The sequence below is a fragment of the Leucobacter japonicus genome (assembly GCF_001273855.1).
Taxonomy (GTDB): Bacteria; Actinomycetota; Actinomycetes; order Actinomycetales; family Microbacteriaceae; genus Leucobacter; species Leucobacter japonicus.
This window is the reverse complement of the sequence record NZ_JHBX01000104.1, coordinates 56,600-517,972: the sequence shown is the minus strand read 5'-3', so window position 1 is coordinate 517,972 and position 461,373 is coordinate 56,600. Positions and strand designations below refer to the sequence as shown.

General features: G+C 67.8%; 399 protein-coding genes, 4 tRNA genes and 2 riboswitches (1 of these 405 running past the window's edge). Of the genes, 223 read left to right on the top strand and 180 right to left on the bottom strand.

Annotation, left to right across the window (positions count from 1 at the left end; genetic code table 11):
- Positions 1-1,626: the 5' portion of an AAA family ATPase gene (locus tag AMS67_RS17275; protein WP_156316555.1), read on the bottom strand. 948 nt of this gene lie to the left of the window's left edge; the window shows 1,626 of its 2,574 coding nt (coding positions 1-1,626); the start codon lies at positions 1,624-1,626; its stop codon lies beyond the left edge, outside the window.
- A gap of 543 nt (positions 1,627-2,169) precedes the next feature.
- Positions 2,170-2,442: a hypothetical protein gene (locus AMS67_RS06805; protein ID WP_053386653.1), complete on the bottom strand. Its 273-nt coding sequence runs from the start codon at positions 2,440-2,442 to the stop codon at positions 2,170-2,172.
- 34 nt (positions 2,443-2,476) lie between these two features.
- Here AMS67_RS06805 and AMS67_RS06800 point away from each other — a divergent pair, with 34 nt between their 5' ends.
- The gene (locus AMS67_RS06800) at positions 2,477-2,884 is read left to right on the top strand and encodes a hypothetical protein (protein ID WP_053386652.1); all 408 of its coding nucleotides are present in this window, start codon (positions 2,477-2,479) and stop codon (positions 2,882-2,884) included.
- The gene (locus tag AMS67_RS06795) at positions 2,881-4,389 is read left to right on the top strand and encodes a S8 family serine peptidase (protein WP_053386651.1); all 1,509 of its coding nucleotides are present in this window, start codon (positions 2,881-2,883) and stop codon (positions 4,387-4,389) included. Before AMS67_RS06800 ends, AMS67_RS06795 begins: the two co-directional genes overlap by 4 nt.
- A 133-nt stretch (positions 4,390-4,522) precedes the next feature.
- Here AMS67_RS06795 and AMS67_RS06790 read toward each other — a convergent pair whose 3' ends face one another.
- The 5 genes from AMS67_RS06790 to AMS67_RS06770 form a co-directional block, all read right to left on the bottom strand.
- Positions 4,523-5,740, bottom strand: a complete 1,218-nt coding sequence (locus AMS67_RS06790) for a heparan-alpha-glucosaminide N-acetyltransferase domain-containing protein (protein WP_053386650.1) — start codon at positions 5,738-5,740, stop codon at positions 4,523-4,525.
- Positions 5,741-5,822: 82 nt separating this feature from the next.
- Complete coding sequence (locus AMS67_RS06785; RefSeq protein WP_082305340.1) at positions 5,823-7,040, bottom strand: DmpA family aminopeptidase; 1,218 nt, start codon at positions 7,038-7,040, stop codon at positions 5,823-5,825.
- The gene (locus tag AMS67_RS06780; protein ID WP_053386649.1) at positions 7,037-7,705 is read right to left on the bottom strand and encodes a TetR/AcrR family transcriptional regulator; all 669 of its coding nucleotides are present in this window, start codon (positions 7,703-7,705) and stop codon (positions 7,037-7,039) included. Before AMS67_RS06780 ends, AMS67_RS06785 begins: the two co-directional genes overlap by 4 nt.
- A 2-nt stretch (positions 7,706-7,707) precedes the next feature.
- The gene (locus tag AMS67_RS06775) at positions 7,708-9,183 is read right to left on the bottom strand and encodes an APC family permease (protein WP_053386648.1); all 1,476 of its coding nucleotides are present in this window, start codon (positions 9,181-9,183) and stop codon (positions 7,708-7,710) included.
- A 247-nt stretch (positions 9,184-9,430) separates the two neighbouring features.
- Entirely contained in the window at positions 9,431-10,762 is a 1,332-nt protein-coding gene (locus tag AMS67_RS06770) for a hypothetical protein (RefSeq protein WP_053386647.1), read from the bottom strand.
- 53 nt (positions 10,763-10,815) lie between these two features.
- Here AMS67_RS06770 and AMS67_RS18100 point away from each other — a divergent pair, with 53 nt between their 5' ends.
- The 3 genes from AMS67_RS18100 to AMS67_RS16785 are packed head-to-tail and all read left to right on the top strand — an operon-like array spanning position 10,816 to position 12,721.
- Positions 10,816-10,947 (top strand): hypothetical protein, encoded by a 132-nt coding sequence (locus tag AMS67_RS18100; protein WP_277619553.1) that lies wholly within the window; start codon positions 10,816-10,818, stop codon positions 10,945-10,947.
- A 41-nt stretch (positions 10,948-10,988) separates the two neighbouring features.
- Positions 10,989-12,605: a sodium-dependent transporter gene (locus AMS67_RS06765; protein ID WP_053386646.1), complete on the top strand. Its 1,617-nt coding sequence runs from the start codon at positions 10,989-10,991 to the stop codon at positions 12,603-12,605.
- Positions 12,602-12,721 carry a methionine/alanine import family NSS transporter small subunit gene (locus AMS67_RS16785; protein WP_075201250.1) on the top strand — a complete coding sequence of 40 codons (120 nt, stop codon included), beginning with the start codon at positions 12,602-12,604 and terminating at the stop codon, positions 12,719-12,721. Before AMS67_RS06765 ends, AMS67_RS16785 begins: the two co-directional genes overlap by 4 nt.
- Positions 12,722-12,851: 130 nt before the next feature.
- Here the strand turns inward: AMS67_RS16785 and AMS67_RS17840 are convergent, their stop codons facing one another.
- Positions 12,852-13,121 carry a carboxymuconolactone decarboxylase family protein gene (locus AMS67_RS17840; RefSeq protein ID WP_206541745.1) on the bottom strand — a complete coding sequence of 90 codons (270 nt, stop codon included), beginning with the start codon at positions 13,119-13,121 and terminating at the stop codon, positions 12,852-12,854.
- Between the two features lie 6 nt (positions 13,122-13,127).
- Positions 13,128-13,397: a carboxymuconolactone decarboxylase family protein gene (locus tag AMS67_RS17835; protein WP_206541744.1), complete on the bottom strand. Its 270-nt coding sequence runs from the start codon at positions 13,395-13,397 to the stop codon at positions 13,128-13,130.
- Positions 13,398-13,517: 120 nt separating this feature from the next.
- On the opposite strand from AMS67_RS17835, the gene AMS67_RS06755 reads away from it, so the two are divergent.
- A complete protein-coding gene (locus tag AMS67_RS06755; protein ID WP_053386645.1) occupies positions 13,518-14,396 on the top strand; it encodes an AraC family transcriptional regulator in 879 nt (292 codons plus the stop codon).
- 64 nt (positions 14,397-14,460) lie between these two features.
- Here the strand turns inward: AMS67_RS06755 and AMS67_RS06750 are convergent, their stop codons facing one another.
- Positions 14,461-15,144 (bottom strand): TetR/AcrR family transcriptional regulator, encoded by a 684-nt coding sequence (locus tag AMS67_RS06750; RefSeq protein ID WP_075201249.1) that lies wholly within the window; start codon positions 15,142-15,144, stop codon positions 14,461-14,463.
- A gap of 109 nt (positions 15,145-15,253) precedes the next feature.
- On the opposite strand from AMS67_RS06750, the gene AMS67_RS06745 reads away from it, so the two are divergent.
- The 3 genes from AMS67_RS06745 (at position 15,254) to AMS67_RS06735 (ending at position 17,713) form a co-directional block, all read left to right on the top strand.
- Positions 15,254-16,048: a DUF4386 domain-containing protein gene (locus tag AMS67_RS06745; protein ID WP_082305338.1), complete on the top strand. Its 795-nt coding sequence runs from the start codon at positions 15,254-15,256 to the stop codon at positions 16,046-16,048.
- Positions 16,045-16,431 carry a gamma-glutamylcyclotransferase family protein gene (locus AMS67_RS06740; RefSeq protein WP_241488007.1) on the top strand — a complete coding sequence of 129 codons (387 nt, stop codon included), beginning with the start codon at positions 16,045-16,047 and terminating at the stop codon, positions 16,429-16,431. Before AMS67_RS06745 ends, AMS67_RS06740 begins: the two co-directional genes overlap by 4 nt.
- Before the next feature lie 100 nt (positions 16,432-16,531).
- On the top strand, positions 16,532-17,713 hold the full coding sequence (locus AMS67_RS06735; RefSeq protein WP_053386643.1) for an AI-2E family transporter: 1,182 nt from the start codon (positions 16,532-16,534) through the stop codon (positions 17,711-17,713).
- Between the two features lie 66 nt (positions 17,714-17,779).
- Here AMS67_RS06735 and AMS67_RS06730 read toward each other — a convergent pair whose 3' ends face one another.
- From AMS67_RS06730 to AMS67_RS06720, 3 genes are all read right to left on the bottom strand, one after another.
- A complete protein-coding gene (locus AMS67_RS06730; protein WP_053386642.1) occupies positions 17,780-19,231 on the bottom strand; it encodes a dihydrolipoyl dehydrogenase family protein in 1,452 nt (483 codons plus the stop codon).
- 174 nt (positions 19,232-19,405) lie between these two features.
- The gene (locus tag AMS67_RS06725) at positions 19,406-20,242 is read right to left on the bottom strand and encodes an SDR family NAD(P)-dependent oxidoreductase (RefSeq protein ID WP_053386641.1); all 837 of its coding nucleotides are present in this window, start codon (positions 20,240-20,242) and stop codon (positions 19,406-19,408) included.
- A gap of 75 nt (positions 20,243-20,317) precedes the next feature.
- The gene (locus tag AMS67_RS06720) at positions 20,318-20,899 is read right to left on the bottom strand and encodes a TetR/AcrR family transcriptional regulator (protein ID WP_053386640.1); all 582 of its coding nucleotides are present in this window, start codon (positions 20,897-20,899) and stop codon (positions 20,318-20,320) included.
- 159 nt (positions 20,900-21,058) lie between these two features.
- Between AMS67_RS06720 and AMS67_RS06715 the strand changes: the two genes are divergently transcribed.
- The 3 genes from AMS67_RS06715 to AMS67_RS06705 are packed head-to-tail and all read left to right on the top strand — an operon-like array spanning position 21,059 to position 23,189.
- Complete coding sequence (locus AMS67_RS06715) at positions 21,059-21,601, top strand: FBP domain-containing protein (RefSeq protein ID WP_306455244.1); 543 nt, start codon at positions 21,059-21,061, stop codon at positions 21,599-21,601.
- Between the two features lie 33 nt (positions 21,602-21,634).
- Positions 21,635-22,609: an NAD(P)H-quinone oxidoreductase gene (locus tag AMS67_RS06710; protein WP_053386639.1), complete on the top strand. Its 975-nt coding sequence runs from the start codon at positions 21,635-21,637 to the stop codon at positions 22,607-22,609.
- Positions 22,596-23,189 carry a YdeI/OmpD-associated family protein gene (locus tag AMS67_RS06705; RefSeq protein ID WP_053386638.1) on the top strand — a complete coding sequence of 198 codons (594 nt, stop codon included), beginning with the start codon at positions 22,596-22,598 and terminating at the stop codon, positions 23,187-23,189. The genes AMS67_RS06710 and AMS67_RS06705 overlap by 14 nt, the downstream gene beginning before the upstream one ends.
- Before the next feature lie 21 nt (positions 23,190-23,210).
- Here AMS67_RS06705 and AMS67_RS06700 read toward each other — a convergent pair whose 3' ends face one another.
- On the bottom strand, positions 23,211-24,212 hold the full coding sequence (locus AMS67_RS06700) for an SDR family NAD(P)-dependent oxidoreductase (protein WP_053386637.1): 1,002 nt from the start codon (positions 24,210-24,212) through the stop codon (positions 23,211-23,213).
- Positions 24,213-24,318: 106 nt separating this feature from the next.
- Between AMS67_RS06700 and AMS67_RS06695 the strand changes: the two genes are divergently transcribed.
- From AMS67_RS06695 to AMS67_RS06685, 3 genes are all read left to right on the top strand, one after another.
- Positions 24,319-24,924: a TetR/AcrR family transcriptional regulator gene (locus tag AMS67_RS06695; RefSeq protein ID WP_241488006.1), complete on the top strand. Its 606-nt coding sequence runs from the start codon at positions 24,319-24,321 to the stop codon at positions 24,922-24,924.
- Between the two features lie 86 nt (positions 24,925-25,010).
- Positions 25,011-27,065, top strand: a complete 2,055-nt coding sequence (locus AMS67_RS06690) for a carboxypeptidase-like regulatory domain-containing protein (protein WP_082305337.1) — start codon at positions 25,011-25,013, stop codon at positions 27,063-27,065.
- A gap of 118 nt (positions 27,066-27,183) precedes the next feature.
- Entirely contained in the window at positions 27,184-27,450 is a 267-nt protein-coding gene (locus tag AMS67_RS06685; protein ID WP_053386634.1) for a putative antibiotic biosynthesis monooxygenase, read from the top strand.
- A 42-nt stretch (positions 27,451-27,492) separates the two neighbouring features.
- Here the strand turns inward: AMS67_RS06685 and AMS67_RS06680 are convergent, their stop codons facing one another.
- The gene (locus AMS67_RS06680; protein ID WP_156316554.1) at positions 27,493-28,221 is read right to left on the bottom strand and encodes a DUF3592 domain-containing protein; all 729 of its coding nucleotides are present in this window, start codon (positions 28,219-28,221) and stop codon (positions 27,493-27,495) included.
- Between the two features lie 397 nt (positions 28,222-28,618).
- Between AMS67_RS06680 and AMS67_RS06675 the strand changes: the two genes are divergently transcribed.
- From AMS67_RS06675 to AMS67_RS06630, 10 genes are all read left to right on the top strand, one after another.
- Complete coding sequence (locus AMS67_RS06675) at positions 28,619-28,708, top strand: potassium-transporting ATPase subunit F (protein ID WP_053386632.1); 90 nt, start codon at positions 28,619-28,621, stop codon at positions 28,706-28,708.
- Positions 28,708-30,387: a potassium-transporting ATPase subunit KdpA gene (kdpA, locus tag AMS67_RS06670; protein ID WP_053386631.1), complete on the top strand. Its 1,680-nt coding sequence runs from the start codon at positions 28,708-28,710 to the stop codon at positions 30,385-30,387. Before AMS67_RS06675 ends, kdpA begins: the two co-directional genes overlap by 1 nt.
- Positions 30,384-32,564 carry a potassium-transporting ATPase subunit KdpB gene (gene kdpB / locus AMS67_RS06665; RefSeq protein WP_053386630.1) on the top strand — a complete coding sequence of 727 codons (2,181 nt, stop codon included), beginning with the start codon at positions 30,384-30,386 and terminating at the stop codon, positions 32,562-32,564. The genes kdpA and kdpB overlap by 4 nt, the downstream gene beginning before the upstream one ends.
- Positions 32,565-32,593: 29 nt before the next feature.
- The gene (gene kdpC, locus AMS67_RS06660; protein WP_053386629.1) at positions 32,594-33,250 is read left to right on the top strand and encodes a potassium-transporting ATPase subunit KdpC; all 657 of its coding nucleotides are present in this window, start codon (positions 32,594-32,596) and stop codon (positions 33,248-33,250) included.
- A gap of 2 nt (positions 33,251-33,252) precedes the next feature.
- Positions 33,253-35,919: a DUF4118 domain-containing protein gene (locus AMS67_RS06655; RefSeq protein ID WP_075201247.1), complete on the top strand. Its 2,667-nt coding sequence runs from the start codon at positions 33,253-33,255 to the stop codon at positions 35,917-35,919.
- The gene (locus tag AMS67_RS06650; protein ID WP_053351783.1) at positions 35,916-36,608 is read left to right on the top strand and encodes a response regulator; all 693 of its coding nucleotides are present in this window, start codon (positions 35,916-35,918) and stop codon (positions 36,606-36,608) included. The genes AMS67_RS06655 and AMS67_RS06650 overlap by 4 nt, the downstream gene beginning before the upstream one ends.
- A 275-nt stretch (positions 36,609-36,883) precedes the next feature.
- On the top strand, positions 36,884-37,267 hold the full coding sequence (locus AMS67_RS06645) for a PadR family transcriptional regulator (RefSeq protein WP_053386628.1): 384 nt from the start codon (positions 36,884-36,886) through the stop codon (positions 37,265-37,267).
- Positions 37,264-37,662: a DUF1048 domain-containing protein gene (locus AMS67_RS06640; protein WP_053386627.1), complete on the top strand. Its 399-nt coding sequence runs from the start codon at positions 37,264-37,266 to the stop codon at positions 37,660-37,662. Before AMS67_RS06645 ends, AMS67_RS06640 begins: the two co-directional genes overlap by 4 nt.
- Positions 37,659-38,486 carry an ABC transporter ATP-binding protein gene (locus AMS67_RS06635; protein WP_053386626.1) on the top strand — a complete coding sequence of 276 codons (828 nt, stop codon included), beginning with the start codon at positions 37,659-37,661 and terminating at the stop codon, positions 38,484-38,486. Before AMS67_RS06640 ends, AMS67_RS06635 begins: the two co-directional genes overlap by 4 nt.
- Complete coding sequence (locus tag AMS67_RS06630; protein WP_053386625.1) at positions 38,483-39,241, top strand: ABC transporter permease; 759 nt, start codon at positions 38,483-38,485, stop codon at positions 39,239-39,241. The genes AMS67_RS06635 and AMS67_RS06630 overlap by 4 nt, the downstream gene beginning before the upstream one ends.
- A 315-nt stretch (positions 39,242-39,556) precedes the next feature.
- Here AMS67_RS06630 and AMS67_RS06625 read toward each other — a convergent pair whose 3' ends face one another.
- Complete coding sequence (locus AMS67_RS06625; RefSeq protein WP_053351788.1) at positions 39,557-40,954, bottom strand: MFS transporter; 1,398 nt, start codon at positions 40,952-40,954, stop codon at positions 39,557-39,559.
- Positions 40,955-41,193: 239 nt separating this feature from the next.
- On the opposite strand from AMS67_RS06625, the gene AMS67_RS06620 reads away from it, so the two are divergent.
- The 3 genes from AMS67_RS06620 to AMS67_RS06610 all read left to right on the top strand — a co-directional run bounded on the left by AMS67_RS06620 (position 41,194) and on the right by AMS67_RS06610 (position 44,592).
- On the top strand, positions 41,194-42,675 hold the full coding sequence (locus tag AMS67_RS06620) for an amino acid permease (RefSeq protein WP_053386624.1): 1,482 nt from the start codon (positions 41,194-41,196) through the stop codon (positions 42,673-42,675).
- A 93-nt stretch (positions 42,676-42,768) separates the two neighbouring features.
- Positions 42,769-43,881: an NYN domain-containing protein gene (locus AMS67_RS06615; protein ID WP_053386623.1), complete on the top strand. Its 1,113-nt coding sequence runs from the start codon at positions 42,769-42,771 to the stop codon at positions 43,879-43,881.
- A gap of 411 nt (positions 43,882-44,292) precedes the next feature.
- Positions 44,293-44,592, top strand: a complete 300-nt coding sequence (locus AMS67_RS06610; RefSeq protein WP_156316553.1) for a hypothetical protein — start codon at positions 44,293-44,295, stop codon at positions 44,590-44,592.
- Positions 44,593-44,653: 61 nt separating this feature from the next.
- On the opposite strand, the gene AMS67_RS06605 is transcribed toward AMS67_RS06610, so the two are convergent.
- Together AMS67_RS06605 and AMS67_RS16780 are read right to left on the bottom strand one after the other, a co-directional pair.
- Positions 44,654-45,841 (bottom strand): NAD(P)-binding domain-containing protein, encoded by a 1,188-nt coding sequence (locus AMS67_RS06605; RefSeq protein ID WP_241488005.1) that lies wholly within the window; start codon positions 45,839-45,841, stop codon positions 44,654-44,656.
- A 16-nt stretch (positions 45,842-45,857) separates the two neighbouring features.
- Positions 45,858-46,484 carry a magnetosome magnetite crystal formation protein family gene (locus AMS67_RS16780; protein ID WP_075201246.1) on the bottom strand — a complete coding sequence of 209 codons (627 nt, stop codon included), beginning with the start codon at positions 46,482-46,484 and terminating at the stop codon, positions 45,858-45,860.
- A gap of 170 nt (positions 46,485-46,654) precedes the next feature.
- Between AMS67_RS16780 and AMS67_RS06595 the strand changes: the two genes are divergently transcribed.
- Complete coding sequence (locus tag AMS67_RS06595; protein ID WP_053386620.1) at positions 46,655-47,686, top strand: NAD(P)-dependent alcohol dehydrogenase; 1,032 nt, start codon at positions 46,655-46,657, stop codon at positions 47,684-47,686.
- A 77-nt stretch (positions 47,687-47,763) separates the two neighbouring features.
- Here the strand turns inward: AMS67_RS06595 and AMS67_RS06590 are convergent, their stop codons facing one another.
- Positions 47,764-48,417, bottom strand: coding sequence for an FMN-dependent NADH-azoreductase (locus AMS67_RS06590; RefSeq protein ID WP_053386619.1), 654 nt, complete (start codon positions 48,415-48,417; stop codon positions 47,764-47,766).
- 79 nt (positions 48,418-48,496) lie between these two features.
- Here AMS67_RS06590 and AMS67_RS06585 point away from each other — a divergent pair, with 79 nt between their 5' ends.
- The 3 genes from AMS67_RS06585 to poxB all read left to right on the top strand — a co-directional run bounded on the left by AMS67_RS06585 (position 48,497) and on the right by poxB (position 51,962).
- Positions 48,497-48,832: a winged helix-turn-helix transcriptional regulator gene (locus tag AMS67_RS06585; RefSeq protein ID WP_053386618.1), complete on the top strand. Its 336-nt coding sequence runs from the start codon at positions 48,497-48,499 to the stop codon at positions 48,830-48,832.
- A gap of 179 nt (positions 48,833-49,011) precedes the next feature.
- Positions 49,012-50,088 (top strand): 2,3-butanediol dehydrogenase, encoded by a 1,077-nt coding sequence (locus AMS67_RS06580; protein WP_053386617.1) that lies wholly within the window; start codon positions 49,012-49,014, stop codon positions 50,086-50,088.
- A gap of 149 nt (positions 50,089-50,237) precedes the next feature.
- Complete coding sequence (gene poxB / locus AMS67_RS06575; protein ID WP_053386616.1) at positions 50,238-51,962, top strand: ubiquinone-dependent pyruvate dehydrogenase; 1,725 nt, start codon at positions 50,238-50,240, stop codon at positions 51,960-51,962.
- 195 nt (positions 51,963-52,157) lie between these two features.
- Here the strand turns inward: poxB and AMS67_RS06570 are convergent, their stop codons facing one another.
- The 3 genes from AMS67_RS06570 to AMS67_RS06560 are packed head-to-tail and all read right to left on the bottom strand — an operon-like array spanning position 52,158 to position 55,301.
- Positions 52,158-53,600, bottom strand: a complete 1,443-nt coding sequence (locus AMS67_RS06570) for an MFS transporter (RefSeq protein ID WP_075201245.1) — start codon at positions 53,598-53,600, stop codon at positions 52,158-52,160.
- Positions 53,601-53,657: 57 nt separating this feature from the next.
- Complete coding sequence (locus AMS67_RS06565; protein WP_193787071.1) at positions 53,658-54,107, bottom strand: VOC family protein; 450 nt, start codon at positions 54,105-54,107, stop codon at positions 53,658-53,660.
- Between the two features lie 57 nt (positions 54,108-54,164).
- Positions 54,165-55,301: a 3-isopropylmalate dehydrogenase gene (locus AMS67_RS06560; protein WP_053386615.1), complete on the bottom strand. Its 1,137-nt coding sequence runs from the start codon at positions 55,299-55,301 to the stop codon at positions 54,165-54,167.
- A gap of 146 nt (positions 55,302-55,447) precedes the next feature.
- Here AMS67_RS06560 and AMS67_RS06555 point away from each other — a divergent pair, with 146 nt between their 5' ends.
- Both AMS67_RS06555 and AMS67_RS06550 read left to right on the top strand, forming a co-directional pair.
- Positions 55,448-56,932: an aldehyde dehydrogenase family protein gene (locus AMS67_RS06555; protein WP_053386751.1), complete on the top strand. Its 1,485-nt coding sequence runs from the start codon at positions 55,448-55,450 to the stop codon at positions 56,930-56,932.
- A gap of 97 nt (positions 56,933-57,029) precedes the next feature.
- Entirely contained in the window at positions 57,030-57,827 is a 798-nt protein-coding gene (locus AMS67_RS06550) for an SDR family NAD(P)-dependent oxidoreductase (RefSeq protein ID WP_053351800.1), read from the top strand.
- 49 nt (positions 57,828-57,876) lie between these two features.
- On the opposite strand, the gene AMS67_RS06545 is transcribed toward AMS67_RS06550, so the two are convergent.
- The 5 genes from AMS67_RS06545 to AMS67_RS06525 form a co-directional block, all read right to left on the bottom strand.
- Entirely contained in the window at positions 57,877-59,277 is a 1,401-nt protein-coding gene (locus AMS67_RS06545) for an amidase (RefSeq protein WP_053386614.1), read from the bottom strand.
- A 105-nt stretch (positions 59,278-59,382) separates the two neighbouring features.
- Positions 59,383-61,233 carry a dipeptide ABC transporter ATP-binding protein gene (locus AMS67_RS06540; RefSeq protein ID WP_053386613.1) on the bottom strand — a complete coding sequence of 617 codons (1,851 nt, stop codon included), beginning with the start codon at positions 61,231-61,233 and terminating at the stop codon, positions 59,383-59,385.
- Positions 61,233-62,159 (bottom strand): ABC transporter permease, encoded by a 927-nt coding sequence (locus AMS67_RS06535; RefSeq protein WP_053386612.1) that lies wholly within the window; start codon positions 62,157-62,159, stop codon positions 61,233-61,235. Before AMS67_RS06535 ends, AMS67_RS06540 begins: the two co-directional genes overlap by 1 nt.
- A 2-nt stretch (positions 62,160-62,161) precedes the next feature.
- Positions 62,162-63,109, bottom strand: a complete 948-nt coding sequence (locus AMS67_RS06530) for an ABC transporter permease (protein ID WP_053386611.1) — start codon at positions 63,107-63,109, stop codon at positions 62,162-62,164.
- 145 nt (positions 63,110-63,254) lie between these two features.
- A complete protein-coding gene (locus AMS67_RS06525) occupies positions 63,255-64,775 on the bottom strand; it encodes an ABC transporter substrate-binding protein (RefSeq protein ID WP_053386610.1) in 1,521 nt (506 codons plus the stop codon).
- A gap of 314 nt (positions 64,776-65,089) precedes the next feature.
- On the opposite strand from AMS67_RS06525, the gene AMS67_RS06520 reads away from it, so the two are divergent.
- Positions 65,090-65,848, top strand: a complete 759-nt coding sequence (locus AMS67_RS06520; protein WP_053351806.1) for a FadR/GntR family transcriptional regulator — start codon at positions 65,090-65,092, stop codon at positions 65,846-65,848.
- A 27-nt stretch (positions 65,849-65,875) separates the two neighbouring features.
- Here the strand turns inward: AMS67_RS06520 and AMS67_RS06515 are convergent, their stop codons facing one another.
- On the bottom strand, positions 65,876-67,168 hold the full coding sequence (locus tag AMS67_RS06515) for an MFS transporter (protein WP_053386609.1): 1,293 nt from the start codon (positions 67,166-67,168) through the stop codon (positions 65,876-65,878).
- Between the two features lie 204 nt (positions 67,169-67,372).
- Between AMS67_RS06515 and AMS67_RS06510 the strand changes: the two genes are divergently transcribed.
- Positions 67,373-67,837: an Lrp/AsnC family transcriptional regulator gene (locus AMS67_RS06510; protein WP_053386608.1), complete on the top strand. Its 465-nt coding sequence runs from the start codon at positions 67,373-67,375 to the stop codon at positions 67,835-67,837.
- A 22-nt stretch (positions 67,838-67,859) separates the two neighbouring features.
- A complete protein-coding gene (locus AMS67_RS06505; RefSeq protein WP_053386607.1) occupies positions 67,860-69,035 on the top strand; it encodes an acyl-CoA dehydrogenase family protein in 1,176 nt (391 codons plus the stop codon).
- 45 nt (positions 69,036-69,080) lie between these two features.
- On the opposite strand, the gene AMS67_RS06500 is transcribed toward AMS67_RS06505, so the two are convergent.
- The gene (locus AMS67_RS06500) at positions 69,081-69,590 is read right to left on the bottom strand and encodes a GNAT family N-acetyltransferase (RefSeq protein WP_053386606.1); all 510 of its coding nucleotides are present in this window, start codon (positions 69,588-69,590) and stop codon (positions 69,081-69,083) included.
- A gap of 263 nt (positions 69,591-69,853) precedes the next feature.
- Between AMS67_RS06500 and AMS67_RS06495 the strand changes: the two genes are divergently transcribed.
- Positions 69,854-71,236, top strand: coding sequence for a M23 family metallopeptidase (locus tag AMS67_RS06495; protein WP_082305335.1), 1,383 nt, complete (start codon positions 69,854-69,856; stop codon positions 71,234-71,236).
- Between the two features lie 96 nt (positions 71,237-71,332).
- Here AMS67_RS06495 and ppa read toward each other — a convergent pair whose 3' ends face one another.
- On the bottom strand, positions 71,333-71,827 hold the full coding sequence (ppa, locus tag AMS67_RS06490; RefSeq protein WP_053386605.1) for an inorganic diphosphatase: 495 nt from the start codon (positions 71,825-71,827) through the stop codon (positions 71,333-71,335).
- A 110-nt stretch (positions 71,828-71,937) separates the two neighbouring features.
- On the opposite strand from ppa, the gene tilS reads away from it, so the two are divergent.
- The 14 genes from tilS (at position 71,938) to AMS67_RS06420 (ending at position 85,795) form a co-directional block, all read left to right on the top strand.
- Positions 71,938-73,023 (top strand): tRNA lysidine(34) synthetase TilS, encoded by a 1,086-nt coding sequence (gene tilS, locus AMS67_RS06485; RefSeq protein ID WP_053386604.1) that lies wholly within the window; start codon positions 71,938-71,940, stop codon positions 73,021-73,023.
- 4 nt (positions 73,024-73,027) lie between these two features.
- Positions 73,028-73,585, top strand: a complete 558-nt coding sequence (hpt, locus tag AMS67_RS06480; RefSeq protein WP_053351814.1) for a hypoxanthine phosphoribosyltransferase — start codon at positions 73,028-73,030, stop codon at positions 73,583-73,585.
- Positions 73,586-73,744: 159 nt separating this feature from the next.
- Complete coding sequence (gene ftsH / locus AMS67_RS06475; protein ID WP_053386603.1) at positions 73,745-75,958, top strand: ATP-dependent zinc metalloprotease FtsH; 2,214 nt, start codon at positions 73,745-73,747, stop codon at positions 75,956-75,958.
- Between the two features lie 5 nt (positions 75,959-75,963).
- The gene (gene folE, locus AMS67_RS06470; protein ID WP_053351816.1) at positions 75,964-76,551 is read left to right on the top strand and encodes a GTP cyclohydrolase I; all 588 of its coding nucleotides are present in this window, start codon (positions 75,964-75,966) and stop codon (positions 76,549-76,551) included.
- The gene (gene folP, locus AMS67_RS06465; protein WP_241488004.1) at positions 76,548-77,849 is read left to right on the top strand and encodes a dihydropteroate synthase; all 1,302 of its coding nucleotides are present in this window, start codon (positions 76,548-76,550) and stop codon (positions 77,847-77,849) included. The genes folE and folP overlap by 4 nt, the downstream gene beginning before the upstream one ends.
- Positions 77,846-78,415, top strand: a complete 570-nt coding sequence (folK, locus tag AMS67_RS06460; RefSeq protein WP_082305334.1) for a 2-amino-4-hydroxy-6-hydroxymethyldihydropteridine diphosphokinase — start codon at positions 77,846-77,848, stop codon at positions 78,413-78,415. Before folP ends, folK begins: the two co-directional genes overlap by 4 nt.
- Positions 78,402-78,920 carry a DUF3180 family protein gene (locus AMS67_RS06455; RefSeq protein WP_053386602.1) on the top strand — a complete coding sequence of 173 codons (519 nt, stop codon included), beginning with the start codon at positions 78,402-78,404 and terminating at the stop codon, positions 78,918-78,920. The genes folK and AMS67_RS06455 overlap by 14 nt, the downstream gene beginning before the upstream one ends.
- Before the next feature lie 66 nt (positions 78,921-78,986).
- Complete coding sequence (locus AMS67_RS06450) at positions 78,987-79,511, top strand: PH domain-containing protein (RefSeq protein WP_053386601.1); 525 nt, start codon at positions 78,987-78,989, stop codon at positions 79,509-79,511.
- Positions 79,508-81,271 (top strand): PH domain-containing protein, encoded by a 1,764-nt coding sequence (locus tag AMS67_RS06445; RefSeq protein WP_241488003.1) that lies wholly within the window; start codon positions 79,508-79,510, stop codon positions 81,269-81,271. The genes AMS67_RS06450 and AMS67_RS06445 overlap by 4 nt, the downstream gene beginning before the upstream one ends.
- The gene (locus AMS67_RS06440) at positions 81,268-81,972 is read left to right on the top strand and encodes a Rossmann-like and DUF2520 domain-containing protein (RefSeq protein ID WP_053386600.1); all 705 of its coding nucleotides are present in this window, start codon (positions 81,268-81,270) and stop codon (positions 81,970-81,972) included. Before AMS67_RS06445 ends, AMS67_RS06440 begins: the two co-directional genes overlap by 4 nt.
- A 55-nt stretch (positions 81,973-82,027) precedes the next feature.
- Positions 82,028-83,575, top strand: a complete 1,548-nt coding sequence (gene lysS, locus AMS67_RS06435) for a lysine--tRNA ligase (protein ID WP_053386599.1) — start codon at positions 82,028-82,030, stop codon at positions 83,573-83,575.
- Between the two features lie 55 nt (positions 83,576-83,630).
- Complete coding sequence (locus tag AMS67_RS06430; protein ID WP_053351821.1) at positions 83,631-83,810, top strand: hypothetical protein; 180 nt, start codon at positions 83,631-83,633, stop codon at positions 83,808-83,810.
- Positions 83,811-83,876: 66 nt separating this feature from the next.
- On the top strand, positions 83,877-85,358 hold the full coding sequence (gene cls / locus AMS67_RS06425) for a cardiolipin synthase (RefSeq protein ID WP_053351822.1): 1,482 nt from the start codon (positions 83,877-83,879) through the stop codon (positions 85,356-85,358).
- Positions 85,359-85,435: 77 nt separating this feature from the next.
- Positions 85,436-85,795, top strand: coding sequence for a YbjQ family protein (locus AMS67_RS06420; RefSeq protein WP_156322456.1), 360 nt, complete (start codon positions 85,436-85,438; stop codon positions 85,793-85,795).
- A gap of 18 nt (positions 85,796-85,813) precedes the next feature.
- Here AMS67_RS06420 and AMS67_RS17830 read toward each other — a convergent pair whose 3' ends face one another.
- From AMS67_RS17830 to AMS67_RS06385, 7 genes are all read right to left on the bottom strand, one after another.
- Complete coding sequence (locus AMS67_RS17830; protein ID WP_053386598.1) at positions 85,814-86,419, bottom strand: histidine phosphatase family protein; 606 nt, start codon at positions 86,417-86,419, stop codon at positions 85,814-85,816.
- Positions 86,416-87,567, bottom strand: a complete 1,152-nt coding sequence (locus AMS67_RS06410) for an ABC transporter ATP-binding protein (RefSeq protein WP_082305333.1) — start codon at positions 87,565-87,567, stop codon at positions 86,416-86,418. Before AMS67_RS06410 ends, AMS67_RS17830 begins: the two co-directional genes overlap by 4 nt.
- 8 nt (positions 87,568-87,575) lie before the next feature.
- Positions 87,576-89,267 carry an ABC transporter permease gene (locus tag AMS67_RS06405; protein WP_241488002.1) on the bottom strand — a complete coding sequence of 564 codons (1,692 nt, stop codon included), beginning with the start codon at positions 89,265-89,267 and terminating at the stop codon, positions 87,576-87,578.
- The gene (locus AMS67_RS06400) at positions 89,251-90,279 is read right to left on the bottom strand and encodes an ABC transporter substrate-binding protein (RefSeq protein ID WP_053386597.1); all 1,029 of its coding nucleotides are present in this window, start codon (positions 90,277-90,279) and stop codon (positions 89,251-89,253) included. Before AMS67_RS06400 ends, AMS67_RS06405 begins: the two co-directional genes overlap by 17 nt.
- Positions 90,269-91,084, bottom strand: coding sequence for a metallophosphoesterase family protein (locus AMS67_RS06395; protein WP_053386596.1), 816 nt, complete (start codon positions 91,082-91,084; stop codon positions 90,269-90,271). The genes AMS67_RS06400 and AMS67_RS06395 overlap by 11 nt, the downstream gene beginning before the upstream one ends.
- Complete coding sequence (locus AMS67_RS06390; RefSeq protein WP_053386595.1) at positions 91,081-91,800, bottom strand: tyrosine-protein phosphatase; 720 nt, start codon at positions 91,798-91,800, stop codon at positions 91,081-91,083. The genes AMS67_RS06395 and AMS67_RS06390 overlap by 4 nt, the downstream gene beginning before the upstream one ends.
- 155 nt (positions 91,801-91,955) lie before the next feature.
- Positions 91,956-92,840, bottom strand: coding sequence for a MurR/RpiR family transcriptional regulator (locus tag AMS67_RS06385; protein WP_053386747.1), 885 nt, complete (start codon positions 92,838-92,840; stop codon positions 91,956-91,958).
- Between the two features lie 210 nt (positions 92,841-93,050).
- On the opposite strand from AMS67_RS06385, the gene AMS67_RS06380 reads away from it, so the two are divergent.
- The 4 genes from AMS67_RS06380 (at position 93,051) to AMS67_RS17265 (ending at position 97,257) form a co-directional block, all read left to right on the top strand.
- The gene (locus AMS67_RS06380) at positions 93,051-95,576 is read left to right on the top strand and encodes an ATP-dependent Clp protease ATP-binding subunit (RefSeq protein ID WP_053351829.1); all 2,526 of its coding nucleotides are present in this window, start codon (positions 93,051-93,053) and stop codon (positions 95,574-95,576) included.
- A gap of 228 nt (positions 95,577-95,804) precedes the next feature.
- Complete coding sequence (locus tag AMS67_RS06375) at positions 95,805-96,323, top strand: amino-acid N-acetyltransferase (protein ID WP_053386594.1); 519 nt, start codon at positions 95,805-95,807, stop codon at positions 96,321-96,323.
- Positions 96,324-96,349: 26 nt separating this feature from the next.
- On the top strand, positions 96,350-96,988 hold the full coding sequence (locus tag AMS67_RS06370; RefSeq protein ID WP_053386593.1) for a hypothetical protein: 639 nt from the start codon (positions 96,350-96,352) through the stop codon (positions 96,986-96,988).
- An 86-nt stretch (positions 96,989-97,074) separates the two neighbouring features.
- On the top strand, positions 97,075-97,257 hold the full coding sequence (locus AMS67_RS17265) for a hypothetical protein (RefSeq protein ID WP_156316552.1): 183 nt from the start codon (positions 97,075-97,077) through the stop codon (positions 97,255-97,257).
- A 36-nt stretch (positions 97,258-97,293) separates the two neighbouring features.
- On the opposite strand, the gene AMS67_RS06365 is transcribed toward AMS67_RS17265, so the two are convergent.
- Positions 97,294-98,877, bottom strand: a complete 1,584-nt coding sequence (locus AMS67_RS06365; protein WP_053386592.1) for a PucR family transcriptional regulator — start codon at positions 98,875-98,877, stop codon at positions 97,294-97,296.
- Between the two features lie 139 nt (positions 98,878-99,016).
- On the opposite strand from AMS67_RS06365, the gene AMS67_RS06360 reads away from it, so the two are divergent.
- The 3 genes from AMS67_RS06360 (at position 99,017) to AMS67_RS06350 (ending at position 102,822) form a co-directional block, all read left to right on the top strand.
- On the top strand, positions 99,017-100,249 hold the full coding sequence (locus AMS67_RS06360; RefSeq protein WP_053386591.1) for a CaiB/BaiF CoA transferase family protein: 1,233 nt from the start codon (positions 99,017-99,019) through the stop codon (positions 100,247-100,249).
- Between the two features lie 73 nt (positions 100,250-100,322).
- Complete coding sequence (locus AMS67_RS06355) at positions 100,323-101,486, top strand: acyl-CoA dehydrogenase family protein (RefSeq protein WP_053386590.1); 1,164 nt, start codon at positions 100,323-100,325, stop codon at positions 101,484-101,486.
- Positions 101,487-101,730: 244 nt separating this feature from the next.
- A complete protein-coding gene (locus AMS67_RS06350; protein ID WP_082305332.1) occupies positions 101,731-102,822 on the top strand; it encodes a CPBP family intramembrane glutamic endopeptidase in 1,092 nt (363 codons plus the stop codon).
- Here the strand turns inward: AMS67_RS06350 and AMS67_RS06345 are convergent.
- The 6 genes from AMS67_RS06345 to mtnA form a co-directional block, all read right to left on the bottom strand.
- The gene (locus tag AMS67_RS06345) at positions 102,800-103,267 is read right to left on the bottom strand and encodes a cupin domain-containing protein (RefSeq protein WP_053386589.1); all 468 of its coding nucleotides are present in this window, start codon (positions 103,265-103,267) and stop codon (positions 102,800-102,802) included. The two genes, AMS67_RS06350 and AMS67_RS06345, sit on opposite strands and share 23 nt — an antisense overlap.
- The gene (locus AMS67_RS06340; protein WP_053386588.1) at positions 103,267-104,181 is read right to left on the bottom strand and encodes an ABC transporter permease; all 915 of its coding nucleotides are present in this window, start codon (positions 104,179-104,181) and stop codon (positions 103,267-103,269) included. Before AMS67_RS06340 ends, AMS67_RS06345 begins: the two co-directional genes overlap by 1 nt.
- Positions 104,178-105,455: an ABC transporter permease gene (locus AMS67_RS06335; RefSeq protein ID WP_053386587.1), complete on the bottom strand. Its 1,278-nt coding sequence runs from the start codon at positions 105,453-105,455 to the stop codon at positions 104,178-104,180. Before AMS67_RS06335 ends, AMS67_RS06340 begins: the two co-directional genes overlap by 4 nt.
- Complete coding sequence (locus tag AMS67_RS06330; RefSeq protein WP_053386586.1) at positions 105,452-107,053, bottom strand: ABC transporter ATP-binding protein; 1,602 nt, start codon at positions 107,051-107,053, stop codon at positions 105,452-105,454. Before AMS67_RS06330 ends, AMS67_RS06335 begins: the two co-directional genes overlap by 4 nt.
- Before the next feature lie 122 nt (positions 107,054-107,175).
- A complete protein-coding gene (locus tag AMS67_RS06325) occupies positions 107,176-108,231 on the bottom strand; it encodes a BMP family ABC transporter substrate-binding protein (RefSeq protein ID WP_053351837.1) in 1,056 nt (351 codons plus the stop codon).
- Positions 108,232-108,269: 38 nt separating this feature from the next.
- Positions 108,270-109,313, bottom strand: coding sequence for an S-methyl-5-thioribose-1-phosphate isomerase (mtnA, locus tag AMS67_RS06320; RefSeq protein ID WP_053386585.1), 1,044 nt, complete (start codon positions 109,311-109,313; stop codon positions 108,270-108,272).
- A gap of 348 nt (positions 109,314-109,661) precedes the next feature.
- Here mtnA and phoH2 point away from each other — a divergent pair, with 348 nt between their 5' ends.
- Entirely contained in the window at positions 109,662-111,062 is a 1,401-nt protein-coding gene (phoH2, locus tag AMS67_RS06315; RefSeq protein ID WP_193787070.1) for an RNA 5'-3' helicase PhoH2, read from the top strand.
- Positions 111,063-111,119: 57 nt separating this feature from the next.
- On the opposite strand, the gene AMS67_RS06310 is transcribed toward phoH2, so the two are convergent.
- Positions 111,120-111,614: a tetratricopeptide repeat protein gene (locus AMS67_RS06310; RefSeq protein ID WP_053386583.1), complete on the bottom strand. Its 495-nt coding sequence runs from the start codon at positions 111,612-111,614 to the stop codon at positions 111,120-111,122.
- A 52-nt stretch (positions 111,615-111,666) separates the two neighbouring features.
- On the opposite strand from AMS67_RS06310, the gene AMS67_RS06305 reads away from it, so the two are divergent.
- Positions 111,667-112,353, top strand: a complete 687-nt coding sequence (locus AMS67_RS06305; protein WP_241488001.1) for a DUF4166 domain-containing protein — start codon at positions 111,667-111,669, stop codon at positions 112,351-112,353.
- On the top strand, positions 112,350-113,309 hold the full coding sequence (locus tag AMS67_RS06300) for an epimerase (RefSeq protein WP_075201243.1): 960 nt from the start codon (positions 112,350-112,352) through the stop codon (positions 113,307-113,309). Before AMS67_RS06305 ends, AMS67_RS06300 begins: the two co-directional genes overlap by 4 nt.
- A 102-nt stretch (positions 113,310-113,411) precedes the next feature.
- Here the strand turns inward: AMS67_RS06300 and AMS67_RS06295 are convergent, their stop codons facing one another.
- The 4 genes from AMS67_RS06295 to AMS67_RS06280 are packed head-to-tail and all read right to left on the bottom strand — an operon-like array spanning position 113,412 to position 116,509.
- Positions 113,412-114,845, bottom strand: a complete 1,434-nt coding sequence (locus tag AMS67_RS06295) for a class II fumarate hydratase (protein WP_053386581.1) — start codon at positions 114,843-114,845, stop codon at positions 113,412-113,414.
- Positions 114,846-114,896: 51 nt separating this feature from the next.
- Positions 114,897-115,577, bottom strand: a complete 681-nt coding sequence (locus AMS67_RS06290; RefSeq protein WP_053351843.1) for a carbonic anhydrase — start codon at positions 115,575-115,577, stop codon at positions 114,897-114,899.
- Positions 115,574-116,260 (bottom strand): DUF4245 family protein, encoded by a 687-nt coding sequence (locus AMS67_RS06285; RefSeq protein ID WP_053386580.1) that lies wholly within the window; start codon positions 116,258-116,260, stop codon positions 115,574-115,576. Before AMS67_RS06285 ends, AMS67_RS06290 begins: the two co-directional genes overlap by 4 nt.
- A 3-nt stretch (positions 116,261-116,263) precedes the next feature.
- Complete coding sequence (locus tag AMS67_RS06280; protein WP_053386579.1) at positions 116,264-116,509, bottom strand: exodeoxyribonuclease VII small subunit; 246 nt, start codon at positions 116,507-116,509, stop codon at positions 116,264-116,266.
- A 106-nt stretch (positions 116,510-116,615) separates the two neighbouring features.
- On the opposite strand from AMS67_RS06280, the gene AMS67_RS06275 reads away from it, so the two are divergent.
- The gene (locus AMS67_RS06275) at positions 116,616-117,785 is read left to right on the top strand and encodes a hypothetical protein (RefSeq protein WP_053386578.1); all 1,170 of its coding nucleotides are present in this window, start codon (positions 116,616-116,618) and stop codon (positions 117,783-117,785) included.
- Positions 117,786-117,829: 44 nt separating this feature from the next.
- Here the strand turns inward: AMS67_RS06275 and xseA are convergent, their stop codons facing one another.
- The gene (gene xseA, locus AMS67_RS06270) at positions 117,830-119,065 is read right to left on the bottom strand and encodes an exodeoxyribonuclease VII large subunit (protein WP_053386577.1); all 1,236 of its coding nucleotides are present in this window, start codon (positions 119,063-119,065) and stop codon (positions 117,830-117,832) included.
- Positions 119,066-119,232: 167 nt separating this feature from the next.
- Between xseA and AMS67_RS06265 the strand changes: the two genes are divergently transcribed.
- Positions 119,233-120,264 carry a 4-hydroxy-3-methylbut-2-enyl diphosphate reductase gene (locus tag AMS67_RS06265; protein ID WP_053386744.1) on the top strand — a complete coding sequence of 344 codons (1,032 nt, stop codon included), beginning with the start codon at positions 119,233-119,235 and terminating at the stop codon, positions 120,262-120,264.
- Between the two features lie 110 nt (positions 120,265-120,374).
- Here AMS67_RS06265 and AMS67_RS06260 read toward each other — a convergent pair whose 3' ends face one another.
- Complete coding sequence (locus AMS67_RS06260; RefSeq protein WP_053386576.1) at positions 120,375-121,133, bottom strand: DUF6264 family protein; 759 nt, start codon at positions 121,131-121,133, stop codon at positions 120,375-120,377.
- A complete protein-coding gene (gene fbaA, locus AMS67_RS06255) occupies positions 121,133-122,161 on the bottom strand; it encodes a class II fructose-bisphosphate aldolase (RefSeq protein ID WP_053386575.1) in 1,029 nt (342 codons plus the stop codon). Before fbaA ends, AMS67_RS06260 begins: the two co-directional genes overlap by 1 nt.
- A 63-nt stretch (positions 122,162-122,224) precedes the next feature.
- Between fbaA and glpX the strand changes: the two genes are divergently transcribed.
- Positions 122,225-123,208, top strand: a complete 984-nt coding sequence (glpX, locus tag AMS67_RS06250) for a class II fructose-bisphosphatase (RefSeq protein WP_053351850.1) — start codon at positions 122,225-122,227, stop codon at positions 123,206-123,208.
- 109 nt (positions 123,209-123,317) lie between these two features.
- On the opposite strand, the gene AMS67_RS06245 is transcribed toward glpX, so the two are convergent.
- The 4 genes from AMS67_RS06245 to AMS67_RS06230 form a co-directional block, all read right to left on the bottom strand.
- Positions 123,318-124,157 (bottom strand): HAD hydrolase family protein, encoded by an 840-nt coding sequence (locus AMS67_RS06245; protein ID WP_053386574.1) that lies wholly within the window; start codon positions 124,155-124,157, stop codon positions 123,318-123,320.
- Positions 124,154-124,624, bottom strand: a complete 471-nt coding sequence (locus AMS67_RS06240) for a heme-binding protein (RefSeq protein WP_162230823.1) — start codon at positions 124,622-124,624, stop codon at positions 124,154-124,156. The genes AMS67_RS06245 and AMS67_RS06240 overlap by 4 nt, the downstream gene beginning before the upstream one ends.
- Positions 124,625-124,676: 52 nt before the next feature.
- A complete protein-coding gene (locus AMS67_RS06235; RefSeq protein WP_082305331.1) occupies positions 124,677-126,167 on the bottom strand; it encodes a DNA recombination protein RmuC in 1,491 nt (496 codons plus the stop codon).
- 88 nt (positions 126,168-126,255) lie between these two features.
- Positions 126,256-126,840, bottom strand: a complete 585-nt coding sequence (locus AMS67_RS06230; protein ID WP_053386572.1) for a 3'-5' exonuclease — start codon at positions 126,838-126,840, stop codon at positions 126,256-126,258.
- A 116-nt stretch (positions 126,841-126,956) separates the two neighbouring features.
- Here AMS67_RS06230 and AMS67_RS06225 point away from each other — a divergent pair, with 116 nt between their 5' ends.
- The 3 genes from AMS67_RS06225 (at position 126,957) to ychF (ending at position 128,880) form a co-directional block, all read left to right on the top strand.
- The gene (locus tag AMS67_RS06225; protein ID WP_053386571.1) at positions 126,957-127,316 is read left to right on the top strand and encodes a DUF2200 domain-containing protein; all 360 of its coding nucleotides are present in this window, start codon (positions 126,957-126,959) and stop codon (positions 127,314-127,316) included.
- Positions 127,313-127,741, top strand: a complete 429-nt coding sequence (locus AMS67_RS06220; RefSeq protein ID WP_053386570.1) for a DUF1761 domain-containing protein — start codon at positions 127,313-127,315, stop codon at positions 127,739-127,741. The genes AMS67_RS06225 and AMS67_RS06220 overlap by 4 nt, the downstream gene beginning before the upstream one ends.
- A gap of 65 nt (positions 127,742-127,806) precedes the next feature.
- Positions 127,807-128,880, top strand: a complete 1,074-nt coding sequence (gene ychF / locus AMS67_RS06215) for a redox-regulated ATPase YchF (RefSeq protein ID WP_053351855.1) — start codon at positions 127,807-127,809, stop codon at positions 128,878-128,880.
- Positions 128,881-128,892: 12 nt separating this feature from the next.
- On the opposite strand, the gene AMS67_RS06210 is transcribed toward ychF, so the two are convergent.
- Positions 128,893-130,191: a hypothetical protein gene (locus AMS67_RS06210; protein ID WP_053386569.1), complete on the bottom strand. Its 1,299-nt coding sequence runs from the start codon at positions 130,189-130,191 to the stop codon at positions 128,893-128,895.
- 109 nt (positions 130,192-130,300) lie between these two features.
- Here AMS67_RS06210 and AMS67_RS06205 point away from each other — a divergent pair, with 109 nt between their 5' ends.
- Positions 130,301-130,945, top strand: coding sequence for a DinB family protein (locus tag AMS67_RS06205; protein ID WP_053386743.1), 645 nt, complete (start codon positions 130,301-130,303; stop codon positions 130,943-130,945).
- On the opposite strand, the gene AMS67_RS06200 is transcribed toward AMS67_RS06205, so the two are convergent.
- Positions 130,864-131,481: a GNAT family N-acetyltransferase gene (locus AMS67_RS06200; protein ID WP_193787073.1), complete on the bottom strand. Its 618-nt coding sequence runs from the start codon at positions 131,479-131,481 to the stop codon at positions 130,864-130,866. The two genes, AMS67_RS06205 and AMS67_RS06200, sit on opposite strands and share 82 nt — an antisense overlap.
- Before the next feature lie 42 nt (positions 131,482-131,523).
- On the opposite strand from AMS67_RS06200, the gene AMS67_RS06195 reads away from it, so the two are divergent.
- Positions 131,524-132,288 carry an SDR family NAD(P)-dependent oxidoreductase gene (locus AMS67_RS06195; RefSeq protein WP_053386568.1) on the top strand — a complete coding sequence of 255 codons (765 nt, stop codon included), beginning with the start codon at positions 131,524-131,526 and terminating at the stop codon, positions 132,286-132,288.
- A gap of 39 nt (positions 132,289-132,327) precedes the next feature.
- On the opposite strand, the gene AMS67_RS06190 is transcribed toward AMS67_RS06195, so the two are convergent.
- The gene (locus AMS67_RS06190; protein ID WP_082305329.1) at positions 132,328-133,836 is read right to left on the bottom strand and encodes a peptide MFS transporter; all 1,509 of its coding nucleotides are present in this window, start codon (positions 133,834-133,836) and stop codon (positions 132,328-132,330) included.
- Positions 133,837-134,002: 166 nt separating this feature from the next.
- On the opposite strand from AMS67_RS06190, the gene AMS67_RS06185 reads away from it, so the two are divergent.
- The 3 genes from AMS67_RS06185 (at position 134,003) to AMS67_RS06175 (ending at position 135,745) form a co-directional block, all read left to right on the top strand.
- Positions 134,003-134,212, top strand: coding sequence for a DUF4287 domain-containing protein (locus tag AMS67_RS06185; protein ID WP_053351859.1), 210 nt, complete (start codon positions 134,003-134,005; stop codon positions 134,210-134,212).
- A gap of 6 nt (positions 134,213-134,218) precedes the next feature.
- Entirely contained in the window at positions 134,219-134,875 is a 657-nt protein-coding gene (locus tag AMS67_RS06180) for a DUF1345 domain-containing protein (protein WP_053386566.1), read from the top strand.
- 132 nt (positions 134,876-135,007) lie between these two features.
- A complete protein-coding gene (locus AMS67_RS06175) occupies positions 135,008-135,745 on the top strand; it encodes a GTP pyrophosphokinase (protein WP_053386565.1) in 738 nt (245 codons plus the stop codon).
- Positions 135,746-135,766: 21 nt separating this feature from the next.
- Here AMS67_RS06175 and AMS67_RS06170 read toward each other — a convergent pair whose 3' ends face one another.
- The gene (locus tag AMS67_RS06170) at positions 135,767-137,020 is read right to left on the bottom strand and encodes a multidrug effflux MFS transporter (RefSeq protein WP_082305327.1); all 1,254 of its coding nucleotides are present in this window, start codon (positions 137,018-137,020) and stop codon (positions 135,767-135,769) included.
- 48 nt (positions 137,021-137,068) lie between these two features.
- On the opposite strand from AMS67_RS06170, the gene AMS67_RS06165 reads away from it, so the two are divergent.
- The 4 genes from AMS67_RS06165 to AMS67_RS06150 all read left to right on the top strand — a co-directional run bounded on the left by AMS67_RS06165 (position 137,069) and on the right by AMS67_RS06150 (position 140,046).
- Entirely contained in the window at positions 137,069-137,521 is a 453-nt protein-coding gene (locus tag AMS67_RS06165; protein ID WP_053386563.1) for a MarR family winged helix-turn-helix transcriptional regulator, read from the top strand.
- A gap of 77 nt (positions 137,522-137,598) precedes the next feature.
- Positions 137,599-138,387, top strand: a complete 789-nt coding sequence (locus AMS67_RS06160; RefSeq protein ID WP_053386562.1) for a phosphotransferase — start codon at positions 137,599-137,601, stop codon at positions 138,385-138,387.
- Positions 138,384-139,286, top strand: a complete 903-nt coding sequence (locus tag AMS67_RS06155) for a homocysteine S-methyltransferase family protein (RefSeq protein WP_053386561.1) — start codon at positions 138,384-138,386, stop codon at positions 139,284-139,286. The genes AMS67_RS06160 and AMS67_RS06155 overlap by 4 nt, the downstream gene beginning before the upstream one ends.
- Positions 139,287-139,323: 37 nt before the next feature.
- Positions 139,324-140,046: a hypothetical protein gene (locus AMS67_RS06150; RefSeq protein WP_053386560.1), complete on the top strand. Its 723-nt coding sequence runs from the start codon at positions 139,324-139,326 to the stop codon at positions 140,044-140,046.
- Between the two features lie 17 nt (positions 140,047-140,063).
- Here the strand turns inward: AMS67_RS06150 and AMS67_RS06145 are convergent, their stop codons facing one another.
- Positions 140,064-140,858 carry a CPBP family intramembrane glutamic endopeptidase gene (locus AMS67_RS06145; protein WP_053386559.1) on the bottom strand — a complete coding sequence of 265 codons (795 nt, stop codon included), beginning with the start codon at positions 140,856-140,858 and terminating at the stop codon, positions 140,064-140,066.
- Positions 140,859-141,097: 239 nt separating this feature from the next.
- Here AMS67_RS06145 and AMS67_RS06140 point away from each other — a divergent pair, with 239 nt between their 5' ends.
- The 14 genes from AMS67_RS06140 to AMS67_RS06075 all read left to right on the top strand — a co-directional run bounded on the left by AMS67_RS06140 (position 141,098) and on the right by AMS67_RS06075 (position 158,993).
- The gene (locus tag AMS67_RS06140; protein WP_053386558.1) at positions 141,098-142,717 is read left to right on the top strand and encodes a peptide ABC transporter substrate-binding protein; all 1,620 of its coding nucleotides are present in this window, start codon (positions 141,098-141,100) and stop codon (positions 142,715-142,717) included.
- A gap of 185 nt (positions 142,718-142,902) precedes the next feature.
- Positions 142,903-143,829, top strand: coding sequence for an ABC transporter permease (locus AMS67_RS06135; RefSeq protein ID WP_053351869.1), 927 nt, complete (start codon positions 142,903-142,905; stop codon positions 143,827-143,829).
- Positions 143,822-144,775 (top strand): ABC transporter permease, encoded by a 954-nt coding sequence (locus tag AMS67_RS06130; protein WP_053351870.1) that lies wholly within the window; start codon positions 143,822-143,824, stop codon positions 144,773-144,775. The genes AMS67_RS06135 and AMS67_RS06130 overlap by 8 nt, the downstream gene beginning before the upstream one ends.
- Positions 144,772-146,472, top strand: a complete 1,701-nt coding sequence (locus AMS67_RS06125) for a dipeptide ABC transporter ATP-binding protein (protein ID WP_053386557.1) — start codon at positions 144,772-144,774, stop codon at positions 146,470-146,472. Before AMS67_RS06130 ends, AMS67_RS06125 begins: the two co-directional genes overlap by 4 nt.
- A gap of 136 nt (positions 146,473-146,608) precedes the next feature.
- A complete protein-coding gene (hutU, locus tag AMS67_RS06120; protein WP_053386742.1) occupies positions 146,609-148,336 on the top strand; it encodes a urocanate hydratase in 1,728 nt (575 codons plus the stop codon).
- Positions 148,337-148,340: 4 nt separating this feature from the next.
- Positions 148,341-149,576 carry an imidazolonepropionase gene (gene hutI / locus AMS67_RS06115; protein WP_053386556.1) on the top strand — a complete coding sequence of 412 codons (1,236 nt, stop codon included), beginning with the start codon at positions 148,341-148,343 and terminating at the stop codon, positions 149,574-149,576.
- Between the two features lie 192 nt (positions 149,577-149,768).
- Positions 149,769-151,373, top strand: a complete 1,605-nt coding sequence (locus AMS67_RS06110; RefSeq protein WP_053386741.1) for an ABC transporter substrate-binding protein — start codon at positions 149,769-149,771, stop codon at positions 151,371-151,373.
- Positions 151,374-151,446: 73 nt separating this feature from the next.
- Positions 151,447-152,514 carry an ABC transporter permease gene (locus AMS67_RS06105; RefSeq protein WP_053386555.1) on the top strand — a complete coding sequence of 356 codons (1,068 nt, stop codon included), beginning with the start codon at positions 151,447-151,449 and terminating at the stop codon, positions 152,512-152,514.
- Between the two features lie 2 nt (positions 152,515-152,516).
- Complete coding sequence (locus AMS67_RS06100) at positions 152,517-153,503, top strand: ABC transporter permease (RefSeq protein ID WP_053386554.1); 987 nt, start codon at positions 152,517-152,519, stop codon at positions 153,501-153,503.
- The gene (locus AMS67_RS06095; RefSeq protein ID WP_053386553.1) at positions 153,500-155,188 is read left to right on the top strand and encodes a dipeptide ABC transporter ATP-binding protein; all 1,689 of its coding nucleotides are present in this window, start codon (positions 153,500-153,502) and stop codon (positions 155,186-155,188) included. Before AMS67_RS06100 ends, AMS67_RS06095 begins: the two co-directional genes overlap by 4 nt.
- 196 nt (positions 155,189-155,384) lie before the next feature.
- Positions 155,385-157,289 (top strand): translational GTPase TypA, encoded by a 1,905-nt coding sequence (gene typA / locus AMS67_RS06090; protein ID WP_053386552.1) that lies wholly within the window; start codon positions 155,385-155,387, stop codon positions 157,287-157,289.
- A 108-nt stretch (positions 157,290-157,397) separates the two neighbouring features.
- Complete coding sequence (locus AMS67_RS06085; RefSeq protein WP_053386551.1) at positions 157,398-158,033, top strand: CG0192-related protein; 636 nt, start codon at positions 157,398-157,400, stop codon at positions 158,031-158,033.
- Between the two features lie 116 nt (positions 158,034-158,149).
- A tRNA-Pro gene (locus AMS67_RS06080) sits at positions 158,150-158,223 on the top strand.
- Positions 158,224-158,648: 425 nt separating this feature from the next.
- Positions 158,649-158,993 (top strand): TraR/DksA family transcriptional regulator, encoded by a 345-nt coding sequence (locus AMS67_RS06075; protein ID WP_053386550.1) that lies wholly within the window; start codon positions 158,649-158,651, stop codon positions 158,991-158,993.
- Positions 158,994-159,027: 34 nt separating this feature from the next.
- Here AMS67_RS06075 and AMS67_RS06070 read toward each other — a convergent pair whose 3' ends face one another.
- From AMS67_RS06070 to AMS67_RS06050, 5 genes are all read right to left on the bottom strand, one after another.
- The gene (locus AMS67_RS06070; RefSeq protein ID WP_206541743.1) at positions 159,028-160,302 is read right to left on the bottom strand and encodes an alpha/beta fold hydrolase; all 1,275 of its coding nucleotides are present in this window, start codon (positions 160,300-160,302) and stop codon (positions 159,028-159,030) included.
- A 130-nt stretch (positions 160,303-160,432) separates the two neighbouring features.
- The gene (locus AMS67_RS06065) at positions 160,433-162,829 is read right to left on the bottom strand and encodes a transglutaminase TgpA family protein (protein ID WP_053386549.1); all 2,397 of its coding nucleotides are present in this window, start codon (positions 162,827-162,829) and stop codon (positions 160,433-160,435) included.
- Positions 162,826-163,974 carry a DUF58 domain-containing protein gene (locus AMS67_RS06060; RefSeq protein WP_053386548.1) on the bottom strand — a complete coding sequence of 383 codons (1,149 nt, stop codon included), beginning with the start codon at positions 163,972-163,974 and terminating at the stop codon, positions 162,826-162,828. The genes AMS67_RS06065 and AMS67_RS06060 overlap by 4 nt, the downstream gene beginning before the upstream one ends.
- Before the next feature lie 89 nt (positions 163,975-164,063).
- Positions 164,064-165,053 (bottom strand): AAA family ATPase, encoded by a 990-nt coding sequence (locus AMS67_RS06055; RefSeq protein ID WP_053386739.1) that lies wholly within the window; start codon positions 165,051-165,053, stop codon positions 164,064-164,066.
- 79 nt (positions 165,054-165,132) lie between these two features.
- Complete coding sequence (locus tag AMS67_RS06050) at positions 165,133-165,681, bottom strand: TetR/AcrR family transcriptional regulator (RefSeq protein WP_053386547.1); 549 nt, start codon at positions 165,679-165,681, stop codon at positions 165,133-165,135.
- Between the two features lie 79 nt (positions 165,682-165,760).
- Between AMS67_RS06050 and AMS67_RS06045 the strand changes: the two genes are divergently transcribed.
- Complete coding sequence (locus AMS67_RS06045) at positions 165,761-166,543, top strand: SDR family NAD(P)-dependent oxidoreductase (RefSeq protein WP_053386546.1); 783 nt, start codon at positions 165,761-165,763, stop codon at positions 166,541-166,543.
- A gap of 95 nt (positions 166,544-166,638) precedes the next feature.
- On the opposite strand, the gene AMS67_RS06040 is transcribed toward AMS67_RS06045, so the two are convergent.
- Positions 166,639-168,171, bottom strand: a complete 1,533-nt coding sequence (locus tag AMS67_RS06040) for a SulP family inorganic anion transporter (protein WP_053386545.1) — start codon at positions 168,169-168,171, stop codon at positions 166,639-166,641.
- A gap of 149 nt (positions 168,172-168,320) precedes the next feature.
- Here AMS67_RS06040 and AMS67_RS06035 point away from each other — a divergent pair, with 149 nt between their 5' ends.
- From AMS67_RS06035 to AMS67_RS06020, 4 genes are all read left to right on the top strand, one after another.
- A complete protein-coding gene (locus AMS67_RS06035) occupies positions 168,321-170,624 on the top strand; it encodes a bifunctional alpha,alpha-trehalose-phosphate synthase (UDP-forming)/trehalose-phosphatase (RefSeq protein ID WP_053386544.1) in 2,304 nt (767 codons plus the stop codon).
- Between the two features lie 128 nt (positions 170,625-170,752).
- Complete coding sequence (locus AMS67_RS06030; RefSeq protein ID WP_053386738.1) at positions 170,753-170,971, top strand: hypothetical protein; 219 nt, start codon at positions 170,753-170,755, stop codon at positions 170,969-170,971.
- Positions 170,972-170,973: 2 nt separating this feature from the next.
- Positions 170,974-172,122: a carboxylate-amine ligase gene (locus tag AMS67_RS06025; RefSeq protein WP_053386543.1), complete on the top strand. Its 1,149-nt coding sequence runs from the start codon at positions 170,974-170,976 to the stop codon at positions 172,120-172,122.
- A 73-nt stretch (positions 172,123-172,195) separates the two neighbouring features.
- Positions 172,196-173,173 (top strand): DNA topoisomerase IB, encoded by a 978-nt coding sequence (locus AMS67_RS06020; RefSeq protein ID WP_053386737.1) that lies wholly within the window; start codon positions 172,196-172,198, stop codon positions 173,171-173,173.
- A 10-nt stretch (positions 173,174-173,183) separates the two neighbouring features.
- On the opposite strand, the gene AMS67_RS06015 is transcribed toward AMS67_RS06020, so the two are convergent.
- Positions 173,184-173,732: a DUF6098 family protein gene (locus AMS67_RS06015; protein WP_053386542.1), complete on the bottom strand. Its 549-nt coding sequence runs from the start codon at positions 173,730-173,732 to the stop codon at positions 173,184-173,186.
- Between the two features lie 307 nt (positions 173,733-174,039).
- Between AMS67_RS06015 and AMS67_RS06010 the strand changes: the two genes are divergently transcribed.
- Together AMS67_RS06010 and AMS67_RS06005 are read left to right on the top strand one after the other, a co-directional pair.
- Positions 174,040-174,306 (top strand): DUF7218 family protein, encoded by a 267-nt coding sequence (locus tag AMS67_RS06010; protein ID WP_053386541.1) that lies wholly within the window; start codon positions 174,040-174,042, stop codon positions 174,304-174,306.
- 48 nt (positions 174,307-174,354) lie between these two features.
- On the top strand, positions 174,355-175,236 hold the full coding sequence (locus tag AMS67_RS06005; protein ID WP_053386540.1) for an SDR family oxidoreductase: 882 nt from the start codon (positions 174,355-174,357) through the stop codon (positions 175,234-175,236).
- Between the two features lie 17 nt (positions 175,237-175,253).
- Here AMS67_RS06005 and AMS67_RS06000 read toward each other — a convergent pair whose 3' ends face one another.
- The 4 genes from AMS67_RS06000 to AMS67_RS05985 form a co-directional block, all read right to left on the bottom strand.
- Complete coding sequence (locus tag AMS67_RS06000; RefSeq protein WP_053386539.1) at positions 175,254-176,786, bottom strand: ATP-binding cassette domain-containing protein; 1,533 nt, start codon at positions 176,784-176,786, stop codon at positions 175,254-175,256.
- The gene (locus AMS67_RS05995) at positions 176,783-177,586 is read right to left on the bottom strand and encodes an ABC transporter permease (protein ID WP_053386538.1); all 804 of its coding nucleotides are present in this window, start codon (positions 177,584-177,586) and stop codon (positions 176,783-176,785) included. Before AMS67_RS05995 ends, AMS67_RS06000 begins: the two co-directional genes overlap by 4 nt.
- 77 nt (positions 177,587-177,663) lie before the next feature.
- Complete coding sequence (locus tag AMS67_RS05990) at positions 177,664-178,707, bottom strand: ABC transporter permease (RefSeq protein WP_306455243.1); 1,044 nt, start codon at positions 178,705-178,707, stop codon at positions 177,664-177,666.
- Positions 178,708-178,749: 42 nt separating this feature from the next.
- Positions 178,750-180,399: an ABC transporter substrate-binding protein gene (locus tag AMS67_RS05985; protein WP_053386537.1), complete on the bottom strand. Its 1,650-nt coding sequence runs from the start codon at positions 180,397-180,399 to the stop codon at positions 178,750-178,752.
- Between the two features lie 129 nt (positions 180,400-180,528).
- On the opposite strand from AMS67_RS05985, the gene AMS67_RS05980 reads away from it, so the two are divergent.
- Complete coding sequence (locus tag AMS67_RS05980; protein ID WP_053386536.1) at positions 180,529-181,089, top strand: TetR/AcrR family transcriptional regulator; 561 nt, start codon at positions 180,529-180,531, stop codon at positions 181,087-181,089.
- Between the two features lie 18 nt (positions 181,090-181,107).
- Here AMS67_RS05980 and AMS67_RS05975 read toward each other — a convergent pair whose 3' ends face one another.
- From AMS67_RS05975 to AMS67_RS05960, 4 genes are all read right to left on the bottom strand, one after another.
- A complete protein-coding gene (locus AMS67_RS05975) occupies positions 181,108-182,589 on the bottom strand; it encodes an MFS transporter (protein ID WP_053386535.1) in 1,482 nt (493 codons plus the stop codon).
- Complete coding sequence (locus tag AMS67_RS05970) at positions 182,586-183,932, bottom strand: M20/M25/M40 family metallo-hydrolase (RefSeq protein WP_053386534.1); 1,347 nt, start codon at positions 183,930-183,932, stop codon at positions 182,586-182,588. The genes AMS67_RS05975 and AMS67_RS05970 overlap by 4 nt, the downstream gene beginning before the upstream one ends.
- A gap of 34 nt (positions 183,933-183,966) precedes the next feature.
- Positions 183,967-185,994, bottom strand: a complete 2,028-nt coding sequence (locus AMS67_RS05965; protein ID WP_053386533.1) for an NADPH-dependent 2,4-dienoyl-CoA reductase — start codon at positions 185,992-185,994, stop codon at positions 183,967-183,969.
- 157 nt (positions 185,995-186,151) lie between these two features.
- The gene (locus tag AMS67_RS05960; RefSeq protein ID WP_053386532.1) at positions 186,152-186,355 is read right to left on the bottom strand and encodes a cold-shock protein; all 204 of its coding nucleotides are present in this window, start codon (positions 186,353-186,355) and stop codon (positions 186,152-186,154) included.
- 351 nt (positions 186,356-186,706) lie between these two features.
- On the opposite strand from AMS67_RS05960, the gene AMS67_RS05955 reads away from it, so the two are divergent.
- Genes AMS67_RS05955 through AMS67_RS05935 form a run of 5 tightly spaced genes read left to right on the top strand, consistent with a single transcriptional unit; the run spans position 186,707 to position 192,792 of the window.
- Positions 186,707-187,660, top strand: coding sequence for an NUDIX hydrolase (locus AMS67_RS05955; RefSeq protein ID WP_053386531.1), 954 nt, complete (start codon positions 186,707-186,709; stop codon positions 187,658-187,660).
- Complete coding sequence (nadA, locus tag AMS67_RS05950) at positions 187,657-188,988, top strand: quinolinate synthase NadA (protein ID WP_082305325.1); 1,332 nt, start codon at positions 187,657-187,659, stop codon at positions 188,986-188,988. The genes AMS67_RS05955 and nadA overlap by 4 nt, the downstream gene beginning before the upstream one ends.
- Positions 188,985-190,733 carry an L-aspartate oxidase gene (locus tag AMS67_RS05945; RefSeq protein WP_053386530.1) on the top strand — a complete coding sequence of 583 codons (1,749 nt, stop codon included), beginning with the start codon at positions 188,985-188,987 and terminating at the stop codon, positions 190,731-190,733. The genes nadA and AMS67_RS05945 overlap by 4 nt, the downstream gene beginning before the upstream one ends.
- The gene (nadC, locus tag AMS67_RS05940) at positions 190,727-191,575 is read left to right on the top strand and encodes a carboxylating nicotinate-nucleotide diphosphorylase (protein WP_053386529.1); all 849 of its coding nucleotides are present in this window, start codon (positions 190,727-190,729) and stop codon (positions 191,573-191,575) included. Before AMS67_RS05945 ends, nadC begins: the two co-directional genes overlap by 7 nt.
- Positions 191,572-192,792, top strand: a complete 1,221-nt coding sequence (locus AMS67_RS05935; RefSeq protein WP_053386528.1) for a cysteine desulfurase family protein — start codon at positions 191,572-191,574, stop codon at positions 192,790-192,792. The genes nadC and AMS67_RS05935 overlap by 4 nt, the downstream gene beginning before the upstream one ends.
- On the opposite strand, the gene AMS67_RS05930 is transcribed toward AMS67_RS05935, so the two are convergent.
- A complete protein-coding gene (locus tag AMS67_RS05930; protein ID WP_162230822.1) occupies positions 192,761-194,107 on the bottom strand; it encodes a DUF4192 family protein in 1,347 nt (448 codons plus the stop codon). The genes AMS67_RS05935 and AMS67_RS05930 overlap by 32 nt on opposite strands.
- A gap of 239 nt (positions 194,108-194,346) precedes the next feature.
- On the bottom strand, positions 194,347-196,137 hold the full coding sequence (locus AMS67_RS05925; RefSeq protein ID WP_053386526.1) for an FAD-binding protein: 1,791 nt from the start codon (positions 196,135-196,137) through the stop codon (positions 194,347-194,349).
- 77 nt (positions 196,138-196,214) lie between these two features.
- Here AMS67_RS05925 and AMS67_RS05920 point away from each other — a divergent pair, with 77 nt between their 5' ends.
- Entirely contained in the window at positions 196,215-197,180 is a 966-nt protein-coding gene (locus AMS67_RS05920; protein ID WP_053386525.1) for a LysR family transcriptional regulator, read from the top strand.
- 41 nt (positions 197,181-197,221) lie between these two features.
- Here the strand turns inward: AMS67_RS05920 and sufU are convergent, their stop codons facing one another.
- The 4 genes from sufU to AMS67_RS05900 form a co-directional block, all read right to left on the bottom strand.
- Positions 197,222-197,692, bottom strand: coding sequence for a Fe-S cluster assembly sulfur transfer protein SufU (sufU, locus tag AMS67_RS05915; protein ID WP_053386524.1), 471 nt, complete (start codon positions 197,690-197,692; stop codon positions 197,222-197,224).
- Positions 197,689-199,008: an aminotransferase class V-fold PLP-dependent enzyme gene (locus AMS67_RS05910; protein ID WP_053386523.1), complete on the bottom strand. Its 1,320-nt coding sequence runs from the start codon at positions 199,006-199,008 to the stop codon at positions 197,689-197,691. Before AMS67_RS05910 ends, sufU begins: the two co-directional genes overlap by 4 nt.
- A 97-nt stretch (positions 199,009-199,105) precedes the next feature.
- Entirely contained in the window at positions 199,106-200,407 is a 1,302-nt protein-coding gene (locus AMS67_RS05905; RefSeq protein WP_053386522.1) for an MFS transporter, read from the bottom strand.
- A gap of 38 nt (positions 200,408-200,445) precedes the next feature.
- Positions 200,446-201,504 (bottom strand): DsbA family protein, encoded by a 1,059-nt coding sequence (locus AMS67_RS05900; protein WP_053386521.1) that lies wholly within the window; start codon positions 201,502-201,504, stop codon positions 200,446-200,448.
- Between the two features lie 114 nt (positions 201,505-201,618).
- On the opposite strand from AMS67_RS05900, the gene rsmI reads away from it, so the two are divergent.
- From rsmI to ispG, 5 genes are all read left to right on the top strand, one after another.
- Complete coding sequence (rsmI, locus tag AMS67_RS05895) at positions 201,619-202,437, top strand: 16S rRNA (cytidine(1402)-2'-O)-methyltransferase (RefSeq protein ID WP_053386520.1); 819 nt, start codon at positions 201,619-201,621, stop codon at positions 202,435-202,437.
- Positions 202,438-202,613: 176 nt separating this feature from the next.
- Positions 202,614-203,552: an FKBP-type peptidyl-prolyl cis-trans isomerase gene (locus AMS67_RS05890; protein WP_053386519.1), complete on the top strand. Its 939-nt coding sequence runs from the start codon at positions 202,614-202,616 to the stop codon at positions 203,550-203,552.
- 116 nt (positions 203,553-203,668) lie between these two features.
- A complete protein-coding gene (dxr, locus tag AMS67_RS05885) occupies positions 203,669-204,757 on the top strand; it encodes a 1-deoxy-D-xylulose-5-phosphate reductoisomerase (protein WP_053386518.1) in 1,089 nt (362 codons plus the stop codon).
- Positions 204,758-204,818: 61 nt separating this feature from the next.
- A complete protein-coding gene (locus tag AMS67_RS05880) occupies positions 204,819-206,243 on the top strand; it encodes a M50 family metallopeptidase (RefSeq protein WP_053386517.1) in 1,425 nt (474 codons plus the stop codon).
- 74 nt (positions 206,244-206,317) lie between these two features.
- Positions 206,318-207,469 carry a flavodoxin-dependent (E)-4-hydroxy-3-methylbut-2-enyl-diphosphate synthase gene (ispG, locus tag AMS67_RS05875; protein WP_193787069.1) on the top strand — a complete coding sequence of 384 codons (1,152 nt, stop codon included), beginning with the start codon at positions 206,318-206,320 and terminating at the stop codon, positions 207,467-207,469.
- Positions 207,470-207,478: 9 nt separating this feature from the next.
- Here the strand turns inward: ispG and AMS67_RS05870 are convergent, their stop codons facing one another.
- Positions 207,479-208,963, bottom strand: coding sequence for an RNB domain-containing ribonuclease (locus AMS67_RS05870; RefSeq protein ID WP_053386515.1), 1,485 nt, complete (start codon positions 208,961-208,963; stop codon positions 207,479-207,481).
- A 38-nt stretch (positions 208,964-209,001) separates the two neighbouring features.
- On the opposite strand from AMS67_RS05870, the gene AMS67_RS05865 reads away from it, so the two are divergent.
- Entirely contained in the window at positions 209,002-210,102 is a 1,101-nt protein-coding gene (locus tag AMS67_RS05865) for an LOG family protein (RefSeq protein ID WP_193787068.1), read from the top strand.
- A gap of 13 nt (positions 210,103-210,115) precedes the next feature.
- Here AMS67_RS05865 and AMS67_RS05860 read toward each other — a convergent pair whose 3' ends face one another.
- On the bottom strand, positions 210,116-212,470 hold the full coding sequence (locus tag AMS67_RS05860; protein WP_053386513.1) for an ATP-binding cassette domain-containing protein: 2,355 nt from the start codon (positions 212,468-212,470) through the stop codon (positions 210,116-210,118).
- Positions 212,471-212,595: 125 nt separating this feature from the next.
- On the opposite strand from AMS67_RS05860, the gene AMS67_RS05855 reads away from it, so the two are divergent.
- Both AMS67_RS05855 and AMS67_RS05850 read left to right on the top strand, forming a co-directional pair.
- Complete coding sequence (locus tag AMS67_RS05855; RefSeq protein ID WP_053386512.1) at positions 212,596-212,982, top strand: hypothetical protein; 387 nt, start codon at positions 212,596-212,598, stop codon at positions 212,980-212,982.
- Positions 212,982-213,896, top strand: coding sequence for a CPBP family intramembrane glutamic endopeptidase (locus AMS67_RS05850; RefSeq protein ID WP_053386511.1), 915 nt, complete (start codon positions 212,982-212,984; stop codon positions 213,894-213,896). The genes AMS67_RS05855 and AMS67_RS05850 overlap by 1 nt, the downstream gene beginning before the upstream one ends.
- Positions 213,897-213,916: 20 nt before the next feature.
- On the opposite strand, the gene aroQ is transcribed toward AMS67_RS05850, so the two are convergent.
- Positions 213,917-214,357 carry a type II 3-dehydroquinate dehydratase gene (gene aroQ, locus AMS67_RS05845; RefSeq protein WP_053386734.1) on the bottom strand — a complete coding sequence of 147 codons (441 nt, stop codon included), beginning with the start codon at positions 214,355-214,357 and terminating at the stop codon, positions 213,917-213,919.
- Between the two features lie 138 nt (positions 214,358-214,495).
- Here aroQ and trmB point away from each other — a divergent pair, with 138 nt between their 5' ends.
- Positions 214,496-215,242 carry a tRNA (guanosine(46)-N7)-methyltransferase TrmB gene (gene trmB, locus AMS67_RS05840; RefSeq protein ID WP_053386510.1) on the top strand — a complete coding sequence of 249 codons (747 nt, stop codon included), beginning with the start codon at positions 214,496-214,498 and terminating at the stop codon, positions 215,240-215,242.
- 50 nt (positions 215,243-215,292) lie between these two features.
- Positions 215,293-216,255, top strand: a complete 963-nt coding sequence (locus tag AMS67_RS05835; RefSeq protein WP_053386509.1) for an NAD(P)H-dependent flavin oxidoreductase — start codon at positions 215,293-215,295, stop codon at positions 216,253-216,255.
- Positions 216,256-216,284: 29 nt separating this feature from the next.
- On the opposite strand, the gene AMS67_RS05830 is transcribed toward AMS67_RS05835, so the two are convergent.
- A complete protein-coding gene (locus AMS67_RS05830; RefSeq protein ID WP_053386508.1) occupies positions 216,285-216,935 on the bottom strand; it encodes a M15 family metallopeptidase in 651 nt (216 codons plus the stop codon).
- Between the two features lie 86 nt (positions 216,936-217,021).
- Here AMS67_RS05830 and AMS67_RS05825 point away from each other — a divergent pair, with 86 nt between their 5' ends.
- The 3 genes from AMS67_RS05825 to AMS67_RS05815 are packed head-to-tail and all read left to right on the top strand — an operon-like array spanning position 217,022 to position 219,425.
- Entirely contained in the window at positions 217,022-217,732 is a 711-nt protein-coding gene (locus AMS67_RS05825) for a response regulator transcription factor (RefSeq protein WP_053386507.1), read from the top strand.
- A complete protein-coding gene (locus tag AMS67_RS05820; protein ID WP_053386506.1) occupies positions 217,729-218,808 on the top strand; it encodes a sensor histidine kinase in 1,080 nt (359 codons plus the stop codon). Before AMS67_RS05825 ends, AMS67_RS05820 begins: the two co-directional genes overlap by 4 nt.
- Positions 218,805-219,425: a VanZ family protein gene (locus tag AMS67_RS05815; protein ID WP_053386505.1), complete on the top strand. Its 621-nt coding sequence runs from the start codon at positions 218,805-218,807 to the stop codon at positions 219,423-219,425. The genes AMS67_RS05820 and AMS67_RS05815 overlap by 4 nt, the downstream gene beginning before the upstream one ends.
- Here AMS67_RS05815 and AMS67_RS05810 read toward each other — a convergent pair.
- The 5 genes from AMS67_RS05810 to AMS67_RS05790 all read right to left on the bottom strand — a co-directional run bounded on the left by AMS67_RS05810 (position 219,419) and on the right by AMS67_RS05790 (position 224,601).
- Positions 219,419-220,147 (bottom strand): FadR/GntR family transcriptional regulator, encoded by a 729-nt coding sequence (locus tag AMS67_RS05810; protein WP_053386504.1) that lies wholly within the window; start codon positions 220,145-220,147, stop codon positions 219,419-219,421. The two genes, AMS67_RS05815 and AMS67_RS05810, sit on opposite strands and share 7 nt — an antisense overlap.
- Positions 220,148-220,245: 98 nt before the next feature.
- Positions 220,246-221,037, bottom strand: coding sequence for a 3-oxoacyl-ACP reductase (locus AMS67_RS05805; RefSeq protein ID WP_204374521.1), 792 nt, complete (start codon positions 221,035-221,037; stop codon positions 220,246-220,248).
- 42 nt (positions 221,038-221,079) lie between these two features.
- The gene (locus tag AMS67_RS05800; protein WP_053386503.1) at positions 221,080-222,435 is read right to left on the bottom strand and encodes an aldehyde dehydrogenase family protein; all 1,356 of its coding nucleotides are present in this window, start codon (positions 222,433-222,435) and stop codon (positions 221,080-221,082) included.
- Positions 222,432-223,250 (bottom strand): gamma-glutamyl-gamma-aminobutyrate hydrolase family protein, encoded by an 819-nt coding sequence (locus tag AMS67_RS05795; protein ID WP_053386502.1) that lies wholly within the window; start codon positions 223,248-223,250, stop codon positions 222,432-222,434. The genes AMS67_RS05800 and AMS67_RS05795 overlap by 4 nt, the downstream gene beginning before the upstream one ends.
- The gene (locus tag AMS67_RS05790; protein ID WP_053386501.1) at positions 223,231-224,601 is read right to left on the bottom strand and encodes a glutamine synthetase family protein; all 1,371 of its coding nucleotides are present in this window, start codon (positions 224,599-224,601) and stop codon (positions 223,231-223,233) included. Before AMS67_RS05790 ends, AMS67_RS05795 begins: the two co-directional genes overlap by 20 nt.
- A gap of 217 nt (positions 224,602-224,818) precedes the next feature.
- Here AMS67_RS05790 and AMS67_RS05785 point away from each other — a divergent pair, with 217 nt between their 5' ends.
- From AMS67_RS05785 to AMS67_RS05755, 7 genes are all read left to right on the top strand, one after another.
- A complete protein-coding gene (locus tag AMS67_RS05785) occupies positions 224,819-226,369 on the top strand; it encodes an amino acid permease (RefSeq protein ID WP_053386500.1) in 1,551 nt (516 codons plus the stop codon).
- 93 nt (positions 226,370-226,462) lie between these two features.
- A riboswitch (glycine riboswitch) is annotated at positions 226,463-226,564 on the top strand.
- Positions 226,565-226,667: riboswitch (glycine riboswitch) on the top strand.
- A gap of 46 nt (positions 226,668-226,713) precedes the next feature.
- Positions 226,714-229,563, top strand: coding sequence for an aminomethyl-transferring glycine dehydrogenase (gcvP, locus tag AMS67_RS05780; RefSeq protein WP_053386499.1), 2,850 nt, complete (start codon positions 226,714-226,716; stop codon positions 229,561-229,563).
- Positions 229,564-229,571: 8 nt separating this feature from the next.
- Positions 229,572-230,702 carry a glycine cleavage system aminomethyltransferase GcvT gene (gene gcvT, locus AMS67_RS05775; protein WP_053386498.1) on the top strand — a complete coding sequence of 377 codons (1,131 nt, stop codon included), beginning with the start codon at positions 229,572-229,574 and terminating at the stop codon, positions 230,700-230,702.
- Positions 230,703-230,754: 52 nt separating this feature from the next.
- Positions 230,755-231,141: a glycine cleavage system protein GcvH gene (gene gcvH / locus AMS67_RS05770; protein WP_053351930.1), complete on the top strand. Its 387-nt coding sequence runs from the start codon at positions 230,755-230,757 to the stop codon at positions 231,139-231,141.
- A 16-nt stretch (positions 231,142-231,157) separates the two neighbouring features.
- Positions 231,158-232,585, top strand: a complete 1,428-nt coding sequence (locus AMS67_RS05765) for an L-serine ammonia-lyase (protein ID WP_053386497.1) — start codon at positions 231,158-231,160, stop codon at positions 232,583-232,585.
- Between the two features lie 62 nt (positions 232,586-232,647).
- The gene (locus tag AMS67_RS05760; RefSeq protein WP_053386496.1) at positions 232,648-234,039 is read left to right on the top strand and encodes an MFS transporter; all 1,392 of its coding nucleotides are present in this window, start codon (positions 232,648-232,650) and stop codon (positions 234,037-234,039) included.
- Positions 234,040-234,081: 42 nt separating this feature from the next.
- Complete coding sequence (locus AMS67_RS05755; RefSeq protein WP_053386495.1) at positions 234,082-234,735, top strand: dihydrofolate reductase family protein; 654 nt, start codon at positions 234,082-234,084, stop codon at positions 234,733-234,735.
- A 14-nt stretch (positions 234,736-234,749) separates the two neighbouring features.
- Here AMS67_RS05755 and AMS67_RS05750 read toward each other — a convergent pair whose 3' ends face one another.
- The 5 genes from AMS67_RS05750 to AMS67_RS05730 all read right to left on the bottom strand — a co-directional run bounded on the left by AMS67_RS05750 (position 234,750) and on the right by AMS67_RS05730 (position 239,975).
- Positions 234,750-235,556 (bottom strand): DUF1206 domain-containing protein, encoded by an 807-nt coding sequence (locus AMS67_RS05750; protein WP_053386494.1) that lies wholly within the window; start codon positions 235,554-235,556, stop codon positions 234,750-234,752.
- 77 nt (positions 235,557-235,633) lie between these two features.
- Positions 235,634-237,112 (bottom strand): peptide MFS transporter, encoded by a 1,479-nt coding sequence (locus tag AMS67_RS05745; RefSeq protein WP_075201240.1) that lies wholly within the window; start codon positions 237,110-237,112, stop codon positions 235,634-235,636.
- Positions 237,109-238,551, bottom strand: a complete 1,443-nt coding sequence (locus AMS67_RS05740; protein WP_241487999.1) for an NAD(P)/FAD-dependent oxidoreductase — start codon at positions 238,549-238,551, stop codon at positions 237,109-237,111. The genes AMS67_RS05745 and AMS67_RS05740 overlap by 4 nt, the downstream gene beginning before the upstream one ends.
- Before the next feature lie 107 nt (positions 238,552-238,658).
- Positions 238,659-239,258, bottom strand: coding sequence for a cupin domain-containing protein (locus AMS67_RS05735; RefSeq protein ID WP_053386493.1), 600 nt, complete (start codon positions 239,256-239,258; stop codon positions 238,659-238,661).
- 120 nt (positions 239,259-239,378) lie between these two features.
- Positions 239,379-239,975, bottom strand: coding sequence for an isochorismatase family protein (locus tag AMS67_RS05730; protein WP_053386492.1), 597 nt, complete (start codon positions 239,973-239,975; stop codon positions 239,379-239,381).
- Between the two features lie 110 nt (positions 239,976-240,085).
- Here AMS67_RS05730 and AMS67_RS05725 point away from each other — a divergent pair, with 110 nt between their 5' ends.
- Positions 240,086-241,042: a GlxA family transcriptional regulator gene (locus AMS67_RS05725; RefSeq protein WP_053386491.1), complete on the top strand. Its 957-nt coding sequence runs from the start codon at positions 240,086-240,088 to the stop codon at positions 241,040-241,042.
- 16 nt (positions 241,043-241,058) lie between these two features.
- On the opposite strand, the gene AMS67_RS05720 is transcribed toward AMS67_RS05725, so the two are convergent.
- The gene (locus tag AMS67_RS05720; protein WP_053386490.1) at positions 241,059-241,754 is read right to left on the bottom strand and encodes a GntR family transcriptional regulator; all 696 of its coding nucleotides are present in this window, start codon (positions 241,752-241,754) and stop codon (positions 241,059-241,061) included.
- A 179-nt stretch (positions 241,755-241,933) separates the two neighbouring features.
- Here AMS67_RS05720 and AMS67_RS05715 point away from each other — a divergent pair, with 179 nt between their 5' ends.
- The 3 genes from AMS67_RS05715 (at position 241,934) to AMS67_RS05705 (ending at position 244,047) form a co-directional block, all read left to right on the top strand.
- Positions 241,934-242,602 carry a Pr6Pr family membrane protein gene (locus tag AMS67_RS05715; protein ID WP_053386489.1) on the top strand — a complete coding sequence of 223 codons (669 nt, stop codon included), beginning with the start codon at positions 241,934-241,936 and terminating at the stop codon, positions 242,600-242,602.
- 200 nt (positions 242,603-242,802) lie between these two features.
- Positions 242,803-243,717 carry an alpha/beta hydrolase gene (locus tag AMS67_RS05710; protein WP_241487998.1) on the top strand — a complete coding sequence of 305 codons (915 nt, stop codon included), beginning with the start codon at positions 242,803-242,805 and terminating at the stop codon, positions 243,715-243,717.
- Between the two features lie 9 nt (positions 243,718-243,726).
- Complete coding sequence (locus tag AMS67_RS05705) at positions 243,727-244,047, top strand: hypothetical protein (protein WP_053386488.1); 321 nt, start codon at positions 243,727-243,729, stop codon at positions 244,045-244,047.
- Between the two features lie 66 nt (positions 244,048-244,113).
- Here the strand turns inward: AMS67_RS05705 and AMS67_RS05700 are convergent, their stop codons facing one another.
- The gene (locus tag AMS67_RS05700; RefSeq protein WP_206541742.1) at positions 244,114-244,530 is read right to left on the bottom strand and encodes a peptidoglycan-binding domain-containing protein; all 417 of its coding nucleotides are present in this window, start codon (positions 244,528-244,530) and stop codon (positions 244,114-244,116) included.
- Between the two features lie 158 nt (positions 244,531-244,688).
- A tRNA-Arg gene (locus AMS67_RS05695) sits at positions 244,689-244,761 on the bottom strand.
- Positions 244,762-244,866: 105 nt separating this feature from the next.
- On the opposite strand from AMS67_RS05695, the gene argS reads away from it, so the two are divergent.
- Positions 244,867-246,537, top strand: a complete 1,671-nt coding sequence (gene argS / locus AMS67_RS05690; RefSeq protein WP_053386730.1) for an arginine--tRNA ligase — start codon at positions 244,867-244,869, stop codon at positions 246,535-246,537.
- Positions 246,538-246,551: 14 nt separating this feature from the next.
- Entirely contained in the window at positions 246,552-247,319 is a 768-nt protein-coding gene (locus AMS67_RS05685) for an LmeA family phospholipid-binding protein (protein ID WP_053386486.1), read from the top strand.
- A gap of 27 nt (positions 247,320-247,346) precedes the next feature.
- On the opposite strand, the gene AMS67_RS05680 is transcribed toward AMS67_RS05685, so the two are convergent.
- Entirely contained in the window at positions 247,347-248,783 is a 1,437-nt protein-coding gene (locus tag AMS67_RS05680) for a PucR family transcriptional regulator (protein WP_053386485.1), read from the bottom strand.
- 156 nt (positions 248,784-248,939) lie between these two features.
- On the opposite strand from AMS67_RS05680, the gene AMS67_RS05675 reads away from it, so the two are divergent.
- The 9 genes from AMS67_RS05675 to AMS67_RS05635 all read left to right on the top strand — a co-directional run bounded on the left by AMS67_RS05675 (position 248,940) and on the right by AMS67_RS05635 (position 260,949).
- Positions 248,940-250,043, top strand: a complete 1,104-nt coding sequence (locus AMS67_RS05675) for an alcohol dehydrogenase catalytic domain-containing protein (protein WP_053386484.1) — start codon at positions 248,940-248,942, stop codon at positions 250,041-250,043.
- Positions 250,044-250,086: 43 nt separating this feature from the next.
- Positions 250,087-251,514 (top strand): APC family permease, encoded by a 1,428-nt coding sequence (locus AMS67_RS05670; RefSeq protein ID WP_053386483.1) that lies wholly within the window; start codon positions 250,087-250,089, stop codon positions 251,512-251,514.
- 242 nt (positions 251,515-251,756) lie between these two features.
- On the top strand, positions 251,757-253,190 hold the full coding sequence (lysA, locus tag AMS67_RS05665) for a diaminopimelate decarboxylase (RefSeq protein WP_053386482.1): 1,434 nt from the start codon (positions 251,757-251,759) through the stop codon (positions 253,188-253,190).
- A gap of 69 nt (positions 253,191-253,259) precedes the next feature.
- Positions 253,260-254,579: a homoserine dehydrogenase gene (locus tag AMS67_RS05660; protein WP_053351948.1), complete on the top strand. Its 1,320-nt coding sequence runs from the start codon at positions 253,260-253,262 to the stop codon at positions 254,577-254,579.
- The gene (thrB, locus tag AMS67_RS05655; protein ID WP_053386481.1) at positions 254,576-255,529 is read left to right on the top strand and encodes a homoserine kinase; all 954 of its coding nucleotides are present in this window, start codon (positions 254,576-254,578) and stop codon (positions 255,527-255,529) included. The genes AMS67_RS05660 and thrB overlap by 4 nt, the downstream gene beginning before the upstream one ends.
- A gap of 152 nt (positions 255,530-255,681) precedes the next feature.
- A complete protein-coding gene (locus tag AMS67_RS05650; RefSeq protein WP_053386480.1) occupies positions 255,682-257,736 on the top strand; it encodes a transcription termination factor Rho in 2,055 nt (684 codons plus the stop codon).
- Positions 257,737-257,845: 109 nt separating this feature from the next.
- The gene (gene prfA, locus AMS67_RS05645) at positions 257,846-258,919 is read left to right on the top strand and encodes a peptide chain release factor 1 (protein ID WP_053386479.1); all 1,074 of its coding nucleotides are present in this window, start codon (positions 257,846-257,848) and stop codon (positions 258,917-258,919) included.
- A gap of 38 nt (positions 258,920-258,957) precedes the next feature.
- Positions 258,958-259,497, top strand: a complete 540-nt coding sequence (locus tag AMS67_RS05640) for a GNAT family N-acetyltransferase (RefSeq protein WP_053386478.1) — start codon at positions 258,958-258,960, stop codon at positions 259,495-259,497.
- Between the two features lie 60 nt (positions 259,498-259,557).
- Positions 259,558-260,949, top strand: coding sequence for an MFS transporter (locus AMS67_RS05635; protein WP_053386477.1), 1,392 nt, complete (start codon positions 259,558-259,560; stop codon positions 260,947-260,949).
- Between the two features lie 33 nt (positions 260,950-260,982).
- Here AMS67_RS05635 and cysE read toward each other — a convergent pair whose 3' ends face one another.
- Together cysE and cysK are read right to left on the bottom strand one after the other, a co-directional pair.
- Positions 260,983-261,552 (bottom strand): serine O-acetyltransferase, encoded by a 570-nt coding sequence (gene cysE, locus AMS67_RS05630; RefSeq protein WP_053351954.1) that lies wholly within the window; start codon positions 261,550-261,552, stop codon positions 260,983-260,985.
- A 23-nt stretch (positions 261,553-261,575) separates the two neighbouring features.
- Complete coding sequence (cysK, locus tag AMS67_RS05625) at positions 261,576-262,511, bottom strand: cysteine synthase A (RefSeq protein ID WP_053351955.1); 936 nt, start codon at positions 262,509-262,511, stop codon at positions 261,576-261,578.
- A 204-nt stretch (positions 262,512-262,715) separates the two neighbouring features.
- On the opposite strand from cysK, the gene prmC reads away from it, so the two are divergent.
- The 14 genes from prmC to AMS67_RS05555 all read left to right on the top strand — a co-directional run bounded on the left by prmC (position 262,716) and on the right by AMS67_RS05555 (position 274,986).
- Entirely contained in the window at positions 262,716-263,618 is a 903-nt protein-coding gene (gene prmC, locus AMS67_RS05620) for a peptide chain release factor N(5)-glutamine methyltransferase (protein WP_053386476.1), read from the top strand.
- 68 nt (positions 263,619-263,686) lie between these two features.
- Complete coding sequence (locus tag AMS67_RS05615; RefSeq protein WP_053386475.1) at positions 263,687-264,352, top strand: L-threonylcarbamoyladenylate synthase; 666 nt, start codon at positions 263,687-263,689, stop codon at positions 264,350-264,352.
- Between the two features lies 1 nt (position 264,353).
- Positions 264,354-265,562 (top strand): MraY family glycosyltransferase, encoded by a 1,209-nt coding sequence (locus tag AMS67_RS05610; protein ID WP_156316550.1) that lies wholly within the window; start codon positions 264,354-264,356, stop codon positions 265,560-265,562.
- Complete coding sequence (locus AMS67_RS05605; protein WP_053386474.1) at positions 265,555-266,025, top strand: Cg1360 family ATP-synthase-associated protein; 471 nt, start codon at positions 265,555-265,557, stop codon at positions 266,023-266,025. Before AMS67_RS05610 ends, AMS67_RS05605 begins: the two co-directional genes overlap by 8 nt.
- Before the next feature lie 163 nt (positions 266,026-266,188).
- A complete protein-coding gene (atpB, locus tag AMS67_RS05600; protein WP_156316549.1) occupies positions 266,189-267,013 on the top strand; it encodes a F0F1 ATP synthase subunit A in 825 nt (274 codons plus the stop codon).
- A 51-nt stretch (positions 267,014-267,064) separates the two neighbouring features.
- Entirely contained in the window at positions 267,065-267,292 is a 228-nt protein-coding gene (gene atpE, locus AMS67_RS05595; protein ID WP_010157574.1) for an ATP synthase F0 subunit C, read from the top strand.
- A 39-nt stretch (positions 267,293-267,331) separates the two neighbouring features.
- Positions 267,332-267,883, top strand: coding sequence for a F0F1 ATP synthase subunit B (locus AMS67_RS05590; RefSeq protein WP_053386473.1), 552 nt, complete (start codon positions 267,332-267,334; stop codon positions 267,881-267,883).
- Positions 267,883-268,659 (top strand): F0F1 ATP synthase subunit delta, encoded by a 777-nt coding sequence (locus AMS67_RS05585; RefSeq protein ID WP_053386472.1) that lies wholly within the window; start codon positions 267,883-267,885, stop codon positions 268,657-268,659. The genes AMS67_RS05590 and AMS67_RS05585 overlap by 1 nt, the downstream gene beginning before the upstream one ends.
- 54 nt (positions 268,660-268,713) lie before the next feature.
- On the top strand, positions 268,714-270,342 hold the full coding sequence (gene atpA, locus AMS67_RS05580; protein WP_053386471.1) for a F0F1 ATP synthase subunit alpha: 1,629 nt from the start codon (positions 268,714-268,716) through the stop codon (positions 270,340-270,342).
- Positions 270,343-270,423: 81 nt separating this feature from the next.
- Positions 270,424-271,314 carry a F0F1 ATP synthase subunit gamma gene (locus tag AMS67_RS05575; protein ID WP_053351962.1) on the top strand — a complete coding sequence of 297 codons (891 nt, stop codon included), beginning with the start codon at positions 270,424-270,426 and terminating at the stop codon, positions 271,312-271,314.
- A gap of 22 nt (positions 271,315-271,336) precedes the next feature.
- Positions 271,337-272,797 (top strand): F0F1 ATP synthase subunit beta, encoded by a 1,461-nt coding sequence (gene atpD, locus AMS67_RS05570; protein WP_053351963.1) that lies wholly within the window; start codon positions 271,337-271,339, stop codon positions 272,795-272,797.
- 2 nt (positions 272,798-272,799) lie between these two features.
- Entirely contained in the window at positions 272,800-273,057 is a 258-nt protein-coding gene (locus AMS67_RS05565) for a F0F1 ATP synthase subunit epsilon (RefSeq protein ID WP_053351964.1), read from the top strand.
- 84 nt (positions 273,058-273,141) lie between these two features.
- The gene (locus AMS67_RS05560; protein ID WP_053386470.1) at positions 273,142-273,942 is read left to right on the top strand and encodes a YaaA family protein; all 801 of its coding nucleotides are present in this window, start codon (positions 273,142-273,144) and stop codon (positions 273,940-273,942) included.
- Between the two features lie 30 nt (positions 273,943-273,972).
- Positions 273,973-274,986, top strand: a complete 1,014-nt coding sequence (locus AMS67_RS05555) for a PP2C family protein-serine/threonine phosphatase (protein WP_053386469.1) — start codon at positions 273,973-273,975, stop codon at positions 274,984-274,986.
- Between the two features lie 124 nt (positions 274,987-275,110).
- Here AMS67_RS05555 and AMS67_RS05550 read toward each other — a convergent pair whose 3' ends face one another.
- Complete coding sequence (locus AMS67_RS05550) at positions 275,111-276,481, bottom strand: aminotransferase class III-fold pyridoxal phosphate-dependent enzyme (RefSeq protein WP_053386468.1); 1,371 nt, start codon at positions 276,479-276,481, stop codon at positions 275,111-275,113.
- 50 nt (positions 276,482-276,531) lie between these two features.
- Here AMS67_RS05550 and AMS67_RS05545 point away from each other — a divergent pair, with 50 nt between their 5' ends.
- Genes AMS67_RS05545 through rsmA form a run of 4 tightly spaced genes read left to right on the top strand, consistent with a single transcriptional unit; the run spans position 276,532 to position 280,474 of the window.
- On the top strand, positions 276,532-277,005 hold the full coding sequence (locus AMS67_RS05545) for an OsmC family protein (protein ID WP_053351968.1): 474 nt from the start codon (positions 276,532-276,534) through the stop codon (positions 277,003-277,005).
- 57 nt (positions 277,006-277,062) lie between these two features.
- On the top strand, positions 277,063-278,649 hold the full coding sequence (metG, locus tag AMS67_RS05540; protein WP_053386467.1) for a methionine--tRNA ligase: 1,587 nt from the start codon (positions 277,063-277,065) through the stop codon (positions 278,647-278,649).
- On the top strand, positions 278,646-279,569 hold the full coding sequence (locus AMS67_RS05535; protein ID WP_082305318.1) for a TatD family hydrolase: 924 nt from the start codon (positions 278,646-278,648) through the stop codon (positions 279,567-279,569). The genes metG and AMS67_RS05535 overlap by 4 nt, the downstream gene beginning before the upstream one ends.
- Entirely contained in the window at positions 279,566-280,474 is a 909-nt protein-coding gene (gene rsmA, locus AMS67_RS05530) for a 16S rRNA (adenine(1518)-N(6)/adenine(1519)-N(6))-dimethyltransferase RsmA (RefSeq protein WP_053386466.1), read from the top strand. Before AMS67_RS05535 ends, rsmA begins: the two co-directional genes overlap by 4 nt.
- On the opposite strand, the gene AMS67_RS05525 is transcribed toward rsmA, so the two are convergent.
- Positions 280,464-280,952, bottom strand: coding sequence for a MarR family winged helix-turn-helix transcriptional regulator (locus tag AMS67_RS05525; protein WP_053386465.1), 489 nt, complete (start codon positions 280,950-280,952; stop codon positions 280,464-280,466). The genes rsmA and AMS67_RS05525 overlap by 11 nt on opposite strands.
- Positions 280,953-280,956: 4 nt before the next feature.
- Entirely contained in the window at positions 280,957-282,672 is a 1,716-nt protein-coding gene (locus AMS67_RS05520) for an MDR family MFS transporter (protein ID WP_053386464.1), read from the bottom strand.
- 184 nt (positions 282,673-282,856) lie between these two features.
- Here AMS67_RS05520 and AMS67_RS05515 point away from each other — a divergent pair, with 184 nt between their 5' ends.
- From AMS67_RS05515 to AMS67_RS05505, 3 genes are all read left to right on the top strand, one after another.
- Positions 282,857-283,783: a 4-(cytidine 5'-diphospho)-2-C-methyl-D-erythritol kinase gene (locus AMS67_RS05515; protein WP_053386463.1), complete on the top strand. Its 927-nt coding sequence runs from the start codon at positions 282,857-282,859 to the stop codon at positions 283,781-283,783.
- A 90-nt stretch (positions 283,784-283,873) separates the two neighbouring features.
- Positions 283,874-284,557: a DsbA family oxidoreductase gene (locus AMS67_RS05510; RefSeq protein ID WP_053386462.1), complete on the top strand. Its 684-nt coding sequence runs from the start codon at positions 283,874-283,876 to the stop codon at positions 284,555-284,557.
- A gap of 50 nt (positions 284,558-284,607) precedes the next feature.
- Positions 284,608-284,808 (top strand): hypothetical protein, encoded by a 201-nt coding sequence (locus tag AMS67_RS05505; RefSeq protein WP_053386461.1) that lies wholly within the window; start codon positions 284,608-284,610, stop codon positions 284,806-284,808.
- Positions 284,809-284,965: 157 nt separating this feature from the next.
- Here AMS67_RS05505 and AMS67_RS05500 read toward each other — a convergent pair whose 3' ends face one another.
- Positions 284,966-286,870: a lipase family protein gene (locus AMS67_RS05500; protein WP_082305317.1), complete on the bottom strand. Its 1,905-nt coding sequence runs from the start codon at positions 286,868-286,870 to the stop codon at positions 284,966-284,968.
- Positions 286,871-286,980: 110 nt separating this feature from the next.
- On the opposite strand from AMS67_RS05500, the gene AMS67_RS05495 reads away from it, so the two are divergent.
- The 5 genes from AMS67_RS05495 to AMS67_RS05475 all read left to right on the top strand — a co-directional run bounded on the left by AMS67_RS05495 (position 286,981) and on the right by AMS67_RS05475 (position 293,033).
- On the top strand, positions 286,981-288,804 hold the full coding sequence (locus tag AMS67_RS05495; RefSeq protein WP_053386460.1) for an ABC-F family ATP-binding cassette domain-containing protein: 1,824 nt from the start codon (positions 286,981-286,983) through the stop codon (positions 288,802-288,804).
- A 415-nt stretch (positions 288,805-289,219) separates the two neighbouring features.
- Complete coding sequence (locus AMS67_RS05490; RefSeq protein ID WP_053386459.1) at positions 289,220-290,305, top strand: S-(hydroxymethyl)mycothiol dehydrogenase; 1,086 nt, start codon at positions 289,220-289,222, stop codon at positions 290,303-290,305.
- Positions 290,305-290,931, top strand: coding sequence for an MBL fold metallo-hydrolase (locus AMS67_RS05485; RefSeq protein WP_053386458.1), 627 nt, complete (start codon positions 290,305-290,307; stop codon positions 290,929-290,931). The genes AMS67_RS05490 and AMS67_RS05485 overlap by 1 nt, the downstream gene beginning before the upstream one ends.
- Before the next feature lie 114 nt (positions 290,932-291,045).
- Positions 291,046-291,693 carry a VOC family protein gene (locus tag AMS67_RS05480; protein WP_053386457.1) on the top strand — a complete coding sequence of 216 codons (648 nt, stop codon included), beginning with the start codon at positions 291,046-291,048 and terminating at the stop codon, positions 291,691-291,693.
- A 29-nt stretch (positions 291,694-291,722) separates the two neighbouring features.
- Positions 291,723-293,033, top strand: a complete 1,311-nt coding sequence (locus AMS67_RS05475; protein WP_082305316.1) for an amidohydrolase — start codon at positions 291,723-291,725, stop codon at positions 293,031-293,033.
- A gap of 3 nt (positions 293,034-293,036) precedes the next feature.
- Here AMS67_RS05475 and AMS67_RS05470 read toward each other — a convergent pair whose 3' ends face one another.
- Positions 293,037-293,711, bottom strand: coding sequence for a TetR/AcrR family transcriptional regulator (locus AMS67_RS05470; RefSeq protein ID WP_053386725.1), 675 nt, complete (start codon positions 293,709-293,711; stop codon positions 293,037-293,039).
- Positions 293,712-293,884: 173 nt separating this feature from the next.
- On the opposite strand from AMS67_RS05470, the gene AMS67_RS05465 reads away from it, so the two are divergent.
- Complete coding sequence (locus tag AMS67_RS05465; RefSeq protein ID WP_053386724.1) at positions 293,885-295,108, top strand: acyl-CoA dehydrogenase family protein; 1,224 nt, start codon at positions 293,885-293,887, stop codon at positions 295,106-295,108.
- A gap of 5 nt (positions 295,109-295,113) precedes the next feature.
- On the opposite strand, the gene AMS67_RS05460 is transcribed toward AMS67_RS05465, so the two are convergent.
- The 4 genes from AMS67_RS05460 to AMS67_RS05445 form a co-directional block, all read right to left on the bottom strand.
- On the bottom strand, positions 295,114-295,656 hold the full coding sequence (locus AMS67_RS05460) for a MarR family winged helix-turn-helix transcriptional regulator (protein WP_241487997.1): 543 nt from the start codon (positions 295,654-295,656) through the stop codon (positions 295,114-295,116).
- On the bottom strand, positions 295,653-296,345 hold the full coding sequence (locus tag AMS67_RS05455) for a GTP cyclohydrolase II (RefSeq protein WP_053386456.1): 693 nt from the start codon (positions 296,343-296,345) through the stop codon (positions 295,653-295,655). Before AMS67_RS05455 ends, AMS67_RS05460 begins: the two co-directional genes overlap by 4 nt.
- A gap of 81 nt (positions 296,346-296,426) precedes the next feature.
- On the bottom strand, positions 296,427-297,908 hold the full coding sequence (locus AMS67_RS05450; protein ID WP_053386455.1) for an amino acid permease: 1,482 nt from the start codon (positions 297,906-297,908) through the stop codon (positions 296,427-296,429).
- Between the two features lie 65 nt (positions 297,909-297,973).
- The gene (locus tag AMS67_RS05445; protein ID WP_053386722.1) at positions 297,974-299,488 is read right to left on the bottom strand and encodes an aminotransferase class I/II-fold pyridoxal phosphate-dependent enzyme; all 1,515 of its coding nucleotides are present in this window, start codon (positions 299,486-299,488) and stop codon (positions 297,974-297,976) included.
- Between the two features lie 73 nt (positions 299,489-299,561).
- Between AMS67_RS05445 and AMS67_RS05440 the strand changes: the two genes are divergently transcribed.
- Positions 299,562-300,461: a LysR family transcriptional regulator gene (locus tag AMS67_RS05440; protein ID WP_053386454.1), complete on the top strand. Its 900-nt coding sequence runs from the start codon at positions 299,562-299,564 to the stop codon at positions 300,459-300,461.
- A 7-nt stretch (positions 300,462-300,468) separates the two neighbouring features.
- On the opposite strand, the gene AMS67_RS05435 is transcribed toward AMS67_RS05440, so the two are convergent.
- Positions 300,469-301,032 carry a TetR/AcrR family transcriptional regulator gene (locus AMS67_RS05435; protein ID WP_053386453.1) on the bottom strand — a complete coding sequence of 188 codons (564 nt, stop codon included), beginning with the start codon at positions 301,030-301,032 and terminating at the stop codon, positions 300,469-300,471.
- A gap of 133 nt (positions 301,033-301,165) precedes the next feature.
- Between AMS67_RS05435 and AMS67_RS05430 the strand changes: the two genes are divergently transcribed.
- The 3 genes from AMS67_RS05430 to AMS67_RS05420 all read left to right on the top strand — a co-directional run bounded on the left by AMS67_RS05430 (position 301,166) and on the right by AMS67_RS05420 (position 307,823).
- Positions 301,166-302,866 (top strand): amidase, encoded by a 1,701-nt coding sequence (locus AMS67_RS05430; RefSeq protein ID WP_053386452.1) that lies wholly within the window; start codon positions 301,166-301,168, stop codon positions 302,864-302,866.
- A 131-nt stretch (positions 302,867-302,997) separates the two neighbouring features.
- Positions 302,998-304,956, top strand: a complete 1,959-nt coding sequence (locus AMS67_RS17260) for a hypothetical protein (RefSeq protein ID WP_053386451.1) — start codon at positions 302,998-303,000, stop codon at positions 304,954-304,956.
- Between the two features lie 89 nt (positions 304,957-305,045).
- Positions 305,046-307,823, top strand: coding sequence for an Ig-like domain repeat protein (locus AMS67_RS05420; protein WP_053386450.1), 2,778 nt, complete (start codon positions 305,046-305,048; stop codon positions 307,821-307,823).
- 85 nt (positions 307,824-307,908) lie between these two features.
- Here AMS67_RS05420 and AMS67_RS05415 read toward each other — a convergent pair whose 3' ends face one another.
- Positions 307,909-308,466 carry a MarR family winged helix-turn-helix transcriptional regulator gene (locus AMS67_RS05415; RefSeq protein WP_053351991.1) on the bottom strand — a complete coding sequence of 186 codons (558 nt, stop codon included), beginning with the start codon at positions 308,464-308,466 and terminating at the stop codon, positions 307,909-307,911.
- A gap of 100 nt (positions 308,467-308,566) precedes the next feature.
- On the opposite strand from AMS67_RS05415, the gene AMS67_RS05410 reads away from it, so the two are divergent.
- The 3 genes from AMS67_RS05410 (at position 308,567) to AMS67_RS05400 (ending at position 311,176) form a co-directional block, all read left to right on the top strand.
- Positions 308,567-308,638, top strand: a tRNA-Gln gene (locus AMS67_RS05410).
- 85 nt (positions 308,639-308,723) lie between these two features.
- Positions 308,724-310,154 (top strand): bifunctional UDP-N-acetylglucosamine diphosphorylase/glucosamine-1-phosphate N-acetyltransferase GlmU, encoded by a 1,431-nt coding sequence (gene glmU, locus AMS67_RS05405; RefSeq protein ID WP_053386449.1) that lies wholly within the window; start codon positions 308,724-308,726, stop codon positions 310,152-310,154.
- A 44-nt stretch (positions 310,155-310,198) separates the two neighbouring features.
- Positions 310,199-311,176, top strand: a complete 978-nt coding sequence (locus tag AMS67_RS05400) for a ribose-phosphate diphosphokinase (RefSeq protein WP_053386448.1) — start codon at positions 310,199-310,201, stop codon at positions 311,174-311,176.
- 200 nt (positions 311,177-311,376) lie between these two features.
- On the opposite strand, the gene AMS67_RS05395 is transcribed toward AMS67_RS05400, so the two are convergent.
- The 7 genes from AMS67_RS05395 to hpaH all read right to left on the bottom strand — a co-directional run bounded on the left by AMS67_RS05395 (position 311,377) and on the right by hpaH (position 319,865).
- Positions 311,377-312,930: an APC family permease gene (locus tag AMS67_RS05395; RefSeq protein WP_053386447.1), complete on the bottom strand. Its 1,554-nt coding sequence runs from the start codon at positions 312,928-312,930 to the stop codon at positions 311,377-311,379.
- A gap of 280 nt (positions 312,931-313,210) precedes the next feature.
- Positions 313,211-314,353, bottom strand: a complete 1,143-nt coding sequence (gene hpaD, locus AMS67_RS05390; RefSeq protein WP_053351995.1) for a 3,4-dihydroxyphenylacetate 2,3-dioxygenase — start codon at positions 314,351-314,353, stop codon at positions 313,211-313,213.
- A 36-nt stretch (positions 314,354-314,389) separates the two neighbouring features.
- Complete coding sequence (locus AMS67_RS05385) at positions 314,390-315,886, bottom strand: aldehyde dehydrogenase (RefSeq protein ID WP_053351996.1); 1,497 nt, start codon at positions 315,884-315,886, stop codon at positions 314,390-314,392.
- A gap of 65 nt (positions 315,887-315,951) precedes the next feature.
- Positions 315,952-316,629, bottom strand: a complete 678-nt coding sequence (locus AMS67_RS05380; RefSeq protein ID WP_053351997.1) for a GntR family transcriptional regulator — start codon at positions 316,627-316,629, stop codon at positions 315,952-315,954.
- Positions 316,630-316,631: 2 nt separating this feature from the next.
- Positions 316,632-318,170: a fumarylacetoacetate hydrolase family protein gene (locus AMS67_RS05375; RefSeq protein ID WP_053386446.1), complete on the bottom strand. Its 1,539-nt coding sequence runs from the start codon at positions 318,168-318,170 to the stop codon at positions 316,632-316,634.
- Positions 318,171-318,285: 115 nt separating this feature from the next.
- The gene (locus AMS67_RS05370) at positions 318,286-319,095 is read right to left on the bottom strand and encodes an HpcH/HpaI aldolase family protein (RefSeq protein ID WP_053386445.1); all 810 of its coding nucleotides are present in this window, start codon (positions 319,093-319,095) and stop codon (positions 318,286-318,288) included.
- Positions 319,080-319,865, bottom strand: a complete 786-nt coding sequence (gene hpaH, locus AMS67_RS05365) for a 2-oxo-hept-4-ene-1,7-dioate hydratase (protein ID WP_053386444.1) — start codon at positions 319,863-319,865, stop codon at positions 319,080-319,082. The genes AMS67_RS05370 and hpaH overlap by 16 nt, the downstream gene beginning before the upstream one ends.
- A 167-nt stretch (positions 319,866-320,032) precedes the next feature.
- Between hpaH and AMS67_RS05360 the strand changes: the two genes are divergently transcribed.
- Positions 320,033-322,147, top strand: coding sequence for a DEAD/DEAH box helicase (locus AMS67_RS05360; protein WP_053386443.1), 2,115 nt, complete (start codon positions 320,033-320,035; stop codon positions 322,145-322,147).
- Between the two features lie 257 nt (positions 322,148-322,404).
- Here AMS67_RS05360 and AMS67_RS05355 read toward each other — a convergent pair whose 3' ends face one another.
- Complete coding sequence (locus AMS67_RS05355; RefSeq protein ID WP_053386442.1) at positions 322,405-323,817, bottom strand: aldehyde dehydrogenase family protein; 1,413 nt, start codon at positions 323,815-323,817, stop codon at positions 322,405-322,407.
- Between the two features lie 197 nt (positions 323,818-324,014).
- Between AMS67_RS05355 and AMS67_RS05350 the strand changes: the two genes are divergently transcribed.
- Complete coding sequence (locus tag AMS67_RS05350) at positions 324,015-325,583, top strand: GMC family oxidoreductase (RefSeq protein ID WP_053386441.1); 1,569 nt, start codon at positions 324,015-324,017, stop codon at positions 325,581-325,583.
- 110 nt (positions 325,584-325,693) lie between these two features.
- On the opposite strand, the gene AMS67_RS05345 is transcribed toward AMS67_RS05350, so the two are convergent.
- Positions 325,694-325,996, bottom strand: coding sequence for an EthD family reductase (locus AMS67_RS05345; RefSeq protein WP_053352004.1), 303 nt, complete (start codon positions 325,994-325,996; stop codon positions 325,694-325,696).
- Positions 325,997-326,014: 18 nt separating this feature from the next.
- Entirely contained in the window at positions 326,015-327,673 is a 1,659-nt protein-coding gene (locus tag AMS67_RS05340; RefSeq protein WP_053386440.1) for an amidohydrolase, read from the bottom strand.
- A gap of 216 nt (positions 327,674-327,889) precedes the next feature.
- Here AMS67_RS05340 and AMS67_RS05335 point away from each other — a divergent pair, with 216 nt between their 5' ends.
- Complete coding sequence (locus AMS67_RS05335; protein WP_053386439.1) at positions 327,890-328,717, top strand: SDR family NAD(P)-dependent oxidoreductase; 828 nt, start codon at positions 327,890-327,892, stop codon at positions 328,715-328,717.
- 65 nt (positions 328,718-328,782) lie between these two features.
- On the opposite strand, the gene AMS67_RS05330 is transcribed toward AMS67_RS05335, so the two are convergent.
- From AMS67_RS05330 to AMS67_RS05295, 8 genes are all read right to left on the bottom strand, one after another.
- On the bottom strand, positions 328,783-329,478 hold the full coding sequence (locus AMS67_RS05330; RefSeq protein ID WP_053352006.1) for an ABC transporter ATP-binding protein: 696 nt from the start codon (positions 329,476-329,478) through the stop codon (positions 328,783-328,785).
- A complete protein-coding gene (locus AMS67_RS05325) occupies positions 329,475-331,235 on the bottom strand; it encodes a branched-chain amino acid ABC transporter ATP-binding protein/permease (RefSeq protein WP_053386438.1) in 1,761 nt (586 codons plus the stop codon). Before AMS67_RS05325 ends, AMS67_RS05330 begins: the two co-directional genes overlap by 4 nt.
- Positions 331,222-332,097 carry a branched-chain amino acid ABC transporter permease gene (locus AMS67_RS05320; protein WP_082305314.1) on the bottom strand — a complete coding sequence of 292 codons (876 nt, stop codon included), beginning with the start codon at positions 332,095-332,097 and terminating at the stop codon, positions 331,222-331,224. Before AMS67_RS05320 ends, AMS67_RS05325 begins: the two co-directional genes overlap by 14 nt.
- A 153-nt stretch (positions 332,098-332,250) precedes the next feature.
- The gene (locus AMS67_RS05315; RefSeq protein ID WP_053386437.1) at positions 332,251-333,435 is read right to left on the bottom strand and encodes an ABC transporter substrate-binding protein; all 1,185 of its coding nucleotides are present in this window, start codon (positions 333,433-333,435) and stop codon (positions 332,251-332,253) included.
- 76 nt (positions 333,436-333,511) lie between these two features.
- A complete protein-coding gene (locus tag AMS67_RS05310) occupies positions 333,512-334,336 on the bottom strand; it encodes a MoaF C-terminal domain-containing protein (protein ID WP_053386436.1) in 825 nt (274 codons plus the stop codon).
- A gap of 276 nt (positions 334,337-334,612) precedes the next feature.
- Positions 334,613-335,575 (bottom strand): AraC-like ligand-binding domain-containing protein, encoded by a 963-nt coding sequence (locus tag AMS67_RS05305; protein ID WP_053386435.1) that lies wholly within the window; start codon positions 335,573-335,575, stop codon positions 334,613-334,615.
- Positions 335,576-335,716: 141 nt separating this feature from the next.
- Complete coding sequence (locus AMS67_RS05300; RefSeq protein WP_053386434.1) at positions 335,717-336,994, bottom strand: aspartate aminotransferase family protein; 1,278 nt, start codon at positions 336,992-336,994, stop codon at positions 335,717-335,719.
- A 101-nt stretch (positions 336,995-337,095) separates the two neighbouring features.
- Positions 337,096-338,109, bottom strand: a complete 1,014-nt coding sequence (locus tag AMS67_RS05295; protein WP_053386433.1) for a phosphotransferase enzyme family protein — start codon at positions 338,107-338,109, stop codon at positions 337,096-337,098.
- 131 nt (positions 338,110-338,240) lie between these two features.
- On the opposite strand from AMS67_RS05295, the gene AMS67_RS05290 reads away from it, so the two are divergent.
- Positions 338,241-338,864 (top strand): TetR/AcrR family transcriptional regulator, encoded by a 624-nt coding sequence (locus AMS67_RS05290; RefSeq protein ID WP_241487995.1) that lies wholly within the window; start codon positions 338,241-338,243, stop codon positions 338,862-338,864.
- Between the two features lie 16 nt (positions 338,865-338,880).
- On the opposite strand, the gene AMS67_RS05285 is transcribed toward AMS67_RS05290, so the two are convergent.
- Positions 338,881-339,447, bottom strand: coding sequence for a TetR/AcrR family transcriptional regulator (locus AMS67_RS05285; protein ID WP_053386432.1), 567 nt, complete (start codon positions 339,445-339,447; stop codon positions 338,881-338,883).
- 242 nt (positions 339,448-339,689) lie between these two features.
- On the opposite strand from AMS67_RS05285, the gene AMS67_RS05280 reads away from it, so the two are divergent.
- From AMS67_RS05280 to AMS67_RS05240, 9 genes are all read left to right on the top strand, one after another.
- Positions 339,690-341,384 (top strand): CocE/NonD family hydrolase, encoded by a 1,695-nt coding sequence (locus AMS67_RS05280; protein ID WP_053386431.1) that lies wholly within the window; start codon positions 339,690-339,692, stop codon positions 341,382-341,384.
- Entirely contained in the window at positions 341,381-341,893 is a 513-nt protein-coding gene (locus AMS67_RS05275; RefSeq protein WP_053386430.1) for a DUF3237 domain-containing protein, read from the top strand. Before AMS67_RS05280 ends, AMS67_RS05275 begins: the two co-directional genes overlap by 4 nt.
- A 122-nt stretch (positions 341,894-342,015) precedes the next feature.
- A complete protein-coding gene (locus AMS67_RS05270) occupies positions 342,016-343,659 on the top strand; it encodes an ABC transporter substrate-binding protein (RefSeq protein ID WP_053386429.1) in 1,644 nt (547 codons plus the stop codon).
- Positions 343,660-343,690: 31 nt separating this feature from the next.
- On the top strand, positions 343,691-344,650 hold the full coding sequence (locus tag AMS67_RS05265; RefSeq protein WP_053386428.1) for an ABC transporter permease: 960 nt from the start codon (positions 343,691-343,693) through the stop codon (positions 344,648-344,650).
- Positions 344,647-345,510, top strand: coding sequence for an ABC transporter permease (locus AMS67_RS05260; RefSeq protein ID WP_053386427.1), 864 nt, complete (start codon positions 344,647-344,649; stop codon positions 345,508-345,510). The genes AMS67_RS05265 and AMS67_RS05260 overlap by 4 nt, the downstream gene beginning before the upstream one ends.
- Complete coding sequence (gene nikE / locus AMS67_RS05255; protein ID WP_053386426.1) at positions 345,507-347,324, top strand: nickel ABC transporter ATP-binding protein NikE; 1,818 nt, start codon at positions 345,507-345,509, stop codon at positions 347,322-347,324. The genes AMS67_RS05260 and nikE overlap by 4 nt, the downstream gene beginning before the upstream one ends.
- Complete coding sequence (locus AMS67_RS05250; protein WP_053386425.1) at positions 347,321-347,803, top strand: DUF3237 domain-containing protein; 483 nt, start codon at positions 347,321-347,323, stop codon at positions 347,801-347,803. The genes nikE and AMS67_RS05250 overlap by 4 nt, the downstream gene beginning before the upstream one ends.
- Positions 347,804-347,845: 42 nt before the next feature.
- A complete protein-coding gene (locus tag AMS67_RS05245) occupies positions 347,846-349,633 on the top strand; it encodes an amidohydrolase (RefSeq protein ID WP_053386424.1) in 1,788 nt (595 codons plus the stop codon).
- A gap of 283 nt (positions 349,634-349,916) precedes the next feature.
- Entirely contained in the window at positions 349,917-350,984 is a 1,068-nt protein-coding gene (locus AMS67_RS05240) for a putative endonuclease domain-containing protein (protein ID WP_053386423.1), read from the top strand.
- Between the two features lie 164 nt (positions 350,985-351,148).
- Here the strand turns inward: AMS67_RS05240 and AMS67_RS05235 are convergent, their stop codons facing one another.
- Both AMS67_RS05235 and AMS67_RS05230 read right to left on the bottom strand, forming a co-directional pair.
- Positions 351,149-353,095, bottom strand: a complete 1,947-nt coding sequence (locus AMS67_RS05235) for a thiamine pyrophosphate-binding protein (RefSeq protein ID WP_053386422.1) — start codon at positions 353,093-353,095, stop codon at positions 351,149-351,151.
- A 217-nt stretch (positions 353,096-353,312) separates the two neighbouring features.
- On the bottom strand, positions 353,313-354,089 hold the full coding sequence (locus AMS67_RS05230) for an IclR family transcriptional regulator (protein WP_053386421.1): 777 nt from the start codon (positions 354,087-354,089) through the stop codon (positions 353,313-353,315).
- 143 nt (positions 354,090-354,232) lie between these two features.
- Here AMS67_RS05230 and AMS67_RS05225 point away from each other — a divergent pair, with 143 nt between their 5' ends.
- Positions 354,233-356,137, top strand: a complete 1,905-nt coding sequence (locus AMS67_RS05225; protein WP_053386420.1) for an FAD-dependent monooxygenase — start codon at positions 354,233-354,235, stop codon at positions 356,135-356,137.
- A gap of 113 nt (positions 356,138-356,250) precedes the next feature.
- Here the strand turns inward: AMS67_RS05225 and AMS67_RS05220 are convergent, their stop codons facing one another.
- On the bottom strand, positions 356,251-357,609 hold the full coding sequence (locus tag AMS67_RS05220; protein WP_053386419.1) for an NAD-dependent succinate-semialdehyde dehydrogenase: 1,359 nt from the start codon (positions 357,607-357,609) through the stop codon (positions 356,251-356,253).
- 188 nt (positions 357,610-357,797) lie between these two features.
- Positions 357,798-358,703: an alpha/beta hydrolase fold domain-containing protein gene (locus AMS67_RS05215; RefSeq protein ID WP_075201238.1), complete on the bottom strand. Its 906-nt coding sequence runs from the start codon at positions 358,701-358,703 to the stop codon at positions 357,798-357,800.
- A gap of 118 nt (positions 358,704-358,821) precedes the next feature.
- Here AMS67_RS05215 and AMS67_RS05210 point away from each other — a divergent pair, with 118 nt between their 5' ends.
- The 3 genes from AMS67_RS05210 (at position 358,822) to AMS67_RS05200 (ending at position 362,203) form a co-directional block, all read left to right on the top strand.
- Positions 358,822-360,342: an APC family permease gene (locus AMS67_RS05210; RefSeq protein ID WP_053386417.1), complete on the top strand. Its 1,521-nt coding sequence runs from the start codon at positions 358,822-358,824 to the stop codon at positions 360,340-360,342.
- A 92-nt stretch (positions 360,343-360,434) separates the two neighbouring features.
- The gene (locus tag AMS67_RS05205; RefSeq protein WP_053386416.1) at positions 360,435-360,776 is read left to right on the top strand and encodes a putative antibiotic biosynthesis monooxygenase; all 342 of its coding nucleotides are present in this window, start codon (positions 360,435-360,437) and stop codon (positions 360,774-360,776) included.
- Positions 360,777-360,838: 62 nt separating this feature from the next.
- Positions 360,839-362,203, top strand: coding sequence for a flavin monoamine oxidase family protein (locus AMS67_RS05200; RefSeq protein WP_053386415.1), 1,365 nt, complete (start codon positions 360,839-360,841; stop codon positions 362,201-362,203).
- A 4-nt stretch (positions 362,204-362,207) separates the two neighbouring features.
- Here AMS67_RS05200 and AMS67_RS05195 read toward each other — a convergent pair whose 3' ends face one another.
- The 3 genes from AMS67_RS05195 to AMS67_RS05185 all read right to left on the bottom strand — a co-directional run bounded on the left by AMS67_RS05195 (position 362,208) and on the right by AMS67_RS05185 (position 366,282).
- Positions 362,208-363,095 (bottom strand): DUF4349 domain-containing protein, encoded by an 888-nt coding sequence (locus tag AMS67_RS05195; protein ID WP_053386414.1) that lies wholly within the window; start codon positions 363,093-363,095, stop codon positions 362,208-362,210.
- 102 nt (positions 363,096-363,197) lie between these two features.
- Complete coding sequence (locus AMS67_RS05190; RefSeq protein WP_053386719.1) at positions 363,198-364,421, bottom strand: MFS transporter; 1,224 nt, start codon at positions 364,419-364,421, stop codon at positions 363,198-363,200.
- 208 nt (positions 364,422-364,629) lie between these two features.
- On the bottom strand, positions 364,630-366,282 hold the full coding sequence (locus AMS67_RS05185; RefSeq protein ID WP_053386413.1) for a DEAD/DEAH box helicase: 1,653 nt from the start codon (positions 366,280-366,282) through the stop codon (positions 364,630-364,632).
- A gap of 305 nt (positions 366,283-366,587) precedes the next feature.
- On the opposite strand from AMS67_RS05185, the gene AMS67_RS05180 reads away from it, so the two are divergent.
- Positions 366,588-367,880, top strand: coding sequence for an ATP-binding protein (locus AMS67_RS05180; RefSeq protein ID WP_053386412.1), 1,293 nt, complete (start codon positions 366,588-366,590; stop codon positions 367,878-367,880).
- Here the strand turns inward: AMS67_RS05180 and AMS67_RS05175 are convergent.
- The 4 genes from AMS67_RS05175 to fae form a co-directional block, all read right to left on the bottom strand.
- Positions 367,877-369,265, bottom strand: a complete 1,389-nt coding sequence (locus AMS67_RS05175) for an MFS transporter (RefSeq protein WP_053386718.1) — start codon at positions 369,263-369,265, stop codon at positions 367,877-367,879. The two genes, AMS67_RS05180 and AMS67_RS05175, sit on opposite strands and share 4 nt — an antisense overlap.
- Positions 369,266-369,344: 79 nt before the next feature.
- Positions 369,345-370,814, bottom strand: coding sequence for an NAD-dependent succinate-semialdehyde dehydrogenase (locus tag AMS67_RS05170; protein WP_053386411.1), 1,470 nt, complete (start codon positions 370,812-370,814; stop codon positions 369,345-369,347).
- Positions 370,811-371,776, bottom strand: a complete 966-nt coding sequence (locus AMS67_RS05165; RefSeq protein WP_075201237.1) for an NAD(P)-dependent oxidoreductase — start codon at positions 371,774-371,776, stop codon at positions 370,811-370,813. Before AMS67_RS05165 ends, AMS67_RS05170 begins: the two co-directional genes overlap by 4 nt.
- On the bottom strand, positions 371,763-372,293 hold the full coding sequence (fae, locus tag AMS67_RS05160; protein WP_053386410.1) for a formaldehyde-activating enzyme: 531 nt from the start codon (positions 372,291-372,293) through the stop codon (positions 371,763-371,765). The genes AMS67_RS05165 and fae overlap by 14 nt, the downstream gene beginning before the upstream one ends.
- 187 nt (positions 372,294-372,480) lie before the next feature.
- On the opposite strand from fae, the gene AMS67_RS05155 reads away from it, so the two are divergent.
- From AMS67_RS05155 to AMS67_RS05145, 3 genes are all read left to right on the top strand, one after another.
- On the top strand, positions 372,481-373,449 hold the full coding sequence (locus AMS67_RS05155; RefSeq protein ID WP_277619552.1) for an IclR family transcriptional regulator: 969 nt from the start codon (positions 372,481-372,483) through the stop codon (positions 373,447-373,449).
- Positions 373,450-373,526: 77 nt separating this feature from the next.
- Positions 373,527-377,201, top strand: coding sequence for a TM0106 family RecB-like putative nuclease (locus AMS67_RS05150; protein ID WP_193787067.1), 3,675 nt, complete (start codon positions 373,527-373,529; stop codon positions 377,199-377,201).
- A 182-nt stretch (positions 377,202-377,383) separates the two neighbouring features.
- Entirely contained in the window at positions 377,384-378,502 is a 1,119-nt protein-coding gene (locus tag AMS67_RS05145) for a pyridoxal phosphate-dependent aminotransferase (RefSeq protein WP_370726587.1), read from the top strand.
- Positions 378,503-378,536: 34 nt separating this feature from the next.
- On the opposite strand, the gene AMS67_RS05140 is transcribed toward AMS67_RS05145, so the two are convergent.
- Both AMS67_RS05140 and ald read right to left on the bottom strand, forming a co-directional pair.
- Positions 378,537-378,992 carry a hypothetical protein gene (locus AMS67_RS05140; RefSeq protein ID WP_053386408.1) on the bottom strand — a complete coding sequence of 152 codons (456 nt, stop codon included), beginning with the start codon at positions 378,990-378,992 and terminating at the stop codon, positions 378,537-378,539.
- A gap of 17 nt (positions 378,993-379,009) precedes the next feature.
- Positions 379,010-380,134, bottom strand: a complete 1,125-nt coding sequence (gene ald / locus AMS67_RS05135; protein ID WP_053386407.1) for an alanine dehydrogenase — start codon at positions 380,132-380,134, stop codon at positions 379,010-379,012.
- A 186-nt stretch (positions 380,135-380,320) separates the two neighbouring features.
- On the opposite strand from ald, the gene AMS67_RS05130 reads away from it, so the two are divergent.
- On the top strand, positions 380,321-380,815 hold the full coding sequence (locus tag AMS67_RS05130) for an Lrp/AsnC family transcriptional regulator (protein ID WP_082305311.1): 495 nt from the start codon (positions 380,321-380,323) through the stop codon (positions 380,813-380,815).
- Positions 380,812-381,381, top strand: a complete 570-nt coding sequence (locus tag AMS67_RS05125; protein ID WP_053386405.1) for an isochorismatase family protein — start codon at positions 380,812-380,814, stop codon at positions 381,379-381,381. Before AMS67_RS05130 ends, AMS67_RS05125 begins: the two co-directional genes overlap by 4 nt.
- On the opposite strand, the gene AMS67_RS05120 is transcribed toward AMS67_RS05125, so the two are convergent.
- The 4 genes from AMS67_RS05120 to AMS67_RS05105 form a co-directional block, all read right to left on the bottom strand.
- A complete protein-coding gene (locus tag AMS67_RS05120; RefSeq protein WP_053386404.1) occupies positions 381,378-383,111 on the bottom strand; it encodes a cation:proton antiporter in 1,734 nt (577 codons plus the stop codon). The genes AMS67_RS05125 and AMS67_RS05120 overlap by 4 nt on opposite strands.
- 50 nt (positions 383,112-383,161) lie before the next feature.
- Entirely contained in the window at positions 383,162-384,409 is a 1,248-nt protein-coding gene (locus tag AMS67_RS05115) for a winged helix DNA-binding domain-containing protein (protein ID WP_053386714.1), read from the bottom strand.
- 65 nt (positions 384,410-384,474) lie between these two features.
- Positions 384,475-385,059: a dienelactone hydrolase family protein gene (locus AMS67_RS05110; RefSeq protein ID WP_053386403.1), complete on the bottom strand. Its 585-nt coding sequence runs from the start codon at positions 385,057-385,059 to the stop codon at positions 384,475-384,477.
- Between the two features lie 89 nt (positions 385,060-385,148).
- The gene (locus tag AMS67_RS05105; protein ID WP_162230821.1) at positions 385,149-385,859 is read right to left on the bottom strand and encodes an IclR family transcriptional regulator; all 711 of its coding nucleotides are present in this window, start codon (positions 385,857-385,859) and stop codon (positions 385,149-385,151) included.
- Positions 385,860-386,076: 217 nt separating this feature from the next.
- Here AMS67_RS05105 and AMS67_RS05100 point away from each other — a divergent pair, with 217 nt between their 5' ends.
- The 7 genes from AMS67_RS05100 to AMS67_RS05070 all read left to right on the top strand — a co-directional run bounded on the left by AMS67_RS05100 (position 386,077) and on the right by AMS67_RS05070 (position 393,746).
- On the top strand, positions 386,077-388,668 hold the full coding sequence (locus AMS67_RS05100; RefSeq protein ID WP_053386401.1) for a hypothetical protein: 2,592 nt from the start codon (positions 386,077-386,079) through the stop codon (positions 388,666-388,668).
- Between the two features lie 10 nt (positions 388,669-388,678).
- Positions 388,679-389,665: a dipeptidase gene (locus AMS67_RS05095; protein ID WP_053386400.1), complete on the top strand. Its 987-nt coding sequence runs from the start codon at positions 388,679-388,681 to the stop codon at positions 389,663-389,665.
- A gap of 16 nt (positions 389,666-389,681) precedes the next feature.
- Positions 389,682-390,482: an amino acid ABC transporter ATP-binding protein gene (locus AMS67_RS05090; RefSeq protein WP_082305309.1), complete on the top strand. Its 801-nt coding sequence runs from the start codon at positions 389,682-389,684 to the stop codon at positions 390,480-390,482.
- 1 nt (position 390,483) lies between these two features.
- Positions 390,484-391,128, top strand: a complete 645-nt coding sequence (locus AMS67_RS05085; protein ID WP_075201236.1) for an amino acid ABC transporter permease — start codon at positions 390,484-390,486, stop codon at positions 391,126-391,128.
- Positions 391,125-391,973 carry an amino acid ABC transporter permease gene (locus tag AMS67_RS05080; protein WP_053386398.1) on the top strand — a complete coding sequence of 283 codons (849 nt, stop codon included), beginning with the start codon at positions 391,125-391,127 and terminating at the stop codon, positions 391,971-391,973. The genes AMS67_RS05085 and AMS67_RS05080 overlap by 4 nt, the downstream gene beginning before the upstream one ends.
- Complete coding sequence (locus tag AMS67_RS05075; protein ID WP_053386397.1) at positions 391,970-392,827, top strand: substrate-binding periplasmic protein; 858 nt, start codon at positions 391,970-391,972, stop codon at positions 392,825-392,827. Before AMS67_RS05080 ends, AMS67_RS05075 begins: the two co-directional genes overlap by 4 nt.
- 88 nt (positions 392,828-392,915) lie before the next feature.
- Positions 392,916-393,746 (top strand): SDR family NAD(P)-dependent oxidoreductase, encoded by an 831-nt coding sequence (locus AMS67_RS05070; protein WP_053386396.1) that lies wholly within the window; start codon positions 392,916-392,918, stop codon positions 393,744-393,746.
- Here the strand turns inward: AMS67_RS05070 and AMS67_RS05065 are convergent.
- The gene (locus AMS67_RS05065; protein ID WP_053386395.1) at positions 393,743-394,828 is read right to left on the bottom strand and encodes an NADH:flavin oxidoreductase/NADH oxidase; all 1,086 of its coding nucleotides are present in this window, start codon (positions 394,826-394,828) and stop codon (positions 393,743-393,745) included. The genes AMS67_RS05070 and AMS67_RS05065 overlap by 4 nt on opposite strands.
- Positions 394,829-394,953: 125 nt before the next feature.
- Between AMS67_RS05065 and AMS67_RS05060 the strand changes: the two genes are divergently transcribed.
- The 3 genes from AMS67_RS05060 to AMS67_RS05050 all read left to right on the top strand — a co-directional run bounded on the left by AMS67_RS05060 (position 394,954) and on the right by AMS67_RS05050 (position 400,908).
- Positions 394,954-396,810 carry an ABC transporter ATP-binding protein gene (locus AMS67_RS05060; protein WP_053386394.1) on the top strand — a complete coding sequence of 619 codons (1,857 nt, stop codon included), beginning with the start codon at positions 394,954-394,956 and terminating at the stop codon, positions 396,808-396,810.
- A gap of 73 nt (positions 396,811-396,883) precedes the next feature.
- Positions 396,884-398,320, top strand: a complete 1,437-nt coding sequence (locus AMS67_RS05055) for a DUF2130 domain-containing protein (RefSeq protein WP_053386393.1) — start codon at positions 396,884-396,886, stop codon at positions 398,318-398,320.
- The gene (locus AMS67_RS05050; RefSeq protein ID WP_053386392.1) at positions 398,317-400,908 is read left to right on the top strand and encodes a DEAD/DEAH box helicase; all 2,592 of its coding nucleotides are present in this window, start codon (positions 398,317-398,319) and stop codon (positions 400,906-400,908) included. Before AMS67_RS05055 ends, AMS67_RS05050 begins: the two co-directional genes overlap by 4 nt.
- A 63-nt stretch (positions 400,909-400,971) precedes the next feature.
- On the opposite strand, the gene AMS67_RS05045 is transcribed toward AMS67_RS05050, so the two are convergent.
- Positions 400,972-402,588 carry a chitinase gene (locus AMS67_RS05045; RefSeq protein WP_082305308.1) on the bottom strand — a complete coding sequence of 539 codons (1,617 nt, stop codon included), beginning with the start codon at positions 402,586-402,588 and terminating at the stop codon, positions 400,972-400,974.
- Positions 402,589-402,891: 303 nt separating this feature from the next.
- Here AMS67_RS05045 and AMS67_RS05040 point away from each other — a divergent pair, with 303 nt between their 5' ends.
- On the top strand, positions 402,892-405,258 hold the full coding sequence (locus tag AMS67_RS05040; protein WP_053386390.1) for a glycosyltransferase family 2 protein: 2,367 nt from the start codon (positions 402,892-402,894) through the stop codon (positions 405,256-405,258).
- Between the two features lie 12 nt (positions 405,259-405,270).
- Here AMS67_RS05040 and AMS67_RS05035 read toward each other — a convergent pair whose 3' ends face one another.
- Positions 405,271-405,657 carry a GntR family transcriptional regulator gene (locus tag AMS67_RS05035; RefSeq protein WP_053386389.1) on the bottom strand — a complete coding sequence of 129 codons (387 nt, stop codon included), beginning with the start codon at positions 405,655-405,657 and terminating at the stop codon, positions 405,271-405,273.
- A 32-nt stretch (positions 405,658-405,689) separates the two neighbouring features.
- Here AMS67_RS05035 and AMS67_RS05030 point away from each other — a divergent pair, with 32 nt between their 5' ends.
- The 4 genes from AMS67_RS05030 to AMS67_RS05015 all read left to right on the top strand — a co-directional run bounded on the left by AMS67_RS05030 (position 405,690) and on the right by AMS67_RS05015 (position 410,293).
- On the top strand, positions 405,690-406,643 hold the full coding sequence (locus tag AMS67_RS05030) for a Ppx/GppA phosphatase family protein (protein ID WP_053352363.1): 954 nt from the start codon (positions 405,690-405,692) through the stop codon (positions 406,641-406,643).
- Positions 406,644-406,834: 191 nt separating this feature from the next.
- Positions 406,835-407,464, top strand: coding sequence for an ABC transporter ATP-binding protein (locus AMS67_RS05025; protein WP_053386388.1), 630 nt, complete (start codon positions 406,835-406,837; stop codon positions 407,462-407,464).
- Positions 407,461-409,041 carry a hypothetical protein gene (locus AMS67_RS05020; RefSeq protein ID WP_053386387.1) on the top strand — a complete coding sequence of 527 codons (1,581 nt, stop codon included), beginning with the start codon at positions 407,461-407,463 and terminating at the stop codon, positions 409,039-409,041. Before AMS67_RS05025 ends, AMS67_RS05020 begins: the two co-directional genes overlap by 4 nt.
- Positions 409,042-409,264: 223 nt before the next feature.
- Positions 409,265-410,293, top strand: a complete 1,029-nt coding sequence (locus AMS67_RS05015; RefSeq protein ID WP_053386386.1) for a TerC family protein — start codon at positions 409,265-409,267, stop codon at positions 410,291-410,293.
- Positions 410,294-410,342: 49 nt separating this feature from the next.
- On the opposite strand, the gene AMS67_RS05010 is transcribed toward AMS67_RS05015, so the two are convergent.
- Positions 410,343-411,278 (bottom strand): LysR family transcriptional regulator, encoded by a 936-nt coding sequence (locus AMS67_RS05010; RefSeq protein WP_053386385.1) that lies wholly within the window; start codon positions 411,276-411,278, stop codon positions 410,343-410,345.
- A gap of 122 nt (positions 411,279-411,400) precedes the next feature.
- Between AMS67_RS05010 and AMS67_RS05005 the strand changes: the two genes are divergently transcribed.
- The 6 genes from AMS67_RS05005 (at position 411,401) to AMS67_RS04980 (ending at position 417,433) form a co-directional block, all read left to right on the top strand.
- Positions 411,401-412,939 carry an aminotransferase class I/II-fold pyridoxal phosphate-dependent enzyme gene (locus AMS67_RS05005; protein WP_075201235.1) on the top strand — a complete coding sequence of 513 codons (1,539 nt, stop codon included), beginning with the start codon at positions 411,401-411,403 and terminating at the stop codon, positions 412,937-412,939.
- A gap of 169 nt (positions 412,940-413,108) precedes the next feature.
- A complete protein-coding gene (locus tag AMS67_RS05000) occupies positions 413,109-414,671 on the top strand; it encodes an APC family permease (RefSeq protein WP_053386384.1) in 1,563 nt (520 codons plus the stop codon).
- 99 nt (positions 414,672-414,770) lie between these two features.
- Entirely contained in the window at positions 414,771-415,298 is a 528-nt protein-coding gene (locus AMS67_RS04995) for a hypothetical protein (protein WP_156316546.1), read from the top strand.
- Positions 415,299-415,359: 61 nt separating this feature from the next.
- Positions 415,360-415,566: a hypothetical protein gene (locus tag AMS67_RS04990; protein ID WP_053386382.1), complete on the top strand. Its 207-nt coding sequence runs from the start codon at positions 415,360-415,362 to the stop codon at positions 415,564-415,566.
- 295 nt (positions 415,567-415,861) lie between these two features.
- The gene (gene lysA / locus AMS67_RS04985) at positions 415,862-417,217 is read left to right on the top strand and encodes a diaminopimelate decarboxylase (protein WP_082305307.1); all 1,356 of its coding nucleotides are present in this window, start codon (positions 415,862-415,864) and stop codon (positions 417,215-417,217) included.
- A 141-nt stretch (positions 417,218-417,358) separates the two neighbouring features.
- Positions 417,359-417,433 (top strand) — tRNA-Gln (locus tag AMS67_RS04980).
- Positions 417,434-417,694: 261 nt separating this feature from the next.
- On the opposite strand, the gene AMS67_RS04975 is transcribed toward AMS67_RS04980, so the two are convergent.
- From AMS67_RS04975 to AMS67_RS04945, 7 genes are all read right to left on the bottom strand, one after another.
- Positions 417,695-418,168 carry a hypothetical protein gene (locus AMS67_RS04975; RefSeq protein ID WP_053386381.1) on the bottom strand — a complete coding sequence of 158 codons (474 nt, stop codon included), beginning with the start codon at positions 418,166-418,168 and terminating at the stop codon, positions 417,695-417,697.
- Positions 418,168-419,076 carry a nucleotide-binding protein gene (locus tag AMS67_RS04970; RefSeq protein WP_075201234.1) on the bottom strand — a complete coding sequence of 303 codons (909 nt, stop codon included), beginning with the start codon at positions 419,074-419,076 and terminating at the stop codon, positions 418,168-418,170. Before AMS67_RS04970 ends, AMS67_RS04975 begins: the two co-directional genes overlap by 1 nt.
- A gap of 104 nt (positions 419,077-419,180) precedes the next feature.
- On the bottom strand, positions 419,181-420,212 hold the full coding sequence (locus AMS67_RS04965; protein ID WP_053386379.1) for a helix-turn-helix domain-containing protein: 1,032 nt from the start codon (positions 420,210-420,212) through the stop codon (positions 419,181-419,183).
- Between the two features lie 16 nt (positions 420,213-420,228).
- Positions 420,229-420,885, bottom strand: coding sequence for a hypothetical protein (locus AMS67_RS04960; protein ID WP_053386378.1), 657 nt, complete (start codon positions 420,883-420,885; stop codon positions 420,229-420,231).
- Positions 420,886-420,999: 114 nt separating this feature from the next.
- Entirely contained in the window at positions 421,000-421,212 is a 213-nt protein-coding gene (locus AMS67_RS04955; protein WP_053386377.1) for a DUF6578 domain-containing protein, read from the bottom strand.
- A gap of 72 nt (positions 421,213-421,284) precedes the next feature.
- On the bottom strand, positions 421,285-421,728 hold the full coding sequence (locus AMS67_RS04950; RefSeq protein ID WP_053386376.1) for a DUF6389 family protein: 444 nt from the start codon (positions 421,726-421,728) through the stop codon (positions 421,285-421,287).
- On the bottom strand, positions 421,725-422,960 hold the full coding sequence (locus tag AMS67_RS04945) for an exonuclease domain-containing protein (RefSeq protein WP_053386375.1): 1,236 nt from the start codon (positions 422,958-422,960) through the stop codon (positions 421,725-421,727). Before AMS67_RS04945 ends, AMS67_RS04950 begins: the two co-directional genes overlap by 4 nt.
- Positions 422,961-423,149: 189 nt before the next feature.
- On the opposite strand from AMS67_RS04945, the gene proA reads away from it, so the two are divergent.
- Together proA and AMS67_RS04935 are read left to right on the top strand one after the other, a co-directional pair.
- Entirely contained in the window at positions 423,150-429,695 is a 6,546-nt protein-coding gene (gene proA, locus AMS67_RS04940; RefSeq protein ID WP_053386374.1) for an anti-phage protein ProA, read from the top strand.
- Between the two features lie 239 nt (positions 429,696-429,934).
- Complete coding sequence (locus AMS67_RS04935; RefSeq protein ID WP_053386373.1) at positions 429,935-431,530, top strand: HNH endonuclease signature motif containing protein; 1,596 nt, start codon at positions 429,935-429,937, stop codon at positions 431,528-431,530.
- Positions 431,531-431,647: 117 nt separating this feature from the next.
- Here the strand turns inward: AMS67_RS04935 and AMS67_RS17960 are convergent, their stop codons facing one another.
- Genes AMS67_RS17960 through AMS67_RS04900 form a run of 7 tightly spaced genes read right to left on the bottom strand, consistent with a single transcriptional unit; the run spans position 431,648 to position 439,769 of the window.
- On the bottom strand, positions 431,648-432,817 hold the full coding sequence (locus tag AMS67_RS17960; RefSeq protein ID WP_053386372.1) for a DUF4031 domain-containing protein: 1,170 nt from the start codon (positions 432,815-432,817) through the stop codon (positions 431,648-431,650).
- Between the two features lie 50 nt (positions 432,818-432,867).
- Positions 432,868-433,431, bottom strand: a complete 564-nt coding sequence (locus tag AMS67_RS04925) for a SixA phosphatase family protein (protein WP_053386371.1) — start codon at positions 433,429-433,431, stop codon at positions 432,868-432,870.
- A gap of 49 nt (positions 433,432-433,480) precedes the next feature.
- Positions 433,481-434,605, bottom strand: a complete 1,125-nt coding sequence (locus AMS67_RS04920) for a FecCD family ABC transporter permease (protein ID WP_082305305.1) — start codon at positions 434,603-434,605, stop codon at positions 433,481-433,483.
- Entirely contained in the window at positions 434,602-435,699 is a 1,098-nt protein-coding gene (locus AMS67_RS04915; RefSeq protein ID WP_169782358.1) for a FecCD family ABC transporter permease, read from the bottom strand. The genes AMS67_RS04920 and AMS67_RS04915 overlap by 4 nt, the downstream gene beginning before the upstream one ends.
- Positions 435,651-436,766, bottom strand: a complete 1,116-nt coding sequence (locus tag AMS67_RS04910; protein WP_053386370.1) for an ABC transporter substrate-binding protein — start codon at positions 436,764-436,766, stop codon at positions 435,651-435,653. The genes AMS67_RS04915 and AMS67_RS04910 overlap by 49 nt, the downstream gene beginning before the upstream one ends.
- A gap of 9 nt (positions 436,767-436,775) precedes the next feature.
- Positions 436,776-438,707: an SIP domain-containing protein gene (locus AMS67_RS04905; RefSeq protein WP_053386369.1), complete on the bottom strand. Its 1,932-nt coding sequence runs from the start codon at positions 438,705-438,707 to the stop codon at positions 436,776-436,778.
- Positions 438,708-438,722: 15 nt separating this feature from the next.
- A complete protein-coding gene (locus AMS67_RS04900) occupies positions 438,723-439,769 on the bottom strand; it encodes an ABC transporter substrate-binding protein (protein ID WP_053386368.1) in 1,047 nt (348 codons plus the stop codon).
- Between the two features lie 212 nt (positions 439,770-439,981).
- On the opposite strand from AMS67_RS04900, the gene AMS67_RS04895 reads away from it, so the two are divergent.
- Complete coding sequence (locus AMS67_RS04895; protein WP_053386367.1) at positions 439,982-440,713, top strand: helix-turn-helix transcriptional regulator; 732 nt, start codon at positions 439,982-439,984, stop codon at positions 440,711-440,713.
- A gap of 26 nt (positions 440,714-440,739) precedes the next feature.
- Here AMS67_RS04895 and AMS67_RS04890 read toward each other — a convergent pair whose 3' ends face one another.
- From AMS67_RS04890 to AMS67_RS04870, 5 genes are read right to left on the bottom strand one after another with little or no spacing between them, the layout of a single operon-like run.
- Positions 440,740-441,705, bottom strand: a complete 966-nt coding sequence (locus tag AMS67_RS04890) for a siderophore-interacting protein (RefSeq protein ID WP_053386366.1) — start codon at positions 441,703-441,705, stop codon at positions 440,740-440,742.
- Positions 441,702-442,577 carry an ABC transporter ATP-binding protein gene (locus AMS67_RS04885; RefSeq protein ID WP_053386365.1) on the bottom strand — a complete coding sequence of 292 codons (876 nt, stop codon included), beginning with the start codon at positions 442,575-442,577 and terminating at the stop codon, positions 441,702-441,704. Before AMS67_RS04885 ends, AMS67_RS04890 begins: the two co-directional genes overlap by 4 nt.
- Positions 442,570-443,634, bottom strand: a complete 1,065-nt coding sequence (locus tag AMS67_RS04880; RefSeq protein ID WP_241487993.1) for a FecCD family ABC transporter permease — start codon at positions 443,632-443,634, stop codon at positions 442,570-442,572. Before AMS67_RS04880 ends, AMS67_RS04885 begins: the two co-directional genes overlap by 8 nt.
- Positions 443,631-444,707, bottom strand: a complete 1,077-nt coding sequence (locus tag AMS67_RS04875) for a FecCD family ABC transporter permease (RefSeq protein ID WP_370726586.1) — start codon at positions 444,705-444,707, stop codon at positions 443,631-443,633. Before AMS67_RS04875 ends, AMS67_RS04880 begins: the two co-directional genes overlap by 4 nt.
- Positions 444,707-445,654: an ABC transporter substrate-binding protein gene (locus AMS67_RS04870; protein WP_053386364.1), complete on the bottom strand. Its 948-nt coding sequence runs from the start codon at positions 445,652-445,654 to the stop codon at positions 444,707-444,709. The genes AMS67_RS04875 and AMS67_RS04870 overlap by 1 nt, the downstream gene beginning before the upstream one ends.
- A 283-nt stretch (positions 445,655-445,937) precedes the next feature.
- On the opposite strand from AMS67_RS04870, the gene AMS67_RS04865 reads away from it, so the two are divergent.
- Positions 445,938-452,516 (top strand): beta strand repeat-containing protein, encoded by a 6,579-nt coding sequence (locus tag AMS67_RS04865; protein ID WP_053386363.1) that lies wholly within the window; start codon positions 445,938-445,940, stop codon positions 452,514-452,516.
- Between the two features lie 63 nt (positions 452,517-452,579).
- On the opposite strand, the gene AMS67_RS04860 is transcribed toward AMS67_RS04865, so the two are convergent.
- The 5 genes from AMS67_RS04860 to AMS67_RS04840 all read right to left on the bottom strand — a co-directional run bounded on the left by AMS67_RS04860 (position 452,580) and on the right by AMS67_RS04840 (position 457,768).
- Entirely contained in the window at positions 452,580-453,476 is an 897-nt protein-coding gene (locus AMS67_RS04860) for an ABC transporter ATP-binding protein (RefSeq protein WP_082305301.1), read from the bottom strand.
- Entirely contained in the window at positions 453,473-454,507 is a 1,035-nt protein-coding gene (locus tag AMS67_RS04855; RefSeq protein ID WP_053386362.1) for a FecCD family ABC transporter permease, read from the bottom strand. Before AMS67_RS04855 ends, AMS67_RS04860 begins: the two co-directional genes overlap by 4 nt.
- A complete protein-coding gene (locus AMS67_RS04850; RefSeq protein ID WP_241487991.1) occupies positions 454,504-455,556 on the bottom strand; it encodes a FecCD family ABC transporter permease in 1,053 nt (350 codons plus the stop codon). Before AMS67_RS04850 ends, AMS67_RS04855 begins: the two co-directional genes overlap by 4 nt.
- On the bottom strand, positions 455,557-456,624 hold the full coding sequence (locus AMS67_RS04845) for an iron-siderophore ABC transporter substrate-binding protein (protein ID WP_053386361.1): 1,068 nt from the start codon (positions 456,622-456,624) through the stop codon (positions 455,557-455,559).
- Positions 456,625-456,919: 295 nt separating this feature from the next.
- A complete protein-coding gene (locus AMS67_RS04840) occupies positions 456,920-457,768 on the bottom strand; it encodes a helix-turn-helix transcriptional regulator (RefSeq protein ID WP_053386360.1) in 849 nt (282 codons plus the stop codon).
- A gap of 64 nt (positions 457,769-457,832) precedes the next feature.
- Between AMS67_RS04840 and AMS67_RS04835 the strand changes: the two genes are divergently transcribed.
- Positions 457,833-458,660 (top strand): glycerophosphodiester phosphodiesterase family protein, encoded by an 828-nt coding sequence (locus tag AMS67_RS04835; protein ID WP_053386359.1) that lies wholly within the window; start codon positions 457,833-457,835, stop codon positions 458,658-458,660.
- A gap of 11 nt (positions 458,661-458,671) precedes the next feature.
- Here AMS67_RS04835 and AMS67_RS04830 read toward each other — a convergent pair whose 3' ends face one another.
- Genes AMS67_RS04830 through AMS67_RS04820 form a run of 3 tightly spaced genes read right to left on the bottom strand, consistent with a single transcriptional unit; the run spans position 458,672 to position 461,347 of the window.
- Entirely contained in the window at positions 458,672-459,226 is a 555-nt protein-coding gene (locus AMS67_RS04830) for an HPP family protein (RefSeq protein WP_075201233.1), read from the bottom strand.
- Between the two features lie 20 nt (positions 459,227-459,246).
- Positions 459,247-460,179, bottom strand: coding sequence for a LysR family transcriptional regulator (locus AMS67_RS04825; protein ID WP_206541741.1), 933 nt, complete (start codon positions 460,177-460,179; stop codon positions 459,247-459,249).
- Positions 460,180-460,189: 10 nt separating this feature from the next.
- Positions 460,190-461,347 carry an NAD-dependent formate dehydrogenase gene (locus AMS67_RS04820; protein WP_053386357.1) on the bottom strand — a complete coding sequence of 386 codons (1,158 nt, stop codon included), beginning with the start codon at positions 461,345-461,347 and terminating at the stop codon, positions 460,190-460,192.
- Positions 461,348-461,373: the final 26 nt, after the last annotated feature.

Below are 461,373 nucleotides of genomic sequence, written 5' to 3'. Positions count from 1 at the left end.
ATCGAGCCGCACAATCTCCTTTTCCAACCCATCGCGAACTGTGGAGAGCGCTATCCGTCCCTCAACGTCGGCGAGTTTCGATCTACAGTCCGCGAGCGCGGCGGCAAAAACGGTGCGGTCGATGGCTGTAGCTTCATTCCTTATGCCAGCGGCACGCATGCGCAAGTCCTGTGTATCGACGTGCGCCATGTCGACCCACTGCGCCTCAGTTGCGCCGTTCAAGCGCGCGGAAATGCCACTCTTGGCTTCCTTTGCGGTCTCGAGGACCGCGGTCAACGAATCGGCGAGCGTCTTGTCTTGGGAAGCTAGAAACAAGATTGCTTCGGTGCATTTCTCGCTCGAAATTTCAGTTGCATTCAGGCTTTCGAGTGCAGCTTTGTAAAGGTCCTCCGCTTCTTGAGCGTGTTTGGCTACCTCAGCTTCGATGAACTGATGGAAGCGTTGTAGCCGCTCTCGAGCAGTGATTTGGAGAGGTTGCTGGCAGAGCACGCAAACGTGCTCGTCTTCTGTTGCAGGGAAATCGTGCGCCGGATACGCCTCAGCCATTGAGAAATTCTCAGCGGCTTTCCAGAGCGCGCGCCATGTCTGAGTTCCAACCCCATTCAAGGGCTCATCGACGAAAGAAATACTGGACGCAGAGTCTGACACTGCGCGGAGTTCCCTCGCTCGTGCCTGCAGCCCGAGTATTTCATCTCCACGCATTGGAGAGACGGCCGACTCAACGTGATCTATGTGGTCGGCCAATTCTTCAACCAGCAAAGCTGCACCGGAAAGCCGTTTTTTCTCCTTGGCTGGATCAGTTGTTCTTAATCGGGCTTCTTCTTGAACGAGATGTGCAAGCTCGACTTTCGCATTGGGGTCTACGTCAGTTGCCTTGTCAAGCTCTTCTTTGCTGGTTGCTGCTGAAAGCGATTCGAGGAACGTTGCAGCCGGAGACCCTGCTTTGACGGCGGGAGGTAGAAAGCCGACCACTTCGTTCGCTTTTATCATTCGATCAATCGCCGCTCGAACTGCATCAATATTGGTGATTAGGTCATCAAGTAGTTTCAATGCGGAAGGTCGGTACCCGAGCACGGTATCCCGGTCTATGTAATCATTGCCGCACGCTTCGTCATAAAAATGCGCCTGCTTCAGGGCAGGGTCTGAAAGGCCCGGCCACAAAGCGGACGTCTCGACGCCGTCCAAGGTATAACGAACTTGAGCAGATTGCGGTCCGTTTGCTCCTCCAAACGCATCGGGGAGGATCTGCTCTTGGTGTCGTGCTCCAACGATTTCTTTCGCAATCCGCGCATAACCCGACTTGCCGCTACCGTTGTCCCCATAGACGACGGTTATGCCTTTCGGGTTAAACGTCAAATTCTGATTCTCAAGGAGCGAATTAACGGACTTAAGATCACCGATGCTAATGAGCTGCAAAGTTCCGACCTCGTTCTCACGAGTCAATAGATCGGACTCGGAGAGCTCCGGAGTCTCCAGTTTGACGTCGTCGATGACTAACGAGTGAGCCAACGAATCTACGTAGGCCTCGTCGATAGTTTCTGCCCGGGCAATCCGCTTCAGGAGGTTCTTCTGCCAGATTGGACGAGTACTTGCCCAGGCGAAGATATCCTGTTCGATCGAGGTCATGGTAGAGGGCCTCCTGGAGAATGAGGGTCGAAGTTTGCTTCGGGAAAATTAGAAGTCCAATTTGTATTCTATCTGTGATAAGTATTTGAATTCAATGCGTTAACTGCGGTCCATATCCTCTGTAAGTACTCTCGGTTTGCATTCTTCCTTCTGCTGGGTGCGTCCAAAGTCCACCTGACTTGGAATGTGTGGATCTCCTCGTCTTGGCCCTCGCTCGAACTCTCGCGATTGGATTGGGCCATTGATCGGGTGTCCTTCGGATCAAGTCAAGGCGAGCACTGCAGATGCTCGGCTCTCAGCGAATTACGTCCTAAGGTAAGGGCGCCAACGTCGAAGTGCGTTCTCGCTCCGATCCCACCGCCGCGGAGCCTTCGTCACCTTCCCGAGCACCCATTCGAGCGGTCCCTGCTTGATGAGCAGCGCCCAGAGTGTGCACCCCGCAATGACCCAGAGCGTCATCGGCCAGAACGGGTCGAGGGCACGGAAGTCGAGCCAGGGGTCCCAGCTCGGGTCGCGGGCCGTTTCGACGGTGAGCCAGATCGCTTAGATGCCGATGTGGGCGACGTACGCGGTGAGCGGCATGGAGCCGACCGCTCGCAGGGGCAGGGCGATCCAGCGCACGGGAGTGAGCCACAACAGCACTGCCGTGCTCGTCACCGCGAGCACGAACCTTCCCGAGCCGATCACACCGTATCCGATGCCGGCGAGCACGATGCCGGCGCCGAGCAGCGCCCACGCGTAGCGCACCGGGCGCAGGAGCGTCTCGTCGCCAATCTGCAGCGTCTGCGAGAATCGACTGGTGCAAGCGGTCTGCAATGATCCGCAGCGATGGATTCAGGGGAACGGGATCATGAGGGAAAAGAGCATTTGCCTTTCCGGCGGGTTTGAAGATCAGTTGGGGACTGTGCATGCGGTGGAAGGCGACTACCCGAGCGAGACTGACATGTCTCTGGCGAGTGGAACACAGACCAGTCCAGCGCATGAGTATTTCACTGCCCTCTGGCATTGCGAAGATCACATTCACCGTGAGATTCAGCAATTGGACAACGAACTTCAGCGCCTGCAATCAGAGATGAAAGCGGCGATTGACGAGCAACGGGCTGCCGATGATGAGACCGCCGCGACGTTGACCGCGACCATTCCTGAGATCGAGGGCATCGGGGACGATATCAACGGCTCAACGCCGGCACCTGATGGCACTCGAAATGCTGACGATACCGGTGATACTGCTAACACCGGCCAGGAGTGGATGCTGTGAAGACGCGAAAACTTGCAGTGACTGGTGGCGCGTTCATCCTCGCTCTGCTCATTATTGCCGCCCCCACGTCTGCGGTGCAGGCGCGGGCATTGGAGACTCAGGATCAGACGCAATTGCTGTGGAACGCCGAGCAGTGGCTCGATTATTCAGCGGTCCACGGCGACGGAATCGATGGCGAGGGTGTCACCATCGCGGTGATTGATGAAGCGATCAACCTCCAAGCGCCGGAACTCGCTGGCGCGAATGTTCAGGTGCGAGGGACCACCTGCCTCAGTCCCCAGACTGGTGAGCCAGCGGAAATCGAGTCCGATGATGCTGGTTTAGCGGCGCACGGGACGAATGTCGTGTCGATGCTCAGCGGGTCAGGTCAGGCCGCAGACGGAGCAGCAGGCGCCCAAGGAATTGCGCCGGGTGCGACGGTCTGGTTCTACGGTGTGGGAAGCATCGATCAAGTAAAAGATTGCACTCTCCAAGACCCCACGCGTGCCGACGACGACATCGACCTGGCAAGCGATATCACTTTGGGAGAGGGCGCGGAGGTCTACGAGAACCCGACTGGCGGGGGAGACGCAACCGCTCTCGCTGCACGAGCTGCCATCCGCGACGGCGCCGACATCATCACCGTTGCCGTGCTGAGTGGCCTTGGAGACTGGGACCAGGTGCTGCTCGAGGCGCAGGCGAACGGTGTGGTGGTCGTTTCCGGAACCCCGAATCCCGATACAGACTTTGGTTTCGTGGGAGGGCCCTGGCTCACAAACGGAGCCGCCCCCGTGAGCGCGATTGGGCCTGACGGCAGCCCGCTCGCGAGCCTCACCACGGGTGACCGCGGTGCAGGATCCTCGAATCTCGCTTTCGCCGTGCCCGGCGCATCGCTGTTGGGAGTTGGGGATGACGCGGGGTGGGGGCCGAGAGAGATCAACGGATCATCGTATTCAGCGCCGATTCTGGCCGGATCGCTCGCCTTGATGATGCAGAAGTTCGCGGGTGCGTCGGCGTTCCAAGCACTCCAAGCTCTGGTGCGCACCACTGGTGCAGGTGAACCGCACGATCCCGTGTGGAATGATGCATACCTGGGCTACGGATACGCGAACCCGAAGAGCGGTCTATTGCTCGATCCGCGAGATTTTCCGGACGAGAACCCGCTGTTCGTTTCGGATATCGATGATCCGAGGTGCACCACATCAAACGGTGAGCCAGGAACGATTGACAGTGACGGGCAGCGATGGCTGTGCGCATGGTCAGTTGGGCCGTACCCTCCACAGGCTGAGGCCTATGCTGCGGTGGTTCGCGATGGCGCGCAGGTGCTGTCGAGCAGCGGAGAGCGTGTGGACTCGGTTTACGGAAGCCAGTCGAATACCCCTGCAGGTACCGGCTTCACCGTGCCCGTGTGGGGCTGGATCGCGCTTGCTGTGGGAGTGCTGCTGGTAATCGCGATCGTTGTCGCGGTGGTGCTGGCGCGATCGACTGCGAGGCGAGGCGCGGCACAGCAGAACTCGGATCGATAACGTCGAGTGCTGAAGCAGAGCTGGAGCGGGTCGCGTCGGGAGAGCACCGGCGGCTCGACAAACTTTGGGGCTGCTCACGGTTTGGGTGACTTGTCTTGTTGGGGTGTTCAGGCCGCGTGAGCGGCCGGTGTATTTACACCCGGTCCCACTGCCGCGGTGCTTTCGTCACCTTCCCGAGCACCCACTCGAGTGGTCCCTGCTTGAACAGCAGCGCCCACAGTGTGCACCCCGCAATGACCCAGAGCGTCATCGGCCAGAACGGGTCGAGTGCTCGGAAGTCGAGCCAGGGGTCCCAGTTCGGGTCGCGGGCCGTTTCGACGGCGAGCCAGATCGCCCAGATGCCGATGTGGGTGACGTAGGCGGTGAGCGGCATGGAGCCGACCGCTCGCAGGGGCAGGGCGATCCAGCGCAGGGGAGTGAGACACAGCAGCACTGCCGCGCTTGTCACCGCGAGCGCGAAACCTCCCGAGCCGAGCGCCTCGCCGATGCCCGACGAGTGCGGGGCATCTTGCCACACGGCGAACCACCATTCGGGGGTGCCGAGCGCCGCGTGCTCGATCTCGTCGGGGCCCGCGGCGGCGCGCACCGCTGAGCCGATCACGCCGTATCCGACGACGGCGAGCACGATGCCCGCGCCGAGCAGCGCCCACGCGTAGCGCACCGAGCGCACGAGCAGGGTGCCAGCGGCCATGCCGCAGAACATAAAGGCCATCCAGAACGGAATGGGGTAGTTCCACGCGATGAGGCGCAGCGACTCGTCGATATCAAACGCGTTCGGGCTGGCTGCGACGGTGGAGTTGATCCACCACACGGCAAATGGTGCGATGAGCGCGAGCGCCGCCGAGAGCGTAAAGAGGTATCGGGGTGCGAGCGACGTGAACGGGATCGCCAGCACGAACAGCACACCGTACGCGGGCAGAATCACGTACACCGGCACGTCGAGATCATCGAGCCAGATGCCGAGCAGCCACATGAGGATGCCGCGCAGCAGCAACTGCACACGCAGCCCCCACAGCGGCCGCGTGGTGCCGGGCCCGCGAACCTCGCGGCGGCGCTTCGCCGACGTCGACACGATGCCGAGCGACACCCCGGCGAGCATCGCGAACAGCACCGACGAGCGCCCCTCAACCACGCCCGACCAGGTGCCGGGGTCGCTCCACTCGAGGGTCTCGATGACGGCGAGGTGGGCGGCGAAGACGCCGATCACGGCCAATCCGCGGGCGAGGTCGACGCCGGCGATGCGATGCGGGGGTTCGAGGCGCGCGAGGTTCGTGCGGATTCGCGAGCGACGCTCGGGTGCGTTCGCGGCCGCCGCAGCGTGCGGGGCCGGGGCATCGGTGGGGCGCGTCATGGGGCGACGCTATCGGGTGAAGCTGCGTGCCGAGGAGGAACGGGCGGGCAGCAGTATGCGCGCCCGCTCCTCCCCAGCCCGACTACCCGAACGCCGCGCGCACCTCGTCATGCGGCAACGCGTAGCTCGCGTGCCCCTCGCGCCCGACCGTGTCTTCGGCGGCGACCAGCGCGTTGAGCACCGCCTCCTCCGTCGCCTCGACCACGGCCGTGTAGAACGCGTCGATGCCGCCCCAGCTCAGATGCTCGAGCGTCGCCACGGTGCCCGTCGCCGTGCCCATGCGCGAACCGAGAGCGTCAGGGTTCGCCGTCGAGAACGCCAAGAAGATGTCGCCCGAGAAATGGCTGCCCGTCGTGCCCGTGCGGGCGAGCCCCAGCGACACCCGGCGAGCGAGCGCGCGGCACTGATCGGGCAGCAGGGGAGCGTCGGTCGCGACCACCACGATCACACTGCCCGCACCGGCGACCGCGTGCGCCGCCGATGCGGTCTCGCGCTCGAACCAGTCGCTCGTCTCCATCGGGTTCGGTGCTGCCGATTGCCGCCCGAGCGTGCGGCCGGCGACGCGCAGTTCTTTGCGCGAGCCGAAGTTGGCCTGCAGCAGCACACCAACCGTCCACGACTGGTCGCTGTCGCTGTCGCGGTCACCCTCGCCAGCAGCACCAGCGCCACCCCGCACCACGCGCGATGCCGTGCCCGTGCCGCCCTTGAACCCGTAGCAGTTCATGCCGGTGCCGCCACCGACGTTGCCCTCGGCGATCGGACCGCTCGCTGCCGCGTCGAGCGCGGCGCGCGCGTGCTCGGGGGTGACGGTGTCGGCGTTGATCTCGTTCAGATACCCGTCCCACGTCTCGCCGACGACGGGCAGCATCCACTGCGCGGCGGCCTCGGGGTGGTGCTCAGCGAGCCACTGGTCGACCCCGCGGTGCACGGCGCCGACGGCGTGCGAGTTCGTGATCGCGATGGGGGTCTGAAACTGGCCCGACTCCTCGATCCAGCTGCGCCCCGTGAGCTCGCCGTTGCCGTTGAGCACGGCGGTGCCGGCGGCGCACGGCCGTGCAGCCTCGGCGCGGCCGCGGGGCAGGATCACCGTGACCCCCGTGCGCGCCACGTGCGGGGTGTCGGTCACGATCGTGGTGTATCCGACTTCGAGTCCGGGCACGTCGGTGATGGCGTTCCACGGGCCGGGCTCGCCGTCGAACGGGATGCCGAGATCGCGGGCGCGGGGCGTGCGAGCGGCGTCAAAGTCGAAAGCGGAACCGGCGGCGGGGGCGCCGATGGCGCGGGGTGCGGTGTCGCTCACTGCGGCTCCTGAGGGTCGAGGGTGGGGGCTGTGACGGCGGCTGATCCCGCATCTGCAGCATCGGAAGCCGCGTCGCTCAAGCTGCAATCGAGCGCGATCTCGGCGAACTGCAGTGTGTTCGCGAGGTACCGGTCGCGCTGCCAGTTGTCGGGGTCGAGCAGGTAGAGGTCGTAGGCGTCTTCGAGCGCGACGAGGTTTGAGGCGATCGCGGCGACGTCCATGCGCGGGCGAAACACCCCGAGCGCCGCCCCGACCTCGATGATGGTCGTGTAGAGCGCGACCTGGCGCTCGAGCAGCAGCACCATGTCGGCGCGGAAGCGCGCCTGATCGCGCACCACCGCCGACGCCTCGTAGACGATGCGCAGGTCGTCGCTGATGGTGGCGGGAATGCCCGCCTCGATGGTGCGGCGCAGGCGCGTGAGCGGATCCGGATGCCCCTCGGCGAATTGGCGACGCCGGTCGATGAACTCCTCGATCGCCCCGCGCACCGCCGTCTCGACCAGGTGGTCGAAGCTCTCGAAGTGATAGAGCACGCTGCCCGCGCTCACCTCGGCGCGCTCGGCGACCGCACGCACGCTCACACCCGCGAGCCCGCGCTCGCTGAGCACGCGCGTGGTGGCCTCGAGCAGATCTTTGCGACGCTGGGCACTCTTCGCTGCGGCCATGCTTACGGCTCCGTTCGGTCGTCGGCGATCACGGTGACCGACTGCGTCAGCGCCGCGTAGCGCTCGGGGGAGCGCCGTCTCATCACGATAGCGACTGCCACGCCGCCCAAGAAGACGACCGGCACGCACGCAAGCATGACGCCGTTGATCGGCCCCTGCACCCCCGAGACGAGGTCGAAGTGGGTGGCGATCACGGCGAAGGCGCTGAGCAAGCCGATGGCGCCGAAGATCGGGGCGACGATCACCTGCCACACGCCGTGCCCGCGGCGATCTTTCCAGAAGAACCCCACCACCGAGACGGCGGCGACGCCCTGCGAGAAGACGAGGCCGGCGACCCCGATCGCGTAGCACCAGAGGCCGACGCCGAGAAACGGGTCGGCGCCCGAGACCGCGGCGACGAGAATCGCGACGAGCGAGAGCGTGGTCAGCGTGAGGCTCGCGACGTGCGGCGAGTGCATGCGGGGGTGCGTGCGTGCGAGCCGTTCGGGCAGCAGGCGCTCGCGGCCGAGCGAAAAGAGGTAGCGCGAGCACGCGTTGTGGAAGGCGAGGGTGCAGGCGAAGAAGCTGGTGACGACGAGGATCTCCATCACCACACCCGCCCACGCGCCGAGCGCATTGCCGCCGGCGATGAACATCATCTGCTCGAAGTCCTCTGACTGCGCGAGCGCGATGATGCCGTCGACACCGAACGCGACGGTCAGCGTGAAAAACGTGAACGCGTAGAACACCGCGAGGAACGCGATCGCGATGTACGTCGCACGCGGCACCGTGCGGCGCGGCTGCTTCGCCTCCTCGGCGTAGATCACGGTGCCCTCGAACCCGAGGAACGCGCCGAATCCGAAGACGAACAGTGCGCTTGCGCCTGACGCGAAGAACACGTTGCGCGGGTCGAACGACGCGGCGGCGGCCGGTGCGATCGCGGTGCCGTGCTGAACGATGATCGCGATCGAGATGACGAGCAGAATCGTGACCTCGGCCGTCAGCAGCACCGCGAGCACCTTCGCGCCGACGTCGATGCGCCGGTAGCCGAGCAGCCCGATCACGCACACGGACACGACCGACCACACCGCCCAGTGCACGTCGATGCCGAAGAGGTGCGCGAACGTGAGGTTCGCGAAGAAGCCGAGCAGCGCGTAGAAGCAGATGCAGAGAAACGCGTACGACACGATCGTGATGAACGCGACGCCCACCCCAACGGGCTTGCCGAGCCCGGCCGCCGCGTAGGCGTAGAAGGCCCCGGTATTGCGCACGTAGCGCGACATCGCGGTGAACCCGACGGCGAAGAGGATCAGCACGAGCCCGCTGGCGAGCATCGCCCCCGGGGCGCCGATGCCGCCGACCAGAAACGCGAGCGGTGCAGAGCTCACCGCCACCGTCAGCGGAGCCGCCGCCGACACCACGAAGAAGACGATGTCGAAGGTGCCGAGCTTGCCCGGGGCGAGGGCGCCGGGTGGCGCGGTACGAACGTCAGATGACACGAGAAACTCCCTTGTTTCTGGGCGACGGGGCGATCCCGAAGCATCGTGCAGATTTCTGAACGACTGTATCATTTTTTCTGGAATATGTTGTCGCGTAGGTAAATTTTGGTCATTCCCAGCTTGTTGTGTGTTCAGAAATTACGCTGCGGCGCGCGCTCGGGCAGCGCTTGCGTCGCCCCGCGGAGGCGCGGCAAGGGCGCCATGCGGCCGAGGCGACGCGGCGATCGTGTGTGGCGAGCCGTGCGCCCTAGGAGTCGCCCGCCGGCCGGCGCACGAACTGCAGCACGAGCACAACGACCGCGCCCAGCACGGCCGCCCACACCACCGTGCCTACGGCGAGCGGTCGAATGAACAGCACACACGCCGCAGCCGCGACGAGCACCAACACGGTGAGCCACGAGGCGTTGCGATCGACCCACACGCCGACGGCACCCGTCGAAACACCGCGGCGCTGCGCCGACGCGCGCACCCGGTCGGCAGCCCGAGCGATGCCGCCGCGCAGCCACCGAGCGACCACCGACGGCCCCGACCACCATGTCACCACCGCGACCGCAGCGCCCAGCGCGCCGATCGCGAGCACCGTCGCCGCGAGCGGATCCGTCACGGCCACGACGACAGCGCTCAGCGCCTCGGGCGTCACCACCTCAGACGCGAACGACACCGGAAGCACCGCGCGCCCGACCGCGATCGCAATGCCGAGCACCGACATGAGCGCAGCGACGGCGACGGCGGTCGCGAACACCGCCCTGCGGCGGCGACGCGCGACCAGCGCACCGACCGCGAGGAGCGCGAGCGAGACCCAGGGCAGCCACGACCCGAGCGCGACGACCGCGGCGTACACGCCGGGCAGCTTGCCGAGCTCGGGGCTCTCGACCAGCACGATGCTGCGATCGGTCGTCGGAATCGCCTCGGCGAACATCACCTCGTTCGCGACGAGCCGCTCACGCACCTCGGCGAGCAACGGGCCGAGCTCGAGCCGCACCGACCCGGCACCGCTCAACGACACCGCCGACCCCGCGTCACCGCGCAGCGTCGCGACTAGTTGCGCGTGGGTGCTGCGCAACGAAGACTGCCACACCGTCGAAAAGGTGGGCGACGCGATGACGTCGGCAACGAAGCCGTGCGCCAGCGACTGCAGACCCTGATTGATCGGACCCTGCAACAGGCGCAGGCTTGTCGTCGCACTCCGCGGCAAATCAAGATCGGCGATGCCGTCGAACACCGGTGCCGTCAGCGACGGGATGTCGACGGCCTGGTCGATCGCCTCATTCGCGCCAGCGACGACCGCCGCCTGCACGTCGGGGTCGTCGGCGAGCGGTGCGAGCATCGCGACGAACGCGTCGGTGTCGGTGAGCTGACGCTTCGCATACATCGCGACGATGCTGGCGGTGCCGAGCACAAGACCCACGATGATGAGCGCGGCCGACAGCACGGACGACCAGCGCGAACGCCGCCGAGCGGGAGGGGGTGCGGTGTCGCCGGGCTGATCCCGCGCCGCTCGCAACCGGGCATTTTCGGCCTCGAGCTCCGCGACACGCGTCGTCAGCTCGCTCGCATCGGGTGCACCGTTCGTCGCCATGAGCGTCCTTTCGAGGGCGTATGCGTTCCATAATCGCGCATGCGGCGTTCCGAATGCACGCTGATCTGCTTGCGCTCGTGAGTGCGCCGGTGCTGGCGCTGCTCTGGACCGCCGCCGGCGCGGCGGTGGTGATGCTCGTGTGCGCGTGGACCGCACTGATATTCAGTGTCTCTCGAGCCCCCTGACCCTTGACGCGCGCCGGTCGCTCCTTGCTACCGTTGATACGGTGACTTCCGAAGCCAAGCCGAACGCACCCGAGCGCGAGACCTGGGGCAAGCGCAGCGCCTTCATCATCGCCGCCATCAGCTCTGCCATCGGGCTGGGCAATATCTGGCGGTTTCCCGGCGTCGCCTACGAGAACGGCGGGGGCGCGTTTCTCATCCCGTACCTCGTCGCGTTTCTGACGGCCGGGCTGCCGATCCTCTTCCTCGACTACGCCATCGGGCACAAGTACCGCGCGGCTCCGCCGCTCGCGTTCAAGCGCCTCAACCGCAAAGCCGAGCCGCTCGGCTGGTGGCAGGTGGGGGTCTCGTTCCTCATCCTGACCTACTACGCCGTCATCATCGCCTGGGCGCTCGGCTTCGTCTGGTTCAGTTTCGGGCGGCAGTGGGGCGACGATGCCGTCGGCTTCTTCACGGGGGAGTACCTGCAGCTCGCAGATGCGCCAGGCGTCACGCTCGACTTCGTGCCCGCCGTGCTGGTGACGCTGCTGATCGTGTGGATCGCCGCCATCATCGTCATGTCGCTCGGGCTGCGCCGCGGCCTCGACCGCGCCAACCGCATCACGCTGCCGCTGCTCGTCATCGTCTTCACGATCATCGTGATCTACGCGATGACGCTGCCCGGGGCCTGGGACGGCATCAACCAATTCTTCGCCCCCAACTTCCCGGCGCTCGCCGACCCTGGCGTGTGGCTCGCGGCCTACGGGCACATCTTCTTCTCGTTCTCGATCGCCTTCGGCATCATGCTCACGTACTCGTCGTACATGAAGCGGCGCAGCGACCTCGCGGGCTCGGGCCTCGTCGTCGCCTTCGCGAACTGCGGGTTCGAGATGCTCGCCGGCATCGGTGTGTTCGCCGCCCTCGGCTTCCTCGCCTTCACCCAGGGCGTGCAGATCGACGAGCTCGAAGGCATCAGCGGCGTCGCACTCGCGTTCATGACGTTCCCGACCCTGCTCAGCGAGATGCCGGGCGGCACGGTGATGGCGCTGCTGTTCTTCGGGTCGCTGGTGCTCGCCGGGTTCACCTCGCTGCTCTCGATCTACCAGGTGGTCACCGGATCGCTCCAAGACAAGACCGGCTGGTCGAACCGCCGCGTCGCCATCGTGGTCGGCCTGGCCGCCGGCATTCCGTCGGTGCTGCTCTTCGGCACCACCTCAGGGCTCAACGTGCTCGACGTGCTCGATGCGTTCGTCAACAACATCGGCGTCACCGGGTCTGCGGTCGCGATGCTCGTGCTCGTCGCGTGGGTGTTCCGCGCGGTGCCGGGCCTGCGCTCGCACCTCAACGCACTCTCGTCGCTGAAGCTCGGGCCGGTGTGGGCCATCGCGGTGTCGGTCGTCACCCCCGTGATTCTCGCCGTCATTCTGGTGCGCGGCATCGAGTCGTACCTCGTCGACGGCTACGGCGGCTTTCCGACCTGGTTCATCTCGGTGATCGGGTGGGGCGCGATCGGCCTCCTCGCGATCTTCTCGTTCGCGATGAGCTACCGGCGCTATCGACGGCGCGACGCCGAGAGCTTCGTGCCCGATGCGCCCGAAGATCTCGAAACCGAAATGGCCGACCTCGTCGCAGAAGCGCGCGAGGCCGCCGCACAGCGCAGCAGCTCAGGAGGCGACCGATGACCACCAGTGCAATCGTGATGATGGTGCTCTCGCTCAGCGTGCTTTGGGGCGGGCTCGCCTGGGCGATCCTGCGCCTGCGCAAACACCCCGACGTGAGCGACCTCAGCGACGACTGAGTTCGTGTTGTGGTCGGCCTGAGCGCCCCGCACCGTTCTCACAATTTTCATGACGGCCCTGGTGCGCTATTTGGGTGAATAGTGCACCAGGGCCGTCACCAATTTCGCGGGTCACGCCGAACAGGCTCGCTCAGGCCTCGCTGCGAAACGGCACCGCCGGGAAGTCGACCGGCACGTCGAGCGCCACGTTCACGTAGTTGGTGAAGAGGTTGAGCGCGACCTGGCCGATGGTCTCGACAATCTGCTCGTCGCTCCACCCGTGCGCGCGCACGGCCTCGACGGCCTCGGCCGCGACCTGACCGCGCTGCTCGACGAGGGCGAGCGCGAACTGCAGCAGCGCCTCGACCTTCGGGTCGTCAGACCGGCCGGTCTGCGCCGCCGCCATACCGTCGCGGCTCACGCCCGTCTACTTGCCGAGCGCGGTGTGCGCCGCGAGGCAGTACGCGCAGGCGTTGCGGTTGGCGACGGCGACCGCGATCTGCTCGCCGATGGCGGCCCCGAGGCTGCTGGTCGAGAATGCGGCGAAGGATCCCCACATGCTGCGCAGCGCCGCCGGTGAGTGGGCGACGGCCTTGAACATTGCCGGGGTCGCGCCGAAGGTGGCGTGGATCTGGTCGAGATGCTCGCGCACCTCTCCGCTCGTGGTGCTGTGGTCGATCAGGGTGACGTGCGACATGGGTTGCTCCTCGGTTGTGGCCCGACGGGTTCGGGCCGATGCATCGAGTCTGCGGCCTTCATTCGGATGATGTGTGGCAAAAAATATGAATAACGACCCGAATCGTCCTATGCTGGGCGTATGGCTGACCCCGACCGACTCGCCCCACTGCTCGAGCGGCTGCGCATCAGCACGTCGCTGTTCTTCACCGGCGCGATGTGCGGGCGCGAGCACTTCGCCGCGCACCCGGGCCGCGGGTTTCTGCACGTGCTGCGCCGTGGCGAGCTCACTATGGAGTACCTCGCGCCCGACGGGTCGGCGCGGTCGCTGAGCGTCGACCGGCCGAGCGTTGTCTTCGTGCCGCGCCCCTGGGAGCACACGTTCGTGAATGCTCCGGTGGGCGGATCCGACTTCACCTGCGCCGCGCTCGACGTGTCGGGAGGGGCGACCCACCCGCTGTTCGCGGCGCTGCCGCACGTCGTGGTGATCCCGCTCGACGACATCGCCGAGCTCGAACCGGCGCTGCAGCTGCTCTTCGGTGAGGCCGACCAGGTGCGGTGCGGGCGCACCATCATCGCCGACCGACTGTTCGAGGTCGTGCTGATCCAACTGCTGCGCTGGATGCTCGACCACGCCGACGCGCTGCAGATCTCGGCCGGCCTGGTCACCGGCCTGGGCGACCCGCGGCTCGCGCCACTGCTCACCGAGCTGCACGCGGAGCCCGGGCGCGCGTGGACCATCGAGCAGATGGCGCGCACCGCAATGATGTCGCGCAGCGTGTTCATGGCGCGGTTCACCTCGGTGATGGGCATCGCGCCGGCCGAGTACCTGACACGCTGGAGGCTGACGCTCGCGCAGGGCCGGCTGCTCGCCGGCGAGAGCGTAACGCGGGTGGCCGCCGAGCTCGGCTACGCGAGCGCGTCGTCGTTCACGCGCGCATTCACGCAGCACCTCGGGGCGTCGCCGCGGCACTGGGCGCAAGCGCGGGATGGGGCTGGCGGCCCCGCGCCGCGTGGGTGATGCCGCCCCGCGTTTTGGTGGCAGTTTGGTGTCGTAAGCGGGGCTTTAGTGCACCAAACTGCCACTAGATCGGTGCTTCGGCCGCATCGAGCACGAGGTCGAGCGCGAACCCGAACTCGTGTGCGCTGTCGCACCCGGCGGGGGAGCGCTGCGCTGCGTCGAGCGCGATCTGCACGACGAACGGGTAGCGCTCGCGCATGTAGGCGAGCACTGCGGGCTGGTCAGCGTCGTCGGTCGTCGGGGCGTCCGGATCATCGAACGCCTCCCGGCTGAACCCCCAGATGCGGGTGCCGAGCGCGTGCATCGCGTAGTGCGTGCGGTGCGGCGAGATGCCGCCCTCGATGAACTCGCCCGCGATCGCGTTCATGTGTGCGAGCACTGGCTCCGTGCGGCGGGTACGCGACTCGATCGCCGCCGCGAGCCACGGGTGCGCGAGCACCTGGTCTCGTGCCGCGAAGACGCGGGCGCGCACGCGTTCGCGCCAGGAGCCGCCGGGTGGCGGATCCGCGTATGCCGCGACGATCGTGTCGATCATCGCCCCGATGAGGTCGTCTTTGTTCGCGACGTGCTTGTAGAGCGCCATCGGCACGACGCCGAGCTGCGCGGCGAGTGACCGCATACTGAGCGCGTCGAGGCCCTCGGCGTCGGCGAGGGCGATCGCGGCTTGCACGACGCGCGCGTGATCGAGTCGATCGCGCACGCGTTGCGGCGCGGGCTGCGTCTCGGACTGCGGTGGGGTCTCGGGCATGGCACCTCCTTGACGAAGCGTACACCGTACACCTATGCTCCGAGGTGTACGGCGTACACCCCGCTCAGGAGTGAGTGCAGCCGCCCCGCACGAGAGAACCGGAGTCGCAATGACCACCACCCGCAGTGCCGCAATCGACACCGGCCAACGCGCCAGCAACGACACGGGCGTCGGCGTCGCCCGCAGTCTCACCCCCGCGACCACCACAGCCCTTGCCCGCACCACGGGCGCGCTCTACCTCGTCACGTTCGCCACCTCGATCCCGGCACTCGCGCTCAAGCGCGCGTACCTGGAGGGCGGCGACACTGCACTGCTGACCGTCGCTGTGGTGCTCGAGCTCGCGCTCGCCGCAGCGTGTGTGGGCACCGCCGTGGCCTTCGCGCCGATCGGCCTGCGATTGCGGCCCGCGCTCGCCATCGGGTTTGTGGCGTCGCGCGTGGTCGAGGCGGCACTCGTGTTCGCCGGGGTGATCGCGCTGCTCGCGCTGGCAACGGTGGGCGACGCCGGCGCAGGCACGGGTGGCGCGGGTGGCGCGGGCAGTGACGCCGCCACAGTCGGCATTGAGACCGCGCTTGTCGCAGTGCACGACGGCGCGTTTCTGCTCGGCCCCGGGCTGCTGCCGGCGGTGAACGCGCTGCTATTCGGCACGATTCTGCTGCGGGCCCGTCTCGTGCCGCGGGTGATTCCGATCATTGGGCTCGTCGGTGCGCCGGTGCTGATGGTGTCGGCGGTGCTGACCGTCGCGGGCGTACTCGATCAGGTGTCGCCCCTTGCGGGCCTGCTCGCGCTGCCGATCGCGCTCTGGGAGTTCGCGATCGGGGTGTGGTTGCTCGTGCGCGGGGTGCGCATCGACGCAGCGCAGGATCGTGAGGCCGACGCCCCCGTTGCTAGGCTCGCACCGTGACTGAGCACGCATCCGCACCCGTGGCTGGCCGGGCAGAGCCGACCCCGCACCGCGTCTTCTCGTACGGCACCCTGCGCCAGGCCAATGTGCAGCAGGCGCTGTACGGGCGTGCGGTGCCGACCGTCGACGACACCCTGGTGGGGTGGCGCCTCGAGTGGGTGCAGATTACCGACCCCGCGGTGATCGCGGCGTCGGGCTCCGACCGGCACCCGATTCTGCGCCCCGGATCGCCGAGCGATTCGGTCGCCGGGGCCGCGTTGGCGCTCAGCGACGCCGACTTGGCCGCAACCGACGACTACGAGGTCGACGACTACGTGCGCGTGCTCGTGCGACTCGCCTCCGGGGTCGACGCGTTCGTGTACGTCGCGGCGAGCGACGCATAGCGCACCTCAGACCCACCCGTCGATGCGCTTGACCCGAACCCCTTCGAGTGGTCGACTGACGGAGTAGGGACGCCTTCGGCGGCCCGGTAAGGGGAATGACATGCGCTGGTGGCAGACGAAACAGGACGACGCGCAGGATCCCGGTCCGGGCGCGACCCCCGCGGGGTACACCCCGTTCGGCAACAGCGCCCGCATCAATCCGTTCACCTTCGGCTTGCTCGGTGCGCTCGGCGTGCTGGTCGCGCTGCTGATCGGCAGCATCGTCGGGCAGCTCGCCACGGTGCTCGTGTACGTGGGCGTCGCGCTTTTCCTCTCGCTGGGTCTCGACCCGATCGTGTCGTTCATCGAGCGCAAGCTGCCCCGACCCGCGGCGGTCGCAGTGGTGGTCGGTGTGGTGATCCTCGCCTTCGCCGGCATTCTGCTCGCGATCGTGCCCGTGCTGGTCAAGCAGATCACGAACCTGGTCGACAGTGCGCCGCAGATGGTCGACGACATCACGCACAGTGACTGGTACGCCTGGCTCACCGATCAGTTCGGCTCGAACTTCGACCAGGCGATCTCGGGGGCGCTCGACTTCTTGCAAGACCCGACCAACCTCGGCCAGATCGGCGGCGGACTCGTCGCGGTCGGGGCCGGGATTGCGGGCGGGGTCACGGGCGTCATCATCGTGCTGATTCTGACCCTCTACTTCATGGCGTCGATGCGCGCGATGAAGCGTCTCGTGGTGCGGTTCGTTCCGGCCTACCAGCGCCCGCGTTTCCGTGACCTGCTCGAAGATGTCTCTGGCGCGGTCGGCCGGTACGTCATCGGGCAGGTGAGCCTCGCGCTCTGCAACGGCATTCTGAGCCTCATCTTCTTGAGCATCATCGGGGCACCCCTGCCGGCGCTGCTCGCGCTCATCGCATTCATCGGCTCGCTGATTCCGCTCGTCGGCACACTGTCGGCCTCCGTGATCATCTCGGTGATCTGCCTGGTGAGCTCGCCGACGACGGCCCTGATCGCGGCGATCTACTACCTCGTCTACATGCAGATCGAGGCGTACGTGCTCAGCCCGCGCATCATGAGCAAGGCCGTCGCGGTGCCGGGCTCGCTCGTGGTCATCGCGGCGGTCGGCGGCGGTGCGCTCGGCGGGGTGCTCGGTGCACTGGTGGCGATCCCGGTCGCTGCATCGGTCATTATCATCGTGCAGAAGGTCGTGTTCCCGGCGCAGGATCAGAAGACGGTGCCACCGAAAGAACGCGGTGCGACGCCGATCGAAGAGGCGGCCGCGCCCGCCGAATAGTGGGGCGCGCGGGCTCGGCCGCAGCGACCGGGGCGCTGGGTCGGTGCACGCCGGATCGCGGCCCCGCTACAGCGCGTCGTTCGACCGCCCGTACCCCTCGAGCAGCCGCAGCCAGACCTCGCTGATCGTGGGGTACGCGGGCACCGCGTGCCACAGGCGCTCGAGCGGCACCTCGCCGACCACGGCGATGGTGGCCGACTGCAGCAGCTCCTGCACGTCGGGGCCCACGAACGTGACGCCCACGATGACGCTGCGGCTCTCGTCGACGACCATGCGGGCGGTGCCGCGGTAGCCGTCGCGGTGCACGCTCGCGCCCGCGACACTGCCGATCTCGATGTCGACGACGCGAGTCGTGAGGTCCGCGCGCTCGGCAGCGGCTGCGGTGAGACCGACCGAGGCGACGGGCGGATCCGTGAAGGTAACTTGCGGCACCGCCGCGTGATCAGCGGTCGCGACGTGGCGGCCCCATGGCTCGTCACGCAGCTCGGTGCCGTTCGCGCGGGCCGCGATCGCGTCTCCGGCGGCGCGCGCCTGGTACTTGCCCTGGTGCGTGAGCAGGGCCCGGTGGTTGACGTCGCCGACGGCGTACAGCCAGTCGCCGGCGAAGTGGGCGCTGCCCGTGCCCGTGACGCGCATGGTGTCGTCGACGTCGAGCCAGGCGCCGGGCTCGAGCCCGAGCTGATCGAGCCCGATGTCGCCGGTGCGGGGCACGCGGCCGGTGGCGACCAGGATCTCGTCGGCGTCGACCACATCGCCGCCGTCCGTGGTGACGTGCACAATGCCGTCGGCGTCGCGCGACACCGAGGTAGGCGAGACGCCGAGGCGCATATCGACCCCGAGCTCGCGCAGTGCGTCGCCGACGAGTTCGCCCGCGAAGGGCTCTTGCCCCGAGAGCAGGCCGCTGCGCACGAGCAGGGTGACCTGCGCGCCGAGGGTGGCGAAGGCGGTCGCGAGTTCGGCGGCCACGACACCGCCGCCGACGATGGCGAGGCGACGCGGCACCTGCTCGACGGCGGTGGCTTCGCGGTTCGTCCAGGGCTGCGCCTCAGCGAGGCCGGGAATGTCGGGGAGCAGTGCCGCCGACCCGGTCGCCACGACCACCGCGTGCCGCGCCTGCAGCACGGTCTCGCTGCCGTCGGCGGCGGTCACGGTCACTTCGCGTTCCCCCGAGATGGCGCCGTGCCCGCGCACGAGGTCGATGCCCGCACCGTCGAGCCAGCGCACCTGGCCCGAGTCGTCCCAGTTGCTCGTGAACGAGTCTCGTCGGCGCAGCACCGCCGTCGCGTCGACCGATCCCGTCACGGCCTGGCGGGCGCCGTCGACGCCCTGCGCGGCCCGCACCGCTTCGCCGGCGCGCAGTAGCGCCTTCGACGGCATGCACGCCCAGTACGAGCATTCGCCGCCGACGAGCTCAGACTCCACGATCACCACGCTGAGCCCGCCCTGCACGGCGCGATCGGCGACGTTCTCACCAACGGGCCCCGCTCCGATCACGATGACATCGAACTGCTGCGGCATGGTGCTCCCCTCGAACGGGCGATCGCGCGTGCGCCGGGTGCGCGGGCGCCGACCGCCGATAGGCCGGAGTCTATCGACGGTCGCGGCGATCCGGCACCCGTTGCGCAGCCCGCGAACGGCACTCGCGCAACGCACCAGCGCTCGTCAGTGCCAGTGCCAACGGCCGGGTCAGGCTCAGCGGCTGGTGTACTCCGCAGCCGCGGCGACCACGTCGGTCGCGAACGTGCCCTGCGTCACCGAGGTGGCGCCGCCGTCGACCGGAATCACGGTGCCGGTGACGTAGTCGGCGAGGTCGCTGGCGAGGAACGTGGCAACCTTCGCGATGTCGTCGGCCTGGCCGACGCGACCGATGGGCTGCGTCGCGCCGAGCTTCGCGGCGAGGAAGTCGGCGAACGCCTCGGCCTCGTCGAGCGGCACGCCGAAGCTGCGGGCCATGATCGGCGTCATGATGACGCCCGGGGCGATCGCGTTCGAGCGGATACCGAGCGGTGCGAGTTCGGCGACGGCCTGGCGCACGATGCCGACCACGGCGTGCTTCGCGATGGTGTATCCGGCGACCGACCAGCCCCCCTGCAGTGCGGCTGCCGAGGCGGTCGAGATGATCGATCCGCCGGTGCCCTGCTTCTGGAACTGGCGCGCGGCGTACTTGTGGCCGAGCAGCACCGAGCGGGTGAGCAGTGCCAGCGACTTGTCAAAGCCTGCCGATTCGATCTCGAGCATCGACGAGGGATCGCCCTGCGCGCCGGCATTGTTGTACATAATGTCGAGCTTGCCGAAGCGCTCGACGGTGGCGTCGACGAGGGCCGCGATGCTGGCCTCATCGGTGACGTCGGTGCGCACGTAGAGCGCAGCATCGCCCAGTCGCGCCGCCTCGGCCTGGCCGGCCTCATCCTGGATGTCGGCGATGGTGACCTGCGCGCCCTCGGCGATGAACCGCTCGACGGTTGCGAGCCCGATGCCGCTCGCGCCGCCGGTGACGATCGCGACCTTGCCTGCGAGAAGTGCTGTCATGGTGTGGTGCTCCGTGTTCTCTCGGCCCGGTGATCTGCGCTGTCGCGGTGGGTCGGGGCCGCGACGCGGAGTCCGTCAGAGTCGACGGATGGTTTCGGAGGTGAACGCGTCGAGCGCGTGCAGATACACCGTTTCGGCGTCGTCGCCGGAGTTGGCCATGGTTTCGAGGGCGATGCGGGTCGCGCTCGCGATGACCGCGGCCGCGGTGCGCGCGGAGAGCGACGCGGGATCGACCCCGAGTCGCGGCGCCAGCACGGGGGCGAGTGAGGTTTCGCCATCGTGCAACTTGCGCAGGAAGACCGCCCACATGTCGGGATCGGCGAAGACCAGCGGGAACAGTGCGCGGGTGCGGTCGAGCTGCTGATCGCCGAGCGACCGAGTGAACGCGAGTCGCGCGACCTCGCGGAGCGGCGCGTCGGTTGGTGCCGTGACGATGGCGGCGTTGAACTGCCGGGTCGTCCAGTCGAAGATCGGCGCGATGCTCTCGGCTTTGGTGGGGAAGTGCCGGTGGAAGGTGCGCGGTGCAATGCCGATGGCCGCGGTGATCTCGGCGACGGTGAGGCCGGTGGTGCCGCGCGCGACGTAGAGTTCGGCGCAGCGCTCCGCTGCCTCGAGCCGGGCGCGGTCGCCGCGCGAGAGCTGCGAGTTCGCTTCCATGCGGCTCACTGTACTCCGAAGTGGCAGAAGCTGCCACTTGTGGTGGGTGGCGATTGGAGTGCTGCGAGCGATGCAGTGTTACCGTGGTCGGGTGCAATACGCAGTGACTCGGGCCCTCGGGCGTCAGGAGGTCGGCGGCGGTTCTTCCGCCCTCGGCGCGTGACGCGAACCCAGGCCCAGATTCATCACGTACGAAAGGGCATCATCATGCTCGCACTCACCGCACCCGTCATCCGATCAAGCTTTATCAACGCGTCTCGCAAAGAGTCGTCCGTCGCGGGGCTGCCCGACGATCTCGACACCCGTGACTGGTCGCAGTTCGACTACCTCGGCTGGCACGACCCCAAATTCGCCAAGCGCGCCTACGTCGTGCTGCCCGCGTTCGACGGCACCCCGACCGGCATCATGCTGCGACAGGCCGACGCCTCGCCGCAGCGCCGCCAGATCTGCGAATGGTGCCGCGATACGCGCCTCATCAACGAGGTCGTGTTCTTCTCTGCCCGTCGCGCGGGAGAGTCGGGCCGTCGCGGCAACACCGTCGGCACCCTGATCTGCCAGAACTTCCAGTGCTCCTGGAATGTGCGCACCGACCCGCCGCTGCCCTACGACGGCTTCGACATGGCCGCTGAGCGGCAGCGGCGCATCGAGCACCTGCAGCACCGCGTCGCGAGCTTCGCCGACATGCTCGTCACCGGGCGGTAGCGCACCCGAGTCGGCGCGGTCTAGCGTGGAGGTATGCGCGCGATCACCATCACAGACGACCATCGGCTCGAACTCGTGGATATCCCCGAGCCCGTGCCGGGCGAGGGGGAGATCCTCATCGATGTCGTGTCAGCCGGGGTGAACCGAGCCGACGTGGCGCAGGCCGCGGGCGTCTATCCGCCGCCACCCGGTGCCTCGGAACTCCCGGGGCTCGAGGTCTCCGGGCGGCGGCGCGACACCGGCGCACCCGTTGTCGCGCTGCTCGCGGGCGGCGGGTACGCCGAAGTCGTCGCGGTGCCCGAGGTGCAGGTGCTGCCCGCGCCCGCCGGGCTCTCGCTCGCCGAGGCCGGCGGCATCATCGAGGTCGCCGCGACGGTGGTGTCGAATCTGGTGCTCGAGGCCGGGCTGCGCACCGAGCCCGCAGGGGGTGACGGGGGAGCGGCGCCGGATCCGCAGACCGTGCTCATCCACGGCGGCACGGGCGGCATCGGCGCGTTCGCCATCCAGTTCGCGCATGCGCTCGGCGCCCGGGTTCTCACCACCGTCGGATCCGACGATGCCGTCGCGCGCGTTCGCGAACTCGGCGCCGATCTCGCCTGGAACCGGCACTTCACCGACGTCGTCTCCGCCGCGCGCGACGCGGGAGGCGCCGACATCGTGCTCGACGTCGTCGGTGGCCCCGCGCTCAACGACAACGTGCGGATGCTGCGCGAGTTCGGGCGACTCGTGATCATCGGCACGCTCGGCGGGGCGACCGGGGAGCTCAACGTCGGCGCGCTGATGGCGAAACGCGTACATCTCATCGGCACGACCGTGCGCTCGCGCGCGCCGCACGACAAGCAGCGGATTCTCGACCGCACGCGCGAACTCGTCTGGCCGATGCTGGAGCGCGGGCAGATTCGGGTGCCGGTGCAGGCCCGCTTGCCGCTCGCTCGGGCGTCTGAGGCGCACAACCTGCTGCGCGCCGGCGGGCACTTCGGCAAGGTGATCCTCGATGTCGCCGAGTAAGCCGGGCGCGACGAGCGCGACCCCCGAACCCGAACTGCTCGTGTTCGCCGATGCCGCCGCCTGGCGCGCGTGGCTCGAAGCGGTGGAGCACGAGCACGACGGCGGCTGGGTGGTGCTCGCGAAGAAAGGGACCACGACGCCGACCTCGTTGAGTTATCAGGACGCCCTGGAGATCGCGCTCTGCAGCGGGTGGATCGACGGGCAGAAGCGCGCGCACGACGCGACCACGTTTCTGCAGCGGTTCACCCCCAGGCGGGCGCGCTCGATCTGGTCGCAGCGCAACGTCGATATCGTCGCTCGCCTGGAAGCTGCAGGGCTGATGCGCGAACGCGGGCGACAGGAGGTCGAGCGCGCTCAGGCCGATGGTCGCTGGGAGCGGGCGTACGCCGGATCGGCAGACATGCAGGAGCCCGGCGAACTGACCGCCGCGCTCGCCGCAGACCCGGCTGCGCGCAGCGCCTTCGACGCATTGAGCCGCAGTGCGCGATACAGCGCGCTGCACCCGATCGTCACCGCGGTGCGCGCGGAAACGCGAACGCGCCGCATCGCCCTGCTGGTCGAGCAGCTGCGGCAGACGTAGGCGCCCGCCGCAGCCACGGGGTTACTGCACCGACCACCCGCCGTCGGAGGCGAGCACCGCGCCGTTGATGTTGACGGCGTCGTCGGAGAGCAGGAACGTGATCGACGCCGCGAGATGCTCGGCCGTTGCGACCGTCGGAATCGCCTGCTGGAACGGGGCGAGTCGTGCCGACCCCGCCTCTGACATGTGCGGCGGCATGGGAATGCCGGTCGCCACTCCGCCGGGAGCCACGGAGTTCACGCGGATGCCCTTCGGCCCGTACATGAACGCCGCGGAGCGGGTGACGCCGACGATGCCGTGCTTGCTTGCCGTGTAGGCGTTGCCCGATGCGTTGCCGCGCAGCGCGGCTTCGCTCGACACATTGAGGATGGCTCCGCGCCCGGCGCGCTCCATCGCGGGGAGCACCGCGCGCATGAGCTTGAACGGTGCGGTCAGATTGATGGCGATGACGCGATCCCACACCGCGTCAGGCGTCTCGCCGGCGGGGGAGAAGTCGTCGTTGATCCCCGCGATGTTCGCGAGCGCGTCGATGCGGTCGCCTGCAGCGGCGACCACATGGTCGATCGCGTCTTGCTGCGTCAGATCGCCAGCAATGACGGTGATGTCGGCATCGGCATGCTCGGCGCGGAACGCCTCCAGCTTCTCTGCGGCAATGTCGCACGCGACCACCCGGCCGCCCTCGCGTGCGATGCGGGATGCGGTCGCGCGGCCGATGCCCGAGGCGGCCCCGGTCACGATCACGGTCTTGCCGCTGAAGCGCTCGGGGGTGATGCGCTCGGCCCAGCCGGTCGGTGCGGCATCGTCGGGGATCTCGCCACCGTTCGCGGCGCGCACGAGGTCGTCGACCACCGACTGCGGCATCGCGCCCTGGCTCAGAACGACCAGTTGTTGCAGCGGGAGGCCGAGCACCGGCGTCAGACTGTCGGGGTCTGCACCGGACTGCGCGAGCAAGCCGCGCACGAGGTCGCCGCCGGTCGGGTCTGCGAGCCAGTCGCCGATCGAGGATTGTGCGGTGAGGGCCATGAGATCTCCATTCGTCGAATTCCGGAGTGGGCTCCCGTGCTGATGCAACCATAACGCAACGGTGCGTCCACTTATGCAGCACGATACACCCCGATACCCTGAAGCCGTGCCGAGAACCCGAAGTGAAACCGCCCGACGCTCAGTGCTCGCGTCGACGCGCGCCGCGCTTGCCGCAGACGGGTACGCGGCGCTCACCATCGAGGGGCTCGCCGCCGAAGCTGGGGTATCGAAGCAGACGATCTATCGCTGGTGGCCCTCGAAGGCCGCCATTCTGGCCGAAGCGTTGCTCGACGAGGCGGCGCCCGACTTCGTGCACGGCGCGTTCGGTGCGGCGCTTCCCGTTGACGATTCGGCTGGCGATCTGGCCGAGCAGCTCGCCACGTGGTTGCGCACCTCCGCTGAGCATCTCGCCACCCCCGAAGGTCTCGGCGTCGCACGCGCCCTCATCGCGGTCACCGCGACCGACCCCGAGGTCGGGGCCGCGCTCAACGCCCGCCTGGCTGCCCCGATTCGAGACTGGGTGGGGGAGCGGCTCGCACAGGCGACGGCTCACAGCGCGGTGCGCGACGACGTCGATGCGATCCTGCTCGCAGACCACCTCATTGCGATGACGTCGTACGCCGCCCTCACCGGCCTGCCGCTCGACACCGCGCGGGTGCGCGACACGGTCGACCTGGTGATGCGCGGGATCGCCGCCCCCCGCACGGAGTAGACGTCGTCGGCCGCACCAGCTCCCGCGGGAATGCGGGCGCGCGCACACTATTCCGATCATGCGCCCCGCCGCTTACGATAGTGCGCATGGGGAAAAATCGAGGACGATGGGGTGCGTTCGTGGCCGCGCCCGTGCTGGTGCTGAGCGGCTTGGTCGCAGCGGCAGCTCCGGCGGTGGCCGACACGACGAGCCGCTGGGCCGAGTGGGCCGATCTGACCGGAACTGGCGGCAATTACCAGACCACGGTGCAGATCGCCGATTCGCCCGCACTGACCGCGCAAGTGCGGTCGGATTCGCGCGCGGGCCAGGTCGGAGTCATCTCAGGCGCGAGTACGTGGCTCTCAGCGGGAACCGAGGTGGGGCAGAAATACGGCGACAGTCGCGACCAGCAGTACCTCAACCTCCGACCGAAAGTCGACACGCCATCGGGGGCCTCGACCACGACCTACACCTTCTCGAAGCCGACGCCCACCGCCAACTGGACGTTCGTGCTCGGTGACATCGATGCCGATCTGGTGAAGATTCGCGCCATCGGCCCGAACGGCGTTGCGCTGAACGCGACGCAGCTCGGATTCAACGGCGGATTCAACTACTGCGCGCCCGGACTCCCCGGCAAGCCGTCGTGCACGGGCGACGCCACCGACGTGCCGAACTGGGATCCGTCGACGCTCACGCTCACGGGCAATGACGCTGCGGTCGACACCTCCGGGTCAGCGGCATGGTTCGAACCCTCCGCGCCGATCAGCTCGCTCACCTTCACGTTCCAGCGCCGCACGGGATTCCCGGTGTACCAGACCTGGTTCGCCTCGCTCTCTCGTGATGTTTCGGGCACGGTGACCGACGCCGGCGGCGATGGCAGTGGGGTCGTTGTGACGCTCACGGACGCGAATGGCACCGAAGTCGGTACCGCGATCACCGGCATCGGCGGCACCTACGAGTTCCCGGGCGTGCAGGCGAGCGACGGGTACATCGTGCGTGCGAAGGCGCCGGCGGGCAAGATCATCGAGGGGGCGACCGGCCGGTCGGTCGACCTGAGCGACACCGACGCAGTTGAGGACTTCTCGATGCGCGACATCGTTCCCGTTGCCGTGACGGGCGTGGTGCAGGATACGGACGGAAACCCGATTCCGGGCGCTACCGTGACGCTCGACAACGGGGCGGGAAGCGTAGTGACCGCCACCACTGGCGCAGACGGTACCTACCTCTTCGACTCCGTCGGCACCGGCACGTGGACTCCCGCGGTCACGCTGCCCGATGGCTTCGTGAACCCGTCGACGCAGCCGCCGTTCACCATCGACGGCAGCTCTGAAGACCCGATCGAGAACGTGAACTTCACCGGCGAACGGGTGAAGTATCAGACGATCTCGGGATCGGTCTCGACGCCGGGTGGGCCTGCCGCTGGCGTGACGGTGACCGCCACCGGCCCTGATGGCACGCTGACCGCGGTCACTGATGCCGACGGCCGGTACGTGTTTCCCCGATTGCTGCCGGGTGAGTACACCATCACGGCCGAAGGCGACGACACGTCGCAGACCGTCGACATCGTCGATTCGAACGTGACAGACATCGATTTCGAGATCGTGAAAGTTGGCGCTGTCAGGGGCACGGTAACCGCTGGCGGTGAACCGGTTCCCCAGGTGATGTTGGGGTTGAGTGGCGACCTCTCGTTCCGCACCAGCAGTGGCGAAGACGGGTCCTTCACGTTCGGAGACATTCCTCCGGGAACCTACGAGATGACTATCGAGGTGCCTGAGGGATACACGCTCGACGGACCCGCCATCCGCACCGTGGTGATCGACGGTTCGGGGGCACTTGTCGCCGATCAAGACTTCGTGCTCGTCGCTGTGGCGGCATCGGATGCTCAGGCGGATGCCAGCGGCGGAAGTGCTGCAAATGCTTCTGCACAGGCGAACGCTGCGCCTGATGCGACTGCAGGCGGCTCCGCCGATGCGGGCGCGGGGAGCTCTGAGGCTCAGGCATCGGCGGGGGCGCAGGGCGATCGCCCTGGTGTCGGCGGTCGAGACCTCGCGAACACGGGAACCGACTTCGCCCCGATGCTCGGCACCGGCGGAGTGCTGCTCGCGATCGGCGCGGTGGTGCTGCTCGTCGCGCGTCGACGCAAGGGCACGCCGAGCGCGTAACTCGGGGAGACTGCGCTGTCGCGCACGCGGTGGGTCGGGAATGCGTTCCCGGCCCACCGCGTTTGCGTTGCAGGAGTCGGCGACGATACGCTGACTCCAAACGAATGTTTGGAGAATAATGTCAGCCGCGCCCACCCCTGAACCCGCTGCACCGATGCCGGCGATGCCGCACGTGCCGCTCGCGATTCGCATGCTGCTGACGTGGACCGCGATCCTGCCGCTCGTGCTGCTGGTGCGCTTTGCCCTCGCGCCCCTCGTCGCCTCCTGGCCCGACGTGCTCGGCTTCGCGCTCACGGTGACCATCGTGGTGCCGATCGCGGTGGGCTTTGCCGTGCCGATGCTGACGCGCGGGTACCACGCGATGCGTCGTCGCGCGCGCAGCTAATCGACTGAGACGGGTGGGTGCCGGATCAGCGCCCAGACCCGGTCATCCCCGATGCCAGCTCGCGGCTGAGACGGACACCGCTGCGCGTCGGCCCGGCCGCTGCGGGTCGTAGCGCACGGCGCAGCGATCGCCGACCTTTGGTGAGATGCCGGAGCCGAACGGCACCGTCGCCCGGTGCCGGCGCTCGCGCCCCTCACGATCGGCGTAGCTGACCGTGACGCGCCAGCGGTTGACGTCGGCGATCGTCACGACGTCGACGTGTTCCACGACGCCCTCGGCGGTCGCACCCTGCGCCACCGCGTGCTCGCGCTCCGCGCGTCGCGACGCCAGCACGCGAGTCGTGACGGGCCGAATCGCGAGGCACACCGCACCCCCGAGGAGAGCGAGCAGCGGCAGCGACGGCGTCGCCCCGACGGTGGACGCCGCGATGGTGGCGCCGATCCCGATGCCGAGCAACGCGCACCCGAACCCGTGCGCGACCGCCCACGAACCCCCGAGCCCCGCTCGGTCGCGCCGCACGAAGTCGACGGCCGCCGCGGCCAAGAGCAGCACGGGCGCGACATTGATACTGATCGTCGAGAGGCGCTGCACGGCCACGGGTACATCGTCGGAGTCGGCGAGCCACTCGGCCCCGGCCCACCGCACCCACTCGCCGCCCGCGAGCACCTGGAGCGTCGACCACCCCGCCAGCGCGAGCGCGATGAACGCCGCCGCCCACAACGCGATGCCCACCGGACGCCAGCCCCGCCACGTCGTCCCGGTTCCCCGCATGCCGTCCCCCTTCGCCGCCGCACGTTCCCCCGTGCTGTGCCGTGCTGTGCTGTGCTGTGCCTGTCTGCCGGCCTCAGGCTATCTGACGCGGTTCACAAGGGGGAGAAACAGGGGAGTGCGTCGTCGCAGGGCATCAGCACCGTCGTGAATCACATCTCTGAGCGCGGGCTTCGTCAGCGTTGCGTGAGCTTCCCTGCGATCGCCGTATGGATTCCGCGAGGACCATCGCTCGGCACGTCGCGCCGGTGTTCGATCGGAAGTGAGCCCGACAGTCGGGTTCACGGCCGAGAGGCCGGAACGACTCTCAGGAGGAACCCGTGCTGGATGTGGTCGCCGTTTGCGGCGTGATCGCGGTCTTCGCGCTCATCGGACTGGTGGGACGGGCGGTGGAGCGCCTGTGATCGTCTTCGATATCGCCGCCACCGTGCTGGCGCTGGGAGCGCTCGTCGTGCTCGTGGTCGCGCTCGTGCGCCCGGAGCGTTTCTGATGGTCGCTCTGCAGGCCGTCGCGGCCCTCGCCACCGTTGCGCTCATCCTCGTGGTGACGCATCGCCCCCTCGGCGACTACCTCGCCTGGGTGTACACCTCTCGGAACGACTGGCGCGCCGAGCGCCTCGTGTATCGACTCATCGGGGTCGACGGCGGCGCCGAGCAGCACTGGCGCGCCTACCTGCGCGGCGTGCTCGTGTTCTCGGCCGTCGGGGTGCTGCTCGTCTACGCGCTGCAGCGCCTGCAGCCGATCTTGCCAGCGGCACTCGGGCTGCCCGCGCCGTCGCCCGATCTCGCGTTCAACACGGCCGCGTCGTTCGTGGGCAACACGAACTGGCAGTCGTACTCGCCCGAACTGACGCTCGGGTACACGGTGCAGTTCGCGGGGCTCGCCGTGCAGAACTTCGTCTCGGCCGCGGTCGGCATGGCCGTCGCCATCGCACTCGTGCGCGGATTCGCGGCCCGGCGATCCGGCACCATCGGCAACTTCTGGGTCGACCTCACCCGCGGCACGACCCGCGTGCTGTTGCCGATCGCTGCGGTCTCGGCCATCGTGCTCGTGATCGGCGGGGTGGTGCAGAACTTGAGCGGATTCGTCGACGTCACGACGCTCACCGGTGCGACCCAGCAGCTGCCCGGAGGCCCGGTCGCGTCGCAGGAGGCGATCAAACTGCTCGGCACGAACGGCGGCGGGTTCTTCAATGGGAACTCCGCTCACCCCTTCGAGAACCCGACCGCCTGGACGAACCTGTTCGAGATCGTGCTGATGCTGCTCATTCCGTTCGCCCTGCCCCGCACCTTCGGGCGCGTGGTGGGAGACACCCGGCAGGGCACCGCGATCGCCGCCGTGATGGCGCTGCTGTTCGTCGGGTCGTTCGTGATCCTCACCGCCCTCGAGAGCGCCGGGCGCGGCACCGCGCCGCAGCTCGCCGGGGGCGCGCTCGAGGGCAAGGAGTGGCGCTTCGGGCTCGTCGGGTCGACCCTGTTCGCGACGACGAGCACGGGCACCTCGACGGGTGCGGTGAACTCCATGCACGACTCGTACACGGCGCTCGGCGGCATGCTGCCGCTCGTCAATATGATGCTCGGCGAGATCTCGCCCGGCGGGGTCGGCTCGGGGCTCTACGCGATCCTCGTGCTCGCCATCATTGCCGTGTTCATCGCCGGCCTGCTCATTGGCCGCACCCCCGAGTACCTCGGCAAGAAGCTCGGTGCGCGCGAGATCACGCTCGCCGCGCTGTACATCTTGGTCACGCCGACGCTCGTGCTCACCGGCACCGCGCTCAGCTTCGCGCTCCCCGGCATTCGCGAGAGCGTCACCGGCACCTCGATCTGGAACCCCGGCGTGCACGGTCTCACCGAAGTGCTCTACGCCTTTACCTCGGCAGCGAACAACAACGGCTCGGCCTTCGCCGGGCTCACCGCGAACACCCCGTGGTTGAACGTCGCCCTCGGCACGGTGATCTTGCTCGGCCGGTTTGCACCCATGGTGTTCGTGCTCGCCCTGGCGGGCGCGCTCGCAGCGCAGGATCGGGTGCCCGCCACCGCGGGCACCCTGCCGACGCACCGTCCCCTCTTCGTCGGAATGCTCGCCGCCGTCACGGTGCTCGTCACCGCGCTCACCTTCTTTCCCGTTCTCGCGCTGGGTCCCCTGGCGGAAGGGCTGATGCAACCATGACCGCCACACTCGAACCCGCCACGACGGCGGCCGAACCATCTCGCGCCCGCCGCGGCACCGCCCTTTCGTGGGCGCAATTGCGCGCTGCACTGCCCGGCGCATTCCACAAGCTCGATCCGCGGCGCCAGTGGCGCACGCCGGTGATGGGCATCGTCTGGCTCGGCGCGGCATTCACCACAGTGCTCGCCATCGCAGAGCCCTGGCTTGGCGGGCCCGAGAGCTCGGGCGGCACCCCGGTGCCCGTCACGTTCACCGCCGGGATCGCGTTCTGGCTCTGGGCGACCGTGCTCTTCGCAAACCTCGCGGAGTCGGTCGCCGAGGGCCGCGGCAAGGCCCAGGCCGACACCCTGCGAGCGACGCGCACGCAGACCACCGCGCACCGACTCGTCGCATACGATTCGCGGAGTGACGCCGCAGCCGAGCGTGCCGCGGTCGATGACGCGCCCTCCGCGGAGCTCAGAGTCGGAGACCACGTCGTCGTCAGCGCCGGCGAGCTCGTTCCGGGCGACGGCGACATCGTGTGGGGAATCGCCTCGGTCGACGAGTCGGCGATCACCGGCGAATCGGCCCCCGTCGTGCGCGAGTCGGGCGGCGACCGCTCGGCCGTCACCGGCGGCACCCGCGTGCTCTCCGACAGCATCGTCGTGCGCATCACCGCCAAGCCCGGGGAGTCGTTCGTCGACCGCATGATCGCACTCGTCGAGGGTGCCGCGCGCCAGAAGACGCCGAACGAGATCGCCCTGAGCATCCTGCTCGCGAGCCTGTCGATTATCTTCCTCGTCGTCGTGCTCACCATCAACCCGATCGCGTCGTACGCCGCCGCGCCTGTCAGCCTGACCGTGCTCGTCGCACTGCTCGTGTGCCTGATCCCGACCACGATCGGGGCACTGCTCAGCGCGATCGGCATCGCCGGCATGGATCGGCTCGTGCAGCGCAACGTGCTCGCGATGTCGGGTCGCGCGGTCGAGGCGGCCGGCGACGTCACCACACTGCTGCTCGACAAGACCGGCACCATCACCTACGGCAACCGCCGGGCGACGGCCTTCCACCGGCTCGACGGAGTCTCGGAGTCGCAACTCGCGACGGCCGCCGCCCTCGCCTCACTCGCCGACCCGACCCCCGAGGGCGTGTCGATCGTCGCGCTCGCCACCGAGCTCGCCACCGAGCAGGGCGCCGGCGAGCCGGGCGTCACGTTCGAATCACATCCCGACGGCGAGATCGTGCCGTTCACCGCCCAGACGCGCATGTCCGGGATCGACCTGGCCTCGGGCGAGCGCATCCGCAAGGGTGCGGCATCGGCCGTACTGCAGTGGGTCGAATCGTGTGGGGCGGCGGTCGCGCCCGTGGTGCGCGCCGACCTCGACGCTCGGGTCGCAGAAGTCTCGGAGAGCGGCGGCACCCCGCTCGTCGTCGCCGTTGCCGAGAAATCGGGCGCCGCGCGCGTGCTCGGCGTCGTGCAGCTCGCTGACGTGGTGAAGGCGGGCCTCCCCGAGAAGTTCACCGAGCTGCGGGCCATGGGGATCCGGACCGTCATGATCACCGGTGACAACCCCGTCACCGCCGCCGCGATCGCCCGCGAGGCCGGCGTCGACGACGTGCTCGCCGAGGCCACCCCCGAAGACAAACTCGCGTACATTCGGCGCGAGCAGGCGGGCGGCAACCTCGTCGCGATGACGGGCGACGGCACGAACGACGCCCCGGCGCTCGCGCAGGCCGACGTCGGCGTCGCGATGAACTCGGGCACCTCCGCCGCGAAAGAGGCGGGCAACATGGTCGACCTCGACTCCGACCCGTCGAAGCTCATCGACATCGTGCGCGTCGGCAAGCAGCTGCTCATCACGCGCGGCGCGCTCACTACGTTCTCGATCGCGAACGACGTCGCGAAGTACTTCGCCATCATTCCCGCGATGTTCATGGGCGTCTTTCCGCAGCTCGCGGCGCTCAACCTGATGGGCTTGCACTCGCCGGCCTCCGCGGTGCTCTCGGCAATCATCTTCAACGCGATCGTCATCGTGTGCCTGATTCCGCTCGCCCTGCGCGGCGTGCGGTTCCGGGCCGGGTCGGCCTCGCAGACGCTGGGCCGCAACCTCGCCATCTACGGGCTCGGCGGCCTCGTCGCCCCGTTCGTGGGCATCTGGATCATCGACCAGGCCGTGCGCCTGATCCCCGGGTTCTGACCCCGGCCCGTCTCGAACTGGAGAACACCATGTCACTGCACCGCACACCCCGCCCGGCCACCGGCACCACACTCCGCACCATCGGCGTCGGCGTCCGCGCGATGCTGCTCGCCACGCTCGTGCTGGGCGTCGGCTACACGTTCGTCATCACCGGCGTCGCCCAGATGATCGCGCCCGCGCAGGCGAACGGTTCCCGGGTTTCCGATGCCACCGGCGCCGTGGTCGGATCGGCGCTCATCGGCCAGTCGTTCACCGACGCCGACGGTGCGCCGCTCGCCACGTACTTCCAACCGCGCCCCTCGGCCGCGGGCGACGGCTACGACGCGGCGGCCTCCTCAGGCTCGAATCTCGGGCCCGAGCACCCCGACCTGATCTCGCAAATCGCCGAGCGCCGAGCGCAGGTCGCCGCGTTCAACGGGGTGCCCGAGTCATCGGTTCCTGCCGATGCGGTGACCGCCTCAGGGTCGGGGCTCGACCCCCACGTCAGTCCGGCGTACGCCGACCTGCAGGTGCGCCGCGTCGCGGAGGCGCGCGGCGTCGACAGTGCGCGGGTGCGCGAACTCGTCCACGCGCACACCCAAGGCCCCGACCTCGGATACCTCGGCGAGGCCCGAGTGAATATCCTGGAACTCAACCTGGCGCTCGATGCCGCATTCGGCACGGCGCCCCGGGCGGCGGAGGAGTGAGGATGACGAGACGGGGGCGACTCCGCGTGCTGCTCGGCGCCGCCCCCGGCGTCGGCAAGACGTTCGCCATGCTCGAGGAAGCGCGGCGCCTGCGCGCCGACGGCCTCGACGTCGTGGTCGCACTCGTCGAAACCCACGGACGTGAGGCGACCGCCGCGATGGCCGACGGCCTGCCCGAGGTGCCGCGGCTGCAGCTCGCGCACCGCGGGGTCACGCTCGAAGAGATGGACCTCGACGCCGTGCTCGCGCGGCACCCCGAGGTCGCCCTCGTCGACGAACTGGCGCACACGAACGCACCCGGCACGCGGCACGCGAAGCGCTGGCAAGACGTCGACGCGCTGCTTGAGGCCGGCATCGACGTCATCTCGACGCTGAACATTCAGCACATCGAATCGCTGAACGACGTCGTCGAACAGATCACCGGCGTGCCCCAGCGCGAGACGGTGCCCGACCGCTTCTTGCGCGGCGCCGACCAGATCGAGGTGATCGACCTCGCCCCGCAGGCGCTGCGCGACCGGCTCGCCGGGGGAGCGGTCTACCCGGCCGAGCGCATCGACGCGGCGCTCGCGAACTACTTCCGCCTCGGCAACCTCACCGCGCTGCGCGAGCTCGCCCTGCTGTGGCTCGCCGACGAAGTCGACCAGGCCCTCACCGGGTACCGCGCCGAGCATGGCATCCGCCGCACCTGGGAGGCGCGCGAACGCGTCGTCGTCGCGCTCACCGGCGGGACCGAAGGGGAGACGCTCTTGCGTCGCGGGGCGAGGATCGCCGCCCGCTCGGCCGGCGGCGAGCTGCTGGCGGTGCACGTGTCGAGCCAAGACGGGCTGCGCACGGCGCACCCCGCGCTGCTCGCCCAGCAGCGCGCCCTCGTCGAAGAGCTGGGCGGCAGCTTCCACCAGGTGATCGGCTCCGACGTGCCGAGCGCGCTCGTCGAGTTCGCGCGCTCCGTCAACGCGACGCAGCTCGTGCTCGGCGCGAGTCGTCGCGGGCGGTGGCTCGCGGCGGTCACCGGCCCGGGCATCGGCGCGACCGTGGTGCGCGAGTCGGGCGACATCGACGTGCACATGGTGAATCACGCGGAGGGATCCCGCGGCTTCGCCCTGCCCCGCCGCACCGGTGCGCTGACCGTGAAGCGCCGCGCCCTCGGGTTCGCGCTCGCCCTGGTCGGCGGGCCCTTGCTCACCTGGCTGCTCGCCACGTTCCGCAGCGATGACTCCATGACGAGCGACGTGCTCAGCTATCAGCTGCTCGTCGTGCTCGTCGCCCTCACCGGCGGCATCTGGCCGGCAGTTTTCGCCGCCGTGCTCTCAGGGCTGACGCTCGACTTCTTCTTCCTCGAACCCATTCACACCGTGCACATCCACGAGCCGTTGCACCTCCTCGCCGTCGCGCTCTACGTCGTGATCGCGATGCTCGTCAGCCTGATCGTCGACCGAGCGGCCCGCACCACCCGTGCGGCGCGGCGCTCGGCAGCGGAATCCGAGCTGATCCAGACAATCGCCGGCAGCGTGCTGCGCGGCGACGACGCCCTGCAAGCCCTGGTCGAACGCTCGCGCGAGGCGTTCGGACTGCGGCGTGCGCGGCTGGTGGATGCGAGCGGGGAGGTGCTCGTGGATGCGGTGGGTGGTGCCGAAGCTGCAGAGGCTGCAGAACGCCCGCGACCCGCTGATCGTGCCTCGACCGCCGCGCGATCCGACGATGCCGATCGGCTCGCGAGCGGAGCACGCGCCGAGACCGTGATCTCGGTCGGCTCCGGGGCAGAACTCGAACTCTTCGGCACCGAGCTCGCCGCCTCCGAGCGGCGTCTGCTCAGTGTCGTCGCCACGCAGCTCGAGGCTGCGCTCGAACACCGGCGTCTTGAAGAAACCGCCCGAGAGATCGAGCCGATCGCGGCCTCCGACCGCGTGCGCGGTGCGCTGCTCTCCGCGCTCAGCCACGACCTGCGACGCCCGCTCGCGGCGGCCACGGCCGCAATCGGCGGTTTGCGTGCCGCAGGAGTGCAACTGAGCGCGGCCGACCGGCGCGAGCTGCTCGACACCGCGACCGAGAGCCTTGACGCGCTCGCCGCGCTCGTCACCGACCTGCTCGACGTGAGTCGCATCCAAGCCGGGGCGCTGGCGATCCGGCTCGCCCCGACTGACCCCGAGTCGGTCATCGCAGCGGCGCTCGACGAACTCGACGCGGGCCCCGCCGACGTCGCGCTCGCTCTACGGCACGGCGAGGCAGCCGTGCAGGCCGATCCTGTGCTGCTGCAGCGGGTCGTCGTCAACCTGCTCGCCAACGCGCTGCGCTTCTCTCCGCAGGGAACGAACGTGCTCGTGAGCACCAGCACGTTCGCCGACCGACTCGAGATTCGCGTCATCGATCACGGGCCCGGGGTGCCCGCCGAGAAACGCGACGACATCTTCCTACCGTTCCAGCGCCTCGGCGACACCGACAACACCACGGGACTCGGCCTGGGCCTCGCCCTCTCTCGGGGCTTCGTTGAATCGATGCAGGGGACGCTCGCGCCCGAAGACACCCCCGGCGGCGGGCTCACCATGGTGGTGTCGCTGCCGGTGGTGCCGCTGCCGGTCGTGCCGCCCTCGACATTCGGTGAAGCGGCGCCCGGCGATCCGGCGCCCGCACCCCCGCACCCGTCAGCCAGCGAAAGCGAGACCCCGCGATGAAGATTCTGATCGCCGACGACGACCCGCAGATCTTGCGCGCGCTGCGCATCACTCTCACCGCGAAGGGCTACGACGTGTTCGTCGCCGCCGACGGGGCGCAGGCCATCGCCGCCGCGATCGACCACCGCCCCGACCTCTTCTTGCTCGACCTCGGCATGCCGAACCTCAACGGCATCGAAGTGATCGAGGCCGTGCGCGGCTGGTCGCAAGCGCCGATTCTCGTCGTATCGGGGCGCGCGGGTGCCGCCGACAAGGTCGACGCGCTCGACGCTGGGGCCGACGACTACGTGACGAAGCCGTTCGCGATCGAAGAACTGCTCGCGCGCATCCGTGCGCTGAGCCGGCGCATCGTGCACGACGACGCAGTGCCCGTGGTGCGCCTCGGCAACGTCACGGTCGACCTCGCCGCGCGGGCCGTGACGCGGACGACGCCCGAGGGGGAGCAGCAGATTCGCCTCACCCCGACCGAGTGGCAGGTCATGGAGCTGCTGATTCGCAACCCCGGCCGGCTCGTTACGCGACAGACGCTGCTCACCACGATCTGGGGGTCTGAGCACATCGAAGACACCGGGTACCTGCGGCTGTACCTGTCGCAGTTGCGCAAGAAGATCGAGGCGGATCCGGCCAACCCCGTCCACCTCATCACCGAGGCCGGCATGGGCTACCGCCTGGAGCGCGTCGAGAGCTGAGTCTGCGGCGCTGCGCCGCTCTGTGGGCCGCGCGCCGCTGCGCCCGCTGTGGTCCTGCGCCCTCTGTGCGATTGGGGTAACTTCGGACCGGTGCGGAGGCCGAAATCGGCCCTGCAACTGGTCCGAAGTTACCCCGATCCGTCGAAGGCTGAGGCTGACGCTGAGGCTGAGTCGGCTCGGCGGCGGCGCGGTCGCTATTCAGTGTTGCCAAGTAGTGGTACTTAGTGTTACCGTCTACCTGTAGTCAGCATCACTGAATAGCAGGGAGGTGGCCGATGGCAACCCAGATGACCGAGATGCTCAAGGGCACGCTCGAGGGGATCGTCCTGGCGATCCTCGCCGACCGCGCCGCGTACGGATACGAGATCACCGCGACCCTGCGCGAGCGGGGCTTCGATGACATCGCCGAGGGCACGATCTACGCGCTCCTCGTGCGCATCGAGCAGAAGGGGCTCGTCTCGGTCGAGCGCGTGCCCTCCGAGAAGGGGCCACCGCGCAAGGTCTACACCCTGTCGGGCGCAGGCCGCGGCCGTCTCGCCGAATTCTGGGAGTCCTGGGACTTCCTCGCCACGCACATCGCCGCGCTGCGCACCGCACGCACCGCACACGCCGCACCCAACGCACCCGCCGCATCGCCGCACGAAGGAACCGCATCATGACCGCGAAATGGATCGAAACCCTCACCGGATCACTCGACGAGAAGAAGCAGTACAAGTCCGCGATCGCCCGCATCGCCGCGCTGCCGCAGCCGTACGCGACCGTGGCGCAGGCGCTTTCGCGCTACTTCACCTACTTCGGCGCGATCGGTGACGGGCGCACACTGGTCACGATGATCGGCGACCACGCCGACCTGTGGGAGCGCGCCGCCATCGATGGCACGCCGGTGCGCGACATCGTCGGGGACGACCCGGTCGCGTTCGCCGAAGATTTCGTCAACGCGTACTCCGGTAAGCAGTGGATCGATAAGGAGCGCGAGCGCCTCACCCGCGCGATCGTCGAAGCCGAGGCGGCTGCACCGAGCGCTCCACGAGAACCCGACGGCGGCGCATCATGACCGCCGTGCTTGAGTCGCCCCCGCGCATCGACGCACCGGCGATCTCTGTGCGCGGCCTCAAGAAGTCGTTCGGCGAGACCGCGGTGCTGCGGGGCGTCGACTTCGAGGTCGCCCCGGGCGAGGTGTTCGCGCTGCTCGGCTCGAACGGAGCGGGCAAGACGACGCTCATCCGCGTGCTCGCGACACTGCTCGCCGCCGACGCGGGCGAGGCGAGGGTGTTGGATCACCGAGTCGACGAGCATCCCGACGCCGTCCGCAGCGCGATCAGTCTGACCGGACAATTCGCCGCCGTCGATGAGGTGCTCACCGGGCGAGAGAACCTGGTGCTCGTCGCCCGGCTGCGACACGTGCCGCAACCGGCGGCAGTCGCCGACGCACTGCTCGCGCGCTTCGCACTCGCCGATGCGGGAGGCCGGCGCGCGGGGGAGTACTCGGGCGGCATGCGGCGCCGACTCGACATCGCGATGAGCCTCGTCGGCGACCCGCGGATCCTCTTCCTCGACGAACCGACAACCGGGCTCGACCCGCAATCGCGCGCCGAAGTGTGGCGGCTCGTGCGTGAGCTCGCCGACGGCGGCACCACCGTGCTGCTCACCACCCAGTACCTCGACGAGGCCGAGCACTTGGCCGACCGCATCGCGATACTCCACGAGGGGCGCATCGTGCAGCAGGGCACGCTCGCGGCACTGCAACGCTTGCTGCCGCCCCAGGAGCCCGTGCTCGTGACACCGCAGCCGACGCTCGAAGACGTGTTCCTCGCCATCGTGGGGGCGGGTGCGGCGGCGCCCGGTGATCCCGCACCGACCGAACGGAGCGCATCATGACCGCGCACGCCATCACCGACACCGGAGTGCTCACCGGACGATCGCTGCGGCACATCCTCCGCAGCCCCGACACCATCATCACCACCGTGATCACGCCCATCGCGCTCATGCTGCTGTTCGTCTTCGTGCTCGGCGGGGCGATCCGCACCGGCAGCGATGGCGCCTACATCGACTACCTGCTGCCGGGCATCGTGCTCATCACGGTCGCATCGGGTGTCGCGTACACGGCCTACCGACTTTTTCTCGACCGACAGGGCGGCATCTTCGAACGGTTCCGCTCGATGCCGATCGCGCGGTCGAGTGCGCTCTGGGCCCACGTCATCACGTCACTCGTGGCAAACCTCGTGTCGGTCGCGGTGGTCATCGGTGTGGCGCTGCTGCTCGGTTTTCGCACCGGCGCCTCGGTCGGGGCCTGGCTCGCGGTCGCCGGCATCGTGACGCTGTTCACGCTCACCCTCACCTGGATCGCCGTCGTCGCCGGCCTCGCCGCTAAGACCATCGACGGGGCGAGCGCCTTCAGCTATCCGCTCATCTTTTTGCCGTTCATCAGCTCGGCGTTCGTGCCGACCGAATCGATGCCCGGCCCCGTCGCCTGGTTCGCCGAGCATCAGCCGGTCACGGCGATCGTCGACACGCTGCGGGCGCTGTTCGCAGGCCAGCCGGTCGGTGCGGCGATCTGGGTCGCCCTCGCGTGGCTCGTCGGGCTACTGGTCATTGCTGCGACCGGGGCGATGCTGCTTGCGCGGCGCCGCTGAGGCGGGCGCGGGGCTGCTGCGCTCTGATGCGATGCCGTGCTGACGCTGCGTTGCTGCTGCGTTGCTGCTGAGCCCTGATGCGATCGGGGTAACTTCGGACCGGTGCGGAGGCTGAATTCGCCCCTGCGACTGGTCCGAAGTTGCCCCAATCCGATGGGTGCGGAGCGCGGCGACCGATGAAGCGGACATCGCACCCACCGAACACCGCAGCGGGGTCAGTTTCGGAGGGTGCGATGGCGCAATACCCTCCGAAACTGACCCCGCTGCCAAAGTGGGGCGACGCGCAGTCGACGCGCGACAGACGCGCAGCCGCCGCTAGCCGCGCGGCTGGTGGGCCGGCTGCCAGATGTAGATGCCCTCGTGCTGCTCCTCTTCGTCGCCCGGGCGCAGCGAGATGCCCTTGCGGTCGCGCAGCAGCAGCGTCGCGATGAGGCCGAGCGCAGTCATGCCGAGCAGGTAGAAGGTCACCGAGGTTGAGGTGCCCGTCGTCTGCTGCAGCCAGGCCGCGATCGTCGGGGCGAATGCGCCGCCGAGAATCGCGCCGATCGCGTACGAGATCGAGACGCCCGAGAAGCGCACCGACGCCGGGAACATCTCGGAGTACCACGCCGACTGCGGGCCGTAGGTGAACCCGAGCCCGACGGTGAGCAGCATGAGGCCGCAGGCGAGCAGCAGGGGGTTGCCGGTGTTGACGAGGGGGAACAGTGCGAAGAGCGCGGCGCCCTGCAGCACCCATCCGAGAATGTAGGTGGTGCGGCGGCCGATGCGGTCGCAGATCCAGCCGGCGATGAATGTCGAGATGAGCCACGTAACCGACGACGCGGTGACCGCCCACAGTACGTCGCCGCGGTCGAGGCCGACGGGGCCGTCGGGGTTGGTGGCGTAGTTCTGCACGTAGCCGCCCGTGGTCATGTAGCCCACGGCGTTGTTGCCCGCGAAGACGAGCGCGGCGAGGATCACCAGGGGAGTGAAGCGCGCGAAAAGTTTGACGACGGGGGCGCCGGTCTGCTCCTTGCGCTCCGCGATCTCGGTGAAGACCGGGCTTTCTTCGACGCGGCGACGCACCCAGTAACCGACGAGAATCAGCACGATCGAGAACAGGAACGGAATGCGCCAGCCCCACTCGATGAACGCGTCGCCCGGGAAGATGATGTTCATGATGGCGAGCATCGCGCTGGCGAGCAGCAGGCCGATCGGCACGCCGATCTGCGGCATCGCGCCGAAGAGTCCGCGGCGATCGCGCGGTGCGTGCTCGACGGCCATGAGCACGGCGCCGCCCCACTCGCCACCGGCTGAGACGCCCTGCAAGATGCGCAGCAGAATGAGCAGGATCGGCGCGGCGATCCCGATCTGACCGTACGTGGGCAGCAGGCCGATGAGCACCGTTGCCGCACCCATGAGCATGAGGGTGACGACGAGCACGATGCGACGCCCGAAGCGGTCGCCAAAGTGGCCGGCGAGGAAGGCGCCGAGCGGTCGGAACAGGAAGCTGATGCCGACGGTGAGGAACGACAGGATCGTTCCGATGCCCTGACCTGCAGGTTCGAAGAACAACTGACTGAAGACAAGGCCCGCGGCGGATGCGTAGATGAAGTAGTCGTACCACTCGACGGTGGTGCCGACGACGGTGGCGAAGGCCACGCGACGACGATCGTGGGTCGTTGCGATGGTTCCGGTCGGGGTCAGCGATCCCTGGTGGGGAGCTGTGGACATTCGGGCACTCCTTTGTGACGAGGTACTGCGGCGCATACCGCACGCTCGATAATATACGATTTCGAATACGTTGCCGCAAGGTCTCGGGTGCGTATAGAAGGCGAGTGCAAATTTCTTGGACTCGGTCCGTATTGCGTCACTCGATTTCACATCGCGTGATCTTTGACTTATCATTCTCGGGTTATTCCCAGGCCCGCGAGGTGGGCCGGACGCGAGCGAGTAAGGCACCACTCCCGGTAATGAATTCCGCATCACACGAACCGAAGTCCGCATACTCGAGGCCCGTGTCGCCCGAGACCTCGGCAGGCTCCGTGCAGGTACCGCAGAAGAAGCTGCGCTCCCGTCACGTCACCATGATCACCCTCGGCGGCATCATCGGCGCGAGCCTCTTCGTCGGCTCGGGCAACGTCATTCGCACCGTCGGCCCTGCCGCCGTGCTCTCGTACCTCATCGGCGGCTTGCTCGTCTTCCTCGCCATGCGCATGCTCGGCGAGATGGCGGCGGCTCGACCCGCGATCGGCTCGTTCATGGAGTACGCCCGCGTCGGTCTCGGCGACTGGGCCGGGTACCTGGTCGGTTGGCTCTACTGGTACTTCTGGGTCGGCGTGCTCGCCTACGAGGCGGTGCTCGGCGGTGAGACCTTGCACGGCTGGTTCGGTTGGCTGCCGTCGTGGGCGGGCTCGCTGCTGCTGCTCGCCATCTTCGTCGGTGCGAACCTCATCTCGGTGCGCACGTTCGGCGAGGTCGAGTTCTGGCTCGCCAGCATCAAGGTGCTCGCGATCGTCGTCTTCCTGGGCGCCGGCGTGCTCTTCGCGTTTGGCCTCTGGCCGAACTCGTCGTTCTCGATTCCGAACCTCTGGGAGCACGGCGGCTTCGCCCCGAACGGCTACGGTGTGGCCTTCACCGGTGTCGCTCTCGTGATCTTCTCGTACTTCGGTACGGAGATCGCCGTCATGGCGTCGGCCGAGTCGGAAGATCCCGCCAAGGGCATCCGTCAGGCGAGCAGCACCGTCATCTGGCGCATCCTGCTCTTCTTCGTGGGCGCCGTGCTCATCATCACCACGATCATTCCCTGGGACGAGCTGCCCGAGCCCGTCGATGTCGCCTCGGCGCCGTTCACGAAGGTGTTCGAACTCTTCGGCCTGCCGGGTGCCGCGATCGTCATGCAGCTGGTGATCTTCACCGCCGTGATCTCGGTGCTGAACTCGGGCCTCTACTCGGCGTCGCGCATGTTCTCGTCGCTCGCGGAGCAGGGCTTCGCGCCGAAGTTCATCGCGAAGAAGGCGAAGAACGGCATCCCGGTCGCCGCACTGCTGGCATCCACGATCGGCGGAGTCGTTGCGACGATCGTGAACTTCGCCGCTCCCGATTCGGGCGTCTTCTCGTTCATCATGAACTCGGCCGGTCTCGTCGCCCTCTTCGTCTACGGGTTCATCGCGCTGACGCAGATGCGCATGCGCCAGAAGATGACGCCGGAGGAGGTCGCGGGCCTCAAGCTCAAGATGTGGCTGCACCCGTGGCTCAATCTGCTGCTGATCGCCGCCATCATCACCGTGCTCGTGATCATGCTGACCTCGGAGTCGGGCCGCACGCAGGTCTGGACGAGCCTCATCGCGACCGTGGTGCTCGTGATCTGCTGGCCGTTCGTGCGACGCGGGCTGGCCAAGCGCAAGGCCGCGCAGGCCGAAGCGGCGCAGGCCGAGGCAGCGCTCGAGGCGTAACGCGTCGTTCGCGCACGTCGTGCGGCGGCGGGATCGGGCTCGCCCGAACCCGCCGCCGTTTGCGTGCGCGCCGAAGCCTGACAGACTGGGGGCGTGGCGGATACCCAGAACGGCCGCGTCGCGGTCTACCTCGACTTCGATAACATCGTGCTCTCGTGGTACGACCGTGTGCACGGGCGCAATTCATTCGCGCGGGATCGCCAGCGCATCGCCGAGAATCCTTCGGAGCCCGAGATCGCCGAGCGCCTGCGCGCAGCGGTCGTCGACGTCGGCGCCATCATCGACTACGCCTCATCGTTCGGCACGCTCGTGCTGACGCGCGCCTACGCCGACTGGTCGGCGCCGATGAACGCCGAGTACCGTTCGCAGCTCGTCTCGCGCGCCGTCGACCTGGTGCAGCTCTTCCCGGCTGCGGCCTACGCCAAGAACGGCGCCGATATTCGCCTCGCGGTCGACGCGGTCGAAGACATGTTCCGCCTCGACGACCTCACCCACGTCGTGATCGTCGCCGGTGATTCTGACTACGTGCCGCTCGCTCAGCGCTGCAAGCGCCTGGGGCGCTACGTCGTGGGCGTCGGCGTCGCCGGTTCGACGGCGAAGGCGCTCACCGCGGCGTGCGACGAATTCGCCTCGTACGACGCCCTGCCCGGCATCGAGTCGATCGCGCGGGCGACGAACGCGTCGGGACGCTCGCGCAAGCCTGCGTCGCAGTCGGCGAATCAAGCGGCCTCCGAGGCACAGCAGGGCGGCACTGCGACCGCAGAGTCAGAGACGCCTCGCGAGGAGCAGCCGAAGCGCTCACGCGGCCGAGGCGGGCGCGGGGGCCAGCCGACGGATGCGCCGGCCGCCTCGGAGACTGCAGACGAGACCTCGTTCGAGCAGGGCCTCGAAACGGCACTCTCGGCGGCCCAAGAAGCAGCCCTCGACGTCGAACCGGGTGACGCGATCGAATCGGCTGAAGATGCTGAGCTCGCGGTGACCGGCCTGCTGATCCGTGCCCTCTGGCTGAGCCAAGACAAGGACGACTCCGGCTGGCTCTACAGCTCCGCGGTAAAGCAGCAGATGCGCCGCATGGACCCGTCGTTCAGCGAGAAGGCCCTCGGGTTCCGCTCGTTCTCCGACTTCCTGAAGTCGCGCTCCGACGTCGCCGAGCTCGAAGAGACCGGGCACGAGCGCCTGGTGCGCCTCCGCGATCAGAGCGAGTAGACACCCCCGAGCGGCGGGGCGAGCGCGTGGGGCGATCCCGCGCAGATTTCAGCGAACCTGGGAACACGCTTGACGTGGCGCTCCCGGTCGCTCTACCGTGGGATCCACACGAGTTCGCGAGGAGGTGCGGAACATGGACGCCATCGATTTCATCCCAGTGCAGGGAGCCACGCGTGCTGCGGTCGTTTTCCGCTCAGCATTCGCCGGCCCCTTCTCGGCCGCCGCGTAGGCCACCGGTGATCGTCGCCGCAACGCGGTGACCGCACCGGCGCAGCCGGACCCTCCAGGCGCAGTTCGCCCCTCCGCTTGTACAGCGGATGCGTGAGCGCGCCAAGCGATTCCACACCGGATCGCCCCGCCCGAATCGTCGACAGATCGGGCACGCAGTTCACCTCTTCGAAGGATCTCATCGTGAGTACCCACTCGACGGCCGAGCGCGCCCCGCGCCTCGCCTTGTCAGCGCCGCAGCCGGCGCACCCCGTCCATCTGTCCGTCACCGTGCCGAGCGGCGCAGCGCTCGCACGACTCTCACTGCTCGACCGAGCGAAGCTGCGGGTCGGTCTCTGGTTGCTGCTGCGCTCGGGTGCGACCGCATCCGGCCGCGCGGAGCATCAGTCCACCCCGCACCAGCTCGCGGTCGTCGCGCGCGAGGCCCGTGCCGCCTACGACGCGGCCGTCGCGCAGCACCCGCGGCTGCATCGCACGCTGTAAGTCGTTGCCGCGCGTGCACGCGTCTGAGCCGGTCGCCTCGACTCCCGGTAGAGCGGCCGGCTCAGGCCGTGAGCGGCGCTGCGGTCTGTGGTGCTGCGCCGTGCGCTTCTGTGGGGCGCGCGTCTGTGGGGGCCACATCTGCTGCGCCCACACTTGCGATGCCCTTCAGGTACCGGCGTACGCCGGTTGCCGCGATGCGTCCGGCGCGGTTCGCTCCGATGGTGCTCGCCGACGGGCCATACCCCACGAGTTGCACGCGCGGGTCGGCAACGGCGGTCGTGCCGCGCCCGCCGCGATCGAGTTGGATGCCGCCCGCGGCACTCCGGAGATGCAGCGGCGCGAGGTGAGCGATGGCGGGCCGAAAGCCCGTCGCCCACAGAATGATGTCGACCGGTTCGAATGACCCGTCGGCCCAGCGCACGCCGCGCGGCTCAACACTCGCGAACATCGGGCGTCGTGCGCGATACGCGCCGAGGCGCTCGGCCTCGCGTTCTTGCTCGCGCAGCATCAACCCGGTGACGCTCACCACGCTTTGCGGGGGCAGCCCTGCGGCGACGCGCTGCTCGACCAGCGCGACCGATGCGGCGCCGGCTTCAGGCGTGAAGTCATCGGTGCGCCACACGGGCTCGCGCCGTGTCACCCAGACCGTGTCGGTGATGGGAGCGAGGGCGCCGAGAAACTGCACCGCTGACGCCCCACCGCCCACGACGAGGGTGCGCTTGCCGATGAAATGCTCGGGGCCCGGGTACGCCACCGTGTGCAACTGCTCGCCGGCGAACGATTCCATGCCGGGGTAACGCGGCACGAACGGCTGCGACCAGGTGCCGGTGGCGTTGACGATCGTGCGCGAGCGCCACACTCGGCCGTGGGCGTGCGTCTCGAGCAGCAGCGGATCCTGCGCGTCGTTCTCGACGCGTTCGACGTGCACGGGGCGGATCACCGGAAGCTCGTGCGCGCGCTCGTACTCGGTGAAGTACTCGGGGATCGCGAGGTTCGCCCGCTCAGCCGTGCGCGGGGGAGGGGTGCTGCCCGGAAGCTCGGCGACGCCGTGGACGTCGCGCATCGTGAGGGCGTTCCAGCGATGCTGCCAGGCTCCGCCGGGGCCGTGATCGGCGTCGAGCACCACGTGATCGATGTCGAGTCGCTGCAGGTGGAACGAGGCGGAGAGGCCCGCCTGCCCGGCGCCGATGACGAGGGCGGGCAGGATCTCGGGGGCGTTCACACGCGGTACAACGACTGCAGCGTGCACCCCATTCCCGTGGGCACTACCTGATCACGGGAATCGACCAGGCACGAAACTCCTTGCCGCTCGATGCCCGAGCGAGGCCGACGATCGAGAACACGACGTGCACGATGCTGAGCAACAGCCAAATAGTGATCGGGATGCCGATCGGGAAGAACCCGCGTGCGTACTCGGTGTCTGTCAGTGAGAGGAGCAGTGCAAGATGGGCGATGAGCAGCACGATGGTCGCGAACAGGTAGGTGAACGCCCAGTTCATCGCGGCACGCCCATTCACCTCGGCCAGGCCGCCGCGCTTGCGCGCTTGCGCCCCGACGATGAGCATGACGATGCACGCGGCGATCGCTGAGACTCCCGGGATGAACGAGCACGCGATCAAACCGACCGCCCACGCCGCCGCGCCGGTCGCGGGGCGCGCGTACTGGGCGTAAGGATTCGGCTGGCCCGGTGCCGCGTAGGCCTGCTGGGGCTGTGGGTGTGCGTACTGCGGCGGTGCGTACTGCGGCGGTGCGTACTGGGGCGGCGAGTATTGCGGTGGCGCATACTGGGGCTGGGGCTGAGGCTGAGGCACCTGAACCTGTGGGGCCTGCGGCGGTGCATATTGCGGCTGGGGCTGCTCGTGCTGCGGCTCAGTGGGCTCGGTAGCGCTCATGCCTCAATGCTAGGCGAGGCCGCCGACACTCCGCGGAGCGTTCCGTTCCGTTTCGTTTATCTTGCGGGAGTACGCTCGTTGCGGCCGCCAGAATCCCGACGCGCCGTTCGCCCCGCGCACGCAGCCGTGCGCAGACGCCGGGCCACGAGCCCGGAGAAAGCAGGAGCCCCATGCGTGCACTGCAGTACCGTGAAATCGGAGGCCGGCCTGAGCTGGTCGAGGTGGAGAAGCCCGTTCCGGGGCCGGGGGAGATCCTGCTCAAGGTGACTGCCGCCGGCGCCTGCCACTCGGATGAGTTCATCATGGGGGCGAGTGCTGAGGATTACTACTTCAAGCCGCTGCCGCTCACCCTGGGCCACGAGGTCGCGGGCACCGTCGACGAACTCGGCGCGGGTGTGACCGGGCTCGAGGTCGGCGAGAGCGTCATCGTCTACGGCCCGTGGGGCTGCGGCCGCTGCTATCCCTGCGCGAGCGGCGAAGAGCAGAATTGCGAGCACGGCATGCGCGCGCCCGGCATCTTCAGCGACGGCGGCATGGCCGAGTACATGCTCGTCGACGATGCCCGGCACCTCGTGCCGATCGGCGATCTCGATCCGGTGCAGAACGTGTCGCTCACCGATGCCGCACTCACGCCCTACCGTGCCATCAAGTCGGCGCTGCCGAAACTGACGCCCGGCACCACCGCCGTCGTGATCGGCTCGGGCGGCCTCGGCCACGTGGCGATTCAGCTGCTGAAGGCGCTGTCGCAGACGCGGGTGGTGGTGCTCGATGTGGCGCAGGATCGTCTCGACTTCGCCCGCGAGGTCGGTGCTGACGAGGCGTTCCTCTCGAACCCTGATGCGATCTCCGCGGTCAAGGATCTGACCCGCGGTCTCGGCGCTGACGCCGTGTTCGACTTCGTCGGCATCCAGCCGACGGCCGACCTTGCGGCGGGCATGATTCGCGTCGGCGGGCAGATCGTGGTGGTCGGCGTCGCCTCGGGGTCCGTGCCGATCGGTCAGACGACGGTGCCGCTCGATGTGAACGGGCGCGCCATCAACTGGGGCTCGCGCACCGAGCTCATGGAGGTCGTGGAGCTCGCGAAGCGCGGTGCCATCAGCATCCACGTTGAGGAGTACTCGCTCGATGATGCTCCCCGGGCGTACGAGCAGCTCCACGCGGGCAAGGTTCGTGGCCGCGCGGTGATCGTGCCGGGCAAGTAGGCGAGCCCGATCCTGACATGCGCAGAACGGCCTGCCCCATCATCGAGATGGGGCAGGCCGTTCTGCTGAGGTGAAGCTTAGGCTGCCTGCGCGCGCAGCTCCGCGAGCTCGCGGCCCGAGCGAGTGGCGTGCTCTTCTGCCTGCTCCTTGAGCGAGGCGCCGAGATCAGCGAAGGCGTCGAGCGCAGGGTTCACGCCGACGAGCGTGAAGGGGCGCTCCACCACGCGAAGGTCGAGGCCCCAGACATCCTCGAGCACGCGGCGCAGCCACGGCGTCGAGTGGTCCCAGCCCTCCTTGGGCGTGCCGGGGCTGTAGTTGCCGCCGAGCACGGTGACAAGCGTCGCCGGCTTGCCCTGGAGCGCGGTGCCCTCGGGGTTGATGCGCGGATCGGTGTACGCGACGTCGAACCAGGTCTTGAAGTGCTGCGAGACGCCGAAGTTGTAGAGCGGCACGGTGAAGAGCAGGGCGTCGGCCGAGATGAGCTCGTCGGCGAGCGTGGTCGCGAGCTCGGCTGCGGCGCGCTGCTGGTCGTTGCGGTCGCCCTCGGGCACGAACCCGGTGGTAACGGCGGTCTGCCAGACCTCGGCCGAGATGGGGTTCGCGGCCACGTCGCGGCGCACGATCGCGGAGTCGGGGTGGGCCGCGGTCCACTCCTGCTCGACGAGGTCGCCAAGCGCACGGCTGGCGGAGGTGGCGGGGAGGATGCTCGCATCCAGGCGGAAGAGGGTCACACTGACTCCAATCAGGTTGCTCATAGTCGCTATGTTTTTCTGAGCGACTCGGCTGAGTGTAGCACGGTACAATCGGAGCATGGCAGACCCTCAGCACGACCGGCACGAATGCGATGCCGCCGTCAGTCTTGCCTTCTCCATTCTTGGCAAGCGCTGGAACGGCATGATCATCGACGCGCTCGGCAGCGGGGCGCTGTCGTTCGCCGAGGTGCGACGAGCGGTGCCCGGAATCAGTGACGCCGTGCTCTCCGACCGCCTCACCGAGCTGGCCGAGGCGATGCTCGTCTCGCGCACGGTCGACGCGGGCCCGCCCGTCTCCGTGAACTACGCGCTCACCGTCGGCGGCGAACAACTCGTGCCCGTGCTCGACGATCTCGGCCGCTGGGCCGAAGCCAACCTGCCGGCGCGCAGCTAGGATCATCGCGCCGCCGGGCGCCGCCTGGCTCGTCGCTTCGTCTACGCTCGCCGCGAACGTCGTCACGCCCCCTGGAACCGCTCGCGGCACCGGCGTAGGGTCGAAGACGCGGGAGAGCGGGATGACTGCTGGTACCGGACCGAAGGCGATCCTGCCCTCCGTAGAGAGAGGGAACCACCATGCGAGCAGCTCGGTACTACGGCCGTGAAGACATCCGTATCGAGGACATCGACCCCCAGCCCCTGCAGCCAGGCACGGTGCGCATCGATGTCGCCTGGACCGGCATCTGCGGCAGCGACCTGCACGAGTACCTGGACGGCCCGATCTTCGTGCCGCCGGCCGGCCACCCGCATCCAATCTCGGGCGAGGATGCTCCGGTGACCCTCGGGCACGAGTTCTCGGGTGTGGTCAGCGAGCTCGGTGAGGGGGTCACCGACCTGAAGGTCGGGCAGCACGTCGTGGTCGAGCCGTACATCATCGACTCCTCGGTCGATACTGGCCCCGAAAGCACCGACTATCACCTCTCCGAGAACATGAACTTCATCGGATTGGGTGGACGCGGTGGCGGGCTTTCTGAGAACGTCGTCGTGGAGCGCCGCTGGGTGCACCCGGTCGCCGAGACGGTGGCCCTCGACGAGGCAGCGCTCATCGAGCCCCTCTCAGTGGCCCACCACGCCGTCAAGCGTTCGGGTGTCGAGGCCGGCAAGTGGGCGCTGATCGGCGGTGCCGGGCCAATCGGGCTGCTGACCGCCGCGGTGCTGAAAGCCGAGGGGGTCAAGGTCATCATCTCCGAGATCAGCTCGCTGCGTCGCCAGAAGGCGCTCGACGCGGGCGTCGCCGACGTCGCGCTGAACCCCGCCGAGGTCGATGTCGTTACCGAGGTGAAGGCACTTACCGGCGGGCGCGGAGCCGACGTCGCTTTCGAAGCCACGAGCGTGCAGGTGGTGTTCGACACGCTGGTCGACGCGGTGCGACCCCAGGGGGTCATCGTCGTCATCTCCATCTGGGGTCACCCGGCAAGCCTCGATATGCAGAAGCTCGTGCTCAAAGAGATCGACCTGCGCGGCACCATCGCGTACGTCAACGACCATCCGGCCACCATCGCGCTCGTCGAGAGCGGCAAGATCGACCTGAAGCCGTTCATCACCGGAAAGATCGCGCTCGACGATCTCGTCTCCCAGGGCTTCGACACGCTCATCAACCACAACGAGACCGCGGTGAAGATCCTCGTCTCGCCGAGCGGCGCCGGCCTCTGAACTGAGTGCCTCCCGGCGGCGCGGGCATCTCGCGCCGCCGGGTCGTCACCCCTCCCGGGACAACCGCACTTACACAGCACCGAAGTGCCGCAGCAGTACTCGCTCCACCCACACCCCACCGACGCTCCACCGAACAGAGAGGTCGTCCCATGACCACCGTCGCCGAACACATCGTCGCCACACTGAAGACCAACGGAGTCGAGCGGGTCTACGGGCTGCCGGGCGATTCTCTGAACGGGTTCACCGACGCGCTCCGCAAAGACGGGTCGATTCGCTGGGTGCATGTGCGGCACGAAGAATCGGCGGCGTTCGCTGCGGCCGCCGACGCGGCGACGACGGGTGAGCTGGCGGTGGTTGCCGGATCCTGCGGCCCCGGAAACCTGCACCTCATCAACGGGCTCTACGACGCGAACCGTTCGCGCGTGCCCGTGCTCGCGATCGCCGCCCACATTCCGACGAGTGAGATCGGCACCAACTACTTCCAGGAGACGCACCCGCAAGACCTCTTCCGCGAGTCGAGCGTCTACAGCGAGTACGTCGCGAGCCCGAGCCAGATGCCGCGCGTGCTCGAGATTGCGATGCGCACCGCCATCGAGCGCCGGGGCGTCGCCGTCGTGGTGATCCCGGGCGACGTCGCGCTGGCCGATGCGCTCACGACCGCGACCCACGTCATCGAGCGGGCCCGCCCGGTCGTGGTGCCGAACGATGCCGAACTCGATCGCGCCGCCGAGATCTTGAACAGCGCGAAGCGGGTCACCATCCTCGCCGGTGCCGGCGTCGAGGGTGCGCATGAGCAGGTGGTCGCGCTGGCGGATCGTCTCGGCGCCCCCATCGTGCACGCGCTGCGGGGCAAGGAGTTCATCGAATACGACAACCCGTTCGACGTCGGCATGACCGGTCTGCTCGGATTCGCCTCGGGGTTCCGCGCGATGGATGGCGCCGACGCCCTGCTCATGCTCGGCACGGATTTTCCGTACGCGCAGTTCTACCCCGAGAAGGCGAAGACGATCCAGGTCGATATTCGCGGCGAGCAGATCGGCAGGCGGCACCCCGTCGATCTCGGTCTCGTCGGCGACGCCGGTGCGACGGCGCACGCACTGCTCGGGCGCATCAAGGGCGGCCGCGACCGCACGCACCTCGACGACGCCCGGGCGCACTACGTGAAGACCCGCGCGAAGCTCGACGAGCTCGCGGTGCCGTCGAAGCGCGCGCAGCCGATCCACCCGCAGTACCTCGCCAAGCTGCTCGATGAGGCGGCGGCCGACGACGCCGTCTTCACCGCGGATGTCGGATCACCCACCGTGTGGGCCGCTCGCTACTTCACCATGAACGGCAAGCGTCGGCTCATCGGCTCGTTCAGCCACGGCTCCATGGCGAACGCGCTGCTGCACGGGATCGGTGCGCAGGCCGCGCACCCCGGCCGGCAGGTCGTCGCGCTCGCGGGCGACGGCGGCCTCGCGATGATGCTCGGCGAGCTCATCACGCTCACGCAGAACCGCCTGCCGGTGAAGACGATCGTCGTGAACAACTCGTCGCTGAACTTCGTGGAGCTCGAGATGAAGGCGGCCGGATTCGTGAACTACGGCACCGACCTCGAAAACCCGAACTTCGCCGATGTGGCGCAGGCGCTCGGCATCTTCGCGCGGCGCGTGGAACGGTCGGAGGATCTGCCCGCGGCGCTCGCCGAAGTGCTCGCCCACGACGGCCCGGCGCTGCTCGACGTGGTTACCGAGCGCCAGGAACTCTCGATGCCGCCCGCCGTCACCGCCGAACAGGTGAAGGGGTTCGCGCTCTACGCGATCCGCACCGTCATGTCGGGCCGTGGCGACGAACTGCTCGATCTCGCCCGCGCGAACTGGCGCCAGCTGTTCTGAGCGGAGTTCCTCTCCGAACGCCCCTGCTCTGAGCCGCCGAACCCCTGCAATCTCGCCGAGCCCCTCCTATCTTCGCGCACAGATGAGAGGGGCTCGGCGAGAATGGAGGGGCTCGGCGGAGGTAACGGGGTGTGCGCAGCTGCCGCGGCGGCGGCTCCGCGGGAGGAGGCCAGAGCCAGTGCCGGCCCGGCCGGGCTAGTTCGGGAGCGCCGGGCGCTGCTCCTGACCCGCGCCGCGGGGGATGAACAGCGACAATACCAGCGCGATGACGCCGGCGCCGATCGCGAGCCAGAAGCACACATCGAACGCGGCGCGGCTCGGGATCGCCTGACCGTTGAACTCCGTCGTCATCGCGGCGAGCACCCCGCCCATCACCGCTGACGCACTCGACGTGCCGACGGAGCGGAAGAGCGCATTGAGCCCGTTCGAGGCGCCGGTCTCGTGCGCGGGCACCGAACGCATGATGATCATCGGCATCGCAGCGAAGGTGAACCCGATGCCCACGCCGATGAGCAGGTTCGCGGCGAAGACGTGCCACACCTCGCTCGACCAGATCAGCATGAACGCGTAGGCGAGCACGATCGTGGCCGTGCCGGCGGTGAAGAGCGGCCGCGGGCCGACGGTGCGCTCGAGCCACCCCGAGAGCGGCGAGATGATCATCATCACGATGCCGGCGGGCATCACGATGAGGGCGGCCTGCATCATGTTGAGGCCGAAGCCCGACCCCGAGGCGACGGGCAACTCGAGCAGCTGCGGAAACGCGACGTTCGACGAGAACAGTGCGAAGCCCATGCCGATCGCGGCGATGTTGGTGAAGAGCACCGCGGGTCGGGCGGCGACCCTGAGATCGAGCAGCGGATCCTTCGCCCGCATCTGGTACCAGCCCCACAGCAGCAGCACCGCGATGCCGCCGATGATGGTGGTCAGCGTGAGCGGCGACGTCCAGCCCCAGTCTGCGCCGCGCGACACGAACAGCAGGATGCCGGTGAGGCCGATCGCGAGCCCGATCGCGCCCAGCACGTCGAGCCGACCGGAGCTGCGCAGCACGTCACCGGGCACGAGCCAGGCGATCAGCGGCACGCCGAGCACGCCGAGCCCGGCGGCGAGCCAGAACAGGGCGTGCCAGTCGGCGTTGATCGCGAGATATGCGGCGAGGGGCATGCCCACCGCGCCGCCCACGCCCATCGTGGCGCTCATGAGTGCGACGGCCGTGCCGAGTCGCTCGGGCGGCAGCACGTCGCGCATGATCGCGATGCCCAGCGGAATCACACCGGTCACCACGCCCTGCAGTGCGCGCCCGATGATGACCCCCACGATCGTGCCCGACACGGCGGCGATCACCGAGCCGACGATGAGCACCGCGAGCAGCACGACGACCACGCGCTTCTTGCCGAAGAGGTCGCCGAGGCGACCCGAGATCGGCGTCGCGACCGCTGCGACGAGCAGGGTGATCGTCACGACCCACGAGGTGTCTTCGCGCGAGGCATGCAGCAGCTCGGGCAATTCGGCCTGAAGCGGCACGACGAGCGTGAACATGAACGACGAGCAGAGCCCCGCGTAGGCGAGCGCGGCGACGGTGGCCCACCGGGGAGGGGTTCGTGAAAGTCGATTCCGTTGATTCTCCGCCGCATTCCCCACGCGAGGAGTGTATCGGGTGCGTGGGGAGGTGAGCGGGCGGCGGGTCGGGCCCGCCGGTCAGGCCTGCGGCGTCAGCTCCTCGGCCAGCGCGACGATGATGCCCTCGGGGCCGCGCAGGTAGCAGAGACGATACTGATCTTCGTAGCGGGCGATCGACCCGATGAGCTCGCCGCCGACCGCGCTCATGCGATCGACCGTGGCGTCGACGTCGGTCACCGCGAACATGATGCTGCGCAGCCCGAGCGCCTGGGGCGTGTCGGGCGAGGGCGTCGTCTCGACGGCGGCGGGCTCGTCGAACCGGGTGAGTTCGATGACCCCGCTGCCGTCGGGGGTGCGCATCATCGCGATTTCAGCGCGCAGCCCAGGGATGCCGACCACCGCGTCGACCCAGTCACCCGAGATCGGGGAGCGGCCGTCGACGTTCAGGCCGAGCTCGACGAAGAAGTCGATCGCGGCCTCGAGGTCGCGCACGACGATGCTGATGTGATCCAAACGCTGCAGTGCCATACGGCAGAGAATACGCGTTCGAAACTCCCGGTGCCAGAGTGGTGCGCAGTGCGGAACTTACGCCGCGAGACGCGACGGCGCGATGCCCGCGAGCACGCCGAGCAGCGAGTCGGGCACGAGCCCGGTGTCGGCGCGGCCGTCGCGCACGATCGCGGCGATCCGCGATCCGAGCTCCGCGGTCGTCGCACCCATGTCGGCGCCCGCGAGTGCGGGCAGCGAGCCGAGCACCTCGACGGTCGCGGCCTCGACGGCGCGTGCCGCCTCACCCTCGCCGAGATGCCCGAGCATCAGCGCGAGAGAGAGGATCGCCCCGGCCGGGTTCGCCCAGCCCTTCCCGGCGATGTCGGGCGCCGATCCGTGGATCGCTTCGAACATGCTGGGTGCGGTGCCGTCGAGGTTGAGGTTCGCGCTGGTCGCGACGCCGAGCCCGCCCTGAATCACTGCGCCGAGGTCGGTGATGATGTCGCCGAAGAGGTTGTCGGTGACCACGACGTCGAAGCGCTCGGGGGCGAGTGGCAGGTGGAAGCACATCGCGTCGACGTGCACGTAGTCGAGCTCGACCTCGGGGTAGCGCTCGCCGACCTCACTGACGACCTGCTGCCAGAGCTGACCGGCGGCGACCAGAATGTTGGTCTTGTGCACGAGCGTCAGCTTCTTGCGGCGTCCCAGCGCGAGGCGGAACGAGAAGTCGACCACGCGCTCGATGCCGGCGCGAGTGTTCAGCGACTCCTGCATCGCGACCGCGTTGGGAGTGCCGGCGTGCACCGTGGAGCCGCGGCCGACGTAGGCACCCTCGGTGTTCTCGCGCACGATGACCATCTCGCACCGCTCAGGAGCGAGATCGGCGATCGGTGTGGGCACGCCGGGGTAGAGGCGCACGGGGCGCACGTTCGCCGCCTGCTGGAAGCGCTGGCGCATCTCGAGGATGAATCCGCGCTCAAGAATGCCGGGGGTGACGCGGGGGTCTCCCATGGAGCCGAACAGGATCGCGTCTTTGTCGCGCAGCTGCGCCTCGACGGCGTCGAACAGTTCGCCGGTCTCGAGGTAGTGGTTTGCACCCGCGGCGAAGGTGCTGCGGTCGGTTGTGAACCCGAAGCGCTGCTCGGCGGCGTCGAGCACCTCGAGCGCGCAGCCGACCACCTCGGGGCCGATGCCGTCGCCGGGAAGTACCGCGATCGTGTAGCTGTTCGTCATGGTCGATCCTTTCGACGGCGGTCGGCCGCACACGCCTTTGAATTGGGCCTCTTGGTGATCTATATTAAATGGTAAGACCACTCAGCGCGACGTCTCGGGTGCACCGCAGCACCGCGAACCGCGCGCTCACGCCGCAGGGAGCCGCCATGTCACACGCACTCGACCTTCTCGCGCCCGCCGGCGCACTGCCGATCGGCGACGGGTGGCGGGAGTTTGCGGCGAGCTCCGACGTCGTCTTCCCGTTCGACGGCACGGTTATCGGTACGGCCCCGGTGAGCGGCGAGCAGGATTCGCGCGACGCCCTCGATGCCGCCGATGCAGCGCGGGCCGCGGTCGCCGCGCTCACCACCGCGCAGCGCAAGGCGATCCTGACCGAACTCACTGCCCGGGTGCGCGCCGAGGCGCAGCACCTCGAAGACCTCTTGGTGCTCGAGACCGGCAAGCCGCGCGTCGACTGCCGCACCGAGGTGAACCGCACCATCGTCACGCTCGAGGCGACCGCCGAAGAGGTCTCGCACATTCACGGCGAGACCGTGCCGCTCGACCTGCAAGAGCTCGGTCGCGGCATGATCGGCTACTACACTCGCAAGCCCGCCGGCATCGTGATCGGCATCGCCGGGTTCAACTACCCGCTGCTGCTCGCGACCCACAAGCTTGCGCCCGCCATCGCCGCGGGCTGCCCCGTCATCATCAAGCCGGCACCGAACACGCCGCTCGCGACCATCGAGCTGCTCGCGATCACCCGTGAGATCCTCGCCGCGCACGGCGTCACGCCCGCCGCGGTGCAGCTCGTCAACGGCGACCCGATCGTCGGCGAGACCCTCGTGCGCGACCCGCGCGCGGCCATCGTGTCGTTCACGGGCTCGGCCAAGATTGGCCACCTCATCGCCCAGCAGGCCGCGCCGCGCAAGGCCGTACTCGAACTCGGTTCGAACACCGGCTTCATCGTCGCGAACGATGCCGACCTCGAAGCCTCAGTTGACGCCGTGCTGCGCGGTGGCTTCTACGCCAACGGGCAAGCGTGCATCTCGGTGCAGCGCGTCGTGCTCGAGCGCGGGATCGCCGAACGCTTCTCGGCCCGCCTCGTCGAGCGCATGGGCGAGCTCGTCTTCGGTGACCCCCGCGACCTCGCGACGAACGTCGCCCCCGTGATCAACGCCGCCTCGGGCGAGCGCATTCGCGCGATGATCGATAGAGCACTCGCCGCGGGCGCCACGCTGCTGACCGACGGACCCGGTGCCGTCTCGGAGCAGCGCGGCGCCGCGCACCTCGCCCCGATCGTGCTCGGCGACGTGCCCGCCGACGTCGACGTCTGGTGCGAAGAGATCTTCGGGCCCGTCGTGTGCCTCACGACCGTCGACTCCATCGACGACGCGATCGACCTCGTCAACGACTCGCGCTACGGGCTGCAGGCCGCCATCTACACCGCATCGCTCGAGAGCGCCTTCGCCGCGATCGACCGCCTCGAGGTCGGCGGCGTCGTCGTCAACGAGATCCCCGGCTTCCGATCCGACATCATGCCCTACGGCGGCGTGAAAGATTCGGGCATCGGGCGCGAAGGCCCCCGCTTCGCCATCGAGGAGTTCACGGTGACGCGCATGGCGATGATCCGCCCGCGGGCGCGCGGCTGACGCCGGCCCGGCGATCCCGCACCGCCGCGCAGCACGTCGAACTGCAGCGCACCGCACTCGATACCCAGACACGAACCGAATTCCAGGAGAATCCCGCATGAGCCACTCGCCGATCGACTACTCGCAGCTCTTCCGCCTCGACGGGCGCACGATCGTGGTGATCGGCGCCGGCAGCGGCATCGGTCGCGAGTCGGCGCAGGCGCTCGCCGCGCAGGGCGCGCACGTCGTGGTCGCCGACTACTCGCTCGAGGGCGCCGAGGCGACGGTTGCGCTGATCGCTGAACAGGGCGGCGTGGCCGAGGCCTATGAGCTGAACGTGCTCGACGACGACGCGGTCGCCGCTGCGGCCGAGCGCTTCGGCACGGCATCCGCGCTGGTCTTCACCGCCGCGACCAACGTGCGCAAGCGCATGGAAGATTACACACTCGACGAGTTCGACCGCGTCGTGAACCTCAACCTGCGGGCGTCGTTCCAGCTCATTCGCCAGTTCGGCACGAAGTTCGCCGCCAACGGTGGCGGGTCGATCATCGGATTCGCGTCGATTCGCGCCCAGGTCGTCGAACCCGGGCAGGGCGTCTACGCGGCGACCAAGGCCGGGCTCGTGCAGCTCGCGAAGACCGCGGCCGCCGAGTACGGCGCGCAGGGCGTGCGCGTCAACGTGGTGGCTCCCGGCGTCGTCGAGACGCCGCTGACCGCCCAGATCAAAGCGAACGACGAGTGGTACGGCGCCTACGCGCAGAAGAGCGCGCTCGGCCGCTGGTCGCGCCCCGACGAGCTGGCCGGCGCCGTGGTGTATCTCGCATCAGACGCGTCGTCGTTCGTGACCGGCTCCACGCTCACCGTCGACGGCGGGTGGACCGCGATCGACGGGCGCTTCACACCGCCCGCCTCGTAGCGGTTTCGGGCCGGGCCGGGGGCGCACCGAGGCACCCCGCGCCCGGCACTCAGGCCACGCGGGCCCAGTCCACCTCGGCATCGGCCCCGCGCGCGCCCTCGAACCACAGCGCCACCCGCATCAGGTGATCGTCGGTGCCGATGCGCCCCGCGATCTGCAGGCCGATGGTGCGACCGTCAGCCTGCACGCCGGCGCCGACCGACACAGCGGGCTGCCCCGACATGTTGTAGGGCACGGTGAACGAGATGTGCCCCATGGTCTGCAGCGGGTCGGTGATCGGCATGGGGTCTTCGGCGGCGAACGCGGCGACGGGCGTCACGGGGGACAGTACGAGGTCGAACGGTTGGGTCGCGGCGCGGGTGAGGCGCGCCATCTCATCGGCCATGCCCCGGTTGCGCACGGTCTGCGCGGCCGAGAAGCCGGCGCCGGCCTCGCACCAGGCCGCGATGAACGGCAGTACGGTGGCGCGGTCGGACTCCGAGAGCACTTCGAAGTCGGCGAAGGATCGGCTGCGCCAGAAGTTCACGAGACCGTCGAGCACCGTTGCGGGCACGAAGGGGTCGAGCGGCACGACCGTCGAGCCCGCTGCTTCGAAGAGTGCTGCGGCGCGCTCGATGGCGGCCCGGGTCTCCGGTTCGACGGGAAGGCCTGACCCGGCGTCGAGCTGCAGCGCGATGCGCAGGCCCGCGGGGGCGAGCGGCTCGGTCGACCACTTCATCGGTTGATACGCGCGGGTGAGGTAGTCGCGGGGGTCGGGCTGCGCCACGATCGACATGAGGCGGATCGCGTCGGCGGCCGAGCGCGTCAGCGGCCCCGCCGCGCGCCCGGTGTAGGGCACGTCGAGCGGAATGAGCCCCTCGCTGGGCTTCAGCGCGGTGAGCCCCTGCCACGAGCCGGGGAGCCGGATCGAACCGCCGATATCCGTGCCGATGTGGAATGGCCCGTAACCTGCTGCGGCGGCCGTGCCCGCGCCGGCGCTGGATCCGCCCGACGTGTGCGCGGGGTTCAGCGCACCGCGGGTGATGCCGTGGAGGCTCGAGACGCCCGACGACAGCATGCCCCAGTCGGGCATGGTGGTCGTGCCGACGATGACCGCGCCGGACTCGAGCAGGCGGTCGGTCGTGGGAGCGTTCTGGGCCGCGATCGGCGGGTTCGGGATCGCCGTGCCCGCGGGCTTCGGCTGACCGGCCCGGGCGATGTTCTCCTTGACCGTGGCGGGCACACCGTCGAACGCGCCGAGCTGGGTGCCCGAACGCCAGCGCTCCGTCGACGCGGCGGCGTCGGCGCGCACCTGCGCGGCGTCGAACAGGTACAGCGCATTGAGTTCAGGCTCGCGCGCCTCGACGCGGGCGATGACGTCTTCGGCGACCTCGGAGGGGCTGAGCGATCCGTCGGCGTAGTGCGCGTTGAGCGCGGAGGCGTCGAGGGAGGCGGGGCGGTTCGAGGTCATCCTGGGCCTTTCGTTCGGGTGAATGGTCGGGCTGGGGGAGCGCGCACCCGTGACGCGGGCCGGGGTGGGGGTGCCGCGTGGTCGCGCCGCCCCCACCCCGTCGCATCAGGCGCTCTGCGCGAGCTCCTGTCGCAGCGTCAGCGACGAATCGATGAGGCGCTGCGTGTACGGGTGCTGCGGGGCGCGGTACACGGTCTCGGTGTCGCCGGCCTCGACGATCTCGCCCGACTGCATCACGATGACCGAGTCGCAGAGGTGCCGCACCACGTTGAGGTCGTGCGACACGAAGACGAGCGTGAGCCCGTACTCGTCGACGAGGTCGGCGAGCAAGTTCAGCACCTGCGCGCGCACCGAGACGTCGAGTGCGCTGACGGGCTCGTCGGCGACGACCACCTTCGGTCGGCAGATCAGTGCGCGGGCGATCGAGATGCGCTGACGCTGTCCGCCCGAGAACTGGTGCGGAAAGCGCTCGGCCGACGAGGCGGGCAGCCCAACCGCCTCCAACATTTCGGCGACCATGCGCTTGCGGTCGGCCGCCGATTCGCCGCGGCCGGGCACGAGCAGCGGCTCCGAGATGATCTGTTCGACGGTCATGCGCGGGTCGAGCGACCCCATCGGATCCTGGAACACGATCTGCAGGTTCTGCCGCAGCTCGCGCAGTTGCGCTTCCTTCGCGCCCTTCACCTCATTGCCGGCGACGATCGCGCTGCCCGAAGTGGGCTGGTCGAGGCCGGCGAGGATGCGCAGCAGCGTCGACTTGCCCGAGCCCGATTCGCCGACGACGCCGAGGCGGCCGCCCTCGGGCACCTCGAACGAGATGCCCTTCAGTGCGTGCACCTCGGGCGCCGGCTTGAACAGGCTCGTGCGGCCGCGGGTGTAGGTGCGCACGAGATCGGTGACGCGCATCGCGGGCTCGGCGGCTGCGGTGCTGGGGGCCAAGGCGCCGGCGGGCGCGGCGGCCGCGGATGCTGTGGTCGCGGGCGTACCAGCGACGGGTGCCGGATCAGCGGGCGCCGGGTGATCCGCCGCCGCACCTGCGAGGGCCTCGTCGGCACCGAGAGCCGCATCCGCGGGCGGCGGCACGTACTCCTGCGCCGTCGCGACGGTGAAGAGGCGCCCGTTCGCGTCGACCGCGTCGAGATCGGAGGCCGCGAGCAGTCCCCGCGTGTAGGGGTGCTGCGGACGGGTGAAGACGTCTTCGGTGGTGCCCTCCTCGACGACGACGCCCTGGTTCATCACGAGCACGCGCGTGCACATGTTCGCGACGACGGCGAGGTCGTGCGTGATGAAGAGGAGGCCGGTGCCGCGCTCGCGCACGAGCTCGAGAATGAGGTCGAGCACCTGGCGCTGCACCGTGACGTCGAGCGCCGTCGTGGGCTCGTCGCAGAGCAGCAGCGACGGGTCGTTCGCGAGCGCCATCGCGAGCATGACGCGCTGACGCTGACCGCCCGAGAGCTGGTGCGGGTAGGCGCGCGCGGCCTGCGCGGGGTCGGGCAGATGCACGGCGTCGAGCATCTCGACAGCGCGACGATTCGCCTCGGCCTTCGTCGGCGCGAGCTTGTGCTGCAGAATGATCTCCGCGATCTGCGCCCCCGCCCGCATCAGCGGGTTGAGCGCCGTGAGCGGCTCCTGGAACACCATCGCCACGTCGTTGCCGCGCAGCTTCATGAGATCGCGCTCGGGCGCCTCGAGCAGGTTGCCCGCGTAGCCGTCGATCTCGACCGAACCGTCGGCCGTGACGCCGTTCGGCAGGAGGCCGAGGAGCGCGGTCGTGGTCATCGACTTGCCCGACCCCGACTCGCCGATCAGGCCGATGCGCTCGCCGTGCGCCATGTGCAGCGAGAAGTCGGAGACGAGGGTGCGGTGCGGGGTGCGCACGTTGAGGTCGTCGACGCGGAGCAGCAGGTCGCCGCGCGCGGCGGTACCGGCAGCGCCGGCGGTGGATTCGGTGCGCATCAGCCGCGGCTCCCGTTCAGTTTCGGATCGAAGCGGTCGCGCAGGCCGTCACCCAGCAGGTTGAAGCCCATGACCGCGATGGCGATGGCGATGCCCGGCCACACGGCCAGCATCGGCTCGGTGCCGAGGAACTGCTGCGACTCCTGCAGCATGCGCCCCCACGACGGGGTGGGCGGCGGGGTGCCGAGGCCCAGGAAGCTCAGGCCGGCCTCCGCGAGCACGGCGAGGGCGAACGAGACCGACGACTGCACGACGACCATGCCCACGATGTTGGGGAGCACGTGACGCAGGGCGATCCGGAACCGCGACTGGCTCGCCGCGCGCGCCGCGAGCACGTACTCGGTCGTCATCACCTGCAGGGTGCCCGAGCGGGCGACGCGCGCGAAGCCCGGAATGGTCGCGATGCCGATCGCCACCATGGCGGTCAGCGTCGAAGCGCCGAAGACCGCGCTGAACATGATCGCGAGCAGCAGTGCCGGGAAGGCGAGCGCGATGTCGGAGGCGCGCATGATGACCTCCTCGATCCACCCGCCACGGATGCCCGCGAGGATGCCGAGGGGCGTGCCGATAACGATCGCGATGCCGACCGAGATGACGCCGACGAAGAGCGTGATGCGCGCGCCGTACAGCATCGCCGAGAACACATCGCGGCCGTACTTGTCGGTGCCCATGAGGTGCGCGGCGCTGGAGCCCTGGAGGCGATCCGCCGGCATCGCCTGCGTGGGGTCGTAGGGCGTCCACACGAACGACACCAGCGCCGCGAGCGCGACGAGCCCGATCAGTACGAGGCCGATGATCAGCGTGGTCGACAGCTTGCGGCGACCGGGCTTCGCGGCCCCGCCGCTCAGGCTGGAGTTGCCCGGTGCGCTGATCGCGCTGGTGCGCGGCGCCTGGGAGGGCGGGGTGGGAACCTGTTGCGTGCTCATGGCTAGGCGCTCCTTCGCAGACGCGGATCGATGAGCGTGTAGAGCACATCGACGACGAGGTTGAGAATCAGGGTGATGGCGACGAGCACCATGACCACCGATTGCACGGTGAGCATGTCGCGGTTGCCGACGGCGTCGAGCAGCATCGAGCCGAGGCCCGGAATCACGAACACGCGCTCGATGACCACGGCGCCGATGATGAGCGCCGCGATCTGCACGCCCGTCACGGTGATGACCGGAATCGCGGCGTTGCGCAGGCCGTGCTTCAGCAGCGCGCCGTTCTTGCTCAGGCCCTTCGCGCGGGCGGTACGCAGGTAGTCCTCGCTCATCACCTCGAGCACGGCCGAGCGCACGTAGCGGGTGAGAATCGCGCCCTGCACGGAGGCGAGGGCCACGACGGGCAGGATCAACCGGCGAACGAAGTCGCCGAAGTCTTCGGATGGTGCGGTCCAGCCGTTCGCCGGGAGCCAGCCGAGGCCGACCGCGAACACCATGACGAGCAGGATGCCGGCGAGGAAGCCGGGGATCGCGACGCCGATCTGCGATCCGAGCCCGATGGCGACGCCCGAGAAGTTGCGGTGCTTCACCGCGGCCCAGGTGCCGAGCGGAATCGCGACGAGCAGGGCGACCACCATCGCGGTGAGTACGAGGATCAGGCTGACCTGCACGCGATCGAGCACCATCGGGCTGATGTCGGTGCGCGTGACGTACGAGGTGCCGAAGTCGCCAGTGAGCAAGCCGCCGAACCACTCGAAGTACTGCACGATGAGCGGGCGGTTCGTGCCGAACTGCTCGCGCGTCTGTGCGAGGAGTTCGGGGGTGGCGTTGGTGCCGAGCGCGATCTGGGCGGGGTCGCCGGGGATCAAGCGCATGAAGAGGAACACGACGACCGTGGCGACGACATAGGTCACCGCGAATCTCGCGAGATTGATCAGGATCCGTATGGCCATGCGGGTTCCTCGAGTTCAGGGGGAGGGGTGCGGGGTGTTGCGTCGTGCACACTGCGGGTGGTGCAGGGTGCTGGGTGAGCGATTACTGCCCGAACCCGTTGGGTACGGGGCAGCAATCACTCACCCAGAGTCTGGGCGAGAAGTGTTACTTCCAGCTCAGGTCGGTGAGGTCGAGCGCCTCGATAATCGCATTCTCGGGCATGCCCTGCAGCCCGGCCTTCGCAACCGTGATGTTCGGGAAGAGGAACAGCACGCCCGATGCGGCATCGTCGACGATCTGCTCGGAGACCCGCTTCATGCCCTCGACGTAGCCGGCCTCGTCGGCGGCGTCGGCCTCCGCAGCGATGGGGGCGATCTTCGAGTTGTCGTACCCGATGTAGTAGTTCGGGTCGTTGAACACGGTGAGGATGTCGCGCGCCTCGACGGCGAGCACCGTGGTCAGCTGGTAGTCATGCTTGTTGAACACCTGATCCAGCCAGACGGCGGGGAACTCGGCGGACTCGATCTTCGCGTTGATGCCCACGTCTTTCAGCTGCGACACGACGATCTCGGAGACGGCCTGCGCGTAGGGGCGGGTCGGCACCGTGAACGTGATGTCCAGGTTCTCCTGGCCGGCCTCCTTGAGGAGCTCCTTGGCCTTCTCGGGGTCGTAGGGGTACGTGTCGTTCAGATCCTCGTAGTACGGATCGGTCGGCGTCGCGTAGGTGGCGACGAGCGAGCCGTAGCCGTTCCACGCGGTGTCGAGGATCGCCTGCTTGTCGAGGGAGTAGAGCACTGCCTGGCGCACGCGCACGTCGTCGAAGGGTGCGGCCTTGTTGTTCATGGAGAGCGACACCTCGCCGCTCGACGTGCCGGTGGTGACCACGAACTTGTCGTCGGACTCGAAGCTCGACAGCAGCTCGGGCGCCTGCAGGTTCGCGATCGCGTCGACGTCGCCAGTCTGCAGCGCGTTGGTGGTGGCCGTCGCGTCGGCGAAGTACTTCAGCGTGACCTGCTCGACGCCGGGCGCTTCGCCCCAGTAGTCGTCGCGGGTGTCAAAGACGAGGCTCTCGTTCGGCGTCCACTTCTCGACGGCGTAGGGGCCGGTGCCAACGGGGGTGTTGGCGAGGTCGGCCACGCCGTCCTCCGAGAAGATCGCTCCGACGGGCGTCGCGAGGCTGAAGAGCCAGGCGTTCGACGGGGTGCTCAGCGTCACGGCCACCTCGGTCGGCGAGACGACGTCAACGCTGTCGACGACATCCATCTTCGCCTTGAGGCTCGAAACCCAGTCGGTCTTGACACGGTCGAAGCTGAACTTCACGTCATCAGCGGTGAACTCGTCGCCGTTTGAGAACGTCACGCCCTCTTGCAGGGTGAAGGTGTAGGTCTTGCGATCGTCGCTGACCGTCCACTCCTTCGCGAGGAGCGGCTGAATCTCGCCCGACTGGTCGAGCTCGACGAGGCCTTCGTAGACGTTCGACATGAGCGCCTGCGGAATCGCGGAGCCGGCGGTCGTGGTGAAGTCGAGGTTCGTCGGTGTGCCGGTGATGGCGATGGTTGCAGTCGTCGGGGTGTCGCCGTCACCGCCCGAGCTGCTGCCCGCGCCGGCGGAGCAGCCGGCTAGACCGAGAACGGCCGCGGTGGCGAGCGCCGCCGTGGTGAGAATCGCATTCTTACGTCGCATCATTGCTTTCCTGTGGCTGCTTTCCTGTGACTCAGGCCTCGGGATCCGTGGCCGTTGATGGGTGAGTATTCGGGCGACGATGCCCAATCACCGTTCCGCACAGCACAGCGTATGCGCGGAACGGGTACTGCGGGGTACTGCAAATCCCGAGAGATTTCGAACCAGGATACATGGTAAGACCACTTAAGTGGGCGCTATCATCGGATCACGCGACCGGTGACCCCGAGTCGTGATACAGCCGTAACCGAGCGCAGTCGCTCAGCCGCCCGCGGACCGCCGACCAGCCGTCGCCGCACCGCCCACCAGGAAGAGACCAGGTGTCCACGACCCACAGCTTCGAGCCGGCGGTGCCCGTGCACACCTATCAGCGCATCGTCGATCAGATCGAACAGGCGATCGTCTCGGGTGACATCCCTGTCGGATCTCAGCTGTCGAGTGAACGCGACCTCATGGTGCAGTTCGGCGTCAGCCGACCGACCGTGCGCGAGGCGCTGCGTATTCTGCAGAGCATGGGCCTGCTCGAGTCGCGCCCCGGCACGCGCGGCGGGCCCGTCGTGCTCGCGCCGTCGTCCAAGACCCTCTCGCGCTCGCTGCGCGCGCTCGTCGGTACCGACGCCCTCGACGTCTCCGCGCTGGTCGAGTACCGTGTCGTGCTCGAGGGCACGACGAGTCGCCTCGCTGCGGTGCGCCACACCCCGGATCAGCTCGACCGCATGCGCGCGGCCATCGAGCAGATGGAGCGCGACGCCGAGGCGAACGCCGATACCTTCGCCGCCGCCGATGTCGAATTCCACGAGGCGATCTGGGAGGCGAGTGGCAACGAGGTGCTGCGGCTCACCGGCGAAGCCGTGTCGGGAGTGCTGCGCGCGATCATTCAGCGCGACGTCGAGAACGAGCACCACGACAACAGCCTGAAGCTCGAATCCGCCACGATCGACCGTTCCCTGTTCACTGCGATCGAGCAGCGCAACGCCGAGCTCGCGAGCCGCATCGCCCGACGTGCGGTGGCCGACCGCTTCGGGCTGCTGGTCGAGAACGACATCGACCGCCGCGCACTGGCCGCGCTCGCCGAGTAGCGCCCGCCTGCGTTTGGCGCTGCGTGCTCACCTTCGCCGTGCGCCGACCAGCGCCAGCACCACGCTGAGCGTCGCGGCCCCCAGGGCGAACACGGTGACGGCCGGCGCCAGTCCGAGCGACCCGACCAAGACGCCGAGTCCGATCACCGGTACGGCGCTGCCGAGGTAGGTCACCGTGTAGATCGCGCTCACCGTCGATGCGTGGCGCTGCGGATCGACGGCCGCGGTCGCGGCCGTGAACGCCGACTGGAACGCGATGCCCTGCCCGGCGCCGGCGAGCGCGCAGGTGACAATGAGGAACCAGACGGCACCGATCGTGCCGGCCGCGGCCAGACCGATGAGCGCGATCGCGAGCACTGCGAGCCCGACCGGCAGACGCCAGCGTCCGCGCAGGGGCAGCACCTGCACCAGCGCCGAGGCGGCGAGGGTGATGGCGGCGAGTGCGCCGATGACCGGGCGCGACTCGGTGCCGGCGATCACGGCGAAGTGCGACGGTGCGAGCGACAAGCAGAATCCGAACACGGTGAAGCTCAAGAACCCGGTGGCCGCGGCGAGGCGGAACGCGCGTGCGGCGTGCGGGTGGTTGCGGCCCGGTGATCCGACACCATCGGGCTGAGGCTCGGGGGCATCAGCGAGGGCGATGCCGAGATACTGCGGCGCGCATTCGGGGTGCGGCGCGATGAGCAGTACCAGCTGCACGAGGGTGGCCAAGAGTGCCGCGACCACCAGATACGGGGTGTGCAACGGAACACCGACCAGTGAGAGCAGCCCGCCGGCGACCGGCCCGGCCGCCACACCGCCCGACGTTGCGAGCAGCGTGAGGCGACCGACGAGCGCCGGGCGGCCGGGCAGCAATGCGCGCAGCGCGCCCGAGCCGATGCCCGTCGCGCACGCCACCGCGATGCCCTGCACGGCGCGGGCGACGCAGAACCAGCCGAGCGTCGGCGCGAAGGCGAGGGCCGCGGTGGCGAGCGAGGCGGCCGCGAGGGCGGCGACCAGCACGGTGCGGCGATTGACCCGGTCGGCGACGTGGCGAAACACGAGCAGCCCGACGATCAGCGCGAGCACATAGCTCGAGAACGCGATCGTGACGCCGAGCGAGTCGATGCCCAACTGTGTCTCGAGCAGCGGGAACAGCGGCGTACTGAGGTTGGCACTCACCAGCAGCGTGAACAGTGCGAGTGCGGTGAGCACGACCCGGGCACGCGGTCGGTGCAGCGCCGGGTGGGGGAGGCCGGGGCGGGCCTGCCGGGAGGGGGCGTTCGGGGTGGTGAGCGCTGGGGTGCGGTGCGCGAGCGGCGCCGCGGGTGCCTGGGACATGGCGGTCTCCTTCTGCGAACGCAAGGGTGGCGCGTTCGGGTGTATCGCCCGCGGGGTGGTGCGGGAGGGATCCACGTGCGGCGGGGGTGTCCACCGGCACGTGTATGAGTTCATCGTATGCGAGTCGATCTGCGCAAGCGACTCGGTCTGAATTGATCGATATGATCAATATGGAGATCATGAGTCGGGCAGAAAGTGGGCAATATGAGCGTCATCGATACGACGGACCGGCGCATTCTGCATCTGCTTGATCAGGATGCTCGAATGCCGACCGCCATGATCGCGACGAAATTGGGTCTCGCGCGCGGCACCGTGCAGGCACGGCTCGAGAAGTTGCGCGATTCGGGCGCTTTGCGTCTGCACAGCTCCCGCGTCGCACCCGCCGCTCTGGGGCGCCCCGTCGCCGCCAGCGTGCAGGTCGAACTCGACCAGCATCTGATCGGTGACGCGATCGCGGCGCTCGCCGGCATCCCAGAGGTGCTCGAGTGCTTCGCACCCGCCGGCAGCACCGACCTCTTGCTGCGCGTCGTCGCCCGAGACCCCGACGACCTCTACCGGGTGAGTGAAGAGATTCGCCTCTGCCCGGGCATTACCCGCACCTCGACGAGCCTCTTCTTGCGCGAGGTGATCCCGTACCGCGTGACCGGTTTGCTCGATGCCGGCAGCTGACCCTCACTCATAGACTGGGTCCATGAATGATCGTGAGACCCGTCACGCCGAACTCGCCGAGCACTACCTGCCCGCCGAGGTGCTCGCGCGCGTCCGCGAGCGCGCCGCTGAGTACGACCGCGAGAACCGGTTCTTCGATGAAGACCTCGCCGAGCTGATCGACCGCGGCTACCTGCAGGTCTTCGTGCCCGCCGAGTTCGGAGGCCCCGGCCTGACCCTCCACGAGGTGTCGCGGTTGCAGCAGCGACTGGCCGGCGCCGCACCCGCGACTGCACTGGCCGTCAACATGCACCTGCTGTGCACGGGCGTTGCGGCGGCGCTGCTCGCCCGCGGTGACCGGTCCCTCGTGCGGGTACTCGACGAAGCGGTAGCCGGCGAGATCTTCGCATTCGGCATCAGCGAGCCCGGCAATGACTGGGTGCTGCAGGGCTCGAATACGGTGGCGGATCCCCAGCCCGACGGCAGCTACCGCTTGTCGGGGGTGAAGATCTTCACCTCGTTGTCGCCCGCCTGGACGCGCCTCATCGCGCACGGCCTCGACGCGAGCGACCCCGAGAGCCCGCAACTCGTCTTCGGGTTCATCGAGCGAGGCGACGCCGGCGTCTCGGTCTCCGAGCACTGGGACGTGCTCGGCATGCGCGCGTCTCAGAGCCGCGCCACGACCCTCGACGCCGCGGTCATTCCGGCCGACCGGGTGGTGCGGCGGGTGGAACCCGGCCGCGTGCCCGACCTGCTCACCTTCTCGATCGCCGCGCAGTTCCAACTGCTCGTGGGCTCGGTCTACGCCGGTGTCGCTCGGCGCTGCCTGGAGCTGGGGGCCGAAGCGCTGCGCCGTCGCCGGTCCGCAGCCCGCGATCTGGCCCTGGCTGAGGCCCCCGAATGGCGGTCGAGGATCGCCGAGGCCCACCGCGCATTCCTTTCGGTGCCCGCACTCCTCGACAGCGCGACCCGTGACTTCGACGAGCAGATCGATCACGGTGCGGCGTGGCCGCTGAAGTTCGTGACCGCGCGCATTGCGGCCGGCGACGCCGCGCGGAGTGCTGCCGAAACGGCCCTCGCCTGCTCAGGCGGGGCAGGGTTCGGCGGGGCGAACGAGGCGAGCCGCCTCTATCGCGACGCCGCGGCCAGCCTCTTTCACCCGCCGGGCGCCGAGGCGGCGCAAGCGATGTACGCCGCGGCACTGCTCGACGATCACTGACGGACGCCGCGCGGCCTGGCGCACCGTGCGGTTCGCGGTCACCGATTAGTCGCCGAGCGGTGCGAGCCGATGTTCCATGCAGACGAGTTGCGGGCGCTCGTCCCAGGAGTCGACGCGGGTGAAGCCGCGTCGCTCGTAGAGCGCGATCGCGGGGGAGCGCCACTCCCACACCGACAGGCGCAGCGCCAGCGTGCCGATCGATCGGGCGTGGGTCGCGGCGGTGTCCACCAGTGCCGACGCGACGCCCCGACCCCGCGCGGCCGGATCGGCCCATAACCGTGTGAGCTCCGAGATGCCGGATCGCGGGGCCCTCAGCACGACGCACCCGACCGCGGCGCCGCCATCGATCGCCACGAGCACGCGGTCATCCGCGAATGCTCGGGCGGGATCGTGCACCTCGCGCCGATAGCGATCCGGCAGCGCATCGACGTCTGCGACCGGCATGCCTTTTTCGCGCTCGGTCTCCAGGTGGTAGTCGGCGAGCAGCGCTCGCAGCGCACGATCGGCGTCGTCGGAACCGGGTGTCCACGTGAATACGATGATGTCGGCAGCCATGCAACCAGCCTGCCGCACGTGCGTGACGCGCGCATTTCAGGAGATGACGAGGCCCCCGCAGCGCGGCTGAGGCGAAAGTTTAGGCGACCGGCGACGCCGTTGTCGGCGGTCACCGGCCACGATAGCCCCACTTGCGACGGAAGTGAACCCGATGCAATTGCACTGGTGACCGAATCGTTATCGGGCGGCTCGCCTCGCCGAGATCGCGAGCGACGATGCTAGCGTATTCGTGGATAGCAGTCGAAGTAGGACGTGGGGGCAGGATGCGGAAACGACGGACGAGCGCGGTCAGGCGCCTGCTCGGGGCATTCGCCGTGTGCACGATTGCCGCGGGTGCGCTGGTCGGTGGGCAGCTCGGCGCCGCTCCGGCGCAGGCACTCGATCTCCCGACCTGGGACGACGTGCAGGCCGCCAAGCAGAACCAGTCGGCGGCTTCGGCCAAGGTGAAAGAGATCGAGAATCTCATCGCCGAGGGCGAGAAAGAGCTCGACCGTCTGCGGAACCTGCACGCCACCACGATCGATGAGCTGCGCGCTGCCGAAGACGCGCTCGCCGCAGCTTCGGCGAAGGCCGACACGCTCGAGAAGCAGGCGGAGCAGAGCCGCAAGGACGCCGAAGACGCCGCCGATCGCGCGGGTGCGCTGGTCGCGCAGATGTACCGCTCGGGCGGGGTGGATCGCAGCGTCGAGATGTTCCTCGACGCCGACGGCAGCACTGCCGACGCACTGCTCGACCGCATGGCGTCGATGTCGAAGGCGACCGAGCGCAACACTTCGCTCTCCCAGGAAGCCGAGCAGGCTTCGAATACCGCGGCTACGCTCGGCCAGCAGGCCGAATCCGCAGCGCAGGAGCGTGAGGAACTGCGCCAGGTCCAGGAGGACAAGGAGCAGGCCGCTGCGACGGCGGTCGCCGGTCAGGGTGAAAAGGTGCAGGCGCAAGAGGCACAGCAGAAGACCCTCGAGACGCAACTCGCGGCACTGAAAGACACGACGACCAAGACGGTCAAGGGCTACGAAGAACGACTCCGCATCGAAGAGGAGCAGCGTAAAGCCGAAGAAGAACGCCTGCGTAAAGAAGCCGAGGCTGCGGCGAAGGCGGCTGCCGAAGAAGCGGCCCGCCAGGCCCAAGAGAACGCCAACAACGGCGGCGGGGGCGGTGGAGGCACCGGTGGTGGCTCCGGCGGCTCCGGCGGTGGTGGTGGCGACACCGGTGGTGGCTCCGGCGGTGGCGGCGGTGGCAACGGCAGCTCGAACGGCTGGGTGTACCCGACCTCGGGCTTCTACGTCTCCGAGGGCTTCCGCCCGCCCGGGCGCCCCGACCACACCGGTATCGACCTCGCAACGAACTGCTGGACCCCGATCGTCGCCGCGGCTGCGGGCACGGTGCAGATGGTCTACTGGGACGGTGGCGGCGGCGGCAACATGGTCAACGTCAACCACACGAACGGCTGGCAGACCCGATACGCACACATGGTGCAGTGGGGCAGCGTCTACCAGGGGCAGTGGGTCGAAGCCGGCCAGCTGCTCGGCTACGTCGGGTCGACCGGCGCGAGCACCGGGTGCCACCTCCACTTCGAGATGCGCCCGAACCAAGACAGCGGGTGGTACGACTTCGTCGACCCGGCGGGGGTGATGAGCTTCTACTAAGGAGCAATCGACGGGCAACGCAGAGGGGCTCGGGATCATGGTGATCCCGAGCCCCTCTGCGTGCGCGGCGAGGTACTCGCCGATGCCGCTCCTGGGTCAGTGGCCCTCGGTCTTCAGACGCTCCTGCGCCTCGACGATCAGCTGCTCGGCATCGGCCGCCGAACCCCACGCATCGACCTTGACCCACTTGTTCGGCTCAAGATCCTTGTAGTGCTCGAAGAAGTGCTCGATCTCCTTGCGGGTGTACTCCGGGATGTCGGCGACATCCTGGATGTGTGCCCAGCGCGGATCCTTGTGCTGCACCGCGATGACCTTGTCGTCGCCGCCGGCCTCATCGCTCATCTTGAGCACTCCGACGGGGCGCACCTTGACGCCGACGCCCGGGAACACCGGGTAGTCGAGCAGCACGAGCACGTCGAGCGGATCGCCGTCTTCGCCAAGCGTCTCCTCGAAGAAGCCGTAGTCGGTCGGGTAGACGAAGCCCGTGTAGAGCACGCGGTCGAGGTAGACCCGCCCGGTCTCGTGATCGACCTCGTACTTGTTGCGGCTCCCCTTGGGGATCTCGATGACGGCATCGAATGCAGCGGCCATGCGCTCCTCCGTGCTTTCTGTGACGGGCCGCGTAACGGCCGTTGAGCATTTGCGCCCCCAGGCTACCCGAACGCGGGGGAGGCGGGCGCGGTGCCGGGTACGGTGGAGTCATGCTGCAGACCGACGTTCTCGCCACTCGTCACGCCGTGCGCCGCGCGCTGCAGGCCGAATTCGGGTCGCTCGATGCGGCCGCGGATGCCGCGAACGCGCCGCTCGTACTCGTCGCACTGTCGGGCGGCGCCGACTCGCTCGCACTCGCGGCGGCCACGGCCTTCGTTGCCCCGCGCGCCGGGCTGCGGGCCGGGGCGGTCGTCGTCGACCACGGTCTGCAACCGGGGTCTGCCGATGTGGCGTCGCGCGCCGCGCAGCAGGCCGTCGAACTCGGCCTTGCACCGGTGGTCGTGCGTCAGGCGAATGTCGAGGTGGTGCACGCGCGCGGTGACGGCCCAGAGGCGGCGGCTCGAGACGCCCGCTACGCGGAGTTCGCCGACGCGATCGTCGAGACCGGTGCGACGGTGCTGCTGACCGCGCACACCCGAGATGATCAGGCGGAGCAGGTGCTGCTCGGTCTTGCGCGAGGCTCGGGGGCCCGCAGTCTTGCCGGTATCCCGCCGCGGCGCGCAGTCGGTCGCAGCATCATGCTGCGGCCATTTCTCGACGAGTCGGTAGACATCACGCGAGCGGTTACTGTCGGCGCCTGCCGTGAGGCGGGTCTCGACACCTGGCAGGATCCGCAGAACCTCGATCCGCGATTCACCCGCGTGCGGGTGCGCACCTCGGTGCTCCCGCACCTCGAGCGAGAACTCGGGCCGGGCGTCGCTGCGGCGCTCGCGCGGAGCGCAGATCTGGCCCGGGAAGACGCAGAGGCCTTCGACGTCATCATCGCCGAGCAGATCGAAGAGATCGTCGAACCCGCCGAAGCGGGCATCGCCGTGTCGGTGCGCGCCCTCGCGGCGAATCCGGCGGCGCTGCGCCACCGCATCATTCGCACGGTCGCGACGGCGGAGTTCGGCAGCGAACTCAGTCGTGAGCACACGCTCGCCATTGCGGCGCTGGTGACCGATTGGCGTGGACAGGGTCCGATCGAGGTGCCGGGCATCACCGTGACCCGATCCGGTGGGCGCATCGTGTACACCCGCAGGGTCGGATCGCCCCGAGCCAGTGTCGCGGGCACCGGCGGCGCAGTGGAAGAATAGACCCATGGATGCGAAAGATCTGGGTAGTGACCTCTCCGTCGTACTGCACACCGAAGCCGAGCTGCACCAGCGTCTCGCAGAGCTGGCCCGAGAAATCGAGGCCGATTACACCGAGGAGCCCCCGCTGCTCGTCGGCGTACTGAAGGGCGCGGTCATGGTCATGGCAGACCTCGCGCGCGAGCTCCGGTTCCACGCGCAGATGGACTGGATGGCGGTGTCGTCGTACGGTGCCAGCACCAAGTCGAGCGGCGTCGTGAAGATCCTCAAGGATCTCGACGCCGATATCACCGGCCGAGATGTGCTGATCGTCGAAGACATCATCGACTCGGGTCTGACCCTGTCGTGGCTGAAGGAGAACCTGGAGAGCCGCGGGGCGAAGTCGGTGCGCATCTGCACCATGCTGCGCAAGCCCGAGGCGCTCAAGGTCGACGTCGACGTCGCCTACATCGGCTATGACATTCCCGTCGAGTTCGTCGTCGGCTACGGTCTCGACTACGCGGAGAACTACCGCAATCTTCGCGACGTCGCGGTGCTCGCACCGCACGTGTACGGCGGAGAGTAAGCCCGCGAGCGGCATCGAGGGCGTTGTTCGCGCTCCGATGCCGCTCCAACAGTGCGCCGTGAGCGGACAAGCCTCATCGGCTCAGTCCGATGTCAGAGGCATTGGCTACGCTTACTCGTGCTGGATCTTCCCGGCACGTTCCTTCTGAAAGGTCCAGTCTTGGCAGAGAATTCGACGAAGAGCACCTCGAAGAGCCGTCGCTTGTTCCGCGGCCCGTTGCTCTACCTGATCCTCGCACCGGTCATCGTGCTGCTCGGGTGGTCGCTGCTCTCTGGCGGGAGCACGCGCGAAATTTCGACGGATCGCGGCCTCGATCTGCTCTCGAGCGGAAAGGCGCAGCACGCCGAGATCATCGACGGCGATCAGCGCGTCAACCTGAAGCTCGCAAAGGCCGACGAAAAGACCGGGTCGCAAGAGGTCTACTTCTACTACGTCGCGCCGCGCGGTGCCGACGTGGTCTCGGCGGTCGACGATGCGAAGCTCAAGGACGGCTTCACCGATCAGGTGCCTCAGGCGAACCCGATCTGGTCGATCCTGAGCTTCCTGCTGCCGCTCCTCATCATCGGTGTGCTGATCTGGTGGATGCTCTCGTCCATGCAGGGCGGCGGCCGGGGGGTCATGCAGTTCGGCAAGTCGAAGGCGAAGCTCGTCTCGAAAGAGACGCCGCAGGTCACGTTCGCGGATGTCGCCGGCGCCGATGAGGCCGTCGAAGAACTGCACGAGATCAAAGACTTCCTGCAAGACGCGACGCGCTTCCAGGCCGTCGGTGCGCGCATTCCGAAGGGCGTGCTGCTCTACGGCCCTCCTGGTACGGGCAAGACCCTGCTCGCCCGCGCGGTCGCGGGTGAGGCCGGAGTGCCCTTCTACTCGATTTCGGGCTCGGACTTCGTCGAAATGTTCGTGGGTGTCGGCGCCAGCCGTGTGCGCGATCTCTTCAAGGAGGCGAAGGCCAACGCGCCCGCCATCATCTTCGTCGACGAAATCGACGCGGTCGGCCAGCGCCGCGGCCAGGGCATGGGCGGCGGTCACGACGAGCGCGAGCAGACGCTGAACCAGCTGCTCGTCGAGATGGACGGCTTCGATCCCAAGACGAACGTGATCATGATCGCGGCGACGAACCGCCCCGACATGCTCGACCCGGCGCTGCTGCGCCCGGGCCGCTTCGACCGTCAGGTCGGCGTCGACGCCCCCGATATGCCGGGCCGACTCAAGATCCTGCAGGTGCACTCGAAGGGCAAGCCGCTCTCCAAGAACGTCGACCTTGAGGTCGTGGCGCGAAAGACCCCGGGCTTCTCGGGTGCTGATCTCGCGAATGTGCTCAACGAGGCGGCGCTGCTGACGGCGCGTTCAAACGCGCAGCTCATCGACAATCGCGCGCTCGACGAGGCGATCGACCGGTCGATCGCCGGCCCGCAGCGTCGCACTCGCCTGATGCGCGATCACGAAAAGTTGATCACCGCCTACCACGAGGGCGGCCACGCGCTCGTCGCCGCGGGGCTCAACCACACCGACCCGGTGACGAAGATCACGATTCTGCCCCGCGGCCGTGCGCTCGGGTACACGATGGTGATCCCGCTCGAAGACAAGTACTCGGTCACGCGCAACGAGCTGCAAGACCAGCTCGCTTACGCGCTGGGCGGTCGTGTGGCTGAAGAACTGGTCTTCCATGACCCCACGACGGGTGCCGGCAACGACATCGAGAAGGCGACAGGCACCGCCCGCAAGATGGTCACCGAGTACGGCATGTCGGCGACCATCGGTCCGGTGAAGCTCGGGCAGGGGCAGCCGGGAGCCTTCATGGGTGAGTTCGGGCAGAACCGCGACTACTCCGAGGGCCTCGCGACGACCATCGACGCTGAAGTGCGCGAGCTCATGGAGCAGGCCCACAACGAGGCGTACGAGGTGCTCGTGAAGAACCGCGACATTCTCGACCGGCTCGCGCGCGAACTGCTCGAGAAAGAAACGCTCGATCACATTCAGATCGCCGAGATCTTCCAAGACGTTGAGAAACTCGCCCCGCGCCCCACCTGGCTGTCGCACAACGGGCGCCCGGTCTCTGATCGCCCGCCGATCGAGGTGCCGGCCGCTCTGCGCACCGATAACCGCCATGTCGGCGAGCCCGCACCTGCTGAGTCTGCGGACGCAACGCCCGCAGACGACGCGTCGACGCCCGACTCGCCGACGTCCGACGATTCAACGACTGAGGCCTCGACTGCACCCCAGGGCGACTCCGCAGCGTCGTCTCCTGAGAACCAGGCACCCGCGCCCTCGGCATCGGCCGAACCGCAGGCACCCCTGGCTCCGGGCGAATCGAGTCAGCCGCCGCGCAACCTCGGCGTGCGCAGTGACGACGATCGCGACGACTCGAGGTAACGCGCATGGGGGAGACCGTGGATCGCGAGCGGATCGCTTCGGCGGTGCGCGAGCTCATCAGTGCGATCGGGGCGAACCCCGATAGCCCGGAGCTCGCGAGCACGCCGTTCCGTGTCGCCGACTCGTACGCCGAGTTCTTTGCCGGAATCGGCCGTGATCCGGCAGTGCTGCTCTCAGATTCGGTGCCGGTCGGCGATGACACCGGCGAACTGGTGCTCGTGCGCGACATCACGCTGCGTTCGATGTGCGAGCACCACCTGCTCCCGTTCCGCGGACGAGCGCACGTCGCGTATCGTCCACGCGCGCGCGTCGTCGGCCTGAGCGCGATTCCGCGGGTCGTCGACACGCTCGCCGCGCGCCCCCAGATGCAGGAGCGGCTCGGCGAGCAGATCGCGCAAACGCTGCACGACGGCCTCGACCCCGAGGGGGTGCTGGTCGTGCTCGAAGCCAGCCACGGCTGCGTCGCCGATCGTGGCGTGCGTCAGACCGAATCTCTCACGATCACGGTGGCATCGCGCGGGTCGCTCGCGGCCCCGGTCGAGCAGGCAGCCGTTTTCGCCCTGCTCGGCCGTTCCGAGAGCTCTGAGGCGTGAGCCCCGTCGACGCGGTCGCCGCCACGGTGGCACCAATCGTGATGGGCGTGCTCAACGTCACCCCCGATTCCTTCAGCGACGGGGGCCAGTTCCTCGCCGCCGACGCCGCGATTGCGCGCGGCCTCGAACTCGCGCGGCACGGCGCCGATGTCGTCGATATCGGCGGCGAATCGACGCGGCCCGGAGCCGTCGCCGTCGCACCCGCCGAAGAACTGGAGCGCGTGCGTCCGGTCATCGCCGCCCTCGCATCGGCCGGCGTCGCAGTGTCGGTCGACACGCTGCACGCTTCGACCGCGCGTGCCGCTGTCGAAGCCGGGGCGCGGTACATCAACGACGTCTCGGGCGGTCTCTTCGACGCCGACATGCTCGCGGTCGCCTCAGAGGCGAGCCGGCACCGCGCCGTGCGCTTCATCATCGGCCACTGGCGCGGCATCCCCGACCCGGCGCACCTGCGATCGGACTACTCCGACGTGGTGCGCGACGTCTGCGAGGCACTCGCTGAGCGCGCCCGAGCAGCAATCGCGGCGGGAGTCGACCCCGCCCACATCGTGCTCGACCCGGGCCTCGGATTCGACAAGACCGCCGAGCAAGGTTGGCAGATGCTCGCCCGGCTTGACCAACTGCGCGCTCTCGGGTTCCCGGTGCTCGTGGGAGCCTCGCGCAAGCGGATGCTGGGCGAGACCATCGAGTCGCTCGCCGCTCACGTACCGGGCACCGAATCGACCCACCCGCGAGACCTGGCGACCGCCGTGGTGACGGCGCTCGTGGCGCAGGCCGGTGCCTGGGGAGTGCGTGTGCACGACGTGGTCGGCTCGCGTCAGGCGCTGGCGGTGCACGCGGCCTGGCAGTCCGGGCTGGGCATGGCGGCCGCGGCGGCCCCGAGCAGTGCCTTGAGCTCCGCGGCCGACGCAGTGGCGCACGCTGATCGCATCACGCTCACCGGCCTCGAAGTCTTCGCCCATCACGGCGTGTTCGATTTCGAGCGCGAGCAGGGTCAGCGCTTCGTCATCGATGCCGAGGTCGCCGTCGATCTGGCGCCTGCGGCAGCGGGCGACGCCCTCGAACGCACCGTGCACTACGGCGAGCTCGCCGAGGCGATCGCAGCCGCGGTCGCCTCCGATCCGGTAGACCTGATCGAAACCGTCGCCGAACGCGTCGCCGCAGTTGCACTGGGCTTCTCGGCAGTGCAGTCGGCGCGCATCACCGTGCACAAACCAGACGCGCCGATCACGGTGCCGTTCGCCGACGTCTCGGTGACCGTCGTGCGCGAGCGCTCACGCGACGGAGGCGACACATGATCGCGCAGGTCGTGCCCGTGCTGTTCGCCTTCGGCGCCAATCTCGGTGATCGCGGGGAGACGATTCGGGCGGCGCAGCGCGACCTTGCGGCGACGCCCGGCATTGATCACCTCGTGACCTCCGCGCTGCGCGAGACCATCGCGTTGACCGTGCACGGGCCTGACCCCGAGGCCCCGCGATACCTCAACGGAGTGGCGACGGCATCGACGTCGCTCGATCCGCACACGCTGCTCGACCGTATGCAGGCGATCGAGGCCGCGCACGGTCGGGTGCGCGACGCACGCTGGGGCGACCGCACGCTCGACATCGATCTGGTGCTCTTCGGGGGTCGCGTGATCCGCGACGATCGGCTCGAGGTGCCGCACCCCCGCGCGCACGAGCGCGACTTCGTGCTCGCGCCCTGGCTCGACCTCGACCCGAACGCCGTGCTCATGGGGCACGGTCGCGTCGCCGAGCTCCTGGCGCGCATCGGCGACACCACGACGCCCGCGACGCACGCAGCATCGTACGAGTCGAGCTCCTCCGGCACCGCGACAGAAACGGGGGAGCGCCGTGCGCAAGATTGATCGCACCAATCCGCTCGCTATCGTCGCCGCTGCCGCCATGGGGGCAGCGGTCGGGCTCGTGGTGCAGTTCGCGCTCTCGAGCCGCGGCGCACCGCCGCTCGTGCCCCCGCTGTCACTCTCGGCCTCACTCGCGATTCTGGCGGCGGTGCTGCTCATCTTTGGGCTCCGGCTGCACCGACAGGTGCGCAAGCGCCCCGGTGCGGTGAACCCCTTCCATGCCGTGCGCCTGCTGGTCACCGCACGCGCCGGGCAACTCGTCGGCGGGTGTTTCGGCGGCTTCGGTGCGGGGCTGCTGCTCTCGCTCGCCGGCCGCTCGATCGCTGCGCCGACCGCCACCTGGTTGCCGATGGTGTTCGTCGTCGTCGCGGCTGCCGCGCTCATCGCGTGCGCCGCGATTGCCGAGCATCTGTGCCGCGTGCCCCCGGGAGACGACGGCGCCGACGACGATTCGGGCATCGAACCGGGCCGTGGCCCGGCCGATCAGACGGCCTACCGCGAGCACTGAGGCGCAGCGGCGAACGATCGCTTCGCGCCTCTGACTCCTCGACCGGTCGGGGCCTAAGCTGGAGGCATGACTCCGGATGGTGTAGATACGGCTGAGACGACGAGCGGTTGGCAGACCGAGCAGGTCGCCTGGAAGCGGGTCTCCCCGTCGTACGCCTGGGCCGACCTCGCGATGAATCTGCTCTTCGTCGTCGCGCTCGCGGCGGTGCTCGTGGTCATTCTCGTGCTGTCGCGCGGCGATGCCCCACTGTTCTTCCGCATCGCCTTGCCGGTGCTCATCGTCATCTTCCTGATCAACGCGATCTTCGCGTTCCGCCGCGTGCGGGCCATCGGGTATGTGCTGCGCGAAGACGACCTGCTCTTCCGTCGCGGCATCATGTTCGAGCGGGTCATTGCGGTGCCGTACGGCCGACTGCAGCTCGTCGATGTGACACGTGGACCACTGCTGCGCGCGCTGGGGCTCGCAACCCTCAAATTCGTCACGGCGTCCGCGGCGACCGGGGTGCACCTCCCCGGCCTGCCGCACGCCGAAGCCGAAGAGCTGCGCGACCGTCTGGTCTCGCTCGCGGAAGCGCGGAGGTCGGGCCTGTGACCCAGGAGTCCGACGGCGCCGTCGTCGATCCCTCGGTCGACGCGCGGTTGCCGGGCACCTCCGACGCCGACGGCTGGCGTCGCATGCATCCGCTCTCACCGCTGCTCCGCGGCGGCCTCGCCCTCATCGTCATTGCGGGCATTGTGATCGCGAACTTCCGCGATCACTTCGTGCAGTTCTTCTTCGCCGATCGCTTCGCGGTGCCCGGCGGGTCGGTCGATGTCTCGGGCGAGGGCGACCTCGTCGATGTGTACGAGTACCTCGCTGCGGAGGGGCTGCTGCTGCTCGTGCTCGGCGGCATTCTGCTCGTCATTCTGCTGATCGTGCTCTTCTCGTGGCTCGCTTGGCGATTCGCGACCTACCGCATCACAGACGCCGCCGTCGAGGTGCGCAGCGGTGTGCTCTTCCGTTCGCACCGCCGCGCTCCGCTCGAGCGCATTCAGAGCGTGAACCTGCAGCGGTCGCTCCTCGCCCGCGCGCTGGGCCTCACCAAGATCGAGGTCGTCACCGCGGGCCAGGGCGGCAAGGTCGAACTCTCGTACCTCGGGCATCGGGATGCCAAGACGGTGCGCGAGCAGATATTGCAGGTGTCGGGGGCACGACGTCGTGGCGGTCACAGCGCTCAACGCGGCGTCGCAGACGTGAGTGGCCCGGCACCCGTCGGCTACGACGGCTTCGTCTACGACACCGCGGGCGATCCGGTGACGTCGCGCGCTCAAGACTTCATCGATGCCGATATCGACCCCGAAGCGCTGCGCGCCCACACACTGGTGACGGTGCCGATCGGCCGCCTCGCAGCGAGCATCGCGCTCGGTTGGGAGTCCGTGATCCTGGTCCTCATGATCGTGGGCATCGTGATCGGCGGCGCGGTGCTCGAAGCGTTCCTAATCTTCGGTGTGATCCCGCTGATCATCGTGATGGTCAGCATCATGTTCGGCCAGCTCAACAAGGGGTTCAAGTTCACGCTCTCGCGCACCGATGACGCTGTGCGCACGGGGTCGGGCCTCACCGCGACGATGACCGAATCGATTCCCTTCGGCCGCATCCACGCGGTCGAGGCACGTCAGCCGCTCCTCTGGAGGCCGCTCGGCTGGTGGAAGGTGCGCATCACGACGGCGGGGCATTCGGTGGCTCAGGGCGGGCAGAATGCGACGCAGAACGTGGTGCTGCCGGTAGGGCGAGAGGCTGACGTACTGCGCGTCATCGACACGCTGCTCCCGGGTGACGGTGATGCCGAAGCCGCTTTCGCCGCGCTGCGCGATGGGCTGACCGGCCCTGCCGCGAACTACGTCCATGCAGGGCGCCGTTCGGCGACCGTGCTGCTCTGGGGGCGACGGCGCGCCGGTCTGCGCATCGCCGACGCCGAATTCGAGCATGCGTCGCTCCGGGTGCGTCGCGGCGTGCTGACTCGCTCGCTCTCGATCATGCCGATCTTGCGTGCGCAGTCGGTGCAGTTGCGGCGCCCGATGGTGCACCGCATGCTGGGGCTGGCGTCGATCCAGGCCCATACGGTGCTCGGGCCGGTGCGCATGGAGATGCGCGGTCTCGATCTCGATGCGGCTCGTTCGGTATTCGACGATCTCACGGCCACGGTGCTCCGCATTCAGGGCGGGGAGGCGTCGCGCATCATCGCGATGCGTGACGATGCCGCGCCGGAGGCAACGCAGGCACCCGAGACGCCGCAGGTCACCGAGATGCTGGAGTCGCAGGAACCACCGGAATCGCAGGCATCACCGGAGACGCCGGAGGCACCGCGGTGAACGCGGGTGCGCAGGCCTCCCGACTCGGCATCGGCATCGTCGGTGCCGGCAGGGTCGGGCCGGTGCTAGCGCGAGCCCTGGCAGGCGCGGGTCACGCCATCGTCGCGATCCACGCCTCCGGAGAGGACGGGCGCGAGCGCGCCGAGTCGATGCTGCCGGGTGTGCCGCAGCTCGAGGTCGCTGAGGTCGTGCGGCGATCCGAACTCGTGCTGTTCGCCGTGCCGGGAGCCGAGCTGCCCGCTCTCATCTCGGGGCTCGCGGCGACGGGTGCGTGGCAGCCTGGCCAGCTCGCCATTCACACCGCGCCCGAGCACGGCATCGGCGTCTTCGCGCCGGCGCTCGCGGCCGGCGTGATTCCGCTCGCGCTGCACCCTGCAATGGTCTTCACCGGCACGAGCCTCGATCTGACTCGGCTCGCCGAGGCGACGGTCGCGGTCACTGCGCCGACTCCCGTGCTGCCGATCGGGCAGGCGCTCGCGGTCGAAATGGGGGCCGAGCCCGTGATCGTCGCCGAGCAGGATCGCGCCGCGTACGCCGAATCAGTCGGTGCCGCGAGCGAATTCTCGCGAGCGATCGTGCGCAACGCGCTCGATGCCCTCCGCGGCCTGGGCATCGAGCACCCAGAACGCGTGGTCGGCGGGATCGTGCGAGCCGCCATCGAGGAAGAGTTGATCGCCGGGACGGCCGATCCGGAGGTCTGATCACGGAAGCTAGGATGGACCGGTACGTCGACCCGATCCGGAGGATCCCGCCACAATGAGCGATCAGACCGCAGCACCCGCAGATTCCGCCCCCGAGGCGAGCGCCGAAGAGATCTTCGAGCAGAAGCGGGTGCGACTCGAGAAGCGCGATCGGCTGAACGCCGACGCCGACCTCGCGGGCGGTGCTTACCCGGTGTCGCTGCCGGTCACCACGACGATTCCGGCCGTCCGTGCCCAGTACGGGCATCTCGAAGAAACGCCCGACACGGCCTCGGGCGAGACCGTGGGCGTCGCAGGCCGCATCGTGTTCCAGCGCAACACGGGCAAGCTCTGCTTCGCATCGCTGCAGGCCGGTGACGGCACGCGCATCCAGGCCATGGTGAGCCTGGCCGAGGTGGGCGAGGAGTCGCTCGCACGCTACAAGGAGCTCACCGACCTCGGCGATCACCTGTTCATCAGCGGCGAGGTCATCTCGAGCCGCCGCGGCGAGCTCTCCATCATGGTGCGCGAGTGGGTCATTGCGGCGAAGGCGATCGCCCCGCTCCCGAACATGTACGCGGAGCTGAATGAAGAGACGCGCATTCGCCAGCGCTACCTCGACCTGATTCAGCGCGAGCAGGCGCGCATCAACGTCGTCACCCGCGCCCGCACGATGGCGAGCCTGCGCCAGACCTTCGCCGCGCGCGACTTCATCGAGGTCGAAACCCCGATGCTGCAGACGATGCACGGCGGCGCCTCGGCCCGCCCGTTCGTGACGCAGTCGAACGCGTTCGATACCGAGCTCTACCTGCGCATTGCACCTGAGCTGTACCTCAAGCGCGCGGCCGTGGGCGGCCTGGAGCGCGTCTTCGAGATCAACCGCAACTTCCGCAACGAGGGCGCCGATTCGACGCACAGCCCCGAGTTCGCGATGCTCGAGGCGTACGAGGCGTACTCCGACTACAACGGCATCGCCGACCTGACTCAGCTGCTCATCCAGAACGCGGCGCTGGCGGCCAACGCCGGCACCGACCGCGCGGGGTCTCACGTGGTGCAGTGGGCCGACGGCACGCTGTTCGACCTCGGCGGCGAGTGGGATCGCATCTCGATGTACGGCACCCTCTCGGAGGCGGCCGGCCGCGAGATCACCCCCGACACCACCGTCGACGAGCTGCAGGCCATCGCCGATGCCGAGGGCGTCGAGGTGCATCTGCCCAACCACGGCAAGCTCGTCGAAGAGCTGTGGGAGCACTTCGTGAAGGGCGGCCTCGAGCGCCCGACCTTCGTCATGGACTTCCCCGTCGAGACGAGCCCGTTGACGCGTCACCACCGCTCCATTCCGGGCGTCGTCGAGAAGTGGGATCTCTACATCCGCGGGTTCGAGCTGGCGACGGGCTACTCCGAGCTGGTCGACCCGGTGGTGCAGCGCGAGCGCTTCGTGCAGCAGGCCGCCGAGGGTGCGCGCGGCGATGACGAAGCGATGCCGATCGACGAAGACTTCTTGCGCGCGCTCGAGCATGGCATGCCGCCGTCGGGTGGCATGGGCATGGGCATGGACCGCCTCCTGATGGCCCTGACCGGGCTCGGGATCCGCGAGACCATCCTCTTCCCGATCGTCAAGTAGCGAAGACGGGCCTGCCCGGGTTATTCCCGGGCAGGCCCGATACACTAGGGGCACTATGGACAACTGGTGGCTGAACGCGGTGTGGTCGCTCACGCCGACCGTGCTGATCGGGCTCTTCTTCTGGATGGTGCTGCGGCTCATCCTGCGCGCCGACCGCACGGAGCGCCGCGTGTACCAGCAGCTCGAAGACGAGGAGCGCGCGAAAGCGGGCCTGCCGTCGCGTCGCGAATCCTGAGAAGTCGCTGATCCCCGGTACAGTGATGCATAGCGCACCCGCGCGCTGATTCACGAGGGGGCCCGCATGGACATCGACTGGTTGGGCGTCAACTGGCCGTATGTCTGGACCTGGATCGTACTGGTCGTCGACAACGTCATCCGCGTCGTCGCGGTCTTCGTCGTGCCGCGCAACCGTCGCCCGACGGCCGGCATGGCCTGGTTGATGGCGATCTTCGCGCTCCCGGTGCCGGGCCTGCTGCTCTTCCTCATCATCGGCAGCAAGCGACTGCCGCGCTCGCGCGAACGCAAGCAAGAGGCGATCAACCAGTTCGTGGCGCAGATCGCCGACGAGGAGGAAGCGGATCTCGTCACCCCGCACGAGCGCCTGTTCCCCGGCCTCGACAGCGCCGTGAAGCTCGGCCGATCGCTCGGGGCGCAGCCGATGCTGCAGGGCAACTCCGCCAGCATCTGCATCGACTACGAAGAGTCGTTCGCGCGTATGGCCGAGGCGATCCGCACCGCCAAAGAATACGTGCACGTCGAGTTCTACATACTCGTGCACGACTCGACCACCGAGCCGGTGTTCGCCGCGCTGCGCGAGGTCGCGGCTCGCGGCGTGAAGGTGCGCGTGCTGCTCGACCACATCTCGGCGGTGCGCAATCCGGGCGCCAAGCGCACCCGCAAGAGCCTCACCGACCTCGGTGCCGAGTGGGCGTACATGCTGCCCGTGCGCCCGTGGCGCGGCGAGTATCAGCGACCCGACCTGCGCAACCACCGCAAGCTGATCGTCGTCGACGGCGAGATCGGGTTCATGGGGTCGCAGAACCTCGTCGACTCGAGCTACAACAAGCCGTCGAACCGCCGCCGCGGCCTGCACTGGAAAGATCTCATGGTGCGGGTCGAGGGGCCGATCGTGCTCGGGCTCGAAGCCGTGTTCCAGGGCGACTGGTACCTCGAGACCGGCAACTACCTCACCGAGCTCACGGGCGAGGCGGTCACGGTCGATCAGCCGGGCGAGCTCGATTGCCAGATCGTGCCGAGCGGGCCGGGGTACGCGGGCGAGAACAACCTGCAGGTGTTCGTCGCGCTGCTCTATACGGCGCAGCGCCGCATCAGCATCACGAGCCCGTACTTCGTGCCCGACGGCTCGATCATGAACGCGGTGCGCGCGGCGACGGCCCGCGGGGTCGAGGTCGAACTCTTCGTCTCCGAGATCGGCGATCAGGCCGTGGTCTACCACGCCCAGCGCTCGTACTACGAAGAGTTGCTGCGGGCCGGCGTGCGCATCTGGATGTTCCGGCCGCCGTACATCTTGCACTCCAAGCACTTCACCATCGATGAAGAGGTCGCGGTCGTCGGTTCCTCGAACATGGACCAGCGATCCTTCGGCCTGAACATGGAGATTTCGATGGTGGTGCACGGTCGCGGCTTCGTCGACGATCTCGACGGGGTCAACGATTATTACCGCGAGAACTCCCGCGAGTTGACGCTTGAGGAATGGGAGAAGCAGTCACTGCCCTCCCAGCTGCTCGACGGGATCGCCCGCCTCACGTCGGCGCTGCAGTAGGGCGATCGCTGCCGCGAGGTCTACGCTGAACTCGGCGGTCACGGCCGCCGAGTTCACACCGAATGAGGGGAATCATCGTGTTCGCAGTTACCACTAACGACGTCCCGGGGTACCGGATCACCCAGGTGCTCGGGGAGGTGATGGGTCTGACGGTGCGCTCTGCGAACTTCGGTCAGAACTTCACTGCCGGGTTCCGCGCGCTCGGCGGCGGCGAGATGCCCGAGTACACCAAAGTGATCTACGAATCGCGCTGGGAAGTCATGAATCGCATGTGGGCCGAGGCCCAGTCGCGCGGCGCGAATGCCGTGGTCGCGATGCGCTTCGACTCGGGGTCCATCGGCAGCTTCACCGAATTCTGCGCGTACGGCACCGCAGTCGTGATCGAGCCCATCGCGCCGCAGGCTCCCGCGAACCCGGCGCAGGTGCAGGGGCAGTAGTCGGGATCGGGCAGCGCCCTAGACGGCGTGCTGCATCGCGGGCGTACCGAGCCGGTCGATCGAGATGCGCGCGCCCGACGCGCTGCCCTGGTCGGCCTGCTCCGCGACCAGCCAGGCCTCGCCGTTCAAGATGCGGGGGGCTGGAGCACCGCTGAGTTCGGTGAGCGCAGCACGAATGAGCGCACCGTGGGCCACCACGATCGCGCCGGGTACTTCTCGCAGCGTCCGCGCGAACGCGCTGGCCCCGCGCTGCGCGAGCGCGTCGAGCCCCTCAGCGTCGTCGACGTCGAGCCCGGGCCAGCGCGCCGAGGCGTCGCTCACGAGCAGGCCCTCGGCAGAACCGAAATCGCGTTCGGTGACGTCCTCGACGATCTCGGGCTGCGGCAGACCGAGTCGCGCAGCGATGATGTCTGCGGTGGTGCGCGCGCGATCGAGCGGGGAAGCGATCACGCGGGTCCAGGGCCCGGTGCCGGCCAGGAGTTCAGCGATCTCCCCGGCCTGTGCGCGGCCGCGCTCGTTCAGCGGGATGTCGGTCTGCCCTTGAATGCGGCGTCCGATGTTCCAGTCGGTCTCGCCGTGGCGCACCACGACGATCGAGGCGGCGGGGGCTGCGGGTTCGCTCATGCTCCCACGCTAGCCGGTTGCGTTCGCTCATGGGCTGCTGCGGCGCGTGCAGGTGCCGCATCGCTGGTCTGGGATGCGGCGTCGTGCGGCGTTGAGAACAGGGCGACGCGATCGATCTCGATGCGCACCCGGGTTCCGGCGGCACAGCGCACTCCGCTCGCGCGGGAGCGGAGCTGCAGATCACCCCAGGTGACCACCAGCTCGTCGCCCGAGCGGCCGAACAGCGACGACGTCACGGTCGCTTGCCCCGATGGGTCGGCAACCACGCGCACGTGCTCGGGTTGCACCGCAACCTCGCCTCGGCCCGCGGGGAGCCCCGGCGACGCAGAGAACCCGGTCGCCACAACCCGGTCGACAGGCACGCGGATCGGGAGTCCATCGGCCTGAAACCCGGAGCCATCGAAATGGCCGGGCAGCACGGTCGCGTCCGAGATGAATCGAGCGACGAACGGCGAGGCCGGGCGCTCGAGCAGGTCGGCGGGCGCGCCGACCTGCTGCACCCTGCCGCCGTCGAGCACGACGACTCGGTCTGCCAGCGCCAGGGCTTCACTCCGGTCGTGCGTGACGTGCAGCACGGTCAGGCCGAGTTCGCGGGTGAGGGCGCGGAGGTCGAGGCGCAGGCGATCCCGCAGCGGTTCGTCGAGTGCCGAGAGCGCTTCGTCGAGCAGCAGCACCCGCGGCCGTGCGACGATCGCTCGGGCGATGGCGACGCGCTGGCGCTGCCCGCCCGACAGGGTTGCGGGATTGCGGCGCTCGGCGCCCGGGAGCCCCACGAGTTCGAGCGCTTCGGCCACGCGGCGCGTGCGCTCGGCGCGTGCCACTCCGGCGCGGCGCAGCGGGTATGCGATGTTGCGGCCGACGTTCCAGTGCGGCCACACGGCGTGCTGCTGGAACACCATGCCGAGCCCGCGGCGCTCCGGTTCGACGCTGCGACCGGGCTGCGACACGACGGCATCGCCGATGCGCACGGTTCCGGCAGTGGGCGCGACGAACCCGGCGACGGTGCGCAGCAGCGTGGTCTTGCCCGAGCCCGAAGGGCCCACGAGGGCGACGAACTCGCCGTCGCCGATCGCGAGGTCGACGTCGGCGAGGCCGAGGTGACCGCCGGGGTAGGCGAGGCTGACGGAGTCGAGGGTGACGGATGACACGGGGAGTCCTAACGCTGGGTGCGGGCGGTGAGTCCGAGACCGGCCAGGCCGACCACCGCGACGATGAGTGAGAGCGCCGACGAGGCGTTGTACGCGCCCGCCTGCTGCAGGTTGAAGATGACGACGCCGAGCGTCTGAGAGCCGGGCGAGAGCAGCAGCACCGAGAGCGTGAGTTCGCGCACCGCGGTGAGGGCGACGAGCGTCGCACCGGAGATCGCCGCGGGCACCGCCATGCGGCACGAGATGTCCCAGAGGGCGCGCAGGCGCGAGGCGCCCGAGATGCGCGCGGCCTCCTCGGCAGTCGTCGGTGTCGCCGAGAGCGGTGCGTGCACGGACTGCACGACGAGCGCGAGGAACGACGTCAGGTACGCGCACAGGATGAGCCAAGGCGTGTTGTACAGCCCGATGCGCGGTGCAATGACGAGCCAGGCGACGGCGATCACGAGGCCCGGGATCGCCTGCGGCAGCAGCGACAGGCCGAGCAGCGCCGCGTTGCCCCGAGCGCGGGTGCGGGTCACGAAGGTGCCGATCCCGAGCCCGATGACGCCGCAGCCGAGGGCGGCGAGCGTCGCCAGCATGAGGGAGTTGCCGATGCCCTCCAGTGTGCCCGAGGCCGTCAGGGCGCGCTCGAAGCTCGCGAGCGTGACGGTTTCCGGGGTGAGCGGCACGCCGGGGGCCGGCAGCACCGACTGGATCGCGAGCGTGATGAGGGGGAGCACCGTGACCGACAGTACGGCGATCGCGGTGAGGATCGCCGCAGGTATGCGGGCTCGGCCAAGCGGTAGCAGCGCGGGCGCGCCGGCCTGGGCGTCGAGCTCGACGCGGGTGCGCGCGCGGAGCAGGTCGACGACGACCCCGACGAGTGCGATCACGAGCAGCACGAAGCCGATCGCCGCCACGACCGCGAGCGGGTCGTCGACGGTGCCCGACTGCAGGTACCGGTAGACGAGGGTCGACAGGGTGACGTAGCGCTCGGGAAGCCCGATGATCGACGGGATACCGAAGTCGGCCAGGTTTGACACCGCGATCAGGGTGAACGAGGAGAGCATGGCGGGCCGCAGCAGCGGGGTCGTGACCTCCCAGAGGGCACGGGGCGCGGAGGATCCGGCGATGCGCGCCGCCTGCTCGAGGTCGGCGGGTACACGGCGCAGTGCTGCGGTGACGATCATCATCGCGATCGGGTAGCTGTGCAGCGTGAGCAAGAAGATCACGCCGTCGCCGCCGTAAAGATTCCAGAGCGGGCCGCCGAAGTGCGTTGACCAGAACGTGTTGACCGTGGCGGAGGGCCCGAGCAGACTCAGCCAGGCGATCGCGCCGACGAACGGCGGCATCAGCATGGGACTCAGCGCGATGAGCCGCAGCGCCCGACGGCCCGGCAGGTCGGTGCGTTCGAGCAGCAGTGCCAGTGCGGTGCCGACGATCACGGCGAGCGCCCCCGAGACGCCCGCAGAGACGAGTGAGTTGCCGGCGGCGGTGAGCACATCGGGATCGCCGAGCGCCGACCAACCGCCGCCGCCGAGCGCCAGCGCGACGATCGCAGTGATGGGGACGAGGATGAGTGCGGCGACGGCGCACCACAGAGCGAGCCGGGCGGCCGTGAATCCGTCGAACGGGCGTGCGCCGAAGCGCGGCCCGCGGGCCCGGCCGACATCGACCGAGCCCGCGGAGTCGCGCTCCAGGGTGCTACTGGAAGAGACCATTGAAGGTCTCGACGGCGTCGGCCTGCGAGGCGCGGATGGTCTCGAGGTCGGGGTTCAAGAAATCGATGTCGGCGATGGCCGGCGCCCCCTCGGGGCTGTCGACATCCTCACGGATCGGCAGGTACGACTGCGATGCGGCGATCTCCTGGCCCTCCTGGCTGATGAGGAAGTCGACGAAGAGCTTCGACGCCTCGGCTTCGTCCGTGTTCGCGAAGATGCCGACCGGTTGCGAGACGAACGGAACGCCCTCGCTCGGGTAGACGGCCTCGATCGGCGATCCCGCAGCGGCGAGGTCGCGCACCAGCGAATCGACGACGATGCCGACCGGGCTGCTGCCGTCGGCCACGGCCTGCGACACCGGGCCGTTGCTCTCGGCGATCAGCGGCTTGTTGGCGGCGAGGCCTTCGAGCCAGGTCTTGCCGAGCGACGCATCGTCGAGCCAGACGGCGGCGTTGTAGGCCGCGGCACCCGACACATCGGGGTTCGGCATCGCGATCTTGCCGGCGTACTGCGCGTCGGTGAGGTCCTGCCACGACGTCGGTGCGTCGGTGATGACGTTGGTGTTCACCGCGATGACGGTGGGAATCAGGCGGGTGCCGACGTAGAAGTGCTCGGGGTCGACGAGGTCTTGCTGAATGGCATCGGCCTCGGGCGAAGCGTACTCGAGTAGCAGGTCGCGCTCGGCGTAGTCCTCGAACGTGCCGGCATCGGCGGCGAGCAGCAGGTCGGCGCCGATCTCGCCGGCCTTCTCCTCCGTTGCGATGCGCGCGGTGAGATCACCGGTGCCCGCGCGGAACACGTCGACGGTGATTTCGGGGTGGTGCTCGTTGAACGCGGCGATGACCGCGTCGATCTTCTCCTGCGGCTCCGAGGTGTAGAGCGTGATCGTGGATGCCTCGGCGGCATCCGATGCGTCGGACCCTGCGGCGTCTGCCGAAGCGGCGCACCCGGTGAGTGCGAGGGCCGAGAGGGCGAAGGCGGCGATGACGCCGGTGGTGCGGTTACGAGACATGAGTCGCTTTCTGTGCGGTGCTGCTGATGGGTTGGGTGAAGAGAGGTTCGGGGGAGGTCAGGGCGATGGTCGACGCGCTGACCCCGTCGCTGGTGAGCTGCACGAGCGAGAACATGGGGGAGTCGTGGCCGGCGACCGCGTCGGGGCCCGCATTCATCACCTGGTGGTAGGCGAGCGAGGGGCCGACGAAGACAGGGATGCCCCGGATCGATGCGGAGAGGCTGTGGTGGTAATGGCCGGCGAGGATCGCCCGCACGTCCGAGCCGACGAGCACGTCGAGCAGTGCGTCGGCGTTCGCGAGGCCCTGGCGGCGCAGGGTCGGCAGCGGCGAGGCGATCGGGGCGTGGTGCAGGGCGACGATGGTGCCTCCCTCAGCGGGGGTCGCGAGCTCCTCGGTGAGCCACGCGAGCTGGGTCTCGTCGAGTGTGCGGCGGTGCGAGTCGAGCCTGATGATGCGGGTGCCGTCGACACGGTGAGCACCGAAGTGCCCGGCCTCGTGCCCGGGGAGGGCGCGCGCCGCGATCGGGTCGTCGTGGTTGCCCAGCACCGTCAGCACGGGCACGCCCAGGCGATCCTCCAAGCGGCGGCACGCGGCCCCCACGGCGGCGTATGCCCCGGCATGCCCGCGCTCGATCAGATCGCCCGTGATCACGACTGCCTCCGGCGTGATGCCCGTTGCGCGTGCGTAGTCGCCCACGCGCTCGATGCGCCCGACCCCGTCGACCGCGTCGTAGAGCAGGCCGCTGTCGGTCGCGTGCACATCGCTCAGGTGCAGCACCGTGAAGCGGCCGGTGTCGCGGCTCATGCGGCGGCCTCCGCGTCGGGGTCGGACGGGGCAGTGGTGCGGGATCGCGCCGCGCGCTGCTGCAGCGACGCCAGATGGCGCGGCTCCGCGCCGTGCGCGAGGAGATATGCCCGCACGCCGCCGAGAGCATCGATCAGGTCGAGCGCCGATTCGAGAGCTTCAGCGGGGCTGTCGAGGTGCAGGCGTTCAGCCGCGGCGCGATCCTCCGCGTTCAGTGCGAGTGCGTCGAGCTGTGCGGCGGCGATGGCCGCGCGCGCAGGGCGCACGGTTTCGCCGGAGCGCGCGTAGTCGGCGACCACTGCGCTTCGGGGGTCGCCCGCCGCAAGTCGTGCGAGTGCGATCACAAGGCCCGTGCGATCTTTACCCGCCGTGCAGTGCACGAGGGCGACCCCGGGGTGCTCGGCGATCGCGACGACGGCGGCGGCGATGCGCGATGCGCGCTCGGTGACCAGCCCGGCATAGATCGACTCGAGCGACCCCGCGCTGGGCGGAGCCTGACCATACAGCGGTGCTGAATGCACCGGGATCCCGTGCGACCGCGTCCCGTGCTCCTCCGTCTCGCGCAGATCGATCACCAGATCGACCCCCAGCTCGCGCAGCACGCGCTCGCCGCCGGGCGCGAGGTCGTCGAGCGCTGCAGACCGTACGACCCAGGGCCGATCCGCGGAGCCGATGCTCCGGGTGTTGTAGCTGTCGTCGAGCGAGATGACGTGCACTGCGAAGATCCCCTGCCGGTTGCCGCCCGTTACATCGAGCGTGAAATGCGATTACATGAGCAGCATCTCGGGGTCGGGTGTCGCGTTCATGAACAGCGGGGAGCCTGCGCGTGACGGTCGCGAGAACCTCGCGAGATACCCCGATCAGTGCCGGTTTATGCGGTGGTTTCGGCGAGTGCGTCGGCCACGACTTCGCGCATCTCGAGCGTGTCGGAGGGGTCGGTGCGCAGGGCGACCTCGGCAACGAGAGCTTGCAGCAGCACGGAGTGACCGAGCCGGCTGAAGAACGGATCCACCGTGTGCTCGGTGCCGACGGCGCCGGTGCAGAGCGCGACATCCGCCAGGTCGGCGAGGGGCGAACGCGCGTAGCTGCCCACGGTGATGATGCGCGCGCCGCGGCGCCGCGCCGCGCGCACCGTGGCGAGCGTGTGCGCGTTCGCGCCGGAATGGCTGAGTGCGAGGCAGACGTCGTCGTCGGTCACGCTGTGCGCGGCGAACTGCTGCGCGAGGATGTCGAGAGGTGCTTCGACCGGTCGCCCTACCGTCGAGAACCGCATTGCCGCATCTTGAAGCGGCGGCGCCGAGAACCCGTTCGCCGTGCACACCACCCGGCGGGCGCCGGCGAGCGCATCCGCTGCGCGGGTAAGTGCCTCTCGGTCGACCGTCTGCTGGCCGACGAGCAGCGCGACCCGGGCGCTCTCGAACACCCGATCGACGACGTCGCCTGCGGGAGCCTCGTGCGACGCGGCCGGTGCGGACTCCCGGGCGAGCTCGAGGCGAACATGCTGAAACCCGCGGAACCCGAGTCTCTGGCAGGCCCGGATCACTGTCGCCGTCGACGTGCCCGCGGCGACCGCGAGCTCCTGCGTCGACCACTGGGGCACCTCAGCCGCCCGTTCCAGCATCACGCGCGCGACGGCCCCCTCGCTCGGGCCGAGGCCGCCGGCGAGCGCGCGGATCACCGCGAGCGCAGACCCTGACGGGAGCGCGGTCGCGGTGATGGCGTCGTCGGAACGTGCGTCGAGATCCGGTGCGGGCATGCGAACACGGTAGGCGGAGCCGGTGAACGCGAGGTGACCGGAGCGTGGCGAATCGACGGCGGCCGTCGGCACGCTGTCACCTGCCGAGCATCGGCGAGACGCTGCGTGTCACGCCTGCGGCGAACACGGCCCCGCGATCCCGCATCACCACGTAGCCTGTTCACATCGGCGGCGCCACTCCCGTGCTATGGCGTCGCAAGGAGGTAGGAGATGTTCGAGAGATTCACTGATCGTGCTCGCCGGGTCGTGGTGCTCGCCCAGGAAGAGGCGAAGATGCTCAACCACAACTACATCGGCACCGAGCACATTCTGCTCGGCCTCATCCACGAGGGTGAGGGCGTGGCGGCCAAGGCGCTCGAGCAGCTCGAGATCTCGCTCGATGCCGTGCGCGCGCAGGTGACCGACATCATCGGCACCGGGCAGCAGCCGCCGGCCGGCCACATCCCCTTCACGCCGCGCGCGAAGAAGGTGCTCGAGTTGAGCCTGCGCGAGGCGCTGCAGCTCGGCCACAACTACATCGGCACCGAGCACATCCTGCTCGGCCTGATTCGCGAGGGCGAGGGCGTTGCCGCCCAGGTGCTCGTGAAGCTTGGCGCCGACCTGAACCGAGTGCGCCAGACCGTAATCCAGCTGCTCTCCGGTTACCAGGCCGGCAAAGAGAGCGCGACCGTCGGTGCGCCCGAGACGGGTGGCGAGTCGAAGGGCTCGCAGGTGCTCGACCAGTTCGGTCGCAACCTGACCCAGGCCGCGCGCGAGGGCAAGCTCGACCCGGTCATCGGCCGCGAGAAAGAGGTCGAGCGGGTCATGCAGATCCTCTCGCGCCGCTCGAAGAACAACCCGGTGCTGATCGGCGAGCCCGGCGTCGGCAAGACCGCCGTCGTCGAGGGCCTCGCACAGGCGATCATCAAGGGCGAGGTGCCCGAGACGCTGAAAGACAAGCAGGTCTACGTGCTCGACCTCGGCTCGATGATCGCGGGCAGCCGGTACCGCGGCGACTTCGAGGAGCGCCTGAAGAAGGTCACCAAGGAGATCCGCAACCGCGGCGACATCATCATCTTCATCGACGAGATCCACACCCTCGTCGGTGCGGGTGCGGCCGAGGGCGCGATCGACGCGGCGAACATCCTGAAGCCGATGCTCGCACGTGGTGAGCTGCAGACCATCGGTGCCACCACGCTCGACGAGTACCGCAAGCACTTCGAGAAGGACGCGGCACTCGAACGCCGCTTCCAGTCGATCCAGGTCGCGGAGCCGTCGCTGCCGCACTCGATCAACATCCTCAAGGGGCTGCGCGATCGCTACGAGGCGCACCACAAGGTCTCCATCACCGACGGCGCCATCGTCGCCGCGGTGAACCTGGCCGACCGCTACGTGCAAGATCGCTTCCTGCCCGACAAGGCCATCGACCTGATCGACGAGGCCGGTGCACGCCTGCGCCTCTCGATCCTGTCGAGCCCGCCCGAGCTGCGCGAGTTCGACGAGAAGATCGCCGTCGTCCGCGCCGAGAAAGAGCAGGCGATCGAGGGGCAAGACTTCGAAGCCGCCGCGAACAAGCGCGACGAAGAGAAGAAGCTGATCGCGGAGCGTCTGCGCCTCGAGAAGCAGTGGCGCTCGGGCGACGTCGCGACGAAGGCCGAGGTCGACGAGGGACTGATCGCCGAGGTGCTCGCGCAGGCCACCGGCATCCCCGTCTTCAAGCTGACTGAAGAGGAGACCTCGCGTCTTCGCTTCATGGAAGAGGCGCTGCACCAGCGCGTCATCGGTCAGAACGAGGCCATCTCGGCACTCGCCAAGACCATCCGTCGCCAGCGCGCGGGCCTCAAGGATCCGAAGCGTCCCTCGGGCTCGTTCATCTTCGCCGGCCCCACCGGCGTCGGCAAGACCGAGCTCGCCAAGGCGCTCGCGGAGTTCCTGTTCGACGACGAAGACGCGCTGATCTCGCTCGACATGTCGGAGTACGGCGAGAAGCACACCGTGTCGCGCCTCTTCGGTGCGCCTCCCGGGTTCGTCGGCTTCGAAGAAGGCGGTCAGCTCACGGAGAAGGTGCGTCGCAAGCCGTTCTCGGTCGTGCTCTTCGACGAGATCGAGAAGGCTCACCCCGACATCTTCAACTCGCTGCTGCAGATCCTTGAAGAGGGGCGCCTGACCGATGGTCAGGGACGTGTGATCGACTTCAAGAACACGGTCATCATCATGACGACGAACCTCGGTTCGACGGCCATCGCCGGTGGCCCGGTGGGCTTCCAGATCGAGGGCGACTCGTCGGTCGGCTACGACATGATGAAGGGCAAGGTGAACGAAGAGCTGAAGAAGCACTTTAAGCCCGAGTTCCTGAACCGCGTCGACGACACGATCGTGTTCCCGCAGCTCACCAAGCCGGAGCTGCTGCAGATCGTCGACCTCTTCGTGAAGCAGCTGAAAGACCGCCTGCTCGATCGCGACATGCACATCGAGATCTCGCAGCCGGCCCGCGAGCGCCTCGCCGACGTCGGGTACGACCCCACGCTGGGTGCGCGTCCGCTGCGTCGTGCGATGCAGCGCGAGATCGAGGATCGCCTGTCCGAGCGCATCCTGAGCGCCGAGCTGTTGGCCGGCGATCTGGTGAAGGTCGACTTCGTGGACGGTCAGTTCACGTTCGAGACCGAGGCTCGCGCCGACCGCGACCCGAGCGCTGCTTCGGCGTCGTCGGCCGCGGCCGTCGCGTCGACGGCTGCGACTCCCGGCACCACCGAGTAAGGTTCTTACATGCCTGAGGGCCCCGCTGCAGTGCAGCGGGGCCCTCTCGCGTTTCTGGGTGCCCGCGGTTCTGTGAACTCGTGCCCGCGGTTCTGCGAGCTCGTGCCCGCGGGCGCACGGGCACTCGTGCCTGGGGCACCGATTCAACGAAACGCATACAGTAACCTCCCGCTCCTGTATGTGTTTCGTTGAATCGGTGTTTGTGGTCGACCCACCTAGACTGGGTGGATGACGTCAGCTCCGCAGATCAGCATCCGGAGTGCGCGCACCGGAGACGTGCCGCACATGGTCGCACTGATGGAGCCCCTCGTTGCCCGACGTATTCTGCTCGGCAAAGACCTTGTCGATCTGTACGCGGCCGTGCCCGAGTTTCTCGTGGCGGTCGATGAGACCGACGCCGTGGTCGGCTACGGCGCCGTGCACGTGATGTGGGATCAGCTCGGCGAAGTGCGCACGCTCGGAGTTTCGGAGCAACTGCTCGGCTCGGGCGTCGGCCACCGCCTCCTCACGGCTCTGGAAGCGCGCGCCCGCGACCTCGGTCTCGCCCAGCTGTTCTGCCTCACCTTCGAGGTCGACTTCTTCACGAAGCACGGCTTTTCGCAGGTGGGCGAAGACACGGAGCTCGTGGCGGGCGAGGTGTACGCCGAGCTGCTGCGTTCGAGCGATGAGGGCGTCGCCGAGTTCCTGGACCTTGCCCGTGTGAAGCCGAACACGCTCGGCAACACGCGCATGCTCAAGCACCTCTGACCCTTCGCTGAGGATACGCTGGCGCCATGTCGACCCCCCGAGAGCCAGGCGGAAGCGCGCCGCAGACCCCCGACCGTCGGGTGTTCATTCGCCGACGCCTTATTGTGCTGGCCGTGTTTCTCGCGATCGTCGCGGTGATCGTACTGATCATCGTGCGGCCCGGGTCGACGGGCGGTGCGCAAGATGCGAGCCAGGTCTCGGTGCCCAAAGATTTGGCGGGCGCTGACGCTCCGGATGACGACGAGACCGATGATGGCGAAGTCCCCGTGTGTGCGACCGGGCAGCTCGCGGTCACCCCGAAGACCGATAAGAGCGACTACGCCGCGGGGGAGGAGCCGCAGCTCTCGCTGACGGTGGAGAACACCGGTGAAGCCGCCTGTTCGGCCGACCTGGGCAGCGCAGAGCTGCAGTTCGTCGTGGCGAGCGGGGCTGACGAGGTGTGGCGATCCGCCGACTGCCAGAAGAACCCCGAGCATCTCGCGGTGATCCTCGACCCTGGCAAAACAATCGAGAGCGAGGCGATCGCCTGGGATCGCACGCGTTCAAGCACCGAAACCTGCGATATCACCCGCGATGCGGTGTCAGCAGAGGGTGCGTCGTACCACCTGCGTGCGGCTGCCGGGGGCGTGCAGGGCACCGGAACCGCACAGTTCTTGCTGTACTGATCAGCGGGACACGCCCGGGAAACCTGAGGTGCATCGCCGTACCGCAAATAGGTGCCACTTTCAGCTTCGCGGGAGTACTGTGAGGCATGACCAGAAATCATGTACCCAGCAACGGGCTCAAGGTGGAGATCACCGAGGGCACGAATGAAGCCGTCGCGGTCGACGAACTCATCGACGACCTGCTCCATGGAGACATGCGTGGCGTATTGCATGCTCTGCACGAGCCCCACCCCGAGGCACCCGCCGTGCCCGAGGCCCCTGCCGTCTGAGTCGTCTACACGGGATCGTTCGCGGGGCGAGAGCCGCTACCCCGCGAACGCATCTTCAACGCGGAGTGCGAACCAGAGCTCCGCGCGGTCATCGGGGTCGCCGAGCGACCGACCGGTGATCCGTTCGATGCGCGCGATGCGGTCGCGCAGCGTGTTGCGGTGAATACCCAGCGCGACTGACGCTGGCCCGCGCTGGCCGTCTGAGGCGAACACGGCGTAGAGCGTTTCGCGAAGTGCCGCCCGATCGATCTCGCTGACCTCGTCGGTCGACTGATCACCCGCACCATTCGAATGTCGCAGCGAGAGTGTGCGGAGCACTGCGGCAGTCAGGCTGCGCTGCGCAGCATCGACGCCGCCCGTGGCGGACGGGTCGTGCAGATCGAGCATGAGGTCGAGCAAGGGAGTATCGCGATCGGCCCAGAGCACCACGGGTACGCGGGGGGATTGGTACAGCGGCGCCGTCGGGGAGAGCGCCCCGAGGCGGGCTGCGGCCGAGCGCCGACTCAGTGAGGCTGCGCTCGCGTCTGCGCCTCTGCCCACCACCGCGTCGAGGTTGAGTGCAGCGGCGCGCTCCAGCGCGACCAGAATGCCGGCCTCGTCATCAGCGACGATCTGCCAGGCACGCGCGACTCCGGCGGCCGGGGCGTCGGCCGAATCACGTGCGATCAGCCGATCAATGCCTGAACGTGCGGATCGGTGCCACTGCGCAACGTCTTCGGCGGCGCCCTGCACCGCCACCACGCGAACGCGCTCGGGCGCTGGGAGTTCGGAAGCGAGCACCGTGAGCATCGGTTCGAGCGGGCGCCCTCGCAGTGCTGCGTCTGCCGCTCGCTCCCAGCGCTCGCGCTCGCGCTCAGCATCGGCGCGATCGCTGCTCAGCGCCAGCCCGAGCACCATGGCCCCGGCGGCGACGATCGATCGCCCCTCGGGCGATAACGCCGCACCGCCGGCGAGCGCGAGCCGGTGTCCGCCGGATGCGTCGAGATCGATCAACTCGAGGTCGCCTGCGAAAGCCTTGGCCGCCTGAGTATCGCCACCGCGCCTCGCCGCGCGCGCAGGATCCAATGCGGCAACGAAACCGGCGGTACTCGCCAGCGTCGCCCCGTCGGAGGTCAGCACCGCGAAGTGCTTGCCCGTCGACTGGGCGAGACGCGCCAGCACCTGCGCGGGTTCCTGCTCGCTGCGGGCGCCCTCGAGTAACTGCCGCTGGGTATGCAGCGCGTCGCGTGCCGCTTCGAGCTCATCTGCGCGCAACAGGCCGGCGAGGGCTTTGCTCACCGCGATGAATGGCACGGGCAACGGCACTTCGAAGAGCGCAACGCGATACGCGCTCGCGGCTCGCACGAGCGCTGACGGAACGGCATCGTGCGCAATGCCCACACCGAACCCGATTCCGGCGATTCGGGCGCGGCTGAGTCCGGCGACGAAATCGCGCCACCTCGGGTCATCGGCACCGAGCGCGAGGCCCGTCGTGAGAATGATCTCTCCGCCCTCGAGGTAGGCGCCCAGATCGAGCAGTTCCGTGTTCGATACCCAAGAGATCTCCGGATCTCCGGCCCCCGCCTGCACGAGACGAAGCCCGAGGTCGGGGAGGGCGAGCAGCTGGGAGAGTGCAACCATGGTGCGATTCTTGCACAGTCCATCACTCAGGCAGTGGGCAGTCTGGCGCGCCGAGTATTCAGTGGCGGCACCTACACTGGCCAGAGAAGCACCGCGCCGGCCGTCGAGTTCGGCCGCGATCGATGACGAGGAGTTTCCGATGACCGGCCTGCCGCAGCACCCCGCCGAGCCGCAGCCCTCTGCGTCCGCCAGTCACCCGGCGGGAGGAGCTTTGCGGGGCATCCGCGTCGCCGACTTCTCACGTGTGCTCGCAGGCCCGCACGCCACGATGATTCTCGCCGACCTCGGCGCCGACGTCATCAAGATCGAGAGCCCCGAGGGAGACGGCACGCGCCAGTGGCGCCCCCCGGTGAACGCGGTCGGTCAGAGCACCTACTTCGCGGGCGTCAACCGCGGCAAACGCTCCGTCGTCTGCGACCTACGTGACGCGGAGGGGCTCGCCCGCGCCCGCGAACTCGCACTGAGCGCCGACGTCGTCATCGAGAACTTCAAGCCGGGCACGATGGAGAAGTTCGGCCTGGGCTACGCCGAGCTCGCCGCAGCCCATCCCGGCCTCGTCTACTGCTCGATCTCGGGCTTCGGCGACACAGCCGGACGCGACCTTCCCGGATACGACCTGCTCGTCCAGGCGGTCGGCGGGCTCATGAGCATCACGGGTCAGGCCGATGCCGACGGCGGCGAACCCACGAAGGTCGGCGTCGCGCTCGTCGACATCCTCACCGGACTCAACTCCGTGATCGGCATTCAGGCCGCGCTGCGTGCACGCGACGATGCGGGATCACCCGTCGCTGGTCAGGGACAGCACGTCAAGGTGACGCTGCTCGGGTCGCTGCTCTCGGCGCTCGCCAATCAGGCGTCGTCGACGCTCGAAACCGGGGTGGCTCCCGAGCGCATGGGCAACGCGCACCCGTCGATCGCCCCCTACGAGACTTTCCGCGCTGCCGACCAGTCGATCGCGCTCGCGGTGGGCACCGACGGGCAGTTCGCCCGGCTCTGCGCAGTGCTCGGCATCGACGAACTCGCGAACGACGAGCGATTCGCGACGAACCCGCAGCGGGTCGCCCATCGGGTCGAGCTGCGGGCAGCGATCGCGCGTGCACTGTCCGCGCGATCCGCCGCCGAATGGATCGACGCTTGCACCGCAGCGAACATCCCCGCAGGTCGCGTGAACTCCATCGCGCAGGCACTCGAACTCGCCGGTGAACTCGGGCTCGAGCCGGTCGCCGAAACCGCAGCGCGCGCCGAAGACGGCACCATGCAGACGCTGCGCTCGGTGGCGACCCCGATCTCGTTCTCCGCGACTCCCGCGCAGTACCACGTTCCGCCGCCCGGCATCGGCGAGCACCAGGACGCCGCCTGGCTGCCGCGCTGAGCGCAGCCCACGGATTCCGCGCCAACCCACCCCTGCACAACTTCCGCATCACCCGCACCACTCGAGGAGCATCATGACCACCACCATCGACCAGCTGTTCGACGTCGCCGACTTCGTCACCGAAGAAGAACGCGAGTGGCAGCTGAAAGCGCGCGAATTCGCTCAGACGCGCATTCAGCCGATCATCGACCAGGCATTCGAAGACCGGCGCCTGCCGGTCGAGCTGCTGCCCGAGGTCGGCGAGTTCGGGGCGTTCGGCATGTACCTCGACGGATACGGGCTGAAGGGCGCCTCGTCGGTGGCGTACGGCCTGGTCGCCATGGAGTTCGAAGCCGTCGACTCGGGGTTCCGCACCGCGCTGTCGGTGCAGGGCTCGCTCGCGATGGGGGCGATCTACAAGTTCGGCTCCGAAGAGCAGAAGCAGCGCTGGCTGCCGCCGATGGGGCGCGGCGAAGCCATCGGGTTCTTCGGGCTCACCGAGCCGCAGGGGGGTTCGGATCCCAACACCATGCTCACCACCGCGCGCCGTGAGGGCGACACGTGGGTGCTCAACGGCAAGAAGCGCTGGATCGGCCTCGCAACGATCGCAACGCTCGGCGTGATCTGGGCGAAAGACGAGGACGGGATCGTGCGCGGTTTCATCGTGCCGACCGACACCCCCGGATTCCAAGCCACCGCCATTGAGAACAAGTTGTCGATGCGCGCGTCGCTGCAGACCGAGATCGTGCTCGACGACGTTCGCCTGCCGGCGGATGCGATCCTGCCCGGCTCGAAGGGGCTGTCGTCGCCGTTCAAGTGCCTGAACGAGGCGCGGTACGGCATCGCCTGGGGGGTCATGGGCGCGGCCCGCTCATGCCTCGAGGTCGCGGTCGAGCGCTCGCAGACCCGCGAGGTGTTCGGCGCGCCGATCGGCGGCAAGCAGATCATCCAGGCGAAGCTCGCCGATATGTTCCTCGAGTACCAGAAGGGGCTGCTGCTCGCGCTGCACCTCGGGCGGTTGAAAGACGCCGGCACGCTCACCTACGGGCAGATCTCCGTCGGCAAGCTGAACAACGTGCGCGAGGCGATCAAGATCGCCGGCACGGCGCGCTCCATTCTGGGCGGCGACGGTATCACGTCCGACTTCCCGGTGATGCGCCACATGGCGAACCTCGAGTCAGTGCGCACCTACGAGGGCACGGACGAGGTGCATCAGCTCGTGATCGGGCGCGAACTCACCGGTATCGCCGCGTTCTAGACGATCTGCGGCGCGGGAGACGCGGCCGCCACGCGCTTCGGTCATGTCGGAGATATTCCGTCGTTCGGTCGCCTCCGGGCGAAACTTCCGAATGACGGAATATCTCCGCCGGACGGAAGGAACCGAGTGATCCTCTGCCGACCATTGGCGCGGGGCATCAGTGGGCTAGGGTGGAATTGGGGCGCGCACCAAGTGTCGCGATGCGCGGCAGGGCAGGCAGCCTCGCAATTCGAGGAGCCTGAATATGCCGGAACCGCACGAATTCGTTGACCCGACGGTCGAAGTGCCGGCTGAGACGGCGCCGCGACCGGACCGCTTCGCCCGCGTTCCCTGGCGAGCCCTCGCGTTCTTCGTCGCCGTGTCCTTCGGGCTCGCCTGGCTCGTCGCGCTGCCGCTCTGGGTCAAGGACGCGAGCGAACCGGGCTATGAACTCCTCTTCACCGCCCTCGCGGCCGTGATGATGTTCACGCCGACGATCGGCGCCCTCGCGGCAGTGTTCATCGCCCGTGAGCCGCGTGGCGAACGTCTGCGCCTGCTCGGCATCTGGCCGCTGCGCCCGGCGAAACGGGTGGTCTGGTTTGTGGTCGCGGCGCTCTGCGCACCGCCCGTCATCACGCTCGCCACCATTGGCGTCGCCGCCCTGTTCGGCTGGGTGCGTCTGGATCTCGCACACTACTCCGGGTACGCAGTGCTGCTCGAGCAGCAGCTGGCGTCGGTGGGGCCAGAGACGGCAGAGATCGCTCGCCAGAGCATGCCGCCGATCGGGTTGCTCGTCTGGCTGCAGATCATCACGATTCCGCTCCTCGCCCCGATCAACGCGGTGTTCGCTCTGGGAGAGGAGCTCGGCTGGCGCGGCTGGTTGCTCCCTGCGCTGCGGCCGCTCGGCACCTGGCCGTCGCTGGCGGTCAGCGGTGCGCTCTGGGGTCTGTGGCACTCGCCGGTGATTCTGCTGGGCTATAACTTCGGGCTGCTCGACTGGCGCGGCGTCGCACTCATGGTGATCGGATGCGTGTTCTGGGGCGCGCTGCTGGGGTGGACGCGACTACGCACCGGGTCGGTGTGGCCCGCCGTGTTCGGGCACGCCGCTCTGAACGCGTCGGCGGGTATGGCCGCGATGCTCGCGGCAGCCGGCGCCCCCGTCGACCCGGTACTCGTGATGCCGCTCGGGGTCGCGGGGTGGCTGGTGCTCGCGGTGATCTTGTTTGTGCTCGTGCTCACCGGGCAGTTCGGTCAGGATCGCCAGCCCGAGCTGGCACCGAAGCGTCCGAAGGTGGTGTGGCAGTCGCCTCAGCCCGAGGCGACGCCTGAGGCGACTACGCCGACGCCGGGCGCGTGAGCTCGGCGATGCGCTGCGCCGCATCGGGGTAGCGGCGCTGCAGATCGTGGCGCTCCCCGAGCTCGAACCCGTTCCACTCGAACGGGGGAGACATGGTGGTGCCGACGAGACTCCACGAGCCGAGCGACGACGAGCCCTGCATCACACCCGGCGCGACGACGGCCTGGGGCAGTTGCCCCGCCTCGACGTCGGGCCCGAGGATGCGTTCTTCGCTGCGCCCGTCGGGGTGCAGCAGCAGCAGGCGCAGCGGGTCGCCGGCGTACCAGTGGTAGACCTCGACCGACGCGAGCGCGTGCAACGCTGAGAAGTCGGGGTCTGCCAGCAGGTAGTAGATCGCGCTGGAGTGCTCGTCCAGGTGCATGCGACGGAACAATCCACCCTCGTGCTCGAGGGGTTCGAGCTGGAGGTGATCCACCCACCGCGCCGCCTCAGCAGGAAGCGGCATCACGCGAGTGCGGCTTCGCGGGTCTTGCGGAAGCGCTTGCTCAGCAGGATCAGCACGATGAGGGTGACCACATACGGGCCGGCATCGGTGAGCTGCTGCGGCAGACCGAACGACTGCAGACGGAAGCCGATGGCATCGGCGAAGCCGAAGAGCAGCGCGGCACCGAGCACGCCGACCGGGTGCGCGCGGGCGAGCATGACGGCGACCACCGCGATCCAGCCGCGACCCGCCGACATGTTCTCGGTGAACTGCACGACGTTGCCGAGTGCGAGCTGCGCGCCACCGAGGCCCGCGAGAGCGCCCGAGGCGAGTACCGCGCCGAGCTGGTAGCGCTGCGGGTCGACGCCCATGGTGGCGGCCGCGAGCGGACGTTCCCCGACGCCGCGCAGGCGCAGGCCGAGCGGGGTGCGGAAGAGCACGATCCACAGCGTCGGAACGAGGAGGAGCGCGAGGTAGCCCAGCGGGGTGAGCGAGAAGAGCACGCCGATCCAGGGGATGTCGGCCAGCACGGGGATACGCCAGACCGGAATGCCGACGATACCCGGGTTCTGGAACACGCCCTGCACGTCGAAGATCGCGACGAGCAGGAAGCTGGTCAGGCCGACGGCGAGGATGTTCATCGCGACGGCGAGCACGATCGGATCGCCCTTGCGATACACCGCGCCGTACCCGAGGATCAGCGAGAAGAGCGCCCCTGCGAGCATCGCGACGATCGTGCCCACGATCCAACTGTGGGCGAAATATGACGCGGCGACGGCCGAGAACGCACCGACGAGCAGCATGCCCTCGAGGCCGATGTTGAAGATGCCGGCGCGCTCCGCGAGCATGCCGCCCAGGGCGGCGAGCAGAATCGGGATGAGGGAGCGCAGCACTGAGCCGATCAGGTCTTGGTCGAAGAGTTCCAGCAGATTCATCGTGCCGACTCCTGGGTCTCAGCGGGCGCCGTGGTTGCGGAAGCGGTTGCGGAAGTAGTGGCGGCGGCCGGGTCGGCGGCGCCGGGAACGGGAGCATGTGGGGCCGCGAGCGCCGATTCGGCGAGCGGCGGGCCGTCGAGCGGTGGCCCGTCTTTTGTGGAGGTCGCCCCGCCGCGCTTTCGGAAGCGGGGGAGCGCGACGCGGAACGCGAGCAAGATGATGACGAGTGCCTGGATGACCGCCGCGATCTGCGGTGACAGCCCGAGCTCGCGACCCATCGCGTCGCTGCCCACCATGATGGCGGCGAAGAACAGGCCCGCGATGACGATGCCGATGGGGCGGTACAGGGCGAGCAGGGTGACTAGCAGTGCGGTCCAAGCGAAGTTCGTCTGCACGAAGTACCCCTCGATGAGGCGAGTGCTCGGGGCGCCGATGATCAGCATGAGCCCGAACATGCCGGCGATACCGCCCGAGAGCGCCATGGTGCGGGTGACCAGCGGGCCGGGCTTGACGCCGCCGTAGCGCACGAACTCGGCATTCTGACCGCTGAGGCCGGCCTCGAAGCCGTACCGCGTGCGGCGGTTGACGAAGATTGCCGCGATGACGACGACGATCATGATGACGAGTGACCAGTTCACGCCGGTGAGCACGGCCGTGATCGGGCTCGTCGGGCCCAGTGAATTGCGGAGCGTCTCGGCGAGGCCGGAATCGCGTGGCACGATCATGTTGAGCTGCACCTCGGGGCGCAGCTGCTGCGAAGCCACCTGATCGGTGCTCGGATCCTTGAGCTGGAATCGGATCAACCATGAGGAGAAATAGCGCGCCGGGTAGTTCAGCAGTAGCGTCGAGAGCAGAATCGGGACCCCGAGGAGATTCTGCAGCAGGGCCGAGATGAGACCCCAGAGTGCGCCGACGGCGATGGCGACGATGAAGGCCAGCGGCACCACCAGGAAGGCTGGGCCGGGCAGGTAGATGGCGACGATGCCGCCGGCGAGGGCGCCGAGACCGGCTTGACCCTCGGTACCAAGATTGAGCACGCCGGCACGGAACGCCACGGCGATCGCGATGCCGATACCGATGATCGGCACGGCGCGGGCGAGCGTGTTGGCGAGCCCCACACCCGACCCGAATGAGCCGTTGACCATCGCGGCGTAGCCGCTCAGCGGGTCGACGCCCGCGATGAGCATGAAGCAGGCGCCGATGAGGAGTGCCAGCACGACCGATACCGGGATCGGCCCGGCGAGCCAGCTCCCGGCCTTGCGAGCGACGTTCATCGGGCGACCTCATTCTGATCGGAAGCGGTTGCGGATGCCGTGCCGCGGTCTGTGCGCAGTGCGGCAAATGCGCCGGGGCGGTGCCGCTCTTCGGGCTCGTGGCCGGCCATGTACAGCCCCAGCAGGGCCTCCGTGGCCTCTGCTTTCGGCACCTCGGCGACGACGCGGCCCTCGAACATCACGAGGATGCGCGACGACAGCGACAGAATCTCGCTGAGTTCGGCAGAGATGAGCAGCAGTGCGCCGCCGCCATCGCGATACTCGCAAAGCTCGCGATGGATGGACTCGATCGCGCCGATATCGACGCCTCGCGTCGGCTGTTCGGCGATGAGCACGGGCGAGCCGTAGTCGAGCTCGCGAGCGACGACGACCTTCTGCAGGTTGCCGCCTGAGAGCGTGCCGACCGGTGTCGAAGGCCCGGCGATCTTCACCCCGAAGCGACTGATGAGTCGCTTGGCGTGCTCGAGCATGGCAGCGCGAGAAAGGAGCCCGCCGTTGAGAATCGGGGCGCTGCGGTGGTGGCCGAGCGCGAGATTGTCAATCGCGTCTGCCGAGCCCGCACTGCCGACGGCGTGCCGATCTTCAGGGATATACGCGATGCCGCCATCGCGTCGCTGCGCAATCGAGGCTCCGCTGAGATCGCGATCCGCGACCGAGACCGAACCCGAGGTCGCCTTGCGCATGCCGATGATGGCCTCGGCGAGCTCGACCTGACCGTTGCCGGCCACGCCGGCGATGCCGACGACCTCGCCGCGGCGCACGAAGAGGCTCGCCGCGCTGACCGCGTCGCGTTCGCCCGAACCCGGAACGGTGAGTTCGGCGACATCGAGTACGACGTCACCGGGATCGTGGGCGGGTGGCGGCGTCGAGAGATCCACGTCGCGCCCGGTCATGTGCCGCGTGATCTCTGCGGGCGAGCTCTCGGCGGTCACGAGCTGCGCAACGTTGCGCCCGTCGCGGAGCACGGTGACGCGGTCAGAGATCGCCATGACCTCGCCGAGTTTGTGCGTGATGAGAATGATGGTGCGACCGTCGGCCTTGAGCGCGCGCAGCACCTCGAAGAGGCGCTCGGTCTCTTGCGGGGTGAGTACCGCGGTGGGCTCGTCGAGGATGAGCACGCGGGCTTCGCGGTAGAGCGCCTTCACGATCTCGACGCGCTGGAGCACGCCGACGGGCACCGAGTCGACGCGGGCGGTGGGGTCGAGCGACAGGCCGTACTTTTCAGCGATCTCCGCAACCTTGCGGTTCGCCGCCTGTCGGTCGATGAGCCCGCGCTTCGTGGGTTCGCTGCGGAACACCACGTTCTCGGCGATCGTGAGCGAGGGGAAGAGCTTGAACGACTGGAACACCATGCCGATGCCGGCATCGATGGCGTCGAGGGGAGAGGAGAGGGTGCGGCGCTCACCGCGAATGTAGATTTCGCCCTCATCGGGTTGGTAGACGCCCGCGAGCTGCGACATCAGAATCGACTTGCCGGCGCCGTTCTCGCCCATGAGGGCGTGGATCTCGCCGGATTCGACCTCGAAGTCGACATTGTCGTCGGCGAGCACACCGGGGAAACGCTTGGTGATGCCGCGCATCGAGACTTCGGCGACCATGCTCGCTCCTTCTGACGGGTTGTGAACGGAACTCGCCAATCGAGCGAGCGCAGGGAGTCGACACCCAGGCTACTGCGTCGGGTGCCGACTCCGCTGCGCTCGATCGACCGGCGGAGGGGTGCTTAGGCGAGGGGGTCGGTGACCTTGATCTTGCCCGAGACGATGTCGTCGCGCGTCTGCTTGACCTTGTCGAGCACCTCGGTGTTCTCGACAACGGTGCACTGCGAATCCGCTGCGTCATCGGTGAGGCTGACGATCGTCATGCCCTCTTCCTTGAGACCGAACGAGGTCGTCGCATCCTTCGAGCTGGTGCCGTCCTCGATTTCGCCGACGACGGTCTCGATGACCTTGTTGACCGACTTCACGGTGCCGTCGACGACGGAGCCGGGAGCGATCGGGCACTGGTTCGCGTCGACACCGTAGGTCGAGAAGCCCTTCTCGGCCGCGGCCTCAATGATGCCGCCGTTCGATGCAGCGCCCACGGCGAACACCTGATCGACACCGGTTGCTGCGAAGGCGAGTGCCTGCTCCTTGCCGCGAGCCGGATCGGCGAACGGGTTGTCGCCACCGATGACCTGCGGAGCCACGGCGTCCACGTCGGGGTTGACGCTCTTGGCGCCCTCGGCGAAACCGTCCGAGTACTTCTTGAGCAGATCGTTGTCGACCGAGATGACCGAGCCGACCTTGTTGGCCTGCGTCAGGAGACCGGCCTCGACGCCGAGGAGGTACGAGGGCTCCTGCTCGCGGAAGGTCGCCTGGTAGAGGTTCTCAGGTGCGCCATCGACGAAGGTGTCGATGAGCAGGAACTTCTGCTGCGGGTTCTGCTCGGCGAGCTCCTTGGCGACGTCGCCGAACTGGAAGCCGAGCATCACGACGACCTCGGGCGCCTTGGCGATCGCGGTCTCGAGGTTCGAACGACGAGTCGCGTCATCCTTCGACTCGTACGTCGTCGAGGTGCCCTCGAAGGTCTTCGCGACCGACTCGATGCCGACCTTGCCCGACTTCAGAAACTCGTTCTGGCCGATCGGGTCGCTCGTGATGTAGATGAAGTTGGGGCCGTCGCTGGCCGCTTCATCAGCGGACGAACCGCCGCCACCGGAGCATGCGGTGAGCAGCAGGGCGGCCGAAGCCGCGCCCGCGACGAGAGCCGCACGAACGCGGCGCTGGGTGAAGAACATGGATGTTCCTTTCGAACGGAAGGGGGATGGGATAGAGCTTACGAGCGCAGCGCTTCGAGCGACACACTGCCGGGGGTCTCGCCACGGCCGGGCAGGATCACCCGTCGTTCCGTCACGATGGCCGTGATGAGTTCGTGGGGCGTCACATCGAATGCGGGGTTCACCGCTCCGATGCCCTCGGGGGCCGTGCGCACGCCGCCGAAGCCGGCAACCTCTGCGACTCCGCGGTCCTCGATCTCGATGTCGACGCCGCTCGCGGTGCGCATGTCGATGGTCGATTCGGGCGCGACGACGATGAACGGCACGCCCGCGTGCTGCGCCGCGAGTGCGAGGGAGAATGAACCGATTTTATTGGCGGAGTCACCGTTCGCCGCGATGCGGTCGGCGCCGATGAAGACGGCGTCGGCGATCCCGCGCGAGAGCAGGAACGGGCCGGCCGAGTCGATCAGGAGCCGGAAGGGCGCCTCCATGCGCTGCAGCTCCCACGCGGTGAGGCGTGCACCCTGCAGCAGGGGGCGGGTTTCGAGAGGGAAGGCCTCTTCGAGAGAGCCCTGCTCGAGCAGCGTCTGGATCACGCCGAGCGCCGTGCCGCGCTCGACGGTGGCGAGACTGCCCGTGTTGCAGATGGTCATGACGCGCACGCGATCCTTCCCGGTGAGCTCGCGCGTCAGATCAGCGCCGCGCAGGCCCATCGAGATGCACGCCGCAATGTCTTCATCGCGGATCAGCAGCGCTTCGGCGAGGATCGCCTCGGCGCCCGCATCGAGCTTCGTCAACGCGCGATCGACGCCCCACGAGAGGTTGACCGCGGTCGGGCGCGCCTCGCGCAGGATCAGCGCCTGACGGCGCACCTCGTCGCGATCGAGCTCGTCGTCGCCGTGCTCGGCGGCCACGCTCGCGGCGATGAGGGCGACTCCGAGTGCGCCGGCGACACCGAGGGCCGGGGCGCCACGCACCGCGAGCCGCTGGATGTCGTCGATCAGCTCCGGAAGCTCGGTGATGCGACGCATCTCGACCCGCTGGGGGAGGAGCGTCTGATCAATGAGTTCGATGGCTCCGTCGACCCAGTCGATCGTGCGCAAGCGGTGCTCCTTATTCGTGACGGGATTCGCCGAGAGGGAGGTGCAGAGGTCCCCACCCCAGACTGCGGTATCGCAGCCATCAGAATACCTGACGGCGGGGCCGTGCAGCACCCGCTGTGGAACTCCCACAATCACGCCCGATTCAGCGCCCTGACGCGATTCGTTGACATACGCGACACGAAGCGTTCACAGATCGCAATGCGTGTCTTGTCGCGGGAATCGCGTCGCGCGGCGTAGCGTGTGACGCATCGGGCAGGGTGCCCGATCGAGGAGGCCGGTCGGTCACCACCTCGGAGCTACTGGCCAACTTGCTGAGTCGGGGCCCTGCCCCGGAGCAGAGGAGCCATCGTGGCTGAGATCCATCACTCCGCATCACCCTCGCCGGTTGTCCCAGGACCGGATGCTCACTCGTCGGCGACCCAGTCGCCGAGTTCGCCCGAGTTGTTCGGCGACACCCTGCAGGCCCAGCGCACCTACGTGCTCGACACGTCGGTACTGCTCAGCGATCCCGCGGCACTGTTCCGCTTCGCCGAGCACAGCGTGGTCCTCCCGATCGTCGTCGTGATGGAACTCGAGAAGAAGCGCCACGATCCCGAACTCGGCTACTTCGCGCGGCGAGCGCTGCGCATTCTCGACGAGATGCGCGACAAGCACCTGCGACTCGACTTCCCGGTGCCGGTCGGCGACGCGGGCGGATCGGTGCGCGTCGAACTCAACCACAGCAGCATGGACGGGCTGCCGAGCGGCATGCGCCTCGGCGACAACGACACCCGGATTCTGGCGGTGGCTCAGAACCTGGCCTCCGAGGGACTCGACGTGACGGTCATCTCGAAAGACATGCCGATGCGTCTCAAGGCCGCGGCGCTCGGGCTCGGCTCCGAGGAGTACCGAGCCGAACTCGCTCGTGACGATGCCTACACCGGCATTGCCTCGGTCGAGCTTGACGAGGAGCAGATGAAGCACCTCTGGGAGGACGACCGCATCGATGATGTCGAGGGGGCCGCGGGCCTGCCGTTCGGCACCGGCCTCGTACTCACCTCGCCTCGCGGGTCTGCGCTCGGTCGCGTCGACGGCGATCGCTCGCTGCATGTGGTGCGGGGGGATCGCGAGGTCTTCGGCGTCTCGGGCCGCAGCGCGGAGCAGCGTCTCGCGATCGACCTGTTGCTCGATCCGCAGATCGGCATCGTCTCGCTCGGCGGCAGCGCCGGTACGGGCAAATCGGCCCTGGCACTCGCGGCGGGCCTGGAAGCGGTGCTCGAGCGCCGACAGCACCGCAAGGTCATGGTGTTCCGGCCGCTCTACGCGGTGGGCGGCCAGGATCTCGGCTACCTGCCGGGTGATCATCAAGAGAAGATGAACCCCTGGGCCCAGGCGGTCTTTGACACGCTCGGGTCGATCGTCTCGGAGAACGTGCTGGACGAGGTCGTCGCGCGCGATCTCGTCGAGGTGCTGCCCCTCACGCACATCCGCGGGCGCTCATTGCACGATGCCTTCGTGATCGTCGACGAGGCGCAGTCGCTCGAGCGGGGTGTGCTGCTCACCATGCTCTCGCGCATCGGGCAGAACTCGCGCGTGGTGCTGACGCATGATGTCGCGCAGCGCGACAACCTGCGGGTCGGCCGCTACGACGGCATCGCCGCGGTGATCGAGAAGCTCAAGGGCCACCGCCTCTTCGGGCACGTGACCCTGACGCGCTCCGAGCGCAGTGAGATCGCCGCGCTCGTGACCGATCTGCTCGACACCCCGTAAGGCGTCGGTCGAGGGTCGGGTGCGGCTTCGGCCTCGCCCGGCCCTCGGTCGTTGGGGCTATGCTTCGTGCGCGTCTGATGCGCGCACCTCGGCGGCGTAGCCGCGAAGTGATCGGTGGTAGCGCGGCAGCGTCGGCACCAGAGCCTCCAGCGCGACGGCCAAGGCAGCGCCGGGGCGACCCGCAGAATGCAGTGCAAGGGCGAGGAATGCGGCCCGTGCCGATCCGAGATCGGGGTGGTCGGCGCCCTGTTCGAGCATTGCGACGGCCTCGTCGAAGCGACCGAGATTGCGCAGCGTCGAGGCGAACTGAATGTCGAGTTCCGCGCGTGCTCGGCCCGACAGGCCCAGCTCGACCGCGCGGGCGTAGAGCACGGCGGCCTCGGCTTCCAACCCGGCGGAATCGTGCGCCCCGCCGAGTTCGAACGGGCCGCGGGGGTCGTCGTCGGGAAGCTCCGCGACAAGCCCGGCGATTCGATCGATCACGACGTCTGGAGAAGCGTCGTCATCCGCCCACACCGCATCGATGCGAGTCTGCCAGTCTGAAGTTTCCACGGGTTCCGCTCCGTTCACGAAAGTTGAATCTCACTCCTGTTAGCTTGGGAGTGTGTCGCCGCACCAACCGCCGGAACCGAGCTCGCCGTATGCACGCGCGCTGGGGGCGCTTCGGGTGACGAGCGGACGCAGTGAAAGCGCCTCGGGCGGCGTCGATGCACTCCACCCGACGCTACAGCAGTACTTCGCGACAATACCTGAGGGGCACGTCGGGCGCGGTCGCGGCGTGTTCGATCGCGTCGGCACACCACGCCGCTGGTTGCATCCTGTGCTCCGGCTGCTCGAGCGTCGCGGCGTCGTGCGCGCCACCTGGGCGCGCGACGTCCCGTTCACGGTCGAGAACCGCACGATCGCGGGTCGTGCGGTCGGGCGCCGAAGCCTCGAACTGCCGGATGGGCTTTGGCAGATGCGCGACTCAGTCGGTCTGAACGCGCAGGGTCGGCTCGTCGACGAGATCGGTGAGCCGGCGACGGTTGTCGCGAGCTTCGACCTGAGCGCGGGCGCTGATGGCGTTCGATTGGTCAGTCGCTACGTCGGTCTGGTGCTCTTCGCTCACCGGGGCGACCGACGTCGCGTCCTACGACTGCCGAGGGCGATCGCACCCGTGGTGCGTTTGCACGAACGCTTCGACGCCCTGGCGCAGCGGCAACGCGTCGACGTCACCATCGACGTTCCGTTCTTCGGGCGGATCTACGAATACGGCGGTGCGTTCACGTACCGCATCGAGGAGGAATATTGAGCGAGGGTCGGGTCGTCATCGGCGGCGCATCGGGGTTCATGGGGCAGTATCTGCAGCGGCACTACCGCGCGGCTGGTCGCGAGGTCGTCACGATCTCGCGGAGCGCGGCCGACCTCGCCTGGGGTGACGCCGACGGCATCGCAGCGGCGGTCGACGGGGCCGCACTCGTGGTCGGGCTCGCCGGGAAGAGCGTCAACTGCCGGTACACACCCGCGAACCGCGCCGAGATCTTCAGGTCGCGTCTCGACACCACGGCGCAGCTCAGTCGCGCCATCGCCGAGGCAGCGTCGCCCCCGCCCGTGTGGGTGAACTCCTCGACCGCGACGATCTACCGGCATGCAGAAGACCGCCCGATGACCGAGCGCACCGGCGATATCGGCACAGGGTTCTCGGTTGACGTCGCGACGGCATGGGAGGCGGCGCTGTTCGCTGATGAGCTTCCGCACACGCGCCGCATCGCACTGCGCAGTGCCATCGTGATCGGAGATGGCGGGGTGCTCGGACCGCTACAGCGTCTCGCGCGACTCGGACTCGGCGGGCCGCAGTTCGACGGGCCCTGGCCCGTGTCGCGCCGCCGCCGCGAGGCCGGAACTGCACACTTCCCGGGTGCCCGTCGCGGCACCCAGCGCTTCAGCTGGGTGCACCTCGACGACGTGGCACGCATCATCGACTTCGTCGAAGAACGCGCCGATATCTCGGGACCTGTGAACGCCGCAGCGCCGAACCCGGTCGACAATCGGGAGTTCATGCGCACCGTGCGTCACATCGTCGGCGTACCGTTCGGGCCGCCGCTGCCACGATGGATGCTGGAACTGGGGGCGATCGGCATTCGCACCGAAACAGAGCTCGTGCTCAAAAGTCGCTGGGTGCTGCCGGGCGTGCTCGATGATGCGGGGTTCGTCTTCGCGCACCCCGAGCTCGAGCCCGCGCTGCGCGAGACCCTCGCCCGCACCTGAGCCTCGCGCTCGCCGCGACGGCACCGCTTCGCCGCAAACGTCAACGGGCCCGGGATCGCCTGATCCCGGGCCCGTGTCACCCGTGGTGCGGGTGGTGACGAATTACTTGGCGACGCCCGGGTGGGTCATCGAGAGTAGGTCGAGTGCCTGATCGAGATCGGCTTCGGTGACCTCGCCGCGCTCGACGTAGCCGAGATCGACCACGGCCTCGCGCACGGTGATGCCCTTCTTTACCGAGTGCTTCGCGATCTTCGCGGCAGCTTCGTAGCCGATGAGGCGGTTGAGCGGCGTCACGGTCGACGGGCTCATACCGGCGAGGGCTGCGGCGCGCTCGAGGTTCGCTTCGAGACCGTTGACGGTCTTGTCGGCGAGCACGATCGAAGCGTTCGAGAGCAGTCGGATCGACTCGAGCAGCGCGGTGCCCATGACGGGGATCTGCACGTTGAGTTCGAACGCACCCGAAGCGCCGGCCCAGGCGATGGTCGCGTCGTTGCCGATGACCCGAGCGCAGACCATGAGCACGGCTTCCGGAATCACGGGGTTGACCTTGCCCGGCATGATCGACGAGCCCGGCTGCAGATCAGGGATGTGCAGTTCGGCTAGACCGGTGTTCGGGCCCGAACCCATCCAACGGATGTCGTTGTTGATCTTGGTCAGCGACACGGCGATGGTGCGCAGGGCGCCCGACGCCTCGACGAGACCATCACGGTTCGCCTGCGCCTCGAAGTGATTGCGGGCCTCGGTGATGGGGAGGCCGCTCGACTGTGCGATCTCAGCGATCACCTTCTCCGGGAAACCGAGCGGGGTGTTGATGCCGGTGCCGACTGCGGTGCCGCCCTGGGGCACCTCGGCGACGCGGGGGAGGGCCGCGTCGATGCGCTCGATGCCGTAGCGGATCTGCGCGGCGAAACCGCCGAACTCCTGGCCGAGGGTGACCGGCGTCGCATCCATGAGGTGCGTGCGGCCCGACTTCACGGCGGTCTTCCAGAGCTCAGCCTTTGCCTCGAAGGCCTCGGCGAGGTGCGCGAGGGCCGGCTTCAGCTGCTCGATGAGCGCCCCGGTCACCGCGATGTGCACCGACGTCGGGAAAACGTCGTTCGACGACTGCGATGCGTTCACGTGATCGTTCGGGTGCACGGGTGCGCCGAGGTGGCGCGACGCGAGCGTGGCGAGTACCTCATTGGTGTTCATGTTCGACGAGGTGCCCGAACCGGTCTGGTAGGTGTCGACCGGGAACTGGTCGTGGTGCTCGCCGGCGATGATCTCATCGGCTGCCGCGACGATCGCCTGTGCGATCGGTGCCTCGAGAATGCCGAGCTCGCCGTTGGCGATGGCGGCGGCGCGCTTGATGCGCGCAAGGGCCACGATCTGCGCCGGCTCGAGTCCCTTGCCCGAGATGGGGAAGTTCTCGACGGCGCGCTGGGTCTGGGCTGCGTAGAGCGCATTCTTGGGAACGCGCACCTCGCCCATGGTGTCGTGCTCGATGCGGTACTCGGTCTCGGCGCCGGCGGCGCTGCGATCTTCGGTCACAATCATCCTTCGTTTCGTGGATACTGCTCGGGGTCGGAGAAAGTCGTGGGGTGCGGCTCAGCCGGCGATGGGGGCACCGGCGGCGATGTCGAGGTGCCCGACCGCGCTCACCGCGACGGCCTGGCCCTCGGCCAGACGGTACTGGCAGCCGACGATGCCGAGCGTACCGGCGGCGACGGCGTCGCTGATGATGCGGGAGCTGCGCAGCAGCTGATTCACGGTCGCAGCGAGGTGCACGCGGCCGACGGCGTCGGCGTCGATCGTCGATGCGTCGACGTACGGCGTATCGCGATGCTCGCGGAGCCAGAGCTCCTGCACCGAGGGCAGAATCGGTGCGAGCGTGTTCTCGACGGCCGTCGGCACGGCGGCCGGGTTCTGCTCCATCTGCCCGATCGCGGCCGCGACGGCGCCGCAGGAATCGTGCGCCAGAACAACGATCACCGCGACGCCGAGGTTGGCGACGGCGTATTCCATCGACGCCGTGATCGACTCGGCGACGACATGGCCCATGTTTCGGGCGATGAAGAGGTCGCCGAGGCCGGCATCGAAGATGATCTCTGCTGAGAGCCGCGAGTCCGAGCAGCCGAAGAGGGCAGCGTCCGGATCTTGCCCCTTGGCCAACTCGTGACGTCGCTCGACATCTTGGCGGGGGTGCTGCGGCCCGCCTGCGATGAAGCGCTGATTGCCGTCGACGAGGGCGTTCCACGCCTGCTGCGGCGTGACTCTGGGGGCGGTCATGCGGTTCCCTTCGGGGTGTCGAGCGACTCGGCGACCTGGATCGCGAGTTCGCGGAGCGTGGCTGAGGAGTCGGTTCCGTAGACGAGGATCGTGTCGCCGTTCCACGTGGTCTGCAGGCCGAAGAGCATGTTCGACTCGTCGGGGTTGCGATCGGAGTGATCGTACGTCACCCAGTCGAGGCCGCCGAGCGTTTCAGTTCCGGTGGGAGACTGCTGCTCAAGCTGCTGCGACACCCAGACGTCGTCGACCGGGCTCCCGTCGGCAGTGAAGCCCTGCACGACGGCGGCGTACGATTCGATGCGCGTCGCCTCGTCGACAGTGGTGTAGTTGATCTGCCAAGAGGTCACATCGCCGCTGCGGCGCAGCCCAGCCTCTTTCGCCTTCCACGCTGCCGGAACTTCGGGAGCGGCGAGGTCGCGACCCGCGCTGGGGGATGCTTCGACCGCCGCGGTTTGCACGTTGATGCTCTGCTCCGCGAAGGTATTCGCGCCGCCGCGAGGCACGGCCAGGAAGATCACGAGCACGAGGCCGAGACTCACGAGCAGCGAGAGCACCAGGTTGTTCACCGTCTTGCGCTCGCGATAGAGCCGGCTGTCGCGCGACTTGCGCGCCGAGGTCTCCGCTGCGGTCTCGGGGCGCCCGAGCTCGGCGACGATGACCGGGGGTTTCTGCTTCTTGGCCATCGGTTACGCGTCGTGCTCCGGTGAAGCGCCCGCTTGGCCCACGGAGGTGCGCGCGGCTTCGAGGCGCTTTCGGGCTCCGAGCAACCACTCTTCGCACCGTGCAGCGAGCGCTTCGCCGCGCTCCCAGAGCTGCAGCGATTCCTCGAGGGTCGCACCGCCCTGCTCGAGGCGGCCGACCACCTGAATGAGTTCGTCGCGCGCTTCCTCGTAACCGAGGGCGGCGGGATCCGGAAGCACCGTATCTGCCATGAGCTTCAGTCTACCCGCCGCCACCGACACGAACGCCCAGGGGGATGCGCTGCGCGACCGCGTGGGAGTTCGTGTGCGATGGTGCCGACGCCCGTAGGCTGGATGCATGTTCAGACTGCTGTTCTTCGTCGGTGTCGGATTGGTCGTCGGAGGCATCATCGTCATGGTGGTCGGACCGCCCGGTGCGGGGGTTTGGGCCCTGCCCGTGGGCCTGACGCTCGCGATTCTCTGCGGCACGTTCGTGCTCATCGGCAAGTCATTGCGTGGGGTGCACCTGCCGAGCGACGAGGTCATCGCAGCCGCTCGGAATGCCGGGAGGCTGGGGGTGGCACGCCTCGATGCGCTCCGTCAGACCGGCACGCAGATCAACGATCAACCGCTCTGCGAGATCGATCTCACGGTGGAGCCGCGATCCGGAGCCGCGTTTCGCACCTCGCTGCGCGAAATCGTACCGATCACGCAGATTCCGGCCGTTCAGCCGGGAACGCGTCGCGTTGTCGCGATCCTGACCGAAGACGGGCCCGAGGTCGCGTTCCTCCCCGATGACGTCGCAGCGGATCCGTGGCGCGACATCGTGATTCCTGACGCAGCGCATGCCGGCCCGGTGCGCGTCGGTGGCGGCGGCGTCATTCGCGCTGACGGTTCTCGCCGCGGCCCGATCATCGGCATGGGCAAGCGCGGGCGCCCGCTGCGCATCGCGCTCTTCACCGTCGCTGCTGCGGTCGCCGCTGTCGCGGTGGTACTGCCATATCATGTGGCCGTGCAGCAGACCGTCGCGGCTCTGCAGCAGGGGCGGTTGCACCCGGACTACCGCGACCCCGGGCCACTGGGCCAGGCGCTCACCGCGCTGCAGGAGGCGATCGGTCACGATCAGCTCATCGGTGCGATCGTGACCGATGAGTTCGTCATCGTCGAAGCGCCACTCGCACCGGGCGACAATGCAACCGACCGCTGGATCTATCGCGGGGGCGCGGTCACCCATGATGGCGCCGCCTCTATTCAGCCCGAGACACCGCTCGAAGCGTTCTCGATCACCGACGTCGATTGGGACCGGCTCGCCCCCGCAGCGAAGCGGGCCAGCATCGAAGCCGGGATCGAAGCGATCGACGATCTCAGCTTCTCGGTCGGGCGTTCGACCGACTCGGACACCTCATCGGAGACGTTCGGCCGAGCCGTCGGGCCCGTGGTCGTGAACTTCAGCGTCTCTGACGACTACCGTTCGGTGTCGTTCCGTATGAACGGCGACGGCTCCGGGTTTGAAACGCTCGGCGGCTGACCGACCTCACCGGCGCGAGGCCCGTCGCGCACGTGCCGCGACGCTCAGACTCCGCTCGACACCGCGCCGAGCCGACCGCCCGCCAGTGACAGGCGGATGGTCGTGCCGGTCGGCGCCGCCTCAGGGGTACGAAGCACGTCGCCCGCGGCGCCTGACGCGTCGACGACCTGGGCGATCGCGTAGCCGCGCTGCAGGGTCGCCTGCGGTGAGAGCGCGGTCAGGCGGGCGCGCGTTTCGGAGAGGGCGCGGGCGCGATCTTCCACTGCGCGTTCGGCGAGCTCTGCGCCGCGCGCGATCCAGCGCACCAGCTCTTCGGCGCGGGCGTCGACGAGGCGGTCGGGGGAGGCGAGTACCGGTCTGCCCCGGAGCTGGGCGATGCGGTCGGTTTCGTGCGCGAGCAGTTGACCGACCCGTGTGCTGAGCCGGGCACGCGCCTGATCGAGCCCCGCGAGCTCTTCGCCGACGTCGGGCACGATGCGTTTTGCGGCGTCAGTGGGCGTCGATGCGCGCAGATCGGCGACCTCATCGAGCAACGGCCGGTCTGCCTCATGACCGATCGCACTGACGATCGGGGTCGTCGCGGCGCTCGCCGCCCGCACGACGCGCTCGTCGCTGAACGGCAGCAGGTTCTGGAAATCGCCGCCGCCGCGCGCCACCACGATGATGTCGACGTCGGGATCGCGATCCAGCGCCTCAATACCCGCGGTCACCTCGCCGGCTGCGCGGTCGCCTTGCACGGCCGCGTAGTGCAGCTTGAACTTCACCCCTGGCCACCGCAGCGTCGCATTGCGGATGACGTCTTTTTCGGCGTCAGAATCTTTGCCCGTGATCAGGCCGATGAGGTTCGGCAGAAACGGAAGACGTTGCTTGAGCTCGACGGCGAACAGCCCTTCCGACTGCAATTGACGACGTAGCCGTTCGAGTCGCTCGAGCAGCTCGCCGATGCCGACGTGCGAGAGGTCGAAGACCTGTACGGTGAGCGAGCCGCCCTTGACCCAGAAGTTCGGCTTCACCAGCGCGACCACGCGGTCGCCCTGCGCGAAGTCGCTCGTGAGGCGCTGCGCGACCGAACGCCAGACCGTGAAACTCACCGTCGCGTCTTGCTGCAGGTCGCGGAGCTTGCCGTAGACGTGGCCGCCCCGCAGTTGCCACTGCGTGATCTCACCCTCGATCCACACCTGCCCGAGTCGATCGATCCAGGCCGCGATTTTCTCGCTCATCTGGGCGACCGGCCACGGCGCATCACGCGTGGCCGGAGCTTGAGCAGGTGCCTCTGTCATGCGAGTCAGCCTATCCGTCGGTACCGACATTCGGGGGAGCTGGCGGCGCGCTGGGCTGGCGTGAGCCGCGGCGGAAGCGCGCAGGGAGCGGCGGTAGAATCTCAGCCATGAACGACACGCGGGTGCAGCATCAGCGCACCATCGGTGCGCCCGTCGTGACCCTGGCGATGCCGCGCCTGCGCCGCGAGGCCGGGCGGTTGCGCGACCGCCCCGTCGACGGCATGAAGAAGGTGCTGCTCGCCGCTCCCCGTGGATACTGCGCGGGAGTCGATCGCGCGGTCGTCGCCGTCGAGAAAGCCCTCGTGCGTTACGGCGCTCCCGTCTATGTGCGCAAGCAGATCGTGCATAACGTGCACGTCGTGCGCACGCTCGAGAAGATGGGCGCGATTTTTGTCGAAGAGGTCGATGAAGTGCCCGAGGGCGCGCACGTCGTCTTCTCGGCGCACGGGGTGTCGCCGGCCGTGGTGAACGAGGCCGCTGATCGCGGGCTTCACGCGATCGACGCGACCTGCCCGCTCGTCACCAAGGTGCATCGCGAGGCGGTGCGGTTTGCGAAGCAGGATCTCGAAATTCTGCTCATCGGGCACGAAGGCCACGAAGAGGTCGAGGGCACGGCGGGCGAGGCTCCCGACCGCATCACGATCGTGAATTCGCCCGATGACGTCGACGCCCTCGAAGTGGCCGACCCGGATCGGCTCGTCTGGCTCTCACAGACCACGTTGTCGGTCGACGAGACGATGGAGACCGTGCGCCGGTTGCGCGAGCGCTTTCCCAATCTGCAAGATCCACCGAGCGACGATATTTGCTACGCCACGCAGAACCGCCAAGTCGCGATCAAGCAGATCGCCCCGCAGGCCGATCTTGTGATTGTCGTCGGATCCGCCAACTCCTCGAACTCGGTGCGCTTGAAAGAGGTCGCGCTCGAGTACGGTGCCCGGGCGGCCTATCGCGTGGACTTCGCGAGCGAGGTGCGTCAGGAATGGCTCGACGGTGTGCGCACCGTCGGCGTGACGAGCGGCGCATCGGTGCCCGAAGTGCTCGTGCAAGAGCTGCTCGACGATCTCGCCGACGCGGGCTACGCCGATGTCGAGGCCGCGGTGACGGCCGAGGAAGACCTCGTCTTCTCGCTGCCGAAAGAGTTGCGGCAAGACGCCTCGGGCAACCGCGATGCTCGCGCGCTCGGCGGCCGCGTGCGCTGACTCGTCTGAAATCGCTGCATTCACGGCGAACGGCGAGACACACACTGCTCGTGAAACGCGCTGTGCCCCCGACGCGACGGCATCGAGGGCACAGCGGAGAACAGCGCTGGTTACGGCTGCGACATGTTCTCGAAGTAGTCGAGAATCTTGCCGGTCGAGCTCGGGTCTGACGCCGCGTTCACCAGTTCGGGCACATTGAACATCATCACCGTCGTGAGCACGATCGTGCCGATCACAGCGATGGCGCCCGCGGTCAACGGGACCCAGAAAGCGATCTTTCCGGCGCGCATGCGCTGGATCGAGAAGATGAGCGAGACGGCATACAGCGCTATCACGACGATCGCCGAGACCGTGCCGACCGAGCCGATCCATGCCGGTACCGAGAAATCTTCGAGCTCGAGTGCAGAACCGACGAGCGAGAAACTCGCCGAGATATTCATGAGCGAGCCCGCGATCTGCAGTGCGCCGAACGCCCCGAGAACGAGCAAGATGATCGTAAACACGCGATCCACCGTGCGTGACTTCGGTGCGCCGGGCGTCGCCGGTGCAACCTGCTGCACGGGCTGTGCAGTCTGTGGTTGCTGAGGCGCAGCGGCGCGATATGGCTCAGGATCGCCCGGACGGCCAGTGGTCGTCGTCTTCGGGGCAGCTGCCGCCTGAGGCTCGGAACCCGCCTGATCGCCGCGCACGCCGAGATTGTGCGGCACTCCCGGCCCGGGGTGTGCACCACCGCGGGGCTCTGCCGGCTGCTGGAGTGCGGCGCCCTCGGCGGTCTCCGGCTTCCACTCCCACCCCTCGGGCGCGAGCTCTCCGTACGCGGGAAGCGGGCGCTCCGCGGGGCGAGCGGATTCGTCGTGCGGGGTCGTCACTACGCGCTCACCGACTTCCCGGCCGAGCCGAGCTGCTGCGCGGCCAGCGCGACGCGCTCGGCCATCGCCGACTCGGTGACCTTGCCCCAGGCGCGCGGGTCGTACACCTTCTTGTTGCCGACCTCGCCATCAATCTTCAGTACGCCGTCGTAGTTCTTGAGAATGTAGTCGGCGAGCGAACGCGTGAATGCGTACTGCGTGTCGGTGTCGATGTTCATCTTGATCACGCCGTTGCGCACCGCCTCGGCGATCTCTTCGGGCGTGGAGCCCGAGCCGCCGTGGAAGACGAGGTCGAGCGGCTTTTCGCCGACGCCGTACTTCGCCTGAAGGCCCTGCTGAATCTCGGCGAGGAGCTCGGGTCGCAGCGAGACGCCGCCTGGCTTGTAGACGCCGTGCACGTTGCCGAAGGTGAGTGCGGTCAGGTAGCGTCCCTGCTCGCCCAACCCGAGGGCTTCGACGGTCGCGATCGCGTCTTCGAGCGTCGTGTAGAGCTGATCGTTGATCTCGTGGCTCACGCCGTCTTCTTCGCCGCCGACGACACCGATCTCGACCTCGAGAATCACGTTGATCGCTGCGAGGCGGGGGAGGAGCTGCTGCGCGACTTTCAGGTTCTCATCGAGCGGCACGGCCGAACCGTCCCACATATGCGACTGGAAGTAGGGGAGTCCGCCGTTCTTCACGCGCTCCTCGCTCGCCGCGACCAGCGGCAGGAGGAAATCATCGAGGGCGTTCGTCGGGCAGTGATCGGTGTGCAGTGCGACGGTCACGTCGTACGACTTCGCGACCTCTTCGGCGAACTTCGCGAATGCGATGGCGCCGCCGGCGCGGTTCTTGACCGTGTGCCCGGCGAAGTAGTCTGCACCGCCCGTGGTGACCTGAATGATGCCGTCTGAGCCTGCTTCGGCGAAGCCCTGGAGGGCGGCGTTGAGGGTCTGCGAGCTCGAGACGTTGACGGCGGGGAACGCGAACGCCCCCGACTTCGCCGCATCGATCATGGCTGCGTACTGTTCCGGGCTTGCGACGGGCATGCGCGCTCCTTGACTTCGTTGGGTCAGCTTCGACCTCTCAGTCTACGCGGTAGGGTTGAGGCCATGACTGAACCTGTTTCGCTGGGCGAATGGCAGCCCGATCGCAACCTCGCAATGGAGCTCGTGCGCGCTACGGAGGCCGCCGCGATGCGCGCGACTCCGTGGATCGGGCGCGGCGATAAGAACGCTGCCGATGGCGCTGCGGTCGATGCCATGCGTCGATTCCTTTCCACGGTGAACATGCGTGGCACGGTTGTGATCGGCGAGGGTGAGAAAGATGACGCTCCCTGGCTGTACAACGGCGAGGTCGTGGGCAACGGTGAGGGCGCGGAGTGCGACGTCGCCGTCGACCCGATCGACGGTACTCGGCTGACTGCCGAGGGGCGCCCCGGTGCACTGTCGGTGATCGCTGTCGCCGACCGGGGCAGCATGTACGACCCCTCAGCGGTCTTCTACATGGACAAGCTGGTCTGTGGCCCCGCAGGCGTCGGCGTCGTCGATATTCGTCGCCCGATCGGCGAGAACATTCGGGCACTCGCGCGTGCGAAGAATGTCGATGTCACCGACATCCGTGTTGCCGTGCTGGATCGGCCGCGCCACGAGCAGCTCATCGCCGAGATCCGCGAGGCCGGTGCCGGCACGCGACTGCTCATGGACGGCGATGTCGCCGGTGGTGTGAATGCGGCTCGATGGGACTCGAACATCGACCTCTGCGTCGGCATCGGCGGTACCCCGGAGGGCATCATCACCGCGTGCGCGGTGAAGGCACTCGGCGGCGTCATCCAGGGCAAGCTGTGGCCGCGCGACGATGACGAGCGTCAGCGCGCGATCGATGCGGGTCACGATCTCGATCGTGTACTCGAAGCGAACGATCTCGTTGCGAGCGACAACTGCTACTTCGTGGCGACCGGCATCACCGACGCCGAGTTCGTCGACGGTGTGAAGCGGAATGGTCCGTTCGTTCGCGCGGAGAGCATCGTGATGCGCGCGCACTCGGGCACCATCCGCCACGTCATCAGCGACATGGATCCGAACCGCTGGGTGTGATTCTGGTGTGACAACGGAGGCCCGGGCAGTGCCCGGGCCTCCGTTGCATTTGGTGCGCGTGCGAGTGTTGCGTGGTTGCTGGTACGCGGTCGTATGCGCGCGGTCGTGCTCAGATTTCGAAGGGTGCGTCGGTCGGGAAGTGCGCCCGCAGGCTGAGGCCGACGCCGTCTTCGTCGTTCGAGAGTGTGCGCACGACGTGTTCGGCGACGGACAACGCTGGGTCGGCGTTGCCCATCAGGACGCCGACGCCGACCTGTTCGAGCATGGGAATGTCGGCTTCGGTGTCGCCGAACGCGATGCATGCGTCGAGTGGAACCTTCAGGTGCTCAGCGAGAGCTGCGAGCGCGACGTGTTTGCGCGTCGTGGTGATTTCGAGCACGCGGCCGGCGAAGTGGGCGAAGACCTCGGGCAGTGATGCGTCGATGCCGGCCTTGATCGGTGCGAGGTGCTCGGGCTCCCCGCGGAACATGACTTTGTAGACGGGCTGCTCAGGGGCGCGTGCGGCGACGTCTGGGCCGATGCGGTTCGGCCAGATCGAGGTGTTCCGCGCTTCGCGCAGGCCCCAGATGCCGATGTCGCTCACGTGCCACTCGGATTCGGTGTAGACGCCCACGTGCACCGGACGCCCCGCTGCGATGTCGAGCATGGTGCCCACTGCTGCCGAGGTGAAGGGGCGATCAAGGATGGTCTCGAATTCGTCGGTGCTGCGGGCGCGCACGAGAGCGCCACCGAAGGCGATGTGCGACGTCGCGGTGCCGAGTTTGTGCTCGATGATGCGCGAGGCCGCGATGCTGCGCGCGGTCACAATCGAGACGATCGCACCAGCCTCGGCGACTCGTGCGACTTCATCTCGGGTGAACGCCATGATCTGCTTCGCGTTGTTGATCAGGGTCCCATCGATATCGATGGCGACGAGTCGCAGATCGGTGCGTGCACGTTCTGCGCTCATCGGCGAGCGCCCAGCACCTCGATGATGAGCGCATGGTCGTCTTGCTGGGGGAGGCCACTGACCGTTACCGACCCCTGTACTGAGCCATCGATGACGATGGGCACTGATCCACCGTGCGGAGCGAAGTCGGCCTCGGGCAGCTCGTCGGTGACCGGCCCCAGCCCCTGTGCGGCGAGCCGCTGCCCGACGAGGAAGCTCGGCAGACCCGTGGCCTCGGCGACATTGCGCTTGCGTCGAATCCATTCGTCGTTGACCGTGCTGGTACCAGGGAGCGCCAATCGGTAGACCTCGTGGTCGCCGAGCTTCACCGAGACGGCGAACACGAGCCCGCGCGCTCGCCCGAGTCGCACGATCTCCTCGCCGATCTCGATCGCGTCGGCGTGCGTGTACGAGTGCAGTGCCGCTTCGGTGAAGCCGGTGGCGATGATCTCGGGGTCAGCGATAAGGGGGAACGCATCTGTGGCCATGGTCATACGCTAGCGCAGCCTGGGGTCATGACAGGACAAATGATGTGCCGGCTCATCGGTCTTCCCAGAGTCCGGTGTGCGCGTCAGCCTCGGCTACGGTGACGTCGTCAGCACCGGCTCGTGCGCGAGCGGCTGCGAGCGCATCATGCTCGGGCGCGGGTTCGGTGGCGTACTCTTCGAGCGCATGCGCGCTGCCTTCGCCGGCGGTGTCGAACGTCTCGACGGCTCGGAGTCGCTTTTCGACCGCGCGCGTGCGTCGGCCGGCCTCGCTCACGGTGTTCTGTGCCGTGGCCAGCTGCTTCCCGAGTTTCTCCCAGACCTGCCCGTACTTCTGGAACTCGACTTTTGCCGCGCTCAGCACTTGCCACACCTCGGAGCTGCGCTGCTCGATGGCGAGCGTGCGGAACCCGAGCTGAAGGCTGTTGAGAAGCGACATGAGCACGGTCGGGCCGGCGACCGTGACGTGATATTCAGTCTGCAACTTGCTGGTCAAACCCGGGCGGCGGATGACTTCGGCGAAGAGGCCTTCGGTCGGCAGATACATGATGCCGAAATCGGTCGTGTACGGCGGCTCGAGGTACTTGTCGCGGATGAGTTTCGCCTGCGTCAGAATGACTCGTTCCACGGTCTTGCTCGCGGACTCGATTTCAGCGCGCTCCCCGCGCTCCTGAGCCTCGAGAAGACGCTCGTAGTCCTCCTGGGGAAACTTCGAGTCAATCGGCAGCCACACCGTGTCATCGAGATCACCGCGGCCCGGAAGTTTCACCGCGAACTCGACCCGCTCCGCGGAGCTCGGTCGCACTGCGACGTTCTCTGCATACTGCTCAGGGGTCAGCATGTCTTCGAGCTGACGCGCGAGCTGCACCTCGCCCCAACTGCCGCGATTCTTCACGTTCGTTAGCACGCGCTTCAAGCCACCGACATCGGTGGCGAGCGTCTGCATCTCTCCGAGGCCCTTCTGCACCTGCTCCAGGCGATCGCTCACCAAGCGGAACGACTCGCCGAGTCGCCGTTCGAGCGTGCCCTGCAACTTCTCGTCGACGGTCTCCCGCATCTTCTCGAGCTTGGCTTCATTGCCCTCACGAAGCTTCTCGAGCTCATCGCGCAACACGCGCTGCAGCTCTGCCTGCTTGGCGACATGCGTATCGGTGAGCGCCTGTACTCTGCCGGCGTTCTCGTCGAGTGAGGCCTTCAAACGATGCTGCAACTGCTCGCCGACGGCCTGACGCACCTGTTCGAGTTTCGCATCGTTGGCCTCGCGCAGGTCTTCGAAACGTGCTTCGACGCTGGCGCGCAACGAGTTCTGCGCGGTCAGTGTCGCTTGCGCGCCGGCGTGTACCCGATCACTGATGCCGGTGAGCGACTGTCCGATTTCGCCGCGCTGCGCGGAGAGGTCGCCGCGAATCTCAGCGGCAAGACCGCGCCCGTCGAACGTCGACGCCGGTGTTGCGCCTCGCGAGCCGGTGCGCAAGAACACGACGACCAGCAGTGCAACGAGCAGGAGCAGATTCGCTCCGAGCAGGATGAGGGTGGCAATCGCCATGATGCACCGTGCTTTCGATCAGTGGAAGGTTCGCATCCACGTTCTCACGGGCCACCGACATTCATGTCGCGGCGGCCACGGTGTCGCGTCAGAGCTTCAGCGGAATGGCTTTCAACTGCTGAATGCGCAGCCCAGTTTGCTTCGCGAGTGCCGTCACCGAGTCGACCCCGTGGCGCTGCGCGGCATCCGAAATGATGGCGGCGCAGGCTTCGGCGTCGGCGAGGGCATCGTGGTGCGCGAATTCGCCGTAGCCCGCCGCAGCCGCCGAAAGCGGCAAGCGATGCGATGGAATCTCGTAGGTCTTGCGCGAGACCTGCACACTGCAGAGGTACTTCAGGCGGGGCGTTGGTGCCACCGACTCGGCGCACGCCGCGCGAATCACGCCCATATCGAAGCTGGCATTGTGCGCAACGACAACATCGGTGCCGATGAACTCTCGGAGCTCGCCGAGCTGCTCACTCCACGATCGTGACTCGGCCACCATTGCCGCGGTGATGCCATGAATCTTGATGTTGAAGGGCAGAAACGCGGCGTGTGCGGCGGGAGGGCGGATCAACCAGTGCACGCGATCCACCACCACCCCGGCACGCACGCGGACCATGCCGACCGAGCATGCCGAAGAGGGATGGCTGTTCGCGGTCTCGAAATCGATCGCGGTAAAGTCGACGGGCACGTGTCCACTCTGACACACACCCCTGACATTGCTGCGACCGCGGGGCCTCGGGGGTGTGCATGCGGGCGTGAGGGGCGACAATGGAGTTCACGATCCACCCGTCGAGAGGGATGACCATGGCCGAGCATCGCATCTACGGCATGAGCTTTGCGAGCATCTACCCGCACTACATCGCCAAGGCTGAGCGCAAGGGGCACACGCAGGAAGAGATTCACCAGGTCATTACCTGGCTCACGGGCTACAGCGACGCCGACCTGCAACGCGTGCTCGACGACGAGATCGACCTGCGCACGTTCTTCGCCGAGGCGCCTCGCATGCATCCCAACGCGACCCTGATTACGGGCCTTATCTGCGGAATACGGGTGGAAGAGATCGAGGATCCGCTGATGCAGCAGATCCGATACATGGACAAACTCGTCGACGAGGTCGCACGGGGCAAGAAGATGACGTCGATTCTGCGCGGAGGTGCCGCATGATTCCCGAAATCAACTACTGGGCGGTGATCGTCGCCACGCTCTCCACGATGGTCGTGGGGTCGGTGTGGTACACGCCGAAGGTGTTCGGCACGCGCTGGATGCGACTCGCGAAAGTGAACCCGACTGGCGATGCGAAGGCTGCGGTCGGCCCGATCTTGGTCACGCTGGTCGTGAGTTTCATCACGGCGTGGGTGTTTGCCGGGGCGAGTTGGATCGCCTTCGCGTTCTACGGCGGCTCGTTTCTGGCGGCGACGCTCGTGACGGGGTTGCTGCTGTGGGCCGGCTTCACCGCATCGCGTTTCATCACGCACGACGCGTTCGAAGGGCGCCCGTCAGGCCTGACCGTGCTGAACATCGCGCACGAACTCGTCACCGTCGTCGTCATGGCGATCATCATCGGGGTGTGGCCGCCGGCGATCGGGTAGTACGGGATCGCCTCGCGGCGGCGAGCGGTCATGCTCGGCCGCATCCCCGCGTAGACTGATGCCTCGTGGCTCTGACTATCGGCATCGTAGGACTCCCCAACGTGGGCAAGTCGACCCTGTTCAACGCGCTCACCCAGAACGACGCGCTCGCGGCGAACTATCCGTTCGCGACGATCGAGCCGAACGTCGGCGTGGTGAACCTGCCCGACCCGCGACTCGACGCGCTCGCGGAGATCTTCGGTTCGGAGCGCATTCTGCCCGCACCGGTCAGCTTCGTCGATATCGCCGGCATCGTGCGCGGTGCCAGCGAGGGTGAAGGGTTGGGCAACCAGTTCCTCGCAAACATCCGCGAGGCTGACGCGATCGCACAGGTCGTGCGCGGGTTCTCAGACCCCGACGTCATCCACGTCGACGGTGCCGTCAATCCGGCCAGCGACATGGAGACGATCAACACCGAGCTGATCATCGCCGACTTGCAGACGATCGACAAGGCGCTCGTGCGCTACGAGAAAGAGCTGAAAAACAAGAAGATCGACGCGTCTGTCGTCGACGCAGCGAAGGCCGCGCAGGCCGCGCTGAACGACGGTCAGGTGCTTTCGCAGTCGAAGATCGATCTCGAGCCGATCAAGGAGCTCGGTCTGTTGACGGCGAAGCCGTTCTTGTATGTCTTCAACGTCGACGAGACGGTGCTGCAGGATCGCGCCAAGCTCGACGAACTTGCCGCTCTGGTGGCACCGGCCCAGGCGATCTTCCTGGACGCGAAGATCGAAAGCGAGCTCATCGAACTCGACGCCGAAGATGCCGCGGAACTGCTCGCGTCTATCGGCCAGGAAGAGAGCGGTCTCGACCAGCTCGCGCGCATCGGCTTCGAAACCCTGGGCCTGCAGACCTACCTGACCGCGGGCCCCAAGGAGGCGCGCGCCTGGACCATCAAGCAGGGTGCCACGGCGCCGCAGGCGGCCGGCGCGATCCACACCGACTTCGAAAAGGGCTTCATCAAGGGCGAGATCATCTCGTTCGAAGACCTCGTCGAGGCCGGTTCGGTCGCCGAGGCTCGCGCCAAGGGCAAGGCCCGCATGGAGGGCAAGGAATACGTCATGCAAGACGGCGACGTCTGCGAGTGGCGCTTCAACGTCTGAGCTGATGCACCGTTAGCGCGGTGCGTTGCCGCACTCGGCGGTGCCGTCCGGTCGCTCGGCGCAGAGCCGTGCTCCCGGTTGTGCGAGCCCTTCGATCGTGGCCAGTCGATCCTGCAGTGCATCCGTGCTCGAACTCTGCGGAGCGGTGACGGTCACCTTTCTTGGCGATACGGTGACTGCCGTGATGTCAGGGGAATCGAGCACGGTGCTCGCTTGGGTAGTGACTGCCCCGAGCTGCGACGGTTCAGCGGTGACGCTGAGTTCGGGGTCGTCGGGTGCTCCGACGACGATCGTCAGCGACGCGAATACCGCGGATTCCGGCTGCGCAGAGATCGCGGACGCGAGAGCTTCCGCGTCGGCTGGCGATGCCGCGCTGAACGTCGCGCGTGCGTCATCGGTCCATATCGACTCGATCAGCGCGCGGTCATCGTCTCCGAGCCCATTGAGCAGCGCACGAGCGGGCGCACCGGTCGCATCGGGACCGAGCGACACCAGCGGGCTGGCGAATGCCACCGGGTAGTCGTTCGCCAATGCCTGCTCGGCGAGGCGCGCCGTGGCGGCGGCTACCTCGGACTCATCGTCGAGCATGATGATGATGCCGTCAGAAGAAGCTCGCACGCCAGTCACTGCGGCCGCTGGGGCGGGGTCCGTGAGGCCGAGCAGTGCCGCCTCCGCGTTCGACCACCACATTCCCGGAGGGCCCTGCACAGTGAAGTGCGCTGCGGGATCGCGCAGCGTGATGTGCGGCCCCGACGCAGTGGCGATTTCGGCCAGGCGATCCGGAGCCTCACGCGCGAGCGCGAACGCCGCGGTGAAATCGGTCGGAGAAGGAAGACTGAGGTCGAGCGTCACCGCGGAGATGCGCTCCTCATCACTTGCGGCGACAAACTCGACGGACTCGACGCCCGGAACGGCCAGCAGATTATGCGCCGCGTCGGTGATGGCCGCAGTCGTCGTTGCTGACGGGAAGACGGGCAGGCTGATGGATGGGGTGTGCACCGTGATGTGCACCTCGGTGCCCGACCGCTCTGCTGCGAATGCGCTGAGTTGATTTACCAGCGACCGGAACGCATCATCGGAAGCATCTGGGCGCACGTCGACGTCGGCACTGAGCCCGCCGGTGAACGCCTGGTTATCGGCGGTCGAGAGTTCGAACCCGGCGACGGCCGGATTCTCACTGAATGTTCGCGCAAAATCCCCGCGCACCGAGTCGCCGCTGCAAGCGGCGAGCAGCAGCATTGAGGCGCCGAGCAGGGCGCCGGCCAGGCTGCGACGTGCCCGCTGCCGTATCGATCGTGACGCGCTCACCATGCACATCAGCGTAGCGAGGGTGCTCGTCGCGAGGGTGCCCGCAGGGGCCTGGGCGACCGCAAGCGTGCCGGCCGGTGTCAATGTCGGTCGTGCCGATTACGCTGACGACATGGACTCAGCACCGAATGCCTCGCGCCCCGAAAGCGATGACGAGATCGAACTCCTGCTGCGCTACCTGCAGCTCGCCCGAGACGCCCTGCTCTGGAAGCTGGAGGGCGTGGGCGAGTACGACGTTCGGCGGCCGCTCACCGCGACCGGATCGAACCTGCTCGGTATCGTGAAGCACGTCGCGAGTACGGAATACGGGTACCTCACCGAATGTCTCGGTCGCGACGGGGGCATATCGACGCCCTGGATGGCCGAGGATGCTCCCGCGAACGCGGACATGTGGGCGACCGCCTCCGAGAGCCGGGCCGACATCATTGCGCTGTATCGACGGGTCTGGGCGAGCGACGATGCGGTGGTGCGCGAACTCGGCCTTGAGGCGGTCGGTGTCGTGCCGTGGTGGAGCGAATCCAGTGTGACCGTGCGGCGACTGATCATCCACATGATCGCGGAGACCCACCGTCATGCGGGCCACGCCGACATTCTGCGCGAACAGATCGACGGTGCCGCAGGCATGCGCGCTGCGGCCATGAACCTGCCGGCGGGAGATGCCGAGTGGTGGCGCGACTACTCGCGGCGCGTCGAGTCTGCCGCGCGCGCTGCGGCAGAGGCCGCAGGGGAGACCGTCGGGCAGCCTGTCGCCGAGTGATTCGGTCCATGGGCGTGCGGCAACGTGGTTCCGCGGTCTGCCGCGAATGCGAGGTGCGGCATATCAACCCCGCGGTAGTGCTTCACGAACCGCGAGCGCACCGTCATTCCCAGTCGGATCGCCACGTTCATCGACGCGAGATTGGTGTCACGCACTTGTGCGTAGACGCGCTCCGCGTCGAGCTCAGAGAACGCGAAGTCGCGGCAGGCGGCCGCCGCCTCCGTCGCATATCCGTGATGCCAGTGCGATCGTTCGAAGAGATACCCGACCTCGTGCACGCGGGCGCCGTCGATCTGCTGCCACGTGATTCCGCACTGGCCGATCATCTCACCGGTCTCCCGCAGATCAACCGCCCACAATCCGAACCCGTCGGTGCGGTAGCGATCCCGCATGTTCGTCAGCCACGCATCAACCCCGGCGTCATCGAACGCGCCCTCATACGCGTGCATCGCTTCATCATCTTGCAAGATGCGCGAAAGCGCCGCGCGGTCGGCTGGCTGGATCTCGCGCAGAGTCAATCGTTCGGTGTGCAGCATCACCCTTCCATTCTGGGGTCTCGCGCTCGTTAGGGTGGAACGATGATGCACGCAGCACTCCACGATCTCTTCGCGCTCGATGGCCGTCGGGCGCTCGTCACCGGCGGCAGCTCAGGCATCGGCCGTGCGATCTCGATCGCTCTCGCAGACGCCGGCGCGCAGGTCGTGATCGCGGCGCGCACCGAATCCACGATCGACGAAACGGTGGTGCAGATCACCGAACGCGGCGGATCCGCGGTCGGCGCAGTAGCCGACCTGTCCGAGCGATCCGGAGCGCACGCGCTCGCGCTGGAGGTCGGCGACGTCGACATCCTGGTGAATTGCGCCGGCATCAACCTCCGACCCCCATTCCCGGAACTCCGGGAAACGGAGTGGGATGCGACGATGCGCGTCAACCTCGATGCCCCGTTCATTCTGGGCCAAGCCCTGGCACCGGGCATGGCACAGCGCGGCTACGGTCGCCTCATCCACATCAGCTCGCAGCAGGCACAGCGACCGTTCGCGGCCAGCGGTGCCTACGGCGTCTCAAAGGCTGCGCTCGAGGCGCTCGCGCGGAGCCAAGCCGAAGCCTGGTCAGCCCACGGCGTCACCGCCAACGTGCTCGTGCCGGGATTCGTGCAGACCGCCCTGAACACCCGGCTCTCGGCCGACCCCGAGACAGTGCGCGCGCTTGCGTCGCGCACGCTCATCGGGCGGAACGGCGTTCCCGAAGACTTCGCGGCGCCCGCGGTGTTTCTCGCCGGCGCGGGTTCGCGGTACGTCACCGGGCAGACGATACCCGTCGACGGCGGGTTCTCCGTGCACTGAGGTGTCGGGGGTCATCACCGACACCGAAGGGTCGAATCGTCAGCGCACCCCGCGCATCAGGTGCAGGATCGGCTTGCGCACCACGACCAGCACGATGCCGACCGCAATCGATGCCAGACCAATCGTCAAGAAGTAGGGCACCTCAGTGTCTGCCGAGTAGAAACCGGAGAGCGCGCCGGCTGCCGCCGAGCCGAGAGCGATCGACAGGAAGTACAGCGCCACCATCTGAGAGTGGAATGCGTGCGGCGACAGCTTCGTTGCGAGCGACTGACCAACCGGCGAGATGCAGAGCTCCGCGAGGGTGAAGAGGAAGAGGATCAACACGATTGCGAGGAACGGCACCGAGCCGTTCGCGCCGCCCGAGAACGGGAGGAACGCGAGGAAGGCGAGGCCCATGATCATCGTGCCGAGTGCGAACTTGATCGGCGTACTGGGCTGACGCTCGCCAAGCTTGGTCCACATCGCGGCGAAGACGCCCGCGAAGATGATGATGAACACGGGGTTGATCGAGGTCACCACGCTCGGCGGCAATTCGAAGCCGAAGACATGGCGATCGAGGCGCTGATCGGCGTAGATCGCCAACACCGTGAACTGCTGCTGGAACAACGTCCAGAAGACCGCAGATGCGATGAAGAGCGGGATGAAGGCGAAGACGCGACTGCGCTCCTCAGTGGTGACGCGGCGACTCGACCCGATGACGCTGAAGAGCGCGATCGCAGTGACGACCGTGAGCCCGACGACGATGACCGAGAGGTTCTCGGGGCGCAGTGCGCCCAGCAGGGCTGCGCCGACGATGACGATGACCGCCGCGAGCAGAATGATCGACCAGCGCGTGCGTTCGGGGCGCGTCAGCGGGTTCGTCGGTCGGGCACTCGACGCGGTGACCGTGTGCCGGCGCAGCAGCAGGTACTGCACGAGCCCGAGCGCCATGCCGATGGCCGCGAGACCGAAGCCCCAGTGGAAGCCCTGCCAGCCCCAGACCAGACTGGTCAGCAGCGGGCCGACGAAGCCGCCGATGTTCACGCCCATGTAGTAGATCGAGAACGCCGCGTCGCGTCGCAGATCTTTCGGGTCGTAGAGATCGCCCAGCACCGTCGAGGTCGTGGTCTTCAGCGATCCCGAACCGAGCGCGACGCTCACGAGACCGATGGCGAGGCCAAGGCCTCCGGGGAACACGGCGAGCGCGATATGGCCGAACATGATGATGATCGCTGCAGCGAGCAGCGTCTTCTCCGCGCCCAGCACACGGTCGGCGACCCACCCGCCGATCACCGAGGAGAGATAGACGAGCCCGCCATAGGCGCCGACGATCGATGTCGCGGCTGCCTGCGACATGCCGAGGCCGCCCTCGGAAACCGAGTAGTAGATGTAGAAGGCCAGCAGGCCTTGCATGCCGTAGAAGCTGAAGCGCTCCCACATCTCGACGCCGGCGAGGTTCGCAAGACCCCAGGGATGCCCGAAGAAGCCGCGCTCGCCGCGCGAATTCGGTCGCGGTGCGCCTGCGTCGTGCGCCGTGCTGGTCTGTTCGGTCACGGGTGTCCTCTGCATCCTCCCGCCAGGGCTGACGGGACTCGGTGGTTGCGGCCGTGCTCGATCCTACTCGGGGCCGCGGACACCGCGCAGGCTGGGGTGGCGAGCGCCCGCCGAATGTCGGCCCGTCGTGTTAGCTTGAGCGCACCACGGTGCAATCGCGACGGTGAATCAGGAGGCAGGCATGACCGAGCCAGTCAAAGGCCCCAAATCGTACTTCCCATCGATCGAGGCCAAGTATGGCCACTCGATCGATGAATGGATGGAACGCTTGCGACCATTCGCGGGTCAGAAGCACATGGAACAGGTGGCATTTCTGAAAGAGCAGGGCATGGGGCATGGCCATGCCAATGCGCTCGTGCATGTCTTCCGGGCCGAGCACGACGGAGCCTGACAGGCCATGACTCGCCTGCCGGTGCGCGCGCAGGTGCGTTTGCGCTGGGCGATTGCGGTCGTCGTGGGCGGCGCAGTCACTGCCGTTCTGGGGCCGGTTCTCGGAGTTCCGGCCGGTGTACTCGCGGGGTGGAGCGCCATTGCCGGCGTGAGCGCGGTCACCGTGCTCCTGCAGGTCTGGCGCCTCTCGCCAGCGGAGACCCGCAGCCATGCGACTGCGGAAGACCCTGGACGCAGGGTCGCGCGCGTCGTCGCCACCATCGGCAGCATCGTGAGCCTGGGGGCGGTCGCGGTGGTGATCGTGCAGGCGAGGCACGCCGAAGGGGCGCTCGGGCCGGTACTCGCGGCGCTCGCGCTCCTCAGCATCGTGGCGTCGTGGACCCTGATTCACGTCGATTACTTGTTGCGCTACGCGCGTGAGTACTACGACACCGAAGCGGACGGTACCGTGAAGCGGGGCATTGATTTCAATCAAGAAGCCGACCCCTGCTATGTCGATTTCGCCTATTTCTCGGTGGGCCTCGGCATGACCTACCAAGTGTCAGACACCGACGTGCAGCGCACGGAGATTCGGCGCCTCGTGATCGCGCAAACCCTGCTCGCCTATCTCTTCGGAGCGGGCATTCTGGCGACGGTGATCAATCTGGTCGCGGGGCTCGGATGAGTGGTGCGGCGACAGGACTGCGTACCTCGGTCGCAGTGCTCGAGGCCGGCGCTGCGAGACCGGCGATGCGGGGCGCAATCACAGACGATGCACGCGAGCGAGAGGTAGCCTGAGGCCATGAGCATTCCGGCAATGCCGGGGTTCGATGCGAACCCCGGCGAGGAACCCGAAGACGATGAGATCACGATCTCGGCGAGCGCGTTGCGATCGCTCGGAGACCAGATGCAGCGCTTCCTCCTCGAGTACCGATTCGCGATGCAAGAGGTCGAGACGAAACTCGCGATTTTGCGCGAAGAGTTTCTGCACATGCACGAGTACAACCCCATCGAGCACGTATCGAGTCGCGTGAAGTCGGTCGACAGTCTCGTCTCAAAACTGGAGCGACGCGGTATCGGCACCGACTTCGACATCATCCGCACCGAGATCTACGACATCGCGGGAGTGCGTGTCACCTGCGCATTTATTCGCGACGTCTATCAGCTCTTCGATCTGCTGACTCAGCAAGACGACATCACCGTGCTCGAAGTCGAAGACTATATCGAGACGCCGAAACCCAACGGGTACAAAAGCCTGCATACGATCATCTCGGTGCCGGTCTACCTCTCAACCGGGCGCGTGGATGTGCCCGTCGAAGTGCAATTCCGCACGATCGCCATGGATTTCTGGGCCAGCCTCGAACACAAGATCTACTACAAGTACGCACGCCAGGTGCCCGACACGCTCATTCGCGAACTCAAGCACGCCGCTGAGACCGCTGCAGAACTCGATACGCGCATGGAGCGACTGCACGTGCAAATGCACGGTGAGCCGCCGTCGCAGGCGACGCCGCTCGAATTGCACCGCGTCGCCGAGCAGATCCACCGCGCCTAGCGGAGGCGCCCATTCAGCGCTTCACGCGTGGCGAACCGGGGAGTGGCGCGGCTGTGCGATCAAGAACGCGATCACTGCGATCGCCGCTGCGCACGTCATGACGATGCCGAGCGGCACCGCAGTGCGTTCTCCGGCGATGCTCACGAGCGGTGAGGCGAGCGCGGCAAGACCGAACTGCAGTGCGCCGAGCAGCGCTGACGCGGAGCCGGCGGCACGCGGCACCGCACCCAGGGCGAGCGCAGTCGAATTGCCGAGCACGAACCCGAGCGAAGCGACCACCACGAATACTGCCGCGGCAATGCTCCACGGCGTGATCGGGGCGATCGCACAGCAGACGACGGCCACGGAGCCGACCACGACGCCGCTGAGACCGAAACTGATCAGGCGGCGGGGCGGTATGCGCCCCACCCATCGAGCCGAGATGGCGCTCGCTCCCATTAGGCCGAGGGCGTTGAGCCCGAACAGGAGCCCGTATTGCAGCTCCGAGACACCGATCAATGATTGATACAGGAATGGCGACGCTGAGATATACGCCATCATCGCGGTGAATGCGCTGGCGAACGCGACGGTGTATCCGAGATATTGGCGCGACAGCAGATCTCGCAACGGTGACCCGAGTGCCAGTTTTGCCTGGGCGAGTTCGGCGCGACGGGCGGGCGTCAGAGACTCACGCACGCCGAAGATCGCGGCGACCAGCATGATTGCGGCGATCCCGAGCACGATCGCGAGCACCCCGCGCCACCCCAGTGCGTCGGCGAACAGGCCACCGACGAGCGGTGCGATGACCGGGGCGACACCGGTGACGATCATCATCAGGCTCATTGCGCGTGCGACCGCGGCGCCTCGCGCGAGATCTGAAATGATCGCTCGACTGAGCACCATGCCCGCCGCACCCGACATGCCCTGAAGCAGGCGTGCTCCGATGAGCATGCCCAGCGAAGGCGCATACACCGCGCCGAGGCTTGAGGCCACCAGTACTGCAGCGCCGATGAGGAGCAACGGTCGACGACCGAAGCGATCGGAGAGCGGGCCGAACACGAGCTGACCGGCGGCGATTCCGAGGAGGAACGCGGTCAGTGTCAGCTGCACACCGGTCGGTGTCGCCTCGAACTCGTGGCCGATTGCGAGAAACGACGGCAGGTACAGGTCGGTCGCGAACGGTGCCACGGCAGACAGCAGCGCCAGGATGAGCAGGAGACCGCCAGAGAGGGCCGGGGGGCGCTGCGGCGAGCCGACGTGCAATGCGGGCGGTACTGGTGCAGGGGGAGTGGACACGGATAGTTATTTTAACATAACCGCTTTGGGTCACCGTACGATGTGTGCATGGCCGCATCGCAGACCGACGCCGAGGCGCTCGCCGATATCGCCAGCGCAGTGCTCTCGTTGGCGCGAGAGATCGAGTTTCGCCACGCCCACGACGACTACATTCCACTGACGCAGACTGAACGGCTCGTGCTGGGCACGCTCGATCGGCAAGGCGAGAGCGCGCCGAGCGCACTTGCCGCGCAACTGGGCCTTCAGCGTTCGAATCTGAGCACGGCCCTGCGCGGATTGGAATCGAAAAGGCTGGTCGGGCGACGCCGCTCGGACCCGGATGGTCGAGGAGTGCTCGTGAGCTCGACGCCGCTCGCCGCCGAGAATCTGGCGCGATTGCGAGCGCGGTGGTCGCAGGTCATTGCATCGGTGGCTCCTGAAGACGTCGAGCCCTCGGATCTCGCGCGGCTCTTGAGCGGCATGGCACAGGCATTCGTCGACCGCCGACGCACGGGCGAGTGAATCCGCATCCCACTCGTCGGCCGCGTATTGCCCGTGTCAGACCCACGGACGCCAACAAACGCGGTAGCGTCGCAGGTATGGTGAGCGAACATCTGCCGGGCGGATCCGGCGGCGTGTGGCGAGTATCAGAGCCGGGGCAGGAAACCCGAGTGCACCGGCCGACTGGCCCGTGGACCCCGGCTGTGCACGAACTCCTGGAGTATCTGCGTGCCGCGGAGCTTGACGGCGTGCCTCGCGTGCACGGTCTGGATGCGGACGGCCGCGAAGTGCTCGAGTATCTGCCCGGCGACACCCTCGACCCCGAGCGTGAGACGGTCTCGGACGCGGCGCTCGCTGAAGCCGTGAAGTGGTTGCGCCGGTATCACGATGTCGTGCAGGGCTTCCGGCCCGGCTCCCTCGAGTGGCGACAGGGGGTGCAGCCGCTTCGCGATGATCAGGTCATCTGCCACAACGATCCGGGGCTGTACAACTGGGTCGTGATCGATGGCGCATTCGCCGGCATGATCGATTGGGATCGGGCCGGGCCGGGTCGACCGATCGATGACCTCGCGTTTCTCTGCTGGTCAGGAGTCCCGCTGCTGCGCGAGACTCCGACGCACGATGCCGCACGACGGTTGAGAATCGCGGCCGAAGCCTACGGAGGCATAGACGTCGCGGAACTGCTGGATGCCGTCGATGCGCGCATGGCGCTCATCTCGGAGCGCTGGAAAGCCGGTCTTGACCGGCGCGATCCCGGAACCATCGCGCTGCGCGACGCCGGCATCATGGGTCGCCATGAAGCGCGCGTCGCCGCATTCCGCGAGCGCAGCGAGCTGATTCGTCGTGAAACCCGCACTGCACCGCCGAGCACCGAGGAGACACCATGACCATGTCCATCGCCGATGGCGGCATCGAGACCGCGCTCACCGACCGTCTCGGTCAGCACCTCCGAGAGTTCGCGGCATTCGAGTTGCTCGATACAGCGGCGGGCAGGATCGCCCTCACCGAGTACTACGCACCCTTCATCGCCGTGGCGCGGCAGCAGGCGTTGCCGCTCGTGCTCGATACCCCCACCTGGCGCGCGAACGCCGACTGGGGCGAGCGGCTCGGCTACCGTGCAGATGCGCTCGCACGGATCAACGCGGATGCCGTTGCCTTCGTGCGTGAACTCGACGAGGAATCGCCCGTTGGTGCACCCGAGATCGTCGTCAACGGCTGTGTCGGGCCGCGGACCGATGAGTACGTGGCTGGGCAGCGCATGACGGCCGGGGAGGCGGAGGAGTACCACGCCCCGCAGGTGCGCGCACTCGCGGAGGCTGGAGCCGACCGCGTGACCTCGGTGACCACCCTCGATGCCGCGGAAGGCATCGGGGTCGTGCGCGCCGCTCTTGCCGCGCGGGTGCCCGGTGCGGTGTCGTTCATCGTCGGTGCCGATGGCCTGCTCGCCGATGGCAGCACGCTCGATGCGGCAATCGCCGAGGTCGACGCGGCGACGGAGGGTGGGGCAGTCGGCTTTCTGGTGAACTGCGCACACCCCGCGGAGGCCGCGCGAGCACTGGAGCGCGCGCACGGTGCGCCCGAACTCGAGCGATTGATCGGCTTTCGGCTGAATGCAGCTCGCGCGGGAACAGACTCCGCTGATTCAGCAGCAGACTTCGCCGCAGCCGAGATCGCACTCCGTAACGCTGCCCCGTCGGCGCACGTGTTCGGGGGCTGCTGCGGCACCGATGTCGACCACATCTCAGCCCTCGCAAGAGCGATGGGGGAGCGGCCCACCGCGGGTTGACACCGATCTTTCCGCTGGACGTGGTTAGGCTGTCGGCGTGAGTAAAGACCCATTCGAGGAACTCTTCGGCCCGGCGGACTCTGCAGAGCCTCCGACGGAGCCGCAGCCGGTTCCCGCGCGCCAGCGCCTCTCGTACGAGCAGGCGGAACGCGTGCGCACGGCGCAGTTGTCCACTGAACCACGCGCCGCACGCACGCAGAGCGGCGAAGCTCCGCGAGCGCTGCCCTGGATCGTCGTCGGCGTCGTCGCCGTCGTCGCGATCGTCGTCTGCATCGTGCTGGTCAACGTCGCGCGCGGAGGAGAGGCCTCCGAAACCCCGAAGCCGAGCAGTTCACCGTCGTCGACGCCGAGCGCCACCCCGACTCCGTCTGCCGCAGACGACGACGATTCGAACGATGCGCAGGCCGACGCCGACGGCGACGACGCGGATGACCCGAACGCGGTTCCCGATGTCGAAGTCGGGCCGACCTCTCAACTGCAGATCACGCAGTGGAACGCGACGTCAGATCTGAGCCAGAAGTTCGGCCGCACCCAGTACTACATCGAGGGCGAGAACCTGCAGCTGCTGGAAAGCCCCCTCATCGCGTCACTGCCGGAGTCGTGCGCCGCGATGCGCACGCAATGGGGCGCAACGCGCGGAGCCGATGGCACGTTCACGCTGATGAAGCCGGCCGAGAAGTGCGCGGCGGCACCCGAGGTCTATGACGAAATCTGGGGTCTGACCGACGCGTTCGTGAAGACCATCAAAGTCACCGCGTAGCGCCGGCAGTCGCCGCGTCAGCCTCCTGCTGGCGCTGCGAACAGGCCTGGCGCAAGCAGCACGGCGAGCGGATACCCCGCGAAACTGACGATATCGAGAATCCAGTGGGCGACGATCAGCGGGAGCGATCGACCCCAGCGCTGGTAGGCCCAGCCGAAGACCACCCCCATCACGACATTGCCGATGAAGCCGCCGAAGCCCTGGTACAGGTGATAGCTGCCGCGGAGCAGTGCGCTGGCGATGATCGTCGCCCAGGGTCCCCACCCCAATCGCCGCAGTCGATCGAAGAGGTAGGCGACGACGATGAGTTCTTCGCCGAGTGCGGCGCGAAGTGCCTGCAGCACGAGCACCGGCACGGTCCACCAGGCGGCGTCGAGTGCGGTCGGAACAACGGTCGCATTGATGCCGATCTGCTTCGCGAACAGGTAGAACGCGATCCCCGGAATCCCGATGAGCGCCGCGAGGCCGAACCCGCCGCCGACCTCCCGCGCCCACCACCCGCGGGCAGCGCCGGGAACGCGTCCGAACCCGAGTCGTGACAGGTGCGGGGTGCGATACGACCACAGCAGGAACACGACGAGCGCGATCGGGGCGAGCCCGAACGCGAACTGCAGCAACTGGTAGACGAGATCGAAGACCGGGCGATCCGACAGTGATCGATTGATCGTCGCCGTCTGCGTTGACAGTGCCGTGTCTCGGGTGAGCCGCTCGGTAATGGAGACAATCGCGTAGACCGCGGATGCACCGAACGAGAGCGCGAGCACTATCGCGATCTCCCAGCGCAACCGGATGCGAGATGCAGAAGCTGGCATGGCCACAGCGTACTGCGAGCTCGCGCGACGAATGTTGGGAGCGCACAGTTCGAAGACTTTCGAATGGAAATCGGTGAGCGAACTCCTACAGAAATCGGTTACGAAGGCGTTACGCTCTGTCGATTTGTGCGCATCCGGTCTGACAGGTCGCTAGGCTGTGAACGACCATCGATTCTGTTGGGCGTCCGTGAATAGAGACATTCGCGGCCATCCGGCAGACACTTTCAAGGAGGAAACCAGTGAAGCGATCACGGATCGGTTACGGGCTCATCGCCCTGGCCGCCGCAGGCGCCCTGGCGCTGTCCGGCTGCTCGTCGAGCGGCGGAAACAGCGGCGGCGGCGAAGCAGACAGTGCGGCCATCATCACGACGAACGGCTCGGAGCCGCAGAACCCGTTGATCGCCACCAACACCAATGAGGTCGGCGGTGGCAAGATCCTCGACCTGATCTTCGCAGGTCTGGTCTACTACGACGCAGAGGGCGCGGCGCACAACGACATCGCTGAGTCCATCGAGAGCGATGACGCGACGAACTACACCATCAAGATTCGCGACGACGCGACCTTCACCGATGGCACGCCCGTCAAGGCGGAGAACTTCGTCAAGGCGTGGAACTACGGCGCCAACGCCGAGAACACGCAGCTCAACAGCTACTTCTTCGAGGACATCGAGGGCTTCAGCTACGAAGAAAACGTCGCTGAGCTCTCGGGCCTCAAGGTCGTCGATGACACCACCTTCACGGTGAAGCTCAACAAGGCCGCATCGGACTTCCCGCTGCGTTTGGGCTACTCGGCGTTCTACCCGCTGCCCGACTCGGCATTCGACGACATGGACGCACAGGGCGAGAACCCCGTCGTCAACGGCCCGTACAAGCTGGCCGGCGATGACGCGTGGCAGCACGACGAGCAGATCGAGCTCGTCGTGAACGAGGACTACAACGGACCCCGCGTGCCGCAGAACGGTGGCGTGACCATCAAGTTCTACGCCACGCAGGATGCGTCGTACTCCGACCTCCTCGGCGGCAACGTCGACGTCGTCGACCAGATCCCCGAGACCCAGCTCGCCAACTTCGAGTCTGACCTCGACGGCCGCTCGGTCAACCAGCCGGCAGCGATCTTCCAGTCCTTCACCATCCCGGAGCGCCTCGAGCACTTCTCGGGCGATGAGGGCAAGCTGCGCCGCCAGGCCATCTCGATGTCGATCAACCGCGAGCAGATCACGGACAAGATCTTCGAGGGCACCCGCACCCCGGCAAGCGACTTCACGTCGCCCGTCATCGACGGCTGGAGCGACTCGCTCAAGGGCGCTGACGTGCTGGCCTACAACCCCGATGAGGCGAAGAAGCTGTGGGCTGAAGCCGACGCTATCTCGCCGTGGTCGGGCACCTTCGAGATCGCTTACAACTCGGACGGCGGCCACCAGGCTTGGGTCGACGCGACGACGAACAGCATCGCATCGACGCTCGGCATCGACGCGGCAGGCAAGGCCTACCCGAAGTTCGACGTGTTGCGCGAAGAAGTGACGAACCGCACGATCCAGACCGCCTTCCGCACCGGTTGGCAGGCTGACTACCCGGGTCTGTTCAACTTCCTCGGGCCGTTGTACGCAACGAACGCCTCCTCGAACGACGGTGACTACTCGAACCCCGAGTTCGACAAGCTGCTGCAGGAGGGTTCGGTCGACACCGACATCGCTTCGGCGAACGAGAAGTACCAGCAGGCTCAGGAGATTCTCCTCGAAGACCTGCCGGCCTTCCCGCTCTGGTACTCGAACGTGAACGGCGGCTACGGCGAGAACGTTCAGAACGTCGAGTTCGGTTGGAACTCGGTGCCGCTCTACTACGAGATCACCAAGAACTAACCACCCCGAAGTCGGAGGCCCCGGGCGTACTGCCCGGGGCCTCCGCGCTGGGCGGAACGCTACCCGCGCACCGCCCGGACCCAGACCTGTAAACCGGAAACATCGACGTTCCCTGAGTTTGCATCGCAACACAACTGCGAGAGAATACGCGACATGTTCAACAATCAGATTCGGAGGAACGGCACATGCTGAGATACGTCCTCTTCCGACTGCTCCAGGTCATCCCAGTGCTGCTGGGCACGACCTTCCTCATCTACTTCATGGTCTTCGCCATGCCCGGCGACCCCATCCTCGCCATGTTCGGCGACAAGACGCCCGATCCCGCGGTGGTCGAGCGCCTCCGCGAGCAGTACAACCTCGATCAGCCCTTCATCGTGCAGTACCTGCTCTACCTCAAGGGCGTGCTGATCGGAGACTTCGGTACCAGCCTGTCGGGTCAGTCGGTCTCCAGTATTCTGGAGCGCACCTTCCCGGTGACGATCAAGCTTGCGGCGATGGCCATCGTCATCGAGCTCGCGATCGCGATCACCGTCGGCCTCATCTCGGGTCTGCGCAAGGGCAAGCTGTTCGACAACGTCAACCTGATCATCGGTCTGCTCTTCATGAGCGTGCCGATCTTCGTGATCGCCTTCATCGCGCAGTGGGGCCTCGGCATCAAGCTCGGCTGGTTCCGCACGACCGTCGGCACCGGGGCGCCGGTGCAAGACCTGCTGCTTCCGGCGATCGTGCTGGGCTTCTCGCTCTATGCGACGAGCATGCGGCTCACGCGAGCGTCAGTGATCGACACGATGAACCAGGACTTCGTGCGCACTGCGTACGCCAAGGGCCTGAGCCGCGGCCGCGTCATTCCGGTGCACGTGTTGCGCAACTCGCTGATCCCGACCATCACCAACACGGCCACCGACTTCGGTGTGCTCATGGTGGGCGCCACCGTCACCGAGGGCATCTTCAACGTGCCCGGTGTCGGCAACGCACTCTTCGGTGCGATCCTGAAGGGCGACAACCCGCTGGTCGTCTCCTTCGTCACGTTCATGGTGCTCATCTACCTCGGCGTCAACCTGGTCGTCGACCTGATGTACGCCGTACTCGACCCGAGGATTCGTTATGCCTGATCCGAAGAAGCCGAACGTGGAGCATTTCGTCGCTCCGTTCGAAGAGACGCCGGTCGCCGCCGTCGATGCGGTGAAGATCGACGAGAAGAAGTCGAACCTGTGGCTCGACGCCTGGCGCGACATGCGCGGCCGTCCGATGTTCTGGATCTCCGCCGTCATCATCGTCGTCGTGCTCGCTGTCGCACTGTTCCCGCAGTGGTTCACGCAGGTGGACCCCCGCGCCGCCGATCTCGCGATGTCGAAGGAGGGCCCGACCGCCGGGCACCTGCTCGGCTTCACCGCGCAGGGCCAGGATGTGTTCGCGCGCATCATCTACGGCACCTCCACCTCGGTGTCCGTCGGCATCCTCGTCGTGCTGATCACGTTCGTGGTCGGTATCGTCGCGGGCTCACTGGCCGGCTTCTTCGGGGGCTGGGTCGACACGGTGCTGTCGCGTCTCGGCGACATCTTCTTCTCGATTCCTTACATCCTCGCGGCGGTCATCGTCATGACGGTGTTCCAGGAGTATCGCAACCCACTGGTGATCGCATTCGCGATCGGCGGCTTCTCATGGCCGGTCTCCGCGCGTATTCTTCGCTCGGAGATTCTGCGAGTGCGCAACGCCGACTTCGTGATGGCATCGACGGCACTCGGGCTCTCGAAGTTCAAGACGCTGATTCGCCACGTGTTGCCGAACTCGATCGCACCGCTGCTCGTCGTCACGACGCTGTCGCTCTCCGCGGCGATCGTCGCCGAGGCCGTGCTGTCGTTCCTGGGCGTCGGCCTGCCGCCGGCCGAGTACATCAGCTGGGGCAACGATATCTCCGCGGCACAGCGAGATCTGCGGAATGATCCGCAGCTTCTTCTCTGGCCGTCACTCGCGCTCGCGACCACCGTGCTCGGCTTCGTGCTGCTGGGCGAGGTCGTTCGCGATGCGCTCGATCCGAAGGCGAGGGCACAGCGATGAGCGAGCAGCAGCCACTCCTGAGCGTCCGCGACCTGAAGGTCGAGTTCGGCTCGAAGAAGGAGCGCCGCGAGGTGCTCCACGGCATCGGTTTCGATGTCTACCCCGGCGAGACCGTCGCGATCGTCGGCGAGTCCGGTTCGGGCAAGTCGACGACGATGCACGCCGTCATCAATCTGCTCCCGGGTACCGGTCAGGTCTCCGGCGGTTCTGTCACCTGGCAGGGGCGCGAGTTGGTGGGTATCGGCCGTCGCGACATGGAATCGATTCGCGGTCGCGAGATCGGTCTCGTGCCGCAGGATCCGATGTCGAACTTGAACCCGGTGTGGTCGATCGGCTTCCAGGTCGAAGAGGCGATTCGTGCGAACGGACTTGCTTCGGGCAAGAAGGAAGTTCGCGCGCGCGCCGTCGAGGTGCTCGAGCAGGCCGGCCTGCAGAACGCCGAGCAGCGCATGAAGCAGTACCCCCACCAGTTCTCGGGCGGTATGAAGCAGCGCGCGCTGATCGGCATCGGCCTCGCGGCGAACCCGCAGCTGCTGATCGCCGATGAGCCGACCTCGGCGCTCGACGTCACGGTGCAGCGGGTCGTACTCGATCACCTGCAGAAGCTGACGAACGAGCTCGGCACGGCTGTGGTCTTCATTACGCACGACCTCGGCCTCGCGGCCGAGCGCGCGGAGAAGCTCATCGTCATGTATCAGGGCAACATCGTCGAGTCGGGGCCGAGCCGCGAAATCCTCGAACGTCCGCAGCACCCGTACACGAAGCGTCTCGTGTCGGCGGCTCCGAGCCTCGCATCCCGCCGTATTGGCGATGCTGCGACGCTTCCGACGGCGCCGACTGCGACCTTCGACCTCGCCGCACTCGCGGAGGAGTCGAAGCCGACGGTCAAGCACGGCGAACCCATGATCGAGGTCAGTGATCTCGGCAAGGTGTACAAGCTGCGCAAGGGCAACTTCGGGTCGGAAGACTTCCACGCCGTCTCGGGGGCGACGTTCACGGTCAACCGCGGCGAGACCATGGCTCTCGTGGGCGAGTCCGGTTCGGGCAAGTCCACGATCGCGAAGATGGTGCTGCAACTCGAGCAGCCGTCGTCGGGCTCGGTGAAGATTGCGGGCAAGGAGACCCGGGGCATGTCGTCGCGCGAGCTCTTCGGCTTGCGACGCACGCTGCAGCCCGTGTTCCAGGATCCGTACGGCTCGCTCGATCCGCTGCACAACATCGGCAACACGATCATGGAACCGCTCAAGATCCACAACGTGGGCGATGCGGCGAGCCGCAAGGCGCGCGTGCTGGAGCTGCTCGATCAGGTCGCGCTGCCGCGCGAGCTGGCGACGCGGTACCCGAACGAGCTCTCGGGCGGTCAGCGTCAACGCGTCGCCGTGGCTCGTGGTCTGGCGCTCAAGCCCGACATCCTCGTGCTCGATGAAGCCGTCTCGGCGCTCGACGTGCTGGTGCAGGCGCAGATCCTTGATCTGCTCGCCGAGCTGCAGCGCGATCTCGGGCTGACGTATCTGTTCATCACGCACGATCTCGCGGTCGTGCGCCTCATCGCGGATCGCGTCTGCGTGATGCAACAGGGGCGCATCGTGGAGCAGGCCACCACCGATGAGGTGTTCGAGAACCCTCGCGAGGAGTACACGAAGAACTTGCTCGCGGCTATCCCGGGCGCGCATATCGAGCTCGGTCTCGAGGCGTAGTCTCTCGCACGCAGACGCCCCCGATTGTCCGGAATGCCGGACAGTCGGGGGCGTCGCTGCGTTGTCGGGGGCTTCCGGTCACGATGGGATAGAGGCACGCGGATTTCCCCGCAGACTGCACACGAAAGGTCCAATGATGGCACTTCCCGGCGCACGCCCCGTCCGATCACCCCGCGGCACCGAACTCTCGGCGAAGAGCTGGCAGACGGAGGCTCCGCTGCGCATGCTCATGAACAATCTCGATCCCGAGGTCGCCGAGCGCCCCGATGATCTGGTCGTCTACGGCGGCACGGGTCGTGCGGTGCGCAGCTGGGAGGCCTTCGATGCGATCGTCGACACGCTGCGCGATCTTGAAGAAGACGAGACCCTGCTGGTGCAGTCGGGCAAGCCGGTCGGTGTCTTCCGCACCAACGTGTGGGCGCCCCGCGTGCTGATCGCGAACTCGAATCTCGTGGGCGACTGGGCGACGTGGCCCGAGTTCCGCAAGCTCGAAGCCGAGGGGCTCATGATGTACGGCCAGATGACGGCTGGGTCGTGGATCTACATCGGCACGCAGGGCATTCTGCAGGGCACGTACGAGACTTTCGCGGCGGCCGGGCGCAAGCTGCAGGGGCAGGGGCGGATCGCCGCTGCCGCTGGCAAGGGGCCGCTCGCGGGCACGATCACCCTGACGGGCGGCTGCGGTGGCATGGGCGGCGCGCAGCCACTCGCCGTGACCCTGAACGACGGCGCCTGCCTCATCGTCGACGTCGATCGCACGCGCCTGGAGCGTCGGGTCGGCAAGCGGTACCTCGACGAGGTCGTCGATGATCTCGATGAGGCGCTGGCGAAGGTGCAGCAGGCGAAAGACGAGCAGCGCGGCTGGTCGGTGGGTCTGGTCGGCAACGCCGCCGAGGTGTTCCCGGAGATCCTGCGCCGGCACCAGTCAGGCGAGGTCGTAATCGATCTCGTGACCGACCAGACGTCGGCGCACGATCCGCTGTCGTACCTGCCGATCGGCTACCGCGTCGACGAGCGGCTCGCGCGGGCCGAGGCTGACCCGGAGCAGTTCACGACGGACGCGCAGGCGGCGATGGCCCAGCACGTGCGGGCCATGGTCGAGTTCCAGGATGCGGGTGCCGAGGTCTTCGATTACGGCAATTCCATTCGCGATGAGGCCCGCAAGGGCGGCTACGACCGTGCGTTCGAGTTCCCGGGCTTCGTACCGGCTTACATCCGTCCGCTGTTCTGCGAGGGGCTTGGGCCGTTCCGCTGGGCCGCGCTGTCGGGCGATCCCGAAGACATCCGCGTGACGGACGCGGCGCTCAAGGAGCTGTTCCCCGAGAATACGCACCTGCACAACTGGCTCGACGCTGCGGCTGAGCGGGTCGAGTTCGAGGGCCTGCCGGCGCGCATCTGCTGGCTCGGGTACGGCGAGCGCGCTCGCGCCGCGGTGCGCTTCAACGAGCTGGTCGCGGAGGGCAAGTTGTCGGCACCGATCGTCATCGGTCGCGACCACCTCGATTCGGGGTCGGTGGCGTCGCCGTATCGTGAGACCGAGGCGATGGCCGACGGTTCTGACGCGATCTCCGACTGGCCACTGCTCAACGCGCTGACCGCGGCGTCGTCGGGGGCGACGTGGGTGTCGCTGCATCACGGCGGCGGGGTCGGGATCGGCCGCTCGCAGCACTCGGGGCAGGTATCGGTTGCTGACGGAACCCCGCTGGCGGCTGAGAAGCTGCAGCGTCTGCTCACGAACGACCCGGGCATGGGCGTGATCCGTCACGTCGATGCCGGTTACCAGCGTGCGGTCGACGTGGCGCAGGAGCGCGGGGTCCGTGTTCCGGTGGCACCGGTGATTCGCAACACCGACACGGCCTGGTGATCCGATGACTCACGCGACGCGCAGCCTGCTCATCGACAACATCGGCGAGCTCACAACGAACGACGATGCACACGGCGGTCGCATGCGTGATGCGGCGGTGGTGATCGAGCAGGATCGCGTCGCGTGGGTCGGGCCGTCGTCGCAGGCGCCGTCAGCCGACGAGCGCCTCGACGCGGCCGGTCGCGCGGTATTGCCTGGGTGGGTGGATTCGCACACGCACCTCGTGTTCGCCGGTGACCGGACCGCCGAGTTCGAGGCCCGCATGGCGGGGGAGTCGTACGCGGCCGGCGGCATCAACGTGACGGTCTCGGCGACGCGCGCGGCATCGGACGCCGAGCTCGAAGCGAACCTCGAACGGCTCGTCGCGGAGGCGCGGCGGGGCGGCACGACGACAATGGAGACGAAGACCGGGTACGGGTTGACCGTCGCCGACGAGGTGCGCTCGGCGCAGATCGCGGGGCGCCACGTCGACGCGGTCACGTTCCTGGGGGCGCACGTGGTTCCCGCCGGAACGGATCCCGGATCGTACCTCGATCTCGTGACGGGACCGATGCTCGATGCCGCGGCCCCGCACGTCAGTGCGGTCGACGTGTTCTGCGAGACCGGCGCCTTCGACGAGGCGGCAAGTCGTCGCGTACTCGACGCCGCCGGACGAGCCGGCCTCGCGACGCGCGTGCACGGCAACCAGTTGGGCCACGGCCCGGGGGTGCGCGTCGCGGTCGATGCGGGATCGCTGAGCGTCGATCACCTCGGCTTTCTGAGCGAGGGCGATGTCGCGGCTCTGGCCGGGTCGTGGGGCGACTGGCGCGGTGGCGTCGGTCGGCGCGGCACGGTCGCGACGGTGCTGCCCGCCTGCGATCTCTCGACGCGCATGCCGCTGGCTCCCGCGCGTGAACTGCTCGATGCGGGTGCAGTGGTCGCGATCGCCTCGAACGCGAACCCGGGGACGTCGTATACGAGCTCGATGGCCTTCTGCGTCGCGACGGCGGTGCTGCAGATGCGTCTGACGATCCAGGAGGCCGTGCGGGCGGCGACACTCGGCGGCGCGCTGGCGCTGGGCATGGAGCGCGATGGGTGGCGTGACCCTGCCGGGGTGCCCCAGGGTGCCGTCGGCTTGGTGCGACCCGGCGCGCGCGCCGACCTGCAGATGCTCGCCGCGCCGTCGGTGACGCACCTCGCGTACCGGCCGGGAATGCCGCTCGTCGATGCCGTGTGGCGGGCGGGCGCGCGCATCGTCTGAGAGCGCTACTCTGCGGACCCCTCAACACAGAGTATTGAGGGGTCCAGTGCGACCTGCCAGACAGATTTACCGTTCCGTTACTGCTTCGTGATGACGCGTCGCTAGGCTGCGGAGTACGAAACCGGGAGCATCCACACCGACGTGATGCGCACTGCCCGGTGAGTGAGAGGGAAAGCATTGAAGAAGACGATGATGTCTGCGGCCGCTCTGATGGGCGCAGCACTGCTGTTCACCGGTTGCGCCACCAGCAGCACGACCGGCGGTTCCGGTGGCGACAGCGGTGGGGGCGGTGGCGAGATCACCGTCGGTACGACCGACAAGGTCACCTCGCTCGACCCGGCGGGCTCGTACGACAACGGCTCGTTCGCGGTCATGAACCAGGTGTACCCGTTCCTGCTCAACAGCGTGTACGGCACCGCGGAGGTCACCCCCGATATCGCCGAGTCGGCCGAGTTCACCTCGCCCACCGAATACACGGTGAAGCTCAAGTCAGGGCTGAAGTTCGCGAACGGCAACGACCTCACGTCGAGCGACGTCAAGTTCTCGTTCGACCGCCAGGTCGCGATCAACGACCCGAACGGCCCCGCATCGCTGCTCGGCAATCTCGACAAGGTCGAGGCGCCCGATGACACGACCGTGGTGTTCACGTTGAAGAACGGCGACGACCAGGTGTGGCCGCTCATTCTCTCGAGCCCCGCCGCCCCGATCGTCGACGAGGACGTGTTCTCGGCCGACTCGATCACGAGCGACGACGACATCGTGAAGGGCAAGGCGTTCGCCGGCCAGTACGAGATCACCTCGTACAAGCTCAACGAGCTCATCGCTTACGCGCCCTACGACGGCTATCAGGGCAATCTCGGTGCAGCCGAAAACGACGGCGTGAACGTGAAGTACTACGCCGACGCGTCGAACTTGAAGCTCGACATCGCGGGCGGCGCGATCGACGTGGCCTTCCGCTCGCTGTCGGCCACCGACAACGACGAACTCGCGAAGAACGACAAGGTGAAGCTCGTCGAGGGCCCCGGCGGCGAGACTCGCTACATCGTCTTCAACTTCAACACGATGCCATACGGCGCGACCACGGCCGACGCCGACCCGGCGAAGGCCCAGGCCGTGCGCCAGGCCGCGGCCGACCTCGTCGATCGCGCGGCGATCGCGAAGGACGTCTACAAAGACACCTACAGCCCGCTGTACTCGTTCGTTCCCGACGGACTCCCTGGCGCCACTGAGCCGCTGAAGGAGCTGTACGGCGATGGAGACGGCGGCCCCGACGTCGAGAAGGCGAAGAAGACGCTCGCCGATGCGGGCGTCGAGACGCCGGTGCAGCTCAGCCTGCAGTACAACGGCGATCATTACGGCCCGTCGTCGGGCGACGAGTACGCGCAGGTGAAGTCGCAGCTGGAGCAGGACGGTCTCTTCGCAGTCGACCTGCAGCAGACCGAATGGGTGCAGTACAACAAGGACCGCACTGCAGACGTGTACCCGGCGTACCAGCTCGGCTGGTTCCCCGACTACTCGGACGCCGACAACTACCTGTCGCCGTTCTTCCTCAAGGAGAACTTCCTGTCGAACCACTACGACAACCCCGAGGTGAACGACCTGATCGTCGAGCAGCAGACCGAGACCGACCAGGCCAAGCGTCTCGAGGATCTGGGCAAGATCCAGGAGCTCGTCGCGAACGATCTGTCGACGCTGCCGCTGCTCCAGGGCAAGCAGGTGGCCTACACGGGCACCTCGGTCGAGGGCACGACCCTCGACGCGTCGTTCAAGTTCCGGTACGCCCCCATCACCAAGTAGCGATCGTCAGGGCAGCGGGCTCCACCCTCGGGTCGGGGCCCGTTGCCGTGATCGACGCGAACAGGCTTCACTCATGACTGCTCCCGCATCTGTCGTCGCGGCGCGACGCGCTCCGACCGGGGGAGGGCTCGGGCGCTACGTGCTCATCCGGCTTCTCCTCATCATCCCCACGGTGTTCATTCTCGTCACCGTCGTCTTCTTCCTCATGCGCCTCACCGGCGACCCGATCACGGCTGCGCTCGGAGGCCGGCTGCCCGCCGACCAACTCGCGGCGCGCGTGCACGAGGCCGGGTACGACCGGCCGCTGATCGTGCAGTACCTCGACTACCTGGGCGGCATCTTCCGCGGTGATTTCGGCACCACGATCACCGACCACCGCCCCGTGATCGAGATCCTGCTGCAGTACGGCTCGGCCACGCTCGAGCTCGCCTTCTACGCGCTCATCGTCGCGTTCGTGATCAGCATTCCGCTCGGCCTCATCGCCGCCTACCGCCGCGACCGCTGGCAAGACGCGGTGCTGCGCATCATGGCGATTCTGGCTTACGCGACGCCGATCTTCTTCGTCGGGCTGCTCTTGAAACTCGTGTTCTCCGTGTGGCTCGGGGTGCTCCCCGTGGCCGGGCGCGCGGGCACGCGCACCGAACTCGTGATGGGCGGGGTCGATTCGCCGACGGGCATCTATCTGCTCGATGCGATTCGTTTGGGCGATCCGGCACTCATCGGCGATGTGCTGCAGCACGCGATTCTGCCCGCCATCGCGCTCGGTCTGCTCACCGCCGGCGTCTTCCTGCGCCTCATCCGCACGAATGTGATCGGCACCTTCGGGCAGCAGTACGTCACCTGCGGCCGGTCGCGCGGCGTGAGCGAGTACCGTCTGCTCACCAAGCACGCGTTCCGACCCGCGCTGATTCCGATCATCACCGTCATGGGTATGCAAGTCGCGATGCTGCTCGCCGGTGCCGTGCTGACCGAGACGACATTCGAGTGGAAGGGGCTCGGCTTCATGCTCGCCGAGTATCTGAAGGCTCGTGACTTCGTGGCGGTGCAGGGCATCGTCGTCATGATCGCCGTCATCGTCGCGGTCACGAACTTCATCGTGGACCTCGTCGCTGCGGCTGTCGACCCGAGGGTGAGGTACTGATCATGTCCATGCGAGATCTTCCGACCCCCACGACCGAGGCGCTGTCGGTGACGGTGCCGAAGCGGCGCCTGCGCGAACGCCTCCCCGTCGTCTCGCACCTTCGGCAGAGCGTTGGGCTGCAGCGCGGCATGCTGATCACGGGGCTCGCGCTCACGGTGGTCTTCGTGCTGCTCGCGCTGCTGGCGCCGCTGATCGCGCCCTACGGCTGGGCGCAGCAATCGGCCGACGGCGTGGCCTTCGGTACCCAGCAGGCCCCGAATGCAACCAACCTGCTCGGCACCACGGTGTCGGGGTTCGACGTGCTGTCTCGAGTGATCTGGGGTGCCCAGACGGCGCTCTTCGTCATCGCCGCCGCGATCCTGTGCTCGATCTTCATCGGTATCGCGCTCGGCCTCGTCTCAGGCTATTTCGGCGGTTGGCTCGATCGCGTGCTCGTCGTGCTCTCCGACGCGATCTACGCGTTCCCGTCGCTGCTGCTCGCGATCGTAATGTCGATCGTGATCAGCCGGGGCCAGTCGACGCTGTTCGGTGGCATCGCGGCGACCGCGATCTCGATCACGGTGGTGTTCGTGCCGCAGTACTTCCGAGTGATTCGCGCCGAGGTGGTGCGGGTGCGCTCCGAGCCGTTCGTCGAGGCCGCACGGGTCATCGGCGTGCCGACCGGGCGCATTCTCGTGCGCCACGTGCTCCGCAACTCGGTGCGCTCGCTGCCCGTCGTCGTCACGCTCAACGCGTCCGAGGCGCTGCTGACCCTCGCAGGTCTCGGCTTCCTCGGCTTCGGCATCGAGGCCACCTCGGCGGCCGAGTGGGGGTACGACCTCAACCGTTCGGTCGCCGACGTGACAAGCGGCATCTGGTGGACGAGCGTCTTCCCCGGCCTCGCCATCGTGCTCGTGGTGCTCGGCATCACGCTCGTCGGTGAAAGCCTCAACGATCTGTCCGATCCGCGCCTGCGACAGCGGCGCCGACTGAAGCGGGTGGCACGATGAACCGCATTGCAGAAATCACCGACCTGCGGGTCACGTTCGCCACGGATGGCGCCCCGGTCGAGGCTGTGAAGGGCATTTCGATCGCTGCGAACGCGGGCGAAGTGCTCGCGATCGTGGGTGAGTCGGGATCGGGCAAGACCGTCACAGCGAACGCGCTGCTCGGCCTGCTGCCCGAAACAGCAACGCTCGAGGGTGCGCTCATCGTGCGCTCACGCAGCGGCGCCGAGATCGACGTCGTGCGCGCGAGCCACGCGGAGCTGCGCGCGATGCGCGGCGACGACGCGGCGATGGTGTTCCAGGAGCCGTCGACGGCACTGAACCCGGTGTACCCCGTCGGGTGGCAGATTGCCGAGGGCCTCCGTGCGCACCGCCAGATCGGCAAGAAAGAGGCGCGGGCCGAGGCAATTGATATTCTGCGCCGCGTCGGCATCCCCGACCCCGAGCGCCGCGTCGACGAGTATCCGCACCAGTTCTCTGGCGGTCAGAAGCAGCGCATCGTCATCGCGATGGCGCTGGTGCTGAACGCGGGGCTGATTGTCGCCGACGAGCCGACGACCGCGCTCGATGTGACGGTGCAGGCCGAGATCCTCGACCTGCTGCGCGTCTGCCGCGACGAGTTCGGGGCGACGATCGTGCTCATCACCCACAACATGGGTGTCGTCGCCGACCTCGCCGATCGCGTCGTGGTCATGTACCAGGGCGACATCGTCGAGGAGGCGCCGGTCGCCGAACTGTTCGCGTCGCCGCGCGAGCAGTACACCCGCGATCTGCTGGCCGCGGTGCCGCACGTCGGCCACGGCAAGTCGTGGACGCAGCCACGGCCAGAGCCGGGCGACGCTGAGACGCCGCGCGACACGACGGGCCACGTCATCGTCGCCGAGGGCGCACAGATCGGGTACCCGTCGCGCTTCGGCCGCGGCGCGACCGTCGCCGTGCACGGGGTCGATTTCTCGGTCGCTCCGGGCGAGGTCGTGGGGCTCGTGGGCGAGTCCGGATCGGGCAAGACGACGATCGGCCGTGCCGTCGTGGGCCTGACCAAGGTCGTCGACGGGTCGCTGCGCGTGCTCGGACACGAGATGCGCGATGTGAAGCCGCGCTCGCTCGCCCCGTTGCGGCCCGAGATCGGCTTCGTGTTCCAAGACCCGGCGACCAGCTTCAATCCGCTGCTCTCGATTGCAGAGTGCATCGCCGAGCCCCTCATCGTGCACGGTCGCGCGAGCAGTCCGGCGGCGGCTCGGGCGCGAGTGAACGAGCTGCTCGATGCGGTGCGTCTACCCGCGACGTTCGGCGACCGCTTCCCGCACGAGCTGTCGGGCGGTCAACGCCAGCGAGCCTCGCTGGCGCGTGCGCTCGCGCTCGACCCCAAGCTGCTCATCGCAGACGAGCCGACGAGCGCACTCGATGTCTCGGTGCAGGCGACGGTGCTCGAGCTCTTCGTGCAGCTGCAGGCGGAGCTCGGGTTCGCGTCGCTGTTCATCAGCCACGACCTCGCGGTCATCGATGCGGTGTCCGACCGCATCATCGTGCTGCAGCAAGGACGCATCATGGAGCAGGGCAGCACCGCGCAGGTGCTGGGCAGCCCCACCAACGCCTACACCCGCGAACTGCTGGCCGCGATTCCGGTACCGGATCCGGCCGAGCAAGCAAAGCGTCGAGAGGCCTCGCGGGCGCTGCGCGCCAGCTGAGCAGGGGTGCGCACAGCCGTCGCGCGCGGGGTTCGGGAGCGCTCCTCTCACCCCGCGCACGATTCGGCGTGAACACGCCGGTTGATCCGCTAAAATAGTGCGTCGGCGTTTTTCGGTGCCACCGCGGGGCGAACCCGCTCCGTGGCCGGCATCCCGCCGTGCCGACACAACCTCGTCTCGTTAGGACTCCACCTTTATGGCTCTCGCCACTCGCGAAGACCTCCGCAACGTTGCCATCGTCGCACACGTCGACCACGGCAAGACCACGCTCGTCGATGCCATGCTGCGTCAGACCAACTCCTTCGATGCGCACGCCGACGTCGACGATCGAGTCATGGACTCGAATGACCTCGAGCGCGAAAAGGGCATCACCATTCTGGCCAAGAACACGGCCATCACCTACGAGGGGGCGCACGCCAACGGCACCCCCATCGTCATCAACGTGGTCGATACGCCGGGTCACGCCGACTTCGGCGGCGAGGTCGAGCGCGCACTTTCGATGGTCGACGGCGTAGTGCTGCTCGTCGACGCTTCTGAGGGCCCGCTGCCCCAGACCCGCTTCGTGCTGCGCAAGGCGCTCGAGTCGAAGCTCCCCGTGATTCTCGCGGTCAACAAGACCGACCGCCCCGACTCGCGCATCGAAGAGGTCGAGGGCGAGGCGCAGGATCTGCTGCTCGGCCTCGCATCGGACCTGTCGGAGGATCACCCCGACATCGACGTCGATGCCGTGCTCAACGTGCCGACCGTCTACCTCTCGGGTCGCGCCGGCGCCGCGTCGCACGATCGCCCCGTCGATGGCGAGCTGCCGAACAACCCGGATCTGGAGCCCCTCTTCCAGACCATCCTCGAGCGCGTGCCGGCCCCGCAGTACGACACCGACTTCCCGCTGCAGGCGCACGTGACGAACCTCGACTCGTCGCCGTTCCTCGGGCGTATCGCGCTTCTGCGCGTGCACCACGGCTGGATCAAGAAGGGCGAGACCGTCGCCTGGGTGCAGCACGACGGCACCGTGCAGAACGTGCGCGTCACCGAGCTCATGCTCACCAAGGCGCTCACCCGCTACCCGGCCGAGAAGGCGGGCCCCGGCGATATCGTCGCCATCGCGGGTATCGAGAACATCACCATCGGCGAGACCATCGCCGACGCCGAAGATGTGCGGCCGCTGCCGACCATCACGGTTGATGATCCCGCAATCTCGATGACCATCGGTGCGAACACCTCGCCGCTCGTTGGCAAGGTGAAGGGCCACAAGCTCACCGCCCGCATGATCAAGGATCGCCTCGATCGCGAGCTCATCGGCAACGTGTCGCTGCGCGTGCTCGACGTGGGCCGTCCCGACGCGTGGGAGGTGCAGGGCCGCGGCGAGCTGGCTCTCGCCATCCTCGTCGAGAACATGCGCCGCGAGGGCTTCGAGCTCACCGTCGGCAAGCCCCAGGTGGTCACCAAGGAGGTCGACGGCAAGAAGCACGAGCCGTACGAGCACCTCACCATCGACACCCCCGAAGAGCACCTCGGTGCGATCACGCAGCTGCTCGCGGCGCGCAAGGGGCGCATGGAGAACATGGTGAACAACGGCACCGGCTGGGTGCGCATGGAGTTCATCGTGCCGTCGCGCGGCCTCATCGGCTTCCGCTCGGAGTTCATGACCATCACCCGCGGCACCGGCATCGCGAACGCGATCTCGCACGGCTACGACGAGTGGGCGGGCGTCATCACGACCCGCAACAACGGCTCGATCGTTTCCGACCGCTCGGGCGTCGTCACGCCCTTCGCGATGATCAACCTGCAGGAGCGCATGAGCTTCTTCGTTGCTCCGACCGAAGAGGTCTACGAGGGCATGGTCATCGGTGAGAACTCGCGCTCCGAAGACATGGACGTGAACATTACCAAGGAGAAGAAGCTGACGAACATGCGTTCGGCATCGGCTGACTCCTTCGAGTCGATGACGCCCCCGCGCAAGCTCACGCTTGAGGAGTGCCTCGAGTTCGCCCGCGAGGACGAGTGCGTCGAGGTCACCCCCGAGATCGTGCGCATCCGCAAGGTCGAGCTCGCCGCGAACCTGCGCGCCCGCTCGGCGTCGCGTCAGAAGAACCAGAAGTAACGGTCTTCCGTTCCTCGCAGGCCCCGGATCGCGCAGTGCGCGGCTCGGGGCCTGCGGTGTTTCTGGGGGCGCGCAGCGGGAGTGGAATTGCGGGCGTAGGATCGGGCCATGTCGATCATTCACCGCACCACTCTGAGCCCGTCGAAGTACGAACTGCTTGCGGCCTGGCTGCCGTCGCAGCCCTGGTTCGCGGGTGACGCAGCGCAGCTGGAGCCGGTCGGCGCCTACCGATTCGACGACCCCGAGGGGGAGGTCGGTCTCGAAGGGCACGTGTTTACCGCAGGCGACGAGACGGCGTACCACCTGGCGCTGAGCTACCGCGGCGCACCGCTCGACGATGCTGACGAGTTTCTCGTCGGCACCACGGAGCACGGGGTGCTCGGCACACGGTGGGTGTACCCCGCGATCGGCGACCCGGTGTTTCGGGCCGTGCTCGGTGCGGCGATCGTGCGCGGCGAAACGGGGAGCCGGGAGTACACGCAAGACGCCGACGGCGCGACCGCGGAGCGCGAGCCCACTGTGCGCGTGCGCGGTACGGGGAGCGATGACGGGGCGGGCCCCGAGCTCGCCGCCGTGCGGTTGGCGACCGAGGGGGCGGTGAGCATCGCCGAGACCGAATTCGCGACCCTCGCGGTGCACCACGTCGTCGCGCTCGAGGCCGGGGGAGACCCGGCGGGTACGCTCACGCTGCGCGGCGAGTGGGCTGGGGCGGTCGACGCGCTGCTCGCGTCGCTGCGCGTGTAGGTGCCGCACGCTGCTCCAGGGCCACGCGCGGCTCGCCCGCGCGACACGACCGAACCGCCTCGTTTTCGTGTTTGCGGAGGGAACCGCTAGAGTATTCCTTGCGTGAAAAACGCAATCGGGATGTGGCGCAGCTTGGTAGCGCACGTCGTTCGGGACGACGGGGTCGCAGGTTCAAATCCTGTCATCCCGACGAACTGGCCCGGAATTCCGCTGAGAAATCAGCGAGGTTCCGGGCCTTTGTCGTATCTGCATCCCTGCGATTTCTGGGCCTCAGACTGTTTTCCCCCTACTTCTCCGCGCCTCCCCGAATTGGTGTCACTTTGTGTAGGTTTCTGGCTTGAATTCGAGGGTTGGACAGCACTTTTTGACACCAATTCTTGATAGGGCAGGCCGGTCGAGGCCGTGCCCGTATTGCGGCGCCTGCAGACGGGGCGCTGAGTACCTCAGGCGTGGATCAGGAGTTGGTTGCGGTGCACTTTGCACGGTGTGCTGCAGCCAGACACTGTCATCCCGACGAACTGGCCCGGAATTCCGCTGAGAAATCAGCGAGGTTCCGGGCCTTTGTCGTATCCAGAGGTCGCGTGAGCGGGCCGGTGCGCGTACAGTCGGAGCACCATGGCCGAACCCGCTGAACTCGACGCTCTGCTCCTCGCCGAGCAGTTGCGCATTGCCGAGCGCGTGGCGAAGCTCGATGCGGACCTCGCGGCGCTGATGCGAGCCCGCCGAGGGGCGGTGGACGACGACGAGCACGATCCCGACGGCGAGCCGCTTTCGGCGCGTTGGTCGTTGCTCGCGGGGCTGCTCGAGTCGGCGCACGATGACGCGCGTCAGGCCGAAGCCGCGCTGCGCCGACGCGCCGACGGCACCTACGGGGTGTGCGTGCAGTGCGGCGAGCAGATTCCGCAGGGCCAGCTCGAGGTGCGGCCGTTTCGCGAGCGCTGCGTCGCCTGCACGCCGTAGCGTGCTTGTCGCAACGCGCTCACGCACGCAGCGATCACTCGGGGAGCGAGCGCATCCACGTTCTGAGGTCGTCCAGCGCAGTGAGCGCGACCGTCGCGTGATCGGCGTCGGGGTAGACGTGCGAGGTGACTGAGGCACCCGCTCGCTGCTGCGCGGCGACATACGCGGCCGTGATCGTGGGGCGAATGAGCGTGTCTCGCGCGCCCTGGGCGACGAACAGAGGCACCGTGATTGGCTGCGTCGGGGTGTTCTCTGCGAGCAGGTCACCCCACCCGGGAGCGGTTCGCGGGTTCGTCGTGACGAAGTCGCCGATCATGGGTGTGGCAATCTGATGCAGCTGTTGATTCTGCCCGAGCAGACAGAGGTCGGCCATGTTTGGGACGGCGGCCACGCCCCTTGGAGAGAGAATGACCGACAGCGGATCGGCGGGAAGTCGATCGGCGTAGGCCGTCGCGTAGGCATCGAATGCATACGCCCCGATCGTGACACCCGAGACATCGCCGATATCGGCGTCGAGCAGAGCGCCGAGATCGCTCGCCGGAGCCGCCACGGCGACGCCGCGCACGTCGAGATCCGGGGCATACGTCTCGGCACGCTGCGCGGCGAAGAGCGCCGCGTGCCCACCCTGCGAATGCCCCCAGAGCACGACACGGGTGCTGGCGCCGATACCGTCGACCTGCTGGGCGGCCCGGGCGATGTCGAGCACGTTCGCCGCTTCGGTCGCCCCGATCAGAAACGATGGTGGGCCGGCAACGCCCATGCCCGCGTAGTCGGTAGCGACGACAATGTTTCCGTCGGCCAGGAGGTCGGTCAGCCCTTCGATGAGTGCGAACGGCGCAATACCGATCGACGGGGCGCACCGCGGTGCGGTGCCGGTCGTCGGGTGCGCCCACGACACCACCGTCCGTGAACCGGCCGCGGCAGGCTCGACCGGCGCCACGATCACGCCGGAGACGAGCACATCGGCGCCGTCGACATCGGTCGAGTGGTAGACGACTCGAACGGCCTGTGCTCCATCTGGAGCGCCGACCACCGGCTCGGTGCGCACGATCGTGCCGGGCTCGCCGGCAGCAGGGGGTGTGTTGGACGGTGCGTAGAAGTCGACGACCGACGGCTCCGCTGCGGCCCCCTCGGCCACGCGGACCCCGAAATTGAGCAGCTTCGCGAGCATGGGTGCGGCGATGAGGCACACAACGAGCGCGGCGACGCCGATGATGCGCCTGACCCAGCGACGGCGGGGGGATCGCTGGCGCTGCTGAGACGAGGGCGTCGTGTCGTTGCCCGGCGATTCTGACTCCGTGTTCTGCACAGCACTCCCTGGATTCGGCAGGACTCCCCAGATACCCAGAGAGTACCCCGTTCGATGCGCGACGGGAAGCAGGCCGCGGTGCCAGGAAGTACGGCGCCGCGCGGCGCATCACGACGCCGACACCAGTGCGTCAGTCGGGCCGGCCGAGTGAACGCGGCAGCACTGCGGCGCGGAGACGAGCAGCGAGGCCGGCTGATGCGCGCAGCGATCGCCGGGCGAGCTGCAACTCCGCAGCGATCGCATCGGGCGGGGTGCGGTGATCCTGCACCTGCTGCTCACCCGCGCCGCCGGGCGCACGTTCGCCCGGCCCGTAGCGCTCGCGCTCCATCGTGTGCGCGATGCTCCGAGCGCTCGCCGTTGCGCTTGCGGTCAGGGCCCCACGATGCTCCCAGGCGTCGATCCACGCGGTCGAGGTGCGGGCGCGCGGAGGATCGCCGACGGCCTCGCTGAGCCACCCCAGATCGCGGGCGGTGTCGCGCAGTTCATCCCAGGCGTTGCTGCCCGGTCGGTCGCCGCGTGCGAGGCGTCGCAGTCGGCGCGATCGGCGCATGCCGCGCCACACGGAGGGCACCGCGATGAGCGCGAGCAGTGCGCAGGCGGCGAACAGGAGCGCGACGGGTGCCGGCGGGGTCGCCACGGTCGGCGAATCCGTCGCCGTGGGTACTGGATCCGTCGGGTCGAGCGTGGGCTGTTCGCTGGGTTGCGGCGCAGATGTCGGGGTGGGGCCAGTGTCGTCAGCCGGGGCGGCCGCGTCGGAGTTTGCTGTGGTGGTGTCAGAGGTGCCGTCGGCGGTGGCGCCGGCGCCGCCTGGCGTGGGTTCGAACGAGACCCAGCCCAGATCATCGACATAGATCTCGGGCCACGCGTGCAGCTGCCGTCCAAGCACGCGCGTTGCGTCGTCGCGTTCGGCGCGGCTCGCGTATCCGACGGCGACGCGGGTCGGCACCCCGAGTTCGCGCGCCATCACCGCGAACGTGGCGGCGTAGTGCACGCAGAATCCGCTTCGGGTCGTGAGAAACTCGGTCATCACGGCATAGGGGTCGTCGGGGTTCGCGCCCGGCTCGTAGGGCGCCGATTCCGAGTAGGCGAAGCTGCCGCTACGGAACCAGTCTTGGAGCGCATGGCCCACGGCGAGGCGATCAGAAGCAGAGCCGACGACCTCCGCTGCGGCACCCGAAAGCTCTGCCGGCATGCCTTCGGGGAGTGCCAGGTACGGCGCGAGAGCCGAGTCGTCGTCGAGGCTTGCCGGGTCGAGTCTCGACAGGGCGGCGGGCGTGAGCGACGCGACGGCCTCGCCGGGCAGCCGATCGGCGTCGAGCGGCGTCGCGGTTGCGGTATACCTGGAGTCGCGACGGGTGATGTCGCGCTCGGAGCGCACCGTGTTCGACTGCTCGGCCCAGTTCCAGCGATCGGGCTGGAAGGCCCCCGCGTCACCGGGGGCGGCGACGCGCTCGGTCGATTGCGGCAGCGGGAGCCAGGAGCTGAGGAGGCCCTCGACGGTCACCTGCACGGTGCGGGTGCGCAGGTGCGACTGCGCGACCGTGGGGGCGCCCGGCTCGGCAGCGACGGCAGCCGGCACCGAATCCGCCGCGCGTGCCGGTCGATCGGTGAGGTTCTGGTCGGTCAGTGCATTCTCGGGTTGCCAGACGCCGCCCTCGAAATCGGCCAGGGTTGCGAGGGTGAAGCGGAGCGGGCCCGGCACCGAGCTGCGGTAGATGAACACGGGGGCACTGCTCCGTGCGCGGAGATCCTCGGCAAGCGCGAGCGTCACGTCTGGCACTGACTGAGAGACGGGCGCCGCCAGCAGCGAGTCGTTCCAGAGTCGATCGCGCGAAGCGGGAAGCGCGGCGACGATACCCGCCGCGAGGCCGGTCACGACGAGCGCCGCGACACCGCCCTGCCAGGTCACCCGTGGGGCTGAGACGGCCGCGAGCAGTGCCAGGAGCAACGTCGTTGCGATGAGCGCCGGCGATCCGGCACTGACTCCCGTCACTGCCGAGGGCACGAGCAACACCAGCGCGACGACGCCGCCGGCGATCAACGGCGTATCTGCGGCGTCGGCGAGGAAGACGGTGGCTGCGGCCATGAGCAGCACGACCGCGAGTACGAGGTCGGAGAGGGGGCCGTCGACCGTCAGCGGCGCGGAGCCGGTGACGATCTGCAACTGCGCTTGCTCGAGCAGCGCGGTGGCATCGCTCCACCAGAGCGCCGCGCGCCCACCGCCCCACACCCACACCGCGACACCCAGTGCACCCGCGAATGTGCCGGCGAGTGCCGCATACACCGGACGCCGGTGACGCGCGCGAACGACGGCGGAGACGATGACGGTGCCAGTGATCACCCCCATTGCGGCAAACCACCAGCCGCCCCATTCGAGTACCGTCGTCAGTGCTGCGAGCACAACGCCCCATAAGACGAGCAGGAGGCCGCTCGACCAGAGTCGGGAGCGGCGGCGTTCGGGGTCGACTGATTGCTGCACGGGTTGCGGCCGCGATGCTGAGCGCAGTGGCGACGTCGCGGTGGTCACGCGGGCTCCGAGACGAACAGGACCCGCCACTCCGGCGGCAGCGGCAGCGGCCCCGTCGACGGCGACCCGTCGCGCATCACGATCATCGTGCCGCCGCGCGAGTTCGGCAGCGCTTCGAGTAGCCGTCGGTGCGGCGCTCCGGTGACGACGATGGCCGGGAGCTCGGCTGACGCGGTCAACCGCGGCGATCGTGCCTCAGAGGTGGGCGCATCGACCTCGGTGCGTGCCACGACGGCGAGCTCGCGGAGCGGGGCGTCGATGCTCCCCGTATGGTCGATCTGCCCACCACCGGGGGAGTCGAGCCGATGATCGCCCAGATCCAGATGCACCGCGACGCCCTGCTCAGCCCAGAGGGCCACCACCGTAGCCGTCGCCGAGACTGCGCGCTCGAATTCGGCGTCGCTCGCGTACGCTGCCGGGTCGAGGTCCAGGCGCACGGAGCGGACCGGTCGAGACGCCGGCTCGGGGAGATTCACCAGCAGCTCGCCCTGGCGCGCGCTCTTCTTCCAATTGATCTGCCGAGTCGCATCGCCCGTGCGGTACTCGCGCAGCGCGCCCCCGCCTTCGGCGCCCTCACCGGTGCGCCCGACCGCAGCAGCGTCGAGGTCGCCGGGGGCCGACATCTGGGACGGTTCGACCTCGAGTCGCCTGAGGAGCGCGGGAAGCGGCGCCGGGAGTACGCGCACCACGGTGTGTGCCGCACAGGGCACGCGCACGGCGGTGAGCCCGAACGGGTCGGCGTACCGGAGCGCTGAGACCTCGAGTCGCGCATCGCCGCGGCGGTCGGCGATCCATGACGTTGCGGCGCGCGCGTCACTGCCCGGGTGCAGTTCGAGCGGGCTCAACCGACGAGTCCCATCGAGCGACCACTCCGCAGTCGCGATGACGGGTACCCGGAGGCGGTGCGAGATCACCGCGGAGAGTTCGAGTGCCGACCCGACCGTGGGGGTCCGATCGGTCATGCGGAGCGTGACCCGGGCTCGCGCCAGCGCACCGATCACGCAGCTCGCACCGATCGCCACGACGACGAGCGCGGCGAAGGCCGCAGCGAACTGCCACACGTCGCGCAGGCCGATCGCGAACCAGGCCGCCGCGAGCACGGCGGCGGCGGCGAGGCATCCCCACCCGCGCGCGGTCAAGGTCACGGGCGATGTGCGCCACCAAGCGCGGGTGCGCGCCCGTCGGGGTCGTGCCGCTCGGGGTCGTGCGGCTCGCAGTCGCGCAGTTCGGGCCATCAGCGCACGGGGAGACCGGCGAGGATCTCGGCGACGACGTCGGTCGAAGCTCGGGCCGCCTCGTCTGCTCGTGCGAAGCGACCGCGGGGCACCAGACGGTGCGCGAGCACTGCCGCGGCGAGGTGCGCGACATCGTCGGGTGAGACGTAGCTGCGGCCGAGCACGGCGGCGCGGGCGCGGCTCATGCGGCTCAGGTGCACAGTAGCACGCGGGCTGGCACCGAGGGCGATACTCGGGTGGGCACGCGTCGCCGCGATGATGTCGACGAGGTATGCGCCGACGGCGTCTGACAGGTGCACCTCGCCGACAGCGAGTTGTGCGGCGCGCACCTCAGCGATGGACGCGACCGGCGGGGTGGACTGGCTGATCCGGCGCCCCGACTGCTCGAGTGCGATGCGCAGCTCGGATGCGGCATCGGGGTACCCCAGCGAGATGCGGGTCATGAATCGGTCGCGCTGCGCCTCGGGAAGCGCGAAGGTGCCCGCCATGTCTTGCGGGTTCTGCGTCGCCGCGACGATGAACACCTCGGGCAGACGATGGGTATGGCCGTCGACCGTGACCGACTGCTCTTCCATGGCCTCGAGCAGTGCCGATTGCGTCTTCGGCGTCGCCCGGTTCACCTCGTCGCCGATGATGATGTTCGCGAAGATCGGACCCGGATGGAACACGAACTGGCCCGTCTCCTGGTCGTATACCGAGAGCCCCGTGACGTCGGTGGGCAGCATGTCAGAGGTGAACTGGATGCGTCGCACGTTCGCGCTGATCGCCCGACCCAGTGCCTGCGCGAGTGTGGTCTTGCCGACGCCGGGCACGTCTTCGAGCAGCAGATGCCCACGCGCGAGCACCGTGGTGATGACGGTCTCGATGACATCAGGCTGGCCCTGGATCGCGCGGCCGAGCGCCGCGGCGAGTCGCGCGGCGAGTTCGGCGGGGGAGGGCGCGGCGGGCACGGCTCGGTCGGTCTGCTCGTCCACCTCGGTCGTCGACATCGTCACGGCCCTTCCCGTCGCGGTTCACAGGAAGCATTGCACACGAGCCCGAGTGAGCGATATATGCGGTTGGATCGAATCAGTCGGTGATGGCGTACCCGGACATGAATCGGTGCAGGTAGGCCGCGAACTTCGGTTCGGGATCGGCCCCGTCGAATCCCGCGATGAGTGCCAGGCGGGATGACGCGACGACCCCGGCGGTGACCACGACGAGCGCATCGTCATCGAGCCCGGGGAGGCGCCGGGCGAGCGTCGCGGAGTGCGTGCGCTCACTCGCATCCGCCACTTCGAGGAACACCGCCCAGTACTCTTCGCGCGTGCGCAGCAGTCGCATGAAATCGACGATGCGGCCTGGGAACGAGCCGAGAACCGCGACGCGGAATGCCTCGCGCGCGGCCGCTTCGAAGGGGAGCGGCGAGTCGATGATGCGCTCGCCGAAGGTACGTGTCATCTCGTCGAAGAACGGGCGGATGAGCTGCGGTTTTGTGGGGAAGTACCGGTGGAAGCTGCGTGCCGAGATCCCGGTCATGCCGCACAGCTCGGCCACTCCGATGTCGAGCGTGCCGGCATCGAGAAATGCCTCGATGCACGCGCGCGAGACGGCGAGCACTTTCTCTTCGGATGCCACGGGGCTAGTCTAGGTCCGCAAACGTTTGGCAGATTCTGCCAACCTTCATCAGTGATACACGTGCAAAGGAGTACCGCACATGACTCAGGTTGATCCGTACGCGAAGGTCCATCTCGATGGGAAGCGTCTCATCGTCACCGGCGGCGGCAGCGGAATGGGCAAGGAAGCGGCGCTGCTGTTCGCCGGACGCGGGGCGAAGGTGACGATCGCGGACGTGAACGTCGCCGGCGCCGAAGCCGTCGTCGAGCAGATCACGGCCGCGGGCGGCGCGGCGCACTTCGTCGAGACCAACCTCACCGTCGATGCCGACGTTCAGCGCCTCGTCGAGCGCGCAGTGGCGCAGTACGACGGGCTCGATGGTGCCTTCAACAACGCCGGCATCATCGGGCCGGTCGGTTCGGTCGCCGACCTCAGCTTCGACGAGTGGCAGAAGGTCATCGCGGTGAACCTCAACGCGGTGTTCCTCTCGCTGAAGCACGAGATCAACTACCTCGTCGAGAACGGTGGCGGCTCCATCGTCAACACCGTGTCGACCGCGGGTCGCTTCGCCTACCCGAACCTGCCCGCGTACGTCGCGAGCAAGCACGGGGCTCTCGGGCTCACCCGCCAGGCCGCCTACGACTACGCCGGCCGAGGCCTGCGCATCAACGCGGTGCTGCCCGGCTCGACCGAGACCCCGCTCGCGGCGGCGGCACTTGAGGATCCGGTGATCGCCGAGGGCGTGAAGAAGGCGCAGCCGATCGGTCGCCTGGGGCAGCCCGCCGAGATCGCCGAGGTGGCGGCGTTCCTGCTGTCTGACGCCGCGTCGTTCGTGGTCGGCGCCGACTTCTACGTCGACGGCGGTGTGAGCGTCAACCCGTAAGCGCGCTGCGCGAGCCCCGAACTTGGTGGCAGTTTGGTGCCGCATTCACCGGTTTGCTGCACCAAACTGCCACCAAAAGCGGGCTCAGTGCCGAGCTAGACGCTGCCGCCGAGCTCGCCCGTGAGGCGGGCGTGCATCGTGCGGCTGACGGCGTTCATGCCGACGAACTCCACGTTTGCCCCGTACTGGCGGTACTTCGTTTCGATGGCGTCGAGCGCCGCCACCGTCGAGGCATCCCAGACGTGCGCACCGGTCAGGTCGATGACGACGTGCGCAGGATCGCGGTGGTACTCGAAGAGCGTCGTGAGATCGTTGCTGGAGGCGAAGAAGAGCTCGCCCGTCACTGTGTAGCGCACGGAAGGCTCGGCGATCCCGCCCGCTGCATTGCCCGCACTGACCTCGCGCTGCACGTCGACGACGCGCGCGACCCGGCGCACGAACAGTACGGACGCGACGATGACGCCGCCGATGACGCCGACGGCGAGGTTGTGGGTCGCGACGACGAGGGCGACTGTCGCGAGCATCACGAAGGTCTCGCTCTTGGGGAGGCGTCGCAGCGTCGCGGGCGCGATCGAGTGCCAGTCGAAGGCGCCGATCGACACCATGATCATGACGGCCACGAGTGCCGCCATCGGAATCAGCGAGACCACGTCTCCGAGGGCGACCACCAGCACGAGCAGGAAGACGCCGGCCAGGAACGTCGAGATGCGGGTGCGCGCTCCCGATGCCTTCACGTTGATCATCGTTTGGCCGATCACGGCGCATCCGCCCATTCCGCCGAACAGCCCCGACATCATGTTGGCGACGCCCTGCCCCCAGCTCTCTCGGGTCTTGTTCGAGTGGGTATCGGTGATCTCGTCGACGAGCTTCGCCGTCATGAGCGACTCCATGAGCCCGACGAGTGCCATCGCGAACGCGAACGGTGCGATTGTGGCGAAGGTGTCCCAGGTGAGCGGCACGTGCGGAATGAAGAGTTCGGGCAGGCTCTGCGGCAGTTCGCCCTGATCGCCGACGGTCGGCACCGCGATGCGCGCGACGACCACGACGACGGTGACCACGATTACGGCGATGAGTGGTGCCGGGATCGCGGTGGTGAGCTTAGGGAAGCCGAGCAGGATCGCGATGCCGAGCACCACGAGCGGGTACACGAGCCAGGGCACCCCGATGAGGTGTGGCAGCTGTGACAGCATGACGAGGATCGCGAGCGAGTTCACGAAGCCGACCATGACGCTGCGCGGAATGAAGCGCATGAGCTTTGCGACACCGCTCACGGCGAAGAGAATCTGGAAGACGCCGGCGAGGATCACCGTGGCGATGAACATGTCCATGCCGTAGGTGGGGGCAACCGGGGCGATGACGAGCGCCACGGCGCCGGTGGCCGCCGAAATCATGGCGGGCCGACCGCCGACGAACGCGATCGTCACCGCCATGATGAAGGAGGAGAAGAGCCCGACTTTGGGGTCGACCCCGGCGATGACCGAGAAGGCGATGGCTTCAGGAATGAGGGCGAGCGCGACGACGAGCCCGGCGAGCACCTCACGGGTCAGGAGGCGCGGTGATCTGAGCGCGCCGAGCACGGAGGGCTCGGCAGCGGCGCGGTTCTGCGCCGCGAGGGGAGTGCGGTTCACCGGACTACTGTACCTCCGGCGAGCGTCGGTGCGATCACGCCGAAGCCGAGCAGCCGGTCGCGCGTTTCATGACTGGTCATCAGGGGTCAAGGGGCAGCGCGATCCCGGACTCGATCAGTAGAATTCGGGTGAAGCCACTGGGAGGTGCGATGACCGGATTGCAGGGACTCACCGGAGGGCGCGAGCTCGTGATGGTGTCGAACCGTTTGCCGGTCGATCGGGTCGTCGAAGCCGATGGCTCGACGGCGTGGCGTACCTCGCCGGGAGGCCTGGTGACCGCGGTCGAGCCGATCGTTGAACAGCTCGGCTGCGTGTGGGTGGGCTGGGCAGGCAGTGCCGACGAACACGTCGATCCGTTCGAGATCGGGCGGATGCGCCTCGAACCCGTCGAGCTCTCCACCGACGATGTCGAGCTGTACTACGAGGGCTTCTCGAACGGCACGCTGTGGCCGCTCTACCACGATGTCATCGCCCCGCCCGAGTTTCACCGGCAGTGGTGGGATCGCTATCGCAAGGTGAACCAGCGCTTCGCGGAGCGCGTCGCCGCTGTGGCGGCCGAGGGTGCGATCGCCTGGATCCACGACTATCAGCTGCAACTGGTGCCCGCGATGCTGCGCGAGCTGCGACCCGATCTCACGATCGGCTTCTTCCTGCACATCCCATTCCCACCCCGCGGTCTCTTCGAGCAGTTGCCCTGGCGCCGCTCGATCATCTCGGGGCTGCTGGGCGCCGATGTCATCGGGTTCCAGCGCGTGCCCGACGCCATCAGTTTCCGCACGATCGCCGATCGCTACACGCACACGCAGGCGCTGGGCAACACGATGGTGCTGCCGGCGACCTCCGACGCCCCGGGTCGCACGGTGCTGGCGCAAGAGTTTCCGATTTCGATCGACGCGGCGGCGTTCGCTGAGGTCGCACGTCGCCCGGAAACCCAGGATCGCGCTCGCCAGATCCGTGCGGAGCTCGGCAACCCGAAGACGGTCATGCTCGGGGTGGATCGCCTGGACTACACCAAGGGAATCCGTCACCGGCTGAAGGCGTTCGACGAGCTGCTGGTCGACGACGAGATCGACGCCTCGCAGATCGTGTTGGTGCAGGTCGCGAGCCCGAGTCGTGAGCGCGTCGACGCCTATCGGCAACTGCGCGACGAAGTCGAGGTGACCGTGGGGCGCATCAACGGCGAGCACGGCACCATTGGCCACGCACCGCTTGTCTATCTGCATCGCGGCTACTCGCGGGAGGAGATGGTGGCGATGTATTTGGCCGCCGATGTGCTGGTCGTCACGCCGCTGCGAGACGGTATGAACCTCGTCGCCAAAGAGTATGTGGCGTGCCGCGAAGACGAGCAGGGCGTGCTCATTCTCAGTGAGTTCGCCGGCGCGGCTGATGAACTTCGCGACGCGTTGCTGGTGAACCCGCACGACATCGAGGGCCTGAAGGCGGCGATGCTGCGCGCGGTGCACATGCCGCAGGAGGAGCAGCACCGGCGTATGCACGGCATGCGCCGCGCCGTGCACGACAACGATGTGGCGCACTGGGCGTCGGGGTTCTTGGGGTCGATGACCGCGATCTCGGAATCGCGCGCGACGGCGCATACCGGCGGACCTGAAGACGGCATGACCGGGCCGATTTCGATCGTGCCCCCGGCCTTCGTGCCGCGCAGCGTCGGAGACCGGTTGCGGCGCATCGCGACTGCCTCATCGCTGCTCGTCGCCACCGACTTCGACGGCACCATCGCGCCCATCGTGCGCCGACCGCAGGATGCGCGCATGCTGCCGCGCGCTCGCCAAGCGCTCGAGCTGCTGAACGCGGCGCCCGGGGTGCGCGTCGCGCTGCTGTCGGGCCGCTCGCTCGACGGTCTGGCCGAAACCGGCACCGGTACGGGAGGCGAGGGTTGGATCATTTCGGGATCGCACGGCTCGGAACTCACCGGCCTTGAGCTGCCCGGCGTCTCGGGGGCCGACGGTGGAGCGCCCACGGCCGAAGAAGTCGACTGGCTGCAGCGGGTGAATCGTCGTTTCGAACGCGTGCTCGGCGGTGAACCCGGCGTGCGACTGGAACGGAAGCCGTTCGGCATCGCGGTGCACACCCGTGAAGTGCGCGACCCCGACCAGAGTCGCGAGTTGCAGGCAGCAGCGGTCGAACTCGGCATCGCCGAGGGGTTGCACGTGCGCGAGGGCAAAGAGGTGCGCGAATTCTCGGTGCGCGCGTCGAACAAGGGTGCGGTGCTGCAGAGCATTCGCGATGCCCTGCCCAGCGGCCCCGTGCTCTTCCTGGGCGATGACGTCACCGACGAAGACGCCTTTGCCGTGCTGGGGCCCGACGATCTCGGCATCAAGGTTGGGCCTGGCGACACGGCGGCGACCGGGCGCGTGCCCGATCCGGAAACCGTCGCCGCAGTGCTCGCCCGACTGGTCGAACTGCGCACCGGCATCGTCATCGGCTCCGACTGAGCAGCCCAGGCACACGCGGCCGGGCGAAATCAACCCCGCTGACACTCGATCCGCGAAATTCTACGATCGAGTGACAGGAATGCGTCGCCGGTGATCTGCCGACGATGCTCACGCAGAGGGGAACGATCATGGCTGAATTGTGGGAGCCCACGGACGAGATCGACGGCGACGAAGAGCTGGTCGTCACGGATCATCGCGATGAGGATCGCCCGCTCGTCGACGCTGATGAGGAGCAGGCAGTCGAGGTTACTGCCGATGACCCGCGCGATGCGCTGGAAGAGCTGGGCGAAGATGTCTCGTCGTCGCCCGCACGCCGGGCTGAAGACACCGACGGAGAGGCGCTCTGAGCGTGGGCCGCGCGGACGGCGCGCGGCGGAGCTTCGGCGTCGAGGAGGAATACCTGCTGCTCGACGCTGAATCGGGCATCCCCGTCGATCGCGCCGCACAGGTCGTAGCCTTGCGTCCGGAGCTGCGCGGCGACGTCGATCGTGAGTTCTTCGCGAGTCAACTCGAAACGGCTTCACCCGTCTGCGCGTCGGGAGAGGAAGCTGACGAAGCCCTGCTGCGGTTTCGCGCGCTCGCGGGAGCTGCGGCGACCGAGGCCGGTGCAGTGCTCGCGAGCACGGGTCTACCGCCGATCGGGGGAGAACACGAGGGATCGGTCACGCCGAAAGCTCGCTACCGGGAGATCCGAGCGGAACTGCGCGCGGCAGCCGCGCACCAGTACGTGACGGGCACGCACGTGCACGTCGCCGTGCCCTCGCCCGATGCCGGGGTGATCGCCCTGCGGGGACTCGCCCGCTGGGCTCCGGCACTGCTCGCCATCACGGCGAATTCGCCCGTGTGGTGCGGCGAAGAGACCGGACTCGCGAGTTGGCGGCACATCAAGAGCATGTCGTGGCCGCTCGCGGGATATCCGCCGGAGTTCGCGGATGGCGCGGAGTACGAGCGAACGATCAGCACGCTCGTCGAGACCGGGGTACTCATCGATTCTGGTGTGGTGACCTGGGTCGCGCGGCTCTCAGAGCGGTTTCCCACCATCGAACTGCGGATTGCCGATGCGCAGTTGCGTGCGCAAGATTCGGTATCGTTCGCGCTCCTCGTGCGCGGACTCGTGGATCGCATCCTCACCAACGCTGAGTCGGGGAGCGCTCCGGGTTCGCTGGTTCCCGGGCTCGTCGACGGCGCAATCTGGATGGCGGCGCGCGATGGCCTCACCGGATCGCTGATCGACCCCGTCGACGGCGCCGCACGACCCGCGTCGGCGATGCTCGTCGAGATGCTCGCATTCGCGCTGCCGTCGCTTGAGGCGTTCGGCGATGCCGAGCGGGTCGGCACCTATCTCGAACAGTTGCGCACCACGGGCGGGCCGGCGCAACACCAGCTCACGGCGTTCCGTGAGGGTGGTGTGAACGGGCTGCTCGCGCTCTACCAAGAGGCACAGGGTCAGGCACCCGCGCACGAGCCGTCGCCGTCAGATCCGCACCCCCATGGGTGATGCTGCAGGCGGGGCCTCCGAGGGGCCCCGCCGATCCCGGGCGTCGAACCGACGCGGACGCCGCGGCGAACAGATCACGCGCGAGCGATCGGGCGATGCCTTCATCTACCGCCGGGGCGGGCGGCGCGTGACTGCGACTAAGGAGATTGCGCGGATCGAAGCACTGGCGATCCCGCCCGCCTGGAATGACGTGCGCATCGCCCGCTCGCCCGCGGCGAAAGTGCTCGCGCGCGGGATCGATGCTGCCGGCCGCACGCAGATGATTTATCACCCGAAGTTTCGGCAGCGCCGGGAACGCGAGAAGTTTGCGCGCCTGGGCCGTTTCGGCACCGCGCTTCCGAAACTACGATCGCGGGTCGACCGTGATCTGCGCCGTCGTCGGCTCAGTCGCGAGCGCGTGGTCGCCTGCGTGATTCACCTGATCGACCTCGAGTTCTTCCGCGTCGGCAACGCCGAGTACGCCGAGCAGCACGGGAGCTACGGCGTCACGACGCTGCGTGAGGAGCACATCTCGGCCACCGGCAGCTCGGTGCGCTTCGACTTCGTCGGCAAGAGCGGCAAGCGGCACGAACGACGCGTCGCCGACGCTCGAGTCGCGCGCCTGATCGCGCGTCTCGAGGAGCTTCCGGGCGCCGAGGTGTTCAGGTTTCTCGAAGACACGGGCGTTTCGCGGCGAGTGCGGAGCAGCCACGTGAACGCGTATGTGAAGCGGGTCATGGGCGAGGAGTTCACGGCGAAAGACTTTCGCACCTGGGGCGGCAGTCGCATCGCGCTCTCCGCGCTGCTTGAGCAGGACGAGTCGGAGTTCGCGACCGAACGGGCCGCCGCAGCCGCGGCGCGCGTGGCCGTACAGGCGGCGTCGGAGCGACTGGGCAATACTCCGACGGTGACTCGGACGTCGTACATCGACCCGAGAGTGCTCGCTCTGGCGGAGGACGCCGAGGCTCGGGCTCGGCTTCGGAAAGCGCGAGAAAAGATGCGGACGCGCGCGCATCTCAGCGTCGACGAGCAGTGCTTGCTCGTGCTGCTCGCGCGGCGCGCGCAAGGGTAAACCTCGCGGCCTACTCCGCCGCGCCGACGGCGTTCACGGCGTGCGCGAACCGTTGGTGATAGCGGTCGCCGGCCTCCTCGATGGCGGCCTCACCTAAGACGCCGATCGTCGCCGCGTCGGCGAGGAGAGGCGCTCCATCGGGCCCACGACCCACGACTCGCCCGCTCACCAACCACAGCGCATCGGCGTCGAATGGGGCCGCTGCGAGGTGAGTGATCTGCCTGGCGAGCCAATCGCCGACCGGGCGATACCACCACTCCTCCGGTTGCAGCGGGTGAGTGGGCACCCCGGGCAGCGCGAGGCCGCTTTCGGCATCGATATTGACCAGGCCACTGAGGCTCGGCTCATGCGCTGCGATCACGTGCAACTGGGGGTGGCGTCGCAGCAGAGATTCCACCTCGTAGAGCGAGTCGATGCTGCGCGAATGTCGATCATCGTCGGGCGTCTGCGGTGCGGCGAGTCCGTCGACCCAGACGTGATCGTGGCCGAGCGGTTCGAGGTACTCGAGCCCGAAATCGAAGGGTACGTCTGCTGCGCCACCCGGCATCACGAGTCCCACGTTGAATCCTCCCGTTCGTGTCGTGCGAGCTTACCGGCACTTCAAGCGCGGCGCACAGCGCACCGGCGAGAGTGGTGATCGTTGCTGTGTTGACGATGGTATGAGCGCTGCCCCAGGTGAGACGAGCCCCTTGCGTATCACCGTGCGAGGCGGTTACCGTCTGGAGGCGCCGCGCAGTCGTTCGAGACGTACGGCATTCGATGTCGCAAGCGACCAGAGGCTAGCAACGCCGCGTGGAGCTGTCGAGGCCCTGCTGAGGTGGCGAGACGCGGCGTAGCGTCGAGTGCACACGACGAAAGGACGACGCATGCCGAAGTCGAAAACCCCCCAGCTGAAGGATCCCGAGCTGTACGGTCGCCTGCGCGATGAGGGCAACTCCGCCGAGAAAGCAGCGCGAATCTCAAACGCTGCCGCAAAAGAGGGCCGTTCGAACATTGGCCGTCGCGGCGGTAACGCTGAAGATTACGAGGATCGTACCGTGCCTGAACTGAGCCGTCGCGCGAAAGAGCTCGGCCTCAGCGGGTACTCCGGGCTGCGCAAGACAGAGCTCATTGAGCTGCTGCGCGACCACTGACATCTCTCGCTGACGCGCGGCAAACCGACGATACGAAGAGGAGTATGTATGACCCCGAATCTCGATCCCCGCACGAAGTACCCGAAAGCGCCGCTGCCCCAGCAGGAGCAGCCGAGCCAGCCAGGACTCACGCAGCCGATGCAGCCGCAGCCCGACCATGGCGAAGACACCTATCGGGGGAGCGGTCGTCTGGCCGGGTATCGCGCCCTCATCACCGGCGGAGACTCGGGCATCGGTCGCGCCGTCGCTATCGCATACGCACGCGAGGGCGCCGACGTTGCGATCGCCTACTTACCCGAGGAGCAGGAGGACGCCGAGCAGACACTGGCTCAGATCGAGCACGCGGATCGCAAGGGCGTGCTGCTGCCCGGTGACCTGCGTCATGAATCGGACTGCATCCAGACCGTCGAACGCGCCGTTCAAGAACTCGGTGGCCTCGACATCCTGGTGCTGAACGCGGCGACCCAGCGCGAGCGCGAGGACAATGCTGCGATCTCGCGAGACGCGGTCGAGCAGGTGTTCGCAACGAACCTCGTTGCCCCGATCCTGCTCTTCCGCGAGGCCGCACCGCACTTGCAGCCGGGAGCTAGCGTCATCGTCACGGCATCGGTGCAGGCTTACCAACCATCCCCTGACCTGCTCGATTACGCCATGACGAAAGCGGCACTGGTTGCCTTTACTCACGCCCTCGCCGAGCCGCAAGGGGAACGCGGGGTGCGGGTGAACGCGGTCGCGCCTGGGCCCATCTGGACACCACTGATTCCGGCGACGGGCTGGGACCAGAAGCAAGTGCATTTTGGCGAAGACACTCCGCTCGGGAGACCCGGGCAGCCTGCCGAGCTTGCGGGTGCCTATGTCTACCTCGCCTCTGAGGAAGCGTCGTACGTGTCAGGAGCCGTAGTCCCGGTGACTGGCGGCAAGCACCTGTAATCGTGCGCCGCCGCGCCTCACGTGAGCGCGAGCATCTCGCGCGTGAACGGGTGCTGCGGGTTCGCGAAGACCGCCTCCGTCTCGCCGCGCTCCACGACTTCGCCGTGCTGCATGATGATCAGCCGGTCGCAGACGGTGCGCACTGCGGCGAAGTCGTGCGAGACGAATACGATCGCGACCGCGTGGTCTCGCTGTAGCGAGCTCAGCAGCTGGAGGATGCCGGCCTGCGTCGCCACGTCGAGCGCCGAGACCGGTTCGTCGCAGACGAGCATGTCGGGCCGGGCTGCCAGTGCGCGGGCGATCGCGACACGTTGGCGTTGGCCGCCCGAGAGCGTCACCGGGAAGCGATCGAGCAGCTCGGCTCCGAGGCCGACTTCGGCCAGCAGCTCCTCAGCGGTGCGCCTGGCGCCAGACGCATCGGCGCGCACGGACGTTTCAATGATGCGGCGCACGCGCCAGCGCGGGTCGAACGTCGCGAGGGGATCCTGCGGAATCAAGCGGACCTGCATCGCCGCGTCGGTGCGTTCGAGACGACCCGTATCCAGGCGCTCGGCACCGGCGAGGATGCGTGCGAGCGTAGTCTTGCCAGCGCCTGATTCGCCGACCACGCCGATGGCCTCGCCGCGCCGCACGTCGAGGTCCACGCCGAAGATTCCCGCGCGATCACCCGTCGGGGTGGCGAACTGCCGGCTCGCTCCGATGAGCGCGAGCAGGGGAGCGCCGGGATGCGCGGTGGGGCCGGGCTTCGGTCCGTGCGGGGTGGCAGCGACCAGCGCACGTGTGGCGCGGTGCTGCGGGCGGTGCAAGATGTCGTCGGTTGCCCCCGCCTCGACGATCCGACCGGCGTCAATGACGAGAATGCGATCGGCGAGCTGCTCCACGCTGCGCAGGTCGTGGCTGATGAACAGCACCCCGGTGCCGCGATCCCGAATCTCAGCGAACAGGCCGAGCACGCGGGCGGCGGTGGTCGGGTCGAGCGCGGTCGTGGGTTCGTCGGCGATCAGGATCGCCGGGTCTCCCGAGAGCGCTGCCGCGATCAGGGCGCGCTGACGCATGCCGCCGGAGAGCTCGGGGGAGCGCTGCCGCAGACGGTCGGCGGCGCCGGGCAGCCCCGCTTCGGTCAACGCGGTGATGACGCGTGACCGACGCTCGCTGCGCGGCACCCCGCGGATTGCGAGGGTCTCGCCGACCTCGTCACCGATGGTGCGCAGCGGATCGAGCGACTGCAGCGCATCTTGCAGCACGAGGCCGATCGCGTCGCCGCGTACGGACCGCCAGGCTCGCTGCGACGCGTTTCGCAGTTCGCGGCCGTCGACGATGAGGCGATCCGATGCGACCGACCAGTTCGGCTGGGCCTGCACGAGCCCCAGGAGCGCGCGGGCGAGCACCGACTTGCCGGCGCCCGACGCCCCCACGACGGCGACGCACTCGCCCGCGGCGACCGAGAACGAGATCGCTTCGAGTACCGAAACGCGATGGCGCCCGCGCCCGAGCCCGACCTCGAGGCCGGCGACCTCGAGCACGGGAGCGGCGCTCGCGACCGCATTCATGCGCGGCCCCCCTTCGCCAGGGCGCGGCCGATCACCGTCAGCGCCGTCGCGGTCACGACGATTGCGAGACCGGGGAAGACGGTCATCCACCACGCGGTCGTGAGATACACGCGGCCGGCGTTCAGCATGGCTCCCCACTCGGGCGACGGCGGTACCGTGCCGAGCCCCAGGAAACCGAGCGCGGAGACCCACACGATCGCCTGCCCGACCCCGAGCGTCGCCGCCGAAACGAGCGGCCACGCCGCGTTCGGAGCGATGTGGCGCACGAACCTGCGGGGCGCCGAGACCCCGTCGAGACACGCCCACTCCACGTACCCACTGGCTGCCACGCGCCGCGCGGTGCCGCGGAGCAGGCGTGCGTACCCGGGGATCGTCGCGAGCCCGATCGCCAGAATCGAGGCGCGCGGACCGCCGCCCATGACCGAGATGAAGAGTAGCGCGAGCACGAGCGTCGGCAGTGCGAAGAGCACCTCGAACACGCGCGCGAGTGCCGCGTCGACCCATCGCGGGCCCACGCCCGACGCGAAGCCGAGCACCGCGCCGATGCCGACACCGATGGCGGTCGCTGCGAGCCCGATGCCGAGCGACGCGCTCGTGCCGTGCACGATGCGGGCGGCAATGTCGCGCCCCGATTCGTCGGTGCCGAACGGGTGCGCCCACGAGGGCGGTCGGAACGCGTCTGCCGGGTGGATCGCGAGCGGGTCCGTGGGCGCGAGCACCTGCGGCGCGACGACGGCGAGCACCGCGATGGCGAGCACGAGCAGGCTGAGTGCCCCCGGCCACCCGAGTGCAGTCCACACCCGGCCTCCGCGGGGGCGCCGTCGGGTGACGCGTCGCGGCGAGAGGCTCCCTGGAGACCCGTTCAGCTGCCCGCCGCTCACAGCGTCACCTCACGGTCAGCTCGCACCCGCACCCGCACCGCCGGATCGATGAGCCGTTCAGCGATGTCGGCGAGCAGCATCACGGCGACATACAGCAGCGCGATGATCGAGACGACGCCCATGACCACGGGCACGTCGCGCACCGACGCGGCTTCGAGCAGCAGGCGGCCGAGCCCCGGGCGAGCGAACAGCGCTTCGACCACGACCGCGCCGCTGAGCAGCGACCCGTAGGCCCAACCCGAGAGTGCGATCGCCGGGAGCGCGGCGTGGCGCAGCGTGTGCGCGAGCAGCACGCGCGTCTCACTGGCGCCGCGAGCGCGAGCGGTGGTGGCGAAGGGTTGTGATCCGGCCTCCTCGAGTGAGCCGTGCATCACGTGCGCGAGATAGCCGGCGATCGGAATCGCGAGGGTCAGCACGGGCAGCACGAGCGACGCCGGGGCGTTGCCCGCGCTCGTCGCCGGGAACCAGTGCAGCGCGCCGGCGAAGATCAGGATGCCGACGGCACCGAGGAAGAACTGCGGGATCACTGACGAAACAGTGGCGATCCCGGAGAGCGCGGCCCGAGTCGCACGCCCCCAGCAGCCGCGACCGAGCACCCCGAGCAGCGCGCCGGCCAACGCCAATGCCCAGGCCACGACGAGTGCGAGCGTCGAGATGAGCACGGTCGGCCAGAAGTTCGCCGCGAGCAACCCGCTCACCGGTTGCTTGCGCGCGTACGAGTCCCCGAACTGCAGCGTCGCGGTGTTCCAGAGCTGCGTCAGGTACTGCACCGCGATCGGCTGGTCCAGGCCGTAGGCGATGCGCGCCCGTTCGAAGGCCTCGGGAGTGGCCTGCGAGCCGGGCCCGCCCATGATCGCCTCCAGCGGATCACCCGACACGCGAAGCGCGATGAACACGATGGTTGCGGTGATCCAGACCACGAGCACCGCCGAGCCGACGCGGCGCAGCACCGCGCCACCGATGCGTCGCGCCCGGAGGCGTGAGGCTTCGGCGCGCGGTGCGTCGCCCCGCGACGTGCGGGGATGCTCGGAAGTGCTCACTGCAGCAGTGTGCCGTATTCGGGGCTCCGAGTGTGACCTCGGTTACTTCGTGAGCTTCGCGTTGATGAACGTGGGCGTCGCGATCGTGCCGAGCGTCGTCACCCCGGTTGCACCGTTGACGAGGAAGTGGTTCTGCTGATCGTAGAGCGGCAGGATCGCGTAGCTCTCGAGCACGCGCTCCTGCGCGTCGGCGTAGATCGCGTCGCGCTTCGCCGTGTCCTGCTCGGCGGCGGCCGCGTCGAGGAGCTGGTCGAGCTCGGGGTCGTTGAGCTGCGCGTGATTCGCGAAGTAGCCCGATGGTGCCGGCGTGATGCCGTCCGAGTGGTAGAGGAAGCGCAGCACGTCGGGTCCGACCTTCGTGTACGGCGCGTCGACGGCCTCGTACTCGTTCGCACCGAGCTTGCCGTACCAGGTGCTCAGGTCGACGGGCTCGAGCTGCACGTCGAAGCCGACTGCGGCCGTGTTCGCCTGGATCTGTTCGAAGAGGGACTGCTCCGCGGCGACCGACTGGTTCGTGCTCACTGGGAATCGCACGGTCAGTCGCTTCCCGTCCTTCTCGCGCACGCCGTCGCTGCCGGCGGTCCAGCCGGCGTCGCCGAGCAGCTTCGCCGCGGCCTGCGCATCCGTGGTGAAGAGGCCGTCGTCGGAGGTCGCCGCGGGTTCCGTGCTGGCGAGGGGGGAGAAGCTCTGCGCCGCGGTGCCCTGGAAGAGCGACTCGATGCCCGGGCTCGGATCGGCCGCGCGCACAAACGCCTCGCGCACCCGGATGTCGTCGAACGGAGCCTGGCCCGTGTTGAGCTCGATGCGGTTCACCGAGCCCGGGCGGGGGGCGTCGATGTGGGTGAAGCCGGCGCCGTCGGCGGCGACGATATCGCTGGGCAGCGGGTTGTCGATCACGTCGACCTCGCCCGAGGCGAGCGCCGACTGACGCGTCGCGGCATCGGGGATGAAGCGCCACTCGATGGCGTCCAGGTACGCGGCACCATCGTGGTCTGCCTCGGGGCCCGGCGTGCGGTAGTCGTCGTTGCGCACGAGCGTCACGCTCTGCTGCGGCTTCCAGCTGTCCACGATGAAGGGGCCGGTGCCGATGGGCGCCTGGCAGTTCTCGTCCATGCCGCGCGCGATCCCGGCAGGAGACTCGATGGCGTTCCACTGCTGGCTCAGCGATTCGAGCAGCGCGGAGTCGGGCGACGACAGGTGGAACCGCACGTGCGTGGCATCGACGGGCTCGACGCTCTGCACCTTCGACACGGCGAGCACGCCGGTCGACGACCCGGTATCCGGATCTTGCAGGTGCTCGATGTTCGCTTTGACGGCCTCCGCGTCGAACGGTGTGCCGTCGGTGAAGGTGACGTCGCTCTGCAGCGTGAAGTCCCAGGTGAGGCCATCGGCGCTGGTGGTCCACTCGGTGGCGAGCCACGGCGTGATGGTGCCGTCGGCATCGCGGCCCACGAGCGGCTCGAGGTACTGCGTCGAGATCAGGGCCTGCGGGTAGTTGCCGCCGACGTGCGGGTCGAGGCAGGTGGGCTCGGCGTCGCCGGTCGCGTAGACGAGCGTGCCGCCATCCTCCGTTTCCGGTTCCGCGGTGGTGCCGCCCCCGGCGCACGCGGCGAGGGTGAGAGCGCTCGCCGCCGCGATGGCGGTCAGGGCAAGCGTGCGCGGAAGTGTGCGGGGGCGGTGCTGCGAGGCCATGCGGCGGCTCCTCGGGTTCGGGCGATCCACTGTTGTTGGATTGAGTTCAACAAGCCGAGTGTAGTCGATCCGCGCGCGTACGCGCATCTGCGCGGCAATTCACGGATGATCGGCCGATACAGTGAGAGCATGTCTTCGACTCGTGGGCGCCCGCACGCCTCCTCTCGCGAGATGCTCGCGGATGCCGCGTGCGAGCTCTTTCTCGAGCGCGGGTACGAGGCGACCTCAGTGACCGAGGTGACTCGCCGAGCGGGTGTGAGCCGATCCAGCTTCTTCAACTACTTCGCGTCGAAGTCCGAGATTCTCTGGTACGTCTTCGACCGTCGGATCGCGGCGCTCGATGCCGCTCTTGCCGACGCCTCGGTACCGGTCGCCACGGCACTGCGCGTGTTCGCGTCGGGGGAGCACCCCGACGCGCTCGCGCTGGCGGTCGCCGAAGCGCGCACCATGGGGGTGGAAGTCGAGCTGGCGGCCGGGCGCGCGGAGCGCCAGCTCCGCATCGCAGACCTGGTGGGAGCTCGGCTGCGGCGAGACGGCGTCGACGCCCTGGTCGCCGAGATTCAGGCCGCGGGGTACGCCGCCGCGCTCGTGAGTACCGTGTGGCGCTGGGCGCACCTCGGAGCCGGGAGACACCAGCTCAACGCGCTGCTGCTCGACTCGCTCGACGCGGCCGACACGGTCTTCGCCTAGACGAATCGCAGTGCGGGATCACCCCGCCTGCGACGGCGACACCGGTTGCGGTACGCTCTCCCGATCGCGGAACGCCTGCTGCGGCACGACGAACCTCAACGCGATGGCGGCGACCAAGGCTGATCCGCCGCAGACGCACCACACGATGACATAGCCGGTGAACGACCCCGCGGTGCCCCCGCCGGCCTCAGCACCCGTGGTTCCTGCAGCTCCCGCGACGCCGTGCATCAGGGCGATCCCGAAGATCGCGGAGGCGATGGCACCGCCGACGGTCTTCGTCGAATTGGTGAGGCCGGTCGCGACGCCCGTGAGATGATCCGGTGCGCCGGCCGCGGCTGCTGCGGGCAGTGCGGCGACCAACGCGCCCGAGCCCAGCCCCGCGATCATCATGTTGGTGACCATGTGGGTGTAGGTGTCGTGGAACGGGAGGAAGAGCAGATAACCGATCGCGACGAGCAGCGCGGCCCCCGCGAGCGTGTTGCGGGGCGTGTTGAGCCGGGCGACGAACGGGTAGAGCAGCGCGCCGATCACCATCGCAATGAGGTACAGCCCGATGACGAGCGACGTGGCGAAGCCGCCGATGCCGAGGCCGTACCCCGCTGACTCGGGGTCGGTGCGAATGAACGTCGACAGGGGCGCTTGAGCGCCGAGCACGCTCATGCCGAAGAGGGCGGCGGTGACGAAGACCGGAGCGAGTGCCGGCGAACGGAACATGCGCACGTCGATCAACGGATCGGGGTGGCGCAGCTCCCAGCGGGCGAATGGCACGACGAGCACGAGGCCGAGCACTACGACCGCCCAAGCGAGCACACTGCCCACGCCCTGCAGGCGCAGCAGGCTCAGGCCGCCGGTGAATGCCAGGAGCGCCACGGTGATGAGCATGAGGCCGACGTAGTCGAGGCGGCCGCCGAGCTGCTCGGGCGACTCTGCGACGCCGAAGGCGATCACGAAGAAGCACAGGGTGACGAGCACTCCCGGCACCAGCAGCACGCCGAAGATCGGGAACGAGTCGATCAGCTGCCCGCCGATGAGTGCTCCCGAGATCGCGCCGGCCTCGAGCGCGGCGACGAGAATGCCGGCGGCGCGAGCGGTGAGCAGTGAACGGCCGTCGCGACCTGAAGTGCGCGACCAGATGAGGGCGATTTCGAGCGGCAGCCAGACGACGTAGACGCCCTGAAGCGTCCACGCGGCGAGGAAGAGTGGGAAGGTCTGGGCGAACGGCAGCGCGAGGCTTGCGACGGCGGTGATCGCGGTTGACCAGAGCAGGATCCGCTTGTGCCCGACCATGTCGCCGAGCTTGGCGAGCGCCGGCACGACCAGCGCCGACAGCATCAACTGCGAGCCCTCGAGCCAGTTCACATCGGCATCGGGCACGTCGAGGTGACGCGCGATGTTCGAGAGCATGGGCGTGTAATAGCCCTGCAGAAACCCGCTCGTGAACTCGACGAATGCGAGGAAGCCGACGATGCCGGCGAGTACGCCGAGCCGCACGCGGGTCATGCGGCCGATTCCCTGCCGGGCAGGCTCTCGATGAGGCTGCGGTGGAATCGGGCGCCCCGCTCGAGTTCGTCGATGGCGACTCGTTCATCGACGCCGTGGATGGTCTCGCGGAGCTCGGCCGACATCGCGAGCGGCGCGAAGCGGTAGACCGCGGGTGCGAAGCGATGGAAATGCCGGGAGTCCGTGGCGGCCATCATGATGTACGGCACCGTTTCGGCCGCCGGATGCGACTGGCCGACCGCGCGCGCGATGAGCCCGAACTGCGTGTTTTCGCTCGACGATTCGGGTGAGGGCTCTTCGCCGTCGACGACCTCGATGGTGACCCGCCGGTCGGCGATCCGTCGGCGAATGCGGTCGGTGGTGCGCGCGACCGATTCGCCCAGGGCGATGCGCAGATTCACCGTGGCGCTCGCCTGCGAGGGGAGCACGTTTGCCGCGGTGCCCCCTTCGAACATTGTCGGGGCGACCGTGGTGCGCACCATCGCGGCGGGTTCGCCTCCGAGCCGCGCGAACACCCGTGCGGTGAGCCAGGGCTTCGCCGCCAGCAGACGGTACAGCGGTCGTGCGGCACCGCCCGAGCGCGGTGCGAAGCGCGCGAGCATGCGAGTGACCCCCTCTGGGGCGTGCGCGGGGAACGTGCCGGGCGTGAGGCGTCCGACGGCTCGTGCGATGCGTGCGACCGCGGTGAGTGTCGGAGGGGCCGAAGCGTGGCCGCCGTCCCCTCGGGCGCTCAGCCGCACCGTCATCGGCCCTTTTTCACCGACACCGACCATCGCTGCTTGCCCACGCACGAACGGGAGCGGGGCATCGACCACGGCCCCGCCCTCGTCGAGCACGAGCCAGGGGGTGATGCCGCGTTCCTGGAACGTCTGCGCAATGGTGTACGCCGCCTCGCCGAACGTCTCCTCGTTGCCGCCGAACGACAGGTAGACGTCGCGCGCGGGCACGAAACCGTCGGCGAGGAGCGCTTCGACGGCCTCAAGCACGACAAGCAATGGGCCCTTGTCGTCGAGTGCGCCGCGGCCGTAGACGAAACCATCGGCAATGCGTCCGTCGAACGGGGGATAGGTCCACGCATCGGAGGCATCGACGGGTACCACGTCGAAGTGCGCCATCAGCACCACCGGGTCGAGCGCGGAATCGGCGCCGCGCCAGTGGAAGAGCAGCCCGAGATCGGTGATGCGCTCGCGCTGCAGATCGGCATGCACCCTTGGGTAGAGCTCCTCGAGCAGCGCGACGAAGGCCTCGAACGGTTCGGCCCCGCGCTCGTCGATCTCCGCCGACACCGTCGGAATCTGGATCATGCGCGAGAGGCGCTCCGCTGCACCGGATGAGCTCGTCATGGCATCACCGTATCCGATCGTCGTGGCGCGGCGGTCACAGTGCGGCCGCGAGTCGAGTGCCCTGATCGATGGCCCGTTTCGCGTCGAGCTCGGCCGCCACATCGGCGCCGCCGATCACGTGCGACGTGCGCCCCGCCGCGAGCAGCTCATCGTGCAGCTTGCGGGCCGGATCCTGGCCGGTGCACAGCACGATGGTGTCGACCTCCAGGGTGCGCAGGGCGCCATCGATGTTGATGTGCAACCCGGCGTCATCAATCGCGAGGTATTCCGCGCCGGCGATCATCTGCACCCCGCGTCGCGCGAGTTCGGTGCGGTGGATCCACCCGGTGGTCTTGCCGAGGCCGGCACCGAGCTTGCCTGATTTGCGCTGCAGCATTACGACCGAGCGCCTCGGCCGAGTTTCCACTGCAACGGTGAGCCCGCCCGCGCGCGCGTACTCCGCGTCGACGCCCCAGTGCGCGAGGAACCCCGAGACATCCCGCGGATCTTCAGCGTGATCGGTCGTGAGAAACTCGGCGACGTCGAAGCCGATGCCGCCGGCGCCCAGGATCGCAACGCGGTCGCCGACGGGCACGCGATCGCGCAGCACGTCGAGATAGCCGACGACGCTCGAGTGGCCGAGCCCGGCGATGTCAGGCCGTCTCGGCTGCACGCCCGTGGCAAGGACGACCTCGTCGAAGGCCGCGGCGTCGAGATCGGCGGCGCTCACCCGCTCGCCGAGGCGCAACTCGACTCCGGTTTCGGCGATCCGGCCCGCGAAGTAGCGCAGGGTCTCACGGAACTCGCTCTTTCCCGGCACCTGCAGCGCCACATTGAGTTGGCCGCCGATGCGCGAGTCGGCCTCGTAAAGCACGACCTCGTGGCCCCGGGATGCTGCCGTGGTGGCGCACGCCAACCCGGCCGGGCCTGAGCCGACGACCGCGATGCGTTTGCGCTGGGTGGTGGGGGCGATGACCAGCTCGGTCTCGTGAGCGGCGCGCGGGTTCACGAGGCACGAGGCGACCTTGCCCGCGAAGGTGTGATCGAGGCAGGCCTGATTGCAGCCGATGCAGGTATTGATGCGCTCCGGAGTACCGGCGGCCGCCTTTGCCACGAACTCGGGGTCCGCGAGGAAGGGGCGAGCGAGCGACACCATGTCGGCGCAGCCGTCGGCGAGCAGCTGCTCAGCCGTCTCGGGAGTATTAATGCGGTTCGTGGTGATCAGTGGGATCGACACGGCGCCCATGAGTCGGTGCGTGACCCACGAGAACGCGCCGCGCGGCACTGAGCTCGCAATGGTCGGAATGCGCGCCTCGTGCCACCCGATACCGGTATTGAGCAGCGTCGCGCCGGCGGCTTCGACATCGAGCGCGAGCGCAATGACTTCGTCGAGCGTGGACCCGTCGGGCACGAGATCGAGCATGGAGAGGCGGTAGATCAGGATGCCGTCGTCGCCGACCGCCTCGCGCACCCGCCGCACGATCTCACGCGGAAAGCGGCGGCGGCGTTCGGCATCACCGCCCCAGCGATCATCACGATGATTCGTGTGCGCCGTCGCGAACTCGTTGATGAGGTAGCCCTCCGAGCCCATGACCTCGACACCGTCGTACCCGGCTTCGCGGGCGAGCCGAGCCGTGCGGGCAAAATCGTCGATGGTGCGCTCGATCTCGGCATCGTTCAGTTCGCGCGGCGTGATGGGGGAGATGGGGGCCTGCACGGGGCTCGGTGCCACGATATCGGCGTGCGCGCCGTATCGGCCGGCGTGCAAAATCTGGAGAAGGATGCGCCCGCCCACCTCGTGCACGGCGTCGGTCACCAGGCGGTGGTCGGCGACATCGTTTGCGTCGGTGAGCATTGCGGCATGAGCGGTCAAGCGGCCCTCGGCATTCGGCGCGACCCCGCCGGTGACGATGAGCCCCGCACCAGCGGCGGCCCGTTCGCGGTAGAACGCGGCGAGGCGTTCGAAGCCCCCGGGAAGCTCTTCAAGGCCCACATGCATGGAGCCCATCAGCACGCGGTTCGGGAGGGTGATGTCGCCCAGCTGCAGTGGGGCGAGGAGGTGCGGGTACGTCTGCGTCGACATGGAGCTCCGGGTGTTCTCGGATCGGATCGCCCGGCCGTGCGGCACGAGCGCGATGCTCCGAATGTAGCGATGCTCTGAAAACCTGTCGACACAAATGTGCCGAACATACAAAAACGAGGTGCGGGGGAAACCCCCGCACCTCGAATGTTCGCGCGACTTAGAGTGCGCGGATGTTGCTTGCCTGCAGGCCCTTGGGGCCCTGCTCGACGTCGAATTCGACCTTCTGCTCTTCGAAGAGGTCGCGACGGCCGTTGCCCTGGATCGCGCTGAAGTGCGCGAAGACGTCGGATCCGCCGTCATCGGGCGTGATGAAGCCGAAGCCCTTTTCGGAGTTGAACCATTTCACGGTGCCGGTGGCCATACTGTTTTCCTTCATGTTGCTGGTCGCAGACGCGACCGGGGTGCCACGGCGACGGCGCCGACGTGGAGACTGGTAGCGTGCCGCATCGCTGCGGCAAATAAAACGTGCTGGAGAATCCCTACGTTCGGCATTACTGGTCTTACTCTGTGAGCCTATCCCACGGTGTGACATGGCGCGAGCGTCGGCTACGTAATCGTTACCTTGGGTGACGATTGTTCATTCGACTTGACAGGTGCGCGATCGCACGTGATGCTACTTACAGTCACCGTGACTCTAAGTCACGTAATCGCGTCGATCGCCTGATGCCATCAGAGATTTGCGCGCAAGGTCACCGCGAACCCGGGAGCAGCGATGCAATACGCAGAGTCGAGTGCGAGTGCACGGCGCACGCTGCCGCCTGCCGTGGCGGTGTCGAGCGTCGCTTTCGCGCTGCAGCCGCCCTCCGGCGCGTTGCGATGCGGCGGGAGCGGCCTTCCGAGTATCGACGCCGAGCTCGACGACGCTGCACCGTCGCTCTGGATTCCGCTGGTGCGGCGCATCCGCGAGCCCTTCCGCGGGCAATGGGCCCTGCCGGGAGGGCCGACGCACTGGGATGAGACTCTCGCCGACACCGCCCTGCGCTCGATTCGCGACGCCGCGGGGCACGACCCCGGCTACCTCGAGCAACTGTACGCATTCGGTGGCGTCGAACGGTCGGCCGACGCGCAGCGTCTCGTGACCATCGCCTATTGGGCGCTCTTTGGCGAGGCCGATCTGGTGAGCGCGCCGTCGCTGCCTCCGGCCGACGCACCCTCCGCGACGGCGACGACTGCGGACACGTCGGATGCTCGTGCGGGCGCGGACGATGGACAAGGTCGAGAGGCCCAGCGCTGGGATGATCCGGCACCGAAGCGTGCGTCGGTGCGCGTCGCACCCCTGCCGCGAGACCGAGACGTGTCCGATGAACCAGGAAACGTCGCGTGGTGCGCCGCCGACCGGCTCCCGGAACTCGCCTTCGACCACGCCGAGATCGTCGCCTACGCGCTGGCGAGATTGCGCAGCAAGACCGCGTACGCCGCAGTCGCGCACCGTTTCCTCGGGCCCGTGTTCACAATCGCGCAGTTGCGGGCCGTGCACGAGGCAGTGCTGGGCCACGCCGTCGAGCCGGCGAACTTTCGACGGCAGATGCTCGCTCAGGGCACCCTCACCGACACCGGAGCGCGCGAGGTGGGCACTCCCTACCGACCCGCGCGGCTCTATCGCTTCCGCGAGGAGGCGGCGCCGAGTTTTCCCACAGATCGTCCCGAACCGAGGAGTCGACCATGACGAGCGTGCACGAATTGATCCGCGGTGCTGCGGCGCGCGAGCGATCCGCAACTGGGCGCCCCGCCGCTCCGACATCGCCGCACCGCAAGCCGATCGCGTTGCGAGCGACCGGAGCGTCGAGCTGCGATTCCGGGCTGGTGCAGGATCCCTGGACCATCGACCGCGCACCCGGGTACGGGCCGGGGGCGTCGAACGTCGACGTCATTCCGGGTGACGCACCGCGCCAGGGGGCGCTGCCGGCGCGATACACGTCGGCGAGCGATGCCGAACTGCACGATTGGATCGTCGCCGCGCGGGCCGCGCTCGGCAACCGCGTGCAGATTCTCGGTCACTTCTACCAGCGCGACGAGATCGTGCAGTACGCCGATTTTGTGGGCGACTCGTTCATGCTCGCGCAGGCGGCGAAAGGCAGCCCCGAAGCAGAGGCGTTCGTGTTCTGCGGTGTGCACTTCATGGCCGAAACCGCCGACATTCTCTCGGGCCCCGAGCAGGCCGTAATTCTGCCGAACCTGGCAGCCGGATGCTCGATGGCCGACATGGCGACGATCGAGCAGGTCGAAGACTGCTGGCGCGAGCTGACGGCGGCGCTGCCCCCGGCGGAGAGAGGCGGCCTGCAGCCGGTGATCCCGGTGACGTACATGAACTCGTCGGCCGCCATCAAGGCATTCTGCGGACGCAACGGCGGAATCGTGTGCACGTCGTCGAATGCGCGCACCGTGCTTGAATGGGCCTTCGCCCGTGGCCAGCGCGTCGTGTTCTTCCCCGACCAGCATCTCGGGCGCAACACCGCGAAGGCGATGGGCATCGGAGAAGAACAGATGCCGCTCTGGCGCCCCCATCTTCCGCTCGGCGGCAACACGGCGGAGCAACTCACTGATGCGCGCGTGATCCTGTGGAACGGATTCTGCTCCGTGCACAAGCGCTTCACCGTGGCACAGATCGACCGCGCGCGCGAAGAGTTTCCCGGCGTTCGCGTGATCGTGCACCCCGAGTGCCCCGCCGCCGTCGTCGAAGCCGCGGATGGTGCCGGATCGACCGAGTACATTCGTCGCGAGATCGAGAACGCGGAGCCCGGCAGCGTCATCGCGATCGGCACCGAGATCAATCTCGTCAACCGACTGCAGCAGCAGCACCCCGAGCTGACGATTTTCTGCCTCGACCCGGTCGTGTGCCCCTGCTCGACCATGTATCGCATCCACCCCGCCTACCTGGCCTGGACGCTCGAGTCGCTGCTCGCCGGCGAAACCCCCAACCGCATCAGCGTGAGCGACGCGGTTGCGGGTGACTCGCGAGTGGCGCTCGAGCGCATGCTCGCCGCGAAACCATGATCATCGTCGGCACCGGTGTCGCCGGGCTCTCGGCGGCGCTCGCCGCGCTCGAGCGCCATGCCGACGTCACGGTCGTCACCGAGGGCGACCTCGATCACGACCCCGAGGGGAACACCCCACGAGCGCAGGGCGGCATCGCGGCGGCGATCGGCGCGGGGGATCGCCCCGCCGATCACCTCGCCGACACCCTGGCGGCGGGGGCGGGGCTCGTCGACCCCGGTGCGGCCGAAGTGCTGACGCGCGAGGGAGCCCGCATCATGCGGGGGCTGCTGGCGGACGGATTTGACGCCGATCGCATGCCGGCGCACGGTCGCGCGGGCGGTGAGCCGGCACTCGGGCTCGAAGCGGCCCACGGTCGCGCACGCATTGTGCACGCGGGCGGCGATCGGACGGGAGCCGTGCTGCACGCTCACCTGGCCGCGCGGGTGCGCGCTGCGGCGAGCGCGGGGCAGCTCAGGCTGATCGAGCGCCGTCGGGTGCGGTCTCTCGTGGTCGATGCCGGTACCGTGCGCGGCGTGGTGCTTGCGGCGACGGGCTCGGCGCGCGAGGAACGGGTGTTCGACGACGCGGTGGTGCTCGCGACCGGCGGATACGCATCGCTGTTTCCGGTGAGCACGAACCATCCGTCGTCGGTGGGGCACGGAGTCGTGCTTGCCGCGCGGGCGGGTGCGATGCTCGCCGACTTGGAGTTCGTGCAGTTTCATCCGACCGCGCTCGTCGCTGCCGGCGGCGGCTCCTTTCTGATTTCTGAAGCGGTGCGCGGGGCCGGTGCAGTGCTGCGCGATGACGCGGGCGCGCGATTTCTTGAGGGGCAGCATCCGCTGGCAGAGTTGGCGCCGCGTGACGTCGTGGCGCTCGCCACGCACCGTGCGTTGCGCCGCAGCGGCCGATCTGCGGTGTGGCTCGACGCAACCGGGATCGAACGAGCCGGAGGACCAGGCACCCTTGCTCGTCAGTTCCCCGCCATCTCGCGCGTGCTGGCCGACCTCGGGTTCGATTGGCGCAGCGACCCGGTACCGGTCGCCCCTGCGGCGCACTACACGATGGGTGGCGTTGCGAGCGATCTCGACGGGCGCACGAGTGTGCCCGGACTGTTCGTCGCAGGTGAAGTCGCGTCGACCGGCGTGCACGGAGCAAATCGTCTAGCGTCGAACTCGCTGCTCGAAGGCCTCGTCTTCGGCACCCGGGCGGGTGCCGCCGCTGCGGCGTATCGTGCACGTCTCGACCCGTGGCCGGTGCGCGGCGCGGGAATGGCCGGACTGATTGCGGAAGCGGCAGTGGTGGAGATCCCGAATATGCCGACCGCGGATGAGAGCGGCAGCTCGAGCGTTCAGCCCAGCGAAACCTCGATTGAGTCACCCGTCGTCGCACGGGCGAAAGCTTCGGAAGTGCTCTCCGCACTCTCTGAGACCATCGGTGCGCAACTCGGAATCGAACGCGAGGCTTCGGGGCTGGCGGAAATGCGTCGCAGCGCTGCGCACGCCATGCAGACGAATGATGTGCACGTGGTGAACCGGGCAGCGCTCGCCGCAGCGATTGCCCAGGCGGCCGATGTTCGCGAGGAATCGCGCGGGGCCCATCGCCGCGCAGACTTTCCGCAGGTCGACGAGCGGTACGCGACGCGTCGCGCGCTGTGCTGGGTCGACCGCGCGGGTGCCGGGGCACCTGCCGTGTCCTCCCGAACACACCCATTCGTGAGCGGCGAACCTGCCGCTCAAGCACCGAGGAGCGTTTCCGCATGCTGACTGCTGCCCTGATCGAAACGGTCGTGCGATCCGCACTCGCCGAAGACGCGCCGTGGGGGGACCTCACCGTCGAACTCGCCATCGCCGAGGACGCTGTGCTCGACACCCATCTGGTGGCTCGTGAAGCGGGAGTCTTCGCCGGTGGCGCGCTCGTGCGTGAGGCGTTTCGGCAGCTCGACCCCCGGGTCGCCGTGACTGACCTCGTTGCAGACGGGACGTCATTCGCAGCGGGGGACACCCTCGCGCGAATCGCGGGGCCGGCACGGGGGGTGCTGACGGCTGAGCGTGTGGCGCTGAATTTCGTGCAGCGTATGAGCGGCATCGCGACGCTCACCGCGCAGTTCGTGAGCGCTGTCGCGCACACGTCGGCGCGGATTGCGGACACGCGGAAGACGACTCCGGGGCTGCGGGCGCTGGAGAAGCACGCCGTGCGTGCCGGTGGCGGCTCCAACCATCGATTCGGGCTCTCGGACGCGATGATGATCAAGGACAACCACCTCGCAGCGCTCGGTGCGCATGATGCAGACTCGATTACGTCAGCGCTGAGTGCGCTGCGCCAGCGCGCGGGGCATACGACGTCGATCATTGTGGAGGTCGACGACCTCTCCCAGCTCGACGCCGTGCTCAACGCCAATGTGACGGGAATTCTGCTCGACAATTTCTCAACCGATGATCTTGCGGTGGCGGTCGAGCGGATCGCGGGGCGCGTGGTCGCCGAGGCCAGCGGGGGCGTGTCGCTCGATACCGTCGCCGGGATCGCCGAGAGTGGCGTCGATGTGATCTCGGTGGGCCAGCTGACGCACGGTGCACGTGCACTCGACATCGGTCTCGACGCCGCATGAACGCGGATGCGGATGCGGGTGCCACGAGTCACTGGTACCTCGATGCCGCTGCGACCGCACCCTTGCGCCCGGAAGCTCGCGCTGCGATGGTGGCGGAATTCGACGCCGGCGCAGCGAACCCGTCGAGCGTGCACCAGGCCGGATATCGAGCGCGGGCGTCCGTCGATGCTGCCCGTGCCGGGATCGCGCGTGCGTTCGGTGCTCGGCCGAGTGAGGTCGTCTTCACCTCTGGTGGAACCGAGGCGAACAACCTCGCGATCATTGGTCTCGCACTTGCGAATCCGCGTGGCCGACACGTCGTCACCTCTGCGATCGAGCATCCGTCGGTGCTCGAGAGCTGCCGCTACCTGGAGCGCGTATTCGGTTTCTCGTGCGAGGTGTTGCCGGTCGACTCCGACGGTCGTATCGACCCCCGTGATGTCGCACGATGCGTGACCGACCGCACCGCACTGGTGTCGATCGGACTCGCCAATGCTGAAATCGGCACCGTACAAGACTTGCCGAGCATCGCCGCGATTACCGCATCGCAGGGCGCGCTGCTGCACTGCGACGCGGTGCAGGCGGCAGCATCGCTGCCGGTCTCGTTCGGCATGGGGCAGCCTCACGATGGGTGGCCGGGGCCGGGCATCGACGCGTTGACGATCGCTGCGCACAAATTCGGTGGGCCGCAGGGAATCGGTGCGTTGCTGGTGCGGCCCGGGCTCGCGATGGAGCCGTTGCTGCACGGAGGCGGACAGGAAGGCGGCCGGCGCTCGGGAACCGAAAACGTTGCGGCCATTGCGGGGTTCGCTGCTGCCGTGCGCGCATCGCACGCCGACGTCGGGTCACGAGGCGTCGCACTGTTGGGATCACGGGAAACGCTGATTGCGCGCGTGCTGGCCGAGGTGCCGGGCGCGCAGCTCACCGGCCATCGCGAGGAGCGCCTCCCCGGCCACGCCTCATTCGTCATTTCCGGCGTGAGCGGGGAGTCCTTGCTCGTCGCACTCGATGCCGCCGGAGTCGCCGTATCGTCGGGGTCGGCCTGCGCTGCCGGCTCTGACGAACCATCGCCGGTGCTGCTGGCGATGGGGATCACGCCCGAGCTGGCGCAGACCGCGATTCGGTTCACGCTCCCGACGGTGCTGCCGAGTGCGGTGATCGACCGTGTGCTGGCAGTGCTGCGGTCAGAAGTCAGTGCTCGAACGGTCATGCGGCCTCCGGCTCCACCAGCGGCGTAGTCGACCTACCGGCCGCTCCGGCGACAAAGCGCGCGTACAGCGGCTGGTCGGTCAGCCGACGCAGCATGCGGAGCAGCGGATCATCGGGATCGATGGCCTGCGCTGCATCGAGTTGACGCTGCGCCACCGACTGCGTACCGCTCAGCCACCACACCCAGGCACTGAGCCCCAGGAGCCCGGGTCGCAATGTCTCTGGAGTGAGCGAGAGCGCCTCGCGCAAGCGGGCGCGCAATTCGGGAAGGCGCTCATGCGCGGTGAACTCGGGGCAGATGCTCGCCAGCAGACGATAGACCGACCAGCCCGGCGGAGGCGCATGCAGCGCACTGCGGCACACTCCGTCAGAGTCAGGCTCTCCGTGTGCGCAACGCCCGACCCATCCGGCTGCAATCGCCGCGGATGACTGAGGGCGCGAGGCGGGTGCGATGCCCAGGTCGACATCGAGCTCAATCGGGATTCCGATGAAGTTGCCGAGCGGATGCTCTCGCCCGAGTTCGACGGGGAACTCTGGGCGGGTGAGCAGGCCCAGAGCGAGTACGAACCAGCGGCTTGGATGTGCGGCGGCGCGGATGAGGCGCGCCACGGCGTCGGCATCGACCTCGGCATTCTCGAGGAGCCAACGTGTGACCGCAGCCGTCTCCGTCATCCACCCGAGCGCATACTCGGTGAGGTTCCCGGTCTCGGGCAAGTGCGGGGGGACACCAGCCGAGACCGGGAAATCGTGGGGCAGAACGCGGTCGAGTGCTGCACCGACCGCTTCCGCCGAATCTGGATCTGGCTCGGGGATGACACCGAGGCGTGCCAAATCGCGGGGCTCGGCGCCGTGGGAGCGGGCTTCGTGCGCGACGGGGCTCTCCGCGATCTCGCTGAGGGGTCTGCCTTCGCGAGGCGCACGCGCGTCGAAGAAGCTCACCCAGGCGTCGGCGGCGAGCACGCAGAGTTCTTGCACCGGCACCCGCTCGCGACGCAGTCGGCGTTCGATGCGTCGCGCCAAGCGCTGTTGCGGCGGGGAGTCGGGGGAGTCGGCGAACCGTTCACTGGTCGCAATGACGATGGCGAGTGCGCATCGCGTGCCGCGCGCCGTCGAGATGTCTCGCGACAGACCGCAGATGAAGTCGAGGAGCGCCAATGTGTCGCTCGGTGAGTCGCGCGCCGGTAGGTCTGCGCGCACTGCCTGCCCGGAGCGACTTCCGTCGAAGCACACGATAAAGACGCTGTCGGTTGCGGTGAAGCCGGTGAGATGCGGCAGCGCCGCGAGGAAGTCGGCGGTGCCTTGGCACCGCACCACGGGGCGTGAGTCGAGTACGTCTGGGGTCATGCGTCGATTCTGCGCGGCCGCGGAACGCGTCGATGCGTTGTCCACAGGACGCCGACAATGGGGCCGGTGAAGTCGGGAAACTCCACGAATGTGAGCGCATGACCCATTGCCTGCGGTTCCGACGCGCGCCGGAGCGCATCGACGGAGGCGGCGAGGCCCATCACACGCCTGCGGCCGCCGACGCGACCGAGCAGATGTGCTCGGCCTCATCGGCGGCCGCAGGCGGTAACGTGCGAGCGCTACTCGACGAGCTTGCCCTGCACCGAATCGTCGGCATCGGCGTAGGCGAGATCACGGAACGACTCGGGAGCCTCGGGGAGTGGCTCGAAGACCGCGCCGCCCTCGGGCGTCCAGACGAAGTTGCCCTGCAGCGCCGCATCCTGCTCCGGGAAATCGGAGCGGTTGTGGCAGCCGCGCGTCTCGCGGCGCTCGCGAGCGCACTCGAGTGTCGCGCGGGCGGCAAGCATCGAACCGTACAGGTCGAAGGCGTGCGCGAGATCGTCGAAACCGGCGATATCGGGGTGCGCTGTGACGCGATCCACTCGCTCCTGCAGGGCGTTGAGCTTTTCGAGGCCGGCGGTGAGGCCCTCCTCGCTGCGCACCACGCCGACGTGCTCGGTCATGAGGTCTCGCAGCGCACGCTGCAGGCGGCGCGGGCTCTCGGTGCTCTTGCCCGCTGCGCCGTCGCCCACGAGCAGATTCTGCATCTCGGCGCGGGCCTCGGCGACGGCGGCCGGGTCGCGACGCACCTCGGTGAGCCCGGTCACGTAGTCAGCGGCGTCCCCGCCGGTGATGCGTCCGTAGACGAGCAGCTCGATGAGCGAGTTGCCGCCCAGGCGGTTCGCGCCGTGCAGGCCGCTTGAGGCCTCGCCGATGGCATACAGTCCGTCGACGCCGGTGCTGTGCTCGTCGGGCGTCACCCACACGCCGCCCATGGAGTAGTGCGCAGTCGGGGCGATTTCGATGGGCTGCTCGGTGATGTCGAGCATCTGCAGGTCGATGAGCGTGCGGTAGACGCGCGGGAGCTTCGAGAGGATCTGCTCGCGCGGCAGGTGCGATACGTCGAGGTAGACGCCGCCGTTCGGGGTGCCGCGCCCCTCTGAGATCTCGGTGTAGCTCGCGAGCGCCACGCGGTCGCGGGTCGAGAGCTCCATGCGCTCCGGGTCATAGCGCTCCATGTAGCGCTCGCCGAGCGAGTTGCGCAGAATGCCGCCCTCGCCGCGAGCTGCCTCCGAGACGAGGGTGCCGGCTGCGTCGGCCGGTTCCAGGATGCCTGACGGGTGGAACTGCACGAGTTCGGCATCGCGGATCTTGCCGCCGGCGAGTGCCGCGAGTCGGAACGAATCGCCCGTGTTCTCGTCTCGGCGCGACGAGGTGTTGCGCCAGATGCGCGTGTGACCGCCGGCCGCGAGAATGACGGCATCCGCGTGGATCACGACGGGCGCGCCGTCGACGATGTCGAAGCCGTAGGCGCCGAAGATCTTGCCCTCGCTGACGAGCAGGCGGGTGATGTAGACGGTGTCGATGATCTGCACGCGCAGTTCGGAGGCGCGGCGCATGAGGGTGCGCTGGATCTCGAGGCCGGTGTAGTCCCCGGCGTAGGCCGTACGGCGATACTTGTGCGCGCCGAAGAATCGCTGGCTGATGCGGCCGTCGGCCTCGCGAGCGAAGGGCATGCCCCAGCGCTCCAGGTCTTCAATGCCGCGTGCGGCGTTGCGCGTCACGGTTTCCACGATTGCGGGATCGGCCAGGAAGTACGATTCGCGCAGCGTATCGGCGGCATGCTGTTCCCAAGAGTCCTCGGGGTCCATCGTGCCGAGCGCAGCATTGATGCCGCCTGCGGCGAGTGTGGTGTGCGCGTCGTGGGCGCGGCGCTTGCCGACGGCGAGCACCTGCACGCCGCGTTCGGCGAGTTCGATGGAGGCGCGCAACCCGGCGCCGCCCGTGCCGATGACGAGCACGGAGGTGGAGAGGAGACGTTCGCCGCGGGCGGTGCCTTGGGCGTCGACGGTGGGGGATGAGGTGGTCATGCGAACCACGTTAGGTCTGCCTTATCCATTACTCCAATGAATAGAGCTGATGATCGTCATGCGCGTAGGCTATCGACATGAACCTCGAGCAATTGCGCGGCTTCGTCGAGATCGCCCAGACCGGCCACTTCACCCGCGCGGCCGAACGCCTGCACCTCGCGCAGCCCTCGCTCAGCCGACAGATCGCCACGCTCGAGACCGACCTCGGCGTCGAGCTGCTGCATCGCGTGCGGGGCAACGTGGCGCTGACGGCGGCAGGAGAACGGCTGCTGCCGATCGCCCGACGCATGCTCGCCGACGCCGACGCGGCACGCGATGAGATGGCGGATCTCGCCGGTCTCCGTCGCGGACGCATCCGACTCGGCGCGACCCCGACACTGTGCACGAGCCTCGTCGCCGACGTGCTGGCCGAGTTCAGCGAGCGCTACCCGGGCATCGACATCGAGATCCTCGAGCGCGGATCCCGATCCCTCATCACCGCACTGATGGAGGGCGGACTCGACCTCGCACTCATCGTGACCAGCGTCTCCTCCGGGGCGGCGCGCGCGGTGCTCGAACGCGAGCAGATCCTCAGCGAGCGTCTCGTCGTGGTGTCGGATCCGAGCCGCCCCGATCCGTTCGGACGCGACTCTGCCTCTGATGCGCCGGTGCGCCCGATCGAAATGGCCGAGCTGGCGCGCGTGCCGCAGGTCGTCTTTCCCGAAAACTACGATCTGCGCGTGACGGTCGACGCGGCGTTCCGCGCGCACGGGCTCACGCCGCTGGTCGCCGTCGAGGGTGCCGAAATGGATGCGGCGCTGAGCTTCGCGGAGCGCGGCATCGGTGTGGCGGTGGTGCCCGCGATGGTGGCGGCGGATCATCCCACCCTGCGCACGGCTCCCCTTGCCGATGCCGCGCTCGCCCGCACCGTCAGTCTGGCTCGCCGCGCCGACATGGCCCCGACACGAGCCGGCGCGGCGCTGCAGGCCGTGGTACGCGAGATCGCCGATCGGGTTACCGCTCCCGGGGCCGAACTATCGAGTCTCGTCACGCGCGTGCTGTGACGGGAGCGCCGCGATTGGCCTCGCGGTGACGACACACGCGGTCAGGCCCGCTGCGCCTCGACCTGCTTGAGGTCGGCCTCGAGCGCCACCCAGCCGAGCATCGCGCACTTCACGCGCATCACATACTTCGACACACCCTGGAGCGCGACGGCGTCGCCGAGCAACTCCTCGTCGGGTTCACCCTCGCCGCGCGCGTGGATCATCTCGCGGAACGCGTCAACGCGAACGCGTGCCTCGTCGATGGTGAGCTGATCGTCGCGCACGAGTTGCGACAGAATCGACGCCGACGCCATCGAGATCGAGCAGCCCTGACCCTCCCAGGCGACCTGGTCGATACGACCGGTCTCGGGGTCGACCGAGATGGAGAGATCGATCTCGTCACCGCAGCTGGGGTTGAACTCGTGGTGCGACGCGGTAAGCGCCGACTCGGCAACGGCGAGTTCACCCTTGCCGATCGGTCGTTTCGAGTGATCGAGAATGACCTCTTGGTACAGCCCGTCGAGCGCGCTCACGCCGACACCTCCGCTCCGAAGTACCGCTGGGCGCCGCGGAGCGCGTCGAGGAATCGATCGACCTCGTCTGCTGTCGTGGTGACGTGCACGCTGGCGCGCGTGCTCGACGTGATGCCGAGTGCGCGGTGCAGCGGCTGGGCGCAATGGTGCCCCACGCGCACGAGCACGCCCTGCTCGTCCAGAAACTGCCCGACGTCGTGGGCGTGCACGCCCTCGACCGACACCGCGGTGAGCGCGACGCGCTGCGTCGTGTCGGCGGGGCCGAGCAGCCGCAGGCCCGGCGTCGCTTCGATACCGGCGACGAGGCGCTCGACGAGCTCGTGCTCACGCGCTGCGGATCGTGCCATGCCGATCTCTTCGAGGAAGGCGACGGCAGCGCCGAGCCCGACGGCTTGCGACACCGGTTGCGTGCCCGGCTCGAAGCGCTGGGGAGCGGGCATGAACAGCGCCGACTCCATCGTTACCTTCGTGATGGCGGAGCCACCGGTGCGCGACGGCGGCAGCGCATCGAGCAGCCCGGGCTTGCCGTACAGCACACCGATGCCGTTCGGGCCGAGCATCTTGTGGCTCGAGAACGCGGCGAAGTCGACGCCGAGCGCTGCGAAATCGACGGGGATGTGCGGCACCGACTGGCAGGCGTCGAGCACCGTGATCGCCCCGACCGCCCGCGCGAGTTCTGCAAGTTCAGCGACGGGTGCGATGAATCCGGTCACGTTCGAGACGTGGGCGAACGCAAAGATACGCGTGCGCTCGGTCAGAGCTTCGCGAGCGTCATCGAGGGTCCAGGTTCCGTCTTCGCGCACCGGGATGTAGCGGAACGTTGCTCCAGTCTTGGCCGCGAGCCGCTGCCAGGGAATGAGGTTCGCGTGATGCTCGGCCTCGGTCACCAGGATTTCGTCACCGGGCTCTAGCGTGAACCGATCGCTGCCGGCGACGCCCAACCCCGCGTTCGCTTCGCCGATGCCGAGGGCGACGATGTTCAGCGCGTCGGTCGCATTCTCGGCCCACACGATCTGCTCGGCGCTCGCCGCTCCGACGAACGCGGCAACGGCGGCGCGGGCACCCTCGAACGCTGCGGTCGCTTCGCCCACGGCGCCGCTCGTACCGCGGTGCACTGCGGCGTTCGCCGTCTCCAGGAACCGCCGTTCAGCGTCGAGCACTCGGGAGGGTCGCTGCGAGGTCGCGGCCGCGTCGAGATATGCCGGCGCCGAGGGGAGCGCGTCATTCACCGCGAAGTAGGGGAATGCGGCTCGCAGCTCGGTGACGTCGGCCGCGGTGAGCGCTGTGGTGAGTGCGGGTGCAGGCATGATCTCCATTCTTCCACTCGGTGAGTGGCGATGCTGGCCTCCCGTGCAACGCCGCGTTGCTCCGGCCTATTCCGCGTGCACGGTCGCGCGGAGGGGGTGCCCCGGGTTATTCGGCGGCGGGGGCCGCGATGTGCACGGGAGCGGTGTTCGGCCCACTGTCTGCTCGGTCGCCCGGGCCGCTCAGCCACCAGTTCACGGCTCCTGTCGCGAGGGCGAGGAGTGCAGATGCCAGGGGGAGGACGAGTGCGGCTTGTGTGCCGAGGTCGGTCGCGATGACGCCGGTGAGAGCGGCAGCTGCGGATTGACCGACCATCAGACCCGAACCCAGCATCGTCATGACGGTCGCCGAGCGGCCGATCGGGCTGCGTTGCGCGCCGAAGCTGTACAGGGTGACGAGCAACGGGCCGACACCGATGCCCATGACCGCCAGGCTCAAGAGCATCGTCGGAATGTCGACCGCGAACTGGAGCAGCGCGGTGCCCGCGATGATGCACAGCGCAAAGACCGGCCAACGTGCGCGCAGCGAGAACCTCGGGGGGAGTGCGGCAACACCGATCGCGAAGATCGCGGACCCGACGCCCATCGCGCCATAGATCAAACCGGCCCGTTCGGGGTCGCCGCGATCTTGCATGAAGGAGGTGAGCGACGTCAGCATCGAACCGAAGAAGAGCCCGACCGTGATGATGCCGGCGACGGTGACGAGCAGGGCGGGGCGCGCGAGTTGCGAGGCCGGCGCGAGCACCGCCGCGCGCTCCGCGGGGGACTGTGCGGGCGCCGCGGTGTGATGCAGCGCGAACGCCGTGACGAAGATCAGGGTCAACGCGCCGGCCCCGGCGACCGGCGCCCACGCACCGAACGCCGTCGCGAGCACTCCAACGATCACCGGGCCGAAGACGAAGATGACTTCGTCGGCAGCCGACTCGTAGGCCAGCACGTTCGAGAGCATGCGCGGACGGCGCGGGGCGGGCAGCTCGTGCGTCACGATCGTGACGAGTCGCGATCGTGACATCGGCGAGGTCTGCGGCACGGTGGCGCCGGCGAGGAAGGAACCCACGAACAGCACCCAGATCGGGAGAGACGAAAACGCGATCCACGCAAGCACCCCGAGCAGCACGCTGTTGAGCGCAGCGGCAACGAGGAGCGTCGGTCGCTGGCCGAAGCGGTCGGCTGCCGCGCCGATGATCGGCCCGAAGCAGGCGACCCCGAGGCCGACCATTGCGGAATTGATGCCGCCGAGTTCGACCGATCCGCGGGCTGAGACGACCAGAGTGAGTACCCCGATCACCATCATCGCGAACGGAAGCCGCGAGATCAGGGCCAGCGGAAAGTACGCCTTACCGGTTCGCGAGAAGAGCGTCGGCGTGGTCGCTGACGCGTCGGGAACTGGGTGCTCGCTCGTCTGATGCATAGCCGACCGACTCTACCAGGAGATTGCGGGCGATGGGGCTAGGAGGCAGCGCCCACCGCGATGCCCTGGCCGGCGAGGAACTTCGTGAAGGCGCCCGAATCATCGAGCGCGCCGGAGTAGGGCACCCCGTCGACGACGACGAACGGCGTGCCCGTAATCGCGAGATCAGGGTCATCGGCGTGCGGCACCGGGTTGGCGAACGCCCAGCTGTTCAGCGCCTGCGCAAACGGAACGAACTTCTCGGTTTCGATGCAGGATCGCGCATCGTCGTTCAACCCGCCGGCTCCAGCGTCGACGGCGTCGATGAGCGCGTCATTGTCGAGTCCGGGCGTGGACTCTGCGGGCTGCACGCTTCGGTCGAAGAGGTGTCGGTTCACGTCCCACGCAGCCTCGGGCTGAGCATCGGCGACGCAGGCGAGCGCGCCGGCCGCGCGAGACGAGTAGTAGTCGGTGCCGATGCGATCGAGGAACGAGAGCGGGGTGAGCTCGAGTGTGACCTGGCCGCTTGACACGATCTGATCGAGGGTCGCGTTGTTCGTGGATTCGAACTGGCCGCAGTAGGGGCAGCGGTAGTCGACGTACAGCTGCACCCGGTGTTTCGTCGCGATCGAATCGGTCGGTTCGGGGGCCTCCGACTCGGGGGCGTCTGAGGACGCCACTCCGTCTGCGGTGAATGTGACTGCTCCCGTCGCCAGGTTGCGCGGCCAGACAATCTCAGTGTTCGAGCCCGTCTGCCCGGGGGCGCCCGTCGAGCCTCCACCGGCCGTCGGGGTCGCCGACATGATCAGCAGCATGATGCCCACGATGATCGCGGCGACCACCGAGATCGCGCCAGAGATCACCCCGACGAACGCGGGAACCTTTAGCAGTCGCGAGATGAGGCCGAATATGCCGAGCACGACCGCGGCGAGGCCGAGGAGTGCGGCCAGGAGCGCGCCCGGTGCGAAGTACAGCAGCGAGATCACCGCGGTGACGACGCCTGCCAGGCCGGCACCCATCGACGCGATCGACAGCGCACCCGAACCACGCGGGGCGGGGCGCTCGGGGACGGCGTAGGGGTGCGGAGGCGGGGCGGTCGGCAACTGGGGATCGCTCATGTGTTCCATTCTGGCAGCGACCGCCGACATCGATGCTCAGGCCTGAAGCCTTCCGAATGCAGTCGGTGGGCGGCGCTGCGCCGAGCAATTGGTGGCTGCGCCTACGATTGACGCATGATCATTCTCGCCGCGACTCCCATCGGCAATCTCGGTGATGCATCGACCCGTTTGCGCTCGACGCTCGAGGCCGCCACGGTTGTTGCGGCGGAAGACACCCGGCACACCGCGCAGCTGCTGCGGCTTCTCGAGATCGAGAATCGTCCGGAACTCATCGCCCTGCACGACCACAATGAGCACGAGCGTGCGGCGTCGCTCGTGGAGCGCGCGCGCGACGAAGACATCGTGCTCGTCAGCGACGCGGGCATGCCCACCGTTTCCGATCCCGGGTTCCGCGTCGTACAGCTCGCGGCAGAAAGCGGAGTCGAGGTGAGTGCCATTCCGGGCCCGAGCGCCGTGATCACCGCGCTCGCCGTCGCGGGGCTGCCCACGGATCGATTCGCGTTCGAGGGGTTTCTGCCGCGCAAGGCGGGCGAGCGATCCCGCACCCTTCGCGAGCTCGCCGCCGAGCGGCGCACTCTGGTGTTCTTCGAAGCGCCGACGCGGCTCGCCGCGTCACTCACCGACTTGGCGGCTGCCTTCGGCGACGACCGCCCTGCGGCGGTATGCAGAGAACTCACGAAACTGCATGAGGAAGTGCGTCGCGGAGGCCTGAGCGATCTCGCCGCGTGGGCCGCCGATGGCGTTCGGGGTGAGATCGTGGTGGTGGTCGGGGGTGCTCCCGAAGCTGAGACCTCGCCGGAAACTGCACTCGCCGAGGTGCAGGAACGGGTGCGCGGCGGCGAACGCCTGAAAGATGCGACGCGAGCGGTGGCGGAAGCGACCGGCCTGTCCTCTCGCGAGTTGTATGCTGCAGCACTTGCCGAGCGCGGCTGATACTCCGCACCAGACTCCGCACAGGGGAACCTCGGGCGCCTCTCAGCCGAAACGGCGCGGAATGCGACATACTCGGAGTGCATTCATGGCCGCACTCCGACCGTCTCGCATCGCAGCACGCTGATCGGGTCGCGTGGCCCCTCGCGAACCAAAGGACTTCAACCACTGTGAAATTGATGCGCGTACTCGCCCCCGCCGCTCTCGTCGGTGCCCTGCTGCTGGTCGGGTGCACCGCCGGCGGGTCGGCGAAAGCCGATGCTTCGGGAGCCGACTGCCTCGCCGGTGGTTCCGCCAGTTCGGGTGTGAAGGTATCGGGCTCAGTGGGTGAAGACCTCAAGCTCACCTCGAAGACTCCGGTGTCGGCGAAGAACGTTGAGCGCTCCGTGCTGAAGGAGGGCTCGGGCGACGTCGTCAAGGAAGGCCAGAACGTGCTGACCTCGATGACCCTCTTCAATGGCGCCGACGGCTCGGTGCTGCAGCAGCTGCCGGCGAGTGAGATCGCGGTCGACAAGGATGGCTTGACGGAGTGGGCATACGATGGCCTGCGCTGCGCGACGACGGGCGAGCAGATCGCGCTCGCCGCGCCGTACGACAAGGTGTTCACGACGGACCCGGCTGACAGCGGTTTGGAAGGCGTCACCAAAGATGACTCCCTCGTCATCGTCATGGAGTTCGGTGAGATTTCGGACGCGCAGGAAGATGCGACCGCAGACACCTGCGATACGTTGACGCCGCGTGACGAGAAGTACCCAGAGATCGATTTGGGTGATGGCTCCGCTGAACCGAAGATCACCATCCCCGAGTGCATGGAGCCCCCGACCGAATCCGAGTCGAAGGTGCTCACCGAAGGCGATGGTGCGGTCGTCGCCGAGGGCGACACGATCATGACGAACTATGTGGGTGTCGACTGGAACGGTGCGGTTCGCTTCGACGGCAACTGGAGTGAGACGGGCATCGAGTTCAGCACCGCCCCGGGTGCGCTCATCGAGGGCTTCCGATCCGCGATGATCGGCCAGAAGATCGGATCGGTCATCGAGGTCACCATGACCCCTGAAGACGGCTACAACGATGGCATGACGCGCACCTTCGTGCTGGAGCTGGTGAGCAAGGCGTAAGCCGCTTCGCTCCGTCGCAGTCGAACGGCGCAGCGTGCTCCGGTGCCTCCGCGCATCGGGGCACTGCTGTGTGCAGGCTCCGTGCAGTCCGCGCGGTCGCCAAGTAGCCTGGACGCATGAAGCGCGTCATCATTCTGGGTTCCACCGGTTCGATCGGCGAACAGGCGCTCGACGTCATTCGCAAGCACCCGGCGAGGTACCAAGTCTCGGGTCTCGTCGCGGGTTCGCAAGCGGATCGGCTGCAGCAGCAGGCCGATGAGTTCAATGTGGAGCACACGGCGCTCGGTGCGGCCGACGCCGTGCGGCTGATCCATGACGTGCAGGCCGACCTCGTACTCAACGGCATCACGGGCTCGGTCGGCCTGGCGCCGACGATTGCCGCACTCGAAGCCGGTCGCACCCTCGCGCTCGCGAACAAGGAATCGTTGATCGTCGGGGGAGACCTCGTCACCGGGCTCGCGAAGCCGGGCCAGATCGTGCCGGTCGATTCCGAGCACTCGGCCATCGCGCAGGCATTGCGCTCGGGAAGCCGCGATGAAGTGCGCCGGCTGATCCTCACCGCCTCTGGCGGCCCGTTCCGAGGCCGCACTCGTGACGAACTCCGCGAGGTGACTCCGGCCGAGGCCATGGCCCACCCGACCTGGAACATGGGGCGCGTGGTCACGACGAACTCTGCGACGCTCGTGAACAAGGGGCTCGAAGTGATTGAGGCGCACCTGCTCTTCGGCGTCTCCTACGGAGACATCGACGTCGTGGTGCACCCGCAATCGATCGTGCACTCGATGGTCGAATTCGTCGACGGCTCGACGATCGCGCAGGCATCGCCCCCCGATATGCGGTTGCCGATCGCGCTGGGGCTGTCGTGGCCGGATCGCATGGCGAACGTCGGGGTGCCGCTCGATTGGCGATCCGCGTCGAGCTGGGACTTCGCGCCGCTCGACGACGAGACCTTTCCCGCGGTCGAACTGGCCAAGGAGGTCGGACGAGCACGCTCCACCTACCCCGCGGCCTACAACGCCGCGAACGAGGAAGCGGTTGAGGCGTTCCACGCGGGGCGCATCGGATTCCTCGACATCGTCGACACGGTGCGCGAGGTGGTCGAGGCGCACGCGACGCCGGCAACACTGACGGTCGAAACGCTCACCGAGGCCGAGCGCCAGGCGCGCGAGCGCGCGCAGCAGGCGCTTTCTGCTCGCACTCGGTGACGCACGGCTCCTCCCCGGGTGCTCCCCGAAACCCCACAGCACCGCGCAGTAATCTGAGCTGGTGACTGAGGTTCTGCTCTACGTGCTCGGCATCTTGATCTTCGTGATCGGGCTCGCCGTTTCCATTGGCCTGCATGAAATCGGCCATCTGGTGCCGGCGAAGCTCTTCAAGGTGAAGGTGACCCAGTACATGCTGGGGTTCGGTCGCACGATCTGGTCGAAGCGGAAGGGCGAAACTGAGTACGGGGTCAAGCTGATCCCGCTCGGCGGCTATGTCGCGATGACCGGCATGTTCCCTCCGGGCAAGCCGGGGGAGGCCCCTCGCGCGTCGACCACCGGGTTCTTGAACACGGTGGTGCAAGAAGGCTCGGCGCTCGGCACGTCGGGGGCCAGTAAGAACGCAGAGGCGCGACCCGATGAGGCGCCGAAGCGCGGCGTCGTCGGCATGGTCGAAGATGCGCGGCTCGCGAGCGCGGAGTCCATTGACGAGGGCGAGGATCACCGCACCTTCTATCGGCTGGCGCCGTGGAAGAAGATCATCATCATGCTCGGCGGGCCGCTGATGAACCTCGTGCTCGCGTTCGTGTTCTTCGCGATCGTGCTCGTCGGGTTCGGCGTGCCGCAGAACAGCACCACGCTCGGCCAGGTGAGCGAGTGCCTCGTGTCGGCATCGAGCACGGCGACCTCGTGCAGCAGCGATGATCCGGCAGCCCCTGCAGCAGCCGCCGGCTTGCGCCCGGGCGACACGATCATTTCCGTCGATGGCACGGACATCACGAGCTGGGACCAGTTCCGATCGATCGTCTCCGAGGCCCCGGGCACATCGCTGGCGGTGCGCATCGAGCGCGACGGTGCCGAGCAGACGCTGCAGCTCACCCCCGTCGAAAACGAGCGCGCGGTGACCGACGCGTCGGGCAAGGTCGTCGAGAACGCCGACGGCACGGTGAAAACCGAAGTCGTCGGCATGATCGGTGCGACCCCGGCCAGCGAGAACGTGCAGCAGCCGATCACGGCGGTGCCCGCATTCCTGGGTGAGAACGTGCAGAGCGTCGTCGGCATCGTGGTGCGGATGCCCGAACGCATGGTGGACGTCTGGAACGCCGCGTTCGGGTCGGAAGCGCGTGACCCGAACGGGCCCATCAGCGTCGTCGGCGTCGGCCGCATGGCAGGCGAGATCGTCAGTCTTGAAGATGCGCCGGTCGCGGCGCGCGCCCAGACCATCATTGGGCTGCTCGGTTCGCTCAACGTCGCGCTCTTCGTGTTCAACCTCGTGCCGCTGATGCCGCTCGACGGCGGGCACATCATCGGTGCGGTGTACGAGTGGCTGAAGCGCGGGATCGCTCGAATGCTGGGCCGGCCCGATCCGGGGCCGATCGACACCGCCAAGATGGCGCCGGTCACCATGGCGGTCGCCGTCGTGCTCGGTGCGATGTTGGTGCTGCTCGTCTACGCGGACATCGTGAAGCCGGTGTCGCTGTTCGGCTGACCGGCAGCTGTGATCGTCGCGCGTGCACGCCGAACCCGGGGCCGCGCGCATCTCGCGAGAGTAGACTCGGCCGCGTGCCAGCAGTCAATTTGGGAATGCCCCAGGTCCCCGAAGTACTCGCCCCGCGCCGCAAATCCCGGGCGATTCAGGTCGGGTCGGTCACCGTGGGCGGCAACGCTCCGGTCTCCGTGCAGTCGATGACCACGACCCCCACGACCGACATCAACGCGACGCTGCAGCAGATTGCCGAGCTCACCGCCGCCGGTTGCGACATCGTGCGCGTGGCCTGCCCCAGCCGCGATGATGCCGAGGCACTGCCGATCATCGCGAAAAAGAGTCAGATCCCGGTCATCGCCGATATCCACTTCCAGCCGAACTACGTGTACGCGGCGATCGACGCCGGTTGCGCCGCCGTGCGCGTGAACCCCGGCAACATTCGCAAGTTCGACGACCAGGTCGGCGAGATCGCGCGTCGAGCCCAGGCCGCCGGTGTCTCCCTGCGGATCGGCGTCAACGCCGGGTCGCTCGACCCTCGACTGCTGCAGAAGTACGGCAAAGCCACCCCCGAGGCACTCGTCGAGAGCGCGGTCTGGGAGGCGTCGCTGTTCGAGGAGCACGACTTTCACGACTTCAAGATCTCGGTGAAGCACAACGACCCGATCGTCATGGTCAAGGCGTACCGGCAACTCGCCGAGCGCGGCGACTGGCCGCTCCATCTCGGCGTCACCGAGGCGGGCCCGGCATTCCAGGGCACCATCAAGAGCGCCACGGCGTTCGGCATCCTGCTCTCCGAAGGCATCGGCGACACGATTCGCGTCTCGCTCTCGGCGCCCCCGGTCGAGGAGGTCAAGGTCGGGCTGCAGATTTTGCAGTCGCTGAACCTGCGCGAGCGCAAGCTCGAGATCGTGTCGTGCCCGTCGTGCGGTCGAGCTCAGGTCGACGTGTACACACTCGCCGAAGAGGTGACGCAGGGGCTCGAGGGCATGAGCGTGCCGCTGCGGGTCGCGGTCATGGGCTGCGTCGTGAATGGGCCGGGCGAAGCGCGCGAAGCAGATCTGGGGGTGGCCTCGGGCAACGGCAAGGGGCAGATCTTCGTCAAGGGCGAGGTCATCAAGACGGTGCCTGAGAGCGAGATCGTGGCGACGTTGATTGAGGAGGCGAACCGACTCGCTGCCGAGATGCCCGCATCGGCGGGCTCCGGATCACCGGAGGTCGTCACGGCCTGAGCCGAGTGGTCAGGCGCTCGCGCGGTGCGTTGTCGGGGTCGATGGTGTCGTCTCTGCAGCGGAGGGCTCCGGAGCTTCTGCCGGCTCCAACTGCACGGTTCCCGACGCGACATCTGCAGCCGCGACGCGCACATCGACGCGCGTGCCGGCGGTGAAGCCGCTCGCCGAGACCTGTGCGGTGACCGCCGGGTCATCGAGCTGCACGCGTGCGCGCTCGCCGCGCACCTCCACGACGACGGCGGAGAGCACCTCGCCGACGCGGTCGCGCAGCAGCGCCGCTTCGACGCGGTCGATCGCCGCGGCACCGATCTGCCCAGCGCGCTGATTCGATGAGCGCATCAGGGAGGGCAACTCGTCGAGCGACTCGCGTGCCCAGCTCGGAATCGGCTCGCCCGCGCAGATCGCGGCGCAGATGACGAGGCCCCACCGATCGACGAGGCGGCGCAGGGGTGCGGTGACGTGGGCGTAGGGGGCCGCAATGGCGGCCTGCAGCGGCTGCTCGGGCGGGGTGCCATCGAACGGGGTGTAGTCGGCGCCGCGGAACAGCGTCGCGGCGGCCTGCAGCACGCCCGGCGTCGTGGGCGAGTGCTCGTCGAGGCGCTCCAAATACTCGCCGTACGCGAGGTCGCGGGGCCAGGGGTGTCCGAGCGCCGCGACCTTCGTGCGGAAACTGGCGAGCGCGTCGTCGTCGGGAGCCGGCATGGTGCGCAGGATGCCCACTCCCGCCTCCAACATCATGCGGCCGGCCGTGATACCGGCGAGCAGCGAGAGCTGCGCGTTCCACTCCTCGATGGGCAGTGCGTAACGGCGGACGATCCGATACCCGTCGGGGTCGCGCACCACCTCCTCGTCGGGCATATTCAGGCTCGCGCCGCCGCGGGCGCGCTCCTGCGCGATGCGGAGCTTGCCGACTTCCGGGAGCAGCTGCAGCATCTCGTCAGCCGTGCCCGCATCGAGGTCGGCTTGGGCCGACGGGTAGTCGAGCTGTGCGCGCGAGCGCACCCGCGCGCGTTCGACACGACCGGCATGGTCGGCGCCGGCCGCGTCGACCTCGACGGTCCACACGTAGGCGACGCGATCTTCGCCCGGGAGCAGCGACGCTCGGCCCTCGCTGAGTTCCGGCGGATGCAACGGAACACGAGCATCGGGGAGGTACAGGGTTTGACCCCGCTCGCGTGCCTCTCGATCGAGTGCGCCGCCCGGTGCGACGAAGCCGGGCAGGTCGGCGATGGCATAGCGGACGATGTACCCCGACTCAGAGCGCTCGATGTGAAACGCCTGGTCGAGATCTTGCGACCCGAGCGGGTCGAGCGTGACGAACGGGATGTCGCGCAGGTCGAGATCGGGCACCGTCGACTGCGCGGCGGCGGCCTCGGCGACGGCGTCATCGGGGAACCCGTCAGGGATCGCGTTCGACTCCCGGAGCGCGGCGAGCGCCGCCGCGAGTTGTCCGTGTGCGGTCTGGGGCGAGAGGTGGGCGCGCCGTGTCGGCATGCGGCCAGCCTACTGGTCGGCGCTCCTAGACTGTGAGCGTGAGTACCGAAGCCCAGCAACACTCAGATGATCCGCAGGCCGCGAGCACAGTTGTGGAGGCGGCTGCCGCGCACCCTGAGGCCGTGCGGGAGCATCTCGACGCGATCATCGAGACCGCTGGTGCCGGGGCGCAACGGGGGCTGATTCGTCGCATTCTCACCGCGGGATTGGGCCTGGGATCTGATGGAACCAGCCGACTCGACCTGAAGATCACGGCTTCCGCGGTCGAGGAGATGCGCGCCGCATTCCGACTGTTCGCGCCGTTCGTCGGCATCCCCAAGGTCACGATTTTCGGTTCGGCGCGCACCCAGTCGCAGGATCCGCTGTGGCTCGGCGCCGAGGCCGCCGCACGCGGGCTCGCCGAGCGCGGGTGGATGGTCGTCACGGGCGCCGGCCCGGGCATCATGGAGGCGGCCGCGACGGGTGCGGGGCCCGAGCGGTCGCTCGGCGTCTCGATTCGACTGCCGTTCGAGGAGACACCGCTCGACGAGCCGGCTGATGATGGGCACCGCGTCGCGATGAAGTACTTCTTCACCCGCAAGCTTATGCTCGTGAAAGAATCGCGCGGCTTCGTCTGCCTGCCCGGCGGATTCGGCACGATGGACGAGACGTTCGAACTGCTCACCCTGCAGCAGACCGGCAAGATGGAGCCGATGCCGATCGTGCTGCTCGATCGCGCGGGCGGCACGTATTGGCGCGGGTTCGCGCGCTTCGTGATCGAGGAGCTGGCAGGCGCGGGCCTGATCTCCGTTGATGACCTCGACCGGGTGCTCATCACCGATTCTCCGGAGGCCGCGATCGCCGAGGTCATCGGGTTCTGGCGCAACTACGACTCGCTGCGCTGGCAGGGCGAGCAACTGGTGCTGCGGGTGCGCGCTGCGCCCACCGACGCCGAGATCGCCGACCTGAACCGGCGCTTTGCCGGGTTGTGCGAAACCGGCGAGATCGCACGCACCGAGCCCCTCGACTCGGAGCGCGCTGACCACGATGCGCTCGACCTGCATCGCATCGTGTTCACGCCGCGTCGGCGTGCGGTGGGCGACCTCTACCGTCTGATCCGAGCGCTCAACGAGTTGGAGAGCGCCCCGGCCGCGGAGTAATGGGCAAGCGGCGTCAGCCCGCGACGTACTCCGCGAGGTGTTCGCCGGTGAGGGTCGACTTGGCGGCGATGAGGTCGGCGGGTGTGCCTTCGAACACGATGGTGCCGCCCTGCTGGCCCGCGCCGGGGCCGAGGTCGATGATCCAGTCGGCGTGCGCCATGACTGCCTGATGGTGCTCGATCACGATCACGCTCTTGCCCGCATCGACGAGGCGATCGAGGAGGCCGAGCAGCTGCTCGACGTCGGCGAGATGCAATCCGGTGGTCGGCTCGTCGAGCACGTAGATGTCGGCGTCTTCGAGCATGTGGATCGCGAGCTTGAGACGCTGACGTTCACCGCCTGACAGCGTGGACAGCGGCTGGCCGAGCTTGATGTACCCGATGCCGACGTCGACGAGCCGGTCGAGAATTTTCGCGGCCTTGGCGATCTTGGTGTCGGGTGCGGAGAAGAACTCACGGGCCTCGGCCATGGAGAGGTCGAGCACCTCGGCGATATTCTTGCCGCCGTAGGTGTAGTCGAGCACCGCGGAATCGAAGCGCTTACCTTCGCACACTTCGCAGACGCTCTCCATCGTGGCCATCATGCCGAGATCGGTGTAGATGATGCCCGCGCCCTTGCACTCGGGGCAAGCGCCCTCCGAATTCGCGCTGAAGAGCGCGGGCTTCACGCCATTCGCCTTCGCGAACGCCGTGCGCACCGGATCGAGCAGCCCGGTGTACGTCGCGGGGTTCGAGCGTCGGGATCCCTTAATCGCCCCCTGGTCGACGGCGACGACGTCGTCGCGGTTGGCGACGTAGTTGCCGATCAGGGTGCTCTTGCCCGACCCGGCGACCCCGGTCACGGCGCAGAGCACGCCGAGGGGCACGTCGACGTCGACGTTCTGCAGGTTGTGGCGATCCGCCCCGCGCACTTCGAGGGCCCCTGACGAGGTGCGCACCGAGTCTTTCACCCGCGCCCGGTCGTCGAGGTGCTGACCCGTGAGCGTGCCCGAGGCGCGGAGCTCGGCGACGGTGCCCTCGAAACAGATCTCACCGCCGTTCGTGCCGGCCCGCGGCCCAAGGTCGACGACGTGGTCGGCGATGGCGATCATCTCGGGCTTATGCTCCACGACGAGCACGGTGTTGCCCTTGTCGCGCAGCTTCAGCAGGAGCTGATTCATGCGCTGGATATCGTGCGGGTGCAAGCCGATCGAAGGCTCATCGAAGACGTACGTCGCATCGGTGATGGGGGAGCCGAGGTGCCGGATCATCTTCGTGCGCTGAGACTCGCCACCGGAGAGCGTGCCGGTCGGGCGATCCAGGCTGAGATAGCCCAGCCCGATCTGCACGAACGAGTCAAGGGTGTCGGTGAGCTTTTCGACCAGCGGCGCGATGCCCGGATCGTCGATGCCGCGCACCCACTCGGCGAGGTCGGTGATTTGCATCGCGCAGACATCGGCGATCGACTGGCCCGAGATTTTTGAGGAACGCGCGGTCTCGTTGAGGCGGGTGCCGCCGCAGTCTGGGCAGGCGTGAAAGACGATCGCGCGGTCCACGAATGCCCGAATGTGGGGCTGCATGGCCTCGCGGTCTTTCGACAGCATCGACTTCTGGATGCGCGGGATGAGGCCCTCGTACGTGACGTTGACGCCGTCGGCCTTGATCTTGCGAGGCTCGTCATGGAGCAGCACGTGCATCTGCTCGTCGGTGAAGTCGCCGAGGGGCGTGTCCATGGGCAGCAGTGCGGCGAAGATGCGACCGTACCAGCCGTCCATGCTGAACCCTGGCACTTTCAACGCGCCATCGGCCAGTGACTTTTGGGCGTCGTAGAGCTCATCGAGCGCGAAGTCGCTGACGGTGCCCCGGCCCTCGCAGGTCGGGCACATGCCGCCGAGAATCTCGAAGCTGCGGCGCTCCTTGACCGTCTTGCCGCCCTTCTCGAGCGTGACCGCGCCTGCGCCGCTGATCGAGGCGACGTTGAACGAGAACGCATTCGGAGACCCGATGCGCGGAGCACCAAGGCGCGAGAAGACGATGCGCAGCATCGCGTTGACGTCGGTGGCCGTGCCGACGGTGGAGCGCGGGTTGGCGCCCATGCGCTCCTGGTCGACGATGATGGCCGTCGTGAGGCCCTCGAGCACGTCGACATCGGGGCGACTCTGCGATGGCATGAAGCCCTGCACGAAGGCGCTGTAGGTCTCGTTGATGAGACGCTGTGACTCGGCCGCGATCGTGCCGAACACAAGCGAGCTCTTACCCGAACCCGAGACCCCGGTGAACGCTGTGAGCCGCCGCTTCGGCAGGTCGACGCTGACATCTTTCAAGTTGTGCTCGCGGGCACCCCGGACTCGAATGCGGTCGTGCGAATCTGCGACATGAGAGGAGGTCATGGAGCCAGAATAATGGGGGCCGCCGACATTGACTTCTCGAATCCTGATCGACACTCGCAGCACGCGCGAACCCGCATATGAACTCGCACTCGAACCCGACCGGAACAGCTTGCTAGGCTCGCTGCATGAGCCTCCCCGAGAGTTGGATTCCGCATCGCCGCGAAGACGGAGAGCTCGTCGGTTGGATCGAACCCGAGGGCGATGGGTTCGTGCCGTTCGACCTTCTGGGGCGCCCTCGTGCCACCGCGCCGATCGACTGGCTCGACGCAGAAGCCGCACTCGAAGAGATCGGCATCGGGTATCTCGCCGAGATCTACGCACTGCGCACCGATGCCGGCGAGTGGATCCGCGCGCGCATCGTTGAGGTGTCGCCCGAGGGCATCGGAGCCAAAGAAGACGACTTCGGAGACATCGGCGCCGTCGTCGCGAGCTTCGCACTGCCGTTCCCGATCGACGATCGTCTCGTGCTGCTCGCCGACGCGCCGGGCCCCGTGAGCGGGCACTTCAGCTGATGCCCGGGCGCGGGGGCGGAGCCGAGACACTGACGCTCGCGCGGCGCACGCGCCCCGTGGCCGTCTGCGCGGCGCTGCTGGTCTGCCTCATGGCGCCCGCCTGGTTCGTGCTCCACCAGATCTGGCTCGGGATCGGCCTCGGCGCCGTCGGCCTCGCGCTCGCGGCCTGGACATCTCGCGCCGGGCGCGACGACGCGACGCCGGCAGGGGCAACCGCCCGTGCCGGCGAACGCCCGCCGTCGTTGCTGCGCGATCTCTCACTCATTGCGATTGGCCTGTCGATCGTGCGGGTGATCCCGCTCGCCGCACACCTCGACACCGCGTCGATGGTGAAGTTCACGCTTGCGCTCGGGGGCGCCGTCGCCGTGCCATATCTCATTTCGAGGTACGTCTACCGCGACCGCGCCACCTCATTCCCCTGGCGCGGCGCGGGGAGCGCCCGGGGCGAGCGCTGGGCCAGATACCACTGGGCCTGGTTGGTCGCGGTGCTCGTGCTCGCGTGGCTGATCCTGCCCTGGTATTTCATTTCATCGGGCGTCTACGCGAACTGGCCCGTCGTCGACACCCCCGAGCTCATCGCCCGGCTCTTCGTCGGCGTCGGCGCCGTCGGGATCTGGGACGAACTCTTCTTCATCTGCACGGTGTTCGCGCTGCTGCTGCGGCACTTTCCGGCGTGGGCGGCGAATCTGCTGCAGGCGATCGTGTTCGTGTCGTTCCTGTGGGAACTGGGGTATCGCGCCTGGGGGCCGTGGCTCACGATTCCCTTCGCGCTGGTGCAGGGAATAATTTTCTTGCGCACCCGGTCGCTGTCGTACGTCGTGACCGTGCATTTGCTGTTCGACGCGGTCGTCTTCGCCGTGCTCGTGCACGCGCACCAGCCCGAACTCTTCGACTGGTTTCCGACTGCACGGTGAACGGGTGCGCCGCGGCGTCGCTAACCGGCGAGCAGCGCCGCGATGCGACGCACCGCGAAATCGTACCCCTGCACGCCGCACCCGACGATGACTGCGGCGGCCACACCCGAGAGATAGGAGTGATGGCGGAATTCTTCGCGGGCGTGCACATTCGAGATGTGCACCTCGGCCGTCGGCAGCGCAACGCCGGTGATGGCATCGCGAATCGCGATCGAGGTATGCGTGAAGGCTCCCGGGTTGATGATGATCGCCGCGCAGTCTTCGCGAGCCGCATGGATGGCGTCGATGATCGCGCCCTCGTGGTTGCTCTGCACGGCGCGCACGTCGAGCGAGAAGTCTGCGGCGACCCGCGTGACGAGCGCCTCCACATCGGCGAGCGTGTCGGTGCCGTACACCTCGGGCTCCCGGGTGCCCAGCAAATTGAGGTTCGGTCCGTTCACCAGCAGGATGCGTCTGGTCATGATGGGCCCCTTCGCTCGAATGCGGTTGACTCCCATGGTAGCGGCGGCGCCGGGGCCGGGAGGGGAGTTCGGGATCGCCGCGCGACTGAGACGCGCCCCCGCTTTGCCCGTGCGCCGTCGCCCGACTACCGTTATGGGGTGACCGAGCAGCAGCCACTCCCGTACAAGAGCTTCGACCCGACGACCTTTCGGAAGAAGCCCGTCTCGTTCGTGCGCCGCAGCGGCCGCATGACGCCCTCGCAAGAGCGTGCGTGGGCCGATCACCACGAGACCTACGTGCTCGATATCGCGCACGGGCCGGCCGCGACGAGCGTCGCCGATGGCGTGCACGGCGACCCCGAAGAAATCTTCGGTCGAACGGCGCCCCTCGTCGTCGAGGTCGGATCGGGGCAGGGCCACGCGATCCTGCACGCCGCGGAGCAGCGGCCCGACACGAACTTCCTCGCCGTCGAGGTGTTTCGCGCCGGGCTCGCGCGCACCATGATTCGTGCCGAGGTCGCCGCGCTCGACAACCTGAAGCTCGCCGAGGTGAACGCTCCCGAACTGCTCGAGAAGTATCTGCCCGCCGGGTCGGTCGACGAGATCTGGGTCTTCTTTCCCGACCCGTGGAAGAAGGTGCGTCATCACAAGCGCCGCCTGGTGAGTGACGACTTCGCCCGCATCGCGTACGGTGCGCTGCGCCCCGGCGGTGTGCTGCGACTCGCCACAGACTGGGAGGACTACGCCGAGCAGATGCGCGAGGTGCTCGACGCCGCTGACGGGTTCACGCGTGAATTCTCAGGTGAGTGGGCGGATCGCTTCGACGGGCGCATCTTGACGGCGTTCGAGCAGAAGGGCATCGATGTGGGTCGCCACATCCGCGACCTCACGTATCGCCGCGCGTAGGCGCGAGGCGGCCCGAGCGCGACGACGCGCTGCGGAGTAGCGTAGGCGCTATGAGCGAGCGACGACTGACCGAATGGGCCCGTGAACTCGGACTCACCGCACCGCTGATCTGTGCTCCCATGGGCGGCGTCGCGGGGGGCGCGCTGGCCACCGCGGTCTCGCGCGCGGGTGCGCTGGGCATGATTGGCATGGGGAGCGCCGGGTCGGTAGGTGCGCTGGAGCGCGAATTGGCCGCGCTCGGCGACGATCTGCGGGGAGCCGACGGCCTGCCGTTCGGCATTGGGCTCGTGGACTGGGGAATCGCGCGCGATCCCGAACTGCTCGGTCGTGCAATCGCGGCCGCACCCGCGCTCCTCTCGGTGAGCTTCGGAGACTGGAATGCACCGGCGCCCGCACCGCACTGGGTCACGGCGGCCCGTGACGCTGGAATCCTCACCGTGACGCAGGTCGCGACGGTGCAAGAGGCCGAAGTCGCGGCCGCAAGCGGAGTCGATGCGATCGTCGCGCGCGGCAGCGAAGGCGGCGGGCACGGGGATCACCGAGAGCCGCGCGACTCCCTGCTCGCTGCAGTGCTCGGCGCCGTCGACGTGCCGGTGATCGCAGCGGGCGCGGTCTCAGCGGGGGCCGATGTGGCGCGCGTGCTCGATGCCGGCGCGGTGGCCGCATGGGTCGGCACGGCATTCGCTGCGGCGGAGGAAGCGCTGACGTCACCGGGCGCCCGCGCGGCGCTCATCGCGGCGACGGGCGCCGATACGGTCGTCACGCGCGCCTACGACGTCGCCCTGGAACGACCGTGGCCGGCACGGTTTCCCGAACGCCTCGTGCGCACCGAATTCATTGATCGCTGGCACGGGCGCGAAGCGGAACTGGCGCACGACACCGAAGCGCGTGCGGCGTTCCGTGCCGCCGCAGCCGCGGGCGACTACTCCGTCGTTCCGGTGGATGCCGGAGCCGGTGTCGGGCTCGTCACGCGTGTGCGCCCCGCCGCGGAGGTCGTCGACGACTTGACCTGAGGGGACGCCGTCGCGGTGGGTGCTCGAGTTCAGCCCGTCATGCGCGGATCGAACGTCGGATCGATGTAGGGCTCGGCGCACCCGTTGACCGGAGCGTCGGGCTGCAACTCGAAATGCCATGATTCATTGGCGTACGTCTGGCAAAGCCCATACCCTGCGCCGTTCAGACCGAGCCAGTACGCCGCATCGAAGTCCCCGATGTCGATCGCGCGGCCGGCGACATGCTCGGAGGTCTCGGGCGTTGCCACCCACCGTGCGGCTTCCTCAGTCGACCCGTACTGCGTGACGGCGTCATCCAACAGCTGCTGCTGGTAGGCGGCGGATCGCCACCCGCTCGTCACCGTGAACTCGATGTCGCTCGCGGCGGCATCGACGGCAGCGGCCTGCACCGCTGCGAGCAACTCCGGGTCGAGGTTGCCGACCCCCGGCAGGTCGGTATCGGTCACACGTGCGTCCTCGGGCAGGTCGCCATCCGCCGCTGAGAGTGAGCCCGTCGGCAGCACGGAACGCACCGCGGTCTGCAGATCGGATCGCGCCGTGCCCGTGTCTGCTCCCGCGGCGCGGACGGCGATGACGCAGACGGTGACCGCGACGGCGGCAATGAGAAGGGCGGCCGCCGCGGTGACAATCACGGCGACGACGCGGCGGCGTGCCACGTACGTGGTGTAGGGAATGCTCATGCTCTCAGTGCATCGCACCGGATGTTGCCGCAGCGTATGGGAATTCCGATACGCCGACGATATGCGCCCCCTTCTACCATTGAGGCATGCGCGTACTGATCGTGGAAGACGAACCCTTCATGGCCGAGGCCATTCGTGATGGGTTGCGTCTCGCGGCAATCGCAGCGGACATCGCCGGCGACGGCGAGACCGCACTCGAACTGCTGAGTGTGAACGCGTATGACGTTGCCCTGCTCGACCGCGATGTTCCCGGTCCGAACGGCGATGAGATCGCGCGACGCATCGTCGCTTCAGAATCGGGGCTGCCGATTCTCATGCTCACCGCGGCGGATCGGCTCGACGACAAAGCGACGGGGTTCGAACTCGGCGCCGACGACTACCTGACGAAACCGTTCGACATGCGTGAGCTCGTGCTGCGCCTGCGCGCGCTGGCGCGCCGACGCATCCATGCACGGCCCCCCGTGCGCGAGTTCGCCGGGGTGCGGCTCGACGCATTCCGCCGCGAGGTCGTGCGCGATGGTCGGTTCGTCGCGCTGACGCGTAAGCAGTTCGCGGTGCTCGAGGTACTGCTCGATGCCGAAGGCGGCGTGGTCAGTGCCGAAACGCTGCTCGAGCGGGCGTGGGATGAGAACGCCGACCCGTTTACCAACGCCGTACGCATCACGATGTCGGCACTGCGCAAACGACTGGGCGAGCCCGGCATCATCGAGACGGTCGCCGGCGTTGGGTATCGCATCGCATCGGAACCCGAGACTGCTCCGAAGACGGGCGCCGCAACCGTGGAGCGCTCCGAATGACGCGGCACCCGGGCCTCAGCGTGCGCTGGCAGCTGACGCTGAGCTATGTCGCGGTCGTCATGGTGACCGGCGGCCTGCTCCTCGCCATCGTCTACGTCTTCCTCCTGCGCTACGTGCCGGTGCAGGCGTACGTCGGGCCGGAGGGCTTGATTCCGGGGCGAACCGACCTGCTCCGCGCATTTCTTCCGCCGGCGGCGTGGATGCTCGCGGCGCTGCTGGCTGCGAGCACGCTCGGTGGTTGGCTGCTCGCCGGGCGCGTACTGGCACCGCTCACGCAGATCGCCCGGGCGACGCGTCAGGCCGCTGCGGGCTCGCTCGGGCACCGCATCGCGATGCCCGGCAGACAAGACGAGTTTCGAGAACTCGCGGACAGTTTCGATGGCATGCTGGCCCAACTCGAATCCCAACTCGCCGAGCAGCAGCGCTTCGCGGCCAACGCTTCGCACGAGCTGCGCACCCCGCTCGCGATCACTCAGGCGCTGATCGATGTCGCCGCAGATGACCCGGCTTCAGACCGCTCCGCCATGCTGCGGCGGCTGCGCGAGGTGAACGCGCGTGCGATTCATCTCACCGAAGCGTTGCTCGTGCTCAGCCGCGCCGACCAGCGCGCATTCACCACTGAGCCGGTCGATCTCTCATTGCTTGCGGAGGAAGCCGCCGAGACGCTGCTGCCGATCGCCGAGCAGCGCGGGATCTCGCTCGAGGTGCGCGGAGACACGGCGATCACTCCGGGATCATCGGCACTGCTGCTGCAGCTCGTGACGAATCTCATGCAGAACGCGGTCGTGCACAACGCCCCGCATGATGGCTGGGTGACCGTGAGCACGGCGCGCGGTGCGGATGCGGTCGAGCTCACCGTCGAGAATCCCGGCGAGCGCATCGCGGCAGAGATGCTCGGCACCCTGGTGGAACCGTTCCAACGCGGGGCCTCGCGGGTGCGAGACGGTCGTGACGGCCACGGACTGGGGCTCGCCATCGCGCGCAGCATTGTGCGCGCCCATCACGGAGACCTGCAGCTCTCTGCGCGCGACGCCGGTGGTGTGCTGGTGCGCGTATCGTTGCCGGTGGCATCGTGACTGCGACACTGACCCGGCCACTCGCGCACACCCCGCGTCACCCGCGGCGCCCATCACCGCGCACGCTCGTCGTCGTGCTGACCGGATATCTCGTGCTGCTGACCTGGGTGATCGTCTGGAAGCTCGAGCTCCCGCAGATCGGAGACGGGTCGCTGCGCACGATCAAGCTCGTGCCGTTCGTGGCAGGCGCCGGTTTGGGGCGGAATGCGCCGCTCGAACTCGTGGCGAACATCGCGCTCTTCGTGCCGTTCGGGGTGCTGCTCGCACTGCTGGAGCGCCCGCGCAGGAGCGGGCTCGCGCTGCTCGTGTGCATGTTCGGCAGCGTAATGCTGGAAACCGCGCAATACGTGTTCGCCGTCGGGCGCTCGGATCTCACCGACGTGCTCATGAATACGCTCGGCGGCGCAATGGGTCTCGGGGTCGTCGCCGTGTCGCGAAAGCTGTGGCGTCGTCGCGGTGACCTGCTCGTGCTGCGCGCGACGATGGCCGGCTTTCTCGGCCTGCTCCTCGCCGTGGGTGTCGCGTTCACCGCGCCCGTGATGCCGGGTTCGGGAGACGGAGGAACGGTGTTCACCGAGCTTCCCGACGTGCACGTCGCGCCGGGCGACGCCTACTGATTCGAGAGGAAGCCGCGCAAGAGAGCCGACGAGCCCTCGATGTGTTCGAGCATGGCCTCGGCCGCGGACTCCGGTCTGCCCGCGAGTATTGCCGCGACCACGGCTTCATGCTGGGCATTCGAGTGCGCGAGGTTCGGTGCGAGCATCGGAATCTCTTCGAGCAGCGCGTTGACGCGGGTACGCAGGTTGGCGACCAGCGGCACGAGGCTCGTGGATCCTGACAGCTCCGCGATCAGCAAATGCAGGCGGGAGTCGAGGCGGCGGTGGTCGGCCTGCGCCGAGCCCGAGCAATCCTCGAGCGCGCGTGTCAGCGATGCGCGCTCGTCAGCGGTCAGGTCTCGTGCGGCGGCCTCGCGGGCCGCACCGACCTCGAGCACCCGCCGCAGCGTGGTGACGTCTTCCACCTCTGCGGGGCCGAACCCGCCCTGCAGCGCGCCGAGTGCCGATTCGCGCGGCAGGGAGTCGACGACGAAGGTGCCGCCGTACCGGCCGCGCCGCGACACGACATAGTCGGCCTCGGCGAGCGTGGCGAGCGCCTCGCGCACCGTGTCTCGACTGACCTTGAGCATCGCCGCGAGGTCGCGCTCGGCGGGGAGCCGCTCACCCGGACCGATCAGCCCGAGACGAATGGACTGGAGCAGGCGCTGCATGGTCTCTTCGTAGGCGTTCGTCGGTCGCACCGCGCGCACGAGCAGCTCGATCCCGTCGCCGGTCGCGGTCATGGGTGCCTCCGATGCTCGTCACGCGGTGTGACTCTGCGAGTGTACGCGCGCTCGGCGCCGGGAGCGGGAGGCCGCCCGGCGCCGAGCGCAAGAGCTCGTTAGAGCGGCGTGGTGTATGCGCTCGTCAGGCCGCCGTCGACGAGGAAGGTCGAGGCGGTGATGAACGAAGCGTCGTCGCTCGCGAGGAACGCGACGGAGGCGGCGAGCTCCTCCGGGCGGGCGAAGCGACCGACGGGCACGTGCACCAGTCGGCGGGCGGCGCGCTCCGGGTCTTTCGCGAACAGCTCCTGCAGCAGCGGGGTGTTCACCGGACCCGGGCACAGCGCATTCACTCGGATGCCCTGGCGAGCGAACTGCACGCCGAGTTCGCGGGTCATGGCGAGTACGCCGCCCTTCGACGCCGTGTACGAGATCTGCGAGGTGGCGGAGCCCATCACCGCGACGAACGAGGCCGTGTTGATGATGGAGCCGGATCCCTGCGCGGTCATGTGGCGCAGCGCCGCCCGCGAGCAGAGGTAGACGCTCTTCAGGTTCACGTCTTGAACTTTCTCCCAGGCCGGGAGTTCGGTGATCTCGATCGAGTCGTCGTCGTCGGGGGAGATGCCCGCATTGTTGAACGCGATGTCGACGCTGCCGTACTCGCGAGCGGCGGTGTCGAAGAGGTTGTTGACCTGAGCCTCGTCGGTGACGTTGACCTGCACGAAGAGGCCGTCGACCGCAGCCGCGGCGGCTTCGCCGGACTCCGGGTTCATGTCGCCGATCACGACGCGGGCGCCCTCGGCGCGGAAGCGCTTCGCGGTGGCGAGCCCGATGCCGCTCGCGCCACCGGTGATGACGGCGACCTTGCCGGCGAGTCGCTGGGTGAGATCGATGGGGGTGATGTCGCTCATGGGATGTCCTTTGCAGTCAAGAAGGAGGAAGGGAAACGTGGGTCACTCGCTGGCGAAGAACACGTTCTTCGTCTCGGTGAAGTGCTCGGCGGCGTCGGGCCCGAGCTCGCGTCCGAGCCCTGACTGCTTGAAGCCGCCGAACGGGGTCGTGTACCGCACCGACGAGTGGGAGTTGACGGAGAGATTGCCGCCCTCGACGCCGCGGGCGACGCGGATGCCGCGACCGAGGTCGTTGGTCCAGATCGAGCCGCTGAGGCCGAACTCCGTGTCGTTGGCAAGCCGCAGCGCATCGGCCTCATCCTCGAACGGGAGTACGGCGACGACCGGTCCGAAGACCTCCTCTGTGGCAATGCGCGAGCCGCGCTCCGGAGTGACGACGGTGGGGGCGAACCACGAACCGGGGCCGTCGGGGCAGGATCCCCGGAACGCGACCGGCACATCGTCCGTGAGGAACGACGCGACGCTCTCCTTGTGCGCTTGCGTCACCAGCGGGCCCACCTCGGTCGACTCGAGCGTCGGGTCGCCAACGACGACGCCCTGCACGGCCTGCTCGAATTGCTCCATGAATCGGTCGTAGACGCTGCGCTGCACGAGGAGTCGGCTGCGCGCGCAGCAATCCTGGCCCGCGTTGTCGAACACCGAGTACGGCGCGGTCGCTGCGGCGCGCTCGATGTCGGCGTCGGCGAACACGATGTTCGCGCTCTTGCCGCCGAGCTCGAGTGTGACGCGCTTCACCTGATCGGCGCACCCGGACATGATGCGCTTGCCGACCTCGGTGGAGCCGGTGAACACGACCTTGCGCACCGTCGGGTTCGTGACGAAGCGATCGCCGACCACGGAACCGCGGCCCGCCAGTACCTGGAAGAGCCCCTCGGGGAGCCCGGCCTCGAGGGCGAGCTCGCCCAGACGAATGCTGGTGAGCGGGGTCCACTCCGCGGGCTTCAGCACGACGGCGTTGCCGGCGGCGAGCGCGGGGGCGAACCCCCAGGAGGCAATGGTCATGGGAAAGTTCCACGGCGTGATGACCCCGACGACGCCGAGCGGCTCGTGGAACGTGACATCGATGCCGCCGGCTACCGGAATCTGCTGGCCGATGAGGCGCTCCGGCGTGCCCGAATAGTACTCGAGCACGTCGCGCACATGACCCGCCTCCCAGCGTGACTGCGTGATCGGATGCCCCGAATTGGTGGTCTCGAGCTGCGCCAGGTGTTCGATGTCGCCGTCGACCGCGTCGGCGAAGCGGCGCAGCACCCGCGCGCGGTCGGCCGGTGCGACCGCCGCCCAGTCGCGCTGGGCACGGGCCGCCGCCGCAATGGCGCGGTCGGTCTCAGCGGCGTCGAGGTGCGCGACCTCGGTGACGGCTTCGCCGGTGGCGGGGTTGATGACGGTGTAGCTCACGGCTGCTCCTTCGATGCGGGCTCGATCGGGGACGACGGTGGGGTGGCGCGACGCGAAGCGCGGTAGGCGCTCGCCGCATCGACCAGACCCTGGAAGAGGCGGCGATCGGCGCGGTTCTCTTCGGGATGCCACTGCACGGCGACGCCGAAGGGCAGTGCGTCGAGCTCCACCGCTTCGATGATGCCGTCGGCGGTGCGGCTGGTCACGGTGAGGCCGTCGGCGACATCACCGAGCGCCTGGTGGTGATAGAGGTGGGCGCGTGCGCTGCGGTCGTCGCCGAGCACTTCGGCGATCCGCGATCCCGCGTCGACTTCGACATCGATCTCGGTGAAGACGCCCTGCCCCGCCTGGTAGCGGTCGTCACCGACCACGTCCGGGAGATGCTGAATCAGGGTGCCTCCGAGCTCGACGTTGATGACCTGTGCGCCGCGGCAGATGCCGAGCAGCGGCAGCTCGGCCTCGATCGCGGCGTCGAGCACCGCGGCCTCGAACGCGTCGCGGTCGGTGCGCGGGGCGCCGGTGCGCTCGTGCGCGGCGGCACCGTAGCGTGCAGGATCGACGTCGGCGCCCCCGGAGAGGATGAGTCCGTCGAGCGACGCGACGATGCCGCGCGCGATCTCGGGGGAGACGGGCTGCGGAGGCAGTACCAGCGCAATGCCGCCGACGTCAGTGACCGCGTCGAGGTACACCTGCGGCAGAAACGACGCGCGCACATCCCACACCCCGGTCTGTGCCTGCTCCAGGTAGCTGGTGATGCCGATGACCGGCGCGGCGCCCGGAACGCCGGTGCCGAGTTCAGAGTCGTTCGAAGCCACGGACCCGCTCCCAATCGGTGACGGCGGCGTCGTAGGCCTGAACCTCGACCCGCGCTGCATGCGTGTAATGATCGACCACGTCGTCGCCGAACACCTCGCGTGCGAGTGCCGACTGCTCGAAGAGATCGGCGGCCTCGCGCAGCGTGGTGGGCACGCGCTCCACGTCGCTCGAATATGCGTTGCCGCGCAGCGGTTCGCCGAGTTCGAGCTCTTGCTCGATGCCCGCGAGGCCCGAAGCGAGCATGCCGGCGACCGCGAGATATTGATTCACGTCGCCGCCGGGCACTCGGTTCTCGACGCGCATCGCCTGGCCGCGACCTACGACGCGCAAAGCGCACGTGCGATTGTCGTGGCCCCAGGCCACAGCGGTCGGGGCGAAGCTGCCGTCGACGTAGCGCTTGTACGAATTGATGTTCGGTGCGTACAGCAGCGTGAACTCGCGCAGGGCCGCTTGCTGGCCGGCGATGAAGTGGCGGAAGATCTTCGACATGCCGTCAGGGTCGGAGTCGTCGGCGAAGATCGGGTCGCCCGCGCTGTTGCGGAGGCTCGTGTGCACGTGGCAGCTGTTGCCCTCGCGCTCATTGAACTTCGCCATGAAGGTGATGCTCTTGCCGTGCGCCTCGGCGATCTCCTTCGACCCGCTCTTGTAGATCGAGTGGTTGTCACAGGTGGGCAGTGCGTGGGCGTAGCGGAACGCGATCTCTTGCTGGCCGAGGTTGCACTCGCCCTTCACGCCTTCGCAGTACATGCCTGCGGCGTCCATCGAGTTGCGGATATCGCGCAGCAGCGGTTCGATGCGCGTCGACGCGTGCAGCGCGTAGTCCGTGTTGTAATCGCTCGCCGGAGTCAGGTCGCGATACCCGTTGCGCCAGGCGCTGCGGTAGTCGTCTTCGAAGACGAGGAACTCGAGTTCGGTGCCGACGTAGGGAATGAAGTCGTGGGCTGCGAGTCGGTCGATCTGGCGCTTCAAGATCTGTCGCGGTGACACCGAAATGCCCGAGTGGTCGCTCGCAAGAGTGAGGTCGGCGATGACAAGGGCGGTGCCCGGGATCCAGGGCGTGCGTCGCAGGGTGGCGAGATCCGGCAGCATCGCCATGTCTCCGTATCCGCTCTCCCAGCTGGTGAGCGCGTAGCCGTCGACCGTGTTGAGCTCCACGTCGACCGCGAGCAGATAGTTGCAGCACTCGGCGCCGTGCGACATCACATCCTCGAGGAACAACCGCGCGGAGACGCGCTTGCCGACCAATCGGCCCTGCATATCGGTGAAGGCGACGATCACCGTGTCGATCTCGCCCGAAGCCACCGCCTCGCGCAGTTCATCGGGGGTGAGATTGCCGCTTGCGGGAATCATGTGCTCTCCTTCGGCTCGTCATCGAGTTGAGATTGCGACACCGACCCGCAATCAGACGTCGCGGCGACGTCGCTCAAAAGGTCGGATTGAAGACCATTACACCACACTGTGTTGGTGGTTGCGCAAGTGCCAGAGTGATAAAGGTGGTGCGAAACGACCAATAGGTGGCTATCATCGCAGTGTTCGGTTCCATCACAGCGAAGTGAAAGAGGTCGACATGGCCAAGGACACCCTGAAAGTCTCAGGTGCCACCTACACCACTGCAGAATCCGGGTATTTCGAGAAGCGGCAGCTCAAGCGCGCCGCCGGCGTCTGGGGCCTCTGGGGCCTCGCGGTCGGCGCGGTGATCTCGGGCAATTTCTCGGGCTGGAACTTCGGCATCGAAGCCGCCGGGTTCGGCGGCATGCTCATCGCGTTCGCGATCCTCGTCGTCATGTACTACGGACTCGTATTCTCGATCGGCGAAATGGCGGCCGCGATGCCGCATACGGGCGGTGCCTACTCGTTCGGTCGTGCGGCGATGGGCCCCTGGGGCGGTTTCGTCACCGGTCTCGCCGAAACCATCGAGTATGTCGCAACGACGGCGGTGATCGTCTACTTCTCGGCGGGATACGCGAACGGTGTCACCGAGGGGCTGATGGGCTTCAGCCTGCCGACCTGGTTGTGGTGGATCATTCTCTACGCCGCCTTCGTCGGGCTCAATACCGCGGGCGCCGCGATCTCCCTGAAATTCGCCATCATCGTCTCCTTCATCTCGATCGGTGTGCTCGTGCTGTTCGCCGTCATGGCGTTCGCGAGCGGCGCGATCGACTGGGGCAGCCTGTTCGAGATCGAGCCCGACCCGGGTCAGAGCGTCTTCCTGCCGCACGGCGTGCTGCCGATCCTCTTCGCCATGCCGTTCGCAATGTGGCTCTTCCTCGGTATCGAAGAACTGCCGCTCGCAGCTGAAGAGTCGCACAACCCCGTGCGCGACATTCCGCGCGCCGGTCTCTGGGCTCGCGGCACGCTGATCGTCACCGGCCTGCTCGTGCTGGTGCTGAACACCGGCGTGCTGGGCGCGTCCGCGACCGGGGTCGCCGGTGAGCCCCTGCTCGACGGATTCCGCGCGATTCTCGGCGACGACCTCGCCTGGGTCGCCGGCCTGCTCGCGCTCTTCGCGCTCTTCGGTCTGCTCGCGTCGCTGCAGGGCATCATGTTCGCCTACGGGCGCAACATGTACTCCCTGTCGCGAGCCGGGTACTACCCGAAGTGGTTGTCGCTCACCGGGAAGCGCCAGACCCCGTGGGTGGCACTGATCGCCGGCGCCGTCATCGGGCTCGTCGCGCTCATCGTCGTCGAACTCACGGGCGGCGACAGCGGCGTGGGCGGCGCGATCGTGCTGAACATCGCCGTGTGGGGCGCCGTGCTCGCGTACTTCATGCAGATGCTGTCGTTCATCATTCTGCGACGCAAGTTCCCGAACGCGAAGCGACCGTACGTCAGCCCATGGGGCGTGTTCGGTGCAGCGGCTGCGGCCGTGATCTCCGCGCTCATCTTCGTGGGCTTCCTGCTCAACGAGACGTTCCGGCCCGCCATTGTCGCGATCGTGATCGTGTACATCGTCGGGCTCATCATCTTCGGCCTGTACACGCGCCACCGTCTGATCCTCTCCCCGGAGGAGGAATACGCGGTCTCGGGCGGCCTGCACGGCGACCCGCAGACCGAAGGGTATGGCGGAGCGGTCGAGGAAGAGCTGCTCGCGCTCGACGGGCGCGACGAAGAACGCTGAGTCTGCGGGTCGGGGCTCATGACGGCCCCGACCCGCACCTCCCCAGCTCGCGCTCCGATGGTAGAGTGAGCACGACTTCTGAATATCGGCCATCAAGCTGTGGCGGGAGAGTCCATGGTCCGGCAACGGAGCCCTGGCGCCGTAGGAGCAATCCCTCCCCGGGAATCTCTCAGGCACCCGTACCGCTGCAGCGCGGCAACTCTGGAAAGCAGTGAGCGGCAACGCTCGCTCACCGACGGTGCAAGGACGCAGGTGATCCCGCGTCTGAATCTCTCAGGTCCGTTACAGAGCGGGGAGGATCCCAGTTCGTTCGCGCGACCGCGCGACTACCTCCGGAGATCCCCGTGACCGAATTCCCCGCAATCCGCACCTTCCCCGACCGGCATATCGGTGTGACCGACCCGGCGCACGTGGCGACCATGCTGTCGTCGATCGGATTCGACTCGCTCGACGCCCTCGTCGACGCGGCCGTGCCGGCGTCGATCCGCAAGACCGAGCCGCTCGACCTTCCTTCGGGCCGCAGCGAGGAGCAGATCCTCGCTGACCTGCGCGCACTCGCGGCGAAGAACGTGCTGAAGACGCAGATGATCGGGCAGGGGTTCTCCGATGCGCACACGCCGCCCGTGATCCGCCGCAACGTGCTCGAGAGCCCGGCTTGGTACACGGCCTACACGCCGTACCAGCCCGAGATCTCGCAGGGTCGCCTCGAGGCGCTGCTCAACTTCCAAACGATGGTGTCGGATCTGACCGCACTCGATGTGGCGAACGCGTCGATGCTCGACGAATCGTCGGCGGCGGCCGAGGCCGTGCTGCTCATGCGTCGTGCCGGTCGTGCTCCGGCGACGGCCCGGGCCGTGCTCGATGCCAACCTGTTCCCGCAGACCATCGCCGTCATTCAGGGGCGAGCGGAGGCGCTCGACTTCGCGGTCGAGGTTGCCGACCTGTCGCAGGGGCTGCCCGAGGGCGACATCTTCGGTGTCGTGCTGCAGCAGCCCGGCGATGACGGCGCGGTGGTCGATCACTCGTCGGTGATCGCAGCGGCGAAGGAGCGCGGCGCAATGGTCACGGTCATCGCCGACCTACTGTCGCTGACACTGATCACCCCTCCGGGTGAGCAGGGCGCCGATGTCGCGGTGGGCAACACACAGCGCTTCGGGGTGCCGCTGTTCTTCGGCGGGCCGCACGCCGCGTACCTCGCGATCCGCTCGGGTCTCGAGCGCTCGCTGCCGGGCCGTCTCGTCGGGGTATCTCGCGACAGCGCCGGTCGGCAGGCGTACCGGCTTGCGCTGCAGACGCGCGAGCAGCACATCCGCCGTGAGAAGGCGACGAGCAACATCTGCACCGCCCAGGCGCTGCTCGCGATCACGGCGTCGATGTACGCCGTCTACCACGGTGCCGACGGGCTGACCGCGATCGCGGCCCGCGCCCATGCGCACGCCCGCTCCATCGCGCAGGCGTTGGCCGCGGCCGGTGTCGAGCTGGCCTCCGAGTCCTTCTTCGACACCGTGCGTGCCGTGGTGCCGGGTCGTGCCGACGACATTGTTGCGGAAGCCGCTGAGGCGGGCATCAACCTGCGCCGCATCGACGCCGACACGGTGAGCGTGTCCACCGACGAGACCACCACCGACGCGCACGTTGCCGCGGTTGTGCGGGCCTTCGGAGCGTCGTTCGACGGCGCCGTCGTGCCGGGCGATTTCGGGTTCCCGGCGGCGCTGACTCGCACGAGCGACTTCCTGACGCATCCGATCTTCACGTCGATCCATTCGGAGACGCAGATGCTGCGCTACCTGCGCCGCCTCGCCGATCGCGACCTTGCATTGGATCGCACCATGATTCCGCTGGGGTCGTGCACGATGAAGCTGAACTCCACCGCCGAGATGGAGGCCATTTCGTGGCCGGAGTTCGCGGGCATCCACCCGTACGCGCCCGAGTCGCAGACGCGTGGGTGGCGTGAGCTCATCGAAGATCTCGAGCGTCGTCTGGTCGAGATCACCGGCTACGCCGGAGTCTCGCTGCAGCCCAACTCGGGGGCGCAGGGCGAATACGCGGGTCTGCTCGCGATTCGCGGGTATCACCGGTCGCGCGGCGACGAGCAGCGCACCGTGTGCCTCATCCCTGCCTCGGCGCACGGCACGAACGCGGCATCGGCGGTGCTCGCGGGGATGCGCGTCGTCGTCGTGAAGAACACCGACTCCGGGCACATCGACCTCGACGATCTCACCGCGAAGATCGAGACCCACCGCGACGAGCTCGCGGCGATCATGATCACGTACCCCTCCACCTACGGGGTGTACGACGACGACGTCCGCGAGGTCTGCGACCAGGTGCACGCCGCGGGCGGGCAGGTGTACATCGACGGGGCGAACATGAACGCGCTCGTCGGTCTCGCGCAGCCGGGCCGGTTCGGGGGAGACGTGTCGCACCTGAACCTGCACAAGACGTTCGCGATTCCGCACGGCGGCGGGGGCCCCGGCGTGGGCCCGATCGGCGTGGCCGAGCACCTGCTGCCCTTCGTGCCGAACGACCCGACGGGCACGTACTCGGTGAGCGGCGGCGTGCCGGTCGTGGCGACCCTGTTCGGGTCGGCCGGAGTGCTGCCGATCTCGTATGCATACATCGCGATGATGGGCGGCGAAGGTCTCACGCTCGCGACGAAGACGGCGCTGCTCGGGGCGAACTACATCGCGGCGCGCCTGACCGAGCACTTCCCCGTGCTGTTCACCGGAGCGACGGGGCTCGTCGCCCACGAGTGCATCCTCGACCTGCGCGAGCTCACCGCGCAATCGGGCATCACGGCGGAAGACGTGGCGAAGCGCCTCATTGATTTCGGCTTCCATGCCCCGACGCTCGCGTTCCCGGTCGCGGGCACGCTGATGGTCGAACCCACCGAGTCCGAGGATCTGGCCGAGATCGACCGCTTCATCGAAGCAATGATCACCATCCGCGCCGAGATCGACGCGGTGATCGCGGGCGAGATCGCCGTCGAGGCCTCGCCGATCCGACTCGCACCACACACCGCCGAGAGCCTGATCGCCGGGGAGTGGGACCGCGCCTACCCCCGCGAAACGGGCGCGTACCCCGTCGACGCGATGCGCACCGACAAGTACTTCCCGCCCGTGGGCCGCATCGATGGCGCCTACGGCGACCGCAACCTGATCTGCGCCTGCCCGGCGCCCGAAGCGTTCGAGAACTGAGGCCGAAGATGACTGCAGCACCCGAGAACTCCACGCCGAAGCACACCGCTCTGCACGACGAGCATGCGGCACTCGGCGCCTCGTTCACCGACTTCGGCGGTTGGGACATGCCACTGAAGTACGGCTCCGAGCTGGCCGAGCATCGCGCGGTGCGCGAGACCGCCGGTCTCTTCGACCTCTCGCACATGGGGGAGGTGCGCGTCGCAGGCCCCGACGCCGCAACGTATCTGAACTCCGCCCTGGTCGGCAATCTTGCCGCGATCGCGGTGGGGCGTGCGAAGTACTCGCTCATCTGTGCGGCAGACGGCGGCATCATCGACGATCTCATCACGTACCGTCTCGCCGAAGACGTCTTCCTCGTCGTGCCGAATGCCGGCAATGCGCAGACTGTCGCTGACGCACTCATCGAGCGTGCAGCCGGGTTCGACGTCGAGGTGACGGATCAATCGGCAGACACCAGCCTCGTCGCGGTGCAGGGGCCGAACGCTGTGGCGATCCTGCACACCCTGGTGCCCGAAGAGCAGCGTGCGCTCGTCAGCGATCTGAAGTATTACGCCGCCGAACAGGCCGTGATCGCCGAGATCCCCGTGCTGCTCGCGCGCACCGGGTACACCGGCGAAGACGGGTTCGAACTCTACGTGCCGAACGCCGAGGCCCCGGCACTCTGGCGTGCACTGCTCGCCGCGGGAGCCGACCACGGGCTCGTGCCCGCCGGGCTCGCCTCGCGCGACTCGCTGCGACTCGAAGCCGGCATGCCGCTCTACGGCAACGAGCTCAGCCGCGAAGTCACTCCGTTCGATGCCGGGCTCGGCCCCGTGGTGTCGTTCAAGAAGACCGAAGACTTCGTCGGCCGTGAGGCCCTCGAGGCGCGCCGAGATGCTCCGGGCGAGCGCGTGCTCGTCGGTCTGCGGGGCGATGGACGACGCGCCGGCCGCGGCGGGTACGCCGTGCTCTCGGGTGCGGAGACCGTCGGGCGCATCACGAGCGGCCAGCCGAGCCCGACGCTCGGATACCCGATCGCGCTCGCCTACGTGGCGCCCGAGCACGCTGCACCCGGCACCCGACTCGATGTCGATCTGCGCGGCAAGGCCGGACCGTTCACCGTCGTCGAGCTTCCGTTCTACCGCCGCGGCGCCTGAGTCATCTCCCACGCTTCCCTCGATCACCCTGACCCGTAAAGGAACCCACATCATGAGCACCGTCAAATCAGGACTCCGCTACTCCGCCGAGCACGAATGGATCACCGGCGACAGCCCCGCCATCGTCGGCATCAGCGAAGTCGCGGCCGATGCCCTCGGCGAGATCGTCTACGTCGACCTGCCCGAGGTGGGCGCGACGATCGAGGTCGGAGCCGTCGTCGGTGAAGTGGAGTCGACGAAGTCGGTCTCCGAACTGTTCTCGCCGGTCGCCGGAGAGGTCGTCGAGGTCAACTCCGCAGTCGTCGACGACCCGGCACTGCTGAACTCCGACCCGTACGGCGCCGCGTGGCTGTTCAAGGTCGCCGTCACCGCTGAGGGCCCCCTGCTCGACGCCGCGCAGTACGCCGCAGACAACGGCGCGGAGATCTCTGCCGCGTAACCTCGCGGATGTCATCATGGCCGTCAGCGTCTTCGACCTCTTCACGGTCGGCATCGGGCCCTCGAGCTCACACACGGTGGGCCCGATGCGCGCTGCGCGCGCGTTCGTGGCCGGGCTGGCCCGCCGCTCCGGCGGGGTCGGAAGCGTGCGCGAACTCCGCGTCGACCTCTTCGGGTCACTGGCGGCGACGGGCCACGGCCACGGCACCTTCACCGCGGTGCTGCTCGGCCTCGAAGGATTCGACCCCGAGACCGTCCTCCCCGAAGAGGTCGACGCGGCCCTCGCACGGCAGGAGCGGAGCGGTGAACTGCGACTGGGGGGAGAACTCGACGGCGACCCGAATGTGCTGCGCTTCGGTGTCGATGACATCGTGCTGCGACCGCTCACCGTGCTGCCGCAGCACACGAACGGTATGCGGTTCACCGTGCTCGACGCCGACGACGCCGTGATCGCGTCGGAGACCTACTTCTCGGTCGGCGGCGGGTTCATCGTGCGCGACGGTGACGGCGAAGGCAGCGAACACGATCTGCACGATCAGCGCGACCACCGAGCCGCCGAGCAACCGTTTCCGTTCACCACTGCGGACGAACTGCTCACGCACGCCCGCGGCGCCGGGATCTCGATCGCTGACGTGATGCTTGCGAACGAGCGCGTCTCGCGCACCGAACGCGAGGTGCGCGAGGGGCTCGGGCACATCTGGGACGTCATGGAGGCGTGCAAGAACTCAGCACTCGAACGCACCGGCGTGCTGCCCGGTGGGCTCAATGTGCGACGCCGTGCGCCCGACTGGCATCGTCGGCTGACGGAGCGCGATCCGCACCGCGATCCCGTGTTCTGGCAGGAGTGGATCAACCTTGTCGCGCTCGCCGTCAACGAAGAGAACGCGTCTGGTGGCCGCGTGGTCACCGCACCGACGAACGGCGCTGCGGGCATCATTCCGGCCGTGCTCTTCTACGCCACGCACTACGCGCCCGGCGCCGCCTCATGGAGCAGCGAACAGCGGCAGCGCGCGGTCGCCGACTTCCTGCTCGCAGCCGGTGCGGTCGGCGTGCTCTACAAAGAGCAGGCGTCGATCTCGGGTGCCGAGGTCGGCTGCCAGGGCGAGGTCGGTTCCGCCTCATCGATGGCCGCGGCAGGTCTCGCGCAAGTGCTCGGCGGCACCCCCGAACAGGTCGAGAACGCAGCCGAGATCGCGATGGAGCACAACCTCGGTCTGACGTGCGATCCGATCGGCGGGCTCGTGCAGATTCCGTGCATCGAGCGCAACGCGATCGCCGCCTCGAAAGCGGTGAACGCCGCGAAGATGGCGCTGATGGGCGACGGTGACCATCGCGTCAGCCTCGACGAGGTGATCGTCACGATGCGCGAGACCGGCAAAGACATGAGCGACAAGTACAAGGAAACCGCGATGGGCGGCCTTGCGGTCAACGTGGTGGCCTGCTGAGCTCGACAGCCGTCGCCGACTGACTGCTGCGCGATGTGGGTGGTGAGCCCTACGATGAACCCATGACCGCAACCTCGACGGGCGAGCGCCGCTCTCTCGCGCAGCGCCTCGACGCGCTCCCGTTCACTCGCAAGCACGGCAAGATCCTCGGAGGGTCTGGCATCGGCTGGGCGCTCGACGCCATGGATGTGGGGCTGATCTCGTTCATCATTGCTGCGCTGACGCAGCAGTGGGGCATTGATAAAGCCGAGGGCGGGCTGATCGCCTCGGTCGGCTTCGCGGGTATGGCGATCGGCGCGAGCCTCGGCGGGTTGCTGGCAGATCGGTTCGGTCGGCGCCACGTCTTTGCGATCACCCTGCTCGTCTACGGTGTCGCGACGGGGGCGAGCGCGCTCGTGGGCGGCATCGCCGTGCTGCTCGTACTGCGCTTCTTCGTGGGTCTGGGGCTCGGTGCCGAGCTGCCTGTGGCGTCGACCTATGTGAGCGAGTTCGCGCCGGCGCGCATCCGAGGCCGACTGATCGTCATCCTTGAGGCATTCTGGGCAGTCGGGTGGACGGCGGCCGCGCTGATCGGCTACTTCGTTGTGCCGGCATCTGAGAATGGCTGGCGGTGGGCGTTCGCGCTCGGAGCGATTCCTGCCGTGTACGCCTTCGTCGTGCGCTGGGCGCTGCCCGAGTCGCCCCGCTGGCTTGCCGGTCGGGGGCGCACCGCCGAAGCCGAGCAGATCGTCGCCTCGTTCGAAGCGGCTGCCGGATCACCGAGCGACGTCGCACCGTCGCCTGCGAAGGTGGCTTCGGCTTCGGCCCAGGAGGCCGCTGGAGTCGGGGCGGTCCCCGCAACTCCCGCCTCATCAGGATCCCGTCTTGCGACACTCTGGTCGGCTGAGTACCGCGGCCGCACCCTGTCGATCTGGGTCGTATGGTTCTGCGTGAACTTTGCCTATTACGGCGCGTTCATCTGGATCCCCAGCATCCTGGTCGATGCCGGTTTCAGTCTCGTCCGCTCGTTCGGCTTCACCCTGATCATTACGCTCGCGCAATTGCCGGGGTACGCGGTCGCCGCGTGGCTGATCGAAGTCTGGGGGCGCCGCTTGACGCTGTCCGTCTTCTTAGTCGGGTCGGCGGCCTCCGCGATCGTGTTCGGCACGGTGCATACTGAAGCCGCGATCATCGCTTCAGGGATGGCGCTGTCGTTCTTCAACCTGGGCGCCTGGGGTGCGCTGTACGCGGTCACCCCCGAGATCTATCCGACCTCAGCGCGCGCCACCGGTGCGGGCTGGGCAGCCGGGGTCGGGCGCATCGCTTCGATCGTGGCGCCACTCCTCGTACCCGTCCTGCTCATCGCGGGGGGATCTGCCCTGACATTCACGGTGTTCGCGGTGTTCTTCGTGGTCGCCGCAGGGGCGACCTGGGGGCTCGTCGACCGCAAGGGTCGCGCCCTCGACGACCGCTGACGCACGCCGCACTCTGCGAACCTCGAACGAACGGAGCCACTGATGCCTCTCGCACGCGCACACAATATCGCCATCTCGCTCGACGGCTACGGGGCGGGCGCCGACCAGTCGCTCGATGCGCCATTTGGCCACGCCGGAATGCGGCTCATGCAGTGGTTCTTCCCGACCGCGACCTTCCAGGGGCTTTCTGGCGATCGCGAGCGGCAGGCGGTCGACCCGGCGACGGAACCCGACGATCGTCACGCGCGTCGGGCCTGGGAGAACATCGGTGCTGAAATCATGGGCGCGGGCAAGTACGGCCCTCCGGGGTGGCACGACGACGCGGAGTGGGGCGGCTGGTGGGGTGACGAGCCGCCGTTTCACTCGCCGGTGTACGTGTTGACGCACCACCCGCGTGCATCGCTCACCCGCGGCGAGACGACGTTCCATTTTCGCGACGCGACGCCGCACGACGTACTCGCCGAAGCGTTCGCAGCGGCGGCCGGCCAAGACGTGCGCATCGGAGGCGGGCCGAGTACGGTGCGCGAGTTCTTGGCCGCCGACCTGATCGACGTGCTGCACGTCGTGCAAGTTCCGATTCTGCTCGGCCGCGGCTCGCAGCTGTGGGAAGGACTCGAAGGGTGGGAATCGGGGTTCTCAGTCGAGTCCGAGACGACGCCGAGTGGTGTCACGCACCTCACCTTCACACGCCGCTGAGGAGGCCCCGGGCATTAGAGATCGGCAAAGCGTGCCCGGAACTGGCAGAAGAGGCCGTAGGCGAGGAAGCCCACTCCGATCAGCACGATCGCGACGTTGCCGCCGGGAAGCTTCGAGAGTGAGGTGATCGCGGCGTCGAGCGCGCCCGCCGACGTCGAATCGCGTTCGAGCCCGGCGAGCGCCAGCACACCGCCGACGGTGAGCAGAGCCGCACCCTTGCCGACAAAGCCGACGGTCCCGAGCCCGGCGATCGCGTGACCCGCGGCACTGTGCGGCAGGGTCATCTGCTTGCGAAAGCTCCGCGAAATCCCCATCCATACCCAGGCGCCGCCGACGACGGCAACGCCGATGCCGACGATCACCAGCATTACGGAACCTCCGGGGAACGTCAACAGGCCGCGACTCGCTTGCTGCGCCGTTTCGTCTGGGTCCGGGCGGGCTCCCAGCGCCACAGCGACCGAGATGCCGCCCATGACGCAGAAAGCGATGCCCTGACCCCACTCGGCAAGCCGGCGACCCCAACGCTTGCGGCGTGACGAGAGGTCGAGGGCGAAACCGTGGACGACGTGAAACACGCCTAACGCGAAGAGGAGTGCAGCGACGACCCAGAGTGCGGCGAAGCCGAGCGGGATGCCGGCGATGGCCGAGAGTGCGCCGACCTGATCGGCTTCCGCGGCTCCGCTCCGCACCACGACGGAGATCGCAAGCGCACCGATGAGTGCGTGCACGAGACCACTGGCAACATACCCGCCGCGTGCGAGCACGCGAAACGCGCGACGTTGCTCCGTTGCGCGAGCGGCGTGCTGCAGGCGATCGTCCATGCGTCGAGCGTATTGGAGCCGCTGCGGGCGAGGCAGCCCCTGGACACGGGTGTGCAGGGGCTGCCTCAGTCGTGCGATTACGATCGCGAGGAGAGGAGCGATCCGAGCGGTCGACGCGCGACGATGAGGCTCACGCCGAGCAGCAGCCCGGTGCCGGAGACGATCATGAAGTACTGCGGCGATTCGATCGCCGCAAAGAGTTGACCGAGCAGGCCCGACAGTGACGACCCCAGCGCGAGCGTCAAGAAGTTGAGGCCCACCATTTGCGACTTGAACGCGTTCGGCCCGATGTTCGTGGCGAGGGAAAGGCCGATCGGGCCGACAAAGACCTCGGAGGATCCGGCCAGAGCCATGAAGATGAGGATCAATGCCAGCGGAATGAACGCATCGCCGGTGGCCTGGGAGATGATCAGCAGGAAGAGATAGGCGCAGCCGATCTGGATCAGCCCGATGCCGAACTTCGCGACCGGCGATGGCTGTCGATCCCCGAGTCTGCTCCAGAGTCGCGCGATCAGCGGGGTGACGAGCACCGCGGCGAGCGGGCTGACCGTGGTGATCCACGCAACAGGAAACGTCCAATCGCCGATCTGCAAGTTGATGCGCTCAGTGATGAGAATTGAGATTGCGGTGAACTTCTGGAACAGGAGTCCGAAGTAAATGCCGGAGAAGAGGAACAGTGGCAAGAACCCCAATACTCGGCGGCGTTCGTCACGAGTGACCTTTCTTGAGGTGCACATGGTGACGAAGTACGCGGCTGCTGCCAGGAGCGCGAGGATCGTGGTCGTGCTCGACAAGTTGTCGGCACGCAGCACACCGGAGAACGTTGCCGCCAGGATGGCTGCGATGCCGACGAGTGCGATCGCGATCGCGAGCGGGAAGCGCGAACGGGGAAGGGGGTTGTTCACGAGTGATGCCCGCTCCGGGAGTCGCCCCATTGCAAACAGATACTGCACGAGCGCCGCGGCCATGCCGATCGCTGCGAGACCGAATCCCCAGTGGAAACCGAACTGGTTCTGCACGAAGCCAGTGGTCAGTGGCCCAACGACGGCGCCGATGTTGATCGCCATGTAGAAGTAGGAGAAGCTCACATCGCGCTCTTGTTGTGAACGACCTTCGACGATGAAGCCCACGATCGATGTGATGTTCGTCTTCAGTGCACCGGTGCCCAGCACGATGAGCATCAGGCCGGCCCCGAGACCACTCAGGCCCTGTGCGAACGCGAGCACGATGTGGCCGACGGTGATGATGAGGGCGCCGAAGAGCACCATGCGCTTCGGAGTGATCAGTCGGTCGCCGAGCCAGGCCCCCAGTACCTGAGCGAGGTAGACAGAACCGCCGTACGCACCGACGATGCCCGCGGCCGCCGCAGGCGCGATCTCCAGGCCACCGTCAGCGAGTGAATACAGCAGGTAGAACGAAAGGATTCCCTGCAATCCGTAGAAGGAATAGCGCTCCCAGAGTTCCGTGAACGCCATGCGCCAGACGCCGGAGGGGAGGCCAGTGCGACCCAGGCTCGTTGCGGCAGTGTGCGGTGGTTGGGGTTCGGTGCGGGTCATTCGTGCAGTCCTGCCAATCGGGATCCGAAGCGAGCGATGAGTGAGGTGTTCTCGGAATGACGCGATTCTTCCCAAGCATCGGCGACGCCGAAGAGCCGGTACATCGTGTGGACACCGAGCCAGCGAATCGGCTCGGGCTCCCACAGGCCCGAATCGTGGTCATTCCAGGGCAATGCCGTCAATGGCGTCGAGCGGCCGGCGGCGCGATCGAGCAGTGTGCGTGCTGCGAGATTCGTCGCGGTGACTCCGTGCCCGGCATATCCGCGCGCATTTCCGATGCGAGTGGCCGGGTCGAACGTGATTCCCGCGCACCAGTCGCGCGTGACGCCGATCGCGCCTCGCCACGCATGCTCGATCGGGAACTCGACGCCCGGGAAGAAGAAGGCGAGGCGCTCGCGCAGCGTGCGGATGGTGCGGGCGTCGACCTCTCCGGTTCCGGGCAGTCCGGAGTTGAATGCGTAAGGGGTGCCTCGGCCGCCGATCGCGATGCGGTCGTCGGCGGTGCGTTGCGCGTAGACGAAGGTGTGAGCGCCGTCGTTGAGGCACTCGCGACCATCCCAGCCGATACGCTGCCAATCAGAGGCCGACAGTGGTGCGGTGACGATCATCGACGAGTTCACCGGGATCACTTCACGTTTCCCGAATCCCGGTGCAGTGCTCGCGACGCTGCCGGTGAATGCCTCCAGGCAGCTCAGCACGGTCGTGCCGCGCAGCGTGCCGCGCGAGGTGACCGCGGCCCCGGGGAGGATCTCCGAGACGCGGGCGCCCTCGCGAATCGTCACACCGCGCGACTCGACGACGTCTGCCAGTCCGCGGGTGAGTTTCGCGGGGTCCACGCGTGCCGTATCGCGATAGAACAGGCCGCCGAGTGCAGGGGTGATGTCGATGCGCTCCCGGAATTGCTGCGCGTCGAGGAGTTCCAGCGCATCCGGGTCGTACCCGTTCTCGAGGTTGGCGCGATACGTCGCCTGCAAGCGCTTCAGAGCGGCGGGTGTCGTCGCCGCCTGCAGCTGACCACCGCGATGCTGGTCGGCGGCGATCCCCTCCAACTGCAGCACACGCAACGTCTCCGTGATCGCATCGCTCATCTCGCGCTGGAACTCGCGAACCGCAGCGCGCCCATCACCTCCAGAGCGCGTGACGGACTTCGCGTACACGGCGCGGTTGCCGGGGATCAGCGTCGACACCCAGCCCCCGTTCCGACCCGATCCGCCGTAGCCGATCTCCTCGGCTTCGAGCACCGTGATGTTCCATTCGGGGTGCTCAGTGATCGCGTAGTACGCGGCCCAGAGCCCGGTCATGCCGCCCCCGACGATGATGAGATCCTGGGTCTCGGTGGGAAGCTCGGCACGTCGCGACGGGGCAGCGGCGCGGGCCGGCGAGCCGGTTGCGGTCGTGTGCATCCAGTGCGAGATCTCGCCGTTCGTGTAGTCGGTCACTGTACTGCTTTCTGAATCGGTGGTGCGTGTTGCGTCGTGGAGCTGCTGGGTGCGGGCGCGCCAAATGCTGCCCGCCCAGGGACTCCGGGGCAGGTGGCGGTGCTCGCTCAGTAGGTCGGGGGAGCCATCGTCCAGATCACGCGAGCGTGAGCCGTGCCGGTGGCTTCGACGATGTGGTGAGGCTGACTGCTGTTGTAGTGCAGTGAGTCGAGTTCGCCGAGCTCATGAGCGACGCCATCGACGGTCACGATCACTCGACCAGCGATCACCACCAGCACCTCTTCAGAGGCGCCGTGGGTGTAGTGGCGCGAGCCGGTCGATCCGCCCGGCTCGAAGAGGCCCATGAGTACTTCGAGATGATCGAAGTGCGACGGGGTGAGCTTCAGTTTTGTCGCGCCGTTGCCAAACGAGAATCCCTGGGCGTCCGAGAACCTGATCACGCGATGCGCCGGCTCATCGCCTTGCGCTTCGAAGAGATCCCCGACTCCGAGCTTGAGGACACTGCAGATCTCCTGCAGGGCTCGAACGCTCGCATTCGCCTGTCCGCGTTCGATCTGCGAGAGAAACCCCGGAGTGAGGCCGGAGCCTGCCGAGACATCTTTGAGCGTGAGCCCGAGGGCGCGTCGCCGCCGACGCAAGCGCGCACCGACTCCTGCGGCCGGTTCGGGCGCCTCTTCGGTGAGGGGTGTGGCGTCGATCGTTGACATGCAGGAAATCTAACATGAGATCGCTGTAATCTCAAAAAAGTTTACTGACAATACAGTTATGTGTGACATGCCTGTGTGGCGGCGAACGGGAGTGTCCACCGCCACACGGGCGCTTGCACCCTAGTTCAGGTCGCTCGCGCTGGGCACGACGACCGCGTAGATGTCGCCGATCGTCGCGAGTGCACTGCGGTGCAGTTCTGCGGCCGGCACGACTCCGCCGCCGACGGTCGGCAGCGAGCGGGTCGCGGTCGCGTCGGCGACCACAGTGGGGCGGTTGCCGCGCAAGAACGCGCCCTCCGAGGTGAACGTCACGCACATGTGGGTCATGAACCCGCCAATGACGACCTCCTCGTGACCGGCAGCATCGACGAGATCGCCGAGGTTGGTGCCGACGAACGCATTCGGTGCGCCCTTGACGACGATGGCTTCACCGTCGATCGGAGCGACGCGCTCGTGGATCGCTCCGATCTCGCAACTGATGTCGTAGGGGGAGCCGGGGCCATCGTCGTGCACGACGTGGATGATGGTGGATCCTGCCGCGCGAGCTCGCGCAAGCAGGTCTGCGGCAGCATCGAGCGCGGAGTCCCATCCTTCGAGTTCCATCACCCCGGTGGTGTAAGTGTTCTGGTAGTCGACGAGGATGACCGTGGCGCTGGCCAGGGTCGCGGCCTCGGTGGGCAGCCCGCTGAGCTCGCGGAGGGTGGATGATGCGGTCATGATGATCCTTTCGGTTGCGTCACGTACAGTGTGACTCGGCCGATTGCACTGGAACAGATGCAATCGGGTCGCACTGCACGGAAAACGGACGAAAGCGCAGGGTCAATCGCATGTCAGCACCACGTGTCGCGGTGATCGCGTTTCCCGGTATCAGCCCGTTCCATCTTTCGGTGCCGTCGCTGGTGCTCGGGCCTGAGACCCCCGCGGGGGAGTCGGAGCCCTGGACGATCGGTGTCTGTGCGGAGCAGGCCGGCCCACTCCCGACGAGCGCCGGGTTCGAGATCGTGGTGCCGCACGACCTGGGGCTGCTCCATGACGTCGACGTTGTGGTCGTGCCCTGGTGGGGTGCACCGCACGAGGCGGCCCCGGGTCCCGTCGTCAGCGCGATCCGGCACGCACACGAACGTGGCGCGACAATCGTTGGCCTGTGCTTAGGGGCGTTCGTGGTGGCCGATGCGGGGGTGCTCGATGCGCGAGCGGCCACCACTCACTGGAAATGGGCCGACGTGTTTCGTGCGCGATTTCCTGGAGTTCGACTCGACCCCGCCGCACTCTACATCGATGAGGGGTCGGTGCTGACGGGAGCGGGGGCGAGTGCGGGCATCGATACGTGCTTGCACCTCTTGGCCTCGCGCAGCGGGCAGCACATCGCGAACCGCACCGCACGGCGCATCGTCGCCGCACCGCACCGGCCGGGCGGTCAAGCGCAGTTCATCGAGACGCCGATCGTGCCCGAGATCGATGATCCAGTGGGGCGCGCCTGCAGCTGGGCACTCGATCACCTCGATGAACGGCTCACGATCGATGTCTTGGCGGCGCACGTGCACGCCAGCCGCAGCGCATTCACGCGCGCGTTTCGGCAGCGCACGGGGTCGACCGTTACTCGATGGGTCGCTCAGCAGCGGGTCGTGCGGGCCCGTGAGTGGCTCGAGACGAGTGATGCCTCGATCGAGGAGATCGCCGGTCGCTGCGGGTTCGGCAACGCCGCTGTGCTGCGGGATCGGTTCCATGCCGAAACCGGCACGACGCCGGCGAACTACCGCGCCGCTTTTCGCGAGGCGGCTTGATCGCCGGGCGTCGGGGTTAGGCCCCCGGAGCCTCGTGCCACGTTGCCGGTGCCCAGGCGGGGCCGGGCAGTGGGAGACGATGCATGTCTTCGAACGCGAGCTCGGTCGCGATCGGGTCGGCTGACTCAATCCCCTCGCGCATACGGCTCCACCCGCTCGACAGCAGCTCCCAGTTCGGCGTGCGCGCATCGATGGTGATGCGGTACTGGAAGCTGAGCGAGGTCACCGTGCCGGCGGCCAGCCTCTGCAACGTCGGGTTGGGGCACTGCTGCACCAGGAAATCGTAGAGTTCGACCGCAACCGCCATGTGTCCGCGCACGTCACCCGCAGCAATTGCTGCTTGCGCACGGTCGGTGAACGCGAGCATCTCCGTGCGCGTCGCGTCGGTCAGTGCCGGAACCACCGTGCGCATGACGCCTCCGAGCACAACGCCGACGGTTTGAATCGCGTCTTCGACGCTCTCCTTGCTCGGCTGCACCACTCGGGTGTGGGTCTGCGCGGCAATCTCGACGAGACCCTCGACCTGGAGGGCGATGATCGCCTCGCGAATCGGAGTGCGTGAAATGCCGAGCCACTCTTGCAAGCTGGCATCGTCGAGCTGCTCACCCGCGGCGAGCGTGCCGTCGAGAATAGCGTCGCGGATGGCGTCGTGCGCCTCATCGCGCAGCAGGCGGCGGGCAATCTTCGGCTTCGATGAAGCGGGAACTGGCATGTGATCCTCCTGCAAGCATTCTAGTCGGCCAGATGCGCACATACGATGCGGTTGCATGTATGTCTGTCACTCACGAGTGCGGCGAATCGACGACGGTTGGCGGTACCCGAACATTCGTGGTGCAGCGATCGCCGCCTGCGGCAGAATAGGGGAGTTCACCTGTAGACGTGAGGACCCCGATGACGCAGACCGACGCTCCCGCGCACGCCACCGCCCGACGTCGCGTGTTCGCGGCGCTCGCCGCAGCGGCCGCGCTCCTCATCCTCGCGGCCATCGTGGGGCAACTCGTCTACAGCCTGAGCTTCGATCCCGCAGACCGCGCCTTCTTCTACACGAACTTCTTCAGTTTCTTCACGATCCTGTCGAACGTGCTGGCCGTCATCGCACTCATCAAAGCCGCATGGTTCTCGTCGACCCGCGCGATTGATCCCGCATGGTTCACCGCATTCTTCGGCGCCGTCGCGACGTACATGGCGACCACGGGCATCGTCTACAACACCTTGCTGCGCCAGATTTCGCTCGATCAGGAGGGGACGCTCGGGTGGTCGAACGAGGTGCTGCACCTCGTCGGGCCGGTCCTCGTCGTCGCAGCTTGGATCTTCGCTCCCGGTCGGGGAGCGCTCACCTTCCGGCATCTGCGGGTCGCGGCAATCTTCCCGATCATCTGGGTCATCTACACGCTCATTCGCGGCGCCGCGACCGGGTGGTACCCCTACCCGTTCCTCAACCCCGAACGCATCGGCGGGTACGGCATCGTCGCGATTTACGTCGTCGTCATCGCCGTCGTGATTCTCGGCTTCGACGCGATCGTCGTGTGGGTCAGCCGCAAGCTCCGCCCACGCGCCTAGACGTCGCTTCGACCACGCGTCAGACCGCGGTACCACGCCTCGCGTCCGTCGCGCAGAAACACTCAGCTCACGGGTGGAACCCGCTCCGCCGGCAGCCTGAGGCGCCCGCAGCGAGAACTCGATTCACTGGAGGTGCGCGTGAACCCACGCGCACCTTGAGAGGAGTGTCGCGCGTGCGAAAGAGCGTCAAAAGACTGTTGGTGACCGTTGGATGCGTGGCCGGTGTGGTGGCGCTTGCAGCGGGAGCGGGAGCGACTGCTCAGGGTGTCGCTTCGGCACGCGACGCGGATCGGCTGCAGGACTACGGCACCCGCATCGAACTCGATGCCGGTTCGGTCAATGTGCTCGACATCGGGGGCGAGGCGGCTGCGGGATCGCCGACCATCGTGCTGCTGCCCGGCTTCGGCACGGCGGCGCCGGCCATCGACTTCGCGCCGTTGATCGACGAGCTTGCGGGCCAGGCCCGGGTGCTCGCCTACGAACCGCTCGGCACCGGTCTCAGCGATGACACCGATGTGCCGCGCACCGTGACGGCCTACTCGGAAGAGCTGCACGAGACGCTCGCGCGGCTCGGGGTGGAGCGTCCGGTGCTCATGGGGCATTCGATCGCGGGCATCTACGCCCTGGACTACACGAACCGCTACCCCGGGGAGGTCGAGGCGTTCGTCGGCATCGACAGCAGCGTGCCGGGTCAGCCGGGTGCCGATGAGGCCGTGCCCACCGACGGGGTGCAGACACTCAAAGCGCTCGGCGTGCTGCGCGCGCTGAACGCGGTCGCCGACGATCCGTATTCGCGTGCACCGTACACCGATACTCAGCGCGAACAGACGCGGATCCTCACGAACCGGAACTCGATGGATCACGCGATGATCAGCGAGTCGGCCGAGCTGCCCGGTACCTTTGCGGCCGTAGCCGACCTCACGTTCCCGACCGACCTGCCGGTGCTGTTCTTCGTCGCACACGATCCGGAACTCGCCGACTGGCAGCGCATGCACGAGGAGCAGGCTGCGGCGGTGCAGCGATCCGCCGTGATCGAGCTCCCCGGTGAGCACTACCTGCACCACACGTCGTCGCCTCGCATCGCACGCGAGACGTTCGCGTTCCTCGCCAATTAAGCTGACCGCATGACGAACCTCGAGCTTCGCCCCGACCGCCGCGCCTTCGGTTGGGGCCTCGCGGCGACCATCGTATCGGCGGCCGGGATTCTGCCGATCGCGATCGTGATCCTACTGATGGTCACCGTCGATCAGAACTACGGGTGGCTGCTGCTCATCGTCATGCCGCTGTCGGCATTGATCGGTGCAGTCGGTGCGGTGCTCGGGATCGTCGCACTCTGCTTCGCCATCTCGGCCAGGCGCACCTACGCCTGGCCGATCACCGGCATCGTGCTCGGCGCGGTGCAAGTCATCGCGATCATCGGGCTGCTCACCGGGGCCTGGAGCTGAGGGGAGGAGTGCACCGAGTGTCTTGTTGACACCCGGTACACTCCCCAAGTATTGCGGGAATCCTGGTCAGCAGCCGGCGTTTCGGGCCGCCACTGCTTCAGCCGCAGTGAAGTCTTCCCCGGCGTACGGAGCGATGGTCGACGGGCTGCAGAGCGTGCGCCAGGTCTTCGCGCCGACCACGCCGTCTTGCGCGAGCCCGAACTTCTTCTGGATTGCGACGATGCCGGCTCGCGTCGCGGGGCCGAATTGGCCATCGACGACGAGTCGCTGACCCGTGATGTAGGGGAGCTTGTGGTTCGCGAGGATCTGAAGATTCTTGATGCACGGTGCCACGCCACCTGAGGAGTACAGGTTCGACACGCACGCCGAAGCGGGTGCGGCCTGAGCAGCAGATACGGGCGCCGCAGTGAGCGCAGTGCTGGCGGCAAGCACCACACCCGCAAGAGCGACCATACGGAACGATTTCTGGAACTTCTTCGTCATGTTTCGCATGCCTGCACTGCAACTCGGAAGCTTCTGCCGCGCGAGTGGGCGTCGAATGAGGGACGCGCATTGTGGCTCGCACACGGCAAGTCAGACGACGTGCCCAGCGCATATGCAAAAAGCTCCCACCGCTGACGCGATGGGAGCTGATGTTGCAGTGCCCCCGGAGGGATTCGAACCCCCGACCTACGGTACCGGAAACCGGCGCTCTATCCCCTGAGCTACGGAGGCGAGCAGATGCAACCCGATTAGCCTAGCGCACAACCCCCGACCTCTCGTACCGGGCGCACCCGACCTGAACGGCCGGGTGCGCCGCGGCGACTAGAATCGATGCTCGTGACGCCTCAAGAACTCGCTACCGCACTCGCCGCCATCCTCTCCGACCTCGTCGCCGCCCGTGGCTCCGAGATCGTCGTGACCGAGCAGGACACGCAGGTCGAGCGACCGAAGAACCGCGAGCACGGCGATTGGGCGTCGAACGCCGCCATGAAGTTCGCGAAGCGCGTCGGGGCGAACCCGCGCGAGCTCGCCGAGGAAATCGTGGCGCGCGCGCTCGAGATCGACGGCGTCGCGAAGGCCGAGGTCGCGGGCCCCGGTTTCATCAACCTGACGCTCGACGCTGCGAGCGCGGGCGAGACGGCGCGTCGCGTCGTCGAGCAGGGCGAGAACTACGGTCGCAGCGACATGCTCGCCGGCCAGAACATCAACCTGGAATTCGTCTCCGCGAACCCGACCGGCCCGCTGCACATGGGCCACACCCGCTGGGCCGCGCTCGGCGACTCGACGGCGCGCGTGCTGCGTGCCGCGGGTGCGCAGGTCACGAGCGAGTACTACATCAATGACGCCGGCGCGCAGATGAACAAGTTCGGTCGCTCGGTGCTTGCTGCCGCGCTCGGCGAAGAGGCACCGGAAGACGCGTACCCGGGTGCCTACATCCAGGAACTCGGCCGCAAGATTCTCGAGCGCGAGCCCAAGCTGCCCGAGCTCGCTGAGAGCGATCGCGACGCGGCGCTCGAGCAGGCTCAGGAGCTCGGCTATCAGATTCAGCTCGCCGAGATCAAAGACTCGCTCGAACGCTTCAACGTGCACTTCGACGTCTATTTCTCGGAGCGTACGCTGCACACCGAGGGGGCCGACGGCTCGCCGAGCCCGATCGCTGCGGCGGTGGATCGCCTGCGCGAGCAGGGCCACGTCTTCGAAGAGGACGACGCCATCTGGGTGCGCACGACCGCGTTCGGAGATGACAAGGACCGCGTGTTCACCCGTGGCAACGGCATTTACACCTACTTCGCCGCCGACGCCGCGTACTACCTGTCGAAGATGGATCGCGGGTTCGGTGAGAAGATCTATCTGCTCGGAGCCGACCACCACGGGTACATCGGTCGTCTGACGGCGATTGCGGGCGCCGCGGGCGACAACATCGAGACCGACGTCACCGTGCTCATCGGGCAGCTCGTGAACCTGAACGGCGCGCGCCTCTCGAAGCGTGCGGGCAACATCATCGAGCTCGACGACCTGCTCGAGTGGCTGGGCTCTGACGCGCTGCGCTACTGGCTTGCCCGTTATCCGGCCGATTCGCCTTTGGCGCTCGACGGCGAGCAGGTGCGCAGCCGCACGAACGATAACCCGGTCTTCTACGTGCAGTACGCGCACGCGCGCACCTGCGCCGTCGACCGCAACGCGGCAGCTGCCGGCATCGACCGCAGCGCGTTCGCACCTGAGTTGCTGACGCACGAGACCGAAACCGAGTTGCTCGGCAAGCTGCAGCAGTACCCGGGCATCGTCGCGGGCGCTGCGGAGCTGCGCGAACCGCATCGCATCGCGCGCTTCCTGGAAGAACTCGCAGCGGCGTACCACCGCTGGTACGACAACTGCCGCGTGATCCCGCTGGGCGAAGAGCCGGTCGAAGACCTGCATCGTACGCGGCTGTGGCTGAACGACGCGGCCGGTCAGGTGCTGCGCAACGGGCTCGACCTGCTCGGGGTGACCGCACCCGAGCGGTTGTAGAGCGGAGTTTCGGCATGGGGGCCGAACGGCGGGGGTCGCGGTGGTGGACGAAGCTCATCGCGGTCGTGGTGGTCGTCGGGCTGCTGGGGGTTGCAGCGGAGTTCGCGCTGCGCCTCATCATTCCGGGCGTCATCGCGGGTGCCGTGCGCACGGAACTGAAGCTGACCGATGACCATCCGGTCGACGTGTCACTCGGCGGTTCAACACTGCTGAATGCGGTGCGCGGCGGGGTCGGCGACGTCACGGTCGAGGTTCCCGACGCTCCGGTGATGAACGGCATTCAGGCCGACGGTTCGCTGCACGCCGATCTCGTGCCGTTCAATCCGACATCGGGCGACATCACCAACGGTACGGTCGATCTCACGCTCGACAAAGATCAGCTCGGACCCGTGATCTCTCTGCTCACCCAGGGAGTTGCGCAGACGGGCGAAGTGCAGGGCGGCGAACTGGTCGTCGGCCGATCGGTGGAGACGTTCGGGCAACAGCTCACGATCTCGGCGCGACTCGGCGTCAAGGCGGTGGACGGAGCGGTTGAAATCGATCCACTCGGTCTGAGCGCTGCGGGCTTCGACCTCTCGACCGAGCAGCTCGCGCAGGCGACGGGCTCACTGCTCGACCCGATCTTGAAGCCGCAGACCGTCTGCATCGCAGACCAATTGCCGCGCGGGATCACCCTGACCGACATCGTGCTCTCGAGCACGGGTTCGGTGACGCTGCGGGCCTCGCTCGCACCCGGCATCATCTCCGACTCGGCCGAGCAGCAACAGGGCACCTGCGACTGACTTCGATCGCTGCGGCTTCGCGGAGGGTCACAGGCCGGCGGCCCGCAGCGCGAGCCATGCCGCGGCCCGGTCGTCGGCGCGGTCGAGTGCGAGCCCGGTGAGATCCTCGATGCGACGAACGCGCGAGACGAGGGTCTGCCGGTGGATGCCGAGGCGGGTCGCGCTCGAGCGGTGCGCTCCATGCTCTGAGAGGAATACGTGCAGCGTGCGGGTGAGTTCGCCATGCGCTCCATCGGCGTCGCGCAAGGGGTCGAGCAGCACGGTGAGGCCGCCGCGGTTCGCGGACTGCAGGGTGGAGAGCACGAGGTCGACGGTGGGCAACTCGGCGTAGCGCACGGCGGGGCGGCCGTCGTCGAGGGCGGCACCGAGCGCCTGGTGCGCCTGCGTTGCCGAGTGCGCGAGAGCGGTGACGGGAGCGGGGTCGCCGACGCCGAGGTGCACGCGCAGGCCGCCGACCGGGGCGAACTCCAATACACGCGCGTGCAGGTGCGCTGCGAGGTCGTCGCGCACGAATCCGCGAATGTGGCCGTGATCGGCGGCGAAAACGTGCTCGGCGCCGAGCTCATCGCACCAGCGTCGCAGCAGTCGTTCGAGATCGATCGTGCGTGTGCGGGCGCCGAGTTCGAACGCGGTGAGGGTGCGCTCGTGCACACCCCAGCGGTGCAGCAACTGCTCGGCGCGATCGCCGCCGGCGACGAGGGTGTCAAGCAGGGCTCCGCGCCCCAGGTGCTCGGTGAGCGAGGGGTCGTGGCTGCGCAGCAGCAGGTCGAAGAGTGCGGCGGCGAGCGACGACAGATCGCGGGCATGGCTCGTGCGGCTCGAGCGCGTCGCGATCACGAGCGATCCAGCGAGATCCTGGTCTGATCCGACCCGGTGCAGCTGCAGGCCGTCGTGTCGCACGCGCACGGGGCGCCCCAGTGCGAATGCGGCGGCGTCCGAGACATGCAGGCGCCCGGCTCCGGCGCTCGCGATGACCTGGCCGTGTGCGTCGAGCAGCACGGCCCAGCCGTCGATGCGGTGGGCGAGCTCGGCGATCACCGCCGTCACGCCTCCGCGTCGCGCGACCTGGGTGAGCACGTTCATGCCGGCGGTGACGAGACGATCGGCGGCGGCGCGATCGTCGGCGATCAGCGCGTGCAGCGCGGCGTGCAGCGTCGCGCCCGACAGGTCGGTGCCGAGGATCGCGGTCATACCGTGCGCCTGCAGCGCCGAGCGCAGCACCTCGCCGTTCTCGGGGGAGACGAACACTGCGCCGAGCAGTGTTTCGCGCCGGTCTCCGGGGGAGCCGAGGTCGGCAAGCAGCTGCTCGGACGGGCCGGTGACGAGCGTGGCGTAGGCCGGATTGCCGATGACGACGTACCCGTCGATTTCGGCGACGCCGTCGACGGGCGTGCGATCCGGCAACCGCCCCGCGGCAACGGATCCGCCGACCGCACGCACCACCGCGGAGAGATCGAGAGCCATGCCGAGAGTGTACCAAGTGCTGAAGTGAGGTGGAGAAGATCGTCACTTGGTGCAATGACAAGTGCCGCGACTGCTCCGTAGCCTCATCTGAGTCGCCATCGCGGTCGCACGCTGCGATCCGAGGCGTTCCGAATCCGTTGAACGAAGGAGTGCAGCATGCAGGCTGTCGTGTTCCGAGATCCCTCGACCCGCGCAGAGGTCACCGACGTCACACTGGCGGCGCCGAAAGCCGGTGAGGTGCGCGTGAAGATCGCTGCCGCCGGTGTCTGCCACTCCGACCTGCACGTGAAGCGCGGCGAATGGGATGCCCCCGCTCCCATGGTCATGGGCCATGAAGGCTCGGGCGTCGTCGTCGAGCTCGGTGAGGGCGTCACGTCGCTCGCCGTCGGCGACCACGTCGTGCTGAGCTGGGTGCCTCCGTGCGGTGAGTGCCGCTACTGCCTGCAGGGGCACGAAGCCCGCTGCCAGAAGGTCGTCGAGGTGAACAACACCCACGGCTCGCTCTTCGACGGCACCTCGCGCCTCAGCCGCACCGACACGGGCGAGCCCATTCACCACTACCTCAGCGTCTCGTCCTTCGCCGAAGAGGTCGTCGTCCCGGTCTCGGGCGCCATCAAGGTGCGCGATGACGCACCCCTCGATGTCATCGCGGTCGTCGGCTGCGCCGTCGCGACCGGCGTCGGCGCCGTGCTGAACACTGCGGGTGTCGAGCCCGGCTCGACCGTCGCCGTCATCGGCTGCGGTGGCGTGGGCCTCAACGTCGTGCAGGGCGCGAAGCTCGCCGGCGCCGAGCGCATCATCGCCGTCGACGTCGTGCCCGAGAAGACTGCGATGGCCCTGCAGTTCGGCGCGACGGATCGCATCGATGCCTCCGACCGCGACGCCGTGGAGCAGCTCTTCGAGCTCATTCCCGACGGTGTCGACTACGCGTTCGATGCCATCGGCCGCACCTCGACCACGGAGCAGGCGATCCGCATGCTCGGACTCGGCGGCGCCGCCGTCATCGTGGGTCTGCCGCCGACCGGCGCGAAGGCGTCGTTCGAGCCGCTCGTGCTCGCCGAAGCCGACCAGCGCATTCTCGGCTCCAACTACGGCTCGGTGCGTCCGTCGATCGACATTCCCGCGCTGGTCGACCGCTACATGGACGGACAGCTCAAGCTCGATCCGCTGATCTCGGGCCGGCGCCCCCTCGCCGAGGCCGCAGAAGCGCTCGACGATCTCGAAACCGGCGGCGTGCTGCGCACCCTGCTCATCCCGTAATCCGTTCGCGGATCACCCACCCACTCGAAGGAGAGTCACTCACATGACCACCACCACCCAGCAGGCGCCGGTCGACGCCGGCCTGCGTCGCGGTGTGATGTCGGGGCCCGAGCTCGCTGCTCAGGCCATCGCGAACATCGCACCGAGCGCGGTCATCGCGTTCACCGCCGCGTCGATCTTCATCGGTGCCGGCAACGGCACGATGCTGTCGTTCATCCTCGCGACGATCGTCATCGTCTGCGTCGGCTACTGCGTCGCAGTCTTCGCGAAGAAGAACGCGTCGGCCGGATCCCTGTACACGTACGTCGCGAAGGGCCTCGGCCCGACCGGCGCCTACATCGCGGGCGTCGCGCTCATCATCGGTTGCTGGGGCATCGCCGCCGGTTCGCTCGGCGGTGCGGTCTCGTACATGTCTGATTTGCTCGTGTCGTTCGGCCTGCCCGCATCGAGCAAGATCTGGCTCATCGCGCTCGCCATCGTGATCGGCGGCCTCGCGACGTTCTTCACGATTCGCGGCATCCGCATCTCCGCGCGCGTCTCGCTCGTGCTCGAGCTCGCCTCGGTCGCCATCATCCTGATCCTGCTCGTCACGGCACTGATCGCGATTGGGCCCGACGCGTGGGATCCGAAGCAGTTCTCCTTCGAGGGCGTGCCGTTCCAGGGCGTCGCGGCGGGCATGGTGCTCGGCATCCTCGGCTTCGTCGGATTCTCCTCGGCCGATGCGCTCGGGCGCGAAGCGAAGAACCCCTACACCGCGATTCCCCGCGCCATCATGTGGAGCGCCGTGGTCGTCGGTGTGCTGTACGTCTTCGCCGCCTACACGCAGATCGCCGTGCTCGGCGATGATCTCGGCGAGGTCGCGAGCCCGTTGCAGGCCATCTCGGAGCGCATCGGCATGCCCGGATGGTTTACCCCGATCCTCACCTTCGGTGTCGCCGCGTCGTTCTTCGCCGTGGTCGTGGCACCGCTCAACGTGGTCGGCCGGATCGTCTACGTCATGGGCAAGGAAGGCGTCGTCGCCGAGCGCTTCGGCCGCACGCACGACACCCACCTCACCCCGCACCGCGTGCTGCTCATCGCAGGGCCGCTCGCGATCCTGCTCGATGCGATCCTGCTCATCAGCGGAACGCACCCGATGGACATCGTGGTGTGGGTCGATACCTACGGCACGTTTGGCTACATGGTCGCCTACGCGCTGGTCGCCATCGCCTGCGTCGCCTGGGTGCGCCGCGAAGGGATGCGCAGCGCGCTCGTGAGCATCTGCGCGTTCATCGCGGTCGTCGCTATGGTCTACGTCTTCTTCGCGAACGTGTACCCGGTGCCGGCCTTCCCGCTCAACGTGATTCCGTACCTGTTCCTCGCGACCATGGTTGTCGCGCTCGGGTGGTTCGTGTTCCTCCGGAAGAGCCGTCCCGAGGTCATCGCGAACATCGGCAACACCGAGACCGACATGCTCGAGGGCGTGGGCTAGCCTCACGACCCGACTGCACGGTCACCGCTCGAGGGCCGGCCGCGATCCTGCACCGTCAGGGTCGTCGCCGGTCCTCGTCGTATGCCCAGCCCTCGTGACTCACCCGGTAAGCTGAACGGGTTCGTTCAGAGGATTCCTCCGCGCGCACGGCTTCAGGGGCCAATCCGGGTCCGCTCGCCATCGGTCGCTCTCTCGCGGCCCGCGAGTTCGACGGACACGAGATCGAGACCCCAGGAGCACACATGGCAGAGGCGAACGCCGCGAACCCGAACGCGATCGATGCGCGCGTGTTCCCGCCGTCCGCCCGTCGCGGCAGCGAATGCCGCCAGCTCAAGCTGGGAGGCGTGCGCGCCACCGATCTCACCGCGCAGTTCGGTTCACCGCTCTACGTGATTGACGAGGCCGCGGCCCGCAGCCGTGCGCGCGAGGTGCGCGAGGCGCTGCAGCGCGAAGCCGAACGCGTCGGCACGAGTGCGACGGTGTATTACGCAGGCAAGGCCTTCCTATGCGTCGAGGTGGCGCAGTGGATGGTCGACGAGGGGCTCGCGGTCGACGTTGCGAGCGGCGGCGAACTGGCCGTGGCACTCGCGGCGGGGGTCGACCCGGCGCGAATCGGCTTCCACGGCAACAATAAGTCTGAGCGCGAGATCCGGCGCGCGGTCGAGGCCGGAGTCGGCACAGTCATCATCGACAGCGAGATCGAGACGGAGCGCATCGCTGCGGCCGCACGCGCGGCGGGGCGGCAGCAGCGCGTCCGACTGCGCGTGAACAGCGGCGTGCACGCGTCCACGCACGACTTCCTCGCGACGTCGCACGAAGACCAGAAATTCGGGCAGCCCCTTGACGATGCCCCGCGGCTCGTGACGGCGATCCTGGCGCATGACAGCCTCGACTTCGTCGGCCTGCACTGCCATATCGGGTCGCAGATCTTCGCCACCGACGGCTTCCGCGAATCGGCGCGCCGTCTGCTCGGCGCCTACCCCGAGCTCGAGCGGATCGCCGGGCGCCCGATTCCCGAGCTCAACCTCGGCGGCGGCTTCGGCATCGCCTACACCTCGGCTCAGGCCGACGAAGCGCCCGACGTCGCGCGCATCGCCGCCGAACTGGCGGACATCGTCGCGGAGACCGCCGCTGAAGTGGGCATCGCGATCCCGAAGCTCGCATTCGAGCCCGGCCGCACCATCATCGGCCAGGCGGGTGTCACGCTCTACACCGTCGGTACGACGAAGTCGGTCGCGCTCGCCGGCTCCGATGCCGCAGCCGATCCGGCCGATCTCGGCTTCTCCGAACGGCTCTACGTGAGCGTCGACGGTGGCATGAGCGACAACGCGCGACCGGCGCTCTACGGTGCCGATTATCAGGTCAGGATCGCCAACCGTGACAGCGACGCCGCCCCGGCGCTCGTTCGCGTCGTCGGCAAGCACTGCGAATCGGGTGACATCGTCGTGCAGCGCGACGTGCTGCCGGGTGACGTGCAGCCGGGCGACACGCTCGCTGTCGCCGCGACGGGCGCGTACTGCTGGTCGCTCTCGAGCAACTACAACTACGTGCCCCGTCCGCCGGTCATCGCGGTCGCCAACGGCTCGGCCCGCATCATCGTGCGCGGCGAAACCGAAGACGAACTGCTGGCGAAGTCGGTCATTCCGGCGCCGGTGGCCCCGGCCCGTGCAGACTGACGAACTGCCTCAGACCTCACCATTGCGCCGCGAGCGGCGATCCCGAACCACACCCTCAAGGAGATACAGATGAACGGATATCGCGACCTTCGCGTGGCACTGCTGGGCTGCGGCTCAGTGGGCGCGCAAGTGGCACGACTCATCCTCGAGCACGGCGACGAGCTCGCAGCGCGCATCGGCGCGCGCCTCACGCTCGCCGGCATCGCCGTGCGCGACGTGAACGGCAAGCGTGATGTCGAACTGCCTCAGGAGCTCTTCACGACCGATGCCGAGCGCCTGGTGCAGGGTTCCGACATCGTCATCGAGCTGATGGGCGGCATCGAGCCCGCGCGCACGCTCATCACGCAAGCGCTGCAGGGCGGCGCCGACGTCGTCACCGCGAACAAGGCGCTCATCGCCGCTCACGGGCCCGAGCTCTCCGAGGTCGCCGAGCAGGTCGGCGCGCAGCTCTCATACGAGGCTGCGGTCGCCGCGGCGATTCCGATCCTCCGCCCCCTCCGCGAGAGCCTCGCTGGCGACCACATCACCCGGGTGCTCGGCATCGTCAACGGCTCGACGAACTACATCCTCGACCGTATGGACCGCTTCGGCGACAGCGCCGAAGACGCCTCGCGCGTCGCCAGCGAGCTGGGCTTCCTCGAAGCCGACCCGACCCTCGACGTCGAGGGCTACGACGCCGCGCAGAAGGCCACCATCCTCGCGAGCATCGCCTTCCACACCGAGGTTCCGGTCGACGCCGTGCACCGCGAGGGCATCACCAGCATCACCGGGGCGCAGATCGACGCGGCGAAGAACGCCGGCTACGTCATCAAGCTCCTCGCGATCGCCGAGCGCCTGGAGGCCGCCGACGGCACCTCGGGCGTTTCTGCGCGCGTGTACCCGGCACTGATCCGCCGCGACCACCCGCTCGCGGCGGTCTACGGCGGCAAGAACGCCGTGTTCGTGGAAGCCGAAGCCGCTGGTGAGCTCATGTTCTACGGCGCGGGCGCCGGTGGCGCTGAGACCGCCTCGGCCGTACTCGGCGACGTCGTCTCGGCAGCGCGTCGACACGTGGTCGGTGGGCCCGGCATCCCGGGGTCGCTCCACGCCGAACTGCCGATCCTCCCTGTTGGCGAAGTGACGACGGCCTATCAGATCATGCTCGCCGTTCGCGACCAGCCCGGCGTGCTCGCGAGCATCGCCGGCATTCTCGCCGAACACGGCGTCTCCGCGGCCAGCGTCGAGCAGACCGTCGCGCAGGGCGCGGAAGGCGCCGAACCGAGCGCCGCGCTCGTCATCGGCACGCACCGTGCGCGTGAGGCCGACCTCGCCGCGACCGTCGAGGCGCTGCGCGCCGCCGACGTGGTCACCGACGTCACCAGCGTTCTGCGACTCGAGGGCCAGGCGTGAGCGCGGCGAGCGGCGTCGGCCGCGCCGTCAAGGTGCGCGTTCCCGCGACCAGCGCCAACCTCGGCCCCGGATTCGACACGCTCGGCATCGCTCTCGCCTACGGTGACGAGCTCATTGCCGTCGTACGCGACGCGCCCGGGGCCAGCGTCACCGTGTCAGGCGTCGGCGAGGGGGAGGTGCCCACCGACGAGACCAACCTGGTGGTGCGCTCGACCGCGCACGTCTACGCCCAATTGGGCCGCGACATGCCCGGGCTCGACGTTTCCGCGACGAACCGGATTCCGCACGGCCGCGGCATGGGATCTTCGGGCTCCGCGATCGTCGCGGGCGTGATGATCGCAGCCGGCCTGCTGCAGAGCGACCCCGTCGCGCCGCTCGACCTGAGCGAAGAGCAACTGCTCGCCTTCGCCACCGAACTCGAAGGGCACCCCGACAACGTCGCGCCGGCGCTCTTCGGCGGGCTGACGATCGCCTGGACCACCGAGCAGGGCCCCCGGTTCAAACGACTCATGGTGCACCGCGGGGTCGCTCCGCTCGTGCTCGTGCCCAGCTTCACGATGTCGACGGAGCTCGCGCGCAGCCTGCAACCGAAGCAGGTGCCGCACGAGGACGCGGTCTTCAACGTCTCACGCTCGGCGTTGCTCATCGCGGCGCTGACGCAGAGCCCCGAACTGCTGCTCGAAGCCACCGAGGATCGCCTGCACCAGAACTACCGCGGCGCCGCGATGCCGGCCACGCGCGACCTCATCGGTGAACTGCGATCCGCCGGTCACGCCGCCGTGGTGTCGGGTGCCGGGCCCTCCGTGCTCGTGCTCTCGAACGGGCCGCTCGACCGCATGCAAGCGGCCGACCAGGTCACTGAAACGCACCCGGATTGGCGCGTGCTCACCCTGGCGGTCGATACCAAGGGTGCTACAGTGGAGGCGATCCCCGCGGGTTCTGCGCACTAGCCGAAGCCGTCGATGTCCGCTCATGCGGAACTGTGGATCGTTATCTCATCGTGAAGACATCGCACGGTGATCCCGAAGCACATCAGTGCACCACCGCGGGAAGGCGAGGCCGTATGCGCGCGCTGTTCTGGCGGCGTTCCGAAAGGAAGAACGTGGAATCCAACGTTGACGACACCACCACCCCTGCTGCGGCCGACGCCGCAGCACCGACCGAGACGGCGCCGCCGCGCCGACGTGCCTCGCGCCGCGTGAGCGCCGCCGCAGGCGCTGCGGTCGCGAGCGAGCCGGCTGCTGCCGAAGCAGCCGCCGCCGCGGTTGCTCCGGCGGCTGAGTCCGCTGCGGCTCCGGTGGCCGAGGCTGCTGCGGCCCCGGCCGAGGCTGCTGAGGCGCCGAAGAAGCGCGCGACGCGCAGCCGCAAGAAGGTTGAGGCTCCGGCAGCCGACGCCGAGGCGGCCACCGACGCTGCTGCTGCAGAGGCACCGGCGGCCGAGGCTGCTGAGGCACCGAAGAAGCGCGCGACGCGCAGCCGCAAAAAGGTTGAGGCTCCCGCAGCCGATGCCGCGGCTGAGGCTCCCGCTGCAGACGCCGCTGCTCCGGCTGCCGACTCGGCTGAGTCGGAGGCATCCGAGGCGCCGGCGAAGCGCACGCGCAGCCGCCGTGCGTCGGCCGCAACCGCGGCTCCGCAGACGGCAGAGTCCGCCGAATCCGAGGGTGCTGCGACGCCCGCTGCTGAGCAGCCCGCCGCCGATGCTCCGGCAGAATCGGCAGGAGAAGCCGCCGAGCAGGCGGAGACCGGCGAGAGCGAGCGCCCCAGCCGCAACCGTCGCGGCCGTGGACGCGGACAGAAGAACGACGCCGAGGGTGCGGAATCGACCGAACCCGCCGCTGACGACGAGAACGAGAGCCGTCAGAACGGCAAAGGTCAGGGCGGCAACAGCCAGAACGGCCAGCGCCAGAACGGCCAGGGCCAGAACGGGCCCAAGGACGACAAGGGCGGCGACAACTCGAATCGTTCCAGCCGTACCCGTCAGCGCGACCGCAAGCGCCGCGGTCAGGGCGACGATCTCGAGCCCGAGATCACCGAAGACGACGTGCTGCTGCCGATCGCAGGCATTCTCGACGTGCTCGACAACTACGCGTTCGTGCGCACGAGCGGGTACCTTCCCGGAACCAGCGACGTGTACGTATCGCTCGGCCAGGTGAAGAAGTACGGCCTGCGCCGCGGCGATGCCGTGGTCGGCGCGATTCGCCAGCCCGGCGCCAACGATGGTGCGAGCCGCCAGAAGTACAATGCGATCGTCAAGATCGATACGATCAACGGTCGTCCGGTCGATGAGCAGCAGCAGCGCGCAGACATCGCGGAGCTGACGCCCATCTACCCGCAGGAGCGCCTGCGCTTCGAGACCGCGCAGTCGGGGGTGCTCGGCCGCGCGATCGATCTCGTGGCTCCCGCAGGGCTCGGCCAGCGCACCGCGCTCGTGCTCCCGGCGGGTGCCGATGGCACCGCACTCCTCGGCGAACTCGCCGAGGCGGTCAGCACCAACCGACCCGATGCGCACCTCTTGCTCGTGCTCGCCAATGCGCAGCCTGAAGAAGTGACACGTTTGCAGCGCTCCGTGCGCGGTGAAGTGGTCGCAGCCACCTTCGACCGCAGCGCTGAAGACCAGGCCACGATCGCGGAGCTCGCGATCGACCGTGCGAAGCGTCTCGTGGAGCTCGGGCACGATGTCGTCGTGCTCGTTGACTCGCTCAACCGCTTCGCTCGTGCCTACGCCCAGGCGCAGCACGCCCAAAGTCGCCCGGGGCTCGAGGAGATCGACGAGTTCGCGCTCGCTCAGATCAAGCGCCTGCTCTCGGCAGCCCGCAACGTCGAGAACGGCGGTTCGCTGACCGTTGTCGCGACCGTGCAGACGAAGACGGGTCTGTCCGCAGACAAGTTCCTGCTGCGCGAGGTGCTCGCCGTCGTCAACAGCGAAGTGCGCATCGCGAAGGCGATCCCGGGCCTGGCAGCCGAGGTTGATTTCGCTGCCTCGCGCACGCGTCAGGCAGAATCGGTGCTCGGCGCCGACGAAGCCGGTGTGCTTGCGCGCCTCCGTGCCGAGCTGACGCAGGAGGGCGCGCAGGATCGCCTGCGCGAACGCCTGGCTGCGAGCGCCTCGAATGCGGCGCTGCTCGTCGAGCTGCAGCGTTCCGGCACGCTGTCCTAGTGCACCTGAGCCCGCCCTGGAATCCTCCGGGGCGGGCTCAGCCATTGCCGGATCCCGGCGGTAGATTGGGGCGCGACGACGTCGCGGCTGCGAGAGGTGAGGAAAGAACATGTTCGAACAGGTCGAAGGGCTGATCGCCGAGCACGCGAAGCTGCAAGACGAGCTGGCCGATCCCGCGTTGCACGCCGATGCGTCGCGTGCGAAAAAGGTCAACCGCCGTTATGCCGAGCTCAGCAAGATCAAGGCTGCGTCCGAGCACTGGCAGCAGGTGGGCGACGACCTCGAAGCTGCTCGCGAGCTCGCCAAAGAAGACGAGGCATTCGCCGAAGAGATTCCCGCGCTCGAAACCGCGCTCGCCGAAGCGCAGGAGCGTGTGCGGCGTCTGCTGATCCCGCGCGACCCCGATGATGCGCGTGACGTGATTCTCGAGATCAAGGGCGGTGAAGGCGGTGCGGAGTCCGCGCTGTTCGGCGCCGACCTGCTGCGCATGTACATGCACTACGCCGAGTCGAAGGGGTGGAAGACCGAGCTCCTCGAGAAAGACGAGAGCGATCTGGGCGGCTACAAAAACGTTCAGGTGGCGATCAAGGCGAACCCGTCGGATCCGTCGCAGGGCGCGTGGGCGCACCTCAAATACGAGGGCGGCGTGCATCGGGTGCAGCGCGTGCCCGTGACCGAGTCCCAGGGGCGCATTCACACGTCGACGACCGGCGTGCTGGTGTACCCCGAGGTCGACGAGCCCGAAGAGGTCGAGATCAACCAGAACGACCTCAAGATCGATGTGTACCGGTCGTCGGGCCCCGGCGGTCAGTCGGTGAACACGACCGACTCCGCCGTGCGCATCACCCACCTGCCGACCGGAATTGTGGTCGCGATGCAGAACGAGAAGAGCCAGCTGCAGAACCGTGAAGCGGCGATGCGCGTGCTGCGCGCCCGTATTCTCGCGAAGCAGCAGGAAGAGGTCGCTGCCGAGGCGAGCGCCCACCGTTCGAGCCAGATCCGCACCATGGACCGTTCGGAGCGCATCCGCACTTACAACTTCCCCGAGAACCGCATCGCAGATCACCGCACAGGCTACAAGGCCTACAACCTCGACCACGTCATGAACGGTGCGCTCGACGCCGTGATCGAATCGTGCATTCGCATGGACGAAGAGGCGCGACTGGCCGACCTCGGCCAGTAGGGTCGTCGGGCCCACCCCGCACCCGCTACGCTGAAGCCATGTCCGATGCAGTGCAGCCCCTGGTGGGCCCCCTCGTTACCCTCCGCGGCCCGCAGGCGGCCGACCTCGAACCCCTGGTGGCGATCCTCGACGAACCCGAGGTGTCGCTGTGGTGGGTGGGCTACACCCCGCAGCGCGTGCAGGCCGAGTTCATCGAGGCGGCCGATGTCACTCGCATCATCGAGGTCGAAGGCCAGACGGCCGGCGCGATGTTCGTGCTGCGTGGCGACGACCCGGAGTACCCGACGACCGTGATGCACCTGTTCATCGGCACGCGCTTCCGCGGGCGTCGCATCGGCGAGGAGGCGCTCGCGCTCGCGATCGGCGCCGAGTTCGCCGATGGGGTGACACGCGTCACCCTCGATCCGAATGTGAACAATGCGGGCGCGATTCGCAGCTATGAGCGACTGGGTTTCCGCCGCATCGGCGTGCTGCGCGACTATCAGGTGCGTCCGGGCGGGCACCTGGAAGACGCCATGTTCCTGGACCTCACGCGTTCTGATTTCCCCGACGGTCCGCCGTTGCCGCAGCGTTCCTGAGCCGCTCGCTGCGCCGCGCCGATGCACGATCTGGTGGGGGCGCGGCGGTAGCATGGCACTATGCGTGCAACTCGACCATTCCTCCCGTGGGTGGTCTGGGGAGTCGCTGCGATTTCGTATGCGGTCGCCGTCATCAATCGCTCGTCGTTGTCGGCGCTCGGCCCGGCGGCGCAAGATCATTTCGGCATTGACGCCACCACGCTCTCGATCTTTCCGGTGATTCAGTTGCTCGTGTATGCGGGCCTGCAGATTCCGGTCGGGGTGCTCCTCGACCGCATCGGTGCGACCTCGATGATCTTGATCGGCGGAGCCTTGATGATCGCCGGTCAGGTCGCAATGGCGACGGTGCCTGAGGTGTGGCTCGCGATTCTCGCGCGCGTCCTCGTCGGTGCCGGTGACGCGTGCACGTTCATCAGCGTGATGCGGATGCTGCCCGAGTGGTTCTCGCTGCGGCAGTTGCCGACGATCAGCCAGGTGACCGGCCTCATCGGGCAGGCGGGGCAACTCGTGTCGGTCGTGCCGCTGGCGATCCTCGTCGGCGCAACCGGGTGGATGAGCGGTTTTCTCGGGCTTGCCGCGCTCGCACTGCTCGTCGTGATCCTGGGGTGCGCAGTGCTGCGCAACGCCCCCGGAGACGCCACTCCCTTCGAGCGCGTGCTCCGGCGGCGCGGCCGAACGACGGAGAACGCGCAATCGTTCGCCGAAACCAACACGGCGGCGCTCAAGGCGATGCAACCGCCATCGACCGAACTCATCCCGATCATCGCGGAGACGAAGCTGCCCGGTCTCGGGTTCTGGAACCGCGCGCGCAAGCTGCTCCGGCTGCCGGGAGTGCGTCTTGCCTACTGGTTGCACTTCGCGTCGCCGTTCGCGTCGAACGTGTTCCTGCTGCTGTGGGGCACCCCGTTTCTCGTCGGCGGGCTTGGGCTCGACCCGGCAGCGGCCCGCGGCTTGCTGAGCCTCACCGTCGTCTCGTCGATGGTGGCGAGCGTGGTGCTGGGGCCGCTGAGTTCGCGATTCATCGAGCGCCGTGTCTGGTTTAACCTGAGCATTACGGTGTTGATCGCGCTGGTCTGGAGCGCAGTAATTGTGTGGCCCGGCGTGCCTCCGATGGCACTCATCATCGTGCTGCTCGTGGTCATCCCGCTCGGGGGGCCGGCTTCGATGATCTCGTTCGAGGTGTCGCGCTCGCACACGCCGCGCAGCTATTCGGGCTTCGGCACCGGCCTCGTCAACACGGGCGGATTCACGGCCTCACTGCTCGTGATTCTGCTGATCGGCCTCGTGCTCGACCTGCAGGGTGCCGGATCACCCGAGAATTACTCGCTGCACGCGTTCCAGGTGGCATTCGCCGTGCAGATCCCGTTCTGGCTCCTGGGTATTGTGATGGTGCTCATCGAGCAGCGGCGCACCAAGGGGTGGATGGACGAGAACGGGCGCACGCTGCGCTGAGTCGGTTCGAACCAGCTCGGTGAGGCGCTGCGTTCAGATGACGTAGAAGTCTGCCATGTCGGGCTGCTCCATGATCGGGGCGCCGCGGCGTGGACGCCCCTGTGCAGGAATGCCCGTGAGCGTCGTCCACGGGGGAGCGGAGCGCACGACGACGGCATTCGACCCGACAGCGCTGTCGTGGCCCAGCTCGATGTTCCCGAGAAGCTTTGCTCCGGCGCCGATGACGACGCGATCGCCGATGGTCGGGTGGCGTTTGCCGCGGTCGTGGCCGGTACCGCCGAGAGTGACCCCGTGGTAGATCAGCACGTCGTCGCCGACGACGGCGGTTTCGCCGATGACCACGCCCATCCCGTGGTCGATGAAGAGGCGCCGCCCGATGGTGGCGCCCGGGTGAATCTCGATACCCGAGAAGAAGCGTGAGATCTGCGAGATCGCGCGCGGCAGAAACCTCAGGCCGCGCTGCCAGAGGGTGTGCGAGACCCGGTGCCACCAGACGGCGTGGAGCCCCGAATACACGAAGAACACCTCCGCCGAACCGCGCGCAGCGGGATCGTGCGCGCGGGCGGCGGAGATGTCTTCGCGGATGCGGGAGAACACGCTCACTGCAGAAACTCCGAGGATCGAGACTAGGCGCCCAGATCCTCGAACAGCACGGTCGAGAAGTAGCGCTCGCCGAAGTCGGGTACGACGACCACGATCTTCTTGCCCGCGTTCTCGGGGCGCTTCGCGACCTGCGTGGCGGCCCAGACGGCTGCGCCACCCGAGATGCCTGCAAGGATGCCCTCTTCGGTGCCCAGGGCACGAGCCTTCGCGATGGAATCGGCGAGCGTGACGTCGATGACCTCGTCGTAGATCTCGCGATCGAGGATGTCGGGCACGAAGTTCGCGCCGAGTCCCTGGATCTTGTGCGGGCCTGCCGTACCCTCGGTGAGCAGCGGGGAGTCGATTGGTTCAACGGCGATGACCTGCACGCCGGGGTTCTGCTCCTTGAGGTAGCCGCCGGCGCCGGTGATGGTGCCGCCGGTGCCGATGCCGGCGACGAAGATATCGACGCTGCCGTCGGTGTCGTTCCAGATCTCGGGGCCCGTGGTGGCGCGGTGGATTGCGGGGTTCGCGGGGTTCGCGAACTGCTGCGCGAGAATCGCGCCCGGCGTGCTCTCGGCGATTTCCTGCGCCTTGGCGACAGCGCCCTTCATGCCGAGCGGGCCCTCGGTGAGCACGATCTCGGCACCGTAGGCGAGCAGCAGCTTGCGGCGCTCGATGCTCATGGTCTCGGGCATGGTGAGGATCACGCGGTAGCCGCGCGCCGCACCGACGAACGCGAGTGCGATGCCGGTGTTGCCGCTCGTGCCTTCGACGATGGTGCCGCCGGGCTGCAATGCGCCCGACTGCTCAGCGGCGTCGATGATGGCGATGCCGATGCGATCCTTCACCGAGCCTGCGGGGTTGTAGAACTCGAGTTTCGCGAACACCTCTGCGCCGGCCTCTTCCGTGACACGGTTGAGGCGTACGAGGGGAGTATTGCCAAATGCCTGCGTGATGTTGTCGTAGGTCCGTGCCATGGTGCTGCATCCTCCTGAAGTCTGGGATGGGGTTCCGGCCGCATCGATGTTCCGGCAGCGAGACGCCCCGGGGCCGCCTCAAATTATATCGATTCCTTATTCGAGTGGTTCGAAAGGGTTATGCAGTAAGTCGTGAGATGACAGGTGCGGCGCGTCGCTCGATGCCGATTCGGGAGTGCCGGCGACGTGTGCGAGTCTGGGGGAGTGCAGCACACTCCAGCGACCGGCGATGCCGGCACTCCGGTCTCTCGATTGCTCGTCGAGATCGTGGACCAGCTCGCGGCGAACGGCATCGTCGATGCGCGGACGGACGCCGAACTGATCGTCGGGCACGTGCTCGGCGTGACGCGGGGGCGCGTCCAGGCGTTGGCGATTCTGGCCGATGCGGTGTCCGATGGCGACACGTCCCGCATACGCGAGATCGCCGATGAACGCGCTCGACGCGTACCGCTGCAGCACCTCACCGGGCGGGCGCCTTTCCGCTCCATCGAGCTCTCCGTCGGCCCGGGCGTATTCGTGCCCCGGCCCGAGACCGAGACGGCGGCCCAGTTCGCTATCGACGCCGCGAGTCGTGTGCCGGATCCCCAGCCCATCGTCGTGGATCTGTGCACGGGGAGCGGGGCGCTTGCCCTGTCGATCGCCCACGAAGTGCCGCGAGCACGCGTGTGGGCGGTGGAGAAGAGTCGAGAAGCGCACGCGTGGGCGCAGCGCAACGTCGACGAGTGGGGCGACGGCCGTGTCGCGCTGTTGCTGGGCGACGTGGAGCATCTCGACGAGCTGCCTGATCTCGCAGCGCTGCGCGGCACGGTGCATGTGCTCGTCTCGAATCCACCGTACGTGCCCAGCGGCATGGTGCCTCGTGACCCTGAAGTGCGTGACCACGACCCCGAGCTCGCGCTGTACAGCGGAGCCGACGGGCTCGACCTCATCAGGGTCATCAGCAGCTCTGCCCTGCAGTGGGTGGCTCCGGGCGGGTTGCTCGTGCTCGAGCACGCTGAGTTGCAGGGGCGCGCGATCCGGGAACTGCTCGCGGCCGATGGATGGCAGCAGCCCGAGACCCATGCAGACCTCACGGGGCGCGATCGCACGACGACGGCGATACGCTGAGCCTGCCGGAGCCGGCGGTCGGAGAGCACTCGGAAACCAACCCGCGAGCGGGAGTAGACTGGCGCGTTATGGCCGAAGTCTTCGATTGCACCGACAACTCGCAACTGCTCGCGGGTACCCGCACCGCTCGGCAGGCGATCGGACGCGGCGAGCTCATCGTGATGCCCACGGACACCGTGTACGGCGTCGCGGCTGACGCGTTCAGCCCGGAGGCCGTGCAGCGTTTGCTCGATGCGAAGGGCCGAGGGCGGCAATCGCCGCCGCCCGTGCTGATTCCGAACACCGACACCCTCGCAGCACTCGCCGCAGAGGTCGTCGCCCCCGTTCACGCGCTCGCGGAGGCATTCTGGCCCGGTGCGCTCACCATCATCACGCGCGCGAATCCGCTGCTCAGCTGGGATCTGGGGGAGACGGGCGGCACAGTGGCGCTGCGCATTCCCGATCAGCCGCTCGCCATTGAACTGCTGCGCGAAACAGGGCCGCTCGCGGTGTCATCGGCGAACCTGACGGGCGAGCCCGCAGCCCGCACCGCCGCCGCCGCGCAGAACATGCTCGGCGATGCGGTCGCCGTGTACCTCGAAGCCGGCGAATCGGGAGCCGATGGAGTTGCCTCCACGATCATCGATGCGACCGGATTGACCGAAGCCGGCGGGGAGATTCGAATTCTGCGTCAGGGCGGGGTGTCGCGCGAGGCCATCGCGGAACTGCTGCCGCAGGTTGTTTTCGGGGAGTGACATGCTCGCCTACGTGACGGTCGTCGCGGTTGCCGCGCTCGTCACTGCGGCAGCCTCCTGGGGGGTGCTGCGCCTGAGTCGGCGCTTCAACCTCGCCCCCGAAGTGCGTGCGCGAGACGTGCATCAGGCCCCAACCCCCCGGCTGGGCGGGATCGCGATGTTCGTCGGCATTATCGCCGCGTTCATCGTCGCTGCGACTCAGCGGGAGTTCGCATCGCTGTTTTCGGGCAGCAACCAGATGTGGGCGCTCTTTGGTGCCTGCGCGCTCATCGCGGTTGTGGGTGTGCTCGACGATCTGCTCGATTTGGACTGGATGATCAAGCTCGCCGCGCAGCTCGCTGCGGCGGGACTGCTCGCCTGGAACGGTGTGCAGATCGTGTCGTTGCCGTTCGGCGATACCCTCATCATCGGGTCTCCACTCGTCAACTTCGTCATCACGGTCTTTCTCATGACGCTCGTGATGAACGCGGTGAACTTTGTGGACGGCCTCGACGGACTCGTCGCCGGCGTCGCCATCATCGCCAATGCGCTCTTCTTCGTCTACACGCTGCTGCTGAACGATCAGATCGGTCGCGTCGATTCCGTGATCTTCGCGAGTCTCATCGCCATCGTGGTCGTCGGCATCTGCATCGGCTTCCTGCCATTCAACTGGCACCGCGCGCGCATGTTCATGGGAGATACCGGGGCGCTGCTGGTAGGGCTGCTCATGGCGACGTCGACGGTCTCGGTGACCGGCCAGTTGAACCCGGCGGCACTCGACCAAAAGCTGGTGCTTGCGAGCTACATCCCGATCATTCTGCCGATCGCGGTCCTCGCGCTTCCGCTCGCCGACTTCTCACTCGCGGTCTTCCGCCGACTCCGTGCCGGAACAAGCCCCTTCACCGCGGATCGCCTGCACCTGCACCATCGCCTGCTCGACATGGGCCACTCGCCCATCCAGGCCGTGTGCATCTTCTACTCGGGCACCGCGACGATTTCGATCGCGGTGCTCCTGGTGTTCACGACCCAAGACTTTCTCCTTCCGGGCATCGTGCTCGCAGCCGGTACCGCTGCGACCTTTGCGCTGCTGCGATTCCCGGCGAATCGAGTACGCGCAGCTCTCGCGCGCCGTCACTTGGTACCGTTGAGCGGACGGAGCTCCCGAGCCGACGCAGCACGCGCCGAATCGCTCGCCAGGAAGACTCCGCTGAAAGGACCCCAGAGTGAGTGACTCCGTGCAGCCCGACGAGATCGAGCCGAGGCCGATGCCGGCTTCGCAGCCCGTGCTGCTACGGGCGCTGCGATGGGGGCTCGTCGTCATCGGCGCACTCGTCGTCGTCTTCGCCGTGATCGGCTACCTCGTCAGCGGCACGGCCGGGCTCTGGGGAGGCATCATCGGAACGGCGCTCGGCGGCCTGTTCCTCATGATGACGGTCGGCAGCATCGCATTCGCGAACCGATTCATCGAGCGCGACTTCTACATCACCGCGTTCTTCGGCATCGTGCTCGGCAGCTGGGTGTTCAAGTTCATCGTCTTCATCGTCGTGGTCGTGCTGCTGCGCGACGCGGAGTGGCTCGACACGCGAGTGATGTTCTTCGGAGTGATCGCGAGCGTCATCGCATCTCTGGCCCTCGACGTCGTGGTCATCACCCGCTCGCGCATCCCGATTCTTTCCGCACCGACGCAGTCCTAGCCGACTTCATCACACCAAGCCGCTTCGGGTTTCTCCTGGAGCGGAATTATTGATACACTCAGATACGTTCCCTGCAGGGCTGGCTTGAGCTGTGCCTACGACGCCCCGGGGTATGACCACCGTTCGACACTGTGCAGGCTGATGCCGCACCGAAGTCAGGAGAATGGCGCTGTTCGCTAACGCTTTGCACCTCGTGGCCCCCGTCTTTTTTGCGGCCGAAGAGGGTGAATTCCACGCGCCGACGATGGCCGAGTTCTTCCCCGACATCGTGCTCTTCGAAGGCACCCCGTTCGCCATGAACCGGATCATGATGATCCGCGTCCTCATGATGGTCGTGCTGCTCGTTCTGTTCTGGTTGGGAACCCGCCGCATGCGGGTCATTCCGACCCGTGGCCAGTCGCTCACGGAGATGGCGCTCGACTTCGTGCGTGTCAACATCGCCGAAGACCTGCTGGGCAAGAAAGACGGCCGTCGCTTCCTGCCGATCCTCACCGCGATGTTCTTCTCGATCCTCGCGCTGAACATCACCGGCATCGTGCCCGGCCTGAACATCGCCGGAACCTCGGTCATCGGCTACCCGCTGGTGCTCGCCGTCGTCTCGTACGTCACGTTCATCTACGCGGGCGTCAAGAAGAGCCCCGGCAACTTCTTCAAGAACGCGCTGTTCCCCTCGGGCGTGCCCAAGGCGATCTACATCATCGTCACCCCGATCGAGTTCATCTCGACCTTCATCATCCGTCCGGTCACGCTGACCCTCCGACTCATGATGAACCTGCTCGTCGGCCACCTGCTGCTCGTGCTGCTCTTCGCAGCGACGCAGTTCTTCCTCTTCTCGGGCGAGGGCTTCTTCAAGCTCTTCGGAGTCGGCACCTTCGCCTTCGGCGCAGCGTTCACGCTCTTCGAGATTCTCGTCGCCGTTCTGCAGGCCTACGTCTTCGCACTTCTCACCGCCGTCTACATCCAGCTCGCGCTGGCTGAAGAGCACTAAACCCACGGGTTCGGCAACCGCCGCACTCACATACGGAAGGAAACACATACCGTGTCTGTTCTCGCTGAAATCTCGGGCAACATCGCAACCGTCGGTTACGGCCTCGCCGCTATCGGCCCCGCCATCGGCGTGGGTATCGTCGTTGGCAAGACCATCGAGGGTGTCGCTCGCCAGCCCGAGCTCGCCGGCCGCCTCCAGGTCCTCATGTGGATCGGTATCGCGTTCACCGAGGCCCTGGCCTTCATCGCGATCGCTACGCCGTTCATCTTCGCCGCGTAATCCGATTCCACCTTTCCCTAGTCTCGAAAGGGAGGCTCGATGAATAACGCAGTCTTCGTTGCTGCGGAAGAGGGCGCGAACCACAACCCGCTCCTCCCCGCGACGTACGACATCGTGTGGTCTGCGGTCGTCTTCGTCATCATCCTTGTCGCGTTCTGGAAGGTCTTCCTCCCCAAGATGCAGACGATGCTCGATGCACGTGCAGAGGCGATCGAGGGCAACATCGCCAAGGCCGACGAGGCTCAGGCGAAGGCCGAAGCCGCACTCCAGGAGTACACCGCGCAGCTCGCCAGCGCACGTCAGGAAGCCGGCGAGATTCGCGAGTCGGCTCGCCTCGACGCGAACAAGATCGTCGCCAAGGCGAAGGACGACGCGACGACCGAACAGGCCCGCATCGTTCACGCGGCGCAGGCGCAGATCGAAGGCGAGCGCCAGAGCGCGGTCGTTTCGCTCCGCAAGGACGTCGGCTCGCTCGCGATCGACCTCGCCTCGAGCGTGGTCGGCGAATCGCTCTCCGATGATCAGAAGGCTTCGGCGCTCGTCGATCGCTTCCTCGCTGATCTCGAAGCATCCGAGAAGGCGGCACAGTAATGGGCAGCGCGTCACGCGAAGCACTGGCTCAGGCGCGCACCGCGCTGGGAGCCGGACTCGACTCGAACGCCGGGAGTGAGCTGCTTGCAGCCGCTCGCCAGATCGCGGGGAGCCCTGCGCTCGCTGCGGCGCTCGGCGACGCCTCGGCCGATGCGCAGGCCAAGACGCAGGTGGTCGAGCGGCTGTTCAGCGGTCTCTCCGCTGGCGCGCGCTCTGTTCTCGCCGCAGCCGTTCAGGGACGCTGGTCGAATGTCGACGAGTTCGTCTCGGGCGTCGAAGAGCTGGGAATCCGCGCCGTGGGCGCGGCGAACCCGTCTCTCTCGGATGATCTGCTCGCGGTGGTCGACGTGATCGACCGCAACCATGATCTGCAGCTCAGCCTCGGCAGCAAGCTGGCCGACCCCGCAGGGAAGGCCGCACTCGTGCAGCGTCTCTTCGGAGGCAAGACCTCGGAGGCCTCGCTCGCCGTGGTCTCGCATCTGGTCACCAGCCCGCGCGGTCGTCGTCTCGATGCGACGCTCCGTCAGGCTGCGCACACCGCGGCCGACCAAGCCGGGAGCGAACTTGCGACGGTGACCGTCGCTGTGCCGCTTTCCGCTGCGCAGCAGGATCGCCTCGCTCGAGCTCTCGAGCAGTCCGCCGGACGCCCCGTGCGCATCACCACCGTGATCGACACTGAGCTCGTCGGCGGCATCCGCGTGCAGATCGGTGACAACGTCATCGACGGTAGCGTCCGTGCCCGACTCGACGATCTGCGCCAGCAGCTCGCCGCGTAGCGACAACTTTTCACACCCGGGGGCGGCGCTTCCGGAACAGACAGAGGAAACGAAATGGCAGAACTCTCAATCAGCCCGGACGAGATCCGTAACGCGCTGAAGGATTTCGCAGCGTCCTACGAGCCGACCGACGCTGGCAAGACTGAGGTCGGCACCGTAGTCGACGCCTCCGACGGCATCGCGCACGTCGAAGGCCTCCCCGGCGTCATGGCGAACGAGCTCGTTCGCTTCGCCGACGGCACCCTGGGCCTCGCCCAGAACCTGGAAGAGAACGAGATCGGCGTCGTCGTGCTCGGCGAGTTCACCGACATCGCTGAAGGCCAGCCTGTCACCCGCACCGGCGAGGTGCTCTCGGTTCCCGTGGGCGAGGGCTACCTCGGCCGCGTGGTCGACCCCCTCGGCAAGCCCATCGATGGTCTCGGTGAGATCGCCGGCATCGAAGGACGTCGCGCCCTCGAGCTCCAGGCCCCGGGCGTGATGCAGCGCAAGTCGGTGCACGAGCCCCTGCAGACCGGCATCAAGGCGATCGACGCCATGATCCCCGTCGGCCGCGGCCAGCGCCAGCTCATCATCGGCGACCGCCAGACCGGTAAGACGGCCATCGCGATCGACACGATCATCAACCAGAAGGCCAACTGGGAGTCGGGCGACACCACCAAGCAGGTGCGTTGCATCTACGTCGCCATCGGCCAGAAGGGCTCGACCATCGCTTCGGTGAAGGGCGCGCTCGAGGACGCCGGTGCGATGGAGTACACCACCATCGTCGCTTCGCCCGCATCTGACCCCGCAGGCTTCAAGTACCTCGCTCCCTACACCGGTTCGGCCATCGGCCAGCACTGGATGTACGCGGGCAAGCACGTTCTGGTGATCTTCGATGACCTGTCGAAGCAGGCCGAGGCATACCGCGCCGTGTCGCTGCTCCTTCGCCGTCCGCCGGGACGCGAGGCATACCCGGGCGACGTCTTCTACCTGCACTCGCGTCTGCTGGAGCGTTGTGCAAAGCTCTCTGACGAGCTCGGCGCAGGTTCGATGACCGGTCTCCCGATCATCGAGACGAAGGCCAACGACGTGTCGGCGTACATCCCGACCAACGTGATCTCGATCACCGACGGCCAGATCTTCCTCCAGTCCGACCTCTTCAACGCGAACCAGCGCCCCGCCGTCGACGTGGGCATCTCGGTGTCGCGCGTGGGTGGCGACGCTCAGGTGAAGTCGATCAAGAAGGTCTCGGGCACGTTGAAGCTCGAGCTCGCGCAGTACCGCGCGCTCGAGGCGTTTGCGATGTTCGCTTCGGACCTCGACGCGACCAGCCGCAAGCAGCTCGCTCGCGGTGCTCGCCTCACCGAACTCCTCAAGCAGCCGCAGTACACGCCGTACCCGGTTGAAGAGCAGACCGTTTCGATCTGGGCCGGTACCAAGGGCTTCCTCGACGAGGTTCCGGTTGAAGACGTGCTGCGCTTCGAGCGCGAGTTCCTCGACTACCTCGGACGCAACTCGGAGGCGCTGTCGAAGCTTCGCAGCACCAACGTGCTCGATGACGATATCGTCGCCGAGCTCGAGAGCCAGATCGCGAAGTTCTCGAGCGAGTTCCGCACCTCGAGCGGCAAGACGCTCGCTGAGCAGTTCGACGCCATCGACGAAGCCGAGATCCAGCAGGAGCAGCTGGTCGTCACCAAGAAGTAGGGACTTCGGGGCGGCGGTGTGAGCCGCCGCCCCGATCCCGAACCTTGATCACCAGCCAGCCCCAACCACTACAGGAGAGACATGGGAGCGCAACTTCGGGTCTACCGGCAGAAAATTCGTTCTGCCCAGACGACCAAGAAGATCACCCGTGCGATGGAGCTGATCGCGGCATCTCGCATCCAGAAGGCGAAGGCACGCGTTGAGGCTTCGACGCCCTACGCCACGGCGATTACTCGCGCCGTGTCGGCCGTCGCCACGCACTCGAACACCGATCATCCGCTGCTCACCGAGGCCGACAAGGTGGAGCGCGCAGCGGTCGTCATCTTCACGTCGGACCGCGGCCTCGCCGGTGCCTTCAACTCGCAGGTGCTGCGTGAAGCCGAAGAGCTGAGCGAACTGCTTCGTTCCGAGGGCAAGGAAGTCGTGTACTTCCTCTTCGGGCGCAAGGCGCAGGGCTACTTCGCGTTCCGTCGCCGCCCTTCGGAGCGCGTCTGGACCGGAGACACCGAGAACCCGACGTTCGAGACGGGTGCCGAGGTCGCGGAAGCACTGCTCGAGATCTTCGGTCGCTCAGCGGCCGAGGGTGGCGCGCAGGAGATCCACCTCGTCTACAACCGCCTCGTGAGCATGGTCAGCCAGGTGCCCCAGGTGCACCGTCTGCTGCCCCTGCAGATCGTCGAGGGTGTCGCCGAGGCCACTGATGGGCCGGCACCGCTGTACGAGTTCGAGCCGGACGCAGATACCGTGCTCGATCGCCTGCTTCCCGCATACATCGAGTCCCGCGTGTACAACGCGATGCTCGAGTCGGCGGCCGCGAAGCACGCAGCGACGCAGAAGGCGATGAAGTCCGCGAGCGATAACGCAGATTCGCTGATCCGGGATTACACCCGCCTCGCGAACAACGCGCGTCAGGCGGAGATCACCCAGCAGATTTCCGAGATCGTGGGCGGCGCTGACGCGCTGTCCGGTTAATACAGCACGAAGAGAGAGAATCATGACCGAAACCGCCGCAGTGGCGACTGAGGCCACCAAGGTTGTCGGGCGGATCGCTCGAGTTACCGGGCCCGTCGTCGACATCGAGTTCCCCCACGATGCCATCCCCGCCGTCTACAACGCACTCGAGACCACCGTCGATTTCGGTGATGGCACCGAGTCGTCGAAGCTCGTGCTCGAGGTTGCCCAGCACCTCGGCGACAACCTCATCCGCGCCATCGCGCTGAAGCCCACCGACGGCCTCGTCCGTGGCCAGGAAGTGGTCGACACCGCTGGTCCGATCAGCGTTCCCGTCGGCGACATCACCAAGGGCAAGGTCTTCGACGTTGCCGGTAACGTGCTGAACCTGCCCGAGGGCGAGACCATCGAGGTCACCGAGCGCTGGGGCATCCACCGCACCCCGCCGGCATTCGATCAGCTCGAGTCGAAGACCGAGCTCTTCGAGACCGGCATCAAGTCGATCGACCTTCTGACCCCCTACGTGCAGGGTGGAAAGATCGGTCTGTTCGGTGGCGCCGGTGTGGGCAAGACCGTTCTGATCCAGGAGATGATCCAGCGCGTGGCGCAGGATCACGGTGGTGTGTCGGTGTTCGCCGGTGTCGGCGAGCGTACCCGTGAGGGCAACGACCTCATTCACGAGATGGAAGAGGCCGGTGTCTTCGACAAGACCGCCCTCGTGTTCGGCCAGATGGATGAGCCGCCGGGAACGCGTCTGCGCGTTGCACTGTCGGCACTGACCATGGCGGAGTACTTCCGCGATGTGCAGAAGCAGGACGTGCTGCTCTTCATCGACAACATCTTCCGCTTCACGCAGGCCGGTTCCGAGGTCTCGACGCTGCTCGGCCGCATGCCCTCCGCTGTGGGCTACCAGCCGAACCTCGCCGACGAGATGGGCATCCTCCAGGAGCGCATCACCTCGACCCGCGGTCACTCGATCACCTCGCTGCAGGCGATCTACGTCCCCGCGGACGACTACACCGACCCGGCTCCGGCCACGACGTTCGCGCACCTCGATGCGACGACCGAGCTCTCGCGTGAAATCGCATCGAAGGGTCTGTACCCCGCGATCGATCCGCTGACCTCGACCTCGCGTATTCTCGACCCCCGTTACTTGGGCGAGGATCACTACCGCGTGGCGACCACGGTCAAGGCGATTCTGCAGAAGAACAAGGAGCTCCAGGAGATCATCGCGATCCTCGGTGTCGACGAGCTCTCCGAGGAAGACAAGATCACCGTCGCGCGTGCGCGTCGCATCCAGCAGTTCCTCTCGCAGAACACCTACATGGCGAAGAAGTTCACCGGTGTCGAGGGTTCGACGGTTCCGCTCAAGGAGACCATCGAGTCGTTCGACGCCATCGCCAAGGGTGAGTTTGACCACGTGGCCGAGCAGGCCTTCTTCAACGTCGGCGGTATCTCTGACGTCGAAGAGAACTGGGCGAAGATGCAGAAGGACCTGGCATAAGCATGGCGTTGAACGTCAGCGTCGTCTCGGCTGAGCGACAGGTCTGGGCGGGCGAAGCCTCCCAGGTCATCGCGAAGACGGTCGAAGGCGAGATCGGCATCCTCACGGGTCACGAGCCGCTCCTTGCTCTGCTCGCGCAGGGCGAGGTGCGCGTGACCACCGCAGGTGGCGAGAAGGTTTCGGTCGAGGCAGAGGGCGGTTTCCTCTCGGTCGACCACGACACGATCACCATCGTCGCGGGTCGCGCCACCGTCGCGTAACCCGATATCACCACACTGAGGCCGACCGCCCTCCTTCGGGAGTGGCGGCCGGCCTCACGTGTGTGCACTCCAGAAAGGCTCTCCATGCTCCTCCTGCTTCCACCATCGGAGACGAAGCGCGCCGGTGGATCCGGCGCGTTCGATCCCACCGCGCTGCGTCACGCCGACGCCCTGCGCTCGGCGCGGGAACGTGTGCGCGGTGCGCTGGAAACGGTGAGCAGTGACCCGGAGTGCGCCATCAAGGCGCTGAAGCTCGGCGTCAAGAACCGCGATGAGGCCAAACGCAACCTCGAGCTCGAGTCGAGCGGTGTGCTCCCAGCGATCGAGCGGTACACCGGGGTGCTCTACGACGCGCTCGATGTTGCGTCGCTCGATGCGGACGCGCGCGCGTGGCTGCATGCGCATGTCGCGGTGCAGTCCGCGCTGTTCGGATTGATCGGTGCAGGCGATCCGATCCCGGCATACCGTCTTTCAGCGAGCTCGCGACTCCCAGCGCTCAACGCGCCCATGAAGCGGATCTGGACTGAGGCGCATGAGCATGCGGGGTGGCACACGGAGAGCGACTTCATTCTCGACCTCCGTTCCCAGGACTACGCCGCGCTCGCACCGCTGCCGGAAGGCGCAGGCTGGTTCTTGCACGTTGCCCAACGTGCGGAAGACGGTGAAGTGCGCGCGCTCAACCACTTCAACAAGTCGGCGAAGGGAGATCTCGTGCGTCGGCTCGCCACTTCGGCCGCGCGCATCGACGACATCGATGGACTGTTGACGTGGGCGGCTGCCCAGCAACTGGAGATGCATATCGACGCCGCACATGCCGTCGTGACCTTGGTCACCGACCATGGTGCTCCGGGCCGGGACGCCATGCGGGTGTCAGAGGCAGGGTAGTATGGCTCGGGTGTCTATGGGAGGGAAGCTGTGACGGCTCGCGGAGAGAACGGCGTTCGACGTCGTCTGAACTACCGCGCCGGCGGCGACCTCGAACTCGAGCTCTCGTGGTTCGCGCTGACCGATGTCGGTCGCAGGCGCGAAACGAACCAGGACAGCTACGTGACCACGCCGCCTGTGTTCGCGATCGCCGATGGCATGGGCGGGCACTCCGCGGGTGAAATCGCGTCAGCTGCCGTGGTGCGGCGGCTCGCCGAACTCGGTGGGAGAGAAACGGTTTCCGAGACCGACATCGATGACACGCTCGGAGATGCGGTCGACGATATCGAGCTCGACGCCGGCGACACCGAACTGGGCGCCGGAACGACGGTCACCGGTGTCGTGCTCGGCACCGACGCCGACCCGACCTGGAAAGTCTTCAACATCGGGGATTCCCGGGTCTACCAGTACTTCAAGGGTGCGCTGAGCCAGATCACCGTGGATCACTCGGTCGTGCAGCACCTGATCGATACGGGTGCGATCACCGAAGAAGAAGCCGAAGTGCACCCGCACGCGAACGTGATCACCCGCGCGGTGGGGTTCAACGAGGCACCGATTCCCGATTACACGTCGCTCGCGCTGATTCCCGGCCAGCGGCTGCTGATCTGCTCCGATGGGCTCACCAAAGAGCTCACCGATATCGGCATCCAGCACTTCCTCGCGACTGAGCCGACCGCCGAGGCCGCGGCTCGGGCGCTCGTGCATCACGCGCTCGATAACGCCGGTCGCGACAACGTCACAGTCGTCGTGATCGATGTGCACGCAGTTGGCGATGTCGTCGACACGGGCAGCCTCGCCGGCTCCGGCATCGAACTCGAAGATGCGCCGGTGACAGAGTCCCCTGTGGCGGACGACGACACGGTGTCCGCTCCCGAACGCGATGGCGCGGAATCGGGCGAAGCCGGCCCAGACGTACCTGATGCAGAGGCCGACGCCGCAGATGGGGAGCCGGCCGATACCGAGCCCGTGATCCTCCCGGATACTCCGACGGCTGAGCGGGCCTAAGCCAGCACTCACCGCGCGGCCCGCGGGCGCCACACTCACCGTGCAGCTCGGGCTGCACTCCTCCTGAAACGACAGAACGCCCCGAGCCGTGACCGGCTCGGGGCGTTCTGTCGTCAATCGGGAGTTACTGGCTCGCGATGGCGAATGACTCGTCGAGCACGGAGAGCACATCGGCGATGAGCTCGTCGGTGATCTTAAGCGAGGGCAAGAAGCGGATCGCCTGGTTGTGTACGCCGCTGCTGAGCAGGAGCACTCCGCGTTGCGCCGCCGCATCGATCACGCGGGCGACGAGCTCGGCATCAGGCTCGAGCGTGCCGGGTCGCGTCACCTCGATGGCGAGCATCGCGCCCTTGCCGCGCACCTCGGCGATTGCGGGGAAGCGCTGCTGCAGTTCACGCAGGCCGCCCCCGAAGTTCGCCTCGATGCGGCGTGCCTCTGCGAGCAGGTCGAGCTCTTCGATCTGTTCGAACACCGCGACGGCCGCGGCGCACGACACGGGGTTGCCGCCGAAGGTTCCGCCGAGCCCGCCGGGCTGCGACGCATCCATGATTTCGGCACGGCCGGTGATGCCGGCGAGCGGGAGGCCCCCGGCGATGCCTTTGGCGGAGAGCACGATGTCGGGGATGACGCCGAACTGCTCGATTGAGAAGACGGAGCCGGTTCGGGCCATGCCGGCCTGCACCTCGTCGGCGATGAACACGATGCCGTTCGCGCGGCACCACTCGGCGAGTGCCGGGAGGAATCCGTCGGCGGGCACAATGAAGCCGCCCTCGCCCTGGATGGGCTCGACCACGAGGCAGGCGAGATCGGATGCGCCGGCCTGCTTCTCGAGGTAGGCGATCGTGCGCTTCGCGGCGTCGACGCCGCTTAGACCGTCGTGAAGGGGGTACGAGTTCGGTGCTTTGTAGATGTCGCCGACGCGGGGGCCGTAGCCGAGCGCGTAGGGCGCGGCCTTGTGATTCATGCTGCTCGTGAGAAGCGTGCGGCCGTGATACGCGTGCTCGAGCACGGCGACACCCGGGCGGCCGGTGAACTTGCGCGCGATCTTCACGCCGTTCTCCACGGCTTCAGCCCCTGAGTTCATGAGCAGAGTCTTGTACGGTGCGGCAGCGGTCGAACCCGGCACGTGCTTCGCGAGGTGCTCGGCAACGGCGACGTACGGCTCGTACGGCGTCATGGTGAAGAGCGTGTGGGTGACATTCTGGAGCTGCTCGGTCGCGGCAGCCACCACGCGGTCGTCGGTGTGCCCGATCGTGGTGACACCGATGCCACCGCACACATCGATGATCTGGTTGCCGTCGACATCGACCAGGATCGAGTCGTGGGCGCGCTCGATGTAGACGGGCAGCACGCTGTGCACTCCGGGAGGCACCACGGCGCGACGACGCTCATGGATCTGCTGCGAGCGGGGGCCGGGGATCGCGGTGCGCACGAGGCGCTCCTGCGGCACGGCGGATTCGGTGCGGACTGCTGCGGTGCTGGTCGCTGAACTCATGGAGTCGATCCTACTCTCGCGTGTCGGGGGGTTCCGTTTAGTCTGGACGCATGAAGGATCTGCACGAGTACCGGGTCGGCATCGAATGGACGGGCAACCGGGGGAGCGGCACCAGCGGCTACCGGGAGTACGGCCGCGAGCTCCTCGTCCATGCCGACGGAAAAGCGGCACTGGAGGCGTCCGCAGATCCGACATTCCATGGTGATCGGGATCGCTGGAATCCCGAAGAGCTGCTCGTCACCGCACTCGCGCAGTGCCATATGCTCTCCTATCTGCACATGGCGGTGCGCGCCGGGGTCGTGGTGACCGCGTACACCGACGCCGCGACGGGAACCATGCGGCAGAGCGGCGTCGGGGGTGCATTCGAAGAGGTGGTGCTGCATCCGCGTGTCACCGTCACCGACGCTTCGATGGTCGAGGCGGCTCGCGCGGCGCACGCCGATGCCTACGCCGCGTGCTTCATCGCGAGTTCCGTGAACTTCCCCGTGCGCCATGAACCCGAGATCATCGTGGCATCCGCGTAGTGCCCCACGGGGCCGCGCGGACCGCCGGCTCCGCTGCTTCCCAATAGAATGGAACCCATGGCCAACCCCTCCCCGTTCTACCTGACGACCCCGATCTTCTACGTCAACGACGCTCCGCACATCGGGCACGCCTACACCGAGGTAGCCGCCGACGTGCTGGCTCGCTGGCACCGGCAGTCGGGCGACGACACGTGGTTCCTTACGGGTACCGACGAGCATGGTCAGAAGATCCTGCGCACGGCGACCGCGAACGGGGTCGCACCGAAGGAGTGGGCCGATCGGCTCGTCGAATCCTCATGGAAGCCGCTGCTCGATCTCATCGATATCTCGAACGACGACTTCATTCGCACGACGGATGCGCGCCACGAAGCGGGCGTCGCGAAGTTTCTGCAGAAGCTCTACGATGACGGCCACGTCTACGCGGGCGAGTTCGAGGCGCTCTACTGCGTCGGCTGCGAAGAGTTCAAGCCGAAGAGCGAAATCGTCGACGGCACGGGCGAATTCGAGGGCCAGAAGGTGTGCGCCATCCACTCGAAGCCGCTCGAACTGCTCCAGGAGAAGAACTACTTCTTCAAAATGAGCGCATTTCAAGATCGCCTGCTCGCGCTCTACGAGGAGCGCCCCGATTTCGTGCAGCCGGCCAGTGCGCGCAACGAGGTCATCGCCTTCGTGCAGCAGGGGCTCGAGGATCTCTCGATCTCGCGCACCTCGTTCGACTGGGGCATTCCGATTCCGTGGGACGCATCGCACGTCACGTACGTGTGGTTCGACGCGCTGCTCAACTACGTCACTGCGATCGGGTACGGCCAAGACGATGCCGAGTTCGATCGCCGTTGGCCCGCGAACCACCTCGTCGGCAAAGACATTCTGCGCTTCCACGCCGTGATCTGGCCCGCGATGCTGATGGCGGCCGGTCTCGAGGTGCCGAAGCACGTCTTCGCGCACGGCTGGCTGCTCGTCGGCGGCGAGAAGATGTCGAAGTCGAAGCTCACGGGTATCGCTCCGAACGAGATCACCGACACCTTCGGTTCCGACGCGTTCCGCTACTACTTCATGCGCGCCATCTCCTTCGGGCAAGACGGCTCGTTCAGCTGGGAAGACCTGGCGGCGCGTTACCAGGCCGAACTCGCCAACGGCTTCGGCAACCTCGCGAGCCGTGTGCTCGCGATGAACGCCAAGTACTTCGACGGACGCGTGCCCGAAGCAGGCGCCGAGCAGCCCGCTGACGCAGCGATTCGTGAGCTGGCCGCTTCGGTTGCCCAGCGCGCAGACGCGCGCATCGAGGCATTCGTGATCCACGAGGCGATTGCTGCCGTCTGGGAGCTCGTCGACGCTCTCAACGGGTACATCACCGACCAGGAGCCGTGGGCACTGGCGAAAGATCCGGCGCAGCGCGAGCGTCTCGGTACAGTGCTCTACACGGCGACCGAGGGGCTGCGCGTGCTCGCCGAGCTGCTGGCTCCAGTGGTGCCGCTTGCAACCGCAAAGCTCTGGTCGGCGCTCGGCGCCGAAGCAGCGCTCGGTGCACTCGATGCGCGCCCGATTCGCGAAGCGGGCGTCTGGGGCGCCTTGCCCGCAGGCACTGAGCAGCACGCGCTCGCCGTGCTCTTCCCGCGCATCGAAACGGACGAGTCAAGCAAGTGAACGACGCATCCGCCGCTGTGCCGACCGGAGGCATCCGGAAGCGCACGAGCGCGAGCGGCCGCGACCTGACGCGCCCCGAGCCTCCGGAGCCGCTGCCCGTCGCGATCTACGACAACCACACGCACCTCGAGTTCGAAGACGGCGTCGACCAGCTCGATCCGCTCGACTCGCTCGCGCGCGCCGAGCAGGTCGGCGTTCGTGGTGTCGTGCAGGTCGGCACCGATCTCGAGACGAGCCGGTGGAGCGCACAACTCGCCGCAAGCGATCCGCGCGTGCTCGCTGCGGTCGCGCTCCATCCGAACGAAGCCCCACGCGTCGCCGCGCAGGGGCTGCTCTGCGAGCAGCTCTCCGAGCTCTCGCGTCTCGCTGCCCAGCCGCGGGTGCGCGCGATCGGCGAGACCGGCCTCGACTTCTTCCGCACCGGAGAAGACGGTCGCGAGGCGCAGATCGAGTCGTTCGAGGCGCACATCGACATCGCGAAGGCGAACGGCATCGCGCTGCAGATTCACGACCGCGATGCACACGACGAGGTGGTGGCGACGCTGTTGCGCGTGGGGGCACCTGAGCGCACCGTGTTCCACTGCTTCTCGGGCGACACTCGTCTCGCCAAGCTCTGCAACGAGCACGGTTGGTATCTTTCCGTCGCGGGGACCTCGACGTTCAAGAACGCCCCGGCACTGCGCGAAGCCTTCGCGATCGCGAAGCCGGAGCTGCTGTTGGCAGAGACCGACGCGCCGTTCCTGACGCCCGAGCCGTACCGGGGCCGCCCGAACGCGCCCTACCTGTTGCCCTACACAGTGCGCCGCCTCGCCGAGACGCTCGGAACGCCGCTCGACGAGCTGTGCGCCCTGCTCGCGGCCAACACGGAGCGCGTCTACGGCACCTGGGACGCCGACGTCGAAACGCAGGCGACCGCATGAGCGCGCTCGAGCACGCTCACGACGCGTCTTCGGCCGGGCTGCTCGGCCCGACGCAGGTCCGTGAGCTCGCCGAGCGTCTGGGGATCTCGCCGACGAAGAAGCTCGGGCAGAACTTCGTCATCGACCCGAACACCGTGCGCAAGATCGTGCGGCTCGCGGGCATCGAATCGGGAGCGCGCGTGGTCGAGGTGGGCCCGGGGCTCGGGTCGCTGACGCTCGGCATCACCGAGATCGGCGCCGATGTGACCGCGGTCGAAATCGATGATCGCCTCGCGGCCGAGCTTCCGGCGACGGCGCGGGCGATGCAGCCGGACGTTTTTGCCGATCCCGCGCATCCGCGCCTCCGTGTCGTGCGCAGCGACGCTCTCGAGGTCACGGCCGGCGACTTCCCGCATCCCCCTGAGCACCTGGTGGCGAATCTGCCGTACAACGTGTCGGTGCCGATCCTGATGCACCTGCTCGAATTGATTCCCGAGCTGCGCAGTGGCCTCGTGATGGTGCAGGCAGAAGTCGGCTACCGCATTGCGGCGCAGCCGGGCTCGAAGGAGTACGGATCGCCGAGCGCGAAGGCGGCATGGTACGGGCCGTGGCGCATCGCCGGGACGGTGAGCCGCAAGATCTTCTGGCCCGTTCCGGGCGTCGACTCGGTGCTCGTCGGGTACGAACGCCGTGAATCGCCGCGAGGCAGCGAAGCGGAGCGCCGTGCGACCTTCGATCTGGTGAACGCCGCGTTCGCGCAGCGTCGCAAGATGCTGCGTCAGGCCGTGCAGCCCGTACTCGGCAACTTTGATCGCACGGTGGCGATCCTCACCGCCGCCGGAATCGACCCGCAGGTGCGTGCCGAGCAGCTCGGCATCGACGACTACCTGGCGATCGCCCGGGCAGCGGCGAACTTCACGGAGTAAGCCCCATCGACAGTGCGTGCAGCAGCTCGGTGAAGCGCGTGATGTCTGCGACCGACCACGCGCGCATCGCGTCGCGGAGCTCGTGCTCTTTCTCGCCGCGCGTGGCGGCGAGGCGCTCGGCCCCGAAATCGCTGATCGAGAGTCGGATCGACCGCCCGTCCGACGGGTCCGGTGCGCGGTCGATCAACCCGCGTTCGTCGAGGTCGCGCACGGTGCGGCTGAGCTGGCCCTTGTCGGTCATGAGGAGCTCGGTGAGCTCCGAGAGTGACACGGTGCCGCATCGCGAGATCGACGTCAGCACCTTGTAGGAGCCGGGGAGCATGCCCTCGCTGACCGCAGCTGCGTTCGCCATGGCCGAGCGGCGGAACTGGTTGAACAGGTCTTCGAATTCGCGCTCGAGCGCCTCGAACGCCTGCGTGCGGGCGCCGCCCCCATCGCCCGGAGTGGTGATGGGGGACGGCGCCGTGGTGCGTGTCATGTCGTTACCGCTCGCTCGACCGTGCTGACCGGGTCGCACCCGCGGTTTCACTGGTTTCGCCGATCACGGGAATACTGCCCGTGGCGGTGAGCACGGCCATGCCCTCCGCGGTCGAAACGGTGGCGAGGTCGGCTTCGGCGGCCTGTGCGCGCTCTGAGTTCGTCATGCGAGTGAGCGGCGCGTTCGGCAGGAAGATGATCGCGAGGAGGCTGAGCACCGCGAACGGCACGGCGATCAAGAACGAGTGCGAGATGCCCTGCGCGTAGACGTCTTCGATAATCACTCGCACGGCCTCCGGCATCTTCGACACCTCGGGCAGTGTTCCCGACTGGAGCTGGGCGGCGACGGATGCGCCCTCCTCGCCGAGCGATTTGATCGCCGCAGCCATCTTGGCCAGGATCGAGTCCGATCCCATGAGGTCGGCGACCTTCGTCGCGAGGGCGGCACCCATCACCGAGACCCCGATGGTGCCGCCGAGGCTGCGGAAGAAGGTGACTCCCGAGCTCGCGACGCCGATCTGTTCGGGGTTGGTGGTGTTCTGCACGACGAGCACCAGGTACTGCATCGTCATGCCGACCCCGGCGCCGAGCAGGAACATGTAGAGCGAGACCAGCGCGAAGTTGGTGTCGTAGTGGATCGTCGAGAGCAGCGTCGAGCCGGCGATCAGCAGCACGGCACCAACGATCAGGTACGGCTTCCACTTGCCGAACCGGGTGATGAGGGCGCCCACACCGATCGAGGCGAGCAGCAGGCCCGCGATCATCGGAATGGTCATGATGCCTGCCTGGGTGGGGGTGGCGCCGCGAGACAGCTGCATGTACTGGCTGAGGAACACCGAGGAGCCGAACATTGCGATGCCGGTGGCGATCGAAGCGATCACGGCGAGGGTGAAGGTGCGGCTGCGGAAGAGCGTCAGTGGGATGAGCGGCTCCTTCGAGCGGAGCTCAACGATGATGAAGAGCACGGTCGACACGATGGCGCCACCCACCATGAGCACGGTCGTCAGGCTCCACCAGTCGTAGTCCTTGCCGGCGTTGGTGATCCAGATGAGCAGCAGCGATACCGCCGCCGAGAGCAGCACGATGCCGAAGTAGTCGATGCTGGTGCGCTTTGCGGGGCGTGCCGGCAGATGCAGCGTCTTCTGCACGATGATCAGTGCGGCGACGGCAAAGGGGAGCGCGACGAAGAAGTTCCAGCGCCAGTTGATCGAGTCGGTGATGACGCCGCCGAGCAGCGGGCCGCCGACGGTCGACAGTGCCATCACTGCGCCGAAGAGTCCCATGTAGCGGCCGCGTTCGCGCGGGCTGATGATGTCGGCCATGATGACCTGGCTGAGTGCGGCAAGGCCACCGGCGCCGATACCCTGCACCGCGCGGAACGCGATCATGGTGCCGGGATCCTGCGAGAAGCCTGCCGCTGCGGTCGCGAGCACGAAGATCGCGATTGCGAGCTGGAACAGCACCTTGCGGTTGAAGAGGTCGGAGAGCTTGCCCCAGATCGGCGTCGAGATCGCCGTCGTGAGCAGGGTCGCGGTGACGACCCAGGTGTAGGCGGTCTGGTCGCCCTTGAGGTCGTGGATGATGACGGGGAGCGAGCTCGAGACGACGGTCGAGGCGAGCATCGAGACGAACATGCCGAGGAGGAGGCCCGACAGGGCTTCGAGAACCTGCCGGTGCGTCATCTTCGGGCGCTCCGTGTGCGCGGAAGCGGGGAGAGACATGAATTCCTGGTTTCTGTGTGCTGCGGGGTCGCGCCGGGCGGACGCGCGTCGGTTGACGTGGATCAACTGTTGACGGAGATCAACGATAGCACTTGGTTGATGGATGTCAACTAAGTGATTTATTGGCGTGGCGCGGTGACGTAAACCGTCAAAAGAATGTTGGAGCGTGCGCTAGCGTAGGGGCATGGGTAGGAGCGGAGGGGGTCCGGTCACAGTCCGGGCTCCGGGGAAGATCAATGTCTTCTTCCGCGTTGGCGCGCTGCAAGACGATGGCTACCACGACGTCGCCTCCCTCTATCAAGCGGTCTCGCTTTTCGAAGAGGTCACGGCCGAGCACTCCGATGGTTTCTCGGTGCGTTTCGTCGGGCCCGTCGACGCATCGCAGCTGCCGTGCGACGACACCAATCTCGCGCTCATCGCCGCGAAACTGCTTGCCGAGCGCACCGGGTACGCGGGCGGGGCGGCGCTGACCGTGCTGAAGCGCGTGCCGATCGCCGGCGGTATGGGCGGCGGGTCGGCCGACGCTGCCGCCACGCTGGTCGCCTGCGATGAGCTCTGGGGTACCGGCCTGGGCCGCCACGGACTCCTGCCGCTCGCAGCCGAGCTCGGGGCCGACGTTCCCTTTGCACTCGAGGGTGGCACGGCCGTGGGTACCGGACGCGGCGACGAACTGAGCCCGGCACTCGCTAAGGGCGACTTCCACTGGGTCCTCGCCATGTCCGACTCCGGCTTGAGCACCCCCGTCGTCTATCGCACCCTCGATGAGCATCGCGATCGCCACGCGCGCGATCTCGGCCCGCAGCCCGACCTTGTCAAGGTCGAGACCGCGGTGCTGCAAGCCGTGCGCATCGGTGATGCGGGGTCGCTCGCCGAGGCCATGCACAACGACCTGCAGGTCGCCGCGCTCAAACTCGCGCCCGAGCTGACCGAGATTCTGGAGCTGGGGGAGTCGCGCGGCGCGCTCGCCGGCATCGTCTCGGGCTCGGGTCCGACGATCGCGTTTCTCGTCGGCACGCCCCAGGAGGCCGCGGAACTGCGCGCTGTGCTGGGGCGGCAGGGCACTCGCGCACTGACGGTCTCGGGGCCGGTGCCGGGCGCCCGCGTCATCTGAGATCGCTGAGCGGCGCCGGATCGCCGGGACTCCTCGGGCTCCGCGATCCCGAGCGGGAATACCGCGTGGCCCTGGAACGCTGCACTCGGTGTGAGTGAAACGATCCGCGTCGACATCTGGTCCGATATCGCCTGCCCGTGGTGCTACCTCGGCAAGCACCGATTCGAAACGGCGGTGCAGGCGTTCAGTGAGCAGCACCCCGAAGTTGCCATCGAGGTGGAGAGCCACAGCTTCGAGCTCGCCCCCGATACGCCCCTCGATTTTCAGGGCAGCGAGATCGACTTTCTCGTGCAGCACAAGCGCATGCCGGCCGAGCAGGTCGAGCAGATGCTCGGCCAGATGACCGAGCTCGGCGCCTCTGAGGGCGTCGACTTCGGATTCCACGAGGTGAAGCACGCCAACACGCAGCGCGCGCACCGGGTGCTGCACCTTGCGAAGGACCGCGGCGTGCAGGCGGCCGTTCAGGAGCGCCTGTTCCGTGCGTACTTCTCCGAGGGTGAGGACATGTCCGACGCCGACGCGCTCGCCCGACTCGGCGCCGAGGCCGGCCTCGATGCCGATGAGGTGCGCGCCGCGCTCGACGACGACGCCTACGGCGAAGCGGTGCAGCGCGACATTACCCGCGCGCAGCAGCTCGGCATCAGCGGCGTGCCGTTCTTCCTGCTCGATCAGCAGTACGGCGTCTCGGGTGCGCAATCGGCCGACGCCTTCGCCAACGTGTTTGAGCAGGTGCTCGGCTTCCAGCGCGGTGCGGCACCCGCGACCGCCCAGTAACATCAGCCGTATCAGCGGCGTTTCCGTTCGAACCGCACCAAGGAGTTCCCATGACTGACCAGCAGCGCACCACAGGTGCCCACACCGACGTTGCCACGGCCCCTGAGCCCGCCGCGCCCCAGTTCTCGGCCGAAGCCGGCCTCGAGGGTGCCGCGTCGTTCGCCGACGCCGAGGCCCGCGAGATTCTCAACCTGCTCGGCGACGCCGAGTCGGGCGGCTCGTGCTGCGGCGGTTCCTGCTGCTCGGTGTGACCCAGCGGGTGTGACTCGGGGCTGCGGCCCTCACCCTCCCGCGAGCGCACCCCTTTCGTGCGAATGCACATCATTGTGAACGGTGCACTCGCACGAAAGGGTGCGCTCGCGAGGAGGCGGAGCACGCAGAGCGCGCGGGGCCGCGGAGCGCTGCCCGCTAGTCGGCCACCGAGTTCGGCAGGTCGTCGCAGTTCGGGGTCGCCGGCTTGTCGTCCCAGCGATCCAGCGTCCACTGCACGAGCTGCGGGGTGAGCGGGGAGTCCTCGGCGACGAGCGTGCCGTGATTCAGGCCCGGATAGGTGCGGTAGTCGAGCGCGACGCCCGCAGCGCAGCGGCCCTCGACGTAGTCGAGTTGCAACTGCGGCTTCACCAGCGGATCCGCGAGCCCCTGCGCCACGAGCACCGGTGCAGGGAACGGGCCATCCGGCGTCTGTTGCTTGAGCAGGTCACCGAAGGGGCCCGCGAGTGCGCTGTCGGGGAAGATCTGATTGGGCACCTGGGTGCCGAGCAGGATCGCCGCGAGTCCGTCGTGCCCGCTGAAGCAGAGCTCACGAATCTTTTCGACCCCGCCGGCCGACCCCGGAGTGAGGTGCTGCTCGAGGTCGAGTTCCGGAAACACGTCGTTCCAGGTCGTCGCGATGTAGGCCGAGACCGTTTTGCCCGCAGGGTCGTTCTTGTCAGCGTCTGCGAGCCCGTAGAGGTTCGCCGCCGGTGCGAATGCGGCGATGCCTTTCACTGTGAGCTCGGGCGCGTACGACGCGGCTTCCTGCCCCGTCCAGAGCGCTCCCTGGCCGCCCTGCGAGTGGCCCCACACGACGGTGTCGGTGGAGAGCGCCAGGCCCGAGAGCTGCTGGGCGGCGCGCGAGGCATCGAGCACGTTTCGCGCCTCCGCCTCGCCGACGAGGTAGGGGTGCGTGCCGGCGGTGCCGAGGCCGATGTAATCGGAAGTCACTGCCGCCCAGCCGTGCTGCGTCACCATCTCGGTGAGCGCGGCGCCGGCCCCATCTGAGAACGGGGTAGCACTGAGTGAGGGCGCACACGCCGCGACGACGCCGCTCGTACCGTGAGCGATGCTCAGCAGCGGCAGTGCCTCGCCGGTGCGGTCGGCGGGGGCGATGACGGTGCCGCTCGAGATGGCGGGGCTGCCGTCGGGGTGCGTCGTCGTGTACAGAATCTTCCACGCCTCAGCGCCCGCAGCGACGCCGGTGGTGAGCGGTTCCGAACGAATGAGCTGGCCCGGCGCGTCGGGCACCTGCGCTGCAGCCGGTGCGGCGTAGAACTCGTCGGGCGCCGGCATCGGCACGCCGCCGAGCACGAACCCGCTGCCGAGTGCGAGCGCGACCGAAGCGACGAGCGCGATGCCCGACGCGATCGTCCGCGCCCATCGCCACGGTGTGGCGAGCGCGGCGGGGCGGCGGTTTCCGGGGCTCGTTCCAGAGGCAGCAGTGGCAGCAGCAGAGCGCACCTCCCGTCGCGCACGCATCGCGGCGATCACCGGATCGAGCAAGAGCTGCAGCCCGAGCAGCACGAGCCACGCGCCGACGCCGTAGCGGAAGAGTAGGAGGGTGAGCACGGGCCAGGAGAACGTGATGCCGCCGACCAAGACCGTAGCGAGCGCGAGGCAGACGCCGCTGACGCGATGATCGAGCGTTGCCGTGCGGTCGACGACCGCCGCGACGAGCGCCAGCGCGCCGTGCATGACGAGCGCGGATCCGGCGAGGAAGGCCAGCCACGGGGCGCCGGCGACCGGCCACGCCGCCATGATCAGGCCGACGACGATGAGCATGATCGCGCCGATGCGCCGGGTCAGCGTCGACGTGCGCGCGCCGCCCGCCGAGGCACCGCCTGCCGAGGCATCACCCGGCAGCACCGCGGCGATGCCGATCGCGGCGAGACCGCAACCCGCGATGATCGCGATGCCGTGCACGGTGATCGGGGCCAGTACGAGCACCGCCCCGAGCGCGACGGCGATGAGGCCGAGGGCGATCCGGAGCGGAGTGCGCACAGCGCCGAGCGCGTGAACGATGCGTGCGAGCGGTGCAGACTGAGACGTGCGGGCCACCGGTGAGCCTTCCGAGCGGGATCCAGTGCGGATCGAGGCGGATCGCCGCGTGCTCGCGACTGCGCTCAGTGTACTGAGCACCCGGCGCGCACGGCTACGCTGGAGGGGTTATGGCGCATCTCTTGGGGGCCGAGGCCCTGCATCTCGAAGTTCCGACGAAGACCGTCTTCGACTCGGTGACGCTCGGCGTCGCCGAGGGCGATCGCATCGGCATCGTCGGCCGCAACGGCGACGGCAAATCGAGTCTGCTGATGATGCTGGCCGGGCGGCGCGAACCCGACAGCGGGCAGGTGACGATGCGCGGCGGCACGACTATCGGGGTGCTCGACCAGGCCGACAATTTTGACGACGGCGAGACCGTCGGGCACGCGATCGTGGGGGATCGCCCGGAGTACGAATGGGCCGGCGACGCGCAGGCGCGCGAAGTCATCGCGGGCCTGGTCTCTGACCTCGACTGGGAGGCGTCGCTCGATGCCCTCTCGGGCGGGCAGCGTCGTCGCGTGGCCCTCGCCCGGTTGCTGGTGCAAGAGTTCGACATCCTCTTCCTCGACGAGCCGACCAACCACCTCGACGTCGAGGGCATCGCCTGGCTCGCGAACCACCTGAAGCGTCGTTGGCAGCCCGGGCAGGGGGCGCTGCTGGTCGTGACCCACGATCGCTGGTTCCTCGATGAGGTGTGCACCGCCACGTGGGAGGTGCACGACCGCATCGTCGAGCCCTTCGAGGGCGGGTACGCCGCCTACATTCTGCAGCGCGTCGAGCGCGACCGTCAGGCCGCGAGCATTGAGCAGAAGCGCCAGAACCTGGCGCGCAAGGAGCTGGCCTGGCTGCGTCGCGGTGCTCCCGCGCGCACCTCGAAGCCGAAGTTCCGCATCGATGCCGCGAATGAGCTCATCGCCGATGTTCCTGAGATCCGCGACCGCGTGTCGCTGCAGTCGATGGCCGTCGCCCGCCTCGGCAAGGAGGTCGTGAACCTCGTCGAGGCCGGGGTCGCCTACGGCGATCGCACCATCATCGAAGACGTCGACTGGATGCTTGCGCCCGGCGAACGCACCGGCATTCTGGGTGTGAACGGCGCCGGAAAGTCGACACTGCTCGGCCTCATCTCGGGCACGATCGAGCCGACTTCGGGTCGTGTGAAGCGCGGCAAGACCGTGCAGGTCGCGACCCTGACGCAGCGCCTCGACGAGCTCGAGGAACACCTGCAGGAGCCGGTGCGCACGGTCATCGGCCGCCTGCGCACCAGCTTCACCGTCGGCAGCGGCTCGAAGGCGCAGGAGCTGACGCCGGGGCAGCTGCTCGAACGCATGGGGTTCACCAGCGCACAGCTCTCGACGCCGGTCAAAGATCTCTCGGGCGGCCAGAAGCGGCGACTGCAGCTGCTGCTGATCCTGCTCAACCAGCCCAACGTGCTGATTCTCGACGAGCCGACGAACGACCTCGACACCGACATGCTCGCGGCGATGGAAGACCTGCTCGACTCGTGGCCTGGCACGCTCATCGTGGTGTCGCACGACCGGTACTTCCTGGAGCGCGTGACCGATCAGCAGTTCGCGATTCTCGACCGGCACCTGCGCCATCTGCCGGGCGGCGTCGATCAGTACCTTGAGTTGCGCACCGCGCAGGAGCAGGGCCGCGACGTCAGCGCCGCATCGGTGGCGGGTGCTGCCGGATCACCGAGCGCCTCGGCACCTGCACCCACGGCGGGTCTCAGCGGCGCCGACCGCCGGGCCGCCGAGAAAGAGCTCGCCGCAGTCGAGCGCAAGATGGAGCGCCTGCAGGCCGACATCGTGCGCTCGCGAGATGGGCTCGCGAACTTCGATCAGACCGACTACACGCTGCTCAACGCGGAGATGACGAAGATCACCGCCATCGAAGACGAGGTCGCCGCGCTCGAGGAGCGCTGGCTGGAGCTGTCGGGCGAGCTGGAGTAGGGGCGGCGCGTATGTGCGCGCGTTGACCTTGGCGCGGAGATTCGGCAGATCGCTGACCGCATCGTGCGGATCGGTCCGCGATCTGCCGAATCTCCGCGGGATCGGGTTGCGAGGTTACGAGCTGAACGCCTCCGGGCTGTCTCGATGGCTGCCTCTTCGTGAAGTCCTGCAGGGTTCCCGCGCTGGTGTAGGCGCCGGACTCCGAGAATGTTCATGGGTCGACGAACGTGTAAATGTCGAGTCGATGCGCACATGCACGCCGCCCATCGCGCTACTCATCGTCGAGTGGTGCGGTGTGCAAGAGATCTCGTGAGTCGGTGGGCGGGTGTCGGTGGCTATCGGTAGCCTGGATGCAGGCACCGGTCGAGCTTCGTTCGGCGGCGCACACTGAAGAGAACCCGGTGAAAGGAACCCTATGGCGTACCGAGTGCAAGGCGTTGTCGTTCGCGAGAAGAACGCGCCGGCGACCATCGAAACGGTGATCGTGCCCGATCCGGGCCCGGGCGAGGCCGTGGTCGACATCATCACGAGCGGCGTCTGCCACACCGATCTGCACTACAAGCTGGGCGGCATCAGCGACGACTTCCCGTTCCTGCTCGGTCACGAGGCGACCGGTCGTGTGGCGGCGGTCGGCGAGGGCGTCACCGAGGTGGCCGTGGGGGATCGCGTGATCCTGAACTGGCGCGCCGTCTGCGGGCAGTGCCGCGCGTGCGCGAAGGGGCAGCCGCAGTACTGCTTCGCGACGCACAACGCGACGCAGAAGATGACGCTCGAAGACGGCACCGAGTTGTCGCCGGCGCTCGGCATCGGCGCGTTCATCGAGAAGACGCTCGTCGCAGCGGGTCAGTGCACGAAGATCGATGAGGAGTCGGATGCGGCTGCGGTCGGCCTGCTGGGCTGCGGCGTGATGGCGGGTATCGGTGCCGCCATCAACACGGGCGAAGTCAAGCGGGGCGAGTCGGTCGCCGTGATCGGCTGCGGCGGCGTCGGCACCGCAGCGATCGCGGGCGCACAGCTCGCGGGTGCCACCACGATCATCGCCGTCGATATCGACGACGCGAAGCTCGAGCAGGCGAAGCGCTTCGGCGCCACGCACACGGTGAATTCGAAGCATGAGGACGCGGTCGAGGCGATTCGCGCGCTCACCGACAGCTTCGGCGCCGATGTCGTGATCGACGCGGTCGGGCGCCCCGAGACGTACCGTCAGGCGTTCTACGCCCGCGATCTGGCCGGCCGCGTGGTGCTCGTCGGCGTGCCGACGCCCGAGATGCAGCTCGAGCTGCCGCTGCTCGACGTCTTCGGGCGCGGCGGCTCGCTGAAGTCGTCGTGGTACGGCGACTGCCTGCCGAGCCGCGACTTCGAGATGCTGATCGACCAGTACAAGCTCGGCCGGCTCGATCTCGACGGCTTCGTGACGGAGCGGGTCGGCCTCGGCGACGTCGAGGCGTCGTTCGACCGCATGCACGACGGCACGGTGCTGCGTTCGGTGGTGGTGCTCTGATGGGCGCACGTATCGAACGCCTCGTCACGAGCGGCACGTTCTCGCTCGATGGGGGCACCTGGGATGTGGACAACAATGTCTGGCTCGTCGGCGACGACGCCGAGGTGATCGTGATCGACCCGGCCCACGATGCCGCCGCGGTGGCCGAAGCGGTCGCGGGTCGTACCGTGCGGGCGATCCTGCTCACTCACGGGCACGACGACCACATCCGGGCCGCTCGCGACACGGCCGCGCTGCTCGGTGCACCGCTGCACCTCAACCCGGCAGACGCGATGCTGTGGGAGACGGTGCACGAGACCGCGCCCGACGCCGAGATCGCAGACGGTGACGTGTTCACCGTGGCGGGCATCGAGATCACCGCGCTGCACACGCCGGGCCATTCGCCCGGATCGACCTCGTTCAGTGCGCCCGCGCTCGGGGCGGTCTTCACCGGAGACACCCTGTTCCAGGGCGGCCCGGGGGCCACGGGACGCTCGTTCAGCGATTTCCCGTTGATCATCGAATCGATTCGCGAGCGCCTGCTCACGCTGCCCGCAGACACCACCGTCTACACGGGGCACGGCGACACCACGACGATCGGTGCCGAGGCGCCGCATCTGGAGGAATGGATCGCGCGCGGTCACTGACCACGGCGCAAGCACGAGCGCAGCGACGCCCGCGCTCAGCCTCGACACCACTCGCGTGACCGCGTGTGACGTCAGGGCTGGTCGCGGGCGTCTGCGGTGTGGTGGAATCGCGGTATGAGCATTCCGAGTCTTCTGGATCACATCGTCATCGCCGGCCCCGACCTCCCCGCACTCGTCGACTGGTTCGCGGAACGCACCGGTGTCGTCGCGGCTCCGGGCGGCGCCCACCCCACGGGCACGGCGAACGCGCTCGTCGCGCTCACGATCGATGGGCAGCGCGGCCCGCAGTACATCGAACTCATCGGGCCCAACCCCGATCGCGAAGACCCCGCCGTGCCGACGACCTTCGGCATCGACGGGCTCACCGAGCCTGCGGTGCAGGCGTACGCGGTGCATCCCGCCGACATCGACGCCGTGGTGGCCGGGGCGCGCTCGCGCGGCTTCGACCCCGGTGACGTGTGGGAGCTCTCCCGTCGCACCCCCGCGGGCGACCTGCTCGAGTGGCGCCTCACCGGTGCTGCGCTGGATCGCCTCGACGTGCCGTTCCTCATCGATTGGGGCACGACGACGCAGCCCGGGCTCAGCGACCTGCCGACCCTCGAACTCGTGCGGTTCGTTCGCGCCGAGGTCGATGCCGCGGCGGTGCAGCATGCGCTTGACGCACTCGATCTGGGGGACGGGGTGACCGAGGTCATCGCCGACGGCTCCGCGGGCTACCGCCTCGAACTGCGCCGTGCCGACGGTGAAACCGTTAGCTTCTGACCGCGCCGCACGAGACGGAATCACGCGAGATGACTGATCCCTACGACATCTACGCCGACTACCAGCGCCGGTCGCAGACGCCCCCGCAGCCGCCCGAGCACCGCGCGTCGGCGTTCGCCGGGGCGGGATCGGCGGCGCACGAGCGTCTCGCGGCCGCGGTCGACGACCTGCGCCCCGAGCTCGAAACGCTCGCGCGCACACTGTACGCCTCGCCCGAGATCGGCTTCGCGGAGCACGCATCCGTGGGGCTGATCAGTGACGTGCTGGCCGCGCACGGCATCGAGACCGAGGTCGGCGTCTACGGTCTCGACACCGCGTTTCGCGCGAGCGTCGGCGACGGCACCGGGCCGCACTTCGCGGTGATCGCCGAGTACGATGCGCTGCCCGGTGTCGGGCACGCGTGCGGGCACAACATCATCGCCGGAGTCGCGGTCGGCGCCTTTCTGAGCGCGGTGCCGATCGCGAGGGAGCTCGGTGCGACGCTCTCGCTCATCGGCACGCCGGCTGAGGAGAACGGCGGGGGCAAGGAGTACATCTTGCGCGCGGGCGGCTTCGACGACGTTGACGCCGCCGGAATGGTGCACCCCGCCGCCGGGTCTCGAGTGTCGGCGATCTGGGGCGAGCGCACGACGGGCGTGCGACGCGTCGCGGTGACGTATCGCGGGCGCGCGGCCCACGCGGCCGGCACCCCGTGGCTCGGGCTCAACGCCCTCGACGCGGCGGTCACGGCGTATCAGTCGGTGGCGCAGCTGCGGCAGCACATCCTGCCCATCGATCGCGTGCACGGCATCATCACCGACGGGGGAGCTGCGCCCAACGTGGTTCCTGAGCAGGCGTCGGCGCTGTTCTACGTGCGCTCCGGTGAGATCGATACCCTGCGAGTGCTGACCGATCGCGTCGTCGCGGCGCTCGAGGGGGCCGCGCTGGCGACCGGGACGACGGCCGAGATCGAGGTCGATCCCGTGCCGCCTTACCTGCCGCTCGAGCCGAACGTCGAGCTCGGTCGGCGCTGGGCCGATGCACTCGCCGCGCGCGGCCGCCAGACTCCGGCTCCACCGCCCGTGCCCACCCAGGGCGGGCCGTCGACCGATATGGGCAACGTCACGCAGTTCATCCCGTCGATCCACCCGTCGATCGGTCTGGGCGGGCCCGACGATGTCTTCCCGCACAACGCCGCCTTTGCTGACCTCACGGTGCAGCCCCCGGCATTCGACGCGCTCGCCGATGCGGCAGTCGCACTCGGATCGGCCGCGATCGACTACCTCGCGGATGCCGAGTTGCGTGCAGCGGTGCAGCACGAATTCGAGGCCCGCGGTGGGCGCTACCGCTGGGAGGCGTAACGCCTAGCGGCGCAGTTGGGCCGCGATCGCATCGAGCACCGATTCCGGGGTGCCGAGCGCATCGTAGACCGCAACCATGACGCGCTGCTCGGCGACGTCGTCACTGGGCGCCAACCATCGGGCGTAGAGCGCGGTGAGTTGGTCGAGGTCGTCGTGCAGCGCGCGCACGGCATCGGTCACGCGCCCGCGCAGCCACGATCGCAGAGCGGCATTGTGCGCCGCGACGAGCGATGCGCCGAGCGCCGAGGCCACCCAGGCCGGGGTTCCCGGCTGCTGCACTTCGCGGATGTAGCGGGTGTAGACGCGCTCGTAGCGGTGCGTGATGACGAGTTCGCGGTCGCGCAGCGCCGGGGTGAGCCGCATCAGCTCGAACCGCAGTCGGGCGGCGTCGGGATCGCGGATAAGGAGCCGCAGCACCTCGGTCGTTCCCTCGACCAGCGCGGCAGCCGGGGGGAGTGTCGTCGTCTCGAGACCGCTCTCGAGCTGTGCGAGCGCGTGGTCGTGATCGGCGAAGACCACGTCGTCCTTGCTGCCGAAGCGCCGAAAGAACGTGCTTCGACTCATGCCGACCGCCGCGGCCAGGTCTTCCGCCGTCGTGGCGTCGTAGCCGCGCTCGGCGAGGTGGCGGATCGCGGCGGTCGAGCTCTCGGGAGCCGGTGCTGCGGCGTTCGATGACATGCCCTGAACGTAGCACATTTCGGCAGGTGTGGGACTCCGTTCCAGGACAATTTGGCGGCGATCTGCCAGCGAAGTCCGGGTGATCCCGAGTACCGAGTTACTTGACGTGGCACCGCGTCTCAGGCATGCTCGGAGTCGAAGCGCCGGTGCCGGCCGACGCGCGAGAGGAACGCATGTCGCACGCGAAGCCCGTCACCAGCCAGGGAACCGCCGAACCCGAGTACGCGCTTTGGGAGCCGCTCGACCCCGATGTCGCGGGAGTCTTCCGCGATGTGTCGGCCGATGACCGCGCGTATTGGAACCGCGCGCGGGCCTTCGTGCAAGACGAGGTGCGACCCGTGATCGCCGGGATCTGGGATCGTGCGGAGTACCCGCTTGATCTCGCCCGTCGACTCGGAGACCTCGACCTGCTGCGCGACGGCATCGATGTGCCCGGCTTCCCCGAGCAGAGTCTGCTCGCCGCCAGTCTCACGATGATGGAGCTCTCTCGCGGCGACGGGTCGATCGCGACCATCGTCGGCGTGCAGGGCGGTCTGGCGCTCCGTTCGATCGCTTACTGCGGGTCTGATGAGCAGCGCGAGCGCTGGGGCGAACCGCTCGCCCGCGGCACGGAGCTCGGGGCGTTCGCGCTGACGGAGCCGACGCACGGCTCCGACTCGGTGAGTCTGGAGACGCGAGCCGAGGCCGCTGGTGAGGGGTATCGCATCACCGGGCACAAGAAGTGGATCGGTTCGGGCAGCGTCGGGCAGGTGTCCGTCGTCTGGGCGCGCGGTGACGACGGGCAGGTGCAGGGGTTCCTCGTGCCGCAAGACAGTGCAGGCTATCGCGCGCGCACCATCGAGCAGAAGGTGTCGCTGCGCGCGATCTGGCAGGCGCACATCGAGCTCGACGGCGTGCAGGTGCCGGCGAGCGCGAAGCTGCCGGGCGCGAACAGCTTCAAGGACACCGCGCGGGTGCTGCAGGCGACCCGACTCGGGGTCGCGTGGGGCGCACTCGGCCAGGCCACCGCGGTGTACGAGACGGCGGTGCACTACGCGCAGCAGCGCGTGCAATTCGGGCGCCCACTCGCGGCCTCGCAGATCGTGCAGGCACGCCTCTCCGAGATGCTGAGCGCGTTGACCTCGCTGCAGACGCTGCTCATGCAGCTCACGCGCGCCGAGGAGCGCGGAGAGCTCACCGGCCCGGGCGCCTCACTCGGCAAGTACACGGCGACGCGCACGGCGCGCGATCTGGTCCGCAACGCGCGTGATCTGCTCGGCGGCAACGGCATCCTGCTCGAGAACCGCGTGGCACGGCACTTCGCCGATATCGAAGCACTGCACACTTACGAGGGCACGGAGACGGTGCAGGCCTTGATCATCGGTCGCGACATCACGGGTATCTCGGCGTTCGCCTGAGCCCGCTAGAGGGCGCGCTCGATGCCGGGCAGCAGCTTGCCGAGCAACACGGCGAGCTGCTGCTGCTCGGCGGCGTCGAGCGGGCCGAGCACGAGTTCGCGGATCTGCGCGACGTGCGCGGGCGCCGCGTCGCGCAGCGCCTCGAGCCCCGCTGTCGTGAGGTGTGCCGAGCGTGAACGGCGGTCTTCGCCGCAGCTCGAGCGCTCGACCCACCCGCGCTCGACCAGCGCATCGATCGCGTGGCTGAGGCGTGACCGGCTGAGCCCGGCGATGCGGGCGAGTTCAGACATCGAGGGCTGCTCGTCGGTCGGGCGGGCGAGCATCACCAGAATCGCATAGCGTGCGTGATTGATGCCCGCCTCATCGCGGAGGGTGCGATCGAGTGCCTGAGGCAGCAGCTGCGCCACGCGGATCAGGGGCAGCCACGTGGCCATCTCGGCGTCGGCGAGGCGCCGTTCCGTGCCGGATCGCTCGGCGTCGTCGACGCTCGGCACCGTCCGGGCAGGTGGCGTAATGCCGCCTGCGTCGGCAGGGCTCCCGCTGCTCACGCCGCGGTGAGGTCGATCGTGTGCGCGGTGTGATCGCGCTTCGATTCGAGGTACTTGCGATTGAACCCGGAGAGGTGCACCGAGGTGGGAACGCGGCCCGCGACCTCGATGCCGAGCGCGCTGAGCTGCTCGGCCTTGTCGGGGTTGTTGCTGAGCAGGCGGATACGCTCGGCGCCGACGGCCCGCAGCATCTGCGCGGCCGAGGTGTAGTCGCGCTCGTCTTCGCCGCGGCCGAGCGCGACGTTCGCCTCGTAGGTGTCGAGGCCCGAATCTTGCAGCGCGTAGGCGTCGAGCTTGGCGTAGAGGCCGATGCCGCGGCCCTCCTGCCGCAGGTAGAGCAGGAAGCCGCCCTGCTCGGCGATGCGTTCGACCGCTTCGCGCAGCTGCGGGCCGCAGTCGCAGCGCTCTGAACCGAAGACGTCGCCGGTGAGGCACTCGCTGTGGAGGCGCACGAACGGGGCATCGGCGTCAGCGGATTCCGCACCGGCTGCGGCGGCTCCGGTGGTAAGCGCCGCCTCCCAGTCGCCGAGCCCGAGCAACAGGTGCTCTTTTCCGTCGACGAGGTCGGTGAAGGTGAAGACGTCTGCGGTGGTCGCGTAGTCATCGGGGAAGCGCAAGGGGATGCGTACGCGGGTGCGCACAGAGGCAGCCGGGGACGCATCGATCGTGGTGTGTGAAGTTTCAACCATGTGCGATACAACGCGCACGGGTGGCGGGTATTCCCGGGGCTCGCCGAGATGACGCCGTATTGCCGGCGAGCCCCGGGTGGGTCACTCGTCGTCGAGCGGGTGCGCGACCGTCGGGATCGCCCCGGTGAGTGGGCGCCCCTCCTTGATCAGGCGGCGCTTGCGCAATTGCCACAGCACGGTGAGCAGAATGAACCAGACGGGGGCGGCGAGAATCGAGGCCCGCGTGTCGGCGCCGTAGAGCAGCGTGCCCGCGATGAACACGAAGAATCCGAGCACCAGCCACGGGGCGACGCGCGACAGCGGCATCTTGAACACCGATGCCGCGTGGCGATCCGGATGGCGCTTGCGATACACGATGTAGCTCACGACGATCGACCCCCAGGTGAACAGGATGAGCGTCGCGCACATCGAGGAGACGAACGTGAAGGCCGCGATCACGCCGTCGCCGGCGAAGAGCAGGGGAATCGCCGCGAAGAGGAAGACGCAGGTGAAGAACACCGAGCGCCGCGGCACGCCGTGTCGATCGGTCAGCGCGAATTTTCGGGGAGCATGGCCGTCTTTGGCGAGACCGAAGAGCATGCGCGTACCCGAATACAAGCCGGAGTTCGCGCTCGACGCCGCCGAGGTGAGCACCACGAGTTGGATGACGACCGCCGCGAGTCCGAATCCGGCCGTGGCGAGGGTGGCGACGAAGGGGCTCTTGTCGGGCGAGATCTCGTCCCAGGGCGTGACCGACATGATGACGACGAGGGCGCCGATGTAGAAGATGAGGATGCGCACGACGATCGAGTTGATCGCCTTCGGCAGCGTTTTTCGCGGGCTCTGGGTCTCGGCGGCGGCGGTGCCGACGAGCTCCACGCCGATGAACGAGAAGATGCCCATCTGGAAGCCCAGCACGAAGCCGCTCGCGCCCATCGGGAAGAGGCCGCCGTGCGTCCAGAGATTCGTTACCGACGTCGTCGTGCCGTCGGGAGAGGTGAATTGCGTCGCCATGAGGATGATGCCGACTGCGATGAGACCGAGGATCGCCACGATCTTCACGATCGCGAACCAGAACTCCGTCTCGCCGAAGAATTTCACCGGCTGCAGATTGAGTACGGTGAGCACGAGTGCCGTGATGAGGGCGGGCACCCACGCCGGAATGTGGGGGTTGAACCACTGCACGTAGGCGGTGATCGCGACGATGTCCGCGACGCAGGCGATCACCCAGGAGAACCAGTCGTTCCACGAGACGAAGAACCCGGCCCACGGCCCCAGCATGTCTTTCGCGATGTCGCCGAAGGTCTTGTAGTGCAGGTTCGAGAGCAGCAGCTCGCCCAGGGCCCGCATGATGAAGAAGACGAAGAAGCCGATCACCAAGTAGACCAGGATGATCGAGGGGCCCGACACGCTGATCAGCTTGCCGGAACCGAGGAAAAGCCCCGTGCCGATCGACCCGCCGATGGCGATGAGTTGGAGGTGGCGGTTCTTTAGGCCGCGCTGCATGCCGCCGTCGGGCTCTTCGGCGGCATCGGCAGCCGACCCTCCGGGGGACTGCGGCGTTCCCGTGTGCGTACTGGTCATGACACTCCTTCGTGCGTCGGCCGGGTGCCGACTGGTGTGGTGGTGGGGAGATGAACTCGCGGGCGTCAGGCGACCACGCGGAACGTTTCGAGGGCAGCGTCGACCGATCCTCGAACATACCCTGCCGGGCTCGCGGCGGTGGCGCGGAGGAACGCGACGACCTCGGCCGACAGCACCTCGCCGGGCAGCACATTGGGGACTCCGGGCGGGTACGCCGCGAGCGCGTCGGCGGAGACGCGGCCGACGGCATCGATCGCGCTGACGACCTCGACATCGCTGAAGAATGCCTCGCCCAACCCGATCGCCCGCTCGCAGGCAGCGGGCAACGCGATCGGGCGCTCCGGCTCGACCTCGGCCTCGGGCAGCTGCTGCAGCGCCTCGAGAAAGCGGTCGGCATCGATGTTCGACGTCGCGCCGATCAGCGCGAGCAGTGCCGACGGGGTCGAGAGCTCGCAGTAGATGCGGTGGTCGCGCAGCAGCAGATGGTGCGCCTCGCCCCCGGTGATGCCCGCACCGCGCGTATCGATCGCAATTTTGAACGGGTCGTTCGCGATGGCATCCGCGCGATCGAGCACGTCGGGCGTCGCGTCGCGATAGCGGCGATCCTCGCGGATCGCGGTGCGGATGCGCTCGGCGGAGCGCAGCGAACGACCGATGAGGTCGGGGCGCGTGGCGAGGTGCTTGCGGGCCTCGTCGAGCGAGGCGAGCAGGAGGGCGCTGGTCGAGGTCGACTGGAACGAACGGACCACGCGGTCGACGAGCGATTCGAGCTGGGCGGCGAACGGTCCGTGCCCGAGCTGGATCATCGCCGACTGCGTCAGCGATCCCGCCGCTTTGTGCGTGCTCGAGATCACGAGGTCGGCGCCGAGACGGGCTGCGTTCACGGGGAGGTCCGGGTGCATGCCGAAGTGCGACCCCCACGCTTCGTCGACGATGAGCGGCACACCGTGGTCGTGCGCCACGCGTGCGATTGCCGCGATATCGGCGACCGCGCCGAAGTAGCTGGGCGAGACGACGTAGACCGAAGCGCTCTCGGGATGCGCGTCGAGGGCCTCCGAGATCTGCGCAGCGGTCACGCCGTGCGAGGCGCCGAGCCCGGCATCGACTGACCCGTAGACGAAGTGCGGATCGAGCCCGACGTGCGTGGCCCCGTCGATCACGCTCGAGTGAACGCTGCGCTGCATCACCGTCTCACGGCCGAGTCCTCGCGCCACGGTGGTCGCGACGTGATTGCCGCCGGAGGCGCCGTTGGTGATGAACCACGTGCGGCTCGCACCCCAGGCCTCGGCGGCCAGCTGCTGCGCGCGCATGAGCGGGGTGACTCGGCCCGGGGTCGTGAGGCGCCACGTGCGCTGGTCGACTCCGCTGAACAGCATGGGGAAGTCGAGGGCGACCGCGTCGGCTCCGACGAGCGCATCGATGCCGGGCGCGTTGCCCGCGACACCGTGGTGCGCGGGCACGTGCAGTCGCTGCCAGGGCTCTGCGGCGAGTGACCGCAGCGCATCGACATACGGGGTCTCGAACTGTTGAGCAGAGACTGGGGCGAGGGCCGCATCCGCGCGGCGGGGTGAATCGAGCACGTCCCCACGATAGGCAGCCGTGAGCACCTGCGGAATATCAAGTATTCGCCGTCTGTGACATACCCTCTATGACATGATCACCCTGCAACAACTGCGCGTCCTGCTCGCGATCCGCGAGGCGGGAAGCCTGACCCGCGCGGCCGACGCGCTCCAATACGGGGTGCCGACGGTGACACACCACCTGCGCGGGCTCGAGGCGCACCTCGGCACGCAACTCGTCGTGCGCGACCGGCTGGGAGCACGGCTCACCGAACTCGGCGCCCACTTTGCCGACGAGGTGGCTCCCGTGCTGACGCGCATCGCACGCGCCGAGCGCAGCGTCGCCGAGTTGCGCGACGCGGGCACGGTGACCCTGCGCGTCGGGAGCTTCTCGTCGATGGGGTCTCGGCTGATCCCGGCAGCGGTTTCCGAGTTGCAGCGCCGGTCGAACGTGCGTGTCGAGGTCGTGGAAGCCGAGCCGACGGAGGTCGTGCGCATGGTGCGTACGGGGGAGGTGCACGCCGGCCTGATCTACCACGTCTCGACCGAGCCCGGCTTTGTGGGCACCGATCTCGTGCAGCGCTCCCTCTTCTCCGAACCGTACCGCGTGCTCGTCGGGCGCGAGAGCGCGTGGGCGGCGGCCGACGTGATCGACTTCGCCGAACTCGGCGACACGGCCTGGGTATGCAGTCGCAGCGATGACGAGGCCTCGGATCGCGTGCTGCGACGGGTGCACCAGGCGCTCGGGCTGCCGATGCGCGTGCTCATGCGCACCGATGACCTCTACATGATTCACGGCCTGGTCGCGGAGGGGCTCGGCGCGGCACTCACCACCGACGCGGCCGTCGACGCGGACTTCGACGTGGTGCTGCGCCCCGCTGTGCAAGACCTGGGGGAGCGTCGCGTATCGTTCGTGACGCGACGCGGGCCCGTGCCACCGGCAGTCGGGTGGCTCGGCGAGGTGTTCGAGCGGGCGACGGCCGAGCTGCGATGAATCGCGGCTAGAAGCCGGAGCGCTGTAGGGCGTCGCGAACGGCGCTCTGCGCGGCCCGGGCATCGATCTGGCCCGTCAACCAGCGCCCCGAGAGCCCCTCGACGAGGGCGGTGAGGAGCAGTGCGACGGCGTCGGGATCGCCTGGGATGCCGCGATCCCGCGCCGCCTCGCGCACGAGCTCGGCGACCGTGCGCTGCCAGGTCGCGGTCGACTGCGCAACGGCTGACGCCTGTACGGGCTCGAAAACGGCGAGTGCGCGGAGCTCGTTCCACGCGATCGAGCCGGCGCGAATCCCCGGGTCTTCGCCGAACTCCGAGCACAGCAGCGCGGCGAGTCGCTCGGCGGCCGGCGCATCGGCCGAGCTCTCGGCGGCGCGCCCGACGGCGCCGGCGGTGACGTGGTCGAGCGCGGCTCGCAGCAGTCCGTCTCGATCGCCGAAGTGATATGCGAGGAGGCCGATCGACACCCCGGCTTCACCCGCGACATCCTGCATACGGAAGCCGCGAATGCCGGAGCGTGCGATGACGCGCTCACAGGCGCCGAGAATGCGGTCGCGTGCGTCGCTGGCCATGCGATCCTTTCGGTTTCGCGTGCCCGCTTGACAGGGAACGCGCCAGAACTGAAACTATTTTCAGGATACGCGCACGGGTATCCGTCGGGCAAGCGCGCGAGGCTGCGCACCGCTGCACAGAATTGAGGTTCCCATGGGCGACTCCGCCGCACCGTTCCAGATCATCGAGGCCACGATCGAAGAGGTGCTCGCCGCATTCCAGCGCGGCGATATCACGAGCACCTGGCTGACTGAGCGCTATCTGGCGCGCATCGGGGCCTACGATCGCGGCCCCGACGGCCTGCACGCCATCGTCGTCGACAACCCCGACGCTCTGGCCCAGGCGGCCGAGTCCGATCGCCGCTGGCGCGAGGGCACCGCGCGTCCGCTCGAGGGCGTGCCGTTCACGGTCAAGGACTCGTACATGGTGCAGGGGCTCACGGTGGCGTCGGGATCGCCGGCCTTCGAGCACCTCGTCGCGCAGTGGGACGCGTTCTCCGTCGCCCAGCTGCGCGAAGCCGGCGCCGTGCTCATCGGCAAGACGAATATGCCGCCGATGGCTGACGGAGGCATGCAGCGCGGGGTCTACGGCCGTGCCGAGAGCCCCTACAACCGCGACTTCCTCGCCGCCGCCTACGCCTCCGGCTCGTCGAATGGCTCCGGGGTGTCTACCGCGGCGAACCTCGCGGTCTTCGGCATGGGCGAGGAGACGGTCTCGTCGGGGCGCAGCCCCGCATCCAACAACGGCCTGTGCGCCTACACGCCGTCCTGGGGCGTGCTCAGCATTCGCGGCAACTGGCCGCTGTTCCCCGCCCGCGACGTCGTGGTGCCGCACACCCGCTCGATGCCCGACATGCTCCGGGTGCTCGACGTGCTCGTGCACGACGACGCGAACACCCGCGGTGATTTCTGGCGCAATCAGCAGGTGATCGAGCTGCCGGCGCCGAGTGCGCATCGGCCTGCGAGCTACCTCGATGTGCAGGATCCCGATGCCCTGCACGGCAAGCGTTTTGCGGTGCCCCGCATGTACCTCGGCGAGGATCCGAACTTCCCGATCGAGGTGCGCCCCTCGGTGCTCGCGCTCTTCGCGGCCGCTCGTGCGCGACTCGAGGCGCTCGGCGCCGAGGTCGTCGTCACCGACTTCCCGCTGATCGAGCAGTACGAGGGCGACCGCCCGGGGCAAGAGAACGTCGGAGCGCTCGGCGTGCTGCCTGAGGGGTGGATGGACACGGAATTCAACCACTTCCTCGCCTTCGGCTGGGACGATTTCCTGCGAGCCAACGGCGACCCGTCCATCCCGAACCTGGGCGTCGTCGACCCCGACACCATCTTCCCGCAGCCCCCGGGGGCGCTGCCCGACCGCTACGAAGAAGTCGACGACTACGAGAACCGATACCGTGCAACCGTCGCCATGGCGCAGGAGGGCATCTCCGACCCCCGCGATCGCGCCGACTTCGCGGACGGGCTGCGCGCGCTGGTGCGGCTGCGCGAGGAGCTCTTCGAGTCGTGGCTGACCGCTGAAGGCTATGACGGCGTGGTGTTCCCGGCGAACGCCGACGTCGGGGCGCAGGATGCTGATGTCGATCAGGCGGCGGCCGATCGAGCCTGGGCAAACGGCGTGTTCTTCTCGAACGGCAACTACGCGCTGCGGCACCTGGGCATCCCCACGGTGACGGTCGCCATGGGGTTGATGAGCGATATCGGCATGCCCGTGGGCCTGACGTTCGCCGGCCGCGCCTACGCTGACCCCGAACTCTTGGCCTTCGCCGGAGCGTTCGAGGCGGGTGACGGCGGCACGCTCCGTCGGGCGCCGGAATCCGCCCCGGCGCTGCAGGGGGACGTCGCCGGGGAGTAACCCCGGGGCGCTGCCCGGCGGTGCGGCGCATGCATCCCTACATCAGATGTTGTTCAGGTGATCCTCATTTAGATATGATGAGGCGCTCGCGTCCGCTGAACGGCCGAGTTCATTTCTGAGAACGAGGACGCATGCGCCAGCGATGCCACACCCACGAGCGAGCCCGAAACCGGCGACACACCCTGGCGATCGCGGCGCTCTGCGGCAGCTTGATCGCTTCGATCGGCCTCGGCGCGGCACCGGCACCCGCGTCGGCTGCTGCCGCCCAGCAGGCGAAGATCACCGCTGCCGTGGGCACGGATCGTGTGGTCACCGTTTCGGTCGCGTGCGCATCGTCGAAGACCTGCTCGGGGTCGGTGAAGCTCGTGCTGAGCACCGGTGGCTCGAAGACGCTGTCGTACAGTGTCGCGAAGCGGTCGAGCAAGCTGCTGAACTGGACCCTCACCGTCGCCCAGTACCGCACCTTCGCGGCGAAGAAGCAGGCCACGCTGACGGTCAGCGGTACCGCGAAGAAGCCCAGCGCGGCGAAGTTCTCCGCGAAAGCCACGGTGAAGCCGGCGACTCCGCAGCTCACCGTCACGCAGAAGTCCATCGCGGTGGGCGCCGATCGCACGGTTCCGGTCGCGCTGCGCTGTGCCGCATCCGCGGGGTGCGCTGCCAGTGTGCAACTCCAGGTCGGCGGCAAGACGGCTGCCACCCAAAAGGTCAGCGCGAAGTCGGGCGCGAAGTCGGTCACGTTCACCCTGTCGCAGACGGTGTTCGACGCGCTCGCCGCCGGTGAGACCGTCCAGCGGGTGGTGATCGCCGAGACGAGCCCGGAGCCGGTGTCGGCGACGACCTCCGTGACCCTGACGAAACCCGCACCCGAGCCCGAACCCGATCCGGAGCGCGGCTTCTCGAAGGCCTACGTCGAACGCAACTGGACTCCCACGGAGTACGACACGTGCCCCGCCGAACTCCACGCGTCGTATCGCGTGCTCGGCCCCGACGGGAAGTACTACCCGACCTGGCACCCCGCGCAGGTCACCGATCCCGCCACTGGGCAGCTGTGCACCTTCGGGCACGAGCACGGCGCCGACCCCGCCACCTCCGACATCATCGACTGGGTCGCCGCCTGGTATGCCCCAGACGATCTGGTCGACAGCGAGCCCACCGGCCTGCCGTTCGGGTATACGAGCGAGGAACTCGACAACTACGTGCACGAGCACGGCGACATGTCGATGCGGCACGAAGACAACGGCGGGCACAAGGTGTTCGTCGCCAACAACGTGAAGATGCTCGATGCGAACCGCAACTGGCTGAAGCTCGCCGACGGCTCGCAGCTCACCTGCGACTTCCTCATCAAGCAGCATCAGGGCAGCTGGTCGCCCGACGCCACGTCGAACAACGCCCACGAGATCCTCTACGCCGCGAAGTGCACCGACGGCACGGAGATCATCACCTCGATGCTCTCCCGGTTCGGCAACGCGAACGAGATGTTCTCGACGTGCGCGACCGAGATCCCGATCGCCACGGTCGGCAGCACCCTGCCGGCGGGCGACGGCGGCAAGCGCATCATCCCGACGCAGCAGTGCGTCGCGGCGAACCCCACCGACTGGTCGCTGTACGAGCTCTGGCAGGGAGAAAACACCATCACGAGCGCCGACGGTGCGGTGCTGGCGCACTTCGATCCGTGGTTCGGGATCCGCAACCCGAGTCGCATCTACGACGCTCGTACGAGCTCCGCGACGGTGAACGGCATCAGTCGCCCGCTCGATCTGGCCTGGCTCACCGAGGGCGCGCCCACCGACTACCTCTGGGCCGGGCTCGCGGCGCAGGAGCGCTTCGACTACCGCGATCCGCGATCCCCGTTCGATGGCGCGCAGCGCGACTTCTACCTCGCCGATCTGCAGCTCTCGGATCCGGGGACCTCGTCGGGCATCGTGTACACCGATCCCTATGGCGGCAACGCGCAGGCGAAACCCACCGTCGAGTCGGTGCCGCAGATGATTCACCCGGGCAGCGTGCTCGGCACCGTGCAGCTCGCCCGTCAGAAGTTCGACGCCAAGGCCGACTTCGGTCTCGGCAACGGGGTGCACGCACCCAACTGATTCGGCGCGGGCGCCGCCCGCAGCCGTCGGATCAGACCGAGCACGCTCGGTCTGCACACCCCTGCCCTCGGCAGATCGAAAGGACCGCAGTGAAGAGCACATTCGGGAGGATCGCGGCCGGCTCGGCCGCCGCGGTCGCACTGATCGGGGCGACGCTCGTCGTTCCGACGGTGGCGGCAGCGCCGGCATTCGCCGACGCACCCGCCGCCGCCCCGCACGTGTCGGAGGTGCGCTGGACCGGCGAAGCCGGTGGCGACCTCGGATACGCGGCGAGCCGCACGTCGTGCGATGTGAACGGCGACGGCGTCGACGACGCGATCGTAGGCGACTGGTGGTGGGCGCGCGGCACCACGAAGAATGCCGGGGCGGCGTACGTGCTGCTCGGGGGCGAGAACCCCGTCGGCGGCCCGATCGGCACCGGCGGCGCCGTGGGCGCGGTGCGCATCGATGGCCCGAACACCGTCAACGCGTTTGCAGGTCAAAGCGTGTCGTGCCTGAACGACGTGAACGGCGACGGCATCGACGATCTGCTCATCGGATCGAACCGTACGCAGCGCGCCTGGGTGATCCTCGGCGCACACGATTTCGAGCCGGTCGATGTCGACTCGCTCGGCACGCGCGGATTCGAGATCACGAACACGGCGGCGGTTGCCGAGAACAGTGCCCCGGGCGGCAGCGCAAACTTCGGCTACGCGGTGACCGGGCTCGGTGATGTCAACGGTGACGGATTGGACGATTTCGCGATCGTCGACAACCTCTACGATCGCCCGGCCGATGCGACGGCGGGAACGCCCGCGGTCGCGAACATCGGCCGCGTCTGGGTGATCGCCGGATCCGAGAACGTGTCGACGCTCGACGTCGCCGCGCAGGAATCTGCCGGGCGCGTGCTCCAGACTATCGACGGTCGTGCGGGCCAGATCATCTCAGCAGAGAGCGTCGGCGACATCAACGGAGACGGCCTCGCCGACCTCGTGATCGGCAGCTACGCGGCCACCCCGTGGGGGAGCGCCTCGCCGGTCGCAGGCGCCGCGTACGCGATCTTCGGCTCGGCGACGCCCCAGCACCTCGATGCCGGGGCGCTCGGTGAACACGGATTCGCCGTGTACGGCCCGCAGCGCGGGCGCGATCGCCTGGGCACCTCGGTCGCCGCACTCGGCGATATCAACGGAGACGGCCTCGCCGACTTCGTGGTCGGCGGCGACGGCGTATCGAACGCTGCGACCGGTCCGCGCGCCGGAGCCGCCGCGGTCGTGTACGGCTCGGCGTCGACGCAGACCGTCTTCACGACGCCCGGAGCCGCGCAGAATGCGGTCTACCAGTGCGCCGATGAATCGGTGAACACCACCGGTGTCTGCGCGACGACCGCCGCCCCGCGCGGCTACTGGATCGAAGGCGCCGTCGACAACGACAAGTTCGGGTGGTCGGCGGCCGGCATCGCCGACCTCTCGGGCGACGGCGTCGGCGAGGTCGTGCTCGGGGCCTGGGGCCAGGATTCCGCGGGCTCGAACGCCGGTGCGCTCTACGTGATCTACGGGCAGCCCGCATTCTCGGGCACGCTCTCGGCCGCCGCGCTCGACGCGACTACCGGGTTCCGCATCGACGGCGCGACCGCCGGCGCGCAGCTCGGCCGCTCGGTCGGCACCGTCTCCGACTTCGACGGCAACGGCGTCCCCGACCTCGTCGGCGGCGCGAACGGCACCGACTACGCCGCCGTCTACCTGCTCGGCGCCGCGACGACCACGCTGACGCTCGAGAGCGCAGAGCTCTCCGTCGCGAACGGTGGCGCGCTCACCGCGAAGATCGCGGCTCGCGCGGGCGCGGGTGCCGTGGTCGGCACGGTCGCCTTCACCCTCGACGGCGTCGCAGTGCCCGGCTGCGAGGCCGTTCCGGTGGCCGACGCGACCGCCACCTGTGCGAGCGCTGCGTTCACGGCCGGTGGATCCTTCACCGCTGCGGCAACGTTCCACGACGCGAGCGGAGCGTTCGCCGACGCGACGGCCGAGCTGCCCGTCGAGATCGCGAAGATCGCGCCCGCAGTATCGGTGTCGGGCGACCTCACCGGTACCGCGCTCGATGCGTTCGACTTCACCGCGACGGTTCCGGCAGACGCTACCGGCGAGGTAGAGTTCCGTGCCGGATCGCAGAGCCTCGGCACCGCAGCGGTCTCTGGCGGAGTCGCGACCCTCACCACCACGCCGCCCGTCGCCGCCAGCTACCAGCTGACCGCGGTGTACGCGGGTGACACCCGATACGACGCGGCGACCTCCAAGGCGAAGCGCGTCACCGTGTCGCATGCCCCCGTGTACCTGTCGACCGTGCGCTTGAGCGCGACCAAGGTCGTCTACGGCGCGCAGCCCACGGCGTCCGTGACGGTCTCGGGTGCTGCGGCTGGAACGGTGCTCTTCACCTCGGGTGCGCGCGATCTCGGCACCGCCGCAGTCGGCGCGAACGGTGTTGCCACGCTGAAGCTGCCGAAGTTCTCCGTCGGCGGCTACCGCATCACGGCGCAGTACCTCGGCGACGATACCTATGCGGACTCGGCGAAGCGCACCACGCCGGGCACCGTGCAGGTGGTGAAGGCGTCGGTGAAGTCGGCGAAGATCACCACGAAGACGGCGAAGAAGGGTACGCGTCCGTCGGTCACGATCGCGTTCGGCAAGCTCGACAACGGCGCGTACCCGACCGGCAAGGTGACCGTGTCGTTCGGCTCCGCGAAGCAGACCGTCTCGCTCGCCGCGGCCAAGCGCGGTGTGATTACCGTGAAGGCCCCGAAGGCACTGAAGGCGAACACGAAGGTGACCGCCCAGTTCGTCGGCGACGGCAACACCAACGCAAAGACGGCGACCGCCACCCAGAAGGTGAAGTAGTCGGACACTGGGGCCCGGCACCGAGCACGCTCGGGGTCGGGCCTCAGTGTGTGCGCTCCTCCGTGGGCGCTGATCCGTGCGCGCGCTACTCCGTGTCGGCGCGTTCGACGGTGCGGTCGGCCCCTTCGAGGGGCTCGGACACGGGAACGTAGCGATCGACGCTCAGCGCAAGACGTCGCAGCAGCACGCCGAGGCGATCCCGCTCAGACCGGGGAATGCCGTCGAGGAGTCGCTCCTCGGAGTCGGTCAGTCGCGTGATCGCGGCGTCGACGAGTGTCAGACCCTGGGGCATCATCTCCACGAGTACGCCGCGCCCGTCGTTGGGGTCGGTCAGCCGACGCACCAGCTCGCGCTCGGCCATGCGGTCGATGCGATTGGTCATGGTGCCGCTGGAGACCATCGTCTGCTGCCCGAGCAGCTTCGGGCTGAGTCGGAACGGCTCGCCGCTGCGACGCAGCGCCGCAAGCACATCGAATTCCCACGACATCAGGCCCGAACGCTCGAATGCGTGCGCACGCGCGCGGTCGATGTGCTTCGTGACACGCCACATGCGCGAGAAGATGGCCAGTGGGGCGAAGTCGAGATCAGGGCGGGCGGCTTCCCAATCAGAGATGATCCGGTCGACCTCGTCCTCGTGCTTCATCCCTCCATTATCTGATGAATCTGGGGCGAAGCGCGACTCGCGGTGGCACTTCTCAGCCGCGAGCCGTGGCAGACTAGTACGCGTGCCGAATCCGGCACGGTCCGCCTTAGTGTAATGGCAGCACGACAGCCTTTGGAGCTGTTCGGTCTAGGTTCGAATCCTGGAGGCGGAACGGAAACGGTCGACGAGCTCGGTCGGTTCTCGCTCCGCACGGCGCATCGCGTCAGGGGAGTTCCGTCGGTCGACGAAAGGACAACATGGCAGAGCACGTCGCGGTCGTCATTCTCGCAGCGGGTCAGGGTACCCGCATGAAGTCCTCGCTTCCGAAAGTGCTGCACCGTATCGGTGGGCGTTCGCTCATCGCCCACGTGCTCGATGCCGCAGCCGGTCTGCAGCCGTCGCAGGTCGTCGCCGTGGTGCGACACGATCGCGACCGGGTGTCCGCTGCCATCCTGGATCACGCTCCCGACACCGTCATCGTCGACCAAGACGAGATCCCGGGCACCGGTCGTGCCGTCGAGCAGGCGCTCGCCGCGCTCCCGGCAGATTTCGACGGTTCCGTCGTCGTGCTCTCGGGCGACGCGCCGCTCATCGACACCGCCACGCTCGACGGGCTCGTCAGCGGGCACCTCGGCGAGGGCCGCGCTATGACGCTGTTGTCGGCGATCTTCGACAACCCGACCGGCCTCGGGCGCATCCTCCGCGACCCGGCGGGTTCGGTGCTCGGCATCGTCGAAGAAAAGGATGCCGACGACGCGCAACGCCGAGTCACTGAGATCAACGGAGGCATTTACGTCTTCGCACGACGTGCGCTCGAAACCGCGCTCGCAGGGATCGACACGAACAACGCGCAGGGGGAGAAGTACCTCACCGACGCCGCGGCCAGCATTCTCGCGACCGGCGGTTCGGTCGAGGCGGTCGCCACGGACGACCCCTGGACCATCGCGGGCGTCAACGACCGCGCGCAGCTCGCCGAGGCCGGGCGCGAGCTGAACGCCCGCATCGTGCGCGCGCACCAGCGCGCCGGCGTCTCGATTCAAGATCCGACCAGCACCTGGATCGACGCGGATGTGTCGATCGAGCCCGACGTCGAGGTGCTGCCCGGCACGTTCCTGCAGGGCGCCACGTCGATCGCAACTGGGGCAATCATCGGCCCCGACACCACACTCGTCGACTGCGAGGTCGGGGTCGACGCGCGTATTCGCCGCAGCGAGGCGACACTGGCGGTCTTCTCCTCCGGCGTCGAGGTCGGCCCGTTCGCCTACATCCGCCCCGGTACCGAGCTCGGCGCCGGTGGCAAGATCGGCGCATTTGTCGAGACCAAGAACGCGCAGATCGGTGACGGCAGCAAGGTGCCGCACCTCAGTTACGTCGGCGACGCGACGATCGGCACCGGCAGCAACATCGGTGCGGGCACGATCTTCGCGAACTACGACGGCGTACAGAAGCACCACGCAAAGGTCGGCGACGGCGTGCGGGTGGGGTCGAAGAACGTGCTCATCGCGCCGGTTACCATTGAAGACGGCACATACACGGCAGCGGGAACAGTGGTTCGCAAGAACGTACCCGCGGGCTCGCTGGCGATGAATGTGGCACCTCAGCGCAACATCTCCGGGTGGGTCGCCGAGAACCGACCGGGCACGAGCACCGCCGAGGCGGCGCAGCGCGCCGCTGAGCGCGAGAACTAACGAAGAGCATTGGAATTTTCAGCACCGATGAGGAGCATGCAGCGATGAGCAATATTGAGATGGCCGGGCAGAAGAAGCTCGTCCTGATCACGGGCCGGGCCTATCCCGAGCTGGCGGAGCAGGTCGCTGCCGAACTCGGTGCGGAACTCGTGCCGACCGATGCCCGCACCTTCGCGAACGGCGAGCTGTACGCCCGCTTCGACGAGAGCGTGCGCGGCTCGGACGCCTTCGTGATCCAGTCGCACACGAACCCCATCAACGAGTGGCTCATGGAGCAGCTCATCATGGTCGACGCGCTGAAGCGCGCGTCCGCGAAGCGCATCACCGTTGTGGCGCCCTTCTACCCGTATTCACGTCAAGACAAGAAGGGCCGCGGTCGCGAGCCCATCTCGGCACGACTCGTCGCCGACCTCTTCAAGGCCGCGGGCGCTGACCGCATCATGTCGGTCGACCTGCACGCGCCGCAGATCCAGGGCTTCTTCGATGGCCCGGTCGACCACCTGTTCGCGATGCCGGTGCTGCTCGAGCACTTCCGCAAGACCATCGCGCGCGACGACCTCACCGTCGTCTCGCCCGATATGGGCCGGGTGCGCGTCGCCGACGTGTGGAGCGACAAGCTCGACGCGCCGCTCGCGATCATTCACAAGCGCCGTGATCCGCTGGTGCCGAACCAGGTGTCGGTGCACGAGATCGTCGGCACCGTGCAGGATCGCTGGTGCGTCGTAGTCGATGACATGATCGACACCGGCGGCACGATCGCGAAGGCCGCCGAGGCACTGAAGGCCGCTGGTGCGCGTGGTGTGACCATCGCCTGCACCCACGCCATCTTCTCGGGCCGTGCGACCGAGCACCTGTCGCAGGACTTCATCGATCAGGTCGTCGTGACCGACACCCTGCCGGTGCCGGAGGAGAAGCGCTTCGACAAGCTCACGGTGCTCTCGATCGCTCCGCTGCTCGCCAAGGCGATCCACGAGGTCTTCGAAGACGGCTCCGTCACCTCCATGTTTGAGGGCGCAGCGTAGAAAACGCATCGCGTTTTTGCTCGGCTGCGGCGGCGCTACAGTGCCGGCCCACGGAGCGAAGCACGGGGTGGCAGCCTCACGCCGTCCCGTCTTTGCTTCAGGCACCGATTCAACGAAACGCATACAGCTCCGGGCAGGAACTGTATGCGTTTCGTCGTATCGGTGTGTGGGGCGGGCGCCGGGGCGCCTCGACCCGTGGTCTAGTCGCCGTCGACGACGTCCACGATCTGCGTGCCGTACGCTCCGGGTTCGGTGCCGTGCCCGATCTGCGCATACTGCTGGGGTGCTCGAGCGCGCATGATGAGCGCCCACACGATGCCCACGATGGCTGCGGCGAACACGATGCCCGGCAGCAGGAACGTGGTCGCGTCGGGTTCGGTCTGGCCGAGCATGAGCGGGAAGTTCTGCAGGATCATGATGAACACCCAGAGCAGTGCAACCCCGGAGACTGCGGGGGCGACGACGGTCACCCAGACGCTCAAACCACGGCGGTTTCGCGCGAAGTAGCCGATGACGGCTGCGGCCGTTACCGCCATGAGCAGCACGAGGCCCATGGCGCCGGTGTTCGTGAGCCAGGTGAACATGGTGAGCACGGGGAAGAGGAAGGCCGAGTCGCCGAGTGCGTCGGCCCCGCCGAAGACTTCGCCGCCCAAGATGAACGCCACGACCACGACGATCGCGATGACGGTCTGCGCGACTGATCCGGCCCAGGGGGCTCCGGCCTTCGAGGTGCGCGCGAACCAGGCGGGCAGCACGCCCTCACGGCCGAGCGAGAAGAAGTAGCGCGCGACGGCGTTGTGGAATGACTGGAGCGAAGCGAACAGGCTGGTGAGGAAGAGCAGCGTCATAATGTCGGAGAAGATCACGCCGGTCTGGTCGGTCATGAAGACGAACATGAGGTCGGGGCCCGCTTCCTGCGATGCGGCGACGATCGCCGAGGGGCCGATGCCGACGGAGAACGCCCATGCGCTGAACGCGTAGAAGATGCCGATGATCGCGATCGCCGCGTAGGTCGCGCGGGGCACGGTGCGCTTCGGATCCTTCGCCTCTTCGCCGTAGATGGCGGCGCCTTCGAACCCCATGAACGCGGCGACGCCGAACACGAGGATGATGCCGAGTGCCGGGCCGAACAGTGCGCTCGGGTTGAGGGCGGCTGTCGAGACGCCCTCGGGGGCGGCGGCGAACGACACGATGTCGAAGATGATGACGACGAGGAACTCGAGGCCGACGAGCACGCCGAGTACCTTGGCGGAGAGGTCGACGCGGTTCACGCCGAGCACGCCGACGACCACGATGCAGAGCAGGATCCACACCCACCACGGCGAGGCGAAGCCGAACTTGGCCTCCAGGAACATTGAGAGCTGGAAGCCGAAGAGTCCGTAGATGCCGACCTGCATGGCGTTGTACGAGACGAGCGCGATGAGTGAGGCGCCGACGCCGAGGGGCCGTGCGAGGCCCTGCGCGATGTAGGCGTAGAACGCGCCGGCGTTGGTGATGTGCCGGCCCATCGCGGTGTAGCCGACCGCGAACACCGTCAAGATCACGGCGATGAGCAGGAACCCGAGGGGCACGCCGAGCGATTCGGTGACCGCGAACGAGGTGGTGACGCCGCCGGCGACCACGGTGAGCGGTGCGGAGGCGGCGATGATCATGAGGGTGATCGCGGGGACGCCGAGGGTGCGGCGGCTGAGGCCCGGGTCGTGTTCGGCGGTGGGTGACGGGGGTGATGCCTGTGTCTGGCTCGATGCGCTCATCGGGGAGGTCCTCTCGCGGGTGGCGGCTGTGCCGATGCGGGGTGTGGGGCGCCGCATCGATGCAGCGCCCGCTGATGGGTCGAGTCTAGAAAGCGGGTCTTCGGGGGTCTATGTCGTCAGCGCATGGGGCATGGACATGCGCGCAAAGCTGTCCAAATGGATAGTGCGGGATCGCCGGGCCGGCACCGATGACGCGTCATGGGCGGTGAGCCGCACAACGCCAGCGGGCCGGGGCGCATGCGCGCCCCGGCCCGGATCCTGCACGAACGAACCGCAGAATTTACAGCGTGTTGCCGAGCTTGAAGCCCTTCTGCTCGTCACCGTCGCGGGTGTACGAGAATCCGTCGGCGCCGATGGTCACGGCCATCTCGGAGTCGTCGGTGCGCGCAATGACCGGCTGCGGGTTGCCGTCGAGGTCGAGCACGAGTGAGCCGTCGGTGTACCAGGACGGCACGACCGGGTTGCCCCACCAGTCGCGTCGCTGGTTGTCGTGCACGTCCCAGGTGACCACGGGGTTGTCGGGGTCACCGGTGTAGTAATCCTGCGTGTACACCTCGACGCGGTGACCGTCGGGATCGCGCAGATAGAGGTAGAACGCGTTCGAGACGCCGTGGCGACCCGGGCCGCGCTCGATGCTGTCGGAACGGCGCAGCGAACCGAGCTTGTCGCAGATCGCGAGGATGTTGTGCTTCTCGTGCGTCGCGAAGCACACGTGGTGCATGCGCGGGCCGTCGCCACCGGTCATTGCGGTGTCGTGCACGGTCGGCTTGCGGCGCATCCACGCGGCGTAGACGGTGCCCTCGTGGTCCTGGATGTCCTCGGTGACACGGAAGCCCAGGTTCTGCATGAATCCGACCGCGCGCGGCACATCGGGCGTGATCTGGTTGAAGTGATCGAGACGCACGAGCTCACCCGGAATGTGCAGGTCGTAGCGCCATGACATGCGCTCCGTGTGCTCGGTCTGGTAGAAGAACTCGTAGGGGAATCCGAGCGGATCGACCACCCGCACCGAATCGCCGATGCCCGTCACGAAGCCGTTGGGGTTGCGACGCACTTCGCAACCGAGCTCCTCGTAGAACGCGACCGCGAGGTCGAGGTCTTCGGGTGTGCGCACGCGGTACGAGAACGCGGCGACGGCCGCGACCGGGCCCTTGCGCAGGATGAGGTTGTGGTGAATGAACTCCTCGGTCGAGCGGAGGTAGATCGCCTCATCGTCCTCGGTCGTCACGTACAGCCCGAGCACGTCGACGTAGAACTCGCGCGACGCGGCGAGGTCGGTGACGATGAGCTCCATGTACGCGCAGCGCAGGATGTCGGGCGCGGGCGACGTGGGCGTCGGGATCGGGTTCTCGGACTGAATCGGGGCCTCTGTGGTGACCCAGAAACCTGCCGACTGCTTGTCGGCGTCATTGAGCTTTGCCATGGGGTGCTTCCTTGTGCTTCCGTGCAGAATGAGCGGTTACTTGCCCGCGCCGAAGCGGGGGGAGTGTGCCTCGTTGAGCGTGATCTGGATCGACTGCGCCGTCGTGTAGAAATCGACGGAGCGGTACCCGCCCTCACGGCCGAGGCCCGAAGCCTTCACGCCGCCGAACGGCGTGCGCAGGTCGCGCACGTTGTTCGAGTTCAGCCAGACCATGCCCGACTCGATGCCGTGCGCGAAGTTGTGCGCGCGCTTCAGGTTCGACGTCCAGACGTAGGCGGCCAGGCCGTACTTGGTGTCGTTCGCGAGGGCCAGCGCCTCTTCGTCGGTATCGAACGGCGTGATGGCGACGACCGGGCCGAAGATCTCCTCCTGGAAGATGCGCGCTTCGGGCTTCACGTCCACGAACACGGTCGGGGCGACGTAATTGCCTTCGGGGAACCCTTCGGGGCGACCGCCGCCGGCGAGGAGGCGACCCTCGGACTTGCCGATCTCGACGTAGCTCATGACCTTCTCGAAGTGGCTCGGGTGCACGAGTGCGCCGACCTCGGTGGCGGGGTCGGAGGGCAGCCCGATGACGATGTTCTTCGCACGCTCGGCATACCGGGCCACGAAATCGTCGTAGATCGAGCGTTCGACGAGCACGCGCGAGCCCGCGGTGCAGCGCTCGCCGTTCAAGCTGAAGACGCTGAACACGGTGGCGTCGAGTGCCTCTTCGAGGTCGGCGTCGGCGAAGACGACCGAGGGGCTCTTGCCGCCGAGCTCGAGCGAGAGGCCCTTCAAGAACGGCGCGGCATTGGTCGAGATCATCGCGCCCGTTGAGCTGTCGCCCGTGAACGAGATCAGCGGCACATCGGGGTGCTTCACCAGCGCATCGCCGGCGACACTGCCCGAACCGAGGATGAGGTTGAAGACGCCGTCGGGCACGCCCGCCTCGCGGAAGATTTCGGGCCACAGGGCGGCGGAGAGCGGCGTGTAACTCGCGGGCTTCAGCACTACGGTATTGCCCGTCGCGAGGGCGGGCGCCAGCTTCCAAGACTCCTGCATGAACGGCACGTTCCACGGCGTGATGAGGCCGGCGACACCCTTGGGCTTGCGATTCACGTAGTTGATCTGACGGCCGGGCACCTTGGTGACGTTGTCGTGCTCGGCGACGATGAGATCAGCGAAGAAGCGGAAGTTCTCAGCCGCGCGTCGTGCCTGGCCCTTCGCCTGGGTGATGGGCAGGCCGGAGTCCCAGCTCTCGAGCAGTGCGAGCTGATCGTCGCGGGATTCGACGATGTCGGCGACACGGTGCAGGATCCGCGAGCGCTCACGGGGGAGCAGCGTAGGCCAGGGGCCCTCGTCGAACGCGCGCTTCGCCGCGGCGACCGCGAGATCGACGTCGGCCGCGCTCGCCGAGGCGGCCGTGATGTAGACCTCGTTCGAGACGGGTTCGATGACCTCGAACTCGGAGCCGTCGAGGGCATCGACGAATGCGCCGTCGATGAAGAGCTGGATCTTCTCGGGCAGGCCTTCGGGCTTCTGGTGCGTCATGCGTTCGCTCGCTTTCTGGTGGAGGGAATCGGAATGAGGGGGAGTATGCGGGGCAAGGGAACGGCTCAGGCCGCGGAATCCGCTGCTGAGGCGTGCGGCTGCTGCTGACGCTCGAGTACGGCGTGCAGCGTGGCGAGTCGATGCTCGCGAGCCGCCAACTCGACCTCGATCGCGGGGGCACGATCTGCAAGCAACTGCAGGATGCGATCGTGCTCGGCAACGGACTCGTGCGCGCGCTCGGGAACGAATCCGAATGAGGAGTCGCGGAGCATGCGCATGCGGTTCCAGCCGCGGTGCACGAGATCGAGGATGTGCGGATTGGGGCACGTCTCGAAGAGCACGCGGTGGAACTCGAGGTTGAGTTCCGTGAAGTAGTGCGGGTCGAAGTGCTCGAGGCTGCTGCGCATGCGCTCATTGACCTCGGTGGCTCGGCGCAGCTGATCGGCGGTCAACGTCGGGGCGCTCAGCGCGGTCGCGGAACCTTCGACGAGCGCCAGGGTCTCCATCGTGTGCTGATACTCGGTTTCCTTCAGCAGCGCCACCTGGGCGCCGATGTTGCGCTCGAACGTCACGAGCTGCTCGGCTTCGAGGCGGCGGATCGCCTCGCGCACGGGCACCACCGACATGTCGAGCTCGTTCGCGATCGGGGCCAGCACGAGGCGATATCCGGGGCCGTACTGGCCGCTATCGATGCGCTCGCGGATCAGTCGGTAGGCGATTTCGGACTTGGACTCGGCAGCCATGGTCAGACCTGCGCTTTCGGAGCATCGCCGGCGACGTGGGCGTCGTACTTCGCCCGCCACTCGGCGTTCATGGGGAAGAGTCCGTCGACGGGGGCGCCGCCCGCGACCTGCTCGGCGACCCACGCGTCTGCGGCCTCTTGCGCGGCGGCCTCGGCGGCCACCTCCGCGAGCAGGAATGGCGGGATCACGATGACGCCGTCGCGGTCGCCCATGATGATGTCGCCGGGCTGCACGGCAGCGCCGCCGCAGGCGACGGTGACGTCGACCTCCCACGGCACGTGGCGTCGCCCCAGCACGCTGGGGTGCGCCCCCTGTGAGAACACGGGGATGTCGAATGCTTGCACCGCCGCGAAGTCGCGCACGCCGCCATCGGTGACGATGCCCGCGGCACCCCGCACCTGCGCGCGCAGCGCGAGCACGTCGCCGACGGTGCCGGTCTCGGGTACACCGCGAGCCTCGACCACGAGCACCTCACCGGGATTCACCGTGTCGAACGCGCGCTTCTGGGCGTTGAAGCCACCGCCGTATTGCTTGAAGAGATCGGGGCGGAACGGGATGAAGCGGAGGGTCTTCGCGGTGCCGAGGATCGTGTCGCCCTCGTGGTTCGGGTGCACGCCGTCGATGAAGATGTCGACGTAGCCGCGCTTGCGGAGTGCGGCCGAGACGGTGGCGACCGCGACGCCGTCGAGCTGCGCGCGAATCTCGTCGGTCAAGGTGGGTGCTGCAGGAGCGGCCTCTGCTGCGGCACCGGCATCGAGCGGGGTGGCGTGGCCGGCGGCGACCGCGGCGGCGTGCGCCGCTTCATCGCCCCATGCTTCGATACGTTGCAGGTCGTCGATCTGCGGCTTCGAGCCGAAGTCGCCGAACGCCGTGGTGCCCTGTGTGACGGTGGTCGAGAGACGACCCGTGGTCGGGGCGCCTGGCGCGGCCGGCGCGTCGACCTCGACTTCGACGACGTCGCCCGGCACGACCACGGAGGAGCCCGCGGGCGTGCCGGTGAGGATCACATCGCCGGTCTCAAGCGTGAGGTGCTGCGACAGGTCGGCGACCAGTCGGCCGAACGGGAACGCGAGCGTATCGCTCGTGTCTTCCTGCACGAGTGCACCGTTGACCCAGGTGCGTACGCGCCAGGCGTCCTGCCCGATGTTCGCCGTCGAGATCGCGCGCGGTCCGATCGGGGTGAACCCGTCGCCGCCCTTGTTGCGCAGGTTCGAGCCTTTGTCAGCAGCGCGCAGGTCGTACAGGCCGAGATCGTTCGCGGCGGTGACCGCGGCGACGTGCTGCCAGCCCTGCTCGGGGGAGACGTTGCGGGCCGGCTCGCCGATGACGAGTGCGATCTCGCCCTCGAATGCCAGCAGCTCGGTGCCCGCGGGGCGCTCGACGGTGCCGCCGGTCGGTGCAAGTGACGAAGCGGGCTTGAGGAAGTACGACGGCTGTGCCGGGGTGCGACCTCGCTGTGCGATGCGCGACGGGTAGTTCAGGTGCACGGCAATGACTTTGCCGGGCGTCTCGATGCCGAGTTGCTCGATTCCGTACGTCATCGGGGCCTCACTTCTTCGTTGTATCTGAAATCGTATACGATCTGATGCGAGTTGTCGAGGACGCACTCTGCGCCGGTTCGAGAACTCCGCACATGCGGCACTTGCCGCTGTCGGATTAGTACGACGCCCGCTGCGGCGCCGCGCCGTCGCCGACGAATCGAGTGACCAGTGCTTCGGTCTGCCGGGCCAGGATCGCGACGTCCGCTCCCACGGCGACGAACGAAGCGCCGGCGGCGATGTAGCGCTCCGCGTCGTCCGGAACGAATGCGTTGACGCCGGCGGGCTTGCCCGCGGCGACCGAGCGCTCGATGGTGGCGAGCACCGCGGCGACCACATCGGGGTGGTTCTGCTGACCGAGCAGCCCCATCGACGCCGCGAGATCCGACGGGCCGATGAACACCGCGTCGACCCCGTCCACCGCGAGGATCCGTTCGGCATCGGCGACGGCCGCCGCCGACTCGATCTGGACCGTCAAGCTGATCGTCTCGTCCGCGCGACCGAGGTAGCCCTCGACCCGGTTCCAGCGGGCCGAACGGGCGAGTGCCGAACCGACGCCGCGCACGCCGCGCGGCGGATACCGCACCGCGCGCACGATCTCCTCGGCCTGCTCGGCCGAATCGACCATCGGCACGAGCAGGTTCTGCGCGCCGAGATCGAGGAACTGCTTGAGCAGCACGGTGTCGCCGAAGGGCACGCGCACGAGGGGCGCGACCGGATACGCCGACATCGCATGGAGCTGGGCGAGTACCGACTCGAGGCCGTTGGGGGAGTGCTCGGCGTCGAGCAGCACCCAGTCGCACCCGCTGCCGGCGACGATCTCGGCGGTGACGGGGCTGCTGGCAGAGGCCCACAGGCCGATGAGGGCGCGGTCTGCAGACGCCAGGCGATCCCGCAGCGTCTCCGGAAGACTCAGATGAATCGGCATGTCACCGACCCCAGCTCGTGGTAGTCGGCGTGCACGGTGTCGCCGCGCTCGACCCACATCGGCTTCGTGAACGAACCGGCGAGGATGATCTCGCCGGCCTCGAGCGACTGGCCATGCTGCGCGAGCTTGTTGGCGAGCCAGGCGACGCCGAGTGCCGGGTGTCCGAGCACGGCTCCGGCCACACCCGAATCCTCAATGGTCTCATTGCGGTACAGCAGGGCCTTCGCCCAGGTGAGGTCGAGTTCGTTGACGCGCACCGGGCGGCCGCCGACGACCATCGCTCCCATCGCAGCGTTGTCGCTGATGGTGTCGACGATGGTGCGGCCCTCCAGCTCCAGGTGCGAGTTCAGGATCTCGAGCGCCGGCACGACATACGCCGTCGCGTCGAGCACGTCGAAGAGTGTGACGTTCGGCCCCGAGAGCGGCTTCGCGAGCACGAACGCCAGCTCCACCTCGATACGCACGTTCGAGAACTTGTCGAACTCGACCGTCGCCCCAGACTCGAGCACCATGTCGTCGTGAATGACGCCGTAGTCGGGCTCGCTGATACCGGTGGCGACCTGCATCACCTTCGAGGTGAGACCGATCTTGTGCCCGACGAGGCGGGCCCCGGCGGCGATGCGGCGATCCGACCACTCCTTCTGAATGGCGTACGAATCTTCGATCACCATGTCGGGGTAGCGGGCGGTGAGTCGGGGGAGGATCGCGCGATCCTTGTCCGCCTGCACCAGTTCATCGGCGATGGCTGCAATCTGCGTCTGCTCGAGCACGTGACCTCCGTTGTCGTTCGCGGTTGGATAGATCGTATACGATTTGGCTACGCGGACGCCAGGGTCCCGCGGGTGCGGCGTGCGTGAACCTTGAATGGACTGCGAGCGCCAGGTCGATGACGTCACGGCGTGCGCACGTGCGGCATGCGGGAACGGGGTAGACTAGTATGATGACCTCTTCCGAGAACGCTGCCCCGACCGAAACTGAGGGCGAGCGCATTACCTTCGCCGACCTGGGCCTCGCGCCCGAGGTGCTCCGCGCGGTAACGGAGGTCGGATACGAGACCCCCTCCGCGATTCAAGCCGCGACCATCCCCGTGCTGCTCGAGGGAACCGACGTCGTCGGCCTCGCGCAGACGGGCACCGGCAAGACCGCTGCATTCGCACTTCCGATCCTCTCCCGCATCACTCCAGGCCAGGGAGTGCCCCAGGCACTCGTGCTCGCCCCCACCCGCGAACTCGCACTCCAGGTGTGCGAGGCCTTCGAAAGCTACGCCACTCACCTCGACGTGCACCTGCTCCCCGTCTACGGCGGCCAGGCCTACGGCCAGCAGCTTTCCGCGCTGCGCCGCGGTGTCGACATCGTGGTGGGTACGCCGGGCCGCATCATGGACCACCTGAAGCGCGGCTCGCTCGACCTGACGCAGATCAAGTTCCTCGTGCTCGACGAGGCCGACGAGATGCTCAAGATGGGCTTCGCCGAAGACGTCGAGACGATCCTCGCCGACACCCCGAGCACCAAGCAGGTCGCGCTCTTCTCGGCGACCATGCCCGCGCAGATCCGCCGCATCTCTCAGCAGCACCTGAACGACCCGCGCGAGATCAAGATCGCCGGCAAGACCCAGACGAGCTCGAACATCACGCAGCGCTACAACGTGGTGTCGTACACGCAGAAGCTCGACGCGCTCACGCGCATTCTCGAGGTCGAAGAATTCGACGGCATGATCGTGTTCACCCGCACCCGCGGTGACTCCGAGCAGGTCGCCGAGAAGCTGCGCGCTCGCGGCTATTCGGCCGCCGCCATTAACGGCGACATCCAGCAGGCGCAGCGCGAGCGCACCGTGCAGGCGCTGAAAGACGGCAAGCTCGATATTCTCGTCGCCACCGACGTCGCCGCGCGCGGCCTTGACGTCGAGCGCATCAGCCACGTCATCAACTACGACCTGCCGATCGACACCGAGTCGTACGTGCACCGCATCGGCCGCACCGGCCGCGCCGGCCGCACCGGCGACGCGATCAGCTTCGTCACGCCTCGCGAGCAGCGTCTGCTGAAGGCGATCGAGAAGGCCACCAAGCAGCCGCTCACCCAGATGCCGCTGCCCATGGTCGACGAGGTCAACGCGACCCGTCTCTCGCGCTTCGACGACGCAATCACCTCGGCGCTCTCGGAGACCCGTCGCATCGACGCGTTCCGCGACATCATCGCGCACTACGTGCGTCACCACGATGTGCCCGAGACCGACGTCGCCGCGGCACTCGCCGTGGTGTCGCAGGGCGATCGCCCGCTGCTGCTCACCGAAGAAGACGATCGCAAGTTCGAGCGCGACCGCAAGCAGGCCGCGAAGTTCCTCGACGACTCCGCCGGCGGCCGCGACCGCCCGGCGCGCGAAGACCGCGGGCCGCGCGAGCGCCGCGACGACCTCCGCATGTACCGCATCGAGGTCGGCCGCCGCCAAAACGTGCAGCCCGGTCAGATCATCGGTGCGATCGCGAACGAGGGCGGGCTGACCCGCGACGACTTCGGCCGCATCCAGATTCGCGACGACTTCTCACTGGTCGAGCTGCCCGCAAAGCTCTCCGCAGAGTCGGTCGCACGCCTCGAAGACACGCAGATCGGCGGCAAGCCGATCAACCTCCGCGAAGACAACGGCCCCGCGCCCCGCGGCAAGGGCTTCGACGACCGCGGTGGTCGTGGCGGCCGTGGCGGCTACGATCGTGGCGAGCGCGGCGGCAATGATCGCGGTGGGCGCTCCGGCGGCTACGGTCGTGATCGCGACGATCGTGGTGGGCGTTCGGGCGGCGGCGATCGCTGGTCGCGCGACGATCGCGGTGGGCGCGATGGCGGCTACGGCGGCAACCGTGATGACCGGGGCGGCCGTTCGGGCGGTGGCTACGGTGGCAATCGTGATGACCGTGGTGGGCGTTCGGGTGGTGGCTACGGCGGTAACCGTGATGATCGCGGTGGGCGCTCGGGTGGCGGCTACGGCGGTAACCGTGACGACCGTGGCGGCCGCGACTTCGGCTCGGATCGTTCCGACGGCAAGCGCAAGCCGCGCTGGTAACTTCTCGCTTCACGACTGAGGGGCTGGATCCACCTGGATCCAGCCCCTCAGTCGTTTCCGGCGGGTGCGCGGTCTCTGTGCCCCCGCGCACCCGCGCTGCGAGCCGCGGCGCTCGGCGCGCGACTCGCGCCGAGCGCACCCCTTTCTTGCGAGCGTACGCCAGGGTTACCGGTGCGTTCGCGAGAAAGGGGTGCGCTCTGCGGGAACGGAGCCCGTGAGGTGGGGGTGGGGAGTCCTCGCGGAGCCCTCGGCTGCCGTCAGCCGCTGATGACGTGGGGCTCGGCGACAGCCTTGAGGCCTGCCACACCGAACTCTCGGCCGTACCCCGACTGCTTCGCGCCGCCGAACGGAATCATCGGGTGCAGCCCGCCGTGCGAGTTGATCCACGTAGTGCCCGCCTGCAGACGCGCGGCGACCGCGAGGGCGCTGGAGCGATCCGACGACCACACCGAGGAGCCGAGACCGAACTCGAGCTCGTTGGCGAGCCCGATGACCTCATCGAGATCCGAGTAGCGGATGATCGGGAGGGCCGGGCCGAACTGCTCCTCGACCACGAGGTCGTTGTGCGGGTCGATATCGGCGATCAGTGTGGTCGGGTAGAAATTGCCCACGGCCTCACGATCCGGCTCGCCGCCCAGCACCACGCGAGCACCCGAAGCCTTTGCCGACTCGACGAGGCGATCGACCTCGTCGAACTGAGCGCGATTCTGCAGCGGCCCGAGCACGTTCTGCTCCTCGAGGCCGACACCCATCGGTACGGCGGCGGCGACCTTCGCGAGTTCATCGACGACGGCGTCGTACACCGAGTCGTGCACGTACAGGCGCTTCAGCGCAGCGCACGTCTGCCCGGTGTTGATGAATGCGCCCCAGAACAGGTCTTCCGCGATCGCGGCGGGATCGACATCGGGCAGCACGATCCCGGCGTCATTGCCGCCGAGCTCGAGCGTCAGCCGCGCGACGTTCGCGGCCGAGGCCTCGATGATGCGCTTGCCGACCGGGGTCGAGCCCGTGAACATGATCTTGCCGATCTTCGGGCTGCGGGTGAGCGCATCGCCGACGGTGCTGCCGGGGCCGGCCACGATGTTGAGCACGCCCTCGGGGAGCACCTCGTTCATCACGGCGACGAGCGCGAGCACCGACAGTGAGGTGGTCTCGGCCGGCTTGATGACGACGGTGTTGCCCATGCGCAGCGACGGTGCGATCTGCCAGATGGAGATCATCATCGGCCAGTTCCACGGCGAGATGGCGCCGACGACGCCGAGCGGGCGGTAATGCATTTCGGCGTAGCCCGACTCATCATCGATGATGACCTCGACCGGCAGTGGTGTGTCGGCAGCGGCTCGCGTCCACGCGACGCATCCGCCGACCTCGAAGCGCGCGTTGGGGCCGTTCAGCGGCTTGCCCTGCTCGCGCGACAGCAGCTCGGCGAGCGCCTCGGACGACTCCTCGATCGCGTCTGCGGCGCGATGCAGGTACGCGATGCGCTCGGCGTCGGGCAGTGCTGCCCACGAGTTTTGCGCTGCCTCCGCGCGGTCGATTGCCGCGTGCAGCTGAGCGACATCGGCGACGGGGGCCGTGCCGATGCGCGCGCCGGTTGCGGGGTCGAACACGTCGCGGGTCTCACCGCCCGTCGGGGTGATGGCTGCCAGCAAGCTGTCGTAGGTGTGCATGGGTCCTCCGCTTCGAGATCCGGATCCTGATGGGATCAGGCTACGAGCGGAGCCCTCGTGGGTGCTTGTCTGAGTGAGCAGTCGCCTTGACGATTCGGGCACGCTTGAGCGCGACCTCTCGACGGTCACCCGATGGAAATGGAATCGTCATGGAAAGGAGGTACGCGGCGACGGTGCCGCGCCGGAGAGGAACGCACATGTCGCAGGAGTCACGCACCGAAGTACGCAGCGTGATCGTGGTGGGAGCCGGTTCCGCCGGGTCAGTGGTCGCGAGGCGGCTCGCCGATGCGGGGGTCTCGGTCACCGTGCTCGAAGCCGGAGGTGAGGATACGAATGCGGCGATTCACGACCCCATGCGCATGGGCGAACTCTGGCACAGCCCCGACGATTGGGACTACTTCACCGAACCTCAGGCGGGAGCGAACGGGCATCGGCTGCATCTGCCCCGAGGCAAGGTGCTCGGCGGTTCGCACGCACTCAACGCGATGATCTGGGTACGGTGCTCACCGCTTGACTTCGACCACTGGGCGTCGCTCGGCAACGATGGTTGGGCGTGGGCCGATGTCGCTCCGGTGTATCGCGACATCGAACGGTTCCACGGGGCCGGCGACGGCACCGGGGTGCGCGGCGCCGACGGGCTGCTCGACATCACCGACGAGTACGAGCTCGCGCCGATCCAACAATCGATCATCGACGCGGCCGTTGCGGAGGGGCTCCCGCTGAACCCCGATTACAACGGTGCTGAGCTCGATGGCGTGTCGCAGCAGCAGATCACTGTGCGTGATGGTGCACGTCTCAACACCTACATGGCCTACTTGAAACCCGTGCGCGATGCCGTGCGCGTCGAAGTCGGGTGCCATGTGCACGAGCTGCTCTTCGACGATGCGGCGGGGCAGGATCGCCCCCGCGTGATCGGGGTGCGGTACGCGCAGGGCGGCGAGCTGAAAGAACTCTTCGCCGATGAGGTCGTGCTTGCTGCGGGTGCGCTCGACTCGCCGCGAGTGCTGCTGCGGTCAGGGATCGGCCCGACCGAAGAACTGCGCGAGGTCGGGATCGAGAGCCGCGTCGACCTTCCAGGCGTCGGCAAGAATCTGCATGATCACCTTCTCGCGCCGGTGATCTTCGAGACGGAGCAACCGGTCGGCGCTCCCGAGCCCGGCCGTTCGGTGACGCAGACCCATCTCTTCTGGAAGAGCCGAGACGAACTCGATCGACCCGATACGCAGCCGATCAACTTCTCGGTGCCGATGTACGGCGATTTCCTTGAGCCCAAGTCTTCGGACGGCTTCACGTTCATGGCGGGACTGGTGACGCCGCAAGCGCGCGGATCGCTGACGCTGTCGGGGCCGCACGCGAGCGACCCGGTGCGCATCGATTTGGATGCACTCGGACACGATGACGACGTCGCGTCGCTCGTTGCCTCCGTGCAGCAGTGCCGTCGCATCGGGCAGCAGCCCGCACTCGCGGAGGCGTGGGGAGCTCGCGAAGTCTATCCCGGAGCCGAAATCGGTGACGGCGACGACCTGGTGAACTACGTGCGCGAGACCGTCGCGACCTATCACCATCAGGTCGGCACCTGCAAGATGGGCATCGACTCGCTGTCGGTCGTCTCACCGCGCTTGGCGGTGCATGGCGTCGACGGGCTGCGAGTGATTGACGCGTCGATCATGCCGCGCATCACCACGGGCAACACGAACGCGCCGGCCGTGCTCATCGGCGAGCTGGGTGCGCGATTCCTGCTCGAGGATGCCGCGACTTCGGCCTGATCGACGACGTCGCGAAGCACGAATCAGGGCCGGCGGAGCAGCTCCGCCGGCCCTCATTTCAGCGTGTGTTGCGCGCACGCAGCTCCGCCCTGAGCGCACGGCGAGTGCGCTCAGCCCGCGGGGTGCTCGACGGGGAAATCCAGAACGATCGCACCTCCGGTCGCGTATCGGGGCACATCGGCCTCGACCTCGCGGCCGGCCGGCGACGCCATGGCGGCACGCAGCTGCTCGGCGTCTTCGAAGGTTGCCTCGAAGACTGCGAAGTACGGCGCATCAGTGATGCCGATGGCGAATGAGATGTCGCGCACCCCGGGGAGCCGGGCGCAGAGCGGCAGATGGATATGCCGGTAATGCTGCTCGAAGGCGGCGTGATCGAGCGGTTCCGGATACAGGACGAGCAGACGGTGCGACATCGGTATTCCTTTCGTCGATTATGCGTCGGCCGGTCGACGCACGAACACGCATCGACCGGCGAACCAGGTCTCGGTGACGGTCGTCCGCGCGAGTTCGTGCGGCGGATGCGTGAACGGATCGCGGTCGAGCAGCACGAAGTCCGCGGACTTGCCGGGTGTGATGGTGCCGGTTTCGTCGCCGAGGCCCATGGCCTCCGCCCCGTTCGCGGTGAACGCGGCGATCGCCTCCTCGAGAGTGATCGCCTGCTCCGGCCAGAGTGTGCCGGGGTAGTCGCCGGTCGGGTCCTCACGGGTGACGAGCCCGTGAATGCCCTCCCATGCATTGGGTGAGGGGGACACCGGCCAATCTGAGCCGCCGGCGACCACGGCGCCGGCATCGATGAGCGCGCGGTTCGGTTGGATGCGGTCGGCGCGCTCGCGGGGGAGCACCTCACGAATAGCCTCGACGATCGGCCCCGGCACCCAGATGAACGGGGAGATATCCGCCGAGACCCCGAGCGCGGCGAAGCGTGGGATGTCATCGGGATGCACGAACTGCCCATGGGCCACTTGGTAGCGCGGCGCGGTGATCCCGTCCGTGCGCAACTGCTCTACCGCGTTGAGCACGGCGTGCACCGAGGCGTCTCCGGTGCAGTGGATCTTTGCGGAGAGCCCCACGGCCGCCACACGGCGCAGCCATTCGGTGAGCGCCGCGGGGTCGAGCAGCGTTTCTCCACGGAAGTGATCGCCGTGGGCATCGTCGGGGAGATACGGCTCGAGGAACGCGCCGGTGCGCGTCGGGGGCACACCGTCCAAGAAGATCTTCACGAAATCGGGGCGGTGATGCTCGGAGCGGAAGCGTTCACCGTCGAACACCAGATCTTCGCCGATGTCGGAGAACCCGAAGATCTCGTCGTTGATGAGCATCGAACTCACCACCCAAGCAGTGAGATCTCCTGCGACATCGAGCGCGTGCAGAGCGCCGAGGATGTGCGTGGAGACCCCGGCATCTTGGAACGCAGTGATGCCGTAGGAGTTCAGAATCTCGACACCACGTTGTGATGCCCGCCGCTCCTGATCGACGGTGAGCCCTCCTGCGGCGGCGTGCGCCTGAGCGACGGGAATGCCTGCGGCTTCGAGCAGCACTCCGGTGAGGCGATCCGGATGCTCGGAATCAACGAGCGCCCCCTCGTGTCCGACCGCGATCTCGGCGATAGCGAGGGCCCGGCTACTGACCCACCGATTGTGGTGAGAGTCGTCTGAGAGCATCACGGGCCGCCCGCCGGCGGCGGCATCGAGACGCGCCAGTGCGGCCGCCGTGCTGACGTCGCCCAGACGATCGCTCGCCCATGGGCCGCCCACGACCCACGCGTCTTCAGGGAGGCCCGAAGCGTGCTCGGCGACGGCTGCGATGATGCCATCGATCGTCGCGCCGATCGGCACGCGCAACTCGAAGAGGTCTTCTTTGCCGGCAAGAAAATGATGGTTGTGCACGTCGACGAGCCCGGGCATCACAAATGCGCCGCCGAGGTCACGGACGACGGTCGATGGGTGCGCGAGCGCAGTGATCTCGTCGGTGGTGCCGACCGCGATGATGCGACCGTTCGCGATCGCGATCGCCTCGGCCCAGGGCCGATCGGCGTCGACGGTGTAGATGCGGGCATCGATGAGGATCACTTCGGGTGTGGGCGAGGTCATCAGTGACTCCGTTCGTCGTCGTACGGGGCCGCGCACGCCACCGCGCGCGGGTCGCTATCAGTCTTTCAGCGAGGCACCCGCCGACATTGACCCTGCGTGCGTCGATGTTGCGTCAGGGAGACCGAATCTCATTGCGGATCAGCGGGCACGGCAAGCTGGAGGAGTGCGGCACCGATCAACGTGCCGAGCCCATTCATCGACGAAGGGACGACGACCATGCCTGAACAGCAATCGATGCGCGAGCGCGTCATCGTGATCACCGGCGGAGGCACCGGTATCGGCGCGGCGATCGCGCAACGATACGCGAGCGAGGAGGCGTCGGTCGCCATCATCGGTCGTCGCCGCGAACCCCTCGAAGCCGTTGCCGCGGCGACGGGAGCACTGCCGGTCGTCGCCGATGCCGCAGACGGCGAATCGGCCCGCGCTGCCATCGCCCGCATCGTTGCGCACTTCGGCTCGGTCGACGTGCTCGTCGCCAACGCGGGCGGCCACGGCTTCGCCGCAGTCGGCGAGACGAGCGACGCGGACTGGAACGCGGCGATCACGGCGAACTTGACGACGGCGTTCGTGATGGCGCGCGAAACCCTGCCCGCCTTGACCGCGAGTGCGGCGTCGAACGGGAGCAGCGAGATCGTTGTCGTGTCGTCGCTCGCGGGACTCTTCGCCGGCCCCTCGGTTGCCGGCTACACGGTCGGCAAGCACGCGCTCATCGGGTTGACGCGCAGCCTGGCGCGGGACTACGGCAGGGCCGGAGTGCGTGTCAATGCGGTCTGCCCCGGCTGGGTGCGCACGCCGATGGCCGATGCCGAAATGGACGAGTTCGCCGACCACGCGGCGCAGATCGCCGATCGCGAGGCAGGCTACGCGGCGGTGACCGCAGATGTGCCACTGGGGCGACCGGCTGACCCGGATGAAATCGCCTCGATCGTGCGGTTCTTGGGATCTCGAGAGTCGTCGTACATGACCGGCTCGGTGCTCGTCGCAGACGGCGGCGCGCACATCGTGGATTTGCCCACCGTCGCCTTCGCGCACGCAGGGATGTAGCGTCGCGAACAGCTCACCCCACTGACGCGGGCGTGCACCGGGTACACCGGTGCACGCCCGTCCGTTTATCCGCCGAGGTACGCGGCTTTCAGGAGATCAGGGTTCGCCGACAGTGCGTCGGCGGGGCCCTGCGCGTGGCTGACGCGGCCGCTCGCGATCACCATGGCCTCATCGGCGATGCCGAGCGCGAGGTGCGTGAACTGCTCGACGAGCAGCACCCCGACGCCCGACGCCGCGATCTGCTGGATCAGGGGGAGCAAACGCATGAAGACGACGGGCGCGAGCCCGAGCGACATCTCGTCGATGAGCAGAAAACGCGGTTTCGCCGCGAACGCTCGCGCGAGCACGACCATCTGCTGCTCGCCGCCCGACAGCAGCACCGACTGGGCGTCGATGCGCTTCTCGAGCTCGGGGAACGCCGTCAGCACCTCGGCGAACACGGCGTCCGTTTGCGCGGTGAGCATGATGTTCTCCCGCACCGTGAGCGAGGGGAAGATCGCCCGACCCTGCTCGATATGCGCGATCCCTGCCCGTGAGCGCTGCACGCGACTGCGTTTGGTGATCGATGCGCCGTCGAGCTCGATATCGCCTGCTGACTGGGGAATGACGCCCGAGACGGACTCCAGGAGGCTCGACTTGCCTGCGCCGTTCGGGCCGACGAGCGCGAGGATCTTGCCCGGACGCAGGGTGAGGTCGACGTCGGAGACCACGGGGCCGGCGCCGCGGCTCACCGTCACGCCGGTCAGTCGTAGTTCGCTCATGAGCTGATCTCCGCATCTCCCATGTACGCCGCGATCACGGCGGGGGTGTCGAGTACCTCGGACGTCGGGCCCTGCGCCAGCACACGGCCGAAATCGAGAACGGTGAGTTCCGTGCAGACCGAACGCACCAGGTCGAGATCGTGCTCGATGAGCACGATCGCCGTGTTGAAGCGCGACGGGATGCGGGTGAGTCGGTGCCCGAACTGCAGGTGCTCCTCGTGCGACAGGCCGGCTGCCGGCTCGTCGAGGATGAGGAGCCGCGGCGAGGCGAGCACGGCAGCGGCGACCTCGATGAGGCGTCGGGTGCCCACATCGACGGTTGAGAGCGGAGTCTCGGGCGCGGGGCAGCCGAGGAAAGCGAGTGCGTCTGCGAGCTCATCGTGGTCGATGCGGCGGCGGGCGACGAACCGGACGTACGCCTCGACGGTGAGCTGCGGGGGCACGCGATCCTGTTGGAACGTGCGTCGGACACCGCGCCGAGCCCGCTGCGTCGGAGAGAACCGCCCGATCTCGACCCCGTCGAGCAGCGTGCGTCCGGTGTGCTGCGGCAAAAAGCCCGAAACGGCATCGACGAACGTGGACTTGCCGGCGCCGTTGGGCCCGATGAGCCCCATGATCGACCGAGGCCGTACGGTGAGCGTGACGTCATCGAGCGCTTTCAGGGCGCCGAACTGCACACCGAGTCCCTGGACCTCGAGGACGGGTGGGGCGCTCTCGGGAACGGGCTCGGCGGCCTCCGGAACGGCGAAGACATCGAGCACGCTCGTGCCCACTTCGGGATGGGCTGCCGTGCGTTCAGCCGCGCGTGCGACCGATCGTTTCCGCAGCAGACCGCGGATGCCCTCGCCGAGGTTCGAGCCGCTGGTGAGCGCCTGGATGCCGAGCAGCCCGAACACCACGAACCCCCAGTCCTGTGGCACACCCCACTTCTTCAGCAGTTCGGGTACGACGACCCAGAGAATGCCGCCGAAGATCGCCATATCGATGAGGTAGGCCCCGCTCATCACCGCGAGGATGTACAGCGCGAGCGACTGCAGCGGTGCGAAGCTCGTCGCGAACGGGAGTTGCACCTGGCCGGCAAGGAGGCCGCCCGAGATGCCGCCGAGCGCGGCGCTGACCGCGAATGCCGAGAGCTTTGCGGCCGAGACGCTCTGCCCGACGGCTGCGGTGCCGCGCTCCGAAAAGGCGACCGCTTTCCAACTGCTGCCCATGCGGCTGCGCTGCAGACCGAAGACCGCGAGCGCGCAGAGCACCATCACGATCGCGGCGAAGAAGAAGTACTCGCGATCGCTCGAGAAGGCCTCTGGGCGCTGCACCTGCACGCCGTCGTTGGAACCCGGGAACTGGATCTGCACGAGCATGACATCGAACGCTGCGGCAAACCCGAGCGTGACCACCGCAAGGTTCACGCCGCGCAACCGCAGCGCGGGGAGCCCGATGAGGATGCCGGCGAGTCCGCCCGCGACTCCACCGGCGAGCAGCCAGACGATGAAACCGCCGGGGGCGTCAAGGGTGTTGAGCCAGGCGACCACCCAGGCGCCGATCGCGGCGAACGTGAGCTGTGAGAGCGCGATGATGCCTGCGGAGCCGGTGACCACACCGAGGCCGAGCACGGCGATGATCGCGGTGAGCGCGCTGATGCCGAGGAAGACGTAGTATCCCGACAGCCCGGTACTGAGCCACCAGGCCGCACCGATACCGATTGCGGCGATGACGAACGGCAGTGCGAGTCGAAGGCTGCGATTAGCGGGCAGCATCCCACACCTCCTTCCGCTGCGACCAGAGCAGCAGCACGACGATGAACAGGAACGGGATGAAGTTGCGCACGAAGGAGAACGCCGGGATCTGCGCGACGACTCCCGAAACGATGCCGAGCAGCAGCCCGCCGGCCACGGCGAGGTCGAGACGGCGGAACCCGCCGAGCAGCGCGGCGGCGGAAGCCGGGATGATGAGCATGGAAAGGCTGATCGCATCGTTCGACTGCGACGGCGCGATGACGAGAATCGTGATCGCCGAGATCGCACCGGTCGCCGCCCACACGCCGATGGAAAGCGGAGTCGCGGCGATGCCGATCAGCTCGGCGGTCGTCGGACGTTCGGAGAGCGCCCGGAGCCGCGTTCCGATCGTGGTGCGTGCGAGCAGGAGCGCGCACCCGGCCGCCACAACGACGGCGAGCGCGACCATGACGATCGTCACCCAGCTCACGACGACCCCTGCCACGGTGAATGCGGGGCCCGAGAGGATCGGTTCGAAGGGCTGCGGCTTGTTGCCGAAGAGGATGAACGAAAGGGAGATGAGCATGAGGAGCGGGGCCACGGTCATCGCGGAGCGCAGCGTCACCGACGCCTCTGCGAGCCAGGTCGCCGCGATCCATCCGATCGCGCCGTTGAGCGCGGCACCGACGATGATGCCGATGATGGTCGCCGCCCACACCGGCATGCCGAGTTCTGACGCGAACCACACCGCTGCGAACGCCGCGAACATGCCGGTCGCCGCCTGCGCGAAGTTCACGACGCGCACCAGACGGCTCATCAGTGTGAGGGTCACGGCGAGCACGGCGTAGAGGCCACCCGAGGCGAGACCTGCGAGCGCGCCCTGCAGCAACGCGCTGCCGTTCACGCGATGCCTCCGCGATGCGCGAAGACGGGGGATTGATACTGCATGAGGCTCCTTCGCCGGATCACCAGTGGGTTGCGTGCGGTGCGGGTGCTCGGCAGCGACGTGACGTCGCGCCGAGCACCCGGGATCGACCGAGAGGTCGGGGGAGGGGGGCTAACTGGCCGGGATCAGCCAGTCGTCCGAGGACTTCTTCCAGGCGCGAGTGCCCGATTCGAGCACGACCGGCCAGCCGCCCGGGGTGAACTCCTGCGCGGCGATCTTGTCGAACTGGTAGGGGAAGGCGACCATGGGGCTCTCGATAGGCTCCATGCTGTGGAGGGCCTCCGAGACCGTCTCGCGCGTGATGTCACCATCCATCCCTGAGAGCACGGTCACCAGATTCGTCGCGGCCAGGTAGCCGCCCTGACTGAACGAGGTCAGGGCGATGTCGTTCTCCTCCATCAGAGACTTCCAATCGGCGTTGATCTCGTTGTCCTCGGTGAACGGGTAGAACTCCGCGGGCACGTGCACGCCCTTGCCAGTCCAGTCGAGGGCCGAAGCGAAGTTCTCGCTGTAGACGCTCGTGAGGAACAGGAAGGTCACGTCGTCCCAGCCCTGCGCTTGCGCGGCCTTGACCTGCCCGATCGCGTCGGGTTCGATGCCGTTGACCGCGATCGCCTTGCAGCCGGCGTTCTTCGCTTTCACGATGTACGGGGTGTAGTCGGACCCGCCGTACGGCAGGCTGTCATCGACCAGCAGCGGTTCGTCTCCGGTGATCTCCGTCCACTTCTCGACCCCGGCGAGATAGGAGGGCTTCGTGGAGCCGGCGATTTCCAGGAGCACGCAGATGTTGTCGAGACCGAGGTTCTCTGAGCCGTTGAGCAGCGTCAGGGTCATGTCGTTGAACGGACCGACATTGGCCGGGGCGATGTTCGGCGAGTTGAAGCAGCCGGTGTCAACGCCGATCCCTGGCATCGATAGCACGCTCTCCTGCTCGTAGTACTTCTGATTGATCTCGCACTCGATGAGCGATGCGCCACCGACCAGGGCCACGACCTCGTCGCTGCCCACGAGTTGGCGGGCGGCTGCCGTGGCAGAAGCCGGATCGCCCTTGTCGTCGACCGTCGTGTACTCGATCATGTGCCCGTTGATGCCGCCGTCGGCGTTGACACGGTCGAAGACGGCCTGCGCCGCGGCGCTGGCCTCGGGGAAGGTTGCCGCACCGCTCAGGGTGTTGACCGACCCGAGCTTGATCGGGGCTCCGTCGCCCCCTCCTGCGTCTCCGCCGCCGGCGCAGCCGGAGAGCGCGAGTGCTGCGGTTGCGGCGAGCGCCGCGACTGCGGTGATGCGTCTCTGCATGGTGAGTCCTCTCAATTGAATGGTGATGCGGGTGGAAGCGAAGGGGAGCCGCGCCGGCCGGTGCTGCGCGTTGGCGTCAGACCGGCTGCGCGTCGGGATAGGCGACGGTGCCGAGCGGAATCACGTGGCCTCCGGCGCGGGAGTGCTCGGCCTCGCCCGAGCCGGTGATGCCGAGGAAGACGCCGGTCGTGCGCTTCGCCGGGCCGAGGTCGTGCAACCACGCACTCGCCACGGCGATCCGGAACTCGCGAAAACAGAACAGGTACAGGTCATCGGCAAAGCGCCACACCGTCGACAGATCCATGTCGCCGTGGCCGCGCTGCACGCCGGTGATGCACTGCCAGGCATAGCGTTCGCTCGAGATGTAGACGTGCTCGTAGAGATGCTCGGGGCTGTACCGGTACAGATTGCGCACCCCGATGAGGTCGCGCGACGGGCCGGGTGCCTCACCGGTCGGTTCGCCGCCGTCGGTGACGGCCGACCAGAACGTCTGGCCGACCCGGGGTTCTCCGGCCCGGTCGTGCCTCGCGATTCGGGAGCGTACGACGAGCGCCCGGTGCGTCGACTCCGAGTAGACGACGGTCAACGACTCGCGTTCGCGGGAGACGAGCGGCAGGTTGACGAACACGACGTCATCGCGAACGCGCACGACATCGATCGGATCGCGGTGATCGCGGTCTGTTGAATCGGGATCGGCGAGCGCGCCGTCCGCACTCCACACAACCTCCCGGGCGTCGAAGGCGAGTCGGAGCACCGAGCCGTCGTCGAGCTTGAGCGTGAGACGCGTTCCGGTGAGATCCGCATTCGGCAGCCGGTAGGTGTCGATGCCCGCGGCGAATTCGTCGTAACTGCGCCACTCGGTGTCGACACCTGTGCCGGTGAGGTCGTGCTGCGTGGTCATCGTGTCGCTCCTTTGCTCGCGCGCGGCGATCGGAGCGACAGTGGGCCGTGCGAGGTGACCACCGTCGGGCTTCGTCACCCGTCAGATGGCTCTCACTGTATGCAGCGGCGCGAGTTCCGTGGAGGTTCCTCGGGCTGCCTGGCGGTCTCAGTCAATAGGCGTTCGCTGCACGACAACGGGGGTCACGAAACGGTTGCGAAACCGATGCGCATTCGCGCCGAGGGCACGCGAAAGAGGCGCCCCAGGGGCACACGAACGTGTTGCGCAGCGCCCGAGTCAGGCGCGGCGCAGTTCACTCGGCGACAGGCCGAATGCCGCCTTGAAGACGCGGCTGAAATGGGCGGCATCGGTGAAGCCCCAGCGCGCGGCAACGGTCGAGACGGTGCGATCCTGCAGCACCGGATCGAGCAGGTCGGCGCGGCACCGATCGAGGCGGCGCTCGCGAATCCAGGTCGAGACGGTGGTCTCGGCCTGCCGGAACAGCGAGTGCAGGTGCCGGGTCGAGATGTAATGCGCCGCCGCGATGCTGTTTGGCGAGAGATCGGAATCCCCGAGGTGGGTTTCGATGTACGAGGTGATCTTGTGCAGCAGAATCTGATGCGGATCGCGCTGCCCGGGGTCGGCGTCGAGAATGCTGGAGAAGAGCGTGCTCATCAGGTCGAGGCTCGTGTGCGCAAGCTTGGCGCGCACCCGCGAATCGAGCGAGGCGAGCTGTGCCGGGAACTGTGAGAGGAACGCGGTCACCACGGGTGCCAGCCCGTTGTGCTCCCTGCCGAGCGATACTGCGGTGAGTTGCTCCGTGAACGGGATCGGGAGATCGACGCGATCCTTCGGGAACATCATGATGAGATTGCGGAAGTCTTCGCCGAAGAGCAGGGAGTACGGCCGCGATGTGTCGTACACCGAGAGATCGCCGGGTCGCATGACCACCTCGCGGCCGTCTTGCACGAGGATGCTCGACCCGGTGAGCAGCAGACTCACCTTGTAGTACCCGCTGCCCCCATCGGCGATCGTTTCAGGGGTGCGCTCGACCAGATGCGGGCGCGCAGCGACCTCCGTGAACACGACGTCGTCGGCGTCGGCCGAGACCATGCGAGCGGAGAACGGGCCGTCGTGCTCGGTCGACACGCGCAACGGCACGAATGATGACGCGACCATGCTGCGAAATGTCCCGAGGTCGGGTGCGAGTGTTCGAGGAGCGTTCGAACGCGCATCGTTCTGCGTCATTGCAGTCGTCATGTGTCGTCCCTCCGGCATCTATGGCGGTAGTGGTCGGTGCCGAACCAGTGGTGCCGTGGTTGCGGTCTTGCTCGGGGCGGCCCGCACGGCGGTGTACTTCGAGAGGATACACCTCACCGCCGTGCGTGCTCGCAGCTCGATTCAGGCGGGAGCGACCTCGGCGAGGGATTCCTCGAGTGCGTCGAGCAGCACCGGCAGTTCGGCGGCGCCGAAGGCGAGCGGCGGGCGTACCTTGAGGACGCTCTCGTCTCGGCCGATCCGCGAGATGAGCACGCGCTTCGCCTTCATCGCCTCGACGACGCGTGCCGCGATCTCGGGTGCGGGTGCGCCGTCGACCGCGAACTCCAGGCCGAGAAACATACCGGCGCCCTTCGCGCTGCGCACGCAGGAGTACTGCTCCGCGAACGCGTCGAATCGCGCTCGAGCGATTCGACCGAGGTCGTGCGCCTGCTCGCGCAGTCGGCGATCGTCCATTTCGAGCAGCACCGCTTCGCCGACGGCGGCCGACACCGGATTTCCGGCGAACGTGTTGAAGAACTCGTTGCGCGATCCGAACGCATCGAGCACTGCCTCGCTCGTGACGACTCCCGACATGGGGTGTCCGTTGCCCATCGGTTTGCCCATCGTCACGAGGTCGGGCTCCAGTCCGGCGTATTCGTGCCCCCACATGTGCGTGCCCGTGCGCCCGAATCCGCTCTGCACTTCGTCGGCGATCACGAATCCGCCGGCCGCGCGCACGCGATCGGCGATGCCGCTCAAGAGCCCGCGCGGCACGCGGGGCATGCCCTCGGTGGAGAAGAGCGGGTCGAACAGGCACGCGGAGACCCCGAAGCCCGCCTCTTCGAGCGACGCGATCGCTGCATCGACCGAGGCGAGGGCGTCGGCGAGCACCTCTGCTTCTGGGCGCGCATCGTGGTCGAGATCGGGAATGCGGATCGCCCGCACGTGAGCGCCGAGCGGCTCGCGCGTGCGCAGTCCGGTCGTCAGTTCGGCGAGCGTAATCGTGGTGCCGTGGTAGCTGTAGTCGGAGACGATCACGCCCTGCGACCCGCTGAGCTGCCGAGCGATTCGCAGTGCGAGCTCGTTGGCCTCCGACCCCGAGTTGCCGAAGAAGACACGGTCGAGCTGCGGGGCGAACGTGCTGAGGAGTCGCTCCGCATAGTCGATCACGCGCCCGTTCAGGTAGCGCGTGTGCACGTTGAGCGTTGCCGCTTGTTCAGTGAGTGCGCGCACGACGCGGGCGTTCGCGTGACCGACGTGGGGCACGTTGTTGTATCCGTCGAGGTAGCGTTCGCCCGATGCCTCCGTCATCCAGACGCCGGAGGCGGAGACGAAGTGCAGCGGTTCGGCGTAGAACAGCGGCGAGTAGGGGCCGAGGGTGCGCGAACGGCGCTCGAGGAGTGCAGCGGTGGAGAGCATGAGGGTCCTGTCGGTGGAGGCGGTGAACAACGGTGAATGGTGGGCGACCTGGGAGGCGCTGAGTGCGGCGAGAGTCAGGTCAGGGTGAGGATCGCCGAGCCTCAGCGGTCGATCAGCTCTCGGGCGAGTGCGACGACGTGGGGCAGCACGGTGCGCGCGTGCCACTCGGCCGTGGGCTCGCCGCGCCGGTCGGCCGACCAGCCGAGATAGGTGAGCCCGCGTGCGAGCAGGATCGCGGGGAACACGTCGTGGTCGGCGTCATCTAAGGGGCGCACCGCGGTGTACCCCGAGAAGAGCGCCGTGCGGTACTCGGTGGCGCGGGGGTGGGGCGTGAAGAAATAGAGGGCGGTGGCGAGGTCGAAGAGGTGCCATCCGGCGGCGAAGTCGTCGAAGTCGATGAGCACGAGACCGTTGGGCGTGCGCAGCACGTTCTCGGGAGTGAGGTCTGCGTGGATCGGGCCGAAGCGGTGCGCGGGCGTGCCGTAGGCGGCGAGCTGTGCGCGCACGCGATCGATCGCGGCGATGACGACGGCGCGATCGGCTCCGGCGAGCTCCGCGAGCCGGAGCGGATCGCCCCAGGCGGGGGCCGGCCCGATGAGGCCATCGAGATCCCAGTCGTCACGGGGTACCGCCATGGAGTAGCCCGACTTCGCGGTGGCGTCGTGGACTTCGGCGATGAGTCGGCCGAGTGCGGTGAAGTCGGCGGGGTCGAGGTTCGCCGTGCCCGCCACCGCGGAGCGTTCGTCGCCGAACGTTCCGGAGTTCGGAATGAGGCGCTGCAGATCGACCTGATGCGGTCCGCTCGCGAACCCGGTCTCGGTCTCGGCGCCGACGACGACGAAGCCGCGACCGTCGGGTGCGGGAATGAACTCGGGTACGGCGACACCGGCGCGATGCAGTGCGCGAACGAAGTCGAGTTCGCAGGCGAGTTCATCATCGGAGTGATACCCCTGGCGGTGCACGCGGGCGACGTAGTCGTCTTCGGCGTCGCTGAACGCGAAGACGAAATTCTCGCGGTTCTTCAGCAGCGTGAGTTCGACCTCAGCGGTGCGACCGAATGCGGGGAGGGCGGCGCGCACGAGTGCGGTTGCGGCGGTGAGATCGGCGGTGACCATGAGGCCTCTCGGTGTGTGGGGTGGGTGGTGATCCCGCATGAATTTGGGCCGTGCGGGACTATTCTGTACTCGGAGTATAGAAACTGAACTCAGAATACACAAGAGTCGCGTGACTCGCCTAGACTGGTGCTGTGGTCCCCGAGATGCTCACCCCAGCCCCCGTTGCGGCGACGCTGCGCGAACGGCGCCAGCAGCGCACGCGCGCAGATCTCGTCGACGCTGCCCTCGCGGTGATCGCCGAGGTGGGAGTGCACGAGGCCACGATCGAGCGGGTGTCGGCGGCATCGGGCATCTCCCGGGGTACGGTGTATGCGCATTTTGCCGGCGGGCGCGATGCGCTGCTCGCCGCGGCCTACGCGGAACTCGGGCGCCGGCAGGTGGAGCGAACGCTGCAGGCGGTGTCCGAAGCCGAGGGCTGGAGCGGGCGGCTGCTCGCGCACGCCCGAGTGCTCTTTGACCTGGCTCGCGACGAGCACACCGGCGACTTCTACCACGTGTCGGGGCCGACCCTCGTGAAGCATGGGCCTGAGCGCGGGATTGGCTCGGGTGCGAGTGTTCTGCTCATCGCCGACACGCTCGCGGTTGCGCGGGGTCACGGTGAAGTCGACGCTGCGCTCGACGCGCAGATGACTGCGGTGCTGCTCGTCGGTGCGCTCCGAGAAGCGGCGATCGCGGTCGCGGCGGGTGAAACGACAGCCGACCAGGCCTTCGCGTCATTCGCCGGCCTGGTGAACGGGCTTGCGAGCTCCCGATAGGCGCTGCCCTGGTCGGTCAGTGGTGCTCGAACGCCCCCAGTAGCGCGTCGACGGCCGCTCGCGATCGTTCGGTGCGCTGCGGCTCGCGGTCGAAGTCTCCGATGAAGACATTGCCGAGCGCGGTCGTCAATACGCCTTGAGCCGCGACCTCGTGGAGCGGGCTTCCCGCGCCGGGGTAGGCGGCGGCGATGAATTCGACGAGACGCTCGCGAGCCGACCCGTAGGCCTCGGCGAGCACGGCGGCGATGTCGGGGGAGGATCGCGCAAGCTCGACGAACGCGAGCACGATGGCGTTGTCGGCGCTCGAGCTCGCGAACTCGTCGCCGAAGAGGTAGTCGAGCGCGGCCGGCAGATCGTCGATCTCGGCGGGCAGCACCGCCGGGGCGGCGTAGAACGCCCGCGCCGTGTCGAGCAGCAGCCGGTCGCGGTTGCCGACGAAGTGGCGCACGTGGCCGCGGGACATGCCGGCGGTGTCGGCGATGCGATCGAGCGTCGTGCCGCTGATGCCGTGCTGCGCCATCGTCTGGAGGGTAGCGGCAATGATCTGCTCGCGGCGCTCGTCGGCGACTGAAGGGCGTGCCATGGCGAATCCTCTCTGAAACGGGCTGCGGGTGCAGGGTGCCGAATGCGAAGCCGGGGCTTCGCAGCGCGGCCCGCACGTGCAGGCTCCCCTCGAAGACTAGCGATGATTTCGACGAAGTAAAAATTGTCTAGTCAGACTTGACTATTTATTGACATCGTCCCTACAGTGATCCCACCGGCACCGCCCGGACCCGGCATCCGCACCGCGCGATTGCCCGCATCGACCCGTCTCGAAGGAGTGACATGGCCGACTACCTGCGCCTCGAAGCCGCACCGCTGAGTGCGCTCGCCACCGAGGAGCGCGTGCGCACCCGTGACGGTGTGCACCTCGCCACCGACGTGTATCTGCCCGCGAGCTCGGGCACCGGCGGCACCGCTGACCCGGCAGCGAGCGATGCGACCCCGGGGGATACCATCCTCATTCGCCTGCCCTACGACAAGAGCGGTGAGTACACGTTCATTCCGCTGGTCGCCGAGTACTTCCTCGCTCATGGATACCGCGTCGTTGCGCAAGACGTGCGCGGCAAGTTCCGCTCCGAGGGCGATGCGTTGCTCTTCGTGAACGAGGTCTGCGACGGTGCAGACACCCTGGACTGGATCGTCGCGCAGCCCTGGTCGAACGGCCGTGTGGCGATGTGGGGCGACAGCTACTACGGCTACACGCAGTGGGCTGCGGCGGCGAGCGGGCACTCGGCGCTCCGGGCGATCGCCCCGCGCGTCACCGGCACCGCGCTCGGCGAACCGGTGCACCGAGATGCCGACGCCCGCGAGCGCGCGGTCGAGATGGGCATCACCAACCTGTACCCGCTCACCCACTTCCACGGCAACGACACCTATCTGTGGGAGCCCGACTGGTCTCGACGTGACTTCGAGGCGCAAGCCGAAGCGTTCCAGACCTGGGCCGGCTCGCGCTCGATCTCGTACGACCAGTGGGTGCCGCACCCCGTGACGCTGCCGCGCTTCCCGGCCGGCAGTCCATTCGCGGGTCGCTCTGTGCCGGTGCTGCACACGATCGGGTGGTGGGACAACTGCGCGCCGCTCTCGTGGTCCGATGTCGCTGAGATTCGCACGCGGCCGGGCTGGGATGCGCTTCACTACCTGCGCATCGAATCGATCGATCACGAGAGCTATCAGCTCATCGAGGCTCCCGGCGATCGGGTGCCGGATCGCACCGAGGCACAGATCCGCGCCATTCTGCCGCGCACGCTCGACCCCGCGCTCGCGTTTTTCGAGGTGTTCGTGCGCGGCAACGGCGCCGCCGAAGACATTCCGCGCGTGGTGTGGAACCTGGCGGGCACCGACGAGGAGCGCGTGGAGACGGTCTGGCCGCCGGCCAACGTGCGGCACGAGACCCGGTTTGCGACCGCCGACGGCGAGCTGGTGGCGGATCGCCCCGCCTCGACGAGCGCACTGCAGTGGGCGCACGACCCCGACCACCTGGTTCCATCAACCGTTCCCGATGCCTTCTCGTACCTGCTCTACCTGCCGAACGAGGCTCCGATCGGCGACCGCGACGATGTGCTCGTCTTCACCGGCGCTGAGCAACAGGCCGATATCGAGCTGGCGGGCCCCGTCACCGCGACCCTGAACGTGCGCTCCTCGGGCCCCGTGCTCGACTGCTTCGTGCGCTTGCTCGACGTCGCGCCCGACGGCACCGCGCTGCGCATCGCCCGCGGGCAGCGGCAGCTGCGCGAAGCCGAACGCGGAGGTGAGCTGCGGGTCGATCTCGGCCACGTCGGCTACCTGTTGCGGGCGGGCCACCGGCTGCGCGTGCACGTGTCGAGCAGCGACTACCCCGAGTTCCTGCCCCAACCCGGCACGGGGCGCGACCCCTGGACGGACGGACTCGTTACCGAACGCAACACCCAAACCCTGATCGTGGGAGGCGTCGACGCCTGCGCGATCGAACTCCCCGTGCTGAACGGAGCCCTCGCATGACCATCGATCCTCACACCCTGCATACCGACCCGGCCGTGCTGGCCCAGCTGCCCGCGCCTCGTCTCGAGTTCGTCTTCGAGATCCGCGCCTCGATCGCCCCCGACCACCACATCGGGCGAGGGGTCGACGAGGCGCTGAGCTTCACCCCGGTGACCGGCGGCACCGTGCGCGGTCCGGCACTGAACGGGGAGGTGCTCTCGGGCGGCGGCGACTGGGCGGTCACGCGATCCGGCACCGCCGAACTCGAGGCCCGCTACCTGATTCGCGCCGATGACGGAGCGGTGATCGACATCGTGAACCGCGGGTACTTCCGCGCGACTCCCGAGCTGTTGAGCCGCATGGAAGCGGGGGAAGACCTGCCCGAGACGACCGACGGCCTGTACTTCCGCACGTCTCCCGTCTTCCAGACCGACGCCCCCGCGCACCGCTGGCTCGCCGAGCACCAGTTCGTCGGGCTCGCGCGCGACGACCGCGGGCAAGTGTGCGTGCGCGTCTTCGTGCTGCGCTGACACCGACGGCACCGCGCAGTGGTCACAGCCATCGGCCACGGCCACCCCATATCAACTCCGATCCACCCCGAACCGCGCGGCCGAGTCGACGACGACCGGTCGCACCCGCGAAAGGAAGCATCATGAAACGAACGGCACTCACCGCCGGGCTCGCGCTCGGCGCCGTCGCCCTGCTCGGTCTCACCGCCTGCGCACCGCGCGACTCCGCCTCGAGCGGTGATCGTACGCCGATCAGCGCGGCCGACCTCGTCGCCTCGACGCCCGCCGGCACGCAGCCCGTCGACGAGGTCACCTGGTCGGTGCTGGAGGGGGAGCCGGCGACGCTCGACCCGGTGTCATCGGCGAACCTCATCATTCCGAACCTCTGCGACAATCTGCTCTCGCTGCAGCCCGACTTCTCGGTCGAGCCCGGGGTCGCGACGAGTGCGGAGTGGACGACCCCCACGACCTTTGTGATCGAGCTTCGCGACGACGTGACGTTCTGGGACGGCACCCCGCTGACCGCAGTCGACGTGGTCTACAGCCTGGAGCGCAATCGCTCGCCCGAATCGCAGTGGTTCAGCGCCTTCGCGCTCGTCGACAGCATTGCGGCGACCGGAGACCGCGAGGTGACGCTCACCTTCACCGCGCCCGACTCGGCGTTCCGCGATGCGATCGCCGGGCAGGGCGGTGCAGTGATGAGCGCCGCCTACGGCGCGAGTGCGGGAGACGCACTGGGCACATCCGACGGCGGACTCATGTGCACCGGCCCGTACGAACTCGCCGACGGCGGATGGAAGCCGGGCAGTGAGATCGTCACCACGGCGAACCCCGACTACTGGAACGGCGCGCCCCTCGTGCAGTCGCTGAAGTACGTCTTCGTGACCGATTCCTCGACGCTCGCGACCGCGCTCACGCAGGGCGAGATCGACGGCGCCCTCAACGTGTCGCCGAGCTCGCGCGCCGCATTCGAGGGCGACGGAGCGGGCAGCCTGATCGTCGGGCCGTCGACGGCCTCGTACAGCTTCGGGCCCACGACGTCGGAGGGGCCGGCGGCGAACCCCGACATTCGCCGCGCGCTGAGTCTCGCGATCGATCGCGACCAGTACATCTCGACGGTGCTGGGTGGGCTGGGCGAGGTGCAGCGCACCATCGTGCCGCCGTTCACCTTCCAGGAGCTCGCTGCGGCAGACACCTACCAGGCCGGCTACGACGCGCTGCCGGCCCCCGAAGTGGACCTCGACACCGCGAAGCAGCTCGTCGCCGACAGCGGCGAAGACGTCAGTCGGCCGCTCGTGCTCGCCGTGCCGGCCGGTGCCACGGAGTTCAAGAACACCGCGCAGATCGTGCAGAGCGCCGCGAAGCAGATCGGGCTCACCATCGAGATCAACGAAATGCAGGCCTCCGATTTCGGGGCGATGTTCTACGATGCCGGGGCCCGAGAGGGCATCGACTTCGTCGCGACGCAGGGCTACCTCGAGACTCCGGGCGTGCTCGGCTATCCGACGCTCTTCATGCTGCCGGAAGATCTCGGCGGCGTCTTCAACTGGAGCGGGTACCAGAACGACGAGGTGACCGCGCACATGCAGGCCGCACGCACCGCGACCGACGAGCAGACCGCGGCTGACGAGTTCGTCGCCGCGCAGCAGATCTTCGCTCCCGACATGCTGCAGGTCACCCTCGCCGGCGCCTACCAGCTGAGCTACCTGAACGACGATCTCAGCGGTATCACGAGCTCGGTCGCGATGTACAGCAGCCCCTGGGCGCTGCACCTCGGCGGCAAGTGATGCGGCGGGGCAGCGCGAACGGAGAATCGCCATGAACACCGCACTCGTGCGCGCACTCGCGGGCCGACTCGGCGGGCTCCTGCTCACCCTGTTTCTCGCGAGCGTCGTGATCTACGCCGCGCTGCTCCTCACCCCGGGCGACCCCATCGCGGCACTCGCGGGCGGGGCGAAGCCGACCCCCGACCTGGTCGCGCAGATCCGTGCGGAGTACCACCTCGACGACCCGATCTGGTCGCGCTACCTCCAGTGGCTGGGCGGGGTGTTCTCTGGCGACTTCGGGCGATCCTTCGTCTACAAGACCGATGTGCTCACGCTCATCGCACCGCGCTTCGGGGTCACCCTGCAACTGGTGCTGCTCACCGTCGTGATCATCCTGTTCGCGGGCGTCGGCTCCGGAGTGCTCGCGGCGACCCGCGGGCCCCGGGTCGACCGGGTGATCGGACTGCTGACGGCGCTCGGCATGGCGCTGCCGACCTTCGTCGTGGCGATCCTGCTGATCTGGGTCTTCGCGAAGTCGCTCGGCTGGTTCCCGGTGTACGGCGAGGGCGCGGGCGGGTGGGATCGCGTGTGGCACCTGATCCTGCCCGCGATCTCCCTCGCCGTCATGTTCATCGCCTACATCAGTCGGGTGACCCGCAGTTCGCTGGTGGCCCAGCTGCACTCCGAGCACGTCGAAACCGCACGCGTGCGCGGCATTCCGCGCGGTCGCATCTTCCGGGTGCACGTCTTCCGCAACGCGGCACCGCAGATTCTCGCGATCTCGGGTACGACGGTCGCCGGGCTCTTCGCCGCGTCGGCCATCGCCGAGCAGGCGTTCGGGCTCGGCGGCATCGGGTCCCTGCTCACCGAGGCCGCCGCCCGCAAAGACTTGCCGGTCGTGCAGCTGGTGTCTCTGCTGCTCGTCACCATCTTCGTCGTGCTCAACGCGGTCGCCGACCTTGTGAGCGCCCTGATCGACCCCGACAGCGTCGGGTCCGGGAGGATCGCATGAGCGTCGCACAACTCGCCGCGGGGCGCACCCCGCGCGCGGTGCAGCGGGCGGCACGCGCCGACTGGCTGTTCCGCATCGCCCTGGTCGTGTTCGGCCTCGTCGCGCTGGCCGCCGCACTCGGCCCGTCAGTTGCCCCCTACGACCCCAACGAACTCTCGGTGGGCGACATCAACGGGGTGGGTTCGCTGGCGCACCCGTTCGGCACCGATGACGTCGGGCGAGACATCCTCTCCCGGGTGCTCGCCGGCGCGCGCACGAGCGTCATTGCGCCGATCGCAGTCGTACTGCTCTCGACGGTGCTCGGCTCGGCACTCGCGATCGTCGCCGCCTGGTTCGGCGGGGTCGTCCGCGGCACGATCGCCCGCGTCATCGACGTCATCTTCGCTATTCCGGGCCTCGTGCTCGCGGTGCTCGCCGTCGCGATGTTCGGCAAGGGCGTCGTCGCACCCGTGATCGCGCTGTCGATCGCCTACATTCCCGTCGTCGCCCGGCTCACGCAGACCGCGGCGTCTCGGGAGCTCGGCAAACCGTACATCGCCGCACTCCGCGTGCAGGGCGTCTCGAGTCTCGCGATCTGCTTCCGGCACCTCGTGCCCGCGCTCATCCCGGTGGTCGCGGCGCAGGTCGCGGTCGGATTCGGGTACGCCATGCTCGACCTCGCCGCGATCTCATTCCTGGGGCTCGGCGAACAGCCGCCCGCCGCCGACTGGGGATCGATGATCGCGAGCGGACAGGCCGGCATTCTCGCCGGAGCACCCGAGCAGTCGATGTACCCCGCGATCCTCGTCGTCATCACCGTGCTCTCGGTGAGCATCATCGGGGCACGCATCACCACCTGGGCAGAGGAGAAGGAACGATGACCGCAGCCCCCGTACTCGAGCTCGACCACCTCTCCATCGCGACGCCCGAGCATCCGCTCGTGCACGACTGCACGCTGACCGTGGGAGCCGGCGAGGCCGTCGGCCTGGTCGGTGAATCGGGATCGGGCAAGACCCTCTCGGTTCGCGCCGTCGCCGGCCTGCTCCCGGCGCACTTCCGCACCGGGGGCACCGTGCGACTGCTCGGCCACGACCTCGAGCGCACCCCGCCCGCCGAACTGCGCGAACTGCGTGCGCGCCGCCTCGGCATGATCTTTCAGACGCCCCGGGCGCACCTCAACCCGCTCCGCACCATCGGCGACTTCCTCACGGAGGCGCAGGTGACCGTTGGGCGCGTGCGTCCCGACGCGGCCGCGCGGCGGGCGACCGAACTGCTCGACGAGGTCGGCATCACCGATCCCGTTCGGCGGCTGCGCCAGTACCCCGCCGAGCTCTCGGGCGGGCTGCTGCAGCGCGTCATGATCGCGGCGACGCTCGCCATGGACCCCGAGATACTGCTCGCCGACGAGATCACGACAGCGCTCGACGTCACCACCCAAGAAGAGGTCATGGCCCTCATCGGCGACCTCCGTCGCGATCGCGGGCTCTCACTGCTGTTCATCACCCACGACCTCGCGCTCGCCGGCGCCGTCTGCGACCGCGTCGCCGTGATGCGCCAGGGGCGCACCATCGAGACCCTCGACGCCCGCACCATGCGCGCCGACGCCCGCGAAGAGTACACCCGCGTGCTCATGTCGGCGTCGCTCGGCGATGGGACGTCGCGGGCGGTATCAGTTGAGGCTGCGCCCGAGATCGCCGATGTCTCGGGTGCTGCGGGGCTCACCGACGTCGACGCGGTCTCCCATGCCGCGTCCGCTTCCGAACCGGCACCCGAGCCGATTCTGCAGGTTGCGGGTCTGCGCAAGACCTTTCGCGTGCGGGGAGCCGGAGGCGCCCGCGAAACGTTCGTCGCCGTCGACGACGTCGCATTCGCGCTCCACGCCGGCGGGTCGCTCGGCATCGTCGGTGAATCCGGATCGGGCAAATCGACCACCGCGCGCATCATCTGCGGCCTCGAACGCGCCGATGCCGGCACGGTCACCGTCGCCGGGGACGACTGGAGCACGCCGGCACGCCGCGGAACGGAGCGCCGTGCACGGGCGAAAACTGTGCAGATGGTCTTCCAAGATCCGTACCAGTCGCTCGACCGCCGCCAAACCGTGCGCCAGTGCCTCGACGAGGCGATCCGCGTGCATCGCAAACGGGCACCTCAGTCCGAGATCACCGCCCGCATCGCCGAGCTCGTCGCGCAGGCGCGACTCGACCCCGAACTGCTCGATGCGCGCCCGCGCGCACTGTCAGGCGGACAGCGGCAGCGCGTTGCCATCGCCCGTGCGCTCGCCGCAGAACCCGAGGTGCTGGTGCTCGATGAGGCCGTCTCAGCGCTCGATGTCACCACGCAGGTCGAGATTCTGAGCCTACTGGACACCATTCGTCGTGAGACCGGCGTCGCGCTGCTCATGATCACCCACGACCTCACGGTGATCCGGCGACTGTGCGACGGCGTTATCGTGATGCGGTCGGGGCGCGTGGAAGAAGCGGGAACGGCCGAGCAGATCCTCGACGATCCGCAGGCCGAGTACACGCGACTGCTGCTCGACTCGATTCCCCGCGAGGGGTGGGTGCCGCGCCGACGCCGACTCGGTCGCACGTCGGCGATCCCGACCCTCACCGGGCCGGTCGCCGCCGCACCTCGCTCCGATCTCGACCGTGGCCGCACTCGTGGCCGCATCTCCGAACCGAAGGACCCCGCATGACCGACACCCTGCTCACGCCCGCGTTCGAGTACTGCTTCGAACTGCGCGTCGCCGTAGCCGATGCGCTGCCCATCGGCGGATCGACGCCCGAAGAAGGGCTGCACTTCGCACCCATCACCGGCGGCACGTTCGACGGCCCGCGCCTGCGCGGCCGCATTCTGCCCGGCGGCGGAGACTGGTGGAACGGTCGAGGGCTCACCGTGCGCCTCGACGCCCGGTACCTCATCGAGGCCGAACTCGACGGGGGCGCGACCGCAGCGATCGACGTGGTGAACCGCGGATACTGGCGCACCGACGAGGCGGGCCTCGCGCGCCTCGAAGCGGGGGAGCACGTCGGCGAAGACGCCATGTACTACCGCACTGCGTTCGTCTTCCAGACCGAGCATCCCGAGCTTGCGTGGCTCACCGCCTCGCAGTTCATCGGGTATGCGCGGCCCGAGCCCGGGCACGTGGTCATCCGCGTGTTCCGGCTTATCTGAATCACGCCGCAATCGGCACCCTCATCTCGAAGGAGCGATGAAATGACCCCCACCGACAACCGCACCGACCACCGTGACGACGCTGCTGCGGAGCCCGCACCCGCCGACCTCTGTCTGGTGAACGGTCGCGTATTCGACGGACGCGTGCGCACCGATTCCACCGGCGTGGCGGTGCGGGGAGACCGCATCGTGGCCGTCGGCTCCGACGAGCGCGTGCTCGCGCTCCGTGGCCCCGACACCCGGGTGATCGACGCGCGAGGCGGGCTCATCACGCCCGGTTTCGTCGATGCGCACGTGCACGCCGCGTTCGCCGGGGTCGAGCGCCTGAGCTGCGACCTCAGCGGGGCGCGGAGCGTCGACGAGACGCTGGAGCTGATCCGAGAGGCCGCGCACGAGACGGGCGGTGGTGCCGGCACGGGTGCCGGTGCCGACCGAGATGCCTGGATCACCGGTGGAGGCTGGAGCCACGAACTCTTTCCGCACCCCACCCGCCAGCAGATCGACGCCATCGTGCCCGATCGCCCGGTCGCGCTCTCTGACGCGGGGCACCACACGCTCTGGGTGAACTCGCGTGCGCTCGAGCTCGCCGGCGTGACCGCCGCAACGCCGCAGCCGCACAACGGGCACATCCACGTCAACGAGCAGGGGGAGCCGACGGGGTATCTCAACGAAACCGCTGCGGAACTCGTCGGCCGGGTGATCCCGCCGTCGACCGACGCCGAGATCGCCGCCGGCCTGCTCAACGCGCAGGAGTACCTGTGGTCGCTCGGCATCACCGGCTGGCACGAAGCGATTCTCGGTGAGTACAACGGTAAAGCCGACTGCTCGGCAGCGTACCGCGAGCTCATCGCATCGGCGGAGCTGCCGAGCCGGGTGTCGGGTGCGCTGTGGATCGCCCCCGGTCTGCGCGAGCACGACGTGCCCGAGCTGGTCGAGCGCTTCGTGCGGCTGCGCGCCGAGAATGCGTCGGCCGACTTCGCGACGTCGACCGCCAAAGCCATGATCGACGGCGTGCCCCACGGCGGCACCGCCGCACTGCTCGAACCCTACTGCTCGCACGGCGATCCCGAAGCCTCGACGGACTCGGGCGAACTGCACTTCGCGGAGGGGGCCATTCGGGCATTTGTGCAGCAGCTCGACGCCGCCGGATTCGCGCTGCACCTGCACATCATGGGGGATCGCGGAATCCGCGTGGCGCTCGACGCAGTCGAGGCGGCCCGCGCCGCCAACGGACCAGGGCCGCGGCACCACGTCGCGCACCTCTCGATGATCCACCCCGATGACGCCCGCCGCTTCGGGCCGCTCGGCGTGACCGCGAACATGCAGGCGCTGTGGGCCGCACCCGACCCGCACGTCGTCCCCATGATCGGCGAGGAGCGGATGCGGCGCGGCTACCCCTTCCGCACCCTCGCCGACGGCGGCGCCGACCTCGCGATGGGCTCGGACTGGCCGGTCTCGCCGCCCGACCCGTGGCTCGCGATCCACGTCGCCGTGAACCGATCGCTGCCGGCGGCGCCGGATGCGGTGGTGGGTGCTGAGGAGGCTGAGGGGTCTGTGTTCGGCGACGCCGCGGGTGGTGCTGGTGCCGGTGCAGCTGAAGTGCTCGACCCGGCGCAGGCGCTCACGCTGGCCGAGAGTGTGGCCGCCTACACCAGTGGTTCGTCGAGCCTGGTGCTCGGAGTCGCCGGGCGAATTCGCGTCGGCGAGCGCGCCGACCTCGCGATCGCGACGCGTGACCCGTTCGACGGTCCCGCTGCGGCGGTGATCGCCACGGCGACGGCCGCCACAGTCGTCGCCGGCCGCGTGGTGTTCGAGGCGGAGGCGCGCTAGGGCGGCGCGCCCGCGCCCGCGCCCGCGCCCGCCAGCCGGCGCCCCTGCCCAGCCGCCCGCGCCCCACCCTCTCCTCGACCGCACCACTTTTTCCCGAGCCACCGCCCCCTCCGCCGAACGCACCACTTTCTCCCAAGTGCACCCCTGTGGGGTCGGTCCACTCGGCAGAACGTGGTGCGTTCGGGGCGAAGGTGATCCGCTCACATGCCAGGCCCGAGCGCGAGTTGACTCAAATGCTGTGGATACCCGATGCCTGCCTGGTCACGTGCCGCATGCTCGTGAGGTGGATGATCTCGGCAGACGACTGACGCAGGCGACCGACGCGCTCAGCTCCAGCAACCAACTCGCGCGTTCGGGCGTCACCGCCCGCGGTCTGGCGCTTGCGGTCGCGCATGGCGACTTCGTTCGCCTGAGGGCGGGGTGGTACGTCGCGGGGGAGTATTGGCGAAACTCGGTTCCCGAGTCGCAGCACCTTGCCGCAATCGTCGCGGCGCAGCGCGCGGCGAACTCACGGCTGACGTTTTCGCATCGGTCGGCGGCGGTGCTGCACGGACTCCCGGCATGGAGCGACTGGGTGTGCGGAGCGGCGCGCGCAGCGATTCCCGACACTCGACGCGTGCATGTACTGGGTCAGCCGGGCGGGCGGGGCGGAGCCACACCCGCGATCGTGCGGCACCGCACCCACGTGCATGCCGCAGATGTCGAGGAACTCGAAGGGCTGCGAGTCACGCGGGCCGAACGCGCGGTTGCCGACCTTGCGCGAACCGAACGATTCTCTCTCGCCCTGGCGTGCGCCGATGCGACGCTCTGTGCACGCGCCCGGCGTGGGCAGGTCGTCGACGAGGCCGCATGGCAGGGATGGCAATCGAGCATGCGCAGGATCGCGGAAACGTCGTGTGAGCGCCGCGGAGTTCGAGCGGTTCGCGCGTTGCGACTCCTTGCTGACCCGCGGGCCGATTCTCCGTTCGAGAGTGCCGCGCGTTTTCGGCTCGTGCAGCTCGGGTTCGAGGTGCGATTGCAGGTTGAAGTCGTCGTGCCGCAGCTCGGACGGTACTTCATCGACCTCGAAATCGTCGATGCGCAGGTATTCATCGAGTGCGACGGCCGAGCGAAATATCTCGATTCCTCATTGAACGGCGGAACACCCGAACAGGCGTTCTTCGCTGAAAAGCGTCGCCATCATGGGATTGTGGCTCACACTGGCAAGCCGCTTGTGCGCTTGGAATCCCATGACAGCAGAACCCTCGAAGGATTGTCCGGGGTGCTCGCCGCGCACGGCATCCATGTGCCCGGGCGACCTGCGCAGTCTCACGATGCGCACATCGTGAGACTGCTGCAGCGTGCAGGATGAGAGATGGCACCTCGAACGCACCGGTTTCGTGCGAGCGCACCGGCGCAGATCGGGTGCGGTCGCGAGAAACTGGTGCACTCGCGGTAGGGACGGGGCGCGTGGGGTGCACTCGCGGTGGGGGACGGGGCGTGGGGTGGGCGTGTGCCCACCCCACGCCGCAGTACCTACTCGGCGTCGGGGACGTCGAGGCCGTTCACGCGCTGGATCTCGCGCTGGTACTCCGCGACGACGCTGCGCGAGACGCGGCAGTCGAGCAGGATCGTGCCGTACGCCCCGTTCTCCGACCAGGTGCGCAGCGCATCGAGGTCGTCGAGGCCGCGCACGCGCACACCTGTCGCGCCGAGCGCCGACGCCATCCCTGCGAAGTCGACATCAGGGATGAGCATGGGGCCCTCGTCGAGTCCCATCGCGCCGTACAGGTGCACCTCGGCGCCGTACGCGCCATCGTTCCAGACCACGATGACGCAGCTCGACGCCGTGCGAATCGCGGTCTCGAGGTCGGCGAGCGCCATCAGGCCGCCGCCGTCGCCCGTGCTGAGTACCGTCGTCGTGCCGGGAGCCGCGGCGGCCACACCGGCCACCGTCGAGAACCCCAGGCCGATCGTCTGGTAGGCCGTGCCCACCATGATCATGCGCTCGGGCGACTCCACCGGCCAGTACATGTTCGCCCAGCCGAGGAAGTGGCCGCCATCGGTGGTCACGTGACGCTCCGCGGGCAGCAGCTCCCCGAGGCGAGCGGCAACGGCGCGCGGATCGAGGCGTCCGTCGGCGCAGAGCCCGCCCGAGATGCCGGTGCTGCGCGCGCGCAGCGCCCCATCGGGCTCAAGTCCGGTGACCCGGTCGCGCCATCCCGCGCTGGTCCCGGGGCTCGCGGTCGCTCCGCCTTCGGCAGCACCCGCCGCGCCGGCCCCGCGCACCGCGGTCACGCCCGCGAGGATACGCTCGACCGTTTCGAGCGCGTCGCCCTGGAGCAGCTGGTGGGTGATCGGCCGGTTGGTCTTCGGGGCGGCCACCTGTTCTGTGTCGACGCGCAGCACGGTGGTGCCCGCGCCGAAAAGATCGCCGAAGCGCATCGTGAACTGGTTCAGGCTGGCGCCGACGACGAGCACGACGTCTGCGGTTTCGACGAGCTCCATGGCGGCGTGCTGGCCGAATCCGCCGGTCACGCCGAGATCGAACTGCGAGGCCGGGAAGTGCCCGCGACCGAGTGCGGTCGAGGACGTGATGGCACCGAGCGCGTCGGCCAGTTCGCCGAGCGCAGCGGAGGTGCCTGCCAGGTGCGCGCCGTGGCCGGCGATGAGGAGGGGGCACTCGGCGCCCAGAAGTGCGCGCACGGCGGCCTCGACCTGGTGGTCTGCGGGCCGCATCTGCACGATCGAGGTCGACGACGTCGCGGGGCCGGCAGCGAGGGCGCTCGAGGATCCGGCGTCGGAGCTGGAACCGGAGGCAATCGCAGGCGAGGTCGATGACGCTGCAGCCACCGCCGACCCTGCGACCGATGCCGAGAGTGCCGCGATGACCGCGGGATCGTCGAGGTCGATGCCGGTATCGGGTGCGGCGGCTGCATCGAGCACCGCGGGCGCGCCGGATACAGCGGAAGCCACGAGTGCGGCGGGTGCTGCGACAGCCGAGGAGACGAGATCGTAGGGGATCGCGAGGACCACAGGCCGGCGCACGCGCAGCGCGTAGGCGACCGCGCGATCCACCGTGCGTTCGATGTTCGTTACCGAGAGGGTGTGCGTGCGGATGCCGAGGGCGGCGGCGAGCATCTCTTGGTCGACGTCCCACGGGCGCGGGCCCGTGCTGGGCGCGTCGCCGACGACGACGAGCATGGGGGTATGCGCCTGCGCCGCCTCGGCGAGTGCGGTGAGCGCGTTGGTGAAGCCGGCACCATAGGTGGTGGTCGCGATTGCGAGCTTGCCGCTCACGCGCGTGTAGGCGTCGGCTGCGGCGACGGTGCCGGCCTCGTGGCGCACCGCGACGTAGCGGAGGCCGAGCGCGTTCAACTGCTCGATGAGGTGGGCGTTGCCGTTGCCCATGAGGCCGAACGAGACGGCGGAGTGGGGTGCGAGTGCGGTCGCGAGCGCGCGCACCAGAGTGGTGTCAGACATCACAGATCCTTCGGGAGGGACACGAAATACAGGGAACCGTGTATGTCTCGCCGGCGGCTTCGCTCAGCAGCAGCGCCCCTTTTTCGAGCGCCTTCTCCGGCCGGGTCGGGGCGAACCGACCGAACTGGACGATCTCATCATACTGGCGGATCGCGTTCGGTGCTCAGCGGTTCTCACGATGGCAGAGCGGCGTTTCGCGGCCCTGAAGTCGCCGCGTCTAGCGGTAACTCTGCGCGATGCGCTCGGCGGCTTCCTGGAGCGTATCGACGACCTCGCCGATCGTATCGGGCACTTTGAAATGCACGACGGCGATCGCTGCGGGAGGTTCGCCGGCGATGCGCAGCGGCACAGCGATGCCCGTGACGTCATCGATCACTTCGGCTCGACTGATTGCGTAGCCGTTGCGCCTCGCCTCGCTGCCCGACTTGCTCATCTCGGGTTCGCCGAGGTACGCCTTGCGCTCGGCGCGTGTCAGCGATGACTCGATCGCGTGCCCGGGGGCGCCGCGATGCAGCGGGTGGCGCACGCCGGGGTTGCGGGCGATGGTCGCGGCGACGTTCGACGGCTCGGCGGTGACCAGAGTGACGACCTCGTCAGCGTCGAGCACGGTCACGAATGTGGTCATGCCGAGTTCATAGGCGACTTCGGTGATCACGGGCATCGCGGCGGTGTGCAGCGCGGGGGCGACACCACGCGCCAACACCATGAGTTTCGGGCCGAGTCGAATGTGTCCGGCTTCGTCACGCGCGACGAAGCGGCGCTCCTCGAGCGACCGCAGGATCCGGTACGCGTTCGAGCGGTGCACGCCGAGGCCGGCAGCGAGTTCGGCAATCGACATCGGTGCGCCGGCCTCGGCGAGCAATTCGAGCGCGCGGAGGCCCCGGGAGAGCGTCTGCGAGCCGGCAGTGCCGCCGGTACCGCCGGCCGCACCGGCGGTCGTGCCCGGAGCGGTGCTCGCCTCGGTCTCGGGTGCGGCGTCGCTCTGAGGGGTCATGCGTCCATTCTCTCGGATCGTTTGGGTTCGCGTGTTGCGCACGGCGCAGTCGCCACATATTCTTGCTGTGCAGTATTCAGACTGCGTGTTCAATTATAGAACACGCTCCCGGCGGCCAAACCGTCGGGCAGTGAGGAGAAACAGTGCAGTTCCACCACCACGGGTACGTGTCCACCGACCCCCGCATCCTTCCCGCGGCCGGTGTCGGCCTCGATCGCCCCGCAGATCTGCCCGAGAACATCGACGTGCTGATCGTCGGTTCGGGCCCCGCCGGCATTGTCACGGCAGCGCAGCTCGCACAGTTCCCGAACGTCGTGACGCGAGTGGTCGAGCGTCGCGACGGTCGACTCGTGCTGGGCCAGGCCGACGGCATCCAGGCGCGCAGCGTCGAGACGTTCCAGGCCTTCGGATTCGCCCAGCAGATTACGCAGGAGGCCTACCGAATCACGGAGACCGATTTCTGGAGCCCTGATCCCGAGAACCCCGGGAACATCGTGCGGAGTTCGATCACGCCCGACGACCCGAAGGGCATCAGTGAGTTTCCGCACCTCATTGTGAATCAGGCTCGGGTGATCGACTACTTCGCCGAGTACGCGCGTCGAGCGCCGGCCCGCGGCGACGTCGACTACGGATACGAGTTCGTAGGCCTCGAAGTGACGGGCGAGGGGGAGTACCCGGTCACCGTGACGCTTCGTCGCATCACGGGTTACACCGGAGCCGGCATCAACGCCGAGAAGACCAACGACGACGCGGGTGAGACCGTCATCGTGCACGCGAAGTATGTGGTCGGCGCCGACGGTGCCCGCTCCAACGTGCGCCGGGCTATCGGCGGCACACTCGCCGGCTCGACCTCGCTGCACGCCTGGGGCGTCATGGACGTGCTCGCCGTCACCGACTTCCCCGACTTCCGGAAGAAGTGCATCATCCACTCGCAGGCCGGAAGCATTCTGCACATCCCGCGCGAGGGCAACCACCTCGCGCGCATCTACGTCGACTTGGGCGAAACCGATGAGCACGATGCGGGGAAGGTGCGCGGCACCGCCCTCGAAGACGTCATCGCCCGGGCGAACGCGATCCTGCACCCCTACACGCTCGATGTGAAAGACGTGCCCTGGCACAGCGTGTACGAGGTGGCGCACCGGCTCACCGATCGGTTTGACGACGCCGCGACGTCGCCCGACGGCAAGGGCCGAGTCTTCTTGATGGGTGACGCCTGCCACACGCACAGCGCCAAGGCGGGGCAGGGCATGAACGTGTCGATGCAAGACGGGTGGAACCTGGGTTGGAAGCTCGGCTACGTGCTCGAGGGCCGCAGCCCGGAGTCGCTGCTGCAGACGTACTCAGACGAGCGGTGGGTGACCTCCAAGAACCTCATCGACTTCGACCACGAGTGGTCGACGCTGATGGCGAAGAAGCCGGAGGCGTTCGAGAACCCCGGCGAGGTCGAGGAATTCTACGTGCGCACGGCCGAGTTCCCGGCCGGCTTTATGACCGAGTACACCGAGTCGATGCTCATCGGGAACGACGGGCATCAAGACCTCGCGAGCGGCTTTACGCTGGGCAAGCGCTTCAAGTCCGTGCTCACCACGCGTGTCTCGGACGCGGTCGATATCCACCTCGGCCATCACCATCGCGCCGACGGACGCTTCCGCGTCTACGCCTTCGCCGACGCGGCCGGTGAACGGCTCGACGCTTGGGCGGCCTGGATGCTCGAATCGCCCGAGTCCCCGCTCGCACGGTTCACGCCTGAAGGATCAGACATCGACGCGATCTTCGACGTCAAAGCCGTGTACCAGCAGCACCACCACGGCGTCGATCTCGAGCGCGTCTCGAAGCTCTTCCTGCCCGCGTCGGGCCCGTTCGGGCTCACCGATTACGAGAAGGTCTACGCAGCGCATCCCGACGACGACATCTTCGACGCGCGAGGCATCAGCCGTGACGGCGCCGTCGTGATCGTGCGCCCCGATCAGTACGTCTCGGCGATTCTGCCGCTCGACGATCCGGCGGGCGTCGCGGCGTACTTCGCTGAGTTCCTGCTCGAGCACTGACCCGCGCCGCCCTCGCCCGCACCGCACTGCGCACATGACTGAGGCCCCCGGATCGCATCGGATCCGGGGGCCTCAGTCATGCTGGCCGCTGCACGAGTCAGCAGCCGAAGGGCTTACTTCGCGGCGAAGCGGAAGAGCTTCTTGTTCGCGAACTCGAGCATGCCGACCTTGCCGAGCTCACGGCCGTAGCCCGACTTCTTCACGCCACCGAAGGGCACGTCTGCACCCTCGAGGCCGGCGCCGCCGATGAACACCATGCCCACATCGAGCTGGTTACCGACCTGCTCCGCGCGATCGAGATCGTCGCAGATGATGACCGAGCCGAGGCCGTAGGGCGAGGAGTTGGCGAGATCGATCGCCTCCTGATCGCTCGACACCTTGTAGAGCTGCGCAACGGGGCCGAACAGCTCCTGGCTGTACACGTCCATCGCCGGGGTGATGTTCGTGATGATCGACGGCGTGTAGAGGTTGCCGTCGGGGGTGTTGTTGCCCACGAGCACCTCGGCGCCCTGATCGATCGCGCCCTGCACCTGCTTCGTCAGGGTGCTGGTCGCCGCCGCCGACGACAGCGGACCGAAGTCGCCTGCCTCGTACGACTGGCCACCGATGGCCGCCTTGTACTTCTCGGCGAACGCGTCGAAGAGCGAGTCGATGACGACGATGCGCTTCGAACCGTTGCAGGCCTGCCCGGTGTTCTCCATGCGGCCGCCCACGGCGTGCTCGACCGCGTGGTCGAGATCATCGGTGTCGAGCACGAGGAAGACGTCAGAGCCGCCCAGCTCGAGCACGCACTTCTTGAGGTGCTGGCCGGCCTGCGCGGCGACGATCGCGCCGGCGCGCTCCGAACCGGTCAGGGAGACGCCCTGCACGCGGTCGTCGGCGATGATGTCGGAGAGCTGCTCGTGCGTGGCGAACACGTTGACGTAGGCGCCCTTCGGGAACCCGGCGTCGAGGAAGAGCTGCTCGAGTGCGAGTGCCGACTCGGGGCACTGCGCGGCGTGCTTGAGAACGATCGTGTTGCCCAGAATCAGGTTCGGCACCGCGAAGCGCGCGACCTGGTAGTAGGGGTAGTTCCACGGCATGATGCCGAGGATCACGCCGGTGCCCTGGAATCGGAAGAATGACTTCAGGCCGTCTTCGACCTCGAGCTGCTCATCGGCCAGCCACTTCTCGGCGTTGTCGGCGAACGCTGCGGTGATCGCGCCCGAGAACTCGGCCTCGCCGATCGACTGGTCGAGGGGCTTGCCCATCTCGCGGTTGATGATCGCGCCGAGCTCGTCCTTGCGCTCGTCGAAGAGCTCCGCGGCCCGCTTTGCGAGGGCGGCGCGCTCGGCGACCGTGGTCTTGCGCGACCAGTTCTGGTAGGCCTCCTGGGCCGACGCGAGCGAGGCCTCGATCTCCTCTGCGGTCGCGTCGGGGTACTCGGCGACTGTCTCGCCCGTAGCCGGATTGATGACGGCGAACGTGCTCATAGGTGACTCACTCCTTAGTGATCGTCGGGGTTTGTGCACGCCCAGTCTCGCACACCCTGACCACCGAGCACTACCGCCCGACGTGTCGAAATCATGCGAATGTGCCGGGGGTTCGCTGAGCATTTCGCGCGTCAAAGTGCCTCGAAACTGCGAAATCAGTTGTCGCTGGCGACCGGGCGAATGGTGGATCACCGGAACGCTGCGCGCAACTCCGCCACCAGGTCGTGTCGAGCCGCGGCGCCGACGCGCGTGGGCAGCAGCGGGTACACGTGCACCTGGCCCGAGACCTCGTGCAGGGTGTGCGGCACTCCCGCCGCCGCGAGTCGCTCGATGAGCACGTGCGCGTCCGGGTTCAGCACGTCGTGGGTGCCCGAGTAGACGCTGACGGGGCCGAGACCGGTGAAGTCGCCGAAGAGCGGGCTCACGATCGGGTCGGTAAGCGGCAGCTCGCCCCGCCAGGCTTCGGCGAGCACCTCGCCGCCCGGCACCCCGAGCCAGGGATCGTCAGGCTGCACCTCGGGAATGCGCGGGTTCGACCAGGTGAGATCGAGCGCGGGCGAGATGAGCGCGGTATGCGTGAGGGGAATGCCGTGGTCGCGCAGGGTGAGCGCCGCCGAGAGCCCGATCTGCCCGCCGGCCGAGTCGCCGACGAGCCCCAGGGTGCGACCTTCGGCGTGCAGCTGCTCGACGAGTGCGACGACGCCGTCGTGCGAATCCGCCGCGGTGCCGAACGGCACGAGCGGATAAATGGGGACGACCACGTCGACGTCGACCTCGTGCGCGAGCTGCGCGATGAGGCGCCAGTGGAACCCCGAGATTTCGTTCACCCAGCCGCCGCCGTGCACGTACGCGATGACGGCACGCGGTGAGCCCGGTCGAGCGTTCGTCGACGGTGAGACCGTATAGACGGGCCAACCCGCCGACCGGGCTACGGCGACCCGCATCCCGTGCGGCAGCTTCTGCGGCGGTGCGTAGCTTGGGGGGCGCAGGGCGCGTTCGGCGATGCGATCCCGTGCGCCCTGCGCCGTGACGAAGGGGCGATTCGCGCGCAGCGCTTTCAAGAGCAAGGGGACGGCGGCATCGGGAAGAATCAACGGGGCTCCTCGGGTCGGCTGCCGCCATCCTCGCAGGATCATCCGCCCCTCCGCCAGCTTCGGCGACGCGTATAGGATGAGCGCTGACGTACCGAACCTCATCGAGGAGGAGCCTGCAATGGCGAAGCACACGCTCAGTAATGCCACGGATACCGGACACATCCACGTTGGCAAGGGACTCAATCAGGGCGCGCTCGGCGTCGTCGGCTCGACCATCATCGGGCTCGCCTCGACCGCACCGCTCTACTCGCTCGCGGCCACACTTGGCTACGTGATCGTCGCGGTTGGTGCACAGGCGCCGCTCGTGTTCGTCGTGGCCTGCATTCCGATGGTGTTCGCGGCGTTCGCGTACCAGGAACTCAACCGAGAGATGCCCGACTGCGGCACGACGTTCGTGTGGGGCGCCAAGGCATTCGGCCCGATCACGGGGTGGATCGGCGGCTGGGCGGTCGCGGTGTCGGCGGTGATGGTGCTCGCCAACGTCGGGGAGATCACCGGAAAGTACTTCTGGCTGCTGCTCGGCAACCAGGAATTCGCCGACAACCGCGTGATCGTCGTGGCGACCTCGGTGGTCTTCATGGCGCTGATGACCTTTGTGAGCACCATCGGCGTGCAGATCGGCGAGCGCCTGCAGATGGTGCTCATGACGATCCAGATCGTCGCGATGGTGCTGTTCGGCGGGCTGGCGCTCTGGCACGCACTCGACGGCAGCAACGCCGGGTCGATCGCGTTCGACTGGCAGTGGTTCAATCCGGGCGAGCTGACATCGTGGTCGGGTTTCATGGAGGCCGTGCTGCTCGCGCTCTTCATCTACTGGGGCTGGGATACCTGCCTCGCGCTGAACGAGGAGACGAAGAACCCGCGGAAGACCCCGGGTCGGGCGGCGATCTCGACGATCGTGATCCTCATCGTGCTGTACGTCGGCATCTCGATCGCCGTGATGATGTTCGCCGGATTCGGTGACACGGGCTTCGGCCTCACCAATGAGGCGAACCTCGACGACGTCTTCACCGTGCTGGGCGGCGCGCTTTTCGGGCCGTGGGGCTGGTTCTTGCTGCTCGGCGTGATGCTGTCGGCGGCCTCGTCGACGCAGACAACCATTCTGCCCACCGCGCGCGGCACGCTCTCGATGGCGGTCTACCGGGCGCTGCCCGCGAAGTTCGCCGAACTGCACCCGAAGTTCAAGACGCCGTGGTTTTCGACCACGGTGATGGGTGCGGCGGCGATCGTCTATTACGTCGGCATGTCGATCCTGTCGGAAGACATGCTCGCCGATTCGCTCACCTCAATGGGCCTCGCGGTCGCGCTCTACTACGCGATCACCTCGTTCGCCTGTGTCTGGTACTTCCGCGACACGCTGCGCGACAGCGCGCGCAACCTCTGGATGCGCGGCATTCTGCCCGGCCTCGGCGGCATCCTGCTCGCCTACGCGTTCGTGCAGTCGTGCATCGACATGATCAGCGTCGACTACAGCTACACCGTCATCTTCGGCATCGGCGGCGCGTTCGTGATCGGCGTCGGGGCGATTCTGCTCGGTTTCGTGCTACTCGGCATCTGGTGGCTGCGGCCGAACGCGAAGCCCTACTTCCGCCGCGAGAGCCTCAACCGCGACACCCCGATCCTCGTTCCCGACGAGTAATTCAGCTGCATCGCCTGAACCGTTACGGGGTCTTCACGGAGTCGCGCGCGACCTGTGACGGCCCCGTAACGCGTTGCCCGTGGAATAGACGCATGGGTGAGCGGCTGCAGATGAAGAAGGTCTTGTCGATCTGGATCGGCATGTACCCGGTGAACGTGGCGACATCGTGGGTCATCACGATGCTGCCGTGGTGGGGCGGGGTCGCGATTCCCGCTCGATCGGCGATCGTGGTGACCGTGGTCGCGCCGATCATGACCCTGGTCATGATGCCGGCCGTCACTCGACTGCTCGCTCCGTGGCTGCGCCGGCGACCCGAGCACCGCGAACGCGAAGCGGAACTCTGCGCCAGGCTCGACGCGCTCGCGAACGAACTGTCTGCCGTCTCGCTCGTCGACGCGCCCGGGCACTCCCGCTCGCCCGCAGCTCACCGCTAGTCTGAGGACCACGCGAAGGAGCGGGGTGCGCGGCGTCTCGCGGCGGAGCACGGGAGGTCACGATGGAGCGATTCGACACGGTGGTCGTCGGAGCCGGGGTTTCCGGCCTGACCGCGGCGCGGTTTCTCGCGCTCGCCGGGCAGCGGGTGGTCGTGCTCGAAGCGCGCGATCGCATCGGCGGACGCGCGTGGAGCGAGCGCGCCGACGGGGTCACGACCGACGTCGGAGCCTCGTGGATTCACGGCATCGATGACAATCCGCTCTATGACGTGGTGCGCGCGTTCGGAATGCGCGCGGTCGAATTCACGGTCGGCAGCTATCAGCCGGGCGGCCGGCCGATCGTCTATTACGGCGTCGATGGTGCTCCGCTCACCGCGGCGGAAACGAGCGCGTTCATCGCGGATGTGCACGCGGCTGATGCGCGACTCGCCGAGACGATCGCGGCAGCCGAAGCCGGGGCCAGCTACGCCGACGCGATCGACCGCACCCTCGCCGCACTTGAGTGGGACGACGAACGCGGCGCGCGCGTGCGGGAGTTTCTGCGTCACCGCTCCGAAGAGCAGTACGGTGCGTCGGCGGAGCGGCTGGACGCGCACGGGCTCGACGATGATCAGGTCGACGGCGACGAGGTCGTCTTTCCTGACGGGTACGACCGGTTGGCGCACGGGCTCAGCGCCAACCTCGACATCAGGCTCGAACAGGTGGTGCAGCGCGTCGACTGGTCGATAGATGGGGTCAGGATTACCACGAGACGTGCCGAATTCGCCGCCGACCGTGCGGTCGTGACTGTGCCAGTCGGCGTGCTCAAATCAGACGCGTTCGTCATCGAGCCGGCGCTCCCCGAGCCGGTGGCGCACGCGCTCGCCGGGCTCGAGATGAACGATTTCGAAAAGGTATTCCTCCGCTTCTCGGAGCGCTTCTGGGACGAACGCGTGTATGCGGTGCGTCGACAGGGGCCGGCGGCGGAGTGGTGGCATTCCTGGTACGACCTCACCGGGCTGCACGGGGCGCCGACCCTGCTGACATTCGCCGCCGGCCCTGCCGCGAAGGCGACGCGCGAGTGGAGCGACGACGAGATCGCCGCGTCGGTGCTCGCCTCGTTGCGTGAAATCTACGGGGTCGCGGTCACGGACCCCGATGCGGTGCGCGTGTCGCGCTGGCGCGACGATCCGTTTGCACGCGGATCGTACGCGTACATGACGCCCGGGGCACGACCGGAGGAGCACGACCTGCTCGCGACACCGATCGGTGACGCATCGGGGGCCGGTGCCGTGCTCCACCTCGCCGGCGAGGCGACCTGGACGGAGGATCCAGCGACCGTCACCGCGGCGTTGCGGTCAGGGCACCGAGCCGCCGAGCGCATTCTCGGGAGCGCGCTCGACTTCGCGGCCCTCGCACCCGAGGTGCCGACGTCGACCGCCGATTAGCCTGTTACGACTCGCGCCCGTGTGCGCGTCGTCGCTGCACCGAGCGCACGATCCACCAGGCGATGCCGGCAACGGCGCCGCCGAGCACGAGCCAGGGGAGCAGCACGCCGATGAGCACGAGTGCGCCGGCACCGGCGGCTCCAAGCGAGCTCACCCCCGCGACCAGGCCTTCCCAGAAGTTCTGGGGCCCGCCGCCAGGCAGCGTGCTCGGCGCGGTCAGCGTCACGAAGATCGTGGACTGGTCGACCTGATCCTCAAGCGCATCGAGCTGCGCCTGCAGCCCATCGAGGTCTTGCTGACGCTGCGACAGCGCGGTCTCCGCTTCGATCAGCTCGCTCGTCGATGCCGCGCCCTGCATCAGCTGCGTCAGCCGCTTGACGGAATCCTGCAACGCGTCGACCCGCGCTTGCAGATCGACGTGCTGAGCGGTGACGTCGACCGATGAGCGATTCTGCGAGACGACCTCGCCGAGGCCGGTGAGCGCCTCGAACGCATCATCCATGCGATCGGCGGGAACGCGTACGGTCAAGCTCGCGCTCTCCGAAAAGCCGTCGCCACCCCGCGTCAGGTTCTCTGACTCGATCGTGCCCCCGACTTCTGCGACTGCCGCGCGTGCGCGATCCACCGCGTCTTCGGGGTCGGCGATCTCAATCGTGAGATCGCCGGTCGCGATCACGGACTCACCGGCGGCGTCTGCACCACTGCTCGGTTCACCGCCTTGCTTGCCGCTCTGGACGCCGGCCTCGGGCAGGGCCTGGTCGAGGAGCGCCGTCGAGCCGCCGGCGGCCGAGGCGTCGGAGCTGCTCGACGGGCCGAACGCCGTACATGCGGTGAGCGGAGCGATGATGAGCGCGGCCGCGACGAGCGCGGGCAGTGATCGACGGAGGTGCATGGTCACACGATAGAGGCGAATATCGCGCTGTCGAGCGTGCGCGGCTGTGTGAATACTGCGCGTGGCCGTATCGTTACCGATGCGTCCCCTGACCCGGTCGGGTTAGGGGAGCGGGATCGTGAGCGTGCCTGTCTCGGTGGGCGGCTCGATTGAACGGCCGCGCAGATCGGGCATCCACTTCATCGTCGCGAGCGCGACGATCGTGCCGGAGAGCAGCAGCGTCGCTGACACGAGGATGGCGCCCTGTGCCTGCGCCGCGTCGATCGCAACGCCGGCGAGCGCCGAACCGATTGCCACACCGACGAGCTGTCCGGTGCCGATCCACCCGTAGGCCTCCGCGGTCTCAGAGAACCGCACGGTGGAGCTCACGATGGTCGAGATCGCCGCAAAGGTCGGCGCTGTGCCGAGCCCGCCGATGAAGAGCACCGCGCTGAGCCACCAGATATTGAGGCTGACGAGGCACGCGAGCGTCCCGACGAGCACGACGAGCAGGCGCAGCGCGGTTGACCAGGGCCGCATCTCTCGATGGCCGATGAGCAGGCCGCCGACGAGCGAACCGCCGGCGAACACCGCGAGCACGATGCCCGACTCCATGCTGCCGTGACCGCCGTGCGGCCCCGCGAAGGCAGCGACGATGCCGGCTTCGATCGCGGCGAACGAGGCGACGAGAAAGAAGCCGATGACGGTCGAGATGACCACCGTGGGGTAGCGCAGCACCGCGCCGAGGCCGCGCTTCGACGGCGGCAGCACGACCGTGCCGAGAGCCGGGCTCGAGATGAACCACGCGCCGCCCAACAGCATGAAGCCGGCGGCCACGCAGAGCCCAGCGGTCGTTGAGAACTGCGAGGTGACGAACACGGCAACGACAGGGCCGACGACCCAGATGATCTCTTGTGCCGATGCGTCGAGCGAGAAGAGGGCGGAGAGCTGCTTGCCCGGAACGAGCTTCGGGTACAGGGTGCGCACGGCCGGCGTGATCGGCGGGGTCGAGAGCCCGACGAGCAGCGCGATGCCGGTGACGATGACCAGCGGCAGATGCACGACGGCGATGAGCACGAGCAGCACGGCGCAGGCGATCGAGGTGACGGTGAGCACCGGGCGCATGCCCCAGCGCCCCATGAGACGGCTGCTCAGAGGGCCCGAAATTGCTTGGCCGATGCTCTGTGTCGCGAGCACGAGCCCAGCGGAACTGTAGTCACCGTAGGCGAGCTGAATGTGAAGCAGCACGATGATCGACAGCATTCCGAAGGGAAAACGAGCCAGCAGCTGCGAGCCCAAAACGCGGAACACCCCCGGGTTCCGCCCCAAATCACGATAAACGCCCATCAGGCGAGTATACGCGTGAAATCCGCGCAATTCGAGCTGATGATCGCCGATTTCGTGCGTCGAATAGATGAAGATCACGCGAATCCGAGGCGAAGTGTGCCTGGGGGATGGAATGCGTGGGGCGCAACGCACGACGCCGGGCGAATCTTCTCATGAGAGGATCCGCCCGGCGTCGTGGTCACCGGTGCGGCGGGACGCCGCAGCGGCTTCAGCTGCTGGTGGAGTAGACCGTGCTGCTGCCGCCGCCCTGAGCGCGACGACCGGTGCGACGACGTGCGCCGTCGCCCCCGCCGCGCTGCTCGCCCGAGCGGCTCTGGCCGCCCTGGCTGCGCTGCTGGCCGCCGCGCTCACCCTGCGACTGGCTGCCCTGGCCGCGACGCTGGCCGCCCTGGCCCTGGCCGCCCGAACGACGGCCCTGGCCGTCGCCCGATTGGCCCTGCTGCTGGCCGCCCTGACCACCGGCGCTGCCGGCACCCGAGGTGCGGCCGCGGCCGCCGCGGCTGCGCTTGCGCTTCGCATTGGCGCCCGTGCTCGAACCCTGCCCCGCAGGGTTGTGGCCGGCGGCCCGCTGCTGCGCGGCCTGAGCCTCAGCGCGCTTGCGCTCGGTCTCGCGCGCGTCGACGCGCGGCGCGACCTCGCCGATCAGTTCGAGTACCTCGGGGTCGACGGTAGCCGCGTTCGGGTTCACCGAGCGGGGCTTGACGTTGATCTTCGCTGCACGCATGATCTGGCGCATCTCGCCCCGCTGCTCGGGGAGCACGAGCGTGACGACATCGCCCTCGTTGCCGGCTCGCGCCGTGCGCCCCGAGCGGTGCAGGTAGGCCTTGTGCTCGACCGGGGGATCGATGTGCACGACGAGATCGACGCCGTCGACGTGCACACCGCGGGCGGCGACGTCAGTGGCGACGAGCACCTTGGCGTCACCGCTGACGAACTCGGCGAGGTTGCGATCGCGTGCGTTCTGCGACAGGTTGCCCTGCAGCTCGACTGCGGGGATGCCGCGGGCCGTGAGCTGCTTCGCGAGCTTCTTCGCCTGGTGCTTCATGCGGGTGAAGAAGATGCGACGCGCGGTGCCCGAGGCGAGCGCCTCGATGAGCGCTTCCTTCTGCTCCTTGCCGGCGACCTCGAAGACGTGGTGCGTCAGCTGCGGCACCGGCGACTCGGCCGAATCGACCGAGTGCAGGATCGGATTGTGGAGGTACTTCTTCACCACATTGTCGACGCCGTTATCGAGCGTCGCGCTGAAGAGGAGGCGCTGGCCCTGCTTGGGGGTCGCGTTCAGAATGCGGGTGACGACGGGCAGGAAGCCCATGTCGGCCATGTGATCGGCCTCATCGAGCACGGTGATCTCGACGCCGCTGAGATCGACGAGACGCTGCTTCATGAGATCGTCGAGACGGCCGGGAGCGGCGACGACGATGTCGATGCCGCCCTCGAGGGCGACTTCCTGCCGACGCTGCGGCACGCCGCCGAAGATGGTGGTCACCTTGACGCCCACCGGGTCGGCGAGCATATTGACCGTCTCGGCGATCTGCGTCACGAGCTCACGCGTGGGAGCGAGCACGATGGCGCGCGGGCGGTTCGGGCGACGCTTTTGGGCGGCGCCCTCTGCCAGGTTCGCGACGAGGGGGATGCCGAATGCGATGGTCTTGCCCGAGCCGGTGCGGCCGCGGCCGAGTACGTCGCGACCGGCGAGGGTATCGGGAAGGGTGTCGCGCTGGATCGGGAAGGGAGCGGACTTGCCGTTCTTCGCGAGTGCCTCGGCGATGGGGGCGGGGACACCGAGCTCGAGGAACGAGGGCGTCTGAGGAGTGGTCTGTTCGGTCACGGGGACCTTTCGTGCACAGGCGCGAGCGTGCATCAGTCGCGCAGCACCGGTGCGGTGGGCGAGACGAGCAGCGTCGCGGCAATGTCGGCGAGTGCGCGGTTGCGCATCCGTTCGCCGCGGAGAGTCGGAGGTCTGGCAGCCGCTCACGGGCCGCCGCCTGCTGAGAATCAGCGACGCACGAGCCGGCACGGCCGACTCGCAACCGCCAGTCTAGCGGAGGCGACCCTGAGTCGTCATCCTGCCGGGAACTTTCCACAGGCGGAAAAATCCGCGATCTTTCACCCACAAGTTGCCGAGAGCGCATGTTGCGGTCGCATCCGCTCTGCCAGCATGAGCGCATGACTCGTATCACGATCCGCGAATTCCACGACGACGACCTCGACGCCGTTGTTCGGCTGTGGTGGGAGGCGCGCTCCACATCGGAGCAGCCCGTCTATTCGCTCGCCGAGGTCACGGCCTCGTGCCGGGAAGACCACGCGATGGTCGCCGTCCGAGACGATCGCATCGTCGCGGCGGCGGTCGGTCGTGCCGCACACGCGCAGGGGTGGATCGTGTTCTTCGGCGTCGATGAGAACGCGCGCACGGAGAACATCTCAGGGGCGCTGCTCGACGCGCTCGAGCGTAAGATGGCGCCACTCGGGCTGGGCACGCTGTCGGTGCTCATGCCCGAGGGCAGTCGCATCGACCTGCTCACCGCGAACGGATTCCAACTGCAGCACAACCTCCGCTACCTCGAGCGGCAGATGCCCGTGCAGCGGCGCGAACTGGAGGTGCTCAAAGACCTGGGCGGCCGCATGCTGCCGCGCCACCTGTGGGAGCAGGTCGCGGGCATGCGCCGCGAGAAGCAGCTGCTCGAGGAGCGTCTGGTCGCGCCGCTCGCGCAGCCCGACCTCGCCGATCGATACGGCGTGGTGCCGCCCCATGCGGTGATGCTGTTCGGGCCGCCCGGAACCGGCAAGACCACGTTTGCGAAAGCGGTGGCTTCGCGGCTCGACTGGCCATTCGTCGAGGTATTCCCGTCTCGGCTCGGCGATGGTTCCACGAGCATGGCGTCATCGCTGCGCAGCGTCTTCGAGCAGATCGCGGAACTCGAGCACGGCGTCGTATTCATTGACGAGGTCGAGGAGATCGCGTCGCAGCGCAGCGACCCGCCGACGCCCACCCAGGGGGTGACGAACGAACTTCTGAAGATCGTCGCCGACTTCCGCGATCGCGAGGGCATGCTGCTCGTCTGCGCGACGAACTTTGTGCGCGCGCTCGACGCCGCGTTCCTGCGCCACGGCCGATTCGACTATGTACTGCCGATCGGTCTGCCCGATGCCGAGGCGCGCGAGGCGATTTGGTGCAGATACGTGCCGAGCGGCGTTGCGGGGGCGATCGACTTCGCTCGTCTGGTCGACGAGAGCGACGGGCTCACCCCCGCCGACATCGAATACGCGGCTCGGCGCGCCTCGCAAGACGCGTTGGCGCGAGTGCTTCGGGGCGGCGCGGGGGCGGCTCAGGCCACCGGATCCCGCACCGACCTCACGAGCGACGACTACCTCGCCGCGCTCGCCGTCACCCGCGCGACGGTCTCCGAGGAACAGCAGTCCGCGTTTCTCGAAGACATCGACACGCTCGCGCGGCTCTAACGGGCGTCGGGTTCCCCAAGCTCGGGGAGCGAGACGAGACCCGAGTCGCTCAGCGACTGATGCTTCGTCTCGGGAGCCCAGAGCACCGACACGACGAGCCCGACGGCCAGCACGCCGGCGAGCACGAGCATGGTCGGGCCGACGCCGAACGACGCCATGAGCACGGGCAGCAGGAAGGTGCTGATGACCGACCCCAATCGGCTGATCGCCGTGGCGAACCCGATGCCCGAGGAGCGCACGGGCGTCGGGAAGCTCTCTGCAGGGAAGACGCCGACGAGATTCGAGACGGCAGACAGCACGAACGTGAAGACGGCGAAGAGCACGACTGACACGACGGTGGCAGCGGTCGGCACGAGCGCCAGCGCGACCAGCGAACAGGTCAGCACGATGAGCGATCCGATGAGGAACCCGCGACGCGTGAACTTGGCGGTCGCCCAGATGCCGGCAAGCGCGCCGGCGAGTAGGAAGACGTTGAGGTACACCTCGACGGCGTAGCCGCTGCCGGTGCTCGCGAGGTTCGAGAGGCCCATGCTGTCGAGGATGTTGGGCAAGAACGTGTAGATCGCGAAGTAGGGCATGACGATGCACGCGAAGAAGATGCAGTTGAAGAGGGTGCGTCGCAGATACCTGCGGCTGAAGAGCGCCGAGAAGCCGCCGGCCTCGGTTTCGACCTCGCGCTGCATCACGACGTTCGTGCCGAAGTGCTTGTCGAGGATCGCACGCGCCTCGGCATCGCGCCCCTCGCGCTGCAACCAGCGCGGCGACTCGGGGGTGCCGATACGGGCGACCAGCACGATGGCGGCGATGAAGCCCGGTGCGATGAGCATCCAGCGCCACGCATCCTCGATGCCCGACTGCATGAACCAGATGCCGAGCATCGTCGCGAGTACGTACCCGAATGTCCAGATCACCGAGAACGACCCCAGGATTTCGCCGCGTCGCTTCTGCGGCAGGATCTCGGCGAGCATCGCGTGGCCCACGGCGTAATCGCCGCCGATTCCGAGACCGAGGATGATGCGCAACGCGAGCAGCTGCCACGGCTCCTGCACCCAGAACTGCGCGAGTGTCGCAACGGTGATGACGACGAAGCTGATCGTGAAGATCTTCTGGCGGCCCAACCGGTCGGCGACCGAGCCGAAGAGCATGGCCCCGGCGAAGAGACCGAAGAGCGCTCCGGCGCCGAGCGCACCCGTCCACCAGGCGTTCAATTCCATGGCACCCTGCTGGCCGATGAGCACGATGGCCATGCCGATGATGCCCACGGCGAAGCCGTCGTTGAAGTGCGCGCCGAAGGTCAGCGCGGTGATGCGGAAGTGGAATCGGTTGAGCGGCAGATGATCGAAATCGACGGTCTGCGTCTGCGCTGTGGGTGTGGTCTGAGTCATGTTCTTCGCTTTCGGCGTCATTGACGATAGTCGACCGGCCCGGGAGCGCGGGCTTCCGGGCCGGTCGATTGATGGGGAGTTACGAGGCGAGGGGATCCGCGATGCCGACGTACACGGTCTCCAAGAATTCGCCGATGCCCTCAGCGCCGCCCTCACGGCCGAGACCCGACTGCTTCACGCCACCGAACGGTGCAGCCGGGTTCGAAACGAGCCCGGTGTTGAGGCCGAACATGCCGGTCTCGAGACGCTCTGCCAGTCGCAGCGCTCGGTTGAGGTCGCGCGTGTAGGCGAACGCGACCAGCCCGTACTCGCTGGCATTCGCGAGGCGGATCGCCTCCGACTCGTCGGCGAAGGTCACAATGGGCGCGACCGGCCCGAAGATCTCTTCGCTCAAGATGCGCGCGTGCTGGGGCACCCCGGTGAGCACCGTGGGCGGGTAGAAGTACCCCGCCGTATCCGTGGGCGCGGCCCCGCCGAGCGCGATGGTTGCCCCTTCGGAGACCGCCTCATCGACGAGCCCCGACACCTTGGCGCGAGTCGCCTCGTCGATCAGCGGGCCGATAGTGACGTCGGCGTCGAGACCGTCGCCCTGCACGTACCCCGCCATGCGCGCGATGAGCTTGCGCGAGAACTCCTCAGCGACGCGCTCGTGCACGAGCATGCGGTTGGCTGCGACGCAGGCCTCTCCGCCGTTGCGCAGCTTGGCGACGAGCGCTCCTTCGACCGCCGCATCGACGTCGGCGTCTTCGAACACGATGAACGGGGCGTTGCCCCCGAGTTCCATCGACACGCGCAGCACCTGATCGGCGGAGTCGCGGATGAGACGCTTGCCGGTCGGGGTGGAGCCGGTGAACGAGAGCTTGCGCAGTCGGTCGTCGGTGATGAGCGGGCCCGTGACCGCTCCCGCCTGCGACGTCGGAATGACGTTGACGACCCCGGCGGGAACGCCAGCTTCGAGCAGGATCGCCGCGAATGCGAGCGCTGTGAGCGGCGTCTGCGACGCGGGCTTCAGCACCGAGGTGCAGCCGGCCGCGAGCGCCGGAGCGATTTTGCGCGTCGCCATCGCCAACGGGAAGTTCCACGGGGTGATGAAGAGGCTCGGGCCGACCGGGCGGTGCAGCACGAGCAGGCGGCTGCGGCCGTCGGGGGAGAGCGTGTAGCGGCCATCGATGCGCACGGCCTCCTCCGAGAACCAGCGCAGGAACTCGGCTCCATACGCGACCTCGCCGAGCGATTCGGCGAGCGGCTTGCCCATCTCAAGCGTGATGATGCGGGCGAGTTCGTCGCGGCGCGCGATGGTGAGCTCCCAGGCGCGGCGCAGAATCTCACCGCGTTCGCGCGGCGGCGTCGCGGCCCATGATTCTTGCGCCGCAACCGCGGCATCGAGCGCCGCGGCCCCATCGGCCACGCTGGCGTCGGCAACCGAGGCGAGCGCTGCCCCGGTGGCCGGGTTCACCACGGTGATGGTCGATCCCGAACTCGCGTCGCGCCATTCGCCGCCGATGAGCAACTGCGTCGGCGTGCCCGCGGGGAGCTGGGCCGCGCTCACGCGGCGGCCTCCGCCGAGGCGACATCGGGCTCGGCCGGCAGCCGCAGCTCGGTGCCGAGCAGATCTTCGTACAGCTTGAACGGGGTCATCTCGCCGGCGCGATCGCCGTAGCTGCGCTTCGCGCGGCGGTAGATCTGCTCGACGAGCGACGACAGCTCCGCGGGAATGCCTACCGAGCGCGAAAGGTCGATCGAGAGACCCAGGTCTTTGCAGGCGAGGGCGATGGCGAACCCTTCGTCGTAGTCGCCGTGGTCGAGAATGGACCGCACGTCGTGCTCCAAGAAGTTGCTGTTCGCGGGACTCGCGATGAGTGAGCGGCGCAGCACGTCGAGCTCGACTCCGGCTGCCGTGCCGATCGCCAGAACCTCTGCGGTCGCCACGAGATGCGAGAACCAGAGCTGGTTGATCATGAGCTTGACGGCGTAGCCGGCGCCGGGGCGGCCGACGTGCAGAATACGCTCGGGATCACCCATCGCCTCGAAGACCGGGAACAGGGAGGCGAACTGATCGTCGGTCGCACCGACGAAGATCTGCAGAGCGCCGTTCGCCGCTCCGACGGACATGCCGCTCACGGGTGCATCGACGATCTCGATGCCGCGTTCGGCCGCCTCGGCCCGCACGTGATTCGCGACGTCGGGCACGGAGGTCGACATGTCGATCCAGGTCTTGCCCTGCGAGAGCCCGGCGAGCAGTCCGTCGGTGCCCTGCAGTGCGGCCTCGATGATGCGCGGCGTCGGCAGCATCGTGATGACGACGTCGCTGCGACGGGCGACGTCAGCGGCGGTGTCGGCCCACTCGGCTCCGGCGGCGAGCTGCTCGGCAGCGGCTTCGCGGCGTACGTCGGTGACGACAAGGCGGAACCCGGCCTTCAGGAGGTTGCGGGTCATGCCCGACCCCATGTTGCCGAGGCCGATGAAGCCGACGATGGTGTTCTCAGTGGTGTGAAGATCAGCGTGCGACACTGTTCGCCACCTCCTCGCTGGGGGTGTAAAAGGGATTTGACGTGGAATTGCGGAGTGCGACGACATCGGCCGGGCGCGGGGTGTTCTCGGCGCCGGCGATCAACGCCTTGCGGGTGGCCTCGCGGTTGTTGCGGTAGATCTCGTCGTGGTCATCCGTGCCCGGGTTCACCCAGACGGCGACGATGAGCGCATGCGAGTCGGCGAACTCCTCTGAGATCACCCCCTCGGCGACGGCGTCGGCGACGCCTGCGGCGACTCCGGCCTGCGCAGGGCCCCAGATCGCGGTGCCGTGGAAGTCGCCCTCGGGAGCGGCCTTGGAGACGAACAGGGTCATCGGCTTCACCGGAACGGACGGCTGCATGACCGCGACGAATGGGACGAATCCGGCGCTCGGTGACGCGAGCGCGGTCGCCCACGCGGTGCCGACCGCGCCGCGACGGTCACCGAAGACCGTGTTGATGTGTGCGGCATTGACGCCGCTGCCGACGAAGCATTCGCCGAGCTGAACCGTGTCCATGGGGACCTCGCTGTCTGGGATTCGGGTGGTGAGGATGCGCAGGTGCCGGGGCCCTGCGCTTCGATCTCGCCTGCCGAGCGTGCGGCAGTGAGGATGACGATAGGAAGCGAACGCCGATATGCGCAAACCAAGTTGCGCATATCGGTACGGTGGGGCATGCTGGCGTGCAGAATGAGAGGAGGGCGACGTGACCGAGCCCATTGCGACGGCGTCACGAGCATCGACGCCCAGCGCATCGACGCCCGCTGATCCGGAACCCCTCGAGGCCGCCGCCCCAACCGGCGCTGATGCGCGGCGCACCAATTCCGCAGGGCTCGGCCGAGACATTCGTCTGCTCGAACTGCTCGCGAGCGACGGCTCCGCACGCGTCGGCGGGTACGGGGTGACCGATCTCGCCCGCCTCACCGGGCGCAGCAAAACGGTGGTATCTCGCGCGCTCGCCACACTCGCCGAGTCGGGGCTCGCGGCTCGCGACGCCCGCACGGGTCGGTATTCAGTCGGCCCGAGACTCTTCGCGCTCGCCGCGCGATCATCTGAAGCGCAACTCGTCGCGAGCGGACGCCCGGTGCTCCGCGGTCTCGTGCGCGCCACCCACGAGACCGCGCACCTCTGCGTGCTCGCGCACGGCAACGTGCTCACGCTGGCGAGCGAACTCAGTCCGCACGAGCTCCGGTCAGCGGGGTGGGAAGGCACAGTCACCGCGGCCTGGCGCACCTCATCGGGCCGCGTGCTCGTCAGCGACTGGGACGAGCCCTCTCTGCATGCCTGGTACCGGGCGCACGGTCAGGATCGCACCGTCATCGATGACCAAGTCTTCGGGCGCGAGGCGAACCCGTTCTTCTTGCTCGACGAGCCCCCGGCACTCTCGCGCATCTCCGACTACGCAGATCTACAGGCCGAGATCGACCGCATTCGGGGGTGCGGGTACGCACTGCTTGACGAGGAGCTCGAAACCGGCATCGTCGGGGTCTCTGCACCGGTGCGCGATCACACCGGACGCATCATTGCTGCGGTCAACGTCAGCGGGCCGAAAGAGCGGCTCGGCGACAAGCTCGACGCGCTCGGAACCGTCGTGCGGCAAGCCGGGGCGGCGCTCTCGCAGACGCTCGGCGGCGGCGATGGGGCAGTGCGCACGAATGTCGGTGCTGCGCGGTAGCGTCGAGTGCAGCGGCCCCGCGTTCGGGGTGCGCCTCGCGTCTGTCATCGGATGCGTGATCGACGAGAGGAGCGCGCGTGTTCGTGCAGCAGCACCCTGACGGGTCGGGCTATCGGCTGGTCACCAGCGCCAGCGACCTCACCGCAGCGAGCAACTGCGAGTTCGCGTTCCTGCGTCGACTCGACGCCAAGCTCGGGCGCGATGTGGTCGTGCCGCCCGACGACGACCCGATGCTGCGCCGAGCCGCACAGCTGGGCGACGCGCACGAAGCACGCGTGCTGCAGGAGTATCTCGCCGAGCTGGGGCCCGGTTCGGTCGGGGAGCCCGGCGGCATCGTCGAGATTCCGCGCCCGACATCGATGTCGGCGCAGCACCTCTCCGAGATCGCCTTCGCGACCGTCAACGCGCTGCTCGGCGGTGCTGATGTGGTCTTTCAGGCCACGTTCTTCGACCCCGCGCAACGGCCCGCCCGCGACGATCTTCCCGAGATCGGCTTCGTGGGGTTCGCCGACTTCCTCAGGCGACGCCCCGATGGCCGATTCGAGGTGCAAGACACGAAACTCGCTCGGCGCGCAAAGGTGACGGCCCTGATGCAGCTCGCGGCATATGCCGAGCAGCTCGAACGGGTCGGGGTGCCCGTGCATGACAGCGCAGTGCTCATTTTGGGCGACGGCGCCCAGTCGCGTCATCGCATCGCCGACATCGCCCCCGTCTTCCGCGCGCGCCGCGAACGGTTGCACGCACTCATCGCGGAGCGCGCGATCGCGCGAGGGCATGACGGCGAGATCGCATCAGCGCCACCCGTGGCCTGGGGGTCGCTCGATGTCGTCGCTTGCGGTCGATGCGAGGTGTGCGAGCCCGAGATCGAACGCACCCGCGATCCGCTGCTCATCGCAGGCATTCGCGCGGCGCAGCGCGATGCGCTCGTCGCGGCGGGCTTCGATTCGCTCGAGCGCGTCGCAGCGCTCACCGATTCGACGTCGAGTCCCGAATCAGTGGTACCCGGGGTGGCAGCACCGGTGCTGCAGCGACTCGCCCAGCAGGCGCGTCTGCAGTGCGAAGTCACCGCAGATGCGCCGCCTCCGGTTGCCGTCGTCGACGCGTCGGCGCTCGCCGCGATCCCCGCCGCCGATGCCGGCGATCTCTTCTTCGATTTCGAGGGCGATCCGCTGTACCGGGCTCCGGGCCCCAACGGTACAGCTCGCTGGGGCATCGACTACCTGTTCGGCATGGTCGACGTCGATGAGCAGTTCACCGCGCTCTGGGCGCACGACCTCGACGCAGAGCGCGAGGCGCTCGAGCAATTTCTGGAGTTGGTCGCCGACCGGCGGCGTCGGTTCCCGGGCATGCACATCTACCACTACGCCGCCTACGAGCGCACGCACCTGGCCTCGATCGCCGCCCGGCACGGCGTCGGTGAGGCTGAAGTCGACGCCCTGTTCCGAGACCATGTGCTGGTCGATCTCTACCCGGTCGTGCGCGCTGCGCTGCGCATTGGTACTCGCTCGTACTCCATCAAGAAGCTCGAACCGCTCTACATGGGCGATGCGCTCCGAGATGCCGACGGGGTCACGTCGGGCGCTCAATCAGTCACCGAATACGCCGAAGCGAGTGTTCAGTTGAGCTCGGCAGACCGTGATGTCCGTGCCGAGGGCCAGCGCCGCATGGACGCCATCGGCGACTACAACGCATACGATTGCGTCTCGACACTGCACCTGCGCGACTGGTTGCTCGAGATTGCCCAGGCTCACGCCGTCACACCGTATACACCCGCACCGCTCGCCGAGGCAGGCGGCCCGCAGCTCGACCTCAGCGCGACCGGAGTGGCGCTCGCCGCGCACGCTGAACGTCTCGCGAGCGACGGGCAGCCCGGCGACCGCACAGCGGCAGCCATCGCCGCCAGTGCGATCGACTATCACGAGCGTGAGCAGAAGTCGTTCTGGTGGGCGCACTTCGCTCGGTTGATCGACCCGGTCGACGATTGGGCCGACACGCGAGATGTGCTCGTCGTTGACCCGCAACGGAGCCGGGTCGTCGAAGCCTGGCACACGCCTCCGCGCGCCCGCAGCGAACGCAGGCACGTGCAACTCGCCGGTGCTGCGGCACCCGGGTCGCGCTTCCGCAACGACGGTGACGCGTTCGCCGTATACGCCTACCCGGCGCCGTTCCCGCAGGTCGGTGCTGCGCCCGGGTCGCGAGGCGCCCGTCAGGTGACGGTGATCGAGGGCCACGATGACGGTGCGGTGATCCGAGAAACGGTGCCCGCGGGCGTCGAGCCCTTTTCTGACCTGCCCGTGGCGCTCACCCCGGGCCCCCCGCCTCGAGCGGGTGCGCAGAAGGGCGCGATCGAGGAGTGGGGTGCGGGCCTGGCGCGTTCGCTCGACGCCGGAGCCTTCCCCGCCGACCCCGTAGTCGATCTCCTGCGTCGCCAGCCGCCGCGTCTGCGTGGAGGCGACGAACTCGTCTCCGAACGTTCAGCTGAGGCGATCGCGCTCGCAGGCGGTGACGCCGAAGCGGGCCGCATCGGGGCCGTCATCGCCTCCGTGCGCGCGCTCGACCGCTCGGCGCTCGCCGTGCAGGGGCCGCCCGGCACGGGCAAGACGTATCTTGCCGCGCGGGTCATCGCGCACCTCGTCGAGCATCACGGCTGGTTGATCGGGGTCGTCGCCCAATCTCATCGGGTCGTCGAAAACGTGTTGAGCGGTGTGGTGTCGGCGGGGTTGCCTGCCGGGCTCGTCGGCAAGGCGACGCAGCGCGGCGCATCTGCCGCAGACATCGCCGCCCTTCCTTTCACCGCGCTGCGAAGCGGGGGGCAGGCCGCGTTTCTCGCCGGGCACCAGCGGGCAGGTCGCGGAGCGGTCATCGGCGGCACCGCATGGGACTTCAGCAACGCAGACCGCGTGGGCCGGCAGCAGCTCGACCTGCTCGTCGTCGATGAAGCCGGCCAGTTCTCCCTGGCGCCGACGATCGCGGCATCCGTCGCCGCGAGGCGACTCCTCCTGCTCGGCGACCCGCAGCAGTTGCCGCAGGTCTCGCAGGGCTCCCACCCCGAGCCCGTCGACACCTCGGCACTCGGCTGGCTCGTCGGCGACCACGAGACGCTCCCCGAGCAGTTGGGGTACTTCCTGGCTGAGACGCGGCGCATGCGGCCCGAACTCGCTGACGTGGTGTCCGAACTCGCGTACGAGGGGCGACTCCGCGCGCATCCCAGCGCATCGCAGCGCGAAGTGACGGGCGTCGGCCCCGCCGGGCTGCACTGGCACCCGGTGCGGCACTTCGGCAACGCGACCTCATCACCGGAAGAAGCCGAGACCGTTGTCGCGACCGTGCGAGCGGCGTTGGCGGGCCGGCTGCGCGAAGCCGGGGGGCCGGAACGGCCGCTGACCGCTGCGGATCTCATCGTGGTCGCCGCCTACAACGCGCAGGTCGAATGCGTCAGCAATGCGTTGCGCGCCCACGGCCTGGGCGAGGTGCGCGTCGGTACGGTCGACAAGTTCCAAGGGCAGGAGGCCGTGATCGCGATTGTCACGCTCGCGGCGTCGAGTGCCGCCGATGTGCCGCGCGGTCTGGAGTTCCTCCTCATGCGCAATCGACTCAACGTGGCGATCAGCCGCGCGCAATGGTCCGCCCATCTCGTGTCATCTGATCGCCTCGGCGACGGGCTGCCGACGAGCGCCGAAGGCGTGACCGCTCTCTCGGGGTACCTCCGGCTTGTGGAACGCGCGCACGCCGCTAACGTGGAGTCATGGTGAATCCCGGAGGTCCCATCAAGACACCGCCGTCACGCGGACTGCCCCCGTTGCCTCCCGGCGGCGCAGGTCCCGCGGACGGTCGGGTATCCGCCGACGCCGACGGACCCGCCACAGGCGGCCTGCGCCGGGTCGCGGTACCCCCGAGCGTGTCTCGCCGGTCTGCCATTCCCGCGTTCGAAGTCATGCGCATCACTGAGCAGATCGCCCAGCGCCGCGCCGCGGGGCGCGACGTCGTGTCGCTGTGCGCGGGTGAGCCCAGTGCACGACCGGTTCCCGGCACGCTGCGCCCGGCGGGATATACCGGCCCTCTAGGTACGGCGCCGCTGCGCGAAGCCGTGGCCGGGCACTACCGGGAGTGGTACGGAGTCGACGTCGACCCGGCATCGGTCGCGATCACGACCGGGTCTTCGGGAGCCTTCCAACTCGCATTCCTCGCGGCTTTCGACCCGGGGGACCGGGTGGCGCTCGCGAGCCCGGGGTACCCGGCCTACCGCAACATTCTGACGGCCTTGGGGGTCGAGGTCGTCGAGATTCCGGCGGGCCCGGAGGCGCGGTACCAACCGACCCCCGCACTCCTCGACCGGGCGGTCGCGGAGCACGGCGACCTCGCCGGGCTGATTCTGGCGTCTCCCGCCAACCCGACCGGCACCATGCTCGATCGCCAGGCGCTGACCGCACTTGTGGCCTGGTGCTCGCTGCGCGGCGTCAGACTCGTCAGCGACGAGATCTATCACGGCATCACGTTCGCCGACCCCGGAAGCGCGGATGCGCGCGGCGTGACCGCCCGTCAACTCGACGCGGAAGCGATCGTCATCAACTCGTTCTCGAAGTACTGGGGCATGACCGGGTGGCGACTCGGCTGGGCGTTGCTGCCCGATGCGCTGATCGCGCCGTTCGAAGCGCTCGCATCGAACTTCGCGCTGTCGCCCCCCGCTCCTGCTCAGGAGCTCGCCCTCACCGCGTTCACGCCCGAAAGCTACGCGGAGCGCGACGCGATCGTCGCCGGGTTCGGTCGGGCGCGCCAACTGATTCTCGACGCCGCGTCGAGCCTCGACTGGGGCGTTGCCGCGCCATCAGACGGTGCGTTCTACTACTACTCCGAGCTCGGGCCGCAGCTCGATCGATTCACGGATTCGGTGACTTACTCCCGTGAACTGCTGAGCGGTGCTGACGTTGCGGTCGTTCCCGGCGTCGATTTCGACCCGATCGGGGGGTCGCGATCGATCCGGCTCTCCTATGCGGCCGGAGAATCAGCCGTCGCGGAAGCGCTCGAGCGCATCCTCCGCTTCCAGCGCGGCTGACATCGGCCGTGGGGCGCGGGGATCGAGACGCGGGTTACGCCGCCAGGCGAATCGGCGTTCCGGTCGCGATGCCGATCCGGCTCTGCAACTGATCGGTGACCACCGGCTGCTCCGTGTCGATGCCGAGTGACGCGAGCGCATCGGCTCCCGTCGGCCCGAGGTCGATGACGACGGCGGTCACCGACTCGGCGAGCGGGCCTTCGAGCGTCGCCACGGCGCGGGCCAGTGCCGACCGCACCGCCTTGCCGATCATCGCCCCATCGGCATCTGCCGCGGTTTCGACTTCGGCCCGAGCGTAGGTCACGCCGTCGCCGGTGATGATCTCGCCGATGACCAGAGCGCCGTCGCGGCGAACCGAGGCGTCGAGTACGGTGCTGGTCGAACCGGGGGCCACCGTGGTGAACGGGAGGGGAATGCCCGAAGGGGCGCCGCCGTCATCACCGTGGTGATGATCGGGCGACGCCCCTCCGAATGAGAACTTCAGATCCATGGGATCCAGCGTACGCCTTAGGCGTTGGCTGCGAGGACCTCGTCGACGCTCGAGTAGGCGAGCTCGGGGAACGCGTCGGAGACACCCTTGAACGTCAGCACGCCCTCGTGGGCGTTCAGGCCCTTGGCGAGCGACTCGTCAGCGTTCAGTGCGGCGACCCAGCCCTTGTCGGCGAGTGCGACGACGTAGGGGAGGGTGGCGTTGGTGAGGGCAGCCGTCGAGGTCTCGGGGACCGCGCCCGGCATGTTCGCCACGCAGTAGTAGATCGAGTTGTGCACCTGGAAGGTGGGGTCGTCGTGCGTGGTGGGGCGCGAGTTCTCGAAGCAGCCGCCCTGGTCGATCGCGATGTCGACGAGTACCGAACCCGGCTTCATCTGCGCGACCATCTCGTCGGTGACGAGCTTCGGCGCCTTCTCGCCCGGGATCAGCACGGAGCCGATGACGAGATCCGCGTCCTTGAGTGCCTCGGTGATGTTGTGCGCGTTCGAGGTGCGGGTCTGAATGCGACCGTTGAACTCGTCTTCAAGCTGCTTGAGGCGGGGGATTGCGATGTCGATGACGGTGACCTCGGCGCCCATGCCGTACGCGATGCGCGCGGCCTGCTCACCGGCAGCGCCGCCGCCGATGACGACGACCTTGCCGCGACGGGTCGCGGTGACGCCGCCGAGCAGCACGCCGCGGCCGCCGTTGGCCTTCATCAGCGAGTACGCGCCGACCTGAGCGGAGAGGCGACCGGCGACCTCAGACATCGGGGCGAGCAGCGGCAGTGCGCGGCCGGCCTGCACCGTCTCGTACGCGATGGCGGTGGTGCCCGACTCGAGCACCTTCTCAGTGAGAGTCTTGTCGGCGGCGAGGTGCAGGTAGGTGAAGAGCACCTGGCCCTTGCGCAGCTTGTCGAACTCGGCCGCGATGGGCTCCTTGACCTTGAGGATCATGTCGGCCTGAGCCCACACGTCGTCAGCGCCCTCGATGATCTGCGCACCGGCTGCAGCGTACTCGGCGTCGGTGATTGCCGAACCGACGCCAGCGCCGGCCTGCACGAAGACTTCGTGACCACGACGGGTGAGCTCGACGACGCCGGCCTGCGTGATGGCGACGCGGTTCTCGTTGTTCTTGATTTCGGTGGGGATGCCGACGCGCATGAGATGCTCCAATGGAATCTGCGGTGAGTGATGCGGTGCCAGACCGCGGATGAGCCGGGTACGGCGCGATCCATTGCGGTCGAACCCTCTCATTGTGCAGTATGTTCGCCCGTTGTACACTTGGCCTGAATTCTCTTCGGCAATTTTTGCTGATGTGATCGAGATATAAGCGAAAGACGGGTTGCAGTGGCCGAAACCTCGAAGAATCTGCGCGGTGTGATCGAGCTTGACGATGTGGATCGCAAGATCGTCGACGAGCTGCAGGCGAACGGGCGCATGACGAACGCGGAGCTCGCCGAGCGCGTGGGGGTCGCCGCCTCGACCTGTATCGCCCGCGTCCGCAGCCTGGTGTCGCGCAAGATCATCACGGGGTTCACAGCGTCGGTGAATCCGCGCGCGATCGGGCTCGATCTCGAGGTGCTCGTGAGCGTGACCGTTCGCTCGGGGGCGCGTCAGCGCATCACCGAACTCAGCGACGAGTTGCGAGGCCTCCCCGAAGTGATGCAACTCTTCTTCCTCGGCGGTGTCGAGGACTTCATCATTCATCTCGCCGTGCGAGATTCCGATCACGTGCGCGATTTCGTTGTCGAGCACCTCTCGGCGCATCCCGCGGTGTCGTCGACGCGCACGAGCATCGTCTTCAGTCACCATCAGAATCCGATCCGCATGGAGGCATCGTGACCCGGGCGCTGCTCGCCGTCGACGTGCAAAACGACTTCACCGAGGGCGGTGCGCTCGGGGTGATCGGCGGATCGGCCGTCGCGATCGGAATTGCCGCACGGCTCGAGACGTCGTCGTATGCGCTCGTCGTCGCCTCCCGAGATTGGCACGAGGCCGACGGCTCGAACGGCGGTCACTTCGCGGCGCCGGGCGTCGATCCCGACTTCATCACGACCTGGCCGGTGCACTGCGTGCAGGAGAGTGACGGCGCCGATTTCCATCCCGCGATGCCGCTGGATCGCATTGACGTGCACGTGCGCAAGGGCATGGGCGAGCCGGCGTATTCAGCGTTTGAGGGTCGCACGACCGACGGACGCGGCCTCGCAGAGGTGTTGCGAGCCGACGGCATCGAGACAATCGATATCGCAGGCATCGCCACCGATTACTGCGTGCAGGCGTCGGCATTGGACGCGGTCGCGGCGGGCTTCGAGGTGCGGGTGCTCACCGACCTGATCGCGGGTGTGGCACGCGAATCGTCGGCTGCCGCGCTCCGCGAGCTCGCCGAAGCCGGGGTCGAGTTCGTCTAGAAAGCGTTGGGGTTGATGCGTGCTTCGTGCGCATCGAGTGCGAGCTCTGCGGCGCGCAGGGTGTGCGAGCTGTAGCGGCCGATTGCGCGTTCTTCGAGCAGGGCCTCACGCTGCGCATCGAGGGCGACCCGAGTCAGTCTGCGGAAGCATGCCGCCTGCGTTTCCTGGGACTGGTGCGGAATCGGCCCGGTCACCGGCGCGTTCAGGAACGAGATCGGGGCGAGTGCGCTCTTCGCGTTCAGCCGCACGCGTTTGAGGACGTCATCCGTGGGCAGCACGTGACCTTCGTCGTTGTCTTTGTCGATTTCGAGTTCGTCTTCGAGCGCCGTGTTCGCCGCATCGAAGAGGTCTCGGCTGAGTGACTGCAATTCGCCGCTGTTCGAGCCCGTGTTCGCGCCCTCGGGCCAGAGCTTGCGAATGAAGAGCGGCAGCGTGAGCCCGTGGAGCAACAGCGTCAGCACGGCGACGAGAAACGCGATGAGGATCAACTGGGGGCGGTACGGCACATCGGTCGAGATGGATTGCGCGGCTGCGAGCGTCACCACGCCGCGCATTCCGCTCCACGACAGCAGCACACCGTCTCGCCAACCCAGCTGCTGCTCCTGCTCGTGGGCGAGGTCGGCGCGCGATCGCTGCTCCAGAATCTCGAGCTTGCGCAGCTTGCGGGAGTCGGTGTCGGCTCGCCGCGCGCGCGACAGAATGCGCGTGAATCCGTCGCTGCGCTGCTGAATGCGCCCCTCGTCCCCGCGCATCGTCCAGATCATGGGCACCATGAACGCGCCGCGCAGCAGGATGAGAATGACGACGAGCCCGACCGCGATGAGGGCGACGTGCGCGAGTTGCAGCTCGGTGTCGTCGACCTCGTCGAGCAGGGTGTGCAGCTGCAGCCCCATGACCAGGAAGACGCCGTTCTCGAGTGCGAACTGCACGGTGCGCCAATTGAGGCGCTCATTCATGCGGGCTTGCGGGCTGAAGCGCTTCGCCGCGTGGTGGCCGGTGTAGAGGCCGGTGACGACGACGGCGAGCACGCCCGAGGCGCCGATCTCTTCCGCGGGCATGAATGCGACGAAGGGAACGACGAAGGAGATGATGGTGTCGTAGACCGGGTTGTGCAGTTTCGAGCGCACCCAGACCGTGATGACGCCCATCACGATGCCGATCGCAATCGCCGCGATCACGGAGTAGCCGAACGAGCCGGCGGCGTCCCAGAAGACGAAGCTACCGGCGATGGCGGCGAGTGCAGTTTTCAATAGAACCAGGGAAGTCGCGTCGTTGACGAGGCTTTCGCCCTCAAGGATCGAGACGAGTCGATCGGGCATGCCGAGCCGCTTGCCGATCGAGGTGGCGGCGACCGCGTCGGTCGGGCTGATCACCGCGCCGAGGGCGATGCCGACCGCCAGCGGAATCGGTGGAACGAGCAGGTGGATCACGAAGCCGACGATCACAGCCGAGATGATGACGAGCAGCACCGACAGACCGACCACCGGTCTGAAATTGCGGCGGAAGTCGACCAGCGGCACGTTGACGGCGGCCGAGTAGAGCAGCGGCGGGAGCACCCCGAGCAGAATGATCTCGGGGTCGATTTCGACGCGGGGCACGAACGGCAGATACCCAGCGCCGATGCCGACGACGACGAGGATGAGCGGAGCCGCGACGCCGATGCGCCCGCCCAGGATCGAGGTGCCGACGAGTACGACGACGGCGGCGACTGCGATCAGGCCGAGTTCCATGTCCCAATGGTACCGGGGTTGCCTCAGTGAATACGGGTCTGGGGTATGCCTCAGTGCACGATTACGCCACCCGCGGAAACCCCGTGGAATTCGGACCAGCTCTGGTTCGCGACATCGAGCGCCGCGGTGTCGATGCGTGCTCCGGGGAAGGGAGTCACCTCAATTCCGCCCGTCTTCGTGCGCACGCGCTTCCACGTGCCGACGACGCGCCCCCGGTTGACGACGGTCGCGAGGAACATGCCGTTGCGGCCGGGCACGATGCGCTCGAAGTGCTCCGGGTCGAGTTGTGCGTCACGGTTCTGATAGCCGAGCAGGTGCTCATCGAATGCCGCGAGTAGCTGCCACTCGGCAAGATCGGCGTCGGTGTTGACGTCGGCATCGGCGTCGGAAGCTGACGTCGAATCGAGGAGTGCGGGATCGACCCACAGCTTGCCGGCGACGCCGCGCACGGGGTCGCCCGCGTCGTCCAGTGCACGCGCTTCGACCAGGGCGCCCGATTCTGCGGCGGCCGCGATGCCGGTGCGGGCCTCGGTCACCGTCAAGCCCGTCCACCATGCAAAGTCTTTGTCGCGCACCGGGCCGCGCGCTGCGGCGTATCGCGTCGCGAGCTCTGCGAGTGCCTCGTCGCCCGCGAGCTCGCGGGGGGTCGTGATCCAGTCGCTCGAGCGCACGAGCAGCGGTTCCCCCGTCGCGCCGACCGGCCCGAACGTGGCCCACCCGTTCTGGCAGATCCACCAGATGACGTGATATCTCCACGAACTCTGCCAGTCGATGCCTGCAGCAGTCCAAGCCTCGGCCAGTGCTTCGCGATCCAGCCCGGGGCTGGCTGCGTCGCGCCGTGCGTTGTCGATCGCGGCGAGCGACGTCTCGACCATGCGCTCCAGCACGGCGTCACTCATGCCGAGCATCTCGCGTCGTTTGGGGGCGCCTGCGAGTACCCGGTGATTCGTCGCGCGCTGCATCCAGCCGATGTCTTCGGCGGCGACGAGGTGCACCGTGCCGCGCATCGGCCATGAGCGCACGATGCGGTGCTCGGCGAAGGCCGCCTCGACGTCGGCGACGGTCGTTTCGGGGGCCCGAACTCCCAGCGCCCAGCGAGCCGAACGCCAGTCTTGCCCCTGCGCCGCCAGCATGCGGCGGGCGACATCGGCGATGCGCTCGGCGCCGGTGCTCGCGGCAGCCGCTGTACCCGGTGCCGAGCTGTGCACCGCGGCGGTCGAACCCTGGCCGTGCAGCGCTAAGCCCTGCGCCCGCATGCGGAGACGCAATTGGTCGCGCGGTGTGAGATTGTGAGGCATGCGCTCAGTGTAGGCCGCACCGCCGACATCGCGCGGGCGAGGGCCAACGCGCGATCCGGCACCGCTCACACCTGATCGAGCCAGGCGCGCACGCGCGTCACGAGCAGATCGGTGGCCTCCGCGTCGAAGCCCGAGAGTGAGCGATCGCAGAAGAGGTGACTGTCGCCGGAATAGCTGTAGAGCTGCGCTGCGCCGCCCGATTGCACGACGAGTTGGCGCGCCGATTCGATATCGCCTTCGAACGCGAAGAACTCATCGCCATCGTGGCCGTGAATCTGCGCAGGCAGACCGGCCGGCCAGGCGCCGATGGCCCACTCCCCGGTGACCGGCAGGCACGCCTCGAGCAGCACGGCGCCCACGGCATTCGCGCGCGTCTGCGCGAGGCGCTGCGCATGCGTCACGCCCCACGAGATCCCGGCGTAGACCAGGCGATCGGGTAGGGGAGCGAGCGCGTCGCCGATCGTGTGCTGCAACTCGCCGGGGTCCAGCGTCTGCGCGAAGGCGAATCCCTCGTCAATCGAGTCGAAGGTGCGCCCGGCGTAGAGATCTGGCGTGTGCACCCGATGCCGAGCCCCGCCGATGCGCTCGGCCAGATCGCGCACGCCCGCAGTCAGTCCCTGAATATGGTGGAACAGCACGACATCGACCATCACGCACCTCCGGCGCAGGCAACGCCCGGTGCGGCGTCGCTGCTGATACCGTACGCGTGCGGCTCACGGGCGGCAAGCGCCGGTCGAGCTCAGTGGGGATGTTGAGCGGCGAGATCTGCCTCGATAGCCCGGCGGGAGTCGACCATCTCGGTGATTGCGTCATCAAGATTCATGCGTCCCTCTGGTGCGATGACGCTCAGCGCACCGAGGCATTCCTCGCCCTGCAGAATCGGAACGGCGACTACTTCGATCGCGTCGCCCATCCATACCGCACGGTGCACTGAATACCCGCGCTCCCGAATCTCTTGGATGGCGTCTATGTGTGGGGCCTGCTCCTCCGCGGTGGCATGTGGGTCGAACGCGAGCAGCACGTGGCCCGACGTCGATCCCAGTGGCAACTGACGTTCGGCCTCGCGCCGCACGGCGAGTGAGCGCTGCGGCTCGACCCGTTCGACGATCAATGCGGAACCTCCGTTGCGCACAGCGAACGAGATCGGCTCCTCGAGTCGCTGCATGAGCGCATGCATGCGCCGGGTGACGGCCTCGGGTACGCCGGCGTGCGCCGTCGCGAACCTCCCGAAGGTCGCGGCGCGCACCGAGAGACGATATTGGCGTTTCGTGTCTTGCTGCAGCCAGCCGCAGTGCACGAGCGTCGTGAGGTATTGGTGCGTTGCCGGTCGACTCCAGCCCAGCGCCTCGGCAACCTCTGAGAGCGTGACGAGCGGTCGGTCGAACTGTGGGAACACCTCGAGCACACGGATCGTCTTCTCGACCGACTGCAGGGTCGTGGTCTTCGTCACCGATGTCTCCGATCTGCGCGCGTGCACACGCGGCGCTCCTTCCGGCATGAACTCCCGAATCGCTCTGGTGGTGCGACACGACGCCTCCGCCCGATCTGTCTACTGTCTCCGAAAAATGACGCGGCACCCACTTGACGCGCCGAAACTGTCTCCTTAGTATTTTCAGCATACCTGAATGAGGATTAAAGATTGTTTAATTCAGGCCGATGCGAAGTCGATGATGATTGGAGCAGACACGATGGGCAATCCCTACCTCGACGAGGCATTCTCGCCGGAACGGGTGATGGATCCGAGAAATCTTGGAGCGATCCAGCCGACCCGACTGAGCGCCTCGCGGAGCTTCCTCGCGAAGATGCTGCGCGAGGGTTGGCGCATCGAGCGGCAGGAGCTCGAACTCGATGCGCGCGGCAACGGGACGGCGCGATACACGATCGAGACGCCGCATGGCGCCTTGACGTTCGCTGCGTGGTTGCGCGAACCGCGCGGGGTCAATCGCACCGGTCGCATCATCGGCTCGTCCTGGGACATGCTCGGCACGCTCATCGACGGAGTCGCGACCGAAGCGCAGATCGCGACGTCGGCGCGCGAGCTGCCCAAACTCTATGAGGGCCGTGCGCCCCAGGGAACGTTGATCTGGATGCGTTCAAACCAGAGCCTGCGGCTGTTCCGGCACGTGCGCGATTCTCTCGCGGCCGGTCAGCAGCCGAACGCCGCAGAAGTCAAACGGGTGGGCTATCTGATGCGCAATACGGGGCTCGACGGAAACGGCACGTTCGGCAGTATCTCCTTCCCAGCGATCGCCGATGGACACCCACTGGCGATCTCGTACCACGCACAGATGCTCTCGGCCTATCTCATGCGCGAACTCTCGGTCGATGTCGTCCAAGAACTCGCACGGCTCGATGCGCCGGAGGCTGCCGTCACGCTCGCTCCGGAAGTCCGTCGGCATATCGGCGTCGGCAACGGCTCTGCGCTCGGCCTGGTGATGTTCGTCTACAATCGGCCGGCACTCGTTCACGCGTATGTGTCGCTCACGATCGACGCAGTGCGCCACGTACTCGAGCAGCCGATCGCCTGCGGCGACGACCGCCTCGCACATCTTGAAAGACTGCTCGATCGTGCGATTCAGTACCGGGCATTGGAAGACACTCGGTATCGGGTGTTCACCGGGGGGAAGCAGCTCGCCACCGATCTGCGACGTATTCGAGCGGTGCTGCGCGCAGCTCGTCGAGGCGAGCTCGTACGCGACTCGAGCGAGACACTGCTCGCGGCAGTGCATCGCTACGTCAACGGGAGAGTTTCCTTGGAAGCGCTCAACACGCTGCATACGCTGCTCATCGAACTCGCGCCAGACTATGCGGATGCGCTCGTGCAGGAGCGTCTGGCATTCGACGAGACCCAGGAGCTCGACCCGAGGCTGCCCGCGCTCGATGTGCGCAAAGCCCTGCAACAGACCTTCGGGTGGGCTCTCTCGCTCCCACTGAATGATCCCGAGCACCGTGACCGCGTCTGGTATCAGTCGCGTGCAGCGGAGGAGCCGCGTTCCGGGCCCGCCGAAGAGGTGCCGGGAGCCCACGAGGTGATCCCGAATTACCCCTCTCGTGCGCGTGAGCTCCTCACGGCACTCGCCGGTGTCGCCGATACGACCCCGATTGGGGAAGTGCTCGCCGCGCGGCCTGAGCTCGAGCATGTGGCACGCTCCGCAGTAGCTCTTCGCGCATTGCCCTATGCAGTGCCGCACGCAGATCCGCACGACATCGATTTCGTACCCGTTTGGCTGGTGCGGCTCATGAACGCTTGCGTGCACGGGCTCGACCGGACAGAGGATTTTCTCAATCGTTCGGTGCTGGGTTTGATTTACGACGGAGCACCGTTCCGCGATGAGTTGGCGGGTGCCGACGCCGAGAGCTGGTGGTGGAGGCACCGTGAGGCAACGCCGGCTCACATTTCACAGCCGGGGAACGCGGTCGCGCCAGTGCTCGCACCAAAAGTCAGCTCGATCGTCGCGCCCGAGCATTCCCCCGATGCGCGAGTCCTGATGAAATTCCGCGAACTTCGTCTCGCAGCAGGTCGCGCGATGCAGGCGCTGCGCGTGCCGGAGGGTTCGTGGCACGGTGCGCGTGAATTCTTCATCGCAACGCTGCTCGCCGATTCGCGGTCGGTTGCGGGATTCGCCGAGGTGCTCGACCGCATGCTCGACGCAGATGGGAACGCACCTGCGTGGCGGCCGCCGTCCGTGGAAGAGGTTCCTGGTGCGATCCGGATCTCCGCACACGGAGGCAGCCTCCACGCCTACGGGCACGTACTCGTTCATCTCATCGGCGCACGCTCGAGCGAGTCGGAGATCGAGGTTGAGCTCATCGACATCGAGTTGGATCATGCTGAAGCCGGGCTGGAACTCGCTCTTGCGCGGGTCGGTGTGGAATGGCGTGCAGTTGACCTCGATGCCGGCCGCTTTCGCGCCCGTGCGGCCGCCGATCCGGCTGCTGCACATGCGCGGTACACCGCAGCCCTCGCAGCGTTGCTTCGCGACGGCATCGAGGTGCCCGCCCAGCAGTGGTGGAACATCTACTATCCGGCGAACGCCGGCCTCTATCCCGACACGGCGCTCTCGCGTCAGCACACCGGCACGGTCAAGGACGCATATGTGCCGGGGCAGCGCCTCACTCGACTGTTCGACCCGGCCGAAGTCGCCGCTTCGGTTGACCCGAACCGTGATACCGACCTGTTCATTCCGATCAGCGGTGCCGGAGTGCCGGCACCGGTCGCATCTGAACTGCCCAGCACCGAACAACCGGCTGCCATCTAAAAGGAGAACAATGATTTACGTCGACAGCCTGCTCTGCTCGCCTCTCGAAACCGAGCGCCCACACAACCGCCCCGCACTCGAAGAAATTGCCGCGGGCGGCCTCGGCGCCATGACCGTCACCGTCGGGTTCTGGGAGGACGCAACCGAATCCATGGACCAGCTCGTCAAATGGCGGTACATGGCTGAGGACAACGCCGACCTCGTGGAGATCGCCTATCGTTCCGGCGACATTCGGCGCATCGCGGAGTCGGGACGCACAGCGATCATTCTCGGATTCCAGAACGTTTCGTTCCTGCAGGGACGGCTCGGCTACGTCGAGCTCTTCGCACGAATGGGAACGCGGGTCGGACAGCTCACCTATAACATTCAGAACGACCTGGGCGGCAGCTGTTATGAGCCTCATGACAGCGGACTCTCGCGCTATGGCGCGTACGTGGTGCAAGAGATGAACCGCTGTGGAATGGCGGTCGATCTCTCGCACGTGGGGGAGCAGACGACCCTGGACGCGATCGAAGCATCCGCGGAACCGGTGGCGATCACCCACGCGAACCCGGCCACGCTTGCACCGCACGCGCGGAACAAATCCGATCGCGTACTCGATGCATTGCGCGAGCGCGATGGCGTCATCGGTGTTTCTGTCTACCGCAACTTGGTCGGCGCGTATACGACGCCCGAGCGATGGTCGGAACTCGTGGCCTGGACCGTCGACCGAGTCGGAATCGATCGGGTGGGCATCGGCACCGACCTCGATCAGAACGGCGGATTCGCCTACGTCGAATGGATGCGTCAGGGGCGGTGGGCGCGCGAAACCCAGTACGGCGCATCGGGGCCTGCGAAGCCCGGGCCTACGCCTCCGCTCGACTGGTTCAGTACGCCGGCCCAATTTCCGAACGCCGAACAATGCCTTCGAGCGCGCGGGTTCTCCGATGACGAGGTCGCGAAGATCATGGGCGAGAACTGGCTGCATTTTTACGACACCGTATTCCGCGAGATCTGAGCAGAAGGAGCCCCACATGGCACTCATCGATACGTCAACGACGACGTATACCGGTTCAACGCTTCGCCCATTCGTCAACGCCGAGCACATCGTCAAGCGTTTTGGAGACCATCGGGCTATCGACGACGTGTCGCTGGCCGTCGGTCGAGGGGAGGTGATTTCGGTCATTGGCCCTTCGGGAGCCGGTAAGAGTACGTTTCTGCGATGCCTCAACCTCCTGGAAATGCCTGACGCTGGCGCACTGACCGTGGGCGACGAACATATCGAATTCACGGATGAGCGACCGCCGGCGCGTGCGCAAGTCGCTCGACTTCGGCGTCAGGCCGGCATGGTCTTCCAGTCGTTCAATCTGTTTCCGCATCTCACAGCAGCGCAGAATATCGAACTCGCCCAACAGCGTGTGCTCGGCCGCGGGCGCGAAGCCGCGCGCGACCGAGCACACGCACTGCTCGAGAGAGTGGGGCTCTCCGCGAAAGCCGATGCGTTTCCCAGTCAATGCTCCGGCGGTCAGCAGCAGCGGATCGCGATCGCGCGAGCGCTCGCGATGGACCCCGACCTCATGCTCTTCGACGAGCCCACTTCGGGTCTCGACCCGGAAGTCGGTGCGGAGATTCTCAGCGTGATGCGCGAGCTCGCAGACTCGGGCATGACCATGCTCATCGCGACACACGAAATGGAATTCGCACGCCACGTTTCGAATCGCGTGATCGTCATGGTCGACGGCGCGATCGTCGAACAGGGGCAGCCCGAGCAAATCATGACCGAACCGCGCAGCGAGCGCGTGGGACGGTTTCTCTCTGCCGTGCTGGGGCGCTGACATGGGAAATGCGCTTGGGGCCATCGTCCTTGCGGCGGGCATGACCATTCTGCTCACTGCGGTCTCAGGGATCGTCGGGATCGTGCTCGGTGCCCCGGTGATGCTGCTCTCGCGGAGCCGGTTCGCCCCGGTGCGGGCCTGTTATTGGGCGTTCGTGCACGTGGTGCGCGGAGTGCCGACGCTCGTGTGGCTCTTCATCGCCTTCTTCGGTATCACCCAACTCGGCATTACTCTGAGCGCTGTCGCTTCGGCGCTGATTACGCTGAGCGTCATCGCGGTCGCGAGTATGGCCGAGATCTATCGGGGTGGACTCAACGCCATTCGTGCCGGCCAGTGGGAGGCGAGCGCCGCTCTCGGCTTGGGGCGGTGGAGCACTGCCCGTGACGTCTTGTTCCCGCAGCTCTTCCGGGCCGTGTCTCCGACGGTAGCGACCTACCTTGTCGGGCTTGTCAAAGAATCCGCACTGGCATCCACGATCGGCGTCGCCGAAATCACCTTCGTCGCCGGACTGCAGGTGCAGTACTTCGGAGACGGTCTCACCTTCTTCGCATTTGCTGGCCTGCTCTACCTCGCACTGAGCGTGCCGCTCGGCGGCGTCTCGCGGGTCGTGCACGCCCGACTGACCCGGAGGTACGCGGTCCTATGAATGACACCTCATGGCTCTGGGATTGGCCGACACACATCCCGAATCTGCTCCCCGGGCTCGGGGTGGCGATCCTGCTCACCGTGGTCTCCTGCTTCATCGGCTATCCGCTCGGGTTCTTCCTCGCCATCCTCTCGGAGTCGCGCAATCGCGCGGTGCGCTGGGCAACGATCGTCGTCGTCGAGGTCGGACGCGGAATTCCAGCTCTGGTACTGCTCTATCTCGTGTACCGCGGATTGCCGCAACTCGGTGTGCTGCTCGATGCGCTGCCGTCGGCGATCATCGCGCTCACGGTCACAGCTGCGGCGTATTCGGCAGAGATGATCCGTGCGAGCATCGCAGCACTCCCGCCTGGGCAGACCGATGCGGCGGAGGCCCTCGGGCTGTCGAGAAGTGACCGGTTCCGCTTCGTCATCCTGCCGCAGGCCGCCCGAATCTCGATTCCTCCACTGGTGAACCTCACCATCACCATGTTCCATATCACCTCGCTCGCGAGCGTCATCACGGTCGCCGAGATCATGCACGCCGCGTATCTCAGTGGTGCGATCAGCTGGCGATACATGTCGGTGTATATCGCGGCGGCGTTCGTCTATGCGTTCATTGCAATTCCGGGAGCGATACTCGCTGGTCGGATCGAACAGCGAGTGAGTGGAGGATCAGCCGGGCCTCGTCGCCGTCTGCGTCGGGGGCGCCGCGACACTACGGAGAAGCAGGTGCCACTGGCGTCTCAACAACCTCTCGAAACGCACCAGCTCGATCCGCAGAGCTCCCCTGCGCCGCGCACCGCAACGCGCCTGCCCGCAATCACCGCAGTTCCCACCATCACCCCAGCCAGGAGGCACCAATGAAGAATCGACTGACCAGCATCGCCGCGCTCAGCGCCCTCGCAGCACTGATGCTCGCCGGGTGTAGCGCAACCGAATCCGCGTCGTCCGCTGTGAGCGAAGACTGCGTCCCGGCGCACCCGGACGTCGAGACGATCACCCCCGGGGTGCTTACCGTCGCCCACTACGACTACCCACCGTTCGGATATATCGAGGAGGGAGAATTCGTCGGCATCGAAGGAGAGATCATCGCGCAGATCGCCGAAATGGAGTGCCTCGACCTGAAACTCGTGCCGGGAGACTCTTCAGCGATGATCACCTCGGTGCAGACCGGCAGAGCCGACACGACGGTCGGCAGCTGGTATCGCACCGCGGAACGTGCCGAGGTCGTACGGCTCAGCGCGCCAGTCGTCACGTCGCCGCTGTCACTCGTCTCGACTTCGGGCGCGAAGACCGTCGACGAACTGGCCGAACTCGACGCCGTCGGCGCCGGTCAGGCCTTGGTCGGCATTGAGGAACTTCAGGGGCTGCTCGGCGGCAAACTCAAGCTCTACTCCACCAACGACGCGGAATTCGCAGACTTCCAAGCAGGTCGCATTCAGGGAGCGGTGCTCGGTCTCGGCGCTGCGGTGACCCTGCTCGAACTGTATCCCGTGGACGGAGCGACGGTCGAACCGATCGAACCCGATGAGCGGCTTTCAGCCACGGTCAATGTGGGTCAGACGAACTTCCCGGTGAATCTGAATGCTGACGCATTGGGCAAGGCGATCGATGCAGATATCGAGCAGCTGCGCGAGGAGGGTGTGATCGCGAAGCTCGCAGAGAAGTACGGGTTCCCCGCTGAGATCGCCGACCCGGGGGAGCCAAATCTGCTCTAGTCGTTCAGGCACTGATTGGTCATCTGGCCGCCCCGATAGCATGTTTCGGGGCGGCCGAACCCAGCCGCTCGCGAGAGACGGGGTGCGCATGGGCAAGACGATCGTCATCACCGGAGCAAGCGACGGCATCGGGGCCGCAGCGGCCCGCCGGTTGCACCGTGATGGGCACACCGTGGTGCTCGTCGGGAGGTCGGCCGAGAAGACCGCGGCGATCGCCGACTCGATCGGCGCGCACTGGTTCACGGCCGACTTCGCCGATCTCGCGCAGGTGCGCGCGCTCGCCGCAGCGCTCGCTGACGCCTACCCCCGGATCGATGTGCTCGCGAACAACGCCGGCGGCATCATGGGGGAGCGTGCCGAGACCGTCGACGGTTTCGAGCGCACTTTCCAGATCAACCACCTCGCCCCGTTTGCGCTCACGACGGACCTCATGCCGGCGCTCATCGCGGGGCGGGCCACCGTGATTCAGACGGCGAGCCTCGCCGCACGCGTGTTCAGCCGCTTCGATATCGAGGATCTGCAGAACGCCCGCAACTACGCCCCGCAGCGGGCCTACGGCAATGCGAAGCTCGCCAACATTCTCTTCACCGTCGAACTGCAGCGCCGCTTCGGCGACGCAGGCATTTCGGCCGCAGCATTCCACCCGGGCATCGTCGGTACCGGGTTCGCGAGCGACACCACTCATGTGATGCGCTGGCTCTATCACGGGCCACTGCAGCGGCTGTTCACGGTCAGCCCGGAGCGCGGCGCCGATCAACTGGTCTGGCTGGCCGAGGGCGAACCCGGACGCACGTTCGCACCGGGTGCGTACTACGAGTCGCGGGCGATCCCGAACCGCGTGAGCCCCGAGGTGCACGACCCCTGGATCGCACGTGAACTGTGGGAGCGGTCGGCGGAGATGCTGCGCGGCGGCGTCTAGAAGCGTGCGCGCGCGTACTGCGGGGGGACGAGGTCAGCGGCACCCGGAGCCCGGAGTTCGTGCGCCCAGGCGATCGGCAGATGCGGGTCGGCGAGCAGCGGCCTGCCGAGTGTGATGATGTCGGCCTGACCCGACGCCAGAATGCCCTCGGCCTGCGCGGCGCTCGTGATGAGTCCGACGGCGCTCACAGGGAGTGCGTCAGCCGCGCGCAGATGCGCCGCGAGCGGCACTTGATACGACGGCCCCACTGGAATGCGCGCATCGGGCACGTTGCCGCCGCTCGACGCATCGACGAGGTCGGCCCCGTCTGCCCGCAACCACGCGGCGACCTGAGCGGCCTCGGCGACGTCGAACCCGCCATCGACCCACTCGGAGGCCGACACCCGCACGACGATCGGCAAACCGGGGTGCGCCGCGCGGATCGCCTGCACCGTCTCGCGGAGCAGTCGAGCGCGGTGCGCGAGCGACCCACCATAGGCATCGGTGCGCCGATTCGAGATCGGCGAAAGGAACTCGTGCAGCAGATAGCCGTGTGCGGCGTGGATCTCGACCAGGTCGAAACCGGCACGCACGGCACGATCGGCCGCGGTGACGAAGGCCTCGACGACCGCGGCCAGCTCGTCGATCTCCAAGGCTCGGGGCACCGCGAATGCTCCGAACGCAACCGCCGACGGGGCAACGGTCTGCCAGCCGCCCTCATCGAGGGGCACGCTGCCATCGGCGAATCCCGGCAGCGACGGGTAGGTCGATCCCTTGCGTCCGGCGTGGGCCAACTGGATGCCGATCGCGGCGCCATGGGCGTGTGCGGCGCGCGTGATGCGCTGCAACGGCGCCACCTGCTCATCGCTCCAGATGCCCGGGCAGCGCGGGCTGATGCGACCCTCCGGAGCGACCGCGGTCGCCTCCATGAACACCACACCCGCCCCGCCGCGGGCGAGCCCTCCCAGATGCTGCAGGTGCCAGTCGGAGACCACGCCGTCTTCGGTGTCGACCGAGTACTGGCACATGGGAGCAACCCAGAGGCGATTGCGCACCTCGAGATCACGAATGGTGAACGAGCGGAACAGGTGAGGATCGGCCATAGCTCCCGAGCCTACTCCGGCGATGTTTCGCGCGCGCCCCTCGCCCGAGCCGACCCAGCGGCAGGAATGGGGGAGGTCGCTGGTACGTTGCATGCCATGACGTACACCGCAGAGGAGGCCGAGCCATGGGCACGCTGATGCGCATCCTGAAATTCACCCGCAGCCTGACGCCGTACTACATCGGCATCATGATCGCCGCGGCGGTCGTCACGGCCGCAGGTCTGGCCGTCCCGTTCATCACCGGCCGCGCGACCGACGTCATCGTCGCGGCACTCGGCGGTGCCGCGAGCGGGGATGGCGCCGCACCCGTGGCCACCGATCCCGGGCGCGCCATCGCGACCGTGCTCGCGCTCGCCGCAGCACTGCTCGCGGTCAGCCTGATTGAAGCGGTCATCGGCAACATCGGCGGCTACTGGGGCGACGTGATGAGCGCGAAGATGCGCACGATTCTGTCGACCCGATATTTCGCCCAGCTACTCGCCCTGCCGCAGCGCTACTACGACACCGAGTTGACCGGCACGATCGTGGCACGGCTCAACCGCTCGATCTCCGAGATCACCAACTTCATGAAGTCGTTCTCGAACCTCTTTGTGACGCTGCTACTCACCACGATCTCGGTGCTCGCGATCAGCGCATGGTACTACTGGCCCCTCGCCGTGTTGCTCGCCGTCGCGTATCCGGTCTACCTCTGGCTCACCGCGCTCACGAGCCGCCGCTGGCAACGCATCGAAGGCGAGAAGAACGAGCATGTCGATGTCGCCTCCGGCCGTTTCGCCGAGGTCGTCGGCCAGATGCGCGTGGTGAAGTCGTTCGTCGGCGAAACCCGCGAGCTCCGCGCGTTTCGTGAGCGTTTCGACGCCACCGAAACGCTCACTGCTGATCAATCACGTCACTGGCACCGCATGGATGCACTGCGCCAGGGCGTGCTCCATCTGATCTTCTTCGGGCTGTACGCCATTATCTTCGCGCGAACGGTGCTGGGCTACTTCACGATCGGCGAAATGGTCATGCTGGTACAGCTGATGGCCATGGCGCGACAGCCGGTGACGAGCCTCAGCTGGGTCGTCGACACCGCGCAGCGAGCCATTGCCGGCTCGCAGTCGTACTTCGCGGTCATGGATCTCGACCCGGTCGTCGTCGACGGCGGTGGCTCGCGGCCCGTCAATGCGGCACCGGCTGACGCGTCACTGAATGCGTCAGCGGACGGGAGCACGGGCGGTGCGGCGGTCGCGTTCCGCGGCGTGCACTTCGGGTACGACGCCGATGACGACGTACTGACCGACATCTCGTTCGACGTGGCGCCGGGGGAGCGCGTTGCCTTCGTCGGAGAGTCGGGCGGCGGGAAGACGACACTGACGAGTTTGTTGATGGGGCTGTACGGCGTGCGTTCGGGAACCATCGAGGTGGCCGGTGCGGGCGACAGCATCGACGACCTGCGCCGCAGCATCGGGGTCGTGTTCCAGGATCCCGCGCTGTTCTCCGGCACCATCGCGGAGAACATCGCCTACGGGCAGCCCGACGCGACCCGCGAGCAGATCGAAGCGGCGGCGCAGCGCGCTGCGGTCGACGTGTTCGTGCGTCGATTCCCCCGCGGCTACGACACGCTGATCGGCGAGCGCGGAGTGAAGCTCTCGGGCGGCCAGCGCCAGCGCATCGCAGTCGCCCGAGCGATGCTCAAAGACGCGCCGATTCTCGTGCTCGACGAGGCGACGTCGGCGCTCGACACCAAATCGGAGCGGCTCGTGCAAGCCGGCCTCGAAGACCTGATGCGGGGGCGCACCAGCCTGATTATCGCCCACCGGCTCTCGACGATCGCCGAGGTCGATCGCATCGTCACGCTGCGCGATGGTCGAGTCGATGAGATCGGCACCCCCGCAGAGCTCGCTCGATCGGGCGGCATCTACGCGGAATTGCTTGAGCTGCAGTCGTCGTCGACACGCGACGACCGCAAGCGACTGCGTGATTTCGAGGTCTTCGGCTGATCGAGCGCAGCATTGTCGGCGGTCTGTGCCAGTGTTGGGGGTAGGCATTCCCGACGACTCTGAAGGAGGCACCGTGCACGAGATCCAGTGCCCCCACTGCCATACGGCGTTCACCGTCGACGAAGCCGGGTACGCCGACATCCTGAAGCAGGTGCGCGACAGCGACTTCGACGCGCAACTGCACGAGCGCCTGCAACTCGCCGAGCGCGACCAAGCCCGAGCACTCGAGCTGGCCGAGGCCGCCGCTGCGGGCGAGCTGCAACGGGCCACATCCGCGAAAGACGCCGAGATTCAGCAGCTCACGGCGCGGCTCGATGCCGGGGCCACGGCGCAGAAGCTCGCGGTCGCCGAAGCCCTCAGCACGGTCGAGCGAGAGCGCGACGCGCTGGTCAACGATCTCGCGCAGGCGAAGCGAGACCAGCAGGCCGCGGGTGAGCTCGCCGAGGCGCAGCGCGCACGCGAACTGCATGAACAGGCAGCTGCACAGCAGGCCGAGGTGCAGCAGTTGCGGGCGAAACTCGACTCGATCGAGTTGGCCCGTAAGCTCGAGATCACCGAGGCCGTCAGCGTGATCGAGCGCGAGCGCGATGAATTGCGCAGCGGCCTTGAGCGAGCGGCACTCGAGAAAGAGCTCGCCGAGCGGTCGCTCAAAGAATTCCACGCGGTGCAGTTGCGCGATCGCGACGGCGAGATCGAGCGGTTGAAAGATTTCAAGGCCCGGTTGTCGACGAAAATGATCGGCGAGACGCTCGAGCAGCACTGCGAGACGACGTTCAACCAGATTCGTGCGACGGCGTTTCCCAACGCGTACTTCGAGAAAGACAACGACGCCCGCTCCGGCAGCAAGGGCGACTATATCTTCAAAGATCTCGACCTCTCGGGCATCGAGATCGTCTCGATCATGTTCGAGATGAAGAACGAGGCCGACACCACGGCGACGAAGCACAAGAACGAAGACTTCTTGAAAGAGCTCGACAAAGATCGGCGCGAGAAGGGCTGCGAGTACGCCGTGCTCGTCAGTCTGCTCGAACCCGAAAGCGAACTGTACAACAGCGGCATCGTCGACGTCTCGCACCGGTACCCGAAGATGTATGTCATTCGACCGCAGTTCTTCATTCCGCTCATCACCTTGCTGCGCAATGCTGCCCTGAACTCGCTGAAGTACAAGGCGGAGCTCGAACAGGTGAAGTCGCAGAACATCGATATCACCCACTTCGAAGCCGAGCTCGACACCTTCAAAAATGCGTTCGGGAAGAACTACGAACTGGCGTCGCGTCAGTTCCAAGAGGCGATCAAACGCATTGACACCTCGATCGCCGAAATGCAGAAGGTGAAAGACAATCTGCTGAAATCGGAGAACAACCTGCGCCTCGCGAACGATAAGGCGCAAGGCGTGACCATCAAGAAGCTCACCCGCGGCAACCCGACGATGCAGACCAAGTTCGCCGAGCTCGAACGCGGCGATACTACCCCCGGCGCCGAGGAGCGACAGGAGCCCGAACACTCATGAATTTGGGATCGATACTCGACTCCACCCGTTTCGAATCCTCCGATGACGCGTTCTCAGCGTTCGAGGAGTGGGCGTGGGAGCAACGCGCGCTCCGACTGTACCCCGCGCAAGAGGAGGCCGTGCTCGGCATCGCCCTCGGCAGCAACGTCATTCTGGCGACGCCGACCGGCACCGGAAAATCGCTGGTCGCGCTCGGCGCCCACTTCATCGCACTGTCTGAACAGCGTCGCACGGTCTACACCGCCCCGATCAAAGCGCTCGTCAGTGAGAAGTTCTTCGATCTCGTCGATGTATTCGGTGCCGATCGCGTCGGTATGGTGACCGGCGACAGCTCGATCAACCCGGATGCGCCGATTCTGTGCTGCACCGCTGAGATCCTCGCCAACCTCGCGATTCGCGACCGCACCGCGGGTGGCATCACGCAGGTGGTCATGGATGAATTCCATTACTACGCCGAGCCCGATCGCGGCTGGGCCTGGCAGGTGCCACTCCTGCTGATGCGCGATGCGCAATTCCTGCTCATGTCGGCCACGCTCGGCGACGTCACTGAGCTCGCCGACGATCTCTCACGACGTACCGATCGCGACACGGCGCTCGTCACCGGTGTCGAACGGCCGGTGCCGCTCTCGTTCGCGTACGAGGTCGCTCCGGCGCACGAGGTCGTCGAGCAACTGCTCGAAGATCGACAGGTGCCCGCCTATCTCGTGCACTTCAACCAATCGCACGCGGTCGAGCAAGCGCAGGCCCTCTCGAGCATTCGTATCGTCGATCGAGCAGGTCGCGATGAGATTGCCGCCGCGATCGGCGACTTCCGGTTCTCGACCGGGTTCGGCTCGACGCTCTCGCGCCTGGTGCGATCGGGCATCGGGGTGCACCATGCGGGCATGCTGCCCCGGTATCGCCGCCTGGTCGAGCAACTCGCGCAACGCGGGTTGTTGCGCGTGATCTGCGGCACCGACACTCTCGGCGTCGGCATCAACGTGCCGATCCGCACGGTCGTCATCACGGCGCTCACGAAGTTCGACGGCGAGAAGATGCGCCGATTGTCGGCACGCGAGTTTCACCAGATCGCGGGTCGCGCGGGCCGTGCGGGCTTCGATACCGAAGGCGACGTGATCGCGCTCGCACCCGAGCACGAGGTCGAGAATGCGAAAGCCGCCGCCAAAGCGGCCGCGAAGGCGACCGGCGGCAAGAAAGCGAAGCCGGCAAAGAAGAAGTCCCCGCCCCAGGGCTTCGTCGCCTGGAGCGAAGCCACGCTCGAGAAGCTCGTCGGGTCGCAGCCCGAGGCGCTCGTCAGTCGCATGCGGGTGACGCACTCGATGGTGCTCGGGGTCATCGGGCGCGGAGAAACCCGAGAGGGCGAAGCGCTCGACACCATGCGCACCCTCGTGTTCGACAGTCACGAACCGCGCTCCGCGCAGTTCGCGCACGCTCGCACCGCACTCGCGATCTTCCGCACACTGCGTCAAGGCGGCATCGTCGAAGTGCACACCGACGGGCGCGGGCAGCAGCTGCTGCGCCTCACGGTCGAGCTCCAAGCCAACTTCGCGCTCAACCAACCGCTCTCGCCGTTCGCCCTCGCTGCCATCGAACTGCTCGATCCCGAATCGACCGAGTACCCGCTCGACGTCATCTCGATCATTGAGGCGACGCTCGAAGACCCTCGCGCGATTCTGCGCGCGCAAGAGCACAAGGCGCGAGGCGAAGCCGTCGCCGCGATGAAGGCCGAAGGCATCGAGTACGACGAGCGCATGGAACTGCTTGAAGCCGTCACGCATCCGCAGCCGCTGAAAGAGCTCCTCGACGAAGCGTTCGGCGAGTACACGAAAGAAGTGCCGTGGGCCCGTGACTTTGCGCTGCGGCCGAAGTCGGTGGTGCGCGACATGATCGAGCGGGCCTTCGGGTTTCGAGACCTGGTGTCGTTCTACCAGCTGGGACGCTCCGAAGGTGGAGTGCTGCGTTATCTCAGCGACGCGTTCCGCGCCATCGAGCGAACCGTGCCTGAGCAAGCAAAGACTCCCGAACTCGAGGAGCTGCTCGACTGGCTCGGCGAACTCGTGCGGCAGGTCGACTCGAGCCTGATCGACGAGTGGGAGCAGCTCTCGAATCCCGACGTCGAGGCGCACCGCAAAGCGCGCGAACTGCTCGGGCTCGACGCCGACGGCGCCGATGCTGCGGCGGCGCTCGCGCCGCCGACCCGCTCGGTGCTGACGAATCAGCGCGCGTTCCTGGTGATGCTCCGCAACGCACTGTTCCGCCGTGTGCAGGCAGCATCGTTCGAACGCTATGCCGAGCTCGCCGAGCTCGACGGCTCGCGCGGCTTCGGCGAACAGCGCTGGCGCGATGCGCTCGCCGACTACTACAGCGAGTACGACGACATTCGCGTCGATGCCGATGCTCGCGCAGCCGGGCTGCTCGAGATCGACCGATCGAGCGCCCCCGAAGGGTTCTGGCGCTTCCGCCAGGTGCTGCTTGACCCTGCAGGCGACCACGACTGGGCGATCGAGGGCTCGGTCGACCTGGCCGAGTCGGAAGCGGAAGGCGAGCCGATCGTTCGGGTCGAACGCGTCGGGGCCTTCGAGGGATAAAATGCGGGATCGCCCGGCGCTTCAACGCGCAGGGCGATCCCGCACCTCCCGGTAACTCTGGGATTAGCTCCCTGCGTCACCCGCCGTGTCGCTCGACGCGTCGGCCTGCACTGCGGCGCCCGAACCGTTCGCGCCCGTGGCCGCCTCGTTCGACGAACCGGTCACCTCCGCGATCTCAGCATCGGTGAGCACCCGCCACGGCGAGTCCTGCGGCTGCACCAGCGCGGCGTCCGGGCTGTCGCCCAGCGAATACCACTTCGCCTCGTACCCGTCGCCATCGAACATGACGCGGTCGCCGCGGCGGTACTCCTTCGTCTTATCCCAATCGGCGTAGGCGCCAGCGGGCAGCTTCGGTCGTTCGATCGGCTTCTCGCCGTCGAGCACCGGGCCGAGCAGACGCCACGGCTGTGAGCCGTTCTCGGCAGCCTGGTCGGGCTGATCGCCCTCGGTCCACCACTTCGCCTCGTACACGTTGCGGTGCCAGACGACCTTCGTCTCTGCCGGGTACGCCGTTGTCTCGTTCCAGATCGGGTACGGGCTGGTGTCGGGGTCGTCTTCGACGAGCTCGACCGGGCTGTCGGTGTCGACCTCTTCGGCGACCTGAGCGATCGCGCCCGAGCGGTGCTCACGCAGAATCTTCGTGAAGTCGCCCTTCTCCTGCGTCACACCGCTGCACGAATCCGAGACGGTCTTCGGGTCGGGCCAGTTCGCATCGCACTGCTGGTCGCGGTTCAGCGACCACATCGACATGCGGGCCATGCCGCGCTCGTCGGCGAATGTCGACAGCTTCTGGGCGTCTTCGAGGGTGAAGAGATCCTTGCGCGTATCATTTTGGCCGATCATCGGGGTCGCCGAGACGCGGCTCCACGCGGTGGCCTCGCCGATGGGAGCGCCGATCTCCTGGTACAGCGAGCGCAACTGCGACTGCGTGGCGTCGAGGCTGCTCTCGACGGCCGGATAGAAGTCTTTCTCCTTCTCGGAGTTGTAGTTCATCGTCATGACGTTGACGCCCGCGAGGTCGACACCGGCCTTGAGATAGGCGCGGATCGCCTGAAGGCCCTCGAACGTCAGTCCATCGGGGGCGACCGGCAGCGTCAGCCAGACATCGAGCCCGTCCTTCTGCGCATCCTGCACCGTGCGAATGGCTGCGGCCTGACGCGCGATGCCGGCCTCGTCAGAGAGAAACGCGCCCTCGATATCCATATCGATGCTGGCGAGTTCATAGCGATCGACGACGCTGGTGTAGCCGTCGACCAGCTTCGCCTCGTCGGTGCACTCGTACGCGATGTCGTGGTTGGCCTGCCCGCCGAACGAGACCATGGCCGAACCGCCCAGATTGCGCAGGCGCTGCAGCTTGCGGTCGAGGTCGAGCGAATTCTCGGCTTCATCGAGCCCGTAGTAGCCGCCCCATGACGGGCTGCAGACATCGTCGGGTGCCGCGACGATGAACGACAGCACAACATTCTTCTGCCCCTCGTCGCCCGGCGATTCAAAGGGGAACGTCGGGGTCGCGGTGACGTCGACGTACGAGTCAAACCACGGGGTGCGCTCGGTCGCGACTGCGACGTCTTGCACGCGCGTCCATGCGTAGACGCCGCCACCGACGAGCCCCGCAATCACGACGAGCACGACGCTGAGCCTCGCCCACGACAGTTTTCTCCCTGGATACCACTTCGCCATTGCTGCCCCTTCACCCGCGCCCTCGCCCGACGGGTCTGGGATGCACCCTCTACTGGCTGTTTCCGTCAGCTATGCTATACGAGCGATAACACGAATCTTTACAAATACTCGGTGATTTTTTGAGTGTTCGTAAGAAAAACCCGCGAAGAGACGACCGTGTGCCACGGCACACCCTCGGTAGGACCGACGCGTGGACGACCGGTTCTTCAGGGGGTTTCAAGGGTGGCGAAGCAGACAGAGGCGAGCGCGAACGCGCGTAGACGGCAGTGGGGTGCGGAGCGGCGGTCAGAACCGCTCGCGATCATGCACTCGCGCCCGAGCGGCGGAGCCGTGGTGTGGGCGCGTGCGGCGATTGTCGTCACAGTGCTGGCGTGGTTCTTCTACATGATCACGACGATCGTGCGCATGGTGATCGAGGGGCCGACGGAGTCGTTTATCTTCCACGTGCAGACCTGGGTGTATGGCCTCACGGTGACGGCGCTGACGTTCTCGGCGCTCATGTACCTCACCGCGCGCTACGGCGCGCTGGTGCGATTCCGTGAGCACCGTCGCGTCGAGCGCGCACTCATCGACCAGCACTTCGCCGAGTCCGATTCCGACGTCACCGTGCTCATTCCGAGCTACGACGAAGAGCCCGAGGTGGTGCGCTACACGCTGTGGTCGGCGGCGCTGCAGGAGTTCCCGTCGGTGCGCGTCGTCCTCCTCATCGACGACAAGGAGAAGGGGCTCGAGGGCGAAGCGCTCGCGCGCCTGAAGCAGACCCGCGGGCTGCTGGGCGATATTCAGGAGGCACTCGAGTCGCCGCTGCACGACGCGCTTGAGGCGATGCGCCGGTTCCAGGAGGAGACCCCTGAGGTTCCCGGACCCGAAGACGCCAAGCGCGCCGCCGAGGCGTACGCGGCCGCCGCGACCTGGTTCGACGAGTTCGCTGCGGCGGAGAAGATCGAAGACCACATGGCCGAGTTCTTCGCCGAGCAGGTGCTGCTGGGCCTGTCGAACGACCTGCGTCTCACCCGTCTCGCGCTGCATGCTGCATTCGAACAGGGGGGATCGCCCGATCGCGAGCGCCTCGAGCAGCTCTACCGCCGCTTGATCTGGATCTTCAGCGCCGACATGAGCTCCTTCGAGCGCAAGAAGTACGCCTCGCTCTCGCAAGAGCCGAATAAGGCGATGAACCTGAACTCGTACATCTCGTTGATGGGCGGCCGCTACCGCATCGCCGACGAGACCGGCGTGCAGCTGCTCGAGCCCATTCGCGAGCGCGACGAGGTCGAGCCCGATCTGGTGATCCCTGACAGCCGTTACCTGCTGACGCTCGACGCCGACTCGCAGCTCTTGCGCGATTACTGCGTGCGTCTCGTGTATTTGCTTGAGCAGCCCGAGAACGAGCGCGTCGCGGTGACGCAGACGCCGTACTCGTCGTTCCGTGGCGCCCCGACGCGCATCGAGCGCATCGCCGGTGCGACGACCGACCTCCAGCACATTCAGCATCAGGGGCTCACCTACTTCAACGCCACCTTCTGGGTGGGTGCGAACGCGGTGATCCGCAAGGAGGCGCTTGCCGATATCGCGGTCACCGAGACCGTGGGCGGCTTCGAGATCACGACGTACGTGCAAGACCGCACGGTCATCGAAGATACCGAGTCGAGCATCGACCTCGGCGCGCACGGCTGGTCGCTCGAGAACTATCCGGAGCGCCTGAGCTACAGCGCCACGCCGCCCGACTTCGGCTCGCTCATCGTGCAGCGCCGCCGCTGGGCGAACGGCGGTCTGCTGATCATGCCGAAGATGTTCGAGATGATCCGCATCCGCAAGGGCACCCCGGCGCGCGTGCGTCTCACCGAGAAGCTGCTGCGCACGAACTACATGTCGTCGCTGGCCTGGGCGAGCTTCGGCCTGATCTTCCTGCTCTTCTTCCCGTTCGATTCGCGCTTGCTGAGCCCGCTCGTCGTGGCCGCCGCGCTGCCGTACTTCATCTCGCAGGCGCTCGACCTCCGGGCCAGCGGTCACCGCCTCAGCGACATCTTCCGCATCTACGGCTTCAACCTGGTGCTGCTGCCGGTGAACCTGGCGGGTGTGCTGAAGTCGATGCAGCAGGGCGTCACCGGTGAGAAGATTCCGTTCGCGCGTACCCCGAAGGTTACGGGTCGCACCGCATCGCCCGCGATCTACGTGATTCTGCCCTTCGTGATCATCGCGTTCTCGGTGATCACTGCCTACCGCGACTTCATGCTCGGCAACTGGGGCAACTTCATCTTCGCCGGCTTCAACGCGATCATGGCCACCTGGGCCGCGGTCTCGTACATCGGCGTGCGCGCGGCGATCGTCGACGCGGTGCTCGGTGTCGTCGGCTGGCTCTACGTGGCTCCGAAGCCCAAGAAGCAGAAGGCCAAGAGCCTGGTCGACCCCGATGCCGAGGTCAACTGGCAGGCGATTCTGTACCACGGCGACCGTCGTCTGCGCCGCGACCTGACGCGTTCGAGCGATCGGCGTCGTCGCCTCGGCGGCGTGCGCAAGGAGGTCAAAGCGGTGGCCGAGCTCAGCGCCGGTGCCCCGCGCATCGAGGTCAACGAGGTGACGCTTGCGGCGCCGACCAACTCGACCGACGTCGGCCCGATCATCACGCCGAACGGCGACAAGGCGGCGTCGCCCGACTGGTACCGCAAGTAGGGTCGCGCCGGATCACCCGGCCGCGGCACGCCGCACGGCGTCGGTGAGCAGCGCTTCGGCGCGCTCACCGACGACGCCGATCTCGGCGAGTTGCGCGACGGCTGCGAGGGCGATGCCGCGTGCGGCGGCCTCGATGGGGTCGTCGCCGAGCGACACGAAGGTGCCGGCGCGGCCCCGCCCCTCGATGACGCCGCTCTCCTCGAGTGCGCGGTAGGCGGAGGCCACCGTGTTCGCCGCCACGCCGAGATGGGTCGCGAGACCGCGCACCGTCGGCAGCTTCGCTCCCGGTGCGAGGGCACCGTCGGAGACCGCGCGCACCACCGCGTCGTGCAGTTGGCGGAATGGAGGCTGGGCCGATCCCGCATCGATCGTGAACAGGTGGAGTGCGGCGTCGCTCATGCAGTCAGCGTAACGCGCACTAGAATCGCACCATGCGTCTCGGAGTGATCGACGTCGGATCAAACACCGTCCACCTGCTGGTCGTCGATGCCCACCCGGGCGCGAGTCCGGTGCCCTACCATTCGCAGCGCTCGGTGCTGCGGTTGATGCGGTACCTCGACGCCGACGGGGCCATCTCGGAAGAGGGGGTCGTACGTATCGTCGAGGCGATCCGCGAGAGCGCCGAAACGGCCCGCGAGATCGGCGTCGACGACCTCATCTCGACCGCCACGAGCGCGATTCGCGAGGCGACGAACGGCGACGAGGTGCTCGCGCGCGTGACGCGGGAGACTGGCGTCGTGCTGCGGGTGCTGTCGGGCGAGGACGAGGCGCGCATCACTATGCTCGCCGTGCGCCGCTGGCTCGGCTGGTCGGCGGGGGAGGTGCTGCTGTTCGACATCGGCGGCGGCTCGTTCGAGATCGCGCAGGGCGCCGACGAGTATCCCGATGTGCAGGTGTCGCTGCCGCTGGGCGCGGGGCGATCCACCATCAATTTTCTCGCGGAGGATCCGCCGCCCCGCGAAGCCGTCTCGCGCTTGCGCGCGCACGCCCGGGCGGAATTCACGCGCGTGCGCGACGACCTGTTCGCCGATCGGCCGCGGCCGAAGCGCGTCGTGGGCACGTCGAAGACGATCCGTTCGCTTGCCCGGCTCGTGGGCGGCCCGTCGGACCCGGTGACCGGCGACCTCGCGCAGCTGCATTACGTCGGCCTGCGCGAGTGGGAGCCATCGCTGCGCGAAATGCCGGGCGCCGTGCGCGAGTACCTGCCGGGCATTACGCCCGAGCGCGGCTACCAGATCATGGCGGGAGCGGTCGTGCTGCGCACCGCGATGAAGGTGTTCGGCGTCGAGACGCTCACGATCTCGCCCTGGGCGCTGCGCGAGGGCATCGTGCTCCGCTACATCGACGCGCTCGACGGGCGCGGCGCGGAGCCCGTGCGGGGCTGACGTCTTTCGCGCGTTCCGTCACGCAGGAGAAATTGCGTCACGCGGGTGAAATCGAGCAGGATCACCCGAACGACGAGATTTCTCCGCCTCGACGGGTGGTGTCGGCCGCGGATGCGCGGCGCGGAGCCGGTGCGGGGCTGACGAGCTCACCTCGACGTGCGCCCGCCCCGCGTGTTTGCGAGGATGGATGCATGATCGAGGTCGAGCGAGCCGTAGTCAGCGAGGGGGCCGTCACTCTGCTCCCGGAGACCAGCCTGCACGCCGCGGCGGGCGACGCCGTCGTCGTGCGCGGGCCGAACGGGGCCGGCAAATCGACCCTGCTGCGACTGGTCGCGGGCATGCGCGAGCCGTCGCGCGGGTCGGTCACGATTGCCGGCAAGCGCGCTACCGCGAAGCATCGCGCGCTGCGCCGCACGGTTGCCGCGATGATCGGCCTCCCGCCGATGGCGCCCGACCTCACCGTGCGCGATCACGTGCGGCTCGTGGCAACGACCTGGGCGGGCAACGCGCCAAGCGCGGAGCGACTGGCCGCCGAGGTGCTCGACGAACTGGGGCTGGCGGCGCTCGGTGAACGCTTCCCGCACGAGCTCTCGTCGGGGCAGACGCAGCTGTTCGGGCTCGCGTTGGTGTTCGCCCGCCCGTTTGACGCGCTGGTGCTCGACGAACCCGAGCAGCGGCTCGACGCCGATCACATTCAGCTGGTGGTCGCGGCGCTCCGCAAGCGTCGCGACCGAGGGGCCGCGATCGTCGTCGCCACGCACAGTGACGCGCTTGAGCGCGGGCTCGACGGTCGCGCGGTGCGCCTGCAGGCGGCGGCATGAGTTCGGGCGCGGGTCGCGCACTCGCGATCTGGCGGGCGCGGCGGCCGCGCAGCGGGGCGGATCGCGGGTACGTCGCCTACCTCATCGTGATGGTGGCGATCATCTGCGTCGCTCCGGCCGTGCGCGCGCTCTGGCTGGGCGCCACGACCCCCGGGGCGCTCGCCGCGCTCGCGGATCCGAGCCTGGCCTCGACCGCGGGCGTCGTCGCCGCCGGACTCTGGGCGCTCGCGCTCGTCGCCGGCGGATTCCGCGGCCCCGCCCTGCGGCCGCTCCTGCTCACCACGATCTTCGCCCGCAGCGATGCACCGCGCGCCCGCACGTTCGGTGGGGCGGTGCTCGTCTCGGGTGCCGCGCTGACCGTCGCCACCACCCTGGTCGCCGGCTTCCTCGCCGCGGTGCTTGCGAGCCACGGACTCATCAGCGCGGGGCACGCGGGTGAGCTGGTGGCGCTCGGAGCGCTCACGGGCGTCATCGCGACGGTCGCCTGGCTTGCGGGTCAGGCCGCACCGCGGACGGCGCTCGCGGGTGCGGGTGGCGTGGCGATCCTGCTCGCCATCGGCCTGCTCACGCCCGCGGGTGCGGTGCTCAGCGGGGTCACTCCGTGGGGGTGGACCGCCTCGGCTTGGGCAGGCGGTGCCTCGACAGCAGGCGCGGCGTTTGCGATTCCCGGGCTGCCGCCGCTCGCCGCGCTCGCGTTGCTCGCCGTTGCCCTGCTCGTCTGCGCTCCGCTGCTGCTCGCCCGGCTCGAGAGCGCGGCGCTCGAGGTGCAGGCGGCGCGCTGGGAGTCCCTGACCGCGCACGCGTACGGCATGGATTTCGCCGCGGCGATCTCGATCTACGGAGCCCGCCCGAAGCTCGGCCGATCGCTCGCCGCCGTGCGCCCGGCGCGATCTCTGACCGCGACGTTCGTACGCCGCGACGCCATCGGTGCGGTGCGCACGCCGGCGCGGCTCGTCGCGGGCGCGCTCGGCATCGCCGCGGGCAGCCTGCTCATCGTGCTCGCCTGCACCGCGCCGACCCCGATCTGGGCGCTCGGCGCCGTTGCCGCGGTGCTGATGTTCGCGGGCGTGGGCCCGTTGACCGACGGACTGCGGCACGCGGCGAGCGTCGCGTCCGATCTGCCGCTCTACGGCGTCAGTGACGAACGATTGGTGGCGATGCACGCGGTGTTTCCGGCGGTTGTGGCGGCTCTGGTCGCGGCACTGGGCGGTGCGGTGTCGGTGATCTTGCTCGGGGTCACCGGCACCGGCACCGGCACCGGCTCCGACGCTTCGACGCTGAGCATACTCGTGCCGGTGCTCGTTGCCGCGGGCTTGGCACTCGTCGCGGTGCTTGCTCGGGTGAACGCCGCGCTCAAGGGGCAGCTCTCGATTGCGATGCTCACGCCGATTCCGACGCCCGTCGGCGACGTGAGCGTGCTGGTGCGGCTCGCGTGGGCGCTCGACGGCGTCATCGTGGTCGCGGCGGCCGGTGCAGCCGTGGTGCTCGCCGGGGTCGCGCCGGTGTGGGCCATCGCGGTGGTGGGTGGCATGCTGCTCGTCTGCGTCACGCGCTGGCGCCGACGTCGCGCGGGGTGACGTCGCGCTGGCGCCGCCGCGTTGCCGCCGCCGCGCGAATCAACTTTGAGGCACATCGGCACTTCGCCTGCTACAGTGGAGCCCGCAAGGGGAGTACTCCCGCTCGCAGTGTGCCCGTCATTACGGTTGCGTCGTCGCAGCCCGGGCCGCTGGCTCTGAACTGCATTCGCAGGGGCAGAGCGGAGGAGACCTTGGTGAGTATCACCGAACCCTTGGAGCACCCATGCAGATCACGCCGTTGGTGTGGATCATCACGATCCTGGTCACGATCGCTTTTTTCGTATACGAATTCTTCGCGCACGTGCGCAAACCGCACGAGCCCACCATTGGTGAGTCGGCGCGCTGGTCGGCGTTCTACATCGGTCTCGCGCTGGTCTTCGGCGTCGGTATCGGCGTCGTGTCGGGCTGGAACTTCGGCGGCGAGTACTTCGCCGGCTACCTGACCGAGAAGGCGCTGTCGATCGACAACCTGTTCGTCTTCCTCCTCGTGATGGGCGCGTTCGCGGTGCCGAAGATGTACCAGCAGAAGGTGCTGATGGTGGGCATCATCATCGCGCTGATCTTGCGCGGCATCTTCATCGCGGTCGGCGCGACGCTCATCGAGAACCTGAGCTGGATCTTCTACGCATTCGGTGCCCTCCTGCTTTTCCTCGCATGGAAGCAGGCCTTCTCGAATCACGAAAGCGACCCGGCGAACGGTCGCTTCATGAAGCTCGTGCGCCGCGTGTTGCCCGTCACCGACGACTACCACGGTGACAAGCTCACGGCGAAGATCGACGGCAAGCGCTTCTTCACCCCGATGTTCTTGACGATTGTCGCGATCGGCTTCATCGACCTCGTGTTTGCGGTCGACTCGATCCCCGCGATCTACGGCCTCACGAACGAGGCCTACATCGTGTTCACCGCCAACGCCTTCGCGCTCATGGGCCTGCGCCAGCTGTTCTTCTTGATTGGCGGGCTGCTCGAACGTCTCGTGTACCTGTCGCAGGGTCTCGCCGTGATCCTCGCGTTCATCGGCGTCAAGCTCGTCTTCCACGCCCTGCACGTCAACGAGCTGCCGTTCATCAACGGCGGCGAGCCGATCCTCTGGATCCCCGAGATTCCGATCTGGTTCTCGCTCGGCTTCATCGGCCTCACGATCACGGTCGCGACGGTGCTGAGTCTCAGGAAGACGCGCGGGCAGCGCACCGCTGTCGGTGCCCACGCGGCCGAAGATCAGGTGTCGGATCGCGCGGAGCTCGACCAGCACTAACGTGAGCGGGCGGATGACGAGTGCCCTCGGGGTCGCCCGGGGGCACTGCTCATCCCGCCGCCGGGTGCTCGCTGAGCGCGACAGCGTGGCGGATCGCCTGAGCGAGCTGCCGCACCGCCGTCGTGGGCTGGTCGCTGGCACCCTCCCGGGGCGCGGCGAGCAGCACCGAGCGGGCGAAGCCGGGGTCGTCGATCGGCCGCAGCACGACACCCGGGTGCAGGGGGCCGGCGGCGAGCTTGGCGACGAGGCCGATGACCATGCCGGCGGCGATCATGCCGAGCATCACCTGGAAGTCGTCGGTGCGAATCGCGACCTCGAGTTCGTGCCCCTCCGCGGCGAACGCGTCGACGAGCACGGTGTCCATGGGGTCGTCGAGGCTCGTGCCGAGTAGCCAGCGCTCGCCCCGCAGCGACATGAGCGATTCGCGGTCGATCGTTGCGCGGGCGGCGAGCGGGTGCTCCTCGGGGAGGGCGAGCATCAGCGGATCGCGCAGCACCTCGGTCGTGATGATCTCGGGGCGCAGCGGCGCCTCGTATCCGGGTACTGAATACAGCAGCGCGGCGTCGAGTGTGCGGGCGTTCACCGCGCTGACCAACGGCCCGACCTCGAGCAGGGTCGCGTCGATCTCGATGCCGAGGTCGGCGACCTGCGCCACGATCGACGGCAACAGTTTTGCGGCCGCTGTCGGAAACGTGCCGAAGCTGAGCCGTGCGCGACCCATCTGCGCGAGGTCTCGGGCGTCGCGCAGCGCCCGATCGGTGAGGGTCAGAATCTCTTCACCGCGATCCAGCACCAAGACCCCGACCGGGGTGAGTGTCGAGCCGCGCTTCGACCGTGCGATGACGGGGGAGCCGATGAGGCGCTCAAGATTGCGCAGGTGATAGTCGACGGTGGGCTGACTCCAGGCGAGGGATCGCCCGGCCTGCGTCACCGAACCCTCCCGGTGCACGGCTCGGAGCGCCTGGAGCTGCCGCAGATCGATCATGATGTCCCTTATGCCATGTCGTGATCTCGAACGCAAATCGGATCGTGTCACACACAGTGTATGTGACCTCACAGCGGTTGCGGGGATTCCGCCGCGCGGCGCGGAGGGCCACGATGTGAGGCATGCTGCACTCCGTTCTCACCGTTGCGCCTCGGTTCGCCCTCGACCACAGCCGCGCCCCCTATGCCGATGCCCTCGAAGCGCACGTCGCGCGCGGCCCGGTGCAGCTGATGGTGCCCGGTCACGGCGGCACGGAGGAAGATCTCAGCGGGCGCCTCGCCCAGTTCCTCGGTGAGCGCGCGCTGCACCTCGACATCCCGATGCTCATCGACGGCGTCGACCTCGCCGCTCCCGGCCAGACCGTGACCCCGCTCGACGAGGCGCTCGCACTCGCGGCCGACGCGTGGGGTGCCAAGCGCACCTGGTTCCTGACGAACGGCGCCTCGCAGGCGAACCGCACGATCGCGCTCGCAGCGCGAGGCCTCGGCGACCGCATTCTCGCCCAGCGCAGCGCGCACTCCAGCTTCAGCGACGGCATTCTGCTCGCGGGCATCACGCCGAGCTACGTCATGCCCAACGTCGATGCCGAACACGGCATGGCCCACGGCGTCTCACCCGCGGCGCTCGACGCGGCGCTCACCGACGCCGAACGGCAGGGAACGCCGGCGCACGCTGTCTACGTCATTTCGCCGAGCTACTTCGGGTCGGTCGCCGACGTGCGGGGGCTCGCGGAGGTCGCGCACGCGCACGGTGCCCCGCTCATCGTCGACGGCGCGTGGGGTCCGCACTTCGGCTTCCACCCCGAGCTGCCCGAGTCGCCGGCCCGGCTCGGCGCCGACGTCGTCATCTCGAGCACACACAAGCTCGCGGGGTCGCTGACGCAGTCGGCGATGCTGCACCTCGGGCACGGCCCGTTCGCGGATCGCCTGGAGCCCCTCATCGAGCGCGCCTTCAGCATGACCGCGTCGACCTCGACGAGCGCGCTGCTGCGCGGCTCGCTCGACATCGCCCGGCACGCACTCGCCACGGGCGAGGAGGCCATCGGGCGCTCGGTCGCGGGAGCGCGCCGCTTCCGCGAGATCCTGCGCGCAGATGCCCGCTTCAGTATCGTGAGCGACACCTTCGACCGCTTCGCCGACATCGTCGACACCGATCTGCTGCGCGTGCCGATCAACGTGAGCGGCGCGGGCGTCACCGGGCACTGGCTGCGTCAGCACCTTATCGAGCAGCACGAGATCTTCTTCGAGATGTCGACGGCGACCTCGATCGTCGCGGTGATCGGTGCGGGCAAGTCGTTCGACTTCGACGCCGTGTACCGCGCGATGGTCGCGAGCGTCGAGTCGCCCGAGGCCGACATCGAACGCCGGGCCACGGGCGACGCCCACGACTTCCCGAACCTGCCGAAGCCCGGTGCCTACCGGGTCAGCCCGCGCGACGGGTTCTTCGGCGAAACCGAGGTCGTCTCGGCAGCCGAAGCGATTGGCCGGGTCTCCGCCGACACGCTCGCCGCCTACCCGCCGGGCATCCCCAACGTGATGCCCGGCGAAGAGATCACCGAAGAGGCTGTAGCCTTTTTGCAGGCTGTCGCGGCTTCTCCGACCGGATACGTGCGCGGGGCGATCGATCCCAAGATCGACCGTTTCCGAGTATTGCGGGGGTAGAGGCCCTGCGGCGCCTGCGACGGCGCCGCTCTGACTTCGCGGCCCACCGCCGCGGATTGCCCGAAGTACGGGCATCGCCCGGAAGACCGGGCACCCGGCCGCGCAATGCGACTCGGGACGAATAACCGGGCCCTCGGGCCCTGCGACAACGAAGTCTGGAGACACACGTATGGCGAGCACTCTGCGACAGCAGCTCTTCCGAGTGAAGCCCGTTCCGCAAGACGGGGGTGAGAGCGGGAGTCAGCTGAAGCGGAGCATCGGTCTCGTGCCGCTGACCATGATCGGTGTCGGTGGCACGATCGGCACCGGTATCTTCTTCATTCTCTCCGAGGCCGTGCCGATCGCCGGCCCCGCGGTCATCTGGTCGTTCATCATCGCCGGCCTCGTCGCCGGGCTGTCGGTGCTGTGCTACGCCGAGCTCGCGAGTTCCGTGCCGGTCTCCGGATCCTCCTACTCGTATGCCTACAGCACGCTCGGCGAGCTGCCGGCGATGGGGGTCGCTGCCTGTCTGCTGCTCGAGTACGGCGTCTCGACCGCCGCGGTGGCGGTCGGCTGGTCGCAATACGTGAACCAGCTCGTCAAGAACTTGTTCGGCTTCGAGTTTCCGCATGAGCTGCTCTACGCACCCGAAGAGGGCGGCATCATTAACCTGCCCGCGGTGATCCTGATCGGCCTCTGCTGCCTGCTGCTCATTCGCGGCACCTCGCACTCGGTCGTCACCAACACGATCATGGTCGGCATCAAGATTGCCGTGCTGCTCTTCTTCGTGGCCGTCGGCATCACCGGCTGGAACATCGATCACTTCGCGAACTTTGCACCCTTCGGTTTCGCCGGCGTCATGACCGGTGCCGGGCTCATCTTCTTCTCGTTCGTCGGCCTCGACGCCGTCGCCACCGCCGGTGACGAGGCGAAGAACCCGCGTCGCAACCTGCCGATCGCGCTCATCGCGGCGCTCGTCATCGTCACGACCGTCTACGTGCTCGTCGCCGTCACCGCACTCGGTGCGCAGGCGACCGACGAGTTCGACGGGCAGAGCGCCGGACTCTCGGCGATTCTCGAGAACATCGTCGGCGCCTCGTGGCCCGGCACCGTCGTCGCCGCGGGCGCCGTGATCTCGATCTTCAGCGTCACGCTCGTCGTGCTCTACGGCCAGACCCGCATCCTCTTCACCATGTCGCGCGACGGCATGGCTCCGAAGATCTTCAGCAAGGTCAACCCGCGCACCGGCACCCCGATTGCCAACACGATCATCGTGTCGATCATCGTCGCGATTCTCGCCGGCGTGATTCCCATCAACTTCCTCGCCGAGATGACCTCGATCGGTACGCTCGCCGCGTTCACCGTCGTGTCGGTCGCCGTCATGGTGCTGCGCCGCCGCGAGCCCGACCTCGAGCGCAAGTTCCGTGTGCCGCTGTACCCCGTGATCCCGATTCTGTCGATCATCGGCTGCCTCTGGATCATCAAGGATCTGCGCCCTATCACCATCATCGTGTTCGTGATCTGGACCGCCGTCGTGCTGGTCTGGTACTACTTCACCGGCCGCAAGAACTCGGTGCTCGGGCGCCGCATCGACACCGGCATGATCGTGCTCGTCGGGCCCGGCAAGTACCGCCTCGGTTCTGCCGACGGGGATCTGTACGACGGTGGGGAGCTGGAGGAGTCGGCATCAGCTTCGTCCTCGGCGTCGGCTTCGTCCTCGGCGTCTTCGGATCGGTCGCCGTCGGAGCGGTGATGCGCTGACAGGCGTGCGGGGTAGCGGCTCGAGCTGAGTTGCTCACATTCGGGCCCACCTCGCGCGCCTGGCGGCCTCGCGGGTCGCATGCTGGATCGCATGAACCCGAAACCCCGCACCCCGCTTGCCCCTCAGCCGCTCTCGCCGTCTACTCCGCTTCCGCCGGCTGACCCTGATCGGCGGCTCGACACCGACGTTGCTCTGTTGGAGCAACTCACGGTATTGATGATGACGGCGAATCAGCGCCAGGTTTGGCTCTTCTTCTTGGATGACGAGCACCGACTGGCTGAACCGATCATGCCGATGGACGACTACCCACTTGAACCCGACGAACTCTGCGACACCGACGATCTCGGACGGGTGCCGTTCTCACAGGTCTTCATCGATCGTGCGCAGCTGGTCTGCCGCATGATCGCCGCGCGCGAGTTCGTCGTGGTCTGGGAGCGACCCGGAGGTGAAGTGCTGAGCCCGGTTGACCAACGGTGGGTGCGTGCGGTGATGGAGACGATGAAGCTGCGCGAGTCTGGTGCTGTTTCTGACTCTGGCTCTGACTCGACACCGCTGCGCCGACAAATGCTCTTGCACGACGGCGGGCTGCGCATGATCGAGGCCGACGAGCTGGGGTGAGCGCGTGCTTGCGGTGCTCGGGGCGTATCCCTGGGCATCGCGAGTCGCTAGCCTGAATCGTATGGACCAGAACCCGCTGATGCCCGCCGCAGGGCTGCATCTGATTCTTTCGATCGTCATTTGGCTGTTCGTGACGATCGTGACGCTCTGGATTTTGTGGGCAATCATTCGCGGGGCGGTGCTCTCCGCGCTGCGGAAGCACTCCGCGGAGCTCGCGGCGGCGCAGGCGTCACGCACACAAGTCGAACCGCCGGCCTATCGCGGGTAGCGGGCCGCTCGTCAGAGCAAGAGGTAAAAGTTCGTGAGTCAGAAAAGCAAGGAGGTGGGGGAGTTGCGAAAGTGTTCAATCGCCGGTGTGCACAGCACGCAGGCAGTGGCGTTGCGAGTCGTGACTCGTGAGCCCCCGACACACCCTCCGGTGGATCTGCTGCAGGTGTGGACGGGATACGTGTAGCGCAGCCGCTGCACGCACCCATCCCCATCCCCATCCGTATCTGCGGCGCCCTGGCGCTGGCGCGGCCGTCGGCTTCCGCCGTGCGGCCTGAACTTTGGAGTACCCACCCATGACTGACACCACGCCCACCGCTGATTTTGCTGCGGCTCCTGCTGCTGCCGCGCCCCTGCTCACGCAGCCCGCTGCCGAGGGCACGCGGCTCGATGAACTGTGGTCGATCCTGCCCGAAGAATCGGCCGTCGATGCCGACGGCGTGCTGCACCTCGGCGGAGTGTCCGTTGAGGCGCTGGCTGAGCAGTACGGCACGCCGCTGTATGTGTATGACGAGACAGGCTTGCGCCGGCAGATTCGCCGCTTCATCGATGGACTGAGCGAGCGGTGGCCCGACTCCGAGGTGTTGTTCGCCTCGAAGTCGTTCCCTGCGGTCGGCATGTATCGCATCGCCGCCGAAGAAGGTCTGTCGGTCGACATCGCCGGCGGGGGAGAGCTGCGACTCGCACTCGCTGCCGGGGTGTCGCCGTCGAAGCTGCACTTTCACGGCAACGCGAAGACCGATGCCGAGCTGCGCATGGCGATCGAGGTGGGCATTGACACGATCATCGTCGACAACACTGACGAGCTCGATCGGCTGGAGCGCCTGCTCACGAAGCCGCAGAAGCTGCTGCTACGCGTGATTCCGGGTGTCGAGGCGAAGACGCACGCGTCGCAGGCGACCGGGGGAGACGACTCGAAGTTCGGTCTGCCCATGGATCAGGCGCTGGCCGCGATCGAGCGCATGCGGGCGCACCCGCTGCTCGAGTTCGAGGGCGTGCACCTGCACATCGGGTCGCAGATTCTTGATGTCGAGCAGTTCGGCGAGGCCGTCGCGAAGATCTCGACCGCCGGCAAGTTCGACGTCTACGACGTGGGTGGCGGACTCGGCGTGAAGTACACGTACGACGAGGTTGCACCGTCGGTTGCGGAGTACCTCGACACGATCGTCGCTGCCGCTCGCGAGCATCTTCCCGCAGGAGCACGCATCATGATCGAACCGGGTCGCGCCCTGGTCGCTCGTGCCGGCGTGTCGCTCTACCGCGTGACGACCGTGAAGCGCACCGGCCGCACCTTCGTGGCCGTCGACGGTGGACTCGCCGACCAGATGGATGCAGCACTCACCGGTCAGCGTTTCGAAGCACTGCTCGCAAACCGCGCGCTCGACCCCTGGACCGAGACGTCGCAGCTCGTGGGGCGCCAGTGCGAATCGGGCGACCTGCTCGTCGATCGCGCTCCGCTGCCGCACGCTCGCGTGGGTGATCTGGCCGTCGTCGCAACGACCGGTGCCTACGGCTACACGCTCGCGAACAACTACAACGGGGCGCTCAAGCCGGCGATCGTGTTCGTGCGCGACGGGGCGGCGCGCCTGGTCGCGCGCCGCGAGACATACGAGGAGCTGCTGGCGCTGCACGCGCCGGCGCTGGAGGGCTAGCTTCGTCGGCGCTTTTCTGCTCTGAACGGGGCGGCGACGCGCGCGGGTTGCGCGTGCGGCCGCCCCGTTTTGAGTTCAGGGGGGCTTCAGGGTAGAGTTAACTCTCGGTGCCGCGCTCCTCGGAGCCGCGGATTTCCGCTTTGGGATATGGTGTAATTGGCAACACTACGGTTTCTGGTACCGTCATTCTAGGTTCGAGTCCTGGTATCCCAGCCACGTTAAGCCCCCGGTTTATTGCCGGGGGTTTGTTGTTTTTGTTTGAGCTGCTTCTTCGAGCGTTAGGGTTTTGAACCAAAAATAGGGTTTTAGGCAGAAAAGTGGATGGCTTCGCGTGTGTTTATCCGCGTCCGGCCCATCCGGTTCGTTCCCAGAGTCCCTCCTCGTCGGTGAGCTTTCGGGGCGTCCACGCGCTGATGTCGGAAGGCTGGACGCTGAACTGTCCGCGCTCAATGTTCTGTCGAGCCGTAGAACTGCTCCCTATGCGGCGAACGCTGATCCGCAGATCAGGCAGTATATCCGTTCCATCGAGTCCTCCGGCACCTTCAGCGGCTCGTTGGGGTGGCACGGAGGCTCGATCATCACCATGTCGTCCGGCTCGATCAGCGGGTTATGCACCTCTATGTCGACGCTGAATGACGGGTTGGGCCTATACGCGAAACCTTTCATTCCCTTGAATAGGTTGGCCATCGCATCCTGAACAACCTGATCGATAGCACCTCCTGCACTGCCGTAGACGTGCTCGAGCTGGGCTGGCGTCCACCAGGAGTCGAGGCCTGAAGGTTTGCCGCAGAGCGGGCAGAAGTACTGTGTGGTCGGCTCCGCGTTCAGGTCACCTTCATTGTGGCTGAACCACTTGAACTCTCGCACGCAGGTCGGGCATTCACGTCGGAGGAAGCCGTGGCCGTCTAGAGGCAGGCTCACGGGAATTCGGATTTCTTCGCCCAGCGTCATCATCCGTTCATGTCAAGGAACACGTCTTGAGTGTGTTGTTCGCCGCCATCGCAGCGAGCGGTGATCGTGACGTCGAAAGCGTTGTCCATTCCGGCGCCGCTATAGACCATCCGCGAGGTCATCACGTCGATGGTAACGGAGCGTCCACCGCCCGGGATCTTGGGAATCACTGGAAGCCCGGTGGAGCGCAGGTCAATACCTGCCTTCTCCGGCACCGTAAGCGTGACATCGTAGGCTGTCTCCGCGCCCCGGTTGATCACCTGGAGCTTGTCAATCCGGTTGCCACCTTTGTTGAAGTACTTGAGATCGAAGTCGATCGGCTTCCGCACAGGCTCGGCGCTCGGAAGTCGCCGTCCGAGCGCGAGACCGTCGCCAGGCGAAAGCGGCGCGGTGAAGTCACCTGTGGTGTGCCAGTCCGTGCCCGTCAGATCCACATCGCAGCCCGCGGTCTTGAGTCTGGTTGCGAGCGCCTGGCGGCTGGCCGGAGCATTGCTCAGTCGGATCGCATGGCGGCCCGCGACGTCGCTAAACGGGCGTACCTCTCCGACCTCGACGAGCACCGCGCGCTTCGCATCCCGACCGAGAGCCATCCCAGCTTCGAAGAGCACGTTCGGCCGAGCCTGCGCGGCGGGCTGGGTCTCGATATCGCCGTCACCGTGGCCGTAGCGAGGCTGCAGGTACGCGACTTCGTCGGGGGTCATGAGTACGACGACGGCTGTGGCGTGCTCGAATGCAGCGTCGAGTACCTGCCCGATGTAGGGCGAGCCCTCACCTGTCAGTTCGACGGCGGTCGTCCACTCCATCGGGGACAGGTTGATGCTGCGGAGGAAATCGAACATCGCCTTACGCAGAGCCTCGTTGCGTCCATGCACGACGAAGACCAACCGATTGGCACTCTGGTTACTCACTGATGTTCTCCTTGCGGGTGGTGGGTTGACGCGTGGTGTCCAGTAGTTCCTCAGACCAACGGTACGGACGACCTCGGACATTTGGTTCTCGAAGGTGCGGTATTCTACGCGGCGATTGGCACGAGATCCCGCACGAAGCCGCGCACGTCTTCCAGGCTGAGATCTAGAGCAGCGGAGGCTTCTCGCACGGTGACTTTGCTGGCAGAGCCGTACATGACCTTGCGCAGAAGCTGTGACGTTTCAGGGACGATTCCGCCTGGCTCAGACGACCTGTAGCCCTGATCCGACAGCGTCACGCACATCGTCCTGTACTGCCAGTTGTTGAGCAGATGCAGCTCGTGGAGGCGGTGTGTGAGAGCCATAGCGGAGACATGCCAATACGATCGAGCGGCCAAGATGCGATCGAGGCTGGCTGCACGCATTGACTGCGCGAGTACTGCGCTTTTGGGCATCAGGAATGATGCGGCAAAGCGGTTCGCTTGAGATTCTCGCTCCTTCGAGGTGCTCGGGTCCATGTCGATGTCGCTGTGTAGAACGAGATGACCCAACTCGTGTGCAATGTCGAAGCGTTGGCGCTCGCCTGACTTCGACGTGTTAAGGAACACGTACGGCGTACTGTCTCGAACGAAGCAGAAGGCATCGATGTCGCTGTATTCGTGCCGAAGCGCGGCGATACGGACGCCCTTGGACTCCAATAGGTGAACGAGATTGGAGATCGGGCGATCACCAAGGTGCCAGCGGCGGCGTACGAGTTCGGCGGCTTGCTCCGGTTCGAGTTTGTCGAGGGTCGGAACGTCTGGGCCTGGCAAAGTGAATCGCGACGAGATGTGCTCGTAAAACTCGACGGTCAGGCTTGCAGCGGCGAGTACTGCGTCTCGGCGGGTGGCGGTGGTCTTGCTGAGTTTGCGAAAGCTTGCCGCATCAACGGGCACAGCTTCGAGCGGCTCTCGATCGAAGAACGAGCGCGGAACGGAGAGCGCGACGGCGATCTTGACGAGTGATTCTTCGCTTGGCGGTCGCTCTCCCGTCTCGAAGTTGGTGAGAGAGCGTGGAGATACGCCGCTCTTTTTGGCGAGCCCGGTCAGTGTCAGACCAAGGCGTTGGCGGGCCAATTTCAGACGTTCTGGGGAGAACATAATGGTCGTAAGCGTGTCAGGAGCGAGGTGCAACGGGCACGTCAAAGTCGCCGTCGTCAGGGCTGTCGAAGATCGACAGGTCGCCATCGAGATCGAGGAAGCCGATCAAGATGCGCTCGTCCCACGCCACAATAGCACCGGCGTCCGTCATCTTAGACGGACGGGAGAACTCCAGGTTGAGGCCACGGTCGGTGCGTTCGTGAACAAGGAACCACAATGGTGCTTGTGCCGCCGCCGCGATCAGAGCAGCATCCTGCTCCACCTCCGGCTCATCGAAGAGCGGCAAGACATCTAGCTGCGGGGCAGCCAGCGAGTTTCGCGTAGCCTTGCCCTTCTTTCGCGTACGTGGCGACTTCCGGCGGTCGGGGTTGGCAACGTTGTTTCCCGAGGCGAGAGTGAAGGCGATGAGGGCGTCGGGATGCAGGAGGCGAGGTTGGCGGTCGATCCAGACGAGCTTCCACCCAGTATCAGCGAGGGCCAGCGCGAGTTGCTCCATCGTGTCGTGGTAGATGTCCGTGCCCGCAGACGAGGGGAGCGCCAACGCTGTGCGGTTGGCCGCCCTCGACAAGCCAGGTCGTAGTGCCGAGTGGAGCGCCTCAGTTGTGAGACCGAAGGCGTTGAGGCGACGTTCGTCACCCTCGCCAGCTGGCAGTGCGATGCTTGCGATACTCATTGGGGCCTCCAAGAACTCAATTGCGCATTACGCTACCACATTTGTGGTCGTATATGACGCAACGAATCTCAGTCCGGCGTGCCGGTTGGGTCTCGTGCAGCACCTCGGCAGCGTCTACCGACCGCTCCCACAGTCCGATGCTACCGGCCAGTGCGGCACCTCGTCGGGAGTCTCGTCGTGGCGCTCGTCGGCAAACCGGGGGAGTGCACCCGCGGGGGTGTGCGCCGGATCCGCAGCGACAAGACTCCATTTCATCTCGTCACCGATCGCGAACTCGTCGCCGCAGCAGACCTGCTCCCACCCGCTGACCATGACTTCGATGCGCATGCGTTCGAGTCTACGGACGGGCTGAGCGGTGGCCCGGGTGGGACGTGCGGACAGGGCGGGCGCTGCGTCGCGTTACTGCGCGCGCAGCTCGATCGGGTCGGTGGCGCCGTCGGGGGTTTCGAGCGTCCACCGCTGGTCGGCGCTGGCCTCGGGCAGCAGCTGAGCGATCCACCCCGTCACCGCCGTGAGCACCGCGTTTTCGAGCTCGATGCGCCCCCAGCCGCGAGGGGATGGGGGTACGTCGGGATCCCAGCCGTCTTCCGTCCACTCCACGCCGATGATCTGGCGTTCGTCGCCCACGCGGCGCTGCGTTTCGAACACCGACTCCTCGGGGAAGCGGGCCCAGATGTCGAACGGCCCCTCGGCGTCGTCGTCGACGAATAAGTCGAGCACGACCTCGGTGAGGCGCCCCGCGCGTGCGGCGTCGGCGACGATCGCGAGTCTGCGCTGCGCGTCGGGGGCCATGGTGTCGAGCACCTCGCGGAGAGCGGCGGGGTAGCGGTCTGGGGTGGTCATGAGCGCTGCTCCGCGAGGTACTGCTCGAAGTGCTTCCGAAACCCAGCCTCGTCGAGCACGGGAACCCCGTACTGGCGTGCCTTCGCCGCTTTCCCGCTCACCGAGTCGGGGTCGGCTGAGACGACCGCCCGAGTTGACTTCGTGATGCCGCCCGTCGTGAGCCCGGCAGCGACAATGTCGGCGATCCAGGCATCGCGCGGCCGAGAGAGTTCGCCAGTGAACACGACACGATCGCCGACTTCGAATAGCGTGCTCTGTGCTTCGCTGCGATGCTCACGGGTTGCGTCGAGCGCTCCGACGACGTCGACGGGGGTGAGCCCCATGCTTACAGCGGCGCGGCTGAGGTCGGCGAGCTCGTCGTCTGTGAGCACTCCGTCTGCCCATGCCTCAGCTGCGAGCGCATGCAAGTGCTCACGGTGTAGTTCGAGCATGCGGGGGAGTGTGACACCTGAAGCGGTCGCGATCTCGGCGAGGGATCGTCCCTCCGACTCCGAAATATGGAAGTCGAGCAGCGCTCCATCAAGCGCAACGAGATAGGCGGCCTCAGTTTCGGTGTGCTGAGCAGCGGAAATGAAGGTCGCATTCTCGAGCACACGCTCCATCCACGAGTTTGGGCGCACTGAAGCTGTGGACCGTCGTGCAGCGGTGCGAGGAATGGTGTGCTGTGCGCTGATTGCCCGTGGCCAGACATACGATTCGGAGGCTGAGCGATCCTGCAGCCACTCGGTTCGCGCGCCGCCGAGCTGCACCAGATGCGACACGAGTGCTCCGGTCGCTTCGGCATCGGCGAGCGCCGAGTGCGCGTTGGTGAGCGGAATGCCGAGGGCTTCGCAGCAGTGCTGCAGTTTCGACGCGCCGAGCAATTGGCGCGACCACTTCATCGAGCACAGAGCCGCCGGCCTCGACGCGATCGCATAGCCCGCGCGCCGCAACTCGTGCTCGAAGAACCGCATGTCGAAGCTCGCGTTGTGGGCCACGACGGTGCGCCCAGAGACGAGTGACAAGAGATGATCGCTCACCTCGGCAAATCGTGGCGCATCGAGCACGTCGGCGCCAGTGATGCCGTGAATGTGCGTGGCGCCGATGTCTCGCTGCGGGTGCAACACGGTGGACCATGAATGCTCACGCGCACCTGATTCGTCAAGCAGCACCACCCCGACCTCGAGCACTCGGTCGCTGCGTTCGGGCACGAGCCCCGTTGTCTCAAAGTCGATCACGGCGAAACCTGACATGGTGTTCCTTCGGTTTGGAGGTGTCTCACGGGCAGCCTATCGAAAGCGCTGAGGGGGTGCATAGATGCTGGCCTTCGGAGCGGCCGATGGAATTCCTCGTGATGTCTTGGGTGCTTGGATACACTCGCTCGTGGGGATTGTGGAGCGCGCTGCAAAAATACGCGCAAATCGAAAATCAAAGGAGCCAGAGTGGCTGAAGTGCGTGTACTGGTGGGTCAAGGTCTCGACATCGTGGCCGAGGGCTTAGAACCGATCGTTGCCGCGCGCTTTCGAGAGCTGCTGCCTACTATCCCGGAGTGGATCGATGTGATTCGAGAGAAGGACGTACAGAACGGTCGCTCGCACGATCTGTATCGTTCGGGAGACCTTGCACTCATGCTGCGCGCGATGACCGAGCGCCTTGGATCACTCGGCTTCCCGTTCTCGGAACACTTCGGACGCAAGTCGTCAACCCTGGCGAGCGAACTCCGTACCGTGCGAAACGAGTGGGCGCACGGCGCGAACTTCACATCCGCGGAAGCATATCGGGCGCTCGACACAGCTGAGATGCTGCTTGCCGAAGTCGGTGCGAGTGTACACGCTCCGCAAGTTTCTCGATTGAAACTCGCAGCACTCTCGGGCCTGCAAGCGTTCGCCCACGATGTAGGTGCACACGCTGCCTCGCCTGCACCACAGGCAGAGCCAGTTGTGAGCGATCGACCGCTCTCGCTCATGGCTGACAGCTCGACTGCAGATCCATCCGCATTGGCAGTCGCTGCAGAGCAGACCGCGGTGCCTGAACTCTCTGCTGCCGCGACTGCTGAGCCGGTAACCACGGCAAAATTCTCGGTATCTGTCGTAGACGTGCTCAGCTACGCGATGGCAAACAGCCGTGTGCCGATCCTGCACGAACTGAGCGTGACGTACTCGGGGCCAGAGCTTCGCGGCGCGTCGGTAATAATCGAAGCGCTTGGCCCCAATACCAGTCTCAGCGACCCCAAGGTTCTGCTTGCAGACTTCGACGGTTTGGGTGAAACACACTTCACCGATATCGGCTTCACCCTCGACCCGGCACGCATGCTGCAGGTCGACACGCAAGTTGAGGGTGCCATTGTCGTGACGCTTCGAGATGCGATGGGAGAGGTCATCGGTGAACATCGCAGCACCGTGCGCATTCTGTCATCGCATCAGTGGATCGCGCGGCCCATGCAACTCGGTCTCGAATTGATCGCTGCGCACATTCAGCCGCAGGCGTCTGAGATCGGGGCACTCATCAGGGAGGCCTCGCAGATACTTGAATCAGGCGGATCACCCAGTGCCTTAGACGCCTACCAGTCAGGTGATCCCGAACGGGTCGATACCATCGTGCGTGCGATGTATGAAGCCATGCAAACGCGCGCGATTCGTTACGCTGAGCCTCCGGCTAGCTGGGGAATCAACGGACAACGAGTCCGAACACCGGGCGAGGTACTCGCGGGGGGACTCGGCACCTGCCTCGATACTGCGGTGACGTTTGCAGCCGCGCTCGAAGAGATCGGCATTAACAGCAGCCTATGGTTCGTGCCAGGCCATGTCTTTTTGGGGTACTGGCGAGTCGATAGCTCGTTTGATGCCCCCGCGGATACCGACGCCTCGGAAGCCATCAACTACGTCGGCCTCGAAAACATGCGCGTGCTCGAGACGACGTCGATCACTCTCGGCGAAGACTTTGCGACGGCAATGCGACGTCCGATCGCAGAGCACCTCTCGCGAGGAAACTCACACTTCGATGGAGTGACTGACGTCAAGCAGTCGAGACTCGCGGGAATTCTCCCGCTGCCGAGTCGATCGCTCGACGAGACAGGACAGGTCGTAGTTCGTGAATACCAGGTGGCTCCGGCAGCCCCCGCCCTCGAAATCGGCACGGCATCGGCCCGTGGCCAGGTCGCTGATACCCGAAATCTGCCAGCACGGGTGACACAGTGGAAGAACGCATTGCTCGACCTCAGCCTGCGAAACCGGCTGATTCACTACACCGAGCGAGCCGGTCACTCGTTGTCGGTGCCGCGTGAACGACTGTCTGAATTTGAAGACTTGATCAACGCTGGCACCCCCATTTCACTGGTGGCTGCCGATAAGGTGCCCACGATCGAGCAGGCTCGCGGGATCCGTCTCGGCCAAAACCTCGGTGACGAGACACTCACGCACCTGCTGCGAGACCGCAAACAGGTGTTCATCGATATCGGCGAAGCGGCATACAGCTCCCGTCTGCAATCTCTCGCTTACAAGGCGCGGACGATCCAGGAGGAGACCGGCGCGAACAATCTGTATCTCGCCCTCGGAACGTTGCACTGGCAACTCGATGGACGCGACCTCCGGTCACCTCTGATTTTGGTACCCGTGCGTCTTGTCACCGCGGCACGGGGTGGGGCCTTCAAAATCGTGATCGACGAATCCGGTGAATCGACGCCGAACTTCTGCTTGATCGAAAAACTCCGAGTCGAATTTGGCCTTGATCTACCCGGACTCGCGCAGCCCGAGCGTGACGAATCCGGAATCGACCTCGCAGCAACATTCGCCGCGACTCGGCGCACTCTAGCTGCAGGCCGCGTGCCATTTACGATCGATGAGACGGTCGACCTCGCGGTATTGCAGTTCGCAAAGTTTCGGCTGTGGAAAGATCTCGACGAGAACTGGGAACAGCTCGCCGAGAATTCCCTTGTTCATCACCTCGTGCACTCGGCGACTGAAGCGTTCCGAGACCCGGTCCCACCAACAGGTGACGCGCCATTGGATGCAGCAATCGTCGAGCTTCCGGTGCCCGCCGATTCGTCTCAAACGGAGGCCGTTCTCGAAGCCGTTTCCGGTCAAACATTCGTGCTCGAGGGGCCACCCGGAACTGGCAAGTCACAGACCATAACTAATCTCCTTGCACATGCAATGGCGCATGGCAAGAAGGTGCTCTTTGTTGCAGAAAAGCGCGCCGCGCTCGACGTTGTGAAGCAGAGACTCGAGGCCGTAGGGCTCGGAAGTCTGAGCCTCGATCTGCATGACAAGGGAGCACGCCCGGTCGCGGTTCGCGAACAACTCAGCGCGGCCATCGATGCCGCCTTCACTTCTGATCACACGCGTCTCCTCTCAAGCCGCGAACTGAACGCGTCGAGCGCGGCAACGCTGCGGCGCTACGCCGAACGCCTGCACGAACCCAATGCATTCGGGTATTCGTACTACCGCGCACAAGACGCGATGTTGGCCGCAGAGCCGGGTATCAAAGCGCTGCCAATCCCGACTTCATTTGTGAGCACCGCCGGTGAAGCGGAGGCCGCGGAATTGCGTTCCGCACTTCGTGAACTTCCGGAAATAGCGGATCTCGCTCTGCCGTCCCCTTTGCACCCTTGGGGATTCATCACCCAGCCTGTGCATGAACGTGCGTTGAAGGAAATAGTGAGTGCGGCCCAGGCATTCGACCGGGCGTTCTCCGACGTCGTTGCAGCGCAGGTGGATGAGGAGCTCCTCGCCCTCGTGACGGCTCATGAGGATCTCACTGAGTACGCCGCACTGTATCGCTCGCCGCGCGTTTCGCTTGCGGTGGTTGATGCTTCGCGTGCCCCGGTCGACTCTGGTCAAATTGCGCACTTGCGAGCTGACATTTCCCGGCTCGCTTCAGACGTTCCACCTTGGGCTTCGACCATCGGCGTCGAATGCTTGGGCGGCGTCGATGTATCTGGTGTGCACGCGCGTGCCGTCGTGGCCGATCAATCCTCGTTCTTCGGCCGAAAGAAACGGCAACGCAGCGCGTTGGCGGAGTACGGTTCGGCACTGCGCATCGATCCGAGACAGATTCCGGCGAGTCACATCTCCGCGTTGACCGGAGATGTGCATGCAACCGCTACGACACTCAGCGATATCGTGCAGCGTTCCGCACAATTGCCGCTGCGGATCATTCCACAGGGCTGGAACCCGTTGATCGCGCCCGGGGCCGAGCCCGTGCTGCAGCAACTCGACTGGGTGGTGTGGCTCTCTCGGACGCTGCGCGGAGGCGATCCTGTTGCGAAGGAAAGGGTCACTCATCTGCGTCGCGTATTCGAGACCAAGCCGGCTGATGACCGAGCTGCGGCCGCGCTCAGTGCATGCGCGACGGCGTGGCGCGAGTTCGAACGGGTGCTGCAGGCCGCTGAGGGGACCGCAGGTGCACGTCTTCAGTCGTGGGCCGGTGACCAAGGCGTGCTCGCAGCCTGGGCGCAGACTACTGAGGGCCGTCGGTTCAATCGCGAGCCAACGGCATTCGCTGCTCGATATGTGCATTTCTTGTCGAAGTTGGAACCACTGCGCAAGGCGGCTCTTCATGATTCCTATGCTGGCCTGGTTTCCGGGGCATTTGCCGCCGACGATGCAGCGATTGCCTTCGATTTGGGCATCGCGCAAGCCTCTCTGCAGGAGCGAGAAGATGCCCAAGCACTTGGGCTGTTCGACGGGAAGACGCACTCGCGAGCGATACAACGGTTTACGGCGAGTGCGCGTGACGTTCGAGAAGAACTGCCCCGTTGGATTCCCGAACAGGTGATTGGTCGCCGCCAGATTGACCCCGCATACACCGGCGGTGCCATGGGCGAATTGCGTCGGCAGCTGACACGAAAGCGCGGCGGCATGAGCATTCGTACGCTGTTCGAGCGGTTCGAATCGATCATTCTGCAGATCACCCCGTGCGTGCTGATGAGTCCCGAATCTGTGGCACGTTTCTTCCCTGCCAGGTCGAACATGTTCGACGTCGTCGTCTTTGATGAGGCCTCGCAGATTCGTGTTGCCGATGCTGTCGGAGCGATGGGACGAGGTGCTTCGGTCATTGTCGTCGGAGACAGCAAACAGATGCCGCCGACGTCGTTCGCAGAGGTTCAGATTGGCGAGGTTGGTGATGCTGACACCGCCGGCGAAGCAGTCGTCGACGAGGAATCGATTCTTTCTGAGTGCGTGCAGGCGCGCGTCAGTCAGAAGTGGCTCTCGTGGCACTACCGCAGCCAGGACGAGTCGCTCATCTCATTCAGCAACCACACCTACTACGATGGCAAGCTTTCCTCGTTCCCTGCACCACTGCCAGCCTCGGGTGGTTCCGATCATGGCATCTCACTCGTTCGCGTCGACGGTCACTTCGCCCGAAGCGGTTCGGGGGCGTCGCTGCGAACGAACGAGGTCGAAGCGCGAGCAATCGTCGAAGAAGTCGCACAACGGTTCCGTGGCTCGGCAGCGATATCTCCTTCAATTGGGATCGTCACGTTCAACGCGCAGCAGCGTGCGCGAATCGAAACGCTTCTGCGGGAGCATCCTGACGAGCGGTTGGCTCTCGCGCTCGAAGAGCGCGACGGCCTTTTCGTGAAGAATCTTGAGAATGTACAGGGTGACGAACGCGACACCATTTTGTTCTCGGTCGCCTTCAGCGCCAACGAGAAAGGCGTCGTGCCGTTGAATTTCGGACCGCTCACCCGCTCGGGTGGTGAGCGACGTCTCAACGTCGCGATCACGCGAGCGCGCAGACAAGTGGTGCTGTTCGCAAGCTTCAACTCCACAGACTTGAGAACTGAGAGCACGATATCGCACGGTATCAAGCACCTGCAGGCGTACATGGAGCTCGCAGAACGCGGCGTCAAGAGATCCTCGCTCGGGGCTACCGTGAAACCTCAGGTCGATCGACACCGCTCTGAAGTCGCAGCAGCGCTGCGCGAGCGCGGCTACGTTGTGCGTGAAGATGTCGGGCTCTCTGATTTCCGAGTCGATATCAGCGTGGCGACCGCAGCTGAGCCGGATGCACCAGTGCTCGCAATTCTGCTCGATGGGCAATCGTGGCGCGAGCGGCGAACCGTCGCTGATCGCGATGGTCTGCCATCGGAGGTACTGCAGAACTTGCTTAAATGGCGTGCTGTGGAACGCGTATGGCTGCCCGAATGGCTGAAAAACCGCGAGGGCACGGTGCAACGTCTCGTCGAGGTGGTCGACCACGCACAGATTGCTCCCGAGACGGCGAAAGCGTCCGTTCCTAACGAAGCATCGGCGCGGATTTCCGCCGTCGACCATGTGGAGCAAATGCCGAGTTCGGTTGCAAGCGAGAAGTTCGGAATCGAGCGGGTCTCGCTCTTGCCATCGGTCACTCCGGATGCGGTAGACGTGGCGAGCCACGCGCCTGTTGCATCACGTGCATCGGTGCCGACGAGCTCGGCAAGGCAGGCAACTCATGAACGTTTGCGTAGCTTCGTGCCTTGGGCGGGCGGCCAACGCGGTGGGATCGAGGTACTCGACGCACTTCCCGGCCGGGCAGCTACGCGACTGGTATCAGGTGTCGCCAAGGAAATCGTTGATGCCGAAGGTCCGGTGCACGTTCAACGACTGGTGAAACTCGTCGCGGAGTCATTTGGGCTGTCGAGGGTGGCGCAAAGTCGGTCGGCACGCATCGAGGCTTGTATTCCCGGCGAATTTCTCCGCAGCGAGCGAGGCACGTTTGTTTGGCCAAAAAGCGGCTTGAACGCATTCACCGACGCCCGGGTGCCGGGACCCGACGAACGCCGCGATATTGATTCCGTCGCGCTTGAAGAAATCGGGAATGCAATGATTGTCTTGCTCGAGAGATCGGGAGGTATGAGTCGTGACACGCTCGTCCGTGAGGCGCTCGCTCTCTTCGGCGGACGGCGCATCACGACCGGTATCGCGAACCGCCTTGACGAAGCACTCCAACGTGCAGAAGCGAGTGGAAAAGTCTCTCGAGCCGGCATGCACTGGGTTGCGACCTGAACGATGACGCGACCAATGATGCTGTAGGAGAAGTGCGCGCCTCGACTGTCTCAATGGTCGGCGCCATAATCGCTAAGAGCGAGTGGGCGACTGCGGCCCTCCGCGCGACCATGGCCGGTCGGGCGACCACGCGCGAAAAACAGGCTTCAAGGTTCGCTTTGCTCACCTTCTCTGGAGTACCTCGTTGAGTTCGCGGCATACATCGCGTGAATGTCGGTGGTTGCTGGTTGAGTGGAGACATGGCATCAGTCACCATCGCCCCTCTCGCATCGCCCTCGCTGAGCGATCTGCCGGGTGCGGTCGTATGCGCTTCGGGTGCGGGGGTTGGTGCAGGATCGCCGGGCGTCTCTCAGATCATGTGGTGGATCGGGCGGCTCGAACACCAGCAGCGCGCCCTCGACGCTGCCCGTCTCGAGCTGCTGAACGCCGCGCTCGAGGCGGCGACCGGGCTGGGTGCCGCGCATCGGACGTCTGATCGAGTCTCTGGCTCGCGAGGCAGCGAACTCGAATATCGGGCTCTGCGAGCCGATCTCGCGGGCGTGCTCGGTGCGAGCGAGCGCTCCGCGGAGGCGCAGCTCGACACTGCCTGGCGGGTGCAGCACGAGTACCTTGCCGTGCAGGAGGCGCTGGCAGCCGGTGAGATCTCCGCAGCACACGCGCGGGTCATCGTCGACGCTGGGATGCGGGTCGGGCACGGTTCCGAACCCGACGTAGTCGCGCGACGCTCGGCCTACGAATCCGAAGTGCTCACGCACGCACGCGTCGACACCGTGAATCGCCTACGGCCCATAGCCCGTCGCCTCGCTGAGCAGCATGCCGTCGAGTCACTCGACGAGCGCCACCGCGAGGCCGTGCGCGAACGACGCGTGATGGTGCAGGAACGCGAAGACGGCATGTCTGACCTAACCGCGTACCTGCCGACGGTCGAGGCGTATGCGATCCATGATCGACTGACTCGGATCGCGCGTGAAGTGCAGCGGGTTGAGGCTTCGGGGCACGAGTCTGAATCTGCGGCTGAGAGTGATGCGGAATCGAGCGAGCCCGTTCGCGGGCGTGACGAAGCGCGCGCTGACGTCTTTGTCTCGCTGCTCCTGAATTCGGATCCAATGGAGGTCGACTGCTCGGCGACGGCTGCCCGGTCGATGCGTGCTCGCGTTCAGGTGATTGTTCCGGTCGAAGGTCTCGTCGGTGCGGGTGCTGGTGCCGGCCCTGGTTCGGCCATGGACCGCCATGAGTGGCGAAATGGCGAACGTGGCGATCATGCCGTCGCAGAGCTCATCGGTGCGGGGCCCATACCGGTCGGCAGCGCTCGTGACATCGCTGCCGAAACGCCCGTCTGGGAGCGCGTCACAGTTGAATCCGCGACCGGAAGCGTGCTGGCAGTCGACCGCTACCGACCGAGCGAAGAGATGCGCCGCCGCCTCGGCGCGCGCGACCAGCACTGCCGGTTCCCAGGATGCCGGGTGCCGCTCGCGCGCTGCGATCTTGACCACACCATCGACGCGGCGCTGGGCGGTGCGACCGCAACCGACAATCTCGCACATCTGTGCCGTGGGCACCACACGCTGAAGCACCACACCGGATGGATCGTCGAGCAGCGATACGACGGTGATCTGCTCTGGACGAGCCCGACGGGCCGCAAAATTCCCGACCGGCCGCCGAGTCGGGTGAGGTTCGCGCGGGTTCGAGCCGGAGACGACAAAGACGGGGAAGAAGCCTCCAAGAATCTCGATGAGGACGCGTCTTCAGCGCACCGTGCACAGATGACGGAGATTCGCGCTGAGATCGAACGCCGCAGGAACTGGGACCTCGAGTTACAAGAGCAACCGTTCTAGAGATGTGGACGCAGATGCTTCGCGCTGGGAGGCGAGGCGACGCGATGCGGGGTGAGGCGGCTCCGGGCTCGGGCCTCGGAGAGCTCGTGGCGTCGGGCCGTGGCGAAGCTTCAGCTGTCAGCCGCGCAACTGAGCGATCTCCCGCGCCACATTCGCGCGGGCGCGCGCCTCCCACAACTCACGGGCGGCCTCGGTTGCGTAGAGGTTTGGGTTCGAGAGATACGACTCGAGGATCGTGGATCGTCCGCGTGCGAACGCGTCATCGGGCACATGCGCGTACTCCAGGCGTACCGAGGCCGCGTAGTCGGCGTAACGCGTGGGGTGAGACGCGAAGATCCAGAGATCTGCGTCAAGAAGGTGCGCGACGGGCGGGGAGGGAATGGCGGCGGGGTCACCGGAGCCATCCACGGAGGACGCGGGTGTCGTCGCGATGATCTGAGCGCGGACAGACTCGATGACGCTCGGGGTGAGGCCAGGGAACGCCGGAAGATCGGCCTCGGCCGACAAACGAACCGCAGCGAGCCGGGTGAGTTCGGCAACCGCGAGCGCGGCCGATCGCTGCTCGTCGGCGTGGCCTGATTCGGCGCGAGAATCTGCATAGTGAGAATCTTCAGCGCGAGAACCTTCAGAGCGAGTCCCGCCAGCGGGAGTCTCGTCAGCGCGGCTCTCGCCGGCGCCGGTTCCGGTTTCGCCGGCGGCAGTGCCCCCGGCCTGCGCGGCGCTCGTCGGTACCGCCCCCGTATACACCGCGTCGTGAAACCAGGCCGCGAGCAGGGTCTCGGGCGCAATGCGCTCGCCGCGCGAGGCGAGGTGATCAAGCGCGAGCAGCACGTCTTCGAGGTGGCGCTCGTCGTGATAGCGGCGGTGTGGCTCGGTCCAGCGGGCGAGAAGATCCTCGCCGAGTGCGGCCCAGGCGGGGTCGGTGGCCGGGGCGGGGCGATCCGGAGCCTGACCCGCGAGAAGCTCGCCGAGCCGGGCCCACTCGTCGCGGAGGTACTGCTGTCGCCGCACCGGGGTTATCGCTGCGCGGTCGACCTGGCGCACGCGCAGTCCGGTATTGCGCAGACGGTGCACCACCTCGCGACCCGACACGGGCAGCGCGCCGAGCGCCACCGCGCGGTCGTAGTTCGCGGCCGAGACGTCGTAGTGGTCGAGGTCGAAGCTGCGCCGCGGAAACCCGAGCCGCCGGGCGAACGCGTGCAGCTCGTCGTAGCTGGTGTCAGAGACGAGGTGGCTCCAGATGGTGCCGTGTGCGGGCCAGGCCGGCGGGTCGATGAGGATCGCCATGCGTTCAGCGTACTGCGGTGGTGGGCGGTTATCGCCGACCGAGAGGCCGGTTACGCTGCGGGCGTTTTCGGCGTATCGAGCTCCCACGCATCGGCGATGCGCGAGACGGCGGTCGTCCAAGATTCGTGCTCGGGATGTTCGAGGTGCCCACCGGCACCCGCCCCGTGTCCCCAGGTGAGGCGGGCGACCGCGCACGTCGGCATCTCGGTGATGCCGCCCCCGGTGAGGCGCGCGGCGAGCTCGGAGAGCCCGGGCTCGTGAGCGACGATTAGCACGGTCGACGCGGGGGAGTCGCCGCCGCGATCGGCCGCGGTTCCGGCGGAGACGGCGACCCCGGTGAGGGTCTCGGGGCTCGCGAGGTAGAGCTCCGGGTCGAGTTCGAGCGCGACGCCAAGCGCATCGGCGAACACGGCGGCGGTCGTGCGGGCGCGCAGTGCGGTGCTCGAGATCAGGCGGTCCACCGGCTCGCCGAGGGTGCGGAGCTGTACGGCTAGGCGATCCGCCATCACCGGCGCATCGCGCTGCCCGCGGGCATTCAGTGAGCGATCGTGGTCGGGGAGACCCGGGTCGCCCCAGTCGGACTTCGCGTGACGAACGAGAATGAGCGTGACCATGCGGCCAGGATACGGGGGAACACTGGGGGCGACGCACGCACACCACCGGTCACTCGCGTCGCCGGGTCTCGCGGAACAGCAACCAGATCAGATAGAGCCCGCCGACGCACACGGTGATGAGTCCGACGGGAACCGGGCGATACACCTGGGCGAGCGACAGCGACAGCAGGTGCGCCGATGACAGCAGCGCCGCGCCCATGCTCGCCGCCCCCATGAGTGAGACGCCCGGGCTGCGGGTGAGTCGCCGCGCGAGTTGGGGTGCGGCGAGTGCGATGAACCCGATGGGTCCGGCGGCAGCGGTGACGAGTGCCGACGTGGCGACACCCGCGACCAGCAATCCCGCGCGTGCCCGCCCCACGCTGACGCCCTGCGCGAGGGCGGCGTCATCGCCGAGTTCGAGCTGCCGCAGCGCCGGCGAGAGCACGCCTGCGCCGATGAGAATCACGACGCCGAGGGCGAGCGATGGCACGAGGCTGGGCCAGGTGACGCGTGTGAGTGATCCGGCGCCCCAGAATCCGACGGAGATTGCGTCGGTGAGATCCGCGCGCGTGATGAGATACGCATTGATTGACCCGAGCAGCGCAGACACAGCGATGCCGACGATGATCAACCGGAACCCCTGTACCCCGCGCCGAAACGCGAGCGCGTACACGACGATCGCCGTCGCCAGCCCGCCCGCGATCGCGGCGCCCGCGACGATCCAGTAGCCCGACGCGCCGATCCAGAGAATCGTGACGACGACGGCGGTGTAGGCGCCGGCATCGAACCCAATGACATCGGGGGAGCCGAGCGGATTGCGCGTCAGCGACTGGAAGATCGCGCCGCCCACGCCCAGCAGTGCGCCGAACGCGACCGCCGCGATCGCCACAGGCAGACGCCACTCGACGATGATTGTGCGCGTGAACTCCTCGCCCCCGCCGAACAACCCCTCGACGACCTGCGCGGGCGACAACGGGTAGTCGCCGATCCCGATCGCGAGTACCGCGAGCACCACGGCGATGAGGAAGAGCACGCTGTGTGCCACGATGCTGCGAGTACGCACGCGCAGCGCCAAGACGCGCCCCCAGCGGAGGTCGCGGTAGGCGTACCCGGGGTCAACGGCCTGTCTCACGGCGGTCGGTGCTGGAGTGGGCAGCGCCGAGGCGGACTGTGCCGGGGTGGTCTCCGCGCTCACAGCCCGCTCGTCTTTCCGCGCCGCACGAGCGCGATGAGCACCGGTGCGCCGATCACCGCGGTGACAATGCCGACCTCGACCTCGCCGGGGCGCGCGATGATGCGGCCCAGCACGTCGGCTGCCAGTACGAGTACGGGCGCTGCGACGAGGGTGATCGCCAGGATCCACCGCTGATCGGGGCCCGTGAACCAGCGCACAATGTGCGGGATCATCAGGCCGACGAACGCGATGCCGCCGGTCAATGCGGTCGCGCCGCCGGCGAGCAACGTCACCGCGACGATGCCGAGCGCCCGTGTGCGCAGCGGGTGCGCGCCGAGCGACGAGGCGAGGTCGTCGCCGAGGGCGAGCGCGTTGAGCGGCCCCGCCACGAACGCCGCGACGAGCAACCCGGTTCCCAAGAAGGGGAGCACCAGTAGGGCGTCGTCGAGGCTTGTGCGTGCGATTGATCCGACGCCCCACGAGCGGATCGCGCGGAACGTGTCTTCGTCGATGAGGGTGAGAAACGTGGAGATGCCGGTGAGTACCGCGGAGAGCGCCACCCCGGCGAGCACCAGGGTGACGGGTGAGCCGCCGCGTGCAGTGCCGCCGATGAGAGAGACCAGCACCGTCGCAGCGATGGCGCCGAGAAACGCGAACCAGATGTAGCCCGAGATACTTGAGATGCCGAACACGCCGACACCGAGCGTCACCGCGAACCCCGCGCCGGCATTGACACCGAGGATGCCCGGGTCGGCGAGGGGATTGCGCGTGAGCGCCTGAATCAGCGCGCCCGCGAGCCCGAACGCGGCGCCCGCGGCGATGCCGACGACGGTGCGTGGAATGCGGAGGGTCCACACGATGATCGAGGCCTCGCTCGAATCGGGGTGCCACAGTCCGCGCCAGACCTCGGGTAGCCCGAGTGGGTTCGCGCCCACGGCGAGGCTGAGGAGTACGACGACGATGAGCGCGCCGACCGTGATGAACAGCGCGAGCAGCCGGCCGCCGACGCGCTGCCGTGCTGGTGCGGGTGTCTGCGCTGCTGCTCGCGCAGGAGTGGTTTCGGAACTCAGGAGACGGCCTGTTCCGCGAACCCGGTGAGGCGGTCGATGAGCCACGGCACGCTCAGTGCGCTCTGCACGTTCAGGCCCCACGCGAACGCATTCGTGCCGGTGTCGGGGTCTGCCGCATCAAATACGGCTCGTCCCTCGGCGACGGCGGGAACGGCGGCAAACAGTGGCGACTCGGTGACGTACGTCTCGGTGCCCGCGTCGAACGTGCTGACGAGCAAGAAGTCGGCATCGATCAGCGAGATGAGCTCGCCACTCACCACATCGCTATCGAGGAAGCGTGCCGCTGGCTCGGGCAGCGCGAAGCCGAGCTGTTCGATGAGCGCGGCGGTGTCGGTTCCGGGAGCGCTGGCGTACGCGACGCCGTACTCCTCTTCGTAGACGATGACGTGCGTCGCGGTCTTGCCGGCGAACTCGGGGTGCTCGGCCCGTGCTGACGTGACGGCGTCTTCGGCCGCGCCTACGGCCTCGGTCGCCGCCTGCGAGAGGTCGAGCGCGGCTCCAAGCTCGGTGGTGGTCTGCTGCCACGAGAGCGAGTCGCTTTCGGCGTACTGCACCGGCGCGATGGCGCTCAACTGCGTGAATCGGGTGCGGTCGACCGCATCAGTGGCGTAGAGCGCCACGATGAGATCGGGATCGCTGGCGGCGACCTGCTCGGCCGACACCTCGGCACCCGCCTCCGAATCCCAGAGTGTCTCGATGCCGTCGATGGTCTCTGGGGAGATCCAGGCGTTGCGCTCCACCGTGGACGGCGCGAACACCGGAGTACCCCCGAGCGCAATGAGCGCATCGGTGTCGATCGTGGATGCCGTGACGATCGCGATGCGCTCGGGGCGCTGCTCGAGCACGGTCTCGCCGAACGGTGTGTCGAGCGTGAGCGGGTACTCGGTCGTGCCCTCGGCTGCGGGGAGCAACGGGGCATCGGGCGCGCCAGAACCAGAGCCGGTGTCTGAGCTGGTGTCTGAGGTGCTCGACGCGGCCCCGGCGCACCCGACGAGCAGGAGCGTCGCTGCGGCGACGGCGGCGAGACCGGCAAAGCCACGCCTGCGTCGCAGGGCGCGGGGCGCGGCGTGCGACGCGGTGCCCGGGGTGTTGATCGGTGAGTGGTGCGGCATGGTCGATCCTTATCGGGGAAGAGCGATGGAGTAGAGCGCGGCGCCCCAGCCGACCGTGCGTCGGTCGGGAGTCGGCAGCGCGGCACTGGCAAAGCGTGCGCGCAGCTCGGGATCGGTGCGCGCACCGCCGCCCGTGAGTGCGAAATCGATGAGATCGTCTTCGAACTCGTGCTCGTCGGCGAGGTCCAGGTCGAGCGGCTCCTCGAGTACGAGGAGCGCGCCTCCGGGTACGACCGCTGCGGCGGCCCGCTGCAGCGCCAAATCGGCGTCGGCATCGGCGAGCGGAGCCAGCACCGTCGCGAGCAGCACTCGGTCGACGGGGGTCGCGGGCGTCGCGAAGCTGCCGGCGGGCTCGTAGGCGATACGGTCGTGGACATCGTGCAGACGCTGGAGCACGGTGATCTCGGAGGGCGCCGCGAGCACGGTCACCCGCAGCTCCGGGTGGCGCGCCACCAGGGCCGCGGCGAGCACGCCGGTGCCGGGACCGATGAGCGCGGCGCTCGAGCAGCCGTCGAACGCCGGCGACTCCGCGAGTGCACTGGCCACATAGTCGGCCTCCTGCGCCTCACCCGCGATGCGGTCGTCGAGCGCAGTGCCCGGCCGCGACACGTGAGATCGCCAGTCGGTGCCGAACCAGCCCGCGAAATCACCGGTGCCGGTGCGCACCGCTGAGAGCAGCGCGAGCGCGCCGCCGAGTTCCCGCTGCGCGCGCAGACCATCGAGATCGAGATCTTCAATAGTGTCTTCGTCGTCGAGTTCGCTGCCGAGCGCAGTGAGGCGGTAGGTCGTTCCGGGCGCCACCGTCTCGATGAGCTCAAGCGCTTCCAGGTACCGCAGCAGTTTGGCGAGCCCGTGCGGGTGGGCCCCGGTGCGCTCCGCGAGTGATTCGAGGGTGCGCGCGGCCCCGCCGAACGCGGCGGGCAGCCTGATGGTTGCGGCGATCCTCACCGCGAATGCCGGCAGCAGCTCGGTGAGTTCGTGGAAGCGGTCGCTTGGATCGAGCGCATCCGCGAGCGTGTCTGCGGTGTCGGCTGCATCGTTCCCAGCAACATCGGCTTCGGGGGAGGCGGGGGTTGTGGGTAGCTGCGTGGTCTCGATGGGCGCAGTCGCCGTGTGCTCGCCTGCCCCCGCCTGCCGCCGCCAATACCCGGTCACTTCAACCTGAGCCTTCGTGAGCCCGCGCTCACCGCGCAGCCAGCGGCGAATCGGAATCAGTGTGAGCGTTTCGCCGGCGATCCAGGCGAACGGGGTGCCCGGCCACCATTCGGCCGCGCGGATCGCGTCGAACAGCAGCGACGTCGTGCCCGGCTCGGCGCCGTCGCGACTGAGCCAGGTGATCTCGACGCCGTCGGGGCACGGCAGCGGCTGGCGGTGCGCCTCGACGGCGACCTCGATGAAGATCTGCGCGCGAGCACCGGTCGGCCACTCGTCGAGCCAGCGGGCGATCGCGGGGAGCGCGGTCTCGTCGCCGGCGATGAGTGTCCAGTCGGCGCCCACGGGGTGCGGCGCCGACATCTTGGGGCCTGCGATCTGCAGGCGGTCACCGACCTGCGCTTCGACGGCCCAGGTCGAGGCGGCACCGGTGCCGTGCACCACGAAGTCGACGTCGAGCTCGCCGGCCTCCGGATCCCACCGGCGCACCGTGTAGGTGCGCAGCAAGAGGTGCTCGTCGCCGCGGGGCCAGTTCAAGACGCCGTCGGCCTGGGTCGGCCCGACGATCTCGGCGGCATCGGGGTGAGGCAGCAGCACCTTGAATTCGTCGTCAAACCCGTCCGAGCGAAATGCGGCGACGGGAAACCCGTTGCTGGCAGTGTGCGCGGCGAGGTCGGCGCCGCCCAACGTCACCCGGCGCATGCCCGGGGTGACGTCGGCGACGCGCAGCACCTCGAGCGTGCGCGTGGTGATCGGATAGATCGACAGGGGGCGCATCGAGTGAGCCATGAAATCTCGCTCTGCTCAGTAGAGATCGGCGAAGGCGTCGGTCAGCTGATCGACCGTCCACCGATTGGCCAGCACGTTCGGGTAGGCGAAAGCCCACGCGAGGTCGAGGCCGTCGGTCTCGGGATTCGGATCGACGAATGCGACCTTGCCCGCCTGCACGGCGCCCAGCTGCTGGTAGAGCTGATTGCTCTCGAGCCAGGTGGTCGCCTCCGCAACGGTGCCCTCCCCGCCGTGTCGAGCGATGAGCAAGCCGTCGGCATCGACGAGTCCGATGTTCTCGAGGCTGATCTCGCCCCAGTCGAAGCTGCTCAGCTCATCGACATGCGGGTGCTTCGCGAACCCGAGTTCGTCGAGGAGCTCCTCGGCGGGCGATCCCTCGATGTTCACGAACTGGAGCCCGGTCTCTTGCCCACGGTTGATCACGATGCCGACGGTCTTGCCGCTGAACTCCGGGTGATCCTGCGCCGCTTGCGTGATGCGGCTCTCGGTCTCGTCGATCTGCTGCTCGGCGCGCTCGGAGAGGTCGGTGGCCTCGCCGACGCCGCGCACGAGCTCGCGCCAATCCCAGGCGAAATCGCCGCTCGGTGCGACGGCGAGCACTGGGGCGATGCTCGACAGCCGCTCGTAGTCGTTCTCGAGATTGCCGTACGTGCTTGCCACGATGAGGTCGGGCTTCGCGGCGAGCAGCTTCTCGAAGGCGAAGCTGTCGGCCCACGGGTCGATGAACGTGTCGACCTCGTCGAGCCGCGTGCCGTCGTTCCAGAGGTAGCCGTCGTTGTCTGATGCGACGACGGGGGCGATGTCGAGCGCGAGGGTCGACTCCTGGTCGCCGAGCCCGCCGATCACGGCGATGCGCTGCGGGCGCTCGTCGAGCGTCGAGCTGCCGTATTCGGTGTCGAGCGTCAGCGGATACGCGGTGTCTCCCTCGGCGGCGGGAAGGAGCACGGCATCACTCTGTGCGGACGCGCTCTGTGCGGCATCGGCCTGACCGGCGCAGGCGGTGAGAGCGAGTGCGCTGAGTGCGAGCAGCGCGATGGTGCGGGTTGCGGGGAGAAGTTTCACGGTGCCTTTCGGGGACGCGGCCCATGACGAGCCAGCATACGTGTGATCTAGGTTAGGGAACGCTAAACTTTTGGATGGTGCAGAAAGCGACACTCTCGGTGCCGGATGCGTCACCACGCACCCGGAGCGCGGCGGTGCGTACCGCAACGGAATGGTGAGGAGAGCGACGCGTGAGAACGGAAGGGACACGTCGCCGCGCGATCACACGCCCCATGGTGCACATACCTGCGGTGCGGCTGACGGCGCGCGTGCACCACGGCGACCACCTGCTGCTGTGGCAAGCGCGCGGCAGCTCGGATGTGCGTGCCGGCATCGAACGCCACGTACTCACCGAGGGCACCGCCGTCTGGGTGCCGGTGGGCACCCGGCACGCGCTGCAGGTGCACGAAAACTCGGTGCTGCTGCCCATGTTCTTTGGGCTCGAAGACACCGAGACCGCGTTGCAGCGCGTCACGGTGTTTCGCGTCGACGATGATCTCTCCACCCTGTTTCTCGCGTGCATCCAGGCGCAGCAGACTGCGCTGCAACCCGACATAGACCTCAGTCGGCAGCTGCTCGCGCTCATCGAGCTGCAGCCCGCGATCACCAGCGCCCTCACCATGCCGCGCACGCCCGAAGCCGCGGCGGTCGCCTCGGCGCTGCGCGCCAACCCCGGCGACCGGCGACCAGCCGCGGCGCTCGCCGCAGCCGCGCACGTTTCCCTGCGTACGATCGAACGGGCGTTCGTGCGCGATACCGGCGTCACCTTGCGCGAGTGGCGGATCAGCAACCGTATGGAGTCCGCGGCGACGCTGCTGAGTTCCGTGCAGCGCATCGAGACCATTGCGCATCGTGTCGGCTATACCGACGTGAGCGCGTTCCGGCGGGTGTTCAAGGCGCATTTCGGAGCGACGCCGGCGGAGTACCGCGCCGGCCTCGGTGAAGCGGTGCCGCACGCCGTGTGACCAGCGTCACCCGACGAGCACGCGAGCTACCCGACGAGCGCCCCGCCGATGCGCCAGTAGCCGAGAAACGCGATGCGATCCTTCGCGATGCCGAGCTCGCTGGTGAGATACCGGCGGATGCGGGTCGTCGCCCCTGACTCGCCGGCGAGCCAGACGAACCAGCGCGGGTCATCGCGGGCGGTGGCGCCGTGCTCCGCGCCCCAGCGACGAACGGCCCGCTCGACACCGGTGAGATCATTCGGCCCCGTGCTCGTGCCGCGCTCGGCGACGACGAGGCGCACGGTGGCGATTGCGGTGTCGCTTGCGATTGCGGTACCGGTGTCGGCACGCCCGGAGGCCGCTCCAGCGCCGGTCACCGCGAAGTCGCCCGAGACCAGATCATCGGCGGGGTCGTCGATGTCGAGCAGCAGGTCGACCTCGGCGCCCGGCGGCAGCGACGCGACGATGTTGCGGGCGGCCGGGAAGGCGGTTTCGTCGGCGACGATGAGAAAGCGATCGTGCGTTTCGGGCTGCCAGTGGATGCCGTAGCCCGTCCAGCCGTTGCGCGCATCGGGGCCGGTGATGACGAGGTGATCCCCGGGCCGAGCGGCGAGCGCCCACGCCGAAGCTGGGCCGGCGGGCTCGTGGATGAATACGTCGACGTCGAGCTCGCGCACCTCGGGGCGGATCGCCGCAGGGGTGTACGTTCGCAATACATTGCGCTCGCCCTCGGGCAGGAGGCGCCAGCGCTGATACCAGTCGGACGGGTGGGGCGTGGGCTGCTCGAGCAGGCCGAACTCGGCGAGCCGAAAGTCGCGCGGTGCGTCTCCGGGCATGGGGAGCACCAGCTTGATGCGCTGGTCGAGACCCCACGGAGCGAAGTGCTGCAGCGCGTCACCGAAGAACGTGACGCGTAAAAACTTCGGGCTGAGGCGCCGGATCGCCCGCACGGTCACGGGGAACGCGCTGTAGGCCCACGGGCGCTTGGCGAGCGACGGCTGCGGGGTGCTCACGCGTGCGCTCCGAGGTTCGGTTCCGCTCCTGTGCCCGGGCATGCGCCCCGGCCGCTGCGCACCGCGCTGCCGCGCAGGGGCACGACGAGTGGCCCGCCCGTCACTGGATCTTCGATCACCATGTTCGGCAGTCCGTACACCTCGTGCACGCGCTCGCTCGTAATGACCTCGGCGGGGGAACCCTCGGCCACGATCGCGCCGTCACGCATCGCGATGATGTGGCTCGCGTACCTGGCCGCGTGGTTCAGGTCGTGCAGCACGGCGACAACGGTGCGCCCGTCGGCATTGAGTTCGGCGAACAGCTCCATGAGCTCGACCTGGTGGGCGACGTCAAGGAAAGTCGTCGGTTCGTCGAGCAGCAGCAGGTCAGTCTGCTGCGCGAGCACCATCGCCACCCAGACACGCTGCCGCTGCCCGCCCGAGAGTGCGTCGACCGGGCGCGGTGCGAGATCAAGTGTGCCGGTGGCCTCGAGCGCCTCGTGCACGGCGCGCTCGTCGGCATCGGACCACTGCCGAATGAACTTCTGATGCGGAAACCGGCCGCGCGCCACGAGATCGGCCACGGTGATGCCGTCGGGAGCCGACGCGCTCTGCGGCAGCAGTCCGAGGCGCCGCGCAACTTCTTTCGCGGGGTACTCCGAGATCGCCCGCCCGTCGAGCACCACGCGGCCGCTGCTCGGAGCGAGCAGGCGCGAAAGACCGCGCAGCAGTGTGGATTTGCCGCAGGCGTTCGGGCCGAGGATCACGGTGAACGATCCTGGGGGGATCGCGACGCTGAGGTCGGCGACGATCGGGGTGCGGTCGTAACCGAGCGTGATGGCGTCGGCGGTGAGGCGCGAGGAAGCGGGGAGGGGCTGAGTGAAATCAGGCACGGCGGCGAATCTCCAGAATGATCATGAGGACGAGGTAGGCGCCGCCGACCGACACGGTGACGACGCCGACGGGCAGCGCGACCGGCAGCACGTGCTGTGCGACGATGTCGGAGCCGAGGAGCAGCAGGGCGCCGATGAGCGCCGACGCGGTGAGCGACAGGTATGGGGTGCCGGTGAGGCGACGGGCGATCTGGGGCGCCGCGAGGGCGACGAACGCGACAGGGCCAGCGACCGTGGTCGCCGCCGCGACGAGGGCGACACCGATGACGAGTGCGGCGGTGCGCACCGTATTCGGGCGCACCCCCGACGCCGCCGCCATGTCGTCGCCGAGATCGAGTTGCCGCAGTCGGGGCGTGAGCAGCGCAGCGGCGGCCACGAAGGGCACCGCGGCGAGCACTGCGCCCGCGAGGGGCGGGGCGGTGACACCGTTGAGCGATCCGGCGCCCCATGACGACGCGAACATCGCGGTCTCGAGTTCGATCTGCAGCAGCATCCACGTATTGATCGAGGCGAGGATCGCCGAGACGCCGATGCCCACCACGATTAGGCGGAAGCCCTGCACCCCGCCCCGAAGCGAGAGCGTCCAGATGATCGCTGCGGTGGCGATGCCGCCGACGAGTGCACCGACGGTGAGCGCGGGCCAGCCGCTCGACACGAACACGAGCGCGAGCAGCATGCCGGTGAACGCGCCGTTCGAGAGGCCGAGAATATCGGGGCTCGCGAGCGGATTGCGCGTGACGGTCTGGAAGAGCGCGCCAGCGATCGCGAGCAGCGCGCCCATCGTGATCGCGGCAAGGGCGCGAGGCAACCGCCACTCGAGCACGACGGTGCGCTCGAGCGGGCTGCCGCCGCCGAACAGCGTGCGCAGGACGTCGGCGGGAGCGACCGCGAACGTGCCGAGGCCGAGTGCGAGCACGAGCAGTACCGCGATGACTCCCGCCGCGAGCGCGCCGACGACGAGACTGCGTGTGCGCACCGTCGCCACGAGTGGCCCGGCCTGCAGCACGATGCGGCGGTAACCGATATCGACCAAACGGTCGTGCCCCGCCCCGCTCACAGTGCGCTCGCGTTTCTGCGGCGCGCGAGTGCGATCAGCACGGGTGCACCGATCACGGCGGTCACGATGCCGACGGGCACCTCCGCCGGAGCAATGATGATGCGTCCGAGCACGTCGGCGAAGAGCACGAGCACCGGTGCCAGCAGGGCTGAGAGCGGCACGATGATGCGCTGGTCGACGCCGAAGGTCCAGCGCACGATGTGCGGCACCATGAGCCCGACGAACGCGATGGGACCGGCGAGCGCCGTGGCGGCACCGGCGAGCAGCGTGACGGCTGCGATGACGCCGATGCGAATCGCCGTGACATTCGCGCCCTGCGACTTCGCGACGTCGTCGCCGAGCGCGAGCGCGTTGAGCCCCGGGGTGAGCAGCAGAGCGAGCAGGAGCCCGACGACGATGAATGGCGCAATCGGGCCTGAGACGTCGAAGCCGCGACCGAGCAGCGATCCCGCATTCCAGCTGCGCATCTGGTCGAACGCGTCGGGGTTGCTGAGGGTCATGCCCGTGGTGATTCCCGAGAACACTGCGCCGAGCGCGACCCCGGCGAGCGTGAGGCGAATCGGATCGGCCGCGCCCCGTCCCGAGGAACCGATGAGGTAGACCGCCACCGTGACCACGAGTGCGCCGAGAAACGCCAACCACACAAACGAAGCAGCCCCCTGCAGTCCGAGGAACGCGACGCCGATCGCCACAGCGAGCGCGGCACCGGCGTTGACTCCGAGGATGCCCGGGTCGGCGAGTGGGTTGCGGGTGAACGCCTGGATCAGCGCGCCAGCGACGCCGAGCGCAGCCCCAGCGAGGATGCCCGCGGCCGTGCGCGGAATGCGGAGCGTGAACACGATGTAGTCGGTCTCGGTCGTGCCGTCACCGCGCAAGGTCGCGAGCACGGTGCCCGGCGAGAGCGCGTTCGCACCGACGGCCAGCGAGAGCGCCACCGCCAGCGCGAGGGCGGCGAGCAGCGCGATCGCGCCCCACGCCGCCCGCGAGGAATACCGGGAGGTCGTCGGTCGTCGGTCGGGAGCTGGTCGGTGGTGGATCGTGCCGGTGCGGTCGCCCTCCGAACTGCGGCGGATCACTGCGCCGCAGCGAGGAACTTCTCGATGTCGTCGAGCACGACCTGCGCGCCCTTCGGTCCGACACCCGAGACCCAGGTGCTGGTGTCGACGAGTGTGACCGACGGGAAGGCGTCGGCGTTCTCCGTGATTGCCGACGGAATGGTGGAGCGGTCGTCGATATCTGCGGTCGTCACGAAGACCTCATCGGCCGCGGCGTCGACGATGTTCTCGGGGGAGAGGTCGGCCTGCAGGCCGTCTTGCCACTCGCGATCGGGGATCGTGTAGCCCACGCACTCGATGAGGCTGCCGGCGAACGAGACCGGGCCGTAGAAGCTCAGCGTGGTCTCGTCTCGCGGGCGCACGATCTGCGCGGTGGCGCCGTCGACGTCGTACTCGTCGCTGATCGCCGCGCAGCGGTTGTCGACGTCATCGATGAGTGCGGTCACCTCGGACTGCTGGCCGAGCGCCTCGCCGATGAGCGCGGCGTTGTCGCGCCAGGGATCTGCCTGGGTGCCGATGAAGACGGTGGGGGCGATGCTCTCGAGCTGGTCGTACAGGCTTGAATGCCGTGATTCGGTGCCGAGAATGAGGTCGGGCTGCAGCGCGGCGATGGCCTCGAGGTCGGGCTCGGGCACGGTGCCGACCGGCTCGACGCCGTCGACGCCCAGGTACTCAGGAATGCCGGCCACATTGCTGGCGACTGCAGCGCCGACGGGAGTGATGCCAAGTGCGACGGCGGTATCGAGCTCGAGCGGTTCGAGGGTGACGACGCGTTGCGGGGCGTCGGGCACCTCGGTGGTGCCGCGAGCGTGCGTGATCGCGTGTGTTCCGGCGGCGGTGTCGGATGCGTCCCCCGCACCCGATGCATCGGCGTTTCCGGAAGCGGCGCAACCGGAGACGAGCAGAACGGCGGCAGCGGCTGCGGCGGTGACGGCGGCAGCGCGGCGCGTACGAATCGAGGGCATGAAGAGGCCTTTCGGTCGAGACGTGCGCCGTTCCCCCGGCGCACCGATCCGACCCTAACAAAGATCAGATGAAGGCGCGAAGTGAAGTGTGCGCGATTCGTCAGACGACATTTTCGTGAACACGGTGCAGAACGGAACGGCGTCCCACTAGTGTTAGATCGTTCTGCATGTAACTCTCCGAGTCCGAGGCGCCTGCCTGGGGACGGCCTTGGAGCACTGGAGGGGTGTCACAAGGGTGGGTAGCACAGGCGTGCGCGGAAAGCGCATACTCGCAGGTTCGGCAGTGGTCGCGTTGGTCGGAGGGGCGCTCATCGCGAGTGCCGCGGCCGGCAACAGTGCACCGCAGACGCAGGTCGTCTCGTTCGCGTACTCGGCGACTGCGCAGTCGTGGGTCGTACCTGCCGGGGTGACGTCGATCGACGTCGAGATCCGCGGCGGCGAGGGCGGCAATGGCGGCAAAGATGCCACGCCCGCTCCCGATATCGGTACGTTCCGCGGACTGGTGACCGGCACCGTTGACGTCGTGCCGGGCTCGACACTGACCGTTGTTCCCGGCCAGGGCGGCGCGACCGGCGCCAGCACCACGAACGCGTCGACGGCTGCCGCGGTCGGCGGCAACAATCCCCTCGACGGATACAACGGTGGTCGTGGCGGCAACGCCGGATCGCGTGGTTCATCGGGTCAGGGTGGTGCAGGTGGGGCTGCCAGTGTGCTGCGTATCGGCGACATCGACATCGTCGCCGGTGGTGGTGGTGGCAACGGCGGCTCGGGCCAGTACGCGCCGACGCGCGGGCGTGCTGCTGACAGCGTCTTCGTCGCGCGCACGGTCGACCCGACCTCCACCGACGGGCAGGGAGGGCAGAACGCCGCAGACGCGTGCGCGGCGTCGACCTGCAACAACGACGACGGTGGCGGCGGCGGCGCGGGCGGCGGCGGCGCGATCGGCGGCAAGCACGGAGCGATCGAGTTCGGTGCCGGCACCTCGAACGAGTGGTTCGGGTACGGCGGCTCGCTCGGACAGAACTCCACGGCGTCGCAGCCGGGACTCACGGAGTCCGTCGAGTACGTCGCATCGAACTCGGCGAACGGCTCGATCAAGATCTCGTACACGACCGGCACTGCGAGTGCGCCGACGGCGCCGCAGGCCGTCGCCGGCTCGGGCAGCGCCGCGCTCAGCTGGACGGCTCCGACCAGCGTGGGTCAGGGGCCGCTCGAAGGCTACGCCGTGCGCGTCACCCCCGTTGGCGGCACTGCATGGACCGAGCCGATCCTCACCGGGTCGACCGACACCGTCGTCACCGTGCCCGGCCTGATGAACGGCACGGCCTACCGGTTCGAGGTCGCAGCGGTGACCCCGGCCGGCATCGGCACGTACTCGACGCTCTCGAATACGGTCACGCCGCTCGCGGTTCCGTCGGCGCCGCGCATCGAGCAGCTCGAAGCGCGGGATGGCGGGCTCGCTGTCACGTTCGCGGCTCCCGAGTCGGGTGCTGCGGCGACCGGCTACCAGTACCGCGTCGACGGCGGTTCGTGGGTACAGCTCGACGCCACGGCACGCCCCGCGGTGATCTCAGGGTTGACCAACGGCGTCTCAGCGCTCATCGAGATCCGCGCGACGAGCGCTGTCGGCATTGGCGAGACGAGTGACCCGGCCACGGCGACGCCGCGTGCGGTACCGGGTGCGCCCTCGGTAACGAGTGCCGCAGTCGAAGGCGGCTCCGCGGCGATCGCGTTCACCGAAGGGTTCGACGGAGGCACGGCGATCACCGACTACCAGGTGCGCGTCGACGGCGGCAGCTGGGCATCGACGGGATCGACGACCAGCCCGGTCGCGGTGGCGGGCATTGCGGCAGGATCGCACGCCTCGATTGAGCTTCGCGCGGTCAATGCGGCGGGCCCCGGTGCGGCCTCCTCGCCCATCATCGTCAGCGCGCCCGGTGTGCCGGCAGCGCTGGTCGATGCCGCCGCCGAACGCCGTGACGGCTCGATCGTCGTGTCGTGGCAACTCGGATCCTCGGGTGGTGCACCCATCACCTCGGTCGAGTACTCGCTCGACGAGGGAGCGCGCTGGGAGTCGTTCTCGCCGAGCGCGCCGCAGAGTATCAGCGGTCTTGAAAATGGCACCGAGCAGCGCATTCTGCTGCGCGCGGTCAACGCGATCGGGGCGAGCGAAGCAGTCGAGGTGACGGCCGCTCCGGCCGGAGTGCCTGGCGCCCCCGCCATCACCCGGGTGCGTGACACCGGTACCGGTGAGCTTGAACTCGCCTTCGCGGCGCCCGCCTCGAACGGCGGCGCACCGATCACCGCATACGACTACACCACCGATGGTGGGCTCACCTGGCGCGCACTCGGCGCGACCGAGTCACCCGCCGCACTGACCGAGTCGAGCTCGGGGGCAACGCTCGACGCCGACGTCGAATACACCTTCGTCATCCGTGCGGTGAACGAGGTTGGTTCTGGCCCCGCTTCGGCCGGTGCCACGCGCAACGGGCCGGTTCCCGTCGCGCTTCCGGGGGCTCCGGTGATCGATCAGGTCGTGTCGCAACCCGGAGCGGTGCAGGTCGACTTCACGCCCGCCGATCGCGGCAGCGTGCCCGTCGACTACTACGAGTACTCGCTCGACTCGGGGGCGACCTGGCAGCGCACGCCGAGCCTGACCCCCAGCTTCGTCATCACCGAACTCGCGGATGGTGTCGCCGTGGATGTGCGGGTGCGCGCGGTGAATTCGCAGGGCGAGGGCGCGCCGTCCGCTGCAGTGTCGGCGACGCCGGCATCCGCGCCGAGCGCCCCCGATCTCACCCGCGTGGCGCGGGCGAACGGGTCGCTCTCGGTCGACTTCTCGCTCGCAAATGACGGGGGATCGACCGTGACCGCGATCGAGGCCAGCGTCGACGGCGGCGCAACATGGCACGGGGTGGAGGTCGTGGCCGGATCATTCACGATCAGCGGGCTCGAGAACGGCACGGCCTACACGGTGCAAGCGCGCGCCGTGAACGCGGCGGGCACCAGCAGTGCGTCGAATGTGCTCACTGCAGCGCCGGCATCGGCACCGCCCGCACCGGCCGCGACGCTCGTTCCAGGTGATGGCACCGTCGGCGTCCACGCGGAGTTCTCGGGCGACGGCGGTGCGCCACTCACCGCCATTGAGTACTCGATCGACGGCGGGCAGACCTGGATCGATACGCGTAGTCTGTCAGGCGATGCACTGATCACCGGCCTGCCGAACGGCACTCCCGTGACCGTCGCGGTGCGCGCTTTCAACGCGATCGGCGCGGGCGATGCCGCCACGCGCACGTCGACGCCGCGCACGGTGCCCGGGGCGCCCCGCAACGTGTCGGTGGTTGGCGGATCCGCAACGGCCACCGTGCGCTGGGAGGCCCCGGAGTTCGATGGCGGAAGCCCGATCACCGACTACACGGTCACGATCACCTCGGCCGATGGCAGCGCCGCGCAGTACCGCGGTATTGCGAACACGGGGCCGTTCACCGTCACCGCGCTCACCAATGGCGAGACCTACACGGTCTCCGTGACCGCGACGAATGCGGCGGGCGCCGGCCCGGCGTCGTCACCGCGCCCCGCCGTCACGCCGCTCGCCCGTGCCGCCGCACCGACCATCGCCCTCGCGGCGCGCGGTGACGGTCTCCTGCGTCTGACATTGACCGCGGCGAGCGGCAACGGTCAGACGATCACCGGATACGAGTACACCGTTGACGGTGGCACCACGTGGCAGGCGTCGCCCGGTATCGGTACGTCGAAGACGATCTCAGGGCTCACCAACGGCACCGCCACCTCGGTGCAGATGCGCGCCCTGACCATCGCCGGCGCCGGCGCAGCGTCGAACACGGTGACTGCGACCCCGTACGGATACCCGAAGGTGCCCACCGGCATCTCCGTCGCTCCCGGAACGAACAGCGCCGTCGTGAGCTGGCAACCTGCCGACTTGAACGGCAACGCGATTTCGAACTACTTCGCAACGGCCTTCAACGCTGCCTCGGGCGGAGCGACCGTGCAGACCTGCTCCGCCACGAACACGAACTGCACGATCTCGGGTCTGACGAACGGCACCACGTACTACGTCTCGCTGCAGACCGAGGCGACGCAGACCGGAGTGACCGACAAGCTCTACTCCGAGCGCTCGAACCCGCGCGTCGCCGTCACGCCCGCGGCCGCGGGCACGGCGCCGACCTTCGGCGCGGTGACGCGTACGGCGAACGGGTTCCAGGTGCCGATCACGAACTTCGCTTCGATCGCGCAGTACGCGGTGACCGCGAGCGGCGACGTGTCGGGTACGGTCGACGCGAGCGGTCTGCTCACTGTCACCGGCGTTGCCTCCGGCACTCCCGCCTCGGTCGAAGTGCGGGTCACTCGATCAGGGGCGCTCGATGCGACGGCGACGGTGCAGGGCACCGCACTCGACGCGGGTATCGCCCCAGTCTTCGGGGAAGTCGTGCGTCTCGCAGACGGCTTCGAAGCCGCGATCACCAACCTCGACGCGGGAGCGACGTACACGGTGACGTGGCCGGGTTCCGATGCATCGATCAACGCGCGCATCGACAACGGGAAGTTGCGCGTCACCGGATTGCAGCCGGGCGTCTCTCTCGAGGTGACTCTGGGCGTGGCGAAGTCGGGAGCCACTCCGGCTTCGAGCCGGTTGACCGGCACCGCCCTCGACGCGGGGATCGCGCCCACGTTCGGTGATCCCGAGCGCACCGTCGACGGGTTCAGCGCCGTGATCAGCGACTTCGACGCCGCCGCCCGCTACGACCTCGAACTGGTCGGGCTGCCGAGCAGCGCCGCAGCCATGCTCGACGGCGACACCATCGTGGTCACCGGACTCGCACCTGACGCCTCGGCGACCGTGCCCGTCACCGTGCACCGAGACGGTGCGGTTGCCGCCCGCGCAGATCTCTCGGGCCGGTCGCTGGCGACGGGAGTCGCTCCGACGTTCGGCTCCGTCACGCGAACAGATGACGGTTTCTCCGTCGACATCGAGAACTTCGACGCCGACGCCGTGTACATCGTGCTGCCGACCGTGCTCAGCCCGCAGGCGGAAGTGATTCTGAACGGAGCGACGCTCACCGTGAGCGGGCTCGACGCTGGCGCGCAGGGCAGTGCCGTCGTCACCGTGTCGCGCGCCGGTTCGACCGATGCTCTTGCGACGGCGACCGGCTCGGCGCTCGAGGCGGCGCCCGAGGTACGTTTCGGGCCTGAGACGCGCACCGTGGACGGGTACGTGGTCACGCTCGAAGATCTCGACCCCCGGGTTCACTACGTCGTCTCGTTCACTGATGCGCCAGAAGGTGCTCGGGTCGTATTCGACGCCGAGACCGGCACGGTGACGGTGACCGGGCTTCCGGCGGGCGCAACCGCGACGGTGCTGATCGAAGCGAACCAGGCCGATCACGCGGTCGGAAGCGAGACGTTCACGGCGTCGGCGCTGTCGACCGGCAGTGCGCCGCAGTTCGGTGAAGTCGTGCGCACTATCGATGGCTTTACCGTCGAGGTGACCAACTTCGTCGACGCCGGCAGCTATGCCTTCGACACGACGGCGCTCGACGCCGCGGTTCGGGTGGTGCGGAACGGGTCGGTCATCACCGTCACCGGTCTGCAGCCTGGGGAACGCCTCACAGTGCCCGTCAGCGTGCAGCTCGCAGGTTCGACGGAGGCGACGGCGTCGGTGACCGGCGTCGCGCTGCTCGCGGGGATCTCGCCCGAGTTCGGTGCCGCAGTGCGCACGCCGGACGGCTACACGGTCGAAATCACAAACTTCGACGCGGCGGCCAGCTACGCCGTCGATGACGCGCAGCTGCCCGATGGGGTGCACGCAGCACTCGACGGTTCGCAGCTGTCGGTCACGGGCCTCGCCGCGGGCGAAGGCGCGGAGATCGCCGTCACCGTCGAGCTCTCGGGCTCCGCGCCGGCCACGGCGTCGGTGACGGGGGCCGCGCTGCTCGCAGGCATCGCCCCCGAGTTCGGCACTGCGGTGCGAACGCCCGACGGCTACACGGCGCAGATCAGCAACTTCGACGCCGACGCCCAGTACTGGGTTGACGCAGTCGAGGGTGTCGAAGGACTGTCGGCGCGACTGGACGGTTCGCTGCTCATCGTCAGTGGCCTACAGGCGGGCGCAACGGCAGACGTTGCCGTTGCGGTCATGCGCGATGATTCGACCAGTGCGAGCAGCACCGCCCAGGGGCGTGCTCAGGAGCGCGGTTATGCGCCGATTCTGACGACGACGCAGTCGCTCGTCGACGGGTTCGAGTTCCGCATCGAGAACTATGACGAATCGCTCGAGTACACCGTCGCGCCCGCGGGCATCGAGCTCGGTCGTGCGGCGCGCGTCGCGGCAAACGGTGCGAACACGCCGACGGCGGCAGCCGAAGCCCCACCCGCCACTGCTGCCGCCACGGTGCCGCAGCTCGATCGCTCGGGTGCGCTCGTCAGAGTCTCCGGGCTCGAGCCAAGCGAATCCGCGACGATCGTCGTCTCGTCATTCAACGCCGACATCGCGGTGGCGACCGCCGAGGTCACCGGTTCGGCGCTGCCGGCCGAAGCCGGTGCTGGTGCGAGTGCTGAAGCTGATGCCGATGCCGACACTGAAGGCGGTGCCGGGGCAGGAACCGACGGGTCGAACGATGCGACGGGCAGCGGCACGGCTGCGGGTTCGGGCTCGGATGGCGGCGCGGGTGCGTCGGGTTCGGGCGCAGGCGGCTCGACCGGAGCATCGGGATCCGCCGGCGGAGCGGGCACGGGTGGCCTCACCGCAACCGGCGGATCGGGCGTGATGGGTGGTGTCGCGCTCGGCGCGCTGCTGCTCGCAGCCGGTGCCGTGCTCGTCGTTCGACGGCGGCGCGCGCACTGATCGCTGAATCGCACGCGGCCCGCGGATCCTGAACAGATGCGCGGGCCGCGTGCGTTGTGGGCGTCAGCTGAGCGTGCCGGTCTCGGTTCTCGTGTCGGCGACTGCTGCGGTCTCAGTGTTCGCGGGGCCGACGACCACTGCGCTGTCGACCGGCACCCCGTCGCGCACGTGATGCCGCCCTCGAGGCAACATCAGCGGCCGCCCCGACACGGGGTCGGAAACGATCGTGCTCGGCATGCCGAACACCGACGCGACGAGTGCCTCGGTGAGGACCTCGTCGGGCGAGCCGGCTGCGTGCACGGTGCCGTCGGCGATCGCGACGAGGTGGTCGGCGTACCGTGCGGCGAGGTTGAGATCGTGCAGCACCATGACGATGGTTGTGCCGCGCGATCGGTTCAGATCGGTGAGCAGGTCGAGCACCTCGACCTGGTGCGAGACATCGAGAAACGTGGTCGGTTCGTCGAGCAGCAGCACGTCGGTGCGCTGCGCGAGCGCCATCGCGATCCACACGCGCTGCCGCTGCCCGCCCGAAAGCTCGTCGACGGCGCGGTCAGCGAGCGAAAGCGTGTCGGTGGCTTCGAGTGCTTCAGCGACGGCGGAGTCGTCGTCGTGACTCCACCGGGCGAAACGACTCTGATGCGGGTTGCGGCCTCGGCCGACGAGGTCGGAGACCGTGATGCCCTCGGGGGCGATCGGCGACTGCGGCAGCAGCCCGAGCGTGCGCGCGAGCTCCTTGGCGCGCATCCGGTGCACGGAGGCGCCGTCGAGCAGCACCTTCCCCTCGCGCGGAGCGAGCAGTCGCGACATCGCGCGCAGCAGTGTCGACTTGCCGCTCGCGTTGGCGCCGACGATCACAGTGATCTTGCCGGGCGGCACGGACAGGCTGAGGCCGGTGATGACCTCGCGGTCGCGGTAGCCCAGCGAGACGGCGTCGACGTCGAGAGTGTGGTCGATCGTCACAGCGATCCTCCTGCGCGGTTGGTGCGAATGATGAGATAGACGAGATACGGGGCGCCCAGCGCGCCGGTGATGACGCCCACGGGGTAGCGCGTGTCGAACGCGAACTGGCCCACGAAGTCGGCGACGAGCACGAGCAGCGCGCCGACGAGCCCTGCAGGAATCAGTGGTGATCCGTACGGCCCGATGATGCGCACGGCGATCGGCCCGGCAAGGAACGCGACGAACGCGATGGGCCCGGCCGCGGCGGTCGCGAACGCGATGAGCCCCACGGCCGCGACGATGAGCAGAATGCGGGTGCGTTCGCTGCGCACGCCGAGCGCCGATGCGGTGTCGTCGCCGAGCTGCAGCAGCGACAGGTTGCGGGCCTGGGCGTAGAGCAGCGGCGCGAGCACGACGAACGCGATGAACACGGGCGAGACTTCTTGCCAGCGCGCGCCGTTGAGGCTGCCCGACAGCCAACGCATGGCCTCCTGCAGCTCCCACTGCGGCGCTTTCTCGAGCACGTACGACGTCACCGAGTCGAGCATGGCGGCGATCCCGATGCCGATCAGGATGAGCCTGGTGCCCGCCACCCCGCGCCGAAACGCGAGCAGGTAAATGGTGAGCGCGACGATCAGGCCTACCGCGATGGCGAACGTCGACACCCGCGCACCCGTGAGCCCGAGGATGATGATGGCGAACGCGGCGGCCGCGCCGGCGCCCGAGGTGATGCCGATGATGTCGGGGCTCGCGAGCGGGTTGCGCAGCATCGTCTGGAACGTGACGCCGCCGAGCCCGAAGCAGAGCCCCGCGATGAGGGCGAGCACGGCGCGCGGCAGGCGCAGGCGCCCGACCGTGAATGATGCGCCCGGCACGTCGTGCCCGAGCAGCACGCCGAGCACGTCGGGCGTGGAGTAGACGGTGCGGCCGAGGTGCAGGCTCACGACGAAGACGGCGGCGATCAGGATCGCCAGGACGGCGATGACGAGGCCGCGACGGCGGCCCCGCGTGCGACGCTGCGTCGCGACCGCGGTGATGGCACTCGTGCTCATAGCTCTCGAATCCTTTGCCGGCGCACGATCCAGATGAAGACGGGGGCGCCGATGAGTGCGGTGATGATGCCGACGTCGATCTCGTCGGGTCGGGCGATGACGCGGCCGACGACGTCGGCGGCGGTGAGCAGCGCGGCGCCGACGACGGCGGAGAACGGCACGAGCCAGCGGTAGTCGACGCCGACGAGCAGGCGGCAGGCGTGCGGCACGACGAGCCCGACGAAGCCGATGGGGCCTGCGACGGCCGTGGCAGCGCCGCAGAGCAGCACGGCGCCGAGTGCGCCGACGCCGCGGATCACGGCGACGCGTTCCCCGAGGCCGGAGGCGAGCTCATCGCCCAGTGCGAGCGCGTTGAACGAGCGGGCCGAGAGGATGCAGATGAGCGCGCCGACCGCGAGGAAGGGGAGAACTTGCATAATCGGCTCGAAACTCGCACCGCCGACACCGCCGATCTGCCAAGATCGCACGCCGCCCGCGATGTCGCCGCGGGGCAGCACGACCGCGCTGATGAACGAGGCGGCCGTGGCGGAGGTCGCAGCCCCGGCGAGCGCCAGCTTCAGGGGAGTGGCGCCGCCGCGGCCGAGCGATCCGACGATGTACACGAAGGTCGCCGCCACTGCCGCGCCGAGAATCGCGACCCAGATGAACGCGGTGAACTGGTACATCGCGAACCAGGCCATGCCGATCACGACGGCGAGGGAGGCCCCCATGTTGACGCCGAGCAGCCCCGGGTCCGCGAGCGGGTTGCGCGTCACGCCCTGCATGGCAGCGCCGGCGAGACCGAGTGCGGCGCCGACCAGGATCGCAAGCGCGGTGCGCGCGATGCGCTTCGAAACCGCGGCGGCGCCGAGCCCGTCGACCGAACCGGTGAACGCTGCGCGAATGTCATCGAGGCTCACCGAACGTGAGCCGACGACCACTGAGAGCACGGCAAGGCCGGCCAGCACCGCGATCGCCGCGACGAGCCAGAGCACGCGAACCCGGTTCGGCCGCCGCACGATGGCGACGGCCGAACCGGGGCCCTGCGGGCCGCGTGTGAGAACGCTCAATTACTCGGCAGACTTCGCGGTCTTGCCCGCGAGCGCATCGTCGAGCTGCGTGACGTAGTCGTCGAGTACCCACGAGATCGAGAGCGGGGTCGGGTTCGCCGCGGTGCCCATCGGTCCGGATCCGTCGAGGAAGACAATCGCACCGTTCTTGACCGCGGGCATCTGCGAGAGCAGCGGGTCGGCCTCGAGGGTATCGACCAGTTCCTGGTCGCCGTAGGTCACGATGAGGTCGACGTCGTCGAAGCGATCGACCTGCTCGGCGCTGATGCTGCCCGAGAACTCGCCCGACTTCGATGCTTCGACGACGGCCGCGGGCTCGGTGAGCCCGAGATCGGTGAAGAACGCCGCTCGGGTGTCGTTGGAGGTGTAGAAGTTGACCGTGCTGAGATCGGTCGTGTCGACGTGCGTCACGAACATCGTCGAGGCGCCGGCCAGGTCGGGATGCTTCGCGACCGTCTCGTCGATCTCGTTCTCGAGCGAGGTGATGAGTTCATCCCCGGCTTCTTCGAGACCCATGCCGAGCGCGTTGTAGCGGATGACGTCCTTCCATGACGTCGACCAGGGTGCCTCGGGGTAAGCGACGACGGGTGCGATCTCGCTGAGGGTGTCGTAGTCCTCCTGCGTCAGGCCGGAGTAGGCGGCGAGAATGACGTCGGGGTTCGTGTCGGCGACAGCCTCGAAGTCGATGCCGTCGGTTTCGTCGAAGAGTACCGGGGTGTCGGCGCCGAGCTCCTCCAGGCGATCCTCGACCCAGGGCAGCACGCCGTTGCCGTCGTCATCGCCCCAGTCGGCGCTGGCCATGCCCACGGGCACGACGCCGAGCGCGAGCGGAACTTCCTGATTGGCCCAGTTGACGGTCGCGACGCGCTCCGGAGCCTCGTCGAGGGTGATCGTGCCGAGCGCGTGCTCGATGGTGAGTGGGAATTCGTTCGTCGGCGTGGGGGCCTCGATGACGGAACCTGACGCCGCATCGGTGGCCGATGAGCCGGATGCGCACGAGGTGAGCGCGAGCAGCGCCGCGCCGGCGAGGGCGGCAGCAGTGAGAAGTCGACGGGGTGAAGCAGACATGGGTGGGGAACCCGCTTTCGATGGGGGACATGACGATGCCCTCCGGCCCGGCGCGCTGCCCGCGCACTTCGCGGTGCACGGCGCCCGGAGTCGGGCGCATTCGTGCGTAACGGGCGAATGCCGGGGCGATCCGAGCTGCTGAGGGAAGGCTTGACTTCATCATATGAACTCGCGGGCGGGTGGCGCAATCGCGAGAAAGTGACGCAGGATCGCGCAAAATGGACACGGGGGTCGGAGTCTGTGTTTATGTCGAGACGACGCAGCTGCGGGGCGCCAGCCCGATCGCGCGCCGCCGTCAGTCGCCGACGAACCCGCGCGCCTGACTGGGCGTGATGCCCGTGGTGCGACGAAATGCCGCCCCGAACGCGCTGACCGAGGCGTAGCCCGCGCGATCCGCCACCTCATCGACCGGGAGGCCGTCGCTCAGCAGCAGCATCGCCCACTGCGCCCGCACCGAAGCCAGCCAGGCGGTGTAGCCGTGACCGGTTTCGGCGAGGAACGCGCGGGCGATCGTGCGCTCGCTGACCCCGAGGTCAGCTGCCCACGTACCGAGTGCCGGCGCCTCGCCCGGAGCGTCGAGCACCGCGCGCGCGATCGGAGCGAGCAGCGCGCTCGTCGGAATGTGCACGGTCAGACTCGCGCGCGCCGGGGCGAGCACATCGCGCACCATCGCCTCGGTGAGCCGGCGCGACTCGGGGCTCAGGGGCGAACCCGCGGTCGTGCTGTCGGCCAGCCGCTCGAGCAGCAGGCGCAGCAGGGGCGTCAGCGCGATCGCCTCGGGGTGCGCGGCATACGCAGCGAACGCGCCGATGTCGAAGTGCGCGGTGCGGTATACGGTGCCGCTCGGCGCGTGCCCCGTATGCAGGGTGCCGGCCGGAATCCACAGCCCGACCTGCTGCCCGATGGTCCAACTGCCGCCGTCGACGGTCGCCACCGACATGCCGCGGTCGTTCCAGAGGATCTCGTGCGTCGGATGCGAGTGCGGCTCCCAGTAAGTGTCTGCCGTCAGCGCCTCGGTCATGCCGTAGTGCTCGAACGGGATGCTCAGCTCGCCCGCGGCGAAACTCGGCAGCTCGCGGCGCTCGATCGCGGCCGCCGTGCGCGGTGAGCGCGAGCCGGTCGGGCGAGGGGAGCGGGTGGTCACGCAGCGACGTTACCAAACGCGGCGGTGCTGGGGTGGTGCGGGCGTGAGCGGGTACGGTGAACCCATGCCGCACTCGACGCCGCACTCGCACGACCCGCACCCCTACTTCGACGGGGCGGGGCATCCGCGCGTGATCGCCCACCGGGGGTTCGTGTCTGCCGAGCTCGCAGCGCAGGGCATCGCCGAGAACACCCGCGCCACATTCGCCGCCGCGCTCGCCGCCGGGGCCGACCTGCTCGAAACCGACTGCCACCTCACCCGCGACGGTGTCGTCGTGCTCGCCCACGACGCCGACCTCAGTCGTGTCGCGGGCGATCCACGCCTGATCACCGAGGTCGATGTTGCCGAGCTCGCGGACATCTTCGCCGACCGCGGTGGCCTGCTCACGCTCGAGCAGGCGCTCGCCGAGTTCCCCGACGCGCACTGGAACATCGACGTCAAGGCGGCCGCCGTCGCGGTGCCGCTCGGGCGCATCGTCGCCCCGCACGCCGAACGCGTGCTGGTCACCAGCTTCTCTGAGACGTTTCGTCGTGCGGCGATCGAGGCGGCCGGTTTGGAGCGGCCCGCGACGCTGCCAGCCAGCCTGCCCGCCACGTCGCCGGGTCGGGGTGCGCTCATCCGGGTGCTGCTCGCGGTGGCGCTCGGTTCGCGACGGCTCGCCGCGCGTGCGCTCGCGGGCTTCGATGCGCTGCAGATTCCCGAGCAGCAGGGGCCGATTCGCGTGCTGAGCCCGCGGCTCATCGCGGCAGCGCACGCGAACGGAGTCGAGGTGCATGTCTGGACGATCAACGATGCCGCGACGATGCGCCGGCTGGCGACACTCGGGGTCGACGGCGTGGTGTCGGATCGCACGGACGTCGCCGTCGCGGCACTGCGGGGCGGGGAGCGCTGACCGGAACCGCCTCAGCGAGCGGCGTTCTGCGCTGCGGGTGCCGCCGCACGCACCTCGCGTTCGAGCCGCGCGAGTTCGCGATCGCGTCGCCGCGCGAGCGACGCCGACACGTATCGGAAGATCGTGCCGCCGAGCGACACGATGATGGAGCCGATGAGGATCGGCGTCAGCAGGTACCACCAGCCCTCCTGCGCCAGCATGATGGCGATCGGGGTGCCGCCGGCCGGCGGGTGGGTGACGCGCAGCGCAGCCATGACGGCGAGGGCGACACCGACCGCGAGTGCGAGGCTCCACCAGGCGGTCGGGAGCGTGAAGCGGGCGATGAGCCCGACCGCGGCCGACAGCACGTGCCCGCCGATCACGTTGACCGGCTTCGACAACGGCGAGTCGGGCAGCGTGAACACCAGCACGCACGAAGAGCCGAAGGCGGCGGCGAGCAGTGGCAGGTTGGTGGCCGAGCCGAGCAGGCTGAGCACCGCGATGACTGCGGCACCGGTGCCCGCGGCGCAGAGGAGTCGCGCGGTCGAAAGCCGTGCCTGCGGACGGATGAAGAACGAGGAGAACATGGCGGACTTTCCGCCGGGAATCAGCCGCGCGTTGCCGCATCGATGGCGGCCGCGATGGGAGGCATCGGGTCGTCGGCCATACGAACGAGGGCGAGGGGGCTGAGCACATCCGGCTCAATGAGGGGGAGCACGCGCAACTCGGCGGTGGTGCGGTGCAGTGAAGATTCGGGAACGACCGTGACCCACGGCCCGGTCGCGACGAGTGCGAGGAGCGCTTCGACCGAGTCGGTCTCGACGCGCGGCCGTACGTCGAGACCCCAGTCACGCATGCGCTGATCGAAGATCTGGCGGGCGCGCATGTGGGGTTCGAGCAGGCAGAGCGCGGCCGACTCGAGCATCTGCCCGTCGACCTCCGTGACGTCGTCGGGGAAGGTGCCGGGGCGGCTGACGACGACCGCACGAACCGGCGCGAGCGGGAGCACGTGCAGGTCGGGGCCGTCGGCGGCGGAGGGGTGGATCACCCCGGCGTCGAGCTCGTACGCGCGGAGCCGCGAGACGATCTCCTCAGACGTGAGGCCCGTCGAGATCGAGGCCGTGACCAGGGGGTGCGCAGACTCGAGTTCGGAGACGATGTGTGCGGCAGCGTCGATCCCGGACGGAATGACCCCGAACCGTGCGCGCGTCGACAGTCGATCACGGGCGGCTGCCAGTTCGTCGGAGAGCCCGCGATGGTCGGTGACCATGCGCCGCGCCCAGATGAGCACCAGTTCGCCCTCGGCCGTGAGCCCCTGAAAACTGCGACCGCGACGCACGAGTGGCACCCCGAGCTCGGTTTCCAGCTTGCGCACCGACTCCGAGAGCGTCGACGGAGAGATGAACTCAGCGGCGGCCGCGCGGCCGAAGTGCTGCTCCCGTGCGAGTGCGACGAAGTACTCGAGCTGGGAGAGGAGCATCGTTGGCCTTTCGAGCGTGCGCGAGGGGGTCGGGGTGGCGACGCCCTGCGACCTCGCCACCCTGCTCACCCTACTTCTTCGCGTACGAGTGGGCACCGGTGCCGGCGTAGGCGCCGCCCTGCACGATGATGTACTCGGGGCGCTGCTCGCGGCCCTCGAAGTATGCCTCGAGGATCTCGCGGGTGCCCGCCGCGTACTTCGCCTGCGAGGGCAGCGAGGTGCCCGACGTGTGCGTCGTCATGGCGTTGTTGGGCATCGTGCGCCACGGGTGATCGGCCGGGGCGGGCTGCGGGGCCCATACGTCGCCGGCGTACCCCGCGAGCTGGCCGCTCTCGAGCGCGCGCACGATCGCGTCGCGGTCGGCGATGGCGCCACGGGCCGGGTTCACGATGTATGAACCGCGGCGGAATGTGCTGAGCAGCTCGTCGTTCAGCAGACCGTTCGTCTCGTCGGTGAGCGGCGCGTGCACGGTGAGTACGTCGATGTTCTTGACGAGCCCCTCGATGTTCTCGTGGAACGTGAGGCCGTACTGCTCCTCGACCTCGGCGGGGAGGCGGTAGCGATCGGTGTAGCTGAGCTTGACACCGAAGGGCGCGAGGCGCTCGATCACGGCGCGGCCGATGCGGCCCGCGGCGAAGATGCCCACATCGAGACCCTCGAGGTCGTACGAGCGCTGCACGGCGTCGGCGATGTTCCAGCCGCCATCGCGCACGATGTCGTGCTGGCGCACGAAGTCGCGCACCAGTGCGAGCACCTGAAGCACGGTGTGCTCGGCGACCGCGATGCTGTTCGAGTAGGTGACCTCGGCTACGGTGATGTCGCGTTCGATCGCCGTCTTCAGGTCGACGTGATCGCTGCCGATGCCGGCGGTGATCGCGATCTTCAGGTTCTTCGCCTTCGCGATGCGCTCGGGCGTGAGGTATGCGGGCCAGAACGGCTGCGAGATGATGACTTCGGCGTCGACCAGCTCCCGCTCGAACTCCGAGTCTTCGCCGTCCTTGTCGCTCGTGACGACCAGCTCGTGGCCGTTCGACTCGAGGTACTCGCGAAGGCCGAGCTCACCCGACACCGAACCGAGCAGCTCGCCCGGCGTGAAACCGATGCCCTGCGGCGAAGGGAGGGTCTGCCCGTTCGGATACGCCGTCAGCGTCGGAATCGTGTCGCGCGCGTAGGTCTTCGGCAGGCCGCCGACGGGATCCGGGTAGAGAACGAGCAGAACCTTGGCCATGAATATCTCCTTGCGTGAGGTGCGTC

What these genes read in the sequence shown, in the direction of transcription:
- AMS67_RS06800 (WP_053386652.1), top strand. Translation starts at nt 2,477, where the DNA reads ATGAGGGAAAAGAGCATTTGCCTTTCCGGCGGGTTTGAAGATCAGTTG.
- AMS67_RS06790 (WP_053386650.1), bottom strand. Translation starts at nt 5,740, where the DNA reads ATGACGCGCCCCACCGATGCCCCGGCCCCGCACGCTGCGGCGGCCGCG.
- AMS67_RS06780 (WP_053386649.1), bottom strand. Translation starts at nt 7,705, where the DNA reads ATGGCCGCAGCGAAGAGTGCCCAGCGTCGCAAAGATCTGCTCGAGGCC.
- AMS67_RS06770 (WP_053386647.1), bottom strand. Translation starts at nt 10,762, where the DNA reads ATGGCGACGAACGGTGCACCCGATGCGAGCGAGCTGACGACGCGTGTC.
- AMS67_RS18100 (WP_277619553.1), top strand. Translation starts at nt 10,816, where the DNA reads ATGCACGCTGATCTGCTTGCGCTCGTGAGTGCGCCGGTGCTGGCGCTG.
- AMS67_RS16785 (WP_075201250.1), top strand. Translation starts at nt 12,602, where the DNA reads ATGACCACCAGTGCAATCGTGATGATGGTGCTCTCGCTCAGCGTGCTT.
- AMS67_RS17835 (WP_206541744.1), bottom strand. Translation starts at nt 13,397, where the DNA reads ATGTCGCACGTCACCCTGATCGACCACAGCACCACGAGCGGAGAGGTG.
- AMS67_RS06755 (WP_053386645.1), top strand. Translation starts at nt 13,518, where the DNA reads ATGGCTGACCCCGACCGACTCGCCCCACTGCTCGAGCGGCTGCGCATC.
- AMS67_RS06750 (WP_075201249.1), bottom strand. Translation starts at nt 15,144, where the DNA reads ATGCCCGAGACCCCACCGCAGTCCGAGACGCAGCCCGCGCCGCAACGC.
- AMS67_RS06745 (WP_082305338.1), top strand. Translation starts at nt 15,254, where the DNA reads ATGACCACCACCCGCAGTGCCGCAATCGACACCGGCCAACGCGCCAGC.
- AMS67_RS06735 (WP_053386643.1), top strand. Translation starts at nt 16,532, where the DNA reads ATGCGCTGGTGGCAGACGAAACAGGACGACGCGCAGGATCCCGGTCCG.
- AMS67_RS06730 (WP_053386642.1), bottom strand. Translation starts at nt 19,231, where the DNA reads ATGCCGCAGCAGTTCGATGTCATCGTGATCGGAGCGGGGCCCGTTGGT.
- AMS67_RS06725 (WP_053386641.1), bottom strand. Translation starts at nt 20,242, where the DNA reads ATGACAGCACTTCTCGCAGGCAAGGTCGCGATCGTCACCGGCGGCGCG.
- AMS67_RS06720 (WP_053386640.1), bottom strand. Translation starts at nt 20,899, where the DNA reads ATGGAAGCGAACTCGCAGCTCTCGCGCGGCGACCGCGCCCGGCTCGAG.
- AMS67_RS06710 (WP_053386639.1), top strand. Translation starts at nt 21,635, where the DNA reads ATGCGCGCGATCACCATCACAGACGACCATCGGCTCGAACTCGTGGAT.
- AMS67_RS06705 (WP_053386638.1), top strand. Translation starts at nt 22,596, where the DNA reads ATGTCGCCGAGTAAGCCGGGCGCGACGAGCGCGACCCCCGAACCCGAA.
- AMS67_RS06700 (WP_053386637.1), bottom strand. Translation starts at nt 24,212, where the DNA reads ATGGCCCTCACCGCACAATCCTCGATCGGCGACTGGCTCGCAGACCCG.
- AMS67_RS06690 (WP_082305337.1), top strand. Translation starts at nt 25,011, where the DNA reads ATGGGGAAAAATCGAGGACGATGGGGTGCGTTCGTGGCCGCGCCCGTG.
- AMS67_RS06685 (WP_053386634.1), top strand. Translation starts at nt 27,184, where the DNA reads ATGTCAGCCGCGCCCACCCCTGAACCCGCTGCACCGATGCCGGCGATG.
- AMS67_RS06680 (WP_156316554.1), bottom strand. Translation starts at nt 28,221, where the DNA reads ATGCGGGGAACCGGGACGACGTGGCGGGGCTGGCGTCCGGTGGGCATC.
- kdpA (WP_053386631.1), top strand. Translation starts at nt 28,708, where the DNA reads ATGGTCGCTCTGCAGGCCGTCGCGGCCCTCGCCACCGTTGCGCTCATC.
- kdpB (WP_053386630.1), top strand. Translation starts at nt 30,384, where the DNA reads ATGACCGCCACACTCGAACCCGCCACGACGGCGGCCGAACCATCTCGC.
- kdpC (WP_053386629.1), top strand. Translation starts at nt 32,594, where the DNA reads ATGTCACTGCACCGCACACCCCGCCCGGCCACCGGCACCACACTCCGC.
- AMS67_RS06655 (WP_075201247.1), top strand. Translation starts at nt 33,253, where the DNA reads ATGACGAGACGGGGGCGACTCCGCGTGCTGCTCGGCGCCGCCCCCGGC.
- AMS67_RS06650 (WP_053351783.1), top strand. Translation starts at nt 35,916, where the DNA reads ATGAAGATTCTGATCGCCGACGACGACCCGCAGATCTTGCGCGCGCTG.
- AMS67_RS06645 (WP_053386628.1), top strand. Translation starts at nt 36,884, where the DNA reads ATGGCAACCCAGATGACCGAGATGCTCAAGGGCACGCTCGAGGGGATC.
- AMS67_RS06640 (WP_053386627.1), top strand. Translation starts at nt 37,264, where the DNA reads ATGACCGCGAAATGGATCGAAACCCTCACCGGATCACTCGACGAGAAG.
- AMS67_RS06635 (WP_053386626.1), top strand. Translation starts at nt 37,659, where the DNA reads ATGACCGCCGTGCTTGAGTCGCCCCCGCGCATCGACGCACCGGCGATC.
- AMS67_RS06630 (WP_053386625.1), top strand. Translation starts at nt 38,483, where the DNA reads ATGACCGCGCACGCCATCACCGACACCGGAGTGCTCACCGGACGATCG.
- AMS67_RS06625 (WP_053351788.1), bottom strand. Translation starts at nt 40,954, where the DNA reads ATGTCCACAGCTCCCCACCAGGGATCGCTGACCCCGACCGGAACCATC.
- AMS67_RS06620 (WP_053386624.1), top strand. Translation starts at nt 41,194, where the DNA reads ATGAATTCCGCATCACACGAACCGAAGTCCGCATACTCGAGGCCCGTG.
- AMS67_RS16780 (WP_075201246.1), bottom strand. Translation starts at nt 46,484, where the DNA reads ATGAGCGCTACCGAGCCCACTGAGCCGCAGCACGAGCAGCCCCAGCCG.
- AMS67_RS06595 (WP_053386620.1), top strand. Translation starts at nt 46,655, where the DNA reads ATGCGTGCACTGCAGTACCGTGAAATCGGAGGCCGGCCTGAGCTGGTC.
- AMS67_RS06585 (WP_053386618.1), top strand. Translation starts at nt 48,497, where the DNA reads ATGGCAGACCCTCAGCACGACCGGCACGAATGCGATGCCGCCGTCAGT.
- AMS67_RS06580 (WP_053386617.1), top strand. Translation starts at nt 49,012, where the DNA reads ATGCGAGCAGCTCGGTACTACGGCCGTGAAGACATCCGTATCGAGGAC.
- poxB (WP_053386616.1), top strand. Translation starts at nt 50,238, where the DNA reads ATGACCACCGTCGCCGAACACATCGTCGCCACACTGAAGACCAACGGA.
- AMS67_RS06565 (WP_193787071.1), bottom strand. Translation starts at nt 54,107, where the DNA reads ATGGCACTGCAGCGTTTGGATCACATCAGCATCGTCGTGCGCGACCTC.
- AMS67_RS06560 (WP_053386615.1), bottom strand. Translation starts at nt 55,301, where the DNA reads ATGACGAACAGCTACACGATCGCGGTACTTCCCGGCGACGGCATCGGC.
- AMS67_RS06555 (WP_053386751.1), top strand. Translation starts at nt 55,448, where the DNA reads ATGTCACACGCACTCGACCTTCTCGCGCCCGCCGGCGCACTGCCGATC.
- AMS67_RS06550 (WP_053351800.1), top strand. Translation starts at nt 57,030, where the DNA reads ATGAGCCACTCGCCGATCGACTACTCGCAGCTCTTCCGCCTCGACGGG.
- AMS67_RS06545 (WP_053386614.1), bottom strand. Translation starts at nt 59,277, where the DNA reads ATGACCTCGAACCGCCCCGCCTCCCTCGACGCCTCCGCGCTCAACGCG.
- AMS67_RS06540 (WP_053386613.1), bottom strand. Translation starts at nt 61,233, where the DNA reads ATGCGCACCGAATCCACCGCCGGCGCTGCCGGTACCGCCGCGCGCGGC.
- AMS67_RS06535 (WP_053386612.1), bottom strand. Translation starts at nt 62,159, where the DNA reads ATGAGCACGCAACAGGTTCCCACCCCGCCCTCCCAGGCGCCGCGCACC.
- AMS67_RS06530 (WP_053386611.1), bottom strand. Translation starts at nt 63,109, where the DNA reads ATGGCCATACGGATCCTGATCAATCTCGCGAGATTCGCGGTGACCTAT.
- AMS67_RS06525 (WP_053386610.1), bottom strand. Translation starts at nt 64,775, where the DNA reads ATGATGCGACGTAAGAATGCGATTCTCACCACGGCGGCGCTCGCCACC.
- AMS67_RS06515 (WP_053386609.1), bottom strand. Translation starts at nt 67,168, where the DNA reads ATGTCCCAGGCACCCGCGGCGCCGCTCGCGCACCGCACCCCAGCGCTC.
- AMS67_RS06510 (WP_053386608.1), top strand. Translation starts at nt 67,373, where the DNA reads ATGAGCGTCATCGATACGACGGACCGGCGCATTCTGCATCTGCTTGAT.
- AMS67_RS06505 (WP_053386607.1), top strand. Translation starts at nt 67,860, where the DNA reads ATGAATGATCGTGAGACCCGTCACGCCGAACTCGCCGAGCACTACCTG.
- AMS67_RS06500 (WP_053386606.1), bottom strand. Translation starts at nt 69,590, where the DNA reads ATGGCTGCCGACATCATCGTATTCACGTGGACACCCGGTTCCGACGAC.
- AMS67_RS06495 (WP_082305335.1), top strand. Translation starts at nt 69,854, where the DNA reads ATGCGGAAACGACGGACGAGCGCGGTCAGGCGCCTGCTCGGGGCATTC.
- ppa (WP_053386605.1), bottom strand. Translation starts at nt 71,827, where the DNA reads ATGGCCGCTGCATTCGATGCCGTCATCGAGATCCCCAAGGGGAGCCGC.
- tilS (WP_053386604.1), top strand. Translation starts at nt 71,938, where the DNA reads ATGCTGCAGACCGACGTTCTCGCCACTCGTCACGCCGTGCGCCGCGCG.
- hpt (WP_053351814.1), top strand. Translation starts at nt 73,028, where the DNA reads ATGGATGCGAAAGATCTGGGTAGTGACCTCTCCGTCGTACTGCACACC.
- folE (WP_053351816.1), top strand. Translation starts at nt 75,964, where the DNA reads ATGGGGGAGACCGTGGATCGCGAGCGGATCGCTTCGGCGGTGCGCGAG.
- folK (WP_082305334.1), top strand. Translation starts at nt 77,846, where the DNA reads ATGATCGCGCAGGTCGTGCCCGTGCTGTTCGCCTTCGGCGCCAATCTC.
- AMS67_RS06450 (WP_053386601.1), top strand. Translation starts at nt 78,987, where the DNA reads ATGACTCCGGATGGTGTAGATACGGCTGAGACGACGAGCGGTTGGCAG.
- lysS (WP_053386599.1), top strand. Translation starts at nt 82,028, where the DNA reads ATGAGCGATCAGACCGCAGCACCCGCAGATTCCGCCCCCGAGGCGAGC.
- AMS67_RS06430 (WP_053351821.1), top strand. Translation starts at nt 83,631, where the DNA reads ATGGACAACTGGTGGCTGAACGCGGTGTGGTCGCTCACGCCGACCGTG.
- cls (WP_053351822.1), top strand. Translation starts at nt 83,877, where the DNA reads ATGGACATCGACTGGTTGGGCGTCAACTGGCCGTATGTCTGGACCTGG.
- AMS67_RS17830 (WP_053386598.1), bottom strand. Translation starts at nt 86,419, where the DNA reads ATGAGCGAACCCGCAGCCCCCGCCGCCTCGATCGTCGTGGTGCGCCAC.
- AMS67_RS06405 (WP_241488002.1), bottom strand. Translation starts at nt 89,267, where the DNA reads ATGGTCTCTTCCAGTAGCACCCTGGAGCGCGACTCCGCGGGCTCGGTC.
- AMS67_RS06400 (WP_053386597.1), bottom strand. Translation starts at nt 90,279, where the DNA reads ATGTCTCGTAACCGCACCACCGGCGTCATCGCCGCCTTCGCCCTCTCG.
- AMS67_RS06395 (WP_053386596.1), bottom strand. Translation starts at nt 91,084, where the DNA reads ATGAGCCGCGACACCGGCCGCTTCACGGTGCTGCACCTGAGCGATGTG.
- AMS67_RS06385 (WP_053386747.1), bottom strand. Translation starts at nt 92,840, where the DNA reads ATGCCCGCACCGGATCTCGACGCACGTTCCGACGACGCCATCACCGCG.
- AMS67_RS06380 (WP_053351829.1), top strand. Translation starts at nt 93,051, where the DNA reads ATGTTCGAGAGATTCACTGATCGTGCTCGCCGGGTCGTGGTGCTCGCC.
- AMS67_RS06375 (WP_053386594.1), top strand. Translation starts at nt 95,805, where the DNA reads ATGACGTCAGCTCCGCAGATCAGCATCCGGAGTGCGCGCACCGGAGAC.
- AMS67_RS06370 (WP_053386593.1), top strand. Translation starts at nt 96,350, where the DNA reads ATGTCGACCCCCCGAGAGCCAGGCGGAAGCGCGCCGCAGACCCCCGAC.
- AMS67_RS17265 (WP_156316552.1), top strand. Translation starts at nt 97,075, where the DNA reads ATGACCAGAAATCATGTACCCAGCAACGGGCTCAAGGTGGAGATCACC.
- AMS67_RS06365 (WP_053386592.1), bottom strand. Translation starts at nt 98,877, where the DNA reads ATGGTTGCACTCTCCCAGCTGCTCGCCCTCCCCGACCTCGGGCTTCGT.
- AMS67_RS06360 (WP_053386591.1), top strand. Translation starts at nt 99,017, where the DNA reads ATGACCGGCCTGCCGCAGCACCCCGCCGAGCCGCAGCCCTCTGCGTCC.
- AMS67_RS06355 (WP_053386590.1), top strand. Translation starts at nt 100,323, where the DNA reads ATGACCACCACCATCGACCAGCTGTTCGACGTCGCCGACTTCGTCACC.
- AMS67_RS06350 (WP_082305332.1), top strand. Translation starts at nt 101,731, where the DNA reads ATGCCGGAACCGCACGAATTCGTTGACCCGACGGTCGAAGTGCCGGCT.
- AMS67_RS06345 (WP_053386589.1), bottom strand. Translation starts at nt 103,267, where the DNA reads ATGCCGCTTCCTGCTGAGGCGGCGCGGTGGGTGGATCACCTCCAGCTC.
- AMS67_RS06340 (WP_053386588.1), bottom strand. Translation starts at nt 104,181, where the DNA reads ATGAATCTGCTGGAACTCTTCGACCAAGACCTGATCGGCTCAGTGCTG.
- AMS67_RS06335 (WP_053386587.1), bottom strand. Translation starts at nt 105,455, where the DNA reads ATGAACGTCGCTCGCAAGGCCGGGAGCTGGCTCGCCGGGCCGATCCCG.
- AMS67_RS06330 (WP_053386586.1), bottom strand. Translation starts at nt 107,053, where the DNA reads ATGGTCGCCGAAGTCTCGATGCGCGGCATCACCAAGCGTTTCCCCGGT.
- AMS67_RS06325 (WP_053351837.1), bottom strand. Translation starts at nt 108,231, where the DNA reads ATGTTCTTCACCCAGCGCCGCGTTCGTGCGGCTCTCGTCGCGGGCGCG.
- AMS67_RS06295 (WP_053386581.1), bottom strand. Translation starts at nt 114,845, where the DNA reads ATGATTGTGACCGAAGATCGCAGCGCCGCCGGCGCCGAGACCGAGTAC.
- AMS67_RS06290 (WP_053351843.1), bottom strand. Translation starts at nt 115,577, where the DNA reads ATGACCGCCCCCAGAGTCACGCCGCAGCAGGCGTGGAACGCCCTCGTC.
- AMS67_RS06285 (WP_053386580.1), bottom strand. Translation starts at nt 116,260, where the DNA reads ATGGCCAAGAAGCAGAAACCCCCGGTCATCGTCGCCGAGCTCGGGCGC.
- AMS67_RS06280 (WP_053386579.1), bottom strand. Translation starts at nt 116,509, where the DNA reads ATGGCAGATACGGTGCTTCCGGATCCCGCCGCCCTCGGTTACGAGGAA.
- AMS67_RS06275 (WP_053386578.1), top strand. Translation starts at nt 116,616, where the DNA reads ATGTTCAGACTGCTGTTCTTCGTCGGTGTCGGATTGGTCGTCGGAGGC.
- xseA (WP_053386577.1), bottom strand. Translation starts at nt 119,065, where the DNA reads ATGACAGAGGCACCTGCTCAAGCTCCGGCCACGCGTGATGCGCCGTGG.
- AMS67_RS06265 (WP_053386744.1), top strand. Translation starts at nt 119,233, where the DNA reads ATGCCGCGCCTGCGCCGCGAGGCCGGGCGGTTGCGCGACCGCCCCGTC.
- fbaA (WP_053386575.1), bottom strand. Translation starts at nt 122,161, where the DNA reads ATGCCCGTCGCAAGCCCGGAACAGTACGCAGCCATGATCGATGCGGCG.
- glpX (WP_053351850.1), top strand. Translation starts at nt 122,225, where the DNA reads ATGACTGAACCTGTTTCGCTGGGCGAATGGCAGCCCGATCGCAACCTC.
- AMS67_RS06245 (WP_053386574.1), bottom strand. Translation starts at nt 124,157, where the DNA reads ATGAGCGCAGAACGTGCACGCACCGATCTGCGACTCGTCGCCATCGAT.
- AMS67_RS06240 (WP_162230823.1), bottom strand. Translation starts at nt 124,624, where the DNA reads ATGGCCACAGATGCGTTCCCCCTTATCGCTGACCCCGAGATCATCGCC.
- AMS67_RS06235 (WP_082305331.1), bottom strand. Translation starts at nt 126,167, where the DNA reads ATGGCGATTGCCACCCTCATCCTGCTCGGAGCGAATCTGCTCCTGCTC.
- AMS67_RS06225 (WP_053386571.1), top strand. Translation starts at nt 126,957, where the DNA reads ATGGCCGAGCATCGCATCTACGGCATGAGCTTTGCGAGCATCTACCCG.
- AMS67_RS06220 (WP_053386570.1), top strand. Translation starts at nt 127,313, where the DNA reads ATGATTCCCGAAATCAACTACTGGGCGGTGATCGTCGCCACGCTCTCC.
- AMS67_RS06210 (WP_053386569.1), bottom strand. Translation starts at nt 130,191, where the DNA reads ATGGTGAGCGCGTCACGATCGATACGGCAGCGGGCACGTCGCAGCCTG.
- AMS67_RS06205 (WP_053386743.1), top strand. Translation starts at nt 130,301, where the DNA reads ATGGACTCAGCACCGAATGCCTCGCGCCCCGAAAGCGATGACGAGATC.
- AMS67_RS06200 (WP_193787073.1), bottom strand. Translation starts at nt 131,481, where the DNA reads ATGCTGCACACCGAACGATTGACTCTGCGCGAGATCCAGCCAGCCGAC.
- AMS67_RS06195 (WP_053386568.1), top strand. Translation starts at nt 131,524, where the DNA reads ATGATGCACGCAGCACTCCACGATCTCTTCGCGCTCGATGGCCGTCGG.
- AMS67_RS06190 (WP_082305329.1), bottom strand. Translation starts at nt 133,836, where the DNA reads ATGCAGAGGACACCCGTGACCGAACAGACCAGCACGGCGCACGACGCA.
- AMS67_RS06185 (WP_053351859.1), top strand. Translation starts at nt 134,003, where the DNA reads ATGACCGAGCCAGTCAAAGGCCCCAAATCGTACTTCCCATCGATCGAG.
- AMS67_RS06180 (WP_053386566.1), top strand. Translation starts at nt 134,219, where the DNA reads ATGACTCGCCTGCCGGTGCGCGCGCAGGTGCGTTTGCGCTGGGCGATT.
- AMS67_RS06175 (WP_053386565.1), top strand. Translation starts at nt 135,008, where the DNA reads ATGCCGGGGTTCGATGCGAACCCCGGCGAGGAACCCGAAGACGATGAG.
- AMS67_RS06165 (WP_053386563.1), top strand. Translation starts at nt 137,069, where the DNA reads ATGGCCGCATCGCAGACCGACGCCGAGGCGCTCGCCGATATCGCCAGC.
- AMS67_RS06160 (WP_053386562.1), top strand. Translation starts at nt 137,599, where the DNA reads ATGGTGAGCGAACATCTGCCGGGCGGATCCGGCGGCGTGTGGCGAGTA.
- AMS67_RS06155 (WP_053386561.1), top strand. Translation starts at nt 138,384, where the DNA reads ATGACCATGTCCATCGCCGATGGCGGCATCGAGACCGCGCTCACCGAC.
- AMS67_RS06145 (WP_053386559.1), bottom strand. Translation starts at nt 140,858, where the DNA reads ATGCCAGCTTCTGCATCTCGCATCCGGTTGCGCTGGGAGATCGCGATA.
- AMS67_RS06135 (WP_053351869.1), top strand. Translation starts at nt 142,903, where the DNA reads ATGCTGAGATACGTCCTCTTCCGACTGCTCCAGGTCATCCCAGTGCTG.
- AMS67_RS06130 (WP_053351870.1), top strand. Translation starts at nt 143,822, where the DNA reads ATGCCTGATCCGAAGAAGCCGAACGTGGAGCATTTCGTCGCTCCGTTC.
- AMS67_RS06125 (WP_053386557.1), top strand. Translation starts at nt 144,772, where the DNA reads ATGAGCGAGCAGCAGCCACTCCTGAGCGTCCGCGACCTGAAGGTCGAG.
- hutU (WP_053386742.1), top strand. Translation starts at nt 146,609, where the DNA reads ATGGCACTTCCCGGCGCACGCCCCGTCCGATCACCCCGCGGCACCGAA.
- hutI (WP_053386556.1), top strand. Translation starts at nt 148,341, where the DNA reads ATGACTCACGCGACGCGCAGCCTGCTCATCGACAACATCGGCGAGCTC.
- AMS67_RS06110 (WP_053386741.1), top strand. Translation starts at nt 149,769, where the DNA reads ATGTCTGCGGCCGCTCTGATGGGCGCAGCACTGCTGTTCACCGGTTGC.
- AMS67_RS06105 (WP_053386555.1), top strand. Translation starts at nt 151,447, where the DNA reads ATGACTGCTCCCGCATCTGTCGTCGCGGCGCGACGCGCTCCGACCGGG.
- AMS67_RS06100 (WP_053386554.1), top strand. Translation starts at nt 152,517, where the DNA reads ATGTCCATGCGAGATCTTCCGACCCCCACGACCGAGGCGCTGTCGGTG.
- AMS67_RS06095 (WP_053386553.1), top strand. Translation starts at nt 153,500, where the DNA reads ATGAACCGCATTGCAGAAATCACCGACCTGCGGGTCACGTTCGCCACG.
- typA (WP_053386552.1), top strand. Translation starts at nt 155,385, where the DNA reads ATGGCTCTCGCCACTCGCGAAGACCTCCGCAACGTTGCCATCGTCGCA.
- AMS67_RS06085 (WP_053386551.1), top strand. Translation starts at nt 157,398, where the DNA reads ATGTCGATCATTCACCGCACCACTCTGAGCCCGTCGAAGTACGAACTG.
- AMS67_RS06075 (WP_053386550.1), top strand. Translation starts at nt 158,649, where the DNA reads ATGGCCGAACCCGCTGAACTCGACGCTCTGCTCCTCGCCGAGCAGTTG.
- AMS67_RS06055 (WP_053386739.1), bottom strand. Translation starts at nt 165,053, where the DNA reads ATGTCGACGACCGAGGTGGACGAGCAGACCGACCGAGCCGTGCCCGCC.
- AMS67_RS06045 (WP_053386546.1), top strand. Translation starts at nt 165,761, where the DNA reads ATGACTCAGGTTGATCCGTACGCGAAGGTCCATCTCGATGGGAAGCGT.
- AMS67_RS06035 (WP_053386544.1), top strand. Translation starts at nt 168,321, where the DNA reads ATGACCGGATTGCAGGGACTCACCGGAGGGCGCGAGCTCGTGATGGTG.
- AMS67_RS06030 (WP_053386738.1), top strand. Translation starts at nt 170,753, where the DNA reads ATGGCTGAATTGTGGGAGCCCACGGACGAGATCGACGGCGACGAAGAG.
- AMS67_RS06010 (WP_053386541.1), top strand. Translation starts at nt 174,040, where the DNA reads ATGCCGAAGTCGAAAACCCCCCAGCTGAAGGATCCCGAGCTGTACGGT.
- AMS67_RS06005 (WP_053386540.1), top strand. Translation starts at nt 174,355, where the DNA reads ATGACCCCGAATCTCGATCCCCGCACGAAGTACCCGAAAGCGCCGCTG.
- AMS67_RS06000 (WP_053386539.1), bottom strand. Translation starts at nt 176,786, where the DNA reads ATGAATGCGGTCGCGAGCGCCGCTCCCGTGCTCGAGGTCGCCGGCCTC.
- AMS67_RS05985 (WP_053386537.1), bottom strand. Translation starts at nt 180,399, where the DNA reads ATGGCCTCGCAGCACCGCCCCCGCACACTTCCGCGCACGCTTGCCCTG.
- AMS67_RS05980 (WP_053386536.1), top strand. Translation starts at nt 180,529, where the DNA reads ATGTCTTCGACTCGTGGGCGCCCGCACGCCTCCTCTCGCGAGATGCTC.
- AMS67_RS05975 (WP_053386535.1), bottom strand. Translation starts at nt 182,589, where the DNA reads ATGACCCGCGTGCGGCTCGGCGTACTCGCCGGCATCGTCGGCTTCCTC.
- AMS67_RS05970 (WP_053386534.1), bottom strand. Translation starts at nt 183,932, where the DNA reads ATGACGAGCTCATCCGGTGCAGCGGAGCGCCTCTCGCGCATGATCCAG.
- AMS67_RS05965 (WP_053386533.1), bottom strand. Translation starts at nt 185,994, where the DNA reads ATGTCGACGCAGACGTACCCGCACCTCCTCGCCCCACTGCAGCTGGGC.
- AMS67_RS05960 (WP_053386532.1), bottom strand. Translation starts at nt 186,355, where the DNA reads ATGGCCACCGGCACCGTGAAATGGTTCAACTCCGAAAAGGGCTTCGGC.
- AMS67_RS05955 (WP_053386531.1), top strand. Translation starts at nt 186,707, where the DNA reads ATGCAATACGCAGAGTCGAGTGCGAGTGCACGGCGCACGCTGCCGCCT.
- nadA (WP_082305325.1), top strand. Translation starts at nt 187,657, where the DNA reads ATGACGAGCGTGCACGAATTGATCCGCGGTGCTGCGGCGCGCGAGCGA.
- AMS67_RS05945 (WP_053386530.1), top strand. Translation starts at nt 188,985, where the DNA reads ATGATCATCGTCGGCACCGGTGTCGCCGGGCTCTCGGCGGCGCTCGCC.
- nadC (WP_053386529.1), top strand. Translation starts at nt 190,727, where the DNA reads ATGCTGACTGCTGCCCTGATCGAAACGGTCGTGCGATCCGCACTCGCC.
- AMS67_RS05935 (WP_053386528.1), top strand. Translation starts at nt 191,572, where the DNA reads ATGAACGCGGATGCGGATGCGGGTGCCACGAGTCACTGGTACCTCGAT.
- AMS67_RS05930 (WP_162230822.1), bottom strand. Translation starts at nt 194,107, where the DNA reads ATGACCCCAGACGTACTCGACTCACGCCCCGTGGTGCGGTGCCAAGGC.
- AMS67_RS05925 (WP_053386526.1), bottom strand. Translation starts at nt 196,137, where the DNA reads ATGACCACCTCATCCCCCACCGTCGACGCCCAAGGCACCGCCCGCGGC.
- AMS67_RS05920 (WP_053386525.1), top strand. Translation starts at nt 196,215, where the DNA reads ATGAACCTCGAGCAATTGCGCGGCTTCGTCGAGATCGCCCAGACCGGC.
- AMS67_RS05910 (WP_053386523.1), bottom strand. Translation starts at nt 199,008, where the DNA reads ATGGAGATCATGCCTGCACCCGCACTCACCACAGCGCTCACCGCGGCC.
- AMS67_RS05905 (WP_053386522.1), bottom strand. Translation starts at nt 200,407, where the DNA reads ATGCATCAGACGAGCGAGCACCCAGTTCCCGACGCGTCAGCGACCACG.
- AMS67_RS05900 (WP_053386521.1), bottom strand. Translation starts at nt 201,504, where the DNA reads ATGAGCGATCCCCAGTTGCCGACCGCCCCGCCTCCGCACCCCTACGCC.
- rsmI (WP_053386520.1), top strand. Translation starts at nt 201,619, where the DNA reads ATGATCATTCTCGCCGCGACTCCCATCGGCAATCTCGGTGATGCATCG.
- AMS67_RS05890 (WP_053386519.1), top strand. Translation starts at nt 202,614, where the DNA reads ATGCGCGTACTCGCCCCCGCCGCTCTCGTCGGTGCCCTGCTGCTGGTC.
- dxr (WP_053386518.1), top strand. Translation starts at nt 203,669, where the DNA reads ATGAAGCGCGTCATCATTCTGGGTTCCACCGGTTCGATCGGCGAACAG.
- AMS67_RS05870 (WP_053386515.1), bottom strand. Translation starts at nt 208,963, where the DNA reads ATGCCGACACGGCGCGCCCACCTCTCGCCCCAGACCGCACACGGACAA.
- AMS67_RS05860 (WP_053386513.1), bottom strand. Translation starts at nt 212,470, where the DNA reads ATGACCTCCTCTCATGTCGCAGATTCGCACGACCGCATTCGAGTCCGG.
- AMS67_RS05855 (WP_053386512.1), top strand. Translation starts at nt 212,596, where the DNA reads ATGAGCCTCCCCGAGAGTTGGATTCCGCATCGCCGCGAAGACGGAGAG.
- AMS67_RS05850 (WP_053386511.1), top strand. Translation starts at nt 212,982, where the DNA reads ATGCCCGGGCGCGGGGGCGGAGCCGAGACACTGACGCTCGCGCGGCGC.
- aroQ (WP_053386734.1), bottom strand. Translation starts at nt 214,357, where the DNA reads ATGACCAGACGCATCCTGCTGGTGAACGGACCGAACCTCAATTTGCTG.
- AMS67_RS05835 (WP_053386509.1), top strand. Translation starts at nt 215,293, where the DNA reads ATGAGCGAGCGACGACTGACCGAATGGGCCCGTGAACTCGGACTCACC.
- AMS67_RS05830 (WP_053386508.1), bottom strand. Translation starts at nt 216,935, where the DNA reads ATGAGCATTCCCTACACCACGTACGTGGCACGCCGCCGCGTCGTCGCC.
- AMS67_RS05825 (WP_053386507.1), top strand. Translation starts at nt 217,022, where the DNA reads ATGCGCGTACTGATCGTGGAAGACGAACCCTTCATGGCCGAGGCCATT.
- AMS67_RS05820 (WP_053386506.1), top strand. Translation starts at nt 217,729, where the DNA reads ATGACGCGGCACCCGGGCCTCAGCGTGCGCTGGCAGCTGACGCTGAGC.
- AMS67_RS05810 (WP_053386504.1), bottom strand. Translation starts at nt 220,147, where the DNA reads ATGACCGCGACCGGCGACGGGATCGAGCTGCTCGTGCGCGCGGTGCGA.
- AMS67_RS05805 (WP_204374521.1), bottom strand. Translation starts at nt 221,037, where the DNA reads ATGAGCGACATCACCCCCATCGATCTCACCCAGCGACTCGCCGGCAAG.
- AMS67_RS05790 (WP_053386501.1), bottom strand. Translation starts at nt 224,601, where the DNA reads ATGATTCCCGCAAGCGGCAATCTCACCCCCGATGAACTGCGCGAGGCG.
- AMS67_RS05785 (WP_053386500.1), top strand. Translation starts at nt 224,819, where the DNA reads ATGGCCAAGGACACCCTGAAAGTCTCAGGTGCCACCTACACCACTGCA.
- gcvT (WP_053386498.1), top strand. Translation starts at nt 229,572, where the DNA reads ATGACTGCAGCACCCGAGAACTCCACGCCGAAGCACACCGCTCTGCAC.
- gcvH (WP_053351930.1), top strand. Translation starts at nt 230,755, where the DNA reads ATGAGCACCGTCAAATCAGGACTCCGCTACTCCGCCGAGCACGAATGG.
- AMS67_RS05765 (WP_053386497.1), top strand. Translation starts at nt 231,158, where the DNA reads ATGGCCGTCAGCGTCTTCGACCTCTTCACGGTCGGCATCGGGCCCTCG.
- AMS67_RS05760 (WP_053386496.1), top strand. Translation starts at nt 232,648, where the DNA reads ATGACCGCAACCTCGACGGGCGAGCGCCGCTCTCTCGCGCAGCGCCTC.
- AMS67_RS05755 (WP_053386495.1), top strand. Translation starts at nt 234,082, where the DNA reads ATGCCTCTCGCACGCGCACACAATATCGCCATCTCGCTCGACGGCTAC.
- AMS67_RS05750 (WP_053386494.1), bottom strand. Translation starts at nt 235,556, where the DNA reads ATGGACGATCGCCTGCAGCACGCCGCTCGCGCAACGGAGCAACGTCGC.
- AMS67_RS05745 (WP_075201240.1), bottom strand. Translation starts at nt 237,112, where the DNA reads ATGACCCGCACCGAACCCCAACCACCGCACACTGCCGCAACGAGCCTG.
- AMS67_RS05735 (WP_053386493.1), bottom strand. Translation starts at nt 239,258, where the DNA reads ATGTCAACGATCGACGCCACACCCCTCACCGAAGAGGCGCCCGAACCG.
- AMS67_RS05730 (WP_053386492.1), bottom strand. Translation starts at nt 239,975, where the DNA reads ATGACCGCATCATCCACCCTCCGCGAGCTCAGCGGGCTGCCCACCGAG.
- AMS67_RS05725 (WP_053386491.1), top strand. Translation starts at nt 240,086, where the DNA reads ATGTCAGCACCACGTGTCGCGGTGATCGCGTTTCCCGGTATCAGCCCG.
- AMS67_RS05720 (WP_053386490.1), bottom strand. Translation starts at nt 241,754, where the DNA reads ATGCCAGTTCCCGCTTCATCGAAGCCGAAGATTGCCCGCCGCCTGCTG.
- AMS67_RS05715 (WP_053386489.1), top strand. Translation starts at nt 241,934, where the DNA reads ATGACGCAGACCGACGCTCCCGCGCACGCCACCGCCCGACGTCGCGTG.
- AMS67_RS05705 (WP_053386488.1), top strand. Translation starts at nt 243,727, where the DNA reads ATGACGAACCTCGAGCTTCGCCCCGACCGCCGCGCCTTCGGTTGGGGC.
- AMS67_RS05700 (WP_206541742.1), bottom strand. Translation starts at nt 244,530, where the DNA reads ATGACGAAGAAGTTCCAGAAATCGTTCCGTATGGTCGCTCTTGCGGGT.
- AMS67_RS05685 (WP_053386486.1), top strand. Translation starts at nt 246,552, where the DNA reads ATGGGGGCCGAACGGCGGGGGTCGCGGTGGTGGACGAAGCTCATCGCG.
- AMS67_RS05680 (WP_053386485.1), bottom strand. Translation starts at nt 248,783, where the DNA reads ATGGCTCTCGATCTCTCCGCGGTGGTGCGTGCGGTCGGCGGATCCGTT.
- AMS67_RS05675 (WP_053386484.1), top strand. Translation starts at nt 248,940, where the DNA reads ATGCAGGCTGTCGTGTTCCGAGATCCCTCGACCCGCGCAGAGGTCACC.
- AMS67_RS05670 (WP_053386483.1), top strand. Translation starts at nt 250,087, where the DNA reads ATGACCACCACCACCCAGCAGGCGCCGGTCGACGCCGGCCTGCGTCGC.
- lysA (WP_053386482.1), top strand. Translation starts at nt 251,757, where the DNA reads ATGGCAGAGGCGAACGCCGCGAACCCGAACGCGATCGATGCGCGCGTG.
- AMS67_RS05660 (WP_053351948.1), top strand. Translation starts at nt 253,260, where the DNA reads ATGAACGGATATCGCGACCTTCGCGTGGCACTGCTGGGCTGCGGCTCA.
- prfA (WP_053386479.1), top strand. Translation starts at nt 257,846, where the DNA reads ATGTTCGAACAGGTCGAAGGGCTGATCGCCGAGCACGCGAAGCTGCAA.
- AMS67_RS05640 (WP_053386478.1), top strand. Translation starts at nt 258,958, where the DNA reads ATGTCCGATGCAGTGCAGCCCCTGGTGGGCCCCCTCGTTACCCTCCGC.
- AMS67_RS05635 (WP_053386477.1), top strand. Translation starts at nt 259,558, where the DNA reads ATGCGTGCAACTCGACCATTCCTCCCGTGGGTGGTCTGGGGAGTCGCT.
- cysK (WP_053351955.1), bottom strand. Translation starts at nt 262,511, where the DNA reads ATGGCACGGACCTACGACAACATCACGCAGGCATTTGGCAATACTCCC.
- AMS67_RS05615 (WP_053386475.1), top strand. Translation starts at nt 263,687, where the DNA reads ATGGCCGAAGTCTTCGATTGCACCGACAACTCGCAACTGCTCGCGGGT.
- AMS67_RS05610 (WP_156316550.1), top strand. Translation starts at nt 264,354, where the DNA reads ATGCTCGCCTACGTGACGGTCGTCGCGGTTGCCGCGCTCGTCACTGCG.
- atpB (WP_156316549.1), top strand. Translation starts at nt 266,189, where the DNA reads ATGGCGCTGTTCGCTAACGCTTTGCACCTCGTGGCCCCCGTCTTTTTT.
- AMS67_RS05590 (WP_053386473.1), top strand. Translation starts at nt 267,332, where the DNA reads ATGAATAACGCAGTCTTCGTTGCTGCGGAAGAGGGCGCGAACCACAAC.
- AMS67_RS05585 (WP_053386472.1), top strand. Translation starts at nt 267,883, where the DNA reads ATGGGCAGCGCGTCACGCGAAGCACTGGCTCAGGCGCGCACCGCGCTG.
- atpA (WP_053386471.1), top strand. Translation starts at nt 268,714, where the DNA reads ATGGCAGAACTCTCAATCAGCCCGGACGAGATCCGTAACGCGCTGAAG.
- AMS67_RS05575 (WP_053351962.1), top strand. Translation starts at nt 270,424, where the DNA reads ATGGGAGCGCAACTTCGGGTCTACCGGCAGAAAATTCGTTCTGCCCAG.
- atpD (WP_053351963.1), top strand. Translation starts at nt 271,337, where the DNA reads ATGACCGAAACCGCCGCAGTGGCGACTGAGGCCACCAAGGTTGTCGGG.
- AMS67_RS05565 (WP_053351964.1), top strand. Translation starts at nt 272,800, where the DNA reads ATGGCGTTGAACGTCAGCGTCGTCTCGGCTGAGCGACAGGTCTGGGCG.
- AMS67_RS05560 (WP_053386470.1), top strand. Translation starts at nt 273,142, where the DNA reads ATGCTCCTCCTGCTTCCACCATCGGAGACGAAGCGCGCCGGTGGATCC.
- AMS67_RS05550 (WP_053386468.1), bottom strand. Translation starts at nt 276,481, where the DNA reads ATGAGTTCAGCGACCAGCACCGCAGCAGTCCGCACCGAATCCGCCGTG.
- AMS67_RS05545 (WP_053351968.1), top strand. Translation starts at nt 276,532, where the DNA reads ATGAAGGATCTGCACGAGTACCGGGTCGGCATCGAATGGACGGGCAAC.
- metG (WP_053386467.1), top strand. Translation starts at nt 277,063, where the DNA reads ATGGCCAACCCCTCCCCGTTCTACCTGACGACCCCGATCTTCTACGTC.
- rsmA (WP_053386466.1), top strand. Translation starts at nt 279,566, where the DNA reads ATGAGCGCGCTCGAGCACGCTCACGACGCGTCTTCGGCCGGGCTGCTC.
- AMS67_RS05525 (WP_053386465.1), bottom strand. Translation starts at nt 280,952, where the DNA reads ATGACACGCACCACGGCGCCGTCCCCCATCACCACTCCGGGCGATGGG.
- AMS67_RS05520 (WP_053386464.1), bottom strand. Translation starts at nt 282,672, where the DNA reads ATGTCTCTCCCCGCTTCCGCGCACACGGAGCGCCCGAAGATGACGCAC.
- AMS67_RS05515 (WP_053386463.1), top strand. Translation starts at nt 282,857, where the DNA reads ATGGGTAGGAGCGGAGGGGGTCCGGTCACAGTCCGGGCTCCGGGGAAG.
- AMS67_RS05505 (WP_053386461.1), top strand. Translation starts at nt 284,608, where the DNA reads ATGACTGACCAGCAGCGCACCACAGGTGCCCACACCGACGTTGCCACG.
- AMS67_RS05495 (WP_053386460.1), top strand. Translation starts at nt 286,981, where the DNA reads ATGGCGCATCTCTTGGGGGCCGAGGCCCTGCATCTCGAAGTTCCGACG.
- AMS67_RS05490 (WP_053386459.1), top strand. Translation starts at nt 289,220, where the DNA reads ATGGCGTACCGAGTGCAAGGCGTTGTCGTTCGCGAGAAGAACGCGCCG.
- AMS67_RS05485 (WP_053386458.1), top strand. Translation starts at nt 290,305, where the DNA reads ATGGGCGCACGTATCGAACGCCTCGTCACGAGCGGCACGTTCTCGCTC.
- AMS67_RS05480 (WP_053386457.1), top strand. Translation starts at nt 291,046, where the DNA reads ATGAGCATTCCGAGTCTTCTGGATCACATCGTCATCGCCGGCCCCGAC.
- AMS67_RS05475 (WP_082305316.1), top strand. Translation starts at nt 291,723, where the DNA reads ATGACTGATCCCTACGACATCTACGCCGACTACCAGCGCCGGTCGCAG.
- AMS67_RS05470 (WP_053386725.1), bottom strand. Translation starts at nt 293,711, where the DNA reads ATGTCATCGAACGCCGCAGCACCGGCTCCCGAGAGCTCGACCGCCGCG.
- AMS67_RS05465 (WP_053386724.1), top strand. Translation starts at nt 293,885, where the DNA reads ATGTCGCACGCGAAGCCCGTCACCAGCCAGGGAACCGCCGAACCCGAG.
- AMS67_RS05455 (WP_053386456.1), bottom strand. Translation starts at nt 296,345, where the DNA reads ATGGTTGAAACTTCACACACCACGATCGATGCGTCCCCGGCTGCCTCT.
- AMS67_RS05450 (WP_053386455.1), bottom strand. Translation starts at nt 297,908, where the DNA reads ATGACCAGTACGCACACGGGAACGCCGCAGTCCCCCGGAGGGTCGGCT.
- AMS67_RS05440 (WP_053386454.1), top strand. Translation starts at nt 299,562, where the DNA reads ATGATCACCCTGCAACAACTGCGCGTCCTGCTCGCGATCCGCGAGGCG.
- AMS67_RS05435 (WP_053386453.1), bottom strand. Translation starts at nt 301,032, where the DNA reads ATGGCCAGCGACGCACGCGACCGCATTCTCGGCGCCTGTGAGCGCGTC.
- AMS67_RS05430 (WP_053386452.1), top strand. Translation starts at nt 301,166, where the DNA reads ATGGGCGACTCCGCCGCACCGTTCCAGATCATCGAGGCCACGATCGAA.
- AMS67_RS17260 (WP_053386451.1), top strand. Translation starts at nt 302,998, where the DNA reads ATGCGCCAGCGATGCCACACCCACGAGCGAGCCCGAAACCGGCGACAC.
- AMS67_RS05415 (WP_053351991.1), bottom strand. Translation starts at nt 308,466, where the DNA reads ATGAAGCACGAGGACGAGGTCGACCGGATCATCTCTGATTGGGAAGCC.
- glmU (WP_053386449.1), top strand. Translation starts at nt 308,724, where the DNA reads ATGGCAGAGCACGTCGCGGTCGTCATTCTCGCAGCGGGTCAGGGTACC.
- AMS67_RS05400 (WP_053386448.1), top strand. Translation starts at nt 310,199, where the DNA reads ATGAGCAATATTGAGATGGCCGGGCAGAAGAAGCTCGTCCTGATCACG.
- AMS67_RS05395 (WP_053386447.1), bottom strand. Translation starts at nt 312,930, where the DNA reads ATGAGCGCATCGAGCCAGACACAGGCATCACCCCCGTCACCCACCGCC.
- hpaD (WP_053351995.1), bottom strand. Translation starts at nt 314,353, where the DNA reads ATGGCAAAGCTCAATGACGCCGACAAGCAGTCGGCAGGTTTCTGGGTC.
- AMS67_RS05385 (WP_053351996.1), bottom strand. Translation starts at nt 315,886, where the DNA reads ATGACGCACCAGAAGCCCGAAGGCCTGCCCGAGAAGATCCAGCTCTTC.
- AMS67_RS05380 (WP_053351997.1), bottom strand. Translation starts at nt 316,629, where the DNA reads ATGGCTGCCGAGTCCAAGTCCGAAATCGCCTACCGACTGATCCGCGAG.
- AMS67_RS05375 (WP_053386446.1), bottom strand. Translation starts at nt 318,170, where the DNA reads ATGACGTACGGAATCGAGCAACTCGGCATCGAGACGCCCGGCAAAGTC.
- AMS67_RS05370 (WP_053386445.1), bottom strand. Translation starts at nt 319,095, where the DNA reads ATGCCGATTCATCTGAGTCTTCCGGAGACGCTGCGGGATCGCCTGGCG.
- AMS67_RS05360 (WP_053386443.1), top strand. Translation starts at nt 320,033, where the DNA reads ATGATGACCTCTTCCGAGAACGCTGCCCCGACCGAAACTGAGGGCGAG.
- AMS67_RS05355 (WP_053386442.1), bottom strand. Translation starts at nt 323,817, where the DNA reads ATGCACACCTACGACAGCTTGCTGGCAGCCATCACCCCGACGGGCGGT.
- AMS67_RS05350 (WP_053386441.1), top strand. Translation starts at nt 324,015, where the DNA reads ATGTCGCAGGAGTCACGCACCGAAGTACGCAGCGTGATCGTGGTGGGA.
- AMS67_RS05345 (WP_053352004.1), bottom strand. Translation starts at nt 325,996, where the DNA reads ATGTCGCACCGTCTGCTCGTCCTGTATCCGGAACCGCTCGATCACGCC.
- AMS67_RS05340 (WP_053386440.1), bottom strand. Translation starts at nt 327,673, where the DNA reads ATGACCTCGCCCACACCCGAAGTGATCCTCATCGATGCCCGCATCTAC.
- AMS67_RS05335 (WP_053386439.1), top strand. Translation starts at nt 327,890, where the DNA reads ATGCCTGAACAGCAATCGATGCGCGAGCGCGTCATCGTGATCACCGGC.
- AMS67_RS05330 (WP_053352006.1), bottom strand. Translation starts at nt 329,478, where the DNA reads ATGAGCGAACTACGACTGACCGGCGTGACGGTGAGCCGCGGCGCCGGC.
- AMS67_RS05325 (WP_053386438.1), bottom strand. Translation starts at nt 331,235, where the DNA reads ATGCTGCCCGCTAATCGCAGCCTTCGACTCGCACTGCCGTTCGTCATC.
- AMS67_RS05315 (WP_053386437.1), bottom strand. Translation starts at nt 333,435, where the DNA reads ATGCAGAGACGCATCACCGCAGTCGCGGCGCTCGCCGCAACCGCAGCA.
- AMS67_RS05310 (WP_053386436.1), bottom strand. Translation starts at nt 334,336, where the DNA reads ATGACCACGCAGCACGACCTCACCGGCACAGGTGTCGACACCGAGTGG.
- AMS67_RS05305 (WP_053386435.1), bottom strand. Translation starts at nt 335,575, where the DNA reads ATGACGACTGCAATGACGCAGAACGATGCGCGTTCGAACGCTCCTCGA.
- AMS67_RS05300 (WP_053386434.1), bottom strand. Translation starts at nt 336,994, where the DNA reads ATGCTCTCCACCGCTGCACTCCTCGAGCGCCGTTCGCGCACCCTCGGC.
- AMS67_RS05295 (WP_053386433.1), bottom strand. Translation starts at nt 338,109, where the DNA reads ATGGTCACCGCCGATCTCACCGCCGCAACCGCACTCGTGCGCGCCGCC.
- AMS67_RS05285 (WP_053386432.1), bottom strand. Translation starts at nt 339,447, where the DNA reads ATGGCACGCCCTTCAGTCGCCGACGAGCGCCGCGAGCAGATCATTGCC.
- AMS67_RS05280 (WP_053386431.1), top strand. Translation starts at nt 339,690, where the DNA reads ATGGCCGACTACCTGCGCCTCGAAGCCGCACCGCTGAGTGCGCTCGCC.
- AMS67_RS05275 (WP_053386430.1), top strand. Translation starts at nt 341,381, where the DNA reads ATGACCATCGATCCTCACACCCTGCATACCGACCCGGCCGTGCTGGCC.
- AMS67_RS05270 (WP_053386429.1), top strand. Translation starts at nt 342,016, where the DNA reads ATGAAACGAACGGCACTCACCGCCGGGCTCGCGCTCGGCGCCGTCGCC.
- AMS67_RS05265 (WP_053386428.1), top strand. Translation starts at nt 343,691, where the DNA reads ATGAACACCGCACTCGTGCGCGCACTCGCGGGCCGACTCGGCGGGCTC.
- AMS67_RS05260 (WP_053386427.1), top strand. Translation starts at nt 344,647, where the DNA reads ATGAGCGTCGCACAACTCGCCGCGGGGCGCACCCCGCGCGCGGTGCAG.
- nikE (WP_053386426.1), top strand. Translation starts at nt 345,507, where the DNA reads ATGACCGCAGCCCCCGTACTCGAGCTCGACCACCTCTCCATCGCGACG.
- AMS67_RS05250 (WP_053386425.1), top strand. Translation starts at nt 347,321, where the DNA reads ATGACCGACACCCTGCTCACGCCCGCGTTCGAGTACTGCTTCGAACTG.
- AMS67_RS05245 (WP_053386424.1), top strand. Translation starts at nt 347,846, where the DNA reads ATGACCCCCACCGACAACCGCACCGACCACCGTGACGACGCTGCTGCG.
- AMS67_RS05235 (WP_053386422.1), bottom strand. Translation starts at nt 353,095, where the DNA reads ATGTCTGACACCACTCTGGTGCGCGCGCTCGCGACCGCACTCGCACCC.
- AMS67_RS05230 (WP_053386421.1), bottom strand. Translation starts at nt 354,089, where the DNA reads ATGACCCCTCAGAGCGACGCCGCACCCGAGACCGAGGCGAGCACCGCT.
- AMS67_RS05220 (WP_053386419.1), bottom strand. Translation starts at nt 357,609, where the DNA reads ATGAGCACGTTCGCCGTCATCAATCCGGCTACGGGCGAGACAGTCGCC.
- AMS67_RS05210 (WP_053386417.1), top strand. Translation starts at nt 358,822, where the DNA reads ATGGCGAAGCACACGCTCAGTAATGCCACGGATACCGGACACATCCAC.
- AMS67_RS05205 (WP_053386416.1), top strand. Translation starts at nt 360,435, where the DNA reads ATGGGTGAGCGGCTGCAGATGAAGAAGGTCTTGTCGATCTGGATCGGC.
- AMS67_RS05200 (WP_053386415.1), top strand. Translation starts at nt 360,839, where the DNA reads ATGGAGCGATTCGACACGGTGGTCGTCGGAGCCGGGGTTTCCGGCCTG.
- AMS67_RS05195 (WP_053386414.1), bottom strand. Translation starts at nt 363,095, where the DNA reads ATGCACCTCCGTCGATCACTGCCCGCGCTCGTCGCGGCCGCGCTCATC.
- AMS67_RS05190 (WP_053386719.1), bottom strand. Translation starts at nt 364,421, where the DNA reads ATGGGCGTTTATCGTGATTTGGGGCGGAACCCGGGGGTGTTCCGCGTT.
- AMS67_RS05185 (WP_053386413.1), bottom strand. Translation starts at nt 366,282, where the DNA reads ATGCACGCTCGCGCCTGTGCACGAAAGGTCCCCGTGACCGAACAGACC.
- AMS67_RS05180 (WP_053386412.1), top strand. Translation starts at nt 366,588, where the DNA reads ATGACTCGTATCACGATCCGCGAATTCCACGACGACGACCTCGACGCC.
- AMS67_RS05175 (WP_053386718.1), bottom strand. Translation starts at nt 369,265, where the DNA reads ATGACTCAGACCACACCCACAGCGCAGACGCAGACCGTCGATTTCGAT.
- fae (WP_053386410.1), bottom strand. Translation starts at nt 372,293, where the DNA reads ATGGACACGGTTCAGCTCGGCGAATGCTTCGTCGGCAGCGGCGTCAAT.
- AMS67_RS05145 (WP_370726587.1), top strand. Translation starts at nt 377,384, where the DNA reads ATGCGCATCACTGAGCAGATCGCCCAGCGCCGCGCCGCGGGGCGCGAC.
- AMS67_RS05140 (WP_053386408.1), bottom strand. Translation starts at nt 378,992, where the DNA reads ATGGATCTGAAGTTCTCATTCGGAGGGGCGTCGCCCGATCATCACCAC.
- ald (WP_053386407.1), bottom strand. Translation starts at nt 380,134, where the DNA reads ATGCGCGTCGGCATCCCCACCGAAATCAAGAACAACGAGAACCGCGTC.
- AMS67_RS05120 (WP_053386404.1), bottom strand. Translation starts at nt 383,111, where the DNA reads ATGGAACTCGGCCTGATCGCAGTCGCCGCCGTCGTCGTACTCGTCGGC.
- AMS67_RS05115 (WP_053386714.1), bottom strand. Translation starts at nt 384,409, where the DNA reads ATGCCTCACAATCTCACACCGCGCGACCAATTGCGTCTCCGCATGCGG.
- AMS67_RS05110 (WP_053386403.1), bottom strand. Translation starts at nt 385,059, where the DNA reads ATGGTCGATGTCGTGCTGTTCCACCATATTCAGGGACTGACTGCGGGC.
- AMS67_RS05100 (WP_053386401.1), top strand. Translation starts at nt 386,077, where the DNA reads ATGATGATTGGAGCAGACACGATGGGCAATCCCTACCTCGACGAGGCA.
- AMS67_RS05095 (WP_053386400.1), top strand. Translation starts at nt 388,679, where the DNA reads ATGATTTACGTCGACAGCCTGCTCTGCTCGCCTCTCGAAACCGAGCGC.
- AMS67_RS05090 (WP_082305309.1), top strand. Translation starts at nt 389,682, where the DNA reads ATGGCACTCATCGATACGTCAACGACGACGTATACCGGTTCAACGCTT.
- AMS67_RS05085 (WP_075201236.1), top strand. Translation starts at nt 390,484, where the DNA reads ATGGGAAATGCGCTTGGGGCCATCGTCCTTGCGGCGGGCATGACCATT.
- AMS67_RS05080 (WP_053386398.1), top strand. Translation starts at nt 391,125, where the DNA reads ATGAATGACACCTCATGGCTCTGGGATTGGCCGACACACATCCCGAAT.
- AMS67_RS05075 (WP_053386397.1), top strand. Translation starts at nt 391,970, where the DNA reads ATGAAGAATCGACTGACCAGCATCGCCGCGCTCAGCGCCCTCGCAGCA.
- AMS67_RS05070 (WP_053386396.1), top strand. Translation starts at nt 392,916, where the DNA reads ATGGGCAAGACGATCGTCATCACCGGAGCAAGCGACGGCATCGGGGCC.
- AMS67_RS05065 (WP_053386395.1), bottom strand. Translation starts at nt 394,828, where the DNA reads ATGGCCGATCCTCACCTGTTCCGCTCGTTCACCATTCGTGATCTCGAG.
- AMS67_RS05060 (WP_053386394.1), top strand. Translation starts at nt 394,954, where the DNA reads ATGGGCACGCTGATGCGCATCCTGAAATTCACCCGCAGCCTGACGCCG.
- AMS67_RS05050 (WP_053386392.1), top strand. Translation starts at nt 398,317, where the DNA reads ATGAATTTGGGATCGATACTCGACTCCACCCGTTTCGAATCCTCCGAT.
- AMS67_RS05045 (WP_082305308.1), bottom strand. Translation starts at nt 402,588, where the DNA reads ATGGCGAAGTGGTATCCAGGGAGAAAACTGTCGTGGGCGAGGCTCAGC.
- AMS67_RS05040 (WP_053386390.1), top strand. Translation starts at nt 402,892, where the DNA reads ATGCACTCGCGCCCGAGCGGCGGAGCCGTGGTGTGGGCGCGTGCGGCG.
- AMS67_RS05035 (WP_053386389.1), bottom strand. Translation starts at nt 405,657, where the DNA reads ATGAGCGACGCCGCACTCCACCTGTTCACGATCGATGCGGGATCGGCC.
- AMS67_RS05030 (WP_053352363.1), top strand. Translation starts at nt 405,690, where the DNA reads ATGCGTCTCGGAGTGATCGACGTCGGATCAAACACCGTCCACCTGCTG.
- AMS67_RS05025 (WP_053386388.1), top strand. Translation starts at nt 406,835, where the DNA reads ATGATCGAGGTCGAGCGAGCCGTAGTCAGCGAGGGGGCCGTCACTCTG.
- AMS67_RS05020 (WP_053386387.1), top strand. Translation starts at nt 407,461, where the DNA reads ATGAGTTCGGGCGCGGGTCGCGCACTCGCGATCTGGCGGGCGCGGCGG.
- AMS67_RS05015 (WP_053386386.1), top strand. Translation starts at nt 409,265, where the DNA reads ATGCAGATCACGCCGTTGGTGTGGATCATCACGATCCTGGTCACGATC.
- AMS67_RS05010 (WP_053386385.1), bottom strand. Translation starts at nt 411,278, where the DNA reads ATGATCGATCTGCGGCAGCTCCAGGCGCTCCGAGCCGTGCACCGGGAG.
- AMS67_RS05005 (WP_075201235.1), top strand. Translation starts at nt 411,401, where the DNA reads ATGCTGCACTCCGTTCTCACCGTTGCGCCTCGGTTCGCCCTCGACCAC.
- AMS67_RS05000 (WP_053386384.1), top strand. Translation starts at nt 413,109, where the DNA reads ATGGCGAGCACTCTGCGACAGCAGCTCTTCCGAGTGAAGCCCGTTCCG.
- AMS67_RS04995 (WP_156316546.1), top strand. Translation starts at nt 414,771, where the DNA reads ATGAACCCGAAACCCCGCACCCCGCTTGCCCCTCAGCCGCTCTCGCCG.
- AMS67_RS04990 (WP_053386382.1), top strand. Translation starts at nt 415,360, where the DNA reads ATGGACCAGAACCCGCTGATGCCCGCCGCAGGGCTGCATCTGATTCTT.
- lysA (WP_082305307.1), top strand. Translation starts at nt 415,862, where the DNA reads ATGACTGACACCACGCCCACCGCTGATTTTGCTGCGGCTCCTGCTGCT.
- AMS67_RS04975 (WP_053386381.1), bottom strand. Translation starts at nt 418,168, where the DNA reads ATGACGCTGGGCGAAGAAATCCGAATTCCCGTGAGCCTGCCTCTAGAC.
- AMS67_RS04965 (WP_053386379.1), bottom strand. Translation starts at nt 420,212, where the DNA reads ATGTTCTCCCCAGAACGTCTGAAATTGGCCCGCCAACGCCTTGGTCTG.
- AMS67_RS04960 (WP_053386378.1), bottom strand. Translation starts at nt 420,885, where the DNA reads ATGAGTATCGCAAGCATCGCACTGCCAGCTGGCGAGGGTGACGAACGT.
- AMS67_RS04955 (WP_053386377.1), bottom strand. Translation starts at nt 421,212, where the DNA reads ATGCGCATCGAAGTCATGGTCAGCGGGTGGGAGCAGGTCTGCTGCGGC.
- AMS67_RS04950 (WP_053386376.1), bottom strand. Translation starts at nt 421,728, where the DNA reads ATGACCACCCCAGACCGCTACCCCGCCGCTCTCCGCGAGGTGCTCGAC.
- AMS67_RS04945 (WP_053386375.1), bottom strand. Translation starts at nt 422,960, where the DNA reads ATGTCAGGTTTCGCCGTGATCGACTTTGAGACAACGGGGCTCGTGCCC.
- AMS67_RS04935 (WP_053386373.1), top strand. Translation starts at nt 429,935, where the DNA reads ATGGCATCAGTCACCATCGCCCCTCTCGCATCGCCCTCGCTGAGCGAT.
- AMS67_RS17960 (WP_053386372.1), bottom strand. Translation starts at nt 432,817, where the DNA reads ATGGCGATCCTCATCGACCCGCCGGCCTGGCCCGCACACGGCACCATC.
- AMS67_RS04925 (WP_053386371.1), bottom strand. Translation starts at nt 433,431, where the DNA reads ATGGTCACGCTCATTCTCGTTCGTCACGCGAAGTCCGACTGGGGCGAC.
- AMS67_RS04910 (WP_053386370.1), bottom strand. Translation starts at nt 436,766, where the DNA reads ATGCCGCACCACTCACCGATCAACACCCCGGGCACCGCGTCGCACGCC.
- AMS67_RS04905 (WP_053386369.1), bottom strand. Translation starts at nt 438,707, where the DNA reads ATGGCTCACTCGATGCGCCCCCTGTCGATCTATCCGATCACCACGCGC.
- AMS67_RS04895 (WP_053386367.1), top strand. Translation starts at nt 439,982, where the DNA reads ATGGTGCACATACCTGCGGTGCGGCTGACGGCGCGCGTGCACCACGGC.
- AMS67_RS04870 (WP_053386364.1), bottom strand. Translation starts at nt 445,654, where the DNA reads ATGCCCTCGATTCGTACGCGCCGCGCTGCCGCCGTCACCGCCGCAGCC.
- AMS67_RS04855 (WP_053386362.1), bottom strand. Translation starts at nt 454,507, where the DNA reads ATGAGCACGAGTGCCATCACCGCGGTCGCGACGCAGCGTCGCACGCGG.
- AMS67_RS04845 (WP_053386361.1), bottom strand. Translation starts at nt 456,624, where the DNA reads ATGTCTGCTTCACCCCGTCGACTTCTCACTGCTGCCGCCCTCGCCGGC.
- AMS67_RS04835 (WP_053386359.1), top strand. Translation starts at nt 457,833, where the DNA reads ATGCCGCACTCGACGCCGCACTCGCACGACCCGCACCCCTACTTCGAC.
- AMS67_RS04830 (WP_075201233.1), bottom strand. Translation starts at nt 459,226, where the DNA reads ATGTTCTCCTCGTTCTTCATCCGTCCGCAGGCACGGCTTTCGACCGCG.
- AMS67_RS04820 (WP_053386357.1), bottom strand. Translation starts at nt 461,347, where the DNA reads ATGGCCAAGGTTCTGCTCGTTCTCTACCCGGATCCCGTCGGCGGCCTG.